This window comes from Phyllobacterium ifriqiyense (assembly GCF_030817885.1).
Classification (GTDB): Bacteria; Pseudomonadota; Alphaproteobacteria; order Rhizobiales; family Rhizobiaceae; genus Phyllobacterium; species Phyllobacterium ifriqiyense.
The window spans coordinates 2,693,550-3,154,922 of record NZ_JAUSZT010000003.1 but is presented as its reverse complement, the minus strand read 5'-3'; the positions used below and the strand labels follow the sequence as shown (position 1 = coordinate 3,154,922).

419 protein-coding genes, 4 tRNA genes, 7 pseudogenes and 1 riboswitch (2 of these 431 running past the window's edge) are annotated in these 461,373 nt (G+C 52.5%); of the genes and pseudogenes, 252 read left to right on the top strand and 178 right to left on the bottom strand.

Going from position 1 to position 461,373, the window contains the following annotated elements; all coding sequences use genetic code 11:
• Positions 1 to 1,902, bottom strand: partial view of a sarcosine oxidase subunit alpha family protein gene (locus tag QFZ34_RS22990; protein ID WP_307286013.1) — the 5' portion only. Its footprint begins 1,086 nt before the window's first position; the window shows 1,902 of its 2,988 coding nt (coding positions 1-1,902); it begins with the start codon at positions 1,900 to 1,902; its stop codon lies beyond the left edge, outside the window.
• Positions 1,902 to 2,177, bottom strand: coding sequence for a sarcosine oxidase subunit delta (locus QFZ34_RS22985; RefSeq protein ID WP_307286011.1), 276 nt, complete (start codon positions 2,175 to 2,177; stop codon positions 1,902 to 1,904). The genes QFZ34_RS22990 and QFZ34_RS22985 overlap by 1 nt, the downstream gene beginning before the upstream one ends.
• A gap of 235 nt (positions 2,178 to 2,412) precedes the next feature.
• On the opposite strand from QFZ34_RS22985, the gene QFZ34_RS22980 reads away from it, so the two are divergent.
• From QFZ34_RS22980 to QFZ34_RS22950, 7 genes are all read left to right on the top strand, one after another.
• A complete protein-coding gene (locus QFZ34_RS22980; RefSeq protein WP_307286008.1) occupies positions 2,413 to 4,902 on the top strand; it encodes a mechanosensitive ion channel family protein in 2,490 nt (829 codons plus the stop codon).
• 127 nt (positions 4,903 to 5,029) lie between these two features.
• Positions 5,030 to 5,293 (top strand): hypothetical protein, encoded by a 264-nt coding sequence (locus QFZ34_RS22975; protein ID WP_115052638.1) that lies wholly within the window; start codon positions 5,030 to 5,032, stop codon positions 5,291 to 5,293.
• A 206-nt stretch (positions 5,294 to 5,499) separates the two neighbouring features.
• Positions 5,500 to 6,936: a UbiA family prenyltransferase gene (locus QFZ34_RS22970; protein WP_370878871.1), complete on the top strand. Its 1,437-nt coding sequence runs from the start codon at positions 5,500 to 5,502 to the stop codon at positions 6,934 to 6,936.
• Positions 6,933 to 8,255, top strand: coding sequence for an FAD-binding oxidoreductase (locus QFZ34_RS22965; protein ID WP_307286002.1), 1,323 nt, complete (start codon positions 6,933 to 6,935; stop codon positions 8,253 to 8,255). The genes QFZ34_RS22970 and QFZ34_RS22965 overlap by 4 nt, the downstream gene beginning before the upstream one ends.
• An 84-nt stretch (positions 8,256 to 8,339) precedes the next feature.
• On the top strand, positions 8,340 to 8,768 hold the full coding sequence (locus tag QFZ34_RS22960; RefSeq protein WP_115052641.1) for an EamA family transporter: 429 nt from the start codon (positions 8,340 to 8,342) through the stop codon (positions 8,766 to 8,768).
• 13 nt (positions 8,769 to 8,781) lie between these two features.
• A complete protein-coding gene (locus QFZ34_RS22955) occupies positions 8,782 to 9,777 on the top strand; it encodes an NAD-dependent epimerase/dehydratase family protein (protein WP_307285998.1) in 996 nt (331 codons plus the stop codon).
• 12 nt (positions 9,778 to 9,789) lie between these two features.
• Entirely contained in the window at positions 9,790 to 11,226 is a 1,437-nt protein-coding gene (locus QFZ34_RS22950) for an aspartate aminotransferase family protein (protein ID WP_307285995.1), read from the top strand.
• A gap of 46 nt (positions 11,227 to 11,272) precedes the next feature.
• Here QFZ34_RS22950 and QFZ34_RS22945 read toward each other — a convergent pair whose 3' ends face one another.
• Positions 11,273 to 12,976, bottom strand: a complete 1,704-nt coding sequence (locus tag QFZ34_RS22945) for a hypothetical protein (protein ID WP_307286622.1) — start codon at positions 12,974 to 12,976, stop codon at positions 11,273 to 11,275.
• Between the two features lie 378 nt (positions 12,977 to 13,354).
• Between QFZ34_RS22945 and QFZ34_RS22940 the strand changes: the two genes are divergently transcribed.
• Positions 13,355 to 15,868 (top strand): GcvT family protein, encoded by a 2,514-nt coding sequence (locus QFZ34_RS22940; protein WP_307285992.1) that lies wholly within the window; start codon positions 13,355 to 13,357, stop codon positions 15,866 to 15,868.
• A 123-nt stretch (positions 15,869 to 15,991) separates the two neighbouring features.
• Positions 15,992 to 16,843, top strand: a complete 852-nt coding sequence (locus QFZ34_RS22935; protein WP_115053258.1) for a DUF1194 domain-containing protein — start codon at positions 15,992 to 15,994, stop codon at positions 16,841 to 16,843.
• A 5-nt stretch (positions 16,844 to 16,848) separates the two neighbouring features.
• Here the strand turns inward: QFZ34_RS22935 and QFZ34_RS22930 are convergent, their stop codons facing one another.
• Entirely contained in the window at positions 16,849 to 17,847 is a 999-nt protein-coding gene (locus QFZ34_RS22930) for a GlxA family transcriptional regulator (RefSeq protein WP_115052644.1), read from the bottom strand.
• Positions 17,848 to 18,065: 218 nt separating this feature from the next.
• The gene (locus tag QFZ34_RS22925) at positions 18,066 to 18,326 is read right to left on the bottom strand and encodes a hypothetical protein (protein WP_115052645.1); all 261 of its coding nucleotides are present in this window, start codon (positions 18,324 to 18,326) and stop codon (positions 18,066 to 18,068) included.
• Between the two features lie 137 nt (positions 18,327 to 18,463).
• Here QFZ34_RS22925 and QFZ34_RS22920 point away from each other — a divergent pair, with 137 nt between their 5' ends.
• On the top strand, positions 18,464 to 19,372 hold the full coding sequence (locus QFZ34_RS22920) for a LysR family transcriptional regulator (RefSeq protein ID WP_115052646.1): 909 nt from the start codon (positions 18,464 to 18,466) through the stop codon (positions 19,370 to 19,372).
• Here the strand turns inward: QFZ34_RS22920 and QFZ34_RS22915 are convergent.
• The 9 genes from QFZ34_RS22915 to QFZ34_RS22875 form a co-directional block, all read right to left on the bottom strand.
• Entirely contained in the window at positions 19,362 to 20,084 is a 723-nt protein-coding gene (locus QFZ34_RS22915; protein ID WP_307285985.1) for a copper homeostasis protein CutC, read from the bottom strand. The two genes, QFZ34_RS22920 and QFZ34_RS22915, sit on opposite strands and share 11 nt — an antisense overlap.
• Complete coding sequence (locus QFZ34_RS22910; protein ID WP_307285982.1) at positions 20,081 to 20,995, bottom strand: ROK family protein; 915 nt, start codon at positions 20,993 to 20,995, stop codon at positions 20,081 to 20,083. Before QFZ34_RS22910 ends, QFZ34_RS22915 begins: the two co-directional genes overlap by 4 nt.
• A 66-nt stretch (positions 20,996 to 21,061) precedes the next feature.
• Complete coding sequence (locus QFZ34_RS22905; protein ID WP_307286618.1) at positions 21,062 to 23,089, bottom strand: ASKHA domain-containing protein; 2,028 nt, start codon at positions 23,087 to 23,089, stop codon at positions 21,062 to 21,064.
• Positions 23,090 to 23,230: 141 nt separating this feature from the next.
• The gene (locus QFZ34_RS22900; protein WP_115052650.1) at positions 23,231 to 24,193 is read right to left on the bottom strand and encodes a methyltetrahydrofolate cobalamin methyltransferase; all 963 of its coding nucleotides are present in this window, start codon (positions 24,191 to 24,193) and stop codon (positions 23,231 to 23,233) included.
• A 10-nt stretch (positions 24,194 to 24,203) separates the two neighbouring features.
• Complete coding sequence (locus QFZ34_RS22895; protein WP_307285977.1) at positions 24,204 to 25,076, bottom strand: methylenetetrahydrofolate reductase; 873 nt, start codon at positions 25,074 to 25,076, stop codon at positions 24,204 to 24,206.
• Positions 25,077 to 25,092: 16 nt separating this feature from the next.
• Positions 25,093 to 25,395: a virulence factor gene (locus QFZ34_RS22890; RefSeq protein WP_115052651.1), complete on the bottom strand. Its 303-nt coding sequence runs from the start codon at positions 25,393 to 25,395 to the stop codon at positions 25,093 to 25,095.
• A 119-nt stretch (positions 25,396 to 25,514) separates the two neighbouring features.
• On the bottom strand, positions 25,515 to 26,186 hold the full coding sequence (locus tag QFZ34_RS22885; RefSeq protein WP_307285973.1) for an exopolysaccharide biosynthesis protein: 672 nt from the start codon (positions 26,184 to 26,186) through the stop codon (positions 25,515 to 25,517).
• 68 nt (positions 26,187 to 26,254) lie between these two features.
• Positions 26,255 to 26,830 carry a DUF4893 domain-containing protein gene (locus QFZ34_RS22880; protein ID WP_307285970.1) on the bottom strand — a complete coding sequence of 192 codons (576 nt, stop codon included), beginning with the start codon at positions 26,828 to 26,830 and terminating at the stop codon, positions 26,255 to 26,257.
• A gap of 69 nt (positions 26,831 to 26,899) precedes the next feature.
• Entirely contained in the window at positions 26,900 to 27,523 is a 624-nt protein-coding gene (locus QFZ34_RS22875) for a DUF1638 domain-containing protein (protein WP_307285967.1), read from the bottom strand.
• A 68-nt stretch (positions 27,524 to 27,591) separates the two neighbouring features.
• On the opposite strand from QFZ34_RS22875, the gene QFZ34_RS22870 reads away from it, so the two are divergent.
• The gene (locus tag QFZ34_RS22870; protein WP_115052654.1) at positions 27,592 to 27,747 is read left to right on the top strand and encodes an entericidin domain-containing protein; all 156 of its coding nucleotides are present in this window, start codon (positions 27,592 to 27,594) and stop codon (positions 27,745 to 27,747) included.
• 75 nt (positions 27,748 to 27,822) lie between these two features.
• Here QFZ34_RS22870 and QFZ34_RS22865 read toward each other — a convergent pair whose 3' ends face one another.
• A complete protein-coding gene (locus QFZ34_RS22865; protein ID WP_115052655.1) occupies positions 27,823 to 28,521 on the bottom strand; it encodes a cobalamin B12-binding domain-containing protein in 699 nt (232 codons plus the stop codon).
• Between the two features lie 245 nt (positions 28,522 to 28,766).
• On the opposite strand from QFZ34_RS22865, the gene QFZ34_RS22860 reads away from it, so the two are divergent.
• The gene (locus tag QFZ34_RS22860) at positions 28,767 to 30,356 is read left to right on the top strand and encodes a trimethylamine methyltransferase family protein (protein WP_307285962.1); all 1,590 of its coding nucleotides are present in this window, start codon (positions 28,767 to 28,769) and stop codon (positions 30,354 to 30,356) included.
• Positions 30,357 to 30,445: 89 nt separating this feature from the next.
• Positions 30,446 to 31,120, top strand: a complete 675-nt coding sequence (locus QFZ34_RS22855; protein ID WP_307285959.1) for a hypothetical protein — start codon at positions 30,446 to 30,448, stop codon at positions 31,118 to 31,120.
• A 3-nt stretch (positions 31,121 to 31,123) separates the two neighbouring features.
• On the opposite strand, the gene bmt is transcribed toward QFZ34_RS22855, so the two are convergent.
• Both bmt and QFZ34_RS22845 read right to left on the bottom strand, forming a co-directional pair.
• On the bottom strand, positions 31,124 to 32,137 hold the full coding sequence (bmt, locus tag QFZ34_RS22850; protein WP_115052658.1) for a betaine--homocysteine S-methyltransferase: 1,014 nt from the start codon (positions 32,135 to 32,137) through the stop codon (positions 31,124 to 31,126).
• Positions 32,138 to 32,227: 90 nt separating this feature from the next.
• Positions 32,228 to 33,064 carry a helix-turn-helix domain-containing protein gene (locus QFZ34_RS22845; protein ID WP_115052659.1) on the bottom strand — a complete coding sequence of 279 codons (837 nt, stop codon included), beginning with the start codon at positions 33,062 to 33,064 and terminating at the stop codon, positions 32,228 to 32,230.
• A 117-nt stretch (positions 33,065 to 33,181) separates the two neighbouring features.
• Here QFZ34_RS22845 and QFZ34_RS22840 point away from each other — a divergent pair, with 117 nt between their 5' ends.
• The gene (locus tag QFZ34_RS22840) at positions 33,182 to 34,207 is read left to right on the top strand and encodes a fatty acid desaturase (protein WP_307285954.1); all 1,026 of its coding nucleotides are present in this window, start codon (positions 33,182 to 33,184) and stop codon (positions 34,205 to 34,207) included.
• Positions 34,208 to 34,216: 9 nt separating this feature from the next.
• Positions 34,217 to 34,984, top strand: coding sequence for a phosphate/phosphite/phosphonate ABC transporter substrate-binding protein (locus QFZ34_RS22835; RefSeq protein WP_307285951.1), 768 nt, complete (start codon positions 34,217 to 34,219; stop codon positions 34,982 to 34,984).
• On the opposite strand, the gene QFZ34_RS22830 is transcribed toward QFZ34_RS22835, so the two are convergent.
• The 5 genes from QFZ34_RS22830 to QFZ34_RS22810 form a co-directional block, all read right to left on the bottom strand.
• On the bottom strand, positions 34,961 to 37,537 hold the full coding sequence (locus QFZ34_RS22830; protein WP_307285948.1) for a GcvT family protein: 2,577 nt from the start codon (positions 37,535 to 37,537) through the stop codon (positions 34,961 to 34,963). The genes QFZ34_RS22835 and QFZ34_RS22830 overlap by 24 nt on opposite strands.
• 59 nt (positions 37,538 to 37,596) lie before the next feature.
• The gene (locus QFZ34_RS22825; protein WP_307285945.1) at positions 37,597 to 39,177 is read right to left on the bottom strand and encodes a trimethylamine methyltransferase family protein; all 1,581 of its coding nucleotides are present in this window, start codon (positions 39,175 to 39,177) and stop codon (positions 37,597 to 37,599) included.
• Between the two features lie 158 nt (positions 39,178 to 39,335).
• Entirely contained in the window at positions 39,336 to 40,391 is a 1,056-nt protein-coding gene (locus QFZ34_RS22820) for a quaternary amine ABC transporter ATP-binding protein (RefSeq protein WP_370878870.1), read from the bottom strand.
• A gap of 7 nt (positions 40,392 to 40,398) precedes the next feature.
• Positions 40,399 to 41,286 carry an ABC transporter permease gene (locus QFZ34_RS22815; protein ID WP_115052665.1) on the bottom strand — a complete coding sequence of 296 codons (888 nt, stop codon included), beginning with the start codon at positions 41,284 to 41,286 and terminating at the stop codon, positions 40,399 to 40,401.
• A 124-nt stretch (positions 41,287 to 41,410) separates the two neighbouring features.
• A complete protein-coding gene (locus QFZ34_RS22810; RefSeq protein WP_115052666.1) occupies positions 41,411 to 42,415 on the bottom strand; it encodes an ABC transporter substrate-binding protein in 1,005 nt (334 codons plus the stop codon).
• 573 nt (positions 42,416 to 42,988) lie between these two features.
• On the opposite strand from QFZ34_RS22810, the gene QFZ34_RS22805 reads away from it, so the two are divergent.
• Positions 42,989 to 43,126, top strand: coding sequence for a hypothetical protein (locus QFZ34_RS22805; RefSeq protein WP_163025467.1), 138 nt, complete (start codon positions 42,989 to 42,991; stop codon positions 43,124 to 43,126).
• A gap of 311 nt (positions 43,127 to 43,437) precedes the next feature.
• On the opposite strand, the gene mmsB is transcribed toward QFZ34_RS22805, so the two are convergent.
• Positions 43,438 to 44,328: a 3-hydroxyisobutyrate dehydrogenase gene (gene mmsB, locus QFZ34_RS22800; RefSeq protein WP_115052669.1), complete on the bottom strand. Its 891-nt coding sequence runs from the start codon at positions 44,326 to 44,328 to the stop codon at positions 43,438 to 43,440.
• 27 nt (positions 44,329 to 44,355) lie between these two features.
• On the bottom strand, positions 44,356 to 45,522 hold the full coding sequence (locus QFZ34_RS22795) for an isobutyryl-CoA dehydrogenase (protein WP_115052670.1): 1,167 nt from the start codon (positions 45,520 to 45,522) through the stop codon (positions 44,356 to 44,358).
• 108 nt (positions 45,523 to 45,630) lie between these two features.
• Between QFZ34_RS22795 and QFZ34_RS22790 the strand changes: the two genes are divergently transcribed.
• The 7 genes from QFZ34_RS22790 to cobO all read left to right on the top strand — a co-directional run bounded on the left by QFZ34_RS22790 (position 45,631) and on the right by cobO (position 54,450).
• Entirely contained in the window at positions 45,631 to 47,088 is a 1,458-nt protein-coding gene (locus QFZ34_RS22790; protein WP_307285931.1) for a cobyric acid synthase, read from the top strand.
• Positions 47,089 to 47,148: 60 nt separating this feature from the next.
• A riboswitch (cobalamin riboswitch) is annotated at positions 47,149 to 47,381 on the top strand.
• Positions 47,382 to 47,430: 49 nt separating this feature from the next.
• Positions 47,431 to 47,610, top strand: a complete 180-nt coding sequence (locus QFZ34_RS22785) for a CbtB domain-containing protein (protein ID WP_115052672.1) — start codon at positions 47,431 to 47,433, stop codon at positions 47,608 to 47,610.
• A 125-nt stretch (positions 47,611 to 47,735) separates the two neighbouring features.
• Entirely contained in the window at positions 47,736 to 48,461 is a 726-nt protein-coding gene (locus QFZ34_RS22780; RefSeq protein WP_307285923.1) for a CbtA family protein, read from the top strand.
• Positions 48,461 to 48,985, top strand: a complete 525-nt coding sequence (cobU, locus tag QFZ34_RS22775) for a bifunctional adenosylcobinamide kinase/adenosylcobinamide-phosphate guanylyltransferase (RefSeq protein ID WP_307285921.1) — start codon at positions 48,461 to 48,463, stop codon at positions 48,983 to 48,985. The genes QFZ34_RS22780 and cobU overlap by 1 nt, the downstream gene beginning before the upstream one ends.
• A 4-nt stretch (positions 48,986 to 48,989) precedes the next feature.
• Complete coding sequence (gene cobW / locus QFZ34_RS22770) at positions 48,990 to 50,042, top strand: cobalamin biosynthesis protein CobW (protein ID WP_115052675.1); 1,053 nt, start codon at positions 48,990 to 48,992, stop codon at positions 50,040 to 50,042.
• 11 nt (positions 50,043 to 50,053) lie between these two features.
• On the top strand, positions 50,054 to 53,785 hold the full coding sequence (gene cobN, locus QFZ34_RS22765; protein WP_307285918.1) for a cobaltochelatase subunit CobN: 3,732 nt from the start codon (positions 50,054 to 50,056) through the stop codon (positions 53,783 to 53,785).
• Between the two features lie 26 nt (positions 53,786 to 53,811).
• Complete coding sequence (gene cobO, locus QFZ34_RS22760) at positions 53,812 to 54,450, top strand: cob(I)yrinic acid a,c-diamide adenosyltransferase (protein ID WP_115052677.1); 639 nt, start codon at positions 53,812 to 53,814, stop codon at positions 54,448 to 54,450.
• A gap of 40 nt (positions 54,451 to 54,490) precedes the next feature.
• On the opposite strand, the gene QFZ34_RS22755 is transcribed toward cobO, so the two are convergent.
• Positions 54,491 to 55,282, bottom strand: coding sequence for a TSUP family transporter (locus QFZ34_RS22755; RefSeq protein ID WP_115052678.1), 792 nt, complete (start codon positions 55,280 to 55,282; stop codon positions 54,491 to 54,493).
• 173 nt (positions 55,283 to 55,455) lie between these two features.
• Here QFZ34_RS22755 and QFZ34_RS22750 point away from each other — a divergent pair, with 173 nt between their 5' ends.
• Genes QFZ34_RS22750 through cobM form a run of 3 tightly spaced genes read left to right on the top strand, consistent with a single transcriptional unit; the run spans position 55,456 to position 57,047 of the window.
• A complete protein-coding gene (locus tag QFZ34_RS22750) occupies positions 55,456 to 55,884 on the top strand; it encodes a tellurite resistance TerB family protein (RefSeq protein WP_115052679.1) in 429 nt (142 codons plus the stop codon).
• On the top strand, positions 55,884 to 56,276 hold the full coding sequence (locus QFZ34_RS22745) for a cobalamin biosynthesis protein (RefSeq protein WP_115052680.1): 393 nt from the start codon (positions 55,884 to 55,886) through the stop codon (positions 56,274 to 56,276). The genes QFZ34_RS22750 and QFZ34_RS22745 overlap by 1 nt, the downstream gene beginning before the upstream one ends.
• A 9-nt stretch (positions 56,277 to 56,285) precedes the next feature.
• Positions 56,286 to 57,047, top strand: coding sequence for a precorrin-4 C(11)-methyltransferase (cobM, locus tag QFZ34_RS22740; RefSeq protein ID WP_115052681.1), 762 nt, complete (start codon positions 56,286 to 56,288; stop codon positions 57,045 to 57,047).
• Here cobM and QFZ34_RS22735 read toward each other — a convergent pair.
• Both QFZ34_RS22735 and QFZ34_RS22730 read right to left on the bottom strand, forming a co-directional pair.
• The gene (locus QFZ34_RS22735; protein WP_307285908.1) at positions 57,033 to 57,788 is read right to left on the bottom strand and encodes a cobalt-precorrin-6A reductase; all 756 of its coding nucleotides are present in this window, start codon (positions 57,786 to 57,788) and stop codon (positions 57,033 to 57,035) included. The genes cobM and QFZ34_RS22735 overlap by 15 nt on opposite strands.
• On the bottom strand, positions 57,781 to 58,896 hold the full coding sequence (locus QFZ34_RS22730) for a cobalt-precorrin-5B (C(1))-methyltransferase (RefSeq protein ID WP_307286615.1): 1,116 nt from the start codon (positions 58,894 to 58,896) through the stop codon (positions 57,781 to 57,783). Before QFZ34_RS22730 ends, QFZ34_RS22735 begins: the two co-directional genes overlap by 8 nt.
• A 105-nt stretch (positions 58,897 to 59,001) precedes the next feature.
• On the opposite strand from QFZ34_RS22730, the gene cobA reads away from it, so the two are divergent.
• From cobA to cbiB, 4 genes are read left to right on the top strand one after another with little or no spacing between them, the layout of a single operon-like run.
• Positions 59,002 to 59,841, top strand: coding sequence for a uroporphyrinogen-III C-methyltransferase (gene cobA / locus QFZ34_RS22725; protein WP_307286612.1), 840 nt, complete (start codon positions 59,002 to 59,004; stop codon positions 59,839 to 59,841).
• Positions 59,838 to 61,136: a cobyrinic acid a,c-diamide synthase CobB gene (locus tag QFZ34_RS22720; RefSeq protein WP_307285906.1), complete on the top strand. Its 1,299-nt coding sequence runs from the start codon at positions 59,838 to 59,840 to the stop codon at positions 61,134 to 61,136. The genes cobA and QFZ34_RS22720 overlap by 4 nt, the downstream gene beginning before the upstream one ends.
• Positions 61,136 to 62,146: a threonine-phosphate decarboxylase CobD gene (gene cobD, locus QFZ34_RS22715; protein ID WP_307286608.1), complete on the top strand. Its 1,011-nt coding sequence runs from the start codon at positions 61,136 to 61,138 to the stop codon at positions 62,144 to 62,146. The genes QFZ34_RS22720 and cobD overlap by 1 nt, the downstream gene beginning before the upstream one ends.
• Before the next feature lie 29 nt (positions 62,147 to 62,175).
• A complete protein-coding gene (gene cbiB, locus QFZ34_RS22710; protein ID WP_307285903.1) occupies positions 62,176 to 63,156 on the top strand; it encodes an adenosylcobinamide-phosphate synthase CbiB in 981 nt (326 codons plus the stop codon).
• A gap of 13 nt (positions 63,157 to 63,169) precedes the next feature.
• Here the strand turns inward: cbiB and QFZ34_RS22705 are convergent, their stop codons facing one another.
• From QFZ34_RS22705 to QFZ34_RS22690, 4 genes are read right to left on the bottom strand one after another with little or no spacing between them, the layout of a single operon-like run.
• Positions 63,170 to 64,006, bottom strand: a complete 837-nt coding sequence (locus QFZ34_RS22705; RefSeq protein ID WP_307285900.1) for an ABC transporter permease — start codon at positions 64,004 to 64,006, stop codon at positions 63,170 to 63,172.
• A complete protein-coding gene (locus QFZ34_RS22700; RefSeq protein ID WP_307285897.1) occupies positions 64,003 to 64,950 on the bottom strand; it encodes an ABC transporter permease in 948 nt (315 codons plus the stop codon). Before QFZ34_RS22700 ends, QFZ34_RS22705 begins: the two co-directional genes overlap by 4 nt.
• 31 nt (positions 64,951 to 64,981) lie before the next feature.
• Positions 64,982 to 66,463 (bottom strand): ABC transporter substrate-binding protein, encoded by a 1,482-nt coding sequence (locus QFZ34_RS22695; protein WP_307285892.1) that lies wholly within the window; start codon positions 66,461 to 66,463, stop codon positions 64,982 to 64,984.
• A 13-nt stretch (positions 66,464 to 66,476) separates the two neighbouring features.
• Complete coding sequence (locus tag QFZ34_RS22690; RefSeq protein WP_307285889.1) at positions 66,477 to 67,748, bottom strand: acetylornithine deacetylase/succinyl-diaminopimelate desuccinylase family protein; 1,272 nt, start codon at positions 67,746 to 67,748, stop codon at positions 66,477 to 66,479.
• A 161-nt stretch (positions 67,749 to 67,909) separates the two neighbouring features.
• On the opposite strand from QFZ34_RS22690, the gene QFZ34_RS22685 reads away from it, so the two are divergent.
• Genes QFZ34_RS22685 through QFZ34_RS22675 form a run of 3 tightly spaced genes read left to right on the top strand, consistent with a single transcriptional unit; the run spans position 67,910 to position 72,425 of the window.
• A complete protein-coding gene (locus tag QFZ34_RS22685; protein WP_307285886.1) occupies positions 67,910 to 70,762 on the top strand; it encodes a molybdopterin oxidoreductase family protein in 2,853 nt (950 codons plus the stop codon).
• A complete protein-coding gene (locus tag QFZ34_RS22680; RefSeq protein WP_115052690.1) occupies positions 70,759 to 71,526 on the top strand; it encodes a 4Fe-4S dicluster domain-containing protein in 768 nt (255 codons plus the stop codon). The genes QFZ34_RS22685 and QFZ34_RS22680 overlap by 4 nt, the downstream gene beginning before the upstream one ends.
• A complete protein-coding gene (locus QFZ34_RS22675; protein WP_307285884.1) occupies positions 71,526 to 72,425 on the top strand; it encodes a dimethyl sulfoxide reductase anchor subunit family protein in 900 nt (299 codons plus the stop codon). The genes QFZ34_RS22680 and QFZ34_RS22675 overlap by 1 nt, the downstream gene beginning before the upstream one ends.
• Positions 72,426 to 72,430: 5 nt before the next feature.
• Here the strand turns inward: QFZ34_RS22675 and QFZ34_RS22670 are convergent, their stop codons facing one another.
• The 6 genes from QFZ34_RS22670 to QFZ34_RS22645 form a co-directional block, all read right to left on the bottom strand.
• On the bottom strand, positions 72,431 to 73,363 hold the full coding sequence (locus tag QFZ34_RS22670) for a lipid A biosynthesis lauroyl acyltransferase (protein WP_307285880.1): 933 nt from the start codon (positions 73,361 to 73,363) through the stop codon (positions 72,431 to 72,433).
• Between the two features lie 6 nt (positions 73,364 to 73,369).
• A complete protein-coding gene (locus tag QFZ34_RS22665; protein ID WP_115053264.1) occupies positions 73,370 to 74,398 on the bottom strand; it encodes a zinc-binding dehydrogenase in 1,029 nt (342 codons plus the stop codon).
• Between the two features lie 117 nt (positions 74,399 to 74,515).
• On the bottom strand, positions 74,516 to 75,793 hold the full coding sequence (locus tag QFZ34_RS22660) for a beta-ketoacyl-ACP synthase (RefSeq protein ID WP_115052693.1): 1,278 nt from the start codon (positions 75,791 to 75,793) through the stop codon (positions 74,516 to 74,518).
• 11 nt (positions 75,794 to 75,804) lie between these two features.
• Positions 75,805 to 76,989 (bottom strand): beta-ketoacyl-ACP synthase, encoded by a 1,185-nt coding sequence (locus tag QFZ34_RS22655; RefSeq protein WP_115052694.1) that lies wholly within the window; start codon positions 76,987 to 76,989, stop codon positions 75,805 to 75,807.
• Positions 76,990 to 77,060: 71 nt separating this feature from the next.
• On the bottom strand, positions 77,061 to 77,342 hold the full coding sequence (locus QFZ34_RS22650) for an acyl carrier protein (RefSeq protein WP_008123430.1): 282 nt from the start codon (positions 77,340 to 77,342) through the stop codon (positions 77,061 to 77,063).
• A 106-nt stretch (positions 77,343 to 77,448) separates the two neighbouring features.
• The gene (locus QFZ34_RS22645; RefSeq protein WP_307285862.1) at positions 77,449 to 78,033 is read right to left on the bottom strand and encodes a histidine phosphatase family protein; all 585 of its coding nucleotides are present in this window, start codon (positions 78,031 to 78,033) and stop codon (positions 77,449 to 77,451) included.
• Positions 78,034 to 78,129: 96 nt separating this feature from the next.
• Here QFZ34_RS22645 and QFZ34_RS22640 point away from each other — a divergent pair, with 96 nt between their 5' ends.
• From QFZ34_RS22640 to QFZ34_RS22630, 3 genes are all read left to right on the top strand, one after another.
• Entirely contained in the window at positions 78,130 to 79,089 is a 960-nt protein-coding gene (locus QFZ34_RS22640) for an AEC family transporter (protein ID WP_307286605.1), read from the top strand.
• 139 nt (positions 79,090 to 79,228) lie between these two features.
• Entirely contained in the window at positions 79,229 to 80,686 is a 1,458-nt protein-coding gene (locus tag QFZ34_RS22635; protein ID WP_307286602.1) for an NAD-dependent succinate-semialdehyde dehydrogenase, read from the top strand.
• A gap of 86 nt (positions 80,687 to 80,772) precedes the next feature.
• Entirely contained in the window at positions 80,773 to 81,792 is a 1,020-nt protein-coding gene (locus QFZ34_RS22630) for an aldose epimerase family protein (protein WP_307285859.1), read from the top strand.
• On the opposite strand, the gene QFZ34_RS22625 is transcribed toward QFZ34_RS22630, so the two are convergent.
• Complete coding sequence (locus QFZ34_RS22625) at positions 81,789 to 82,703, bottom strand: sugar kinase (RefSeq protein WP_115052699.1); 915 nt, start codon at positions 82,701 to 82,703, stop codon at positions 81,789 to 81,791. The genes QFZ34_RS22630 and QFZ34_RS22625 overlap by 4 nt on opposite strands.
• A gap of 131 nt (positions 82,704 to 82,834) precedes the next feature.
• On the opposite strand from QFZ34_RS22625, the gene QFZ34_RS22620 reads away from it, so the two are divergent.
• Positions 82,835 to 83,446 (top strand): pyridoxamine 5'-phosphate oxidase family protein, encoded by a 612-nt coding sequence (locus QFZ34_RS22620; protein ID WP_115053265.1) that lies wholly within the window; start codon positions 82,835 to 82,837, stop codon positions 83,444 to 83,446.
• A 17-nt stretch (positions 83,447 to 83,463) separates the two neighbouring features.
• Here QFZ34_RS22620 and phnF read toward each other — a convergent pair whose 3' ends face one another.
• Positions 83,464 to 84,210 carry a phosphonate metabolism transcriptional regulator PhnF gene (phnF, locus tag QFZ34_RS22615; protein WP_115052700.1) on the bottom strand — a complete coding sequence of 249 codons (747 nt, stop codon included), beginning with the start codon at positions 84,208 to 84,210 and terminating at the stop codon, positions 83,464 to 83,466.
• Positions 84,211 to 84,300: 90 nt separating this feature from the next.
• On the opposite strand from phnF, the gene phnG reads away from it, so the two are divergent.
• From phnG to dusA, 16 genes are all read left to right on the top strand, one after another.
• Positions 84,301 to 84,795, top strand: coding sequence for a phosphonate C-P lyase system protein PhnG (gene phnG / locus QFZ34_RS22610; protein WP_115052701.1), 495 nt, complete (start codon positions 84,301 to 84,303; stop codon positions 84,793 to 84,795).
• On the top strand, positions 84,795 to 85,406 hold the full coding sequence (phnH, locus tag QFZ34_RS22605) for a phosphonate C-P lyase system protein PhnH (RefSeq protein ID WP_115052702.1): 612 nt from the start codon (positions 84,795 to 84,797) through the stop codon (positions 85,404 to 85,406). Before phnG ends, phnH begins: the two co-directional genes overlap by 1 nt.
• A gap of 3 nt (positions 85,407 to 85,409) precedes the next feature.
• The gene (locus QFZ34_RS22600; protein ID WP_307285847.1) at positions 85,410 to 86,507 is read left to right on the top strand and encodes a carbon-phosphorus lyase complex subunit; all 1,098 of its coding nucleotides are present in this window, start codon (positions 85,410 to 85,412) and stop codon (positions 86,505 to 86,507) included.
• Positions 86,504 to 86,785, top strand: coding sequence for a hypothetical protein (locus QFZ34_RS22595; RefSeq protein WP_307285842.1), 282 nt, complete (start codon positions 86,504 to 86,506; stop codon positions 86,783 to 86,785). Before QFZ34_RS22600 ends, QFZ34_RS22595 begins: the two co-directional genes overlap by 4 nt.
• Entirely contained in the window at positions 86,782 to 87,663 is an 882-nt protein-coding gene (locus QFZ34_RS22590; RefSeq protein WP_115052704.1) for an alpha-D-ribose 1-methylphosphonate 5-phosphate C-P-lyase PhnJ, read from the top strand. The genes QFZ34_RS22595 and QFZ34_RS22590 overlap by 4 nt, the downstream gene beginning before the upstream one ends.
• Positions 87,660 to 88,436, top strand: coding sequence for a phosphonate C-P lyase system protein PhnK (gene phnK, locus QFZ34_RS22585; protein ID WP_307285838.1), 777 nt, complete (start codon positions 87,660 to 87,662; stop codon positions 88,434 to 88,436). Before QFZ34_RS22590 ends, phnK begins: the two co-directional genes overlap by 4 nt.
• Before the next feature lie 2 nt (positions 88,437 to 88,438).
• Positions 88,439 to 89,149, top strand: a complete 711-nt coding sequence (gene phnL / locus QFZ34_RS22580; protein ID WP_307285836.1) for a phosphonate C-P lyase system protein PhnL — start codon at positions 88,439 to 88,441, stop codon at positions 89,147 to 89,149.
• The gene (locus QFZ34_RS22575; RefSeq protein WP_115052707.1) at positions 89,146 to 89,760 is read left to right on the top strand and encodes a DapH/DapD/GlmU-related protein; all 615 of its coding nucleotides are present in this window, start codon (positions 89,146 to 89,148) and stop codon (positions 89,758 to 89,760) included. The genes phnL and QFZ34_RS22575 overlap by 4 nt, the downstream gene beginning before the upstream one ends.
• Before the next feature lie 95 nt (positions 89,761 to 89,855).
• Complete coding sequence (phnC, locus tag QFZ34_RS22570; RefSeq protein WP_115052708.1) at positions 89,856 to 90,689, top strand: phosphonate ABC transporter ATP-binding protein; 834 nt, start codon at positions 89,856 to 89,858, stop codon at positions 90,687 to 90,689.
• Positions 90,690 to 90,767: 78 nt separating this feature from the next.
• Positions 90,768 to 91,679 (top strand): phosphonate ABC transporter substrate-binding protein, encoded by a 912-nt coding sequence (phnD, locus tag QFZ34_RS22565; RefSeq protein WP_307286597.1) that lies wholly within the window; start codon positions 90,768 to 90,770, stop codon positions 91,677 to 91,679.
• A 70-nt stretch (positions 91,680 to 91,749) separates the two neighbouring features.
• Positions 91,750 to 92,718 carry a phosphonate ABC transporter, permease protein PhnE gene (phnE, locus tag QFZ34_RS22560; RefSeq protein ID WP_307285829.1) on the top strand — a complete coding sequence of 323 codons (969 nt, stop codon included), beginning with the start codon at positions 91,750 to 91,752 and terminating at the stop codon, positions 92,716 to 92,718.
• A complete protein-coding gene (gene phnE / locus QFZ34_RS22555) occupies positions 92,715 to 94,046 on the top strand; it encodes a phosphonate ABC transporter, permease protein PhnE (protein WP_307285826.1) in 1,332 nt (443 codons plus the stop codon). Before phnE (QFZ34_RS22560) ends, phnE (QFZ34_RS22555) begins: the two co-directional genes overlap by 4 nt.
• A 66-nt stretch (positions 94,047 to 94,112) precedes the next feature.
• Entirely contained in the window at positions 94,113 to 94,820 is a 708-nt protein-coding gene (locus QFZ34_RS22550; protein ID WP_307285823.1) for a DUF1045 domain-containing protein, read from the top strand.
• 1 nt (position 94,821) lies between these two features.
• Positions 94,822 to 95,961 (top strand): alpha-D-ribose 1-methylphosphonate 5-triphosphate diphosphatase, encoded by a 1,140-nt coding sequence (locus QFZ34_RS22545; protein WP_307285815.1) that lies wholly within the window; start codon positions 94,822 to 94,824, stop codon positions 95,959 to 95,961.
• A complete protein-coding gene (phnN, locus tag QFZ34_RS22540) occupies positions 95,961 to 96,590 on the top strand; it encodes a phosphonate metabolism protein/1,5-bisphosphokinase (PRPP-forming) PhnN (RefSeq protein WP_307285814.1) in 630 nt (209 codons plus the stop codon). Before QFZ34_RS22545 ends, phnN begins: the two co-directional genes overlap by 1 nt.
• An 86-nt stretch (positions 96,591 to 96,676) precedes the next feature.
• A complete protein-coding gene (gene dusA, locus QFZ34_RS22535) occupies positions 96,677 to 97,681 on the top strand; it encodes a tRNA dihydrouridine(20/20a) synthase DusA (protein WP_307285810.1) in 1,005 nt (334 codons plus the stop codon).
• Here the strand turns inward: dusA and QFZ34_RS22530 are convergent.
• From QFZ34_RS22530 to QFZ34_RS22520, 3 genes are read right to left on the bottom strand one after another with little or no spacing between them, the layout of a single operon-like run.
• The gene (locus QFZ34_RS22530; protein WP_115052715.1) at positions 97,678 to 98,379 is read right to left on the bottom strand and encodes a TIGR02281 family clan AA aspartic protease; all 702 of its coding nucleotides are present in this window, start codon (positions 98,377 to 98,379) and stop codon (positions 97,678 to 97,680) included. The two genes, dusA and QFZ34_RS22530, sit on opposite strands and share 4 nt — an antisense overlap.
• 1 nt (position 98,380) lies before the next feature.
• The gene (locus QFZ34_RS22525; protein ID WP_307285806.1) at positions 98,381 to 98,608 is read right to left on the bottom strand and encodes a DUF1289 domain-containing protein; all 228 of its coding nucleotides are present in this window, start codon (positions 98,606 to 98,608) and stop codon (positions 98,381 to 98,383) included.
• 18 nt (positions 98,609 to 98,626) lie between these two features.
• Entirely contained in the window at positions 98,627 to 99,400 is a 774-nt protein-coding gene (locus tag QFZ34_RS22520; protein ID WP_307285803.1) for an adenosylcobinamide-GDP ribazoletransferase, read from the bottom strand.
• Positions 99,401 to 99,522: 122 nt separating this feature from the next.
• On the opposite strand from QFZ34_RS22520, the gene cobT reads away from it, so the two are divergent.
• Positions 99,523 to 100,542, top strand: a complete 1,020-nt coding sequence (gene cobT / locus QFZ34_RS22515; protein WP_115053267.1) for a nicotinate-nucleotide--dimethylbenzimidazole phosphoribosyltransferase — start codon at positions 99,523 to 99,525, stop codon at positions 100,540 to 100,542.
• Between the two features lie 35 nt (positions 100,543 to 100,577).
• On the opposite strand, the gene QFZ34_RS22510 is transcribed toward cobT, so the two are convergent.
• Positions 100,578 to 101,018: a DoxX family protein gene (locus QFZ34_RS22510; RefSeq protein WP_115052718.1), complete on the bottom strand. Its 441-nt coding sequence runs from the start codon at positions 101,016 to 101,018 to the stop codon at positions 100,578 to 100,580.
• A gap of 90 nt (positions 101,019 to 101,108) precedes the next feature.
• Positions 101,109 to 102,632, bottom strand: a complete 1,524-nt coding sequence (locus QFZ34_RS22505; RefSeq protein WP_307285800.1) for a sensor histidine kinase — start codon at positions 102,630 to 102,632, stop codon at positions 101,109 to 101,111.
• Between the two features lie 237 nt (positions 102,633 to 102,869).
• Here QFZ34_RS22505 and QFZ34_RS22500 point away from each other — a divergent pair, with 237 nt between their 5' ends.
• From QFZ34_RS22500 to QFZ34_RS22485, 4 genes are all read left to right on the top strand, one after another.
• Positions 102,870 to 103,430, top strand: coding sequence for a thermonuclease family protein (locus QFZ34_RS22500; RefSeq protein ID WP_307285797.1), 561 nt, complete (start codon positions 102,870 to 102,872; stop codon positions 103,428 to 103,430).
• On the top strand, positions 103,427 to 104,038 hold the full coding sequence (locus QFZ34_RS22495) for a glutathione S-transferase family protein (protein ID WP_307285794.1): 612 nt from the start codon (positions 103,427 to 103,429) through the stop codon (positions 104,036 to 104,038). The genes QFZ34_RS22500 and QFZ34_RS22495 overlap by 4 nt, the downstream gene beginning before the upstream one ends.
• A gap of 15 nt (positions 104,039 to 104,053) precedes the next feature.
• Entirely contained in the window at positions 104,054 to 104,674 is a 621-nt protein-coding gene (locus QFZ34_RS22490; protein WP_307285791.1) for a uracil-DNA glycosylase family protein, read from the top strand.
• 109 nt (positions 104,675 to 104,783) lie between these two features.
• Positions 104,784 to 105,278, top strand: a complete 495-nt coding sequence (locus tag QFZ34_RS22485) for an Lrp/AsnC family transcriptional regulator (RefSeq protein ID WP_115052723.1) — start codon at positions 104,784 to 104,786, stop codon at positions 105,276 to 105,278.
• A gap of 54 nt (positions 105,279 to 105,332) precedes the next feature.
• On the opposite strand, the gene QFZ34_RS22480 is transcribed toward QFZ34_RS22485, so the two are convergent.
• Complete coding sequence (locus tag QFZ34_RS22480) at positions 105,333 to 106,202, bottom strand: NAD(P)-dependent oxidoreductase (RefSeq protein ID WP_115052724.1); 870 nt, start codon at positions 106,200 to 106,202, stop codon at positions 105,333 to 105,335.
• A 58-nt stretch (positions 106,203 to 106,260) separates the two neighbouring features.
• Here QFZ34_RS22480 and QFZ34_RS22475 point away from each other — a divergent pair, with 58 nt between their 5' ends.
• Entirely contained in the window at positions 106,261 to 108,714 is a 2,454-nt protein-coding gene (locus QFZ34_RS22475) for a penicillin acylase family protein (protein WP_307285786.1), read from the top strand.
• Between the two features lie 9 nt (positions 108,715 to 108,723).
• Here the strand turns inward: QFZ34_RS22475 and QFZ34_RS22470 are convergent, their stop codons facing one another.
• The 8 genes from QFZ34_RS22470 to moaA form a co-directional block, all read right to left on the bottom strand.
• Positions 108,724 to 109,344 (bottom strand): glutathione S-transferase family protein, encoded by a 621-nt coding sequence (locus tag QFZ34_RS22470; protein ID WP_115052726.1) that lies wholly within the window; start codon positions 109,342 to 109,344, stop codon positions 108,724 to 108,726.
• 23 nt (positions 109,345 to 109,367) lie between these two features.
• Positions 109,368 to 110,204 carry an ABC transporter permease gene (locus tag QFZ34_RS22465; RefSeq protein WP_115052727.1) on the bottom strand — a complete coding sequence of 279 codons (837 nt, stop codon included), beginning with the start codon at positions 110,202 to 110,204 and terminating at the stop codon, positions 109,368 to 109,370.
• Positions 110,201 to 110,914 carry an ABC transporter permease gene (locus tag QFZ34_RS22460; RefSeq protein ID WP_115052728.1) on the bottom strand — a complete coding sequence of 238 codons (714 nt, stop codon included), beginning with the start codon at positions 110,912 to 110,914 and terminating at the stop codon, positions 110,201 to 110,203. The genes QFZ34_RS22465 and QFZ34_RS22460 overlap by 4 nt, the downstream gene beginning before the upstream one ends.
• Positions 110,915 to 111,017: 103 nt before the next feature.
• Positions 111,018 to 111,809: an ABC transporter substrate-binding protein gene (locus tag QFZ34_RS22455; protein WP_307285780.1), complete on the bottom strand. Its 792-nt coding sequence runs from the start codon at positions 111,807 to 111,809 to the stop codon at positions 111,018 to 111,020.
• 236 nt (positions 111,810 to 112,045) lie between these two features.
• On the bottom strand, positions 112,046 to 112,555 hold the full coding sequence (gene mobB, locus QFZ34_RS22450; RefSeq protein ID WP_115053268.1) for a molybdopterin-guanine dinucleotide biosynthesis protein B: 510 nt from the start codon (positions 112,553 to 112,555) through the stop codon (positions 112,046 to 112,048).
• Positions 112,552 to 113,181, bottom strand: a complete 630-nt coding sequence (mobA, locus tag QFZ34_RS22445) for a molybdenum cofactor guanylyltransferase MobA (RefSeq protein ID WP_307285775.1) — start codon at positions 113,179 to 113,181, stop codon at positions 112,552 to 112,554. Before mobA ends, mobB begins: the two co-directional genes overlap by 4 nt.
• 2 nt (positions 113,182 to 113,183) lie before the next feature.
• A complete protein-coding gene (locus tag QFZ34_RS22440; protein WP_115052731.1) occupies positions 113,184 to 114,062 on the bottom strand; it encodes a DMT family transporter in 879 nt (292 codons plus the stop codon).
• Positions 114,063 to 114,196: 134 nt separating this feature from the next.
• The gene (gene moaA, locus QFZ34_RS22435) at positions 114,197 to 115,186 is read right to left on the bottom strand and encodes a GTP 3',8-cyclase MoaA (RefSeq protein WP_307286592.1); all 990 of its coding nucleotides are present in this window, start codon (positions 115,184 to 115,186) and stop codon (positions 114,197 to 114,199) included.
• A gap of 237 nt (positions 115,187 to 115,423) precedes the next feature.
• On the opposite strand from moaA, the gene QFZ34_RS22430 reads away from it, so the two are divergent.
• Entirely contained in the window at positions 115,424 to 115,801 is a 378-nt protein-coding gene (locus QFZ34_RS22430; RefSeq protein WP_307285770.1) for a gamma-butyrobetaine hydroxylase family protein, read from the top strand.
• 1 nt (position 115,802) lies between these two features.
• Here the strand turns inward: QFZ34_RS22430 and QFZ34_RS22425 are convergent, their stop codons facing one another.
• Entirely contained in the window at positions 115,803 to 116,414 is a 612-nt protein-coding gene (locus QFZ34_RS22425) for a L,D-transpeptidase (RefSeq protein ID WP_307285768.1), read from the bottom strand.
• Positions 116,415 to 116,703: 289 nt separating this feature from the next.
• Here QFZ34_RS22425 and QFZ34_RS22420 point away from each other — a divergent pair, with 289 nt between their 5' ends.
• On the top strand, positions 116,704 to 118,620 hold the full coding sequence (locus QFZ34_RS22420) for a L,D-transpeptidase family protein (protein WP_307285764.1): 1,917 nt from the start codon (positions 116,704 to 116,706) through the stop codon (positions 118,618 to 118,620).
• Between the two features lie 6 nt (positions 118,621 to 118,626).
• Here the strand turns inward: QFZ34_RS22420 and QFZ34_RS22415 are convergent, their stop codons facing one another.
• The 6 genes from QFZ34_RS22415 to QFZ34_RS22390 all read right to left on the bottom strand — a co-directional run bounded on the left by QFZ34_RS22415 (position 118,627) and on the right by QFZ34_RS22390 (position 124,175).
• A complete protein-coding gene (locus QFZ34_RS22415) occupies positions 118,627 to 119,367 on the bottom strand; it encodes a proteasome-type protease (RefSeq protein ID WP_115052736.1) in 741 nt (246 codons plus the stop codon).
• 30 nt (positions 119,368 to 119,397) lie between these two features.
• On the bottom strand, positions 119,398 to 120,195 hold the full coding sequence (locus tag QFZ34_RS22410) for a transglutaminase family protein (protein WP_115052737.1): 798 nt from the start codon (positions 120,193 to 120,195) through the stop codon (positions 119,398 to 119,400).
• Between the two features lie 5 nt (positions 120,196 to 120,200).
• Positions 120,201 to 121,142, bottom strand: coding sequence for an alpha-E domain-containing protein (locus QFZ34_RS22405; protein ID WP_307285758.1), 942 nt, complete (start codon positions 121,140 to 121,142; stop codon positions 120,201 to 120,203).
• An 81-nt stretch (positions 121,143 to 121,223) separates the two neighbouring features.
• Complete coding sequence (locus QFZ34_RS22400; RefSeq protein WP_115052739.1) at positions 121,224 to 122,636, bottom strand: circularly permuted type 2 ATP-grasp protein; 1,413 nt, start codon at positions 122,634 to 122,636, stop codon at positions 121,224 to 121,226.
• Between the two features lie 230 nt (positions 122,637 to 122,866).
• Positions 122,867 to 123,376: a BA14K family protein gene (locus tag QFZ34_RS22395; RefSeq protein ID WP_115052740.1), complete on the bottom strand. Its 510-nt coding sequence runs from the start codon at positions 123,374 to 123,376 to the stop codon at positions 122,867 to 122,869.
• Positions 123,377 to 123,491: 115 nt separating this feature from the next.
• Positions 123,492 to 124,175 carry a phosphoglycolate phosphatase gene (locus QFZ34_RS22390; RefSeq protein WP_307285754.1) on the bottom strand — a complete coding sequence of 228 codons (684 nt, stop codon included), beginning with the start codon at positions 124,173 to 124,175 and terminating at the stop codon, positions 123,492 to 123,494.
• Between the two features lie 183 nt (positions 124,176 to 124,358).
• Between QFZ34_RS22390 and rpiA the strand changes: the two genes are divergently transcribed.
• From rpiA to gor, 3 genes are all read left to right on the top strand, one after another.
• Positions 124,359 to 125,078: a ribose-5-phosphate isomerase RpiA gene (gene rpiA / locus QFZ34_RS22385; protein ID WP_307285751.1), complete on the top strand. Its 720-nt coding sequence runs from the start codon at positions 124,359 to 124,361 to the stop codon at positions 125,076 to 125,078.
• Between the two features lie 92 nt (positions 125,079 to 125,170).
• The gene (locus QFZ34_RS22380; protein WP_115052742.1) at positions 125,171 to 125,716 is read left to right on the top strand and encodes a DUF2059 domain-containing protein; all 546 of its coding nucleotides are present in this window, start codon (positions 125,171 to 125,173) and stop codon (positions 125,714 to 125,716) included.
• 114 nt (positions 125,717 to 125,830) lie between these two features.
• Positions 125,831 to 127,222 carry a glutathione-disulfide reductase gene (gor, locus tag QFZ34_RS22375; protein ID WP_307285745.1) on the top strand — a complete coding sequence of 464 codons (1,392 nt, stop codon included), beginning with the start codon at positions 125,831 to 125,833 and terminating at the stop codon, positions 127,220 to 127,222.
• A gap of 12 nt (positions 127,223 to 127,234) precedes the next feature.
• Here the strand turns inward: gor and QFZ34_RS22370 are convergent, their stop codons facing one another.
• The 3 genes from QFZ34_RS22370 to QFZ34_RS22360 form a co-directional block, all read right to left on the bottom strand.
• Positions 127,235 to 127,552, bottom strand: a complete 318-nt coding sequence (locus QFZ34_RS22370) for a BrnA antitoxin family protein (RefSeq protein WP_307285741.1) — start codon at positions 127,550 to 127,552, stop codon at positions 127,235 to 127,237.
• Positions 127,536 to 127,793 carry a BrnT family toxin gene (locus QFZ34_RS22365; RefSeq protein ID WP_307285738.1) on the bottom strand — a complete coding sequence of 86 codons (258 nt, stop codon included), beginning with the start codon at positions 127,791 to 127,793 and terminating at the stop codon, positions 127,536 to 127,538. The genes QFZ34_RS22370 and QFZ34_RS22365 overlap by 17 nt, the downstream gene beginning before the upstream one ends.
• Positions 127,794 to 127,879: 86 nt before the next feature.
• Positions 127,880 to 128,761, bottom strand: a complete 882-nt coding sequence (locus tag QFZ34_RS22360; protein ID WP_307285735.1) for an alpha/beta hydrolase family protein — start codon at positions 128,759 to 128,761, stop codon at positions 127,880 to 127,882.
• Between the two features lie 196 nt (positions 128,762 to 128,957).
• On the opposite strand from QFZ34_RS22360, the gene QFZ34_RS22355 reads away from it, so the two are divergent.
• The 8 genes from QFZ34_RS22355 to gltX (QFZ34_RS22320) all read left to right on the top strand — a co-directional run bounded on the left by QFZ34_RS22355 (position 128,958) and on the right by gltX (QFZ34_RS22320) (position 138,405).
• Positions 128,958 to 130,337 (top strand): class II 3-deoxy-7-phosphoheptulonate synthase, encoded by a 1,380-nt coding sequence (locus QFZ34_RS22355; RefSeq protein WP_115053270.1) that lies wholly within the window; start codon positions 128,958 to 128,960, stop codon positions 130,335 to 130,337.
• A gap of 80 nt (positions 130,338 to 130,417) precedes the next feature.
• The gene (locus QFZ34_RS22350) at positions 130,418 to 130,849 is read left to right on the top strand and encodes a GFA family protein (RefSeq protein WP_307285731.1); all 432 of its coding nucleotides are present in this window, start codon (positions 130,418 to 130,420) and stop codon (positions 130,847 to 130,849) included.
• 96 nt (positions 130,850 to 130,945) lie between these two features.
• Positions 130,946 to 132,121 carry a Na+/H+ antiporter NhaA gene (nhaA, locus tag QFZ34_RS22345; protein WP_307285728.1) on the top strand — a complete coding sequence of 392 codons (1,176 nt, stop codon included), beginning with the start codon at positions 130,946 to 130,948 and terminating at the stop codon, positions 132,119 to 132,121.
• Positions 132,122 to 132,181: 60 nt separating this feature from the next.
• Positions 132,182 to 132,616: a GFA family protein gene (locus QFZ34_RS22340; protein ID WP_307285724.1), complete on the top strand. Its 435-nt coding sequence runs from the start codon at positions 132,182 to 132,184 to the stop codon at positions 132,614 to 132,616.
• 97 nt (positions 132,617 to 132,713) lie between these two features.
• Positions 132,714 to 133,064: a diacylglycerol kinase gene (locus tag QFZ34_RS22335; protein ID WP_307285722.1), complete on the top strand. Its 351-nt coding sequence runs from the start codon at positions 132,714 to 132,716 to the stop codon at positions 133,062 to 133,064.
• A 52-nt stretch (positions 133,065 to 133,116) separates the two neighbouring features.
• A complete protein-coding gene (locus tag QFZ34_RS22330) occupies positions 133,117 to 134,790 on the top strand; it encodes an NAD+ synthase (protein WP_307285719.1) in 1,674 nt (557 codons plus the stop codon).
• Between the two features lie 360 nt (positions 134,791 to 135,150).
• On the top strand, positions 135,151 to 136,965 hold the full coding sequence (locus QFZ34_RS22325; protein ID WP_307285716.1) for an ABC transporter ATP-binding protein: 1,815 nt from the start codon (positions 135,151 to 135,153) through the stop codon (positions 136,963 to 136,965).
• A gap of 66 nt (positions 136,966 to 137,031) precedes the next feature.
• Positions 137,032 to 138,405, top strand: a complete 1,374-nt coding sequence (gltX, locus tag QFZ34_RS22320) for a glutamate--tRNA ligase (RefSeq protein WP_307285713.1) — start codon at positions 137,032 to 137,034, stop codon at positions 138,403 to 138,405.
• On the opposite strand, the pseudogene QFZ34_RS22315 reads toward gltX (QFZ34_RS22320), so the two are convergent.
• Both QFZ34_RS22315 and QFZ34_RS22310 read right to left on the bottom strand, forming a co-directional pair.
• Positions 138,323 to 139,031, bottom strand: a pseudogene (locus QFZ34_RS22315) (DUF2865 domain-containing protein). The gene gltX (QFZ34_RS22320) and the pseudogene QFZ34_RS22315 sit on opposite strands and share 83 nt — an antisense overlap.
• Positions 139,032 to 139,440: 409 nt before the next feature.
• Complete coding sequence (locus QFZ34_RS22310; protein WP_307285710.1) at positions 139,441 to 141,738, bottom strand: NADP-dependent malic enzyme; 2,298 nt, start codon at positions 141,736 to 141,738, stop codon at positions 139,441 to 139,443.
• A 195-nt stretch (positions 141,739 to 141,933) separates the two neighbouring features.
• Between QFZ34_RS22310 and QFZ34_RS22305 the strand changes: the two genes are divergently transcribed.
• A complete protein-coding gene (locus tag QFZ34_RS22305; protein ID WP_115053272.1) occupies positions 141,934 to 142,755 on the top strand; it encodes a UDP-2,3-diacylglucosamine diphosphatase in 822 nt (273 codons plus the stop codon).
• Positions 142,745 to 143,818, top strand: coding sequence for a glycosyltransferase family 4 protein (locus tag QFZ34_RS22300; protein WP_115052754.1), 1,074 nt, complete (start codon positions 142,745 to 142,747; stop codon positions 143,816 to 143,818). Before QFZ34_RS22305 ends, QFZ34_RS22300 begins: the two co-directional genes overlap by 11 nt.
• Here the strand turns inward: QFZ34_RS22300 and QFZ34_RS22295 are convergent.
• On the bottom strand, positions 143,802 to 144,575 hold the full coding sequence (locus QFZ34_RS22295) for an RDD family protein (protein ID WP_307285706.1): 774 nt from the start codon (positions 144,573 to 144,575) through the stop codon (positions 143,802 to 143,804). The two genes, QFZ34_RS22300 and QFZ34_RS22295, sit on opposite strands and share 17 nt — an antisense overlap.
• Before the next feature lie 211 nt (positions 144,576 to 144,786).
• On the opposite strand from QFZ34_RS22295, the gene QFZ34_RS22290 reads away from it, so the two are divergent.
• Positions 144,787 to 145,989 carry an MFS transporter gene (locus tag QFZ34_RS22290; protein ID WP_307285702.1) on the top strand — a complete coding sequence of 401 codons (1,203 nt, stop codon included), beginning with the start codon at positions 144,787 to 144,789 and terminating at the stop codon, positions 145,987 to 145,989.
• An 11-nt stretch (positions 145,990 to 146,000) separates the two neighbouring features.
• On the opposite strand, the gene dgcA is transcribed toward QFZ34_RS22290, so the two are convergent.
• A complete protein-coding gene (gene dgcA / locus QFZ34_RS22285) occupies positions 146,001 to 146,984 on the bottom strand; it encodes an N-acetyl-D-Glu racemase DgcA (protein ID WP_307285698.1) in 984 nt (327 codons plus the stop codon).
• A gap of 59 nt (positions 146,985 to 147,043) precedes the next feature.
• On the opposite strand from dgcA, the gene QFZ34_RS22280 reads away from it, so the two are divergent.
• The 4 genes from QFZ34_RS22280 (at position 147,044) to QFZ34_RS22265 (ending at position 150,829) form a co-directional block, all read left to right on the top strand.
• A complete protein-coding gene (locus QFZ34_RS22280) occupies positions 147,044 to 148,219 on the top strand; it encodes an ABC transporter permease (protein ID WP_115052758.1) in 1,176 nt (391 codons plus the stop codon).
• A 45-nt stretch (positions 148,220 to 148,264) separates the two neighbouring features.
• Complete coding sequence (locus QFZ34_RS22275) at positions 148,265 to 149,143, top strand: ABC transporter ATP-binding protein (protein WP_307285695.1); 879 nt, start codon at positions 148,265 to 148,267, stop codon at positions 149,141 to 149,143.
• A gap of 47 nt (positions 149,144 to 149,190) precedes the next feature.
• Entirely contained in the window at positions 149,191 to 150,183 is a 993-nt protein-coding gene (locus QFZ34_RS22270) for an MlaD family protein (protein WP_115052760.1), read from the top strand.
• 61 nt (positions 150,184 to 150,244) lie between these two features.
• A complete protein-coding gene (locus QFZ34_RS22265; protein ID WP_370878830.1) occupies positions 150,245 to 150,829 on the top strand; it encodes an ABC-type transport auxiliary lipoprotein family protein in 585 nt (194 codons plus the stop codon).
• 203 nt (positions 150,830 to 151,032) lie between these two features.
• On the opposite strand, the gene QFZ34_RS22260 is transcribed toward QFZ34_RS22265, so the two are convergent.
• Complete coding sequence (locus QFZ34_RS22260; protein WP_307285686.1) at positions 151,033 to 151,455, bottom strand: rhodanese-like domain-containing protein; 423 nt, start codon at positions 151,453 to 151,455, stop codon at positions 151,033 to 151,035.
• A gap of 186 nt (positions 151,456 to 151,641) precedes the next feature.
• On the opposite strand from QFZ34_RS22260, the gene ftrA reads away from it, so the two are divergent.
• A complete protein-coding gene (gene ftrA, locus QFZ34_RS22255; RefSeq protein ID WP_307285683.1) occupies positions 151,642 to 152,544 on the top strand; it encodes a transcriptional regulator FtrA in 903 nt (300 codons plus the stop codon).
• A 256-nt stretch (positions 152,545 to 152,800) separates the two neighbouring features.
• On the opposite strand, the gene QFZ34_RS22250 is transcribed toward ftrA, so the two are convergent.
• Positions 152,801 to 157,888, bottom strand: coding sequence for an apolipoprotein A-IV repeat region-like domain-containing protein (locus QFZ34_RS22250; RefSeq protein ID WP_307285678.1), 5,088 nt, complete (start codon positions 157,886 to 157,888; stop codon positions 152,801 to 152,803).
• A gap of 304 nt (positions 157,889 to 158,192) precedes the next feature.
• Between QFZ34_RS22250 and QFZ34_RS22245 the strand changes: the two genes are divergently transcribed.
• From QFZ34_RS22245 to QFZ34_RS22235, 3 genes are all read left to right on the top strand, one after another.
• Positions 158,193 to 158,561 carry an Hpt domain-containing protein gene (locus tag QFZ34_RS22245; RefSeq protein ID WP_115052765.1) on the top strand — a complete coding sequence of 123 codons (369 nt, stop codon included), beginning with the start codon at positions 158,193 to 158,195 and terminating at the stop codon, positions 158,559 to 158,561.
• A gap of 85 nt (positions 158,562 to 158,646) precedes the next feature.
• Positions 158,647 to 158,967 carry a 2Fe-2S iron-sulfur cluster-binding protein gene (locus QFZ34_RS22240; RefSeq protein WP_307285673.1) on the top strand — a complete coding sequence of 107 codons (321 nt, stop codon included), beginning with the start codon at positions 158,647 to 158,649 and terminating at the stop codon, positions 158,965 to 158,967.
• 370 nt (positions 158,968 to 159,337) lie between these two features.
• Positions 159,338 to 160,363 (top strand): NAD(P)/FAD-dependent oxidoreductase, encoded by a 1,026-nt coding sequence (locus QFZ34_RS22235; RefSeq protein WP_307285670.1) that lies wholly within the window; start codon positions 159,338 to 159,340, stop codon positions 160,361 to 160,363.
• Positions 160,364 to 160,523: 160 nt separating this feature from the next.
• Here QFZ34_RS22235 and QFZ34_RS22230 read toward each other — a convergent pair whose 3' ends face one another.
• On the bottom strand, positions 160,524 to 161,147 hold the full coding sequence (locus QFZ34_RS22230) for a DUF922 domain-containing Zn-dependent protease (RefSeq protein WP_307285665.1): 624 nt from the start codon (positions 161,145 to 161,147) through the stop codon (positions 160,524 to 160,526).
• Positions 161,148 to 161,275: 128 nt separating this feature from the next.
• Between QFZ34_RS22230 and folP the strand changes: the two genes are divergently transcribed.
• A complete protein-coding gene (folP, locus tag QFZ34_RS22225; protein WP_307285662.1) occupies positions 161,276 to 162,115 on the top strand; it encodes a dihydropteroate synthase in 840 nt (279 codons plus the stop codon).
• Complete coding sequence (gene folK / locus QFZ34_RS22220; protein WP_307285660.1) at positions 162,112 to 162,627, top strand: 2-amino-4-hydroxy-6-hydroxymethyldihydropteridine diphosphokinase; 516 nt, start codon at positions 162,112 to 162,114, stop codon at positions 162,625 to 162,627. Before folP ends, folK begins: the two co-directional genes overlap by 4 nt.
• A 64-nt stretch (positions 162,628 to 162,691) precedes the next feature.
• Here folK and QFZ34_RS22215 read toward each other — a convergent pair whose 3' ends face one another.
• The 4 genes from QFZ34_RS22215 to QFZ34_RS22200 form a co-directional block, all read right to left on the bottom strand.
• Complete coding sequence (locus QFZ34_RS22215; RefSeq protein ID WP_115052770.1) at positions 162,692 to 163,228, bottom strand: hypothetical protein; 537 nt, start codon at positions 163,226 to 163,228, stop codon at positions 162,692 to 162,694.
• Positions 163,229 to 163,350: 122 nt separating this feature from the next.
• Entirely contained in the window at positions 163,351 to 164,430 is a 1,080-nt protein-coding gene (locus QFZ34_RS22210) for a YcjF family protein (protein ID WP_307285656.1), read from the bottom strand.
• Entirely contained in the window at positions 164,427 to 165,902 is a 1,476-nt protein-coding gene (locus tag QFZ34_RS22205) for a YcjX family GTP-binding protein (RefSeq protein ID WP_307285654.1), read from the bottom strand. The genes QFZ34_RS22210 and QFZ34_RS22205 overlap by 4 nt, the downstream gene beginning before the upstream one ends.
• 122 nt (positions 165,903 to 166,024) lie before the next feature.
• Positions 166,025 to 166,540 (bottom strand): SixA phosphatase family protein, encoded by a 516-nt coding sequence (locus QFZ34_RS22200; RefSeq protein WP_307285650.1) that lies wholly within the window; start codon positions 166,538 to 166,540, stop codon positions 166,025 to 166,027.
• 383 nt (positions 166,541 to 166,923) lie between these two features.
• Here QFZ34_RS22200 and dksA point away from each other — a divergent pair, with 383 nt between their 5' ends.
• Positions 166,924 to 167,340 carry an RNA polymerase-binding protein DksA gene (dksA, locus tag QFZ34_RS22195; RefSeq protein WP_040854267.1) on the top strand — a complete coding sequence of 139 codons (417 nt, stop codon included), beginning with the start codon at positions 166,924 to 166,926 and terminating at the stop codon, positions 167,338 to 167,340.
• A 109-nt stretch (positions 167,341 to 167,449) separates the two neighbouring features.
• Here dksA and QFZ34_RS22190 read toward each other — a convergent pair whose 3' ends face one another.
• A complete protein-coding gene (locus QFZ34_RS22190; RefSeq protein ID WP_307285647.1) occupies positions 167,450 to 168,556 on the bottom strand; it encodes a flagellar biosynthetic protein FliO in 1,107 nt (368 codons plus the stop codon).
• A gap of 310 nt (positions 168,557 to 168,866) precedes the next feature.
• Here QFZ34_RS22190 and cckA point away from each other — a divergent pair, with 310 nt between their 5' ends.
• Positions 168,867 to 171,464, top strand: a complete 2,598-nt coding sequence (gene cckA / locus QFZ34_RS22185) for a cell cycle histidine kinase CckA (RefSeq protein ID WP_307285644.1) — start codon at positions 168,867 to 168,869, stop codon at positions 171,462 to 171,464.
• A gap of 30 nt (positions 171,465 to 171,494) precedes the next feature.
• Here the strand turns inward: cckA and QFZ34_RS22180 are convergent, their stop codons facing one another.
• Both QFZ34_RS22180 and QFZ34_RS22175 read right to left on the bottom strand, forming a co-directional pair.
• Positions 171,495 to 172,985, bottom strand: coding sequence for an AbgT family transporter (locus tag QFZ34_RS22180; RefSeq protein WP_307285641.1), 1,491 nt, complete (start codon positions 172,983 to 172,985; stop codon positions 171,495 to 171,497).
• Between the two features lie 34 nt (positions 172,986 to 173,019).
• Positions 173,020 to 174,177, bottom strand: a complete 1,158-nt coding sequence (locus QFZ34_RS22175; protein ID WP_307285638.1) for a M20 metallopeptidase family protein — start codon at positions 174,175 to 174,177, stop codon at positions 173,020 to 173,022.
• Positions 174,178 to 174,304: 127 nt separating this feature from the next.
• Here QFZ34_RS22175 and QFZ34_RS22170 point away from each other — a divergent pair, with 127 nt between their 5' ends.
• Both QFZ34_RS22170 and QFZ34_RS22165 read left to right on the top strand, forming a co-directional pair.
• A complete protein-coding gene (locus tag QFZ34_RS22170; RefSeq protein ID WP_115052776.1) occupies positions 174,305 to 175,225 on the top strand; it encodes a LysR family transcriptional regulator in 921 nt (306 codons plus the stop codon).
• 111 nt (positions 175,226 to 175,336) lie between these two features.
• Positions 175,337 to 175,774 (top strand): VOC family protein, encoded by a 438-nt coding sequence (locus QFZ34_RS22165; protein ID WP_115052777.1) that lies wholly within the window; start codon positions 175,337 to 175,339, stop codon positions 175,772 to 175,774.
• A gap of 50 nt (positions 175,775 to 175,824) precedes the next feature.
• Here QFZ34_RS22165 and QFZ34_RS22160 read toward each other — a convergent pair whose 3' ends face one another.
• Entirely contained in the window at positions 175,825 to 177,258 is a 1,434-nt protein-coding gene (locus QFZ34_RS22160; RefSeq protein ID WP_307285632.1) for an aminotransferase-like domain-containing protein, read from the bottom strand.
• A 92-nt stretch (positions 177,259 to 177,350) separates the two neighbouring features.
• Here QFZ34_RS22160 and QFZ34_RS22155 point away from each other — a divergent pair, with 92 nt between their 5' ends.
• Positions 177,351 to 177,578: a DUF1127 domain-containing protein gene (locus QFZ34_RS22155; RefSeq protein ID WP_307285629.1), complete on the top strand. Its 228-nt coding sequence runs from the start codon at positions 177,351 to 177,353 to the stop codon at positions 177,576 to 177,578.
• Between the two features lie 238 nt (positions 177,579 to 177,816).
• On the opposite strand, the gene purB is transcribed toward QFZ34_RS22155, so the two are convergent.
• The 5 genes from purB to QFZ34_RS22130 form a co-directional block, all read right to left on the bottom strand.
• Entirely contained in the window at positions 177,817 to 179,133 is a 1,317-nt protein-coding gene (gene purB, locus QFZ34_RS22150) for an adenylosuccinate lyase (RefSeq protein ID WP_307285626.1), read from the bottom strand.
• A gap of 101 nt (positions 179,134 to 179,234) precedes the next feature.
• Complete coding sequence (locus QFZ34_RS22145) at positions 179,235 to 179,930, bottom strand: DUF2259 domain-containing protein (RefSeq protein WP_307286587.1); 696 nt, start codon at positions 179,928 to 179,930, stop codon at positions 179,235 to 179,237.
• Positions 179,931 to 179,971: 41 nt separating this feature from the next.
• Positions 179,972 to 180,646, bottom strand: coding sequence for a ribulose-phosphate 3-epimerase (rpe, locus tag QFZ34_RS22140; RefSeq protein ID WP_307285621.1), 675 nt, complete (start codon positions 180,644 to 180,646; stop codon positions 179,972 to 179,974).
• 63 nt (positions 180,647 to 180,709) lie between these two features.
• On the bottom strand, positions 180,710 to 181,717 hold the full coding sequence (locus tag QFZ34_RS22135; protein WP_307285618.1) for a P1 family peptidase: 1,008 nt from the start codon (positions 181,715 to 181,717) through the stop codon (positions 180,710 to 180,712).
• Positions 181,717 to 182,799, bottom strand: coding sequence for a branched-chain amino acid ABC transporter substrate-binding protein (locus QFZ34_RS22130; RefSeq protein WP_307285613.1), 1,083 nt, complete (start codon positions 182,797 to 182,799; stop codon positions 181,717 to 181,719). Before QFZ34_RS22130 ends, QFZ34_RS22135 begins: the two co-directional genes overlap by 1 nt.
• 186 nt (positions 182,800 to 182,985) lie before the next feature.
• Between QFZ34_RS22130 and QFZ34_RS22125 the strand changes: the two genes are divergently transcribed.
• The 5 genes from QFZ34_RS22125 (at position 182,986) to QFZ34_RS22105 (ending at position 185,893) form a co-directional block, all read left to right on the top strand.
• Entirely contained in the window at positions 182,986 to 183,441 is a 456-nt protein-coding gene (locus QFZ34_RS22125) for a flavin reductase (RefSeq protein WP_307286584.1), read from the top strand.
• 51 nt (positions 183,442 to 183,492) lie between these two features.
• Entirely contained in the window at positions 183,493 to 183,771 is a 279-nt protein-coding gene (locus QFZ34_RS22120; RefSeq protein ID WP_115053277.1) for an XdhC family protein, read from the top strand.
• A 2-nt stretch (positions 183,772 to 183,773) separates the two neighbouring features.
• Positions 183,774 to 184,475, top strand: a complete 702-nt coding sequence (locus QFZ34_RS22115) for an XdhC family protein (protein WP_307285610.1) — start codon at positions 183,774 to 183,776, stop codon at positions 184,473 to 184,475.
• Positions 184,472 to 185,350 carry an alpha/beta hydrolase gene (locus tag QFZ34_RS22110; RefSeq protein WP_370878829.1) on the top strand — a complete coding sequence of 293 codons (879 nt, stop codon included), beginning with the start codon at positions 184,472 to 184,474 and terminating at the stop codon, positions 185,348 to 185,350. Before QFZ34_RS22115 ends, QFZ34_RS22110 begins: the two co-directional genes overlap by 4 nt.
• A 114-nt stretch (positions 185,351 to 185,464) precedes the next feature.
• On the top strand, positions 185,465 to 185,893 hold the full coding sequence (locus tag QFZ34_RS22105; RefSeq protein ID WP_307285607.1) for a hypothetical protein: 429 nt from the start codon (positions 185,465 to 185,467) through the stop codon (positions 185,891 to 185,893).
• Positions 185,894 to 185,905: 12 nt separating this feature from the next.
• Here the strand turns inward: QFZ34_RS22105 and QFZ34_RS22100 are convergent, their stop codons facing one another.
• Both QFZ34_RS22100 and QFZ34_RS22095 read right to left on the bottom strand, forming a co-directional pair.
• Positions 185,906 to 186,850: a diacylglycerol/lipid kinase family protein gene (locus tag QFZ34_RS22100; RefSeq protein ID WP_307285604.1), complete on the bottom strand. Its 945-nt coding sequence runs from the start codon at positions 186,848 to 186,850 to the stop codon at positions 185,906 to 185,908.
• 44 nt (positions 186,851 to 186,894) lie between these two features.
• The gene (locus QFZ34_RS22095) at positions 186,895 to 187,944 is read right to left on the bottom strand and encodes a glucoamylase family protein (RefSeq protein ID WP_307285602.1); all 1,050 of its coding nucleotides are present in this window, start codon (positions 187,942 to 187,944) and stop codon (positions 186,895 to 186,897) included.
• 400 nt (positions 187,945 to 188,344) lie between these two features.
• Between QFZ34_RS22095 and QFZ34_RS22090 the strand changes: the two genes are divergently transcribed.
• The 4 genes from QFZ34_RS22090 to QFZ34_RS22075 all read left to right on the top strand — a co-directional run bounded on the left by QFZ34_RS22090 (position 188,345) and on the right by QFZ34_RS22075 (position 193,932).
• Positions 188,345 to 189,037 carry a fumarylacetoacetate hydrolase family protein gene (locus QFZ34_RS22090; RefSeq protein WP_115052790.1) on the top strand — a complete coding sequence of 231 codons (693 nt, stop codon included), beginning with the start codon at positions 188,345 to 188,347 and terminating at the stop codon, positions 189,035 to 189,037.
• A 250-nt stretch (positions 189,038 to 189,287) separates the two neighbouring features.
• Entirely contained in the window at positions 189,288 to 189,767 is a 480-nt protein-coding gene (locus QFZ34_RS22085; RefSeq protein WP_115052791.1) for a hypothetical protein, read from the top strand.
• A gap of 191 nt (positions 189,768 to 189,958) precedes the next feature.
• Positions 189,959 to 192,553 carry a bifunctional lysylphosphatidylglycerol flippase/synthetase MprF gene (mprF, locus tag QFZ34_RS22080; protein WP_370878869.1) on the top strand — a complete coding sequence of 865 codons (2,595 nt, stop codon included), beginning with the start codon at positions 189,959 to 189,961 and terminating at the stop codon, positions 192,551 to 192,553.
• Positions 192,550 to 193,932, top strand: a complete 1,383-nt coding sequence (locus QFZ34_RS22075) for a virulence factor family protein (RefSeq protein ID WP_307285596.1) — start codon at positions 192,550 to 192,552, stop codon at positions 193,930 to 193,932. Before mprF ends, QFZ34_RS22075 begins: the two co-directional genes overlap by 4 nt.
• Here the strand turns inward: QFZ34_RS22075 and QFZ34_RS22070 are convergent.
• The 3 genes from QFZ34_RS22070 to QFZ34_RS22060 form a co-directional block, all read right to left on the bottom strand.
• The gene (locus tag QFZ34_RS22070) at positions 193,925 to 194,902 is read right to left on the bottom strand and encodes a bile acid:sodium symporter family protein (RefSeq protein WP_307285593.1); all 978 of its coding nucleotides are present in this window, start codon (positions 194,900 to 194,902) and stop codon (positions 193,925 to 193,927) included. The genes QFZ34_RS22075 and QFZ34_RS22070 overlap by 8 nt on opposite strands.
• 134 nt (positions 194,903 to 195,036) lie before the next feature.
• Positions 195,037 to 197,640: a malto-oligosyltrehalose synthase gene (gene treY / locus QFZ34_RS22065; protein ID WP_307285591.1), complete on the bottom strand. Its 2,604-nt coding sequence runs from the start codon at positions 197,638 to 197,640 to the stop codon at positions 195,037 to 195,039.
• Between the two features lie 29 nt (positions 197,641 to 197,669).
• Entirely contained in the window at positions 197,670 to 199,094 is a 1,425-nt protein-coding gene (locus tag QFZ34_RS22060) for an alpha,alpha-trehalose-phosphate synthase (UDP-forming) (RefSeq protein ID WP_307285589.1), read from the bottom strand.
• 149 nt (positions 199,095 to 199,243) lie between these two features.
• On the opposite strand from QFZ34_RS22060, the gene otsB reads away from it, so the two are divergent.
• Entirely contained in the window at positions 199,244 to 200,047 is an 804-nt protein-coding gene (gene otsB / locus QFZ34_RS22055; RefSeq protein WP_307285586.1) for a trehalose-phosphatase, read from the top strand.
• Here the strand turns inward: otsB and QFZ34_RS22050 are convergent.
• On the bottom strand, positions 200,034 to 201,365 hold the full coding sequence (locus tag QFZ34_RS22050; RefSeq protein ID WP_307285583.1) for a PQQ-dependent sugar dehydrogenase: 1,332 nt from the start codon (positions 201,363 to 201,365) through the stop codon (positions 200,034 to 200,036). The two genes, otsB and QFZ34_RS22050, sit on opposite strands and share 14 nt — an antisense overlap.
• Before the next feature lie 137 nt (positions 201,366 to 201,502).
• Between QFZ34_RS22050 and QFZ34_RS22045 the strand changes: the two genes are divergently transcribed.
• The 6 genes from QFZ34_RS22045 (at position 201,503) to modC (ending at position 205,496) form a co-directional block, all read left to right on the top strand.
• Complete coding sequence (locus tag QFZ34_RS22045) at positions 201,503 to 201,817, top strand: hypothetical protein (RefSeq protein ID WP_307285580.1); 315 nt, start codon at positions 201,503 to 201,505, stop codon at positions 201,815 to 201,817.
• A 205-nt stretch (positions 201,818 to 202,022) separates the two neighbouring features.
• Entirely contained in the window at positions 202,023 to 202,232 is a 210-nt protein-coding gene (locus QFZ34_RS22040; protein ID WP_115052800.1) for a cold-shock protein, read from the top strand.
• 134 nt (positions 202,233 to 202,366) lie between these two features.
• Positions 202,367 to 202,729 carry a DUF6481 family protein gene (locus tag QFZ34_RS22035; RefSeq protein ID WP_115052801.1) on the top strand — a complete coding sequence of 121 codons (363 nt, stop codon included), beginning with the start codon at positions 202,367 to 202,369 and terminating at the stop codon, positions 202,727 to 202,729.
• Between the two features lie 143 nt (positions 202,730 to 202,872).
• The gene (gene modA / locus QFZ34_RS22030; RefSeq protein WP_307285575.1) at positions 202,873 to 203,667 is read left to right on the top strand and encodes a molybdate ABC transporter substrate-binding protein; all 795 of its coding nucleotides are present in this window, start codon (positions 202,873 to 202,875) and stop codon (positions 203,665 to 203,667) included.
• Positions 203,668 to 203,715: 48 nt separating this feature from the next.
• The gene (modB, locus tag QFZ34_RS22025) at positions 203,716 to 204,417 is read left to right on the top strand and encodes a molybdate ABC transporter permease subunit (protein WP_307285569.1); all 702 of its coding nucleotides are present in this window, start codon (positions 203,716 to 203,718) and stop codon (positions 204,415 to 204,417) included.
• Positions 204,414 to 205,496, top strand: coding sequence for a molybdenum ABC transporter ATP-binding protein (modC, locus tag QFZ34_RS22020; RefSeq protein WP_307285567.1), 1,083 nt, complete (start codon positions 204,414 to 204,416; stop codon positions 205,494 to 205,496). Before modB ends, modC begins: the two co-directional genes overlap by 4 nt.
• 18 nt (positions 205,497 to 205,514) lie before the next feature.
• Here modC and QFZ34_RS22015 read toward each other — a convergent pair whose 3' ends face one another.
• The 3 genes from QFZ34_RS22015 to QFZ34_RS22000 all read right to left on the bottom strand — a co-directional run bounded on the left by QFZ34_RS22015 (position 205,515) and on the right by QFZ34_RS22000 (position 207,869).
• The gene (locus tag QFZ34_RS22015) at positions 205,515 to 206,411 is read right to left on the bottom strand and encodes a dihydrodipicolinate synthase family protein (RefSeq protein ID WP_307285564.1); all 897 of its coding nucleotides are present in this window, start codon (positions 206,409 to 206,411) and stop codon (positions 205,515 to 205,517) included.
• A gap of 9 nt (positions 206,412 to 206,420) precedes the next feature.
• Entirely contained in the window at positions 206,421 to 206,804 is a 384-nt protein-coding gene (locus QFZ34_RS22010; protein WP_115052806.1) for a YciI family protein, read from the bottom strand.
• Between the two features lie 735 nt (positions 206,805 to 207,539).
• Positions 207,540 to 207,869 carry a hypothetical protein gene (locus QFZ34_RS22000; protein ID WP_115053278.1) on the bottom strand — a complete coding sequence of 110 codons (330 nt, stop codon included), beginning with the start codon at positions 207,867 to 207,869 and terminating at the stop codon, positions 207,540 to 207,542.
• A gap of 203 nt (positions 207,870 to 208,072) precedes the next feature.
• Between QFZ34_RS22000 and QFZ34_RS21995 the strand changes: the two genes are divergently transcribed.
• The 6 genes and pseudogenes from QFZ34_RS21995 to QFZ34_RS21970 all read left to right on the top strand — a co-directional run bounded on the left by QFZ34_RS21995 (position 208,073) and on the right by QFZ34_RS21970 (position 215,064).
• Positions 208,073 to 208,777: a CerR family C-terminal domain-containing protein gene (locus tag QFZ34_RS21995; RefSeq protein WP_307285559.1), complete on the top strand. Its 705-nt coding sequence runs from the start codon at positions 208,073 to 208,075 to the stop codon at positions 208,775 to 208,777.
• Positions 208,774 to 209,787, top strand: coding sequence for a secretion protein HlyD (hlyD, locus tag QFZ34_RS21990; RefSeq protein WP_307285553.1), 1,014 nt, complete (start codon positions 208,774 to 208,776; stop codon positions 209,785 to 209,787). The genes QFZ34_RS21995 and hlyD overlap by 4 nt, the downstream gene beginning before the upstream one ends.
• Complete coding sequence (locus tag QFZ34_RS21985; RefSeq protein ID WP_307285549.1) at positions 209,784 to 211,544, top strand: ATP-binding cassette domain-containing protein; 1,761 nt, start codon at positions 209,784 to 209,786, stop codon at positions 211,542 to 211,544. The genes hlyD and QFZ34_RS21985 overlap by 4 nt, the downstream gene beginning before the upstream one ends.
• Positions 211,541 to 212,702, top strand: a pseudogene (locus QFZ34_RS21980) (ABC transporter permease). Before QFZ34_RS21985 ends, QFZ34_RS21980 begins: the two are co-directional and overlap by 4 nt.
• A 1-nt stretch (position 212,703) precedes the next feature.
• A complete protein-coding gene (locus QFZ34_RS21975) occupies positions 212,704 to 213,816 on the top strand; it encodes an ABC transporter permease (protein WP_307285547.1) in 1,113 nt (370 codons plus the stop codon).
• Between the two features lie 195 nt (positions 213,817 to 214,011).
• Positions 214,012 to 215,064, top strand: coding sequence for a stealth family protein (locus tag QFZ34_RS21970; RefSeq protein ID WP_115052811.1), 1,053 nt, complete (start codon positions 214,012 to 214,014; stop codon positions 215,062 to 215,064).
• A 148-nt stretch (positions 215,065 to 215,212) separates the two neighbouring features.
• Here QFZ34_RS21970 and QFZ34_RS21965 read toward each other — a convergent pair whose 3' ends face one another.
• On the bottom strand, positions 215,213 to 215,488 hold the full coding sequence (locus tag QFZ34_RS21965; RefSeq protein ID WP_307285540.1) for an SRPBCC domain-containing protein: 276 nt from the start codon (positions 215,486 to 215,488) through the stop codon (positions 215,213 to 215,215).
• Positions 215,489 to 216,150: 662 nt separating this feature from the next.
• On the opposite strand from QFZ34_RS21965, the gene QFZ34_RS21960 reads away from it, so the two are divergent.
• Positions 216,151 to 216,417: a hypothetical protein gene (locus QFZ34_RS21960; RefSeq protein WP_307285537.1), complete on the top strand. Its 267-nt coding sequence runs from the start codon at positions 216,151 to 216,153 to the stop codon at positions 216,415 to 216,417.
• An 84-nt stretch (positions 216,418 to 216,501) separates the two neighbouring features.
• On the opposite strand, the gene QFZ34_RS21955 is transcribed toward QFZ34_RS21960, so the two are convergent.
• The 9 genes and pseudogenes from QFZ34_RS21955 to QFZ34_RS21915 all read right to left on the bottom strand — a co-directional run bounded on the left by QFZ34_RS21955 (position 216,502) and on the right by QFZ34_RS21915 (position 227,249).
• Positions 216,502 to 220,293, bottom strand: a complete 3,792-nt coding sequence (locus QFZ34_RS21955; RefSeq protein ID WP_307285534.1) for a vitamin B12-dependent ribonucleotide reductase — start codon at positions 220,291 to 220,293, stop codon at positions 216,502 to 216,504.
• A gap of 589 nt (positions 220,294 to 220,882) precedes the next feature.
• Entirely contained in the window at positions 220,883 to 221,314 is a 432-nt protein-coding gene (locus QFZ34_RS21950; RefSeq protein WP_115053280.1) for an NUDIX hydrolase, read from the bottom strand.
• A gap of 255 nt (positions 221,315 to 221,569) precedes the next feature.
• Positions 221,570 to 222,067 (bottom strand): xanthine phosphoribosyltransferase, encoded by a 498-nt coding sequence (gene gpt / locus QFZ34_RS21945; RefSeq protein WP_115052815.1) that lies wholly within the window; start codon positions 222,065 to 222,067, stop codon positions 221,570 to 221,572.
• Positions 222,068 to 222,207: 140 nt separating this feature from the next.
• Positions 222,208 to 223,050, bottom strand: coding sequence for a universal stress protein (locus QFZ34_RS21940; RefSeq protein WP_162802476.1), 843 nt, complete (start codon positions 223,048 to 223,050; stop codon positions 222,208 to 222,210).
• A gap of 70 nt (positions 223,051 to 223,120) precedes the next feature.
• Positions 223,121 to 223,879, bottom strand: a complete 759-nt coding sequence (locus QFZ34_RS21935; RefSeq protein WP_307285529.1) for a competence/damage-inducible protein A — start codon at positions 223,877 to 223,879, stop codon at positions 223,121 to 223,123.
• Positions 223,880 to 224,021: 142 nt separating this feature from the next.
• Positions 224,022 to 224,107: transfer RNA gene (locus tag QFZ34_RS21930), tRNA-Leu, on the bottom strand.
• A gap of 111 nt (positions 224,108 to 224,218) precedes the next feature.
• Positions 224,219 to 225,722 (bottom strand): annotated as a pseudogene (locus QFZ34_RS21925) (tripartite tricarboxylate transporter permease).
• Between the two features lie 9 nt (positions 225,723 to 225,731).
• On the bottom strand, positions 225,732 to 226,193 hold the full coding sequence (locus tag QFZ34_RS21920; RefSeq protein WP_307285526.1) for a tripartite tricarboxylate transporter TctB family protein: 462 nt from the start codon (positions 226,191 to 226,193) through the stop codon (positions 225,732 to 225,734).
• A gap of 78 nt (positions 226,194 to 226,271) precedes the next feature.
• Positions 226,272 to 227,249 (bottom strand): tripartite tricarboxylate transporter substrate binding protein BugD, encoded by a 978-nt coding sequence (locus tag QFZ34_RS21915; RefSeq protein WP_115052820.1) that lies wholly within the window; start codon positions 227,247 to 227,249, stop codon positions 226,272 to 226,274.
• A gap of 254 nt (positions 227,250 to 227,503) precedes the next feature.
• Here QFZ34_RS21915 and ade point away from each other — a divergent pair, with 254 nt between their 5' ends.
• The 3 genes from ade to QFZ34_RS21900 are packed head-to-tail and all read left to right on the top strand — an operon-like array spanning position 227,504 to position 231,110.
• Entirely contained in the window at positions 227,504 to 229,315 is a 1,812-nt protein-coding gene (gene ade / locus QFZ34_RS21910; protein ID WP_307285522.1) for an adenine deaminase, read from the top strand.
• A complete protein-coding gene (gene ilvA, locus QFZ34_RS21905) occupies positions 229,312 to 230,571 on the top strand; it encodes a threonine ammonia-lyase IlvA (protein WP_307285519.1) in 1,260 nt (419 codons plus the stop codon). Before ade ends, ilvA begins: the two co-directional genes overlap by 4 nt.
• An 8-nt stretch (positions 230,572 to 230,579) precedes the next feature.
• The gene (locus tag QFZ34_RS21900) at positions 230,580 to 231,110 is read left to right on the top strand and encodes a DUF1697 domain-containing protein (RefSeq protein ID WP_115052823.1); all 531 of its coding nucleotides are present in this window, start codon (positions 230,580 to 230,582) and stop codon (positions 231,108 to 231,110) included.
• Here the strand turns inward: QFZ34_RS21900 and QFZ34_RS21895 are convergent.
• A complete protein-coding gene (locus QFZ34_RS21895; protein ID WP_307286579.1) occupies positions 231,086 to 232,456 on the bottom strand; it encodes an aminotransferase-like domain-containing protein in 1,371 nt (456 codons plus the stop codon). The genes QFZ34_RS21900 and QFZ34_RS21895 overlap by 25 nt on opposite strands.
• Positions 232,457 to 232,606: 150 nt before the next feature.
• Here QFZ34_RS21895 and QFZ34_RS21890 point away from each other — a divergent pair, with 150 nt between their 5' ends.
• The 7 genes and pseudogenes from QFZ34_RS21890 (at position 232,607) to QFZ34_RS21860 (ending at position 239,010) form a co-directional block, all read left to right on the top strand.
• Positions 232,607 to 233,470: a DMT family transporter gene (locus tag QFZ34_RS21890; protein WP_115052825.1), complete on the top strand. Its 864-nt coding sequence runs from the start codon at positions 232,607 to 232,609 to the stop codon at positions 233,468 to 233,470.
• 314 nt (positions 233,471 to 233,784) lie between these two features.
• Positions 233,785 to 235,128 carry a DEAD/DEAH box helicase gene (locus tag QFZ34_RS21885; protein WP_115053281.1) on the top strand — a complete coding sequence of 448 codons (1,344 nt, stop codon included), beginning with the start codon at positions 233,785 to 233,787 and terminating at the stop codon, positions 235,126 to 235,128.
• Between the two features lie 175 nt (positions 235,129 to 235,303).
• On the top strand, positions 235,304 to 236,335 hold the full coding sequence (locus QFZ34_RS21880) for a cysteine synthase A (protein ID WP_115052826.1): 1,032 nt from the start codon (positions 235,304 to 235,306) through the stop codon (positions 236,333 to 236,335).
• Positions 236,335 to 237,082, top strand: a pseudogene (locus QFZ34_RS21875) (alanyl-tRNA editing protein). The gene QFZ34_RS21880 and the pseudogene QFZ34_RS21875 overlap by 1 nt, the downstream one beginning before the upstream one ends.
• 1 nt (position 237,083) lies before the next feature.
• Positions 237,084 to 237,935 (top strand): 3-mercaptopyruvate sulfurtransferase, encoded by an 852-nt coding sequence (gene sseA, locus QFZ34_RS21870; protein ID WP_115052828.1) that lies wholly within the window; start codon positions 237,084 to 237,086, stop codon positions 237,933 to 237,935.
• Positions 237,936 to 237,937: 2 nt separating this feature from the next.
• On the top strand, positions 237,938 to 238,456 hold the full coding sequence (locus QFZ34_RS21865; RefSeq protein WP_115052829.1) for a GNAT family N-acetyltransferase: 519 nt from the start codon (positions 237,938 to 237,940) through the stop codon (positions 238,454 to 238,456).
• An 83-nt stretch (positions 238,457 to 238,539) separates the two neighbouring features.
• Positions 238,540 to 239,010, top strand: a complete 471-nt coding sequence (locus QFZ34_RS21860) for a DUF1203 domain-containing protein (RefSeq protein ID WP_307286576.1) — start codon at positions 238,540 to 238,542, stop codon at positions 239,008 to 239,010.
• A 47-nt stretch (positions 239,011 to 239,057) separates the two neighbouring features.
• Here QFZ34_RS21860 and ald read toward each other — a convergent pair whose 3' ends face one another.
• A complete protein-coding gene (ald, locus tag QFZ34_RS21855; RefSeq protein ID WP_307285508.1) occupies positions 239,058 to 240,173 on the bottom strand; it encodes an alanine dehydrogenase in 1,116 nt (371 codons plus the stop codon).
• 149 nt (positions 240,174 to 240,322) lie between these two features.
• Here ald and QFZ34_RS21850 point away from each other — a divergent pair, with 149 nt between their 5' ends.
• The gene (locus QFZ34_RS21850; protein ID WP_115052832.1) at positions 240,323 to 240,814 is read left to right on the top strand and encodes an Lrp/AsnC family transcriptional regulator; all 492 of its coding nucleotides are present in this window, start codon (positions 240,323 to 240,325) and stop codon (positions 240,812 to 240,814) included.
• 160 nt (positions 240,815 to 240,974) lie between these two features.
• Here the strand turns inward: QFZ34_RS21850 and QFZ34_RS21845 are convergent, their stop codons facing one another.
• Both QFZ34_RS21845 and QFZ34_RS21840 read right to left on the bottom strand, forming a co-directional pair.
• On the bottom strand, positions 240,975 to 241,334 hold the full coding sequence (locus QFZ34_RS21845) for an MmcQ/YjbR family DNA-binding protein (RefSeq protein ID WP_115052833.1): 360 nt from the start codon (positions 241,332 to 241,334) through the stop codon (positions 240,975 to 240,977).
• Positions 241,331 to 242,584: an SAM-dependent methyltransferase gene (locus QFZ34_RS21840; protein ID WP_115053282.1), complete on the bottom strand. Its 1,254-nt coding sequence runs from the start codon at positions 242,582 to 242,584 to the stop codon at positions 241,331 to 241,333. The genes QFZ34_RS21845 and QFZ34_RS21840 overlap by 4 nt, the downstream gene beginning before the upstream one ends.
• Positions 242,585 to 243,155: 571 nt before the next feature.
• On the opposite strand from QFZ34_RS21840, the gene QFZ34_RS21835 reads away from it, so the two are divergent.
• Genes QFZ34_RS21835 through QFZ34_RS21820 form a run of 4 tightly spaced genes read left to right on the top strand, consistent with a single transcriptional unit; the run spans position 243,156 to position 247,761 of the window.
• Complete coding sequence (locus tag QFZ34_RS21835; protein ID WP_115052834.1) at positions 243,156 to 243,662, top strand: Csu type fimbrial protein; 507 nt, start codon at positions 243,156 to 243,158, stop codon at positions 243,660 to 243,662.
• Positions 243,663 to 243,684: 22 nt separating this feature from the next.
• Entirely contained in the window at positions 243,685 to 244,404 is a 720-nt protein-coding gene (locus tag QFZ34_RS21830; RefSeq protein ID WP_115052835.1) for a fimbrial biogenesis chaperone, read from the top strand.
• The gene (locus QFZ34_RS21825) at positions 244,376 to 246,805 is read left to right on the top strand and encodes a fimbria/pilus outer membrane usher protein (protein WP_370878828.1); all 2,430 of its coding nucleotides are present in this window, start codon (positions 244,376 to 244,378) and stop codon (positions 246,803 to 246,805) included. The genes QFZ34_RS21830 and QFZ34_RS21825 overlap by 29 nt, the downstream gene beginning before the upstream one ends.
• Positions 246,802 to 247,761: a Csu type fimbrial protein gene (locus QFZ34_RS21820; RefSeq protein ID WP_307285501.1), complete on the top strand. Its 960-nt coding sequence runs from the start codon at positions 246,802 to 246,804 to the stop codon at positions 247,759 to 247,761. Before QFZ34_RS21825 ends, QFZ34_RS21820 begins: the two co-directional genes overlap by 4 nt.
• Before the next feature lie 240 nt (positions 247,762 to 248,001).
• Here QFZ34_RS21820 and QFZ34_RS21815 read toward each other — a convergent pair whose 3' ends face one another.
• Positions 248,002 to 249,507 (bottom strand): NAD(P)H-hydrate dehydratase, encoded by a 1,506-nt coding sequence (locus QFZ34_RS21815; protein WP_307285498.1) that lies wholly within the window; start codon positions 249,505 to 249,507, stop codon positions 248,002 to 248,004.
• A gap of 128 nt (positions 249,508 to 249,635) precedes the next feature.
• Here QFZ34_RS21815 and QFZ34_RS21810 point away from each other — a divergent pair, with 128 nt between their 5' ends.
• Together QFZ34_RS21810 and QFZ34_RS21805 are read left to right on the top strand one after the other, a co-directional pair.
• Positions 249,636 to 249,884, top strand: a complete 249-nt coding sequence (locus tag QFZ34_RS21810) for a DUF2171 domain-containing protein (RefSeq protein ID WP_307285495.1) — start codon at positions 249,636 to 249,638, stop codon at positions 249,882 to 249,884.
• Between the two features lie 38 nt (positions 249,885 to 249,922).
• On the top strand, positions 249,923 to 250,135 hold the full coding sequence (locus tag QFZ34_RS21805) for a hypothetical protein (RefSeq protein WP_115052838.1): 213 nt from the start codon (positions 249,923 to 249,925) through the stop codon (positions 250,133 to 250,135).
• Positions 250,136 to 250,189: 54 nt separating this feature from the next.
• Here the strand turns inward: QFZ34_RS21805 and QFZ34_RS21800 are convergent, their stop codons facing one another.
• The 5 genes from QFZ34_RS21800 to QFZ34_RS21780 all read right to left on the bottom strand — a co-directional run bounded on the left by QFZ34_RS21800 (position 250,190) and on the right by QFZ34_RS21780 (position 255,035).
• Positions 250,190 to 250,687 carry an EF-hand domain-containing protein gene (locus QFZ34_RS21800; protein WP_307285490.1) on the bottom strand — a complete coding sequence of 166 codons (498 nt, stop codon included), beginning with the start codon at positions 250,685 to 250,687 and terminating at the stop codon, positions 250,190 to 250,192.
• 276 nt (positions 250,688 to 250,963) lie between these two features.
• On the bottom strand, positions 250,964 to 252,736 hold the full coding sequence (locus QFZ34_RS21795; RefSeq protein WP_115052840.1) for an SLC13 family permease: 1,773 nt from the start codon (positions 252,734 to 252,736) through the stop codon (positions 250,964 to 250,966).
• Positions 252,737 to 253,355: 619 nt separating this feature from the next.
• On the bottom strand, positions 253,356 to 254,345 hold the full coding sequence (locus QFZ34_RS21790) for a Bug family tripartite tricarboxylate transporter substrate binding protein (protein ID WP_115052841.1): 990 nt from the start codon (positions 254,343 to 254,345) through the stop codon (positions 253,356 to 253,358).
• Positions 254,346 to 254,533: 188 nt separating this feature from the next.
• Positions 254,534 to 254,815, bottom strand: a complete 282-nt coding sequence (locus tag QFZ34_RS21785) for a hypothetical protein (protein WP_307285482.1) — start codon at positions 254,813 to 254,815, stop codon at positions 254,534 to 254,536.
• A gap of 145 nt (positions 254,816 to 254,960) precedes the next feature.
• Positions 254,961 to 255,035 (bottom strand) — tRNA-Asn (locus QFZ34_RS21780).
• 164 nt (positions 255,036 to 255,199) lie between these two features.
• Here QFZ34_RS21780 and QFZ34_RS21775 point away from each other — a divergent pair.
• Both QFZ34_RS21775 and QFZ34_RS21770 read left to right on the top strand, forming a co-directional pair.
• The gene (locus tag QFZ34_RS21775; protein WP_115052900.1) at positions 255,200 to 255,517 is read left to right on the top strand and encodes a hypothetical protein; all 318 of its coding nucleotides are present in this window, start codon (positions 255,200 to 255,202) and stop codon (positions 255,515 to 255,517) included.
• Positions 255,518 to 255,723: 206 nt separating this feature from the next.
• Positions 255,724 to 255,797, top strand: a tRNA-Cys gene (locus QFZ34_RS21770).
• 412 nt (positions 255,798 to 256,209) lie between these two features.
• Here QFZ34_RS21770 and QFZ34_RS21765 read toward each other — a convergent pair.
• The gene (locus QFZ34_RS21765) at positions 256,210 to 257,151 is read right to left on the bottom strand and encodes a LysR substrate-binding domain-containing protein (RefSeq protein WP_307285478.1); all 942 of its coding nucleotides are present in this window, start codon (positions 257,149 to 257,151) and stop codon (positions 256,210 to 256,212) included.
• 66 nt (positions 257,152 to 257,217) lie between these two features.
• Here QFZ34_RS21765 and QFZ34_RS21760 point away from each other — a divergent pair, with 66 nt between their 5' ends.
• Positions 257,218 to 257,994, top strand: a complete 777-nt coding sequence (locus QFZ34_RS21760; protein ID WP_307285475.1) for an SDR family oxidoreductase — start codon at positions 257,218 to 257,220, stop codon at positions 257,992 to 257,994.
• On the top strand, positions 257,987 to 258,385 hold the full coding sequence (locus QFZ34_RS21755) for a GlcG/HbpS family heme-binding protein (RefSeq protein ID WP_307285472.1): 399 nt from the start codon (positions 257,987 to 257,989) through the stop codon (positions 258,383 to 258,385). Before QFZ34_RS21760 ends, QFZ34_RS21755 begins: the two co-directional genes overlap by 8 nt.
• Before the next feature lie 344 nt (positions 258,386 to 258,729).
• Here QFZ34_RS21755 and QFZ34_RS21750 read toward each other — a convergent pair whose 3' ends face one another.
• Positions 258,730 to 259,740 carry a hypothetical protein gene (locus tag QFZ34_RS21750; protein ID WP_115052901.1) on the bottom strand — a complete coding sequence of 337 codons (1,011 nt, stop codon included), beginning with the start codon at positions 259,738 to 259,740 and terminating at the stop codon, positions 258,730 to 258,732.
• A 456-nt stretch (positions 259,741 to 260,196) separates the two neighbouring features.
• On the opposite strand from QFZ34_RS21750, the gene QFZ34_RS21745 reads away from it, so the two are divergent.
• Both QFZ34_RS21745 and QFZ34_RS21740 read left to right on the top strand, forming a co-directional pair.
• Positions 260,197 to 261,474 carry a hemolysin family protein gene (locus QFZ34_RS21745; RefSeq protein WP_115052902.1) on the top strand — a complete coding sequence of 426 codons (1,278 nt, stop codon included), beginning with the start codon at positions 260,197 to 260,199 and terminating at the stop codon, positions 261,472 to 261,474.
• A gap of 33 nt (positions 261,475 to 261,507) precedes the next feature.
• Positions 261,508 to 262,287, top strand: coding sequence for an APH(3') family aminoglycoside O-phosphotransferase (locus tag QFZ34_RS21740; RefSeq protein ID WP_307285466.1), 780 nt, complete (start codon positions 261,508 to 261,510; stop codon positions 262,285 to 262,287).
• On the opposite strand, the gene QFZ34_RS21735 is transcribed toward QFZ34_RS21740, so the two are convergent.
• Positions 262,284 to 262,835: a GGDEF domain-containing protein gene (locus QFZ34_RS21735; protein WP_307285463.1), complete on the bottom strand. Its 552-nt coding sequence runs from the start codon at positions 262,833 to 262,835 to the stop codon at positions 262,284 to 262,286. The genes QFZ34_RS21740 and QFZ34_RS21735 overlap by 4 nt on opposite strands.
• Positions 262,836 to 263,263: 428 nt before the next feature.
• Between QFZ34_RS21735 and QFZ34_RS21730 the strand changes: the two genes are divergently transcribed.
• From QFZ34_RS21730 to QFZ34_RS21705, 6 genes are all read left to right on the top strand, one after another.
• Entirely contained in the window at positions 263,264 to 263,938 is a 675-nt protein-coding gene (locus tag QFZ34_RS21730) for a protein-L-isoaspartate O-methyltransferase family protein (protein ID WP_115052906.1), read from the top strand.
• Positions 263,939 to 264,077: 139 nt separating this feature from the next.
• Complete coding sequence (locus QFZ34_RS21725) at positions 264,078 to 265,505, top strand: TolC family outer membrane protein (protein ID WP_115052907.1); 1,428 nt, start codon at positions 264,078 to 264,080, stop codon at positions 265,503 to 265,505.
• Between the two features lie 197 nt (positions 265,506 to 265,702).
• Positions 265,703 to 266,503, top strand: coding sequence for a PopZ family protein (locus QFZ34_RS21720; protein ID WP_307285455.1), 801 nt, complete (start codon positions 265,703 to 265,705; stop codon positions 266,501 to 266,503).
• Positions 266,504 to 266,645: 142 nt separating this feature from the next.
• Positions 266,646 to 269,432 carry a valine--tRNA ligase gene (locus tag QFZ34_RS21715; RefSeq protein ID WP_307285451.1) on the top strand — a complete coding sequence of 929 codons (2,787 nt, stop codon included), beginning with the start codon at positions 266,646 to 266,648 and terminating at the stop codon, positions 269,430 to 269,432.
• A gap of 383 nt (positions 269,433 to 269,815) precedes the next feature.
• Positions 269,816 to 271,060, top strand: a complete 1,245-nt coding sequence (locus tag QFZ34_RS21710; protein ID WP_115052910.1) for an OmpP1/FadL family transporter — start codon at positions 269,816 to 269,818, stop codon at positions 271,058 to 271,060.
• A gap of 644 nt (positions 271,061 to 271,704) precedes the next feature.
• On the top strand, positions 271,705 to 272,499 hold the full coding sequence (locus QFZ34_RS21705; protein ID WP_115052913.1) for a tetratricopeptide repeat protein: 795 nt from the start codon (positions 271,705 to 271,707) through the stop codon (positions 272,497 to 272,499).
• A 76-nt stretch (positions 272,500 to 272,575) separates the two neighbouring features.
• Here the strand turns inward: QFZ34_RS21705 and xth are convergent, their stop codons facing one another.
• The gene (gene xth / locus QFZ34_RS21700; protein ID WP_115053287.1) at positions 272,576 to 273,355 is read right to left on the bottom strand and encodes an exodeoxyribonuclease III; all 780 of its coding nucleotides are present in this window, start codon (positions 273,353 to 273,355) and stop codon (positions 272,576 to 272,578) included.
• Between the two features lie 118 nt (positions 273,356 to 273,473).
• Between xth and QFZ34_RS21695 the strand changes: the two genes are divergently transcribed.
• Complete coding sequence (locus tag QFZ34_RS21695) at positions 273,474 to 274,964, top strand: nucleobase:cation symporter-2 family protein (RefSeq protein WP_307285446.1); 1,491 nt, start codon at positions 273,474 to 273,476, stop codon at positions 274,962 to 274,964.
• A gap of 63 nt (positions 274,965 to 275,027) precedes the next feature.
• On the opposite strand, the gene erpA is transcribed toward QFZ34_RS21695, so the two are convergent.
• Complete coding sequence (gene erpA, locus QFZ34_RS21690; protein WP_115052915.1) at positions 275,028 to 275,363, bottom strand: iron-sulfur cluster insertion protein ErpA; 336 nt, start codon at positions 275,361 to 275,363, stop codon at positions 275,028 to 275,030.
• A gap of 190 nt (positions 275,364 to 275,553) precedes the next feature.
• Here erpA and QFZ34_RS21685 point away from each other — a divergent pair, with 190 nt between their 5' ends.
• The 13 genes from QFZ34_RS21685 to QFZ34_RS21625 all read left to right on the top strand — a co-directional run bounded on the left by QFZ34_RS21685 (position 275,554) and on the right by QFZ34_RS21625 (position 289,963).
• The gene (locus tag QFZ34_RS21685; RefSeq protein WP_307285441.1) at positions 275,554 to 276,762 is read left to right on the top strand and encodes a deoxyguanosinetriphosphate triphosphohydrolase; all 1,209 of its coding nucleotides are present in this window, start codon (positions 275,554 to 275,556) and stop codon (positions 276,760 to 276,762) included.
• A gap of 64 nt (positions 276,763 to 276,826) precedes the next feature.
• Positions 276,827 to 278,584, top strand: a complete 1,758-nt coding sequence (argS, locus tag QFZ34_RS21680) for an arginine--tRNA ligase (RefSeq protein ID WP_307285438.1) — start codon at positions 276,827 to 276,829, stop codon at positions 278,582 to 278,584.
• Between the two features lie 100 nt (positions 278,585 to 278,684).
• Complete coding sequence (locus tag QFZ34_RS21675) at positions 278,685 to 281,204, top strand: SPOR domain-containing protein (RefSeq protein WP_307285434.1); 2,520 nt, start codon at positions 278,685 to 278,687, stop codon at positions 281,202 to 281,204.
• A 79-nt stretch (positions 281,205 to 281,283) separates the two neighbouring features.
• Entirely contained in the window at positions 281,284 to 282,303 is a 1,020-nt protein-coding gene (gene nagZ, locus QFZ34_RS21670) for a beta-N-acetylhexosaminidase (protein WP_307285430.1), read from the top strand.
• A 28-nt stretch (positions 282,304 to 282,331) separates the two neighbouring features.
• Positions 282,332 to 283,174, top strand: a complete 843-nt coding sequence (locus QFZ34_RS21665) for a segregation and condensation protein A (RefSeq protein WP_370878827.1) — start codon at positions 282,332 to 282,334, stop codon at positions 283,172 to 283,174.
• Positions 283,158 to 283,889, top strand: a complete 732-nt coding sequence (gene scpB, locus QFZ34_RS21660) for an SMC-Scp complex subunit ScpB (protein ID WP_370878826.1) — start codon at positions 283,158 to 283,160, stop codon at positions 283,887 to 283,889. Before QFZ34_RS21665 ends, scpB begins: the two co-directional genes overlap by 17 nt.
• A 179-nt stretch (positions 283,890 to 284,068) precedes the next feature.
• A complete protein-coding gene (locus QFZ34_RS21655; protein WP_115052922.1) occupies positions 284,069 to 284,296 on the top strand; it encodes a twin-arginine translocase TatA/TatE family subunit in 228 nt (75 codons plus the stop codon).
• Between the two features lie 66 nt (positions 284,297 to 284,362).
• Positions 284,363 to 284,983, top strand: a complete 621-nt coding sequence (gene tatB, locus QFZ34_RS21650; RefSeq protein ID WP_307285427.1) for a Sec-independent protein translocase protein TatB — start codon at positions 284,363 to 284,365, stop codon at positions 284,981 to 284,983.
• The gene (gene tatC / locus QFZ34_RS21645; protein ID WP_307285424.1) at positions 284,980 to 285,795 is read left to right on the top strand and encodes a twin-arginine translocase subunit TatC; all 816 of its coding nucleotides are present in this window, start codon (positions 284,980 to 284,982) and stop codon (positions 285,793 to 285,795) included. Before tatB ends, tatC begins: the two co-directional genes overlap by 4 nt.
• A 63-nt stretch (positions 285,796 to 285,858) precedes the next feature.
• Complete coding sequence (gene serS / locus QFZ34_RS21640; protein ID WP_307285421.1) at positions 285,859 to 287,142, top strand: serine--tRNA ligase; 1,284 nt, start codon at positions 285,859 to 285,861, stop codon at positions 287,140 to 287,142.
• A 17-nt stretch (positions 287,143 to 287,159) separates the two neighbouring features.
• Entirely contained in the window at positions 287,160 to 287,918 is a 759-nt protein-coding gene (gene surE / locus QFZ34_RS21635) for a 5'/3'-nucleotidase SurE (protein WP_115052926.1), read from the top strand.
• Positions 287,915 to 288,568: a protein-L-isoaspartate(D-aspartate) O-methyltransferase gene (locus QFZ34_RS21630; RefSeq protein ID WP_115052927.1), complete on the top strand. Its 654-nt coding sequence runs from the start codon at positions 287,915 to 287,917 to the stop codon at positions 288,566 to 288,568. The genes surE and QFZ34_RS21630 overlap by 4 nt, the downstream gene beginning before the upstream one ends.
• A gap of 135 nt (positions 288,569 to 288,703) precedes the next feature.
• Entirely contained in the window at positions 288,704 to 289,963 is a 1,260-nt protein-coding gene (locus QFZ34_RS21625) for a M23 family metallopeptidase (RefSeq protein WP_307285416.1), read from the top strand.
• 56 nt (positions 289,964 to 290,019) lie between these two features.
• Here the strand turns inward: QFZ34_RS21625 and QFZ34_RS21620 are convergent, their stop codons facing one another.
• Positions 290,020 to 290,883 (bottom strand): ATP-binding protein, encoded by an 864-nt coding sequence (locus QFZ34_RS21620; protein WP_370878868.1) that lies wholly within the window; start codon positions 290,881 to 290,883, stop codon positions 290,020 to 290,022.
• A gap of 158 nt (positions 290,884 to 291,041) precedes the next feature.
• Between QFZ34_RS21620 and yajC the strand changes: the two genes are divergently transcribed.
• From yajC to QFZ34_RS21600, 4 genes are read left to right on the top strand one after another with little or no spacing between them, the layout of a single operon-like run.
• Positions 291,042 to 291,383: a preprotein translocase subunit YajC gene (gene yajC / locus QFZ34_RS21615; protein ID WP_106663125.1), complete on the top strand. Its 342-nt coding sequence runs from the start codon at positions 291,042 to 291,044 to the stop codon at positions 291,381 to 291,383.
• A 57-nt stretch (positions 291,384 to 291,440) separates the two neighbouring features.
• Entirely contained in the window at positions 291,441 to 293,711 is a 2,271-nt protein-coding gene (gene secD, locus QFZ34_RS21610; RefSeq protein ID WP_307285405.1) for a protein translocase subunit SecD, read from the top strand.
• Positions 293,712 to 293,713: 2 nt separating this feature from the next.
• The gene (locus QFZ34_RS21605) at positions 293,714 to 294,103 is read left to right on the top strand and encodes an Mth938-like domain-containing protein (protein WP_115052931.1); all 390 of its coding nucleotides are present in this window, start codon (positions 293,714 to 293,716) and stop codon (positions 294,101 to 294,103) included.
• Between the two features lie 27 nt (positions 294,104 to 294,130).
• Positions 294,131 to 294,967, top strand: a complete 837-nt coding sequence (locus QFZ34_RS21600; RefSeq protein WP_115052932.1) for a phytoene/squalene synthase family protein — start codon at positions 294,131 to 294,133, stop codon at positions 294,965 to 294,967.
• 184 nt (positions 294,968 to 295,151) lie between these two features.
• Here QFZ34_RS21600 and parE read toward each other — a convergent pair whose 3' ends face one another.
• Together parE and QFZ34_RS21590 are read right to left on the bottom strand one after the other, a co-directional pair.
• A complete protein-coding gene (gene parE, locus QFZ34_RS21595) occupies positions 295,152 to 297,257 on the bottom strand; it encodes a DNA topoisomerase IV subunit B (protein WP_307285395.1) in 2,106 nt (701 codons plus the stop codon).
• Between the two features lie 124 nt (positions 297,258 to 297,381).
• The gene (locus tag QFZ34_RS21590) at positions 297,382 to 297,756 is read right to left on the bottom strand and encodes a helix-turn-helix domain-containing protein (protein WP_115052934.1); all 375 of its coding nucleotides are present in this window, start codon (positions 297,754 to 297,756) and stop codon (positions 297,382 to 297,384) included.
• Positions 297,757 to 297,937: 181 nt separating this feature from the next.
• On the opposite strand from QFZ34_RS21590, the gene QFZ34_RS21585 reads away from it, so the two are divergent.
• Together QFZ34_RS21585 and QFZ34_RS21580 are read left to right on the top strand one after the other, a co-directional pair.
• Positions 297,938 to 298,864 (top strand): DMT family transporter, encoded by a 927-nt coding sequence (locus tag QFZ34_RS21585; protein WP_115052935.1) that lies wholly within the window; start codon positions 297,938 to 297,940, stop codon positions 298,862 to 298,864.
• 62 nt (positions 298,865 to 298,926) lie between these two features.
• Positions 298,927 to 300,939 (top strand): acetyl-CoA carboxylase biotin carboxylase subunit, encoded by a 2,013-nt coding sequence (locus QFZ34_RS21580; protein WP_307285390.1) that lies wholly within the window; start codon positions 298,927 to 298,929, stop codon positions 300,937 to 300,939.
• Here the strand turns inward: QFZ34_RS21580 and lipB are convergent.
• Positions 300,936 to 301,655 (bottom strand): lipoyl(octanoyl) transferase LipB, encoded by a 720-nt coding sequence (lipB, locus tag QFZ34_RS21575; protein WP_307285386.1) that lies wholly within the window; start codon positions 301,653 to 301,655, stop codon positions 300,936 to 300,938. The genes QFZ34_RS21580 and lipB overlap by 4 nt on opposite strands.
• A 228-nt stretch (positions 301,656 to 301,883) precedes the next feature.
• Between lipB and QFZ34_RS21570 the strand changes: the two genes are divergently transcribed.
• Positions 301,884 to 301,968 (top strand) — tRNA-Leu (locus QFZ34_RS21570).
• Positions 301,969 to 302,192: 224 nt separating this feature from the next.
• On the opposite strand, the gene QFZ34_RS21565 is transcribed toward QFZ34_RS21570, so the two are convergent.
• The 8 genes from QFZ34_RS21565 to QFZ34_RS21530 all read right to left on the bottom strand — a co-directional run bounded on the left by QFZ34_RS21565 (position 302,193) and on the right by QFZ34_RS21530 (position 312,841).
• Positions 302,193 to 302,888, bottom strand: a complete 696-nt coding sequence (locus QFZ34_RS21565; protein WP_307285383.1) for a sulfotransferase family 2 domain-containing protein — start codon at positions 302,886 to 302,888, stop codon at positions 302,193 to 302,195.
• Positions 302,889 to 303,145: 257 nt separating this feature from the next.
• Positions 303,146 to 304,117, bottom strand: coding sequence for a methyltransferase domain-containing protein (locus QFZ34_RS21560; RefSeq protein ID WP_307285380.1), 972 nt, complete (start codon positions 304,115 to 304,117; stop codon positions 303,146 to 303,148).
• Positions 304,118 to 304,176: 59 nt separating this feature from the next.
• Positions 304,177 to 305,700: a rhamnan synthesis F family protein gene (locus tag QFZ34_RS21555; protein WP_307285378.1), complete on the bottom strand. Its 1,524-nt coding sequence runs from the start codon at positions 305,698 to 305,700 to the stop codon at positions 304,177 to 304,179.
• 1 nt (position 305,701) lies between these two features.
• Positions 305,702 to 307,015, bottom strand: coding sequence for a glycosyltransferase WbsX family protein (locus QFZ34_RS21550; RefSeq protein ID WP_307285375.1), 1,314 nt, complete (start codon positions 307,013 to 307,015; stop codon positions 305,702 to 305,704).
• A gap of 105 nt (positions 307,016 to 307,120) precedes the next feature.
• A complete protein-coding gene (locus tag QFZ34_RS21545; protein ID WP_307285372.1) occupies positions 307,121 to 308,320 on the bottom strand; it encodes a class I SAM-dependent methyltransferase in 1,200 nt (399 codons plus the stop codon).
• Positions 308,321 to 308,406: 86 nt separating this feature from the next.
• Complete coding sequence (locus tag QFZ34_RS21540) at positions 308,407 to 310,974, bottom strand: glycosyltransferase (protein WP_307285369.1); 2,568 nt, start codon at positions 310,972 to 310,974, stop codon at positions 308,407 to 308,409.
• Positions 310,975 to 311,030: 56 nt separating this feature from the next.
• Positions 311,031 to 311,777: an ABC transporter ATP-binding protein gene (locus tag QFZ34_RS21535; protein WP_115053288.1), complete on the bottom strand. Its 747-nt coding sequence runs from the start codon at positions 311,775 to 311,777 to the stop codon at positions 311,031 to 311,033.
• 32 nt (positions 311,778 to 311,809) lie between these two features.
• Positions 311,810 to 312,841 carry an ABC transporter permease gene (locus QFZ34_RS21530; protein ID WP_307285366.1) on the bottom strand — a complete coding sequence of 344 codons (1,032 nt, stop codon included), beginning with the start codon at positions 312,839 to 312,841 and terminating at the stop codon, positions 311,810 to 311,812.
• Positions 312,842 to 312,890: 49 nt separating this feature from the next.
• On the opposite strand from QFZ34_RS21530, the gene QFZ34_RS21525 reads away from it, so the two are divergent.
• Positions 312,891 to 314,933, top strand: a complete 2,043-nt coding sequence (locus QFZ34_RS21525; RefSeq protein ID WP_307285363.1) for an NADH:flavin oxidoreductase — start codon at positions 312,891 to 312,893, stop codon at positions 314,931 to 314,933.
• 56 nt (positions 314,934 to 314,989) lie between these two features.
• Here QFZ34_RS21525 and QFZ34_RS21520 read toward each other — a convergent pair whose 3' ends face one another.
• Complete coding sequence (locus QFZ34_RS21520) at positions 314,990 to 315,991, bottom strand: ABC transporter substrate-binding protein (protein ID WP_307285360.1); 1,002 nt, start codon at positions 315,989 to 315,991, stop codon at positions 314,990 to 314,992.
• 278 nt (positions 315,992 to 316,269) lie between these two features.
• On the opposite strand from QFZ34_RS21520, the gene QFZ34_RS21515 reads away from it, so the two are divergent.
• Positions 316,270 to 317,694 (top strand): aldehyde dehydrogenase family protein, encoded by a 1,425-nt coding sequence (locus tag QFZ34_RS21515; protein WP_307285358.1) that lies wholly within the window; start codon positions 316,270 to 316,272, stop codon positions 317,692 to 317,694.
• Positions 317,695 to 317,723: 29 nt separating this feature from the next.
• Here QFZ34_RS21515 and QFZ34_RS21510 read toward each other — a convergent pair whose 3' ends face one another.
• Genes QFZ34_RS21510 through QFZ34_RS21495 form a run of 4 tightly spaced genes read right to left on the bottom strand, consistent with a single transcriptional unit; the run spans position 317,724 to position 322,019 of the window.
• On the bottom strand, positions 317,724 to 319,310 hold the full coding sequence (locus tag QFZ34_RS21510; protein ID WP_307285355.1) for a 5-guanidino-2-oxopentanoate decarboxylase: 1,587 nt from the start codon (positions 319,308 to 319,310) through the stop codon (positions 317,724 to 317,726).
• On the bottom strand, positions 319,307 to 320,494 hold the full coding sequence (locus QFZ34_RS21505) for a pyridoxal phosphate-dependent aminotransferase (RefSeq protein ID WP_307286555.1): 1,188 nt from the start codon (positions 320,492 to 320,494) through the stop codon (positions 319,307 to 319,309). Before QFZ34_RS21505 ends, QFZ34_RS21510 begins: the two co-directional genes overlap by 4 nt.
• Positions 320,494 to 321,150 carry a TetR/AcrR family transcriptional regulator gene (locus tag QFZ34_RS21500; RefSeq protein WP_115052952.1) on the bottom strand — a complete coding sequence of 219 codons (657 nt, stop codon included), beginning with the start codon at positions 321,148 to 321,150 and terminating at the stop codon, positions 320,494 to 320,496. Before QFZ34_RS21500 ends, QFZ34_RS21505 begins: the two co-directional genes overlap by 1 nt.
• Positions 321,147 to 322,019 (bottom strand): dimethylarginine dimethylaminohydrolase family protein, encoded by an 873-nt coding sequence (locus QFZ34_RS21495; protein WP_307285351.1) that lies wholly within the window; start codon positions 322,017 to 322,019, stop codon positions 321,147 to 321,149. The genes QFZ34_RS21500 and QFZ34_RS21495 overlap by 4 nt, the downstream gene beginning before the upstream one ends.
• Positions 322,020 to 322,189: 170 nt before the next feature.
• Here QFZ34_RS21495 and QFZ34_RS21490 point away from each other — a divergent pair, with 170 nt between their 5' ends.
• From QFZ34_RS21490 to QFZ34_RS21450, 9 genes are all read left to right on the top strand, one after another.
• Entirely contained in the window at positions 322,190 to 323,008 is an 819-nt protein-coding gene (locus tag QFZ34_RS21490; protein ID WP_307285348.1) for an ABC transporter ATP-binding protein, read from the top strand.
• Between the two features lie 52 nt (positions 323,009 to 323,060).
• The gene (locus QFZ34_RS21485; RefSeq protein ID WP_370878825.1) at positions 323,061 to 323,843 is read left to right on the top strand and encodes a transporter substrate-binding domain-containing protein; all 783 of its coding nucleotides are present in this window, start codon (positions 323,061 to 323,063) and stop codon (positions 323,841 to 323,843) included.
• Positions 323,844 to 323,960: 117 nt separating this feature from the next.
• On the top strand, positions 323,961 to 324,674 hold the full coding sequence (locus QFZ34_RS21480) for an ABC transporter permease (protein ID WP_307286551.1): 714 nt from the start codon (positions 323,961 to 323,963) through the stop codon (positions 324,672 to 324,674).
• A gap of 92 nt (positions 324,675 to 324,766) precedes the next feature.
• Positions 324,767 to 325,525 carry an ABC transporter permease gene (locus tag QFZ34_RS21475; RefSeq protein ID WP_115053290.1) on the top strand — a complete coding sequence of 253 codons (759 nt, stop codon included), beginning with the start codon at positions 324,767 to 324,769 and terminating at the stop codon, positions 325,523 to 325,525.
• A 194-nt stretch (positions 325,526 to 325,719) separates the two neighbouring features.
• Complete coding sequence (locus QFZ34_RS21470) at positions 325,720 to 327,723, top strand: CocE/NonD family hydrolase (RefSeq protein ID WP_307285345.1); 2,004 nt, start codon at positions 325,720 to 325,722, stop codon at positions 327,721 to 327,723.
• Positions 327,724 to 327,839: 116 nt separating this feature from the next.
• Positions 327,840 to 329,429, top strand: coding sequence for an ABC transporter substrate-binding protein (locus QFZ34_RS21465; RefSeq protein WP_115052958.1), 1,590 nt, complete (start codon positions 327,840 to 327,842; stop codon positions 329,427 to 329,429).
• 13 nt (positions 329,430 to 329,442) lie between these two features.
• Complete coding sequence (locus tag QFZ34_RS21460) at positions 329,443 to 330,402, top strand: ABC transporter permease (protein WP_115052959.1); 960 nt, start codon at positions 329,443 to 329,445, stop codon at positions 330,400 to 330,402.
• 10 nt (positions 330,403 to 330,412) lie between these two features.
• Positions 330,413 to 331,237, top strand: a complete 825-nt coding sequence (locus QFZ34_RS21455; protein WP_115052960.1) for an ABC transporter permease — start codon at positions 330,413 to 330,415, stop codon at positions 331,235 to 331,237.
• The gene (locus QFZ34_RS21450) at positions 331,237 to 332,898 is read left to right on the top strand and encodes an ABC transporter ATP-binding protein (RefSeq protein ID WP_115052961.1); all 1,662 of its coding nucleotides are present in this window, start codon (positions 331,237 to 331,239) and stop codon (positions 332,896 to 332,898) included. The genes QFZ34_RS21455 and QFZ34_RS21450 overlap by 1 nt, the downstream gene beginning before the upstream one ends.
• Before the next feature lies 1 nt (position 332,899).
• On the opposite strand, the gene QFZ34_RS21445 is transcribed toward QFZ34_RS21450, so the two are convergent.
• From QFZ34_RS21445 to QFZ34_RS21420, 6 genes are read right to left on the bottom strand one after another with little or no spacing between them, the layout of a single operon-like run.
• A complete protein-coding gene (locus tag QFZ34_RS21445; RefSeq protein ID WP_307285334.1) occupies positions 332,900 to 333,850 on the bottom strand; it encodes an alpha/beta hydrolase in 951 nt (316 codons plus the stop codon).
• Entirely contained in the window at positions 333,847 to 334,629 is a 783-nt protein-coding gene (locus QFZ34_RS21440) for a carnitinyl-CoA dehydratase (RefSeq protein ID WP_307285331.1), read from the bottom strand. The genes QFZ34_RS21445 and QFZ34_RS21440 overlap by 4 nt, the downstream gene beginning before the upstream one ends.
• The gene (locus QFZ34_RS21435; protein ID WP_307285328.1) at positions 334,626 to 336,698 is read right to left on the bottom strand and encodes an acetate--CoA ligase family protein; all 2,073 of its coding nucleotides are present in this window, start codon (positions 336,696 to 336,698) and stop codon (positions 334,626 to 334,628) included. Before QFZ34_RS21435 ends, QFZ34_RS21440 begins: the two co-directional genes overlap by 4 nt.
• An 11-nt stretch (positions 336,699 to 336,709) precedes the next feature.
• Positions 336,710 to 337,873: an acyl-CoA dehydrogenase family protein gene (locus QFZ34_RS21430; RefSeq protein WP_307285325.1), complete on the bottom strand. Its 1,164-nt coding sequence runs from the start codon at positions 337,871 to 337,873 to the stop codon at positions 336,710 to 336,712.
• Positions 337,874 to 337,877: 4 nt separating this feature from the next.
• Positions 337,878 to 338,942 (bottom strand): carnitine 3-dehydrogenase, encoded by a 1,065-nt coding sequence (locus QFZ34_RS21425; RefSeq protein ID WP_307285322.1) that lies wholly within the window; start codon positions 338,940 to 338,942, stop codon positions 337,878 to 337,880.
• A gap of 4 nt (positions 338,943 to 338,946) precedes the next feature.
• Positions 338,947 to 339,852 (bottom strand): beta-keto acid cleavage family enzyme, encoded by a 906-nt coding sequence (locus QFZ34_RS21420; protein ID WP_307285319.1) that lies wholly within the window; start codon positions 339,850 to 339,852, stop codon positions 338,947 to 338,949.
• A 90-nt stretch (positions 339,853 to 339,942) separates the two neighbouring features.
• On the opposite strand from QFZ34_RS21420, the gene QFZ34_RS21415 reads away from it, so the two are divergent.
• Together QFZ34_RS21415 and QFZ34_RS21410 are read left to right on the top strand one after the other, a co-directional pair.
• The gene (locus QFZ34_RS21415) at positions 339,943 to 340,911 is read left to right on the top strand and encodes a GlxA family transcriptional regulator (protein WP_307285316.1); all 969 of its coding nucleotides are present in this window, start codon (positions 339,943 to 339,945) and stop codon (positions 340,909 to 340,911) included.
• 79 nt (positions 340,912 to 340,990) lie between these two features.
• The gene (locus QFZ34_RS21410; protein ID WP_307285313.1) at positions 340,991 to 341,482 is read left to right on the top strand and encodes a thioesterase family protein; all 492 of its coding nucleotides are present in this window, start codon (positions 340,991 to 340,993) and stop codon (positions 341,480 to 341,482) included.
• Here QFZ34_RS21410 and QFZ34_RS21405 read toward each other — a convergent pair.
• Positions 341,469 to 342,377 (bottom strand): LysR substrate-binding domain-containing protein, encoded by a 909-nt coding sequence (locus QFZ34_RS21405; protein WP_307285310.1) that lies wholly within the window; start codon positions 342,375 to 342,377, stop codon positions 341,469 to 341,471. The two genes, QFZ34_RS21410 and QFZ34_RS21405, sit on opposite strands and share 14 nt — an antisense overlap.
• A 151-nt stretch (positions 342,378 to 342,528) precedes the next feature.
• Between QFZ34_RS21405 and QFZ34_RS21400 the strand changes: the two genes are divergently transcribed.
• The 3 genes from QFZ34_RS21400 to QFZ34_RS21390 are packed head-to-tail and all read left to right on the top strand — an operon-like array spanning position 342,529 to position 348,678.
• A complete protein-coding gene (locus QFZ34_RS21400; RefSeq protein WP_115052971.1) occupies positions 342,529 to 343,761 on the top strand; it encodes an aromatic ring-hydroxylating oxygenase subunit alpha in 1,233 nt (410 codons plus the stop codon).
• 28 nt (positions 343,762 to 343,789) lie between these two features.
• On the top strand, positions 343,790 to 346,237 hold the full coding sequence (locus tag QFZ34_RS21395; RefSeq protein ID WP_307285305.1) for a GcvT family protein: 2,448 nt from the start codon (positions 343,790 to 343,792) through the stop codon (positions 346,235 to 346,237).
• The gene (locus QFZ34_RS21390; RefSeq protein WP_307285302.1) at positions 346,234 to 348,678 is read left to right on the top strand and encodes a GcvT family protein; all 2,445 of its coding nucleotides are present in this window, start codon (positions 346,234 to 346,236) and stop codon (positions 348,676 to 348,678) included. The genes QFZ34_RS21395 and QFZ34_RS21390 overlap by 4 nt, the downstream gene beginning before the upstream one ends.
• A gap of 395 nt (positions 348,679 to 349,073) precedes the next feature.
• On the opposite strand, the gene QFZ34_RS21385 is transcribed toward QFZ34_RS21390, so the two are convergent.
• Together QFZ34_RS21385 and QFZ34_RS21380 are read right to left on the bottom strand one after the other, a co-directional pair.
• Entirely contained in the window at positions 349,074 to 349,421 is a 348-nt protein-coding gene (locus QFZ34_RS21385; RefSeq protein WP_115052974.1) for an antibiotic biosynthesis monooxygenase family protein, read from the bottom strand.
• Positions 349,418 to 349,747 (bottom strand): NIPSNAP family protein, encoded by a 330-nt coding sequence (locus QFZ34_RS21380; protein WP_307285298.1) that lies wholly within the window; start codon positions 349,745 to 349,747, stop codon positions 349,418 to 349,420. Before QFZ34_RS21380 ends, QFZ34_RS21385 begins: the two co-directional genes overlap by 4 nt.
• 192 nt (positions 349,748 to 349,939) lie before the next feature.
• Here QFZ34_RS21380 and QFZ34_RS21375 point away from each other — a divergent pair, with 192 nt between their 5' ends.
• Positions 349,940 to 350,635 (top strand): ArsR/SmtB family transcription factor, encoded by a 696-nt coding sequence (locus tag QFZ34_RS21375; protein WP_115052975.1) that lies wholly within the window; start codon positions 349,940 to 349,942, stop codon positions 350,633 to 350,635.
• Here QFZ34_RS21375 and QFZ34_RS21370 read toward each other — a convergent pair.
• The gene (locus tag QFZ34_RS21370; protein ID WP_307285294.1) at positions 350,632 to 351,345 is read right to left on the bottom strand and encodes an SDR family oxidoreductase; all 714 of its coding nucleotides are present in this window, start codon (positions 351,343 to 351,345) and stop codon (positions 350,632 to 350,634) included. The genes QFZ34_RS21375 and QFZ34_RS21370 overlap by 4 nt on opposite strands.
• Before the next feature lie 187 nt (positions 351,346 to 351,532).
• On the opposite strand from QFZ34_RS21370, the gene QFZ34_RS21365 reads away from it, so the two are divergent.
• Complete coding sequence (locus tag QFZ34_RS21365; RefSeq protein WP_307285291.1) at positions 351,533 to 352,195, top strand: YiaD family glycine zipper/OmpA-like lipoprotein; 663 nt, start codon at positions 351,533 to 351,535, stop codon at positions 352,193 to 352,195.
• On the opposite strand, the gene QFZ34_RS21360 is transcribed toward QFZ34_RS21365, so the two are convergent.
• Together QFZ34_RS21360 and QFZ34_RS21355 are read right to left on the bottom strand one after the other, a co-directional pair.
• Complete coding sequence (locus tag QFZ34_RS21360; protein WP_307285288.1) at positions 352,185 to 353,108, bottom strand: pseudouridine-5'-phosphate glycosidase; 924 nt, start codon at positions 353,106 to 353,108, stop codon at positions 352,185 to 352,187. The two genes, QFZ34_RS21365 and QFZ34_RS21360, sit on opposite strands and share 11 nt — an antisense overlap.
• Positions 353,109 to 353,118: 10 nt before the next feature.
• On the bottom strand, positions 353,119 to 354,069 hold the full coding sequence (locus QFZ34_RS21355) for a carbohydrate kinase family protein (RefSeq protein ID WP_162802487.1): 951 nt from the start codon (positions 354,067 to 354,069) through the stop codon (positions 353,119 to 353,121).
• 319 nt (positions 354,070 to 354,388) lie between these two features.
• On the opposite strand from QFZ34_RS21355, the gene recA reads away from it, so the two are divergent.
• The 3 genes from recA to QFZ34_RS21340 all read left to right on the top strand — a co-directional run bounded on the left by recA (position 354,389) and on the right by QFZ34_RS21340 (position 359,100).
• A complete protein-coding gene (recA, locus tag QFZ34_RS21350) occupies positions 354,389 to 355,483 on the top strand; it encodes a recombinase RecA (protein WP_115052980.1) in 1,095 nt (364 codons plus the stop codon).
• Positions 355,484 to 355,681: 198 nt separating this feature from the next.
• Complete coding sequence (gene alaS / locus QFZ34_RS21345; protein WP_307285276.1) at positions 355,682 to 358,339, top strand: alanine--tRNA ligase; 2,658 nt, start codon at positions 355,682 to 355,684, stop codon at positions 358,337 to 358,339.
• Between the two features lie 308 nt (positions 358,340 to 358,647).
• Positions 358,648 to 359,100 (top strand): hypothetical protein, encoded by a 453-nt coding sequence (locus tag QFZ34_RS21340; RefSeq protein ID WP_307286641.1) that lies wholly within the window; start codon positions 358,648 to 358,650, stop codon positions 359,098 to 359,100.
• A gap of 1 nt (position 359,101) precedes the next feature.
• On the opposite strand, the pseudogene QFZ34_RS21335 reads toward QFZ34_RS21340, so the two are convergent.
• The 3 genes and pseudogenes from QFZ34_RS21335 to QFZ34_RS21325 all read right to left on the bottom strand — a co-directional run.
• Positions 359,102 to 359,230: pseudogene (locus QFZ34_RS21335) on the bottom strand (N-acetyl-gamma-glutamyl-phosphate reductase); the annotation flags it as partial.
• An 88-nt stretch (positions 359,231 to 359,318) separates the two neighbouring features.
• Positions 359,319 to 360,540 (bottom strand): annotated as a pseudogene (locus QFZ34_RS21330) (aminotransferase-like domain-containing protein).
• Positions 360,541 to 360,694: 154 nt separating this feature from the next.
• Entirely contained in the window at positions 360,695 to 361,909 is a 1,215-nt protein-coding gene (locus QFZ34_RS21325; protein WP_307285273.1) for an NADP-dependent isocitrate dehydrogenase, read from the bottom strand.
• On the opposite strand from QFZ34_RS21325, the gene QFZ34_RS21320 reads away from it, so the two are divergent.
• From QFZ34_RS21320 to murI, 3 genes are read left to right on the top strand one after another with little or no spacing between them, the layout of a single operon-like run.
• On the top strand, positions 361,908 to 362,207 hold the full coding sequence (locus QFZ34_RS21320) for a hypothetical protein (RefSeq protein WP_307285270.1): 300 nt from the start codon (positions 361,908 to 361,910) through the stop codon (positions 362,205 to 362,207). The genes QFZ34_RS21325 and QFZ34_RS21320 overlap by 2 nt on opposite strands.
• Positions 362,194 to 363,060, top strand: coding sequence for an RNA methyltransferase (locus QFZ34_RS21315; RefSeq protein WP_307285267.1), 867 nt, complete (start codon positions 362,194 to 362,196; stop codon positions 363,058 to 363,060). Before QFZ34_RS21320 ends, QFZ34_RS21315 begins: the two co-directional genes overlap by 14 nt.
• Positions 363,053 to 363,856 (top strand): glutamate racemase, encoded by an 804-nt coding sequence (gene murI, locus QFZ34_RS21310; RefSeq protein WP_307285264.1) that lies wholly within the window; start codon positions 363,053 to 363,055, stop codon positions 363,854 to 363,856. The genes QFZ34_RS21315 and murI overlap by 8 nt, the downstream gene beginning before the upstream one ends.
• A 1-nt stretch (position 363,857) precedes the next feature.
• Here murI and QFZ34_RS21305 read toward each other — a convergent pair whose 3' ends face one another.
• Positions 363,858 to 364,898 carry an LLM class flavin-dependent oxidoreductase gene (locus tag QFZ34_RS21305; protein WP_307285261.1) on the bottom strand — a complete coding sequence of 347 codons (1,041 nt, stop codon included), beginning with the start codon at positions 364,896 to 364,898 and terminating at the stop codon, positions 363,858 to 363,860.
• Between the two features lie 227 nt (positions 364,899 to 365,125).
• Between QFZ34_RS21305 and QFZ34_RS21300 the strand changes: the two genes are divergently transcribed.
• Complete coding sequence (locus QFZ34_RS21300) at positions 365,126 to 365,764, top strand: LysE family translocator (protein ID WP_307285258.1); 639 nt, start codon at positions 365,126 to 365,128, stop codon at positions 365,762 to 365,764.
• A gap of 45 nt (positions 365,765 to 365,809) precedes the next feature.
• Here the strand turns inward: QFZ34_RS21300 and rocD are convergent, their stop codons facing one another.
• On the bottom strand, positions 365,810 to 367,018 hold the full coding sequence (gene rocD / locus QFZ34_RS21295; protein WP_307286544.1) for an ornithine--oxo-acid transaminase: 1,209 nt from the start codon (positions 367,016 to 367,018) through the stop codon (positions 365,810 to 365,812).
• 24 nt (positions 367,019 to 367,042) lie between these two features.
• On the bottom strand, positions 367,043 to 368,032 hold the full coding sequence (rocF, locus tag QFZ34_RS21290; protein ID WP_307285255.1) for an arginase: 990 nt from the start codon (positions 368,030 to 368,032) through the stop codon (positions 367,043 to 367,045).
• A gap of 133 nt (positions 368,033 to 368,165) precedes the next feature.
• Between rocF and QFZ34_RS21285 the strand changes: the two genes are divergently transcribed.
• From QFZ34_RS21285 to QFZ34_RS21260, 6 genes are all read left to right on the top strand, one after another.
• Positions 368,166 to 368,588, top strand: coding sequence for an Lrp/AsnC family transcriptional regulator (locus QFZ34_RS21285; RefSeq protein ID WP_115052990.1), 423 nt, complete (start codon positions 368,166 to 368,168; stop codon positions 368,586 to 368,588).
• 201 nt (positions 368,589 to 368,789) lie between these two features.
• Positions 368,790 to 370,184 carry an aminodeoxychorismate synthase component I gene (pabB, locus tag QFZ34_RS21280; RefSeq protein WP_307285251.1) on the top strand — a complete coding sequence of 465 codons (1,395 nt, stop codon included), beginning with the start codon at positions 368,790 to 368,792 and terminating at the stop codon, positions 370,182 to 370,184.
• The gene (locus QFZ34_RS21275; RefSeq protein ID WP_307285250.1) at positions 370,181 to 370,777 is read left to right on the top strand and encodes an anthranilate synthase component II; all 597 of its coding nucleotides are present in this window, start codon (positions 370,181 to 370,183) and stop codon (positions 370,775 to 370,777) included. Before pabB ends, QFZ34_RS21275 begins: the two co-directional genes overlap by 4 nt.
• Before the next feature lie 150 nt (positions 370,778 to 370,927).
• On the top strand, positions 370,928 to 372,376 hold the full coding sequence (locus tag QFZ34_RS21270) for an aldehyde dehydrogenase family protein (protein ID WP_370878824.1): 1,449 nt from the start codon (positions 370,928 to 370,930) through the stop codon (positions 372,374 to 372,376).
• 50 nt (positions 372,377 to 372,426) lie between these two features.
• Positions 372,427 to 373,839 (top strand): magnesium transporter, encoded by a 1,413-nt coding sequence (gene mgtE / locus QFZ34_RS21265; protein ID WP_307285243.1) that lies wholly within the window; start codon positions 372,427 to 372,429, stop codon positions 373,837 to 373,839.
• A gap of 111 nt (positions 373,840 to 373,950) precedes the next feature.
• Entirely contained in the window at positions 373,951 to 374,337 is a 387-nt protein-coding gene (locus tag QFZ34_RS21260) for a MerR family transcriptional regulator (RefSeq protein ID WP_115053294.1), read from the top strand.
• 4 nt (positions 374,338 to 374,341) lie between these two features.
• On the opposite strand, the gene QFZ34_RS21255 is transcribed toward QFZ34_RS21260, so the two are convergent.
• A complete protein-coding gene (locus QFZ34_RS21255) occupies positions 374,342 to 375,307 on the bottom strand; it encodes a heparan-alpha-glucosaminide N-acetyltransferase (protein WP_307285241.1) in 966 nt (321 codons plus the stop codon).
• A gap of 196 nt (positions 375,308 to 375,503) precedes the next feature.
• Here QFZ34_RS21255 and QFZ34_RS21250 point away from each other — a divergent pair, with 196 nt between their 5' ends.
• On the top strand, positions 375,504 to 376,703 hold the full coding sequence (locus QFZ34_RS21250) for an MFS transporter (protein ID WP_307285238.1): 1,200 nt from the start codon (positions 375,504 to 375,506) through the stop codon (positions 376,701 to 376,703).
• Here QFZ34_RS21250 and QFZ34_RS21245 read toward each other — a convergent pair.
• Positions 376,698 to 377,411 carry a DUF599 domain-containing protein gene (locus QFZ34_RS21245; protein WP_307285235.1) on the bottom strand — a complete coding sequence of 238 codons (714 nt, stop codon included), beginning with the start codon at positions 377,409 to 377,411 and terminating at the stop codon, positions 376,698 to 376,700. The two genes, QFZ34_RS21250 and QFZ34_RS21245, sit on opposite strands and share 6 nt — an antisense overlap.
• A gap of 241 nt (positions 377,412 to 377,652) precedes the next feature.
• Between QFZ34_RS21245 and QFZ34_RS21240 the strand changes: the two genes are divergently transcribed.
• Positions 377,653 to 379,053 carry an L-serine ammonia-lyase gene (locus QFZ34_RS21240; RefSeq protein WP_307285230.1) on the top strand — a complete coding sequence of 467 codons (1,401 nt, stop codon included), beginning with the start codon at positions 377,653 to 377,655 and terminating at the stop codon, positions 379,051 to 379,053.
• Between the two features lie 69 nt (positions 379,054 to 379,122).
• Entirely contained in the window at positions 379,123 to 379,560 is a 438-nt protein-coding gene (locus QFZ34_RS21235) for a DUF1489 family protein (protein WP_115052997.1), read from the top strand.
• Between the two features lie 187 nt (positions 379,561 to 379,747).
• Here QFZ34_RS21235 and QFZ34_RS21230 read toward each other — a convergent pair whose 3' ends face one another.
• Positions 379,748 to 380,020, bottom strand: coding sequence for a hypothetical protein (locus QFZ34_RS21230; RefSeq protein ID WP_307285224.1), 273 nt, complete (start codon positions 380,018 to 380,020; stop codon positions 379,748 to 379,750).
• Positions 380,021 to 380,069: 49 nt separating this feature from the next.
• Complete coding sequence (locus QFZ34_RS21225; protein ID WP_354343772.1) at positions 380,070 to 381,404, bottom strand: serine hydrolase; 1,335 nt, start codon at positions 381,402 to 381,404, stop codon at positions 380,070 to 380,072.
• 284 nt (positions 381,405 to 381,688) lie between these two features.
• Here QFZ34_RS21225 and QFZ34_RS21220 point away from each other — a divergent pair, with 284 nt between their 5' ends.
• The 5 genes from QFZ34_RS21220 (at position 381,689) to QFZ34_RS21200 (ending at position 386,210) form a co-directional block, all read left to right on the top strand.
• Complete coding sequence (locus QFZ34_RS21220) at positions 381,689 to 382,021, top strand: phasin family protein (protein WP_307285216.1); 333 nt, start codon at positions 381,689 to 381,691, stop codon at positions 382,019 to 382,021.
• 215 nt (positions 382,022 to 382,236) lie between these two features.
• On the top strand, positions 382,237 to 382,569 hold the full coding sequence (gene clpS, locus QFZ34_RS21215; RefSeq protein WP_162802512.1) for an ATP-dependent Clp protease adapter ClpS: 333 nt from the start codon (positions 382,237 to 382,239) through the stop codon (positions 382,567 to 382,569).
• Between the two features lie 6 nt (positions 382,570 to 382,575).
• Complete coding sequence (gene clpA / locus QFZ34_RS21210; protein WP_307285214.1) at positions 382,576 to 385,044, top strand: ATP-dependent Clp protease ATP-binding subunit ClpA; 2,469 nt, start codon at positions 382,576 to 382,578, stop codon at positions 385,042 to 385,044.
• Positions 385,045 to 385,110: 66 nt separating this feature from the next.
• Positions 385,111 to 385,869, top strand: coding sequence for an AzlC family ABC transporter permease (locus tag QFZ34_RS21205; RefSeq protein ID WP_307285209.1), 759 nt, complete (start codon positions 385,111 to 385,113; stop codon positions 385,867 to 385,869).
• Positions 385,866 to 386,210, top strand: a complete 345-nt coding sequence (locus QFZ34_RS21200; RefSeq protein WP_115053002.1) for an AzlD domain-containing protein — start codon at positions 385,866 to 385,868, stop codon at positions 386,208 to 386,210. Before QFZ34_RS21205 ends, QFZ34_RS21200 begins: the two co-directional genes overlap by 4 nt.
• On the opposite strand, the gene QFZ34_RS21195 is transcribed toward QFZ34_RS21200, so the two are convergent.
• The 4 genes from QFZ34_RS21195 to QFZ34_RS21180 all read right to left on the bottom strand — a co-directional run bounded on the left by QFZ34_RS21195 (position 386,205) and on the right by QFZ34_RS21180 (position 389,177).
• Complete coding sequence (locus QFZ34_RS21195; RefSeq protein ID WP_115053003.1) at positions 386,205 to 386,636, bottom strand: HIT family protein; 432 nt, start codon at positions 386,634 to 386,636, stop codon at positions 386,205 to 386,207. The genes QFZ34_RS21200 and QFZ34_RS21195 overlap by 6 nt on opposite strands.
• A 64-nt stretch (positions 386,637 to 386,700) precedes the next feature.
• Positions 386,701 to 387,885 (bottom strand): GNAT family N-acetyltransferase, encoded by a 1,185-nt coding sequence (locus tag QFZ34_RS21190; protein WP_307285201.1) that lies wholly within the window; start codon positions 387,883 to 387,885, stop codon positions 386,701 to 386,703.
• 105 nt (positions 387,886 to 387,990) lie between these two features.
• Positions 387,991 to 388,710, bottom strand: coding sequence for a glycerophosphodiester phosphodiesterase (locus QFZ34_RS21185; RefSeq protein ID WP_307285198.1), 720 nt, complete (start codon positions 388,708 to 388,710; stop codon positions 387,991 to 387,993).
• 2 nt (positions 388,711 to 388,712) lie between these two features.
• Positions 388,713 to 389,177 (bottom strand): RidA family protein, encoded by a 465-nt coding sequence (locus QFZ34_RS21180; protein ID WP_115053006.1) that lies wholly within the window; start codon positions 389,175 to 389,177, stop codon positions 388,713 to 388,715.
• A 155-nt stretch (positions 389,178 to 389,332) separates the two neighbouring features.
• On the opposite strand from QFZ34_RS21180, the gene QFZ34_RS21175 reads away from it, so the two are divergent.
• From QFZ34_RS21175 to lpxB, 14 genes and pseudogenes are all read left to right on the top strand, one after another.
• Complete coding sequence (locus tag QFZ34_RS21175) at positions 389,333 to 390,118, top strand: cell envelope integrity EipB family protein (protein ID WP_307286537.1); 786 nt, start codon at positions 389,333 to 389,335, stop codon at positions 390,116 to 390,118.
• 177 nt (positions 390,119 to 390,295) lie between these two features.
• Positions 390,296 to 391,093 carry a 30S ribosomal protein S2 gene (gene rpsB / locus QFZ34_RS21170; RefSeq protein WP_115053299.1) on the top strand — a complete coding sequence of 266 codons (798 nt, stop codon included), beginning with the start codon at positions 390,296 to 390,298 and terminating at the stop codon, positions 391,091 to 391,093.
• A gap of 217 nt (positions 391,094 to 391,310) precedes the next feature.
• On the top strand, positions 391,311 to 392,234 hold the full coding sequence (tsf, locus tag QFZ34_RS21165) for a translation elongation factor Ts (RefSeq protein WP_115053008.1): 924 nt from the start codon (positions 391,311 to 391,313) through the stop codon (positions 392,232 to 392,234).
• Between the two features lie 99 nt (positions 392,235 to 392,333).
• The gene (pyrH, locus tag QFZ34_RS21160) at positions 392,334 to 393,056 is read left to right on the top strand and encodes a UMP kinase (RefSeq protein ID WP_115053009.1); all 723 of its coding nucleotides are present in this window, start codon (positions 392,334 to 392,336) and stop codon (positions 393,054 to 393,056) included.
• 36 nt (positions 393,057 to 393,092) lie between these two features.
• Complete coding sequence (gene frr / locus QFZ34_RS21155) at positions 393,093 to 393,653, top strand: ribosome recycling factor (protein ID WP_115053010.1); 561 nt, start codon at positions 393,093 to 393,095, stop codon at positions 393,651 to 393,653.
• 32 nt (positions 393,654 to 393,685) lie between these two features.
• A pseudogene (locus QFZ34_RS21150) lies at positions 393,686 to 394,414 on the top strand (isoprenyl transferase); the annotation flags it as partial.
• Positions 394,411 to 395,238, top strand: coding sequence for a phosphatidate cytidylyltransferase (locus tag QFZ34_RS21145; protein ID WP_307285186.1), 828 nt, complete (start codon positions 394,411 to 394,413; stop codon positions 395,236 to 395,238). The pseudogene QFZ34_RS21150 and the gene QFZ34_RS21145, both read left to right, overlap by 4 nt.
• A gap of 55 nt (positions 395,239 to 395,293) precedes the next feature.
• The gene (rseP, locus tag QFZ34_RS21140; protein WP_307285183.1) at positions 395,294 to 396,430 is read left to right on the top strand and encodes an RIP metalloprotease RseP; all 1,137 of its coding nucleotides are present in this window, start codon (positions 395,294 to 395,296) and stop codon (positions 396,428 to 396,430) included.
• A gap of 230 nt (positions 396,431 to 396,660) precedes the next feature.
• Complete coding sequence (gene bamA / locus QFZ34_RS21135) at positions 396,661 to 399,045, top strand: outer membrane protein assembly factor BamA (protein ID WP_307285180.1); 2,385 nt, start codon at positions 396,661 to 396,663, stop codon at positions 399,043 to 399,045.
• 54 nt (positions 399,046 to 399,099) lie between these two features.
• The gene (lpxD, locus tag QFZ34_RS21130) at positions 399,100 to 400,155 is read left to right on the top strand and encodes a UDP-3-O-(3-hydroxymyristoyl)glucosamine N-acyltransferase (protein WP_307285178.1); all 1,056 of its coding nucleotides are present in this window, start codon (positions 399,100 to 399,102) and stop codon (positions 400,153 to 400,155) included.
• Positions 400,148 to 400,630: a 3-hydroxyacyl-ACP dehydratase FabZ gene (gene fabZ / locus QFZ34_RS21125; RefSeq protein ID WP_307285175.1), complete on the top strand. Its 483-nt coding sequence runs from the start codon at positions 400,148 to 400,150 to the stop codon at positions 400,628 to 400,630. The genes lpxD and fabZ overlap by 8 nt, the downstream gene beginning before the upstream one ends.
• Positions 400,630 to 401,454, top strand: coding sequence for an acyl-ACP--UDP-N-acetylglucosamine O-acyltransferase (gene lpxA, locus QFZ34_RS21120; protein ID WP_115053017.1), 825 nt, complete (start codon positions 400,630 to 400,632; stop codon positions 401,452 to 401,454). The genes fabZ and lpxA overlap by 1 nt, the downstream gene beginning before the upstream one ends.
• Entirely contained in the window at positions 401,435 to 402,322 is an 888-nt protein-coding gene (locus QFZ34_RS21115; protein WP_370878823.1) for an LpxI family protein, read from the top strand. The genes lpxA and QFZ34_RS21115 overlap by 20 nt, the downstream gene beginning before the upstream one ends.
• On the top strand, positions 402,319 to 403,494 hold the full coding sequence (gene lpxB, locus QFZ34_RS21110; protein WP_370878867.1) for a lipid-A-disaccharide synthase: 1,176 nt from the start codon (positions 402,319 to 402,321) through the stop codon (positions 403,492 to 403,494). Before QFZ34_RS21115 ends, lpxB begins: the two co-directional genes overlap by 4 nt.
• 53 nt (positions 403,495 to 403,547) lie before the next feature.
• Here lpxB and gltA read toward each other — a convergent pair whose 3' ends face one another.
• Positions 403,548 to 404,840 (bottom strand): citrate synthase, encoded by a 1,293-nt coding sequence (gltA, locus tag QFZ34_RS21105; protein ID WP_115053020.1) that lies wholly within the window; start codon positions 404,838 to 404,840, stop codon positions 403,548 to 403,550.
• 145 nt (positions 404,841 to 404,985) lie between these two features.
• Positions 404,986 to 406,413 carry a glutamate--tRNA ligase gene (gltX, locus tag QFZ34_RS21100; RefSeq protein ID WP_307285164.1) on the bottom strand — a complete coding sequence of 476 codons (1,428 nt, stop codon included), beginning with the start codon at positions 406,411 to 406,413 and terminating at the stop codon, positions 404,986 to 404,988.
• Positions 406,414 to 406,524: 111 nt separating this feature from the next.
• On the opposite strand from gltX (QFZ34_RS21100), the gene QFZ34_RS21095 reads away from it, so the two are divergent.
• Positions 406,525 to 408,966, top strand: coding sequence for a ComEC/Rec2 family competence protein (locus QFZ34_RS21095; protein WP_307285162.1), 2,442 nt, complete (start codon positions 406,525 to 406,527; stop codon positions 408,964 to 408,966).
• A gap of 107 nt (positions 408,967 to 409,073) precedes the next feature.
• Here the strand turns inward: QFZ34_RS21095 and lexA are convergent, their stop codons facing one another.
• Both lexA and QFZ34_RS21085 read right to left on the bottom strand, forming a co-directional pair.
• Positions 409,074 to 409,790 carry a transcriptional repressor LexA gene (gene lexA / locus QFZ34_RS21090; RefSeq protein WP_115053023.1) on the bottom strand — a complete coding sequence of 239 codons (717 nt, stop codon included), beginning with the start codon at positions 409,788 to 409,790 and terminating at the stop codon, positions 409,074 to 409,076.
• A gap of 152 nt (positions 409,791 to 409,942) precedes the next feature.
• Positions 409,943 to 410,965, bottom strand: a complete 1,023-nt coding sequence (locus QFZ34_RS21085; RefSeq protein WP_115053024.1) for a substrate-binding domain-containing protein — start codon at positions 410,963 to 410,965, stop codon at positions 409,943 to 409,945.
• Between the two features lie 284 nt (positions 410,966 to 411,249).
• Here QFZ34_RS21085 and QFZ34_RS21080 point away from each other — a divergent pair, with 284 nt between their 5' ends.
• The 6 genes from QFZ34_RS21080 (at position 411,250) to QFZ34_RS21055 (ending at position 417,399) form a co-directional block, all read left to right on the top strand.
• Positions 411,250 to 412,512, top strand: coding sequence for an ABC transporter substrate-binding protein (locus tag QFZ34_RS21080; protein ID WP_115053025.1), 1,263 nt, complete (start codon positions 411,250 to 411,252; stop codon positions 412,510 to 412,512).
• Positions 412,513 to 412,624: 112 nt separating this feature from the next.
• Positions 412,625 to 413,572, top strand: a complete 948-nt coding sequence (locus QFZ34_RS21075) for a carbohydrate ABC transporter permease (RefSeq protein WP_115053026.1) — start codon at positions 412,625 to 412,627, stop codon at positions 413,570 to 413,572.
• Positions 413,572 to 414,399, top strand: a complete 828-nt coding sequence (locus tag QFZ34_RS21070; RefSeq protein WP_307285152.1) for a carbohydrate ABC transporter permease — start codon at positions 413,572 to 413,574, stop codon at positions 414,397 to 414,399. The genes QFZ34_RS21075 and QFZ34_RS21070 overlap by 1 nt, the downstream gene beginning before the upstream one ends.
• A gap of 27 nt (positions 414,400 to 414,426) precedes the next feature.
• Positions 414,427 to 415,434, top strand: coding sequence for an ABC transporter ATP-binding protein (locus tag QFZ34_RS21065; protein ID WP_115053028.1), 1,008 nt, complete (start codon positions 414,427 to 414,429; stop codon positions 415,432 to 415,434).
• Between the two features lie 38 nt (positions 415,435 to 415,472).
• A complete protein-coding gene (locus QFZ34_RS21060) occupies positions 415,473 to 416,255 on the top strand; it encodes a ThuA domain-containing protein (RefSeq protein WP_115053029.1) in 783 nt (260 codons plus the stop codon).
• Between the two features lie 85 nt (positions 416,256 to 416,340).
• Positions 416,341 to 417,399: a Gfo/Idh/MocA family protein gene (locus QFZ34_RS21055; RefSeq protein WP_115053030.1), complete on the top strand. Its 1,059-nt coding sequence runs from the start codon at positions 416,341 to 416,343 to the stop codon at positions 417,397 to 417,399.
• Here the strand turns inward: QFZ34_RS21055 and QFZ34_RS21050 are convergent.
• The 5 genes from QFZ34_RS21050 to QFZ34_RS21030 are packed head-to-tail and all read right to left on the bottom strand — an operon-like array spanning position 417,391 to position 422,837.
• Entirely contained in the window at positions 417,391 to 418,599 is a 1,209-nt protein-coding gene (locus tag QFZ34_RS21050; RefSeq protein WP_307285143.1) for a molybdopterin molybdotransferase MoeA, read from the bottom strand. The genes QFZ34_RS21055 and QFZ34_RS21050 overlap by 9 nt on opposite strands.
• Positions 418,600 to 419,100, bottom strand: a complete 501-nt coding sequence (gene moaC / locus QFZ34_RS21045) for a cyclic pyranopterin monophosphate synthase MoaC (RefSeq protein WP_307285139.1) — start codon at positions 419,098 to 419,100, stop codon at positions 418,600 to 418,602.
• The gene (trpC, locus tag QFZ34_RS21040; protein ID WP_307285136.1) at positions 419,097 to 419,912 is read right to left on the bottom strand and encodes an indole-3-glycerol phosphate synthase TrpC; all 816 of its coding nucleotides are present in this window, start codon (positions 419,910 to 419,912) and stop codon (positions 419,097 to 419,099) included. Before trpC ends, moaC begins: the two co-directional genes overlap by 4 nt.
• Positions 419,913 to 419,914: 2 nt before the next feature.
• The gene (gene trpD, locus QFZ34_RS21035) at positions 419,915 to 420,934 is read right to left on the bottom strand and encodes an anthranilate phosphoribosyltransferase (protein ID WP_307285134.1); all 1,020 of its coding nucleotides are present in this window, start codon (positions 420,932 to 420,934) and stop codon (positions 419,915 to 419,917) included.
• A gap of 13 nt (positions 420,935 to 420,947) precedes the next feature.
• Positions 420,948 to 422,837, bottom strand: a complete 1,890-nt coding sequence (locus QFZ34_RS21030; protein WP_307285131.1) for a SurA N-terminal domain-containing protein — start codon at positions 422,835 to 422,837, stop codon at positions 420,948 to 420,950.
• Between the two features lie 162 nt (positions 422,838 to 422,999).
• Between QFZ34_RS21030 and tpiA the strand changes: the two genes are divergently transcribed.
• From tpiA to eno, 8 genes are all read left to right on the top strand, one after another.
• Positions 423,000 to 423,764, top strand: coding sequence for a triose-phosphate isomerase (tpiA, locus tag QFZ34_RS21025; protein ID WP_307285129.1), 765 nt, complete (start codon positions 423,000 to 423,002; stop codon positions 423,762 to 423,764).
• 77 nt (positions 423,765 to 423,841) lie between these two features.
• On the top strand, positions 423,842 to 424,282 hold the full coding sequence (secG, locus tag QFZ34_RS21020; protein ID WP_115053037.1) for a preprotein translocase subunit SecG: 441 nt from the start codon (positions 423,842 to 423,844) through the stop codon (positions 424,280 to 424,282).
• A gap of 207 nt (positions 424,283 to 424,489) precedes the next feature.
• Positions 424,490 to 425,137, top strand: a complete 648-nt coding sequence (locus QFZ34_RS21015; RefSeq protein ID WP_115053038.1) for a L,D-transpeptidase — start codon at positions 424,490 to 424,492, stop codon at positions 425,135 to 425,137.
• 146 nt (positions 425,138 to 425,283) lie between these two features.
• Entirely contained in the window at positions 425,284 to 426,912 is a 1,629-nt protein-coding gene (gene pyrG, locus QFZ34_RS21010; RefSeq protein ID WP_307285123.1) for a CTP synthase, read from the top strand.
• 53 nt (positions 426,913 to 426,965) lie between these two features.
• Entirely contained in the window at positions 426,966 to 427,862 is an 897-nt protein-coding gene (locus tag QFZ34_RS21005) for a VOC family protein (RefSeq protein ID WP_307285118.1), read from the top strand.
• 1 nt (position 427,863) lies between these two features.
• The gene (gene kdsA / locus QFZ34_RS21000) at positions 427,864 to 428,694 is read left to right on the top strand and encodes a 3-deoxy-8-phosphooctulonate synthase (protein ID WP_115053041.1); all 831 of its coding nucleotides are present in this window, start codon (positions 427,864 to 427,866) and stop codon (positions 428,692 to 428,694) included.
• 100 nt (positions 428,695 to 428,794) lie between these two features.
• Complete coding sequence (locus QFZ34_RS20995; protein ID WP_115053042.1) at positions 428,795 to 429,157, top strand: PRC-barrel domain-containing protein; 363 nt, start codon at positions 428,795 to 428,797, stop codon at positions 429,155 to 429,157.
• Positions 429,158 to 429,303: 146 nt separating this feature from the next.
• Positions 429,304 to 430,581 carry a phosphopyruvate hydratase gene (gene eno / locus QFZ34_RS20990; protein WP_307285110.1) on the top strand — a complete coding sequence of 426 codons (1,278 nt, stop codon included), beginning with the start codon at positions 429,304 to 429,306 and terminating at the stop codon, positions 430,579 to 430,581.
• Between the two features lie 58 nt (positions 430,582 to 430,639).
• On the opposite strand, the gene QFZ34_RS20985 is transcribed toward eno, so the two are convergent.
• A complete protein-coding gene (locus tag QFZ34_RS20985; protein ID WP_307285107.1) occupies positions 430,640 to 430,984 on the bottom strand; it encodes a hypothetical protein in 345 nt (114 codons plus the stop codon).
• Positions 430,985 to 431,137: 153 nt separating this feature from the next.
• Between QFZ34_RS20985 and QFZ34_RS20980 the strand changes: the two genes are divergently transcribed.
• The 10 genes from QFZ34_RS20980 (at position 431,138) to QFZ34_RS20930 (ending at position 440,021) form a co-directional block, all read left to right on the top strand.
• A complete protein-coding gene (locus QFZ34_RS20980; RefSeq protein WP_115053045.1) occupies positions 431,138 to 431,470 on the top strand; it encodes an FtsB family cell division protein in 333 nt (110 codons plus the stop codon).
• Between the two features lie 128 nt (positions 431,471 to 431,598).
• Positions 431,599 to 432,630, top strand: a complete 1,032-nt coding sequence (pdhA, locus tag QFZ34_RS20975) for a pyruvate dehydrogenase (acetyl-transferring) E1 component subunit alpha (protein WP_115053046.1) — start codon at positions 431,599 to 431,601, stop codon at positions 432,628 to 432,630.
• A gap of 13 nt (positions 432,631 to 432,643) precedes the next feature.
• Entirely contained in the window at positions 432,644 to 434,047 is a 1,404-nt protein-coding gene (locus QFZ34_RS20970; protein WP_115053047.1) for a pyruvate dehydrogenase complex E1 component subunit beta, read from the top strand.
• 15 nt (positions 434,048 to 434,062) lie between these two features.
• Positions 434,063 to 435,430 carry a pyruvate dehydrogenase complex dihydrolipoamide acetyltransferase gene (locus QFZ34_RS20965; RefSeq protein ID WP_307285102.1) on the top strand — a complete coding sequence of 456 codons (1,368 nt, stop codon included), beginning with the start codon at positions 434,063 to 434,065 and terminating at the stop codon, positions 435,428 to 435,430.
• An 8-nt stretch (positions 435,431 to 435,438) separates the two neighbouring features.
• Complete coding sequence (locus tag QFZ34_RS20960; RefSeq protein WP_115053049.1) at positions 435,439 to 436,077, top strand: SGNH/GDSL hydrolase family protein; 639 nt, start codon at positions 435,439 to 435,441, stop codon at positions 436,075 to 436,077.
• Between the two features lie 18 nt (positions 436,078 to 436,095).
• Positions 436,096 to 437,541, top strand: a complete 1,446-nt coding sequence (gene lpdA, locus QFZ34_RS20955; protein WP_115053300.1) for a dihydrolipoyl dehydrogenase — start codon at positions 436,096 to 436,098, stop codon at positions 437,539 to 437,541.
• Positions 437,542 to 437,848: 307 nt separating this feature from the next.
• Positions 437,849 to 438,127 (top strand): GlsB/YeaQ/YmgE family stress response membrane protein, encoded by a 279-nt coding sequence (locus tag QFZ34_RS20945; RefSeq protein ID WP_115053050.1) that lies wholly within the window; start codon positions 437,849 to 437,851, stop codon positions 438,125 to 438,127.
• Positions 438,128 to 438,136: 9 nt separating this feature from the next.
• Positions 438,137 to 439,102, top strand: a complete 966-nt coding sequence (lipA, locus tag QFZ34_RS20940; protein WP_115053051.1) for a lipoyl synthase — start codon at positions 438,137 to 438,139, stop codon at positions 439,100 to 439,102.
• Between the two features lie 3 nt (positions 439,103 to 439,105).
• On the top strand, positions 439,106 to 439,579 hold the full coding sequence (locus tag QFZ34_RS20935) for a type II toxin-antitoxin system RatA family toxin (RefSeq protein ID WP_115053052.1): 474 nt from the start codon (positions 439,106 to 439,108) through the stop codon (positions 439,577 to 439,579).
• Positions 439,580 to 439,592: 13 nt separating this feature from the next.
• A complete protein-coding gene (locus QFZ34_RS20930; protein ID WP_115053302.1) occupies positions 439,593 to 440,021 on the top strand; it encodes a GNAT family N-acetyltransferase in 429 nt (142 codons plus the stop codon).
• On the opposite strand, the gene QFZ34_RS20925 is transcribed toward QFZ34_RS20930, so the two are convergent.
• Both QFZ34_RS20925 and QFZ34_RS20920 read right to left on the bottom strand, forming a co-directional pair.
• The gene (locus QFZ34_RS20925) at positions 440,008 to 440,511 is read right to left on the bottom strand and encodes a CinA family protein (RefSeq protein ID WP_115053053.1); all 504 of its coding nucleotides are present in this window, start codon (positions 440,509 to 440,511) and stop codon (positions 440,008 to 440,010) included. The genes QFZ34_RS20930 and QFZ34_RS20925 overlap by 14 nt on opposite strands.
• On the bottom strand, positions 440,508 to 441,728 hold the full coding sequence (locus QFZ34_RS20920; protein ID WP_307285089.1) for a bifunctional 2-C-methyl-D-erythritol 4-phosphate cytidylyltransferase/2-C-methyl-D-erythritol 2,4-cyclodiphosphate synthase: 1,221 nt from the start codon (positions 441,726 to 441,728) through the stop codon (positions 440,508 to 440,510). The genes QFZ34_RS20925 and QFZ34_RS20920 overlap by 4 nt, the downstream gene beginning before the upstream one ends.
• Before the next feature lie 174 nt (positions 441,729 to 441,902).
• Here QFZ34_RS20920 and dusB point away from each other — a divergent pair, with 174 nt between their 5' ends.
• The 3 genes from dusB to ntrC are packed head-to-tail and all read left to right on the top strand — an operon-like array spanning position 441,903 to position 445,497.
• A complete protein-coding gene (gene dusB / locus QFZ34_RS20915; protein ID WP_307285086.1) occupies positions 441,903 to 442,895 on the top strand; it encodes a tRNA dihydrouridine synthase DusB in 993 nt (330 codons plus the stop codon).
• Positions 442,895 to 444,034, top strand: coding sequence for a two-component system sensor histidine kinase NtrB (locus tag QFZ34_RS20910; RefSeq protein ID WP_115053055.1), 1,140 nt, complete (start codon positions 442,895 to 442,897; stop codon positions 444,032 to 444,034). Before dusB ends, QFZ34_RS20910 begins: the two co-directional genes overlap by 1 nt.
• Positions 444,035 to 444,036: 2 nt before the next feature.
• Complete coding sequence (gene ntrC, locus QFZ34_RS20905) at positions 444,037 to 445,497, top strand: nitrogen regulation protein NR(I) (protein ID WP_115053056.1); 1,461 nt, start codon at positions 444,037 to 444,039, stop codon at positions 445,495 to 445,497.
• Between the two features lie 35 nt (positions 445,498 to 445,532).
• Here the strand turns inward: ntrC and QFZ34_RS20900 are convergent, their stop codons facing one another.
• Both QFZ34_RS20900 and QFZ34_RS20895 read right to left on the bottom strand, forming a co-directional pair.
• Positions 445,533 to 446,042, bottom strand: a complete 510-nt coding sequence (locus QFZ34_RS20900) for a DUF1993 domain-containing protein (protein WP_115053057.1) — start codon at positions 446,040 to 446,042, stop codon at positions 445,533 to 445,535.
• 134 nt (positions 446,043 to 446,176) lie between these two features.
• Complete coding sequence (locus QFZ34_RS20895; protein WP_307285080.1) at positions 446,177 to 446,965, bottom strand: GGDEF domain-containing protein; 789 nt, start codon at positions 446,963 to 446,965, stop codon at positions 446,177 to 446,179.
• 214 nt (positions 446,966 to 447,179) lie between these two features.
• Here QFZ34_RS20895 and QFZ34_RS20890 point away from each other — a divergent pair, with 214 nt between their 5' ends.
• The 7 genes from QFZ34_RS20890 to hflX all read left to right on the top strand — a co-directional run bounded on the left by QFZ34_RS20890 (position 447,180) and on the right by hflX (position 456,042).
• Entirely contained in the window at positions 447,180 to 449,459 is a 2,280-nt protein-coding gene (locus tag QFZ34_RS20890) for a sensor histidine kinase NtrY-like (RefSeq protein ID WP_307285077.1), read from the top strand.
• Positions 449,449 to 450,810 (top strand): nitrogen assimilation response regulator NtrX, encoded by a 1,362-nt coding sequence (ntrX, locus tag QFZ34_RS20885; protein WP_115053060.1) that lies wholly within the window; start codon positions 449,449 to 449,451, stop codon positions 450,808 to 450,810. Before QFZ34_RS20890 ends, ntrX begins: the two co-directional genes overlap by 11 nt.
• A gap of 4 nt (positions 450,811 to 450,814) precedes the next feature.
• Entirely contained in the window at positions 450,815 to 452,191 is a 1,377-nt protein-coding gene (gene trkA / locus QFZ34_RS20880; protein WP_115053061.1) for a Trk system potassium transporter TrkA, read from the top strand.
• 92 nt (positions 452,192 to 452,283) lie between these two features.
• Positions 452,284 to 453,384 (top strand): lactonase family protein, encoded by a 1,101-nt coding sequence (locus QFZ34_RS20875; RefSeq protein ID WP_307285069.1) that lies wholly within the window; start codon positions 452,284 to 452,286, stop codon positions 453,382 to 453,384.
• A gap of 11 nt (positions 453,385 to 453,395) precedes the next feature.
• On the top strand, positions 453,396 to 454,262 hold the full coding sequence (locus QFZ34_RS20870; protein ID WP_307285066.1) for a D-amino-acid transaminase: 867 nt from the start codon (positions 453,396 to 453,398) through the stop codon (positions 454,260 to 454,262).
• 121 nt (positions 454,263 to 454,383) lie between these two features.
• On the top strand, positions 454,384 to 454,623 hold the full coding sequence (gene hfq / locus QFZ34_RS20865) for an RNA chaperone Hfq (protein WP_008129219.1): 240 nt from the start codon (positions 454,384 to 454,386) through the stop codon (positions 454,621 to 454,623).
• Between the two features lie 6 nt (positions 454,624 to 454,629).
• The gene (gene hflX, locus QFZ34_RS20860) at positions 454,630 to 456,042 is read left to right on the top strand and encodes a GTPase HflX (RefSeq protein WP_370878822.1); all 1,413 of its coding nucleotides are present in this window, start codon (positions 454,630 to 454,632) and stop codon (positions 456,040 to 456,042) included.
• Position 456,043: 1 nt separating this feature from the next.
• Here the strand turns inward: hflX and mazG are convergent, their stop codons facing one another.
• The 4 genes from mazG to QFZ34_RS20840 all read right to left on the bottom strand — a co-directional run bounded on the left by mazG (position 456,044) and on the right by QFZ34_RS20840 (position 460,864).
• Entirely contained in the window at positions 456,044 to 456,865 is an 822-nt protein-coding gene (gene mazG / locus QFZ34_RS20855) for a nucleoside triphosphate pyrophosphohydrolase (protein WP_115053065.1), read from the bottom strand.
• 77 nt (positions 456,866 to 456,942) lie between these two features.
• Positions 456,943 to 458,613, bottom strand: coding sequence for an ABC transporter permease (locus tag QFZ34_RS20850; protein ID WP_115053066.1), 1,671 nt, complete (start codon positions 458,611 to 458,613; stop codon positions 456,943 to 456,945).
• 48 nt (positions 458,614 to 458,661) lie between these two features.
• Complete coding sequence (locus QFZ34_RS20845) at positions 458,662 to 459,684, bottom strand: extracellular solute-binding protein (protein WP_307285050.1); 1,023 nt, start codon at positions 459,682 to 459,684, stop codon at positions 458,662 to 458,664.
• 121 nt (positions 459,685 to 459,805) lie between these two features.
• On the bottom strand, positions 459,806 to 460,864 hold the full coding sequence (locus QFZ34_RS20840) for an ABC transporter ATP-binding protein (RefSeq protein ID WP_370878821.1): 1,059 nt from the start codon (positions 460,862 to 460,864) through the stop codon (positions 459,806 to 459,808).
• A gap of 271 nt (positions 460,865 to 461,135) precedes the next feature.
• Between QFZ34_RS20840 and QFZ34_RS20835 the strand changes: the two genes are divergently transcribed.
• Positions 461,136 to 461,373, top strand: partial view of a GFA family protein gene (locus QFZ34_RS20835; RefSeq protein ID WP_307285044.1) — the 5' portion only. The gene runs 164 nt beyond the window's last position; 238 of the gene's 402 nt are visible here — the first part of the coding sequence; its start codon is at positions 461,136 to 461,138; its stop codon lies off the right edge, out of view.

Genomic DNA, 461,373 nt, shown 5'->3' with positions numbered 1-461,373 from the left:
GATCATGGGACGATGCCAAAGGCCGGCTTCGTAGGTCTTGGCGCCATTCGAGATGTGCCAATCATGCATTGGAGTCAGCCGATGAGGGCGCAGATCACCATAACGCTCTCCAGCGATGGCGCCCATGGACACAGGCGTAAATGGCGCACGAAATCTCGTAGTGCCAGCATCAGGAATTGAGATGCCGCGAATGTCGGCCATGATGGCAAGGCCGGGCACATTTGAAGTCTTGCCCTGATCTGTTGCCATGCCAAGAGTGGTATAGCGTTTGAGATGCTCGACCGAATGAAAACCTTCGCGATAGGCGAGGCGAATATCACTTGCGGTTACGTCATGCTGAAAATCGACAAAAGCTTTCTGCGATTTTCCGGCTGGTTCGATCTCAAAGACGGGTGCAGGAGAACTATCCAGCATGGGTGCCTCCACACTCGGCAGAACAAGTCTGCTTCTGGCCGAGCCCTTGGTGGCCGCATCTGAAAGAACGCTGATTGTATCCATGTAGCCAGCAGCTGACCCGGTGACGACCCAGTTCTGGTTGGGTTCTGGCGCGAGGAAAGCTTGTAAATCCTCATCCCACTCGGGTTTTCCACCGGCTTGGCTAGCAAGGTGAATGACCGGCGACCACCCACCGGATACACCCAGACAGTCAGTTTTTATCTCCCGTGGAGCACCAGATATCCGTCCTGTCGTCATATTGAAATGCTGGACAGTTATAGCGCTTAAGGATTTTCCAGCATGGGTGCCGGTGACGGCCGATCCGAGCAGCAATTCAGCACCGAGAATATTGGCAATATCCCTGCAAGCGCCAGATACGTCGGGACGGACGTCGACAATAGTGGTTACTGCAATGCCAGCCAGTGACAATGTTCGCGCTGCATCATAAGCGCTGTCATTATTGGTGAAGAAGGCAACGTTCTTTCCCGCCGCCACGCCATACTCGACAGCAAAGCGGCGTACAGCGTCGGCCAGCATGACTCCGGGACAATCATTGCCGGGGAAAACGATTGGACGTTCGAACGCGCCTGTTGCGAGAATGGTTTTACCCGCGCGAATTACCCAATGACGTTGGCGCGGTTGTCCCTTGGTTCGGTTTGGCTTGTGATCAGAAACGCGCTGGACAGCTGTTAAAACGTTTCCGTCATAATATCCCCAGACAGAGGTGCGGGTCAGAAAGCGAACGTTCGGGAGATTTGCAAGGGCCTCGGCTTTTTCGCGTGCCCAAACTGCCGGATTACGTCCGTCAATGATTTCGCCGGAAGCTAATAGAGAGCCACCAGCGACAGGTCGCTCTTCGGCAATAATAACCCGTGCTCCGGTTGCGGCTGCGGCTTCAGCGGCGATAAGGCCTGCGGGACCGCTCCCTACTACAAGCACATCGCAAAATGCATTCATTCGCTCGTAGCGGTCTGGATCAGCGGCGATGCCTGCTTTTCCAAGCCCCGCCGCGCGCCGGATAAACCGTTCGCAAAACATCCAGAAGCGAGTGCTTTTCAACGGGCCAATCGCCGGGCCCATAAAGGTTTTATAGTAGAAACCTGCTGAGAGAAGCGAGCCTGCCAGCTGGTTGACGGCCATCAGATCATGTTCAAGCGACGGAAAACGGTTCTGGCTTTGAACGGCAAGGCCATCAAAAATTTCCAGCTCGGTGGCTCGCACATTCGGCTCGCGAACATCGCCTGAAATGATTGTGACCAGCGCATTAGGTTCATCACTGCCTGCTGCAAGTAAGCCGCGCGGACGATGATATTTGAAAGAGCGTCCAAAAAGCGTGATGCCATTGGCAAGCAATGCCGAAGCGAGTGTGTCACCTGGATGGCCGCTATAGGCCCTGCCGTCGAATGTAAATCCAACGGATTTAGCGCGCTCAATCTGCCCGCCATTTAGAAGTCGCGAACTTGTCATCACTGGTCTCCCGCGTGTTTACTGTCGCGAGCAAAGCCAACCGATGAAATCGAATGGGTCGACATATCGCGGGTAACGACCAGATGCTGACGGCAACCGCCCGTATGCAGCCAGAATTCGCAATGGGATTTTGCGGGATTGGAACGATCGTAAATATAAGCATTCCATAGGTTCTGGTCTGTCGAACTTGGATCAGGCCTCTTGCGGGTCGCGTCGCCCTGATAGGTAAACTCAATAACGTCGCGCGGACCACAATAGGGGCATTTGATAATCATTGTTTCATTGTCCGATAAGCGAATCGCTGGAGTTATTATTATGATGGTGGCGTGAATCGCGTACAAACAGAAGACAGGATATGTAGGCTTTTGCAAAGACGCGAACCGCGGTTTTAACAATATGCTATTGTCAGCCGGGTACAATCGTCAGTATAGCGGCGATGACTGTCATGGAACCGACCCCGTTTTTCTTGATCACGCCTTGATTGTGCCGAGAAGAGGGGGCAAGTCGACAATGAAACTCCCCCTGCATGGATTTGAACCTGTGATTTCTTCATTTCGGCAAATTATTCTCGCCTTCGCAATGCTTCTAGCCGTCGCCTTACAAACACATTCGACGTGGGCCCAGACTGCTGAGCAGCCAGTCGCCGCTGTTAGTTCTGGCATTGTTGCCGAACAGCGTCCCCTCATCGATGATCTAAAAAAGCAGATCTCCGGTTATCAGCAGAAGTTCAAGGACAAAGCAGATGCAGATGCTGCACTGGCCGATCTACGTCTTGACTTGGAAGCGACGGCAAAAAAGCTTCTCGAGATCGGCGTATCATTTCGTCCTCGATTGACTGAAATCAACTCGCGTTTGGAACAATTGGGTCAGCCTCCCGCACAAGGGCAACCGGCCGAGGCGCAGATTGTCACTGACGAGCGGACAAGACTGACAACTGAAAAAGCGGAAATCAATGCTGTTCTTGGAGAAACCGAGGATCAGTTGATCGCCGTTAACAAAATGGTTGATGCTATCAGCGATGCCAGGCGGGAGCTGTTTGCGAACACACTGTCTCAACGCGTCGATATAAATTATTCGCTGGGGAGCGAAGTGGCGGAAGCTTACGGCCGCGAACTGCAAACGATGAACCAGCGCATATCATCATGGTGGCGCTTTGTTATCGCATTCAAATGGCAATCCATGCTGGCGGCGGCAGCAATGGCTGCCGTAACAGCATTGGTGCTGTTGATTGGCGGGCAGCGAGTCTTGGGTCATCTTTATTTGCGCGATGCAACGGTTGAGGCTCCCTCATATCTTAGCCGGTTGGCAGTGGCATTCTGGTCAACCCTTATGCGCTCGCTAACCGTTGTGGTTTTCCTTGCCACCACCTATTTCTTTCTCGACTATTTCAATGTCCTCAGAGAAGATATTGCTTCTCTTTTCTACACTTTATTCAGCGTTATCGGGATCGTCTATTTTGTTCACGCCTTGGCCCAGGCGGTTATCTGTCCGGGCGCGCCCAATTGGCGGCTTGTGCGGGTTGCTCCTCGGCCCGGTCGCATATTGATGGTTCTCATTACGGCAACCGCCACCATCACGGGCTTGGATTATCTGGCGGACACAATTAACCAGATCGCAACATCGCCTTTGTCACTGACAGTGGCCAAAAGCCTCTTTGCCACAATATTGGTTGGTCTTCTCATCTTTTCGATCGCCTTGCTAAAACCGCTGGAAGATCAGGAAACGGGTAAGGTCAAGCCATGGCCTAAGACCATAAGCTACTCTCTATACATTATCGCATTATTGCCGGTTGTTGCTGCCCTGCTTGGTTATATCGGGCTTGCGCGTTTTGTTTCGCAGCAAGTCGTTATAAATGGTGCAGTCGTTGTTACAATGTATCTCGGCTTTCTGACCGCTCGGGCCGTGTCAGACGAAAATGCTCTATCAAGCACAGTGTTTGGTAGGGCTATTCAAACCCGTTTTGGTATGGATGAAACAACGCTGGACCAGCTTGGGCTTGCAGCCAGTATTGTTATTTATGTGTTTGTCCTTCTGTTGGGCATACCGGTTATATTGCTGTTGTGGGGCTTCCAGTGGAGCGAAATGACGGCCTGGTTCCTCAATGTCGCCACTGGCTTTCAGATCGGATCAGTCAACATCTCGCTTGTGGCGATTGCCATAGGCATTTTGCTGTTTGCAATGTTCTATGCCTTCACGCGTTGGTTTCAGGGATGGCTCGATACAAAAGTCATGGCGCGTGGCAAGCTCGATTCCGGCGTCCGCAATTCCATCCGCACCGCAGTTGGTTATCTGGGCCTGGGTATAGCAGGTGTAATTGGTATTTCAGCCGCTGGTATCAATCTATCAAGTCTCGCTCTGGTTGCTGGTGGTCTATCACTGGGTATCGGTTTTGGTATGCAGGCGATCGTGTCCAACTTCGTTTCCGGTCTTATCCTTCTGGCCGAGCGTCCGTTCAAAGTAGGAGACTGGATCGAAACGGCCGGCGTTGGCGGTATTGTGAAGAAGATCAGCGTGCGCGCAACCGAGGTGGAAACCTTCCAGCGCCAGTCAATAATTATCCCAAACTCTTCGTTTATTAACGGCAATGTCGGCAACTGGACCCATCGCAACAAATTGGGCCGTGTCGAAATTTCGGTTGGCGTTTCCTACAAGTCGGACCCTAAACGCGTTTATGATGTGTTGATGGAAATCGCACGGGCACAACCTCTCGTGCTCAAAAACCCCGAACCGTTCGTAGCCTTCAAGGCATTAACATCTTCTACGATGGATTTTGAACTGCGCGTTCATCTTGCCGATCTGTCAAACTCCGGCACCGTTCAGAACGATATCCGGTTCGCGATGATTGATCGTTTTGCCGAGGAGGGGATAGAAATTCCCTACCCGGCACGGGACGTGAAGCTCAATTTGGAAGAGGCAGATGTTCTGATTGAAGCATTGACCAGCAGGATCAAGGCCGAGATCACGTCTGAGGGCAAGAAGCCGAAACCCAAACCTGTTTAGACCTTGGCAGAATGAAGGCAAAATAACGGAGTGTTCAGTTGCCGTTCAGTTTGTTGCCGCTATAACTGTTTGTGAAAGAGTAAGTTTGACTCTTGGTAACAGGGACGGTGGTAACACTGGAATGGATATGAACAAGGTTGCTATTGCTATTCTTATGAGTGCCATCTCTGCCGGGTCGGCTTTTGCCGCCAGTATCACAAATGGCGATTCATCTGCTCAGACAATTGTTGTCACGGAAGGTTCGAGCAAGACCGAGCTTCAGGTGGGAGCTGGCGAGACTGTCGATTTTTGCAGCAATGGTTGCTTTGTTACATTTTCCAATGGCGACCGTGAGGCATTGACCGGCGGTGAAACCGTCGAGATCAAAGGCGGCAAAGCCACCATCAAGTAGATTCTATAAATCAGATAACTATTTTATAGGCCGGCTGAGTCCTTCAGCCGGTTTTTTTAATTGTTGATTTACTGTCGCTATTACTTTCCCCGAAGAACTCGCCCCTGCTAGATAAGTTCATTGTTCATTTTATCTTTTACGGTAAGCACTGCACCAATGAATAATGTAAATGTCCCGCACGTGCAGGACTCCAGGGATTTGTCGTGATAGATTCTCCTTCGAGTAACAAAGTTTTGGACTTGGTCGTAGACCTTGATGGCACGCTGATAGCGACCGATCTTCTTTGGGAAAGTGTGTTTCAGTTACTGAAGAAAAATATGCTCTACATTTTTCTTTTGCCGGTTTGGTTACTCAAAGGGAAAGCAAATCTAAAACATCAGATATCGCAGTGCGTTACTATTGATCCCTCAACATTGCCTTATCGATCTGAGTTTGTTGAATATCTGAGGCAGGAACGCGATCAAGGGCGCAGACTGGTGCTCGCCACCGGTTCGGCACGCAGCTTCGCAGACAGTATCGCTGGGCATCTTGGGATATTCGATGCAGTTTATGCGACCGATGAAAACCGCAACCTGACGGCACACAAAGCAGCGTTTCTGTTGGAAACCTACGATAATGTGAAGTTCGCTTATGCCGGAAACAGTCGTGCTGACCTGCCGGTGTTCGATGCAGCGAGCGAGGTCATCGTGGTCGCCCCGGATCGGGCAGCACGCAAATGGCAACAAACGCATTCTACCCGGCTCTTCGAAGCACCCAAAACCAACTTCAAAATATTCCTGAAGATGCTTCGGGTCCACCAATGGATGAAGAACACGCTGATATTTGTTCCGGCCATTTTAGACCATATGTTGATGGAATGGCAGGTAATCGTAAATTCCATCTTTGCGTTCTTTGCGTTTTCCGCTGCAGCCTCGGCAATCTACATTATCAATGACTTGTTCGATCTTCCGCTTGACCGACAGCATGCCCGCAAGAAGAACCGTGCTTTCGCCAGCGGTGCTTTTTCTATTCGTTTCGGCCTTGTTGTTGCTGCGTCGCTTCTCCTGATAGCGGGTCTGCTCGCATCGCAACTGCACTGGACTTTTGGTGCCGTGCTAGCAGGTTATCTGATCACGACCACGGCCTATTCAATCTCAATAAAACGAATGTTGCTGGTGGATGTTTTTACCCTCGCAGGGCTATATACTTTGCGTATTCTTGCGGGTGCAGCGGCCAATCAGACTGAAGGCTCGTTCTGGTTGTTGGCATTTTCATCATTCTTCTTTTTGTCGCTGGCACTGGTGAAGCGATATGTGGAACTAAAAAATTCTGTCGTTGAGGAAAATAATCGCATTGCGGGCAGGGGATACCGGCGCGCTGATCGTGAAGTTATTGCTCAATGCGGAATCGCTTCGGCATTCGCTGCGGCCCTCGTTCTGGCGCTGTATGTGGACAGTGACGCCGTCGTAAGTCTTTACGCTTATCCATGGATGATCTGGCCGCTGTGCCCAATCGTACTCTACCTCAACATTCGCATCTGGATATTGGCATATAGAGGTGAAATGCATGACGACCCGGTTGTGTTTATCATATCGGATTGGCGCAGCCAGGTCGTAATAGCTATTGGAGCTGCTCTCCTTCTTTATGGCGGTATGCGCTCGTGACTGGAAATTATAACAGTTTTGGGTTGATCGACAGACGTCAACGTGTGGCTATTCCGCTTGAGCAAGCTCGAGAGCTTTTTGAAAACCAGCGTTATGACCCGGGCGGTTTTCTGGCGTTTGGCAATGGAAAGTCTTACGGCGACTCCTGCCATAATGATCAAGGAACGCTGATCGATATGCGTGGCAGCGATCAACTCATTGAGTTTGACGCCAACACTGGTCGTCTGACGGCGCAAGCCGGAATAACGCTTTCCAGCATCATAACCATCGGAGCAAAGCACGGTTATTTCCTGCCGGTTACGCCGGGCACGCGCTTTGTAACATTGGGCGGTGCGATAGCCAACGACGTCCACGGCAAAAATCATCACCGGCGTGGAACATTTGGCTGTCATGTTGAGCGCTTTGAGCTTCTCAGGTCAGATGGTTCCACGATCACATGCGCGCCCGAAACGAATTCCCGGCTTTTCGACGCCACAATCGGTGGTCTGGGTCTGACCGGCGTCATTCTTGCTGCGACGGTTCAGCTTATGAAGGTCGGGTCTCTGGATGTCCTTGAGCGTATCCGTCCCTTTAGGAGTTTGGGAGAATATTTCAGCCTTGCCGTTCAGGCCGATGCGGACAATGAATATTCTGTAGCCTGGGTTGATCAGCTGGCATCTGGTGCTGATGCTGGGAGAGGCGTCCTCATAAGTGGTAATCATGCTGACAATGGCAATTTCGCGGTGAGTACAAAACCCGGCCGGTTGAATGTACCATTCGACCTCCCGATTTCCGCGTTGAATTACCCCAGCCTAAAGCTGTTCAACGCCGCTTATTATAATCTGAAGGGCCGCCAACAGAAGTCACATTTGAGCGGCTATCAAAACTTCTTTTATCCGCTTGATCAGGTTTTAAATTGGAACAGGCTGTACGGCAAAGCCGGTCTCTTTCAACATCAAAGTGTCATTCCTGAAGCCGCGGCACCATCCGTAATACCAAACATGCTAAAAGCCACGCGCGATGCCGGGCAAAGCTCTTTTCTCACGGTGCTGAAAAGGTTCGGTGATATTCAATCTCCTGGAATCCTTTCCTTTCCTCAAGCGGGCTACACTCTCACCGTGGATTTCCCCAATCGCGGTCGCCGCACGCTTGGCTTGCTGGCTGAACTTGACCGGATGACAATTGCCAGTGGGGGGCGGGTCAATCCTTATAAGGATCAACGGATGAGCGCTGCGGTTTTCAAAGCCGGCTTTCCGCGCTGGAAGGAACTTGATCAGGAGCGGGACCCAGAAATCAATTCGAACTTTTGGCAACGAACTGCCTTGGCTGGAGCAATGTGATGAAAGCATCAAACTTTAACAATGTGCTTGGTGTGTTCTCAAGACAGGATTGTTATCGATCGGGGGACATAAGGGGACATTTCAATGACTAAGTATATCCCGTTCATTCTGTTTACGGTGATGACAAACGCGGCTGCCCAGGTCCTGCTAAAATATGGAATGATAAGCTTGGGACCAATCAGCTTCAGTGCCGACACGATTATCCAACGCGTCTTTCAGATTGTATTCAATCCGTGGGTATTTGCCGGGCTTTTCATGTTTGTCATTTCCATGGCGTCCCATCTCTTTGTGCTTTCAAAGGTTGATCTTTCCTACGCTTATCCATTTCTAAGCCTTGCTTACGTCGTCGTGGCGGTCATCGCCTGGGCGCTGTTCAAGGAAGAGCTTGGAGCATACAAGCTTGCGGGAATTGCATTCATTATGGTGGGCACAATCCTTATCGCACAAGGCGGGCACGAGAGCGGATCGGCACTGGATGCTGAGAAATCGTCAACGCTAAACACACCATCATAAGTGGAACCGAGGCATGAGACATATTATTTTTGGTGGTGACGGGTTTGTCGGGCGGCATCTCGCACCAAAGCTTGCGGCAGAAGGCGAAGAGGTGCTTGTCGCCGATATCGTTAAGAGCAGCCTGCCACATTACGGCGACGTCCAGTTCGTGCAATGCGATGTCACAGACACCAGTGCAATTGCCAACGTCGGAATTAAAGCTGATGACATGGTGTACAACCTGTCAGCGAAAATGCTGTCGCCGTTACAGGTCAGGGCAAAGCGACATGATTTCTTTTTCCCTGTAAACTATTACGGGACCGAAAATATCATCAAGGCTTTGGATAAGGCTGGCGCCAACAAGCTGGTGCACTACACGACGGATATGATTTACGGCCATACATATGTTTGGCCACAAACCGAGGAACATCCGGCTGCTCCACTTGGTGAATACGGATTGTCAAAGTGGAAGACAGAGGAACTGGCGACCGAGTGGCGCAAGCGTGGGATGAACATCTCCTTGTTTCGGCCCCGCTTGATTATCGGTCCCGGGCGGCTTGGTATCCTGGAAAAGCTCTTCAAGCTGGTGGATTACAATCTGCCTATCCCAATGATCGGTTCTGGCAAAAACCCTTATCAGTTCATTTCCGTGTTTGATTGCGCGGATGCGGCCTATGCAGGTTGGAAGGCAGGTGTTCCAAACGAAGCTTATAATCTTGGTTCACTCAACCCGCCACCGGTTCGCAAGCTTCTGGGCGATCTTGTGAGGTTCGCTGATTCTAAATCATTGCTTGTGCCGACACCGGCTTGGGCGGTGAAACGCACGCTGGATTTTTTCGACATGATCAACATGCCCATCATGGATCCCGAGCAATATCTGATCGCTGATGAAATGTGCGTGCTTGATGTTTCGAAGGCGGAAAGACAATTGGGTTGGATTCCAAAGCATCGGGACGAAGACATGCTGATTGCGGCCTATAAAGAGTACCGGCTGGTCAAAGAAGGCAAAGCGCCAATGGCAGCGCATTAACGGGGAATGGCGATGAGTAACGTTCAAGAAATGACAAAAGCCGATACGTCGGTTATCCGGCCGAACCTGTTGTCAGTCGATGATGCCAAGGCAATGACTTTGCCACGCATGACAGAAATCTTCACAAAGCATCTCAATCCGGGACAACTTCACTTCATGAAGTTGCTTGGCTTTCACAAGATCAAGATCGAACGGGCTGAGGGGATGTATTATTACGATCAGAACGGGCGAGCGATCCTCGATTTTTTCGGAGGATTCGGATCGCTTGCATTCGGTCACAACCACCCGAAGATCGTGGAAGCACGCAAAAAATTTCAAGATGAGAAGCGGCAGGAAATTGCTATCGCCTTCATGTCGCAATATGCCAGCGCGCTCGCTCATAATCTGGCAGCATGTTCGCCCGGCGATCTGGATATGGTATTTCTGGGCTCGTCTGGCTCTGAAGCGATGGAAGCGGCCATCAAGGTTGCCGAGCGTGCGGCTGGCCCAAAGAAACCCAAGATTGTTTATGCCGAAAACTCGTTTCACGGCAAGACCAAGGGCGTTCTGTCTATTACGGACGGTTCGCTTTACCGTGGCGAATTCAAGCTGGTTGACAATACGATCCGCGTGCCCTTCGGCGATATCAATGCCGTAGAAAATGCTTTCAAGTCGGATCCGGAGATTGGCGTCATTGTTCTGGAGACGATTCAGGGCGGCGGCGGCATTATTCAGGCTCCGAACGAATATTGGCAAAAACTACGGGCGCTTTGCGATCAATATGGCGTACTTTGGGTTGCCGACGAAGTTCAGTGTGGTTTTGGCCGATCCGGCAAATTCTATGCTTTTGAACATGCCGGCGTGGTTCCGGATGTCACCGCATTGGCCAAGTCGCTGGGTGGAGGCAAGGCGGCGGTCGGGGCGATGATCGCCCGGCGCGATGTCTATATGAAAGCCTATGGCACGCCGAAGACCGCTATGATCCATGCCATGGCCACTTTCGGAGGTATCGGGGAAGCATGCGTAACTTCGATCGAAGCGATAAATATTCTCTACGATGATAATCTGATCTCCAATTCAGCAGCGACGGGCGCTTATCTCCTGAGTAAGCTTGAAGAGTTGAAAGCAAAGCATCCAGCTATGATCAAGGATGTGCGCGGCAAGGGCCTTATGGTTGGCCTGGAGTTCCATGACTTCTCCAAAACCGTTCCCATGGTGTTGCGTCCGGTATTGGCCGTACTCGATGATAAGCTTAAAGGTTCGCTTCCTGGCTTTATCGGAAGTCATTTACTTCGCGACCATGGCGTGCTGGTTGCCTTCACCGAGTACAATCGCAATGTTGTCCGACTGGAACCTCCATTGATCTGTGAGCGCGAACATGTCGATGAATTCATCAACGCACTGGATGAGGTTCTTTCGCGTGGGATTGTGCGGATTGTGAAGGATTTCGTGAAAGCCCAAGTGAAATAGCCGCCGCGATAATTCTTTTAGGGAAGCCGGCTTTGTCCGGCTTTTTCTATTGGGTTGGTAACCTCATTCCTGATCTGAGCAAGAGATCCCAACACTCGTTGAGTTTGATGATTGTCCGATCGTCCAGCGCTTTGGCGTAGATGTCTTGTAGATGACGCCGCGCTGTTGTTGTCGGGCAAGTCGGCCGCAGCACACCGTCTGTGGCGCGCACAGAAGCTTCTGCCAAAGGCGTGAGCGTCCCGACTGTGCGGAATGGATCTGCACCAATTTGAATATGCCGCGTGGCATCTCGATTCAGTATCCAGGGAAATGGATCAGTGAAATCAAGGTTCATCAAGCTATTGAGACGTATATTGTTTGTAGTCTCAAATTGCTTGATGGCTTTCACCACATGGTCGACCGATAAAAGCCAGTACATCTGATAGTCAAGCTCGGCATAGAACCGCCAGCTGGGCAATTGCCCTTCATCAGCCAGCTGCTGATAGGACTTCATGTTTTGCGTATAATGGTCTTCCAGCAGTAGAGCTCGGTCCATTATATCTGCACGCGTCGAAACCAGTCCCATTGTTTTTAATTCGGATACTGGGGCAGGGATATAATTGGGGGCAACGGCGACAAAACGCAAAGTGCCGTGGATGACCTTCGTTATCGTGGGAATGGCAGTGAAAGCGATAAGGCAAAAGATGATTAGCCGTTTTTTTTCGTCAAATGCCGTCGACTTGTAAATTATCGCCAGCAAAACCGGCCAAAGGAAGATAAACTCCTGGCTGCCCGTGTTTTGCGTCTCAAGGAATGTCCCTGCAACCATTAAGACGCTGACCCATAGCCAATCCCGGTCGAGAAAAGACCTGCTTTTCTGCGACATTGTTGTTTGGGAATGGCCGCGCCAATCAAGCCAAAACAAAAAGATGATCAGACCGGCTGCAGCAATTATAACGTCGAGTTTATTCGAAAAGACCGTCAGAAAACGTGAAATCAATAGTCCTTCGTTCAAACTGACCAGCGCAATGATGTTTGCGATATAGGATGAGACCATTCCGTTATTGAGCTCAAGTCCCGCTAAGACAATCATGAAAACCGCGAGTGCCAGAATTACATGGCGTAGCAGGAAACGGCCTGTAAGTACGGCAAAAAGGCCAATCATTCCCCCCGCAAGAAATCCCGTGATCTTCGTGAAAAAAAGCGCAAGCATCGCCAGCGCCGCAATAATTGCTAAGGTGCGACCTCTCGGCAAAAATATAAGCGCGCTTGTTAAGATGTAGAGAAATAAAGACGTGTGGCGATTGTAGATGCCAAACCCACTCACGCCTGGATAGGAATGAAAGGCTTGGGTATTCATAGGACAAAGCGCAAAAATCAGAAAAGGTATTAGGATAGCCATCGCCAATTTGCGATTGTCTTTATCTACCACGGCAATAACTGCCGCCATCAGCGGCATTGCTGATATCAGGACAGACCATTGCGCCAGCAATGTCGGTTGCCCAGAGGGAAAAAGCGTTTGCAACCAATAAAACTGATAATATTCCATAGCGCCGACGGGGGCTTGAAAATCGACGGCGGGAATTTGTCCGAGCTTCAACCGCTGTGCTGCGTCCAGATATATGTAGGTATCCCAGTACATCGGGCCGATGGGAATAATGAGCGGTAAGCTCAGTAGAACGCAAAGAACCAGTGCAGTTAGAAACAGCAAACTCAATGGCGAAAAAAACCACGTAACCGATTGTTTCCTGCCCGTTGTCAAATCCACCATTTGCTTTCGCTTCAGCTCGTTCACTTTTTACAATTGATGATCAGGGTCGCGTCAGTTTCGCCTGGCAGCTTTGTCGCAAAGGCTTGAAATTGGATCACGGTCCCTTCGCCTTTGCTCATCTTGTCCAAACGAAAAAGCGTTGTACCATTTCACCGGGATTAACAGCTTATGACCCTACCCTTCAGTTCTCCATATTGCGTTAAATTGTATGGCTGATCTTCAAGTTTTTTAGTTAAGGCAGGCAGTGTTTACTATGCGTCGCGCCATGTTTTGGGCATGTCGCAAACAGGCCTTAGCAATGGACACGCAGAACGGCATAGTGCAAAAAATCATAGATGCCGTTCGAACCCCTCGATCGATACCAAAGGATGTTTAGAAATGAAAACTGAGGCGCGTGTTGTCGTTATCGGCGGAGGTGTGGTGGGTGTTTCAACACTTTATCACTTGGCCAAAAAAGGCTGGAGCGACGTTGTCCTGATCGAACGGAAAGAACTGACTTCCGGGTCCACTTGGCATGCGGCTGGCCTGCTTCCGCTTTTTAACATGAGCTATTCAGTAGGCCAAATCCACAAGTACTCAGTAAAATTCTATCAGGAGCTGCAGGAAGAAACCGGTATGAATGTCGGTTTTACCAATTGCAGCAATATTCGTCTTGCCCGTACCAAGGATCGCTGGGACGAGTACATGTATTATGCCGGTGTCGCTGAGACGATCGGAGTACCGGTGAAGCTACTGACACCGGATCAGGTAAAGGAAATTTGGCCTCTCGCGGAGATGGACGGAATTTTAGGTGCGATTCAGCATCCCGAAGATGGATATATTCAACCGGCTGATCTGACACAGGCGCTTGCCAAAGGCGCACGCGATCGCGGTGCAACGATCTATCGTTATACAACTGTGCTTGGCATCGAACAGTTGCCGTCCGATAAATGGCTGGTAAAGACCGATAAAGGCGATATCACCGCGGATCACGTTGTGTCCGCCACCGGTAATTTTGCTCGAAAGACCGGCAAAATGGTGGGGCTCGACGTGCCGGTTATTCCGGTCGAGCACCAATACATTGTTACAGAGCCTCATCCTGCTATCGTTGAACGCAAAGCAAAAGGCTTACCGGAGATGGGCGTTCTGCGCGAAAGCGATAGTTCCTGGTATATGCGCGAAGAAAATGGCGGGCTTTTGCTTGGGCCATATGAGCGCGGCGCTCCGGTCTGCTATGTCGATGGACCTTCAGATGGCAGCGAATACGAGCTTTTCCAGGAAGATTTGGACAGGCTCGAGCCTTACATTGAAACAGCCATTGCGCGGGTTCCCGCCTTTGGCGAAGTTGGCATCAAGAAGGTCTATAATGGTGCTATTGCTTATACGCCAGATGGTTCGCCGATCATTGGACCTGCGCCCCGCCTGAAAAATTTCTGGCTCAATGAAGGTCATTCCTTTGGCGTGACTGCGGCTGGCGGCGCTGGCTGGCAGTTGGCAGAATGGATTGTGGAAGGCGAACCCTCGATTGACATGATGGGCGTCGATCCAAGACGCTTTGGACCCTACGCAACTGAGGGTTACCTCAAAGAAAAGAACGAAGAGGCCTATGCGGAAGTCTTCTCGGTTCATTATCCGGATGAAGAACGCGGTGCAGCGCGCCCCTTGAAGCGCTCGCCAACATATGAGCGCCAGAAGGAATTGGGTGCTGTGTTCGGGACTGTCTATGGTTGGGAACGCGCCAACTGGTTTGCACCGATAGAATATGAACTGGACGTCGCAAAGCTGGACAAGCCGGACGTCCTGATGAATCACAATCATCCCAAGCCGGTAAACGGCAAAGTAAAGGAGTTGTGGTCATTTCGCCGTTCGAATTACTTCGAACATGTTGGCCTCGAGATCAAGAACGTTACCAGCAATGTCGGCCTGCTCGATATGTCGGCGTTCGCTAAAATGGAAGTGTCGGGTCCTGGTGCACGCCAATGGCTTGATTCAATTCTGGCGAACCGCATCCCCAAAAAACAGGGACGCATCGCACTTTGCCATCTTCTGACGAAGCAGGGTGGCGTTCGCTCTGAGTTCACGGTCTATGAGTGGGTGCCTGGCAAATTCTATTTGGTCTCTGCCGGGGCATATGAGAACCACGATCATGATTATCTCTATAAGCTATTGCCGACCGATGGCTCAGTATCGCTACGTCCCATCACGTCGACCTATGGGGTTTTGGTTCTTGCTGGACCAAACAGCCGCAAGGTGCTTGAGAAGCTGACACGTGCAGATCTTTCCAATGAAGCATTCCCTTGGCTGTCCGGTAAAGAAATAAGCGTAGGCACTGCGACTGCTCATGCCCTCCGAGTTAATTTCGTCGGCGAGCTCGGATGGGAATTGCATCACCCCATCGAACAGCAGAGCGCCATATACGAAATGTTGCTTGAAGCCGGCGCAGAGTTTGGCATCAAGCCATTTGGCATCCGCGCCATGACTGCAATGGCCGTTGAGAAGTCCTACCGTCTGATCCCACGCGAACTATCCATTGAGTATAATGCCTTTGAAAGTGGACTTGACCGGTTTGTTCATCCGAACAAGGGTGACTTTATTGGTCGCGACGCTGTCGTGAAGGCACGTGAAGACGGCTTGAAATGGAACTTCGTTACCTTGGAGGTGCATGTACCTGGCGTATCCGATGTCGACGCAAGGGGCAGTGAACCAATTTACTCCAAAGGCGAACTCGTTGGACGTGCAACTCACGGTACTTACGGCTGGCGCTTAGGTAAAAGTCTTGCGCTGGCAATGGTAAAGCCGGAATATTCGGCTTTGGGTACAGAACTCGAAATCAAGATTCTCGGTAAGACTCACAAGGCCACGGTCATTCCGGAATCACCTTTCGACACTGAAAATGAACGACTGAAGGCTTAATAACCTTCGTTGGAAAATAAAAGTGGCGCCGTTTGGCGCCATTTTTCTTTTGTGTTCATTCAACTGCGCGTGAACAAGTACAAACCCGCTTTGCGTTATTTCATTTTGCGGTACACTTTCCATATGTCATCACAAAAGAAAGCTCTTTGCGGTTTTCTGATACTGGCGGCGCTCTTGGCCAGTTCCTTGGCGCGCTCACAATCAAACGAAATTGATGTGGATGTAGAGCTTGTTCTTGCGGTTGACGCATCGCGCTCGATGCAAAGTTTTGAGCAAAAAATTCAGAGAGATGGTTACGTTGCGGCTTTTCGGCAAAGAGACGTGGTTCGCGCCATTCAGGAGGGCGTTCATGGCAAGGTTGCGATTACCTATGTCGAATGGGCAGGCTCGACAATGCAACGGGTCATCGTTCCATGGATGGTGGTGGACAGTACAGAATCTGCTGAAAAGTTCGCATCCCTACTTGCGGCGCCTATCCCAACAACACAAAGCAGGACGTCTATCTCAGGCGTCATCGACTTTGGCGCCACCCTTTTCGATGATAACGGTTTTAAAGGGTTGCGCCGTGTCATCGATGTTTCTGGAGATGGTGCAAACAATAATGGACGCCCCGTACTTGAAGCCAGAAATGATGCGACCGCAAAGGGTGTAACGATAAATGGATTGCCCCTTATGACCCGGGGCGATTTTTACTCCGATTGGGCCGTCGAGGATTTGGATGTCTATTACACAAACTGTGTCATTGGCGGGCCCGGTGCATTCATGATTCCCGTCAATTCGTGGGATCAATTTCCTGAGGCGGTAAGACGCAAGCTTGTCCTCGAATTAGCGGGAGGTGCATTCGATGTGCACAAGGTGGATTATCGCTCATCAGATATGCCTCCTATCTCGGTTGTACAGAACAAGCGGGAATACGACTGTTTGTCCGGAGAGCGAATATGGCAAAAGCGGATGCAGGACTGGGAGTCCCGCTAACCTGACTAGGCAGCCATAAGCTGCTTGCGATCAGCGCGCTCCTGTTGTGGCGAGCGCCCATATAGTTCGCGATAGCATTTTGAAAAGTGTGAGGCAGAAACAAATCCGCAAGCTACCGCGACTTCAACAATGGGCATTGACGATTGGATCAACAGATGGCGTGCACGATCAAGCCGGATTTCCAGATAGTAGCGAGCAGGGGAACGCCCCATTTCCTGGCGGAACAAGCGTTCAATCTGGCGGCGAGACAGGCCGACATGATCGGCAATTTCTATCAATGAAAGTGGCTCGGAAAGTCGCGCTTCCATCAGCTCGATAATCGTAAGCACTTTTGAATTTTGTACACCTAGCCGCGCACGGAGAGGCAGACGTTGGCGGTCATGCGGACTGCGGACTCGATCGGTTAGAGCCTGCTCGCAAACGCGGTTGACGATATTATCGCCAAAATCATCACCAATAAGTTTGAGCATCATGTCGAGCGCAGCAGTGCCCCCGGCACAGGTGTAAATATTGCCATCGACCTCAAAAAGATCGGCATAAACATCAGCTTTAGGAAAGGCTTCCGCAAAGCCGGGCAGGTTTTCCCAGTGAATGGCACAGCGCTTGCCTGAGAGCAGGCCAGCCGCAGCCAGTATATGCGCACCTGTACATAGTCCACCGACCGCGACGCCGCGGTTGAATTCCTCGCGAAGCCAGGCAAAAACGGACTTGTTCTGGAACTTTTCAACGTGAACGCCCGAGCAAACAAAGACCATTGATGGACGGTCTTCGCCGGTCAAGTAACGCCGCTCATCTTCAAGCGAGGAATTGGCGGCGCATTCAACGCCATTTGATGCTGTTACCGGCTTTGCATCCACCGATGCGAGGCGCCAACGATATGCCTCATATCCCAACATGCGATTGGCAATACGCAAAGGCTCAATCGCAGTCGCAAATGCGATCATAGAGAAATTCGGAACCAGAAAAAATACGAAAGAGCGCTTGGTGAGACCGACTTGATCCATGTTGACCTATGTTCCCGTATCTGGCTTTAAGGCCATGTCGCACCTGAACCAGCATGTTCCGGCGGCGGGCGTGGTCTTTAGAGCTTTTTTTCAGATACAACCATAGAACTATTCTAAATGGAAGGGCTTGGCCCTGTGTCGCAAAAGCGCAGGTGTAACTAATATTAAAGGGAGCAGATAGTTCGTTATCTGCTCCCTTTTTTGAATTGGCCTCGCATTTAATTTGGCCGGCGTTTCATTTCATTGCATTCCTGCACCTGACGCTCGTACAGATCAGGCCAGCCAATATCTTGCCGAATACCTTCGGGCAGTGAATCAAGTGCACTTTCCGTAGCGTGAAATCTGCGGTTGCGAATAACGGAATCGCGTGCATTCAAAACAGCTCGCGCCAAGCCGTGTACGTGCTCGTTAATGGAAGCTGCAATACGCTCGGAAAATCCAATCTCGCCCTTATTATAGCCTTCGTCACAAATACTCATCTTCGTTCTCCTTTTTGAAAAGAAAGGTGCTTCATGCTTACCTTTCGATACACTTGACTATCGGCGCTAATTGATGTTCAATCAAACGAAATTAGAGAATGGTATAATTAAGAAAAATTGATCTGTGAGGATGTGACATGTCAGCACCAATGCATCACCCGATTCCGATCCTGGATCTGGACGTATTGCGCACATTTGCAATGATTGCCGAAACTGGCAGCTTTTCCAGCGCTGCCAATGCAGTCTTCCGCACCCCTTCCGCAGTTTCGATGCAAATCAAGAAGCTGGAAGAGGTGCTCGGTCATGTTCTGTTGGAACGTGACGCACGATCAGTAAAGTTAACACCAAGTGGCGAGATATTGCTGGGTTATGCCAAGCGCATGCTCTCACTGAACCGCGAAACAGTTGCAAAATTTATTGCTCCGACAGTTTCTGGTGTTGTGCGGCTTGGAGCACCGGATGATGTTGGAGAAAGAGTGCTCCCGTTTGTCTTAAAGAGATTTGCTGAGTCGCACCCGGATGTGACAGTCGACGTGGTTATCGATCAGAGCAACAACCTACGGAAGCGCCTTGATGAGCAGCGTCTCGACGTGACCTTGGTCAATGTCAATGAGACATTGGCGAAGCATGATGAAATTGAAGTTCTCATGACTGAAAAGATTATCTGGGCCGGAGCCAAGTGCGGTAATGCCCACGAACGCAGTCCACTGCCGTTGTCGATGTGGGAGGAGGGCTGCATCTGGCGTGCCAACGCCATTGAGGCATTGGAGAGCATGGGCCGCGATTATCGCGTCGCTTATATGAGCGCACATACGATGGGCCAGCGCGCAGCCATCGTTGCCGATTTAGCGGTCGCACCATTCTCGAAGTTTCTTCTGGATGACAATATGGTTCAACTTGGACCAGAGCACGGATTACCCGAGCTTGGTGAATCAAAGCTTGGTATGCTCGTCACCAAGAATGCCGGTGCCCACATTAAAGCAGTAGCTCAACATCTTCGCGTCTATTTCGAAGGGTATGAACGTACTGGCAAACTTACCTGCTGAGGCAATAGTTTTTCAAAGCTCTAACGAGATCCGGGCAAGTCTGCTTTTGCGAGGCGGTTTCAAAACCAAGCCGCCTTGCCGATTCACTGACAATGGGCCGGGAAACCGCGCAAGATGAATGTATTTCTGCAAAGGGAATGCGATCAAGGAGCATCTCGGCATTGTCGATGTTGACGCCCGATCCGGGCATGATTTTTATCCGTCCGTCAGCAAGCTCAAACGTTTGCTGCAGATCATCAACACCTTCGCGAGAAGTTGGCGCGCGTCCGGAGGTGAGGATTCTTTCAAATCCGAGATCGACTGCCATATTAATGGCATCTTCAAGGTCTGGCACGAGGTCAAATGCACGATGCAACGTAACACCCAGTCCGCTGCATTGCCGGATTAGCCGTCCAAGCGTCTTGTGATCCAACTCGCCGCTGATCAGGTTTGCGCCAAAAACAACACCTGAAAGACCGCTCGCACGAATAACATCGATTTCGCGAAGCATTGCATCGACATCAGTTTCGTTGAAAACGAAGTTTCCTGGACGGGGCCGGATCATCGCGTAGATAGGTATTGATGAGGCAGCAGCTTGACCGATCAGGCCGGGAGTTGGCGTCAAGCCACCGAGCTCGAGTGCGGAACAGAGTTCCACGCGGTCAGCGCCACCCTCTATTGCCGCTGCCAACCCTTCAGGACTATCCACGCAAACTTCAAGTAAAACAGTCATTTAGGCAGTTCCATCAATCCTAGAACTCCAGCGCCGATCAAGCCGGGTTCAATCTTAAGTTCTGCCGGAATTACCAGCGGCCTGTCAGTCCGTCTTAAGATACGGCGGCGAACTGCTTCGTCCAGTTTGCCGATCAGGGAGCGGGAATTAGCGAGTCCTCCGCCAACTGGTACAATAGAGGCTCCGACTATGTTGAGTGTCATTGCCAATGGTGCGCTTACAATATCAACATAAACGTCAATCGTTCGAGCTGCTGCCTCGTCACCAGCATCCCAAGCTGCAATAATCTCTGTGCTGGCAAGCGAAACACCGTGAATATATGCATGGAGCCGTTCCATGCCGCGAGCCGCTCCTACTGCATCAACGCAGCCAATCTGACCGCAACCGCACGCATAACGAGGTATGGCAATGGGCGGGTTGCCTGCAAGTGTCGCCGAAACAGGACCATGGCCCCATTCGCCTGCAAAACCTCCAGTCCCCTCGTGAATTTTGCCGTTTATAACCAGGCCACCGCCAACTCCTGTTCCCAGAATGATGCCGAAGACAACCCGATGATTGCGTCCAGCACCAACGACAGCTTCGGACAATGCAAAACAGTCAGCATCGTTCGCCACAAGCACTGGCCGTTTCAGTTTCTCACTAAGGTCCGCAACCAACCGGCGGCCATTTATACATGGGATATTGGCACAAGTGATCACGCCAGTGTCAGAGTCGACAACTCCCGCGATTGATATAGATATCAGACTTGTCGGAGCCACGCCGCCATCAGCTGCAATTTTTTCTATTGCCATGGCAAATAGATCGAAGTCGTGCAGGGGAGTAGCAACCTTGGACAAAGGGCGAATATCTTCTGGCGAATAGGCTATCGCACCCTTGATGGCTGAGCCACCAATATCAAAACACGCTATCATAGGTGGTAATTTCCGGAATCACTCATATGAGGTTGTTTGATAGCGGAAATTACGAAAGTAACAAAGCTAATCACGTGATCGGCGGGCAGCGCGATCCTCACGTGAACGGCGACGCGGCGTGGCGTCACCTGCAATGCCATCCTCGCTGACATTTTTGCGTGGAGGCAAGGTAACGGCTTTGGACAGTTTTGGGAAAGGATCGACCTTATTAGGCATCGCCATTGCATAAACGAAATGTTCTTGGAACTTCGGTTCAAGAGCCGTTTCAATTTTCTCGATGCGAGTAACAGTGTCCTCGATTTCGCGGCGATAGTTACGGTTTAGCAGAGCCATGCGTGCGCCGGTACCCGCCGCGTTACCCACGGCTTGAACCTTGTCCAAATCGCAATCAGGGATCAGACCGAGAACCATGGCGTATTTCGGATCGATAAACGAGCCAAAGGCACCGGCAAACCGTATTTGATCGACGTGATCAATGCCCAACTTGTCCATCAGCAACTTGACCCCGGCATAAAGTGCCGCTTTTGCCAGCTGAATGGCTCGGACATCTGTCTGGGTAATGGTAATTGTCGGCATACCTTCATGCAAAAGGTAGGAAAACGTGCGGCCAGTTGCCATAACGCGTGGTGATTTGGCAGCAAGGTTACCGTCGATCACGCCATCTTCGGAAATTATTCCAGACAGATACATCTCCGCAACGACTTCAATAATGGCCGAGCCGCAAATGCCGGTAATACCGCTTGCCGCCACAGCGTCATCAAAGCCCGGCTCGTCGGACCATTGTTCTGTGCCGATCACCCGGAAGCGAGGCTCCAGAGTTACAGGATCTATGCGAACCCTCTCAATGGCGCCGGGTGCTGCACGCTGACCACCAGAAATTTCTGCACCTTCAAAGGCCGGACCAGTCGGCGATGAAGCCGCAACTGTGCGGTGACGATTTCCCAGAACGATCTCGGCATTGGTGCCAACATCAACCAGCAGCATCATCTCTTCTTGGCGATGCGGGCCTTCCGCCAGAGTGGCGGCTGCAGCATCAGCGCCAACGTGCCCAGCGATACATGGCAGCATGTAAACACGGGTTCCGGGATTCATCGGAAGGCCAATGTCAGATGACTTGAGATGCACAGCGCCTGAAACCGCCAGCGCAAATGGCGCTCCACCTAGCTCTGTCGGATCAATGCCGAGGAAAAGATGGTGCATGATCGGATTGCCGACGAAAACTGCATCGAGAATATCTTCGCGGGCAACTCCGCCTTCGGCGCAGACCCTGTCGATCAGTTCATTTATCGCCCCACGAACGGCGGTGGTCATGCCTTCGCGTCCGTCCGGATTCATCATGACATATGAGACGCGGCTCATCAGGTCTTCGCCGAAGCGGATTTGCGGATTGGACGTGCCCGCCGACGCGATGGTACGAACTGAAAGAAGCGACGACAGATGCATGGCAATCGTCGTGGAGCCTATATCACAAGCAATGCCATAGGCTTCATTCTTGAGGCCAGGCCACAAGCCGATCATGGTTGGGCGGGATGTCTCTTCATCATGGTGGATAGCGGCAGTGACGCCCCATTCGCCCTTGCGAAGTATCTTCTGAACATCGGCGAGAAGATAGGTGTCGACGTCTATATTGTGAAAGCCCCATTCCTTTTCGAGCGCAGCCTTCAGTCGGTCTAGATCGCCAAGCGGTTTGTGCATGTCGGGCTCTTCAACCTCGACATAGCACATGCGGATAGCGGGATTACGCTCGATCACGCGTGTATCGACCTCTTTGCGTACGACCTGTGCATTGACTTGAACGTCTTGCGGAACGTCGACAACAAGATCGCCAAGGATCGTCGCCGAACAGGACAGGCGCCTGCCTTGTTTGAGGTCCCGCTTTTCCGCGTATCGTTGCTCTTTGGCGCCAAATTCCGAAATATGATCGTTGGAGGAGGTAATGCCATGTTTGGCAAAGCGACCCTCCTGTACTTCGACCTGACAACGGCCGCAAATACCGCGACCGCCGCAAACACTTTCGACATATACGCCGAGAGTACGCGCTGCATCGAGGATAGGAGTGCCAACTGCAAAGCGACCACGCTTTCCTGAAGGCATGAAAAGCACGAGTGCTTCTCTGGCGGAGCTTTCAGGTGTTTTAACGGGTGCGTTCAAGATCGGTACTCCAAAACTCATTAGGTGGAGGGCAGGGTGTAGCCTCCACCTATCTATGCCGGGCCGAGCGTCTGACGCAAACGGCTAGCTTGCGACGCCGCGTCGCGCATCTCGTCCACCACGGCGACGACCACCACCGGATGAATCGGCAGGGACAGAAATTCCCGCAGTTGCACCTGCCGCTGCTGGCTGGTGGTCACGGTATTTTTTGATCCAATAGGTGCAATTGGCATCGGTGCCGTTGAGAACATTGGCAGCGTGCACCGCTTCCATCTCCTGTGGGCGGCATGGATTCATAATGGCCGACGTCATCCCAGCGCCGATGACCATTGGAATGAAACCGGCATTGATGCCATGACGATGCGGTAAACCGAACGAAATGTTTGACAGGCCGCAAGTGGTATTTACCTTGAGTTCTTCCCGCAGGCGGCGAAGCAGGGCAAATACTTGACGTCCCGCATCGCCGAGGGCTCCGATGGGCATGACCAGGGGATCGACAACAATGTCGTGGGCGGGAATGCCGAAATCAGCGGCACGTTGAACGATCTTCTTGGCAACCGCAAAGCGAACGTCCGGATCCATGGAAATGCCGGTCTCGTCGTTCGAGATGGCTACGACCGGGACATTATATTTCTTTATAAGCGGAAGAATGGCTTCTAGTTTTTCCTCTTCACCGGTTACTGAATTCACCAATGGACGACCTTTGGCAACACGCAGCGCAGCTTCGATAGCTGCCGTAACCGAACTGTCTATGGAAAGCGGCACGTCAACCAGATTCTGTACGATCTCAAGTGTCTTGACCAGAAGATCAGGCTCCGTAGCATTCGGATCCACCGCTGTTACCCCGGCATTCACATCCAACATGGTTGCGCCAGCGGCCACCTGTTCCAGTGCATCCCTGATGACAGTATCGAAGTTTCCAGCCACCATCTCTGCGGCAAGCTTCTTGCGCCCGGTAGGGTTGATCCGCTCGCCGATTACGCAAAAAGGCTGATCGAAACCTATGATGATCTCTCTAGTTGCCGAGGCAACGATCGTACGGGTCATGCAGAAATCCTTAATTGGCCGCTGAGTTGACTGCTAGGTAGGGTGTAGCGTTCAAGTTCCATGAACCACGATCAACCAGCCATTCGGATGATTTCTTCAGGCCACCAAACGGAAACACGTGTATCTGCTTGATCGCGGATGCCGGATTGGCAATCGCGTGCTGCTCGATTGGGCCAACTACACCCTCCGGAGAATGGCTTGTCGCGAGCGCAGTTAGCGAAAGCGCATTCTTCTTTAAGAAGCTGATTGAATTACCTACACCACACATTGCAGCATATTTAATCAGCGTTGTGATTTTTGCGGGGCCTGCGACGCCCAGATGGACTGGCAAATCCACGCCATGCTCGCGCAGCGATTCCGAATAACGGATAAAGCGATCAGCATCAAAACCAAACTGGGTGACTACCCGAATACGAGCACCGGTGCGTTCACCGAAATTCTTCTTGAGGCGAAGCGCCTCCAAAGCAACAGCTTCGGAAAACTCAGGGCTTCCTTCCGGATGACCGGCAACACCCATTTCCGTAATGCCATATTTATCAAAAAAGCCGGTTTCAAGAACCTGCATTGTGGAAGAAAATTCACCGGCCTGACGCTCAAGACCGCCGCCAATGACGAGGACATCTGTGACGCCAGCTTCCTGCGCAGCGCGTTGAATGCGGGTTTCCAAGGCAGCTTTTGTCGAAAGGCGACGCGAAGCGAAATGTGGAACAGGCTTATATCCAAGATCATGAACGCGCTTTGCAGCCGCTGTGAGCGTATCAACGCTATCGCTGCCCATGTCAGTGATATAAACACGCGTACCGGCCGGGAAAAGGCCCGGAAGGTCTTGGGATTCGATAGCCTGGCGCGCTGCGACTTCGATTGATGCTGCGATTTTTGTCATTGGCTTCGCTCTCAATTCATGAATTGTCATGTCCACCTGCCTTTACAAGCGCCACAAGGCGTTCCCGGTCATAATCATTGTCAATACGGGCGAGGGCCGTATCAGCCTCAGTTTCAAGATCGTCACTGACAGGCACCGGCGTGCCGCGACGCCATTCGGCCAGATAAGCGTCAGAATCTTTGGCACCTATGCGCATCGCGCACATGTCGATAGCTTCAGTAAAACGAATGGGGAGTTCACGCTTTGCTGCCTGGCGGCCTTTTTTGACGGTCACTTGGGCGGGTATATCCCGCCAATAAACGACAATGAGATCAGCCATGCAAAAGGTCCTCCGACAACGTTCCTTGTGCCGGAAAATATTGGGCTAAGCTAGCTATCTCACGACGCACGGGCACTCAAATGCGACGTACCGTGGTGCTATTTTTGCGACAACTTATTTTAGAAGGGCCAAAAACTCGCTGCATAGGTAATAACGCTGGCAGCGACGAAGGCAAAACCAGCGACAATCGCAATTGAGACAACACCTATTGTAAGCCCTGCAAACAATAGTCGCCCATCGCGTTCACATAAGGCAATTCCGATAATTGCAGTTGCGAGCGCTGGGAGCCAGTTTGAAAGCGGCATCGGCAATACGACTGACATGCCGAGAATAGTAGTAAAAGCACCGAGCAAGCGGTCGCCTTGTTTCCGACCAAACGGCCAGTTGCGTGGTTTTATAAAGCGCTCGAGCCATTGGAGCCTGGGCACAATCTTGTCGGAAACCTGCCTGAAACGTTCAGGCGAAATTGACTTTGTGCGCAGAAAAGAGGGCAGCCAAACGGAATCCCGTCCCATGACCATTTGAACCGACACAAGCACAAGGGGGATACCTGTGACTATTCCAGTGCCAGGGGGCAGTGGCAGCAGGTTCAAGATGGCAAAGAACGTCAACAGCGCAGCAAAACTGCGATCTGTAAATGCGTCCTCCAGTTCGGTGAATGAAACAGGAGCGGTAACGGAAAGAGATAAATCCTTGAAAACCTGAGAGAGAGGCCGCGGATCGTTGTCCGCTTGCATCTCTTCTATGTGGTCCTCAGGACTTGGTTTATGGTTTGCTTGAGTAGCAGTCATGTTCTCGTCTTGCTTGTGCTTTCGACGCATATGGCGTGAGCTTGGTGACATTGCAATGACGAAAGGGCTTAACGTTTTAATTCCAGAACATCCAAAATTGACTCGAGCGCTGGTGAGGGAAACTCAATCCGGAACGAGTTCGTTGACATTCGGTAGGCATAACCTACCTCGTCAGTATCAGCGCCAGAACCATATTTTTTCGGCTTTTCACCAGCAATAAAGCCACTTCCCAAATAGATCAGCCTTGTGTCACTATCAGTGAAGAAGCGACCTTTGGTACGCTGCGATCCGCTTATCTTTTCCAGCATCCAACCGGATCCATCATCGGTGACACGACATTTGAACCAGCTGTAAATTACCAGCGGCGTGGTTTTCCCAAGCTTTATTGTGCGGCATTGCCAGTTGCCGGTCATGTCAAAATTCTCACCAAATCCGAGAGTGGGCGCGGCAAGAATATCGTTGAGTTTGGCTATATCTGCCGGTTCTCCGCCTTTTCTTGCTTCGCTCAACGCCTGCGCTTTGGTTGTTTCATGCGAGGCGAGACGAACTTTGTCTGAAGCCGTGATGATTTTGTTGATGGTCCCATCCGCAAAAGCAGAATGTGCGATGCAGATCAGAAGAACTGTCAAAATGGGAAATCGCATGGAAAATTCCTGTTGGAATCAAAAAACAAAGAGAAATTAAACTCGCTGACATTGGGGGAGGCAAGCCGTTCAGTGACCGGCTGCCGCTTTCAGTGCAGGTACCAGGTCGCCATAGCCGGTAAGCCGACGCTCGTAAGCCAATCCTAAGAACTCTGCGGCTTTTTCAGCTTTTACGCTCAGTTCCGGATTGTCTGTTTGTGCCATATAGACCATCTTCTTGTAGTTGCCGAAATAGATGTCCCGCAATTCCGGATGGCGATCCAATCCCAAGGGTTTGACCATGAAGGCGTCAAAATGGCGGGCAAGAAAATCTGTCATGAAAAATGATGTCATGTCATCATCCCATTGCGCGGCAAAGAGGTCGTTACCCGCATAGAATGAAAAGCAGTGAGGGCCAGCAATCCGTTCCACACCGTGCTTTTCGCATACCCGATCCAGCAAACCGCCCGTTCCGCAGTCAGCATAACCGATGAAGATGTTTGTTATACCGTCGGCCTTGGCTTTTTGAATGGCTTGATCAACAGATGGCGCTATTTTGTCAGGGTAGTGGTGATACTCCGCCGGCAGGCATATCAACTGTAAATGATCGAGGCCAAACTGTTCGCGAATGGCAAGCACTTCGCGTGCAATCATTCCGCAAGCAATGACCCGTACAGGCTCCGGTTGAATTGTGTGGTTTCGGCTAACATTCATGGAACCGATGTTGCTCCATCGCGTTATGCGAACGTTGGATTTAATTTATCAGAACGGGAGACATTTCCATGAAACTATCACACTTTGCTCCGATTGCAGCTATTCTTGCTGTAGTTACACTAGCGGGCTGCGCAAATACCATTCGGGGCGTGGGTGCCGATGCCGCAAATACTGTAAATGCAACTCAGAACGCAGGCCACCGCGTCGCGAATTCTGCTCAATAATTAAAGCGCCAATATGGCGCTTTCTCCCATTTTACTGAGAACGAGCGGCTGCATTATCATGCGGCCGTTTCGTAATTATGCGCCCGACATCTGATTATGTTTGCGCTTCATGTATGATTTCGCAGTTTCAACGGCAACGGCCGCATCACGGCAATAGGCATCCGCGCCGACTGCTTTGCCGAACTCTTCATTAAGCGGTGCACCGCCGACGAGTATCACATAGTCGTCCCGAATGCCTTTTTCCTTCATCGTGTCGATGACGACCTTCATATACGGCATTGTCGTGGTCAAAAGCGCCGACATGCCAAGGATATCGGGTTTGTGCTCTTCAATGGCCGCCAGATAATTTTCAACGGGATTATTGATGCCCAGGTCAATCACATCAAACCCTGCGCCTTCCATCATCATGCCAACGAGATTCTTGCCAATATCATGAATGTCACCCTTAACAGTGCCAATTACCAGCTTGCCCTGCTTGGGCGCGCCGGTTGCAGCAAGGAGAGGGCGGAGGATGAACATGCCTGCTTTCATCGCATTGGCTGACAGCAAAACTTCCGGCACGAAGAGGATACCATCGCGGAAATCTTCGCCGACGATACGCATTCCCTCCACCAGCGCTTCAGTCAGGACCCTATAGGGCACCCAACCGCGTTCAAGCAGAATGTTTGTGCCTTCTTCGATCTCTTCCTTGAGGCCGTCATACAGATCATCGTGCATTTGCTCGACGAGTTCTTCGTCTGAAAGCTCCGAAAGAATGATTTCATCGTCGGCCATTTCTATGCTTCCTTTCGCGCCTCATGCAGATGTGAACAAGGGTTCTGGCGTTTCTCTATCATATCGGGCAAGTTGCTGAAAACACATTGCTTAAATGCGACCTCGTAAATGACGAAAACGACTGTTGGTTGTCTCCGATGCGCCACCGGGTGCCGCACACGGAAACGCTCTTGCAGGCTATGCGGTTAGGATTTGGTCTGTTGAAGGAAAAGCCTGCGCTCACGAAGCGCTGAGGAGATAAGAAAATGAGTGAGGATACGTCAGTTGATGCTTCCGCTGAGGCGGAAACAGGCGGTGGTGTTCGCCGCGGTCGTGGCGCAGGGGCTGGAGCTGCCGCGCGCCGTGCCGCACGGTCTGGTGGCGGGCCTGGAAAATCACTGACTTATATTACCCGCAAGATAAATACCTATGAGGTACTGGACGAGGAAGGCTTGGCGATTATCGAAGCCAATGCTGACACAGTGCTGGAAGAGATCGGTATTGAGTTTCGCGATGACGCAGAGGCCCTCGCACTGTGGAAAGAGGCTGGCGCTGATGTCAAAGGCGAGCGGGTCCATTTTCCAAAAGGTTTGCCACGCTCACTTTTGAAAACAGCGCCTTCAGTTTATACGCAAAATGCGCGCAATCCGGAGCGGTCGGTCCAGATTGGTGGGAAAGCGACAGTTTTTGCCCCTGTATACGGTCCGCCTTTCGTTCGCGACCTCGACGGCAATCGTCGCTATGCGACCATTGCCGACTTTCAGAATTTCGTGAAGCTCGCCTATATGGCCCCCTCGATCCATCACTCGGGCGGTACAGTCTGTGAGCCGGTGGATGTGCCTGTAAACAAGCGCCATCTTGATATGATCTATGCTCATATCAAATATTCCGACAAACCATTTATGGGATCTGTCACTGCACCCGAGCGGGCTGAAGATACAATTTCCATGTGCAAACTTGTGTTTGGTGATGATTATCTTGACCAGAACACAGTGCTGACCAGCCTTATCAACGCAAATTCACCGATGGTTTTCGATGAGACGATGTTGGGCGCATTGAAAGTATATGCACGCAACAATCAGGCCTGCATCGTCACGCCATTCATTCTTGCGGGCGCAATGAGCCCGGTTACCGTGGCTGGGACGTTGACGCAGGTTCTGGCCGAGGTTCTGGCGGGGGCGTCGTTTACTCAGTTGATTCGTCCAGGCGCTCCGGTCATTTTCGGTACTTTTGCTTCATCTATCTCCATGCAATCGGGAGCACCGACATTTGGCACTCCTGAGCCATCGCTTGTGTCATACGGCGCTGCGCAACTTGCACGCCGGCTCGGATTGCCGTTCCGCACGGGTGGTTCGCTTTGCGCATCAAAGGTTTCCGATGCTCAGGCGGCCTATGAAAGTGCAAACACTTTGAATTCGACGCTGCTGGCGGGTACAAACTTTGTGCTGCACGCCGCTGGTTGGCTCGAAGGCGGATTAGTATCCTCTTACGAGAAGTTTATGATGGATATTGACCAGCTCGGCATGGCCCAGAAAATCGCCGAAGGCGTCGATCTTTCCGAAAACGGCCAAGCTATGGATGCCATCAGGCAGGTTGGGCCCGGCAGTCACTATCTCGGCTGCGACCATACACAGGCCAATTTCCAAACAGCCTTTTATCGTTCGAACATTGCTGACAACAATTCCTATGAGCAATGGCTTGCTGAGGGAGAAAAGCGTGCCGACCAGCGCGCCAACGAACTTGCCCGCCGTTGGCTGGAGACTTACGAGGCGCCGTATCTTGATCCGGCAATCGATGAATCGCTCAAAGAGTTTATTGCCAAGAAAAAGGCATCGATGCCCGACGCATTCACCTGAAAGAAGCCCGAAGACGGCCGGGCTAAAGTGGCCGATTTTATCCATAAAGACGTCTGGGCCTCGGCAGTGAAGGGGTAGGTTGTCTGGCAATGACTGCTGACATGAAGTTGGATTGGATTGCTGCGGAACTAAGGCCTTTTGGCCTTGTTCCGCGCGGTAGTTTTATGTTTGATGCCAAGACACCGGCGCCGAGCCTTGGTGAACATACCGATTTCAAAAGTGCGGTAATGATCGGGCATTTCGGCTCGACCATATGGCCGCACTTCGGTCAATGGCGGCAGTTGCAGTCAAATATGGCTGATCCGCTGGATAGTTGGTCAAAGGAAATACTAAACAAAGTCGCCACGCGTGTGGGGGCCTTTGCCGTTTTCCCTTCCGACCAGCCGTATCAGCCATTCCAGGAGTGGGCAAAGCGCGCTGAAGGGCTTTCCGCTTCTCCGCTCGGGTTGCTGATTCATCCCCAATATGGACTGTGGCAGGCGTTTAGAGGTGCGTTACTGTTTGATAGCGCTCTCGAGCCTTCGCAACTGTCTCCAACCATTCATCCATGTGATGTCTGTTTGAATAAACCGTGTCTATCAGCCTGTCCTGTTCAAGCTTTTGACGGGATCGGCTTTGCGGTGGATCGCTGCCGGGACCACCTTTGGACTGAGGGTTTCGAATGCATGGATAGAGGATGCAAAGCGAGGCTGGCATGCCCCGTTGGACGGGAACACGTATATGTATCCGATCAGCAGCGCTTTCACATGGCCGCGTTTGCGTAGGCTCTAACCGCGCCGCCCACGACGCTCGCGTTTGGGGGTGTTGTCGGCATGGGCAGCGAGCTTGTTGCGCATCGGCCCTATGACTTCAACAATTTCTTCCACCGTTGGCCGTGGTCCATGTGTATGGCTATCGAGCGCTTTGCGCATGGCTGCCAGATGTTCGAATGACGTACCGCAGCACCCACCGATGATTTTCGCACCGCCGTTAATTGCCATATGGGCATAGTCGGACATGAGTTCAGGTGTGCCGGAATAATAAATCTCGGCGCCGCGAAATTCCGGAATGCCGCAATTTCCCTTGATTACAATAGTGGCTGACGGATCGGCCTCGCTCATATCGAGCAGGGATGCCAATATATCCGAGGCACCGACGCCGCAATTGGCGCCAACCGCGACTGGACGTTCTGCCAAACCGTCTACTACGCCATGAATTTCCTTGGGTGGCAGGCCCATCATAGTCTTGCCGGCCGTATCAAAGGAGCCCGTATAGACATAAGGAAGACCGACTTTGACTGCTGCCTCCGCTGCTGCGCGAATTTCACCGGGCGCAGACATTGTCTCGATCCAGGCAACATCGACGCCACCAGCCTTCAAGCCTTCCAATTGTTCTGTGAACGCAGCAACCGCATCTTCTTCGGTGAGAGCGCCAAGCGGAACCAGCAACTCACCTGTAGGGCCTACTGAGCCTGCAACAATAACTTTCCGATTTGCCTTGTCGGCAACGCCTCGAGCCAATTCGGCCGCTGCCTTATTCAACTCGAAAACGCGATCTTGAGCATGGTGCAGTTTAAGGCGGTGGCGCGTGCCGCCAAACGAGTTGGTCAAGATAATATCGGCACCCGCATCCACGAAGCCCTGGTGTAATGCGATTATTTTTTCAGGTTGCGCTTCGTTCCAAAGCTCCGGTGCTTCACCTGCTTCAAGACCTGCAGCAAAAAGATTGGTGCCGGTAGCGCCGTCAGCCAATAGCACACCCTTTTCAGCAATCAGTTCGGCAAGCGGGTTCGCACGGTTCATCGAAGTTGTCCTTTAATTGTATGATATGCTGATATAAAGAAATCTTTATATGTGGTCAATTCCCATATGCGACAAGGCCCGACGCTCTGGCTATTTTATTATCAGGGACGAAACATAGTCGGCGACTTCGTGTGCGTTGACCTTCGCTACGCGTATCAGACCGTCAAAGTGACGCTGCATCGTCAATACAGATTCTGTTGTGTTGAGGACGAGGTACATACCGCCAACGAACAGGGCGACTCTGTAAGGTCCAAAAACCGTGTAAGGTACGGAAAATTTCTCGCGCCCATCGAACAGATAGAGACGGAAGGAGGGGTAAAGTTCTTCCAGCAACGACGACATATGTCCAAGTTGCTCAGCGCGAACGTCCTTGGTCAATTCGCTCCAGATTCCGTTGCCGGACGCAAAATCATTCAAAGTTTGGAACGGCATGCAGACTTCCATGTCTGTACCGGGTTGGCGGTTATAATCGAGACGAAAGGCCGTTTCGATCATTTGCGCCGCCGGATCGCGATGAACCATGGATGTTTCATAGGCGATGACGGCAGGGGTACGCAGCAAATCCGGAATACGCGCTGGCACATAGCGAATCTTGCTACCGGTTGCTTCAGCATGCCAGCGGACCAGAAGAGTGCGCTCGAAATTATCCGGCCCTTCCTCAATCTCCATGCTTGGGCGTAGCTCGCCGGTAATCCCTTCATCTTGACTAAGGCCCAGCAGCCAATCCAGGGAAACCGAATGTCGCTCAGCAATATTGAGCAAGGTTTCAACCCTGGGGAGCCGCGTTGACTGGCCAGATAAGAGCTGTGACAGCGCAGAACGGTCTATTCCAACCGATTGAGCGAATGCCGATTGATTCTCGCCGCTACGATTGAGAAGGCTTTTTATCCGCGTTTGAAACAGGCGCGAAAGATCTCGCTTATCCATCTGGCCATCACTATTTGTTTATAATGTACAACAAATGCATTATTTGGTGCGCAAAATCAACACCTAGTCACAATTGTATCATTGCTGACAGTTCCTGACAGTGAGACCATGAAAAACATGGAATCAGAACGACATACCTCTCATTCATCCGCAAATCACAAACGGCACCGTATTGAATGGCCGACTATTGGTTTGATGGTGTTGTGTTACGGGCTTTGGATTTTTGCAGGGCTTTATCTTTATCCCTCAATGCCGATTTTGGCGCTTTTGCTGATGGCCCTAGCAGTCGCGTTTCATTCGTCACTGCAACATGAAGCCTTGCACGGTCATCCAACACGCAATGGGACAATTAACGAGCTGCTCGTCTCCGTACCACTTGGAATGTTCTACCCGTTCAGGCGCTATAAGCACCTGCATCTCAAACACCATGCTGATGAGCGCTTGACCGACCCTTATGATGACCCGGAAAGCTATTTTCGCGCGCTAGGTGATTGGAAAAAACTGCCAAAGCCTTTGAAAATCTTGCTGAACTGGAACAATACGCTTGTCGGCCGGGTTATAATTGGCCCTGCATTAATGGTTGCCGGGTTCCTTATAAGCGAGTTCAAGCTCGTCTCTGGCGGGGAACGTAAGACACGCAATGCATGGGTTTTGCACTTGCTTGGTCTCATTCCCATGCTTGTTGTCGTCTGGGCTTTGTTTGATATTCCCCTCTGGATTTATACGCTCACCGCGGCTTATTGGGGATTATCAATCATCGCCATCCGTACCTATTGCGAACATCAATGGTCAGAGCGCCCTGATGGGCGGACGATAATTGTCGAGAAATCTCCATTGGCGCTGCTTTTTCTCAATAATAATCTGCATTTTGTTCATCATAAGCGCCCCACCGCACCTTGGTATGATCTGCCGCAAATCTATGATGAACAACGAGATGAATGGCAGCGGATGAATGGCGGCTACGTATTTCGTAACTATTTTGAAATTCTGCGCGCCTATGCATTCCGCAAGAAGCAAGAGGTTGTCCATCCCGTGCTAAGACGTGAGCCTGCGACAGCACGGGCTTTTCGTCCCCGGCGTCATGGCATCAGTATGCAGGGCGGTTCAACTTTGCCTATTCCCGCAGAGCCACCGAAAGATTAAGTATAGCCCATGACTCTGGTGGCGGCTTTGCCGATGTATGATTGGCCGGAACGACGCGCAGAAGTGGATGCGCAATGGTCCCTCCTGCGTGGCATTCTTCGCACAGAAGGCTTTGATGCACCGGATCACCTGACAAGACGCAACGCCGACCTGCCTGCGGTCCCGGGGGGCATTAGAGATGCTGCGGGCAATATTATCGCCCCAGACCCGGCGACGTTGCCGCCAGATGAACTCGATCTTCCCACGCTTTGGCGTCATCCCGCTCTTTTATTGGCGCAGACCTGTTGGGGACCGATGGAGCTCGGGCTACAACCACATGTCCGGCTTGTGGGACAGGACGACTACTCCGGCACAGAAGGCGGCAAGGAAGCGTTTTATTCCAGTCCGATTGTAATGAGGCGCGGTGAGGGTGTTGCCATAGCTGCTCCCCCCGACGGAAAGCCCGATCTGCCTTTGGATACAATCAGGCAAAAACGTCTCGCATTTAACAGCCCCGATTCCATGTCTGGATATCTTTCTCTGAAGCGCGACCTTGAGGCTTTGGGCGAGACACTAGGTCTCTTCATTAGTCATTCCGAAACGGGTGGGCACCGGAAATCTATTAAGGCCGTAGCAACCGGTCGTGCGGACGTTGCTGCCATAGATTGCAAATCATGGGAGTTGGCCCAGCGCTATGACGAGGCGGCCAGTGCTCTTGTCGTTGTTGGCTGGACAGGCAGGCGCAAAGGCCTGCCTTTCATTTCATCGCGGGAATTACCCGCGCATCTTTTCACCTGATGGGTCGAATGGTGGTTCGATATTGATCCGGGCGGCTCTCCGGCGTCCAAGGATTTCCACTTCGAACAAGCCCAGGTCCTCATTTGCAGCAAGTTCTGCAGGCACATATCCCTGTGCCATGGAATGCCCTACATAGTGAGCATAGCCGCCGGATGTTACCCAGCCAACCACACGCCATTCGCCTTGCACGGCACCAATGTCTCCAGCATTGGCGACAACTTCACCTTCCTTATTGAAGCGCGGAGCACCGACGCCATGGCTGGCCTGAACGACACCGTAATCCTTGGCGACTTTTGCCCAAATGGGTTCATCGCCCATGACATCTGCTGCATCATCACTTGATGGTACATCAATGATAAGCGAGACACGGCGTAACTTCGTGCTGGTACCAGCATCGAAGTCTGCTTTTTCTCGCATTGCCATTTCCCTGCCAATGAAATCATTCTTGGAGAGCTTGACGAAGCGATCCATTGAACCCTCATAGGGACCGTAGATCGGCCGCAATTCGCGATACCATGTCGGGAAATTCTTTTCGAGCCGCATGGAGAGCAGGGCGCGCATACCGAAATCGACAATATCATATTCAGCGCCAGCATCCTTGATCGCCTTGTAGACCAGCCTTTGATAGGCTGGTTCCATCCATATTTCGTAGCCAAGATCGCCCGTATAGGAAATGCGGTTTACCCTGCATGGCGCTCCCCCAACGGCCATCTCCCGATAATCCATAAAGCGAAACGCAGCATTGGACACATCTTCATCAACAAGTTTGGCGAGAACATCGCGTGCTTTCGGCCCTGCAATCGACAAGCCGACCAATGTTTGATCAAAACGATGAATAGTAACGGAACCGTCTTTTGGCTGCTGCTTTTGGAACCAGCGCATGTGATAACGCTGTGCCGCTGATGATCCCCATATAACAAAGCGCTCGTCATCTGCCTTTGCAATCGTAAAGTCGCCGATAAGCTTGCCTTCGTGATTGAGCATCGGTGTCAGGACAAGGCGTCCCTTTTTCGGCATTGTGTTGGTCATCAACCGGGAAAGAAAGGCTTCCGCTCCGATGCCTGTAACCTCGTACTTAGCGAAGTTGGCAATTTCGGTAACGCCTACACGCTCACGCGTTGCCCGCACCTCTTTGCCAATATGCTCGAAATCGTTGGAGCGGTGGTAGGAAACGATGTCCTTCGCTTCTGTGCCTTTGGGTGCAAACCAGAGCGGTGTTTCCAGACCCCAGGAATCACCCATCACGGCATTTTGCGAGAGCATCGTTTCATAGAGCGGTGTGGTTTGTTGAGGCCGCGCGGCTGGTAGCTCTTCGTTGGGAAATCGTATGGAAAAACGGCGAGAATAATTCTCGCGAACCTTGGCGTTGGTATAACGCAAGGTTGCCCATTCACCGAACCGAGCGACATCCATACCCCAAACATCAAATCCGGGCTCGCCATGCACCATCCAGTTGGAGAGTGCCAGACCAACGCCACCGCCCTGACTGAAACCGGCCATGACAGCACATGCGGTCCAATAATTGGTCAGTCCAGGGACAGGCCCCACCAGGGGATTGCCGTCTGGTGCAAAAGTGAACGGCCCATTGATAATTTGTTTTATTCCAGCCTTTTCAATGCCTGGAAAATGCTTGAACCCGACTTCCAAGGAAGGGGCGATACGATCAATATCCGGCGCAAGCAGCTCGTGACCAAAATCCCAAGGCGTATTGACCGGGGACCATGGCTTCGCGGCCTTTTCATAGGTGCCAAGCAGAATGCCATTGCGTTCCTGCCGCGTATAGATTTCACCTTTGAAATCCATGACGCCAATGAGCTCGCGACCGGTACTCTGGTTGAATTCCATGACCTCCGGAACATCTTCGGTCAGGAGATACATATGTTCCATGGCGAGAACGGGCAGTTCCAGTCCGACCATACGACCCACTTCACGGGCCCAAAGACCGCCGCAATTAACGACATGTTCGGCTTTTACCGTTCCTTGCTCGGTAATCACGTTCCATGTGCCATCAACCTCCTGCGTTAATTCGACGACGCGATTACGCAGCGATATTTCAGCTCCGAGTTTGCGTGCAGCCTTGGCATAGGCGTGTGTTGTTCCAGATGGATCAAGATGACCCTCGACCGGATCCCACATGGCGCCGACAAAGTTGCTTTCGTCCATTAACGGGAACATGGCTTTGGCTTCGGACGGTGTGATCAGTTCGGTATCCATGCCAAGGTAGCGTCCTCGTGCATGCGCTAGCCGCAAAAAGTCCATGCGTTCCGGGCTGTCGGCCATCATGACGCCGCCAGTTAAATGCAAGCCGCATGATTGACCGGAAAGCTCTTCAATTTCCTTGTAAAGGCTGACCGTATAAGCCTGCAGCTTGGCTACATTTGGATCGCCATTAAGTGTGTGAAAGCCGCCGGCAGCATGCCATGAGGAACCCGATGTTAACTCTGAGCGCTCGATCAGCAAGACATCAGTCCAGCCAGCACGAGCAAGATGGTAAAGGACTGAACATCCGACAACGCCGCCGCCGATGACAACTGCTTTAACGTGCGATTTCATGCAATTAAGCCTCTTGGGTATAAATATGATTCAAGATGTTGAGAAACTGAGTCAGCCAATTAGAAGTCGGTTGGAGCGCCGCCTTCAGACTTTCGTTTGGCTACGAAAGCATCAATTTCTTCTTCGATAGCCGGGTTGATCGTAGGTTTGACATAGGTTGCGAGCCGCTCTTTCCAGACCCGGTTTGCGCGCTCGATCGCTGTGGGGGATCCAGCTTCCTGCCAACTCTCGTAATTGCGCCAATCAGAGATGATTGGAGCATAGAAGGCTGTTTTGTAGCGCGATTGCGTGTGCGCCGTGCCAAAGAAATGTCCACCGGGTCCAACATCGCGCATAGCTTCGACGCCAAGCGCATCGTCAGACAGATCAAGCGGGGTCAGAAATTCCGCCACCATTTGCAAGAGGTCGAAATCCAGGATCATTTTTTCGTAGGAGCAGCACAACCCGCCCTCGAGCCAGCCTGCTGAATGCAGCATGAAATTCGCGCCGCCTTGAATGGCTCCCCAAAGCGAAAAAACCGACTCATAGGCTGCCTGTGCATCGACCGTATTGGCCGCGCAAACATTGGAGGTGCGATAAGGAATGCCGTAGCGGCGGGCCAGTTGGCCGCCGACCATCTGCGCTTTCATGTATTCAGGTGTACCGAAGGCAGGAGCTCCGGATTTCATATCGACATTGGAGGTAAATCCTCCATAGCCGACAGGAGCGCCCTTCTTGACCATTTGAGTGAAAGAAATTCCCGCTAATGCTTCTGCATTTTGCTGCACCAATGCGCCGGCAATGGTAACCGGAGCCATTGCTCCGGCAAGTGTGAACGGTGTTACAATAACGATCTGACCGTTACCAGACATCTGGATAATGCCTTCCATCATCGGGATATCCAGTTTAAGCGGGGAGTTGGTATTGATAATCGTGTAGCAGGAGGCTTCCTCCTGTAATTGTTCACGGCTGATGCCACGGGCGATCCGTGCAATCTCTATTCCGTCTTCATTGCGTTCCTTACCGAGCGAATAAATATGGAATGGTTTATCTGTGAGCGTCGCAAGATCGCGGATGCATTCCAGGTGTCGCACAGACGGATGGATATCAATGGGTTCGACCGGATAACCACCCGTCGCATTGATGATATTATGCATCTGCGCCAGTTTGAGGAAATTGCGGAAATCCGCTTGATTGCCCGAGCGCCTGCCACTGTCTGTATCAGAACAATTTGGTGCTGAACCCATTTGTGCAAAAATAAGGTTATTGCCGCCAAAACGGACATTATGCGCCGGATTGCGCGCGTGAAGTGTGAATTCGGATGGCGCATGTCCCACATATTCAAGGATCATATCCCTGTCGAAATGGACGCGTGCAGTGCCGGGGCGCACGTCAGCACCGGCCTGCTTCATGATGTCCCGGGCGCCATCATGCAGAACGTCAACGCCAATCTCTTGCAAGACTCTCAGCGAAGCATTGTGTATCGATTCCAGCTCATCATCGGAGACCACTTTGGTCGGTGTCAGGGGAATTTTAAGCTGACGAGGGGGCGGCTGGTCGAAAGCGCCGCTTTCAATGCTGCGTGGGCGGGATCGGCCTCCGCGTCTACCATGATCTCGCGATGAACCAGTGTTTTCGATTTCAATCGCAGGTTCGCTCATAATGCATGCCCTCTATGACACCCTTGAAGGGCGATAGGATCACTATCGCCAGAGGTGAAAAAAGGATGCGTGGCGTGAGCGACTCCTTGGGCAAAGTAAACGACATTCGATGCTGATAAGGAGCGCTGTGCTTAACAGAGCGATCCTTTGTAAGCCTATTATTCGGCAGCAGCGGCGGTCAGATGACTGATCGGTGTAACCATTGCCTGAATAAGACTATTCATGCTCAGAACGCCCAGCGACTTACCATTTTCGTCAACCACGGTAGCGTATTGTTGGTTTGCGTCGGTCATGGTTTTGGCGGCTTCTTCCAGGGTAGTCCCGCTGGCAACCGAGACATGGCCCGCATCTGCGGGACCGCCGGTAGTTGTCGCAATGGTGTCCACCATGATCACGCGTCCGCGATTAACTTCCTTGACGAAGCTGGAGATATATTCATCGGCAGGCTGAAGAACGATGTCCTGTCCTGTCCCTTGCTGAATAACCTCGCCATCTCTCAAAATGGCAATACGGTCACCCAGGCGAAGCGCTTCATCAAGATCATGCGTGATGAAAACGATGGTCTTCTTGATCTCCTTTTGGAGATCCAGAAGGACAGACTGCATGTCCATGCGGATCAGCGGATCAAGTGCTGAAAATGCTTCGTCCATAAGCAGGATTGGCGCATCGTTTGTCAGCGCACGTGCAAGCCCGACACGTTGCTGCATACCACCGGAAAGTTGGTTCGGGTAGTTGTCCTCAAAGCCTTTGAGGCCGACCCGTTCAATCCAACGGCGCGCCTGTTCTTCCTGTTTATCGCGGGAAATGCCTTGGATTTCCAAGCCGTAGACGGTGTTGTCAAGAACTGTGCGGTGGGGCAACAGTGCGAACTTCTGGAAAACCATCGCAGTCTTGTGCCGGCGAAATTGGCGCAAATCGCTTTCGTTCATCTGGCAGACGTCCGTACCATCGATGATAACTTCACCGGCAGTTGGATCAATCAGGCGGTTGATGTGGCGAATGAGAGTGGATTTGCCAGAGCCGGATAGACCCATAACGACCTGAATTCCACCCGCGGGCATATCGATATTGATATCGCGGAGGCCAAGCACGTGGTGATGCTTCTCGTTGAGCTCTGTTTTGGTCATGCCGTTTTTTACGGCCTCGACATATGCAGATCCGCGCGAGCCAAAAATCTTGTAAAGATTCTTGATCTTGATTCCCGCGCCTTGAATTGTTTGATCAGCCATGGACGACCTCCTGATGTTTTTGAAGACGCTTGCCATAGGCCTGACTAACGCGGTCGAAGATGATGGCAATGCCGACAATGGCAAGGCCGTTGAAAAGACCAAGGGAGAAGAACTGTCCATTGACAGAACGCAGCACCGGTTGCCCAAGTCCCTGCACGCCAATCATTGAAGCAATGACCACCATGGCGAGCGCCATCATGATCGTTTGATTAATGCCAGCCATGATGGTTGGAAGGGCGAGGGGGATCTGTACGTTTTTCAGGCGCTGCCAGCTCGATGAACCGAATGCATCGGCAGCTTCCAACACGTCCTTATCCACAAGCCGGATACCCAGATTAGTCAGGCGGATCATTGGCGGGATGGCGTAAATCACCACAGCGATAAGTCCAGGAACTTTGCCAATACCGAGCAGCATGACCACCGGTATCAGGTATACGAAGCTCGGCATTGTCTGCATCACGTCAAGTATTGGATTAACGATCCTCTGGAAACTGTCGGATCGCGCCATGATAATGCCGATAGGGATGCCAACGACGATGGATACGACTGTTCCAACAAAGATCATTGCGATGGTTTTCATCGCATCGCTCCACATATCGAAATAGCCGATCAGAAGCAGTGTAAGGATTGTTCCGGCCACGATCTTCCAGTTGCGGCTGGCAAGCCAGGCTATGCCTGCAATGAGCAGTACCATGATGGGCCAAGGCGTGCCTGTCATGAAACGTTCTGCTTGAATCAGAAAGTACTGCAGGGGCTCAAAGAATGATTCAATGATGTCGCCATATTCGCGCGTGAAAGCCTTAAAGCCCTCATCCATCGTTTTTTTCAAATTACGCAGCGTCTCATCATTCATGTTCGGGAATGAGTAGAACCAATCCATGCGTTGGTACCCCTTCTAAAGTCAAAAAAAGCATGGCTTTTTCATACGACCTTGCTGGCTGAATGCTGAGGCATCCAACCTGATTAAGATTGCTTGCGGCGGAGCTTGCTCCGCCGCAATTCAACTATTTAACTGCAGCCTTGATTTTCTCGGCAGCTTCAGGGGAAACCCACTTCGTCCAGGTTGCCTCGTTGTTCTGCAGGTAATATTTAGCACCGTCTTCGCCAGTGGCTTGATTGTCGACCATCCACGCGAGAAGCTTGTTTGTTTCTTCGGTCGAAATCTGACGCTTTTTCAGGTACTCAAAGGCTGGTCCAGCACGTTCAGAGAATTTTTTGGTGACGATCGTGTAAATGTCAGCAATCGGCCAACCATTTGGTTTTGGATCCGGGCAATCTGCGATGGAATTGCAGCGGTTCCATTCCTTTTCATCCCATGGAACGCCATTGTCCAACTTTACCATCGGATATTTGCCGAGAATGGCTGTCGGACCCCAGTAGTAGCCAAGCCAAGGCTCTTTGCGTTCGTAAGCTTTCGCTATCGAGCCATCAAGACCGGCTGCTGAGCCTGTGTCGACAAGTGTGAAACCATTCTTGTCGCCCTCATAAGCCTTATAAAAGTTAGCGGTCGTGATCTGGCATGCCCAGCCTGATGGGCAATTATAGACGGCTCCCTTTTTAGGGTCTTCAGGCGAGGGGAACAATTCCGGATGCTTCATCGCGTCGGCGATGGTCTTGATATCCGGATGAGCATCAGCAAAATATTTGGGTACCCACCAGCTTTCAGTGCCGCCTTCAGTGATGGCTGGCGCTGCATAGACCAGCTTGTTCTCTTTGACAGCTTTTTCAAGCGGCTCGCGAACAGCATTCAACCAGCCTTCCGGTGCGATATCAGGCTGCCCTTTTTCGATCATGGAGGTAAAGGTCGGCACAGTGTCGCCTGCAACAAGCTCTGCATCGCAGCCATAGCCTTCGGTCAAGATTATCTTGTCGAGGTTGGCCAAGGCTTCGGCTGACTGCCAGTTCATGTTTGCGATTGTAACCGTACCGCAATCTTCGGCTGCTGAAGCTGATCCGGCATAACCGAATAATCCAGCTGCCAATATAGTTGAAGCAAGTAGCTTCTTCATGTTCTTAGTCTCCCACTCTTTTTTGACAGTTCACCCGAATGCGAATTTACCCGGTACTGCCATTACCAGTCATTCGCTTATGTGCCATTTGGCATCGTTATCCCGACAGAATGCAATGCTTTGATTGAATAAATGCGGTGTATCGCGACAAGGCCTATCGATAAAACGACGCCGGAAAAATGAATGAGGTGCCAAAACAACAATGCTCATAATGGCATCGTAACAAACCAATAGATGAAAGATCAACGCTTTCAGTGATTTTCTTTCAAAAGTTGATGTCGGTACGTGCCGATATCATCCCGTTACGGTTTTTTAGCTGCAACGACATGGCGCGCTAAATGCAGACACTGTGGGCAGTTCTCGACTTTCCTGTTAGCGCCATGCGCCGTCCGGAGGTTTTTCTGTTGAAAACGCCCGCAGGGGAGCGCAGTTAACGCGAACTTTCATGGGTGCCATGCATTTTTGACGTGGCTACTAACGTAAATGCGACAAGGTATGACGAATTACCGTGATCAAACTTTAAGCAATAAGCGCATTTGGAGTGCAACAACAGTTTCTCTTCGAGGTGCAGAAATGCTTTACATTTTCAATCGGAATAACGGCGTCCACATAGCGTGGAATGCAACTGAAAAGCGCGATACACCGCGCACCAATGCCAAGAGCGGCGTTGTGTCAGCTCTGTCATTCATCTGGACACGTTCGGCAGGCTAATTGTCATTGACTTGCATGAAGCCGTTGCCTCGCCGGGTGACGGCTTTTTGTCATTCGAATTAGGCTTTGGTGCGAATAACAAAAAACCGCTCTGCTCATTACAAAGCAGCGCGGTTTTTGCCAAAATAGATGTGGTATCTGTCGATTGATAAATTCGGCAGGAGATCCAACCCCGGTACGCAATACCTGATCCGGAGCGGTGAGCAGGGTCTTGATCTACTCACCCCTAAAGTTTTAACCGGACATCCTTACCGCCAGGTTATCGAGAACTTAATTAAACCTAAATTTTGCGAATTTCCGCATATGTGAGGTCAATCTTTGCGCTGAGTTGTGCGAAGATGATTGATGATGGCTGAAAAGTCCGAGCCTTCATTTCCCGCGGCACCAAATTCCGCATAGATGGCTTCAGCATGCGAGCCAAGTGGTGTCGCAGCGCCTACACTTTTCGCAGCGTCCTGTGCAAGCTTCAAATCCTTTAGCATCAACGCAGCGGCAAATCCCGGTTTGTAATCATTATTGGCGGGGGATGTGGCAACCGGCCCTGGAACGGGACAGTAGGTCGTTAGCGACCAGCATTGACCGGAGGAGGTGGAGGCGACATCGAAAAGTGCCTGATGGGAAAGTCCCAGCTTTTCCGCCAATGTGAAAGCCTCGCTAACGCCGATCATGGAAATGCCGAGGATCATATTGTTACAGATTTTTGCCGCTTGACCGTTCCCGGCATCACCGCAATGGACAATTTTTGCGCCCATGTGTTTCAAGACTGACTCGGCTTTGGAAAATGCTTCGGCACTACCTCCAACCATAAAAGTCAAAGTGCCAGCCGCCGCGCCGCCGATACCGCCGGAAACAGGCGCGTCAACGGAAAGCAGCCCATTCTTGTGGGCGATCTCATGTGCTTTGCGCGCAGAATCGACGTCAATCGTCGATGAATCGATAAACAGCGCATTCTGTTTTGCTGCTTTTGTCACGGATTCGTAGACTGAGAGAACGTGTTTCCCGGCTGGCAGCATGGTGATGACCACATCTGCATCAGCAACAGCGAACTCTGCGCTTGAGGCTACTGTCACGCCGTTGGCCGTGGCAACAGCCAAATTGTCTGGCAAAAGATCAAAACCGAGAACTGTATGTCCAGCTTTGACCAGATTGGCGGCCATGGGGTTGCCCATATGTCCTAGGCCGATAAAGGCGATTATTGTCATCGCAGCACTCTCCCTGAATATCTTGTTTTAGTTTTTGATCATATGCCGCGCGATGATCACCCGCATAATCTCATTGGTGCCTTCCAATATCTGATGGACGCGCAGGTCACGAACGATTTTTTCAACGCCGTAATCATGCAAATAGCCGTAGCCACCATGGATTTGAAGCGCGTCATTGGCGATATCAAAGCCTTTATCGGTTACAAAACGCTTTGCCATGGCTGACCACTTGGACGCGTCATGGGCCTTCGCATCGAGTTTTGAGGCAGCTGTGTAGAGCAGCATTCGCGCGGCTGAAAGATCCGTCTCCATGTCAGCAAGCTTGAACTGCAATGCCTGAAACTGATTGATGGCCTTACCGAATGCTTTGCGCTCGGAAGCATAAGCAACCGCTTTGTCGAGTGCCGATTGAGCTCCACCCAAGGAGCACGCCGCGATATTCAGACGGCCACCATCAAGCCCTCCCATGGCTATTTTAAATCCATCACCCTCAGCACCAAGCCGATTTGCTACAGGAACCCGGCAATTATCGAATAAAACTGTGCGGGTGGACTGGGCATTCCAACCCATCTTGAATTCATTTGCGCCAAATGACAGGCCCGGAGCATCCTTGGGAATGATCAGTGCGGAAATGCCCTTTGGTCCGGATTCGCCGGTGCGCACCATGGTGACATAAATATCGCTATCGCCTGCGCCGGATATGAATTGTTTAGCACCATTTAAAACGTAATGATCGCCATCCAGAACAGCTGTAGTTTTCAACGCCGCCGCATCGGAACCGGAGTTCGGTTCCGTCAGGCAATAGCTGCCCAGCCACTCCATAGACGTCAACTTGGGCACAAATTCTTGTCGTTGAGCTTGTGTTCCGAACAGGTCGATCATCCATGTCGACATATTGTGAATTGATATAAATGCTGAGAAGGCAGGGCAGGCCATTGAAAGAGCTTCAAATATCAGCACGGCATCAAGCCGTTTCAAACCCGATCCGCCAACATCCTCGCGCACATAAATGCCACCCATGCCCAGCGGACCTGTCTCGCGAATGACATCGGCGGGAAAATGCTTGTCGCGGTCCCAAGCGAGTGCCTTCGGTGCTACCCGATCAGCCGCAAAAGCGCGTGCCATATCCTGAATTGCCAGTTGATCATCATTGAGTTCAAATTGACCGGCCGCCGCATCAACGACTGCATCCATTATAGTTCCTCCCGAATATTGCTACCGGTCACTCTATCGGATGCGCGTAAGCGCGCAACGGCTTGCATGGGACTAGGAAGAGAAAGACATATCCGCTACTCAAAGCCCATGACACACGCAATCATGTTGCAAGGAACTGGCTCTGACGTTGGCAAATCCGTTTTGGTGGCGGGATTGTGCCGTCTGGCGCGCAATCGCGGTTTGAGGGTTTTTCCATTCAAGCCGCAAAACATGTCGAACAATGCTGCTGTTAGCGATGATGGTGGTGAGATTGGCCGGGCGCAATGGTTGCAAGCGCTGGCTTGTGGCGTGCCCTCGTCGGTTCACATGAATCCGGTATTGCTGAAGCCTCAGTCAGAAACGGGCAGCCAAATCATTGTCCAGGGTAAAGTTTGGGGACAGGCGAAGGGCAAGGATTATCAGCAATACAAGGCGGGATTGCTGAATGCGGTTATGGAGTCGTGGGATATCGTTCGTGCCGATGCGGACATAGTCATCGTTGAAGGAGCTGGATCGCCCGCAGAAATCAATCTGCGATCAGGGGACATCGCCAATATGGGCTTTGCCGTCAAAGCCAATGTGCCTGTGGTTCTGGTTGGCGATATTGATCGAGGCGGGGTGATAGCGTCGATTGTCGGCACGCACGCAATTCTTTCGCCTGAAGATCGGGATATGATTTCCGGTTATCTGATCAACAAGTTTCGTGGCGACATTTCGCTTTTCGATGACGGTTTGAAATCTATCACACAATTTACGGGCTGGCCGTCCTTCGGGGTTGTCCCTTGGTTGAAAGATGCCTCCCGTCTTCCGGCGGAAGACTCGGTTGTATTGGAACGGCTGGTCAAAGGTGATGGGCGGGCGTTGAAAATTGCCGTTCCAGTGCTTGATCGCATTGCCAATTTTGATGATTTCGATCCGCTAATAGCTGAACCGCAAGTCGAGGTCGTCATGATCAAAAGTGGCGAGCGAATCCCTGCAGATGCAGGTTTGGTCATTATTCCGGGCTCCAAATCCACCATTGGTGACCTTCAACGGTTCCGTGAAAATGGCTGGGACCACGATCTTGATCAGCACAGACGCAGAGGTGGTCATATTATCGGCATTTGTGGCGGCTTCCAGATGCTGGGTAAAACAGTATCTGATCCCCAAGGGATTGAAGGAAATATCAGGGAAATTAGAGGTCTTGGTTATCTCGATATCGATACAGTTATGGAGCCGGAGAAGACCGTGCGCAATGTCCAAGCCCGTTCATTGCAGTTTGACATACCGTTGAAGGGCTATGAGATTCACCTTGGTCGAACGACTGGCCCCGATTGCATCCGGCCAGCCGTGAATATTGATGGCATAGCGGATGGTGCAATATCCGCTGACGGCAAAGTATTCGGTACCTATATGCACGGGCTTTTCAACGCGGACGCATTCCGGGCAGCACTTTTAAAGTCCATGGGAATATCTGCTGGCGTTCTCGATTATCACGCTGGTGTAGATGCGGCGCTCGACTCCATTGCAGCGCAATTGGAGTCAGTTCTGGATATCGAGGCATTGTTTGCGCTTAAACGTGTCTGACGGCGTAGGCAGCGATCAAGGTGTCGCAGATTCGTTTGACTTTTAGAGCGCTTGGTGAATAACGTTCAGCAGATGATTGGTTCCCGCATTGGCCAAAGGCCAGGGATCAAAAGGGAATGCGACGGTCGTACCCATTAGGGCGACCCCACCGCAGCCGACCCCGCGACTGTAGAGCGGTTAGGGTATATGCCATGCTGAACGCGAAAGCGGACGGCAGTCACTGGGAAACCGGGAAGGCGGCATTTATCTTGCGACCCGCGAGCCAGGAGACCTGCCAATCACAGGGTAATAGTGCCCAAAACCGAGGGGGATTTTCCCTTCTGGCCCTGCACGGAGGTTGTTATGGCTACTGTTCGTACTTCTAATACGATTTCTCTCCCACTCGCATCGCGTCTGACGACGGCTGTTGTGTCATTGCTTCTCGGCGTGTTCATTATTTATGGCGTCGGTCTTTCACATTCTGAAACGCTGCATGACACAGCACACGACACCCGCCATTCATATGGATTTCCTTGCCATTGAGTCTTTGAAAGCTGAAATGCTGATTCAGCTATCGACCCTTAAGCATTGAAATAATGATGGTTTGTTTGGTCCGGGGCCTTTGCAGGTGCCCGGCGTCTCGCTTTTGGAATTGGGGAGTGGACTCCATGTTGGTCAAATATTTGCTGGCTACAATCATAGCCGGTCTGTTTGCCGGAATAATTCTAACACCGGCCATGTATGTAAAAAATGTACCGCTCATATTGCATGCGGAAGAGTATGAAAGTGCGGGTGGCGGAGGTCATTCCCATGATACGCCTGCCTCTGCGAGCGAATCTGCACCTGCGGCGGTTACTCCGCACGAACATGCGGAAGAGGCGGGTCCCGAACTGCCATTTGGACGTCTCGGTAATACGTTGTTGATCAATCTGGTGGCTGGAGCAGGCTTTGCGTTGATCACTGGTGCTGCGGCGCTTTTCCTCGGTCGTCGCATTACCCTTCAGAACGGAATCTATTGGGGGCTTGCAGGATTTTTCATCTTCAATTTTGCACCGGCGTTCAGCCTTGCCCCTGAATTGCCTGCTATGCCTGCAGCCGATCTGGCCATGCGGCAGACCTGGTGGCTGATAACTGTCATTCTGACGGCGGGCGGCGTCTATCTGATCGTACTGCGTGAGCAGATTTGGGCTAAGCTTCTTGGTGTTATATTGATTGTCGCTCCCCATATTTATGGCGCACCGGAAGCAGAAGATCTGACATCAGCGGTGCCTCCGACACTTGCCTCAGAGTTTGCCGTCTCAGCACTGGCAACCAATCTCTTCTTCTGGGTTGTACTTGGTACTGCACTGGGCTGGGCAATTCAGAATTATGCTTCATCGGAGCTTGAGCAGTAATGCAACCGCTGGAACGCGAAATTACCTTTATTCTTGGAGGCGCGCGTTCCGGCAAATCGTCCTTTGCCGAAGGTCTGATCGAATCATCCGGGCGGGATGCTATTTATCTTGCCACCGGCAGAGCGTGGGATGATGAAATGTCCGAGCGAATTGGGCATCATAGAGCGCGGCGCGGATCCCGATGGATTACAGTTGAAGAACCAATTGATCTGGCCGGAAAACTGGAAAGTCTTGCTGGTGTCGAAAAGGCAATCCTGGTCGATTGCCTTACACTGTGGCTGACCAATTTAATGATGGCCGAACGTGATATCGATGCCGAAATAACACGTCTGATAAACACACTGAGCCATCTCGCGGGTGCCATTGTTCTGGTTTCCAATGAGGTTGGTCTAGGAATAGTACCGGAAAACCGCATGGCGCGTGAGTTTCGTGATCACGCAGGCCGATTGCATCAAGCCGTGGCTGCCGCTGCGGCAAAAGTCTATTTCGTGGCAGCAGGACTGCCGCTCAAAATGAAGGGATAACAAAATGCAGGGTCACAAGATTCCGGCAACGGTCATCACTGGCTTTCTCGGTTCGGGCAAGACTACCATGATCCGAAATCTGCTCGAAAATGCCAATGGCAAGCGCATCGCGCTGATCATCAACGAATTTGGTGATCTTGGCGTTGACGGGAATTTGCTCAAAGGCTGCGGTATCGAAGCGTGCCGCGACGAAGATATGATCGAACTTAACAATGGCTGCATTTGCTGCACCGTGGCCGATGATTTCATTCCCACCATGACCAAGCTTCTGGATCGACCTGATCGCTTTGATCACATTGTCATTGAAACGTCCGGTCTTGCTCTTCCACAGCCGCTGGTTGCCGCTTTTAACTGGCCGGAAATCAAGACACAGGTAACCGTTGATGGCGTTGTTACCGTTATTGATGCTGCCGCCGTGTCGGAAGGCCGTTTTGCAGATGATCACGATAAGGTTGATGCTCAGCGCGAGCAGGACGAGTCACTTGATCACGACAGCCCGCTGGAAGAGCTGTTCGAGGATCAAATTCGCGCCGCCGATCTTATTGTTCTGAATAAGACCGATCTTATTGACGAAGCTCAACTTGCCGGGGTCAAGAGTGACGTGCAGAGCCGCTCATCGCGTTCACTTAACATGGTTTCGGCTAGCTTTGGCAAGCTTAGCAATCAACTCCTACTTGGACTTGGTATTGGCACCGAAGAGGATATTGCGAACCGTAAGTCCCATCACGAGATGGAACATGAGGCAGGCGAAGAGCATGATCACGATGAATTTGAAAGCTTTGTCGTTGGGCTTGGGCCGGTTGCAGAGCCCAAATCATTTGTTGAGAAGTTGAAGCATGTCATCGTCGATCATGATGTCCTGCGGCTCAAAGGTTTCGTTGATGTACCCGGCAAGCCTATGCGCCTGGTCATTCAAGCCGTCGGATCACGCATCGAGCATTATTTTGATCGTAGCTGGAATCCGGGCGAAGAACGCCAGACAAGGCTCGTTGTTATTGGCCTGCACGATATTGATTCAGCAGCCATTACATCAGCTGTTAATGCTGCCGCAGCCTGATCGGAAATTGAATGCATCTTCTGTTGGCTCAAAAAGGAACGATTGCTGAAGGCACCGAGGCAATTGATCTCGGCCAGACACCGGGAGATGTGCTGTTTCTTTCTGCTGCCGATACAGAACTTGCGAGCCTTGGTATGGCCCAACGGCAAGCTGGCAATGGCTTGTCGTTACGCTTGGCAAATATGATGGCGCTTGCGCATCCCATGTCCGTCGATGCCTATATCGAGCGGACAGCCCAATATTCCAAACTTATCGTTGTCAGGATTATCGGCGGCGAAAGCTATTGGCCTTACGGGTTGGAAGCGCTCCACGCCTGCGCTGTAAATCATAAGGTTCATTTGGCGGTTCTGCCGGGTGATGACAAGCCCGACCCGGGTCTGGACCGGTTTTCGACGGTTACGCGTCAGGATCGCGACGCTCTTTGGCATTACTTGCTGGAAGGTGGAGCGCAGAATGCGCATCGCTTTCTTGATTATTGCGCGGCAATGATCAATGGCGGAGACAAGCCGCAAGAGGCTGCACCATTGTTAAAGGCGGGCCTTTGGTGGCCGGGGAGCTCGGCTCCATCGCTAACCGAATTGCGCAAACACTGGGTGGCGGATGCTCCAATTGTTGCTATCTGCTTTTACAGGGCACTGGTGCAAAGCGGACAAATGCAACCCGTGGAAGCACTGGTTAGTGCGCTGAAGGCAAAGGGCCTTAACGCCTTGCCGGTTTTCGTTTCCAGCCTGAAAGATCCCGTCTCAGTTGCAACACTGACGGGTATTTTTAATGAAGCCGCGCCAGCAGTGGTCCTGAATGCAACCGGATTTGCGGTTTCGGTGCCCGGCGCGTCGCGTAAGCCCACCGTGCTTGAGCATGACGATGCTATGGTGCTGCAAGTCATCTTCTCAGGCTCAAGTGTCGATCAATGGCGCAATTCTGATCAGGGCCTTTCAGCGCGCGATCTGGCGATGAATGTTGCACTGCCCGAGATAGATGGCCGGGTTTTATCGCGCGCGGTGTCGTTCAAATCCGCACGCCATTATGATGAGGCGGTTCAGGCAAATATTGTTACGCATGAGCCTTTGGCCGATCGGGTTGAGTTCGTTGCAGCATTGGCTGCTGGCTGGGCTCGTCTTCGCGTCACAAAACCTGCCAAGCGTTTGACGGCATTGATCATGGCGAACTATCCAAATCGCGATGGTCGCCTTGGCAATGGCGTCGGCTTGGATACGCCAGCTGCAACGCGGCATATACTCGATAAAATGCGCGAGCATGGCTATCCGGTCGCCGATATTCCTGCCGATGGCGATGCTCTGATTAATCATTTGATGGCGGGACCAACCAATTCCGCGAATGATGGGCGCGAGGTGCGCGAAACGATTTCTCTGCGAGAATACAAGGACTTCTTCGATACTCTTCCTCAATTGATTCAGGCCGCAGTAGTCGAGCGTTGGGGCAAACCAGAAGCCGACCCGTATTTCATTGCAGGCGATAGCCTATTTGCGCTGCCTTTGGCGAGATACGGCGAAACTCTTGTCGGCATTCAGCCAGCTCGTGGTTATAATATTGACCCGAAAGAGACTTACCATTCGCCTGATCTTGTGCCGCCGCATGGTTATATCGCATTCTATGCCTATCTGCGGAGCGTGTATGGTGCCCATGCCATTGTACATGTCGGCAAGCATGGCAATCTGGAGTGGCTGCCGGGCAAATCCCTCGCGCTATCCGAAGCATGCTATCCAGAGGCGGTTTTAGGCCCTGTTCCCCATATCTATCCTTTTATCGTCAATGACCCAGGTGAGGGTACGCAGGCTAAACGCCGTTCATCGGCAGTTATTATCGATCATCTGACGCCGCCACTGACCCGTGCTGAAAGCTATGGGCCGTTAAAGGATCTCGAGGCGCTTGTTGACGAATACTACGAAGCCTCGGGCGTTGATCCGCGTCGTCTTGTGCGTCTAAAGGGACAAATTCTCGATCTCGTGCGCGATATTGGTCTCGACACGGATGCCGGCATTCATGACCATGATCCAGATGATCTCGCTCTGCAAAAACTTGATGCCTATCTCTGTGATCTCAAGGAAATGCAGATTCGCGATGGATTGCATATTTTCGGGCAATCCCCCAAAGGCAGCCTGTTAACCGATTTGGTTGTGGCTTTGGCGCGTGTACCCCGCGGTTCGGGGCATGGATCTGATCAAAGTCTGCAACGTGCGATTGCTTTGGATCTCAAACTCGATGGCTTTGACCCGCTTGATTGTGACATGGCCGCGCCATGGGAAGGTTTGCGTCCACAAGGCCTGAGAACTCTTTCCGATGCGTCTTGGCGTATCGCCGGGGACACGGTCGAGCGCATTGAAATCCTCGCGGCCGAGCTGGTGGCGGGTGAAGTTGAATGCCCTGAAGATTGGGTTGCGACTACGGCGGTGCTGGAAGGCATCCGCGACAATCTGCATCCGGCTGTTTCAGCATGTGGCGATGCAGAAATTAATGCACTTTTGACGGCACTTGACGGACGTTTTGTAGCACCGGGACCTTCGGGAGCACCAACACGCGGACGGCCGGACGTTTTGCCAACAGGCCGCAACTTTTTTTCCATTGATACACGCGCTGTGCCGACACCCGCCGCATGGGAACTGGGACAAAAATCTGCCGAGCTTTTGATCCGCCGATATACGCAAGATCATGGCGAATGGCCGACATCATTTGGTCTAACCGCTTGGGGCACGTCGAATATGCGCACTGGCGGAGATGATATTGCGCAGGCACTGGCGCTGATTGGAGTCAAACCCGTATGGGACATGGCATCCCGCCGGGTTACTGGATATGAAATCATTCCGATTGCTTTGCTGGGGCGTCCGCGCGTGGATATAACCTTGCGTATTTCCGGCTTTTTCCGGGATGCTTTTCCTGATCAAATTGCATTATTTGATACTGCCGTTCGTGCGGTGGGAGCATTGGACGAAGACGAGCAGGACAATCCTATTGCTGCGCGCATGCATAGTGAACAGGCGCGGTTGATTGCCGAAGGTGCCGACGAAAAGCTTGCCAAACAACGCGCGGGATTCCGTGTTTTTGGCTCAAAGCCGGGTGCTTATGGCGCGGGGCTGCAAGCGCTTATGGATGAGAATGATTGGGCGAAGCGCGATGATTTGGCCGAAGCGTGGCTGGTCTGGGGCGGCTACGCCTATGGTGCAGGCGAAGAGGGCAAGCCAGAGCGTGGCCTTCTCGAAGAACGATTGCGGACGGTAAATGCCGTTGTTCAAAATCAGGACAATCGGGAACATGATTTGCTTGATTCAGACGAGTATTACCAGTTTGAAGGTGGTATGTCGGCTGCGGTGGAGCTTGTGTCGGGCGAGCGGACCACGATCTACCACAATGATCATTCGCGCCCTGAAAAACCAGTCATCCGTACACTGGAAGAAGAGATTGCACGCACTGTGCGTGGGCGCGTGACAAACCCCAAATGGATTGCGGGTGTCATGCGTCATGGCTACAAGGGCGCTTTTGAAATGGCTGCCACAGTTGATTACCTGTTTGCTTTTGCCGCTACGACAGGGACTGTGGGCGATCACCATTTTGAGGCAGTCTATCAGGCATTTCTGGTGGATGACGATGTGAGGGCTTTTCTTGCTGAGAAAAACCCCCATGCGCTGCGTGATATCGCCGAGAAACTGGAAGCTGCCGTGAATCGTGGTTTCTGGTCGCCACGTTCCAATTCGGCACGATTTGAACTGAGTAAGCTTGCTGCTTGAGATTATGATTCGGAAGGACACGCCAAATGGCTGAAAAATCACAAAAATTACAGAACCTGACCGAAGAGGAAATCAACGAACGGCACGCAGACAAGATGCGTAAGAAAAAGGCCGTTCGCGACAAGATACAGGCCACGAAAACGGACGAGAAGGGCTTGGTCATTGTCAATACGGGCAAAGGCAAAGGCAAGTCCACCGCCGGTTTCGGTGTTGTCTTCCGCGCATTGGGGCACGGAATGAAAGTCGGCGTCATTCAGTTCGTGAAAGGCTCGTGGGATACGGGTGAGCGCTGGGTTCTCGAAAAGTTTCCGGAGCAAGTGACGATTTCTGCCATGGGCGAGGGGTTTACCTGGGAAACGCAGGACCGTGCACGTGACATTGCGATGGCGCGCAATGCGTGGGAGCAGGCAAAGGCGATGATATTGGATGACGAAACTGAGTTGGTGCTTTGTGACGAACTGAATATCGCGCTTCGATATGATTATCTGCCCGTCGATGAAATCATTGACGTCTTGAAACAGAAGCCGCACATGAAACATGTCATTATCACAGGTCGTAATGCCAAGGATGAGCTAATCGAGTTTGCCGACCTTGTGACGGAAATGGAAATGATCAAACATCCTTTCCGTGCGGGCATCAAAGCACAGAAGGGTATCGAGTTCTGATGATGTAAGACTGGCTGGTGTTGCCGCTTGAAGTCGGACTTTAGAACAAGTCCGACAGCCACACACGGACTGGATTGTCGCCGTCAAGCAGAAGCTTGGTTGCCAAGGCCAGACATACGATGATGAGAAGCGGCTTGATGATTTTCGCGCCATTTTTCATAGCCATGCCAGCGCCAATGCGTGCACCAATGAACTGCGCCACTCCCATTAATAAACCGATTTTCCAGTTGATTGCGCCAAGAAATGCAAATGTTATGAATCCGCCAAGATTTGACGAGAAGTTCAGCAGTTTCGTGTGAGCAGTGGCTTTCAACAGGCCAAAACCTGCAAGGGAAACAAAAGAAAGCATGAAGAACGAGCCCGTGCCGGGCCCGAAAAGCCCATCATAGAAGCCGATCAAGGGAACGATGCAAAGGCCAAAAATAAAGGGTGTAAGGCGTTGCGCCCTGTCCACATCGCCCATATTGGGTTTGACAGCAAAGTAAAGCGCGATTGCTATTAGCAACAATGGCAAAAACGCGCGCAGCACGTCTCCGGGCAAGAACCCGGCCAGCAGAGCACCCCCAACCGCTCCAAGCGCTGCCATCAAGGCTGACGGCAGCTGCTTTTTCAAATCGACATGGCCCTTTTGCGCGTATGCCACGGTTGCGGAGGCCGAACCAAAAAGCGATTGCAACTTGTTGGTCCCGAGCGATTCTATTGGTGACATACCGGCCAGCAATAGCGCAGGTACTGTTACCAATCCGCCTCCTCCCGCAATCGAGTCTATGAAGCCTGCCGCAAAGGCGGCAGCGATCAAAATCAAATGAACATTGTCGAAAAAGGCGGACATGGCGGGAGACTCGTTTGAACGAGGCGGACAATAGTTGGATTTTCGCGTTTGGCGAGCGGTTTTGCGGGACAGTTATATGGCTTGATGCGATTAGGCGCCCGCTGTGTTGTTTACGCACTTGAATTTGCTGGGTTGCGCTGCAATCAATTACGTCAAATCATTTCGGGGGTATAATGAGCGAGAGCATTTTTGATCGGATCACAGCGTTTCTGGGCACAAAGAGCGCGGTGCAGAAGGTAGCGGATGATCCGGTGCTCACAGCCGAACTTTTGCTGCTTTTGCATGTGGCGTTGGCGGATGGAAAAACTGAAAAGGCTGAGTATGCTGCGATCATGCGGATAGCATCGACCGATTTTGGTATTTCGCCCGACGAATTCGGAGAAGTTGCTGAATACCTCAAGGACTTTGGTTATGAGACCACCAGCAGCCAAGCGGCGCTGGCCTTTGCGGATGTTCCTTTTGAACGCAAGGTGCAACTGCTGCGCCATCTTCTTACGATCGCAAATGCGGATAATGAGCTTGATCCCAAAGAAGCCAATCTTATCCGCAAGACTGCGGAAATGTTGGGCGTAACTCCGGAAGAGCTGCATAAGTCTCATTAATGGAAACCTATACTCTTGGGCTTGGCTGTGAGCGCGGTTGTGATCCTGCCGAGCTGCTTGCTCTAGCAGAACACGTTATAACCACCGCCGGACGCGATATTTCGCGGCTAGCCGGTCTATTCACTATCGATCAGCGGATGAACGAGCCAGCGATTGTCTATGTCGCCACCCGCCTAGCAGTTCCTTTATACGCATTTGATGCCGCCAGGTTGGAAGTGGAAACGCCGCGCTTGCTCAATCCGTCTGCGCAGGTTTTCGCGCTTGTGGGTTGTCACGGCGTCGCTGAAGCTGCCGCGCTGGCGGGTGCGGGATCCAAAGCGCAGCTAATAGTTGGCAAGACAAAATCAGCTCACGCCACCGCGGCACTTGCAGTTTACAACGCAATCCCATAGCGAATTATCATGATTGTTCATTTTATTGGAGCGGGCCCCGGTGCCCCGGACCTTATCACAGTGCGGGGATTGAAGCTGATTCAATCTTGCCCTGTTTGTCTATATGCAGGCTCACTCGTCCCGCCGGAAATGGTTGCGGAGGTGCCGGAAGGCGCGCGCGTGGTCGACACGTCTTCGCTCAATCTCGATGAAATTATTGCAGAGTTTGAGTTGGCGCATGCGGAGGGCAAGGACGTAGCGCGTGTCCATTCCGGCGACCCATCGATTTACGGAGCGGTTGCCGAGCAAATGCGACGGCTGGATGCGCTGGGTATTGAGTATGACGTAACGCCGGGCGTGCCTGCCTTTGCTGCAGCAGCTGCCGCGCTTAAAAAGGAACTTACCGTTCCTGAGGTGTGTCAAACCATTATCCTCACCCGGACTTCGATGAAATCGTCCGCCATGCCAGCAGGAGAGGAGCTTGCGACTTTAGGCAAATCCGGTGCCACCATGGTGATCCATTTGTCGATCCGTAATTTGAAACGCATTGAGGAAGAGCTTTCCCCGCTTTATGGCGATGATTGTCCCGTCATTATCGCCTATCGTGTGGGTTGGCCGGATGAACAATTTCTTCACGGAACACTTGCAGATATCGCCAAAAAGGTTGCCGATTCTGGTTTGATGCGCTCCGCGATGATCTTTGTCGGGCGGGGATTATCCGCCGACGGCTTCAGGGATTCAGCGCTTTACCATAAGAGCCACAGCCACACATTGCGTTCAGGTTCCAAGTGAATTCAATGTCTCCCTGACAAAACCGATAACGCTCTCCACGTCGGGCAATGTGCGGATTTCTGGGCGACGCGGTCGTTCAAGCATGATGACAGGAATACCCAGATCGCGGGCCGCCGTGATTTTGGCATAGGAGGCCTTGCCGCCCGAATTGCGGCAGACGATGTGGGTGATCCGCTTGGCGATAAGAAGGCTGGCCTCGCTTTCAACGGTCCCCGGTTTAGACAATTCCAGCTCGAAGTCGACAAGATCAAGGGGTGCTTCAGGCGGATCGATCATGCGAACCACGAAGTGCACGCTGTTTCGCTTGGAGAATGTTGCGATATGTTGTTTGCCAAGCGCCAGCAGCACCCGTGCCTTTGATGGAATAGCATCTGCCGCCTGCGCCAATGTATCGACCACAATCCACTTGTCGCCAGGTTTCTTAAGCCATGCAGGACGTTCCAGTCTTACAAATGCGATCGGATTTACAGTTGTGCTGGCAAAAATAGCATTATCCGATATTTGCGTGGCAAAAGGGTGGGTCGCGTCAATTAACAGCTTGACGTTTTCGGCCTTGAGATAGTCTGCCAACCCTTGAGGTCCGCCAAAGCCGCCAACGCGGATTTCGCCCGCAATTTTTGCAGGCGCGAGGGTCCGGCCGGCTAGTGATGAAATCACGCGCAGATGCGGTGCTTGCAAACGGGATGCGAGTTTAACTGCTTCCGCCGTGCCACCCAGAATGAGAATTGTTGTTTCAGACACGTGCGAGTACAGTCCCTTTGCGGTCAGTCACAATAACCTCCACGTCGACAGGGGCACCCTTCAGTGTATCAATTGCGGTCTGTTTCGCCTTGATGGCAATTGCGTGTGCAAGGTCAATCCCAAGCTCTTGAGTTATTTCAAGCACTTCCTGGGCCGTATTCGCATTTAGAATCCGGTTTCTCTCGGCTGGGGCTAGCCCGAGGTTTTCCGCCTCGTCTGCCAGAAAGGTCATATCAACCTGGCTGCGGCCTGAATGAAGATCGAGAGCGCCTTGCGCAAGCTTGGTCAGTTTCGCAAATCCGCCCGCAATTGTGAGCCTGTCAATTGGGTGCACACGCAGATATTTGAGCAATCCTCCGGCAAAATCCCCCATATCGAGAAGTGCAATCTCAGGCAGATTGTATATTGCCTGAGCAGCGTCCTCTGACGTGGATCCTGTTGCGGCAAGAACGTGTTTCAGTCCTGCTGCACGAGAAACATCAATGCCACGATGAATGGAATGTATCCAGGCAGCGCAAGAAAACGGGTGAACAATTCCGGTTGTCCCCAAGATGGAAATGCCGCCAACAATTCCGAGGCGGGGGTTCCATGTCTGCTTGGCCAGTTCTTCGCCGTCCGGAACCGATATTGCGATTAGCAGATCCGCTGGCAAATCATATTCTGCGCATATTTCTTCGCATATCTTTGTCATCATCTCGCGGGGCACCGGATTTATAGCGGCTTGCCCGGGAGGAATGGGAAGGCCGGGCAGTGTAACTGTGCCAACACCTTCGCCAGCGGCAAACTGAATGCCGCTTCCCGGCGGTGCCGGGAACACCGTGGAGATTATGGTTGCACCATGTGTAACATCAGGGTCGTCTCCCGCATCTTTTACAATTCCAGCCATTGCGTAGCCTTCACCAATCGATTCTATGGCAAGCTGGAAGTGTGGAACTTCGCCTTTAGGCAAAATGATTGCCACCGGATCAGGAAATTCACCCGTGATCAGCGCGAGCAATGCTGCTTTGGTTGCTGCAGTTGCGCATGCCCCGGTTGTCCAGCCGCGGCGCAAGGGGGCCCCGCCGGGTTCGTGTGGTTTGCGCAAGGCGGTCTCAGGCTCGTTATTCATTCCAACCTTATAGACCAGCTTGTGCAATCGTTGCATGATTTTTCCGACAGGTGCATTCTTGCAGACAGAAAAATTGTGCTATGCGCAGATGAACGAGGTTAAATGATGCGCGCAAAGCGGAATAAGCTGCCGAAATTTGAGATTGGACATGTCTGGCTTGTTGGAGCCGGACCCGGTGATCCAGGACTTTTGACGTTGCATGCAGTCAATGCTCTGGAGCAGGCCGACGTGATTGTCTATGACGCGCTGGTGAACGAAGAATGTCTCTCATTTGCTGGCCCGTCCGCTGTTTTGGAATATGCTGGCAAGCGCGGTGGTAAACCTTCACCACAGCAACGGGATATCTCTCTTCGGCTCGTTGAGCTCGCCCGTGCGGGCAAGCGGGTGCTCCGCCTGAAGGGTGGCGATCCATTTGTATTCGGCAGAGGCGGCGAGGAGGCACTTACCCTTGTCGAACATGACGTGCCGTTCCGGATTGTTCCCGGCATAACTGCTGGCATTGGCGGACTGGCCTATGCCGGTATTCCCGTTACCCATCGAGAAACCAATCAAAGCGTTACCTTTTTGACAGGGCACGATGCCACTGGCCTTGTTCCCGATTCGATGGACTGGAAGAGCATTGCACAGGGCTCTGCCGTTATCGTCATGTACATGGCGATGAAACATATTGGTCTTATAGCTTCGCGCTTGATGGAGGCGGGCCGCCCCTCTGACGAACCTGTCGCATTCGTCTGCAATGCCACTACCGCTCATCAGCAGGTGCTTGAAACAACGCTGGAGAAAGCAGAGTCTGATGTGGAGGCTGCTGATCTCAAGCCTCCGGCCATAGTGGTCGTTGGGCAGGTCGTTCGACTGCGTGGTGCGTTGGACTGGCTAGGCGCGCTTGAAGGTCGCGTCCTGACAAATGACCCGCTCGGTACGCGGCGCGCGAAGGATGCCGGATGAAAGGTTTCCTGATTGCCGCGCCCTCATCAGGTAGCGGAAAGACAACGGTTACGCTTGGCCTTTTGCGGGCATTGCGCAATTTGGGCGTTAATATTGCTCCCGCAAAAGCAGGTCCGGATTATATTGACCCTGCCTATCATGCGGTTGCCGCTGGCGCGCCTTGTGTCAATCTTGATCCTTGGGCTATGCGGCCCGACCTCATCAGTGCGCTAGCCTCCAGGCACGCAGAAGGCGACAAGACGTTGATCGTTGAGGGCATGATGGGGCTGTTTGACGGCGCTTTGGATGGCAAGGGCTCTGCCGCTGAGCTGGCCAAACATTTATCCCTGCCCATTATTCTGGTTGTCGATTGTGCCCGCCAATCGCATTCAATTGCCGCACTTGTCAGTGGGTTTCGTGATTTCCGGCGAGATGTCATGATTGCAGGACTTATTCTTAACCGCGTTGGCAGTGCGCGTCATGAAATGATGCTGCGTTCTGCATTGCAGCCGGTCGGGATTCCCATATTGGGATCATTACCCAAAAGCGAACAATTGCAGCTGCCGGAAAGACATCTTGGCTTAGTGCAAGCAGGCGAGCACCGCGATCTCGACAATTTCCTTGAAAATGCTGGTTTGATGGTCTCCGAACGGATTGATATCCAAAGCATTCTCGACATTGCGGGACGATATGGCCCATTGGAATCAATGGCTAATGTCAAGCGCGTTCCTCCGCTGGGGCAGAGAATAGCGGTGGCGCAGGACAATGCTTTTGCGTTCTCCTATTTTCATTTGCTGGATGGTTGGCGCAGGCGTGGTGCTGAAATCAGCTTCTTTTCTCCGCTTGCCGATGAGGTCCCTGCCGCGAACAGTGATGCGATTTATTTGCCTGGCGGCTATCCCGAGCTTTATGCGGGTAAGTTAGCTGCAGCCAGCCACTTTGCCGAAGGGATGAAGCAGGCAGCGGCCAAAACAATCCCAATCTATGGTGAGTGCGGTGGCTATATGGTGCTTGGCGAAAGCATCGAAGATGCTGCGGGAGTTTCACATAGAATGCTCGGTTTATTGCCTGTTGAAACAAGCTTTGCAAAGCGCAAACTGCATCTGGGCTATCGACGACTGACGCCCGTCGAAGGGTCGCCTTTCCACACGCCCTTGACCGGACATGAATTTCACTACGCGAGCATTGTGCGAGAAGGAAAGGCACACCGCTTGTTTCATGTTAGCGATGCTTTGGACAATGATCTGGGCGATGCTGGTTTGCGCGTCGGTTCGGTCAGTGGTTCCTATATGCATGTAATTGATTTGGTTGGATGATGCAGATTGAACATGGAGGCGCCCTTGATGGCGCTGTAGCGCGGTTTGGCGGTGCGCCGTCGGATTGGATTGACCTTTCGACTGGCATTAATCCGGAATTGTTTCCATTGCCCGAGATTGGGCCGGAAATCTGGAACAAATTGCCGGATCAGAAGCTGTTAGTCACGGCAATTGCCGCAGCACGGCGCTACTACGGTACCCGCGCTGAGGCTGGTATTGTCGCTGCGCCCGGCACTCAAGCTCTGATACAAATATTGCCGGAATTGATGCAAGTTGGTGAAGCTACGATCATTGGCCCCACATATCAAGAGCACGAATTTTCATTCAAACAGGCTGGATGGCATGTTTCCCATCAGACCCAAATTGGCGAAATTCCTCGATCTGCAAAGATTGTGGTGATGGTCAATCCTAACAATCCCGACGGACGGATTGTGCCTGCGGAAATCTTGATTAATCTTGCCAAGGAAATGCATGGCAGAGGTGGATATCTCATCGTGGATGAAGCCTTTGCTGACCCTCATCCAGAATGCAGCGTCGCTGCATATGCAGGCATGGATGGGCTGATTATTCTCAAATCATTTGGCAAGTTCTTCGGCCTTGGCGGACTACGTCTCGGTTTTGCTTTGACCACCCATGCATATGCTGAGCGATTGGAACTGAGGCTTGGACCATGGGCCGTATCCGGGCCAGCGCTTGCCATAGCAGCCCATGCGTTTTCTCATGCGAAGCTTTTGAGCGAGTACACCTCGAGATTAAAAATTCGCCGCAAATTGCTCGCAGATGTACTTTCGAAAGTTCAACTAATCGAGATTGGTGGAACGATGCTGTTTTCTCTAGTCAAGTTCGATGAGGCGCATCGGCTTCACGACACATTATGCGAGCAGCGTGTCTTGACCCGAAAATTTAATTATGCGCCGCAGCACTTACGGTTCGGACTCCCGCTCGATGAGTTGGCAGCGAGCCGGTTGCATAAGCGACTTGCCTTGGCACTGAGTGCAATCCAGAACTGATATTTTGATTCAACAGGATAGAATCTATAATGGAAATCAACCTCTTGATCCTGTTTCTTGCCCTACTGGCAGATCGTTATTTTGGCGATCCCGAATGGTTGTGGAAAAAAATACCGCATCCGGTTGTTATGTTTGGCAGAGCTATTTCCTATGTGGACAAGCGCTTTAATGTGCCGGGCAATTCCGACCAGCGGCGTCGGCGCGATGGTTTTCTTGCTGTGCTGGGACTTTTATTGCTTTCCGCGGCCATTGGCTTCTTTGTGCATCTGGCATTACGGACAATTCCGCCTTTTGGTGGTTTGATTGAAGCTATTATCGTCGCTGTTTTCTTGGCGCAGAAGAGTCTTGGCGATCATGTTGAGAGGGTCGCAATAGCATTGCGCGAAGAAGGGCTGATTGGCGCACGGCATGCTGTTTCAATGATTGTGGGTCGCGATCCGGACGTTCTGGATGAGCCCGCGATCAGTCGGGCTGCCATTGAAAGTCTCGCGGAAAACACCTCGGACGGCATTATTGCTCCGGCGTTCTGGTTTGTACTGCTCGGGCTGCCTGGTCTATTCGCTTATAAAATGCTGAACACGGCTGACTCCATGATCGGACATTTGAATGATCGTCATCGCGATTTTGGCCGCTTTGCCGCAAAGCTGGACGATGCTGCCAATTGGGTACCGGCGCGTTTAACTGGTTTGTTGATCGCTTGTGCAGCTTGGGTCGTTTACGGTTACCGCGCCGCCAAACAGTCTTTCGATGTCATGATGCGGGACGCTCGCTTGCATAGATCGCCAAATGCTGGCTGGCCTGAAGCGGCAATGGCGGGGGCAATCGACGTAGCGCTGGCGGGCCCGCGCATTTATGGCGGCGTCATCGCAAATGAACCAATGTTGAATAGTGCTGGGCGGCGGGACGCGGGGTTGGAGAATATCGAGGATGCTTTACATGTTTTCAGCAGAACAACAGCGATCTTCGCGATAGCAGTTCTTACCCTTTTTATTGTTGGCCTGTTTTTCTAGAGCAAGCGCACTATCAACGCATATAGCGCAATTTGGGATCGAGAAAGTCTCTAAGCCCGTCGCCAAGCAAATTGAGCCCGAGCACTGTCACCATGATGGCCAGTCCTGGAAAAAGGGCCATGTGCGGCGCGAGGCTGATCATGGTTTGTGCCTCAAACAGCATTCGGCCCCAGCTTGGCATTGGCGGTTGAGCGCCGAGTCCGACATAGGACAGCCCTGCTTCAGCAAGAATGCCGAGGGAAAACTGGATTGTGCCTTGTATAATCAAGATATTGGCCAAGTTCGGCAAGACGTGATCGAGGGTGATACGGCCCTCACCTTTGCCGATGGCCCGAGCGGCAAGAACAAATTCCCGAATCCAAAGCGCTAGCGCCGCTCCTCGCGCGACACGCGCGAACACTGGAATGTTGAAGATGCCGATGGCAATGATAGCGTTAACGGCTCCAGGGCCAAAAATGGCGGTGATCATGACGGCCGACAGAAGGGCAGGGAAAGCAAAAATGAGGTCGTTGAATCGCATAAGCATCTCGTCGACAATGCCGCCGCGGGCAGCAGCCCAAAGTCCCAATGGGACACCGATACCAGCGCCAATCGCAACCGAAACAAACGCGACGAAAATCGAAGCGCGGCTGCCGACCATGATCATAGACAGGATATCTCGACCGAAATGGTCTGTACCCAGCCAGTGCGAAATGGATGGCGGCTTTAACTTCGCGACTATATCAAGCGCTGAGACGCTGTAGGGCGTCCACAAGAACGATAGAACAGCCATAAATGCGACGATAAGCGTGATGATCGCTCCAATCAGAAATGACCTGTTGCCGATCAGACTTTTGAATTTGCGGCTCACTTGCGGCTCCACAAACGCGGGTCGACAATGGCGTAGGACAGATCAACGAGGACATTAACTGCAATCACAGTAGCCACGAGAATCATGACGACACCCTCTACCACTATCAGGTCGCGTTGAGTGATTGCTTGGAATACCAAGCGCCCCAGACCCGGCAGGTAGAATACATTCTCCACGATGATTGTACCGGCGAGGAGAAATGAAAATTGCATGCCAAGTATAGTCAAGACGGGTATTAGCGCGTTACGCAACGCATGATGATAAAGCACTTTGCGCCGTGACAGCCCTTTGGCACGGGCAGTGCGTATATAATCTTCGCCGAGAACATCTAGCAAAGAAGATCGGGTTACCCGAGCAAGAATGGAAGCTTGAGGCAGGGCCAAGGCAACCGATGGCAATATCAGTGACTTTATGCTCGGCCAAAAGCCGTTTTCCCATCCAGCAAACCCGCCAGCTGGCAAAAGACGCAACACAACTGCAAATATATAGACGAGGAGCAGAGCAAACCAGAAATTCGGGATTGCTACGCCAACTTGCGCAATTCCCATCGCAGTCGTGTCTGCTGTGCTGCCGCGCCTTGATGCTGCGAATATTCCAATCGGAATGGCTATTATTGTCGAAAGAGCGAGCGAAATCAGCGCCAAAGGTAAGGAAACCGCAATCCGCTCTTTAATGAGATCAATTACCGGAACCGAATAGGTGTAAGACTTGCCAAAATCTCCGGTCAGCAAATTTCCCAGCCAACTGAAATATCGTAAAATCAGGGGTCGGTTAAATCCCATCTGATCTTGCAAGGCTCGAACGGCGTCTTCGGTAGCATTCATACCGAGCATTAGTCGCGCCGGATCGCCCGGCACAACTTCCAACACGGCAAATACAATGATTGATGCCGCCAGCAACGTAAGGATGCCAATAACCACGCGTTTTGACGCGTAGCTCAGCATGCCATCCCTTTTTGAAAGCCAGGAGTCATCTTTAATCGGCCCATTTTACTGCGGTCAAATCATTTGCCTGAATTGGTCCGTTCTCCCAAAGGCCCTCGATTTTTGCGTCCCATATGCCGGTTTTTGGCAATTGAAACAAAAATGCTGCGGGTTCGTCGGCTGCGAGCAGCTTTTGCGCCTGCTGATAAAGCTCAATGCGCTTTGGTCCATCGGAAGTTGCATCTATCTGCTTGATCAATTCCTTAAACGGAGCGCTGTCATAATTGAAATAGTAATCATCGCGCGCAAAAATGTTGAGATCGTTTGGCTCGGTGTGAGAAACGATTGTCATGTCATAATTTTTATTCTTGAAGACTTGGTCGAGCCATTGCGCCCATTCTACCGGGATAATTTCGGCTTCTATTCCAATCTCATGCAGCTGAGCGGCAATAATCTCGCCGCCACGCCGTGCATACGTCGGGGGTGGCAATTTGAGCGTTGTCTTGAAGCCGTCAGCATAACCAGCTTCAGCCAAAAGCTTCTTGGCAAATTCGGCATCATAGGCCGTTTCTGCCGTCAAATCCAAATAGGCCGGATGATGTGGTGGAAAGAATGAACCAATCGGAGTTCCAAATCCAAACATGGTTCCATCGATAACCGTCTTGCGGTCAATTGCATGTGCAATTGCCTGACGCACTTTGACGTTGTCGAAGGGCGGCTTCTTATTGTTCATGCCCATCACTGTTTCGCCTTCGGTCGTGCCGATCACGACCTTGAAGCGCGGATCTGCCTGAAATTGAGCAATGGTTTCATAGCTGGGGAAAACCGGAAATGCCTGCACATCACCCGCCAAAAGAGCTGCTGTTGCTGCCGCTGGATCGGGGATAATGCGAAACGTTGCTTTTTCGAGCGTTGCTGGCGTTCCCCAATAGTCCGGATTTTTCGTGATGACGATCTGCGATCCCTTTGCCCAGTTTTCCAATTTGAAAGGGCCGGTGCCGATTGGCTTGTCCTTATTGGTATCGGCGCTTTCCGGCGCAACAATAACCGCATCGCCCCAAGCCATATTATAGAGAAAATCACCGCTCGGTTGTTTCAAAGCCACTTTGACAGTCAGCGGATCGACGCTTTCGACCGTATCTATCGCAGCAAAGAGACCCTTCTGGGCATTGGTTGACGTGTCGCCTCGAGCTCTGTCGAGGGAGAACTTCACATCGTCCGCATCAAATGTCGTGCCATCGTGAAATTTAACGCCCTTATGCAGCTTGAACGTATAGACCTTGCCGTCTTCTGATTTGGTCCAGCTTTCGGCCAAAGCGGGCAGGACATCACCTTTCGGGCCAATACGCGTCAAACCCTCAAATATATTGGCATATACGATCTCATCGATCGCCGCTGCGGCGCCGGCTGTCGGATCAAGATGCGGCGGCTCCAATACAATGCCGAGCACGAGATCCGTCTTCGCTGCAAATGAAGCGGTTGCCGGGAGCAGGGCGACTGCCGTGCCGAACAAAAATGCTTTCCAGATATTCATTCAGCGTCTCCCATTAAATCGAACCGGACAGTAGCACTTTCAGGCCAAGTGCCATCACTTTGGCTGACTCGATCATATCTTCAATACCGACATATTCATCCGGCCGGTGGGCAAGATCGAGAATGCCCGGACCATAGGCGATGCAATCGTGCAAAAGCCCGATGCGTGCAATATGTTTCTGATCATATGTTCCGGGCGAAATCACATATTCCGGTTCTTTGCCGAAAACAGAGCGAATCGCCTGTGCTACTGCCGTTACGACAGGAGCGTCGCGCTCGGTCATCAAGGGCTGAACTTCCATGATGTCGCGAATTTTGTAATGGAACTTTGGCCGTTCCCATTGAAGGCGGTCCAGGATTGATGTGACCTCGCGCTTGACCTCGTCAATATCCTCCTCAAGCAGGAAGCGCCGATCGATTGTAAGCCGGCATGAATCTGGAACATTGGGTGAGGGCAGACCCGAAAAATCATCGGTTTGTCCGCCATGAACCGAGTTGATATTCATCGTCGATCGCCGCGCACCCTCGGGTACCACCGGCATCCGGGTCTCTTTCCGGTTGAGGGCGGGAAAAAGTTCTTTCTCAAATGCATCAAGAACTGCACCCATATGCCTGACGGCGCAATCACCAAGAAATGGCATCGAGCCATGCGCGATCTCGCCCTTGGTTTCGATCTCCGCCCACCACACGCCGCGATGACCAAGGCAAATACGATCCTTGTTCAGTGGTTCGGGAATGATCACGTGATCAACCCGAGGTTTGGAAAAGAACCCCTTGCTAGCAAGATAGGCTACGCCGCCAAAGCCGCCGGACTCCTCGTCCACTGTGCCGGAAATCTCTATGGCGCCAGCAAAATCAGGGTAGACTTCGAGAAAAGCTTCTGCAGCTATAATTGAAGCGGCGAGACCGCCTTTCATGTCGCATGCGCCACGACCGTAGATTTTGCCATCCTTGACGACACCTCCAAAAGGGTCGACGGTCCAGCCTTCGCCAGTATCTACGACATCAATATGCGAATTGAAATGAACGGTCTGGCCGGGAGTGCGACCATCGAAGCGCGCAAGGACATTTGTCCGTGGATATCGGTCCGTATCGCCAGGGGTTCCTTCAGCGCGAATCAATTGCGTTTCAAAACCACTCTTCTGCAATCGTTGTGCGATGTACTCTGCGCAGGGAGCGTAGGCTTCGCCCGGTGGATTAATCGTCGGAAAGCGTATCAACTCTTGCGTGAGTGCGATCAGATCGTCACGTCGTTTATCAATCGCGCGGGAAAGCTTTTCGTCCATTCGCCTATCAAATCAGGCGGTATCCCGATTTGGCAAGAGGCAAGTTTCGCAACGATGGCAAATTGCCGCTTTCCTGGTGAGATGTCGTTTGAGTGTTTGGTAGATTGGAATTGTTCTTATAAAACAGCATGTGAAGCTGATGATGATCGGGGCAACACGACATGAATTCCGAACCACGCCTTGCCCTGTCCGAGCCGGTTGGTGACGAGATTGCCAAAACGACTTGTTATATGTGCGCCTGCCGCTGCGGCATTGATGTCCATTTGAAGGATGGAAAAGTTCGCTACATCGAGGGCAATCGCGATCACCCGATTAACAAAGGTGTGCTTTGCGCCAAGGGCTCAGCGGGAATCATGCAGCATTACTCGCCCGCGCGATTGCGTGCGCCGTTGCTCCGCACGGGACCGCGCGGATCGGGTGAATTTAGGGAAATCAGTTGGGACGAAGCGCTTAAGCTGGCGGTCGATTGGCTGCAACCAATCCGCGATACAGCACCGCAGAAACTCGCTTTTTTTACGGGCCGGGATCAAAGCCAGGCATTGACGAGCTTTTGGGCTCAAAATTTCGGGACGCCTAATTATGCGGCCCATGGCGGGTTCTGCTCAGTCAACATGGCAGCCGCTGGCATTTATACAATCGGCGGGGCATTTTGGGAGTTCGGTGCGCCGGATTGGGACAAAACGAAGCTGTTCGTGCTCTTCGGTGTGGCGGAAGATCACGATTCCAATCCCATCAAGATTGGCATTTCAAAACTTAAGAAGCGGGGCGCGCGCTTTGTTTCGGTCAATCCGGTTCGCACCGGATATTCCGCTATCGCCGATAATTGGATTGGCATCCGGCCGGGCACAGACGGCCTGCTTGTCCTGAGCATTATCCATGAGCTGTTCCGGACGGGTAAGATCGATCTGGACTATCTTGCCCGGTATACCAATGCGCCTTGGCTGGTAATCGACAATGAGGGCCATGAGGATCATGGGCTATTTTTACGCGATGATCTTGGAAAAGCGCTGGTAAGAGACCAAAAGACCGGTGCTGTCGTGCGTTTCGATGAGCCGGGCCATATTGCCGATCTTAACGCTGAATTTACGACAGCAGATGGACCCAAGGTGCGCAGCGTTCTGCGGTTAATGGCGGAGAAATATCTCGATCCGAAATATGCTCCCGAAGCTGTTGCAGCTGAAACCGGGGTTTCAGCGACAACAATTAGCGGGCTTGCTTCAGAGATTGCGCGCGTAGCCTTCGAAGAAGAAATTATCGTTGAGCAGCCTTGGGTCGATATGAAGGGCGAGCAACATAATGTGATGATCGGGCGACCTGTCAGCTTCCACGCCATGCGTGGCATTTCTGCTCATTCCAATGGCTTTCAATCGGCCCGCGCCTTGCATGTGTTGCAGACGATCATTGGTTCCATCGATTGTCCTGGCGGCTATCGTTATAAGCCGCCCTATCCAAAACCTGCTACGGCGCACCCCCGGCCTCATGGTCGTTCGGAACATGTGACGCCGGGCAAACCTCTGGCTGGCCCACATCTCGGATATCCATTGGGTCCGGAAGATCTGCTTGTTGATGCTGAGGGCAAGCCGCAGCGGATAGACAAGGCGTTTTCATGGGAAGCACCGCTTTCGGCCCACGGCATGATGCACATGGTAATCGCCAATGCACATGCAGGCGATCCTTACCCGATTGACGTGCTGTTCCTCTATATGGCGAATATGGCATGGAATTCGTCAATGAATACGCGTGGCACGATCAAGATGCTGGAGGAGCGTGACGAGGCAACCGGCGAATATAAGATTCCGAAAATTATCTACTCCGATGCCTATTCATCGGAAATGGTTGCTTATGCCGATCTTGTCTTGCCCGATACGACTTATCTCGAACGGCATGACTGTATCTCACTACTGGACAGACCTATTTCTGAACCGGGGGCCGTATGTGATGCAATTCGCTGGCCTGTCATCAAGCCTGACCGGGATGTACGCGGTTTCCAATCGGTATTGATAGACCTTGGTGCTCGGTTGAAGCTGCCGGGCTTTGTGAACGAGGATGGTGAGGCGCTCTACAAGGATTATGCCGATTATATCGCCAATCACCAGCGCAAGCCGGGTATTGGTCCATTGTCAGGTTGGCGCGGCGCTCAAGCCGATAGCGAGGGCAGGGGCGCTCCCAATCAGGATCAAATTCAAAATTATATTGATAATGGAGCCTTTTGGACAAAACACATTCCGCAGGAGGCATTGTATTTCAAACATCACAATGCCGCGTATCAGCAATTCGCAATCGATATGGGGTTCTTCGATACTCCCCAGCCGGTGACGATTCAGCTCTATGTGGAGACGTTGCAGAAGTTCCGCCTTTCCGCAGAAGGCATTCGAAAACCCTTTGCGCCATCGCAATACAAGCAGCGCCTGCTGGAATGTTTCGACCCACTGCCGGATTGGTACCGCCCGTTTGAAGAACAGGGTGTTGATACGACGGAATTTCCGTACCATGCGATTACCCAGCGCCCGATGGCCATGTACCATTCATGGGGTTCGCAAAATGCCTGGTTGCGCCAGATCCACACGAAAAACCCGCTATATGTGCCAGGTGTCATCTGCGATGAGATCGGGTTGAGTGATGGAGACTGGGCTTGGATTATCTCCCATCATGGCCGGATCAAATGTGAAATTGCCCGTACTGATGCCGTGAATGGCAAAACCATGTGGACATGGAACGCAATTGGCAAGCGTGGCGGAGCCTGGGCGCTTGAGCCAAATTCGCCCGAGGCCACCAAGGGATTCTTGCTGAACCATCTTATTCACGAGTTGCTACCACCGAAATCCGATGGCATGCGCTGGTCTAATTCCGATCCGATTACCGGACAGGCGGCATGGTATGATCTGCGCGTACGAATTGAGAAAGCTGAAATTGGCGAAGGGTTTAGCGAGCCGCATTTCAAGGCGATAAAGCGTCCTGGAAGCCAAAAGGAGCCGCCGGAAGAAGTGCGTTATGGGCAGGAGTGGGCGAAATGACGAGTCTGCCACACAGCCCTGCCTCAAAAAAACTGGGTCTGGTTATCGACCTTGATGTTTGCGTTGGTTGTCATGCCTGTGTCATCAGTTGCAAGGAGTGGAACACGGGTGGTTATGGCAGCGCCTTGTCTGACCAACATGCCTATGGCGCAGATGTATCTGGCACATTTCTCAATCGCATTCACAGCTTTGAAGTTGTTCCGGAAGGTGGCCTGATCATCGGCGAAGCGGGTGAAGCCCGTGTGGTACATTTTCCCAAGTCCTGCCTGCACTGCGAAGATGCACCTTGCGTAACGGTGTGCCCAACGGGAGCCTCATACAAGCGTGCAGAAGACGGTATAGTGCTGGTGGACGAGGATAAGTGTATTGGCTGCGGGCTTTGCGCCTGGTCATGCGCCTATGGTGCCCGGGAAATGGATCTGGCTGCCGGCGTGATGAAGAAATGCACGCTCTGCGTTGACCGTATCTATAATGAGACATTGAAGCAGGAGGATCGTGTTCCTTCCTGCGTCAGAACCTGTCCGGTCAATGCTCGGCACTTTGGTGATCTTGGTGACCCGAATTCCGATGTTTCCATGATGGTTGCTGAGCGGGGTGGTTTTGATCTGATGCCGGAACAGGATACAAGGCCGACGAATAAATATTTGCCGCCACGTCCTCGTAGTTCATTGAGTGATGTTGCACCTATTATTCCGCTTGCGGAAAATACCGAAGGTGCGCGTGGCTTCTTTGCATGGCTCGACAAAACGTTGGATAGAATCTGATGCATCCAGCGTTTTCGATGATCATTTTCACGACCTTATCGGGATTGGGCTATGGCCTAGCCATTGTGCTCGGCCTTGGCTTTTTCGATCCTGCCATGGTTGCAACAAAGCTAGCCTACCTGACCTCGCTAACTCTCATTGCAACAGGCTTGATTGCGTCGCTTTTCCATTTAGGAAATCCACAACGCGCTTGGCGGGCGCTGAGCCAATGGCGTTCCAGTTGGTTGTCGCGTGAAGGTGTCATGGCAATCGCTACCTTTGTTCCCTTTACGTTAAGCGCCGGTTTGGCAATTTTTGCCAATCGGTATGATGCGACTCTGGGTTTGATCAGCGTGCTCGGTTCGCTATTGACGGTCTATTGCACGTCAATGATTTATGGGTCGCTGAAGACTGTAGACTCTTGGCACACAAGGCTTACGCCCCTCTGTTTTATATCGTTTTCACTGGCTGGCGGCTTTCTGCTGGCAAGCACTTTTTCCGGTATGCTTATACTCGAGCTGTTGGCCGTGCTGTTATTATTGACAGCGCTCATCGCCAAGGTGGTATGGCGCAATCGCATCGCGACACTCGTGCCACGTTCAACACCGGAAAGCGCAACCGGGCTCGGTTTTATCGGTAAGGTGCGCCTGTTTGAGAGGCCACATTCACTCGATAATTATCTGACTCGTGAGATGGGTTTTCGCGTTGCCCGCAAACACGCTGCCAAGCTGTGGATCATTTCATGGTTGAGCGGCGTGGTATTGCCTATAGCGGCTTTACTATCTGCCATGGTGTTGGGAACCGGCCTGCCAGCGCAATTAATACTCGCTGTCGCTGCTGTCAGCCACTTATTAGGGATATTTGTGGAACGCTGGTTGTTTTTTGCCGAGGCAAAACACGCGGTGACCAACTACTACTAAAGGCGCTATTTGTTCCAGCGTTTGTGGAACCACATCCATTGGCCGGGATATTCACGGACCCAGCTTTCAACCTTGTCGTTCAGTGCCTGTGCAGTGGCGGCAAGGTCAACGGCGCCTTTTTCATCGCGCGGCAGTTGCATCTTCTCTTCCAGTTCCAGACGGAAGCGTCCCCCTGGGAGACGAATGCAGCGTGCGGGATAGACATCACACTCATATTGACGCGCAAGTTTTGCCAATAGCGGATTGGTTTTACAGGGGCGATCAAAGAAAGTCGTTGGAATGCCGCGATGGAATTTTTGATCGACCAGCATACCCACATTGCCATCGGCATTCAAAACACTGGCAAGTGACCACGCTGCGCCCGCTTTTGACGGAACGAGGTGGCCCATATTCGTGCGGCGCGCGCCCAGAATTTTCCTTGCAACATAGGGATTATTCGGTGGACGGAACAAGGCGGTCACGTTCAGTTCAAACGTTGCGGCACAGATCGGGAGCAATTCAAAATTACCTGTGTGACCGGTGAAAAAAATATGAGGCCGGTCTTTTTCATCGCGGATGCGCTCAAAGATTTCGCGGCCCTGTACCTCGATCAATCCCGGCTTGTCGCTGTGCGGATCGTAATCGAAGATTGCATCAAGGAAGACATATTCTGCCGTCAACCGCGCCATGTTTCCCCACATGTCGCGCGCGATCTGCTGTAGTTCTTCTTCCGGTCTGTCCGGATAGGCTTTGCGCAGATTGGTCATTGCAACACGGTGGCGGCCCATCAACGGGCCGATTTTGCGCGCAGAAGCATCGATGAAATCCATCGCAGCCTTGGCGGGCAACTGACGCAAAAGCCAAAGTATGCCGAATATAATATTTGCGGAAAGCCAGTAGTTGACCGATTTCAACTTCTGGCTCCACCGATACAGAGCTAGCTTTCTATCAAGTTTCATAAGGGATCAGTTGACGCGCAGAATGATCTTGCCAAAAACATCCCGGCCTTCCATTCGCTTCAGGGCCGTATCAATGTCATCAAAGCCGACTTCAGTATCGATGACAGGATGAACCAGACCTCGCGCCATCTTCTGCATGGCATCAGCCATGTTTTCCATGCGGCAACCGAATGAACCGAGCAGCTTCAATTGTTGCTGAAACAACATCATCAAATTCATGCTGGTAGAGACACCGGATGTCGAGCCGCAGGTCACGAGCCGTCCACCGCGTCGTAGCGATAGCATGGATCCCGCCCAGGTATCGGCCCCGACATGCTCGAAAACAACGTCTACGCCCTTCTTCTTGGTCAGTTTGCGGACAACGCCTTCAAAGCGGTCCTCACGGTAATTTATGACATGATCCGCGCCAAGCGCCTTGGCTTTTTCAATCTTGTTGTCAGAACCTACGGTGGTGATGACAGTACAGCCCATCTTTTTGGCAAGCTGGATTGCAGCCGAACCAATGCCGGATCCGCCTGCATGGACCAGAATGGTTTCGCCGGACTCGAGCTTCGCGTTGTCGAAGAGCATATGCTCGACGGTCCCAAATGTGACCGGAGCAACTGCGGCGCCAATCTCGTCAACACCGGGAGGTGCAGGGACCAGTAGCCGGGCCTTCAGATTCACCTTCTCTTGAGCAAAGCCATCAAGATGGAAGCCGTGCACGCCGGAGACATGCTCGCAAAGATTATCGCGACCTTCGCGGCATGGGCGGCATAGACCGCAGGTTTGTGCGCCATAGATCGAAACCAGTTGTCCTGGAAGCAGATTGCTGACGCCCGGGCCGATAGCATCCACGATGCCGGATGCTTCCGCACCAATTGTCAAAGGCATTTTGCGCTTGGCAAAGGCCATGCCGCGCCAACCCCAGACATCAATGTGATTGAGCGCAACCGCTTTGATGTTAACAGTGACTTCGCCGGGGCCAGGGGGAGGCGGAGGAGCGACGTCGACGATTTCAAGTTTGCGATCTTCGATCAGCTGTAGTGCACGCATATCCGTTTCCTTGAGTGGCGCCGCTAAAGGCAGGTAGCCGCTCATTTGTGGGTTGCGCAATTCCGGACGGGAAAACCGGATCCCGCATTTTGAAATTGCTCTAATTCAGGTTCCGGATTAGTTCGGTTCTGCCGTCATGACAAGACACGTATTTTGTCCGCCAAATCCGAAGGAGCTTGAAAGCACCGCTGAAACCTTTGCCTCACGCTTCACGTTGGGAACGACGTCGAGCACGATTGCAGGGTCGGGATTGTCATAGTTGATTGTTGGCGGAATAGTGCCGGTCTGAATTGTCAGAACTGAAAAAACGGCTTCGATAGCGCCCGCAGCAGTCAGCGTATGGCCGATCATCGACTTGTTGGAGGAAACCGGTAACGAGGATATGCGGTCACCAAAAACCGTCGAGAGGGCCAAATACTCCATCTTGTCGTTTTCCGGAGTTGAAGTGCCGTGGGCATTGACATAGTCGATGGCATCTTCCTTGATCCCCGCATCGTCCAAGGCTGCGCGCACGGCACCAATCGCCGGAGAGCCATCGGGCTTTGAGCGTGTGCGATGGAAATCATCTGCCTTTTCGCCGCAACCACGCATGATTCCGAGAATATTGGCGCCGCGGCCGACAGCAGATTCCAGCGATTCCATAACAAGCGCGCCGGAACCTTCGGCCATGACAAAACCGTCACGGTCCTTTGAGAAAGGCTTGGCGGCCTTATGGGCAGGTTCGTTGTGGGTTGAAAGTGCCGATAGCAGCGAGAAGCGGATAAGCGCTTCTGCCGACACGGAGCCATCAGTTCCGATTGACAGGACGCGGTCGCTTTCGCCACGCCGGATAGCCTCGACACCAAGTTGGATTGCAGTTGCGCCTGATGCACATGCGGTCGACAGCGTGATGGGCAGTCCGCGCGTTCCGAACTTGTCGGCGATGCATTCTGCTATAAAGCCAAATTCGGCCGTGTTGAACATCGCGCTTTGCGGTGCCTTTCGGCACGCTGCCAGCAATAGATCGTAACCGGGTTCGCCTTCGGACTTTACCAGTGCATCAAGCGCGAAGCGGTTGCGCCATTCGAGTTCCACGGGTGGCGCTGCGAGAAACAAAGGCCCGCCGAAATCATCGATTGGAAAACCGGCTTGCGCTATGGCCTCTTCAGCGGCAAGGGAAGCCAGTTTCTGCGAAAGTGCTGACGCTCCCTGACTGCTCTCTTCAAGAAAATCCACAGTCCCGGCTATTTGCGTGCGCAAATTGTCGAGTGCAAAACGCGTTATGGTGTGAATGCCGGAAGTTCCCGAGGTCAGAGCTGTCCAGTTTTCTTCCTTGCCTTGTCCAAGCGAGGAGACGACACCAAGACCAGTAATCGCAACCAGGGGGCGACCTAGATGATCAGTATATTTGGACATTGGAATATCCTTTAAACCTTGCTCAGGCGGGCAACGCCTTCACTGCGCGTCGCACCGATGGAAGTCGCGAGTGCACTGGAAATATTAGCCGGACCAGTTGCCTCGTTTTCACTATCAAGCGGGAGAAAGGCTGTCCCATGAAAAACGCTCAATGCGGCGATGGCAACAGCGAGAGGGAATTGTGCCTCGCGCAGATGGCCCGTTTTACTGGAAAGTCCACGAACTGTTGAACTGGAGAAAGCCTCCAGCGCTGCTTTTTCTGCAGACGTGACTTTCTTTGCCCCGGTTGCACCGGAAACAATAAGATCAGCTGCCTTATCCGCACTTGCGGCACCCAGAAGCTTGGAAATCGTTTCGCCAAGGTTTTCGCGGTTGCGGCGAATCTGTGAGCTGTAAATAGCGTCAATGGCAGCGTAAGCGCGAACACCGCGCTTCTTGGCATGGTCTGCACTTTCGAGAACGAGAAAGGCACCGCCGGAGCCTGTGACAATGCCACCGCCCTCGGAATTTTCCCTTTGCCAAACCGGCGACCATCCATCGGTTTTCAACATCTGGTTCAGCTCGAAACCGAGCAGCATGTCGGGATGTTCAGCGTTATAGGAGCCTCCCACGAGGGCGTGGGTGCTTTGGCCGGAACGAATGCGCGAAACCGCTGTGTCTATTGCGGAAATACCCGCACCTTCTTCGCCCATGAATGTGCGTGAAGATCCTGTCACCTTGTGAACAATCGAAATATTGCCCGCAAGGAGGTTGGAAAGCTGTGCCAGGAAAAGCGTCGGACGCAATTCTGTCGACAGTTTTTCGTTCAGCATTGTGCCAAGATCGTTACGTACACGTGCCTCAGCCAGAATTTGCGTGTCGACAGTCACATCGCGTTCGCCGCCGCCCGCCGCTACAACCATATCCATTGTTGCGCAGAGAGCTTCATCGTCCTTGATGCCAGCGTCCTGTAGAGCAAGACCGGCAGTATATGTGCCGATGCGTTGCCAGGTTTCCATCTGTCGCTGATCGCCGCGTTTTGGAATCTGGCTGTTCCAATCGACTTCACCGAGCGGATGCACTGTGTATGGCTTGAATCTTTCACCGTCGATGCGCGGCTTGGCTCCATCGTTGAAAGCTTGCCAATGAGCATCGGCCCCTTCGCCCAAAGAGGAAATGAGTCCGATACCTGTGATAACGACGGTGTTGTTCTGCATTGTCTCGCAACACCGTTGTTACGGTGCATCCGGTTAATGGATATGTCTTAGCGCCCGCGTTGGTCTGCGGATCAGGCTTTCTTGGCGGCGACCAGTTCGTCGATTTTGGCGCAAAGATTCTTCAACACGAAATATTCTTCGGTCGGAACCTTGCCGTCATTGACTTCCTGCGTCCACTGTTCAAGCGGAATCTTGATGCCGAATGCCTTGTCGATGGCGAAAACGATATCGAGAAAATCCAGACTGTCGATGCCAAGATCGTCGATTGTATGGCTTTCCGGCGTGATGCTGTCGCGGTCGATCTCGCTGGTTTCAGCAATAATATCGGCGACTTTGTCGAATGTATCGGACAATTGATTTTCCTTTTGTTTTAGGTGTCTCGTCTAAGACCCTGCGATCTGATGAGCCGGTATCTAGCTTTTTTCGCAGGCGAGGGAAAGACCCAAGAGCATGTGGTAATTAGTCGAATATGATTCTTCCGGCAACGTGAATGGTTTTTCCGTCCTCTGCGGGAGCTGCAACAACAGCCTCGCTGGGCCGGGGTGACACTCCTGTTAGCGCTATTATATTGTTACGATCCGTGAGCAATACCAGATTCCCAGAGCCTTTGAACGAAATGATCGTGGTTCGAATTTGTTCAAGCTGCGTTTCTCTTGCTGTGTCATCGCCAGCCATTGGATCAAGCGGGGCGAATATTTCCATAGGGGATGAACCAAAGGAAAGGCGCGCTGTCTCCCGTGCATTACAAACGGTGCTTGTCAAAACCTTATCGATTCGCACACCGCGGGCAGCAAATCGCGCGCCTAGCTTTTGCGCCAGCTGGTGACCCCGGTCCGAGAGCGTTCGTGCGGCACAATCCGCGGAAGTATCAGATGATGGGCTGAGCGCGCCTGAAGCATCGCCGCCCTGAATGAGGATTGTATAGCCTCCGCGCTGAACTCTTGCCCAAGCGGCATCTGTCGCCTGAGCGGGCACGGATGCGAGGGCGATGCCAAACGTCAGAACCAATCCGGAGTAAAGCCAAAGACTCGATCGATATGCCATTCATTCTCCTTATCAGGCAGATGGGAATTCTGCTCACAAAAATAAAGTGATCGTTTTCCATGCTTGCTCCTCGAAACTTCCGGGCTTATCCCAAGGATCATGAGTCTTATCCAAACAATCATCGTTGTTTTTGGCGTCATCGCTATCGCCTATGCGGCGGCGCATTTCAAATTGCTTGATGAGCGGGTCGGCGATGGTCTTTCCGATTTCGTGTTCATGATTGCAGCGCCGCTATTATTGTTCAGAACCATGGTGACGGCCGACTTTCATGGCGCAGCGCCCTGGTCGCTGTGGATCGCCTATTTCAGCGGTGTCGTTGTGGCCTGGGCCGCGTCGGACCTCGCTATCAAATATATGTTTGGCCGAGATAATCGCGCTGGTGTCGTTGCCGGGGTTTCTGGATCTTTCTCCAATTTGGTTTTCCTTGGAATGCCGCTTGTGCTTGGCGTATTCGGGCAAAACGGCTTTGCGATACTCTCTCTCATTGTCGCCATTCACATGCCGATCATGATGGCAGCATCAATCAGCTTGCATGAAATCGCGATGCGACGGGATGGCGTATTCAGCGGAGAAGCCCATCTGGCGGCGGTCGTGCTTTCGTTCTTCAAGAGCTTGCTGCGAAATCCGTTCGTGCTTGGAATATTAGCCGGATGGATTTGGCGGCTTGTTGGTCTGACGATGCCACAGACAGCGGATGCTCTCATACAAACTCTGGCGAGTGTTGCGGGGCCGGTTGCGCTGTTCGCGATGGGGATGGGGCTGAAGAAATTTGGCGTGTCGGGAAATATTGCCGCAGCGCTCGTCATGTCTGTCATAAAATTATTGCTGATGCCTGCAGTTGTTTTAGGGGCTGTGTGGTTCTTGGGGCTAGCCCCGTTTACCGCAAAAATTGCCGTCGTGGCAGCAGCTTTGCCTGCAGGCGTGAATTCCTATCTCATTGCCACACGCTTTGGAACAGGGCAGGCTTTGGCATCTAACTCAATGGTTATGGCGACTGCTCTGTCTGCGGTGACACTGGCATTCTGGGTTTCAGTTGTTACCTATATATTTGGCTAGCTGCGCCGTTGCAGCTTTTGCCAAAAAGGAGCAGGGTGCTTACGGACCTTGACCCAAGGCTCGATTGCCCAGCGCAATATGGTTATCCTTCACGGAATCCACCTAAAGAGCATAACCCTTCGAACACAGGGAGAATATGATGTTGCAGAAATCCAGCCAGTTCATGAAGCAGGCCAATCTTATCAATGGCGAGTGGATCGCGGCAGATTCGGGCAAGACAATCGATGTCATCAATCCCGCGACAGGGCTCGTCATTGGCACAGTGCCCAATTCGGGTAAGGCCGAAACGAAGCGCGCCATTGACGCGGCAGCGGAAGCCTTCAAAACCTGGCGCAAGACATCGGCGCTGGAGCGCTCAAAGCTGATGCGCAAATTGCACGATGCAATCCTGGACAATCAGGATGCGCTCGCCGAATTGCTGACGCTGGAACAAGGTAAATCACTCGCCGAATCCAAGGGCGAGGTTGGCATGTCTGCCGCTTATATCCTTTGGTATGCTGAAGAGGCTCGTCGTACTTACGGTGATACCGTACCGTCACCTTGGGCTGATCGCCGGATCATGATTACCAAAGAGCCAGTTGGCGTTATCGGCGCTATCACGCCTTGGAATTTCCCCTCTTCCATGCTGGCACGCAAGATTGGCCCGGCCTTGGCTTCTGGTTGTACAGCCGTTGTAAAACCAGCCACGCAGACACCTTATTCAGGTCTTGCATGGGGACTATTATGCGAGCAGGCAGGTATTCCGAAGGGCGTCGTCAATATTCTGACAGGCTCGGCCAGCGAGATTGGCGGCGAAATTACCAGCAATCCCGTCGTGCGTAAGATAACCTTCACGGGTTCTACCGAAATCGGCAAGATTTTGATCAAACAGGCGGCCGATACTGTCAAGAAAGTATCGATGGAACTCGGCGGAAATGCGCCATTCATCGTGTTTGATGATGCGGATGTCGACCGGGCCGTCGACGGCGCCATCATGGCAAAGTTCCGCAACTCCGGACAAACCTGCGTTTGCACAAATCGGTTTCTGGTTCAGGCTGGAATCTACGATAGTTTCGTTGAAAAATTTGCAGCAAAGACTGCAAAGCTCAAGATCGGCAATGGGCTTGAAGCAGGCACCGAACAAGGTCCGCTCATTGATGAAAAGGCCGTCGAAAAGGTTGAGGAATTTATCGCTGACGCAAAACAGAAGGGCGGGAAGATTGTCACTGGTGGCAAGCGCCATTCGCTAGGCGGCAGCTTCTTTGAGCCAACCGTCATTGGCGATGCAAAGCCGGACATGCTTTTCACGACAGAGGAAATCTTTGGCCCCGTTGCTCCTATCTACAAGTTTGAGACGGAGCAGGAAGCAATTGATCTTGCCAACAACACGCAGTTCGGCCTTGCCAGCTATTTCTACACGCAGGATCTTGGGCGTGTGTTCCGTGTTTCGGAAGGTTTGAAATATGGCATGGTCGGCGTCAATGAGGGACTGATCACAACCGTCGAAGCTCCCTTTGGCGGCGTTAAAGAATCAGGTCTCGGCAAGGAAGGCGGGCATCAAGGCATCGAAGATTATCTCGATACCAAATATGTCTGCATTGGTGGGCTTGGTCTTTAGGCTGTTTAGCTCACATCATTCACCTGATGCATTCCGGCGCATCAGGCTGCCTGCGCAATGAATCTTATAAAAGGTTTTAAAGTCAAATGGATACGGAAGTTTTTGGGCATACTGATTCAGGTGAAGCGGTGCATTGCATTACCATTGTTGGCGGTGGCCTGACGGCGAAAGTCCTGACCTGGGGTGCCGTTATTCAGGACCTGCGCCTGAAAGGTCATGAAAGTCCGCTGGTGCTTGGCTATCAGAACTTTGCCGATTACCCCGCCTATTCGCCCTATCTCGGGGCCACGATTGGCCGTTCCATTAATCGCATTCGGGACGGCGAATTGACGATTGATGGCAAAACCTATCAGCTGGAGAAGAATTTCCGCGGCTTGCACAATATTCATGGCGGCACGCTTGGGGCGGGAAAACGTTTGTGGCAGGTTGTGGCCGTTGGGCCGGACTATGTGACGCTGACAATTCATCTGCCCGATGGCGAGGTGGGTTTTCCGGGTAATCTCAACATTACCTGCACCTATATGCTTGAGTCGAAGGGTACTCTGGCCATTCGTATGGATGCAGTCACAGACAAGCCAACCCTATGCAATCTCGCGCATCACAGTTACTTCAATCTGGATGATGGTGGCGCAACTGACGCGCTCGATCATCAGGTACGTATAGATGCGCAGGCCTATCTGCCTACCGATGCTGATCTTCTGCCTGATGGGCGCGTTTTGCCTGTGGCAGGAACCACGCATGATTTTCGTGAATTCAGACCAGTACGGCGTGAAGAAAACGGCAAGCAGGTTATCTATGATAATAATTTTTGTCTGGCGAGCGAGCGGCGCCCGCTATGCCCGGTCGCTTGGGCCAGAGGAGCTAAATCTGGCGTGGAAATGACCGTGTCCACCACCGAGCCGGGTGTGCAGCTTTATGCATCTAATACGCTTGGCGGAAAGCCTGCCATTGGTTTGACCGGAAAAACATACGAAAATTATGCGGCATTGTGTTTCGAAGCGCAGATTTGGCCAGATTCAACACATTTTTCGTACTTCCCGCAGGCGATCCTGCGGCCAGACGAAACATACAGCCAAATGACAAAGTACAGTTTTAAAAAATCTTAGCCAAAGGCCGCGCGCGCTTCGCTCATGGGAGCAAGCGCGCCGTGAAATTCAACCACGCGAGCGGCAACCCTATGGGCACTGGCTGCAGCCTTGACAGGGTCAAAGCCGGCAAGGCGCGAGGCAATGTAGCCGCCATTGAAGCTGTCGCCAGCGCCGGTCGTATCAACTGCCTTGGCAATGGTTGCTGGCACGTTGGTGCGGCGACCATCAGCCACTACAAGCGCTGGCTCCGTGCCATCTTTAACGACGATCTCGCCTACGCCAAAACCGGCTATCCGGTCAGCCGTGTGATCAGGTGTTGCGTCGCCAAAAAGTGCGTTCTCATCCGGAAATGTGGGTAAGGCAATGTCGGTGACGCGAAAGGCATCGCTGAGTACCTGCTGGGCTGTGTCGGCATTTTCCCACAGGCGAGGGCGGTAATTGGCATCGAAGACAATGAGAGATCCCTGTTCGCGTGCGTTTTTGACAGCGTTCAAAACATTTTCACGGTTTTTGGGACTGAGAATACCCATGGTGATCCCGGAGAAATAAACAATCTCACGTCCGGCGAGGCTTTGTGCCAGCGCCTCCGTGTCATCTGCCAGCTGGCGCGCAGCCGCGTCATTGCGCCAATAGGTGAACGAACGCTCGGCCCCGGTCAAACTTATCGCATAAAGTCCCGGGCGGGCACCGGCGATAATCGGACTATTGGCTGTTTGAATACCGTTTTCATTCAGGAATGCGCGCTGCTTCATCGAGAAGGGATCATCGCCGAAAGCCGTGACGTAATCTACGGGATACTCGGTTTTGGTAAGCGCCCGGACATACCAGGTGGTGTTAAGCGTATCGCCTGCGAAACCCATGCGCCATTGGTCGCCATTAGCACCGGACAGCTCAATCATACACTCGCCGATTGCCGCAAAACCACCCATGTCATCTCTCCCGAATATTGGTCGCGCGACTGATATACTAGTGCGATCTGTATGTCATTTCCAAAGTGATGGCTGTCATAATCGTTTCGCCATGGCATGTTAGTCGGCGAATGCGCATGCAGGAGGAAATGATGACGCGGATTACGTCGATAGAACAACTTGAAGCCATTTATAGCGGTGTAAGTGAAGCCTCGACTGCCAAAGTGGCAGATCGAATCACGCCGGATTATCGCTTGCTGATCGAAGGATCGCCATTCGTTGCTTTTGCCACGAGTGGTCCGGAAGGGCTGGATTGTTCTCCGCGTGGTGATCTAGCCGGGTTTATCCGGGTACATGACGAGAGAACGCTAATGATGCCGGATCGGCGGGGCAACAACCGTATTGATTCGCTGCGAAATATCGTCCGTGACCCGCGTGTGGCTCTGTTGTTTCTCATTCCCGGTTTGACGACGACCTTTCGAGTCAATGGCCGTGCCTATATCGAAACGGATCAGGTAGTGCTTGAGAGTTTCAATGTGGACGGCAAGGCGCCACGATCCGTCACCGTCATTGAGGTCGAAGAGGCCTATTTCCAATGTGCCCGCGCGCTTATTCGTTCGGAGCTTTGGAATCCATCAAAACATCGTTCTCCGAAGGAGTTTCCGACGCCGGGCCAAATCCTTGCCGCGTTGAGCGAAGCGCGCTTTGATGGTGATACCTATGACCGCGAATGGCCGGAGCGGGCCGCAAAAACCATGTGGTAGCAGGAGCAAGGTTTGCTCTAAAGAGATGACTGTCTGCCGATGGCAATTTCCATGCGGTCGGCAGAAAAGTGCGTTGTTGCGTATTCAACAGGCCGTCCATCCATATCGACATTGACGGCTGTTGCGACGATAACAATGGCGCCAGGCGAAAGCTTCAAGTGTCGCAGATCCTCAGCATCAGCATGCCGGGCTCCGATAATCGTTGACTGACGCAGATAGTCATCAATTCCTGCCCGTTTAAACGCTGCGGTAACCGAACCGGTCGCACGATAATCCTCGATGATATTTGGCACACGCGCAGCATCGAACCAGGATGTGGCGCAAGAGATGGGATTGTTATCTGCTGTGTGCATCGTATCAATTCTGATGACCATGCCGGAGTGCATTCCAAGCGCAGAGGCAACTTCCGCTGTAGGCTCCTCCAGCGACGACCCAAGCAGCACACCCTTTGTCTCGCGAACCTGTGTTGAGAGAATTTCCGAAAACCTCGTGCGTTCACCAATTCGATAGGTGAGCTTTTTGGCATTGGCGACGAATGTCCCGCGCCCTTGTTCAGCTCGAAGCACGCCTTCCTTCGTTAATGCGGCTATTGCGCTGCGGATTGTATGACGATTGACGGAAAACCGGGTTGCAAGCTCCACCTCAGGCGGCATGCGCACGCCACTGGCCATTTTGCCCGCTGAAATATCGCCCCTGATCTGATCGGCAATCTGCCGCCAGACAGCAACGCCACTATTCCTGGTTATCAAATGGCTTGAACGCATGCTTTGTCATGCTCCTGTCATTGACGGGTATTATAACCACGCTTATTGTCTAGTTGTATATATAAATAGACAAATTGCTGTGAGGTGTCAATGCGCAATGCAAATTTGAAAACGGGTAAGGAACCCGATGTAACAGCTGAGATTGCAGATTCCAGCCGCAAAGCGGCTATGGCGCTTCTGGCGCAAGCAACCGTGCAGGAAATGCGGCAGTTCTGGGAGCGCTGGGAAAACAAGCCAGCAGTGGAAACTCTGCGCGGTCCTGAAACCGGCCTGGTCATGGTGCGTGGACGCATCGGCGGTGGTGGCGCAGCTTTCAATCTGGGCGAGGCGAGCGTGACGCGAGCGACCATAAGGCTCGATAATGGCGCGGTCGGTCATGCCTACGCGCTCGGGCGTTCAAGCGAGAAAGTAAAGCTCGCTGCAGTCTTTGATGCGATCTGGCAGGAGCCAGCCCATCGCCAAGCAGTTGAAGACAACGTGCTTGCTCCAATCGCGCAGCGTTTGAATGAAGGGCTTGAACTGAAGCGGGCTGAGACCGCTGCAACCAAGGTCGATTTTTTCACTATGGTGCGAGGAGATGATTGATGCGCGCAGCAACTCAGGTTTTTGAAGGCGGGTTCGCCGACACGGTTTTAAACTCGCAGGAGATTTTTCGGGCATTGATGGACGCTATGGCCAATCCGGGCCGTGTCATTTCCGTCGGTGATCTGGCTCTTGCTCCATCGCCCTTATCGCCGGCGATAGCTTCGATTGCAGCCACGTTGTTGGATCATGATGCGGTCGTCTGGTGTGACAAGCCAGTGAAAGCATCGCAGGACGCTATCGGCTGGCTGAAGTTCCATACTGGCGTTGAGCTCACGAATGATCCTTCCCAGGCCGATTTTGCTTTGGTCAGCGACATCGAAAACATGCCGTCTTTTGATTCATTTGCCAAAGGCACGTCTGAATATCCGGATCGTTCGACCACAATCATTTTGCAGGTGACCGGTTTTGATGGTTCGCAAGAATTGACCCTCGAAGGTCCTGGAATCAAGGATAATGCGGTCTTTGCGCCGAATGAGCTTCCTAGAATGTTTATTGAACAATGGGCAGCAAATCGTGGCGTCTTTCCGCGTGGTATCGACCTGATCTTTGCTGGCAATGGCGCGCTTGCCGCTTTGCCGCGAACCACCCGCATTTCGAAGAAGGAGGCTTAGGCCATGTATGTTGCTGTTAAAGGCGGCGAAGCCGCCATTCGCAATGCGCACAAGCTTCTGGCAGACCGCCGCCGTGGTGATCGCTCCGTTCCGGCTATCGGCCTCGATCAGATTGTTGAACAGCTGGCGCTCGCAGTTGATCGTGTGATGGCTGAAGGTTCGCTCTACGATACCGAGCTTGCTGCGCTCGCTGTGAAACAGGCTCGCGGCGATATGATTGAGGCGATTTTCCTCGTTCGGGCTTACCGGACGACCTTGCCGCGTTTCGGCTATACAAAGCCGGTCGAGACATCGCAGATGGCTATTGAACGCCGCATTTCCGCAACATTCAAGGATCTGCCAGGCGGTCAATTGCTGGGTCCGACCTTCGATTATACGCACCGCTTGCTCGATCCTGAACTTGCGGAAGATGGGTCAGTTGATCTGCCGGATCAACGCATCGAGGCCCATGAACATATGCCGCGTGTGACCGATATTCTCGGCCATGACGGCATGATCGAAGCTGATGGTGATATGCCTGAGGGAGCTCAAACGGGCGATTTGACCCGCGAGCCTTTGACCTTTCCGCTTGAGCGGGATTTGCGATTGCAGGCTCTGGCGCGCGGCGATGAGGGTTTTCTGCTGGGCTTGGCCTATTCCACCCAGCGCGGCTACGCGCGTAGCCATCCTTTTGCCGGTGAAATTCGCATTGGTGAGGTTGAAGTGGAACTCGAAGTCGCCGAACTTGATTTTCCACTAACGCTTGGCCGCATTCGTCTTACCGAATGCCAGATGGTCAATCAGTTCAAAGGATCATCCAAGCAGCCGCCCCAATTCACGCGTGGCTACGGTCTTGTTTTCGGCCAAAGCGAGCGCAAGTCGATGTCCATGGCTCTTTGCGACCGCGCATTGAGGGCGCGGGAGCTTGGTGAAGATATCACCGCTGCGGCGCAGGATGAAGAATTCGTCATTTCACATAGCGACAATGTCCAGTCGACGGGTTTCGTCGAGCATCTGAAATTACCGCATTATGTGGATTTCCAAGCGGAACTCGATCTCGTGCGCCGTATGCGTAGTGGACATGAAAGCCAAAAGAACGAAATCAGTGAGGCTGCAGAATGAACTCAGTCGCCACCGCCTCCATCACCTCCGCCATCGGAGTCGCCCCAGCTGTCGCTGCTGCCGGAAACACCAGTGTCGCCGCTATCGTTATTCAATTTTTTTCGGTTCTTGTTGCGCTGCTCGATTGCGGCAAGCGCTACGATGAAAACAAAAACACCAGTAAAAAGATAAAACTCAATATCTCCCGTCATGCATCCCTACGTTTTGCAGTTCAAACCAAAGGATCAAAACTCCGTGGTTTTGCGCAAACCAACTCCTTTGAGGCTATGACAAAATGACCGAGCTTGCCACCTACAATTTTGCTTATCTTGATGAGCAGACCAAGCGGATGATCCGCCGGGCTATTCTCAAAGCCATTGCCATACCTGGATATCAGGTGCCGTTTGCCAGCCGCGAAATGCCCATGCCCTATGGGTGGGGTACTGGCGGCGTACAGGTAACGGCTGCGATCATCGGCCCGAAGGACACGCTGAAAGTAATCGATCAAGGCGCTGATGACACAACGAATGCGGTTTCAATTCGTGCCTTTTTTCAAAAGGTTGCCAATGTTCCAGTGACCACGAAGACCACAGAAGCAACAATTATCCAGACGCGCCATCGCATTCCAGAAACGGCGCTCGCCGCTGGTCAGACGCTGGTTTATCAGGTGCCAATTCCAGAACCTCTGCGTTTTCTTGAGCCGCGTGAAACCGAAACGCGCAAAATGCATGCGCTGGAGGAATATGGGCTCATGCATGTGAAGCTCTACGAAGATATCGCTCGCCACGGCCATATTGCGACCACCTATGCCTATCCGGTGAAGGTCGAGGGGCGTTATGTGATGGACCCATCTCCGACACCCAAATTCGACAATCCCAAGATGCATAACTCGCCAGCCTTGCAGCTTTTCGGTGCAGGGCGGGAGAAGCGGATTTATGCAATTCCTCCCTATACACAGGTCGTCAGTCTCGATTTTGAAGATCATCCTTTCGAGATTCAGAAGTTTTCGCAGCCATGTGCTCTTTGTGGTGCCAAGGGCAGCTATCTCGATGAAGTCATTCTCGACGATAAAGGAGGCAGCATGTTCGTCTGTTCCGACACGGATTTTTGTGAAGAACGGCAGGCCGCAGGGCATCGCGGTGAATTATCGGCACCACAGGCGGAGGCAGCAGAATGAGCGATATACCACTCTTGAAGGTTGGGGCATTATCGAAATTTTACGGAAGCCGTATCGGCTGCAAGAATGTTTCGTTTGAGCTTTTTCCTGGCGAAGTGCTGGCCGTCGTTGGCGAATCCGGGTCCGGTAAAACCACGTTGCTCAATTGTCTGGCTACGAGACTTGCGCCTTCTGCTGGAACGGTCGAGTACCGCATGCGCGACGGGCATTTCCGTGACCTCTACCGCATGGGCGAGGCAGAACGGCGCTTCCTGATGCGTACCGACTGGGGTTTTGTTCACCAGAATCCCGCTGATGGCTTGAGAATGACCGTGTCTGCGGGCGCAAATGTTGGCGAGCGGCTGATGGCCGTTGGTGACCGGCATTATGGCAATATACGCGCTACAGCCACCGATTGGCTGGGCCGCGTTGAGATTGCAGGGGACCGCATTGACGATCAGCCGCGCGACTTTTCCGGCGGTATGCGCCAGCGCCTGCAGATTGCACGCAATCTTGTTACCAACCCGCGTCTCGTTTTCATGGATGAACCGACGGGTGGGCTGGACGTTTCGGTGCAGGCAAGGCTTCTTGATCTGCTCCGCGGTCTTGTCAGCGATCTTGGCCTGGCAGCGATTGTCGTGACCCATGATCTGGCCGTAGCTCGTCTTCTCTCACATCGTATGATGGTGATGAAGGACGGTCACGTCGTGGAAACGGGCCTTACCGACCGCGTTCTGGACGATCCGCAGGCGCCATACACGCAGCTTCTTGTCTCCTCCATTCTACAGGTTTGACCATGCCGACACCTCTCGTTGTTTCCGATGTTGCCAAGAGCTTCACCATGCATTTGCGTGACGGCATTTGCTTGCCGGTCGTGGCCAATGTTTCCTTCTCCATTAAAGCAGGGGAATGCGCGGTGCTGGGTGGTCCTTCCGGTGCGGGTAAAAGCTCGATTCTCAAGATGATCTATGGCAATTATGCTGCCGATACCGGCCAAATCATCGTGCCTTACCGGGACAGGTTGGTTGATGTTGCGGCGGCAGACGCGCGCACAATGCTTGGCATTCGACGCGATCTGATTGGCTATGTAAGCCAGTTTCTGCGCACTGTGCCGCGCGTTTCTGCCCTTGATGTTGTAGCTGAGCCATTAGTGGCACGCGGCATTGATCGCGATGAAGCGCGCGAAAAGGCAGCCGCTCTTCTCGCGGGGCTTAATTTGCCGGAACGGTTGTGGTCACTGCCGCCGGCGACATTTTCGGGTGGCGAGCAGCAGCGCGTTAATATCGCTCGGGGCTTTATCACGGATCATCCCATTTTGTTGCTTGATGAGCCTACCGCATCACTCGATGCCAGAAACCGCGATGTTGTGGTTTCAATGATCCGCGACAAGAAAAATGTGGGCGTTGCAATGCTTGGCATCTTCCACGATGACGATGTGCGCGAAGCAGTCGCTGACAGGATTATCGATGTCACGGCGTTTTCGGCTCAAATCGGAGTGGCCGCATGAGTCGTCTGTCTGAAATACCTTTGGTGCATGAAACCGCAACGGTTCAGGATTCCACGCTGGGCCGTTACACGGAAGTTTCCGAGCGTTGCCGCATAAGCGAAGCTACGCTCGGCGACTATTCCTACATTATGCAGGATGGCGCCGTCTGGTGTGCGAAGATTGGCAAATTCGCCAATATTGCAGCCAGCGTTCGTATCAACGCGACCAACCACCCGACATGGCGTCCGACACTGCATCATTTCACCTATCGTTCCGCCGAATATTGGGATGATGCGGGAGTCGACGACGAGTTTTTTGAATGGCGTCGGTCAAATCTTGTCACCATTGGGCACGATGTGTGGATCGGTCACGGATCAACAATCCTGCCCGGAGTGACTGTTGGTGACGGGGCGGTTATCGGTGCTGGAGCCGTCGTCTCGAAGGATGTTGCGCCCTACACAATTGTTGGCGGTGTTGCGGCCAAAAAAATCCGGGACCGATTTGATCCCCATACTGCGGAGCGTCTGCAAAGGTTGGCCTGGTGGGATTGGGATCACGCAAAATTACGTGCTGGGCTGGATGATTTCCGCACATTGGAGATCCAGGAATTCCTGGAAAAACATCACGTTTAGATACAGCCCAAAGTTGTCACGAAACTGAGACAAAACTGCCATTGCAGGTTCACATAAACCCTCTACCACAGGCTGACGCCAACAGAGGTTAATTGATGCTGAAAATCGAAAACGTGACGCGGCGCTTTGGCAATAATATCGCCATAGACAACGTCAATGTAGAAATTCCGCAGGGTCAGATGGTTGGCATTATTGGCCGGTCGGGAGCGGGTAAATCAACGCTGCTGCGCATGATCAACCGACTGATCGATCCGTCGGAAGGTGCCATCATTTTTGAAGGCACGGATGTTGCGAAATTGCGTGGCAGCAATCTGCGGAATTGGCAGCGCGATTGCGCAATGATTTTCCAGCAATTCAATCTTGTGCCTCGTCTTGATGTTCTCACCAATGTCCTGCTTGGCCGTCTCAATCACCGTTCGACAATCAAAAGCCTTCTGGGCATTTTTTCGCGTGAAGAACGCGCCATGGCCATAGCCGCGCTTGAGCGGTTGGATATTGCAAAGACGGCCCTGCAGCGCGCCGGCACGCTTTCCGGCGGCCAGCAGCAGCGTGTCGCTATCGCCCGCGCCTTGATGCAGAATCCCAAAGTCATTCTGGCGGATGAGCCTATCGCCTCGCTGGACCCGCGCAATGCGCAAGTGGTTATGGAATCACTGCGTGATATCAATGAGCGCGAGGGCCTTACGGTCATAACCAATCTGCATACGCTCGATACGGCGCGTCATTTTTGCCAGCGGATCATCGGTATGCAAGGAGGCAAAATCGTATTCGACGGCGGGCCGGACGACCTGACGGAAATGGCTGCTCGCCGGATTTACGGTGCTGACGGCCTCAAGGACGCATTTTCAGAAGCTATTACATCGACCAGTATTTCGCGCGGCGCGCCAAAACCCATTCCCGAGCTTGAGGCTATTCTGGCCGCTCGCTGAGAGATCGTCTAGCCCACGTCACGGGCAACCATGAACAGATCACAAACTCAAACAGACGTTTGACAGGAGAGACCAATGTTGCTCAAAAAAGCCCTTCTTGGTGCGATCGCAATCGGCGCAATGCTTGCCGGTTCGATGGCTCGTGCAGAAAACCTCGAAACATTCCGCGTTGGCATTATCGGCGGTGAGAATGAAGCTGATCGCCTGCGCAATTATCAGTGCATTGTAGACCAGCTGCCAAAGGTACTTGGCGTAAAGAACGTCAAACTATTTCCTGCTACGGACTATGATGGCGTTATCCAGGGCTTGCTCGGCGGTACGTTGGATTATGCAGAGCTTGGCGCATCTGGTTTCGCAAAAATCTATCTCGCAAACCCGAAGGCTGTTGAACCAATCCTGACAACAGTCCAGACAGACGGCGCCACCGGCTATTATTCGATCATGGTTGCCCGCAAAGATAGCGGCATCAAGACGTTAGCCGACATGAAGGGTAAAAAGCTGGGTTTTGCTGATCCAGACTCAACCTCCGGTTATCTTGTTCCAGTTACGGCTCTGCCAAAAGACATCAAGACCTCTGTGAAGGATTACTTCAGCGAAACCGGCTTTGGTGGCGGACACGAAAATCTTGTGCTTGCTGTCAAAGATGGCAAGTTTGATGCTGGTACGACTTTCGGTTCGGGTGTTGGCAAGTTCGATGAAGGCTATACCTCCGGCAATTTGCGCAAGATGGTCGATAAGGGCATTATCGACATGAAGGATTTTGTGGAATTGTGGAAGTCACCATTGATTCCAAATGGCCCGATAGTCGTCCGTACTTCGCTAGACAGCGACATGAAGACAAAGTTTAAAAACTTCATGATGGAACTTCCAAAGTCAGATCCAGCCTGCTTTGCAGCAACGATGGGCGGCGATTTCAAAGGCTACACAGAAGTAAACACTGAATTCTACCAACCCATCATTGACGCTCGTAAGGCGCAGATCGGCGGTTAATTCAATCACCCTTTCACGGCCAGATCACTTGATCTGGCCGTGATTTTTTATGCTCTGGAAGGATAAGCCCATGAGCCGCGCCAATTCGACAGAACTAACGCCTGAAGGAATAGAGATCGAGCGTCATTGGCAAGAACTTGCCAGCCGTCGCCGTGCATATTCCTGGTTGATCGGCATTGGCTTGCTCATTGCTGTTTCGGGTTCGCTTTGGTTTGCAAACGAGTCAAATGCGGGCAAGTTCTTTGACCGGCTGCCACATTTCTTCGATTTCGCTGGGGATTTGATTCCGCGCGATGGGTGGGAAGTCTGGCGCGCCTTGTTCGATCTGCCATCACCCTATTTCGATGGAAGCTTGAAATTCGACTACCCGGAGGGCCGGGTTTACATTTTCAGTGGGCTCTACATTCCCGAATATTTCTACAAAATGCTGGAGACGCTCAATATCGCGATCATCTCGACATTGGTGGGAGCGTTTTTCGGTTTCCTTCTTTGTTTTCTTGCGGCCAAAAACCTTGTGAAGAGCAAGCTGATAAGGTTTGCCGCGCGTCGCTATATGGAAATTCTGCGCGCCTTTCCCGAGATAGTCATCGCTGGGTTCTTCGCCGCGATTCTTTCGCTGGGGCCTATACCCGCTATGTTCGCCGTCGGCATTCACACCATCGGTGCGCTTGGCAAGCTATTCTTCGAAGTTGTCGAGAATGCTGACATGAAGGCAGATGAAGGCCTGCGCGCAGCTGGTGCCAATTGGTTCGAGCGAGTTGGCTTTGGAATTGTCCCACAAGTCATGCCGAATTTCATGTCCTATGCTTTGTTGCGTCTGGAAATCAATGTGCGTGCCTCCACAATCATCGGTGCGGTTGGTGGCGGGGGCATTGGTGAAGAATTGCGCCTTTCCATCGGGCGTGGTCATCAAGCAAAGACACTGGCAATTATATTGCTGCTTTTGGCAACGATTATCGCCGTCGATCAATTTTCTGCCTGGCTCCGGCGACGCCTTGTTGGCAATCAGGCTTTCGCTTTCGGAGGCAAACAGTCATGAGCGCTATAACCTCCCTGAATGTTGCTGACTTCGAAGCCCGCTACCCCGATGTATTCAACCCTTCGATTTTGAAGCGCTTCATGCCCTTGATTATAGGGGCTGGTGTGGTGCTTTATGTTATCTATTGTTGGTGGTTTTTTTCCATCGGCACGGTGCTTGCATCAGGCCAATGGCAGCGGGCTGAAATTTATGCTCGCGACTGGGTGTCTTATGCGATCCGCACAACAGTCCGTATGGGCGCTGAGGGGACAACTATCAGCTATCCGCGGTTTTCAGAGCTTGGTGACAATCCGAAGCCGGATTGGGCGATCAAGCAAGGCAATGATGTCACGATAACATTCGGCACGGGTAAGTCGCTTCAGATCACCCCGACACAGGTTATTGCTACGCGCGGCAGTGAGAAACTCCTCGTGCTCATTGAGCCCGATGGTGCCAAACCTCAGGGAGCTTTGCCTGATTGGGCATCGCTCAAGGAAGATCAGGTCACGGTCAATTTCGGCTTTGCCGGAACCGCCGATATTATTCCAGAGCGGGTCGTTGTCAGCCGACGTTTCTTCGGCTGGGCAAATTTTGTCTTCGATACTGCTTCGCCCTTCTGGAACAAATCCCTTGGCGAAGTCGCATCCATGATTGTCAGCGGCGAGCGTATAAAGCCGGAAATGTCCAATGCTGCACTGGCATTCGACAATATCTGGTACAACTCCTCCTGGCAGCATGGCGATGTCTGGACCAAGCTCCTGCAGACCATTGTCATGGCATTTGTCGGGACCTTGCTTGCAACGCTTGTGTCGTTCCCGTTGGCCTTCATAGCCGCACGCAATATCATGCCGAACTTCTTTGCAAATCAGATCACAAAGCGGTTTTTCGATTTTCTCCGTTCGGTCGATATGCTGATCTGGGCATTGTTCTTTACGCGCGCCTTTGGTCCGGGACCGCTTGCCGGTATTTCCGCTATCTTTTTCACCGATACGGGTACGCTCGGAAAAGTTTATTCCGAAACGCTGGAAAACATTGATGACAAGCAGCGCGAAGGCGTCAAATCTGTTGGGGCGGCGCCCGTAAATGTTCAGCGGTATGGCGTCTTACCGCAGGTACTGCCGGTTTTCGCCAGCCAAGCGCTTTATTTCTGGGAGTCAAACACACGGTCGGCCACCATTATCGGTGCGGTTGGCGCAGGTGGTATCGGACTGAAACTTTGGGAGGCGATGCGCACCAATACCAATTGGCATAATGTTGCCTATATGGTCGTGCTTATCCTCGCGGTGATCTTTATCTTTGATAGCATTTCCAATGCACTGCGCTCCCGCCTGATGGGAAAGCAACAATGAAATTGGCGACGTTCAAAGGCTTGTCATAATCGGAGCGTAACGCGACACTGCTCCGGAGGAATCAAAATGCGCTATGCGATTTATTTTACACCGCCTTCCAGCGATCCATTGTTGAAAGTGGCGGCTAACTGGCTTGGCCGGAATGCCTTTACCGGGCAGCCGGTGCGTCCGCCACAAATTCGCAACCTGGCGCATGAGGAAGTAACGAAGCTTACGGAATCCGCCCGACGTTATGGGTTCCATGCAACGCTCAAGGCACCCTTTCATCTGGCCGAAGGGGTGGAGGAACGGGAGCTCCTGTCCGCATTGATGCATTTTGCGTCCTCCATGCGACCGGTAGAGATTCCCAAGCTGAAGATTGCAAATCTTGACGGTTTCTTTGCTCTGGTTCCTGAAGAACCCGTGGCGAAGCTAAACCAGTTGGCCAATGATATTGTCGTTGCATTTGATCGTTTTCGCGCGCCGCCCAGCGTGGCGGAAATCGCAAGGCGAAATCCTGAGAAAATGAGTGTTTCGGAGCGGCGTAATCTTGAACAGTGGGGGTATCCTTATGTGTTCGATGATTTCCGTTTTCACATGACGCTTACCAATCCCGTTGCGGAGCAAGAGCGGGAAAAGATCGCTCAAATGCTGAGCGAATTTCTGGAGCCTGTTCTCGAAGAGCCTGTTGAGATCAACAATATCGCATTGTTTATCGAGGCGGAGCCCGGTGCCCCATTCGAAGTACATTCCCTGCATCCCTTGGCAGGAACGAACATAAGAAAGACCGCTTGAAATGTCCGCCGAACTTGTATTGAACAACGCCAAAATCGTTCTGGAAAATGAAGTAATTCCCGGTTCCGTCCTTATCCGCGACGGTAAAATCGCCGATATTTCGAACACCTCCGCATCGGGCGGAGAAGATTTCGAAGGCGACTATCTTATTCCTGGGCTGATTGAGCTGCACACGGACCATCTTGAAGGCCATTACATGCCGCGCCCCAAGGTCCGCTGGAATCCTATTGCTTCCGTCCTAGCCCATGATGCGCAGATTGCCACATCGGGTATCACCACCGTGCTCGATGCCTTGCGCGTCGGTATGGATGAAGATGCCGAAATGACGCCGCAGGAAATCCGTAAGCTGGCGGATGCAATAGAAGACAGTGTGCAGCAGGATCGCCTGCGCGCTGATCACTATTTTCATCTGCGCTGCGAGGTGTCGGCGGCTGACTGCCTGGATGGATTTGCATTTTTCGAAAATGACAACCGGGTTCGTCTCGCATCGCTCATGGATCACGCACCGGGTCAGAGGCAGTTTGTCAATCTTGAGACCTACGCAACCTACTACCAGCGTAAGCTGAAATTATCCGATGTTGAGTTTAATGCATTCTGCGAAAAGCGGATGGCGCAATCGGCGACGAATTCCGGTCCCAACCGCAAAGCTATTTCAGATTTTTGCCGTGACCATGGTATCGTTCTTGCCAGTCATGACGATGCGACGGGCGCGCATGTTGATGAGGCGGTCGAGCAGGGTATTCAGGTTGCCGAGTTTCCAACGACTCTTGAAGCCGCAGCTGCATCCAAACAGGCGGGTCTTTCAGTGCTGATGGGCGCGCCGAATGTTGTTCGCGGCGGTTCGCATTCGGGCAATGTTTCGGCGCGAGAGCTTGCCGAGCATGGATATCTGGATATCCTCTCGTCGGATTACATTCCGTTCAGCCTTATCCAATCGACATTCTTCATGAGCGAGACTGTCGATAATATTACGCTTCCCGAGGCTATCCAGCTTGTGACCAGAAATCCGGCCAAGGCCGTAGGGTTCGAAGATCGTGGTGTCATCGAGATTGGCAAGCGCGCGGATCTTGTTCGCGTTCGCGTCGATGAGCACATCCCGGTGGTGCGTACAGTATGGCGCGAAGGCCGAAGAGTGGTGTGATGACAGCTTCTGCTTCAATAGAGCGCTTGCTTGACCCTGCAGCTGACTACGTTCGAAATGGCGTATTTGTTGCGGTCGTCGGTCCAAGTGGTGCCGGTAAGGATACCATTATCGACTATGCTCGAATGGTGTTAAAAGATGAGCCGGGATTTCATTTTGTACGCCGCGTGGTAACTCGCCCATCGTCCGTCGATGCGGAGGATCATGATACGTTGAGTGAGGCGGAGTTCTCGAAGGCGTTGCAATCGGGTGCTTTTTCGCATCAGTGGGAAGCGCATGGCCTATGCTATGGTTTGCCTAAATCCGTCCATGATGAAATCCGGCTGGGAGCTGTCGCAATAGCAAATGTTTCGCGCGGTATCGTTCCGAAGCTTCGTGCGACCTACGCAAATTTTGCCGTAGTCCACATTACGGCTTCGCACGAGGTGTTGGCTAAGCGGCTCGCGGCGCGAGGCAGGGAAAGTGCCGACGAAATTCAACGTCGCTTGATGCGGGCTGGTGCAAATCCTTGCGATCCTTTGGACGCCATCATGATTGACAATTCCGGGGACGTGGCAAAAGCCGGAGGCGAATTCGTTGCGCTGCTGAGAAAGATGGCGGTGAAAGCGGCAATCTCCGAACAGGTTTGAGCCACACAGCTGCTGGAGTGGACATTTGTGCCTCAGGATATTATGTGAATGCATAACAACATATCCGAAACCAGACAGCGAAAAAAATGCCAGTTAGCAGTGCTTATGGCGCCAACCGCTTCGCGGTAGCGCCGATGATCGACTGGACAGACAGGCATTGCCGGACTCTGCATCGCCAGTTCACGCGCTATTCTCTGCTTTATACCGAGATGATCGTTGCCGATGCTGCCATCCACGGAGATCGGGAGCGGATACTGGGTTTTGCGAATGAGGAACAGCCGGTTGCGTTGCAATTGGGTGGCTCTGACGCTGCCAAGCTGGCGGAAGCTGCTCGCATTGGCGAAGCAATGGGATATGTGGAAATCAACCTGAACGTAGGCTGCCCGTCAGACCGGGTTCAATCGGGAACATTTGGCGCTTGCCTTATGAAAACGCCGGAGATCGTTGCGCAGGCCGTTCTTGCCATGAAGCGGGCGGTCGATGTCCCGGTTACCGTTAAGTGCCGCATTGGTGTCGATGATCAGGATACAGAGATAGCGTTGAACAATTTGGCGAAAGCCGTGTTCGACGCTGGTGCCGATGCTCTGTGGGTTCATGCCCGCAAGGCTTGGTTGAAGGGGCTTTCACCAAAGGAAAACCGCGATATTCCGCCATTGGACTATGATCGCGTCTACCGGCTTAAGCAGCAATATGTGAATCAATTCATTGGGATAAACGGCGGTATTCAGACCATCAGCGAAGGCCTTCAGCATTTGAATCATGTTGATGGCGTGATGCTCGGCCGGGCTGTCTATCATAACCCGATGATGCTCGCTGAAGTTGATACTGCCATTTACGGCAATGAGAACGGCCCGGCGTCGATCGATGCCATTATTGATTATATGTGCCATTATGCGGATAGGCATATAGCGGCTGGCGGGCGATTGTCTCACATAGCGCGCCATATGGTCGGGCTGTTTCATGGCGCTGCCGGTGCGCGGCGCTGGCGGCAAATCTTGTCAACAGAAGCCAATCAAACAGGTGCGACCAGCAATGTCATACGCCGCGCCTATGCGGCTGTTCAGAATGCTGCCATCGAAAAAGCGGCCTAATCAGTCAGGACCAGCCGGTCCCCCCGAACTGAAAAACCACTGAGTGTGTTAAGAAAGTTCATGCCAAGCAAGCTGCCGTCCATACGGCCATCTTGCGTTACCATGGCGCGCATATTCCGCCGCTCGATATCGCCAATTTTTATACTGTCGATTGTGATGTTTGCAGCATTTGCAAGGCCGTTAGCCGTCATAACGGGCGTGCTGTAGTTAAGTTTATCCGGATCGATACCCGCTCTGCGTGCATCATCTGCCGAAAGCACGATGGACGACGCGCCGGTGTCAATCATGAAGGGTACGGTTTCGCCATTAACCTGTCCGCGCACTTCGAAGTGCCCGTTTTCTGCCTTGGCCAGCGTTACAGAAACCAGTCCATCTCCATCCCGCATGGAAATCGGGCTGCCGGGTATCAGGCCCGCGGTAATACGATGGCCAACATCCTGCAATTCATAGCGATATTGGTATCCGGTCACGAGGGTGAGAATAATAACGATCCATACGGCGAGGTTGCGCAAGGAATGGCTGAGCGGAATTCCCGAACCCAATAGCGCAGACCCGACAACAACGCCCAATATGCCAAAATAGGCCAGGCGCGCGAATGAATCATTGGCAATGCCGAATGTCGAACCCGCATCATTGTTTGTTACCAGTAGCAACAGGACAATGCCGATAAGAGCGATGGCGATCCAAAACACACGCATTCTATTGCTCCTGCTTTTCCCGCGCCATGCGAGTGCGACGGGTTTCCCGGCGCGGGCGCCGTTCCAGCGTGGCGAGGCGGGCAGGGAGCGTGGCCATGATGGAGTGGCGATTATCCGCAGACATCATGATCCATCCGGCGATTTCATCGCGCGTACGTCCACAGCCGAAACAATAGCCGGTCTTTATGTCGATCGCGCATACGAGAATGCAGGGTGACTCAATACTCATACAGCAAATCTGGTGCGATTAGAGGGCAATGACAAGCCCAAGCTGCAGCGTAATTGCAGTCAATTGCTGTATGGCTCCCAGCGTATCGCCGGTTTGCCCGCCAATTTTATCCCGGCACAGTCTGCTGAACCCGAAAAATACCAGAGTAGTTAAAGCGGCAGCAAGGGTAATCGCCAAAAGCCCGCCAGCAATACCGAATGTGATGACCCCGATAATGGCGGCAGAAATGAGCGCGAAATTGGCTGCTGATGCATCGGGTATTCCGGCTGTGTCAGCAACGCCACCATTTCGCGCCGAGGGCAGGATTTGCCAGAATTTTACCAATAATCCGCGGCTGGCAGCTTCCGTTCCGATCACGATAAGAACGACTTGAAACAGACTGACTTCATCAATGATGGTTGCCAGTAGCGCTATCCGCAGCAAGATCGTCAGAATCAGTGCCAATGTGCCATAGGAACCGTTGCTGGAGTCTTTCATGATCTCCAGGCGGCGTTCCGCCGTCGCGCCGCCAAAAAAGCCATCAGCCACATCTGCCAAGCCGTCTTCATGCAGTGCGCCGGTGGCCACGATCAGCGCCGTAACAGCAAGGATTGCGCTAATACTCTCTGGAAGGTCAAAGGCATTGCAAATCAGAATGATTATTACGGCAGGCAAAGACAGAACGACTCCAGCCAAGGGAAACCCGCGCACACTGTCTGCCAGCTTCCCGCTAAATCTATCGAACCAGCTTGACGCGACGCTTATGCGAGAAAGAAATGCCAGCGAGCGCATCATATCTGTGATCAGGTCCATGTTGCACACCTTGGTTGACAGGTCGCGACACTCTGCGCCGAACGTTGACCTTTGCGTTTTCCCATACAGCGCTTATAGGACGGGTAAATCTGATTTGCCATGAAGAGTTGACCGCAAGGAACATCATGACCACTGGCCTGCCATTTGACGACTTCCGCACCCTTATCGAAACTTTGCCTGGCCCGGATGACGCGGCTGTTGCAGTCGTTCGCAAACGCGACTCCATGTTGACCAAACCGCCGGGCGCGCTGGGGCGTCTAGAAGAAATTGTTGAGTGGCTTGCAGCATGGACAGGAAGGTCGCAGCCGCAGGTGACACGGCCATTGGTTGCTGTTTTTGCCGGAAATCACGGTGTTACCGCAAAAGGCGTTTCACCATATCCATCGTCTGTAACGGCCCAAATGGTTGAAAATTTTGCTGCTGGCGGCGCTGCTATCAACCAGATTTGCATTGCCAATGATCTCGGCTTGAAAATCTTTGATCTAGCGCTGGAATATCCAACCGCCGATATCACTGAAGATGCCGCGATGGACGAAAAGACCTGCGCCGCAACCATGGCATTCGGTATGGAATCGATTGCAGGCGGTACTGATCTGCTTTGCATTGGCGAAATGGGAATTGGCAACACTACAATCGCTGCCGCGATTTTCCATGCGCTTTATGGCGGGGCGGCGGAAGATTGGGTTGGTCCGGGCACCGGGTCCGACAGGGAGGGAATGAAGCGCAAAGCCGATGCCGTACGTGCTGCGGTCGCTTTGCATGGATCGCATCTCAAGGATCCGCTGGAGGTGTTGCGCCGTCTTGGCGGTCGTGAAGTGGCGGCCATGGTGGGCGCGATCCTGGCGACGCGCGTTGAGAAAATACCGGTCATTATTGATGGCTATGTAGCCACCGCTGCGGCTGCAATTCTACATACCGCCAATCCCGAGGCGATTGATCATTGCCTGATCGGCCATGTGTCGGCCGAGCCTGGCCATCACAAGGTGCTTGAGCGGCTTGGGAAGAAGCCGCTTCTCGATCTGGGCATGAGATTGGGTGAGGGCACAGGTGCTGCGCTTGCGGCAGGGATCGTCAAGGCTGCAGCGCTTTGCCATAGTGGCATGGCGACATTTGAGCAGGCAGGCATCAGCAATCGCGATTAATTGATGGAAAAGGCCCGCCGAAACGGGCCTTTCAATCAGAACTCTTTGCCGATCTTGGCGTCGACCGAATGAGCGTTGGCGCCACGGAAGAGGAAAAACAACAGGACGAATGTCCAGAGAATGGATTTTTCCGCGCCAAAGAATCCTTGCCCGGCAGTAACCCAATGGAAATAGACGGTTACGATCAAAACGATGGTCGTTGCAAAAGCTGCCGGACGGGTAAACAAGCCGAGAACCAGCAGAATACCGCCGAAAAATTCCGTTATCGCCAAGAGCGGCGACCAGAAGACACCGGGATAAAAGCCGAGGCTTTCGACCATTTCGACAGAGCCGAATGGAGCGGCGATCTTGCCTGAGCCGTGAACGACGAGCAAAGCGCCAGCCGTTACACGCAACAGCGTTTCGGCGAGCGTGCCGAAATTTGAATAGATTGAGCCTAGAGCTGGTATGAAAAGTGGGCGGTTATTGACGGCCATTAATTTCGGGTCCCCGAATTGTTGCAATGCAGCAAGCAATGCAGGCCCGCTAACCCACTATCAAATAACAATAAGTTGAAGTGGAGTCTTCTAGGCAGCTTTTTGGGACTGTGACGAAGTCTTGTTCTTCCCGGCAGATGTGGCGATGCGGCTTCGTGGAAAAGTTGCGAGCGCTTCGGTTCCCTCGCGAAGCTTGGAGAAGAGATGGAACTCGCCATCGTGGACGTGAACCAACGCTTGAACGATGGGTAGTCCAAGGCCTGTTCCCTGCTCGGCAGTCTTTATGGCAATCGATCCCTGCCCAAAAGCGGACAAGACAATGGGAATTTCATCGGCGGGTATGCCCGGCCCGGTGTCGCGAACTGAAAGATATTGACCGCCGCCGGCGGTCCAGCCGATCTTCACGTAGACCTTTCCTTTTGACGGCGTAAACTTGACTGCGTTAGCCATGAGATTGAGCAGTATTTGCCGCAAGGAGCGTTCGTCGCCCATCATGGGGAGCATGCCGGATTCGAATTGTGCAATGAGCGTAATTTCCTTGTTACGCGCTTTCAAAGACATCATGCGAATGCACTCATCGGCAATTTCTGTCAGCATTACCGCATCTTCACTGAGTGTGTGACGACCTGCTTCAACGCGGCTTAAATCCAAAATCTCATTGATAAGATTGAGAAGGTGTTCACCTGAAGCGTGAATATCGCTGGCATATTCCCGGTATGTGGCGTTTTCGATCGGTCCCAATACTTCCCTGACCATGACTTCCGAGAAGCCAAGTATTGCATTGAGCGGCGTGCGGAGTTCGTGACTCATTGAGGCAAGGAAGCGTGATTTTGCAAGATTTGCCTCCTCTGCGCGCCGTCTTCCTTCGTCAGACATGGCATTGGCAGTTTCAAGTTCGGCGATCAGTGCATCTTTTTCCGCCTGAAGTGCCAAAGTGAGAACAACTGAATAATTGAGGCGCGTGGCAACGAGATAGAAAAACGTCAGGCCCGCCAGCAGCATTACAACCATTGTCGCCTGAGCAGGATCGCCAAGACTATCCGATACGGCGCTTATATAGGCGAGGATAGGGAGGGTAAATGCAATCGGTACAGCTAGGCGCAGAGCGGAAGAAAACACGGCGGTAATCGCCATTGCAAGAATGAGAACCACCGCTTTGATAATCGAAAACTGGCTGATGCCGCAGACTTCGCATTGGAGGAATATGAAATATGTCCAGCCAATGCCCGTCACAAAGTGACCAAGCAGATAGACAAGATGCCATTGGTGAATGTGACCGTCGCTAATGCTGGTTCTATTGATCTGGCGTGCAAGCAAGCCAAGCAGGGCGTAAAGGCAAATGCTGAAGCACGCCCAGATAATCATTTGCTGGCCGAACCCGGCAAAAATGCTGGTTACGGTGACGATGGCGATAAGCAAGGGAATAGTGGCGGCGTTGATGATCAACGCGCGCGTGTGCATGAACAGCAATTCCCGCTCGAAATGCTCGGTTTTTGGCCGCTGCATGAGGCGTTCCCGGGCACTGCGAACAACCACAGACATATCGCGGTTGCGCGGCTGCTTGCGCCGGTCAACTATGTTCTTGTCTGCATGGCTCGCGTCTAGTAGTGCCATAAGCCTCATTCCGGGTGAAACCGACCATTGGCTGCATTGCACCGCAAGCCCGTTCATAAATGATTAAAGCGGCGTAGATTGCGGTAAGAAAGCGAATCTATTCTTGGCGATAAAGGTAAGTATGAAACAACTTTATCAAGCGGGCAGGCCGTGAGAGGGCGGTTTCGCACCTCTCGACGATGGTCTGTAAACCGAACGGCGCCACGCTCGGCCATTCGCAAATTTTTCGATATCTGCTTGACGCTTATTTTCTTCGGATTGGTAGCGTTGCTCATAGCGCGCATTGATCAAAGATCACCGGCCATTGACCTTTCCGGTAACGCCTACGTGATTGACGGAGATACGCTGATAATCTCGAAACAGCATATTCGGCTGAAGGGTATCGACGCTCCGGAGCTTGATCAAACCTGCGGCAGGCAGCCATCGCTACGCAATTGCGGGCAGATCGCCCGGCAAGCTCTGCAAAAGCTCGTTGCCAGGACGGACGTGCGTTGTGAGGGACAGGGGCGCGACAAGTTTGATCGCTTTCTGGCAACCTGTTTTGCTGGCCAAATTAACGTCAACCGTATTATGGTCGAAACGGGCCAGGCTATAGCCTATGGCGATTATCGCGATGCGGAATTGCTCGCCCGTGGACGCAGGGTTGGCATATGGGTCGACGCATTTGAAACACCACAGGATTGGCGCAGAACGCATGATGGTGTTACCGAAACATCGCCACCTGAGCGAAACGTCGTCGCCGAAGCGATTGATACTGTCATCGCATGGGTTGTTGGATTATTGGGAGGTATCTGGTGAAATTATATGATGGAGGTCGCGCGCCCAACCCGAGACGCACGCGCATATTTCTGGCCGAAAAAGGACTGACTATACCGCTTGTGCCAGTCGACATGGGTGCTTTGGGCCATCGATCGAGCGAAATACAATCACTCAACCCTTTGCAAAGGTTGCCAATTCTCGAACTTGATAATGGTACGGTCATTACTGAATCCGTTGCGATCTGCCGATATTTTGAAGAGCTGCATCCGGAACCAGCCCTTTTTGGTCAGGGAGCACTCGGCAAGGCACGTGTCGAAATGTGGAATCGCCGCGTTGAACTGAATTTTTTTGGGCCAGTCTCGGCGGCCTTCCGGCACACGCACCCGGCCATGGCGGAATGGGAAGTCCCGCAAGTTCCGGAATGGGGTGAGGCAAACCGGCCCAAAGCCGTGAAGTTCATGGCTTTGCTGGATGAGCAATTGGCAACCAATACATTTATCGCCGGAGAACATTTTTCAATTGCCGATATAACATTGCTTGTCAGTGTCGACTTTCTGAAACCCGCCAAGATAACCATGCCTGACGAGTTCCAGAACTTGAAACGCTGGCATGAGGCGGTTTCCAGCCGTCCGAGCGCCAAGGCCTGATATTGGATGCTCGCGGTGGGTTCCATTGGTTTGGATGATCTGAGTGCGGCGATAAAGGCTTGCCGGATTTGCCGCGACAATCCGCAATATGGTTTGCCTTTGCCGCATGAACCAAACCCGGTTTGTGTGCCGTCGCCCGTCGCGCGCATTATTATCTGCGGGCAGGCTCCCGGTATTCGTGTTCATAATACCGGTGTTCCATTCAACGACCCATCCGGCGTGCGGTTACGTCAGTGGCTGGGCGTTGACGCTGAAACTTTTTATGACCCGCATAAATTTGCCATTGTTCCGATGGGATTTTGCTTTCCCGGCTACGATGCGCAGGGCGGGGATTTGCCTCCCCGGCGGGAATGCCGCCAAATCTGGCACGACCGGCTTTTTGCAGCCATGCCGCAAGTGAAATTGATCCTCACCATTGGACAATATGCGCAGGCCTATCATCTCGGTTCACGCCGCAAATCCAGCATGACCGATACGGTGCGCAATTGGCGCGAATATTTTAACGACCACACAACTCCTGCAATCCTGCCTCTGCCTCATCCATCATGGCGCAACAGTGGTTGGTTGAAAAAGAATCCCTGGTTCGCACAAGATGTTCTGCCCGTGCTTCAGCAGACGGTTCAGAATCTAATTTGATCCGTTTTCGGATGAAATTTTTTTACAATTGAAAAAGATTGGAATAATTTTCTTGTACGACGGCCGTTAATCAGCTCATAAAGTATCCCATTCCAAGGGGTAAGCAAACATGGACAGACTCGATAGAAAAATACTTCGCCTTCTTCAGGAGGATGCCACGCTGGCAGTGGCGGATGTTGCCAAGAAAGTTGGACTATCGACGACACCTTGCTGGCGGCGTATCCAGAAGCTTGAAGAAGATGGCGTGATCCAGCGCCGGGTCGCTATTCTTGATCCGGTCCGGGTGAACACGCGGGTGACGGTATTCGTTTCCATCCGTACGGGCGCGCACAATAATGAATGGCTCAAGCGCTTTTCAGAAGTGGTGCAGGAGTTTCCCGAGGTGGTCGAATTCTATCGCATGAGCGGCGATGTCGACTATCTGCTGCGTGTAGTGGTGCCGGACATTGCGGCCTATGATGCCGTCTATAAGCGCCTGATCAGCAAGATCGACATTCGGGATGTATCGTCTGCCTTCGCCATGGAGCAGATCAAATACACCACCGAATTGCCGCTGGACTATATGAGGATCGAAGGCCTCAACGAAAACCGGGAAGGAATTTAGAGCGGTTGCCGGCCATACGGGACCCAAAACCGATCCAACCCAAGCGCGGCTGGCTTACTTTTCCAGTCGCGCGAGCAGGGATGACGTGTCCCAGCGATTTCCGCCCATCACCTGAACATCCTTGTAAAATTGATCGACAAGCGCCGTAACCGGTAATTTCGCCTGGTTGCGGTCCGCCTCTGCAAGGCAGATGCCCAAGTCTTTGCGCATCCAATCAACGGCAAAGCCAAAATCATATTTACCGGCATTCATGGTCTTGTGCCGGTTTTCCATCTGCCAGGAGCCTGCGGCACCCTTGGAAATGACTTCGATGACTTTTTCGATATCAAGTCCTGCCTTCTTGCCAAAGTGGATACCCTCGGCCAGTCCCTGAACTAAACCGGCAATGCAAATCTGGTTGATCATCTTGGTCAATTGGCCTGCACCGGCATCGCCCATCAATCCGACCATTTTCGCGTAAGATTCGATGACTGGCTTGGCTTTTTCAAAAGCTGCCGCTTCGCCGCCTACCATGACGGTAAGCGCGCCGTTTTCGGCACCCGCCTGTCCTCCCGAAACGGGCGCATCCAGAAAATGGAACCCGCGCTTTATCGCTTCTGCGCTGAGCTCGCGCGCAACTTCCGCTGATGCCGTGGTGTTATCAATAAAAATCGCGCCCTTTTTCATGGAGTGAAAAGCGCCATTCTCGCCAGTCGTTACCGAGCGCAGATCATCATCGTTTCCGACACAGCAAAAGACAAAATCCTTGCCCTCTGCCGCCTTTTGAGGCGTGTCGGCATGTGATCCGGAAAACTGTTCCGCCCACTTTGCGGCCTTTTCCCCAGAGCGATTGAAGACTGTCACGTCATGACCACCCCGCGTCTTCAAATGCCCCGCCATCGGGTAACCCATGACGCCCAGACCAATAAATGCAACACTTGCCATTCAGTAATTTCCTCTGTCTTATGGCCTTCAATCAGGTCGATTTGCGGAGGTTAGAATATTGCGGCGCATCATCAAAGGCCTGCTTTGGATTGTTTTTTCACTTATACCTCTCGCTCTTCTCGCTTTTATCTTCGCTTATGCCTGGCTCGCAGGTTCGGTAGTACCGGCAACCGGTGAAACAAGCATTGCGGGACTGTCCGATCCCGTCACCATCACCCGCGATAAACATGCTGTGCCCCATATCACCGGCTCCTCGGTTGAGGACGTTTTCAGCGCGCTCGGGTTTGTGCATGCGCAGGAGCGCCTATGGCAAATGGACGTCACCCGCATGGCAGGGCGAGGCCGCCTGTCAGAGCTTTTCGGGGATAAGACCATTGCGACGGACGTCTTCATTCGCACACTTGGTCTTTATGAAGCCGCGCAAAGCTCGGCGGATTCACTGGCACCAGCCGATCGCGCGAAGGTGGACGCCTATGTGCGCGGTATCAATGCATTCATAGATAGTTCAGGGCCTTCTTTCGGGTCGAAATATTCGCCGGAATTCGTCATCCTCCAGCACTTCCCTGAACAATGGACAGCCGCAGATGTCATTGTAACGCTGAAACTGATGTCGGTTACGCTTGCGGCCAATATTGATGACGAGGTGCTGCGACTGAAATTTGCCCGTCTCGGAATGAATGAGCAAGAAATTGTGGATCTCTTGCCTCCTGTCGAAGGGGATACGCCGCCTCCATTGCCAAATTTGCAGCAATTGCTTGGTCTGCCTACAGGAACGATCAAGACGGGCGCGATTGAGGCGGAGAAACAATTTGCTGCGCTGAGCGATATCATGTCCACCGGAGCATCCAACAATTGGGTGGTTGGCGGAGCACGTACTGCCACTGGCAAGCCAATCCTGGCCAATGATCCGCATCTTGGTTTGACCGCACCCGCGATCTGGTATCTCGCGCATCTTCAGGTGAAGCAGCCGGATGGAACAGCGAAAAATCTTGTTGGTGTCACGCTTCCCGGCGCGCCGCTGGTTCTGCTTGGCCGTAACGACAAGGTTGCCTGGGGTTTCACCAATACAGGATCGGACGTTCAGGATATTTTCATCGAAAAGATCAATCCAGCCAATCCGGATCAGTATCAGGCTCCCGAAGGTTTTCGACCATTTGAGAAGAAGAGGGTGGAGATTCGCGTTAAAGGCAGTGAAACCGTCAGTTTCGATCGCCGTAGCACACGCCACGGGCCAGTTCTTCCGCCGGAATATCGCGGCCTTCAACACTATCTGGATGAGGGAACGGTTGCATCGCTTTCGTGGACTGTGCTTGCGGGGGACGATAAAACAATCGCTGCCGGATTGAAGCTTTGGGATTTCGCAAGCGTATCGGATTTCCAAAATGGCATGGCTGATTATGTTACGCCTATGCAGTCGATGGTCATCGCCGATGTTGACGGCAATATCGGTATGATCGCGCCGGGCAGAATTCCTGTCCGCGACCCTGCTAACCAGATTATGGGGCGTGCGCCGTCTCCCGGTTGGGATGCCGTTTACGACTGGAAAGGGTATATTCCCTATGAGGAATTGCCGCGCGCCTATAATCCAGCGGATAATGTTCTGGCCACTGCCAATACCAAGATGGTTGATGCCAACTATCCGCACTTCCTGACCTTTGACTGGGATGAACCATGGCGCTTGGAGCGGATCAAATCATTGATCTATAACGCCAATCAACAAACGCTGGAAACAAACCGGATAGTGCAGGGCGATGTCTATGCAGGCGCCTATGCTGTTCTGACTCCTGCCATGCTCAAACTTGTTGAAGGCCGCGATGATGTTGATCTGACGGCGATAAAACAATTGAAAGAATGGGACTTCATCGAGGATCGTGCGCGCACCGAGCCGCTACTGTTCAATGCGTGGCTGCGGTTTGCGACGAAACGCATCCTTGAGGACGATCTGGGCGACGCTTTCCCGTCCTATTGGCAGGGCCGCGTCGATGCCATGATGCGTTGGCTTGGACAAAATCCGGGACGTGATTGGTGTGACAATGGACGCACGCCCGAGAAAGAGAGTTGCGGCGACGTGCTGGCGCTTTCACTTGGCGACGCGCTGAAGGATATTGAAACGCGGCTTGGCAGTGATCGTGCAAAATGGAACTGGGGTGCATTGCATTATGCCTATAGTGCCCACCGCCCCTTTGCTCAGGTCAGTCCACTCGACAAATTATTCAATGTTACCGTACCTGCTTCAGGTGGCGCTTATACGTTAGATCGGGGCAAATCGACGTTCACCGATGAGAGCAATCCTTACCGCGCGACCCATGGGTCGAGTTATCGCGGATTATTCGACCTTTCGGATCTCAACCAGTCCACCTATATCCAGACTACTGGTCAATCGGGCAATGTTTTCTCGTCCAACTATCGTGATTTTGCGGAGAAGTGGTCGAATATCGAAGCAATTACGATTTCGACGGATGAAGCCGTTTATCAGGATGGTTTGCAGGGGATCTGGCGTTTGAACCCTTAATGACGCTCCTCAAGTGAGGGGAGTCATTACCGATTTCTGATAGGCGGGGCGGGTTTTCAGCCGCTCATACCAACTCTTCAGATGTGGCAGTTCTGGACGATCAATCGGCATTTCAAACCAGGCATAGGCGAAGCAGCCGAGCGGAATATCGCCGATGCCGAACTTTGAGCCCGACAGATAGGGTTGTGATGCCAGAGCATCATCGACCATCGCAAATAATTTGCTACAGTTTTGAAAACCGGTTTCCTTGGCCGCAAGATCCTGCTTGTCTGGCGCCAAGCGTACGACATTCCAGAACAGATCACGGAACGGAAGCGCAAGCGAGGATGTTGTCCAATCCATCCAGCGTTCTGCTTTTGCGCGTTGTCCCGCATCGGCAATAAAAAGCTCCGAAACGCCATATTGAGCGGCCAGATAACGGACAATCGTATTGCTTTCCCAAAGGATCAGGTCGCCATCCTCTAGTGTCGGCACAAGTCCATTCGGATTTTTGGCACGATATTCCGGATCACTGACTATGCCAAATGCGCCGCCAGCAGCGATATTTTCATAGGGAGCGCCTGCTTCTTCGGCAGCCCACAGGACTTTTTTGACGTTGGTCGAATTTGTTCGACCCCAGATTTTGAGCATGAGATTCTCTTTGTGATCGGGTTTTAGCGAGTCAAATGGCGGGTGATGCGGCGTTCCATCCAGTCCCATAAATGGCGCAAAGCTTCAACCAGCAATAGATATATGATTGCAGTCCAGAGATAGGTCTGGAAGTCAAAGGTGCGTGAATAGGCCAGTTTGGTATAGCCCATAAGATCATAGACTGAAATCAGCGCCACAATAGCCGAGCCTTTGATCATCAGGATCAATTCATTGCCGTAGGGCCGCAAAGCTACGATCAATGCCTGAGGCAAGATGACTTTGCGGAATGTCACAAACTTGGAAATACCCAAGGAGGCTGCGCCTTCCCATTGCCCCGGTGCAACGCTGCGAACAGCGCCGCGCAGGATTTCCGCCTGATAGGCGGCGGTGTTTAGTGCAAAGGATAGCAATGCGCAGTACCAGGCTTCGCGAAAGAACCCCCAAAGCCCGATCGCCTGAAGTTCTTTGCTGAACGATCCAAGGCCGTAATAGATCAGGAAAACCTGAGCGATCAGCGGCGTTCCGCGGAAAAAGTAGACATAGAAATAGGCTATGGAGGATATGACCCGATTTTTACTCATCCGGCCAAGCGCAATCGGAACAGAAAGCACTGCACCGATAATCACTGATGCGAGGACAAGGGTTATTGTGGTCCAAAGCCCGGACAGGTAAGTCGGAGCATATTTATCGATAAGTTCTCTGTCCCAGGCGACGAAGAGAAAATATATCAAACCGACGATCAGAGCCGTCCAAAGGCCTACCAGCACATGGCCGATAATGCGTGTTTTCGTCCATGGCTTGGGCGGCGATGGTGGTCGGCGCACTGCTGCTGCAGAGGGGGCGATTGCATTATCGGTCATCTTTTTGCCCCGCTCTTGGCCGCCCAGCGATCAATACCGTTAATGACGAATGATGAAAGGATGCCGAGTATAAGGAAAATGAGACAGGCGGTTCCGTAGAACAGGAAGGCTTGCTTCGTTACACGTGCCGCCACTGCAGTCTGGCGCAAAATATCCGCAAGGCCGATGGCCGACACAAGCGCCGTATCTTTCAGCAATATCAGCCAGAGATTACCTAGACCGGGCAGGGCGATACGGATCAATTGCGGCAGGATAATCTTGCGCATGGTTTGCCCATAGGAAAGACCAATCGCATAGCCACCTTCATATTGCCCTTTGGGAATAACACGAAATGCGGAGAGAAAAACTTCGCTTGCATAGGATGAGAAGACCGTGCCCAAGGCGAACATGCCCGCGATAAAGGAGTTTATCTCTATGGCACCGGTATAACCGAGCAATTGACCGATTTTTTGAACGCCGATCTGTCCGCCATAATAGACCAGAAACAGCGTCAACAGCTCGGGCAAGCCACGAAATATCGTCGTGTACATATTGGCGGCGAGTTTGACCGAAGGTTCTTCTGACTGTTTACCGAGGGCGACGAAAAATCCGATCGCCAATCCCAAAGGCAGGGTGGCAAGCGCCAGCGTCACAGTGACAAGAATTCCGCTGGCTATGCTCAGGCCCCATCCGCCTTCGCCAAAACCCAAGAGTGCTATTGAGCCTTCCATAGGCAACTTTCATATCTCGCGGGCAATTCCCCAACCCGTCATTTTTGTAAGTTCGCAGATGGCAGTTTTATCCGCCATCTGCCTGTCAGATCAACTTTTTATCTTAGTTTTCTGCACCATATACGTCGAACTTGAAGTACTTATCGTTGATTTCCTTGTACTTTCCGTTCTTGCGGATCGCGGCAATCGCTTCGCTGAACTTGTCTGCCAGAGCAGTATTGCCCTTTTTGACAGTCACACCAGCACCTGGGCCGTGAATCGCGATATCAGGGGTAATTGTACCGAGGATCTTGCAGCAAGAACCGGCATCACTGTCCACCCACTGGCTAAGTACAACTACGTCATCCATAACCGCGTCGATACGACCGTTTGAAACGTCGAGCTTATACTCGTCGGCAGTCGGATACATTTTGATGTCAGAGCCGCTATATTTGGCTTCAGCAAAGTTGGAGTGGCTTGTCGAACCTTGAACGCCAAGGGATTTGCCCTTCAGCGATTCCGGTGAGACATCCTTGATATCGGAATCTTTCGGTACAGCGATTGCTGGCGGCGTGTTGTAGTATTTCTTGGAGAAGTCGACCTGCTTCAGACGTTCCGGGGTGATCGACATGGAAGCGATAACAGCATCGAATTTGTCAGCCTGAAGTGCTGGGATCATTCCATCCCAATCCTGCGTGACGAAAGTGCAATCTGCCTTCATCTCTTCGCACAGTGCCTTGCCAATATCGATGTCGAAACCTTCAAGCTTGCCGTCCGAGGTCAGATTGTTGAAAGGAGGGTAAGCTCCCTCGGAAGCGATTTTGATCTTCAGCGCATCCTGTGCATGGGATGCGCCCATGGTTAAGGCGAGGGCTGCAGCAGAAATCGCGATTGCGAGACGCTTGGTTGTACGCATTTATTTGAACCTCTCTTTTATAAGCCCGGCTGTTCCCCTGTTTTTTCTGGACAGCCTTCCGAGCAAAGTCGCAGTTTACGTCACTGCTCCTGACACCGATATTCCCACTAGTTTTCAAGGAAAAGCAACCGGGAATCGTGTGCCGTTTAACGAATCCGACCGTAAAAATTCCCGATATTTGAGGCCTCTATATTTTTATTTCACACATACGGGATGAAAAGACACATTCAAACACATCAAACGCGAAGTCCCGTTTCACGCTCGATCATATCGGCGAGCCCATTAACGTCATCAAGTTCAAAAACCGGCACGGTTTCATCATTTAAGGCGTGGTCACTGGCAACAGCGACGATTGTCGGATCGCCTGCCGTCAGGGGCTCGCCGGAGCGGCCTTCCTGACGCCGTGTCTCGATCTTCTTGTGTCCCTCGCGTTTATATCCCTCAATCAATATGAGGTCGCAGGGTGAGAGTCGCTCCACGATGGTGGCCAGCGACGGCTCAGCCTCATTCGTCAATTCGTGCATCACCGCCCAACGGCGACCGGAGACAATCGCAACTTCGCCAGCCCCGGCTTTGCGGTGGCGATAAGAGTCTGTGCCTTCCTTATCGATGTCGAAATCGTGATGCGCATGCTTGATCGTCGACACTTTCCAGCCCCGCCGCGTCAGTTCTGTAACCAGCTTGACTGTCAGCGTGGTTTTCCCAGAATTTTTCCAGCCAGTTATGCCGAACAGGCGAGTCGTCATGTTGAGGGCGTCCATCGCTTTTGCGCTTCGAGAATATCTTCCTGCGTATTTATGTTGAAGAAGGGGTCGATGGGCTGGTCTGTTTGCGTCGTTGTCAACGGAAACTCAAAGCTCTTGTGTGGGTGCGCAGCGATCCAGCTCATCACTCGGCGGTTTTCGTCATCAGCCAGCCATGCACGGAGTTCACCACGTGATGAAATCGGCCATATGCCAAAAACAGGGTGAATCCGCTCGGCCGACGATGCAATTACTATCCTATCTGGTGCATCGGCGATTTGCTGACTCAGTTTTTCACAAAGATTATCCGGGAAGAAAGGCGTATCGGTCGCAACCGTCAAGATATGCGAAAAACCATCGCTTTGGGTTGAGGCCCATTCCATTCCCGCCAGTATCCCGGCCAAGGGACCGGCGTAACCGGCAATTTCATCCGGGATAATCGGAATGCCAAGATCGCGAAAATGTGCAGGATCATTATTGGTGTTGAGAGCTAGAACCGGTAGCTGGCGTGCCAGACGCTGGTGAATATGGTCGATCAGTCTGCCCGTGCCGAAGGGTAGAAGAGCCTTGTCAGACCCATTCATGCGGCGCGATTGTCCGCCCGCCAGAATGATACCCGCTGTTTTCAAGATCAGACTCCGTCGGGTGAAGACGCTGCCGCAGTGGCTGCTGGCTTTGCGCGGCTCACCATCTGCTCACGATAAAGCGTATATAGACCGCTGCCAATAACTATGATCGAGCCGATTATCATTGGCATATCGGGCAAATCACCGAAAAACAGGAAGCCAAGAAGGATTGCCCATAGAAGGCTCGTATAACGAAACGGCGCAACGAACGAAATTTCACCTTCGCGCATTGCAAGAATGAGAAAATGATACGCTGCCATCACGCAACAGGCAGCAAGAATCAACAGAAACGTATTTGTGGTCGACATGGGTGTCCAGCCACCCAGCGGTACAATCATCGCGGCACCGGCGACGCCAACGCCGACCGATGTCAAAGCGGATATCATCAGCACGGGTATGGTTTTGGGAACTCTGCGGGTTGCAAGGTCTCGTAACGACGCAAAAATCACCGTAACCACAATCAGCAGAACATAGGGGCTCATTCCTTCCTGGCCGGGACGAACAATTATCAGAACGCCAGCAAGGCCTATGATGATGGCAACCCATCGACGCCAACCCACGGGTTCTCCGAAAAACAAGGCCGCACCGAGTGTGACCAGAAGCGGTAATGATTGAAGAATGGCGGATGTTAGCGCCAGCGGAATGTGAACGAGTGCGATAAGGAAGGTGATTGTCCCAACGACTTCTCCAATAACGCGCAATATCGTCATCTTATGAAGCGCCTGCCGGATCGGGATCAGCATCCCCTGATACCAGGCCAGAGCCACGATTAACACTGTCGCTATGGTGCTGCGAACCAGCATGACCTGGCCCATGTTCATTTCTTCGGCGACAAATTTCACTGTCGCGTCATTGAAAGTGAAGCACGCCATGCCGATAGCCATGTGCAGACTTCCGCGCAAATTGGGAGATAGCGCCAAGATTTTTTACTTCCGCTGGGCAGGACGATTCTCCTCCAGAATCGCTGTCATTGATATATCAACGAAAGCAATATTGTGCATGCGGAATCTTTGGAATTTTAGCCGCCGGTCACGCTCATATGGCGGGAAACTGCCGGGCGATTATGGCGGCGGTCAATAATGAAGTCATGGCCCTTCGGTTTGCGGCCGATAGCTTCGTCAATAGCGTTGCTTAGGAGCTCGTTGCCTTCTGATGCCCGCAAGGGAGCACGCAAATCTGCTGCATCCTCCTGGCCGAGGCACATATAAAGTGTCCCGGTACAAGTCAGGCGAACACGATTGCAGCTTTCGCAGAAATTATGCGTCATCGGCGTGATGAAGCCGACGCGACCACCCGTTTCCGGAATTTCGACATAACGGGCAGGGCCACCCGTCTTGTAAGGAATATCGTTCAGCGTGAATTCTTCCCGCAGCCTTGTTCTGAGCAGCGACAAGGGAAGATATTGGTCCGTTCGGTCGAGATCAATTTCGCCCATTGGCATGGTTTCGATAAGTGTCAAGTCCATGCCGCGTCCATGTGCCCAGCGGATCATGTGCGGAATTTCGAGATCGTTGAAATCTTTGAGCGCGACAGCATTCAGCTTGACCTTGATTCCAGCGTCCTGCGCAGCATCAATGCCTTCCATCACTCGGCCAAGATCACCCCAACGTGTGATGGCCTTGAACTTTGCAGCGTCGAGCGTATCCAGCGATACATTGATGCGTTTTACCCCAAGGTCCGCCAGTTCATGCGCAAACCGCGCGAGCTGTGAGCCATTTGTTGTCAGCGTCAGTTCATCCAAAGCGCCTGAACGCAAATGTCGGGAGATCTCGCTGATAAGATGCATGATATTCTTGCGCACCAATGGCTCACCACCCGTGAGCCTTAGCCGTTTCACGCCTTTTTCGATAAAGGCAGTGCACAGACGATCCAGTTCTTCAAGCGTCAGAAGTTCTTTCTTCGGTAGGAATGTCATATGTTCCGACATGCAATAGGTGCAGCGGAAATCACAGCGATCCGTTACCGACACGCGCAGATAATTAATCGTCCGCCCGAAAGGGTCGATCATGCTTGTCTGCGTTGGCGTCTGGTCGAATGTTGCCAAATGGTTCAAGAGCTTCCTCCTCACCCAGAGATAGTGCGGCGTCAAGGACTTGTCCAGTTATTGCGAATGGCGTCTATGCCTTATAGCTGAGACGTTTTCGCACATTTGCTTATAAGGATCGGCGGAATTAAGAGGCGCCGTCTTGGCGCTTGCAGCAATCAACGACAACGCCTACACCAAATAAAAACAGGGATATCAGCAATGACCGATGCTTGGCCAAAGGAACTACGCGTCAGCAAGGATCGAAAGTCGCTGGTCGTTACATTCGATAATGGCGAGCGTTATGATTTAAGCGCTGAATTGCTGCGCGTGGCATCGCCATCTGCGGAGGTGCAGGGGCATTCTCCCGAGCAACGCGTGACCGTCCCCGACAAGATCAATGTCGAGATTGCCAAGATGGAGCCTATTGGCAATTACGCAGTGCGAATCACGTTTGACGACATGCATGACACCGGCCTGTTCAGCTGGGACTATCTGATCGATCTTGGCCGGAATAAGGACACACGCTGGCAGGCATATCTCGACGAGTTAACGCAAAAAGGCCTTAGCCGCGATCCGGTCAGCCGGAAACACTCATAAACTACCGCAGAACGACGACACGCGTGCCGACACCGACATTGGCATAGAGATGTTTCACGTCATCATTCGCCATTCTTATGCAGCCCGATGACATGGCGTGACCAATCGTCCACGGCTGGTTGGTTCCGTGAATGCGATAGATTGTCGAACCAATATACAGGGCTCTTGCGCCGAGAGGATTGTTCGGCCCTCCGGGCATATAAGCGGGAAGGATGCGTCCCTTCTTCGCTTCGCGGGCGCGCATGCGCGCTGGCGGCGTCCAGCCCGGCCATTCGGCCTTGCGCGAAATTTTGTTGCTTCCACTCCAGGTGAAGCCGGTCTTGCCGACACCTATTCCATAAGCCAATGCGCGGCCTTCTGCTGTCACATGATAAAGTCGCCGTTCGCTGGTTCGTATGACTATGGTTCCGGCTGAATATTTGGAAGGAAAAGCAACACTTTTTCGTGCAATTGGCGAAAAATCAGATTTAAATTTTGTCGACTGAATTTGGTATCCGTTGTTTGGGTGTTTTCTTTTCCCAAGGTTACTATCCATTGATTTTGCTGTTGCGCCGAAGCAACTTAGACAAAAAACGCCAAGACATACTAAAAATACGCGATAAACTCCAATCATCGTATCCCCCAATTCGATGTTTCGACCGCTTGTACTGTGACATTATTGCATGTTTGGGAAAAGAATGCCTATGATCAACTCGTCGTGTAGTGAATCAAAATGAAATTCGATGTGAATCGCGTTAATCTTTGAGTCGGGGTGAGTGCCGAAAATGCGTCGCCTGAGAATTATCTGCCGGCGGCGGAGCATTGTTAAAACATTCTAAACAAGATGCGCCGAAACTGGAACGACACCAAATTGATAGCCCGCTTTTGACTGCGGGCGAGACTGTTCCAGCTGGGCGAGCACCATGACTTCTTTCTCAAAAAAACGAGCACTCTTTCTGGCCGCAATGTTGTCGGCAACGGCGAGTGCCGTGCCGCAAGCTTCGGCAGCCAATAATCTGATGGAGCTTCTGTTCCCCGGTCGCCGGGTTCAATCCCAGCCTGTCATGCCGCCAGAACCAAGGGTCAACGTAGACCAGAATTCTGCGCCCGCGTCACGCGCGCCAATCAAGCGTGTAACGGTCACTGCGCCCAAGAATTATGACTACAAAGCGGATGCGCTCGTTCAGATCGATTTGACGAAGATTGACCCGCAACTGACAGCTTCCGCACATGTCGGTACCGGTGTTGCGCCATCCATGGAGATGGACCAGTTCGGTTTGAAGATCGATCATCTTCGCGAAGCGCATGTGAAAGCGGAAAAGGACATTGCTGATGCAATTGTCGCTTATTATGCATCCGGTAAGAACCCGATATGGACTGTATCCTATGATGTTTCGCCGAAAGCCAAAGCCGTTATTGCATTGTTCGCAAAGGCTGCGGAAAGCGGGCTTGATCCTCAGGACTATGCCGTAAAAGTACCCGGAGATGATTATGAGCGGAGCGATATTCCTGCTCGATTGAAGGAGCTTGCCGAGTTCGAACTTTCACTGTCCGCCCGCGCCCTTCGTTATGCGATGGATCAGGGGGATGGTCGCATCAATCCTAATCGCCTGAGCGGATTTCACGATCTGAATACGGACAATGTAAAGCCGCGCACCGTTATCGATCAGCTTGCGTCGGCTGGCGATGCGAGCGCCGTCTTAGCGGGATTTGAACCGCAAAACAAATGGTACACCGAGCTTAAGCAGAATTTGCATGCCATTGCTGACACTGCTGGCCCTTCTATTCATATCGCGCCCGGCACATTGATCCGTCCTGGCGAAAGCAATGCCGAGTTGAAGAATGTGGTTGCTCTCATCAGGGCAAAAGCACCCAAGGATTATCTTCTTCAGCATGATGCGGTTCTGCAGGCGAATGAAACTGCTGAAACCTATGATGTAAGTCTTGTCGAGGCGGTTAAGGACTATCAAAAATCGCAGGGACGACAGGCGGATGGCGTTATTGGAAATGCCACGATAAAAACGCTTCAGGGCGAGAGCAGCGCGTCCAAGCGCGACCGGATTCTCTATTCGATGGAGCGTTTGCGTTGGATGCCTCGTGATTTTGGCAGTCGCTATGTCTTCATTAATCAGCCCGCATATCGCGCACAATATTTCAACGATAATGCTGAGAAATTGGCGATGAATGTTGTTGTCGGGTCTGCGAAGAACCAGACCTATTTCTTCAATGATACGATTGAAACGGTGGTTTTTAACCCGTCTTGGGGCGTGCCACGCTCCATCATTCTCAATGAGATGATGCCAAAAATCCTGAACAATCCATCCTATCTCGAAAATAGCGGCTATGAAGTCTACGACAAGTCCGGCCGGGTGGTTCCATCAAGTTCAGTCAATTGGGGGCAGGTTGCATCAAACGGCGGCGGCGTTGGCATCAGACAGAAGCCAAGCCTGGACAATGCTCTTGGTGAGTTGAAGATATTGTTCCCCAACAGCCATGACATCTACATGCATGACACGCCTGCAAAGTCATATTTTAAGAAGGATATGCGCGCTTTGAGCCATGGTTGCATCCGTTTGGAGCGTCCACGCGATATGGCAGCTGCAGTGCTTGAAATGCCTGTGGAGGAGTTGAACCAGTATTTCGGCAAAAACGAGCGTAATGTGAAGGTGAAATCACAGCTTCCGGTTTACGTCTCCTACTTCACAGCTTGGCCGGATGCGGCGACTGGGCAAATTCATTATTACGATGACGTCTATGAGCGCGACGCCTATCTTCAAAAGGCTATTCTCAGGACACAGGCCGTCCGTCAGGCTGACACCATTCAAACAGCAAATCTCTGAGCGAATTTAATCGCGCGATTTGATTTCAAAGGGCGGCAGGCTCTGGAACGCAAGTTTCAAAGCCTGCGACCAGCCTTCCGAGACGATCTCGTAATAGGGATCATTGCGCTCGATACGCTTCTCAAACCCGAGACGGAAACTGTCTGATTCGTAAAATTGCAGATCGAGCGGCAGTCCAACCGACAGATTCGATTTCAACGTAGAATCAAATGAAACCAGCAATAGCTTTGTCGCTTCCTCGAAAGTCATCGCAGGATCATAGGATCGCACGATGATCGGCTTACCATATTTATGTTCGCCAATTTGGAAGAATGGCGTGTCCTGCGTCGATTCAATAAAGTTTCCCTCAGGATAAATAAGGAAAAGCCGAGGGTCGCCGCCCTTTATCTGACCACCAAGAATAATCGAAGCTCCGAAGGAATCGGCCCTCTGACCGCCACTATCCACTTGGTGGATCACATCGCGAATCGTGTCTCCGACCAGCCTTGCTGTCTGAAACATCGAAGGCATCTCGTAAATTGAAGGCGAGCGTTCAGAGGGCGTTTTCGTCCGCTCGTTGAGAATGCTGATAACGGCCTGCGTGGTTGCTAGATTGCCGGCCGATAAAAGGGTAATTACCCGGTCGCCCGTTTTGGCCCAAGTGTACATTTTCTTGAATGTCGAAATGTTGTCGACGCCCGCATTGGTTCTTGTGTCAGACATAAACACAAGCCCACGGTCCAGTTTGAGCCCGACGCAATAAGTCATAGCGAATCCCAAGTTCGAAATATAAAGCGATTACTGCTCTACATTGACCTCGACGGCAAGTGATTCAATTGATGGTCCAAAGCGTATTCCGGAAACAGGCGCTGCTTCCCGATAATCTAGCCCGCAGGCAATGCGGACATAGGTCTCGTTCGGACAAAGGTCGTTAGCGGCGTCGAAGCCTACCCATCCCAGCCCATCTATATGTGCTTCCGCCCAAGCATGGCTGGCGGTCTGTTCAATCGTATTGTTCATCATAAGATAGCCGGAGACATAGCGGGCAGGTATACCCAAAAGTCTGGCGGCTGACAAAAATACATGGGTATGATCCTGGCAGACACCGGTCCCAAGTCGAAGCGCCTCTTCGGCGGTTGTGTTGATGGTGGTTGAGTTGGGCGTATAAACCAGCTTGCGGTTCAACGCTCCCATCAACTCATGCAATATTTCCAGCCTGTCCGATTTTGCCGGCAATCCCGCTGCCAGATCCTTGATCGCCTCACCAGCCGCCGTCAGTTCGGTTTCGCGCTCATAGAGCCAGGTCGGCATGAAATTATAGACCTTGCCGAGAACGCCGCTCCTGTCTTCTGTTTCAACATGTCCTGCGGCGCGGATCACGAGTTCTTCGGTTCCCCGGTCAACACTGATCAACATGGTCCGGTTGCCATAGCCGTCGCGGTAATTTGCTTCCTGGGTTGCGCCGTCCACGGTTACTGTCCAGTCGATGACTTTCTGACCCGGAGAGCTTTGCGGATGAAGGCGCAACCGCTGAATGGCATAGTGAACGGGCGCATCGTAGCGGTAGTGGGAATTATGCTGGATGTTCAGAAGCATGGGTTTCAATCAAAATTGTAGGCTTTGGCAATTTTACTGCTCAAGCCAGTTGTTTGATAGATGAGATCGCTCAGGAATTCATGCAATCCATTGTCGAAGATCGTGCGGATATCATTGTTCTCAAGGCGCGTCATGATGCCCTCTGCCATATCGTGGCATTCGTGCCGGGCACCATAATCAATCGCCAGATGTTTAAGATTGTCGACGATATTGGAATAGCAGAAATTCAGCGAACGGGGCATTCGTGAATTAAGGATCAGATAATCAGCAATATTCACAGGGCTATATTCGATATCATAGACCCAGCGATAGGAGCGATGGGCGGAAACCGACCGCAAAATGGACTCCCACTGAAAATTGTCCAGCGTTGTACCGACATAGGAAATCGATGGCAGAAGCACATAATATTTTACGTCGAGAATTCGCGCTGTATTGTCGGCCCGCTCAATAAAGGTGCCTATCCGAGCGAAATTGAAAATCTCGTTGCGCAGCATCGTGCCATGAAAAGCGCCGCGAATGATTGCTGTTTCACGTTTGATCTGGTCGAGAACGCGTGGCAAGTCTGTTTCGGGAACTGCTGAGGCCAAGGTGGACTTCAACACCATCCAGGTTTCATTGACGCTTTCCCAGGCTTCGCGGGTCAAAGCGGTACGCACCATGCGCGCATTTGAGCGGGCTGTTTCGACGCAGGACATGACACTTGAGGGATTGCTCGGATCACGCAGGAGAAAATCCGAAACGAGGCTGGCGTTATATTCCTTGTACTTGTTGTCGTAACCGATCTTCACACCGGCGCTCATCAATACGGATGACCATTCTTCGGGTGCATCGGATGTTTTGGTCAGCGCCATGCGCAACCCGGCATCGATCAACCGAGCCATGTTTTCTGCCCGCTCTATATAGCGAAACATCCAGTAAAGACCGTTTGCGGTGCGCCCAAGTAGCATTTTCTAATAAAATCCCTCTTTTATTCATCGGGGGCCTTATGGGTGACCCTTATTTCCGCAATTATCGGCAGTCGATTGAACCTAATCGTCCAACACCCATGTGTCCTTTGTGCCGCCTCCCTGACTTGAGTTGACCACCAGCGAGCCTTCCTTCAACGCCACGCGTGTCAACCCACCGGGTGTGATGCGGATACGGTCCGAAACGAGCACGAAAGGCCGCAAATCCACGTGGCGTGGCGCGAGACCTTTTTCCGTCATGATCGGTGTGGTCGATAGCGCCAATGTTGGCTGGGCGATGTAATTTTTGGGGTTGGCCTTCAATTTGAGTGCAAAATCCTCGCACTCTTTTTTGGAGGCAGCCGGTCCGACCAGCATTCCATAGCCGCCGGAACCATGCACTTCCTTGACCACAAGTTCGCTGAGATTTTCGAGGACATATTTCAGCGTGTCCGGTTCGGAACAACGATGAGTCGGGACGTTTTCCAGTATTGCCTTTCGCCCGGTGTAGAATTCGACGATTTCCGGCATGTAGGAATAAAGCGCCTTGTCGTCAGCAATCCCGGTTCCCGGCGCATTGGCTATGGTGATGTTGCCTGACCGATACACATCCATGATACCGGCAACGCCAAGCGCCGAGTCGCGGCGGAAGGTGAGGGGGTCGAGATAGGAATCATCCACGCGGCGATACAATACGTCGATGGCGCGGTTGCCTTCGGTCGTGCGCATGACGACCTTGCCATTTTCGACCTTCAGGTCGCCGCCCTCGACCAGTTCCACACCCATTTGATCGGCCAGGAACGCGTGTTCGAAATAGGCGGAATTATAGATGCCGGGTGTCAGAACCGCGATTGTCGGTGTGCCGTTGCATCCGGGCGGCGCGACAGCAGCAAGGGATTGCCGCAGCATTTTCGGATAGGTCTCTACCGGACGAACCTTGATCTGCTGAAACAGTTCCGGAAAGAGCTGCATCATTGTTTCGCGATTTTCCAGCATGTATGACACGCCGGAAGGGGTTCGCGCGTTGTCTTCAAGCACATAGAACTGGTTTTCGGCCGTGCGGACGATATCGACGCCAATAATATGGGTATAGACATTGCCCGGCGGGCGGAATCCGACCATTTCCGGCAGATAAGCATCATTATGTGTAAACAATTCGCGGGGTATGCGCCCGGCGCGGATGATTTCCTGACGGTGATAAATGTCATCAAGAAAGGCATTAAGAGCCATCACGCGCTGTTCGATACCTTGGGAAAGGCGTCGCCATTCATTGCCTGTTATAATGCGCGGGATAATGTCGAAAGGAATAAGCCGCTCGGCAGCCTCTTCGTCGCCATAGACGGCGAAAGTAATACCGGTTTTACGAAAAACATTCTCAGCGTCGAGTGCTTTTTGCGCCAGTCGGCCTGGATTTTGCGTATCGAGCCAGCTTTTCAGCTGGTCATATGGCGGACGGACCTCGTCGCCGGTCTTGATCATCTCGTCAAATGGCTTCACTCAAATCCCCTTTTATACAACTGACATTCAAGCGCGTTCGGGGAAAAATGCAAGCACATTCCTCCGTTAACATCCGCCACGGATAAGAGGGGCTAAAAACTAGGCAGCTATGATATCTTATGGGCAAGAGCAAAAAGCCTTCGTCTAATATGAAGGCATTTCATTGATGTCGGCTAACTAGAAATGGGCCCGGCTGTGATAGCCGGGCCAAAGAATCGAGTCACACCACCTTAATAGGGTGAGTTGCACTGGCGGCGCGGACCGTAATTGGGCTGATATGTGTTGTCTGACGCACGATATGAACGATATCGGTCATAGCACCATTGAGTATGCGAACGGACGCCACGATATGCCGGGCGATTAACAGTGCTGCCAACAATCACGCCCGTGCCAAAGGCGGCCAGCGGGAACCATGCGCCGTCATAATAACGATATCCCGGACGATGATGACGCCAACCGCGATGGCCGCGCCAATATCTGTCGCCTCTCCAGCCGCGATCTCCTCGCCAGCCACGATCGCCGCGCCAATGCCTGTCGCCGCGCCAGCGATCGCCACGGCTCATATATTGTTGATGCTTGTTGTAAAAAATGGTTCTGCGATCACGCACGGTTTGCACATTCGCATTGCTGGTTTCGATAGCCACAGGCGCAAGCGGTGCGGAAATTGCCGGAACGGCACCCGCCGATAGCATACCGACAGACATGGCCATTGCTGTCAGAATTGAAGTGAGCTTTTTCATCGTTCCTCCAGAGTTTCCCGAAGTATCAAACACTTCGTTCTAATGACGAACCAATTTTGTCGGCATCATTCTACAACAGAAACGCACATCACGATGCTTTGTTCCTTCCTCTGGCCTATGCGTTCACGGCAGCAATCAAATTCCCGGCCATCTCGACGCTCAACTCGCGATAATGTGAAATGACGCGGCTGGGATCGTAAGTCGCAACCGGCATATCGGAATAGCCGAAATCGACTGCGATCACCGGAATTCCGGCTGCTTTGGCTGTGTTGATGTCCGTATGACTGTCACCCACCATCACGGCTCTGTCGACGTCTCCGCCTGCCAGCCGGATTGTCTCAATGAGATGCCGTGGATCTGGTTTTCTGAAGGCAAATGTATCACCACCGGTAATGGCGGCGAAACGGGATGTCTCTCCAAGGTGGCCCAGCAGCGATACGGCCAAACCTTCAAACTTATTCGTGCAAATAGCAAGGAGGTAACCGGCATTGGCAAGCTCGTCCATTGCCTGTGCAACGCCTTCATAAAGCGCGGAGTGTCCTGGCATATTTGCACTATAATGCTCGATAAAAAGACCGAGAAGCCAGTCGAGTTGTTCCGGGCTCAAGAGTTTTTGCTGTGCCTCAAAAGCACGCTCGATCATGACGCGGCCGCCCTGGCCGACATAGCGGCGCAGCGCCACCGGGTCGACTTTTTGCATTCCTGCTGCATTCAGACAATGATTGAGACTGTCGAGAAGATCAGGAGCTGTATCTACCAGCGTTCCATCAAGGTCGAATACTATAATGGGTTGAGACATCTTATTCCTGCAATCGCTTTGTGGGTGTCAAACCGGCCAAAATCAAAAGGCCAGCGGTCTGATTCAAACATTCGCATCCCTTTTCGATCACCACTGGTCTTGACCCTTTTGACTGACGTGTTAGGGAGCCCAATGTCAATGCAAAAAGATGGCATGTCAAAGCTGCAAGAGGACGCATCACCCATGGATCCGAGAACACTGAAGATCGAAGCTGCCGCTGCGGCATTGACCTACGTCGAGGATGGCATGCGTCTTGGTATTGGCACGGGATCGACGGCAGAAGAGTTTGTTCGCCTTTTGGCAAAGAAAGTCGAGGAGGGAATATCTGTCATTGGCGTGCCCACCTCGGAACGGACAGCAGCGCTTTGCCGCGAGCTTTCTGTGCCCTTGTTAACGCTTGAAGAAACGCCGCAGCTTGACCTTACCATTGATGGTGCCGACGAGATTGATGCACAGCTCAACCTTATCAAAGGTGGCGGAGGGGCGCTGCTGCGTGAAAAGATCGTTGCCGCAGCTTCAAGCCGGATGATCGTAATTGCCGATGCTTCAAAGTTCGTCGATGTGCTCGGCGCTTTTCCGTTGCCCATCGAAATCAATCGCTTCGGACTGGCCGCGACAAAGCTGGCGATCGAGCGGGTGGCTGCGGGGTTGGGTCTGTCGGGCGCCCTTACATTAAGGGTGACGGGAGGCGATGCATTTGTTACAGAGCCATTTGTAACGGACGGTGGACATTTGATCCTGGATGCATCTTTTGGCCGCATTCCGGATACAAGAGCGTTGTCCAATGCTTTGCATGCCATTCCCGGCGTTGTGGAGCATGGATTGTTTCTGAATCTGGCGCATACAGCCATATTGGCCGGTGCTGACGGTATTCAAACATTGCAGCGTGCCCCATCTGTCTAGGCGCGCAGTAATATTAGAATTGGTTGTTTCATCTGCAAGCTTGGAGATGTTTCGGGTGAGACGCGTACAACGAAAAACGGAGCGATAAATTCATGAACCGAGCAACTGGCTTTCGCCGCTTGATTGCACCCTTGTCCATCGCAATCATGCTGGGCGGTGTTTATTCTGCACAAGCGCAGGAGATCACTCCATCACATCTGGCTGCTGCACGCGCCGCTGTTACGGCTATCAAGACCACCGATCAATTCGATACAATTTTGCCAATGGTTGCCCAGCAGCTGAAGTCGGAGCTGATCCAGAAAGACCCGAACCTGGAATCGATCATCAGCACCACTGTCGATGAACAGGCTCTGGTTTTGGCTTCGCGTCGCGGTGATCTCGAAAACGAAGCAGCCCGTGCATATGCTGTTTCTTTCACTGAAGAAGACCTGAATGCCATCACTGGTTTTTACAATTCTCCAGCTGGAAAAAAGCTCCTTTCGGAAGGCCCGATTGTTACGCGTGAAGTTCTGAAGGCCGCCGGCATCTGGCAGCGCGGTATAGCCCGCGATCTGGCTCAGGCTGTTGCCGAAAAGGTTGTTGCAGCAGCGGCGGCAACATCGCCTGCTCCCGCAGCACCGGAAGCCCCCAAGCCGTGAGCTAACTCTACGGTAACTTGATTTCAAAGCCCGGTTCAAGCCGGGCTTTGTGCTTTTAAATCGTTTGGATAAGTCCCATATAGTTGCTCAGGCAAAGATTCGGAGTGCTCCCCCATGACATCATATGACTACGACCTTTTTGTTATCGGGGGAGGGTCCGGGGGTGTTCGCGCTGGCAGGCTTGCGGGCGCAATGGGCAAAAAGGTCGGCCTTGCCGAAGAGTTTCGCATGGGCGGAACTTGTGTCATACGCGGCTGCGTTCCCAAAAAACTGTTTGTTTATGCCTCGCAGTTTCCAGAGCATTTTGAAGCAGCCGCTGGTTATGGCTGGACGGTTGGACCTGTCAGCTTTGACTGGGCCACGCTGGTTGCCAACAAGGATCGTGAGATTGCGCGGCTGGAAGGGCTGTATCGCAAGGGGCTGGATAATTCGCATGTCGAGATATTTGACAGCCGAGCAGTGCTGATCGACGCTCACACAATTGAAATCCTCAAAACCGGTAAGCGCATTACGGCTGATCAGATATTGATCGCTGTTGGTGGGCACCCAAACCCGCATGCCGCATTGCCGGGCTACGAGTTTTGCATAAGCTCCAACGAGGCATTTCATCTGGAACAGCTGCCGAAGGCCATTATAATCGCCGGTGGGGGTTATATAGCTGTCGAGTTTGCAAATATCTTCCACGGCCTGGGTGTCGACGTCACCCTTGTCTATCGTGGCAAGGAGATACTTTCGCGGTTCGACCATGATCTGCGGCATCTTTTGCACGAGGCGATGGAAGCCAAAGGCATAAAAATCCGCTGCGGCGAAATATTGAAAGAGGTCAAGCGTAATACTGACGGTCGCCTCGACGTGCATTTATCGTCAGATGACGAACTTGTTGCAGATCAGGTCATGTTGGCAATTGGGCGTGTGCCGAACACAAAAATGCTCGGTCTGGAGCAGGTCGGCGTCGAAGTTGATGAGATTGGCGCCATTAAGGTTGACGACTATTCACGCACGACTGTTGGAAATATCTGGGCGGTTGGCGATGTAACAAATCGCGTACAGCTAACCCCTGTGGCCATTCACGAAGCCATGTGTTTTCTTGAAACGGCATTCAAGGATAATCCCACCAAGCCTGACCACAATGATATCGCGACGGCGGTGTTTTCGCAGCCCGAGATCGGTACGGTGGGTCTCTCGGAAGAGGAAGCCGCCAAGAAGTTCGACGAGGTTGAAGTCTACAGGGCCTTGTTCCGCCCGATGCGCAATACGCTCTCCGGGTCAACAGAAAGGATGCTGACCAAGCTCATTGTCGATGCGGCGAGCCGCAAAGTGGTGGGTGCCCATATCCTTGGGCCGGATGCTGGCGAAATGGCGCAGCTTTTGGGCATTCCGATCAAAGCGGGCTGCACCAAAGACGATTTTGACCGGACAATGGCGGTTCACCCGACCGCTTCGGAGGAGCTTGTTACAATGTACAAGCCTAGCTATCGCCTTATTAAAGGCGAACGCGTCGACTGAATTTGATGGAAATTAAACTTTTGCTTGCCGGAGCACTTCGTTAATCCTGGACTGCCAGCCCTTCCCGGTCGCTTTGAACTTGGCAATCACGTCAGGATCAAGACGTATCGTTACCGGCTGTTTGGTCGTGGCAGAAAGCGGGCGGCCACGTTTGGCGATTTCCTCATCGATTTTTTTCGCCAATTCAGGGAAAACTTCGCGAAATGGGCGCGCATTCTTCAGTTCTTCCTCCGTCCACTCAGGATTATCTGGATCATTTGCAATGCCAGCCTGAATTTTTGCCTCTTCCTCGTCGCTAAGGGGGCTCACACGCCTATTGGGAATGTTCATATATTCTCCTCTCCAATCGACTTGCCAGACGCATTGATATTATCGATATCGCTTCGGTACCGAGAGCCACAAAAACAACTGCGATGATCTGGCCATAGAATAGGCCCGTCGCTTTTAGCCGGTGATGATTTGCCGATACAACCTGTGCTTCAGCAAGGAATTCTATGTCCAGGTCGGCAAAGTCGAGCTCATGCTTCAACAGGTTTTTTAAACGCTTCGGTTCGTCCCAAATGATTATCATATATTGTACGTACAATAAATAAGAGAAATCAAAATAATGGAACGATAGTAAGGAATATTGTCTCCGTTTAAAGCACCACCTTGGTCTTATGCTGCACGAGCGCCGACGCGTTTTATGGCGTTTGTGGGCAGCGTCCCGTTCAGCAACCAGCCCATCACGTCTGGCCAGAGAGTTTCAGCGCGGGTTTTGCGGAAATAACCAAGATGGCCGATCTGATCGGCGCGGTTTTCCGGTGATAACCAAAGCTCGTGAACATCTGCATTCACCAGCCTTTCGAGGAATAATCGAACAGCCCTTGGCGTTCCCCAAGGGTCGTCATTTATGCCAATGCCCAGAACCGGTATCTCCACTGCTGAAAAATGCCGTGCTTCAGGAACTTTTGGGTCTTCGAATAAGAAGTTCCGATTGCGGCACCAACGCGCCCAGTCACGGAAAATGCTGCCGGGAAGGGCTTCGCCTATTCCGCTCCATTTGGGCAATCGTCCAAGCGGATATGTGAGCGGCACGCCCAGGAGGTTCATTCTGGCAAAGACGGCAATGGGCTCGGCAGTGTTGCGATAGTAACCCGACAGCGAGGCGAGGGTGGTATATCGCTCAAAATCAACTGAACGGTTGCATAGGCCGAGCGCGACCCCGCCAAAGGAATGGCCAATACCGACAATTGGTTTGTTACCGGATGCTTTTTTAAGCTCGTCCAGCGCCGCAGGCATGTCCAGAACTGCCCAATCCTTCATGTGGAGGCGGGGCTTCCAGCCTTTGGGAACTTGTGATTTCGCTACTCCGCGATAATCGTAAGTGAGTACGTGAGAAGCGCCGAGCTCGAGCAATCTGTTGGCAAAATGCCGATAAAAACTGTCAGGAACCGCGGCAGCAGAAGAGATCAGAACCGCTGGCTTTTGCCCCGGCCCGCTGAACACAGTGCCGCGCAAGGGAAACCCATCTTCAGCCTTAAAAGCAATCTCCTGCATCGCAGCCTCCCACACTTACTTTTACGTTAAGGTAATATAGATGGGCACTTCTCACAATGACCAAAAGAGATGAGCGGGGTAATTGTTAACGGGACTGGTATCACAGGCGTAATTGGACTATATGAGCGCCTTCCGGCATGACCGGAAAAATTCAAACAAACGCTACCAAAGTGGAAAGCAAGTAACAGGTGCAATAATGACCAAGAACTGGACACCGACTTCCTGGAGAGGCAAACCGATCAAGCAGGTGCCTTTTTATCCGGACGCTCAGGCTCTGAGCGATGTCGAGGCCCGTCTTCGGACATATCCACCGCTGGTTTTTGCAGGTGAGGCACGCAAGCTGAAGAAGCAGCTCGCCGCTGTCTCGCGTGGTGAAAGCTTCCTGCTGCAGGGTGGTGATTGCGCCGAAAGCTTCGCCGAACACGGCGCCGACAATATTCGCGACTTTTTCCGCGTGTTCCTGCAAATGGCAGTTGTTCTGACCTTCGGTGCCTCACAGCCCATCGTCAAGGTTGGCCGTATTGCGGGCCAGTTCGCCAAGCCGCGTTCCTCGGACACGGAAACCAAGAATGGTATTGAACTGCCAATCTATCGCGGTGATATCATCAATGGCACCGAGTTCACCGAGCAATCGCGTATTCCGGATCCTGCACGCCAGGAAATGGCATACCGTCAGTCTGCGGCAACGCTCAATCTTTTGCGTGCCTTCGCGCAAGGCGGCTATGCCAATCTGGAGAACGTCAACCAGTGGATGCTTGGCTTCGTGGCCGACAGTCCGCAAGGCGAGCGCTATGGCATGCTTGCACGCCGCATCGCCGATACGGTCGATTTCATGCGTGCTGTTGGCATCACTGCTGAAACAAATGCGCAACTGCGTGAAACGGACTTCTACACCAGCCATGAAGCGCTGCTGCTTGGCTATGAAGAGGCTTTGACCCGCGTCGATTCTACTTCGGGCGACTGGTATGGCACGTCCGGTCACATGATCTGGATCGGTGATCGTACCCGTCAGGCTGATCACGCGCATATTGAATACTGCCGTGGCATCAAGAACCCGCTTGGCCTCAAGTGCGGACCAAGCTTGGAGCCCGACGATCTTTTGCGTCTGATTGATCTGCTCAATCCTGCAAACGAGGCTGGTCGCCTGACATTGATTGCCCGCTTCGGTCACGACAAGGTTGGAGATCATTTGCCAAAGCTGATCCGTGCCGTGCAAAAGGAAGGCCGCAATGTTGTCTGGTCCTGTGATCCGATGCATGGCAATACCATCACTGCCAATGGCTACAAGACACGTCCATTCGACCGCATCCTTAAGGAGGTTGAGGGCTTTTTTGCAGTTCATCATGCCGAGGGAACATATCCAGGCGGCATCCACATTGAGATGACAGGCAATAATGTGACGGAGTGCACGGGTGGTGCGCGCGCTATATCTGCGGAAGATTTGCAGGATCGCTACCACACCCATTGTGATCCGCGCCTTAATGCCGATCAGGCTTTGGAGCTTGCTTTTCTGGTTGCCGAGCTTCTCAAGAAGGAACGTGACAGCCAGCCACAGAAAATGGCTGCAAACGGCTGATCAAACTAACTTAAAATTTAATGGCGGCCTACGTGGCCGCCATTATTGTTTTAGGGGTAAGGTACAGCGCAGGAGGTGTCATGGACAAGAATATCAACGAAATCGATGGCGCCTGCCATTGCGGCACTGTTCGGTTCCATGTGCGACTGAAGAATGGCTTGCACAGTGCTCGCAGATGCACCTGCTCCTATTGTCGGATGCGTGGTGCGGTTGCCGTGAGCGCCAATATTAGTGACATCACAATATTGCAAGGCGAAGACGCGCTGACACTTTATCAATTCAATACGAATACAGCCAAGCATTATTTCTGTTCAAAATGCGGGATCTATACGCATCATCAGCGCCGCTCAAATCCACAGGAATACGGCGTTAATGCTGCATGTCTTGAGGGTATCAGCCCCTTTGATTTTGAAGAAATGCCTGTAAATGACGGCACCAGTCATCCTTCCGACAGGGGAAAGGATGCAAGTTCGGAACTAGCCGGAATTTTGAGGTTCTATCCGCGACAGTGACGTCCTTATAAACGCAGAAAACTCTATTCTCACAATCATGTCATTACAAACCACTTTGGGGTGGAGTTTTCTTACTTCGAATACTATCAAAGCGGTATGAACACGAAAACGCCCCGCCGAGTCCGTCTGTCAGCATCCTTCCGTTCATTCATGGCAAGCGAGGCCGCTGGCGGCATCATTCTCATGGTGGTTGCTGCGCTGGCGTTGATCATCGCCAATTCTCCGCTCAGTCAGACATATTTTGATTTGCTTCATTGGTATGTTGGCGGATTAAGCGTCCTGCATTGGGTAAATGACGCGCTGATGGCAGTGTTTTTCCTGCTGGTCGGCCTTGAGATCAAACGTGAGATGATCAGCGGACAATTGTCAAACTGGTCGCGGCGAGCACTTCCCGGCTTTGCTGCCGTTGGCGGGATGGTCGTTCCAGCTCTGATTTTCGTTGCCTTCAATGAAGGCGATACCATCCGGGGCTGGGCTATACCATCGGCCACAGACATTGCTTTCTCGCTCGGCGTGCTTTCGCTGCTCGGGTCACGCGTTCCAATGTCGTTGAAAGTATTTCTGACGGCGCTTGCCATTATCGATGATCTGGGTGCGGTCATCATTATCGCGCTGTTCTATTCGCAAGGCTTGAACATACCGGCCCTCTCCGGTGTCGCCGTCGTTTTTGCACTCCTTATGGCGATAAATTTCATGGGCATGGTCAGGCTCTGGGCCTATGTCGTGCTTGGTGTAATTCTCTGGATACTGGTTTTCAAATCCGGCATTCATGCGACGATTGCAGGTGTGCTTCTTGCTTTGACTATCCCCATGAAAGGGGAAAAGGGCGAGGCGGATTCGCCGCTTCTCAAGCTTGAGCATGCCATCCAGCCATGGGTCGCTTTTGCAATTGTGCCGATATTCGGATTTGCCAACGCAGGTGTTTCGTTCAGCGGCGTCTCGCTCTCCAATCTGGCCGATCCGGTGCCGCTTGGTGTTGCAGCCGGCCTGTTTGTAGGCAAACAGCTTGGCGTGTTTTCCTTTGCATGGCTTGCCATCAAAATGCGGCTGGCTGAGCGTCCCGCCGGCGCAAATTGGATGCAAATGTATGGCGTCTCTACCCTTTGCGGCATTGGCTTTACGATGAGCCTGTTTATCGGGTTGCTCGCTTATGCCAATTCGCCCTTGCTTCAGGATGAAACGAAGCTCGGCGTTCTGCTTGGCTCTTTGCTGTCGGCTCTGCTTGGTGCGCTCCTGCTGGTGCTGTCGTCAAAACGATCAGCCAAGGCGTGAATGTAAAAGCAGGCGGGCTTGCGCACGGCTATTCTCCAGTCCTGCAAGGAGGACCATTTGATGACGGAATTGCATAAAGGCTCGTGCCTTTGCGGAAAAGTGCACTTTGAAACGCGGGGTCCTCTTCGTGGCATAGTCTACTGCCATTGCTCGCAATGCCGTAAACAGTCCGGCCATCATTACGCAGCGACGAACGTGCAGGATGACTGCATTAATATATCCGGAAAAGAAAATATCAGTTGGTATGCCGCCAGTGAGTTTGCCCGGCGCGGCTTCTGCAAATATTGCGGCTCTGTCCTGTTCTGGAAGCACAATGAGCTTGACTACATCTCAGTTATGGCTGGAGCCTTCGATAGTCCCACAAGTCTTGAGGGTGAAGTCCATATTTTCGTTGCTGACAAAGGCGATTACTACGAAATTGCCGATGGCCTGCCGCAGTACGAAAAAAGCAGCAGCGGTGTTGTAGTGGCCCGCCAAAGCATTGATGCGGGTTGACGAATCGCCACATTGCGCTTGTCACGTTATTCGGCGATCTGGAATATTTCCGCGATTCCGTTTAACTGAAATTCTCTAGAATATTCAGGGGCAGGGCATGCACCGGCTTGTTATGGCATTTATCAATTCTATGCGGGCACTCAAGCATCTTGCCGCGCACGAAAAGGCAGTGCAACAGGAACTCGTCCTGTTTTTCCTGTCCATTCCCATTGCCGCTTTTATAGCCCCCTCTGTACTCGTTTTCCTGCTTCTAACCGGCTCGTTGCTCTTTCTGATTATGGTGGAAGTTTTAAACACGGGCATTGAGGCGGCTTGCGATGCAGTTTCGCGCGACTTTCACAAGGAAATCCAGATCGCTAAAGATTGCGGTTCGCTCGCGGTGCTGATCTCGGTTATCCTTGTTGCCATCGTCTGGCTCTATTTGCTCTGGCACGTATCTTTCCTGTGATACGCTTCATGGCAACATTGTTTTTCCATCAACGAAACGATATATGTTCATAATGAGCAAAAATCCTGATATCCTCCGTATCGCCATTGCCCAACTCAATCCGGTTCTGGGTGACATCAGGGGCAATCTTGCCAAAGCGCGCGAAGCCAGAGCCGATGCTGCGCGGCAGGGCGCTGATCTTGTGCTGTTTACGGAACTGTTCATTTCCGGCTACCCGCCAGAGGATCTGGTGCTGAAAAAGGCCTTTATCGCGGCTTGCGAGAAGGCAGTTCAGGATTTTGCCGAGGATACCGGTGATGGAGGTCCAGGTGTCATTATTGGTGTGCCGCTGCGGCGCGAAACAGGTCTGCACAATTCTGTCATGGTTCTGGATGGCGGCAAGGTTATTGCCGAGCGTTTCAAAGTTGATCTGCCAAACTATGGCGAATTCGATGAGAAGCGTGTGTTCCAGCCGGGGCCGATGCCGGGTCCCGTCAATTTCAGGGGCATCCGCATCGGCATACCGATTTGTGAAGATATATGGGGCGAGCTGGGCGTTTGCGAAACGCTGGCCGAAAGCGGCGCGGAAATACTTTGCGTGCCGAATGGCTCTCCCTACTATCGCGGTAAGGTCGATGTGCGCCATCAGGTGGCATTGCGTCAGGTCATTGAAACCGGACTGCCGCTGATTTTTGCGAACCAGCTTGGCGGGCAGGATGATTTGATTTTTGACGGCGCTTCATTTGCCTTCAATGCCGACAAGAATCTCGCGTTCCAAATGTCGCAATTTGAGGAACAGCTGATTGTCACCACATGGCGTCGTGGCAAAGATGGCTGGAGCTGTGGCGAAGGCCCGATGTCACGTATCCCGGAGGGGGAGGAGGCAAACTACCGCGCCTGCATGCTCGGCCTGCGCGATTACGTCAACAAGAATGGCTTCAAGGACGTGGTGCTGGGACTTTCCGGCGGTATCGATTCAGCGATCTGCGCCGCTCTGGCCGTTGATGCGCTGGGTGAAGAGCGGCTTCGCGCTGTTATGATGCCCTACACCTACACATCCAAGGATTCGCTGAAAGACGCCGAGGATTGCGCAAGATTGCTCGGTTGCCGCTATGACATAGTGCCGATCTTCGAGCCGGTGGAAGGTTTTCTCAGGGCGTTGGGGCCGACATTCGAAGGTACCAAGGAAGGAATTACTGAAGAAAATCTGCAAAGCCGCGCCCGCGGTACAATCTTGATGGCTATTTCCAATAAGTTTGGCTCCATGGTTGTGACGACCGGCAACAAGTCAGAAATGTCCGTCGGTTATGCCACGCTTTATGGCGACATGAATGGCGGCTATAATCCCATTAAAGATCTGTACAAAATGCAGGTCTATTCCATGTCCGAATGGCGCAACAAGAATGTGCCTGCCGGTGGTCTTGGCCCCTCAGGAGAAGTGATCCCCGTCAATATCATCAGCAAGGCGCCCTCGGCGGAGCTGCGCGAAAACCAGACGGACCAGGATTCTTTGCCGCCTTACCCGGTTCTCGATGACATCCTCGAATGCCTGGTCGAAAACGAGATGGGGGTGGATGAAATCGTTGCGCGCGGGCACGAGCGGGCCACGGTCGAGCGTATCGAACATCTGCTCTACATTGCCGAATATAAGCGTCGCCAGTCGGCTCCGGGTGTGAAGGTCACGAAGAAAAATTTCGGTCGTGACCGCCGTTATCCGATCACCAACAGGTTCCGTGACAGGCAGTAAGCGAACTGTTGCAATCTGGCCGCACCAGCCAATCAAAGCCATTTGCCCAAAAAATAGGCGCTTGGCGACGCAAAGCGATTCATCTATAAGCCAATCTCCGGCAATTTCGACCGGGAGGTTTAAGAATGGCAGCTTTCATCATGTCCCCACGGGGCGGCGCCAGTTTCTGATATGTGACGGCGAAAAGCCTTCTGGCTTTTCTATTGGCTTCACAAGTCAAGAACTCATCGCCGACATTGGCCTTGTCCGTATTCGGTCAAGTCGCCAGACCACAATGCCGTACTGATTCACTTTCCTACTCGCGGCATCTTTCTTCTACAATTCCTATTGAGGCCGGTGCTTATGTACCGGACAATTGTCATGGCTTTTTTTCGACTCGCCATCCGGGGCGGAGCTTTCCGCAGCGTTCTCGGATTCACCTGGAAACATTGGCAGGCACAACCTTTGCGCCTGTCGCTAACGCTTGTCGCAGTGTTGCTGTCGACATTGGCCGATGTGTTGACCCCGCTTTATTCGGGGCGGCTCGTTGACGCCATCGTCAAAGGCAGTCCGCAGGACGAACTGGCATGGAATGCTGCAATAGCAGCCTTTTCAACGCTGATTGCCCTGTCGTTCGGGGCGATTGTCTTGCGGCACATCATTTTCTTGACGGTGGTCAAGCTGACATTGAAAATGATGTCCGATATTGCTGCAAATGCCTTCTACCGTATCCAGCGTTTCTCGACCGACTGGCATGCCAATAGCTTTGCCGGCTCTACGGTTCGCAAGGTCACGCGGGGCATGTGGGCGCTTGATCTGTTGAACGATACGCTGTTGTTGGCGCTGTTTCCGTCCATCATCATGCTTATCGGCTCGACAGTGCTTATGGCCTGGTATTGGCCTGTCATGGGCATCATTGTCGGTCTTGGTTCACTGCTGTTCGTTGTCGTTACAGTGCTGATGTCACTTGGCTTTGTTGCTCCAATGGCAAGTCTTGCCAATCGTTGGGACACAAAGCTTGGCGGTGCATTGGCCGATGCGGTTAGCTGCAATATGGTTGTCAAAGGCTTTGGTGCTGAGGCGCGCGAAGATGCACGTCTTGCCAAGGTCGTGGCGAAGTGGCGTGACCGTACGGCGCGTACCTGGCGGCGCGGAACGATCAACGGCACAACACAGGGCTCGATGCTTCTTGTATTGAGAGCTTCAATGATTGGCTCCGCCTTGCTTCTATGGTCCAAAGGCCATGCAAGTGCGGGTGACATTACCTTCGTGCTCACCTCGTTCTTCATCTTGCAGGGCTATTTGCGCGAAGTTGGCATGGACATTCGCAATTTGCAGCGTTCTGTCAATGACATGGAAGAGCTGGTTGATATTCAGAGTCAACCACTGGGCATTGATGATCGACCCGGCGCAAAGCCGATACAGATCACCAATGGCAAGATCGAGTTCGACAATGTGACGTTCCATTATGGCGCGCACAGACTGCCGCTCTATGACCGGTTTTCGGTAACGATCCGGGCAGGCGAGCGGGTTGGTCTGGTCGGGCATTCGGGCTCGGGCAAATCCACATTCGTCAAGCTGATCCAGCGTCTGCATGATGTGCAGTCCGGTCAGATCCGCATTGACGGTCAGGACATTGCCGATGTCAGACAGGCGTCGTTACGCCAGCAAATTGCCATCGTGCAGCAGGAGCCGATCCTGTTTCACCGGACGCTGGCGGAAAACATTGCCTATGCAAGGCCGGGAGCAACGCAGGCCGAGGTGGAGGAAGCTGCGCGACAGGCAAGTGCGCATGAGTTCATCACCAATCTGCCGAAAGGCTACAGCACGCTCGTTGGCGAGCGCGGTGTGAAGCTTTCCGGTGGTGAGCGCCAGCGTGTTGCCATTGCCCGTGCATTCCTCGCGGATGCACCGGTTCTTATTCTGGACGAGGCTACTTCCAGTCTCGATTCAGAATCGGAAATGCTGATCCAGCAGGCAATGGAACGGCTGATGCTTGGCCGGACGACTTTAGTGATCGCTCACCGTCTGTCGACCGTGCGCTCTCTCGACCGGCTTCTGGTTTTCGACCATGGCCGCATCGCAGAAGAGGGTAACCATGAAGCGCTGATCGGGCTCAAGGGCGGTATCTATCGCGGTCTGTTCGAATTGCAGGCGATGGAACTGACCAAGGGCCTCATGCTTCAGGACAGCTAACAATATGGGCCGCGTGAAAACGCGGCCCATATTGCCATTCATCGCCGCATCCGATATGCCCCGATCATGACCCCAATCGTACGTTTTGCACCATCGCCTACGGGCTATATCCATATTGGCAATACACGCACTGCCTTGTTCAACTGGCTGTTTGCGCTGAAAAATGGCGGACAAATGGTCCTGCGTTTCGACGATACGGACGTCGAGCGCTCCAAGACCGAATATGTCGAAGCCATTGCCGAAGATGTTGAATGGCTGGGTATCAAACCTTTTCGCGTCGAATATCAGTCGAAGCGGTTTGCTGAATACGCGGCAGCAGCCGAAAGATTGAAGGCCGCTGGTCTTCTGTATCCCTGCTATGAAACTGCCGAAGAACTTGATTTGAAACGCAAGCTGCGGCTCGCGCGACGTCTGCCGCCAGTCTATGGCCGCGACGCGCTGAAGCTGTCGGACGAAGACAAAGCCAAGCTGGAGGCGGAAGGAAAGCGCCCGCATTGGCGTTTCCTTCTGCCGAATTTCAAGGACGACCCTTTCGCCCCGGTACGTACAGAAGTGCATTGGGACGATCTGGTGCGCGGGCCGGAAACTGTCGACCTGGCATCGCTGTCCGATCCGGTGCTGATCCGCGAAGATGGTACCTATCTTTATACATTCACCTCTGTTGTCGACGATATCGACATGAACATCACGCATATTATCCGGGGCGATGATCATGTTACCAATAGCGGTGTGCAGATTTCCATTTTTGAGGCGATGGGTGCAAAGTCCCCGCAGCTCGGTCATCATAATCTGCTGACGACTGCTACGGGCGAGGGCTTGTCCAAGCGTACTGGTGCATTGTCGGTAGGCAGTCTGCGCCGCGCAGGCTATGAGCCCATGGCGGTTGCAAGCCTTGCCGTGCTCACGGGCACTTCGGAAAATGTTGTCGCCATGCCCGATATGAATGCGTTGGCGGCGATATTCGATCCGGCTTCCACGTCGAAATCATCCTCGAAGTTTGACCCTGCTGATCTGGACGCGCTCAACCGAGCGCTGATCCACGCCATGCCCTTTAGCGATGCCAAAGACAGGCTTGCTGCTCTCGGCATTCAAGGTGATGATGCAGAGGCGTTCTGGCTGGCTGTGCGCAGCAATCTTACCTTCGTATCCGATGCCGCGCAGTGGTGGGCAATTGTCAAAAATGGCCCTGCGAGCGATGAGCCTCTGGCCGATGAGGATCGCGACTTCGTGCGCGCTGCTTTCGATGTTCTGCCATCCGAGCCTTGGAACCATGAGACTTGGAAATCATGGACCGATGCTGTGAAGGTACAGAGCGGGCGTAAAGGCAAAGGATTGTTCATGCCTTTGCGTATTGCGCTTACGGGGCGATCTTCCGGTCCTGAGCTTGCGGATCTTTTGCCCCTCCTTGGTCGGGAAGGAACGTTGGCCCGACGACCCTGACCTTGCGGTTCGGATCGATTGGCTTGTCCACGCTCAACGGTTTGGGCAGTGGCGCTTCGTTGGGCGCCGCTGCGGGCTTGCCCAATTCAATGATGGATGATGGCTTTTCAACTGGCTTTGTTGGAAGGGTCGAAGGTTCAATCTTGGTCTGAACCGGCGGTTGTTCATTGGGCTTTGCAGGTTCCGTCAATGCCGGTTTTGCGGGCGGTGTCGCAGCGGGAAGCGGCTCCTGCTTTGTCACTGTTGGCTGTTGCGGATGCGCTGGCGCAATCGGCGGAGTTTGTGGTGCGGGACGCGCGACTGGCGGCGAAACTGGTTTTGGCGGTTGTTTCGCCAGTTCACGCGGATTGCCCATGGTCGAAAAATTGCCGGCTGTTTTCTGGCATGTGCATTGCGGCGTGGCATTAGCACCAGCCTTGCGAAATTTAAAAGCATTCGGCATATCCCGGTAAGCCTGGCCACCCAGAGAAATCATGGCTTGCGGCCGCTCTTCGCCTGTTGGCTTGAAGAACAATTGCGCGCCGGGGGCATTGTGCCTGGCATTGCGCCTGATCGCGCGCAAAATTCTCCGCTCCGGTTTCATAGGTCAGCGGAAAATAATAACCGTCACACGTGCGAACGCACATAGTCTGGTATTGACCGCCTTCGATGGGGACCGGGATTGATCCAGGCCCTACAGGTTGCGGTGCGCGGCCTCCATAAATCTCGTAGGATCCCGGCTCTTCCTCATCCAGCCGCGGCAGATCGCGATACTGATAATTGTTTACAGGGCAATTATTGGCATCCAGCGCCGCCTCGATACGATCCCGGCGCAGATTGAACTCGTAATCATCCAGCGTTGGATCACTGTTCAGCCTGTCGAGACGCTCTTGCATGCGCACGCATGTATCGCTTTGCGCATGGGACAAACCAGTCGCAGCCAGTACAGCGCCAAATGCGGCAACGATGATAAAAGATGTCCGGAGCATGGATGGTCTCTTCTTGGAGTTTAGGCGAAACCATCCATGTTGATGCGGCAGCAATAAGACGAAAGTTTTACTCAATCCGCTGTGAAGCTTCCACAACTGCCAGCGCCGTCATGTTGACAATACCGCGCGATGTCACTGAAGGCGTCAGAATATGCGCGGGCTTGGCAGCACCCAGCAGGATCGGGCCGACATGCAGGGCATCTGTTACCGACTTGACGACATTTAGCGTGATATTGGCTGCATCAAGATTGGGGAAAACCAAGAGATTTGCCTCGTCCGTCAAGCGGGAATGGGGCAGTACGCGCTCCCGCAGAATTTGTGAAAGCGCGCTATCGCCGTGCATTTCGCCGTCCTGCTCAAGTTCCGGAGCCTTTACGCGCAGGATTTCTGAAGCGTTGCGCATTTTTGCTGCGCTTTCAGAATCGCGTGAGCCAAAGTTCGAATGTGAGAGCAAGGCAGCTTTAGGCTCAATGCCAAAGCGTCGGATTTCGTTCGCAGCAAGGACGGTTTTTTCCGCGATCTCTTCCGCAGTCGGATCGATACTAACATAGGTGTCGGTAAGGAAGAGCACGCCGCGCTGTGAGATGAGCAGGCTGAGGGCGGAGAAATTACGGATGCCTTCTGACTTGCCGATAATGAGCTCGACATTGCGCAAGTGCCGCTCAAAGCGACCTTCAAGACCACAGATCATGGCATCGGCTTCGCCACGCACGATGGCAAGCGCTGCAATAACGGTGCCGCTGGCGCGAACCATTGTGCGAGCAACCTCCGGTGTCGTGCCGCGTCGCCCTGTCAGGCTAACGAGCAGATCAACATAGTCGCGATAGCGGGGATCGTCTTCCGGATCGATAATATCGAAATCCTGTCCAATCTTGATTTTCAAGCCGTAGCGTTGAAGGCGCGTTTCGATGACCTGGGGACGACCGATAAGTGTTGGAATGGCGATACCTTCTTCCAGCACCACCTGAGCTGCGCGCAATACGCGCTCATCCTCACCATCCGCATAGATGACGCGCTTCTTCTCGGCGGTTTTTGCCGCAGTGAAGATTGGCTTCATGATAAGGCCGGAGCGGAACACGAAGCGGTTTAGCCGGTCGAGATAAGCGTCGAAATCTTCAATGGGACGTTCAGCAACGCCAGTTTCCATCGCTGCCTTTGCCACCGCTGGCGCAATGCGCAGAATAAGACGCGGATCGAACGGCGAAGGAATCAGGTAGTTGGGGCCGAATGTCGGTGTTTCGCCAGAATAGGCGCGGGCTGCAACATCCGATGGCTCTTCACGGGCAAGGGCGGCGATGGCCTGAACTGCCGCCATTTTCATTTCTTCGTTGATCGCACTTGCGCCGCAGTCGAGCGCGCCACGGAAAATATAGGGGAAGCAAAGAACGTTGTTGACCTGATTTGGGAAGTCCGAACGGCCCGTGCAGATCATGGCATCAGCACGTGCTGCGCGGGCCACTTCGGGCATGATTTCCGGATTTGGATTGGCAAGCGCCATAATCAACGGATTGGGTGCCATCTGCTTGAGAAGTTCAGGTTTCAACACGCCCGCTGCCGACAGACCAAGAAACACATCAGCACCACCGATAACGTCGGCAAGAACGCGCGCATCGGTCTTTTGCACATAGACAGACTTCCAGCGGTCCATCAGCGTGTTACGGCCCTCATAGACCACACCATCCAGATCGCAGACCCAGATATTCTTGCGGTCCGCACCAAGCTTGACGAGAAGATTGAGGCAGGCAAGTGCTGCGGCACCGGCACCGGAAGCCACGATTTTGACCTTGGAAAGATCTTTGCCGGCAAGCTCCATGCCGTTGATGATCGCAGCGGCAACAATGATCGCCGTGCCGTGCTGATCGTCATGAAATACCGGAATATTCATCTTCTCACGAAGCTGCTCTTCAACTTCGAAACATTCCGGTGCTTTGATATCTTCGAGGTTTATGCCGCCGAAAGTGGGTTCCAAGGCAGCAACAACGTCAACAATCTTGTTGATTTCCTGCGCGTCAATCTCAATGTCGAATACGTCGATATTCGCAAATTTCTTGAACAGGACGGCCTTGCCCTCCATCACTGGTTTGGAGGCCAGCGGTCCGATATTGCCAAGGCCAAGCACGGCAGTGCCGTTTGAAATAACGGCAACCAGATTGGCGCGACTTGTGTAATCGGCAGCGGTAGACGGGTTGGCGTGAATGGCAAGGCAGGGCGCGGCAACGCCGGGAGAATAGGCAAGGGCAAGATCACGCTGGTTGCCAAGCGGCTTTGTCGTCTGAATTTCCAGCTTACCCGGCGTGGGAAAGCGGTGATAAAACAGCGCGCTTTCGTCAAGTTCTGAATTGCCGGGCGTATTGTCCTGGGCCATGAATTGCTTCCTTCCGGAGTATCGGTCTGGGTCGTCGTCTGATATCTATCTTGAGGCATAAATGAACATAGATTTGATACAAGTCTTTATCGTTCAAATCTGCATTTTTCCTTGCCGTCATAAGACTGTGACATGAATCGGGTTTGTGTCGCGCAGAAGACGCGTTTGCGTCAGCGCGATACGGAGATCCGCATCATGGTCGAGGCCGAGCCTAAAAAGTTCCGCACGCTGTTTCTGTCCGATATCCATCTTGGCTCAAAAGGCGCTAAGGCTAGCTTTTTGCTGGACTTTTTGAAGCACCATGATGCCGAAACCATCTATCTCGTCGGCGATATTGTCGATGGTTGGCGTCTTCGCCGGTCATGGCACTGGCCTCAGGAACATAATGATATTGTGCAAAAGCTCCTGCGCAAAAGCCGCAAAGGTGCGACAATTCATTATGTCGCCGGCAATCACGATGAATTTCTGCGTGACTTCCAGGGCACGCATTTCGGCGGCATTGAAGTCACCGACCGCCTGATGCACGAAACGGCTGATGGCCGTAAGTTTCTGGTGATTCATGGCGACCAGTTCGATGTGGTTGTGCGCAATGCCCGCCACATCGCCTATCTGGGTGACTGGGCCTATGATGCAGCGCTTGCTATCAATACCGTGATGAACAAGGTGCGCCGCCGTCTTGGTCTGCGCTATTGGTCCTTCTCCGCATGGGCCAAATTCCGCGTCAAGAAAGCGGTCAATTTCATCGGTTCGTTCCAGACAGTTGTTTCCGACGAGGCGCGGCGTATCGGTGCCGATGGTGTTATCTGTGGACACATTCACCATGCGACCATCGAACAGATAGACGGTATCGAATATATCAACACGGGCGACTGGGTGGAAAGCTGTACGGCTATCGTCGAACATTTTGACGGAAGGATGGAACTTCTATCCTGGACACATCTCATCAGCGAGCATGCAGGCTTCGCGCCGGTGATCCAGATTGCCGATAAGCGGCCAAAGGCGGCGAATGCAGCGTGACGAGATTAAACGGCTCGTCATCGTTTCGGATGCCTGGCATCCGCAAGTCAATGGTGTCGTGCGAACCCTGACCAAAGTACGCGAGCAGATGGAGGCGCGGGGCTTTGAGGTGACGATCATCTCCCCGGCCGACTATCATTCTGTGCCTTGCCCGACCTATCCGGAAATCCGGCTTGCGTTGACACTGCCATCGGCGGTCAAGGCACGGATTGAGGCCATACAACCGGCCTATGTCCATATCGCGACGGAAGGTCCGCTGGGCATGATGGCGCGCCGCACGTGCATCAAGAATAACTGGCGTTTTACCACAAGCTTTCATACCCGTTTTCCTGAATATCTGCGCAAGCGCTTGCCGGTCCCGCTGTCATGGTCCTATGGCTGGCTGCGGCGCTTCCACAATGCTGCTGAATCCTGCCTTGTACCAACGCAGTCAATTCATGATGAGCTGATTGTGCGGGGATTTGAAACCCTGAAGGTGTGGACGCGGGGCGTAGACCGGGAATTGTTCCGGCCGCAACCAGACGTTGATCTGCACTTGCAACGACCGGTTTTCATCTGTGTAGGGCGGGTCGCTATCGAGAAGAATCTCGAAGCTTTCCTGTCGCTGGATTTGCCGGGCACGAAGCTGATAGTCGGTAATGGTCCCGACCTCGAAAATCTGAAACGCAAATATCCAAAGGCCGTTTTTGCAGGCAAGCATGAAGGTGAGGCGCTGGCACGCTTCTATGCGGGGGCGGATGTCTTCGTCTTTCCAAGCCGGACCGACACGTTCGGGCTGGTGCTACTTGAGGCTATAGCCTCCGGTCTGCCGGTCGCAGCCTATCCTGTGCCGGGATCTAAGGATGTCATCAACGCAACCGGCGCTGGGGTTCTCTCCGAGGACTTGGGAGAGGCGGCTCTGGCTGCTCTTGCGATGGGCCGCGTCGACCCCGAAGCGACGTTGCAGGGATTCAGCTGGGAAGCCTGCGCCGATATTTTCGAAAGTATCCTGACAAGGATCGGCGTCTCGCGCGAAGTGCCCGGTCATACGGTCAAATCCCGCCAGACTATTTCGGCGCGGTAGTTTCTATGGTTAAAATCTGGTTGGTTATAACCGCTGTTCCAGCCAATTGATCATAGATCGGGTCCCGTCTTTCAACGATCGATATTATGATCCAGAGGTACCAAGCCAGCATCAGAAGTAATGACACGATTATGGGTGTCATCGTAAGTGAGATGAAAAGCATGGATAGCAGAGCTGGTAGCAGCGGCAGCATCATAACGACCAACATCGCAAGTTGGCGGAAAACAGCTTTTTTCAACGGGATGCCTACTCTTTCGGGCACATCAACATCTATCGTTCGAATGCTAACGATGTATTTTCCCAAGGTTTGTCCAAATCGATATTCCAGTATAATCAAGTAAGTCAACGAAAGAACCCAATAAAATCCGTCAATAATGAAAGCGTCGTTGGGGCGCCCATCGGGGCCGAGAGTGTACTTTGTGGAAGAACTGGTATTGACGGTGCCGTCTTGTGAAACACTGTCCAAGACCAAAGTATGAGCTGTATCAAAACCTAAAAATGATGTGCGGCATTCACGCGTAGAGTTAAATCCGGGCGGAGGAACTACACTAACCGCTACACAGCGGGTGGTGGTAAATCCAGCAGAACCTTGCACATGACCATTTGTGACGAGAAAAAGTATAACGACCAAAATTTGTAATGGTAATGCAACAGTAAAGCCATCAATCACAGCTGCGATCAACCGATGCCAAAAACCAGCACGTTGCCACGTCTCTGCAGAACTGATTGGCGCTATGATTTCATTGCCGTCTGCCATGCATTGAGACCCCAATGGTGTGCCTAAAGCACTGTCATCGATTCTCTTAGAAATGCAATGCGACGAAAGATTTGTATTCTGTTGAGTTGCACCAGCAAAACTTGTCCAATTCTATGAACTCTTTGAATTTCATGATAATGGCCAAGCTCAAGGCAACGCATGGTTGTGATTCTGCCTGAACAGCTTCGTATTTTTCCGAAAGTCCCACCGAATGACAGCCGCCGTTGCGGATTTAAGCCAAGGGAAACCGTCTCGCTTTGAGTTGCGGATTGCGTTGACCTATTTCGCTATTTTCATGTCGAACGGGTTGCATCTGCCCTATTTTCCGCTCTGGCTTGAATATCGGTCGCTGACTCCGACAGAAATTTCCATCGTATTGTCGATGCCCCTTTTCGTCCGGGTCATCGCGGCACCTCTGGTTTCGATGCTGGCAGACCGCTCCAACGACCGGGCGCATATTCTGACCTTGTGCACTATATTGGCGGTAGCCGTCGCGGCGTTCTACTTCGTACCCTTCGGCTTTGTCGGTATTCTCGCTGTGTCGTTGCTGCTTTCGCCGCCATGGACTTCACAGGTACCAGTTGCAGATACGATTGCCCTTTCGGGCGTTCGCCGTTACGGCGCCGATTTTGCCAAGATGCGGGTTTGGGGCTCAATTTCTTTCCTGCTCACTTCGTTTGTGGCGGGCATCTTCATCCAGCGTTTGGGCGAGCACATTATCCCTTGGGCTTTGCTCGGCGCGCTGGTGCTGGCATGCGGCATGAGCTTTATCGTACCCAGAATCGGCAAACCACGCAGGCTTTCCCCACTTTCCGATGTCGACATAGCAAATGCGGGCAGGGCGCTGCGCCGTCCGGCTTTTGTTACCTTCCTCATCGCGACAGGCATCACACAGGCGAGCCACGCCTATGGCTACAGTTTCTCGGCGATTTACTGGAAGTCGATCGGCATAGAAGAAACCGTAATCGGGGCATTCTGGTCGATCTCTGTCGTTGCGGAAGTGATCATGTTCACCTGTTTCCGCCGCATATTCGGCAATCTCCATCCCGCCAAGGTGCTGATGATCGGGTCTGCCGTGGCAATGTTCCGCTGGGCCGCCTTTCCATTGATCGAACCCGCCGGACTTGGCGTTGCTGGTTTTCTGGTCGTCCAGTGCCTGCACTGCTTCTCATTTGCCCTGTCATTTCTCGGTATGCAAAAAATGATCGTCCTTACCATTCCCGAAGAGCGCGGCGGCACGGCGCAGGGGCTTTCAACCTTTTTCATCGGCACGTCATTGGCCATTGCCACGATGGCATCCGGGCCGCTCTACTCGGCCACCGGCATTTACGGCTTTTACGCCATGGTTGCCCTCGCAGCTATCGGTCTGTCTCTCGCCGTTGTGTCTCTGAGGCTTGAGCAGCGCGAGACCTAGAAAATTTGGGTCTAGCCCCACAGTTCCGGCTTGGGCGGCGAAACCCGGCTTCCGTTAAATTCTAGTCCCGGCGTCCGGTCCTGCTTGAGGATCAAGGGACCGTCCAGATCGACAAAATCGGCATCTTGAGCCACGATAACAGCCGGAGCCATGGCCAGGGATGTGCCAACCATGCAACCGACCATGATCCCAAAGCCAAGTTCGCGTGCGCGATTATGCATGCGCAGCGCTTCGGTTAGTCCGCCGGTCTTGTCCAGCTTGATATTGATGCTGTCATAGCGCCCCAGCAATTTGTGCAGATCATCCGTGCCGTGGGCGCTTTCGTCAGCACAAATGGGCACAGGGTGCGGAATTTCAGCGAGGATGGCATCATTTCCGGCGGGCAGTGGCTGCTCGATCAGCGCAATACCGGCCCGCGCGCAGGCAAGCATGTTTTCCAGAATATTGGCATTGGTCCAGCCTTCATTCGCGTCAATGATAATGCGGCTTGAGGGCGCGGCCAGTGCTACGGCTCTTATCCGCTCTGCATCATTCTCGCCGCCAACCTTGACCTTGATCAAGGGTCTGTCGGCAAAGCCGCTCGCTGCCTTTGCCATTGTTGCAGCATCACCGAACGAAACAGTCACGGCGGTGGTCAAATCGTGCAATTCTGGCAGGCCCAGTAGAGAGGTCACGCTTGTGCCTTGGCGCTTGGCTTCGAGATCCCACAAGGCGCAATCTACGGCGTTGCGTGCCGCGCCTGCATGAATGAGCCCCGGCAGATCGTTGCGTGTCGCGCCCTTGCTCAAAGCATCGCGCAGACCTTCAATCTCGGCACAAACCGAGTCGATGCTCTCACCATATCGCGCATAGGGCACGCATTCACCGCGCCCGCTGTGCACGCCGTCACTTAACGTGCACACGACAATTGCTGCTTCAGTCTTGGAACCACGGGAGATCGTAAACGTTCCGGCAATGGGCCATCGTTCTACCGCTATATCCAAGCTAATTATCATAATCTGCGCCTTAATTGTTCCAGTGACATCGGTCGGGAGACTCGATATGTGTGTTGTTGATGTTGACCGATAGAGCAAACAATTCAAGTGCTTCTACTGCCGCGCCTCCGCATGTTGAGTTCAACAAGGACGGGGATCGCGCTACAGTTACACTTACAGGGGCATGGACCACACGCAATGTTCGCCGCGTGGACGAAACCATGCGCGATATCGAAGTTGATAACGGGTTTTCTAGCGCCGTTATTGATCTGTCCGGCGTGGAATTGCTGGATACTGCGGGAACCTGGCTGGTAGAGCGCCTGCGCACTGCGCTGGAAAAATCCGGCAAAACAGTTTCCATTGAAGGACAGTCCGAAAGCTGGGGTGCTCTGTTTGAGGCCGTTGGCGATATTGCGGCTGCTCCTCCGGAAGTTATTCATATTGACCGCCCGTCCTTGATAACGCGATTCTTTGAATCGATTGGTCGCATGGTCTATGCCTTTGGCGATGATTTCATCAAGGCGATGCACATTCTCGGCGCAACCGTTCGCGGCGCGCAGATGAAGGGCAGTAGCAGAAGCAGTATTCGCCCGGCGGCAATTATTCATCAAATAGACAGTATGGGTATCGGCGCGGTGCCGGTGGTTGTGCTTATGTCGACCATTATTGGTGCAATTATCGCGCAGCAGGGCGCTTTCCAGTTGCGCTACTTCGGTGCCGAAATATTCGTTGTCGATCTTGTTGGCATTTTGGTGCTGCGTGAAATCGGTGTGCTTTTGACGGCAATCATGATTGCGGGCCGCTCGGGTAGCGCGATCACCGCCGAAATCGGCTCAATGAAAATGCGCGAAGAAACCGATGCACTGACTGTTATTGGTCTCAATCCCGTCGGTGTTCTGGTTTTCCCGCGTCTCGTTGCATTGGTGATCTCGCTGCCATTGCTGACAATTATTGCGGATTTCGCGGCATTGGGCGGCGCCATGGTCATCACATGGGCCTATTCTGGAATTCCGCCGGATGCCTTTATCCAGCGTTTGCGCGATGCAGTCGATCTTTCCAGCTACCTTGCCGGTCTGATCAAGGCGCCTTTCATGGCCATGATCATCGGGGTGATGGCTTCTGTTGAAGGCATGAAGGTCGGTGGCAGCGCTGAATCTTTGGGACAACGGGTTACAGCATCTGTGGTCAAATCGATTTTCGTCGTCATTGTGGTCGATGGCATTTTCGCCATCTTCTACGCGTCCATCAATTTTTAAAACTGAAGCCCCAGGCAGAAGCCTGCTTAAAGTAGATCGAGGCGCATGAATCCGAAAGAAAGTAACCAGAGCACGCACACAAAGGCTGACGACGTCATCCTTTCTGTGAAAGATGTCAGTGTCTCCTTCGGTCGTTCGACTGTGCTCAACAATCTTGATCTTGATGTTTATCGCGGCGAAATCCTTGGTTTCGTCGGAGCGTCAGGAACGGGTAAGTCTGTTCTCATGCGGACGATTCTGGGCCTCAACCAGAAGCAAAAGGGCAAGATCAGCATTTTCGGTCACGATATTGACGAGGCGAGCGAGCAGGACAAACTCGCTGTCGATATGCGTATGGGGGTGCTTTTCCAGCATGGGGCGCTGTTTTCGTCCTTGACCGTGCTTGAAAACATTCAGGTGCCGATGCGTGAATATCTCGATATTCCTCAAAAGCTTATGGATGAGCTAGCCCGGCTCAAGATCGAACTCGTGGGACTCAAGCCCGATACCGCGGATAAGTTTCCATCGGAGCTTTCAGGCGGGATGATCAAGCGTGCGGCCTTGGCCCGCGCCTTGTCGCTTGATCCCGAAATCGTCTTCCTCGATGAGCCGACATCAGGTCTTGATCCTATTGGTGCCGCTGACTTCGACGAATTGATTGCCGATCTGCGCGATACGATGGGGCTTACCGTCTATATGGTCACCCATGACCTCGACAGTCTGTTCGCTGTATGTGACCGAATCGCTGTATTGGGCAATAAGAAGGTTCTGATCGAAGGAACCATTGAGGATATGTTGGCGTTTGACGATCCGTGGGTGAAAGAATATTTCCGTGGAAAGCGTGCTCGTCAAATTGTATCCAATGGCGATAACAGGCGGCGTTCGCCGCGTAGTGAAGCTGCGCCAACGCCAAATGTACCACCGCAGAACAGGCTAGTGGAGTGAATTTTATCAGACCACTAGCGGAACAACAGGGTCGAGCAGAGTAATTCATGGAAACAAAAGCCAATTATGTTCTGGTCGGTATTTTCACGCTTGCTGTCTGCATGCTGGCCTTCGGATTTGTTTACTGGATTGCGCGTTATGGTGACAAAACCGAGACTGCAACTTTGGAAATCCGTATTCTCGGCTCGGTAACAGGTTTGGCTGACGGCAGTCAGGTGCTGTTCAACGGTATCAAGGTTGGTACAATCCGGCGCTTGAAAATTGACGACAATAATCCTGATGCTGTGATTGCGCAGGCGGAAGTCGATGCAACAACACCTATTACGCGTTCCACCCAAGCCACGCTGGGCTTTGCTGGTCTGACCGGCCAGGCCTTTATCGAGTTGAAAGGCGGAAAGCTTTATGAACCGATGCTGCTTGTGGAAGCGGCAAAGGAAGACTCCATTGCCCGCATTGATGCCGATCCGTCTGTCGTGAACAACCTTCTGCAAAAGGCCCAAACCATCCTTGAACGCGTCGATGGCGCGGTGGGATCGATTGAGAGCTTTATCACGGAAGTGAAGGGGCCTTTGGTCGATACGGTCAACAATACCAAGCAGTTTACCGATGCGCTTGCAAAGAATTCCGATGTCATCGAAAAGTTTAGCCGCAGTGCTGAAGATGTTCAGGCTGTCGTGGCTGAAGCACGGCAGATGATGGAAAAACTGAATAATGCGTCAACGCGTGTGGACGGCGTATTGGCCAAACTGGACAAACAGCTTTCCGACGAGGATGGCAGCGTTGTACGCGAAGCCCGTCAGACGCTGCAATCCTATCGTTCCGTAGCAGACAATCTGAATGCGAGACTTGGACCAATCACCGACAATCTCAACCGCTTTTCAGGGCAGGGATTGCGTGACGTGCAGTCTCTTGTCAATGAGAGCCGGCAGTCGGTTCAACGCATCGAGCGCGCTATTACAGATCTTGAGAAAAACCCGCAGCGGGTGATTTTCGGCGGTAGCGGCAATGTTCCTGAATATGACGGACGGACGCGCCGTTGACTTTGATGGATTCGCATCGCATGAAAGTTAATGAACTGTTACGCGTGGGATTGGTTAAGTGGTGAAATCGAAGACAGTAATTGCAGCGTTGGTTATCGCCTTGTCCTTGTCGGCCTGTGCCAGTTCCAAGAAGCTCGATACATTTGATCTTTCCAGCCCATCGCCGGAAGTCACCTCGTCAAGGAAGCAGGGGCGTCAGATATTGATCGCTGCCCCGTCCGCATTGAAAGCGCTCGACGGTGAAAATGTCGTTGTTCGTTCCGGTCCCAATTCAATTTCCTTTTTGAAAGGTGCGCAGTGGGCGGATCGTCTGCCAAATATTGTGCAGTCTCGCCTCGCACAGGCATTTGAAAGCACTGGACGGCTTGGCGGTGTTGGTCGCCCGGGCGATGGCCTTGCCATCGATTATCAGGTGATCAGCAATATTCGCACTTTCAACATTGATGCTTCCGGCAGTGAAACGGCCGTTGTTGAGATTGCCGTAAAGATACTGAATGACAAGAATGGCACCGTGCGTGCGACAAAGGTCTTCCGTTCGACATCGCCCGTAAGGGGCGCAGGCAACGCATCCTATATTGCCGCGCTTGATAGCGCCTTCGACACTGCCACCAGCGATATCGTCACCTGGACGCTTTCGGTTATTTAGAGCGTAAGCTCAATACCGGCTATTTTGCATTCCATTCAATGCGTGGTTCGACGGGGCTCACCATGAGGAAGATTAGTGATCTGCAAAGCTAGCCTTTAATGTCGGTGATCTTGTTCATGCAACCCATGAACCCTCCTCATGGTGAGCTTGTCGAACCACGCAGTAAATTGGTGCCAGTTTCAGCAACTCGATGAGATGAGTGATCAAGCTGCTTGCTTAAAGCTGCCAGCTTCCGGTCCAGTTGCAAACGGCAATTCTTCGTCGGCCCAACCGGTTATTCCACCGATCATGATTTTCACAGGCCGCCCAAGGCGCGCCAGCTTAAGCGCAGCCTGGTCTGCACCATTGCAATGGGGTCCGGCGCAATAGACGACAAAAATCGTATCCAGAGGCCATTCAGCCATGCGTTCGGCTGAAATATCTCGGTGGTTCAGGTGGATTGCAGTGGGAATATGGCGACGCTCATAGGCAGCGCTTGTTCCTACAACATGCAAAAGGGTAAAGTCGGGTCTATCCTTCAGCGCCTGTGCCACGTCGGCGCAGTCGGTTTCCAGCGATAGACGCCTGGAAAAATGATCAATGACCTGATCGGCTGGGGCCGGGGCAATCTCGGTTACGTAGCTCATTCTGTCTCTCCTCGTGTTGGATGAGCAAGAAGTAGAACAGGTGATAAATTGCTGGTAGTTGGCAAGAATGCCATATATCGTCAATATCATGTCAAACGCCTCAAACCCGCCCCGTCTTGATAATCCGCTTGTGGTGCTGTTGCTTATGACGGTCTTTGCACTTTCGAATTCGGTGTCGTGGTCGAGATGTTCGGGCTACCAAGGCCGGAAATGGGCGATGACTGGTATAAATTTGCTGTCGCCAGCATTGAAATGGGCGAGCTACGCGCCACAGGCGGCGTGCGCGTGCTTGCCGATGGCGGCCTTGACCTGTTCGAGCATGCTGGAACGATTATCATGCCGGGCTGGCGCGGCGTTGAACATTCTGTCCCGGAGCCGTTGGTACAGGCTCTGCAAAAGGCCCATGCCAAGGGCGCGCGCATTCTTTCAATCTGCTCGGGCGTCTTTGTGCTTGCCGCCGCCGGCCTTTTATCGGGGCGGCGCGCTACGACCCATTGGCGCTACGCCGATCTGTTGACCGAGCGTTATCCGGACATAGAGTTTGCGCCGAATGTGCTTTATGTGGACGAGGGCAATATTCTGACCTCAGCTGGCAGTGCGGCGGGCATCGACCTTTGCCTGCACCTTATTCGCCGCGATTTTGGTACCGAGGCCGCCAATAAGGTTGCGCGGCGCCTTGTTGTGGCTCCCCACCGCGATGGCGGTCAGGCTCAATTTGTCGAACAAGCAGTCCCCATAGCCCATGAGGGAGTGAGGCTTTCTCCGCTGCTGGAAACGATGCGGAACAATATTCAGAAGGACTTTTCCATCGCCAGCCTCTCTAAAGCTGCGGGTATGAGTACACGTACCTTCCTGCGCCGCTTTGAAGCTGCAACTGGCACGACGCCTGCCAAATGGCTATTATCCGAGCGGTTGGGTAAAGCACGCGATCTTTTGGAAAACTCTACGCTTTCTATTGAGACGATTGCCTTGCACACGGGTTTTGGCACTGCCGCTACGCTGCGGCATCACTTCCGCCAGCAATTGGCCACCACGCCCACAGCCTACAGGGATATGTTCGGGAAGGTGTCAGAGCTGGAAGGGGCTTGAGTGTTGTATCATCCAGATTAGCTGCATTTGACTTGTGCGTGGTTCGACGAGGCTCACCATGAGGAGGATTGCTATTTGCAGGGCGTTACATCCTGCAAGTTTGGCAAATAATCTGCAATCAACCACCTTCTAGTGAGCCTCGTCGAACCACGCAGCTACCGGAATGCGAGACTACTTTGCTCTCAGCAATCAACCACGCATATTAACAAAAAACGCGGTCCGAAGACCGCGTTTTTGTTTTCATACCAATTGGCTCTTAACGCAGGCGATTACTCGCATGGGCAAGCATGGTGTAAACCTTGCCTGTGTCGGAGGTCAGATAGGCTTGGGTCGTTGTGTTGTCGCGATCGTTGCGTGTGACATCCTCAAGCAGGCGCTCGAAGTCATCCATGTAACGATCAACAGCACGTTTGAACTCGCTATCAGACGAGTACTTGCGCTTGATCTCGTCAAAGGTCTGCTGCCCCTTCAGCGTGTAGAGACGGCGGGTGAAGACATTGCGCTCACCAGCCCGGTAACGCTGCCAGAGTTCAACGGAAGCCTCGTGGTCGATGGCGCGGGTGATGTCAATCGATAGCGAATTGAGCGACTCGACAACCTGACCGGGTGAGCGGCCTGCCGGTGCCTTTGGCGCTGCCTCGGCTTCATCGGTCGAAGCACGGCGCAGGAGATCGGACACCCAGCCATTACCGGCAGGACGAGCCGGTTCAGCATTGCCACGTGTGTCGAGTGTGCCGCGCATTGCAGGCGCAGCCGGTGCTGATGCTGTCGGTGCCGCCGCGGGACGCGGTGCCGGAGCGACCGCTTCGGTCCGTTGTGGCTGTGCTGCCACTGCGGCTGTTGCGCGGGCTGGCGCTGCGCGCTGTGCCCGTGCTTCGCCAACGTCAGTAAGACGCCCGGATTTCTGAACGATTTCCGAGAGTTCCTTCAATGCGTTGATCTGTTCGGAAACAGCCTTGCGCATCTGTGCCGTGGATTGCTTGGCTTCTTCAGGCATATCCATCACACCGCGTTGCAATTCGGAACGGGTCTGTTCAAGTTCCGTACGGATCGCTGCGGAAGAACGACGGATTTCATCGGTCGCGTTGGCAAACTTCTGCGATGCCTGCTCCACAACTTCGGAGATGGAATTGCGAATCTGTTCGGTTGTCTGGTTTGCACGGCCTTCGGCGCGGTCGAATGCCGAGGAAACAAGCGATTCGAACGAACGCATTGTCTTCTCGATTGTTTCCGACTTGGCGATGAGACCTGATGCCAATGCCTGCAAAGCTTCCTGGCGCTCGTCAAAAGTCGAGGCGAGGTTGGTTTGCGATGCGTTGATTAGTTCCGATGCCTTGTTGAGCATGTTGCCGTGCTCGTCAAACCGCTGAGCGATGGAAGCAATGTCGGTCAGCGTGCTGTTGGACAATTGTGACAGTTTGCCGAGATTGCCATCAATCAGACGGGTTGAGGTCTCGAAGGATTCAGCAGCCTTCGTGGCGTTCTCCGCAAAGGCCGTCGTCGTGTCGAGCAGGCGTCCGTCAATGTCGCCAAGGTTCTTGGTCGCCATATCGATGAGTTCGCCAAGCTTCGCATTTGAAGAGGAGAGGCGGTCGATAAGGTTGCTCACATCATCGGTCAGACCAGCCTTGGCCGCCTGAACAGCAGTGATTGTCTCTGCGGTGCGGCTGGCGATAGCATTGATCAGAGCCGCATTTTCAACCCGCAGGCGTTCAGTTGCGGATGTGGTTGCTTCCACCAGCTGCGAGGCGAGCGTACGGCCATTATCGGCAAGGCTCTCGACCAGCGGCTGAGCCGTATTGTCGAGAATGCTGATGATTTCCTGCGAACGGGCCGAGAGAACCTCGTTCAATTCGCGGGTGCTTTCCGCAAGCTTCGATGCGGTCGTATTGGTGGCTGCCGAGAAGCGGGCCTCCAAAGCCTCGAGATTGGCGGCGGCCTCCGTTGCGCGCTGACCAAGCCGTTTTTCGGTTTCCGCCAGGCTTTCATTCATGCGCTGGCTGAATGCCTCGCCATGGCCGTCAAGAGCCTCGCCGGCCTTCTGTGCTTCACCGGTAAGGGTAGAAGCAGCTTCCGTGATTTTCTCACGCAGCGTGCGGGCGACAACCGAAGCACTCTGTTCGAGCGATTTGCGAACATTATCGACACCAATGGCCAGTGCATTCTGCATGGTTGTGGTGCGTTCGTCGATTGTACCGCCATGGTTTTCGAAGGCCTTGGCAAGCACGTCTGCGCTGTCTTGCAGGACCGCCTGCAAGGCTACCGTACGGTCGCCAATAGCACCTGCCTTGTCGTCCAGCGTCTGACCCAGAGCAGCATTGCCCTGTTCCATCGCTGCGCGAATGGCTGCAATGCGCTGGTCGAGAATGGTCGCATGATCGTTGAGCGTTTCGCCGACGCGGGTATCGCTTTCGGCCAAGGCTGCGCGAATAGCGGCAGCGCGCTCGTCCAGCGTTCCGATATGGGAAGCCAGCGTGTCGCCGATCTGCATATTGCTGCTGTCGAGCACAGAACGGATGCCTGCTGTGCGCTCTTCAATATCGCTAGCATGCTGTGCCAGTGTCTCGCCGATGCGGGCATGGGTATTTTCAAGCGCTGCCTGAATACCGGCTGTACGCTCATCCAGCGAAGAAGCGTGCGAAGCCAAAGTCTGGCCGATACGCTGATCGCTATTGCTGAGCGCCTGCTCGATTCCCGCTGTCCGCTCGTCGATGGAACTTGCATGCGAGGAAAGGATATTGCTGATGCGCGAGTCGCTTTCGATCAGGGCCTGACCGATACCGGCTGTACGCTCTTCAATGGCGCTGGCATGCGAGGCCAGAACATCGCTGATACGCGCGTCACTGCTGGTCAAAGCCGACTCGATGCGACCTGTACGGTCATCCACACTGTCGATAAAGCCGCTCAATGTGCCGTCGATACGTGTGCCGCTATTAAGCAGCGTGGCCTGAATTTCGGCGTTGCGTGCATCAATAGCCTGCGTATGAGCAGCAAGCGTTTCGCCAAGTTTGGCATCGCTGCCGGAAAGAGCCAGCTGGATTTCCTGGTTGCGCTCGTCAAGGCTTCGATTGTGCTGATCAAGCGTCTGCGCAATCTTGGCATGTGTTTCAACAAATGCCGCACGCATTCCAATGGTGCGCTCATCGATGATCTTGGCATGGGCATCAAGTGTCTGGCCAATGCGTGTGTCGGTGGCGTGTATTGCTGTTTCAATATTGGCGCTACGCAGATCGATGTTGCGAGCATGTTCGTCCAGCGTGTCGCGAATGCGTGTATCAGTGTCCGCAAAGGCGGCGTGCATGCCGGCTGTGCGATCTTCAATTGCTTTAGCGTGCTGTTCGAGTGTTGCACCAATACGGGCTTCATTGTCTTCAAGCAGCGTATGAATGCCGGCAGTACGGTTTTCAATTGCCTTGGCATGTTGTTCGAGCGTGGCACCGATGCGGGCGTCATTATCCACAAGCGATGCACGCAGACCAGCAGTACGCTCTTCGAGGGTCGAGCCATGGCCTTCGATGATCTGACCAATAGCTGCAGTGCTGCTTTCCAGGATGGATTTAAGGTTTGAGGTGTGATCGCCGATCTGTCCTGCCTGATCGCGAATAACGATGGCAGCGCGGTCGGTTTCCTGAATCAATGTCGCGGCGAGGGCATCGCGTTCTTCAGCAAGTTTGGCAGCGAGCGCTTCACGGCTTTCCACAAGGCGGTCGGAAAGAGCCGCCGCATTGGTGGAAAGAAGGCTGCCTACCTGCTCGGAAAGCGTCGACAGATCATTACCGATCTTTGCTTTTGTCTCATCGACAATGCCGTCAATCGAAGCGCGGCCATCGGTAAAGGTCTTGGCGATGTCGCGAGTGCGTTCGATCAACTGTTCGTTGATCTGGCGCGCACGGGCTTCGAGGGCCGAATTGAGACGCTCAGTGCTGGCATCCAGCGAATGGGCGCGTGTTTCGAACTCTGCAAGCAGTGAGCGTCCGCGTTCGTTGATTGTTGTATCGAGCCCGGCGAGACGTGTGTCGAATTCGCCAACCAGCGTCTGCGTGGCATTGCCCAGCAGCGACAACATGCTGTTGGTGCGGCCGTCGAGCGTATCAGCCAGTTTCATTGTTACAGAATCTGTCTGTTCGGACAGAGCTGCAATGCGCATTTCCAGAAGATTTGCAAAGGCTTCGCCGGAAGTGCTGATCTTGTTTGATATGTCGTCCGAACGGGAAACGATCTGCTCGGAAATTACCTGTCCGCTCTGTGTCAGTCGTTCAATGAGCGACTCACCAGACTGGTTTATCGACATGCTAAGATTGGTGGACGCGCTGGAAAGGTGTTCGCGCAAGGAATCGCCTGCCAGTGAAAGCTCGTCTTTCAACTGCTCATGGGCACTGGAAATAGAAGCGCGCACGCGTTCTGCGTGGCCGATTACCGATTCGCGTTCACCGCCGAGACGGTCAACGAGGGTACGGATGCGGTATTCATTGTCGGTGTAGACGCGTTCAAGCTGGTTCACTTCGGTCTGGACCAAGGTTTCCAGTTCAACGGCGCGCGCCAGCGTGCGCTCGACACCTTCGCTCATGGCCGCAACTTCGCGGCGCACAGCCTGACCCAGCGAAGCAACGCGGTCGGATGAGAGCATTTCCGGTTCGGACAGGCGCATTGCTGCTTCCGCCATGGAACGCGCAGCATACTGCATTTCCTGACCACGACGGATCATGATCGCGAATGCCCAGAAAAGCATGATTGGAACGATGATCGCTACCGCTAGGCCAATTGCGTAAGGCGCTGCGGCAAAATCAGAGAAGGACCGGATCGACCAGAGCGATGGACCGTAAAGAGCATTGCCAAGTGCCAAGACACTGCCGGCCCAAAGAACACTGATGATCCCTGTGATCAGACTATAGGATTTTGGCTGCACAACGGAACTGGTGGAGTACGTGGTCTTGGCGGCTTGAAGCAGGTCGTCATTCGCTGGCCGGAAGGAGGGCTGCGATGGAACAGCCGGAGCCTTTGGTGGCGCGGGTGGAGCTGCGGGAATGGGATTGGCAGCCTTGATCTGCGGCTTTGGCGCAGGCAATGGAATGGCGGCAACAGGTGGCGTTGTTACCTCAGGTTCGGGCAATTTCATAGGTTCGGCCGCGGCAGGTGTCTCAAATTTCTCGGCGGCAAGCTCTTGCGCTGCCTGTGAAATCTGGGCTTCGAGATCGTTCAGGGACAAGAGATCATCGTCAAGTGGAGACAGATCCATATCCATCCCGAGCGTTGACTCGTCGAAATCGATTTCTAGAGCCTTTTCAAGGGCTTCACCGAGCTCGTCTTCGGCTTTGAAAGCCTTGCTTTTCGGGGCTGTGGCCATGTTTTCCTCACAATATTGGGCGGTGGCCACATGTGGGGCCAACCGCGCCATACTCTTTACGCCGCTACTTTAATGTACTGGCACATGGTTTGGAAAGAAACAATGGATTCAGGAAATGCTTAAAAGTTTAAACACAAGGTTAATTTTTGGGCCTCTCATAAAATTTCAATTGTAGGCAAAAATTTACCCGGCGTTCACCATAAGGCACCATTTAAGCACGATTTCCGCCCCGTTTTAACCTTGAATCAGCGTCATCAGCTTAGGCTCGTGAGTTCAAATGTAAAAGCGTTCAGGAGAATATCCAATGGCCCAACAGGCATCGATGGCATTTGCTTCGCCAGGTGGCGAGCGATCGAAGCCAGCGCGCAAGCGCCCGATTGATCTTGTTCACCTTACCCGTGAAACATTCGGCAACCGCGCTCTCGAAACCGAAATCCTCAACCTGTTTTCCCGTCAGACCTGCGGCATCGTGGACAGACTTATCCACGCAAATCCTGATGATCGCGTCCGGCTTGCCCGCTCGCTCAAGGGTTCGGCCAATGCAATTGGCGCATTTCGCGTGGCCGAACTGGCAGAGGCGGTCGAGCAGGCTCCAGCCGATTCGAAACTGGTCAGGGACCTTCGCCCTGCCATTGATGATGCGCGCGATTACATAGCGGCAATAACGCGCTGAAGTTTGCGCTGCGTCAGGGAGTACAATTGACTTACGCCTTTAAAGCCCTATGTCAGCGGTAACTTGATCACTGGGGCCTTAATTCATGGCGAAAATCACCTTTGTCACTCATGGTGGCGAACGCATCGAGGCGGACGCCGAAAACGGCTCTACCGTTATGGAAAGTGCCATTCGCTTTGCTGTTCCGGGTATTGATGCGGAATGTGGCGGCGCCTGCGCTTGCGCCACCTGTCATGTCTATGTGGATGAAGAATGGAAGGCTGCGACTGGCGAACCCGAGGCCATGGAAGAAGACATGCTCGATTTCGCCTATGATGTGCGTCCCAATTCAAGGCTTTCCTGCCAGATCCACGTTTCTGATCAACTGGATGGCCTTGTGGTGCACGTTCCGGAACGTCAGTCCTGATATTGCAGTTCTGTCGTGCGCCCTTCGACAAGCTCAGGATGAGGAATGTTGGTGTATTTGCAATAGATGGCGCCGGGCACGGTGACCTGCCTGCAGCCAACTCACCTTCCTCATGGTGAGCCCTGTCGAACCACGCACAATAGAATTGCCACTCATAGGACGATAATTGCAGCTCACAGGCTGATATTTTCTCATTGACCCATTAGAATCAAACCGCAGAACGGCTTTTCATAGCTTGAGCGGCGGCATTGTCTTGACCTTGGGACAAGCAATCGTTACGCGCATGGCAGCCCGTGTGTCTTGAACACGCCAGCCATTACCCTTTTTCTATCTGCACGGCATGCAGACCGTCCGGCATGAGGAATTTGCGATGAGCGAGATTATCAAAACCGATGTTGTCATCATTGGCGCAGGGCCCGTCGGCTTGTTTGCGGTGTTTGAACTTGGCCTTTACGATCTGAAATGCCATCTCATCGATATTCTTGATCGCCCCGGCGGCCAGTGTGCAGAGCTTTATCCGGAAAAGCCGATCTACGATATTCCGGCATGGCCCATCATCAGCGGCAATGAGCTGACTGAAAAGCTGATGGAGCAGATCAAGCCGTTTTCACCCCAATTCCATTTCAATCGCATGGTGACGGGACTTGAACGTCTCGAAGATGGAACATTCCGCGTCGAGACGGATGATGCTGAAGTGTTCGAAGCCAAGGTGGTCGTTATTGCAGCCGGTGGCGGATCTTTCCAGCCCAAGCGCCCGCCGGTTCCCGGTATCGAGGCCTATGAAGGCAAGAGCGTGTTTTATTCCGTGCGCCGCATGGAAGAATTCCGCGATCAGGATGTTCTTATTGTGGGGGGCGGTGACAGTGCGCTGGATTGGGCGCTCAACTTGCAGCCGATTGCCCGTAGCCTGACCGTGGTGCACCGGCGCGCAGAATTCCGCGCAGCGCCAGACAGCGTCAAGAAAATGTTTGAACTGGTGGAAAGCGGCAGCGTTCGTTTTGAGCTGGGACAAGTGTCTGGCCTCAAAGGCGATAATGGCGAACTGACCCACGCTGTCATCAAGGCGGCAGAAGGCGAGGTCGAGATTCCTGTGACGCGCCTCCTGCCATTCTTCGGCCTGACCATGAAACTGGGTCCGATTGCCGATTGGGGCCTGAACCTGCATGAAAATCTTATTTCGGTGAATGTCGAGACTTTTGAAACATCAGAACCCGGCATTTTCGCCATTGGCGACATCAACTGGTATCCGGGCAAACTCAAGCTGATCCTGTCGGGCTTCCACGAAGCTGCATTGATGACCCAGGCGGCAAAGCGCATCGTCAATCCCGGCGAGCGCGTTGTGTTTCAATACACAACCTCATCAACCAGTTTGCAGAAAAAACTTGGGGTGAACTGAGGGGGTAGTTTACTATTGAACACAAAACTCTCCGTCATCCTCGGGCTTGACCCGAGGACCCGGAGTTGCGCTACACAACAAAATTGACTGATAAATCCCCGGTTCAAGCCCGAGGATGACGGAGATGTTTGTACTTTATTGATGGTGGCGCACTACCTTCTCAAGGCTTAGACAGTTCCTTCACCATGCGGTAAGTCAACAGGCGCTCGAAGCGTGTCTCGAAATTGACTGTTTCAATGCGGTCGAAACGCACCTGATCTGCATCATGTTTCTTGAGCAGTTTTGCCGTCAGCGCGTCAATATCGGCTTTCAACTTCATACAATCGCTACGCCAGGGTAGGGCTTTGACCTGACGCTCCATATCGCCAGCTGCGGTGCGCGCAATGACGATATGGCTTTCCTCATGCCGCTTGATATCCGCCGAAAGCGTGTCCCACACAAGCGCGAGATCCCGCTTTGCGCTGCGGCGCTGTTTCCAGCGGGGCAGGTAAACAGTTGCGCGCACGGTGATATCCGCATGGACGACCTGACAGTTCTTGCCATTGGAGCCAAACTTCACCTTGCTGTCAAAGCGCATCCGCGTCATGCCGGGATGCCGTGTACCGGTCTTCGCCAATACTGGTCCCCTGCGGCTCAACTCCTTGTCGAGTTCGGCTGCATTATCCGCATTCAATGTGAAATACTGGTATTTTCGCAGGACGGTTGCCGCGTTGGCGGGAGCAACGAAACTGGAGGCAATAGCGACCGCAATCGAGCTGGCGGCTAATCTGGCCAAAATATGCATTCAGCTTTTCCTTTTCTTTGGCCAGTGTGCATCATTCAAACAGTATCGTCAAAAACCTTGCAGATGAATTGACGTTCCGCGCAATGTGATAAAAAACCAGACAGCGAATAATCAACGGGAGCGTAGGAATGGATCGGGAATGGCAACTGGCACATGGCCGGTCTTTGACCTTGGGGCCACGCGCATTGATTATGGGCGTGCTCAATGTGACGCCCGATTCGTTTTCTGATGCCGGTGTCCATTATTCGCTGGATCAAGCTTTGCAGGGCGCGCGCAAGATGATCGAAGATGGGGCATCGATCATTGATGTGGGCGGCGAATCCACACGGCCAGGCGCGGCGCGGGTTGAACCTTCGGTAGAGCAATCACGAATTTTACCGGTCATCGACGCTTTGGCGAAGCAGGACGATATAATTATCTCGGTTGACACATATCGCGAGGAAACGGCGCGGCTTGCCGTGGAGGCTGGAGCCCATATCGTCAATGATGTATGGGGGGTACAGCGGGAGCCCGCCATTGCTGATCTTGCTGCGCGCACCGGCGCGGGGCTTGTCATCATGCATACAGGCCGCGAGCGTGAACGCGATCCGGACGTGATCGCCGATCAGTTTGCCTTTCTCAATCGGTCGCTGGAAATCGCACGGCTTGCTGGCGTATCGGATAGCCAGATCGTGCTTGATCCCGGATTTGGTTTCGCCAAGGATACCGATGAGAATATTGCGTTGATGGATCGCTTTTCAGAACTTGCCGCCTTCGGCTACCCATTCCTTGCGGGGACGTCGCGCAAGAGATTCCTCGGCGCTGTTTCCGGTGGTGAAGCCAATGAAAGAGACGTGGTGACAGCTGCATCCTCGGCTATTTTACGGCTTGCCGGAGCCGATATTTTCCGTGTGCATAATATCGCTATGAGCCGCAGCACGCTCAACCTCGCCGATGCAATGCTGGATAATCGCGGCAAGCGCCCATGACTATCTTGCGTAAAGCCTGGCTGGGTCTTGGCGGCAATCTTGGCGATCCGATCTTGGCCATGGGACAGGCTCTGCGCGCTCTGGATAGCCGGGCTGATACCTCGGTCAACATCGTGTCGCCCGTCTATAATACGCCGCCATGGGGCAAGCGCGATCAGCCTTCTTTCTACAATGCCTGCGCGGAGCTTGCGACTGAGCTCGAACCGGAATCCCTGCTGGCGGTCTGTCTCAATATTGAACTGGTAATGAAACGCGAGCGGCTGGAGCGCTGGGGCCCGCGCATTATCGATATTGATGTGCTGGCCTATGAGGGGATAGATCGCTTTGAAAGCTCAAGCCTTATCCTGCCGCATCCGCGCATGACGGAACGCGCATTCGTGCTCGTGCCGCTTGGTGATATCGCCCCCGATCTGAAGATTGAGGGAATGAGCGTTTTGCATTGGGCGGCGCTGGCAGATAGTACCGGAATGACAAAAGCCCGCGATGATGCGGGTTGGTGGCCCGTTCAATAGCAGAACAGAAAGGTGCGTGGTTCGACATGGTGAGCTTGTCGAACCAAGCAGGACATATATACAATCAGTTCTTAGCGACGCTGCCCACGGCAGTTGTATCAACGCGCTTCAAGGACATGCCGACGACAGGAATCAACTGGTCTTCCAGATGAACGGAAATCGTTACATTCATGCTGTTATCATTGTTGAATTTCGCCTGCATGGCACCGCTGAGCTGTCTGCGGTTGATTGCAAGAACAACGCGATTGCCTGAGACATTGCCGCCGGTAATGTCGAGACCCTTGCCAGCCGAACCGTCTAGGAAGGTGCCCTTGTAGCTATTGCCGCTGCGGGCGATCGTTGCCTTCATCGGTTGATTGAAAATACCGACACGGCAGTTACCATCCAGCGTCATGCCTGTTGCGGCGGCTGGTGTGGAGCCTTCCAGCGTGCAGGTAAATTTTGTACCCTTATATTTGCCCGCCACGATTTCTCCGGGGCCAACCCACTGGCCTTGGACATTCTCGAAGAATTCCGCGTCTTTATCCTTAGCTTGCGCCGGCAGCGCCAATAGCGCGCAGGCGAACAGGGACAGGGCGGCAACTGCTGCGCTTGTTTTCATCGACACGGACTCAAACTCTAATCATTGGAATGGCTGCTTCGAACCAATCATGGGTTGGAATGGTTAACAGATGGTTGCCAATGCCATAAAACTTGGGGATATGAAATGCTTCTATTGCCCGGTCAGGGCTTTTTAACACCGCCGATCCTTGCCAGATCGCCGATGAAATCACCAATTCCCGGTCGCTTTTCAGCGTTGAATGGGAAGGGCCGCACCAGATCCATCGCTGAAATGCCGATGCGAGCCGTCATCAAGCCATTGATCACACCTTCGCCAAGTCTCGCCGAAAGTCGCGCGGCAAGACCATGTCCGACCAGTTGCTGAATGATGCTGTCGCCCATTGCCACTGTTCCTGTCACGGCCAGGTGGGCGATGACATTGCGCGTGAGCTTAAGGAAGCCAAGCGTTCCCGGCCTGCCTCCATAGAGTTCAGATAGCCGCCGGATAAGCCGCGCTGATTCGAAAATGACATAGCCGATATCGACAAGCGCGCGGGGGCTGACAGCCGTGACAATCGAAACGCGCTTTGAGGCGGCAAGGATCATTTCGCGCGCCTGCCGGTCAAGCGGGCGCAGCAATTCGGTTTCCGTCAGGCGTATCAAATCGCGCCCATCGATCACATCATCACGCAAGTCGTGCAGAAGCGCGCGGCCCTTGGCGGTGGCGGGCAATGTTTCGGCGATGCTGACGAGCTTGGCCACAGCAGCCTTTGCCTGTACCGGATCATTTTCCATCGCCGCCTTGGCTGCCTCGTCACGCAAATGCTGCACTGAGGCGAGGCGGCGCAAGGCCAGTGTTTCGCGCACAATAATAGCGATTAGCGCCAAGGCACCGAGTATCGTGACCCCAAGCGCCACCCAGCCCAGCCATGGCGCATGTTCAAAAAGCGTGCGGATAAGATTGTCGGCCCAAAGGCCCAGCGCCAGCGATGCAAGCACCCCAATTGCGCCGGTAAAGACTGTGGCGAATGAAAACTCCTTTCTATTCGCCAGAGCTGGCGGCGGGGTCAGGGCATCCAGCTCATTGGCAGCCTCAGAATCAAGGTCAAACACATCGACCGCGGCGGGCGTTACAACAGCAATATCCTTGATCGCTGTTGGCCTGCGCTGTGCCGCTGGTGCTGCCTCGACAGCCTTTGCAGAGGCTTTTTCTTCCTCCGGCTGGTCCATGCGAAACGAAGCTGGCTTGCGTTTTTCACTCATGCGAGGCGATCTCCAATGAGGAATTGTATGGCCCGATCCAGCCTTATGTGCGGCAGTGAAAGCGTAAAGCCTTCTGCCGTTTTCTCCAATTTGGGAGGGCGGAAACGGACAAAGCGGATAGAAGGATCTTCAGATACTGATTCCGGTCCTTCAAATATTGAATCCGGTTTTTCCGGTAAGTCACCGGGAAATATGGCTGTTTCGGTTTTTCCGTCGAATTCCTCGCCGTCTATTGTCTCGCCTTTCAGCGGTGTCCCGACGATGACCGGCAATATGTCTTTGCCTTGGGTGACAGTTGCCTCGCGGGTTGTTCGCACAGCGGCCATTGCCAACACCTCGACGCTGGCGCTGGTAAAATCAGCGCGGCTTATCGCGCGATCGACAAGGCGGCGTACGATGGCCTGCAACCGGTCATGGCTCTCATGGTGCAAATGATCTGCCTTTGTTGCTGCAACAAGAATGCGGCTGATGCGCCGCTGTACGAGCCCGGTCAGAAAATTCGTGCTGCCGGGACGAAAACAGGAAAGGATTTCCGTCAATGCCCGTTCAAGATCGGCAACAGCGGAGGGACCGGCATTCATCGCCTGCATGGCATCCACCAGAACGATTTGCCGGTCCAGCCGCGCAATATGCTCGCGGAAGAACGGCTTTACCACGTGCGTCTTATAGGCTTCGTAGCGCCTTTCCATCATGGCGCCAAGCGAGCCGGACTTGTGTTTTTCCTGTCCCAATCCGGGTAAGGGCGCGAATGTCAGGGCGGGTGAGCCTTCCAGATCGCCGGGCATCAGGAAACGGCCCGGAGGCAGCGTGGAGAGTGCCCTTTCATCGGCCTTTCCCGCCTTCAGATAGGCGGTAAAGCTTTTTGCCAGTCTCTGCGCTGTCATTTCATCGGCATCGGCAGATGCATTTGCTGACGCTGCGGATTTGAGCCAATCTTCAGCCAGATCGCGCCTGCTTTCCAGTTGCGCCAATTCGAATGAATCCTGCGAGAACTCATTATAATTCTTGCCGAGTAGTGGCAGATCGAGCAGCCATTCGCCGGGGTAATCGACAATATCGACAGAAAGCTTGCCGCCGGAAAACATGCGTCCCCATGCGGATGCGGATTCATACTCGATTGTCAGGCGCAATTCGGAGATCGCCCGGGTTGAATCCGGCCAGATGCGGTCCTCAATCAATGCTTTCAGGTGGTCTTCATATTGAAATCGTGGAACGGCATCATCCGGTTGCTGCTCCAGATAGGCTTTGGCAATCCGGCCGGATTTCTGCGCTTCAAACAGCGGCAAGCGCCCGCCATGGATCAGATTGTGCACGAGCGCCGTGATGAAGACTGTTTTGCCTGCGCGGGAAAGCCCTGTCACGCCGATGCGGACGGAGGGGGAGGCTAAGGAAGTTGTACGCTCGGTCAGCGTATCCAGCGCAATTCTTGCCTCGTCGGCCCAACTCGTCAGTCCTGTGGTGAATGTTCCCAATCGACAATCCTATTGCGGCGTTCTTCTGCGACCCATTTGGGGGCTGCTTGTGTCAAACTCAAGGTACGTTGTTTTGCAGGATTGTTGTGCGAACCACGCGCAAAGTGTGTGCAATCCGAATCTCACAAATGCTCCGAGGGTGAAAAGAACTCCCGCAGCGTTCCTTTGCCGGGACGAATTTCCGCCAAGGGTTCCTCAAACTCGATCACCGCAAGACCGGCTGTGGGAAATCCGGAGACAAATGTCGGGTGCGTAGGGGGATCGCCACGACCAGACAGTGCCATGGCCACTTCCTCCATCATGGGGTTATGGCCCACCAGCATGACCGATTGGCTGCCCTCATGCTCCAGACCGGCCATACGAATGGCCATCAGATAGGTGTCTGGACCGCCGGAATATAGTTTTTCGAGTTCCTGTAATATAAAGGGTGGCTCCAACCCTACATATTCCAGCGTCTGGCGGGCGCGGATTGCAGTTGAACACAGCACGACATCCGGTTTCAGTTGTGCACGCTTCATCTCCAGCCCGAGGATTTTGGCCGCTTCCGTGCCATCCTTGTCCAGCGTACGGTCAAAATCCTTCTGACTCGGTGTTGGCCAGACCGCCTTGGCATGACGGAGAAGGTAGACGAGACTCATTTACTTATCTCCGTTCTGGAACAGGCTGGAAAGGTGCCATGCTTCACTCTTTGACGCAAATATCCGCTTTGGATCATGCGGCAAATGCACCATTTCTCAAATAAGTGTGCAAAACCTGCCTGCGAATATTCTGTGCGAGGTGCAATTTTGCGAGGCAAAGCGCAACCGCAAGTAGAGCTCTGAGGGTGAGAAATGCCAAGTTTTGGCCTTGTTTCCCTGCTCTGACGTCGCGAAAATTCCATTTATCCGGCTTAAATGCCACTATTTTAAGCGATTTCGCCCTGCTTCTTTATTGATTTGCTATGTCTTTTTGTAGTTGTGCGCTCATCGGACACGACCTATATAGGCCTCCTCGCGTCTAAAAGGTGCAGGGTGATTCAATGATGAATAAACTTATCGATCTTGACTATAAGCCCACGGATGACGAGCCCTTCATGAGTGATCGGCAGAAATCCTACTTTCGTGAAAAACTGATTGACTGGAAGAACGACATTTTGCGGGAAGCCCGCGAAACGCTCGAAATCCTACAGCAGGAAAATGCAAATCTGCCGGACATTGCTGATCGTGCTTCTTCAGAAACAGACCGCTCCATCGAGCTTCGGGCTCGTGATCGTCAGCGCAAGCTGATTTCAAAGATTGATGCAGCCTTGCAGCGCATCGATGATGGAACATATGGCTTCTGCGAAGAAACAGGCGATCCCATCAGCCTCAAGCGGCTTGATGCACGCCCAATCGCAACATTGTCCATCGAAGCTCAGGAACGTCACGAGCGACGCGAGAAAGTCTACCGCGACGATTGAGCTCAAGTTTTAAAAAAAGCCCGGGAAACCGGGCTTTTTTTATTTTTGTAGATTATTTCTGCGTGGTTCGAACCACGCAGATGCTCTTATGCAATCGGACCGTACTCCTCTAACGGTCCGGCCGCGACAGATCGCCGAGCAGGCGTTCCATCTCATCCTCGATATCGTCAGCCTTTTTCGGTTGCTCTTCCCTGTCGATCTCTTCACCGGGGGCGATATTGAGTTCGCTCGCCAATTCCGGATCGAAAGCGTCCGAAAAATCAGCGTCGCTTAGCGTGATCTCCGGCTCGGAAGTCTCCTCAGGCTCGATATTGTCGAGTGAAGGCTCGCGGTAGACCGCTTCATTGCGGGCGGCAAACGGGAATGCCGCGGCTGTGCTGGCTCTTTGTTCGCCGGAAAACTGCCTGACGGGTTCCGGCGCGTCGATTGGCGGCTCCGGTGCATCCACCACGGGCTCAGCCTTGCTTTCGCTGCCAAAAGACGGCGAAGCGGTGCGTTCCCAGCCATTGCTGGCGTCACGCACTGGCACTGTAATGGTGGGAGCCGCTTCTGCTGCAATTGCTGCTGCCGCAGCGACCGTCGGAGGCATATAGGGCAGTGGCCGTGCAGGCTCAGGCGTTGCTGTAATGGGCGGAATGGGTGCCATTGGCGGGATAGGAGGCAAAGGCGCCGTCGCTGGCTGCTGGCGCGGTTCAGGCGGCCTGACATCGCGAGGCGGCGTCGGCGGTGGCGCTGGCGTGCGCAGCGGTACTTGCGGCGCCTGTTGCAAGGGTGGTGCCGGCCGTGTCACTGGCGCGGTTGCCTGTGGTGCCGGAGAAACCGGCTCGGCGCGCGGCGGCTCAACCGGTTTGCGCTCTGTTTTTGGCTCAGGCTCGGGGGAAGCGGTTGCCGCAGGTTCAATACGCGAGGGCTGTTTGGCAAATTGCCGGATGTTCTGCTCGATGACGATATCGCTGGGCCCACCGATGAGGATCAGATGCTCGACATCATCGCGCCGCACGAGCACAAGCCGCCGGCGGTTGTCGACAGCAGCGGCATCGGTCACCGAGAGCCGAACCTGCCGGTTGCGCCCACCCGCCACGAATGTGCCGCCTGTTACCCGCCGCAACACGGCAAACACAAGCAAGAGCAGCGCAATGACCAGGGCAAACAGAAGAATGAATCCCACAATGGGGGCGGCAGTATCGCCGACGATAGTGGCAAGCCATGCATTCATGACAAACTCTCCTCTATAATATTCCACCAAGCCCGAAAACTTGTTCCCCGACACGGGCTTCGCAGCATAATTTCGCGTGACACTACAGAGTGGACTTCACAGTCGCAACCCTGATGATTTTAAAACAGTTTTACCCTATAAGGCGTGGAATAAAGCTTATCCGATAAAGGATAGGGTTTAACGCCGGTGAAAGATATGATCCAACCGATTCGAGAAGTATGACACAAGCAGCAGGCCAAACGGCAGCATGCTGGTTGGGCGATGAAAAAGGGGCCTGAGACATATGTCTCAAGAAGCGAATAGTAGACATATGTCTCGAGAAACGAATAGCGATCTTTATCCGGAACCGATCATCGCCAACACGAAATCGAACAGGGCAGGCTTGCGCCTGATCCTGCTGGGTATCGTGCTGGTCGGGATTTCCGTCCTCTATTTCATCTATCGCGACCAGCTCGGCCAGCAATTCCTGCTTGGCCTGCTTGGTTTGCTTGCCATGACCGGCGTTTTCTACCTGTTTGGCTCGGCCATTAATGTCATTCAGTTTACGCCACGCGGCACGAGTGATGAGCTGACCCGCGCCTTTGTCGATACTTACCCGGAAGGTACGGTCGTCTGCGACCAGAAGGGGCGTATTGTTTATGCCAATCGTGCCTATGCCGAGATGACGGGCGTAACGAGTTCGGATGATGTGCGCCCGATCGAACATATTCTTTCCGGTGAGCCAGCTGCATCCGATCCGATTTACCGCCTTGCCAATGGCTTGCGTGATGGAATTTCCGGACAGGAAGAGATTCGCCTGTCACGCCCGCTTGATCCATCGCGTGAACCGGTGCCGACTTGGTACCGCGTCAAGGCGCGCGCCGTTGCTGGCATTCCCGATCAGACCGCCCCTGTCTATGCCTGGCAGATTTCCGATATTTCCGCCGAGCGCGCCGAGCAGGAGCGCTATTTTCAGGATATTCAGGAGGCCATTGATCACCTCGATCATGCGCCCGCCGGTTTCTTTTCCGCCGATCCCGATGGCCGCATTATCTATATCAATGCGACGTTGGCCGAGTGGTTGGGCATTGATCTGACACGCTTCACACCCGGCTCCATGACCGTGCGCGAGATCGTAGCCGGCAATGGAATGGCGCTGATAAATGCAGTCAAGACGGAAGCGGGAACAAGCCGCAATACCGTTATCGATCTTGATCTGGAAAAGGCCAATGGCCAGAGTCTTGCCGTTCGCTTCTACCACCGGGTTCAGGCACAGCGCGACGGCAAGCGTGGTCCGACGCGCACAATAGTCCTTGATCGGGCCGAGGGCGAAGATACTTCGGCGGCGCTGCGTGCTGCGGAAGTAAGGTTCACGCGCTTTTTCAATTCCGCCTCTATGGCTATTGCCGCTGTCGATTCAACCGGCAAGATATTGCGCACCAATGCGCGTTTCCTTGGCCTTTTTGCTCCCGTGGTCGACCGGGATGATATTGACCGGCGCATCCCGCTGGAAACCGTGGTGCATGAACGTGACCGCGAGGCGTTTGATCGTGCATTGGCCTCAGCCTTTGCCGGAAAAGCAGAAATTTCTCCAGTCGATACGGTTATTCCGGGCAATGAGGACCGGCATTTGCGGTTCTACATCAGCCCCGTTTTCGATGCCGGTGGAGAGGATGGAGCTGAAGAGGCTGCCATTGTCTCCGTGGTTGAAACCACCGAGCAGAAGGCGCTTGAAGCCACCATGGCGCAAAGCCAGAAGATGCAGGCTGTCGGTCAGCTTGCAGGCGGCATCGCGCATGATTTCAACAATGTACTGACGGCAATCATCATGTCGTCCGATCTGCTTTTGACCAATCATCGCGCATCGGACCCATCCTTTGCCGACATTATGAACATCAAGCAGAATGCAAACCGCGCTGCCTCGCTGGTTCGTCAGCTACTGGCGTTCTCGCGCCGCCAGACATTGCGTCCCGAAGTTCTCAACCTCACGGACGTCATTGCCGATGTGCGGATGCTCTTGACGCGTCTTGCCGGCACGCAGGTCAACCTCAAGATCGAGCATGGCCGCGATCTTTGGCAGGTCAAGGCCGATCTTGGCCAGTTTGAGCAGGTCGTGGTTAATCTGACCGTTAATGCGCGTGATGCCATGCCTGAAGGCGGCGATTTGATCATCCGCACTCGCAATATGGGTGAGGTGGAAACGGCCCGCCTTAATTACCGCGATGTCGTGCCCGGCGATTATGTGGTGGTCGAGGTTGTCGATAGCGGCACAGGCATGACGCCTGAAACCATTGCCAAGATCTTCGAGCCTTTCTTCACCACCAAGGAAGTGGGCAAGGGCACAGGCCTTGGCCTTTCCATGGTCTATGGCATCATCAAGCAGACTGGCGGCTCCATCCATGCCGAATCCGAGCTTGGCAAGGGATCAACATTCCGCATCCTGCTGCCACGCTTCGTGGAAGGTGCCGAGCCGCAAATATTGAATGCCGAAGGCGAAGTCATTCAGATCGAAGCGCCGAAGAAAGAAAAGAAGCCCGAAAAGGCAACCGACCTTTCCGGCACTGCAACCGTGCTTCTGGTTGAAGATGAAGACGCCGTGCGGATGGGCGGCCTGCGCGCGCTTCAATCCCGTGGCTACACGGTGCATGAAGCGTCAAGCGGCGTTGAGGCGCTGGAGGTCATGAAAGAGCTGGATGGGAAGGTCGACATTGTTGTGTCTGACGTTGTCATGCCGGAGATGGATGGTCCGACCTTGTTGCGTGAACTGCGCAAGGATTACGGAGATATCAAGTTCATCTTCGTTTCCGGCTATGCGGAAGATGCCTTTGCCAAGAACCTGCCGGAAGATGCGAAATTCGGCTTCCTTCCGAAACCGTTCTCGCTGAAGCAACTGGCAACAGCGGTCAAGGAAATGCTGGAGAGCGAATAGCGTTTATTGCGATCCGCTCTCCGGGTTCGTTTATTTCGTGAACAGACCAACGCCCGGTGCCAGCGGAAGCCCGACTTCAATCCAGAAAACTAGGAAGGCTGTCCAGGCAACCAGGAATCCGATGGATATGGGCAGCGTCATCGCGGCCAATGTCCCGATGCCAGCATCTTTCTGGTAGCGCTGCAGGAAGGCAAGGCAGACCGCAAAATACGGGCTCATGGGCGAAATTACGTTGGTAGCGGAATCCGATATTCTGAAAGCCGCTTGCACCAGCGCTGGTTCCAGCCCCACCAGCATCATCATCGGCACGAATATTGGTGCCATCAGCGACCATTGAGCAGAGCCTGAGGTGATGAAAACGCTCATGACGGTCGCCAGCATGATGAAGGCAAGCACAAGGGGCGTACCGGCAAAACCGCTGGCATCAAGCACGTGCGAGCCGCTGATCGCGATCCATTCGCCAAGATTCGTCCATTTGAACCACGCAAGAAACTGCGAGATTGCGAAGAACAGCACCAATGTCGGCGCAAGGTCCTTCAACGCTTCTGACATCAGGGAAACCGCATCACGGGCATTCTTTATCTTGCCGACGGCTTTGCCGTATATCCAGCCGACAAGCAGGAAGAAGACGGCCAGCAGCGCGACAATGGCTTCAAGCAGCGGCGAGGGTACCAACCCCCCTGTCTCATTGCGCAGAGGCGAGGCGGCAGGCAAGGTAATGGCAACCACGACAATAACGAAAGCCAGTGCTGCCCAGCCTGCCAGCTTCAGGCCGCGCATCTCAGTTGCACCAATAGGTTCCAGATTGAGAACCACATCGCCGTGATATTTGCCAGCCAGCGGCTCGACAATCCGCTCAATGACGAATGTACCCACAAGCGAAAGCAGCAGGGCCGAACAGGCGATGAAGTAGTAATTGTCAAGCGGCGAGACATAGGCCTGCGGATTGATCGTATGAGCGGCGCTTGTCGTTATTCCTGAAAGTATCACGTCAACCGGCGTAATCAGCAAGCTTGCATCGTAGCCAGCACCCACTGCAACATAGCCCGTTACAGCGCCGACGAGCGGGTTGCGCCCCACAGCCTGAAAGATCATCGCTGACAGCGGGATCAATACGATATAGGCAGCATCGGAAGCGACATGGCTGCACATGCCGACGAGGAAAATGACGAATGTCGTCAACTGCCGGGGTGCTTTCATGACACTGATCTGCATCAGGCTGGCGATCAGTCCGGCACGGTCGGCAACGCCGATTGCCAGCATGATGACGAGGATCACGCCGAGCGGCGGGAACATGACATAGTTCTTGGCGATGGTGGTGAGGGCGAAGACGAGGCCTTCACCGGAAATGAGGCTTTGTACGAAAACCTCCTTGCCTGTTTTGGGATTGATGCCGCTCGCACCACCCATAGCCATCAGCCAGGATACTATGGCGACAACAACGCAGAGAATGAGAAAGAGAATGAATGGATGGGGCAAGCGATTGCCGGCCCGTTCAATAATGCTGAGAAATCGCTGCATGCGAATATCCTTCAATCAGAATGGAAGAAATAAATCAGCGCGGCGCAAGGCGTCGGGCTGCTATGGCCGTAAACATTCCCGCCGCCACGGGAAGTATTTCATCGCGGTAGTCGTAAAGCGGGTGGTGCAGATAGGCGCCGTCCTCGCCATTGCCGACGAAGAAGAAACAGCCGCGTATGCGTTCCAGATAGAATGCAAAGTCTTCCGCGCCCATGGTTGGAAGCATATCGATCCTGCCAGCCTTATCAGCGCCTACGGTATCTATGGCGGTTGCAATCACAAATTCAGTCTCCTCCGCATTGTTCACAACAGCGGGGATACGCATTTGCTGGCTAATCTTGGCTGTCGCATTATGCGCTTCGCAGATCTGCGCTACGACCAGCCGCAGTTCCTTGTCGATCACCGCATAGGCGGCGGGCGATCCGTCGCGTGTGTTGATGATCAGCGAGGCGTTGACGGGGATAATGTTGTGGCTGTTTCCACCGTGAAATTGTGTGACGGTGACCACGCCGGATTCGAGCGGCGAGAGGCGACGTGAGATCACGCTTTGCAGGCCCTGTACCACTGCGGTTCCCACGAAGATCGGATCGACAGCAAGATCGGGTCGCGACGCGTGTCCGCCTTTGCCGGAAATTGATATTTCATAGAGCGAACTACCGCCCATGGTTGGGCCGGATTTGGCAAAGACACGGCCAAGTGGATATCCCGGGCGGTTATGATAGCCATAAATGGCTTCCACGCCCGTCAATGCACCCGCTTCAATCATTCGGGCTGCCCCAAGCCCGCCTTCTTCAGCTGGCTGGAAAATGAGCTTTAGCTGGCCTGTAAACCGGTCAGCTGATTCCGCCAGTCCTTCGGCGGCCAGAAGCAGCGAGGCCGTGTGCCCGTCATGGCCGCAGGCATGCATCTTCCCATGGATTTTCGAGGCGTAGGGTAGTCCTGTTTCCTCGATGATGGGTAATGCGTCCATATCCGCGCGGAACGCGATTGTTGGGCCGGGACGACCAGTATCCAGAGTGGCGACAACACCCGTCTCGGCAAGGCCTGTAACAACATCATAACCCAACCTGCGAAGTCGGCTTGCCACCAGATCGGCAGTGCCATGCTCCTCATATTTCAGTTCAGGATTTGTATGAATGTAGTGCCGGGTTTCCGTTGCATATTTGATGGCTTCGATAGAAAACACGTTCATCGAGACTCCCAATTTAATGTTCCACACGGCCTGATTGACCTTTTTGACGTTGATATCAGCGTCACAAACATGCCACAATCGCTTTAATTCGTATAAACCATTGCCAAAATGGCAACGCAGGAACGCCATGCAAAGCACGTCACTTCGTTACTTTCTCGAGGTCGTAAAGTCGGGTTCAATTGCCGATGCATCCTACCGGCTTAATGTTGCAAGCTCTGCAATCAGCAGGCAAATTGCCAAGCTGGAGCGGGAATTGGGTGTCGAATTGTTCGAGAGACGGCCGCGCGGCATGGTTCCGAGCGCGGCGGGCGAGGTTTTGTCTGCTCATGCACGGCGAACCATGCTTGATGCTGAACGCGTCACCGCCGAGATCAAAGCATTGCAGGTGCCGGATCGGGGATTTGTGCGTCTGGCCAGCTATGAAGGCTTTGCCGTCGATATTCTTTCCGAAGCCATTGCCGAATTCCGTAAGCGCTTTCCCGGCGTAACCTTTCATCTGTGGGTTGGAAACTCGGTGGAAGTGGCGCAACTCATTCAAGACGGCGAAGCCGATATAGGTACGACCTTTAATCTGGCGCCGCCTCGCGGCGTAAAAATCGAGCAGGTTGTCCGCCGTCCGATGCACGCGTTGATTCCAAAACATCTCCCGCTTGCGAGCCTCGAATCCGTGACCATGACACAGACGCTGAACTATCCTGTTGCCTTGCCGGACAAGGGGCGAACACAGCGCCATCTGATCGATGCAGCTTTTGCCATGCAAGGGCTTGTCGTGGAGCCTGTCATGTCCACCAACTGCATTTCAGCCTTGCGACGCTTTTCTGACGCTGCCGACTGCATACACTTTACCAGTGCAATCCGTACGCCCGGGCGTACGGACATGGGGGACTTTATCGCTGTTCCAGTTGATGACGAGGTCATGACTGACAGCGTATTGCATATACTGACAATGGAGGATCGCACTTTGCCTGTCGCGGTCCGCGCTTTTCTCGACATGCTGTTGGATAATTTGCATCCCTCTGAGCGCGGAGAGACAGACAAGTTTGCCTGATGAGGGCGATTGAAAATCCTTGAATACTTATAGGCTTGCCCGCGAGCACTGTTGAATGACGTGTTCGTTGTTGGGCTGGACGGCACCTTGCAGATTGGGTAGCTTGGGCCCATGGCGCTCAAACGGATGGACAATGTAGGAATCGTCGTCGAGGACCTCGAAGAGACGATTGAATTCTTTACTGAGCTTGGCCTTGAGTTTGAAGGTCGGGCCACGATCGAAGGAGAATGGGCAGGGCGTGTGACAGGGCTCGGCGATCAGCACGTCGAGATTGCCATGATGCGTACGCCTGACGGGCACAGCCGGCTCGAATTATCCCGCTTCCTCGCACCCGCTGTTGTCGCGGACCACCGCAATGCTCCGGTAAACGCCTTGGGCTACCTTCGCGCCATGTTCACCGTGGATGACATCGATGAGACGCTTGAACGGCTCTATAAACGCGGCGCGCAGCTCGTAGGTGAAGTCGTGCAATATAAAGAGATATACCGGCTCTGCTACATACGCGGTCCTGAAGGACTTCTCATCGGACTAGCGCAAGAACTCAACTGAGCGCGCCTTTAAAGACCTTAATGAAAGCCATGCGAGTATCCCGCACGGCTTCACGAATAGCTGTCATAACTCGCATTATCCGTGTCCATCAGGCGGCGGACGATTGAAAACCCTTGGGTCAGTTCCTCACGGGTTGCAGGCACTGTTATCCCAAGCCGCACGCGATGAAAGGTCTTTTCCGTACGGCCGGGCTTGAATTCATCCTCGTCATCAATCAGCACGCCTTCATTGAGGGCGGCATTCTTGAATGTCGCAGAAAGCCAGGGATCGGGAAGTTTTACCCAGAGGAATGTTGCAAGCGGCTGTGAGTTGAAATCCAATCCCGCAAATATGCTGCGCGCAATTGCTTCACGAGCTTGGATCTCTTCGCAAACCTTGTTGCGGATTATATCCGCTTCACCTGAATTGACCAATTGTGCGCCAAGTTCCGCCATAGTGAACGGCATTCCGCCGGTAAGCATTTTATGGGCGGTGTAAACGCGGGTCGCCAGGTTTGGCGGGCATGCCACCCAGCCGCCGCGCACGCCAGCTGCGACCGATTTAGATAGGCCGCCGATGTAAAATGTGCGCTCGGGCGCCAGACGCGCGATGGCTGTAAGTTCACGCTTCATCACCGAACCATATAAATCATCTTCAATGATCCAGACATTATAGCGGCGTGCGATATCGGCAAATGCGTGGCGATAGTCCTCAGGCATGGTTGTCGCTGTAGGATTATGCAGTGACGGCATGAGGAAGACGAGTTTCGGGTGTTGTTGCGCACAAAGCCGCTCAAAATCGTCTGGTGTCGCATATCCGGCCTGTGTGTGCATGATGATGCTGCGTCGCCCCATGAGATTGACGCTGCGCGCGGCAGAACAATAGGTCAGATCCTCAAAAGCGATTTTGTCACCGGGGGCAGTGACCGCTGCAATGATCGCAAGAATTGCCGAATGGGCACCAAGTGTTGGCACGATTGATGCGGGCTCTGGCGCCCAATCTGCGGTTGAGAGCCATTTGCTTCCAGCCTCAAGCCAGCCTTGGGGCAGGGTGCGGGAATAGCTGGTTACCTCGCGGGGGTATTGTCGCACAATGTTTTGCAGCAACCGTTCTATCGACTCAGATTGGCCGACATCAATGGCAGCGGTCGAGTCGAGGCGGATATTACCCGGCTCAATAATTGCGCCGCGCGTTCCGCCAAAGGGTGTGGACTGATTTGAACGCTCCACCAGTGGAACATCCTTGTGGCTGGTGACATAGGTGCCACGCCCGACTTCTCCCGTGACCAATCCTCGTTCGCGAATGAGATTATAAGCGCGGCCCACCGTGCCGATCGTCACGCCAATATCGAAGGCGAGATTGCGTTGCGGCGGCAGCTTGGTGCCGGGCGGAAGAACCCCTTGCGCTATGTCGGATTCAATCCGGTTTGCCAGCCGCATATAGAGCGGGCCGCGGCGTTGTTGGGGTTCAATGTCAGTTTCGAGGTTCGGAAGCCAATTTGTCATGGTGACAATGAATATATTGCGATTCAAACGGAGTCAATTCATTAGAGTATCGAACAATGTTCGAGTCAATTTCGACTTGAAAGGTGATAAAAATGAGTACAATTGACACAATTGATGCCTGTTGCAAGACAAACGAGTTCGTTGAGCCGCGCCATAGCCTATTCCATCGGGTTTCGGCAGCGCTCAACTGGTTCAGCTTGGCTATGATGAAGCGGAGAACCCGCATTCATCTCAGTGAACTGACTGATGATCAACTTCGGGATATCGGCATTTCAAAACGCGAAGCTCGCCGCGAAGTTGAACGGTCCTTTTGGGATTGAAGGCCATGATGGTTGAGCGCTCGTCTTGTCCAATTCTTGGCTTGAATGAAAAAGAGGAATTGAACGATCGTTCAATTCCTCTTTTTTGTTATTTTCAGTATTTATGCCGTTTTTGCTAGCCAAAAGGCCTTTTTCCACCAGTCAAATTGAAATTCTTCCGGGATATTGCGCGAGATTTCTGAAATCTTGCTGAAGAATGGGCAAATTTTGCTGCATTTTTTCAATCGGAAGCTTCAATTTAGTTGTTGTTGGTTGAGCCAAACACCCGGTTAAAAATCGTATCGACATGTTTCGTATGATAGCCGAGGTCAAACTTCTCGCGAATGACTTCCTCCGGAAGAGAAGCTCGAACATCAGCATCGGCCAGCAGTTCTTCAAGGAAATCTGCGCCGTGTTCCCACACTTTCATCGCATTGCGTTGGACGAGGCGATAGGAGTCTTCACGCGAAACGCCGGCCTGCGTCAGCGCAAGCAATACGCGCTGAGAATGAATCAGGCCACGGAATTTATTCATGTTTTTCAACATGTTATCTGGATAGACCAGCAGCTTTTCGATCACGCCAACCATGCGGGCCAAGGCGAAATCCAGGGTGATTGTCGCATCCGGACCGATCATGCGCTCAACCGATGAGTGTGAAATATCGCGTTCGTGCCAAAGCGCCACATTTTCCATTGCAGGAAGTGCGAAGGCGCGAACCATGCGGGCGAGGCCGGTCATGTTCTCGGTTAGAACCGGGTTCCGCTTGTGCGGCATGGCCGAAGAGCCTTTTTGTCCGGGTGAAAAATACTCTTCCGCTTCCAATACTTCCGTGCGTTGCAAATGGCGTATTTCGACCGACAAACGCTCAACCGAAGAAGCAATTACACCCAAGGTTGCAAAATACATGGCGTGACGGTCGCGCGGAATAACCTGCGTGGAAACTGGTTCTGCCTGCATTCCCAATGCTTTAGCCACGTGTTCTTCGACGCGTGGGTCGATATTGGCGAAAGTTCCGACAGCGCCGGAAATGGCGCAGGTTGCAATCTCCCCACGGGCAGCCACCAGTCTGTTGCGGCATCTTTCGAATTCCGCATAAGCCTGAGCCAGCTTTACGCCGAAGGTTGTCGGTTCGGCGTGAATGCCGTGGCTGCGACCGATCGTGACTGTATCCTTGTGCTCGAAAGCGCGAACTTTCAAGGCTGCCAATAGCCGATCCAGGTCATCCAGAAGGATATCGCTGGCACGCATGAGTTGCACATTGAAGCAGGTGTCGAGAACGTCAGATGAGGTCATTCCTTGGTGCACGAAACGCGCATCCGGTCCGACGATTTCGGACAAATGTGTAAGGAAAGCAATGACATCGTGCTTTGTCTCGCGCTCGATTTCATCGATGCGATCAATGTCGAATGTCGCCGCGCCGCCTTTTTCCCAGATCGTTTTTGCAGCTTCTTTCGGGATCACGCCCAGCTCGGCAAGTGCGTCGCAGGCGTGTGCCTCGATTTCAAACCAGATACGGAATTTTGTCTCGGGAGACCAGATTGCGACCATCTCGGGCCGCGAATAGCGCGGGATCATATGTTTTCCTGTCGGCGGGTGTGTCTTGGATTTCTGTGCGGTCTATCAGACCGGGGCGCATCACTCAATGCCAGTTTGCGGCTGGCATCGGTTGGTGTGGATTATCGCTGTTTCGTCACCGCCAGCCATCTGTAGTCAGGGCCCTCAAAACCAACGTCGCGAACCGAAATCATGACAGCGACAACGGGCTTGCCATTGTCTGGATAAAAGGTCTGGACGGCGCCGATACTATAGCCGAGAGGGCAACCGCGACTGGTGGGAATAGCTTGGTCTTCATGTAATAATTCGGGCTTGGCGTCAGGCTTATCCTCAGCAAGCGTAAGCCGGAACCCTTTGATTTCACCCATTTTATTGCATGTTTCACTGGCGGGGGCAGGGATCTCCTGAAGTGTAATTGTCAGGCTGGTATCGAGTGCCGGAAAGACCGGTCTTGGGTTGACGATCACCTTGAATGGATCGGAAAAAAGCTCTGTTACAGGATTGAATGCAACCGTATGACCAGCGTTTTTGCGTAGCTCGGTATCAGGCAAAGATGTCAGATTTTGACCGTCCTGTTCCGCCTTGCTGCGAGCCTTTTCGACGGACGAATTCTCGTCGTCCAGCCTTATACGTACCGGCGTTTTTGCAAGAAATTTGTCAGTGGCTGTGTCGATATAGAACCGGTTTGTATATGGAAAGCCCGAGCCATCCTGTATGCCATATTCTTCAAAGGCGAAAATGCCGCCATCTTTGGAAAAACCAATAATATCAAGCTTTGCTGCATCGCCAGCCTGAGCCAGGTTTGGCATCGTAACCATTACGGCCAACAGACTCAATCTCGATAATTGGCGGTATTGCATTACGATCCCTTTTTAATCGAGCTCCGTATCAGGTCGATATTAGCTTTATAATGCGCTTCTGTCCCGCCTTTATAAACTGCTGAACCTGCAACAAGCGCATTGGCTCCGGCGGCGACCGCCAATGGCGCTGTTTCTGCCGTAATACCGCCATCGACTTCGATATCGATAGGCCGGCCGCCTATCATCGTTTTGATTTTCCTCAATTTATCCTGCATTTCAGCGATAAATTTCTGCCCGCCAAAGCCCGGATTGACAGTCATCACCAGGATTAGATCAACATTATCGAGAACATATTCGATTGCGGATTCGGGCGTAGCGGGGTTGATCGCAACGCCAGCTTTTTTCCCAAAGGTGCGAATGGCTTGTAAGGAACGATGCAAATGTGGTCCTGCTTCCGCGTGAACCGTAATGATATCTGAACCCGCCTTGGCAAAGGCTTCAATATATGGGTCGCATGGGGCGATCATCAAATGCGTGTCGAACACCGCATCGGTCAGAGGCCGGATCGCTTTCACAACATCCGGGCCGAAGGTGATATTGGGCACGAAATGTCCGTCCATGACATCAATATGTATCCAGTCTGCACCAGCGTTCAGCACGGAGGTTATCTCTGAGCCAAGCTTGGAAAAATCCGATGCCAGAATGGACGGGGCGATAACGAGCGGACGGCTCATGGTAGTCTCCGGATAGGGAAATGGTTGGCGCGGATCTATCATGTGCAGCTTTACCGCACAAGCTTAGCTCAGAGAACGCCAGACAGGGTGGGGATCATTATCGGCCGGGGTGGCGGCATAGACACCGCGTGCCACAGCCCTCGCCATTGTGGAGGCAGCGGTTGCACAAAGTTCAATGAACTCCCCGATTTCCGGCGCTCTGCCCGCTGTTCCTGTAGCAAGAGCGAAGATAAGATCGCCATCGAACGGTGTATGGGATGGCCATATCGCGCGGGAAAAACCATCATGAGCGGCTATAGCCAAACGCTTGGCCTGAGCTTTGGTAAGTATGAGGTCTGTGGCAATGACGCCGATTGTTGTGTTGGCGTTGTGTTCTGCATCACTGAATTTCGTACGGATATCAGCGGCTTCGCCGGGGAGAGGATAGGGCAGGCCAAGGCCTCCGAATTCCTCGGCAATTTCAAATGGAGAAGCCCAGAAATGCCGTGTATTTCCGACGGTAACCATGCCTAGCGCATTGACGGCAACAAGAGCACCGATGGTTGTTCCGTTGTCCAGTGCAGCCGATGCTGAGCCCAAACCACCTTTCAGCCCGGCAACTGTTGCTCCTGTTCCGGCGCCCATCGTGCCAAGAGCAAAGTCCCTCGAAGCAGAATGCACGGCGTCATATCCCATTTCGCGATAAGGTGGATACCGGCCCCAATTCTTGTCGCCGCCATTGAGCATATCGAAAAGGATTGCTCCAGGAACAATGGGTATCCTTTGAGTGCCGACTTCAAAACCCACTTCCATTTCGCGCAACGCCGCTTGAACACCCGATGCGGCATCAAGTCCGAAAGCCGAGCCGCCAGACAAAACAAGTGCGTTAATAGCTTCAACCGTATTATGCGGCTCCAGCAAATCCGTTTCACGCGTGCCAGGCGCTCCGCCAAGTATTTGGACTGCTGCTGTTGCCGGTGTGTCGCAAAGTATGACGGTGCAGCCGGACTTCACATGTTCGCTTGAAGCATTGCCAACCTTAAGGCCGCCAACATCGGTAATGAGATTGAGAGCTCCGGCCCGCAGTGCCATTAATTGGTCTCCGGAACAAATTGTTTTCCATCGTATTTTTGCAAGCGATAAGTGTCGGCAATACGTTCGCCCGCAGCATCGAACTGCACAGGTCCGAGCGCTGTTTCAAAAGTAGTTTTGCGGAGCAGCTCGTTAATTGAACCCGCCTGGGACTTTGCGGCTTGCAGCACGTCCAAAGCAACTTCTCCGGCGGCATAGGCAGCGATCGTATAGCCCTCTGGAACCTTGCCTGCGAGCTCAATGGCGTTCTTGGCGGCGCGAGCGCTCTCCAATGTTTGCGGTGCACGGGGCGCGATCATGAGCGTACCCACTGCAAGGTCATTTTCATGGCCTAAGGCGTTTAGCGCCTCACTTCCGATAATCGTCAAGGGGTAATCCAATATCGCGGCGCTACGACCAATTGCTGCGACATCATCACGTTCCCCACCAACGAACACCTGAGTGGCACCAGCGCGTTTGAGGCGTCCGACGAGGGCATTCTGATTGTCGAGGCCCGGCCTGTACGTATCTGAAAATACCGGCTTTAGGCCTTTCTCTTCAAGCCGCGCACGAATACCGGAGGTTAGCTCACGCCCGAAGATTGTTCCGTCATCAATTATGGCAAAGGGCGTGGAACGCCAACGGTCAGAAAGTATGGCGCTGGTTTCGTTCACTTCATTCCGGTTTGAAGGAGCAAGCCTAAAAACAGGATAACGTTGGTCGGTTCGTAGCTCCGTCAGCGTTTGCGAACGTATAGCTGGCGTGATGATTGCGATACCTTTTTGACCAAGAATGGGCAAAGCGGCCTCAAGCGCTTCTGTACATAGAAATCCCACGACAATCAGCACATCCGATTGAAGCAGTTGTTTCGCAGCCTCAGCGCCGCCCGTTGCCGTACAAGTGTCGTCAGCGGTTACTATTGATGCCCCTTGCCCGCTTTTGTCTGATGCGATTGCTATTGCAGCGCCGTCCACCAACTGATTGCCCAAGCGCGAAAACGTGCCCGAGATTGGCGCGACAACACCAATTTTGTCTTCGGCATACGCGGTAGTGCAGAAAACCAAGCCAAGGGCGAAGGTTGTCGCGCGGATCAGTAAAGTCATCGAAAAATTGCCGTTTCCTCGTATCTGTAACCAATAGCCTGTTTTCGGTAACTGTTTCCTTCACTTAGTGCAATCCGACCCTATATAAATGATACATCTTGCGGTAGTGATGCGAGGACAAATGGAAAAAGTACTGTGTTTATCGCCAAAGACCAGAAGATAGAGCCCCTCGCGTTTCGCAATGCGATGAGCCATTTTGCTGAAGCCGTCCATATCCTGACCACTGATGGCCCAGCCGGGCGTCGCGGCGTAACAATATCGGCTGTCTGTTCGGTATCTGACGACCCTGCGACCATGCTCGTTTGCCTAAACCGCAAGCATGAGTTCAATCATCTCTTTATCGAAAATCAGGTCTTCGCCTTGAATACGCTGTCTTATAGGCAGCAAGCGCTGTCGGAAGCGTTTTCAGGCAAGGGTGATCTCTCACAGGCTGACAGATTCGCACTTGGAAACTGGCATACGGCGCAAACTGGCGCCCCCGTATTGGTAGATGCGCTTGCAAGTTTCGATTGTCGGATTATCGATACCCATGAAGTCGCCACCCACTACGTCATTTATGGCAAAGTGACCGCTATCAATATGGGCGATTATGAAAACTCGCTAGTCTACCTCAACCGTGGCTATCATCGCGTTGGAGAATAGGCCGTGGTTCTACAACAACCGCCAGATCCGCTAATCATTGCCGAACGCTGGATGCTGGAAGGCCGGGATGTTGCAATAGCCACGGTCATAGAGACATGGGGATCGTCACCGCGCCAGGCAGGAAGTCAGTTGGTTATTGATAACTCGGGGAATTTTGAAGGTTCCGTGTCCGGAGGATGCGTTGAAGCTGCCGTGATCGCAGAAGCTGCCGATGTGATCCGCCACGGTAAACCGGCTATGCTTGAATTTGGAGTTGCCGATGAAACCGCTTGGAAAGTGGGACTGTCGTGTGGTGGACGGATCAAAGTTTACGTTGAGCGCCTGGGCTAACTATGGATCCCTTTTGCCTGAAGAAACTCAATAAAGAGCGGCTTGAACGTCGCGCCGCAATTCTCTTGACTGACCTCACAGATGGGCGCGATCGGGTAGTAAAAGAAACGGACCCTGTAGCTGGTAAATTGGGCGAGGCCATCAGGAAAGCATTTTTGACAGGGCAATCTGGCGTTATCGAGATCGACGGCAGCTCTTTTTTTCTGAACGTCTATCTGCCGTCACCGCGCCTCGTTGTCATAGGTGCCGTTCATATCAGCGAAGCACTTGCTCCAATGGCAAAGGCCGCTGGTTACGAGATGGAGATCATCGACCCCCGATCCGCATTCGCGACACCAGAGCGCTTTCCAGATGTGGCGGTCTATGCCGACTGGCCGCATGACGTGCTGCTCGAACGCCCTCTTGATAGCTATTGCGCCATGGCGGTTTTATCACATGATCCAAAGATTGATGATCCGGCATTGGAAATGGCCCTGAAAGCCGGGTGTTTTTATATCGGAGCCCTTGGTAGCCGCACCACTCATGCAAAACGCATTGAACGATTGAAATCGCTGGGATTTAATGACGATCATACAAGCCTGATCAATGCCCCGATCGGTCTGGATATCGGTGCTGTTGGCCCGCAGGAGATTGCAGTTGCGATCATCGGGGGTGTAATCAAGGCGTTTCGCGCTCGCGACAATCTAGGCAAGGATGGAAATTGAACAAGCTCGGTTTTTTGGCGGCATTGATCATTATATTTTTTTGCGGCCCAGCGTCAGCAGCTCAAATCGCTCCATATAAGGATAGTTTATTTGCCTATCCGGAAATTTTGAAAACAGGTGACAACGGCGATTATGTCGTCATCAATTACAATGAAATGCGCGATATTAACGGGCGCGACCAAATCCCGGAGCGGCGTGTCAAGCAGACCTATCTGTCAATGCAGCCCAAACGTACGCAGAAGGATCTGACGGTTACCACAGATGCCGGTGCGATGAAGGTTATGACGGTTGGCAAAGCTACCGGCGGTGCCTCATTTATAGTGATCTATCTCCATGGTCAGGGCGGCAACCGTCAACAAGGGATGAACGACTACACTTTTGGGGGTAATTTCAATCGCCTCAAGAACCTGCTGAACGAGAATGACGGGCTGTATCTTTCTCCGGATTTTAGCGATTTCGGGGAAAAGGGCGCGAACGAAATTTCAAGTCTCATCAGCTATTTTAAAGCTCAATCACCCAGAGCGAAGCTGATCGTCGCCTGCGGTTCGATGGGAGGGCAGTTGTGTTGGCGTTTGACAAACGACACTGCGGCTTCCAAAAACATATCTGGTTTGATCTTGCTCGGTTCGTTATGGGACGACGAGTTTTTTAGTTCTGCGGCTTTTAAACGCCGACTTCCCGTATTTTTCGGCCACGGGAGTCGTGATCCTGTGTTTTCGATCAGCAATCAAGAGGCATTCTATCGGAAAATTCGGGCGCAGGGGTCCGCGTATCCGGTGAAATTTCACAGATTTGAGAGTGGTAATCACGGGACACCTATTCGCATGACCGATTGGCGACTGGTGTTGAATTGGATGCTATCCATTCCCTCCTGAATGAATGTTGCAATAAAGTCCCATTGTGGCAGTTGTGCCACTCGACAATTGTTAAAAAGCGAATAGTTTCCGCCTTATACAACACCCTTCGAGACGACTTTTGCGGAGAGAGCAATGCGCCTGCCCAACAACATCCTATGCCGGATTGCCCCATTGGCGATTCTTATCCCTTTGGCAGCGTGTTCCACGACGAGCGAACCGAATATGCGGCCTACAATCATGCCGACCTTTGCCCCTGTTCGGCCACCTGTTGATGCAGCGCTGGCTGATCCATGCATATCTGCTGCGGCGTCGAAATATTTTCTAACGGAAAATCATATAACTGCTGTGGATGCTGAACCAATTGGCGGCGGCGTAAATCAGGTGCGCCTGAGGGCGGATATTCGCGATGCCATGTGTACCGTTACCGATAAGGGCAAGGTGCGTTCGATAGTCGATACCATGCCGAAAAGTGCAGATCAGGTTGCTGCTGAAGAAGCCGCAGCTGCGAAGAAAACTGCGGCCCAGGCAGCACCTGTGCAAAAGTCAAAGAAGAAGAGCTAACTCAGCATCATTTCAGAGAGGCGGGGCGCCTTCAGTCGCCCTGTCTTGTTCCTGATCTGGTCTTAGCGGGACCAGCACTTTCAGCTGGCGTGCATGTATCTTAATTTCCACGTCTTTGGGCAACGCTATCAGTTCTCCATCGATCGTTGCCTTGGCGCTTCTTCTCTTGTGCGGGAAGTGAAGTTGTACTTCTTTCGCCAATACCTCCTCGACATCTGCATTCCGGCGCCACGAGCCCGTAATAACCGACAAAGTCAGCTTCATAAGTGTCCCAGACGTGAGGCTGCCCGCGATATAGACTCCCAGCTCACCCTTATTTACGTCATCTGGAACGGGCAGCATGGTCTGACCGTATGGATTATTGGATACTGAAATCGCCGATACCGTTCTTTCGGTGGGAAATCCGTCGATGGTCATTCTAACGGAAAAGCGTGGTGGTTTGGCCATCGCTTTGAGAAAAGCGCGAAAACTCGCCAATCGCTTACCCCAACGGGAGTGATATGTGAGCGTATTGCGAAATTTGATCATCTGCGGTTGAAAACCGATGGATATCTGGTGCACGAAGCTTTCATCGTTGGCAGTAGAGATATCCACTGCTTCGATCTGCCCGCTCGCAAGACTTTCGAGAGCGGCATTGAGCTCCAATGGAATTTTTAATGCCCGTGCGAACAGGTTCATCGTGCCGGCAGGCAGCACTGCAAGTGGCACTTTTGCCTTCCAGGCGATGTCGGCCGCCGCGGAAATTGTGCCATCGCCGCCGCCAGCCATGAGTACATGTGCACCAGCCTCAGTTGCCACACGTTTCAAGGCTTTTACAACATCCTTCCCCGCAACGACTTCGCTTTGAAAACTGTGCCCGTGCTTTTCGAAAATGTCCTTTGCGGTCTGTGTAAACAGATCCATGTCCATCGTGCGGAATGTGCCGCCATCGCGGTTGAAAACGGCGTGAACTTTCATTACCGGCCCCTGGATTGAATTGAACTTAATTGAAAACTGGTTGGTTATATGAACTGACGCAATGGCTCAGCGGTGATTTGGTTCCCCGGATTTTCCATGTGCGGGCTTTGAAAACCAAGTTTCAGCAATGCGTGCTTTATCTCCGGAGCGCTCATGAACAGCTTCCAAAGCAGGCCGCTCCGATGATTTTCTATCATGGCGATAATGGGCCCCTGATCGATTGCAAGATAAGTCCGTGCATACCATTCAGTAGCAGGCGAGAATGCGTCAACGAACCCGAACCGACCTGTCATCTTGCCCTTTGGCAAGCTGAGAAAATGGCGAAGTGCCTGCATGGATTCTCTGGGTGTGTAGGGCATGCTGCTTAAAGCAGCCGTCGGTGCGATCACCCCGAAATCGGATGCCGGTGAACTGGCTAGATACCCTTTTGGTCCGTGGCTCGATGTCAGCCCCCAGCAATTGGCGCCATAACCCTTATAATCATGTGGGTTATGGACACTATGCAGATAGTTGATCCGACTGTGATTTTGATTTTGCTCCCAATAATCCGCATATTGATCGGACAGTCCTCGCGGATCCAATCCACAAAATGAATAATGTGCAAAGAATAGAGGGCCGCCATAATCGGCTCCTAGAGGTAATTTTACACCATAGTAGTCACGTCCGTTGAGAAATACTCCGTTGCGTGCAAATCCATCATGATAAGTATCGGATTGAATGCCGTATTCTTCAGAGCAGGCTGCCAGAACATAGGTGACCAGTGCTTCGTTCCATCCCTGAATTGGCACATTCCGGGCGAAGCGATATTTCGGACTATGATGCCAGTATAAAACGTTACGACCTGGTTTTACGTGGCTGTTCCACTGCACATCTCTCCAGATGCGATTAATACGCTCTCGTATCGCCAGATCTTCGGCGCTGGCAGAGTTGAAATATTGCCTTACACAAACCAGCCCTTGAATGAGAAATGAAGTCTCAACAAGGTCGCTTCCATCATCCAGTCTTGAAAAGGGAACGGTAGAGCCATCGTTGCCATTGATGAAATGGGGAAAAACACCTCGATATCTTTGTGTGTGTTCCAATGCAGACAGCATGATATTAACGCGCTCGCGGGCTTGCCGGTGCGAAATCCAGTCGCGCTCCACAGCAACCAGAATCGCCATAAATGCAAAACCCGATCCGCCAATCGCTACGAGGTCATTGGCTGGATCAGCCGTTCGGCCAGATCTGTCCCGCGCCAAGCCGCTCTTCGGGTGTGCGCCGTGCCAAAAATAGGCGAAGCTTGCGTGCTGGACCTGTTCGAGCAGAATGTCGTCGTCAGCTTGGGCAACTTCTGCTGGATACGCCGGATCAAATTTCAGATGCATGAAAGACGCAAGTCCCCGCTGCGACGTGTGGCATTGGCTTGATGAACGTTTTCTGGTCTTGATAGCATGTAGTAGGGATGATCTAGTCCAGAAAGAGTCCAGCGATCAATAAGCGGTGAAAACAATCATGCACGATGAGTATATTTTTGAACCTGTCCCACAACCAGGACTGGAGATTTCCGGCACGGACAAACTTTTCCCTGTACATCGAATATATTGCGTTGGGCGCAATTATGCCGACCATGCAATCGAAATGGGTCATGATCCGAATCGTGAACCACCATTTTTCTTTCAGAAGAATCCAGACTCGCTCGTAAGACAGGGCCAGGATTTTCCTTATCCACCGGCGACGAGCGATGTTCATTTCGAAATGGAACTCGTGATTGCTATCGGGAAGGATGGGATCGACATTGCCAATGATGCAGCCCTTGATCACGTATTCGGCTATGCTGTTGGGCTGGATATGACGCGTCGTGACTTGCAAGGAGAAGCGAAAAAACTCGGTCGTCCGTGGGAGGTCGGTAAAGCGTTCGAATCATCTGCACCATGTTCACCGATTGTACCAGCTTCAGTAATCGGCCACCCCGAAAAAGGCGCGATATGGCTCAACGTAAATGGGGTTGAACGTCAACGTGGTGATCTCAGTCAGATGATTTGGAAAGTGCCCGAAACTGTTGCTTATCTCTCGACATTGTTCAGCCTTAAAGCCGGAGATCTCATCTTCACAGGAACGCCGGCTGGCGTTGGAGCAATACAACGCGGGGATAAAATGGTCGGTGGCGTGGACGGGGTTTCGGAAATTGAAGTGGGCGTTGTTTGATGCAATCTAAATTTTGCCAACAAAGATGATTGTTTTTGCTGCAAACAAGCAGGCTGTTTGGAAATATTTTTTTCGGTCGAAATGCCAGTAAGGGTTGTAGAAAAGCGTTTAAAATCGACCTGGAGTGAAGTATTTGCCGGCTAACTAAATTCGCAGGGGGATTTGATTGAAAATTCGTGTGTTGTCTTTGAAAATAAATGCTTTATCTAATAAGTGACGACACCCGAATTGGCTCGAAAGTTGGCGCTTGATGAACTACCAAATACTGTTTGGCTCATATCCCATCCCACGTTTTGCCGGGATAGCCAGCCATAATTTTGTTGTGATGTGCGATGAAACCGGCAGGCCGATTTTCGAGATAAATGGTGGTGCCTCCAATTCAGATGGCAGTTTTAATTATTGCGCCATTCGAGGGCCTTTGACGGCCGTCGTTACCGATTATGCTCATCGTGATCTGCGATACTTTCCAGAGTTCTATTTGCGGCCAACGTCGATAACGTCACTTCTTTTAGAAGGCAGTTATAGTTCGGTCGCAGCTCGCTGGCGCGCCGCAGTTGACCTAGCAGAGCGCATCCGCCAATCTGGCCTCCGTTATTCCTTTTGGCTCCAAAACAGCAATTCTGTGGCGAGCGCGGTAACCGAGGCGATGAAATTGACGCCGCCTTCAGCCGCCGTTGGTAGGGTAAAGGCTCCTGGAAGTTATCGGCGCCTCATACTTGATGCGGCGTAAAACAGAGCCCCGCCTAGAAGATGTTGAGCGCCATCCGTTTCAGCGCATCGTTTTTTTAAATTTTGGCGCAATCCCGCCATTATTGGATTGCTAGTGACGCTACCCCAATTTCATGGTGAACTTGGCAGTATTTAGAAACCGTTTTTAAGCCGGTACCTGCAATGACGCCAATTGTTGATAGTGAAAAGCAAATCCGCAAAATAGAAGCACGAACGGAATCCAGTAACCCCTGGAGCGTTAAAGCCCGGTCTGCTCTGTTTGCATTTCTCGGTATCGCCGTCGCCGGGATAAGCTTGCTCGTCCTCAGTCATTTATCGAGCGATATCTATCTTCATGACGTTCGCCAATCGCTACGCGAAATACCGAGAAATCTGGTTTTTCTGGCTTTTGCCTTCACTATTTTGAGCTTCGCAGCCGTTGCCATTTATGATGTCGTTGCTGTTGAGACAATTGCTCCGGGACGAATACCTTACCGAATTTCCGCGATGGCTGGAGGTGCTGGTTACGCTATCTCCAATGCACTTGGTTTCTCTCTGCTCACAGGTGGCGCATTACGCTACAGAATCTATGCTGCCGAGGGGATAGATACAGCCGATATCGGCCGGATCATTGGTACATCCTGGATGGCCATATGGTTTGCATTCATCATTCTTATTGCTGTTGCACTTGTTATTGATCCTTCGCGAATTCCATGGGTTGTTTCGTTCGGACCCATTGTGGACCAAATTATCGGGGCTGGGGTACTCGCTTGCGTAGCGTTGCTACTGTATTGGCTTTCTAGACGTGAGCGGACTCTGCGGTTGGGCAAAATGTCAGTCAAGCTCCCTTCGACGCAGGGAGCGCTGCTGCAGATCATTTCCGGTTTGGTTGACGTCGCTGCTGCTGCGGCAACGCTTTACGTCCTGCTTCCTGCCGGATCGGTTAGCAGTATTCCTGCCTTTGCTCTCGTCTATGTCGTCGCCGTAGCACTCGGCATTGTGAGCCATGCGCCGGGTGGAATTGGTGCTTTTGAGGCCACCATCATCGCTGGTCTCGGGCTTGGGCAAAATCCCGATGCAATTGCTGCACTGGTGGCTTACCGCGCCATCTACACCCTCTTTCCCTTTTTGATTGCCGTTGTCGGCTTTGCCTTGTCTGAAATCCTGCGGAAACGGCACGTGCTCACTGCATCAACCCAGACTGCCGTGAGGATGTTTGAGCCGCTCATCCCTCCGTTGTCGGCAGGAATAGCCTTTCTAGGCGGGATTGTGCTTCTAATTTCGACGGTGATTCCCGGCACGCATTATCGGCTAGAAGCGCTGTCGGGTATTGTTCCGATGCCCTTTCTCGAAATGTCGCACTTGGGTGCGAGCTTTGTTGGGCTAGCTCTTCTGATCGTGGCAAGAGGATTGGCGCGTCGCCTTTGGCGCGCTTGGCTTGTTGCGCTCGGACTGTTCAGCGCGGGTGCTGTATTCGCTTTGATCAAAGGTCTTGCATGGGAAGAGGCGCTGCTGCTCACATTGATGGCGGGTATTCTGCTGCTCTTTCGTGAATCCTTCTATCGTAAGCCACTTGGCGAGAGTTTTGCCTTGTCGTGGGGATGGCTGGCCAGCGTTGGAACGACAGCCTTTGCTATCATCTGGTTGGGATTCTTTGCCTATCGCCATGTTGAATATGCCAATGAGCTTTGGTGGGAATTTGCATGGGATGCTCAGGCATCGCGGTTTCTGCGCGCTCTGGTTCTGGTTTTAACTTGTCTTGCTGCCATAACAATTAACACGATCATAAATGGGGTAGGGCGTATCAAGCTACGTGCCCAGCCGATACCAGATGAAGTGCCCGCATTGGTTGCTCAATCGGCACGTGCATCAGATGCATTGGCTTTGCTCGGTGACAAGCGCTTTTTGATGGATGATGCCGGGCATGGTTTTGTCATGTATGCCCGTTCAGGCGGAAGCTTGGTTTCCATGGGTGAACCAGTTGGTACTGATGATAAAACTGTCTCTGATCTTGCTTGGGCTTTTCGCGGGCTGGCTGATCGGACGGGAACCAGAACGGTATTCTACGGCGTCGGACCAGAGCGCTTGCCACTATTTCTTGATATGGGATTAACTGCGTTAAAGCTCGGTGAGGTTGCACGGGTTGATCTCACCGAATTTTCGCTTGAGGGATCGAAGCGCCAACCGCTGCGTTATGCGGCGCGGCGTTTGGAGAAAGAGGGAGTGACTTTTGAAATACTCCCACGAGAGCGAACTAGTGAAGTCATGCAGGAGTTGCGTGCGATTTCGGATGCCTGGCTGGCCATGAAGTCCGGATCGGAGAAAAGATTCTCGCTGGGTTCGTTTGAAAATGCCTATCTTGCCCATTTTGACATCGCAATCTTGCGAAAAGAAGGAGCAATTGTTGCTTTCGCAAACCTTTGGCGCGGTGCAGGGCAAGGGGAAGTCGCTGTGGATCTCATGCGACATTTACCCGATGCTTCAAGTGTCGTTATGGATGGGTTGTTTGCGAACCTGCTGGTTGCCGCCAAAAATGAGGGATACCGTTGGTTTAACCTCGGTGCAGCGCCGCTTTCGGGACTTTCCGATAGCCATCTCGCATCACGTTGGAATCGCATTGGTTCATTCATTTACCGGCGCGGAGCTGAGTTTTACCGATTTGATGGACTTCGCGCTTTCAAGGATAAATTCGGTCCAAAATGGACTCCATACTACCTAATCTGCCCCCCGGGGCTTGCAACACCCCGCTCGCTTATTGATGCGACCAATCTTGTGAGCGGAAGCCCCTTCGAGGTTTTCAAACGATGAAGTTTTTACGCAACCGCTACACATTGATCGTCGCGGCTCTTCTGGCTGTCAGTATTGTTTTGGTTGCCGGATTGCACTTTGCACCACAACTGGGTTTCCGCTCATCGGGCAGACCTGTGCTGGTTTCATCGGAACGTCTTACTGACGTGCCGCTTCTACAACCTTCGGGCAAACCAAAGGCACTGGCGATTCTTGTTTCGCAGAGGGGTGGTCTTGCCGCTGGTGATACGAAGTTGGCGCAGCTACTTCTCGATCGAGGTTTTCTTGTTCTTACGGTTGATCTGGAAAAATGGCGCAAGGTGCTCAACGAGGATACGGGCGATTGCACCTATTTCGTGTCGGACTTTGAGGGAATTGCCAAGGAGGCGCAGAGAATGATCGCTGTTGATGTTTACATGCATCCCGTGATTGTTGGGATAGGTGAGGGTGGTGTATTGGCCTATGCGTCGGTTGCAGATACGCCTGCGGCAACAATTGCCGGCGCAGTAATTGTTGATCCATCGCCTGCCCTCAATACGAAGCTGCCGTCTTGTGAAGGCGCAGATTATGAAGCAGTTGCAGGGCAGGGCTTCAGTTATTCTTACGATGCAGACCTACCAAATCCGGCGACAATAATACGCGAGAAATCTGACACTGAGCCGAAAGGGCCGCCTAGCGCCGGCTTCTTTTTAGCGCAGGAAAAAATAGGCTCGTCGATAGCAGAACGGCTGGAGTTGGCGGCGGATGCTGCCGTGGATATAGCGAAAGAAGATGCTTCCGCGGAAGCACTACCAGTGATCGATATTCCTTCCGCCAATGGCCCGGCAAAATATGTGGCTCTATTCTTTTCCGGTGACGGCGGATGGCGAGATATCGACAAATCGGTTGGCGATATAATTTCAAAAGAGTCCACCCATGTGGTTGGCATCGATTCACTGCGTTACTATTGGTCGCTTCGCAAGCCGGAAGGCATTGCGAAAGACATACAAAGAATGGTTGCCAAGGCTGATCCTAGCGGGAAATTACCTGTATTATTGCTGGGATATTCCTTCGGAGCCAATACGGTGCCTTTTGCGTGGCCCTATCTTCCCAAAGAGCTTCAAGACCGTATCAGCCTTGTCGGGTTAATCGGTACGGAAAAGACGACTCCTTTTCAGGTCTCTGTTGGCGCTTGGCTGGGATTGGGCGGCGACAATGAGGTTGCGCCAGCAATCACTAAAGTACCGACTGCCAAGGTGCTTTGCGTCTATGGATCAGAGGAAGACGACACGGCATGTACCGATCCGTCGCTAAGTGCCGTGGAAAAAATCGAGCTTCCGGGTGATCATCACTATGATGAGAAATACGAACTTCTTGCCGCAAAGCTGATGGAGGCAGTGGCAGCTCGTCAACTCAAATAGCGTTAGACGCTTTGACCAGTTTGTTGGCGTAGCGTTGGGCGATGACGGCGCAGGCCATCAATTGAATCTGGTGGAATAGCATCAATGGCAGCATGATGCTGCCTATGCTCTGCCCTGCAAAAACTATCGTTGCGATGGGAACGCCGCTCGCCAAACTTTTCTTGGAGCCGCAAAAGGTAATCGCGATTTCATCTTCTCGCGAGAAACCGGCCCACCGGCTGCCAAACATCGTGGCGGTGAGCACAATCGCCAGCAAAATGATATCTATGGCGATGAGCATGACGAGATCACTGATCGAGATCGTCCGCCACAGGCCTTCAGTAACAGATTCGCTGAAAGCAAGATAAACGACCATCAGGATTGATCCTCGATCAATCGGCATCAAAATTGTTTTCTTGCTGCGAAGGAAGTTACCAATCCACGGCTGAAGTATCTGCCCCAGAATGAATGGTGCCAGCAGTTGAAGAAGTATCGACCGGAGTGCTTCCAGCGAAAAGTCTGCATGACCTTGGGCTGATAATAGTATGCCCGCGAGAACCGGTGTTAAAAACATGCCGAAGATATTTGATGCTGTTGCCGCGCAAATTGCTGCCGGTACATTGCCGCCGGCAATTGAAGTAAACGCAATCGACGACTGAACCGTAGATGGCAGGACGCAAAGGAAGAGGACACCTGCGTAGAAGGTCGGCGAAAGAACAGCCGGTACCAAGGCGCCAATTCCCAACCCAAGCAGAGGAAACAGCACAAAGGTTGACGCAAGAATGGTCAAATGCAGCTTCCAATGAAGAAAGCCGGCAATGACCACATCGCGAGAAAGACGCGCGCCGTGGAGAAAAAATAAAAGACCAATCGCAATCTTGGTGGCGTATCCGAAATATTCTGCGGTCGTTCCGCTGACCGGAGCAAAAGAAGCAATGATCACTGTGAGGACAAGCAGCACGGTGAAGGTATCAGGTAGAAAACGTGACATGATTTTTCCAAGACGAGACAGCCTAATACGCTGCATGAACCGCACCGCCCAGTGCCAATAACGTCGCAGCAAAACAAGCACCGTTTGCCACTTATCGGCCCGATCTATTGTAGGGAATAAATAGGCGTGTTGGCCTAATCGGCGATAAGCGTTACCGTAGAAAAGTCACGCATCGCATCAGCAGCGAGCAGCGCGTCGCCTGGCAAAATCGTCTCACCTGTCAGGACGTTGTGAAACACCGCCGATGATATCGTTTCCGGCACATGGATGGTGGTGTCTCCCCAAGCGGGAATGGGCATGAACGGCTCCTGAAATTTCGAGACCGCCTCAAATGGCAAGCGGGGAACCGCGACAATACATGAACTGGATTCGTTGCGGCGCAAGAAGGCCAAAAGGTGGTCTGAATAGATACCGCTGATCTGTAGAGGAATGTAATCTCCCCGCAAAAACAATTCCGGATATTGCTGTCTTAGTCGAAGGTGAGTTGTGATAATACGTTGCTTCAAAGCGCCCGAATGCCAATCCGCCAATAAATTGGTGAACGGAGATTGCTCGGCATAGTTTAGTTGCGCACTCAGTTTTTCAAAGCCAGCATCGTCAGGCGCACCTGTCTGAGAAAGCGAAAAATCCCAGGTTTCAGAACCAGTTTGTATGACCGGCATGCCAGGCGTTGTCATTTTAAGGACGGTTTGTGAAAGGCTGTTGACTGCTCCCGCAACCCAATACGGCCTCATTCTATCTGCGAACTCCATCAGAAATGTACGATCGAGGAAGACGCTGCCAATATAGTCGGCAACTGCCATTTCATAGGGGCGGTTGACCTCCGTCCAAAAGGCGTCCTTTCTCATTTCCCGGATAGCTCTGATTACAAAGCCTGTTAATTCATCTTGAACAGCCAAGAGCGACTTTTGATCATCGAGATGGAGTTGGGGAGGCCAAATTGCAGCCATGGTCTGATAAATCAGCCATTCTGTTTCTGGATGTGGAACCAGGGCGCCCTCAATCATCTTGACGTTTTGAGCGAAGCGTATTCGCCAGTCCGACACGCATTGTATCCAGTTCGCCGGAGATTCTGTGAGCGCCAAAAGACGCATGCGGGCATCTTCACCAAATTTAGTAGCGTAGGAAAAGCTGGTGGCATTCATGCCCAAAGGCATCATTGCAGCCTTTTGGGCCATGTGTGTGTGAAACGCCTCAACCGGTCGTTTCGCATCGGCAGAGAAGACCGTAATTTCATCAACCGAAATCGGGCCACGGTCATAACGATAGGATTCTTCGACCGCTTGAGCCATAACTGCAGCCGATAGCTGTTGGTAGCGAGTATCAAATTCGTCATATATTTTTGGCGGCAGGGTCGATCTTGTTATCCCTGCGGTTTGCAAAATCATTGTGTAGTGATCCTGTCGATCACTCGGGTAAGTTCGAAACACTGGTAGTTCCGTGATAGTTTCGGAAATTGCGCGCCTTATTTCAAGTTCATCAATGTCCGCGGGCGAGAACTGCAAAAGAAAACGCGCCAACGCGTTCAATTCCGGCGCGAGTTTCTTGTGAAGAATGGCGTGCTTCGCATCCCGGTAATGGTTCTCCCGAGACCGTTCAACTCCCGCTACTGTCGCATGGGCTTGTTCTAGAGTTGGAAGCTGTGCGTGATTCACCAGGACATTTGATGCGACGGCAATAAACTCATAGCCGGCCGTTCCATCCACATCCCACTCTTCTGACTGCACCTCTCCATTCAGAAAAATTTTGTCGGTGACAATGTAAGCATTGCTGCCGGTGGCGTGACGCAATTGTTTCAAATATCCAGCAGGATCTGCAAGACCATCTATTTGATTCACTCGAAATCCGCTTACTGCACTTAGCTTGATTAGTTCCAATGCTGTTTTATGAAAGTCATTGAAAACATCGGGGTCCTCCACATTTGCCCCCACAGAATAAAGGGAGTCGTATGAGTGTCGGTAAGTTAAGTGTTTGCGGGCGTCAGCGATGGTCATTAAAATCCAATGCTGCTCTGTCAGAACTTTCTTTAAGGATGAGATGTCAACGGTTAGCCTGTTGAGGTGATCAGCCAGAGCAAGACGATTGGAAACGCTGCTCCGTCCGTATATTACCCGCAAGTTTTCATGAAACTGGTCGGGATGGGATGGCTGAGCTTTGGCTGCTGCTTCACGAAATTGGTTGGCCAGTTCGCTATCGAGTCCTTGCAAGACTGTCGCATAAGATGGCGGTGACAAGGGATATAGATTTTGCGCGTGTGATATTCCCAGCATATTCGCCGCAGTATCAAATACCAAGCTGATCGCACTATTATCGAGTTCTTCAACAAGCGGGCGCTCCAGCACCGGCAGGCTTAGTCGACTGCTCCAGTCGACGTCAAAATACTTGGCGTATTTGGCATCTTTACCCCACTCAAGCAGCGATCTCCACCACGGGTTTTCGTAAGAAGCAGGAATTTGATTAGGATTGATATCGATCAAAAGACTGATACCGGCGTTTTCCAATGCGCGGATAAGTCTTGCAAAGCCCTGTTCGCCGCCCGATTTCCGATCCAGCGTAGTTGGGTCAAAAGATCGACGCCCGTTTCCAGCATCGCTTGTATCGAAAACAGATGAAACGCTGACGCAGTCTATCCCCAGTCGTTTCAGATAGGGCACTCTCGACGCCAAATGATTGAAAGTAACACCATTCTTCAAAAGCAAGCGATAGGCTGATGTCGGTACGTCATTCCGTTTTGGCATTCTGATTCACTACTCCTGATCACGCTCAGTTAAGTTGTCAGGTGGATGGGCGAGTGTTTTGTGAACTGATGTATGAGCTGAGGTCGTTCAGTTTTGCCGAGAAGCGCATCAAGGTATTCGCGCTGCCACCATTGAGCATCATGCTCTGTGACGCGTTTTAAAAGCTTGCGGTGCCGCAATTGCCGTTCGGCGAGTGGCATAGTCGCAGCTTTTTGAATAGCTTGTGCCACGTCATTGATATCGTAGGGATTTACGATCAGAGCTTCGCTCAACTCCTCGGCGGCTCCAGCAAACTTGGACAGTATGAGAATCCCAGGATCTGCATCGTCCTGCGCAGCGACATATTCTTTCGCGACAAGGTTCATTCCATCGCGGAGTGGCGTAATCAAGCCTATCAAACTTGATTTGAACAGTGGGGCAAGTTTAGAGCGCGCAATGCTGCGGTTGATATATTGGATCGGCGCCCAGTTGAAATCGGCAAACTTGCCGTTGACTGCGCCAGCGAGTTGTTCAAGTTCTGATTTTATGTCGCCGTAAGCTGTTACGTCTTCACGTGAAGGAGACGCAATTTGTAGGTATTCAGCATGCCCCTGGTACTCAGGATAAAGGTCAAGAAACTTTCGAAATGCTTTTATGCGATGTGGCAAGCCCTTGGAGTAATCGAGACGGTCAGCAGATATGATCTGGAACCGTTTTAACATTTTCCGGCGGATGCGTTCGAGTTCCACCGTGTCATCCGGTTTGCTGGATGTCTGGGCAAATTGCTTCACATCGATCCCGATTGGAAAATGCCCGATATGAATTGTACGACCGTCAACCCGCACTAATTCCGGCGAAATTATATCTGCGTCGGAATGTTCTTTAAGATAACGATGAAAATTCTGAACGTCGTTTACCGTTTGAAACCCTATGAGATCATATTGGAGTAGACATGATCGCAGCCATTCATGTCTTGGAACGGCCGAAAATACGTCAATGGAAGGAAAGGGGATGTGCAGGAAAAAGCCGATCTTATTGCCACAACCTTTCTGGCGCAGTTTCGCTGCCATAGGGATCATGTGATAATCATGAACCCAGATCACATCATCCTGCTTAAGCTGGGGGGCAAGCGTGGCCGCAAAACGCTCATTGACTGAAGCGTAGCAATCAGCAAACTCGGTGCGATAGTCCATTAAATCCAGCCGATAGTGAAAGGCTGGCCAAAGCACCTTGTTTGAAAATCCGAGATAATATTTCTCGTGCTCTTCTGGGGTAAGGGATGTCGTCAGCGTTGTTACGTTGTCGTACTTTTCCTGTTTTGGGGCTGAAATATCTTCCGAAATACGTCCATCCCAACCCATCCACAGGCCGTCTTGGCTTTTCAAAGCATCGACAATTCCGACTGTTAATCCCCCTGCCTGTGATTTTTTAGTGAGGTTCGCCGTTCGGTTTGAAACAACAACCAACCGTCCCATAGATTAAGTCCCTTGCATTCGAGTTGAATAAACCCAATCCGCTCGGGCGCAGATGGTTCCCATTTTTTTCGAATTAGTAATGAACCATTTGTGTCGCGTGGAGTTTAAACAGCACCACCCTAGCTCCACCAACACGGCGAAATTTATAGATGAAATCTGATTCAACGGGAGTACTTCCAAAAGATCTCCATAACTGGGCCTTGTTTCTGGATGTTGACGGAACACTGATCGATCTTGCCTCCACGCCCACGGGCGTAAAGATACCGCAAGAATTGCCGGGACAATTAATATCGCTTTTCACGCAGCTGGATGGAGCCATGGCTCTGGTAACCGGGCGCTCGATTGAATCTGTCGACGCCATGTTTGCCCCTTTTCAATTTCCTGTTGCAGGGATGCACGGCTCGGAAGTTCGGGATGGGTCAGGAAATCTCGGTAGAAAGCTGATTAATCGCTTGGCGCTTGATCAAGCACGCCAGGAGCTGGAAAAGCTGACGGCGCGTTGGCCGCAAACCATTATTGAAGACAAGGGCTTGGCTATCGCCATGCACTATCGCTTGGTTCCCGAGGCTGAAAGGGCGGTGCAGGCCACGATGTCCACGGTTCATTCCAGACTTGGCGAGGGATGGAAACTCCAGAACGGGAAAATGGTTGTGGAACTGCTGCCGTCGGGTACTGATAAAGGATCTGCAGTAGCAGATTTTATGACAATGGCTCCCTTTAAGGGTAGAAAGCCGCTGGCTATTGGTGATGATCTTACGGATGAGGCCATGTTCCGTTTTGTTAACGGATCAAACGGTCTTTCCGTCAGAGTTGGTCAGCCACTTTTTCAAAGTGATGCGCAATATAAGGTCAACTCCCCCAACGAGGTGAGGGGATGGATTGCAGCTCTAACGGGTGCCCCAAAACAAACGGAAAAATCGCCTGAGTTGTTTCCACTTTCTACTCAGGACTGACGCGCCAGATCGTATTTCCCACATCATCAGCGACGAGGAGCGCACCGTTCCTGGCTATCGCTACGCCAACTGGTCGACCTAATGCTTCGTCGTTGCCGTTTATGAATCCCGTAAGAATATCCTTTGGCGGGCCATTGGGTTTGCCATTGGCAAACGGCACATAAATCACTTTGTAGCCGCTTCTGGGTTTGCGGTTCCACGATCCATGTTGGCCGATAAATGCACCATTTTGATATTCCGCCCCTAGGAGCGATCCCGTATTGAACGTCAATCCGAGCGAAGCAGTATGCGGGCCGAGCGCATAATCCGGTTTGATAGCCTTCGCGACCAATTCCGGGTTTTGCAGCTTTACTCTCACGTCAACATTTTGACCGTAATAGCTGTAGGGCCAGCCATAAAATCCACCGTCTTTGACAGATGTCATGTAGTCCGGGACAAGATCGCTACCGATTTCGTCACGTTCATTGACTGCGACCCAAAGCTGGCCGCTGTCAGGATTCCAGGAAATGCCGTTGGGATTGCGCAGTCCAGATGCAAAGACACGCTGTTGGCCGGTTGCTAGATCAATTTCGAGAACGCCCGCCCGGTTCTTCTCTGCATCCATGCCGTTTTCACCAATATTGCTGTTGGATCCGACTGTTACATACAGTTTCTTGCCATCGACACTCGCAATCAGATCTTTAGTCCAATGGCGATTGATTGGGCCCGCGGGCAAATCAACAATCTGTTCCGGTGGGGCTGTAGATTCGGTATCGCCATCCAGATAGGGCACTGCGACGATACTGTCGGTGTTCGCAATATAGAGTTTCCCATCTGCAAGTGTCATACCGAAGGGAGAACGCAAACCTTGCAGAAATGTCTTGCGTATCTCCGCAACACCGTCATTGTCGGCGTCGCGTAACAGCGTGATCCTGTCTGCGCTTTTAACCATTGCACCAGCTTGACCCATCACCATGCCTTCCAGCCAGTTTCGAATATTGAAACCTTGATTTTCCTTCGTGGGCGCATTGCTTTCGGCAACGAGAACATCGCCATTAGGCAGAACATGAATCATGCGTGGATGATCAAGGTCTTTGGCAAAAGCATTGACTTTCAAACCTGGCGCGGCTTTTGGCGTGACGCCTTCCGGCCATTTGCTGGCTTTCGCAACGTTTACAGTTGGTATGGGCTTGGGATTGGGTGCAGGAAGTGTGGGGTTGGGACCATAGCCTTGTTCAATCGCGATGGTTGCTGATTCTTGTGAATAGACATAGACGGCTGCAGCGCCAAGTCCGGCAAGCACAACGAAGACCAGCACGATTTTAGCAAGGGTTTTCATCAATTTATCCTCTCATCGGCGTTAAATCATAATGCCTGTAAAGGGTGAGTGTTCCAATAACTCCGTCCAGCTGAAACAGCATCAGCTACGGAACCTCATTGTTATGTCGACGTTAAGTTTCGGACAGGAGAAAACAAATGACTGAAACCACATTGCTTACAGACCACCAAGCCATTCGCGATTGGGCCGGTACCCGTTCAGGAGTGCCTGCCATACGTGACCCAGCTGCCCTTATCGGCATTACCGAACCGGTTTTGATGATAAAATTCGGACTAGAGGCGTACGCGGACAAGGACGATAGCGGCGCCGACCGTCCGGACGAATTGGGACGCCCCCGCCTTGTGGAATGGGATGAATGGTTTGATCTGTTTGACAAAAACCAATTAGCCCTTGTGGTATCGACAGAGATTGAAGGGCAACCGGACGAATTTCATGAGTTTGTTCGCAAATAAGCCGGTCATAATTTTACACGTAAAAACAAATCCTGCCGTGGGTTGATCCCTGCGGGTTGGGCCTGTAAATAGAAGCATTGGATTTTGGATCGTCTGACTTTGTTTTACGCTTTCTAGCGCTTCGACAAGCTCCTTCTTCAAAACTCGATTATTAGGAGGCACCTTTAGTTGGGTGCCAGTTGTTGTTGCTAGACGGAGGTCCATCATGGCCACAGGCACAGTTAAATGGTTCGATTCAACAAAAGGTTTTGGTTTCATTCAGCCGGATGACGGCGGCACCGACGCTTTTGTTCACATCTCTGCAGTTGAACGCGCCGGCATGCGTAATATCGTTGAAGGTCAAAAGATCAGCTACGAGCTAGTTCGCGACAAGAAGTCTGGCAAGATGTCAGCTGATCAGCTCGCAGCTGTATAATAATAATGGCCACGGTGTTCGCTGCCAGCGACTTCCGTGGTAGGATTAAAGGAAAGGCTGGGCATGTGTCCGGCCTTTTTCCATCTACTGGCAATTGAAAAGCCGATTGCTTGCAACGACAGGACTACTTTCTATTGAAAAATCTTAAAGAATTGAACGAACGCCGCGCCGCGGCGATAGAAGCAAAAAAGCTTCTGCTGAAGAAATTTGAGTCAGCACCAAAGGCCGATGACCCTGAGGTGGTTGCCAAGCGGGCTGAACGTGAAGCTATCGTTGCCGCCCGTGAAGCAAGAAAAGCTGATCGTGATCGTTTGGCCAAGCTTGAAGAAGAGCGCAAGCTCGCGGAGACTCAAGCTCTTGCGGATGCTGCAGCGGCGGAAGCCGAAGCACTTGCTGCCGAAGCAAAGAATCGCATCGCCAGAGTTGTTCTGGATGAAGCCGAACGTAAGGCGGAACGTGACCGCCGTTATGCCGCTCGCAAAGCCAAACAGCGCTAACTGTCAGCCTTTCTGTCCCGTTTATTGTGCCCCACAGCTTTAAACCGTGGGGTACTTTTGGTTATGTTTCTTCGAACATAACGCTAGCTATCTGTTGATCACCGATATATTCATAAGAATATTACGGTGGAGCAGAGAGTTTGATGAGTGTTCAATGGCGTGACTGGTTGAAATATTTTACAGCCATATTGGCAGCTATTTCATTGGCAATATCTTTTCAGATCAATCAAGCCCAAGCGGTTGAGAAGGTTACGATTTTTGCAGCCGCAAGTCTTAAGAATGCACTTGATGAGATCACGTCAGCATGGAAGGCTGAAACTGGCAAGGAAGTGACAACTTCTTATGCTGCGAGTTCAGCATTGGCCAAACAAATCGAATCCGGTGCTCCGGCAGATATTTTCATCTCCGCAGATTTGGATTGGATGGATTATCTTACGGCAAAGAAGCTTATTAATGAAGCCACACGCAAGAGCCTTCTTGGCAATAGTATCGTTCTCGTAACATCAAAAGACAATGTTGAGCGGGTAGACATCAAAAAGGGTTTGGATCTGGCAGGGCTTCTCGGTGACGGCCGTTTGGCGATGGGCGCGATTGATTCGGTACCGGCAGGCAAATATGGCAAGGCTGCCCTGGAAACGTTAGGCATATGGTCGTCAGTGGAAAGTAAGATCGCTGGTGCAGAGAATGTTCGTGCTGCGTTGCTTCTCGTTTCTCGTGGCGAAGCACCATACGGGATCGTCTACAAAACTGATGCTGTAACTGACAAAGAAGTGGCGATTGCCGGTACCTTTCCGGACGATAGCCATAGGCCAATCGTCTACCCGATTGCGATGGTGGCTGACAGTAAGAATACTGATGCTGTGTCACTGCTTGACTATATAAAATCAGATAAAGCTGTGCCGCTGTTCGAAAAACATGGTTTTACCACACTCAAATAGGCGCGTACTTCCGGCAAGGGACCGCCACAAACACAGCGAGCTTTCGATTTGAATTGGTTCTCGTTAAGCGCAGAAGAATGGACGGCTGTTCATCTCAGTGTGCGTATTGCATCTGTTGCTACGATTGCCAGTCTACCTTTCGGCATAGCGGTCGGCGTGTTGTTGGCCAGAGGGCGTTTTTGGGGAAAGTCACTTTTGAATGGCTTGGTACATCTGCCATTGATTTTACCACCTGTTGTCACCGGCTTTCTCCTGCTGATCCTTTTTGGGAGGCGCGGACCAATCGGGGCATTTCTTGCCGAGAATCTCGGGATTGTTCTGTCATTTCGATGGACTGGTGCCGCCTTGGCCTGCGCTGTGATGGGTTTTCCCTTATTGGTTCGTAGCATCCGCCTTTCGGTTGAAGCAGTAGACAGGGGATTGGAGGATGCTGCCTCAACACTGGGCGCTAGCCCGGGCTGGGTTTTTATGACCGTAACTTTGCCTCTGATCTTGCCGGGCATTATTGCTGGCATGATACTTTCATTTGCAAAAGCAATGGGAGAGTTTGGAGCAACGATCACCTTTGTTTCCAATATTCCAGGTGAAACGCAAACTTTGTCAGCGGCGATCTATACCTTCACGCAGGTGCCGGGCGGAGATGCTGGCGCATTCAAACTGACTATTATCTCCGTGATCATTTCTATGGCCGCTTTAATGGCTTCAGAATTCATGACCTATCTCTTCGCTCGCAAAGTCACATCACCATGAAGTTGGTTTTCGAGGCGCGATGGAAGCTCGGTGCATTTCAGTTGGATGCGGCATTTACGTCCGAAGGCGGCGTAACTGCGCTGTTTGGTCCTTCAGGATCGGGTAAAACCTCCATCATTCGCATGTTAACCGGGCTGGCTCACCCTGATGAGGGGCGTGTGATTTTTGATGGCGATGTTATTGTCGATACCACCCGAGGCATATCTATTCCGAAGCACAAACGCCGTTTTGGTGTTGTTTTCCAAGACAACCGGTTGTTCCCCCATTTGTCGGTTCGTCAAAATCTTAACTACGGTCGATGGTTCGTTTCAAAGCCTAAGAACGATGATAGTTTCGCCTCCATCGTTGATTTGCTGGGACTAAATTTCTTGCTCGACCGGCGGCCGATAAATCTTTCAGGCGGCGAAAAACAGCGGGTGGCAATTGGCCGTGCGTTACTTTCTTCGCCTCGTCTGCTCTTGATGGATGAGCCGCTTGCTGCATTGGACGAGACGCGGAAATTGGAAATATTGCCATATCTCGAAGCGCTGCGCGATCAGATGAACATTCCGATCATCTACGTTAGCCATTCAGTGACGGAGGTAGCGCGATTGGCCGATAAAGTTGTCGTACTGGACAATGGCAGCGTTACGATGGCTGGGCCGGTTGCTGATGTGCTAAATCAACCGTCCGTTTCCTCGATGCAAAACCGGAAAGACAGAGGAACGCTGATCGAAGGGAAAGTCATCCAGTACGATATAAAGCACAGACTGATGACAATCGAGTTCAATTCCAATCATTTCTTTGTTCCCGGGCCTGAGATTTCGATCGGCAAGACCGTCCGCATGTATATTCTTGCAAAGGATGTCATGCTTTCCACCGTTTATCCGGAAGGCGTGAGCGCTCTTAACATCCTGCGAGGAGAGGTTGCGATAATCCTTTCCAATTCAGATGGCACAGTGGATGTGCATATTGAATGCGAGGGAACGGCTCTGGTTTCGCGAATTACCTCGCTTTCGCGCGACCGGCTAAAGCTCACAGATGGAATGATGGTTTATGCCATTATTAAAACGGTCGCCTTGGAATCACGAGGACCATAAGAGATTCAGGGTCTGTGCCTAAAAGGATAGTCCTTCCAGAGCTTGCGCGATGCGGTTGTACTCAGACTTTTCGATCTGCAATATGGGGCGTGGCGGATTGGAATGTGTTAGTCCCATTATGTTGGCGATAGCATACATGACACGAATGCTGGAAAGCTCCTTAAATAAATCCCACAATGGTTGCAAAAGTTGGTCTAACCGTTGAACTTCATCATCTTTTCCGGCCTGAGCGGCACGTGTTAGTGCAAGACATGGAACAGGCAACAGACCTCCAGCCACACTGTACCAAGCATGTCCGCCAGCCATCAAGGCATTCGCCGCATTCCAATCGCCACTAAACCCAATGGCAAACCCCGAGGGAAGTGCATTGCTGAGCGGCTGGATTATGGAAGGCATTTCAGAAGCTGGTGCTGCCGGATTTTTAAGCGCAACTATGTTGTCAATTTTTGACAGCCGCTCAATGAGTGGAACGCCAAACGTAAAATGTGTTGTGGTCGGATTGTTGTAAATGCAAAGGGGAAGGCGGGTAGCACCAGCCACTGCAGTATAATGCTGGAAGACTTCTTCATCGTTCAGCGGCGTATATGAAACTGGTGCAAGAAGCAGTCCTGAAGCGCCGGCCTGCTCGGCATGCTTTGCAAATTGCTCTGCTTCGTCGGTACGCATGGCACCAACTCCGACGACAATTGGCACAGTCGAGTTGCCAGCTTTCACAGCGATCTCGACTGCGCGTTGCCGTTCCGCCGGGTCAAGATACATATATGTGCCAGTGCTTCCCAGAAGGCCGATAGAATCCACGCGGGCATCTGCAAGGTTGCTGATGATCTTTGAAAGATCCCCCTCATCTACGCGGCCGTACGGATCACAAGGAGTAATGGGAAAGGCCGATAATCCATGGAAGATCGAAGAGTTCATCCTGCTATCCTAGCTTTCCGCGCTGGCGCTTAACGGTGCTCCGGGAAGATAAAGCAATATCTCCCGGATTTCGTAAACGGCTGTCGGATTGGCGCGGCGCAACTCGCGTGCGGTTTCTACTGCAGCAGTAAGTGACGGGCAATCAACAACATATAGACCAAGCAATTGCTCTTTGGTTTCGGCAAAAGGACCATCGATTACTATTTCGGCGTCCTTACCGCGCAGCGTTACTGCACGGCCTGTGGGACCAAGACGTGCGGCTGGCCCGAGAGTTTTTTCACGAACGAGACGTTCATTAATCTCCAAGAGCTCGGTCATAAGGGCCGTGTCTTCCTCTTTGGTCCAGGAAGAGACGACTTCCTCTTCGTGATAGGCCAGAATTGCATAAAACATGGATTATGATCCTCTTTAACTCATGGCCGGGGATTCTATTCAAATCAGTTGGCTCTGCAACTGATAGGCGTTGGCCTCTTGCGCTTCCACGACAATGCATGCCTTATTATAGGTCAGAGCAAAAGCTCAATTTTCCTTGAGCAAAAGAAGAAAATGTTCTCCATGACAGTTATCCCGGTCGGGAAAACCGCATAATGGCAATAGAATGGCTTCCCCGTGCCAGTGCTTGGTCATGAGCTGCCACCATCAAATTATGGGCTTACCGCCAGTGAGGGCAATCGTTGCTCCAGAAACATAACTCGACAGCGGATCGCTTTTCGGTCAATTTTCCCGAGCCTTTGTACGAATTTTCACCGTGGTCCGGAATAGGATTCATCTCTTTGCTTAACCCGGGCATTGATTGTTTGGGTGTAAAGCATCGACCCACGCCGCGCCAGGACTTATCGCCATGCTTTGCTGTCGACTGATACAATAGAAGGTGTGGCATTGCGTCGGTCTGAAATTGCACCGGCAGAATGTTTTCCCTTCTGCGCCTTGCACCGCCACTCTGACTTCGTCCATTTGTTTAATTCCCACGATTCGAAACCTGCGTGGTGTAGCCATTGTCTTCGCGCCTCGGACGCTAGGCCATGGTCTCCCTTCCAAGACGAAAAACCCGTTAACCCGCCCATTGTTCCAGATGCCATGCCTATGCATTCGCAATTGTGGTTACGCCCAGAGGCAGTTCATGATTGGCTATTCCGACGGGGCGAACGTAATTAGTCCCACGGCAATGATTGCCAGCATTATTCCGGCAAGTTGAGTTGTTGGCAGTTTCTCGCCGAAATAAACTATTGCAATTGCGTTGATGGCCACCAGTTGCAGCAATGCAGAAAGGGTGAAGGCCGAGGCCATTCCAAACTCACGCACCAGCCGAAGCATAATCAGATTGCCGATAGTATATAAAATCAGCGTTATAGCCAGCTTCGGGAATGTGGGCGATATTGCCCAGTGTTTGGCTCCGACAGCCGCAAGTAGAAAAACCAGTGTCGACGCCGCAAGCTGCAGCATGCCTGAGATTGTCATAACATCTCCATTGAAGAAGAGCGGGCGCTCGAAATAACACCGCTTGATCGGGTTCAACAATAGCATTTGTATTTTTGGCCGCACCATCCGCGCGATAGATCGCCGCCATCGTAAAAGTTCCGGCTTAACCTAGTCAGTTATCGCAACTGTCATGCACCATAAAAATTCATTCGTTTGACTTATTATTTCCTGCGATGTAGATTATGGATATGGAAAATATAGCCAAGCAGACGAAACGGCAGTCCGCTCGCGGAGAAATTGCCCGCGAAAAGCTCATCGTCGTCGCGCTCGACCTGTTCGGCCGATATGGCTTCGAGGGCACGAGTACGCGGATGTTGCGGGATGCAGCAGGTGTGAATCTACAGGCCATCCTATATTATTTCGGGAGCAAAGAAGGGCTCTATATAGCCACTGCGGAATATCTTGGCGGAGAGATCAATTCCCACGTTTCAGGCTTGCGAACCAAGGTGAGAGGACGACTGCAAGAATTGGCGGCAGCCGGGCAAAGTCTGTCACGCGAAGAAGCAAGAGCTTTCCTGACAGAGATACTCCAAAAGATGGCAACTCTGTTTGTAAGCAAGGAATCCGAGCCGTGGGCACGGTTTTTGATACGAGAACAGATGGAGCCGACAGAGGCATTCAACAGAGTATATACCGCAGTCATGAAGCCTATGCTTGAGGCAGGCATCCAACTCATTAGCGTCTTGCTTGACGAAGATCCTTTATCCGAACATGTCCGCTTACGAATGATTTCTCTTTTCGGCAGTGTTCTAGTGTACCGCACAGCCCACGCCTCTGCGATGCTGCAGCTCGAGTGGAGCAGTATTGGTGCAAGTGAAGTTAAAACTATACAGGATTTAGCGGGGGAACTTGTTGCTGCCATACAGCCCGTCGAGGTGCGATCATGAAGCGGCTGATCATTATGTTGATCTTTGTTGTTGTGGTTGCCGCAGGCTTGGCGTGGTGGTTTGAGCTTCCACGCAAAATGGGCTGGGTTGAATCGGAAGCGACGCAACTCACGCTTTACGGCAATGTAGATATCCGTCAGGTGCCACTTGGTTTCAGGGTCAATGGCCGCATGGAAAGACTGATGTTTGACGAGGGTGATACCGTTGCAGCTGGCGCAGTTATCGCGAGCCTGGATGCAGCGCCCTATCAACAGTCTGTTGATGCCGCAAAGGCTGAAGTGTCTGCGCTGCGTGCGACACTTGAAAAGGCAATAGCAGGGCCACGCCAAACTGAGATAGTGCAAGCAGAAGCCGCGCTGAATGAGCGGCTTGCCGATCTTGAAAATGTAACTCTCTCCTATGAGCGTGCCCTCCGCCTCCGCCCGAATGGAACCATTTCCCAGTCCGGTTTGGATGAGGCAATTGCAGCAAAATCGATAGCGAATGCACGGACTGCTTCGGCGCGGGCAGCTTTGGCGCTTCTTAAAGAAGGAACACGTAAAGAGGACATTGAAGCAGCGAAAGCCAATCTTGCAGCTGCAGAAGCGAAACTTTCCAGCGCCGTGACTTCGCTGGATGATGCTCAAATGCATGCGCCTAATGATGGGATAATTCTTTCCCGCGTTCGTGAGGCAGGTTCCATCGTCGCGCCAGGTGATCCTGTGGTTGTATTGTCGCTGCTGAAACCCGTCTGGGTTCGCAGTTATATTTCTGAGGTTGATCTAGGCCGCATACATCCTGGCATGGTCGTCGATGTGTACTCGGATACGAAACCCGGTAAACCCGCCAAAGGGAAGATCGGCTTTATATCGCCAGTGGCTGAGTTCACGCCCAAATCAGTGGAGACGCCGGACCTACGCACAGATCTCGTTTATCGGTTACGCATCATTGTTGATGAGGCAACCCAAGATTTGCGACAGGGAATGCCTGTCACCCTTCGAGTGCCGATGGAACCAGGCCGTGAGCTATGACCGACCGGATTCCATCCACCGATGATGATGCCCGATCCGAATTTGTTCGTCTCGCAGATGTCAGCAAGAGCTTTGGTCAAGCTGCGCAAGCATTGAAAGATGTGTCCGGCATCATAAGCGGAGGCAGGATTACAGGACTGGTTGGTCCAGACGGTGCTGGTAAAACTACGCTGATACGTCTGATTACCGGACTTATGCAGCCGGACGGAGGCTCGATCAATGTTCTGGGATTCGACACCAAACTGCATGCACCAAGCATTCAGGCTCTAATCGGTTATATGCCTCAACGTTTCGGACTTTATGAAGACCTCACGGTTCAGGAAAATCTCAATCTCTATGCTGATTTGCGTAGTCTCCCGCTGGGCGAGCGTCCGGCAGCATTTGATGAGCTTTTGACGTTCACTGATCTAAAGCGATTTACCGGGCGGCTCGCTGGTCAGCTTTCGGGCGGAATGAAACAGAAGCTTGGGCTTGCCTGCGCTCTCTTGAAAAAACCCAGACTCTTGCTCTTGGATGAACCAGGTGTTGGCGTCGATCCGATTTCCCGCCGCGACCTGTGGAAGATGGTAAAGGACCTGACCAAGGACGGCATAGGGGTCCTCTGGTCAACTGCTTATCTTGATGAGGCTGAAGCCTGCGATAAGGTGTTGCTTCTCAATAAGGGCGAACTGCTATTTTCCGGACCGCCCGCGGATTTGACAAATCGGGTTAAAGATCGGGTTTTCAAGTTCACTGGCATATCCGGCAGTCGCCGTCAGGCACTCTCGAAAATCCTGGAACAGCAAGGCGTGGTTGATGGTGTCATTCAAGGCGACGCAGTGCGCATTGTTACCAGCGCGGAAGCGAAACGAAGTGAGTTGACGAAAATCGCGGGAAACACAGCCAAGATACGTGCCACAGAGCCGCGTTTCGAAGACGCTTTTGTTGATATGCTTGGAGGTGGCCCCGGGGGGCGTTCCAAGCTTGCTGAAGCGGCCACACGGCTCGATGATCAGAATGGAAAGCCCGTCATAGAGGCCCATGGATTGACGAAGAATTTTGGTGATTTCACCGCAGCGAAGGACATTACATTTGACATTCCACGAGGTCAGATTTTCGGGCTTCTTGGGCCAAATGGTGCGGGAAAATCCACCACGTTCAAGATGCTGTGCGGGCTTCTAAAACCTACGCAGGGTGAGGGCAGGGTAGCCGGGTTTGATTTGCGGCGGGATGGTGCCGAGGCGCGCAATCGTCTAGGGTATATGGCGCAGAAATTTTCGCTTTATGGTGACTTGAGCGTCGGACAGAATCTGGATTTCTTCGCCGGCGTCTATGGTTTGAGCGGGTCACGTAAACGCGAGCGCGTAAGCTTGATGAATGAGATATTTTCATTTGCCGCTCGCGATAACCTGCCGGCAAAGGATTTGCCTCTTGGCCTAAAACAACGCCTTGCACTCGCCTGTGCCGTTATGCACGAACCAGAAGCGCTTTTTCTAGATGAGCCGACATCCGGCGTAGACCCCATAACACGACGTGAGTTTTGGACACACATTAACGGCCTTGTCGAGAAAGGCGTGACGGTGCTTGTCACCACACATTTCATGGATGAAGCCGAGTATTGTGATCGTATTTCTCTTATCTATCGTGGTCGTTCGATTGCTCTGGGTTCGCCCGATGAACTCAAGGCGGGGGTCGCGACTAAGGCGCAGCCGGATCCCACCATGGAGGATGCGTTTATCGCCTTGGTGGAGGCCTCCGAGCGGGAGGCAGCGGCATGACCTCCGTATCGCTAAGTAAAACGACGGAACCAGCACGCGTCCGGCGATTCTTTGCGCTTGTCCGCAAAGAGACCTTCCAGCTTTTGAGGGATCCAAGTAGTATTCTCATCGCCTTTGTTTTACCCGTCGTTCTATTATTTCTGTTTGGATATGGCGTTTCGCTCGACACGGGCCAAACCCGTATCGGCCTTGTTATTGAAGAGCAGACGCCACTGGCAGGCGATCTTGCTGCCAGCTTCCGGGGATCGCGCTATTTCGATGTTGAAACAGGTCGGGATCGAAGGGAGTTTGATGCAAAACTGGTAAGCGGCGAAATTCGAGGAATCGTCATTATTCCTGCCGGCTTTACCTCCGACTTCGCGGCAGGAATGAACCCGCAGATTCAAGTGATTGTTGATGGATCTGATACCAATACCGCCGGTTTCGTTCAGAATTATGCGCAAGGCGTCATTGCAGGGTGGGTGGCTATCCGGTCGGCAGATATGGGAGTTCAAAAAGATGGCAGCGCCTCAGCGATCAGCGTAGAGCAGCGCTTCTGGTTTAATCCGGAACTGACGAGCCGCTTTTTCCTTGTTCCGGGATCAATCGCCATCGTCATGACGCTCGTCGGAACCCTGCTGACGTCATTGGTCATCGCCCGGGAATGGGAACGCGGAACCATGGAAGCAATTATGGCAACGCCGGTGACATCTGCGGAACTGCTGATGGGAAAAATCCTGCCCTATTTCGTGCTTGGAATATTGTCGATGAGCCTTTGCGTTATAATCGCGGTATTCCTGTTCGGCGTGCCCTTCCGAGGATCAATCTTTGCATTGTATCTGCTCTCAGCGGCATTTCTTGTGCCAGCTCTTGGTCAGGGATTGCTTATATCAGCCGCAACAAAAAAACCAATTCCTGGCATCGCAGCTTGCTTTGATCTCGGCCTTTCTTCCGGCATTTCTCCTTTCGGGTTTCCTGTTTGAAATTAATTCTATGCCGGTGGTCATACAATGGATCACTTTCGTCGTACCCGCCCGTTACCTGATACCAAGCTTGCAGACACTTTTTCTGGCCGGGGACATATGGCCGATGTTTTTGAAGGCAATGGCTATCATGCTGTTTATCGGCAGCGTCTTCTTTGTTCTGGCCGCCCGTAGTACACGAAAACGGATCGATTAATATGTGGTGGACGCGGCTGAAAGCATTGATCATCAAGGAACTTCTCGCGGTGCTCCGCGATCCAAAGAGTCGGATGATCTTGATTGTGCCGCCTATCGTCCAGCTCTTGGTGTTCTCCTATGCGGCTACTCTTGAAGTCCGGAATGTAGACGTCCTGATTCTAAACCGTGACAGTGGTCATTGGAGCGAAGAGTTGATAACGCGGATTGAAGGCTCGCCAACCTTCCGCACTGTATCGCATACGCAGGATCAATCGCGTATTCACGATGCAATCAGCAATCAGACAGTTATAGCTGCATTGGAGATCGGTCCAAGCTTCTCCCGCGACATTGAAGCGGGTTTGCCGGCAATAGTTCAGATCATTTTAGACGGGCGTAAGTCCAACGCTTCACAGATAGTAGCGGGCTATCTAAGCCAGATTGCCGGAAGACTTTCCCTGGAAACCCCATCGGGGATGAAAACGCAGAGCGCGATGATAAACGTAATGCCGCGCAATTGGTTTAATCCCAATTTGGATTTCCAATGGTTCATGGTGCCAAACTTGATTGCAAGTATTGCAATGCTGATTGGTCTAATTGTTACTGCCCTATCAATAGCCAGAGAACGGGAGCTCGGCACATTCGATCAACTGATTGTTTCCCCATTGCGGACGCATGAGATTGTCATCGGCAAGTTGATACCTCCAATGTTAATCGGCGTTTTTCACATGACAGTCTATTTGCTGGCCGCGATATTTTTGTTCCAGATTCCGTTTCGGGGATCGCTGATTTATCTCTACGGCAGTGGCATTATTTATCTTGCAGCGATCGTCGGGATCGGATTGTTCATCTCAGCTTTGTCGAAAACACAGCAACAAGCTATTCTCGGAGCATTCCTTTTTATCGTCCCGGCTATTCTTCTTTCAGGCTTTGCAACGCCGATCGAAAATATGCCCCAGTGGCTGCAGCCGATTACCATCATAAATCCACTTCGATATTTTCTGGTGATAATCAAAGGGCTTTTTCTGAAGGATATCGGGTCTCTGGAAGTACTGCACCAGACAATCCCACTCGCATTGATAGCTGGCGTGACTTTGTCAGCGGCGGCGTGGCTATTCAGGCGCCGCCTGGAGTAGTTAAGAGGATGATGTGCTGAACTCTTTGAAGACTTTTAGCACATCACAGCCTCACAATAGCAGACGATCAGCTTGTTTTCCGTTTCGTTGAGAATTCCAAGGGGAAAAGAAGTTCTGACGAAGCGTCTCGAGGTAGATTCCCAAACATAATTATCAATCATTGGAACCCTAATCCTTGCGCTTGATTATTATTGTATGAGATTAAATAATCGTTATCCAGTTAAGTTCATGGGGGAGAGTTTTGAGCGATTGGACTCTGTAATTAATCCACAAATCGATGCTGTGATAGCTTGGGTCGATGGATCTGACCCAAAGCATTTCGCCAAGATGCAAGAACATCTGGACGGCCGTATGCTCGGAAAGGCGACGCGATATGCCAACAATGGCGAAATCTATTATTGCATCGCGTCAATTCTCAAATTTGCCCCCTTTATCCGGCGGATTTGGATAGTCTCGGATAATCAGAAACCACAATTTATCGATGAATTTGCGAAGGCTGGCCTGTGCGAACAGGACTTTATCCAGATTATTGATCACACGGTACTGTTTGCAGGCTTTGAAGAAGTGTTGCCAACGTTCAACGCCAGAACGATAGAAGCAATGTTTTGGCGCATCCCCGAACTCAGTGAGCACTACATCTATCTGAATGACGATTTCTTCATGAACAGAAGTCTGACGCCGGATTTTTTCTTTCGGAATGGGATGCCTGTGATTTTTGGAAAGTGGGCTCCACCACAGCGCTGGCGTCTCAAAACCTTTTTCCGCAATGCCTTGAGAGTTCAGAAGGCTGTTCAACCGAATAAGCGGCCAACATACAGGCTCGCTCATGAACTCGGCGCTCGCATTGCCGGTTTCACGAAAAAGTTTTTGCTGGTCGATCACCTTCCGCATCCCATGCGCAAATCAACCCAGCAAGCGTATTATCAAAGCCAACCAGAGATACTTTACAAACAAATCAAGTTTCGTACGCGGAATATAGAGCAATATTCTCCGGTCGCGCTCATCAACCATTTGGAAATCGCCGCTCGCAACGCCTATATTCACAAGCCCGTTGATATCGCCTACGTGACACCACACGCTCTTCTTTTTATTTACCGCTTTGCCCAGCAAGTCCGCAGTCATCACAGAGTATTTGGCTGTATTCAAAGTCTTGATGGTTTTTCCGGGCCTGCAGTACGTCTCATTCGAAAAGTAATGAGACAAAAACTCGGTCAATTCCTGCCCGAAACAATTACATTTAACGATTGAGAACGCGTCACTTATAGCCCTCATATTCCAGATGGAGACGGCCCAATCTTGCGTTTAGCCTACACCGGCAGCGGAATCTTTCACCGTCGCAGTTGTCTCGATTGCCCACGACATAGCGATCATCGAAGTTGGGCTGGATTTCCCGCTCTCATCGAAGGCGGGCCCTTGCAATCCCTGTGACTACCAGACGGTTCGGCGCACTGCATTCTTCGACAATCATGTTGGCCCATGGTTGACCTTTCTCGTGGGCCATTTGCACGCGAATGATCTTCCCTGGCGTCGCATTGTCTTCCCAGCGACCGAACCAGAGAGCAGTTTGTTTGGGCTTGGTTAAGCTCGACCAAACGTCAGTTTCATCTGCGAGAAACCTGCGCAGGAGGATCAAATTATTGCCACTGACGTGGCCGGTTGGTATAGGGCTCATGAGATCACCTCCTAAAACAAGCCGGTTCTTTCTCGGTCGCCCTCGGCTGTTCAAGCGCGAAAGCGCGCCGTCTGGTAAAGTCTCTGTCTATCGTGACCAAAACCGATGCTCAGGAGCAAGAGTTTAATGCCGGTGAAACTTCAATAGCAATCAGGCTGACCTATTTGAACGACGGTCCACGGGATATTTGGAGGTAAATTTACTGTTTGCACAAACGAAACCCCACTGAATTTCGGCGAAACAAAAAAACTCGTTGTATGGGTATTTTCCTGGCCACTGTATGAAAGTTTATATGTCGTGGAACAGTTGTATGATCGGTTTTCTGGATTGGTTGCGACAATCCAAAAACCCTTATCATTTGAATCCCACCTGAATATTGGCAATGACCAAGCAATCGATGGTGTAGAGATAAACAGCAATGCGCTGACCGCAAGCCACGTTCTTATGGGGAAACCTTGAGAGTGATGGGACATCAATTAAAGCTCCGCGTACATCGACGTTAACATCGAATGCCGCCCAATAGCGGTCACAGATTCTTTCAGTTTGTCGGAGTGAGCAACGCCAGAGCGGCCCAGCGTTGCCATTCCAACAAGGAGTTGCGGGTCGAACCCAGCCCGGAGCAGTAGCTTGAGCCAGATGAAGGTTTATGGCACAGAAGTGCAATGGGTGAACTGTTTCATGTTGGGCAATGTCCGGGTTGCCGCCAAGGCTGGCTGATATTACAGCGTAATCTCAGTAGCGGTGACATTTATGCGCACTGCGAAGAGTGCGAAACGGGCTTCATCACTCCAGACGATCTCTTGTGGCCCTTAAATGGTTTTCTCACTGTTCTCGAAGAATATGACTACGAAACTGAGAACCCCGATAAAGAAGAAATATCGAGAACGGTCTGGGCAAACTTCATTGTAAAGAAAGTTCCCGTTGAGTAACGACGCCGAAACTTCCCGCTATAGAACGCTATTTTTGGGTTCCCCAAGTTGGGAAACCCATTTTCTTCGGAAATATTTCGACAGTTAGCTGCAGCCGCTTGTGCTTCCGCACGTGTCACACTTGAGGCATGTTCCGTTGCGCACCATCGTAAAATTGGAGCATTCGGAGCAGCTATCACCGGTATAACCTTGCATCATCGATTTGATGCGGCGATCGGAAATAACTTTCTTCGCTGCTGCCTTAGCTTCTTCGGCCGCTGCTTCCGCATCGGTGTCCTCAAACAATGCAGTTGACGGGCTTTGCTCCGGTTTAGACTGCTCTTCGTAATCCCGTTTGAAGCCAGTGGATTCCTGCGTTGTGGCAGCAATGACAGGTTTTGTTGCAAGCGCCGTTGCGGAGCGGCTGGCAAGGGTCATGACATTTGATGACGCAGCTGCCTTTGGCGCGCTAACCACGCCTGTCCCTCCTGCGTTGCTAAAACCCTTTGGATCAGCCTTGCCGGGCGAAACAACTGTAAGGGACGCGCCGCGTGTCAAGCCTTTGGAGACTGGTTCGGCTTTACCTTCGGAAATGCCGCGTCCAAGCGAGGTGTTTGAAAAGTCAGACTGATCAACATGCGCAAGGTCATGGCGATCAAGATAGGAGACAGCCAATTCACGGAAGAGATAATCAAGGATCGATGTTGCATTTTTGATTGCATCATTGCCCTGAACCATGCCAGCCGGTTCAAACTTCGTGAAGGTAAATGCCTCAACATATTCTTCAAGCGGCACGCCATACTGCAGGCCAAGCGAGATCGCGATGGCAAAATTGTTCATCATTGCCCGGAAGGCAGCGCCTTCCTTGTGCATGTCGATGAAGATTTCGCCCAAACGCCCATCATCGAATTCGCCGGTGCGCAGATAGACCTTATGGCCACCAACAACTGCCTTTTGAGTATATCCCTTGCGGCGGTTCGGCAATTTCTCACGATCATGAACATATTTCTCGACAATACGCTCTACGATCTTTTCAGTGATCTGTACTGCGCGAGCGGCAGCTGGGGCTTCAACATAGGCTTCGATCGCATCATCCGCATCTTCGTCCTCATCGGCGAGAAGGGAGGCGTTGAGTGGCTGAGAAAGCTTGGAACCATCGCGGTAAAGCGCGTTTGCCTTGAGAGCCAGTTTCCACGAAAGCATGTAAGCGGATTTGCAATCCTCGACAGTGGCTTCATTGGCCATGTTGATGGTCTTGGAGATCGCACCAGAAATAAAAGGCTGCGCAGCGGCCATCATTCGAATGTGGCTATCTACCGAGAGATAGCGTTTCCCGATCTTGCCGCAGGGATTGGCGCAATCAAATACTGGATAATGCTCTTCCTTGAGGAATGGAGCGCCTTCCAAGGTCATGGCACCGCAAATGTGCACATTGGCGGCTTCAATTTCTTTCTTCGAGAAGCCAAGAGCTGGCAAAATCTCGAAGGACACGTCGTTGAGCTGCTCATCGGTGAAGCCGAGAACATTCTTGGCAAAATCTTCACCAATGGTCCATTTGTTCACGGCGAATTTGATATCAAAGGCAGATTTCAATGCGGTATTGAGCGTTGCGATGATCTCGTCCGTGAAGCCTTTGGCCTTCAGCGAGCCGGGATTGATCGCCGGAGCTTGATTGAGATTGCCGTGCCCGACAGCATATGCTTCGATCTCAGCAATCTGACTCTCCGAATAACCGAGAGTGCGCAATGCTTCCGGAACGGCGCGATTGATGATCTTGAAATAACCGCCGCCAGCAAGTTTCTTGAACTTCACGAGTGCAAAATCTGGCTCAATACCAGTTGTATCGCAATCCATGACCAAGCCGATTGTGCCAGTTGGGGCGATGACCGTGGCTTGCGCATTACGGAAACCGTGCTTCTCACCGAGCTCGAGTGCTTTATCCCAAGCTGACTTTGCATGCGTAATGAGGTCTTGATCCGGGCAGTCGTCTGCAATCAATGCGACAGGGTTTACAGCAAGACCTTCATAACCTTGCTTTTCGCCATGGGCTGCACGGCGATGGTTGCGGATGACACGCAACATGTTCGCTGAATTCGGCGCATAACCGGCAAAAGCGCCGAGTTCTTTCGCCATTTCGGCGGAGGTAGCATAAGAGACACCCGTCATGATGGCGGTGAGGGCGCCGCCAATGGCGCGGCCTTCGTCGCTGTCATAAGGAATGCCAGAGGTCATCAGCAAGCCGCCAATATTGGCATAGCCGAGACCGAGCGTGCGATATTCATAAGATAGTTTAGCAATTTCCTTTGAAGGGAACTGCGCCATCATGACGGATATTTCTAGTACGATTGTCCAGAGGCGCGCGGTGTGCTCGTAGCCTGTAATATCGAACTTGCCATCCTTGCCGCGATAGGTCAGCAGGTTGATCGAAGCGAGGTTACAAGCCGTATCGTCAAGGAACATATATTCCGAGCATGGATTGGAGGCGCGGATCGGACCGGCGGCGGGGCAGGTGTGCCAGTCATTCATTGTTGTGTTGAAATGGAGACCCGGATCAGCCGAGGCCCAAGCCGCATAGCCAATCTTTTCCCATAGGTCACGGGCCTTCAGGGTCTTCATGACCTTGCCGTCCTTGCGAGCAGTCAAATTCCAGTCGCCATCATTTTCTACGGCGCGCAGGAATTCGTCCTTCAGAGAAACGGAGTTGTTTGAGTTCTGGCCAGCCACAGTCAGATAGGCTTCAGAATCCCAATCTGTATCATAGGTTTTGAAGTCGATATCCGTGTAACCCTGCTTGGCAAACTGGATAACGCGCTGAATGTAATTTTCTGGAACCTGGTTCTTCTTCGCGGCCTTGATTTCACGCTTTAAAGCGGGGTTTTTCAAAGGCTCATAGCAATCCCCATTGTCAGCTTCGCAGTTGACGCAAGCTTTCATGATTGCAGTAAGATGCTGCTTGACGATTTTGGACCCTGTGACGAGAGCAGCAACTTTTTGCTCTTCCTTCACTTTCCAATCAATATAATCCTCAATATCGGGATGATCGACGTCTACGACGACCATTTTGGCAGCGCGACGCGTTGTGCCGCCTGATTTAATCGCACCAGCAGCACGGTCGCCAATTTTCAGAAACGACATAAGGCCGGAGGAACGACCGCCACCGGAAAGCTTCTCGCCTTCGCCGCGAAGGTAAGAGAAGTTTGAACCTGTGCCTGAACCATATTTAAAGAGACGGGCTTCACGAACCCAAAGATCCATGATGCCGCCTTCGTTGACAAGGTCATCAGCAACAGACTGAATGAAGCAGGCATGAGGCTGCGGATGTTCATAGGATGATTTTGATTTCGTCAGTTTGCCGGTCTCGGGATCAACGTAATAATGTCCCTGACCCGGGCCATCAATACCGTAAGCCCAGTGCAGGCCGGTATTGAACCATTGCGGCGAATTCGGCGCAACGCGTTGTGTTGCCAGCATATAGGCAAGTTCATCGCGGAAGGCGAGGGCGTCCGCTTCGCTATCGAAATACTTACCCTTCCAGCCCCAATAGGTCCAAGTACCCGCCAGGCGATCGAAAACCTGGCGCGCATCCATTTCAGAACCATAACGCTCATCGGCTGGCAGAGCGGCCAATGCCTCTTCATCAGCCACAGAACGCCACAACCAGGATGGTACGGAGTTCTCTTCAACCTTCTTGAGCTTGGCAGGCACCCCGGCTTTGCGGAAATATTTTTGAGCCAGAATATCGGCTGCCACTTGACTGAACTGGGCCGGAACATCGATGTTCTCGAGGCGGAACACAACCGATCCGTTCGGGTTCTTGATTTCGCTTGTCGCCACGCGAAACTCTAGATCCGCGTAAGCAGACTGGTTCTCTTTTGTAAAACGCCGTTCGATCCGCATCTGTTTGGTCCTTGTCTCTCTATATATAGTGTTCAACCGGCGCCATGTGAAGCGTTGAGCCTGCCCTGAGCGCAATCCCATTGTCCCTGGTCAAATGCTTGAAACCAGTTCTGCATCCCGATCCGTCTTCAATGTGCGCTGCCGCTACATTTTCGAACCGGATGGTTCTCTTGAACGTCTGTCGTTCGATTCTTACCTTATTTCCGCATCACACTATCTGGTAGAAATTCTGCCTGCAAACGCTAAATATAGTATTAACAAGAGAATAATTCAAATTTTGAATGCTCTCTCATTTGCCTGCAGTGCACAAATTCACCGAACGTGTTTTCGTAAGAAAACAGCGTCTAAGACTTTGCTCAAACTGGAAAAAAACCGGTTATCGACACTCCGGTCACGCTACTAACGCAACGGTCTCCTATAAAAAGTGACTCGATGGTTTGCGTCAAGAAATAGTTTCTGACAAATTTATGACCGCAACATCTTGTGTGTCACATATGTGGATAACGGGGAGAACTGATTAGCCGCATTGATAAAACGGTACAACTCCACGTCGACAAAAACTGTGGAGTTTAGAGTGGGCGGTCTGTTGTCAGCGAGGAATCCGGTAGGGATCGAAGCTCATCAGAAGAGCTTTAAGTTCGGGCTCTTCAACGCGTGACGCAGATTCTTCAAGGCTGACCCATTCGAGCCGTCGTTCACCACGTTCAGGCCATTTCTTTTCCTGGCGGATAAATTCCAGCGGAAAAACATCTACAATGAAATCACCAATCTCACCATCACACATATCGTCCTTTTCGTAACGATATGTGCCCACTGAGAATGGGCTGATGTCGCCCCTGACTCCTGCTTCTTCATATGCTTCCGCTTCCGCAGAGCATGCAAAAGTTTTACCGACCTGTGGCCAGCCTTTCGGCAAGACCCACCGGCCAGTGCCACGGCTGGTGATCAGAAGAACTTCGGGAACGTCTTTCTTTAATCTATAAACAAGCGCAGCAACCTGCCGAACCCGGCCATCAGGCATCTCGGTCCGTTTCGCAGTCACCAATTCGTCTTTGTAGACTATATTCAAGGTTCCACTCATTCTTTCTTGTTATCAGCAAGATTGAACCGATTCGTGCAAATCGCAACGGATCATCGGCTATACTTCTTTGCTTAGACGCGACTTGTGACATTTTTTTGAACAGCAGTGCAAAAAGATCACAACTATGAGCGGAGCCTCTTGTTCCTTCGTTTTGCTTATTTTTATCGGTAGGATGATCGGTGATCTACCGATCCATCACCCTTTATGGCCTTTGGTTATAGGTTCCTGATATGTCAGGCCCATGTCCCAAGGAAAATAAATCCATGTATCCTGAGAGACTTCGGTCACAAAGGTATCAATGAGTGGTCGACCTTTGGGTTTTGCATAAACAGTAGCAAAATGTGCCTTTGGCATCATGGCGCGAACAATAGCGGCCGTTTTCCCAGTATCGGTCAGGTCGTCGATCACAAGGATTCCCTCACCGCCATTTTCCAGAAGGCGAGCATCCACATCTTTGAGAACTTTGAGTTCTCCTTGCTCATCGTAATCATGATAGGAGGCAATGCAGACAGTCTCGATCATGCGTATGCCGAGTTCGCGGCAAATAATTGCAGCTGGAACGAGGCCGCCTCTGGTGATTGCGACCATAGCTCGCCATTCACGCTGCATACCAGCAACACGCCATGCCAATGCACGGGCATCGCGATGGAATTGATCCCAGGATACCGGAAAGGCTTTGTCGGGCAGGGACATTGGATGCACTCCATAGATCAAGCGAGGAAGCGGGAAACCGCAAGGAATGCAACTCGCAATAGCGGGAAATGCTGGCTCATGGCAAGCAGCTTGCATTGGTTACCCACGTTTAGTGCAATTAACCTGGCACTTATGACAGTTTAGCGCGACATCAGCGTCAAGCACGGCATATCATTCATCATCGACGTGGTTACCCCACCAAACACCCATTCCTTCAGGCGCGACTGGCTGTAAGCGCCCATAACAAATAGATTTGCCCCATTATCTGCAATTCTGCGCCTAAGGATCTTGTCGGTCGGTTCGCCATTGGAATCAATGGTTGACGGATTTACGTTCACACCATGACGACGAAGCGCATCAGAAAGTGGCGTGCCGGGTATATCTACATTCGGGTCGGTAGACTTTCTTGGATCAACCCAAAGAATGTCAACGCTTTCCGCTTTGATCAGCAATGGCAGGGAATCAAATGCGGCGCGAGAAGCTTCGCGCTTGCCGTTGAATGCAACGACCACACGGTCAATCTTTTCGGGCAGTTGTGTCTTGTACGGCACGAAAAGCACAGGACGCCCGCTTTCCATGACTAAGGGGTCAGTGACGTCATTGACGCTATCAGGGTCACTAGGGTCAGGCTGACCCGCAATTATTATATCTGCGCGCAGGGCGCTTTGAGTAACGCCCGCTGATGGACTGCTGCTCTCCGAGCGCACGATACGAAATTCATGCGAAATCGTTGTTTTCGCCATTTCTGCGTTGAACGCTGCGGTTATTGCCGCTGCATTTTCTTTATGCCGCTGCTCATGTGCCTCAAACAATGTCGTGTCAGCAAAGCCTGTGGGATCAGCATAAACGATGGGTGAGGGGATTGTATAAAGGCCAATAATATGGGTCCGCTCGCTCGACGAGGCGATCAATCTGGCAGCGCCGATAACCCGTTTTGCTTCCCGTTCACTGCGAATAAAAGCGATGATGGTGCGAAATGCCATTTTGGCCTCCATTGTCTTTGTGCCATCGAAACATGGCTGACTACAGTATACAGCCAGAACGAGCCGTGCGTTAGCGTGGAAGTTGCGTTGCTTCCAGATTTGCGATCATGGCTTTAACGGCAGATACAGCAGAGGCCAGCTTCGCCGCGTCCCGGGCACGGACAACAAGCTCCGTGGAAAAACGACCGTTCTCATATTTAGGGTATGACCCTATGATTGTGTCTGGGTTTTCAGCTTGTATGTTGCCCAATGCAACCGCGATGGAACCCTCACCAAATGGACAATTCACTGATTGCGAAAGTAGCTGCGTGCCTACTTTCAATGTTGGAATAACATTGTCCAGCATAGCTTGAAAGATGGAAGGTACGCCGGCCATAACGTACACATTTTCCAGGTTGAACCCGGGAGCGGTTGAAACCGGATTGTCTATATGGATTGCACCTCTTGGCATCCTCGCCATGCGCTGACGACTTTCTGTAAACTCGATACCCCTTGAAGCGTAATTGTCCCCCATGATTTTCATCGCCTTGGCGTCATGTTCGCATGGCACACCAAATGCTACGGAGATAGCATCAGCGGTGATGTCGTCATGCGTCGGGCCGATACCACCAGAGGTAAAAACATAATCATAACGCTGGCGCAGGCTGTTCAATGCCTCAACAATTCGGCCTTGTTCGTCCGGAACTATGCGAACTTCCTCGAGATCAATCCCAATGGCGGTCAGAATATCGGCAAGATGGCCGATGTTTTTGTCTTTGGTGCGCCCGGAGAGCAATTCATCACCAATCGCGAGCATGGCTGCTGTCACGATGTTATTGTCATTAGTCATTGAAAAACTCCTGATGGGAACAGGAACGTAGTTCCCGAAACGCACCGCTGCAAGCCCCGCCAGACAAACTGTTCATTGTGTTTGCCTGGTCGTAAATACATTGCAAAACAACAAAAAACCCGGCGGAAAGCCGGGTTCATGTTGGTGCGGACGGCGGGACTTGAACCCGCATGACCAATGGCCGACAGATTTTAAGTCTGTTGTGTATACCAATTCCACCACGTCCGCGTGACTATGCTTTTCAACGGTTCAATCGATTCCGTCAACGGTGTTTTAGCAAGTTATCGCATTGATACCGGTCCGAAATGAATTTCGGACCGGTTACCATAACTGCCTTGATCAATCCTCGACAAACACCTCATCGCGTTTTTTGCGGATGCTGGGCAGGAGCACTACCACAAGTACAGCTGCCGCAAGCAGCAATAGCGTCAAACTGATTGGCCGCGTGACAAATGTCGTGGCATCGCCGCGTGACATGATCATGGCACGCCGCAGATGTTCTTCCAGAAGCGGACCCAATACAAAGCCGAGCAGCAAGGGTGCAGGTTCACAGCGGAGCTTGGCCAGAACATACCCAATCAGCCCGAAGAATGCGACCGCGTAGAGATCAAAGACGTTGGAATTAACGCTGTAAACACCGATGGAGCAGAACGCGATGATCGCCGGGAAGAGCATATAATAGGGAATAGTCAGAAGCTTAACCCAAAGACCAATCAGCGGCAGGTTTAGCAGGATCAGCATAAGATTACCGATCCACATTGATGCGATGATGCCCCAAAAAAGAGCTGGCTGTTCAGTCGCCACATTTGGTCCGGGGACAATGCCCTGAATGATCATAGCGCCGATCATCAGCGCCATGACCGGGTTGGCCGGAATGCCAAGTGTCAGCATTGGTATGAATGATGTTTGAGCGCCGGCATTATTTGCAGATTCTGGACCCGCAACGCCAGCCACAGCGCCTTTGCCGAACTCTTGAGGCGTTTTCGACATGCGCTTTTCGACAGTATAAGAGGCAAAAGATGCGAGAATTGCGCCGCCCCCAGGCAATATGGCCGAGTGCAGAGCCGATAGCAGTGCCACGCAAAATCGGCGCCGTCATCTCCTTCCAATCCTGTTTGGTTGGCCAAAGATTAGTGACCTTTTTAATCATGACATCCCGGTCATGTTCATTTTCGAGATTGCGGAGAATTTCTGCAATACCAAAGACGCCAACCGCAACGGCCACAAAGTTCAACCCGTCTGAAAGCTCCAAGATCCCAAGATTGAACCGAGGCGTTCCCGTATAAATATCGGTGCCGACAAGCCCCAATAGTAGTCCTAGAACGACCATTCCCAGTGCCTTGACCACTGAACCATGGGCGAGGGCAATGGATGAAACAAGACCGACGATCATAAGGGAGAAATATTCGGCAGAACCGAACTTCAACGCAACTGCGGTTAGCGGGGGGGCGAAGACTGCAACCAATATGGTGGAAACTGTTCCAGCAAAGAAAGAGCCAATAGCGGCAATAGCCAATGCGGCACCTGCTCGACCTTTCCTGGCCATTTGATAGCCATCGATTGCTGTGACGGCGGAAGACGATTCACCCGGCATGTTAATCAAAATAGCCGTTGTCGAACCACCATATTGGGCGCCGTAATAGATGCCCGCCAACATGATCAGCGAAGATACTGGCTCCAGCTGAAAAGTAATTGGCAAGAGCATCGCAATCGTTGCTGTTGCGCCGATGCCGGGCAATACACCGATAAGTGTGCCGAGGATAACGCCGATGAAACAAAAGAAGAGGTTCCATGGGGCGCCCGCGGTGGTGAACCCGAGTACAAGATTGTTAAAGAGTTCCACGATGTGTCCTCACTGTCCGAGCCAAGGGCCAAAGCGGCGAAATGGCAGTCCCAATGCGTAACTGAAGACGACGACGGAGAAGATCGTCAGAGCGCAGACAAGAAGCAGCGCCATCCCAGGGCGCATTTTGTTGCTTGCAAATGCTGCAATCAAAGCAGTTAAAAACAGCGACGGAACAAATCCCAGGCCGCGAATAGTAAGGCCGAAAAAAATAGGAGCTGGCAGGATGAGCAGCATCCCGCGCCATGCGATTGGGCCCATCGGCTCATGTTCGATCTGCGTTCCCTGAATGATAACGATTACGCCCAGGACGATTAGGATTCCAGCCAGCACGAAAGGGAAATAGCCAGGGCCCATTCGAAATGCTGTTCCGAGATCAAGTCCATAAGCCTGTATCGCAAAGAACAAACCCGCAAGAATGAAAAATAGACCGCATACAATGTCGCGAGTACTGAAACTCAAGGATTTCATTTATCCCCCCAGTCGCCGTTTTCCGGCTTTGCTTAAACAAAAGGACCGGGGCATCGTAATGCCCCGGTAAATGCTGAATTAATCTGCGTATTGACCGGCAGCTTCAATGATGGGCTTCCAGCGTGTTACTTCGCTTTCGAGCTTTGACTTCAAGCCTGCCGGGGTAGCTTCTGCATCTGTCACGGGCACTGTGCCAAGTTCGGCAAATCGGGCAACAATGTTCGGATCCTTCAGGGCCTTTTGCAGCGACGCTGATAGTTTCTCAGTCACTTCGCTCGGCGTGCCTTTGGGAGCGTAGATACCGTGCCAAATGCCTACTTGCATACCTGGAAGGCCAGCTTCCTCAACAGTTGGGACATCTGGAAGGGCATCGAGACGCTTCGCTGACGTCACTGCATAGGCCTTGATGGTGCCGCCTTTGATCTGCTTGGTCGTATTGGTTGTCTGATCACACATCAAATCAACCTGACCGCCGAGCAAATCGGTCATCGCAGGTCCTGTACCCTTGTATGGAACAGTCACAAGCGGAACTTTGATTTCATTCATGAACAACATGCCACAAAGATGCGAGGCAGCGCCGATACCGGCATTGGCAAGACTGATCTTGTCCGCATTGGCCTTCACATATTCTACGAGACCTTTCAGATCGGTTGCTTCGAAATCTTTCTTCGCAACGATGGTCATTGGCACGTCGGTCACAAGGCCAACATATTCAAACGCATTCAACGTATCATAAGGAAGCTTACGATACAGCGTTGCGCTGGTTGCCATGCCAATGTGATGCAAAAGCAACGTGTAACCATCGGGGTCGGCCTTGGCTACCTGAGAAGCACCCAAAGTGCCGCCGGCGCCACCGACATTCTCCACCAGAATTTGTTGTCCGAGATCTTTTGACATTGTTTCTGCTACCAACCGGGTAACAGTGTCAGTTGGGCCGCCCGCAGCAAATGGCACAACCATTGTAATGTTGCGCTCGGGGTAACCTTGAGAAAAAGCAGTGCTGGATGCCAAGGCAAATGTTGCGGTGGCTGCCAGAGAAATTAGTATCTTGCGCATTAAACACTCCTCCCAGAATACGGCTTGTAAATAGAGCTAGCCTTTTTTACGAAACAGATATTGCCGGGCTCCTCCGAGGTTTGGCAGAATCTGTATGATTTCCATTAGCGCTCTATCGGAGGCAAGCGCGGCCAGTATGTCAAGCATTTCATGGGCTTCGCATAATTTTTTGAGAAAATCTCTTGAGGTAGAGTGCTCAAAGCCGTTTTCGTATATGCATGAGTGAGATGTAAAAGACGATACGAGGTAATTGGATGTCAAAGCAGGATAGGGCCAACAAGCCAGAGAGCTGGACGCAATCAGCCCCATTGCTGGTGGATGTAGCCATGGGACGCCACGCTGCGGACCTCGTCGTGCGAAATGGCCGTCTGGTAAGCGTATATTCCGGTGAAATAATAGCGGGTATTGATATTGCCATTATTGCCGGGCGTTTTGCATTTGTCGGTCATGGCGCGGAACACTGCATCGGGCCAAAAACCAAAGTCGTTGACGCAGCCGGGCGCTATTTGGTGCCGGGTCTTTGTGATGCCCATATGCACGTTGAAAGCGGCATGGTCACCGTTACTGAATTCACCCGTGCCGTTATTCCGCATGGCACGACATCAATGTTTATAGACCCGCATGAAATCGCCAATGTTTTGGGATTGGAAGGCGTACGCCTGATGCATGATGAAGCACTTGGCATGCCGATTAACGTGCATGTGCAAATGCCTAGTTGTGTGCCGTCAGCTCCGGGTTTGGAGAATGCAGGCGCAGCCATAAGTCCATCGGATGTGGCCGAGGCGATGACTTGGCCCAATATTGTTGGGCTGGGCGAGGTTATGAACTTTCCAGGTGTTGCCAATAATGATGCCACGATGCGCGGCGGCATTGATGCCACAGTCAAAGCTGGCAAAACCGTTGGCGGTCATTTTGCTTCACCGGAGTTGGGGCGCGCTTTCCATGGTTATGTGGCTGGTGGTCCCGAAGACGATCATGAAGGCACGCGAATGGAAGATGCGATGGCACGCGTGCGCCAGGGTATGCGCGCGATGCTGCGCCTCGGCTCTGCCTGGTACGATGTTGCAAGCCAGATCAAGGCGGTAATCGAGCAGGGGCTCGACTCCCGCAATTTCATCCTTTGTACCGATGACAGTCATTCCGGAACGTTGGTCAATGACGGGCATATGGATCGCGTTGTAAGACATGCGATCGCACAGGGACTTAAGCCAGTTACCGCAATTCAGATGGCGACGCTTAATACTGCACAGCATTTCCGGCTTGAGCGCGAGATCGGATCAATCACACCGGGGCGGCTGGCGGATTTTCTGATCGTATCAGATCTTCCGAACCTCGTTATTGATCGCGTTTATGCGCGCGGGACGCTTCTGGCGGAAAAAGGCAAGTTGATTGCCGACATTCCAGCCTATGATTATCCCTCATTCGCCAAAAATACGATTAAGCTGGGTAAAAAGCTGAAAGCCAAAGATTTTGATATTGCCGCACCCAAGCCCGGAAAACATGTGACGGCGCGGGTGATCGGTGTGATCGAAAATCAGGCTCCGACAAAAGCGCTTGAAGCGGATTTGCCCGTTTCTGACGGCATCGTGCAAATGGATCGCCGCAACGATGTTTGCCAGATAGCTCTCGTGGAACGCCATCGCGGAACCGGCGCTGTCGTAAACGGATTTGTGTCAGGCTTCGGTTATACGCTCGATTGCGCCATGGCTTCGACAGTCGCCCATGACAGTCATCACATGATCGTCGTTGGTACGAATAAGGAAGACATGGCAAGAGCCGCCAATCGTCTCGGTGAGGTGGGCGGTGGCGTGGTCCTGTTTTCAAAGGGACGTGAGTTGGCATTGGTCGAAATGCCCATCGCGGGTTTGATGTCTGATCAGCGCGCTGAAGTGGTTGCGGCCAAAGCTGACAAGCTGGTGAATGCCATGCGGGCAATGGGATGCAGCCTCAACAACGCCTATATGCAGCACTCCTTGCTAGCACTCGTCGTCATTCCGGAATTGCGCATCTCCGATGTCGGGATTATCGATGTCCGAACATTTGAAAAGGTTGATTTGTTTCTATGACTGCTTTTGCCAAGGCTGTCGCTTTAGCGACCACCAAGATGCGCGTGCTTTTTCCGGAAACGCCGCTTCAACTCAATCACTATCTTTCGCAGAAATATGGCGCGCAGATTTGGTTGAAACGCGAGGATTTATCGCCAGTCCGTTCCTATAAGATCAGAGGCGCGTTCAATTTCATCTCGCACTATCTGAACACAAACAAATCCGCAGATGCGGTGTTCGTTTGCGCCTCTGCGGGTAACCATGCTCAAGGGTTTGCTTTTATTTGCCGGCATTTTGGCAAAAAGGGCGTTGTCTTCATGCCCGTCACGACGCCGCAGCAGAAAATTGACAAGACGCGCAGTTTCGGCGGCGAATTCATCGAAATCCGGCTTGTCGGCGATATTTTCGATCAATGCTATGCAGCAGCGCGGACATTCGAATCGGAAATGGGTGCCGTTATGGTGCCCCCATTCGATCATATGGATATTATAACGGGACAGGCGACTGTTGCGTATGAAATTGCAGCCCAACTGCCCGATGAGCGCAAGCCCGACTTGATGATTCTTCCCGTCGGCGGCGGAGGTCTTTCCGGGGGCGTGACGCGTTATCTTTCTGATCTTGGCTGGGAAACACAATTTTGTTTTGTGGAACCGGCAGGTGCTCCGAGCCTAAAGCGTAGTTTGGAAGCCGGGAAGCGGGTGAAACTTGAAGCCGTGGATAATTTTGTTGATGGCGCTGCTGTTGGCGAGATCGGGCGTGAAAATTTCAAACTTCTCAAAGGCTTCAGTCCAAACTCTGTCACTTTGATTCCGGAAAACAGGCTCAGCTCAACCATATTGGAGATGCTGAACGTCGAGGGCATCGTAGTTGAGCCAGCTGGTGCCTTGGCCATTGACGCACTTAAGGATTTCAAAAAAGCCGATCTGAAAGGTAAGCGGGTCGTGCTTGTCATATCTGGCAGCAATTTCGATTTTGAAAGACTGCCAGAGCTTAAAGAACGATCACAGCGCTATGAAGGCTTGAAAAAATACTTCATTTTCCGGTTCCCGCAAAGACCGGGAGCTTTGCGCTCATTTCTGGATTTGCTCGGTCCTGAAGACGATGTTGCTCGCTTTGAGTATTTGAAGAAGTCAGCGCGCAACTTTGGTTCTGTGCTTATCGGCATCGAAACCAAAAACAGGAAGAATTTTGACGTATTGTTCAAACGGTTCGACGAGGCAGGCTGGGCTTATCAAGACATCACAGATAATGAAACGATTGCCGGGATGATCATCTAGGAGGGCGTATGACGACGTGGATCATTCTCTTTCGTGGCGTGGGTGGCGCGACATTGTTGCCGGTGAAACCACTCGCGATAGCCTTGACTGAGGAAGGGTTTGAAGGTGTCAGGACATACATTAATACTGGAAATGTGGTCCTGAAATCGTCTGATACATCGGAAAGAGTCCTAAAGCGCATCACTCCAATTGTCTTGAAGGAATTTGATTTTTCAAAAGCCATTTTGATAGCCAGCACAGCTGAATGGGCGAAACTCATTGCTGACAATCCGTTTCCCAACGCAGTCTGTGAGCCAACCAAGCTTCACGCATATCTTATGGAGCGCGAACCGGATGAGGTCGCAATAAAAGCATTGCAATCAAAGGCGGAGGGTCCTGACGAATTTCAGATACGAGGCCGGGTGCTTTACTACTACACGCCGCAGGGAATATCGAATGCTCGTCTGTTTCCCAAGATTGAAAGAACTTTGGGCGTGGTCGCCACAGCCCGTAATTGGAACACAGTGTTGAAGCTTCAAGCGTTAGCTGAAGTTGCCTGAACGGCTATCGCCTCGGAAAGAACATCGAATATTCTGGAATTCCCGCATTGGGCGACGTTGAAGCGCATGTAGGAATTGGCTGTCTGCGACTGGCTAAATACATTGCCCGGGGCAAATACCACGCCTTTTTCAAGGCCATATTTTGCAATTTCGGCTGCGTCGATACCGTCCGGCAATCTGCACCATAGCAACATGCCGCCGCGCGGCTCATTCCAGGGCACTATATCAAGCGCTTTCAACCGGGTGATCGTGTCTCCCATGCTACGGGCGAGTTGGGTACGCAAACCATCCATATGCTTGCGATATCCGCCTTCCTTCAGCATAAAAAGCACGAGCTCTGCTCCCATGCGGTTGCCACCGAATGATGTGGCGATCCGCAAATCTATCAATCCGTTGATCCAGTCTTGTCTGGCGGCGATAAAGCCGCAACGGAGCGATGCTGAGATTGATTTGGAGAAGCTGCCGATGTGCACAACCTGATTCAGTCCATCAAATGCGGCGAGTCGCGGAGCAGGCTCATGCTCGAAATCGGCAAAAATATCGTCTTCGACAATTGAAAGATTATGCAATTCCGCAAGCTTTAGTATCCGGTGGGCCGTTAGCGGAGATAACGCTGCTCCTGTTGGATTTTGAAGCGCGGAATTACTGATGTAAAGCCTGGGGCAATGGCTTTTCAATGCCTGTGCAAACAATTCGATGTCAGGCCCATTTGGCGTATATGGCACGCTCACGACATTGGCTCGATGTGCTTTGAGCAGGGCGTGAAAGTTAAAATAGCATGGATCGTCGACGATCACTGTATCTCCAGGCTCAATCAGAAATCGGCATAGCAGATCAATTGCTTGGGTTCCCGAATCCGTCAGCATGATCTGATTGGTCGAAACTTCGATACCGTGCTCGCCCAGCCGTCTCGACAGGAGTTGCCGAAGCGGTTGCAGACCAAGGGGAGATGCGTAATCGGTCAGCGTTGAGCTATTCGATCTGGCTAGCGCCCGCAATGCACGCCGAATGCCATCTTCGGGCATCCACGAAGCGGGCAACCAACCGCAGCCTGGTTTTAGCATGCCATCATTGGCATCCAATGAGGTTCTTGAGACCCAAAGCGGATCGATTGCATGGTCGAGTTTTGGGCCGATTTCGGCAAGAGTTAAAGGAGCAAGATGACCTGCAACGAAGAACCCGGATCCACGCCGTGATTGAATGAGCCCCTCGGCTGCCAGCCTGTCATATGCATCAACGACAGTCGATTTTGACGTCGCCATGATTTCCGCGAAACTGCGAATCGATGGAAGTTTGGCGCCGGAAGGCAGCAATCGCGCTGCGATACGTTGCCGGATTGCCTGCATAACTTGCTCAACCCGCGTCACGCCACATATCCTTGTTTGACCATCTGTACTGCTCACTTATCCATTACAGTTTGCATAAATTGTACTGTACCGTATCTGGAAAATCCATCCTTAAGCGCGCTAGAGCAAGGCACGGATGAGGTGAATTGAATGGATAAGACAACGAGCGGTTGGATCAATGGTTTTGTAGGCGTTCTCATTTTTAGCGCGTCACTGCCCGCCACACGTGTTGCAGTGGCAGATTTTGATCCAATTTTTTTGACGGTAGCGCGGGCAACCATTGCTGCCTTGCTTGGTCTGGTGCTTTTGCTCGCGTTTAAAGAAAAATGGCCTTCAAGGTCCGATCTTGGGCATTTATTCGTAACTGCCATGGGTGTCGTGGTCGGCTTTCCGCTATTGACCGCACTGGCGCTTCAGCATGTTACGTCGGCACACTCGATTGTTTTTATTGGCCTTCTGCCTCTATCGACCGCTATTTTCGGTGTTCTGCGGGGCGGGGAATCCATGCGTCCAATGTTTTGGATATTCTCGTGCTTGGGTAGTGCATTGGTTGCAGGTTTTGCTCTCACACAAAATCTGGATGCCTCATTGACCGGCGACCTTTTGATGTTTGCCGCTATCGTGGCTTGCGGCTTGGGCTACGCCGAAGGAGCGCACCTGTCGCGCAAACTGGGTGGGTGGCAGGTGATTTGTTGGGCACTGGTCTTATCTTTGCCTGTGATGCTGCCTCTTACCTTGTTGCAATTACCCCAAGATTGGATGGCGATCGGTCAACCGGCTTGGTTCGGATTGATCTATGTCTCGCTGTTCTCAATGCTTATCGGTTTCGTTTTCTGGTATCGTGGTTTGGCGCAAGGGGGCATAGCGGCAGTCGGACAGCTTCAGCTATTACAGCCATTCTTCGGTTTGATGATCGCGGCCACATTACTGCATGAGACAGTTGGCTGGCAGATGATTGTCGTTACAATTGCCGTTATTGCATGCGTTTTCGGGGCAAAACGCTTCGCCAAGTAAGGCGGTGTTTTGCGTCGCACAATAAAATCATTTGCTTTTTGTGCGGGAAGAGCCCATATGCCGGTCAGACGCTTGGGCCGGGCAATCCGGTCTTCCGAAACAGGACTTGTGGCGTCTGAGCCCCATCCGCATGATGCGGTGGGCACGGCTGCGCAAGTCGCTTGATCCCTTTGGGGCTTTCGCGTCTCGTCGTTTATCCGAAAATGTTGCATGCAGGTTGCGCCCTGCGATGCGTTATATGGCCCGCGATGTATCGCGCTTGGCCAAGATGAGAGTTTAAATTGGAAACTACTGAAACAAACGGCTTTGCCACCATGGGCCTCAATGCGATTCTGCTTAAGGCAGTGGACGCAGCTGGAATGATTGCTCCCAAGCCAATCCAGCAACAGGCTATTCCGGCACAGCTTGCAGGTCAGGATATTCTTGGTATTGCCCAGACCGGTTCGGGCAAGACGGCAGCTTTTGCTTTGCCTATCCTGCAAAAAATCATAACTATCGGTGATAAGCGCAAGGGCAAGACCGCCCGCGCTTTGGTGCTTGCTCCTACTCGTGAGCTTGCCGTGCAGATCGAAGAAACCTTCCGTACATTGGCGAAGGGCGCTCATATTTCAACGGCTCTTGTCCTTGGCGGCGTTTCCCGCATTGCCCAGATCAACAAAATGCAGGCCGGTGTCGATGTTCTGATCGCCACACCAGGTCGCTTGACAGACCTCGTGCGCGACAACCGCATTGATTTGTCCGAAACCCGCTGGCTTGTTCTCGATGAAGCTGACCGCATGCTAGACATGGGCTTCATCAATGATGTCAAGAAAATCGCCAAAGGTACTCACCGCGATCGCCAGACAGCTCTGTTTTCTGCGACCATGCCGCAGGAAGTTGCTACCTTGGCAGCCAGCCTTTTGCGCAATCCTGTGCGTGTTGAAGTGGCGCCTCAAGGCACCACGGCAGCAGAGATCAAGCAGGTTGTTCATATGATCCCGACCCGCCAGAAGAAGCAGGTCTTGTCGGCTATGCTCAAAGACGAAACGCTGTCTTCCGTTATCGTATTTACACGTACGAAACACGGTGCTGACGCGGTTACCCGTATTCTGGAAAAGGACGGCTACAACGTTGCAGCTATCCACGGTAACAAGTCTCAGAATGCCCGTCAGCGCGCTTTGAATGGCTTTAAGGATGGGTCCGTCCGCATCCTCGTTGCAACTGACATTGCAGCACGCGGTATCGATGTTGTCGGTATCAGCCACGTGATCAATTTCGACCTGCCAGATGAGCCGGAGAGCTATGTTCACCGCATTGGGCGCACTGGTCGTAATGGCGCATCCGGCAATGCCATCACGCTTTACGATCCGGCTGAAGAAGGTTCAAAGTTCAAAGCTGTGGAGCGTGTAACCCGCATGCGTTTGCCAATGGCAGATTCGCCGGTTGATCTTTCCAGCTTGCCGGCCCGGGCGGCAAACAGCGATCAACGCCCGCCACGCCGCGAAGGTGGCAATAGTGGTGCGCCTGCAAAGAGCAAGAAGCCGCATCGTGGTCAACCAGCTGGCGGCAAGCCTCGGGAACCACGCGGCGAGAAGATTTGGAGCAATGATGGCGGTGCGCCCGCGCAGAAGCGTCCTTTCCGCCGGAATAAAAAAGGCTTTGGTTCCAAAGCTGCATAATTTGAGCTTACATTGAGCAACCTCAATTTTTTGAGAGGCCCTCGGCGTTAAATGCCGGGGGCCTTTTTGTTTATGCCCAAAGATTTATCCCCGTGGCAGCAGATTGTGAGATTATGCGCTTGAACCGTGTGATCCGGACAAATAGGTTTAGGACAGTATATTGAAGGGCTAGGCAATGTATAAATCCGTGATCGAAGCAATTGGAAACACACCGTTAATCCGCCTCAAAAAGGCGTCAGATCTCACCGGTTGCGAGATCTACGGAAAAGCCGAATTTCTAAATCCCGGTCAATCGGTCAAGGATCGCGCTGCACTCTACATCATTCGTGATGCGGAAAAACATGGCCAGTTGCGTCCGGGCGGCGTGATTGTCGAGGGCACCGCGGGCAATACCGGGATCGGCTTGACCATGGTTGCCAAGGCACTCGGTTACCGCACCGTTATTGTCATCCCAGAGACGCAGAGCCAGGAAAAGAAGGATGCGCTGCGGCTCCTCGGGGCAGAACTGGTGGAAGTGCCCGCAGTCCCGTACAAGAATCCCAACAATTACGTGAAGGTTTCTGGCCGTCTTGCGGAACAACTCGCAAAAACCGAACCAAATGGTGCAATATGGGCCAACCAGTTCGATAATGTTGCAAATCGTCAGGCACATGTGGAAACCACCGCACAGGAAATATGGCGTGATACGGACGGGAAAGTAGATGGTTTTGTTTCCGCTGTTGGGTCGGGGGGCACCTTGGTCGGCGTCGCCATGGGGCTGAAAGCCAAGAACGAAGCGGTGAAAGTCGCTATTGCCGACCCCCTCGGAGCAGCCCTGTTTTCTTATTATACGACCGGAGAATTTAAATCGGAAGGAAGCTCGATTACTGAAGGCATCGGGCAAGGCCGTGTAACCGCCAATCTTGAAGGCTTTACTCCAGACTTTTCATATCAAATTCCGGATGCTGAAGCGTTGGAAATTGTGTTTGATCTGGTGACGGAAGAGGGGCTTTGCCTCGGCGGATCATCCGGCATCAATATCGCCGGTGCTATTCATTTGGCACGTGATCTCGGTCCCGGACATACAATCGTGACTATCTTGTGCGACTACGGCAATCGTTATCAATCAAAACTTTTCAACCCTGAGTTTCTGCGCTCGAAAGACCTGCCGGTACCGCTGTGGATGGAGAGAAACATCGATATTTCTGTACCCTTTGCGAGTGAATAATGGCTTATGACACGACGATCCTTTTTCGCGATGATTCCTATCTGAAAGAGGCCAACGCCACGGTAATAGCGGTTAACGACCGGGGTGGCATCCTCACAGATCAAACCAATTTTTATGCCACATCCGGTGGGCAACCTGGCGATACAGGTGTTTTCGTTCGGTCGGATGGTTCTACAATTGTTATCGCCGCAACTGTGACAGGTGAGACAAAAGAAGAAGTCATCCATGTTCCTGCCTCTGATCAGCCTGTGCCGGATATTGGCGAAAAACTGTTGCTTCGCATTGATTGGGAGCGACGTTACAAATTGATGCGCATGCATGCAGCATGTCATCTGCTGAGCGTTGTTTGCCCGTATCCGATCACCGGCGCGGCCGTCAGCGAAGAAGACAGCCGGGTTGATTTTGACCTGCCTGACGCAGGTGTTACCAAGGAAAGTGCGACTGCAAAATTGATGGAATTGGTCAATGCCAATCATCCCATTTTTACTCGCTGGATCACCGACGAGGAACTCGCTGGAAATCCCGGGCTGATCAAGTCGAAAAATGTCCGTCCACCCACGGGAACGGGACGTATCAGGCTCGTTTGTATCGGTGAATAATGCTGCCATAGATTCCCAACCTTGTGGTGGAACTCACGTCGCAACGACCGGCGAAATCGGGCAAATCCACATTGGAAAAATAGAAAAGAAGGGTAAGGAAAACCGGCGGTTTCGTATCCGTTTTGGCGCTTTGCCCGAAGGAGAATGAGATGAGCGACAAAAGCGCTTTTGTAGTGTCACCGGATTGGCTTCAGGAAAGGTTGGGACAACCTGGCCTGAGTATCATCGACGGTTCTTGGTATCTTCCGTTCCAGAATCGTGATCCCAAGGCAGAGTATGATGCGGGACATATTCCGGGCGCTGTCTTTTTCGATCATGATAAAATGGCTGATCCTGACTCCAACTTGCCGCATACATTTCCAAAGCCTGAAACCTTCGCTGCTGCTATTGGCAGCATGGGCATTACCAATAATGACACCATCGTGGTCTATGATGGGCCTGGAGTGTTTACGTCACCCAGGGTCTGGTGGATGTTGCGCATCATGGGCGCAAAAAAAGTATTCGTTCTTGATGGTGGTTTTGACAATTGGAAAAAGGCGGGCAGGCCAGTTACCGATGAGGTGACAAAGATAGCGCCGTCGGCATTTGTGGCAGATTTCGATGCCGCGAAGATCGCAAGTTTCGACGATATGCACGAGATCGTCCAGGAGGGCACGAGGCAGATAGCCGATGCCCGGGCCGCTGCGCGCTTTACCGGAGTTCAGGCGGAGCCACGGGCGGGATTGCGATCCGGCCATATGCCAAATGCACGCAATGTTCCCTCGTCAGTTCTGGTCGATAATGGATACTTAAAAGATATCAATGGGTTAAAGCAAGTGCTCGATGATGCGGGTGTTGATCTGTCGCGCCCCATCGTGACCACCTGCGGCTCAGGTATTACCGCTGCTGTCATTACGCTTGCGCTCGAATCTTTAGGGCACGAGAATAACGTGCTTTATGACGGGTCATGGACGGAATGGGGCGGTGCCAAGGATACTCCCGTAGCCACCGGCGAAGCTTAACAATGCCTACGCTCAAGACACGCGTTACCCATCTCGAAATGACGGATCGCCCAACCGCTGCGATCCCGACGCCAGCCAGCTACAAGCTGGCAATTATGCGGGCAACGAAGATCTCGCTGCCCTTCTATCGATTTTTGTATGAACAAGTGGGCAAGCCACACCATTGGTCAGTCCACCGCAAGCTTGATGACGAAGCGCTTTCTGCAATCATCCATCGAGACAATGTCGAGATCCATGTTCTGTATGTTGAAGGTTCCCCTGCGGGGTTTTTCGAGCTGGTACTAGATCAGGAGCGGGGTGTCGCTGAAATTCTCTATTTTGGCCTTGTAGCAGAGTTTCAAGGGCTTGGACTTGCGAAGTTCTTCCTGAATGAAGCCATCTCCACAGCTTGGATGAGCAGCCCGCAGAAGGTGATTATCGAAACAAATACGCTTGATAGTCCACGAGCGTTGCAAATGTATCAAAAAATGGGGTTCAGGCCAGTGAGCTTTGCTGAGGCTGAAATCGAAACCTGGGATTGATTGCATATTCTGCCGCGAGCATGAATCGGGTGGTTTGACGCTAATCTAATGTGTTTTCTTTGGCATCAAAGGAGACAGTCATGATCACAATTCGATTTATTGCAATGACGACAACAATGGCGCGGCACTATCAAGCCGGTGGTGCCGACGCCAATGGCCAAAAGCCTGAAACCCACCTATCGGATGGGGACGGAGTGCCTTGCAGGCATTGTTTGCATAATGTGAGGGCCGGCGACAAATATCTCATCCTTACGCATCGGCCGTTTCCTTCCCCGCAACCCTATGCGGAAACTGGGCCGATATTTCTGCATGCAGATGAATGCGAGCGATATGCGCAGACAGATCAGCTGCCTGAAATGTTCAATAAAAGCAGTGACTTCATCCTTCGCGGCTATTCTTGTCAGGACCGGATTGTTTACGGCACCGGCGGGGTAGTCAAAACTGGCGGGATCGCTGACCGGGCTGCGGAATTATTGAAAAGGGACGATGTCGCCTATGTTCATATGCGCTCGGCGAAAAATAACTGCTTCCAGTGCCGGATAGAAATGGCATGAAAAAATCCCGGGTCACTGACCCGGGATTTTCATTATAATCAATAAAATCAAGCTGCTAGAACGGCTTTTGCTTCGAACATTTCAAGACCGAGCGCCTCGGCAACAGCACTGTTTGTAATGCGGCCCTTATGCACGTTCAAACCATTGCGCAGGTGCGGGTTGTCGATCAAAGCCTTGACGCCACGATCAGCCAATTGCAGTCCATATTGCAGGGTCGCATTGTTGAGCGCGTGGGCAGAAGTCACGGGAACTGCACCCGGCATGTTGGCGACGCAATAATGGATGACGCCATCCACTTCGTAAGTTGGCTCGGAATGTGTAGTGGCATGGGAGGTTTCAAAGCAGCCGCCCTGATCAATGGCAACGTCAACGATAACAGCACCTTTTTTCATGCCGGAAAGCATTTCGCGGGTTACCAGTTTGGGCGCAGCAGCGCCCGGAATGAGAACGGCGCCAACGACGATATCAGCAGAAAACACTTCTTCATCAAGGGCTTCGATGGTGGAGTAGCGTGTATGGATACGCCCGCGGAACAGATCGTCGAGCTGACGCAGGCGGGGAATCGAGCGATCCAGAATTGTAACGTCTGCACCAAGTCCAGCAGCCATTTGCGCCGCATTGATGCCGACAACACCTCCGCCAATGATGGTAACTTTGCCGGGCAGAACGCCGGGAACACCGCCGAGAAGTATACCGCGACCGCCATTTGCTTTCTGCAAAGCAGTAGCGCCAGCCTGAATGGCAAGGCGGCCAGCAACTTCTGACATAGGTGCAAGCAGCGGCAAACCACCACGCTCGTCTGTCACAGTTTCATAAGCAATAGCCGTCACACCGGAACTAAGAAGACCTTTGGTTTGCTCGGGGTCGGGAGCAAGGTGAAGATAAGTATAAAGAAGATGACCTTCACGAAGCTGACTCCATTCGGATGGCTGTGGCTCTTTAACCTTTACGATCATGTCAGACTGCTGAAATACTTCTTCTGCAGTCTTTACTACTTTGGCACCGGCGGCCTGATAGGCTCCATCATCTGCGCCAATTCCTGTACCAGCTCCGGACTGGATTATGACCTGATGGCCATGGGCAACATATTCGCGTACGGCACCCGGAGTCAGGCCGACGCGATATTCATGGTTTTTAATTTCCTTAGGGCAACCAACGCGCATAATGCCTCCTCATTGTTCTGCTTTGCTTATTGGGGAGCAATATAACACCACATCTCCCATCGCATGTCCTTGCCAAATGGCCTCGACGGTTGGTGGTTATTCGCGTATTCTTGCGTAGTAATTGCTATAAGTAATGGATTATTCGAACAATGTCGCTGGACAGGATTGATATCGCTATACTTGATAATTTGCAGAAAGACGGACGCATGTCGAATGCGACGTTGGCGGAAAAAATTGGCCTGTCGCAATCTGCCTGTTCGCGGCGCTTGGACATACTGGAAAAGTCCGGCGTTATTCGTGGATATCATGCACGTTTATCCAACAAATTGCTCGGTCATCCCGTCACGGTAATCGTCAATATTTCGCTTTCTGGACAGGCGGATAATCAACTTCGCGAATTCGAGACTGCAGTGCGGCGATGTCCGAATGTTCTGGTTTGCTATCTCATGTCAGGTGAATACGATTATCTGCTTCGTATTGCTGCGAAAGACCTTGAAGATTATGAGCGTATTCATAAATTTTGGCTCTCAGCCATGCCGCATGTCACCAAAATAAACTCATCTTTTGCTCTTCGTGAAGTCGCGGACCGAACCGGATTGGGAGTGGAGACGGGCTTGATAGAAATCTCATCGAACCCGTAACTCGCGTCAATACAACCATTTTTCTCTCCATGGTTGAAAATCTTCGGCAAAAATCGGAGGTTTTTCGGCAAAAGTCGCGGAAATTTCTGTGTTGGAGATGATTATTCGTCAAAACTCCCTCAAGATTCCATTGGTCCTGACCGTGGTGGTCCAAGAGGGCTTAAATTGACGTAATCGACTTTTTGAGTTTGGCAGGAGCCTTTGTGTGCCAAGCCAGTTTTATCCGATGGCTGAGTTCTTCGTCGGAAATGGCATCAAGGTGAATTAGTATATATGGCCATCCCTTATAATGGTCGGTCTCGAAATAGATGCTGGGTGCACTTTCCATAAGGAGAGGCTTTTCCTCCAGCGGACAATAAATTGCAAAGCTCGATTCATCCTTCAAGCGCCCCATGAATGAGGTTTTGACCTTCAACGAGGGCGTGCCGTGAGTTGTGCTTTTTATGAGCTCCGGTAAATGCAGGGCATCAGCCAGTTTCCAGATACGCTCAAACGCACGCTCGAGATTTTCGTCGGTCACGATTTATAGAAGACCTGGCGTACATCGATATATTCGGAGCGGAAGCCTGCCTCGCAATAGAACAGGTAAAATTCCCAAAGCTTTTTGAAACGACCGTCAAAGCCGAGATGGCGCAGCCGATCCCATGATCCCCAGAAACGCTCCCGCCACTCAGCTAAAGTTCGGGCGTAATCCTGCGGGAAGATATTTTCGCGGTACATGTCGAGGCCAAAGTCCTTGCCGAGACTTTTCAGCTTTGTGGGCGTTGGCAGCATACCGCCCGGAAAAACATAACGCTGGATGAAATCCGGACGCTTACGGTAGCGCTCAAAGGATTTGTCATTGATGGTAATGATCTGAAGTCCAGCGCTGCCACCGGGATTCAAGCAATCCTTGACCTTTGAAAAGAATACGGGCCAGTATTTTTCGCCGACCGCCTCAAACATTTCTATAGAGGCAATGTGATCATACTTGCCGGTCTCATCGCGATAATCCTGAAATCGGATATCAACCTTTTCGGAAAGACCGGCTCGTTGAATGCGTTGGCTTGCATAATCGAATTGCTCGCGGCTGATTGTCAGACCGGTGATCTTGGCTCCAATTTCGCGGGCGGCAAATTCGGCAAAACCACCCCAGCCGCAACCGATCTCCAAAACGCGCGAATCAGCAGTGATTCCAATATTGCGGGCGAGGGCGCTGTACTTTGCCGTTTGGGCGCTCTCCAGATCGTTTGCGCCTTCAGCAAACAAGGCGGATGAATAGGTCATGGTGGGATCCAGCCACTCACGGTAAAAGGCGTTGCCGAGATCGTAATGGGCAGAGATATTCTTGCGCGAACGGCTTCGGGTATTTTCGTTTAGCCAGTGACGTAAGCGCTGCACCGTATTGACGAACCAGCTTGAACCGCCGGCAATGTCTTCGCCAACCTGTTCATTGACAACAAAAAGTTCAAGAAAAGTGGTGACATCAGGACTGTCCCAATCGCCGTCCATATAGGATTCGGCAACCCCAATTGTTCCGCTGGATAGAGCGCGGCGGGGCAGGTTCCAATTGTGCAGAACCAACGAAGCATCAGGACCTGTCTGTTTGCCGCCTACCTTGAATATCTGCTTGTCGGGCGTTGTTATGGTCAATGTACCACGGGGCAAATGGACCGCAGCCCGCAGTGCAGCCTGTACTTTTAACGGGAATCCCTTCAAAGCCGCGCCGACATTTTCCGGTGTCAGCAACTTCAATTGGGCTAGACTATCGGTGGAAAGGGTCTTTTTAATATTGGTCATCGGTCCAGACTTTCCGTTCGCTGACTTAATATTTCCCCCAAAGGACAATAGTTCAAGAGATTTTTCTCATCGTAGCTTGCGTGGGATGATTGCATTTCTCTGATCGGCAACTCTCAGCCTAGGACAAGAACTATGGGTGTCGGGCAAGCTGCACCAGGCAAAAGGATTGGCTTCCAGCGTAGACCATCTGGCCTTTGAAAATAGACAAAAAACGACAAAATACATGAAGTTTAGACAGGAAGCGTCAATTGTATACATATGCGTGTGATAAGTAACATCTGTACATGCCATGATTCTGTTAAGCATTTACGGCAATTTGGTTTTTATATGTGCAGTAAGTATTTAAAAATTTACGGAAGTTTTTTGCTCCAGTCTGTAAATTATGAAAATATCATTTGCAAATAAATGCCTGATAAACAACATCAATAACCAATATTATCAATTCTGGCTTTCCGCTAAGTAAAATTAAAGGTATAAGAATTATTGTAATGGAATATGGTCCGGGGGATCAGTTCGTGAAAACTGCAGGTTGTATTTTTTAATACGATCATGAGGAGGATGAATGAGTTCTGGGAATCGAGTAAACCAAGTCGTTGCGGCATCGATTTTTGCTGCGCTTGGGTTCAGCGCTCCAGCGGTTGCCGCTGTGGCGAACGGCAATCTTGGAGTGCAGATTCAGATAACGGCGGAATGCCGTGTCGTCTCAGCCAGCACGCTGGACTTCGGCTCTCACGGTCTTCTCGTAGCAAATGTTGATTCGAGCAGCGTCCTCACGGTTCAATGCACCAATGGCACACCTTATACAGTCGGGCTCGGCCTTGGCGCGGGTTCAGGTGCTACATTGGCATCACGCAAAATGACGGGCCCAGCCGGAGCAACCGTTAATTACTCGCTTTATAAGGATGCGGCCTATACCACGCTCTGGGGCAATGCGGTGCCGGCAGATCTGGTTTCAGGTACGGGAAATGGTGCGAGCCAAGCCATAACGGTCTATGGCCGTGTGACGGCTCAAACGACACCGGCCATCGGAACATACACCGATACAGTCGCGATCGAAGTTACCTACTGACCTTTTCACAAAGGAGAACAAAGTGCGATCCATGCTTTACAGCATTGGCGTCATGAGCCTCTGTGTGCTTTTTTCTGGCCCACTCCATGCCGCTTCACTGCGTGTTTCCCCGACAAACATTGATTTGGTTGCGCCGGGCAGCGCGGGTGTATTGACGCTCACCAATGAGGCCAAACGGCCTATCAATGTGCAGATACGTATTTTCCGCTGGACACAGGCCAATGGCGTGGAGCGGCTTGAGCCGACGAATGATGTTGTGGTCAGTCCGCCTTCAACAAAACTCACCGGCGGCAAGGACTATGCTGTTCGTGTTGTCCGCGTTTCGAAACAGCCTGTTGCCGCAGAGGAAAGCTACAGGGTTGTTGTTGATGAACTGCCCGACCCATCGCGCAAGCAAGGGGGCACGGTGACTTTGGTGGTGCGATATTCGATCCCGGTATTCTTCAGAGGCCAGGACGCGTCTCCGCCGAAGGTCGCATGGGGTGTTGCAAAAACAAAAGGATCGCTGATGCTGACCGCCCGAAATACGGGTGATACGCGACTTCGATTGGCCGAAGTGCAATTGTCACAAGGCGGACGTGTCCTTGGCACGCGCGGGGGGCTCGTTGGATATGTCCTTGGCGGCGCCAGCATGCAATGGCCCATTGGCGCAAGCAAATCAATCTCATCCGGTCGGGTAGCGCTTAAGGCTCTCAGCGACGCCGGACCTGTCAATGCAGATGTTGCGATCAGCGGCCGCTAAACTCGGCGGCATCCTTTGCATAAGTCTGTGCATGGTATCAATTGGACAGTCTCAACAACCAGAAGTTGATCCTGTTGACTTGTCTGTGTCCCCGAGCGGGGAAGCGCAGGATCTACATCTTGAAGTCTACATCAATGATGAACCGACGGGGTTGATCGGTAGCTTCAGACAATTGCCCGATGGTGATTTGTCAGCACAACCCGAGGAATTACGGGAGGTTGGTCTGAAGCCGATGGACAATGCGCGGGATCAGGATGGATCAATTCGAATCAATCGTCTCGCCAATGTCGAATTTCGTGTCGAGGTCGAAACACAGCGCCTCTATATCTATACTGACAATGGAGCGCGATCCGCCAAAATTATCGATGCCAATCCACGGCCTGAAAAGGACACCCCCAAACCTCAATCGGGCTATGGCGCTGTTCTGAATTATTCTCTGTTTGCCAGCACAGATGATTTGATGTCGAGCAATGTAAAACCGTTTCAAGGCGTGTCAGGCGGGTTTGATGCTCGGTTCTTCAGTCCCTATGGGACGCTCAGCCAGTCATTCACCGCAAACTTATCGCAAGGAGAACTGGAAGGAGTTCGGCGTTTAAACACCACGTGGAGCTTTTCTGATCCTGAACGGCTCATTACTTACCGTGCGGGTGACTTTATTTCCGGCGGATTGCCATGGACACGCCCCGTTTTCCTTGGCGGCATGCAGATTCAGCGTAATTTTACCCTGCGCTCAGATTTGGTAACGCTGCCGGTGCCGGTACTTTCAGGAACCGCCGCGGTGCCTTCCACATTGGAAGTCTATACGCAGAACGTTCGAACCTATAGTGGCGACGTGGCTTCCGGTCCTTTTGAGGTCACCAATTTCCCGGTCTTTTCCGGACAGGGCGAGGCGCAGATTGTGTTGCGGGACACCTTGGGGCGAGAGACACGTACAACCGTACCATTCTATTCGTCGAGCTCGCTGCTCCGCAAAGGACTATGGGATTTTTCAGCCGATGTGGGCGTGGCACGGCGTAACTTTGGCACGGAATCGAACGATTACGATGATGATGTCATGGGCGCTCTTACCACGCGTTACGGCTTGACCAACTGGCTGACGTTGGAAGGCCATCTTGAAGGGGGCGCCGATCTGGTGAATGGCGGACTAGGCGTTGCGTTTCCGCTGGGTGCATATGGTGTCACCTCATTGGCAGCTGCCGGCAGCCACCATGACGGCGATACGGGATTGTTGCTCAACGGCTCAATCGAGATGACCTATAAGAACAGGTACACGATCTATGGCCGCGTCCAGCACACATTCGGAAACTACGACGATATTGCTTCGGTGACGGCGAGCGACCAGCTCAATTATATTTACGGGGTTTCCGGACTGCCTGCTATCAGCACACGGGTGCCGAAATCACTGGTGCAAGCCACGCTTTCAATGCCTGGACCGTTTGAAGGCAGCAGTATGAACTTTTCCTATACACAGCAAACGCTGGAATCCCGAGATAAGAGTACCATTGTCAGTGCCTCCTACAACCAGCAGCTCTTCAAGAGCAGCTCGTTTTTTGCCACTGCTTTCACCGATGTGGAGGATAGCGGCAGTTTCGGTATTTTCGCCGGGCTGACCATTCCGTTTGACAATAATATCTCCGTTTCGACCGGCTACGAACAAACTAATGATGGCCCATCAGGATTTGCCGAGATTGCCAAGTCGGAGCAGCGCGTGGAAGGCGGTTATGGCTGGCGTTTGCGCACGAGAGAGGGCGAAACACCAGATCGCTATGCCTCTGCCAGCTATCGTGGCAGGCATGCTCGCGTTGAAGGCAGCGTACAGCAATATGATGACAATGTGCGCGCCACGGCTCAGATCGAAGGCGCGATTGCAGTTGCCGGTGGCGGCGTATTTGCCACCAACCGCATTGATGATGCTTTTGCGGTGGTCGATGCGGGCGCGCCCGGCGTCGATGTCAGCTATGAGAATCGCCCGGTCGGCCGTACCAATGGACGGGGCAGAATATTGGTGCCTGACCTTCGGGCTTATGAGCCCAACACGCTTGCTATTGATCCTGCGAATTTGCCCGTCGATGCCAGTATAGGCTCTACGCGCGATATTGTGGTTCCCGCCGATCGCAGCGGCGTTGTGGTGAACTTCAACGTGGCGCAGACCACGGCCTCAGCGCTTGTCAGCCTGATGGACGCAGCTGGCAAGCCGCTGGATGCCGGATTGAGCGGGCGGGTCGGCGATGCGGGAGAGGAATTCGTCGTCGGCTATGATGGCGAGGCCTATATTTCAGGTCTGGAAGCGAAAAACAGCGTTTCCGTCGAACTTGCCGACGGCAGCACCTGCACTGCCAGATTTGCCTATCAAGCTGCGCGCGGGACACAGGTCAAAATAAAGAATGTGGTGTGCCAATGAAGATTTTCGTTTTGAGAATGCTATTTGTCTTCGGCTTGGGACTGGCTCCGGCTTCCGCACTAGCGCAGTCCTGTACATTCACCACCACGGCCATGACATTTTCCGGATCGCCTTTGCAAGGCGGTGCGATCGATGCCACTGCAACCCTCACATCAACCTGTACGGCCGTGCTGGGTTTGTTTCGGGAAGTTTTGGTCTGCCCAAATATTAATGCCGGAACGGGTGGCACGGTTGCTTCCGGTGCCCGCACAATGACAGGGCCAACTGCATTGCAGTTCCAGCTCTATCAGGACTCCGCGCGACAAGTTGTTTGGGGTTCGTATAATTGGGCATTCGCCACCAGACCGCCTGCCATCCTGGTCGGTATTTTTCCGATCTTGGGCACTGGCACCACTACGACGACGATCTATGGACGAATATTGCCCAATCAGACGACAACACCACCCGGCGCTTACAGCTCTGTGTTTTCCGGGGCGCAAACGCCATTCCGATATCGGTTTGATGATGGCAACGGATGCGGAAGTGGTGCAGGAACAACTGCAGCGACAAGCTTTACCGCCAGCCTGAATGTTGCCAAGGATTGCCTGGTCTCTGCCACTAATGTCAATTTTGGCTCACGGGGCATTTTGAGCTCGAACGTTGATGCAACCGGCGCAGTAAACGTAACCTGTTCAGCAACAACGCCTTACTCAGTCTCTCTAGGAAATGGTTTGAATGGCACTGCTCCGACCGCGCGGCGCATGAGGAAGGGCGTGGGGACAGAATATGTAACTTACGGGCTTTATCGCGATGTAAACCGACTTTTGCCATGGGGTGAGACTATTCCTACCAATACGGTCGCCGGTACGGGAAATGGCTTGGCACAAAACATCCCCGTTTATGCAACGGTTCCACCACAGAACACGCCATCACCGGGGACTTATACAGATACGGTGGTTATTACTGTAACCTATTGAGCAGTGGGAGCCTTGAAAAAGCAAAAGGCCGGGAGCTACCCGACCTTCCTAAACTTATCTCAACATCAGTGCCAGTACATCCGTGGTCAAAAATGGAAATAAGCTATTCGCTATACATAACCATTACCCTCTCATTGCGACAGAATAATGACATTCTCCAAGAAACTTGAGCGCGTACGCAGTACAAATCGCGCTTGAGACCAAGGTGGACGATCAAGGTAAAGACAGGGTTAATGGAAATCAGAAAGTGGTCGGGTTTGCGAGCAACTTGCCGATAATTTTCCCCGCGGCAGCCGGGAGATCCTCGGCGATAAGGCCAAAGCCGAGATGATGGGCGGCCGCACCATGAATGAAGACTGCGGCACAGGCTGCCTCAAAGGCTGGCATGCCTTGCGCCATCAAGCCCGCAGTCAGGCCAGCAAGCACATCGCCTGAGCCTGCCGTCGCCAAAAGCGGCGTGCCATTTGCGTTGATTGCAGCGCGACCGTCAGGCGATGCAATAATTGTGTCGGCTCCCTTATAGATGACGATTGCACAAGCGAGCTTTGCCGCAGCACGGGCACGCTCGACCTTGGACGGCATGCTGGTTTCCGTTAGCTCTGGAAAGAGGCGCTTGAACTCGCCTTCGTGCGGTGTCAGCACCAGTCTGATGGCACCGGGTCCAGCTGCAGCATTAAACAGTGTTTCGCGCTCATCCTTGAACGATGTGATCACGTCTGCATCGAAGACGACACCGGCCTTGGTTTCGCTGAGAAGAGCCAGTGCAAATTCCCGGGCTTTCCGCCCTACACCGAAAGCTGGCCCGAGTACAAACGCCGCAACTTTGCGGGTTTCCGTGAAAGTTGCGAGATCGCGCCGGTTCTCGCATTTATGCAGCATAATCGATGTGAGGTGCGCGGCATTGGCCGCAAGCGCTTCTTCTGGTGTGAGCAATGTGACGGCACCAGCTCCACTGCGTGCCGCTGCCAAGGCCGACAACCGCGCGGCGCCTGTCGACGTGGCACCGCCGGAAAACACGGCGACATGACCACGGGCATATTTATGGGTGTTTTCTTCCAGAACCGGCAGCCGCGCTTTCCATAAGGCGGGCGTGTTTTCAAAACATTGAGGCCTGATGGCGGTCAAAACATTATCGGCGATACCGATATCAGCGACAATAACTTCTCCACACAGAGTGCGTCCGGGATAAAGCAGATGGGCGGGTTTCTTGCGGAAGAACGTGATCGTCGTGTCTGCCTGAAAAGCCGTACCAAGAACCTGACCGGTCAACCCGTCCAACCCTGAGGGTATGTCGATGGCAACGCGATGGCAGGTGGAGCCGTTTGCAGTGCTGATGGCAGTGGCGGCCGAGCCGCTCACCGCGCGATTGAGGCCCGCGCCGAAGAGGGCATCGACAATCACGCCAGAAGGTGCGGATTTGAAATCGGCAATGTCCTGCACTTTGATCGGACAATGCTTCGCAGCTTGCGCGGCATCGGTTCCGTTCTTTGGCTCGCCATGCGTCCAAAGGTTTACCGAGGCACCGCTCGCGCCGAGAATGCTGGCCACGACATAGCCGTCACCGCCATTGTTGCCCGGCCCGCAAAGAATATGAAACGCGCTGGCATCGCCATGATGGCGCAGGAGATGGCGTGCAATAGCGTTGCCGGTATTGAGCATCAGGTGATAGCCGTCATGAATACCGGCCTTGATCGTCGATTGATCGGCGTGGGCCATTTCGGCGGGAGTTAAAATCTCATTTGCCATGTCGCGCGCGTTTCCTGCCGTTGTCATTCGAGCTTAATCGCTAAATTTTTATGGTGAAAGACTTTGCCGTGACAATGCATCCAAACTGCGCGTCGCGCGTTAGTGATCTATCACGCCAGGAGTAAATCATGACAACAAGTATCAAAGAACACATGGAAGTCATCGGTGCCGATGGGATTCACGTTGGAACGGTGGACCACGTAGAGGGTGGCCGCATTAAACTGACAAAGAAAGACAGCGGTGAGGGCTCCCATAAAGGCCATCATCACTATATTTCAACAGCACTCGTAGCGGAGGTCGAAGGCGACAAGGTACGTCTTTCCGCAAATTCCGATGTTGCGGTCATGTTCGAAGAAGAGGCTTCGGACGATAGGTAAGCCAGAAACCGACTGTATTTTTCGCAAGGAGAATCGCTTTGGGTGATCCACCGCAAATTCCCGATCCGGGTCCGGATACGAACCGGCCCGTTGATCCGGTGCCTGGTCCGCGTCCGGACGAAACACCGCCGCTACCGAATCCGCTGCCCGGCGAAATTCCGATAGAAGAACCGCCACCGCCGGAGCAATTGCCGGATGAGTTGCCTTTGCCCAATCCGGACGAAGTACGCGAGCCGCCTCAGCACGTATGAAAAAAAAGCAAAACGGTCGCTCAATGAGCGACCGTTGCGTTTGTGCTGAGCTTATCAACCTTTCGAAGGCATGTTCTTGTCATGATGTCTTTGGCCATGGTGCTTCTTGTGGCCATGGCGCATTTCGCTTTTGTCAATTTTCCCGTCTTCGTTGCGATCCATGAGGGCGAAGCGTTTGGCCTTCTGCTTTTCGACTTCGGCAATCGTAACCACGCCGTCGCCATTTACATCAAGGCGCTTGGTCATGCGCTGAGCTTGCCGCTCAACCAGACGTTTCATCGCCATGGCTTCAATTTCCTGTTTGGAAAGGGTGCCGTCCTTATCGGTGTCTGCTTCCTTCAGGCGATCAATATTGGTAAATTCTGCCTGATCCAAGGCGCCGTCGTCGTTTGCATCGAGCCGGGCGTTTCTCTTATGTTCATAGCCCGGAGTTTTAGTCGCTTCTTTGGCCACGGGAGGCTGTTCGGGTGTTTGCGTCTGGGCAAACGCGCCGCCAAGAGCAAAGACCGTCAAAAAGGTTCCGGACAAAGCGAGAGCGATAATTCGTTTCATTTTTTTCTCTCCTGTAGCGCGAGCGGATTGTCCGCTCCGTGTACAGACCGTAGCGTTGCCAAAATGAACGGGAGATGATCGACGAATTAATATTTTGTAATGCAAAGGCTGTGGCACAGCGGAAATAATAAAGACGGCCACGTTACTTCGCGGCGGCAGGAGAGACGTCAATCAGCCCGCCCGACCCTATCCTCAATTTGATAGCAGTCGCGCCTTGCCCTTGCGGGCAGATGGCTTGTGACAGATTTCAAAGGGAATTGATATCGTAATCTCAGGCTATTTAAGCGGCCAAAACAGCATCAGAGCAGGAACGGCGGTCAGCACGATGATCAGCGACAGGGGCAAGCCAAGCTTGGGGTAATCGTTGAACTTATAACCGCCTGGGCCCATGACCAGCGTATTGCACTGATGCCCGATAGGGGTGAGAAAATCGCACCCGGCGCCAATTGCCACCGCCATTAAAAAAGCCTCTGGCCGGAAGCCAAGGCCGGTTGCAAAGCTTGTCGCAATGGGAGCCATGACCAGCACTGTCGCCGCATTATTGAGAAATGGCGTCACGGCCATTGCGGCAATAAGGATCAGCGCCAATGCCGCGAAGGGCGGTAATTGATGAGCGATCTGCGTGAGGAAATGTCCGATCAAATCTGTTCCGCCGGTCGTTCTCAAAGCGTCGCTGACGGGAATAAGCGCTGCGAGCATAACGAGGATCGGACCGTCAATTGCCGTATATAAATCGCGCAGCGGTATGGCCTTGAACAAGACCATGGCAACCGCAGCCGCAAAGAAGGCTATAGATACGGGCAGGAGGCTAAAAGCCGTAACGCCAATAGCTGCCAGCAGAATGAGCAGCGGCACTAGCCCGCGGCGGACGCTTCCCAGCAATATGGTTCGCTTTGCCAGGGGAAGGCAGCCAAATTCACGCAGCAGATTGGGAAGCACGCTATCGCGGCCTTGAAGCACAATGACATCGCCTAGTTGAAATCTGACTTCGCCCAAGCGATCCTTGATCCTTTCACCCTGCCTGCTGATGGCAAGAAGATTGACATCATAGCGATCAAACAAGGCCAGTTCCCGCGCCGAAACACCAATCAATGGCGACGTGTCTCCCACGACGGCTTCGATGGAATCGATTTCGGCCAAACCGCCCGACTCCGAATGGGATCGGTCGCGCGATAGCTGGAGCTTTCCACTCGTGACGATAGCGTGGAGGGCTTTCGGATCTCCCTGCAAGATGAGTACGTCTTCCTGGGCAAGCTTTGTATCGGGCAGGGGGGTAACGCGCCGCTCGCCGCGAATAATGGAGGTGACGATCGCCCCACCTTCGGCTGGCTTTACAACATCCGTCATGCTCTTGCCTATGACGGTCGATTCCTTGGAAACGGTTGCTTCCGACACATAATTCAATATTTCAATTGCCTCTTCGGCTGAAACATCTTCGCGGGTTCGCGTTGGTACTAACCAATAAAACAAAACCAGATAGACTATACCGACCGCAGCAAGCGTTGCTCCGACGGGCGTAAAATCAAACATGGTAAAGCTTTCGCCAACCATTTCGGCGCGGATGCGCGAGACCACAATATTTGGCGATGTGCCGATCTGGGTCATCAAGCCGCCAAGCAGTGCACCAAATGACATAGGCATCAGAAATACCGAAGGCGATACGTTGGAGCGGCGGGCAAACTGGAAGGCGATAGGAATCATGATTGCCAGAGCGCCGATATTTTTAACAAAAGCCGCCAGAATGGTGACGACAATCACGAGAATGGCAAGCTGCGCCCGGACCGATGATAGGCTTGGCACAAAGCGCTGAACCGCTGCTTCCATGAGTCCGGACCGTGCTACCCCCGCGCTGACCACCAATGCGCTGCCAACAATAATCACAATCTCGTCGCTGAAGCCGCGAAACGCATCTTTATAAGGCACGACACCGACAAGCACAGCCACAAGCAGCGAACACATTGCCACGACGTCATAGCGGAAGCGTCCCGATATGAAGGCAGCCATCATGAGAGCGATGACCGTAAAGGACAGGATTTGTTGAGTGGTCATAAGAGTCTCGTTTTGTACCGAATTCGCGATAAGGCAAATTTGTTCCGCCCCAGCTCGGAAAACAGGAAAAATCGTTCTGCATTCGTAGGAGAACTAAGAGCGTGATTCCCTGGCGGAGTAAAACAGTGTCTGACAAGTTTGAACAATGCGCCGTGTATCGCACCCATGCAGAACCACAAACTGCATCTGAGCGACAGCCACGCAAAGTTGGGCACGCGCACCAGCTAAGCGTTATTTCGACGGAGGTATCGGGGCAGAAAGACTGTCGGTTTGAGATTGAACCGGGGAAACATCGTCTTTGGAAAGGAGGGCCACAGCGCCTAAAAGGCAAAATAAACCGATAAGAACGGCAGTTACAATACACTGATGTCTCATTAAACAGTCCCGTATGCGAAGGAAATATAAGCTAACCAATTTTTTTGACCATAATCGGGCCGTTTAAAAAAAGCGACATTCGAATGTCTTATTAAACAGATTTGATCGCTATACATATAGTTTAAAAGTAATTCTAAAATATTCCATGCGATGAACGATTCTAATCTTGCGAAACCTTGCTGATGCGTTCTTGACTATAGCGGTGAGGGGATAACAGGCGCTTGCGCCCGTTATCCCCTTTTCATTAATCCATCTGGACGTTGGCGTCTTTAACGACCGGCGTCCATTTGGTGATCTCAGCCTTGACGTGGGCGGCCAGTTCTTCTGGAGTGGAGCCAACGATATCGGCGCTGAATTCCTTCATTTTACCGACCACGACAGGGTCCTTCATGGCCTCTACAGCTGCCTTGTTTAAGGTTGCGACCACTTCCGGTGGTGTTCCGGCCGGAGCAAACAGAGCATTCCAGCTATAGGTTTCATAGCCGGGGATTGTCTCGGCAATGGTTGGTACATCGGGGAAGGAAGCTGCTCGCTTAGTCGTTGTCACGCCGAGCGCCCGTAATGTGCCGCCCTTCATATGGGAAGAAGAAGAAGGAAGGTTGTCAAACATGATCGGCACCTGATTGCCAACCACGTCGTTCAGAGCGGGGCCAGCACCTTTATACGGAATGTGCTGCAGGGAGACACCGGCCATTTTCTTGAACAACTCTCCGGAAAGATGCAGCGGCGTTCCGTTGCCCGAAGAGGCATAGCTGTACTTATCCGGATTGGCCTTCAAGAGGTCGACCAGTTCTTTGACATTCTTTACAGGCAGCTCCGGATTGACGACCAGGACATTCGGCACGATGACCAGCAGCGAAATCGGCGTGAAGTCCTTTTCAGCATCATATGGCTTGGTTTTCAGGATGAGCGGATTGAGCGCGTGCGTTGCAACCGTTCCCATAAGGATCGTATAGCCATCCGGATCAGCGCGAACCACATTGCCTGTACCGAGGCTGCCGCCAGCGCCGCCGACATTCTGAACCACGATCTGCTGCCCAAGTATGTCGGACATTTTATTGGCGATCACGCGTCCGACCACGTCGGTCGACCCGCCGGCTGCGAAAGGAATCACCAATGTTACGGGGCGATCGGGGAAGGCCTGTGCCTGGGCGGAGCCTCCAAGAGCTGTTGCTGCCAGCAGTGAAAGGCCGAGGGCGAGACTAGCACGCCGGGTGATCGCAGATAGTGACATTCATTTTCCTCCCTGATGTCGCTTAGGTGATGAGGTTAGTAAAGCACGCGAAGCTGCCTGACGGAAGCACGTTAGGTCGAATGTTCGATTGGAGGCGCAGCATTGTTGAATCAAGTAAACGCAGTCAGCATTTTTTGGCGTCGTCATTTGCCGCACGGGCCGCTGACGCCACGACACAATCAGGTGTCTTACTCAAAATCCGAATCGTCGATAGGAGCCTTGCGTCCCGGGACCATAGCCCCGGTCGTCAACTCATTGCCATGTTCACGATCAGCGGCGAGGGAAGCAATTTCCTCCGGATCGCGTAATCCTTGCGCAAAAAGCGTCATGACGATTCTGGCGAGCCTGCTTGCATCGGGATGAAGCCGGCGATCCCGGCCAAGAATAGTGGAGGCTGTTTCATGAGCGCGGTCCATAATGTCCCACTCATGCGGCGTGAATTGCGTTTCTTTGCGTGATCCGAATTGCATCGACCTCTCTCAGAGCGGAGCTTAAGATGACACAAGCTTATATTGGTTTTTCTCTATGTCCGCGTGATTATGAGGTGGTTTTCCTGCGGCAGAGCGCCAGAAAAGCAAAAGGCTTAGCGATTTCTCGCTAAGCCTTTGAAGTGACTGGCTCCCCGGGCCGGATTCGAACCAGCGACCAACCGGTTAACAGCCGGTTGCTCTACCACTGAGCTACCGGGGAATAGCTTTTCAGTCATCAGCGAGGTGGCCTATAGCAAAAGGGTTTCGCTTTTGCAAAGGACCATTTCACTTTTTTTCACTTAATGTGCACAACAAAACGCTGGCATCAGCAAAAACACTTCCTACATCAGAGCTATCCCGTCCAATGAAGCAGAAGGATTTTGAGTGTCCGACGGACCTAAACAGACCGATAACCTTGGCGATCACGCCGAAAAGCCTCACAGGCGACGGCATATCCGCATTCTCGGACGGCACATACCCGTGCCGCAATCGGTGGCAATGCGTCGCACGCTTGGCGGAGGGTTGGTTGCGGGGGGCATATTGGGCTTTTTGCCCGTGCTTGGATTTTGGATGGTTCCTTTAGGCCTCGTTGTGCTCTCGCAGGATTCGGCCATCGTCAGGCGCAAACGCCGCCAGCTCGAAGTCAAAATTCTGCGCCGCTGGAAAGCCAGCCGGTTTGGCACAGACAAAGACAAAAATTGATGCTGCTTACGGGCACTCTGTGCCGAAGTTGTGCTGTGTGACAATTTCCATTTGTTAAGCAGAATGCGGCCTGTCTGTGAATGAGTGATTTTAGCTGTTGCAGCACAAAACAAAAACGACTATTCAGAACGCCGCGAGTGACCGAGTTCAGAATGAAAATGCGTCACTTTCATAAGTAGTTAATTTCATTAGCTATTTGCAGTTGAGGCCTCGTGGCGGAGTGGTTACGCAGAGGACTGCAAATCCTTGCACCCCGGTTCGATTCCGGGCGAGGCCTCCAGAAAATTATCACGTAAAATCAAGTAGATAGCGCTTTCGCTGACTTGGTGGTCGTGTAATCGCATGTTGCATCGAAGCATGTGGTGCATGATGCCCCGCAGAATTTGGCCGTAGATACTCCGGTCATAAATTCTTTGCCGCATAGCACGCAATTTTTCTTCAGCAGCTTGGATTTTTGAACAATCTGGAAGCATTGAAACGAACAATATTTCGCGTGGGCATCTCGTGACTGGAATTCAGCACTGCAATGCTCGCAGTTGCGCTTTGGTGACTTATCCACAACGGCGAGATAGAAGGCCCTTCGGCGTGCATGATGCTGCGCTCTTTCAAACAATGCCCCATTGTAGGTTTTACAAGACGCAGCGCACGATGCGGAGCAAACGACCCGTCAGTACCCGAGCTCGCGGTGTTGTCTAAGATCGTCGCCCCAGAGATTGTCTATCTTTGATCGTAGTGATTAACAAGCGTAGAGCGAGGGGTATGTGGCGATGGCCAGGGTAGTAAAGACACAGCCCCGGAAATGGGGGACACCAATCTTCCAAGACACGCTCGAGGCGACCATCGCGCAGGGCATCCGTGGCAAGGTGGTCGGGGACAAAGGCAATGCCAATTCCATCGATCGCCGCATCCACCATCAATGGCTGGTCAGACAAGGTTAACGGCCCGGTGACATTTATCGTTTCGATATTACCGTGCCGTTCAAATTCCCAGTTGTAGATCGCGCCACTTTCAAAGCGAAAACGGATGCAGTCATGGTTATGGAGGTCCTGAGGTGTTGTCGGCCGACCACGAACAGTGAGGTATTCAGGAGACGCGACTGCCGCAAAGTGGATGTTGCCAGTCAAAGGGATGGCTATCATGTCCTGCGGCACGGCCTCGGCAAGTCGGATGCCAGCATCGAACCCGTCCGCGACAATATTGCTGAGCCGACCATCACTCACGATGTCGAGGTGAATTTGGGGATAGGTTCGCAGAAACCGTGCAAGGATCGGTCGGAGGATCAAACGTATCGCACCTTCGCTGGCATTGATTCTCAGCGTCCCACTTGGAGTTTCGCGCAGATCGTCCACTTCTTGTATAGCTTCTTCAATTGCAGACACTGCCGGACGGAGTTTGGCTGCGAGCCGTTCTCCCGCCTCAGTTAGAGAGACGCTACGTGTCGTACGATTGAAGAGACGGACACCCAAGCGCTGCTCAAATGTCTTGAGCGAATGACTGACTGCTGATGCGGTAATATTGAGCTCAGTTGCAGCTCCACGAAAACTGCGGTGCGTCGCAATTGCCAGGAAAACGGTATAGGCGAATAAATCGCCGCCCTTTAATTGATGAGAATTCTTCATATAAGCATCAAGCATTCATGAGATTGTTTTGATTCAGTATGTTCCATACACTCCCCGGAATAACAATCGCAAGGAAAACACATGTTCAAAAAAATACTGATTACAGGCGCCAGTTCTGGTTTTGGCTGCGGCGCAGCGATAGAACTTGCGCGTCTCGGGCACGCGGTAGTGGCTACCGCCGAAACTTGGCCGCAGGTTCGCAGCCTGCGCGCCGACGCTGCCGAGGCGGGCGTCAAACTTGATGTAATCAAGTTGAACCTGCTCGACGAAATCGACATCGCCCACGCGGGCTCGTTCGACCCTGACGTATTGGTTCTCAACGCCGGTGTCATGGAGGGTGGTTCTATAGTCGATATTCCAATGCAACGCGTACGAGAGTCATTCGACATCAACGTGTTTGGACATCTGCAATTAGTCCAAGCCATCGTCCCGAAGATGGTAGCCCGAAAATCCGGAAAAATTGTATGGACCTCATCAATGGGCGGTATTCTTGTGGTGCCATTCCTCGGTGTCTACTGCGCTACGAAACATGCAATCGAGGCCATCGCTGGCTCGATGAAGGCGGAACTTGCGCCCTACGGCGTCAAAGTGGCCACTGTCAATCCTGGTGTCTTTGGCACGGGTTTCAATGACACCGGCGCTGAGAGTTATGTGCAATGGTACAATGCGGATTCCGCAGTGGTACCGATGCCGGATTTTGGTGACAGCTTGGTTGGTCAAGCTGACCCGAAGGAGATGATTGATGCCATGGTTGAGATCATCCCTGCTGAGGAACACCTATATCGCACCATGCGCCCGCACGCGACCATTGAAGCTGCGAAGGGGTGGCAAGAAACAGAGTGGACGCAAAATGCCTGATCTGACACTTGATCATGCGCACCAAATTGTAGTTCAGGGCCACGGCGCTGCAAAAGAAGCCGGTCTTAATGCCGTCTTCGCGATCCTTGACACTGGCGCACACCTTGTCACTTTCTCCCGGATGGATGGTGCATGGCTGGCTTCAAACGAGTTGGCCATCGCCAAGGCTCGCGCCTCCGTGATGTTCCAGGCACCAAGCGAGGCACTGAACGCTCCGCCACAAGTTGGTGAGCCGGTCCCGCATTTTGATCACATCCACGCGGGCGGCTTGCTGCTAATGGGCGGCGGCCTCCCGCTGTTTAATGGCGACGGTGTATTAATCGGTGCTATCGGAGTTTCTGGTGGGACGCCAGAGCAGGATGCGGCTCTCGCACGCGCGGCCGCAAGTTGATCAAGCAGTAAATCATTTGCCCAATTAAATATGGCGAGTGAAGTGGGACAGTCGATGCAAATTCTATAATGATTTCAAAGGGCAGGGAATTGTCCCACCCTGCTGTAACCTATTGAGCTGAAATGCTTTCCGGTGTCCCTCCGGTCCCACCATTCTATACGCAAGCGGCGATTAATCGGCTGAGTTTGTGTGGGCAATTTCATCAAGGGTGTTGCAGCGCGCCAGTTGTTTTTATTGGCTTCCGCAGATTCGTCTCCGGATCTACACCAGTCCATGATTTGTGGTGTGACGTAAATGTGCTGGAGAACAGGCCGCGGTGTGCGGCCTGTTCTCCTTGACGCGAATCAGCTTTTTAGCCGTGAATTGCAGAGGCTGTAATATCCTCCGCCTTTCTGTATCCATTTCAGGCTGCCAAGAGAATTTCTCTGCTTGTTGGCGTAATATTGGTCCAGACAGGTATGCATACGTGCCTTGCCTGGGCTTTCCGTAGAATATTTCGTGGAAACGGCGCTCGGAAAAGCCACGCCGCGCGGAGCCCTTGTCGTTGGGGCGGGCGGATCATCTGTATAGGTGGCATTGTCCACGGATGGCGCAGAATCATCGTCATCATCATTGGCTGCGGTTGCTCCGGCGGCGCATTGTGCCTTGCGGAAGTCGTTCCACTTCAGGCCGCCCAGCGTTCCAGCGTCTTTGGCAGCCTGATATTTCACGCTGCATTCCTTCATCGTCAGGCCGCTACCTGAATCATCATTGTCGTTGGCTTGTGACTTTGCCGTCTTGGTTTTTGTGACCGGCGCTGCAGCAGCACCTGCGCTACATTGCGATTTGCGGAAATCATTCCATTTGACATCGCCAAGTGTGCCGGCGCTCTTTGCCGCCTGGTACTTGGCGCTGCATTCTTTCATCGTCAGTCCGCCACCGGAATCATCGTCGTCATTGGCTTGCGACTTCGCTGTCTTCGTCTTTGTAACCGGCGCAGCAGCAGCGTCCGCGCTGCATTGCGTTTTGCGGAAATCGTTCCATTTGACATCGCCAAGTGTACCCGCGCTCTTTGCTGCCTGGTACTTGGCGCTGCATTCCTTCATGGTCAATCCGCTGTCGTCGTCATTACTGGCTGCAGCGGTCGTTTTTGCTTTTTTCGCGGTTGTTGTCTTTGTACTAGCGGCAGGCGAATCGTCCGAAGCGCACTCCGCCTTGCGGAAGTCGTTCCACTTCAGGCCGCCCAGCGTTCCTGCGTCTTTGGCAGCCTGATATTTCACGCTGCATTCCTTCGCCGTCAGGGCATAGGCAGGCGCAACGGCAAACGATGCCGAAGCCAGTACACCCGCATATAAAAGATTTCGCATCATTGACATGCTTCGCTCCCTCAAGTGGTTGAATATTTGCAACCATACAACCTTGAGTACATTCCATTCATCATGCCGGGTCAATTGAAATCTGCCGGTACAAATATTGCTGGGGGTTGGCAAAAGCCCCCGGGATCAGTGAAATGACTGATCGGTGAGGCATGAAGGCGTAGGGGTGCCGATGACCGTGATTGATGACGGTAAGCGGATTTGGCCATACTGGAACCAAGCTATAGTATTGATTTAATTTGGCTCTTTGGATCAATATGCCGGGTTCTATCGTGAAAATAATACTCTTGGTAGCCGGCATATTGCAGGTAATTTACGAATTCATGTTGCATGCCGGTGCAATATGATATCGTTGGTACAATTTGGAAAACAGCTTTCCAATCGGCTGATTTCTTCACATAAAACACTTCATGGCCAATCTATAAGAGATTGGTTTATTTGGGATTTTCTTGCTTCATGTTTGAATTGGCTGTCGTCGGGTTTCTTATTATCCTCAATGGCGTATTTGCGCTTTCGGAACTGGCGGTCGTTTCGGCCAGGAAGGCCCGTCTTGAGATGTTGGCAGACCGTGGTATTGCCGGAGCCCGTGCGGCGATTGCCCTTTCAGAAAACCCCGGAAAGTTCCTGTCTACCGTGCAGATCGGCATTACGCTTGTTGGCATTGTTGCTGGTGCGTTTTCGGGCGCCACGCTAGGCGCGCGCATGAGCGGTTTTCTGGTTGGCATCGGCGTTCGCCCGGATATTGCCGATATAGGCGGCTATGCCTTGGTTATTGGCATCATTACCTATCTGTCAGTCATCATCGGGGAACTTGTGCCAAAACATTTGGCGCTGAAAAACCCCGAACGCATCGCCTGTTTCATCGCGCGGCCCATGAATATCCTGTCACGGGTGGCGGCACCTGCCGTCTGGGCGCTGGACGCATCGACAAGGGGTGTGTTCCGGCTGCTCGGTATTTCCACCGCATCGGAAAGCTCGATTACCGATGAGGAGATCCTGACAATTGTAGCAGAGGCGGGAAATACCGGCGTGATCGAAGAGGCCGAGAGGTCCATGATTTCCGGCGTTATCCGGCTGGGTGATCGAAGCGTGCGGGCCGTCATGACCCCGCGCACGGAAGTTGAAATGGTTGATATCGATGAAGATGCCATAGCGCTGAAGCGCAAATTGATATCCGCAAATCATTCCTGTCTTCCAGCTTTTGAAGGCGACCGCGACAATGTCATTGGCGTCATCATGCTCAGAGACATGATCGAACCCATGCTTGCCTCGTCAATGGTCGTGATCCGCGAGCATGTCAGGCACGCACCCATCATCCCGGATACGCTTGATGCGCTGGCTGCGCTCAAAGTCTTGCGTGACTCTGACGTTCCCATGGCACTCGTCCATGATGAGTACGGCCATTTTGAAGGCCTGCTGACGCCCGCCGATATTCTTGATGCCATCGCAGGCGCGTTCGCCTCGGATGAAGATCAATCAGAGCCGGAAGCGGTGAGGCGGGAGGATGGTTCCTGGCTTCTTGCAGGCTGGATGCCGGTTGATGAGATGGCGGATCTCTTGGGAATAGACCTGCCCGCGACAAGGCCATATGAAACGGTGGCCGGTTTTGTCATTGACCGTTTGCAGCGAATTCCAATGACGGGCGAATCCATGGAGTTTGATGATTGGCGTTTCGAGGTTGTCGATCTTGATCATCGCCGCGTCGACAAGGTTTTGGCGTCGCGCCTCTCCTAGCCAGAAATTGCTCCCAATTCGAGGCCTCACCAGATGACTGATCAAGATTACGCTATGCCATCCGTATGGGAGGAGCGGCTAGCGAAGTACAATTGGATAACGCAAACCATCGGAGAATCCGGAGCGCTGGTATTTCGTCTCGAAGCGGCAGAGCTTCCGACCTTATTCGTAAAAAGCGAGCGGATTGGAGAGTTCACCGAACTATTCGATGAGATAAAGCGGCTGCAATGGTTGGCAGGGCAAGCTATTGCAGCACCGCGCGTTCTGGATCAGGCAGAACAGGGCGATCGCCTCTGGTTGCTGATGAGCGCGGTGCCGGGGCGCGATCTTGCATCAAATCCGGAGATTCCCGCCGAAGCTGTCATCAGAATTGTTGTCCGGTCGCTTAAAGCTTTACACCAGCTTGATATAACGGGCTGTCCGTTTAACCATAGTCTTGAAGATCGAATTCCAATTGCCCTTTCCCGAGTGATTGGCAATCAGGTGGACGAAACTGATTTCGATGAGGTTGGACCCACTGCTGCTGAACTTTTCGAGAGACTTGTAGCAACACGTCCAAGCAATGAGGATTTGGTGGTAACGCACGGCGACGCGTGCCTGCCGAATATATTGAGCGACGGCTCGCAATTTACCGGTTTTGTTGATTGCGCACGCCTTGGGATCGCAGATCGGTATCAGGATATTGCTCTGGCCAGCAGGAGCATTGAGGATAATCTGGGCGCTGAATGGGTCGAACCATTTTTCAAGCTATATGGTGTTGAGGCGGATTCTACCCGCGTAACTTATTACCGGCTGCTTGATGAGTTCTTTTAGCTGGAACGACGCTCGGAATAACGACGATAGATGCCTTTGCCTGCCTTCTTGGCAATATAAAGGGCTGCATCTCCGCACCAAAGCAAGCTTTCCGGCGTATCGCCATCACGTGGCGCAAGAGCTGCTCCAATGGTAACCGTGATAGCTGCCGAATCCGCATTGGCAAGATCATAGGGCTGAGAAACGCTGCCGATGATACGGTCTGCCACGCTTGCAACTTCATTGGCAGTGACCTGAAGCAACACGACGGCAAATTCGTCACCATCAATGCGGTAGACGACATCATTCTTGCGCATGCATGTTTGAAGTCGGTCAGCGACAAGCTTTAAGACAAGATCACCTTCGGCGCGCCCGTATTTTTCGTTGAATTGCTTGAAGCCGTCCAGATCAATGCAGAGAATCGCAAATTGCAGCCGGTCGTCAAAGTCGCTATCAGCGTAGGAGCCGAACAGACTATCGAGATGTTCTTCCAGTGCAGCGCGGTCGGCGAGTCCCGTGAGCTCGTCCTGGCTGACAGGAAAATCACCAAATCCCTTGGTTTCAATCATTCGCCTAAAGTTCCCATCGTTCACTTGAACGACTCCATTTTTGCTGTGTGTAGAATGACAGGTGCCGACATTGGATACAATACAGGAAGATTCATAGGGTTAAGAAGGTTTTATCACAAACCGAAAGTAACCGGTACTGGAAAGTCAGTAGAAATATTTTGCACCGCCGCGCTCAATTGACGTGCCCTTCATTTTTTGACACACCCCTTGTGGGTTGGCGTTCTGGTTCCAATATGCTTTCGAGTTCACCGGATCCGTGCCCAACTGGCATAAACATGTTTTGCATGGTCGAAGTGTTCTGCATAACCTCATACTGGAATCGCCTTCCGGAAAAGGTTATACGGAGTCTCATAATGCTTTTGCGCATTGCGCCTTTGTTGGATGCATAACGCGATCGCACTGCTCGTGCTGTTAGGAAAGCTTGGAATATGGTGCTGAATTTCGAAGATCTGCGGACCAAGATGGTCGATAACCAGTTGCGTACAACTGATGTGACGGACAAGCCTCTGTTGCAGGCGTTTCTGGATGTCCCGCGCGAGAAATTCGTACCAAGTGTTCGTGCACCGCTCGCTTATATTGATGACGATGTCATGGTCTCAACGCCGACGGCCGAGGCAGGAGCGCGCTACATCATGCAAGCTTCGCCTTTTGCCAAGCTCGTTCAGCTTGCCAATATCCAGCCTGAAGATGTTGTTCTCGATATCGGTTGCGCGACAGGATATTCGGCAGCCATTCTCTCGCGAATCTCCAGCTCGGTTATCGCCGTGGAGGCTGATGCAAATCTCGCCGGTCAGGCTACTTCAATCCTGTCGTCCCTGGGCTATGATAATGTCGTGGTCTTAACCGGGCCGCTGGAAAAGGGCTACGCGTCTGAAGCACCTTTTGATGTAATCATAATTGAGGGTAGCGTTGACCACGTTCCTGTTACATTATTCGATCAGTTGAAGGATGGGGGGCGACTCGTTGCCGTTGAAGGCAGCGGAAACTCCGGAAAATCAATGATTTACGTGAAGAACGAGGGAATCGTATCAGGACGTCGCGCTTTCAATTCGGCGGTAAAGCCTCTCCCAGGCTTCGGCAAAGTTCCTGAATTCGAATTCTGAGCGTGTCGCACGTGAGACATAAGTGCAACGGTTGACCACTTTGTTTGCGAATTGGGGTTTGCAACTGTGGTCAATTCGGAAATTGGCTTGTATTGAAGTTACAACGTCGAACCGATTGGTTCGGTCTGAATATTGAGACATGAAGGGGTTTATAGTGTTCATAGCGGGTAAGCGATTACTGACCGCAGCGCTGATGTCAGCCACGGTACTAGCCTCTACGCCTTCAATGGCTGAGACGATCTTTGGCGCAATGGCCAAAGCCTACAACAACAACTCCACTCTTAACGCCACAAGGGCAGGCGTTCGCGTTACTGATGAAGGCGTGGCGATTGCCAAGTCGGGCTACCGGCCGACTATCTCTGCTTCCGCAAACCTCACATCGACCTATACCAGACTGGATGGACGGGGCCGATCGACAGGCACGGGGTTTGTGAATGACGGCACCTCAAATACCGCCGTGTTCGGCGTTACTGTCAATCAGATGCTCTTTGACGGGTTCACCACCAAGAACACAGTCTCAGCCTCGAAAACCCAGGTTCTGGCCGCCCGTGAAAACCTGCGCAACACGGAGCAGAATCAGCTTTTCGCTGCGGTGCAAGCCTATATGGATGTCTATCTGACCCGTCAGATCGTCGTTCTTCGCCAGCGGAATATCGAAGCGCTTGACGAACAGCTTCGTGCTGCGCGCGCTCGTTTTGATGTGGGTGAGGGTACGCGTACCGACGTTGCACAGGCAGATGCCCAGAAAGCAACGGCCATTGCGCAGCTGAACCTTGCCAAATCAAACGAAAAAACCGCCGAGGCAACCTATATTCAGGTGGTCGGCGAAGCGCCGGGACGACTTGAGCGCGCACCAGCTGCCAAAAAGTCACTGCCGCGCAATATGGACGAAGCCTATGCCATAGCCGAGAATACGCATCCTGCTATTCTGTCGACACGCTATGCCGTGGATGCCGCTGGCTATACGGTCAAGGCAACAGAAGGCGAATTGCTTCCTCAGGTGAATTTGAGAGGCGAGATCAGCCGCGACGAAATATGGGGCGAGCCAAGCGATCTTTCTACCAGCAGCAATAATTCGACAAGCGCGTCGGCTGGAATTCAGGTTACCGTTCCGATTTACAGCGGTGGCCGCACATCGGCTCGTGTTCGCCAGGGCAAGGAAACCGTGGCGCAGCGCCGGATCGAAGTTGACGTAGCGCGTGACGATGTTCGTCAGGCTATCGCAAGCGCTTTTGCCGAAATGGAAGCCGCCAAGGCATCCATTGTTGCTCAAAGGACTGCTGTCGCCGCTGCTCAGCTCGCATTGAACGGCGTTATTGAAGAACGTAAAGTTGGTCAGCGCACGACACTCGACGTATTGAACGAGCAGACCAATGTTCTGACAGCGCAAATCAATCTTGTGCAGGCTGAGCGCGATGCGGTTGTTACCAGCTATGCTGCTCTGTCGGGAACTGGCCGTTTGACGGCAGCCCAACTTGGATTGCAGGTGGCTGAGCACCGGCCGGAAGAGCATTACGAAGCGGTCAAGGACAAGTGGATCGGCCTTCGCACGCCTGATAGCCGCTGATCGATCCTGCTACGATAAAATAGAAATTTGGCCGCTGGATAAATCCGGCGGCCAATTCATTTCAGCGGGGCGAATCAAAAGTCTGTGGGTTAGCCCGAAACATTGCTCTGAGGGATTCTCAAATAGACAACCAGCCTCTACACTGCATGCAGATTCGTTGCACCGCACCGAAACAAGATGTAGTAGGCAAGTTGATCATGGCACAATCACCAATCGGGGCATCCGCAGGCTTATCAAGCGCGACGCGCGAACCTTCCATGGAAGAGATTTTGGCCTCGATACGCCGCATCATTGAAGAGAGCGACACGGCACGGCCTGATGATGTCCCGCCAGCGGCTGTAAATTCCGATATGCCAGCTCAAACTACTTCCAATTTACAGGTCGAAGATAATCTGGAAAGCGACGAGGCCGAACTTGCTCCGCGGCAAGGTATTGCTGTTACGCCTGTCCAGAAAATGCCTGAGGCGATGTTTTCGCCTCGTTTGCCCGACGTGGAATCAGAGCCGCATGAGACGAACAAGCCTGAGGCGAAATCGCCCGCCGAAGCTGTTGCCCCAGCTCCACAAATTCTTGCCGAGGAAGAATTGCTCGTTGCAGAGCAGGTTGCCGAAAAGCCGGCAGCACCCTCGCAACCCGATACAAGCGCTAATATGCGCTTTGCTGAGCCAGCGAGCGTCCCGGAATCTGGTCCGGCAGTAAAGTCATCGATGCCTATAGCTATCGATGAATTCGAGACGAATATGGAGGAAGAAGTGTCGCTTGATCTGGCGCAGGCGCTGGAGCCGATTCTTTCTGAGAGCACTGAGCGCCAGGTTAGTGCTGCGTTTGAGGATCTGTCATTTGCCGTTCGCAGCGAGCAGCGGCGTTCCTTTGATGAAATCGCACAGGAAATCATGCGGCCTTTGCTGCAGGATTGGCTGGACAATAATTTACCGACCTTGGTGGAGCGCCTTGTTCGCGAAGAAATTGAACGCGTTGCGCGCGGCGGCAAGCGTTAGAACCCAGAAATACCTCGTCGAGCTTGTAGGGGCCGCCAGATGGCGGTCTTTTCGTTTCAGGCGTACGATATCATTGACTTGAGCCTCGCCATTGGGTTTACACCCTAACAATCCTTTTTTCCGCAAAATGACGGACAGTTTTATGCTTGAGAAGACTTATGACGCCGCGGCCGTAGAGCCAGAGATTGCAAAACGCTGGGAAGAGGCGGGTGCCTTTAAGGCCGGTGCCGGTTCCAAGCCGGGCGCAGATCCCTTTGCGATTGTCATACCGCCGCCAAATGTGACCGGCTCTCTGCATATGGGACATGCGCTGAATAATACCATTCAGGACATTATGGTCCGCTTTGAGCGGATGCGTGGCAAGAATGTCTTGTGGCAGCCGGGCATGGATCATGCCGGTATTGCAACGCAAATGGTTGTCGAGCGGCAATTGATGGAGCGTCAACAGCCGGGTCGCCGTGAGATGGGCCGTGAGAAGTTTGTCGAGCGTGTGTGGGAGTGGAAGGCGGAGTCTGGCGGGATTATTGCCGGACAGCTGAAACGCCTGGGTGCGTCCTGCGATTGGTCGCGCGAACGCTTTACCATGGATGAAGGCTTGTCGAAGGCCGTTCTTGAGGTTTTCGTTACACTTTACAAGCAGGGGCTCATTTACAAAGACAAACGTCTGGTCAATTGGGACCCCAAGCTGCTGACTGCGATTTCGGATATTGAGGTTGAGTCGCGCGAGATGAAGGGGCATTTGTGGCATTTCCGCTATCCGCTGGAGAATGTCGCCTTTGACCCGGAAAATCCGCATACATATATTGTTGTCGCAACAACCCGGCCAGAGACAATGCTTGGCGATACGGGCGTTGCCGTCAATCCTGACGATGCCCGCTATCATGCGCTTATTGGCAATAATGTTGTTCTGCCGCTCATCGGTCGTCATATTCCTATCGTTGCCGATGATTATGCTGATCCTGAAGCCGGATCCGGCGCTGTGAAGATTACGCCTGCGCACGATTTCAACGATTTTGAAGTGGGCAAGCGCAACGATCTCCGGCAGATCAATATTCTCAATACGAATGCTTCGATTTTCCTCAAGGAAAACAATGATTTCCTGGAGGGTTTGGAGAAATCGAGTCATCTGGATCAGTTTATCCACGCACTGGACGGGAAGGATCGTTTTGCAGCACGCAAGCTGATTGTCGCTATGATGGAAGATGGCGGTTACCTTGAGAAGATCGAGGACCACACCCATTCCGTACCCCATGGCGATCGCGGCGATGTGCCGATTGAGCCTTATCTGACAGATCAGTGGTATGTGAATGCGGGCGAGCTCGCCAAGCCAGCCATTGCCAGTGTTCGTGAGGGCCGGACCAATTTTGTGCCGAAAAACTGGGAAAAAACCTATTATGACTGGATGGAAAACATCCAGCCCTGGGCGATTTCACGGCAATTGTGGTGGGGGCATCAAATTCCCGCCTGGTATGGACCGGATGGTCAGGTTTTCGTCGAGCGCACAGAAGAAGAAGCGCTCAGCGCAGCCGTTCAGCATTATCTCGCCCATGAAGGACCTATGAAGGCGCATGTGCAGAACCTTCTGGAGAACCTGAAGCCCGGAGAAATCCTGACGCGCGATGAAGATGTGCTCGATACATGGTTCTCTTCGGCGCTCTGGCCGTTTTCAACGCTTGGCTGGCCCGACAAGACACCGGAGCTTTCGACCTATTATCCAACCAGCGTTCTGGTGAGCGGCTTTGATATCATATTCTTCTGGGTTGCTCGGATGATGATGATGGGCCTGCACTTTATGGATAAGGAGCCGTTTCACACCGTCTATATGCACGCGCTTGTTCGCGACAAGAACGGTGCGAAGATGTCGAAGTCCAAAGGCAACGTTATTGATCCGCTGGAACTGATGGATGAATACGGCGCTGATGCGTTGCGGTTTACACTTGCCATCATGGCCGCTCAGGGCCGCGACGTGAAACTGGATACCAGCCGTATTGCCGGATATCGCAATTTTGGTACCAAGCTTTGGAACTCAACGCGCTTTGCTGAAATGAATGGTGTTGCGCGCAACCCGTCTTTCAAGCCGGACGATGCCAAGCTGACGGTTAACCGCTGGATTCTGACAGAGCTCACCAATGCTGTGCGTGAAGTTACCGACGGTATCGCCACTTATCGCTTCAATGAAGCTGCAAGCGCGGCCTATCGTTTTGTATGGAACCAGTTCTGCGACTGGTACATCGAGCTTTTGAAGCCTGTATTCAATGGTGACGATGCCGAGGCAAAGGCGGAAGCACAAGCCTGTGCAGCCTATGTGCTTGATGAGATCTACAAGCTTCTGCATCCGTTCATGCCATTCATGACGGAGGAGCTCTGGGCGCATACGGCGGGCGAGGGCGCGAAGCGTGAAACCCTGCTGTGCCATGCTGAATGGCCAGTGTCATCATTTGTTGATACCGATGCCGCCTCAGAGATCAATTGGTTGATCGATCTGGTAACCGGTATCCGTTCCGTTCGGGCCGAGATGAATGTCCCTGCTTCCGCTGTGGCTCCGCTCGTCGTCATCGGTGCCAATGAAGCCACCGAGGCGCGCTTGCAGCGTCACGAAGCTGCGATCAAGTGGCGGGCGCGCGTAGACACGATTACGCTGGGAAGCGAGGCCCCTAAGGGTTCGGCACAATTTGTCATCGGCGAAGCTACAGCCTGCCTGCCACTGGGCAGCCTTATTGACGTCAATGCTGAAATTGCGCGACTGACCAAGGAGGCCGGTAAGATCGCCGATGAAAGCGACAAGATCGGTAAAAAGCTCGGCAATGAGAAATTCGTTGCCAATGCCAAACCGGAGATCGTGCAGGCAGAACGCGAACGACTGGCCGAGCTTCAGGAGGCCGCTGGTAAAATCGAAGTGGCGATACGGCGCGTTCGCGAGGCGAGCTGATTCCGGAGTTTTATTGCCGATAATGAAATTTGGAGTGGCTCGTCCCTTGAAATATGCGGCGAGCCACCCCATTTTCGTCGATCAAAAGCCCCAATTTTGTCATTTTTGAAGTGCGTTGCATTTGCGCAACAATGACGTTTTTTGGCTAAAAAACCGCTATTTCCCCCATAATGCTTTGTGACTAGTGGGAAACCCGCGATAATTTTGAACTGATTTTCGAAAAAAGTCAGTTTTTGAAGAATCTCCCGTTTTTCTCCCATAACGGGGCGCAATCAAAGATATTGCACTCAATAAGATTGCTTTGTTACCTATTACGTATTGGTAATATTTCCCGAATTAGGCTGACATTCGGGGCACATTATAAAGCTTTCGGGGAGGAATTAATGTCTAAAGCTATTTCGACAATGTTGGGCGGGGCACTATTGTTGACTGGTGTGGCCTCTGCTGCGCAAGCCGGGGGGCTTGAGCGCGGAGGCTACAATTACGATCTGCTGTTCAGCGAAGATCGTTTCGCCTCTGAAGCTGGCGTGATCTATGTCATGCCTGATCGCAAGATCAAGAATGCACAGGGTCTTAATGCAGGTGGCAAATCTTCTGTCAGCGAGACCGAAAATTACACCATTCCTCGCGTCGGCGTTAAAGTTGGCATCACTGAGGATTTCGATTGCTTGGCTCAGTATAGCCAGCCATGGGGAGTTCATACCAACCCAGGTGACGATTGGAAGGGCTCCAACCAGAACATCGAAACCAAGATCGAAAGCCATGATTATGGTTTGACTTGCTCTTACAAGTTCGATGTTGGCAAAGGCTTCCTCCGCGCACTCGGCGGTGTTTCTTACCAAAAGGTCGAAGGTTTCAAAGAGCGGATGGTTACACCCGCGTTCCGGCGGCTTGGTTTTGACGGTAACGGCCTGCTTGAACTCGAAGGTGATGGTGTAGGCTGGCGTATCGGTGCTGCTTACGAAATTCCAGAAATCGCATTGCGCGCAAGCTTGATCTACAATGCCGAAGTTGATCTCGGTGACGTTGAAGGCACTCTCGATCTTACTGATCTGCCAGCAGGAATTCCTGGCACCCCGGCACTCTTTGGCCGTGTGACCGATGTTTACGGCACGGCAACCATGCCGCAATCTTTGGAATTCAAAATCCAAACAGGTATTGCGCCCGATTGGCTGGCTTTCGGTTCGGTTAAGTGGGTTGACTGGAGCGTTCTCGAAGTCGTGTCATTCTGCCCAATATCCACAAGGGGTGCAGTTTCCTGCGGACCTAACTCACCTGCCAAGGCGACATCGATCGATCTTATGTTCCGGGATGGCTGGACGGTTGCTGCAGGTGTTGGTCACAAGTTCAACGACCAATGGAGCGGTCAGGTTCAGGTTTCCTGGGACCGTGGAACTTCGACAGGCTTGACCACTCAGACAGACACATGGTTGCTGTCGAGCGGCGTTTCCTGGTCGCCTAACAAGAATGTTGAACTGCGCGTAGGCGGTGCAGTTGGTATGCTCACTTCCGGGTCGTACGGTCCGACAAAGTGCACCGTCAACACTGGCTGCGGCAATGATGCCAAGTATGATTTCGGCGATGACTTCGTGTCAGCGCTGTCGATCTCAGGCAAGCTGAAGTTCTGATCACTGCTTAACGAAATAGCGAAAGAGCCCGGCAGAGATGCCGGGCTTTTTATTGGTAGCGTGGCTTCCTTGGTCAATGCCTGCATTTGATCGATGGCCACCTGTGCCCGGGGGAAACCGTAGCGGCAGGCAGCGTCCGGCATCCATGCCGGTTTGTGTTTAGGCATCACTTTTTGTGACGATTCGGCAACAGTGTGGCCAGGATGATTCACACAGCGCTTTCGGCAGCCAAATTTGCCCATTTTGCGCCACAAACCCGGAGCACCTCGATAAGGCGGTAACCTTTTAGAGGTATAACGTCAGGCAATATTGCTGGCGTACCGTTTTGGGGTAATGATGGACGCGACACTACTTTCGCATGAAGCTTCGAAAAGCCACCACGCAGTGGCATATCGCAATTCTATTTTAGAGTTGCGATCATCGGCCATTAATCCAGACCTTGAATACTGGAACAATTCTGCAAAGCGCAGCCGCACTATTGCCGGAAATCTGCCCAACCATGGCTCAAATGATCTGAAATATTCTACAATTCCGTTGCGAGCCGCCATAAGGGTGTTGACTGGCGGTGTTGAAATCCGGTCTGCCGTTACGGCGCGCCTAGCGGCTGCGACAATGGCGAGCTCGAGCGAAGGAATTAAGCTGCCATGCTGATTGCTGATCGTTTTCTCGCTCCCATTGTGGGAATTGGTCTTTTCCTGAGCGCCATGACTCTGCCCTGCATGGCTTTTGATACCAAGAATGAGATGAACGAGGATTCCAGCCCTTTTGCTCTCTTCAAGTTTGGTTTTTCTGCCTACAAAAACGGTCACAAGGATGAGGCAGTCAAAGCCTTGCGTTTTGCCGCTGAAAAAGGCCATCAGGGCGCAAACTGGAAACTCGGACGAATGTATGCCGAAGGCGACGGCGTAAAAGAAGACGATTACGAAGCCTATAAGATGTTTGAGCAAGTCATCCAGGAAGGCGCTGATCAAGGCACCGAGAATGAGAGTTATGTTGCAGATGCGCTTGTAGCTCTTGCCGGATATGTAAAACGCGGCATCCCAAATTCACCCATCAATTCCAACCCAAGTGCCGCCCGCGATCTTTATCTGCAGGCAGCGTCGAATTTTGGCGATCCGGACGCACAGTTCGAACTCGGCAAAATGCTGATGCGCGGCGAGGGTGGCAGTGCAAGCCCCAATCAGGCAGCACGCTGGTTCCGGCTCTCAGCACAAAAGGGCCATGCCGGTGCTCAAGCGATGCTTGGCAATCTGTTGTTTCAGGCTGGCAAGACCGTTCGCGGGCTGGCAATGATGACGGCAGCGCTTGAACACGCAACCGGCAAGGATCGCATCTGGATCGGTGATATTCAGGAACAGGCATTTTCGATTGCGGATGAAGCGGATCGCCGCACGGCCATGGTTCTGGCTGGCGATATCGTAAAGACTGGCGATTTCTAATAGCGGTCAGCGCAAACCAAGTTCGAAGAACTTGGCTTGAACCCATCATCGTATCCGCATAGCGTTAAAATCCGCTCTAGACGATAATTATCGCGACCGGGACGTGATCCGAAGGCTTTTCCCAGGCACGGACATGTTTTTCTATGCTGGCAGATTCCAGACGATTGGCCGCTTCCGGTGACAGCATGAGATGGTCAATCCGAATGCCATTGTTCTTTTGCCAGGCGCCCGCCTGATAATCCCAGAATGTATAAGTTCCAGCCGCATCGGTCACGCTGCGCACCGCATCGGTGAAACCCAGATTTTCCAAACGGCGGAAAGCCTGTCGCGTTTCAGGTTGAAACAGCGCATCATTTACCCAGGCTTCGGGATTGCGCGCATCGATAGGCTCAGCGATGACATTATAATCGCCGGCCAGGATCAGCGGCTCTTCGAGGCTCAAACGCTCCTCAGCCCATTTTTCCAAACGGGCCATCCAGCGCAGCTTGTAGGGGAATTTTTCCGTATCGATCGGATTGCCATTGGGCAGATAGAGCGAGACGACGCGCAACATGCCCTTTTCCGTTGAGAAAACCGCCTCGATAAAACGCGCATGGTCGTCCTCGTCTTCGCCGGGAAGTCCTCGCGTTACTTCTTCGGGCGAGGTTTTCGACAAGATAGCGACGCCATTGAAGCCCTTTTGTCCATTCGTCTCCACATGGTAGCCAAGCGCTTCAATTTCTTCGCGGGGAAAACCCTCGTCGACAGATTTGATTTCCTGCAAACAAACAATATCCGGATCGGACTCCCGCAACCAAGCCTTGAGAACCTCGATGCGAGCTTTGACGCCGTTGATGTTCCAGGTGACAATTTTCATGGGAAACACTTGGCTTTGCTGAGTTTTCGGTTGCGCAACGACCAATATAGGTCATTCTCATTAGTGGGGAAAATGATACTCGTCCGGTCATCAACCGGTCAAGCCATTGGGGGTATTTATGAGCAGTCCTTCACATATTCATGATGTTGATGCGGGCTTGCCCGTGCCCCGTCTTGCAGCCCTGGGCATTCAGCACGTCCTCGTCATGTATGCGGGGGCGATTGCGGTGCCTTTGATCGTAGGCCGCGCCTTGCAGTTAGCGCCTGCAGACGTTGCTTTTCTGATCTCCGCCGATCTCTTTGTCTGCGGGATCGTGACGATCATCCAGTCGCTTGGCGCAACCCAGTGGTTTGGGATAAAGCTGCCGGTGATGATGGGCGTAACATTCGCTGCCGTAGGTCCCATGGTCGCCATGGCCAATGCCAATACGGGGCCGGACGGAGCGCGGCTGATTTTCGGCGCCATTATCGGTGCGGGGTTTGTAGCAATGCTGCTGGCACCGCTTATGAGCCGTCTGCTGCGTTTCTTTCCGCCGGTGGTGACAGGCACGATTATCCTGGTCATCGGGGTTTCGCTGATGCGGGTCGGCATCAATTGGGTTTTCGGTAATCCCTTTGGCCCCACGGCTCCTAAAATCGTTTCTCCCGAACATGCGGCATGGCTTAAAACGATTACCGAGCTTGCCGTCGCGCCGGGTTCTGCTTTACCGGCATTGCCGCAAAAGCTGGCGCTTGCACCTTCGCTGCAAAATCCTGCTTATGCGCCGCTTTCGAATATTGCGATCTCCGCTGTTGTGCTTGTCTCGATCCTGCTCATTGCGCGCTTCGGCAAGGGGTTCATCTCAAACATTGCCGTGCTCCTCGGTATCGTCATTGGAGCGCTCGTGGCAACAAGTCTGGGCATGATGGGTTTCGAGAAAGTTGCTTCCGCCGGCTGGTTTGCAATCATCACGCCGTTTCATTTCGGCATGCCGATTTTCGATCCTGTGCTGATCATCACCATGAGTCTTGTCATGATCGTTGTGATGATCGAATCTACGGGCATGTTTCTGGCGCTTGGCGATCTGACGGGAAAGAAAATAACGCGGCCAATGCTATCAGCCGGACTTCGCACAGATGGTCTGGGAACAGTCATTGGGGGTATCTTTAACACGTTTCCCTATACGAGCTTCTCGCAAAATGTCGGGCTCGTAGGCGTGACCGGCGTCAAAAGCCGCTTCGTATGCGTGGCGGCCGGTCTGATACTGCTCATACTCGGGCTGATGCCCAAAATGGGCGCTCTTGTTGAATCATTGCCGCAATTTGTTCTTGGCGGGGCAGGGCTGGTGATGTTCGGCATGGTGGCAGCGACGGGCATACGCATATTGTCGAAGGTGGAATTCCAATCAAGCCGCAACAACCTTTTCATTGTGGCAGTGTCGTTGGCTTTGGGAATGATCCCGCTGGTGGCCCCCGACTTCAAAATGTGGATGCCGCACGCCGTTCATCCCTTGATCGAATCCGGCATTCTTCTGGCATCGGTCTCGTCAGTTTTGCTGAATTGGTATTTCAATGGGGCTTTGGGGAGTGCCGACGATTTGCGCGAGGCGGCAAAAGGCGCTGAAGCTTGAGGGGAAATAAAAAAGGCTGTCGCGAGACAGCCTTTTGAAACAGCTTGAGAAGAGGCGAGCAGCCTAGACAGAGAAACTCGTGCCGCAACCGCATGAGGATGTGGCATTCGGGTTGCGGATTTGAAAAGACTGGCCCATCAGGTCATCGACAAAATCAATCTCCGACCCGCCAATATAGGGCAGTGAAATCGAATCAATCAAAACCTTTGCTCCCAATTTTTCGATTACGATGTCATCTGCATCCTGTGCATCGACCAGATCGTACTTATAGGAAAAGCCCGAGCAGCCGCCACCTTCGACAGAGATGCGCAGGGCGGTTTTGTCAGGGTCGGATTTTAAAATTGCCGAGATGCGCTTGGCCGCAGCGTCGGAGACAGAAACATTTACAACTTCGGTCATTCTTCACATTCCTTCGCGGGAAACATCCGCCCGGCTCCAAAGACAGAACATCATCATGTCACGCCTTGCCATTCATTATACACCATAGCTAAGAATTGGCGACGGTGAAGTCAACGGCATGCGTGTTAATGGGTGGTACTGCCGTGCTCGCATGTTCCGAAGCATGCACAAGAAGGCGGGAAGTGAAATAATGTCGATGCAGGATGTGGGTTTTGGTTACAGGGATCGGGCATCTTATGCCAGCGATCCACAGCATAGCCGTGGGCGGCTCGTAGCTGAGAGCGAAAGTCCAACGCGCACCGTATTTCAGCGCGATCGCGACAGAATTATTCACTCGACGGCGTTTCGCCGTCTGAAACATAAAACTCAGGTTTTTATTGCCCATGAGGGCGACCATTACCGCACGAGGCTCACGCACACGATTGAGGTGGCGCAGATTGCCCGAGCCCTGGCTCGCTCAATGCGTCTTGATGAGGATTTGGCTGAAGCGATTGCCCTGGTACATGATTTTGGTCACACGCCCTTTGGCCATACCGGCGAAGAGGCGTTGGATGAAAAGATGCGCGATTTTGGCGGCTTTGATCATAATGCGCAATCGCTGCGGATCGTAACCAGTCTTGAAAGGCGATATGCCGAGTTTGATGGTCTAAACCTGACCTGGGAGACGCTGGAGGGGCTTGTCAAACATAATGGCCCGCTAATGGATACCCAAGGGCGAGGCATTGGTCATCCTGTTCCGGCGGCGATCCTTGAGTATAATGCCCAGTTTAATCTGGAACTTGGGCATCATGCCTCTCTTGAAGCGCAATGCGCCGCAATAGCAGACGATATCGCTTATAATGCTCACGACATTGACGATGGGCTTCGTTCGGGCCTCCTATCCTTGGACGCTCTGGAAGATGTGGCAATAATCGGCGATATTTTGCGGGCTGTAAGGACAAAATATCCCAAACTTGATGAAGTTCGCACGACACATGAGATTGTCAGACGCCAGATAACCCTGATGGTTGAGAACGTTATAAGTCAGTCACAAGCCAATCTTGATCGCATCCAACCTCAAAAGATCGAAGACATACACAATGCTGGGCAAAACATTGTTGCCTTCACCGAGGCTATAAGATTGCAAGAGAAGGCACTGAAGACATTTCTCTACGACAATCTGTATTTTCACGAAAGTGTTCTAAGAGTGCGCAAATCGGCTGACAAGATTGTGAGAGATCTTTTTGAAGCCTATATGAATGACGTTCAAGCAATGCCGGAAGGCTGGAGGAACGAGCAAGTTCAGGCAGATATGCCCGCCCGCGCTCGCCTGGTTGCCGATTTCCTGAGTGGTATGACCGACACTTATGCTGTGCGCGAGCATCGCAGGCTGTTTGACCATACGCCCGAATTGTCCTAGAGCAGGCTCAACTTTGGCCATGAGGCCCCAGACTTTTCTATAAACCTCGAATGAGAATTACGTCATGAACATCTTCGCGGACTTCGATGCGCGGATTAAGAACGCCCTGCAAGCACTTGATTTGAAAACAACTGATGGTGCAGCAGTCGATCTGTCGCGCGTTGGCGTAGAGCCACCTCGCGATGCAAGTCATGGCGATATTGCAACCAATGCAGCGATGGTGTTGTCGAAAGCCGTCGGTCAGAATCCACGCGAACTTGCCATTAAAATCGGTGATGCGCTGAAGAATGATCCTGATGTCGGCTCAGTCGATGTTGCAGGTCCAGGCTTTATCAATTTGAGGCTGAAAGACAGTTACTGGCAACAGCAACTCTCCACCATGCTTGATGCCGGACTCGATTATGGCCGGTCAAAGCTCGGCTATGGCCATAGGGTCAATGTTGAGTATGTTTCAGCCAATCCGACAGGTCCAATGCATGTCGGGCACTGCCGCGGCGCAGTGGTGGGTGATGCGCTGGCCAATCTTCTATCTTTTGCCGGTTACGAAGTTGGCAAGGAATATTACATCAACGATGCCGGCGCGCAGATCGACGTGTTGGCAAATTCTGTCATGCTCCGGTACCGCGAGGCTTTGGGAGAACAGATCGGTGAGATTCCTGCCGGTTTATATCCGGGCGACTATCTCGTTCCTGTCGGCAAGGCGCTGGCCGACGATTACGGTACGAAATTGCTCGAAATGCCGGAAGAAAAAAGCCTTGCGATCGTCAAGGACCGGACTATCGACGCAATGATGGCAATGATCCGTGACGATCTGGCTTCGCTCAACGTTCATCACGACATCTTTTTCTCCGAGCGGACGCTGCACGCCAATAATGCGAAGCTCATCCGCTCGGCCATCAATGATCTGACGCTGAAGGGGCATGTCTACAAGGGTAAGCTTCCTCCACCCAAAGGCCAAGTGCCGGAAGATTGGGAAGACAGGGAACAAACCCTGTTCCGGTCCACAGATGTGGGTGATGATATCGATCGGCCATTGGTGAAGTCGGATGGTCAGTTCACTTATTTTGCGGCGGACGTTGCCTATTTCAAAGACAAGTATGACCGGCATTTCGATGAGATGATCTATGTGCTTGGTGCAGACCATGGCGGCTACGTCAAGCGGCTGGAATCACTGGCGCGCGCAGTTTCGGGCGGCACGGCAAAGCTGACGGTACTGATTTGCCAGCTCGTCAAGCTTTACCGCAATGGCGAGCCGGTGCGAATGTCGAAGCGGTCCGGCGAATTTGTGACCCTGCGGGATGTGGTTGAGGAAGTTGGCCGCGATCCCGTCCGGTTCATGATGCTGTACCGGAAGAATGATGCACCCCTTGATTTCGATTTTGCCAAAGTAACGGAACATTCGAAAGATAATCCTGTGTTCTACGTTCAATATGCGTCCGCACGGTGCCATTCGGTGTTCCGGCAGGCGATTGAGCAGCTTGGCATTGGCGAAGTGGATCTGGCGGCGAGCGCGAAGCATTTCAATTTGCTGACCGACGAGAGTGAAATTGCGCTTATCCGCAAGCTTGCCGAATATCCGCGCATGATCGAAACAGCTGCGCTTCATCAGGAGCCGCACCGGGTCGCATTTTACCTTTATGACCTTGCAAGTTCGCTGCATGGACAGTGGAATAAAGGCACTGAAAATCCGGACTTACGTTTTATTAAGGTTAACGATCCAAACTTGTCCCAAGCCAGGCTAGGGCTGGTTCAGGTTGTTTCGAAGGTTTTGGCGTCCGGTTTGTCAATTATTGGTGCGGACGCTCCGACTGAAATGCGCTAATAAGCGTAGAAATCCTGTCAACTTTTGCCCACATTGCGCTGGTATGGCCAATGCGTGACGTTTTCGGACGTCCCACAGTTGAGAGTACAGGATTAACGCCATGGCGGAAAACTATCTTCAGCGTTCTAACCGGCAGGATGATTCGCGATTCGGTATTGATGATCCTCTGATGGAGCTATCCCGCATAATGGGAACTCCGGAGCAGGATGAGTCACCTTCCGGGTCCAATGATGATTTTGCTCTGGATCTTGAACGCGAACTGATGGGAGGCTTCGATGACGAAGTCACCTCACAGTCCGCTTCGGCTGAATCAGATCGCAATCAGCAGAATGACGAGCCTGACGCTAGCGAATTTCAGGAGTCAATCGAGCGCGAGCTTTCGGCCATGCAGCCTGAGCAGCCTTACGACATTCCTGCGCAACCCGTCGCCGCTTACGAAGAGCCTGACTATGCGGATTATGAGCCGGAGACGGCTTATGCCGACAATGAAGCAGGCGAGGGTGTAATTTCAAATACAGGCGCTGAAGCTCCCGCTGCGCCAGTTGCGGCCGCGCCGGCGATCAGCCTTGAAGATGAATTGGAAACACTGCTTGCCGGATCGGCAAGGCCAGTTGTGCAGAGGTCTGCGAATGCATCCTGGGGATACGGTTCACGTTCCAATGTAGCCGGTCGCACGGAAGCAGCGCCGATTATCAGCCGCGCAACTGCCTACCAGCAGCCAGAAGCAGCGCCAGCGCCTGCTCCGGTCGCTTATGCACCAGCATCGCCCGCTGCTGCGTATGAGCCGCCTGTGGAGGAGATTGCTGCGCCGGTTGCTTATGCTGCACCAGAGCCTTCTTATGAGCCGCAGGTTTCCTATGCCGAGCAGGAAAATTCCGACACGGAAATCGAAGATGCTTTCAATGATCAGGAGCTGATGGCAGCGCTTGATGATTTTGAAGTGCCGATGGATGCCGAGGAAGAGCTTGCGCCAGTGCGGGAACAGATCGCCGTTCCAGTTGCTGCTCCTATTGCCGGGGTGCCTAAGGTTCCAGAAGTTCATGCCTTGAGCGATTATGCGGATGAACTCGATCGCGCCGCCAAGCCGGTTCAAGCACCTGATGTGGATACTATCGCCGTTACCGAAAGTCGGGTTGACTACACCGAGTCACTCGATCTTCCGATGGTGAACTACGAAGACGATGCTCCCCAGAACAATGGTCTCAACGAGCTGGAGAGCGAGTTTGCTGAAGTATTCGGCTCGATCGAATCCGACACACAGCACAATGATTTTGCTGCAGCGTCCAAGGAACAGGCACAGCCGGAACCTGCAAAGGACGAGTTTGCTGAAATCTATGCCGATGTCTTTGGCAATGAAGCCGAACAAAGCCGTTACAATGAAGCTGGCTATGCGGCTGCCGGTGTCGCTGCGGCAGGCGTAGCCGGAGCAGCATTGCAGGCTCCTGCTGCCTCGGCCCGTTATCAGCACGGTCCTGAGGACGATGCTAATTTCGGTTATGATCCGCGTCAGGATGATGTCGACATTGCAGCTGGAGCCTATGCGCAGAACGAAAACAGGCCACGCCGTAATCCTCTGTTCGTTCCGGGTGTGGCTGCTGCTGTGGTTCTGGTCGCTGTTGCGGGTGCGCTCGCATATAAGTGGACTGGCTCGACGGGTGGTGAACCCGTGGTCATCATGGCCGATAAGGCGCCGATGAAGGTTCAGCCAGAAGCAACGGCGAGCGCTGTCGTTCCCAATCAGGACAAGGCTGTTTTCGATGAGGACGCAACCGCTGCTCCGGTAACGCCCAAACAGGAGCAATTGGTAACAACGCGCCAGGATCCTGTTGATCTTGCAGCCGATGAAGACGATGAAGTACCAATCGCCGACAAGGTTGATGCGCGTATCGACCCTGCCGATCAAGATCTGGCGGCAAATGAGCCAGCTCCGGAACGCAATGGTGCACTTGCACCGCGTAAGGTTCAGACAATGGTCGTCAAGCCGGACGGAACGATGGTTGCCTCCATTACTCCTGACGCGCCGCCGGCAGGCACGGGTGCCGCCGCTGCTCCCGTGGAACGTCCCGGCAACACAGCAACGGGGCCTGTCTCAGCGGATGATCCTGTTGCTGCACTTGCAGGAGGAGATCCGGTTGAGCCGGAACCAGCGCTTGCGCCAGAAGCGCCAGCCGCTGCGGCACCTGCTGCTCCAAAAGCTCAAGTTGCGGCCAAGCCGGTAGAAACGAAGAAGATCACACAGGAAACAGTCGCCTCGGTTGCGCCGAAAAACGTTCCCGTGGTGGAATCGCGTCCTGCGGAACAGCCGCTCGATATTGTTGATCGCGTGCCAGCCAAAAATGCTCCTGCACAACAGGTGGCTTCGGCTGCACCTGCTGCTGGAAGCTATTTCATCCAGGTTGCTTCGCAGCCAAGCGTTGAGGGTGCGCAGAAGACCTATGCATCGCTGTCGCAGAAACATGCGGGCGTTATTGGCGGACGCGGTGTCGATATCAAGCAGGCCGAGATTGCAGGAAAGGGTACATTCTATCGTGTACGTATCCCTGCCGGCTCGAAGAGCGACGCGGTGAATTTGTGCTCTAAGTACAAATCCGCAGGCGGAAGCTGCTTTGTGACGCAATAGACCGAACAGACAAAAATAAGAGAAAAGGCGGCCACTGGCCGCCTTTTCTTTTTGTGCATTGAAGCAGTAGACTCCCAATATGAACGAATCAAAAGCATGGATTGCCGGTACCACCGGCCTGAAACTGACTCCGGATGAGATTGCGTTTTTTCGCGATGAACGTCCTTGGGGTTTTATTCTTTTTGCACGCAATGTGAGCGAAGCTGCACAGATCGAAGATTTGTGCGCGCATTTGCGTGATCTGGTCGGGCGCAATGATGCGCCTGTGCTAATCGACCAGGAGGGTGGACGTGTGCAGCGTTTGCGCCCGCCATTGGCCCCTGATTATCCATCGGGTTCGGCGCTGGGCGCTCTCTACCGCGAAAATGAGGAGAAGGGGCTGCGGGCGGCTTGGCTTTTGTCCCGCCTGCATGCGTTTGATCTATTGAAGCTTGGCATTGACGTGGATTGCCTGCCAGTGCTGGACGTGCCGGTGGAAGGTGCCAATGATGTGATCGGTACGCGCGCCTATGGCAAGCATCCGGACATTGTAACAGCCATGGGCAGTGCGGCAGCAGAAGGATTGCTGGCGGGCGGTATGCTGCCGGTCATGAAACATATTCCCGGTCACGGCAGGGCCTTTGCTGATACGCATCACGAGCTACCGACCGTTGCGACCGGGCTGGATGAACTGGCTGAGCATGATTTTGCGCCCTTCAAAGCGCTATCGCATCTGCCAATGGCCATGAGCGCTCATGTGATCTTTTCAGCGGTCGACCCTAAATATCCGGCTACGACGTCTGGTAAGGTGGTCGAAGAGATTATCCGTGACTATATAGGCTTTGACGGGCTTTTGATGAGCGATGACGTCTCCATGAATGCACTTTCTGGGGATTACTTCGACCGAACCAAAGCAATCTTTGCGGCAGGATTGGATATGGTGCTTCATTGTCACGGGATTATGGAGCAAATGACGGCGGTTGCCTCATGCACTCCGGAGCTGCAAGGCAAGGCACTTGAACGGGCGGTAAAGGCCATAAAATACAAACGGAAACCCGACGCTTCCAGTGAAGAAGAGCTCAGGGACGAATTCCGCAGCATGTTCGAGGCGGTTGCATAAAGTGCGATAACAGGGAAGCGAGACAGGTTTGGCAGTTAGCGAAAAAAACATGAATGGCAACAAAGCAGCTCCAATGGAGGCGCTTTGGGAGAGCCAGGTTGATCGCGCTGCCAGCGAGCCTTCCCTTGTCATCGACATTCAAGGGTTTGAGGGGCCGCTTGATCTTTTGCTGCATCTTGCGCGAAATCAGCGTGTCGATCTGGCGCGAATCTCTGTTGTTGCCCTTGTTGAACAATATCTCGTGTTTATCCGGCAGGCACAGGCCCTTCGCCTTGAACTGGCGGCTGATTATCTGGTCATGGCCGCCTGGCTAACATATTTGAAATCGAAGCTGCTCATCCCGAAAGCTCCAGGCGAAGAAGGTGAAAGCGGCGAAGAACTGGCCGCCACTTTGCAATTCAGGCTGAAACGGCTTGAGGCAATGCGCGACGCGGCGATGAAGCTTATCAACTGCAATCGTCTTGGCCGCGATGTCTTTCCCCGTGGCATGCCGGAAGCTGTTATTGTTGATCAGACAAATGCTTACTCAGCGACGCTATATGAGCTTCTGACTGCCTATGCCTCACAAAGGCAAAAGCGCGCGACCTCGCATGTGCAGATTGCGCGGCGTTCCGTCTGGTCGCTCAAGGATGCTCGGGAAATATTGATGCGTCTCGTTGGCGAGATGAAAGACTGGACCGCGCTGGACCAATATTTGCTGGAATTTATTACGACTCCGGCAGAACGTGCTTCGGCAATAGCAAGTTCTTTTGCTGCAAGTCTTGAAATGGTCCGCGAGGGACATCTGGAAATCCGCCAGACGGGCGCTTTCAAACCGATCTACCTCCGCAACCGGCCGGAAGAACCAATGAAGGATGTGGTCAATGGCTGATCCTGCAAATGACGATGTCAAAATTGACAGGCAAGAGGCTGAGGACAACTGGAATACGGCAGTCAAAACATCAGACGCGTTGCGAATGGTTGAGGCGATCCTGTTTGCATCGGCGCAGCCTGTAACAGAAAAAGCCCTCAAAGAGCGCCTGCCATCGGATGTTGACGTTGCGATGTTGCTGGGAGAGTTGCAGGAAATATACTCCAATCGCGGTATAAATCTGCGGCAGGTTGGTGGTGCGTGGGCATTCCGCACTGCCGCGGATCTTGCATTCCTGATGAATCGCGAGGCTGTACAGCTCAAGAAATTGTCGCGGGCAGCTCTCGAAGTGCTTGCTATCATTGCCTATCACCAGCCGGTAACGCGTGCGGAACTCGAAGATATTCGCGGTGTTGAAACCTCCAAGGGCACGCTTGATGTGCTGATGGAAACGGGCTGGATCAAATTCCGGGGGCGTCGCCGCACGCCCGGTCGCCCCATAACTTATGGAACAACAGCCTCGTTCCTCGATCACTTCGGGTTACAGGAAGTACGCGATCTGCCCGGCATAGATGAGCTGCGCGGGGCAGGGCTGCTTTCCGCCCGCATGCCAACCAATTTTGCAATTCCTGTGCCTTTCAACGATCCGGACGAACTGACCGAGGATGAAGATCCTTTGACAGATATCGATCTGGAAGAACTGGGCCTTTTGACACCTAAGGTTGAGCAGGAGTGACATTATTTCTCGCCACATTTGCGGCGGATAGTCCCTTAAGGCAAAATTCGTACCTCGCAAATCAATTCGGGCTTGCGCTGGGTTTACGCGAATGTGAAAGAACAAAAGCGACTTGTGTTTGAAAAGCACGGGGAAAAAGCTTAGATCAGCTCAAACCACTGGGCGAATGTGAGGGTAAAATGGGTAGTTTTTCAATCTGGCACTGGCTTATCGTGCTTGCGGTCGTGTTGCTTCTCTTCGGACGCGGCAAAATTCCTGAGCTGATGGGCGATGTTGCCAAGGGTATCAAGAACTTCAAAAGCGGCATGAGCGACGAAGATGCTGCGGACGCCAATAATTCCAAGACCATTGACAACACGACAAGTGAGCCAGTGAATTCAGTCAAGGAAAAGACCAAGAAGTCTTGAACGGTAAGGGCGGGAGCCTTGCCCTGCGCGTGGCTGAATGGCCGCGTTGTGGCTGGAGCATGATAAATGTTTGATGTTGGTTGGTCGGAAATACTGGTCATCGCGGTCGTTCTGATTGTGGTTGTAGGTCCGAAAGACTTGCCCAAAATGCTGCGTGCGTTCGGCAAAGCGACGACTAAGTTTCGGGCAACTGCAGGTGAGTTTCGCAAGCAGTTTGATGAAGCTCTGAAAGAAGCCGAACTTGATGATGTTCGTGGCATTATAAATGATGCAAAGAGCCTCGACCCGCGCAATGACATACGCAAAGTATTCGATCCCGTCAGAACAATAGGCGAGGAAATACGCTCTACATTGAAAGATGCGACGGATACGGCGAAGGATAATGTGGCCATTCCCGACCCATCAGCGCCTGGTGCCACGCAGGCGCAACCTGTGGTGATGGAGCCATTGCCGCCTGTTGACGAGCCAAAGAAAAAGCCGAGGGCTGCGGCCAAGCCAAAGGCAGCCCCCAAACCCACGACGACCGCTAAACCCGCCAGCGCGGGGCCTGCAAAGGCAGTCGCTGTTAAGCCGGGCACAACAAAACAGACTGTCACAAAACAGACTGCTGCCAAAGCAGCCGCAGCGCCGGTCAAAAAGACGGCTAAGCCACGTGCCAAGAGCAGTGATACGGGGACGAAATCTTGAGCAATACCGACGATGAAATCGACAAGAGTTCAGCGCCGCTGATAGAGCATCTGATTGAGCTGCGCCGTCGTCTTATCTGGGCTCTGCTGGCTTTTTTCGTCGCGTTTCTGGGTTGCTTCCATTTTGGCAAGCAGCTTTTCAACCTGCTGGTTATTCCCTATCAATGGGCAGTGGGCTGGGCAGGATTTGATCCGGCAAAGGCGCAGTTGATTTACACCGCGCCACAGGAGTTTTTCTTCACGCAGGTCAAGATTGCCATGTTTGGCGGTATCGTCATTGCGTTCCCTGTTATTGCTTCTCAGATTTATAAATTTGTCGCGCCCGGCCTCTACAAGAATGAGCGCATGGCCTTCTTGCCGTTTTTGATCGCCTCACCAATTCTGTTTCTCATGGGCGGCGCTCTGGTCTACTTTTTCTTCACGCCGATGGTTATGTGGTTCTTCCTTGCCATGCAGCAGACCGGCGGGGCCGGTGAAGTGCAAATTTCCTTGCTGCCCAAGGTTTCCGAATATCTCAGCCTTATCATGACGCTGATATTTGCATTCGGACTAGTTTTTCAGTTGCCGGTCGTGACAACCCTTTTGGCCCGGGTTGGGTTGGTCGGCTATGAAGGTCTCAGATCAAAGCGCAAATATGCGATTGTGATTGCCTTCATTGTTGCCGCGGTGATTACCCCGCCCGATCCTGTCAGCCAGATCGGTCTTGCGCTTCCCACCATCCTTCTCTACGAGATTTCCATCTGGATGGCGCGTCTGATCGAGAAAAAGCGTGCGGCTGAGACAGAAGCACAGTCGAGCGAAATCTCGTCCTGACACTCTCCAGTTCGCCGGGGTTCGCCCCATAAGATATAATTGTTCCAGTACGGCTTTACTCTCATGCATGACATTAAATGGATCGTCCAGAATCCGCAGGCTTTCGACGCCGCAATGGCCAAGCGCGGAATGGAGCCGATTTCGTCACGCTTGATAGAGCTTGACGAAAAGCGGCGGCAATCCATTGCAAAATCTCAAGGGCTTCAGGAGCGTCGCAATGCCGCTTCCAAGGAAATTGGCAAGGCGATGGCCGCCAAAGATCAGGTAGCGGCCGATCAGTTGAAGGCGGAAGTCGCCGACATCAAGCAAGCGCTGATTTCTGCAGAAGAGGAAGAGCGCCAGCTAGAGCGCGCGCTCAATGAGGCGCTTGAAGTGCTGCCCAATATTCCGCTGGATAGTGTGCCTTTGGGCAAGGATGAAAGTGGCAATGTGGAAACGCGCCGCGTCGGCCATCTGAAGAACTTTTCGTTTGAACCGAAAGAACATTTCGAAATAGGCGAGAAGCTTGGATATATGGATTTTGAGCGGGCTGCGCGACTGTCCGGCAGCCGTTTTACCGTATTGAAGAGCCAGCTTGCGCGGCTGGAACGGGCTCTTGGTCAGTTCATGTTGGACATGCACACGACGGAGCATGGCTATATGGAGGTCAATCCGCCGCTATTGGTCAATGACGATACGCTTTATGGCACCGGGCAATTGCCGAAATTTGCCGAAGATCTCTTCAAGACCACTGACGGCCGCTATCTCATCCCCACTGCCGAGGTGCCGCTGACCAATCTGGTGCGCGACGAGATTCTCGATATTCGCGATCTGCCGATCCGTATGACCGCGCTGACCGCTTGTTTCCGTTCCGAGGCAGGTTCCGCTGGACGCGATACGCGCGGCATGCTGCGCCAGCACCAATTCATGAAGGTGGAACTGGTTTCGATCACCGATGCGGAACGCGCTGTCGAAGAGCATGAACGCATGACTGCCTGCGCGGAAGAGGTGCTTAAGCGCCTTGATCTGTCATTCCGTACCATGACGCTTTGCACCGGCGATATGGGGTTCGGCGCGCAAAAGACCTATGATCTGGAAGTTTGGCTTCCGGGACAGAAATCCTACCGCGAAATTTCAAGCTGTTCTGTTTGCGGTGATTTTCAAGGCCGGCGGATGAATGCCCGTTACCGGCCAGAGGGCGAGAAATCCACCCGTTTTGTCCACACATTGAATGGTTCGGGCACTGCTGTTGGCCGCGCTTTGATTGCAGTTGTCGAAAATTATCAGAATGAAGACGGCAGCGTTACAGTTCCTCAAGCACTTGTGCCTTATATGGGTGGGCTGACACGGATCGAAAAAGCGGCTTAAACAAACGGGGTAGGGCGATGCGGATTCTCTTGACCAACGATGACGGAATTCATGCGGAAGGTCTGAGTGTTCTTGAACGTGTCGCCCGCCAGCTTTCTGACGATGTTTGGGTCATTGCGCCTGAGACGGACCAGAGTGGACTTGCTCACTCGCTGACGCTTTCCAACCCATTACGGCTGCGTAAGATTGATGACCGCCATTTTGCAGTGAGCGGCACGCCGACCGATTGCGTCATCATGGGCGTCAAGCATGTGATGCCCGAGCCACCAGATCTTGTGCTTTCCGGCGTCAACTCCGGATCAAATACTGCAGATGACGTAACTTATTCGGGTACGATCGCCGCAGCCATTGAAGGCACGTTGCTGGGGATCAAATCCATCGCTTTATCACAAGAGTATAATCTCAACGGTGGCGCTCGCGTCCTGCCATGGGAGATTGTGGAAGAGCGCGCTCCGGATGTGCTTCGAAAAGTGCTTGGTGTTGAATTGAGCAAGGGCGTTCTCGTCAACATCAATTTCCCCAGTTGCCAGGCTTCCGAGATCGCAGGCACCCGCGTGACGGTACAGGGAAAGCTTTCGCACGGGTTGACGATTGAAGAGCGTCACGATGGACGCGGTTTGCCCTATTACTGGCTTCGATATGGACGGGGTAAGGATGTGCCTGCCGAAAACAGCGATGTCGCTGCGATCCGCAACAACTACATTTCCATAACGCCATTGCAGCTTGATCTGACCGCGCATGAGATGCGAGCCGTTCTTGAGGAAACATTTATATGAAACCGGCCATGTCCGAGCGTGAAGGTTTTGCGGCTTTTGTGCTGCGTATGCGCAGGTTGGGCCTAAGCGACCAGAGATTGATGAGCGCTCTTGAAGCCACGCCTCGCATGAGTTTCGTGAGCGGTAACCTTGGCAATGTCGCTTATAGTAAGGGTGTATTGCCTATTGAGTGCGGAGAATTCATTGAAGGCCTGGACCTCCAGGCTCAGTTGATCAAGGCGCTCGAGCTGGAACCATCGCACCGGGTTTTGGAAATTGGAACGGGTTCCGGTTTTACCGCCGCAGTCATGGCCCGGCTTTCAGGACGTGTCCTATCACTTGAACGCTATCGCACACTGGTTGAGCTTGCGCAGCAGCGTCTTCAGGCTTTGAAAATTGAAAACTGTATTATCAAACATGCAGATGGGCGGTTGGGGCTCGCAAGCGATGGCCCCTTTGACCGGATCATCGTCTGGTCTGCGTTCGACGCTATGCCAAGGCATTTTGTCGATCTCCTTTCCTCCAACGGTATTCTGGTGGCGCCTATCGGCCCTGTTGACGGGGAGCAGACAGTTGCACGTCTAACAAAGATTGGCAGCCGTTTTGACCAGCAGGAGTTGATGCGCGTAAGGTTCCTGCCCTTGGCCGAAGGGGTTTCCTCGGCGCTTTAACCTGACTGCGGCCGAGCCAAGCGTTTACGAGCTTGGTGAATTTTTTGCAAATTTTCGAAAGTTTTAACGGTCGGGTAACATTAACGCGATCTAATGCGTCTAATATTCTTGTATGAGTACGGACGGGATTAAGCGATGCGTTTGAGTACACTAGACAAAGCGTCACGGCGGTTGGCTCTCAATGCCGCCATTCTCACAGTTGCCGGCATTGCTGCCGGTTGCAGCTCCGGGGTGTCACGTTTCTCCAGTGCAGATTTCAGCTCTGGTTACAGTGATAACCAGAGATCGATCATGCAGACCCAGAACAGTGGTTCGGTGGCGCCGGTCGATTCAACCTATACTGCTTCGGTCAATAATGCGCCGATCCGCTCATCGGGCGGTGTTCAGCGCGGTAGTCTGCCGCCCGTTGGCAGCCAAAGCGCTTCTTCATTGCCTCCGGTTTCCTCGCAGCCTTCGCGCCCGGCTCTCGCTCCCGTTGCGAACAATGCGCCAGCACGTCAGCAGCAGGTCGCCATGGCGGCACCCATGCAGACAGCGCCCGCAGGGTCTGCAACTTTGAAGACACCAGATGGACGCGAAGCCAGAATGCCTGCCGCTACTGCGCCCGCGCAGGCCGCAGCAAAACCCATCACGACTTCAACGGCAAGCGGCACCTATAAGGTTCAATCCGGCGATACGCTTCATGCCATTTCGCGCAAGACAGGCGCGAATGTCGATGCGATCAAGCAAGCCAATAATATGCAGGACGGAACAGTCCGTCTCGGGCAATCGCTGATCATTCCGCCATCCAATTCATCGCTGGCACAAAATGTTGCCAATACGATGAAGCCCAAGGGCGGCACTGACCAGGTGAAAACTGCTGCTACTCCGCCTGTCGAACAGCCTAAGGTTGTTGCAAGCGCACCTGCTGCTCCTGCGCCTGCTACAGCCGCCGCCGGATCGGAAGCCAAGCCCTATACCCCGCCGCAAGCGAGTGAAAAGGCTGCGGGTGAAGCGGAGAAGGAAGTCGCATCAATTCCATCGGCTTCGGGTGCATCGCAATTGCGCTGGCCTGTACGGGGCCGCGTTGTCGCCAATTACGGCAAAGGTAGCGACGGCATAGACATTTCGGTTCCGGAAGGCACCCCAATCAAGGCCGCCGAAAGCGGTGTCGTGATCTATTCGGGCGATGGACTGAAGGAATTCGGCAATACGGTTCTGGTCCGCCATGATAATGGCTTGGTCACCGTTTACGGCAATGCGAGCAAGCTGAACGTTCAGCGCGGCCAGAAGGTCAAGCGTGGCGAAGAACTGGGCGCATCCGGTATGACTGGCAATGCCACAACGCCGAAGCTTCACTTCGAAGTTCGCAAGAATTCGACGCCTGTCGATCCTACAAAATATCTCGAACTCTAGTTAGTTCATTGATTTCCAAAAAAGCCCGTATTGTTTCGATATGGGCTTTTTTTATTTTAAAGCTTCTTACCAAGACGCCCGGCAAGATCCTGTATGAACTGCCACGCAACGCGACCGGAGCGCGCGCCACGCGTGGTTGACCATTCAAGTGCCTGCGCATGAAGCTGATCTTTTTTCATAGCCAGATCAAAATGTGCGGCGTAGCCGTCGATCATTGCAAGATAATCATCTTGGCTACACTTGTGAAATCCAAGCCAAAGGCCAAAGCGGTCCGATAGAGACACCTTTTCTTCTACGGCTTCCGATGGATTGATGGCTGTTGAACGCTCGTTCTCGATCATATCCCGCGGGAGCAGATGGCGGCGGTTCGATGTCGCATAAAAAATCACATTGTCCGGGCGGCCTTCGACACCGCCCTCGAGCGCGGCTTTCAATGATTTGTACGACGTATCATCATGGTCGAAAGAAAGATCATCGCAGAACAGGATAAACAGGTAGGGCGTATTCTTGATGATGCCCATCAAGGCTGGCAGGCTATCAATGTCTTCGCGGTGAATTTCAATGAGTTTGAGCGGGTGAGCGGCGGCCGGAGCTTCAACATTTACCGAAGCGTGCACGGCTTTCACAAGCGAAGACTTGCCCATGCCGCGCGCACCCCAAAGCAGAACATTATTTGCCTGCATGCCATCGGCAAACCGTTTGGTATTATCAAAGAGAATGTCGCGGACTGTATCGACACCTCTGATCAAGGAAATGTCGACGCGATTGACCTTATTGACGGGATCGAAACCGAGACGGGAAGGGTTCCATACAAAACAATCGGCAATTTCCAGATTGACAGGCTGCGGGGTTGGCGGCGCCATGCGCTCTAGCACAGCAATCAAACGGTCAAGTTTTTCGCTCAGCAATTCCTCAATCATACCAGACATGCCCTTACATTCTTCAGTTTGAACGTCACTATCATGTTGACTGATAATGGAAAAGCAGTCGTGGTGGTTTTGTACTGTTGCTTTTGCCAGCTTAAACATTGTATTGCGCTGGTTCTGACTGTTTCAAATTTGATCTATCTGGAGGTTCTATGTTCGTAACTCCCGCATATGCACAGGCAACGGGTGCCGGTGGCGCTCCGGAAATGCTGATGAGCATTCTTCCCTTCATTTTGATCTTCGTGATCATGTATTTCCTGATCATCCGCCCGCAGCGTACAGCCGCGAAGAAGCGTGAAGAGCAGCTGAAGAATATTCGCCGCGGCGACACCATTATTACCGGTGGTGGTTTTATCGCCAAGGTTACGAAAGTTTATGAAGACACTGGTGAGCTCGACGTTGAAATCGGTGATGGCGTAAAGGCTCGTGTTCTTCGTGGCATGGTTGCAGATGTTCGCGTTAAAGGCGAACCGGTTGCCGACAACAAGAAATAAAGCTTAAGTGATGGGCGGCCCTGGAGCCGCCCTTCTGATTCTTGAGGTTGCGACCGTATGCTTTACTTTAGCCGCTGGAAGACTGTTCTCATCTGGACTGTGGTCCTTGCCGGACTGATACTTTCGCTTCCCAATGCCTTTACGCAGAGCCAGCTGGACAGTTTGCCGGACTGGCTACCCAAGAAACAGCTTGCTCTCGGGCTTGATCTTGAAGGCGGCTCACGCATGCGCCTGCAGGTGGATAAAGAACATCTGCCTGATACCGATGCCACCGTTGCAGTTCTTACGCGCCGTCTCAGCGAGCTTGGCTACGCCAACCCGCATGTTGTGACTGAACGCAATGGCCGGGTGTTGATTGAAGTGCCTGGTCTTTACGATTCCCAGCTACTCAAGGACATTCTAAGTCTCACAGGCGAATTAAGTTTCCGCATGGTCGATTCTTCCGTGCCGGTGCAGCAGGCGATAGACGGCACGCCGCCCGAAGGCGATGAGGTAGTCTACTCTTTTGACGATCCGCCTGTTGCCTATCTCGTCAAAAAAGAGCCGCTCGTTACCAACGAGAATTTTGTCGATGCACAAGCGGGAATTGACACGGCCACGCAGCAGCCGGTGATTACATTCCACCTCGACAGTGTCGGTGCGGATCGCTTCTCCAAGGCGACAAAAGCCGGTATCGGACAGTCATTCGCCATTGTTCTCGATAATCAGGTTCTCTCGGCTCCTGTTATTCAGGAAGCGATACCCGGAAATACGGGGCAAATTGCCGGAAATTTCGATCTTTCAGGTGCCAGCAATCTCGCACTCGTCATGCGCGCCGGTTCGCTGCCTGCCAGTGTAACTGTCATTGAAGAGCGCACCGTGGGTACTGACCTTGGTGCTGCCTCCGTCTCCTACGGGAAAATCGCTGCCCTTGTTGGCGCAGCATTGGTTATCCTGTTCATGCTTTTGACTTATGGGTTGCTGGGTGTGATCGCCAGCATTGCTCTGGTTGTGAACGTCATTCTCATCTTGGCCGTCCTGACATTGTTCGGTGCGCCGCTCACGCTTGCCGGCGTTGCCGGTATCGTTCTCACCATCGGAATGGCTGTCGATTCCAATGTACTTATTTATGAGCGTATTCGCGAGGACAGGCGGGCTGGTTTCTCGGTTATCCAGGCTATAGATTCGGGCTTCGCCCGTGCTCTTGCGACTATTGTCGATGCCAATGTCACGACATTGATCGCAGCTCTGGTCCTCTTCACACTTGGCAGCGGCCCCGTGCATGGATTTGCGCTGACGGTTACTATCGGCATTGTCACGACATTGTTCACCACGTTCACTTTGACCCGATTGCTTGTTTCGGTTTGGGTGCAACGCTCCAAGCCAAAAGAAGTACCTGGCGCGCTGCTCAAGCTTGTTCCTTACAATACCAAGATCGCCTTCATGAAGCTGCGGAGTTTGACGCTGGGCTTTTCCGCCCTTTCAAGCATTGCAGCGATTGCGCTTTTCCTGATCATCGGGATGAATTTCGGCATTGATTTCAAGGGTGGAACGATGGTCGAAATGCAATCGTCGGAAGGTGCAATCGATCTTGATGACGTCTACAGCCGCCTCGATGAACTCAATATCGGTGACGTGAAGATCGAACGCTTCAAATCCGACGACCGGGCGTTGATTACTGTGGGAAGTCAGGGCGAGGGCGAAGATGCGGAACAGACCGTGGGCGTCAAAATCCGCGGCGAGTTTCAGGACGAGTATAATCTTCCACGGGTAGACGTCATTGGGCCGTCCGTATCATCGGAATTGTCTCAAGCAGGCATTTTGGCTGTGGGCCTTTGCCTCGTCTTGATCTTTGCCTATGTCTGGTTCCGATTTGAGTGGCACTTTGCTCTCGGTGCTATTCTCGCAACGATCCACGATGTGCTGCTTCTGCTTTTGATGTTCATTGTCTTCAAGATGGAATTCAATCTCTGGAGCATTGCCGCCTTGCTGGCGATTGTTGGCTATTCGCTGAACGATACAGTGGTCATTTATGATCGGGTACGCGAGAATTTGCGCAAATATGGCAGCAATGTTTCGCTGTCCAGCATATTGGATGCGTCTATTAATCAAACGCTATCACGTACCATTCTCACGTCTCTGGCGACCTTTCTGGCCCTCATTGTGCTTTACCTCTATGGCGGCGATGACGTGCGTTCCTTCGCGTTGACCATCGGTGTGGGCATTATTGTTGCGACATACTCCTCGATCTTCGTTGCTGGCCCGCTATTGATGCTCTTCGGGCTGAAGGGCCGCGACGTCATGGATGAGCAGCATCCTGCGCCAATTACCGACGAAAGCAGGATTTAAAAGTGGCAAAAGGCATAGAGATTAGGGATGCGCATTTTCCAGGGCGCGCACCCATTGACGCTTATGGCAATGGCGGTTTTCGGTTTGCCGATATGTCACATCGCGGCTCGATCCTGTGCCTTCCTTCCGGGATACATGGCTGGGAGCCAAAAACACCGCCCGTACCGACTGCGACTGATTTGGCCCTAGTTCTCGAACAATCTGCGGAAATTGAAATCCTGCTGGTCGGCACTGGTACAGAACTGCGCCGTTTGCCGGAAGAGTTGCGGGAAATATTGCGCAAGCACCGTATTTCATCCGATCCGATGAGCACCGGCGCGGCGGTGCGTACCTATAATGTGCTCTTGGCTGAAAACCGCGCCGTGGCTGCGGCGTTGTTTGCGGTGGATTAATTCTCCGGTCCGGCTATATCTCACCCCATGAATGTCAATGAAACTCACTGCATCCAGTTGCTGCGGGACGCCGATCCTGATCGCTATCTGTCTGTCTTATATGCACCGGAAGTCAAGCGGGGCGCTTTAGCGGCTCTTTACGCGTTTAATGTCGAAATCGCGCGGATTCGCGATTTGATTCACGATCCTTTGCCGGGCGAAGTGCGGCTGCAATGGTGGCGCGATCTGATCAATGGCACAGAGCATGGTGCAGCAGCAGGTAACCCGGTTGCCGCCGCCCTTGTGGATACTATTCAAACATACAATCTGCCCCATGCGGCTTTCGACAATTATTGCGAAGCGCGGATTTTTGACTTTTACGATGATCCCATGCCGAGCCGAAATGATCTGGAAGGTTATTGCGGAGAAACGGCTTCAGCCATGATCCAGCTTGCATCGCTGATCCTTGACACGGAGCAGGCGGCAAAGCATGCCGATCTTGCAGGACATGCCGGTGTTGCCCAAGCCATCACAGGACTTTTGCGGAGTTTGCCGTTACACCGCCGTCGCGGCCAAGTTTATATACCTGCTGATGTACTTAGCGCTGTGGGGTGTACCTCGCAGGTCCTGCTGGATGGCACTGACCGGCAAGCGACCGAGCGTGCTGTCGCGGCCATGATCGCGCTGGCTGAGGATCATTTTTCCAAATTTCAGGCAGGTTCTAAAGGATTGCCGAAATCTTTGCGCCCCGCTTATCTGCCCGTTTGGCTGACGCCGGTCTACTTGAAGCGGTTGAAAGCAAAGGGTTTCGATGCGTCGACCGAGATCGCAGAAATCTCACCTCTGCGCCGCCAATGGACGGCGTTTAGAGCATCGATAGGTTAGATTATTCGACTTGGCTAAGACTGTTCTGTGTGCTTCGACAAGCTCACCGTGAGGAAGGTTGAGGTTTGCAGGGAGTAGTTCTGCTAACTCATAGCTATCTATGCAGCCCAGCCACCTTCCTCATGGTAAGCAATCCTGAGCTTGTCGAAGGGCGAACTACGCATGAAGCTCATGCCACCTTGTTCTAAATATCCAGCTCTTCAACAAAGGCAGCGCGATCCTGAATGAACCGGAAGCGCGCGTCAGGACGCGTTCCCATCAGATCGTCGACTGCAAGGCGCGTTTCATTGGCCCACTCTTCATCAATCTGAACGCGAAGCAGCGTGCGCTTCTTGCGATCCATCGTGGTTTCTTTGAGCTGATCGGCGCGCATCTCGCCCAGTCCCTTGAACCGGCCGATTTCGATCTTTCCACGACCCGTGAAAAGCGTCTTCATCAACTCGTCCTTATGCGCGTCGTTGCGCGCATAGGCCACTGTTCCGCCTTGAGCGATGCGGTAAAGTGGCGGGACGCCAAGGAACAAATGGCCATTGCGGATAAGGTCGGGCATTTCCTGATAAAAGAATGTGATCAAGAGCGATGCGATATGAGCGCCGTCAACGTCAGCATCGGTCATGATGATGATGCGATCATAGCGCAGATCTTCATCGCGATATTTTGACCGGGTACCGCAGCCAAGCGCTTGTATAAGATCGCTAATCTGCTGGTTGGCCGTCATTTTTTCCCGGCCGGCGCTGACAACATTCAAAATCTTGCCGCGCAACGGCAGAACAGCCTGCGTCGCACGATCCCGCGCCTGCTTTGCGGAACCGCCAGCGGAATCACCCTCAACGATAAAGAGTTCTGCACCGAGCGCTCCGGTTTGACTGCAATCAGCCAGTTTGCCCGGCAGACGCAGTTTTTTCACCGCTGATTTACGGTTGACCTCTTTTTCCTGACGGCGTTTTACCCGCTCTTCCGCGCGGTCCACCACCCAATCGAGCAGTTTCGATGCTTCTTGCGGCGATGCAGCAAGCCAATGGTCGAACGGGTCGCGAATGGCGTTTTCAACAAGGCGCTGTGCTTCCACCGTTGCAAGCTTATCCTTGGTTTGGCCGACAAATTCAGGTTCGCGAATAAAGACGGAAAGCATGGCAGCAGATGAAATCATCACGTCGTCCGTAGTGATGATCGATGCCCGCTTGTTGTTCGTCAGTTCCGCATAGGCTTTCAACCCACGGGTGAGGGCGATGCGGAGTCCCGCTTCATGAGTTCCACCTTCGCCTGTGGGAATGGTGTTGCAATAGGAGTTGACGAACCCATCGCCGCCATACCAGGCAACCGCCCATTCCATTGATCCATGCCCGCCGGATTTTTCCGTCTTACCGGCAAACATTTCGCGGGTAACTTGAAAATCCTTGCCCAGCGAAGCAGCCAGATATTCTTTCAGACCTCCGGGAAAATGGAAAACTGCTTTGTCCGGTGTCGGATCCTTGGGATCGAGCAGCGAGGGAGCGCAACTCCAACGAATCTCAACGCCGCCAAACAAATAAGCCTTGGAACGGGCCATCTTGTACAGGCGCGCGGGATCGAACTTTGCTTCCTGCCCGAAGATTTCTGCATCCGGATGGAAAGTTATGCGCGTGCCACGACGGTTTTGCACCTCACCCACTTCTTCAAGCGGGCCAAGCGCTATGCCGCGTGAGAAACGTTGGCGATAAAGGCGTCGATTTCGCGCAACTTCTACCTCAAGATGGTCGGAAAGCGCGTTGACCACTGATACACCGACACCATGCAGACCGCCGGATGTTTCATAGACTTTGGAATCAAACTTACCGCCCGCATGCAATGTCGTCATGATGACTTCGAGGGCGGACTTATCCTTGAACTTCGGGTGAGCATCGACCGGGATACCACGACCATTATCCGTTACTGACAGATAGCCGTTTTCATCCAGATCAATGTCAATAAAATTGGCATGACCGGCAACGGCCTCATCCATGGAATTGTCGATGACTTCAGCAAAAAGGTGATGCAGCGCCCGCTCATCCGTGCCACCGATATACATGCCGGGGCGACGCCGAACCGGCTCCAGACCTTCGAGAACCTCAATGTCCGACGCGTTATAATTACCGCTCGTTTCCGGAACGGCACGCGCAGGAGCGCGAGCCGGAACTGGCTTGGTCGGCGTAACAGGCAAAGCCGCAGCAACCTGTGAAGGTGCTTCGGTTTTTTGGGCCGGTGCTATTGCTTCCTGCCGCTCGCGTGCAGTCTTCACGATTGCTGAAAATAGGTCGTTAGTATCATCCATGGCAGGCCAGTATTTTATGGTTTCGAATCACTTTTAATCTTTGCATGGTTCCGGTTTAAACGCGATGGGCGTTCGCCATATGTTCCAAGGTTCGCCGCTGAACATAACGGTGAATCCCCATATTTTACGCTGCTTTGAGCGCTGCTATACGATCTTCCAGATTGGAAATCCGATTGCCGAGTTTTTCATGATGGTTCTTGAGTATGCTTATTTCGGCATTGATGGTCGCCGCATCTTCAGCGGTATCCACAGGGGCCTGACCAATACCGTGCATCAACCATGTTGGCGTAACACCGAGAAACCCGGCAAGCATGACAAGCCTATTGGCCCGCGGCTCTGACCGGTCCGACTCCCATGCAAGGATTGTCTGGGTCTTGACGCCAATGCGCTCGGCAACTTGCGAAACACTCATGGATTTGGCATCGCGAGCCCGTAGCAGCCGTCCACCCATGGTGTCCATGTCAGGCGTTTCGGTCATGATATTCGAGCGAAAATTCATGGAATTCTCCAGTTTTTCTTATTTTTTCAGTCTTGGGAGGGCTCGTTGCACCATTTACGGCCCCAAAAGTCAAATTTTGCAGCTATTGCGCGAGATTGTTTAGGCGCCGAGATTGCTTTTTCTGGTGGAGCAGATATGCCAAAATTCCTACCAGCGGACTTTCTTCAGAAAGGTATTGGCGATGGAAAATACGACCTCACAACAGGTGCGGGGCGTTTCTGCGATGGCTGCCGCCATGTTCTTCCTGCCTATGATGGACGCTATAGCCAAATGGCTTTCGGTCTTTGACAGCCTGCCGCCTGCAACAGCTACGCTTTTCAGGTTTGTTGTCCAAACCATTTTGACCATGATGATCATTGTGCCCATGACGGGCTTCAAATCCCTGATACCTGTGAAACTGTGGGGAAATCTGTTTCGCGGCTTCCTTATGGGTATTGGCAGCCTGTGCTTTTATGCAGCCGTCAAATATATGCCGCTCGCAGACGCAATGGCGGTGTTTTTCGTTGAGCCACTGATGTTGACCGTCTTGTCGGCGCTTATTCTAAAGGAGCAAGTTGGTTGGCGACGCCGGGTTGCAGTGGCAATAGGCTTCATTGGAACATTGATCGTCATACAGCCAAGCTGGGAGCTGTTTGGGTGGGTATCGTTGCTGCCGCTTGGAACAGCAGCGGTCTTTGCAATCTACCTTATCCTCAATCGCCGCTATGGCACTGTCGATACGCCGCTTGTGATGCAGCTTTATGCCGGGATTGGCGGAACGATTACCGTTTTGATTGCCCTCATACCTGCTGCATTTCTGGGTATTCAAGACATGACATTCGCCATGCCAGGAAATGCCATGTCGTGGTTTTTGCTGTTCATGATGGGATTGATAGCCACAATCGGACATCTCCTGATCACACATGCCTCACGACTTGCACCGGCTTCCCTGCTGGCATCATTCCAATATCTCGAAATTGTCATGGCAGTTCTCATCGGCTTATTGGTTTTCGGTGATTTTCCAACGCCGTCTAAATGGGTCGGGATCATCATCATCGTTGCATCAGGCGCCTATCTGATCTGGCGCGAGGGCAAGAAGCGAGAGACCACGGAACCGGCGTACAATTAATTGACAGCTGTTGAGCAAAGTTGTGTTTCACAATAGAAACAAAGATCTGTTGGGAGGTCTAAGTGTTTAAAAAAATTCTGATTGCCAATCGTGGTGAGATTGCGTGCCGCGTTATCAAGTCTGCACGGAAAATGGGAATTGCAACAGTAGCGGTCTATTCTGACGCTGATCGTGATGCTGTGCATGTTGAGATGGCGGATGAGGCCGTGCATATCGGACCAGCTGCGGCATCCGAAAGCTATCTCGTCCCTGAAAAGATTATCGCTGCTTGCAAGGAAACCGGGGCAGAGGCTGTCCATCCCGGTTATGGCTTTCTTTCCGAACGCGCCTCTTTTTGCGAAGAGCTGGAAAAGCAGGGCATTATATTCATTGGTCCGAAGCCCCGCGCGATCATCGCGATGGGCGACAAAATCGAATCGAAAAAATTTGCCAATGAGGCAAAGGTCAGCACTGTGCCCGGTTCACCCGATGTGATTATTGACGTTGCACATGCTGAACGGATCGCCGGAGAAATCGGCTATCCCGTCATGATCAAGGCTTCCGCTGGCGGCGGCGGTAAGGGCATGCGCATAGCCTGGAACAAGGCTGAAGTGCGCGACGGATTTGAACGCGCGACCTCGGAAGCGCGTAATTCCTTCGGAGATGATCGCATCTTCATCGAAAAGTTCATTGTCGATCCGCGCCACATCGAAATTCAGGTTCTTGCAGATAGCTTTGGCAATTGCATTTATCTTGGCGAACGGGAATGTTCCGTACAACGGCGCAACCAGAAGGTCGTCGAAGAGGCACCATCACCATTTTTGGATGAGGCAACTCGCAAAGCAATGGGCGAACAGGCTGTGGCGCTGTCCAAAGCCGTTGATTATCAGAGCGCCGGCACCGTCGAATTTATCGTAGACAAGGACCGCAACTTTTATTTCCTTGAGATGAATACACGCTTGCAGGTGGAGCATCCTGTAACTGAGCTGATTACCGGCATCGATCTGGTTGAACAGATGATCCGCATTGCCGCTGGGGAAAAGCTTGCAATCAAGCAAAACGAGGTGAAGCTCAATGGATGGGCCGTTGAAAGCCGTCTTTATGCAGAAGATCCATATCGTAATTTTCTGCCATCAATCGGGCGGCTGACGCGGTATCGTCCGCCGCTGGAGGGTCCTGTGGGCAAAGCTGTCATCCGGAATGATACGGGCGTGACGGAAGGGTCCGAAATTTCGATGTTCTATGATCCTATGGTGGCAAAGCTTTGCACCTGGGCACCGACACGGCTGGAAGCTGTCGATGCGATGGCCGATGCGCTCGACAATTTTGTCGTCGACGGAATTGAGCATAATATTCCATTTCTCGCGGCGCTGATGCAGCACCCCCGCTGGAGGGAAGGCAGGCTTTCAACGGCTTTTATCGCCGAGGAATTTCCGGACGGGTTCCAGCCGATATCCCCAACCGTAGATGACCTTGATGTTCTGGCGGCAATTGGACTTTCTGCCGAGCTTGTACGCAAAGAGCGCCTGGACCGTCTGGGTGACCGCCTGCGCCCGCATTCCGGCAGGATTCACGCGGAATGGGAGGTGCGGATTGGTGACGATTATGTGCCGGTGATTATTCGCAGCAGCGCAGCCAAACCTCCCGTCAAGCTTGAACTCTCCTTGCGGGGTGGGGACTTTGTCACCGTTCGTAGCGATTGGCGTCCGGGGGAGGCCGTTTGGGATGGCTATGTCAACGAGCGCCCTGTCAAAGCCCAGTTGCGCCCCGTTTCCAACGGTATGCGAATTGACTGGAAGGGCATGTCGGTCATCGCCCATCCCATGCAAAAGCATGTTGCGGCGCTGGAAAAGCTGATGCCGGTCAAGATTCCGCCGGACACGTCAAAATTGTTGCTTTGTCCTATGCCGGGATTGCTCGTCTCGGTAAATGTGAGTGCTGGGCAGGAGGTCAAGGCGGGCGAAACACTTGCTATCGTTGAAGCCATGAAGATGGAGAATGTGTTGCGCGCCGAGCGCGATCTGACCGTCTCCGTGATCAATGCAAAGCAGGGCGACAGCCTTGCCGTGGACGCTGTCATTATGGAGTTTGACTAAGCCGGCTCGATAGGGCCAAAGACGCTTTCAAAAGATTCTAGCAGCGCGCGGTCGAGATCATACATTTCGACCGGCAACCCCAGATCAACAAGGCTGGTGACGCCATGGCCGCGCACGCCACACGGAACAATTCCGTCAAAATGTGACAGCTCCGGCTCGACGTTGATGGAGATGCCGTGAAAACTGACCCATTTACGCAAACGAATGCCAATGGCGGCGATTTTGTCTTCCGCAGGCGAGCCATCTGCCAGCGCTGGGCGTTCCGGTCTGCTCACCCAAACGCCGACGCGATCTTCACGCCGTTCGCCCTTCACATTGAATGAAGCGAGCGTGAAAATGATCCATTGTTCGAGCGCTGTCACGAATGCACGGATATCTTCGCGCCGCTTTTTCAGGTCCAGCATGACATAAACCACGCGCTGGCCAGGTCCGTGATAAGTATATTCGCCGCCACGACCGGTTGCATAGACCGGGAAGCGGTCGGTTGCCAGCAGGTCTACCTCCTTGGCGCTTGTGCCGGCCGTGTAAAGCGGTGGATGCTCGACGAACCAGACCAGTTCGGACGCTGTTCCATCTCTGATGGCTGCGACGCGTTCTTCCATGAAGGCGAGGGCGAAATCATAATCAGTGAGGCCGTCGGCAACTGCCCATGCCACCGGCGATGATCCCTCGAGGGGTAAAAAGGCGGGAGCGAGTTCATCGCGGCTGGACTTCATAGAGCGGATAATTCCAATTAAGACTGCCTGTCATGCTCCGCGCGCGGAGATCAAGGATGGGTCCCGCGCATATGGACTTTTTCGCGGGTTATTTCCAGTGGGATGCGACAAGAGCGGCTTTTTGACAAGTTTATGAAAAACTATCTGAGATAAAGCGTGATAGGGCTTGTTTCCCGGAAACCTATTTGCTACTAGCGCCAAGCCGACATGTTCGGCTTCTACCACAGTGCGGTCGTGGCGGAATTGGTAGACGCGCAGCGTTGAGGTCGCTGTGTCGCAAGACGTGGAAGTTCGAGTCTTCTCGACCGCACCATATACTTTTCCAAGTATTTGATTATAAAGCAGAATACGGCGCCCATCGGGCGCCGTATTGCTTTTTGTGCATGTGGTCTGTCGCACAGACTTGGCGAGGCTTGCAACGCCTGCAGCAATATAGGCCTCAATCCATACGGTGAATCGATCGGCTATAATCACCGTCGCTACAATCGAGATAAGGAAAACGGCGGCTGGGATAGATATCGAGGTCAGCGGCATTTTTTAACAAGGCAGACGGTCGTACCCAAATAATTCAAAGTCACGGAAAAACAGGGAGTTGATCTTTTCAATAGATTTCTTGTCCATTCGGTTAATGTATCGATAGCTGAATGGATTTTCAGAAGCTGCCCCCTCCAAATCTACAACGTTTGCGTTGCGCGCCTCTGTTACTATGCCCACCTTCGAACAAAAATCAGAAAAGTCTTTTTCAAAGTGTTCGACGCGGCCGATAAAGTTCGCAAATTGTGTTTGGTTTATATGGGTCCAATAGTGGCCGGGATGCAGTGGGAAATTGGTGTTATATCCAATCTCGTAAATTTGATCCTCAGTCACGCTGGCTAGCCACTTGTCGAAGTCAAAGTCTGCCGCCTGAAGCTGTCGGTGATTCTCGTCCAATTGTTTCATGACCAGCGTTCTGATCCACTCTGCTGCATAACTATATGAAGGCTGCGTTCGAATGTCTTCCTGCAGCTGACGAAATCCCGAATAGACACGATCATAAGGGTTTCGAACGAAAGACCCAATGAAATAGTTTAACTTGCTTTCCGGTAAACAGGCAAAATCTGCACATGTCATGTGCTGGTGGACAATTCTATTCAAAGTGGGGTTGAAACTGAAAAAAGCGCTGTATGGACTCTCGTTGTAACCAGAAAGTCTGGCAACCATGGTTTGGCTTGCTGTTTTCCATGGCAGAAGCATGCAAAACTTCTTTGAATGAGAGATTATCATCTTTGATCTTTCACATAAATCCTGCGAAAGCTATGATGTGAGGTTGCAATAAATACAACTATAAAGTTCATCCCGGTGTGTAGATAAACTTAGAATTGAGAGCGGCTTGCGTTTTTGCAACATCATACAGCGCATTATAAATGACTGCTGATTCCTGCCTATCTCGGGCTAATGGGAGAAATCCAAAGGAAGCGCAATTGGCGACAACTCAATCAAGTCGACAATATCTAGGTCCGCACAAGTTGAGCAAACATATCAATCTCACCCGGAGGCGTTTTCGTGACTACACCTAGGTTGTAAGGAATAAGGTTTTCGTCAATGAGAGTCTGGATTTCGTCATAAAAAGTCTCTGTTGTGAAGACCCAGCAATGAGCATCGACATAATCGCTAATAGATTTTCTTGCCATTTCAATCGAATATTCAAGCGTGTGAACAAGGGAGCCGTTTCTCTCGTGCCAGCGATAGTAATCGAACACCTGAATCGGTGATGGCTTCGTTTGACGTAGTATATTGGCTGCGAAAAAGTCCTTTTGTTCAGAAATGGAACGTCTGCTGTCGAAAGTATGCTCCTTATTAGGAACAATCAGTGACAAGATGCCGCCTGGTTTCAAAACATGTCCAATATCCTGAAGCCAGGAAATAATGTCAGGGACATGTTCGATTACGTGGGATGCAATCACATAGTCAAACTTCAAACTGTCCGGCACAACATCTCGCAAATAGCCACCATTTGTCACGAAATCAACATCAACAATACTATTGATGTCCACCGTTGGCGTGTTTACGTGATTTCGTCGCAAATCCGCCGTAGAGCAGTAGTCAGCATAAAAAACTTGGCCAGCAGCTGGCCTGGCAATTGGATTGTCCAACGCGCCGATTTCGAGGCCGACCATGCTCCGTTGGTCAATGTTTTGAAAGACTTGCTCTACTCTGGATAGTGTGCGGTCTATGATCAATTTGGTTTCTCCCCCTAAATGACCGCTAACACAGGTTGGTGTTTGGAAAAAGTGCTTTCTAACCTCTGCTGTTGCAATACAATCGACTTGAATGCGAGGCTTGACCAGAACGTAGAGGTAAAGCGGCAAGACGCTATCTCGACTGCCGACGGCAAGATTAACCGCCTTGTATTGTGCTGGTTTGTTTTTCATTGGTGCGCTGCCCTGCGGCGCCAAGGGCAAGTCGGCAATGGTAATTTGCAATGTATTGATGCTGTGGATGTCGCCGCCTACTTTCCATCTACTTCCAAAGCCAAGAAATATCAGAAGTACTCAAGCTTCCTTTCCCTGGCTAATTCCGGCGATAGCTCTTTTTCACAGCCTGCTTCCAGCAATGTCCAGCCTTGGGAGTGCAGTGCCATCGGTATGGCGCGCTCCAAAACATGGCCGTAAGTGCCATCCCGCTCACCACCCTCGCTTTCGAATTGCGCAAAGTCCACAGACTCCAAAATTTCGTTCGCACATTGGGAGCGAATCCAAAACATTGTTCCCGCGTAAAAGCCTAGATCGTCTGAGGTAGGGGTGGCATAACCTCCGCGCTCCATAAACTCGCATACTCGTCTTTCGTTTGCTCCCCAATATCCGAGGTCGCTGACGTAAGATCCTTGAGCGCCAATCATTGCCAATTTAGGGGAGGTTTCAAATTGCCGAATAATATCGTTAATACCGCCGAAATCTGGAAGTAATTGATCCAAGAGATCCTTACGCCACTTCTCGCCGAGTGGTGAATAAAGGCTACGTTTGCCATGTATCTTGAGGATAGGAATGTTGTCAGCTAATCCCAGAAGCCGAAGAGCAACGAAGAATGGTAATACATCTCGACCTTTGTTCTCTGTTGCTAATACGTTCAAATAAACTTTCTTTCGCTTCCATCTCGTCTTAAATGCGGAGAGTACGGACGGATTTGACGATGTGACATGGATTTCACAGCCATCGGGCAAGCGTTCGAGTTTTAATATTAGTTCGTCCACTACCTCTTCGTAGTGGCAATGACAAATGACAACTGCCGGCGGCTCTAGCTGTGACACCTGCATGGGCGCTCTGGCTGCTGTTGTAGCAGCTGCTAATGCGATTGCGGCCATGCGCGGCGTTTCGGCTAGCCGCAACGGATTCTTGACCAGGCGTTCATATTTTACAATTCCGCAACGATCCTCAATCTCTTCAGCGTAATCATGGGTAGGGTTGATACCTCTTTTGCGCTGTTCACTCGAGATACGACCGGAGAGGCCGCTTGTATCGACAAGCGACGAAAATGACACATTCAGATCATTCAGACAGTGCGTTAGACCAATTTCGTAAGCAAAAATAACGCTTAGGCGTGTGGGTTGCGGTCGCACGCCACTTAGAAATTCATGGAATAATCGCTGTGAAAAAACCTTTCGGTCGATAGCGAATAAATAGCTTTGTCCGTGCCTAATGATTTGTGACGAACAGGTCAAAAATGCCGCACCATCTTTTGCAGATAACAGCTTCGACAAACTGTCGGTGAACTTCTCCTCATCGGAAATAAAGTAGCTATCGTTTGTAAATAGAATTTTGTCGGCTCTAGCGTCTCCTTGAAGAACATCGAAGCCGACCGCATAGCTCATGAAATCGTAACCCACATTGTCACGGGCTATGACGGAAAAACCTAGCTGCTTGGCGGTCTCTGAATCTTGTTGTGATATCCCTGTTGAAACGACCACAGCTTTTTGGACGTGGGGCCTGATCGCAGTCAACAATTTGTGCCAATTTTTCGATCGCTCGCTATAAGGATCGAAATGGGCAATGATTGCATTCACAGCCATATCACCGCCCTCTGATTTTACGTATCATGCGATATAGGATCCGAGCTGCTCTATAAAATAGAGGACGATTTTTCAGTTTGTTTGCAATCACCCAGGCGAGCGGAACATCGGTTTCGATACGACGGGCTCTAAGAGATTGTATCTCGCTCAAGGCAGCCTTGTATTCGCTTTCTACACCCGTCAGGTATCTAAAGTTAGCGATGTCATAGGATTTTATAGCAGCTAATGCCCCCATAGTTGTATCGTGAGCAGGTATGTTTGTGGTATATCTCTCTACGTCGGCACCACGTCGAACCGCTTCCAAATGTTGGTGGCCATACTTCAAACATGGCTCCAAATGGGCGCCTTCCGCCCACTCGTTCCATGCATTGATAAAGACAAACTTTTCTTTATTTTGAGTATCCTCAAGTGTCTTCACACTTTGATTGCGTAGCCAAAACTCAAATAATTCGGGCGAAGAGTTTTTGAATATAAATGGGTCGTTTTGCCTCCTCGCTGTGTTGTCCCAAGAAGGCATAGTTCCATGAAAAAATAAAAAGTCATTGTGAACACGATCGATGGATGTGGACATCACCGCTCTATAGTCCATTATGTTGCCGCGAAACTCAGGATTAGTGAATTTCGGCATATCAGAAGCAAACGAATTTTGTAGATACTGGTGCGGCGGAAATTCTACAAGCGCATCACATCCCCAGTCGGAAGGATGAAAAATATCATAAAAGGCTACAGACGCTATGAATAAGCCCGGAAGTCCGGCAGCTTTCGCCTGTTTCCGCCAATGTGCAAAAGTTTTCTTAGAATCCGCGAGTATGTCCGGACGATAAACGATTATGAGGGGCAATCCGTCATAACGAATATACCGATCATCCTGCATGGTGGGGATGATGTCATCAATGATGCGATTGTCATTCTCTACACTGTGTTCGTTAGACAGCAAAACCTCATTGTTGCCGCCATCCCACCGCTTTGTCCAATTTTCGTTTGCCCAGCAAAAACAAAAGGGCATATCGATTTTGTTTTTTATAAAAGTATCAATCGGTTTTTCAAGGATACGACGGCCAGAAAACCAGTAATAGTAGAAACAGAACCCGTATATGCCGTATTCTTTGGCGAGCGCCGCTTGAGCGGCCAAAGTTTCCGGCATACGGAGGTCATAAAAACCCAGATCCTTCGGTATTTGCGGTTGGTAATGCCCCTCATAATTCGGTTTTGCCTTGGCAACGTTGGTCCATTCCGTAAAACCCGCGCCCCACCACTCTGAGTTTTCTTTTACAGGGTGGAACTGCGGAAGGTAAAAGGCGATAGGCTTGATCATGAATCTCAGCTTCTGATTACAACAACTTGAGCTGTATTGAAGGGCACTTTAACGCCTGTCAAACTTTAATTCATATCCACCAGTTCAGCACGTGAATTGCTGATATCATTGACGAGGAACGATTAACCTTGCGAGGAACTTTGCAGCTCCCTTCAAAAATGGGATTCTGTTGATGAGGCTATTGAACCGAATTGCAAGCCGCCATGTCGTGCTGGAATGAACGTTGTGAAGTTGCTCTCTCAAGCTATCGAGCGCATCTGACAATCTATTTATACGAGCCAATCTGGTTTCATTTTCTAATCGAGTGGTCTCAAGAGCATTGGCAAGCTTTTCGTGCTCTTCTTGCGCTAATTGCAGCGAGGACCGCAGTGAGTTGACTTCCACCTTATGACTGTGAAGATCTTGGGTGGTTGTTTCAAGCCGTGTATCGCGCTCTTTTAGATCGTTAGCACATGTGTCTAAATCATTTTGAGTTTTGCGGAGAAGGAACTCCTCATCAATTACCTGCCAGTCGCTTGCATCAAAAAATCCGTAATTCTCAACGTTAGAATCGATGGTTGTATTCGAGCAAACTGCTAGAAAGTACATTGGAGTAGCGGTGACGCCGTCAAATCTTTCCGTCCATTTCGGGACGTCTGCATAAGTCATCTTAAAGTCGTTGTTTGGCATTTTCCATTCTCCATGGCTGTCGATTTCAACGACGTGCGAGGATGCTCCCGAAAATTGGCCAAACAATTTGGTGTGCTTAAACGTATTGTTTAGCGCGTTCTGGAATTCGGAAAATGCTAATTCTTTCAGATGATATGGATTATCATAGTTGAAGCGATCGCTATAATTCTCCTTATTTGGAGTGGATATTATCAACAAGCCGTTGCTCTTCAGCACTCGCTGCAATTCATTGATTGCGGCAAGCGGGTCATCGACATGTTCTACTGTTTCAAAGCAGACGATTACGTCAAATGTGTCTGTATCGAAAGGCAAATGCGCAAGATCGCCAACTTCAAATTGAACATTGCGAATTTTCGCGTATTTGCGTTTCGCATAGGCAATCGCGTTGGCGGCAACGTCCATGCCAATGATGTTTTTTGCCTTCTCGGCCATAATGGCGGTGCCATATCCTTCGCCAGATGCAATGTCCAACACTGCTTTCCCGCGTATAAATTGGGTCGCAAATGCGTAGCGGGCTAAGTGCTCCGCCGCGATTCGTCCGCCCATGCCGGGTATATATCGCTCGCCATCGAACGGAAGCTCGATAATTTCTTCGACAGTTTGTTCAGCGTCACTTAAGTTATTGCTCTTAGGCATGGCGAAGTCCCCTATTTTTAGTTTTTGGTTGCCTGCCGGCACCTCTCAACGCATCAAGCGTAGAGAGAAACTGTAGATTTGCTGGCTCAAGCAACTTTCATCTTGTGGCGCGCTATAACGTTTTCGAGATACCCAAACAACTCAGCAGCCTGGTTGTCGAAACTTTGAATATTATCCTTATAGGGATTGGAATAGGTTTTGAGAAATTCTCGCTTCTGAATGACGTTTTCCATGGCGTTTTTCAAATGGATACTGTTATTTGAAATGGGGATAATGTCGCCATTTTCTCCAGGAACTATGTCTTCAGTTGCTCCCCCGGCTTCAGTTACAATCACCCAGACATCGCGTATCAGTGCTTCTCGAACGGTTAGTCCGAAGCTTTCTTTCCATTGTGACGGAAATAGAAGAACGTCTATTTGGGAAAAGAACTCATCGATTGTTTCTTGGGTGTAGGCCGGAACTACACGCACCGGATTCGAAGCGTTTAGTCCTTCTAAATCCACCGTGCTACGGCCTTGATTAAGGGTATTGTCTACAAGCACCAGCTCAACGTTGCATGGTGGTAAGTCCGAAAAAGCCTTTCGAACCAATTCATAACCTTTAATCGGAGTAGCTCCCCCGACGTAGCCAAATCTAATGCGGTCAGATGGGTGGCGCTTATAAGTTTGAAGTGGTTTTTTTATTCCGTTTTTATTTACCGAAATTCGCTCGGGCTCAAATCCATTTTGGATGTGAAGTTCTTTGAAATAAGCGCTTGGCGAGATTATCCCATCCGCTCGGTGGAGACACTCCAAGACAATTGCGCTGCGATCTCTGTTAAATTGGCTGTCCTGAACGCAGCTGGAGCAGATTTGGGGATCAATCCATTGTTGATTACAGAACTTGTTGTCACCGGTCACCATGAACTGCCGCTCACAAAGCCACCATGCATCGTGAAGGGTAACCGTATATGGGATATCAAAATCGTTACAAACGGTTGCCAACTCAACGCCCAGAGTTTGGATTGAATGCAGTTGTACGATGTCAGGTTTGATAGATTTCAGGACCTCTTTGAAAACCTGGCCCATTGTATAGTCCTTGATATCCATAAGACGGCTTCGGACTATTGGCACCTTTGCGGCAAAAACTGTGGCTCCCTTGGCGCTATATCGCACTAGGTCGTAGTCGCCTGCACTGGTATTTGACCAAGATGTGAATATGTAAACTTCAACATTTTTGTTAGCTGCGAAACGTTGCGCAATCTCCTCAACAACTATGGTCGCTCCTCCATACGATTGAGGGGAGAAGTAAATATTCGCAAGAAGTATTCTTGTAACATTTGGATTGGGACTGGCAAAGGTCGATACAAGTGAGGCCAATTGCTGGTTTGCGATGTTTTCCGGCGCGTATATCTGGCGGACCATGCGATAGGCATTTTCACCAATCTGAGAAGCTCTTACAGGATCATCCACGAGCGAGAGCAGGGCTTGTTCCCATTCAGTTGGACTTGAGGCTAGAAGGCCAGTTTCACCGTCGACGATAACAGAAGAGAAGGCTTCGGCGGGTGAGCATACAGTCGGAAGCCCCACAATCGACGCCTCAAGAAACTTAATGTTGCTTTTCGCGTCGTTGAAAACGCTTTTTTCTAACGGGGCAATTGAAATATCTGCACTGGCGATACTCTCTAAATAGCCTTCGAAGGTAGTGAACGGGATTCGCTCGATCCTATGGGCAAACCTGCCAAATCTGGATTCGATGTTCAACTCGCCGATGATGCGGAGCTTGGCGTTGGCACGCTTCGCAAGAACGTTATAAATAGCTTCACTGGCAGACAAAAAGTCGACATCATGAGTTTTTGTGCCGGAACCATAGACGATGGTTACCCCGTCTTCGAAGGGCACCCGTTTTGTAACCTTGTCGCGGATATTTTCTGCTATTCTTATGGTGTCAGCATCCAACGCGTTTTCGATAACGTATGCCGGTCTGCCCGTAGTTTCGGTCATCACTTGGGCAATGACTTTCGTCGATCCTATTCCTTCATCGCAGAGAAGTAGCGCCTCGCGATATAGCTTCATCCCGTCCAACAGGCTGTTTCGGATGTGAGAATCTAAACGCTGTAAATTCGTATTGGACGAATAGCCTTCCGGATCGAAGATTAGGTCATCAACTTCCCAAAATGTTCGTATCCCGAGGCGCTTACACTCGTTCGCCAGTAAGATGACATCCGGCACCGCAGGCACTCTATAAAATATTACTATCGGGTAGCTCTGAAGAAGGTTTCGGACTTTGTCGAAGTCCGTCCAATTGACAATCTTGGTTTCAATATCAAGTTCGGCAAACAATTCGGCTTTTTGGTCCACCCGATATTTTTTGCATTGGGGAATGGACATTTCCGCAACTATTAAAACGCGCCGAGTCATGAATTCAGATGCGCTGGGGCCTTCCGACACAGGATAAAACGTTGACAGGGCGGCTTTGCTTTCATCGGTAGCCGAGGACAAAAGCGACGCCCGTCTTTTTGCAATTAGGGACCATAATGTGCCATTTATTGCGAACCCGAAAATCCTCAACAAGGTTTTTCGTATGCCAAAGATGCGAACAGATTCTAACAGTTTTCTGCCGGCGAAATGCAGCACATTTGTTGCGCGTCGAATGTGCCCGGAAATTCCTTGCAAAGAATTCATCCTATTACCGGTAATGCGCGAACATATGGACTATTGGTGTGCTCCAATCACTGATGGCCAAAGTAAGCGTCTGCAACAGTTTGTGAATCCCCATCCATCTTTATCTTTCCGTGTTCCAACCAAACAATCCGGGTGCAATTTTTAAGGAGAAGTTCCCGAGAGTGACTAGCAATGATAAGAATTTTCGTCTCGTTGACGAGTCCCCGCAACCGCTCGTTTGCCTTGTTTTGAAAACTCTCGTCTCCTGCAGCGAGCCACTCGTCCATGATCAATATTTCGGGCTTGATGACTGTAGAAATCGAGAACGCTAGTCGCAATTGCATACCTGTCGAGTATGTCCTGACGGGCATATCCAGAAAGCTTCCTAATTCGGAAAACTCTTCGATCTCATTTTGCTTCTCGGCCATTTGTTTTTTTGAGAAGCCAAGAAGCGCCCCGCGTATGCCGATATTTTCCCTGCCAGTTGCCTCAGGATCGATACCCAGCGAAATATTAATTAAAGACGTGCATTTGCCGTTGATAGATATGCGGCCACCCGAAGGGTAATATACACCGCTCATCACCCGCAAAAGTGTGGTTTTTCCTGAGCCGTTGTGGCCGATAAGTCCAAGCCGATCGCCTTCTTTGAGGCTTATATTTATCGAATCCAAGCCTCGAATGACAACATGTCCTTCCGAGTTCGAGCCGATTGTCCCCCCGGTTGCCAGGCTCATAACCTGGTTCTTAAGTGATCTGCTTCTCGCGTTATAAATAGGGAAATCTACAGTAACATCTTCAAGAGACATGGAAGTCATGTTTACCTTCACAATTTCATTCATAGTTCTGATTAGAGCCAGTACGTCACGCGTGAGCGAAACCGGTTCAGGAATAACATCGCAACTGCCCAACCTATGACAGCCATGGCGGACACAACGCCCCAGTTTAATGCGCTACCGGTACTTCCGAGCAACGGCTCACGTATGACGCTGATGAGGTGATAGAAGGGATTGAAGTCCAAAATGAGTAGCGATTTATCGGCAGGCAGTTGATGCGGTTGCCACATGATGGGGGTAACATACATTCCCACTTGCATGATGTTTTGTATGATTTGCGTCAGGTCGCGATAACGGGTGCAGACTATTGACAGGATTACCATCATCCAGAGCAGATTTATCGAAACGAGTGCGAATCCTGGAATCACTAGAAGCGCTTCCCATCCAAAGAATTTTCCGAATATTAAAAGGATGACCGGAAGAATTATGATATTGTGGAAGAGGATTATGGAGTTTCGCCACCAGGTTCTGAGAATATATGTGAAGAATGGCAGGGGCAACTGCAACATCGTGTCGGAGTTTGATATGAAACTGACACAGCCTTCGTTGATGAGCTGAGAATAGTATCCCCACATAATCAGGCCCACGCAGATGAAGGGCAGAAACTCCGACATCGGGGACCGGAAGATTGTGCCGAAAACCAGGCCAAGAGCTGCGATTAACACGCCCATATTGATGGTTAGCCAAAAGGCGCCCACACTTGATCGTCGATAACGTTGAGCGACATCCTGCCAACCTAATAGTGCTGCAAGCCGAAAATTGCCGACGGCGCTGGTTATGTCTTCCCAGGCCGTTATCTTTTGCGAATTCGCTATAGTCATATGGAAGCGCGTCTTTCTGTCATTTAAAGCGAGGGTAGTGGCGCTGGCTATATACCGAAAATCACGGCAATTCCATGAGGAGATTAAATTTCTAAATGCTCGTGGCAACTGTTCCCACTTGGAGTGTGGCCCTGAAGCCTCCACATTTTGTGCTGCTTCGCGGGTGTCAAAGTGTTGGTGCTGCGGCGGATGCGTGTCAAAAGAGGTCGCGGGCAAGAAACTCATAGGCCGATTGCTGGATTAGGATGAACCCAAATAAAAGGGGACTGGTCCATTGCCGTCACATGATGATCCGCTTTTGCAACCCTATCAGCTGAAACATTTGCGGCTTAAAAACCGCATCATGTCGACCAGTCATGAGCCTGCCTATTCAGAAGATGGCATGCCGAAGCAGCGGTACAGGCTTTATCATACGGAAAAGGCAAAGGGCGGCATTGCGCTGACGATGACCGCTGGTTCGGCTGTCGTGTCGCGGGAATCGCCGCCTGCTTTCGGTAATCTGCACGCCTATAACGATGAAATCGTGCCGTGGTTGCGCGAATTGACAGATGATTGTCATGAGCACGGTGCTGCCGTGATGATACAGCTTACACATCTTGGCCGCCGCACCAGCTGGAACAAGGCCGATTGGCTGCCCGTCATATCAGCATCACCCATACGCGAGCCAGCCCACCGCGCTTTTCCCAAAGAGGCCGAGGACTGGGATATTGAACGGATCATCATGGATTATGCTTCTGCGGCGCAGCGCATGCAGGCAGCCGGATTGGATGGCATTGAGTTCGAGGCATATGGACATCTTATGGATGGTTTTTGGTCGCCCGCCACGAATAAACGAGAAGACGAATATGGCGGTTCGCTGGATAATCGTCTGCGTTTTACATGGTCGGTGATCGATGCTGTACGCAAAGCTGTCGGACCGGATTTCATCGTCGGCATTCGCATGGTTGCGGATGAAGATTGGGAGCAGGGGCTTTCAAAACAGGAAGGTATGGAGATTGCCCGGCGTATCGCAGCATCGGGAAAGTTTGATTTTCTGAATATTATTCGTGGTCATATCGATACGGATGCGGCGCTGAATGAAGTGATTCCCATTCAGGGCATGCGCTCTTCCCCGCATCTCGATTTTGCCGGAGATGTTCGCGAGGCGACAAAGTTTCCTGTGTTTCATGCGGCCAGAATTGCCGATGTTGCCACTGCCAGACATGCGGTTGCCGAAGGTAAGCTGGATATGGTGGGGATGACACGTGCTCATATCGCTGACCCGCATATCGTACGTAAAATAATGGCAGGCGAAGAACATCGTATAAGGCCGTGTGTTGGAGCGACCTATTGCCTTGATCGCATTTACGAGGGCGGAGAGGCGTTGTGTATTCACAATGCTGCAACAGGCCGCGAGATTTCAATGCCGCATATGATTTCCAAAGCCAGCCAAAGCAAGTCGGTGGTTGTCGTAGGAGCAGGTCCCGCAGGACTTGAAGTGGCACGCGTTGCAGCTGAGGCTGGCCACAGGGTCGAAATACTCGAGGCTGCTGATAAAGCGGGCGGCCAAGTGATGTTGGCTTCAAAAAACCCCCGCCGTAAGGAAATGATCGGCATTGTTGATTGGCGTCTTGCCGAGCTTGAGCGCCTCGGTGTTCCGCTGCAATACAATATATGGGCTGAGGCTAATGATATTATATCTCTTGATCCGGATATTGTCGTTATCGCAACGGGTGGACTGCCACAGAACCCGCCACTTGCTGCCGGGGACGATCTGGTTACGTCGAGCTGGGATATTTTGGCTGGATCCGTGAAACCCGGTGAAAATGTCCTGCTCTACGACGATAATGGCGGGCACCAAGGTATGAGTGCGGCTGAAGTCATCGCGCAAGGTGGTTCAAAGCTGGAGCTGGTTAGTCCTGAGCGCTTTTTCGCGCCAGAGATGGGAGGCATGAATCACGTGCCCTATATGCGCGTGTTTCAACAGCAAGGCGTGCGCGTGACGATCAATACTCGGCTGTTGTCGGTTAAGCGCCTTGGCAATCAACTCATCGCCATATTGGGCTCTGATTACGCACCAGACTATCGGGAAGAAAGAACGGTCGACCAGGTGGTTGTCGAGCATGGCACATTGCCCATCGACGATCTCTACCGCGAATTGAAGCCGCTTTCGCGCAATGGTGGTGCGGTCGATTATGACAGGCTGGTCAATGGCGGAGCGATTTTCCCGGTTCGTTCGGAAGGGCAATTCGATCTTTTGCGCATTGGCGATGCCGTTCATGCCCGCAACATTCATGCGGCGATCTATGACGGCCTGCGTTACGCAACACGCTTTTAGGGTCCGGACCCTAGAATGGAGGGCAGCGACCAAGCCGCTGCCCCTTATTTTCTGGGTTAGTTGATTTCAGCTTTTACCTTTTCGGCAACTTCAGCGCTGACCCATTTGGTCCAGATCGCTTCATTGTTCTTCAGGAAGTGCTTTGCACCATCTTCGCCTGTCGCCTGATTGTCTGTCATCCAGGCGAGCAGTTCGTTGACCGTTTTGTTGTCCCAGGAGCGGGCTTTCAAATAATCCATGATGGGGCCGGCATTTTCGCTGAACTTCTTGGTAACGACTGTGTCGACCTCGGCGATTTCCCAATCATTTTTCTTCGGGTCAGGACAATCGGCAACCGTGTTGCAGCGCTTCCATTCGGCAGCATCAAATTTCACGCCATGATCCAGTTTGACCATCGCATATTTGCCAAGAAGGGCCGTTGGCTCCCAGTAATATCCGACCCAACCTTCCTTGCGTTCATATGCTTTAGCCAGTGAGCCATCAAGACCGGCGGCCGATCCCGTGTCCACGAGCGTGAAGCCTTTCTTTTCGGCATCATAGGCCTTGAAGAACTGGGCGGTTGCCACAGTACCGCCCCAGCCGGGAGGTCCGTTGAATACCGCGCCTTTTGTCTTGTCTTCGGGAGCGGGGAAAAGTTCCGGATGCTTAAGCGCATCATCGATTGTTTTAATATCGGGATGAGCGTCAGCCAAATATTTTGGAATCCACCAACCCTGCACGCCACCATCCGATAGCGACTTGGAAGCATAGACAAGTTTGCCGTCAGCTACGGCCTTGTCCATGATATCGCGCATGAAATCGATCCAACCTTCGGGCGCAATGTCCGGCTGTCCCTTTTCCGTCATGGAAGTGAGGGTTGGAATAGTGTCGCCTTGCACAACGTCTGCGTTGCACCCATAGCCAGCATTGAGGATGATCTTGTCGAGATTAGCGAGAACCTCCGCCGACTGCCAGTTCATGCTGGCAATGGTGACATCGCCGCATTCCGCAGCGGATACGTTGCTGACCGCGCCGAGTAGCGCCAATCCCATAACGCTGCTCAATAAGAGTGATTTCATCAAAGTACCCCTTCATTTTTTATTTGAATTCTGGCTTGGAAATTATGGGCATTCGCCATTGACCGGATGCTGTGAGCAGCGCCCGGTTGTGATTGCACGTGCTCGATGCAGGAATGAACCATAGGGCGAGGATAGTACCGCAACACACAGCCAAGAAGCTTGGATGCGGCAAGTCGTATATTGTCTGCGACATCAAATATATTCAGCCACAGCGGGCCTTGCCATCGTCTGATTGATGGTCAGAATGGAGAAAAGTTCGGTTAGCAGGAGGATGATCTATGCTCGACAAACGCAAATTCTATATCAATGGTGAATGGGTCGATCCGCTGCAACCAAATGATCTGGAAGTGCTTAATCCGGCAACGGAAAAGCCGATTGCCGTTATTTCAATGGGGACTGCGGCGGATGTTGATCGTGCAGTCGCAGCGGCAAAGAATGCCTTTGAAAGTTACAGCCGGACGTCGGTAGAGGAACGGCTGGCGTTACTCGAAAAACTGCTGGCAGTTTACCGACGTCGTTATGATGAGATGGCACGGACGATCACGCTGGAACTGGGCGCTCCGATTACAATGAGCACGCAGCAGCAGGCCGATGTTGGTGTGGGACATCTTCAGGGCTTTATAGATGCCCTCAAGAGCATTCATATGCGAGAGGATTTGCCCAATGGCGACCTGCTGGTACGTGAGCCAATCGGCGTTTGCGGGCTGATTACGCCATGGAACTGGCCGGTGAATCAAATTGCATTGAAGGTCATTCCAGCTCTGGCGACAGGCAGCACTTGCGTATTGAAACCAAGTGAGTTCACGCCGCTTAATGCGATGCTCTATGCGGAAATGGTGCATGAGGCAGGATTTCCGGCCGGAACTTTCAATCTCATCAATGGTGATGGGCCTTCAGTCGGTGCTGCGCTTTCAAAGCACAAGGACGTCGACATGATGTCATTCACCGGTTCCACGCGCGCTGGCATCGCCGTCAGCAAGGATGCGGCAGATACCGTAAAGCGTGTCACGCTGGAACTGGGGGGCAAATCTCCCAATATTGTATTTGAGGATGCAGACCTTGAAGACCGGGTTTCCAGTAGCGTGTTTGAGTGCTTCAACAATAGCGGTCAATCATGTGATGCGCCGACGCGTATGCTCGTGCAGCGCTCGGTCTATGACAAGGTTGTGAAAATTGCGGAAGAAACCGGAAAGCAAGCGCGCGTTGGCAATCCGGAAGAGGAGGGCGACCATATCGGCCCGCTTGTCAGCAATGTTCAGTATGGCCGCGTCCAAAGTCTGATCGAGGCCGGTATTGCAGAAGGCGCTCGTGTATTGGTTGGCGGCGCTGGCAAGCCGAAAGGATATGAGACCGGCTATTTCGTGCAACCAACCATTTTTGCCGATGTGAATAATGACATGCGCATCGCCAAGGAAGAAGTGTTCGGTCCGGTTCTGGCGCTAATCCCGTTCGACACGGAAGAAGAAGCTATCGCGATTGCCAATGACACGCCCTATGGCCTTGCGGCCTATGTGCAGACGGGAGATGCAAAGCGGGCGGAACGGGTTGCGTCACGCCTCAAGGCGGGAATGGTGCATATCAATGGTGGTCCCCATCGCTATGGCAGCCCGTTTGGTGGCTACAAGCAATCCGGTAACGGGCGCGAGGGTGGAAAATTCGGGCTTGAGGATTTTCTGGAAGTCAAAACAATCCATAGGCCATAGGCAAATCGGGTTGGCTGGTAGGACATCCTTCAGCCAACCAGTTTTTCATCTATTTCAATTAGATAGGGCTTTTCGCTCTCTTTTGCCGCTAAAAGAGCGGAAGGCAGCTCATTGATGTTGCTGAGCCGCTTTGAAGGCAGACCATAGGCTTCAGCGATCTTGATATAATCTGGAGCCGAGGGGCGGACACCAACCGGATTGATATTGACCTCAACCATTGCGCGTTCGATTTCTTGATAGCCCTGATTGTTCCAGACGATGAAGATAACGGGGACCTGTTCGTCAATTGCAGCGCCAAGTTCGCCGAGAACAAACTGAAACCCGCCATCGCCGACAATACAAATCGTCGTGGTGTCCGGCTTGCCTAATGCCGCACCAATTGCTGCGGGAGGACCGAAGCCAAGCGCGCCAAAGCCTGTAGCTGCATTGAACCAGCCGCCTACGCGGTCGTGGTCGTAATACATATTGCCGGAATAGATGGTCTGGGTGGAATCACCCACGATCAATGAATTGGGCAACGTATCGCGCAGTGTATTCAAAAACCGCACTTGGCCTTGTGTGCGGGTATCAATGTCAGCCCATGCACTCTCGCGGGCCTTGCGTGCGCGATCTTCACCGGATTGAGCATTGCGACGTTCCGGCAATGCGCCAGCCAATTTCTCGACCGTTTCCTTGGCTGAGGCTTCTATTGGCAGAAATGCCGGCCAGCGATCGAGCTGGCTCGCATCAATATCGATACGGACAAAGCGCGTCAGTTCGGGAAAGCCACCGTCGCCATACATGTCATAATCGGTCGGACCCATTTCTGTGCCGATGGCAATCACAAGGTCACTGTCGGCGATAAGCTCCCGCACTGCCTTAAGGCTGGGGCTGGCAGGGATAAGCAAAGGGTGATCATGCATGATGCCGCGTGCATTGGTCGTGGCGACGACCGGTGCATCGAGCTTTTCGGAAAGTTCTACCAGACCGTCCGCAGCTGCTTTCGCGCCGCCGCCTATGAGGAGTACCGGACGCTGTGCATTGAGACACAGGCGGGTTAATTCCACCATTGTCTCAGTAGATGCCTGTGGAATTGGAGCATCGGAGAGCAGGCGTGACGCATTTTCCAGCGGAAGGGCCATGATATCGAGCGGAATTTCGATGTGAACAGGGCCGGGCCGTCGGGATGCGAACAAGGCAAAAGCCCTTGCCAGAACAATCGGAAGCTCGTCCGGCTGTTCAATGCGATGCGAGAACATGGCGACGGTTTGCAACATGGCGCGTTGATTGGGCAGTTCATGCAGAAAACCCATGCCCTTGCCGAGCGAATCGCGCTGATTTACCCCGGAAATGACCAGCATCGGAATGGAGTCCGCCCGTGCCTGTCCCATCGCCGTGATCGTGTTGGTGATACCAGGGCCGGTGATTACAAATGCAACGCCCGGTTTGCCCGTAGCCCGCGCGTAACCATCGGCCATAAAGCCAGCACCTTGCTCGTGGCGCGGTGTGATATGGCGTATTTTGGATCCGGCAAGCCCACGGTAGAGTTCTATCGTATGGACGCCAGGAATGCCGAAAACCGTGTCGACATCATAAGATTCGAGCAGTTGAACCAGAGCTTCACCGACAGTGGTCATGCGGATTTCCGTTGTTGCAAGCGGGAAGCGAGGCGGACAATACCGGCGCAAGCAGCGTCAATCTTGTCTTCAGCAACGCTGAGGCTGAGGCGAAGATAGCCGGAAAGGTTTTCGCCAAAGGATTCACCCGGCATGACAGCAACAAGCTCTTCTTCCAGCAAGCGCATGGCAAAATCTTGCCCTGAAAGGCCTGTTGCCCGGATGTCGACCAGAATGAACATGCCAGCTTGTGGTGGTTTGGCGGAGATTCCTGCTACCCCATCGAGACGCTCGGAAATCATTTGCGCGCGGTGCAAAAAGTTTGCCTTCATGATTGCAGCAGCAGCAGCCGGTTGGCTGAGCGCATAGGCTGTCATGTCCGCGATGAATGGCTGAACGCCAAAAAGGATCGATTCCGACAAGGGCAATAGCTTTTGCGTAAACTCTTTTGGTCCAACACACCATCCACTGCGGAAGCCGGGGGCCGCATGCGATTTGGAGATCGATGCGACGGCAACTGTCCGGTCCGCCAGCTCTGGTCTATCCAAGGGAGAGGCGAATTTGCCGTCGAAAATCAGCAGCTCGTACACCTCGTCGGAGACGATCCAGAGATTGTGCTTGCGGCAGACTTCACCAATTTCTGCAACTTCCTTCTCGCTTAATACAGCTCCAGTTGGATTATGCGGCGTATTGAGCAAGAGGACTTTGGCGTTTGGCGTAATCACCTTTTCAAGATCAGACGCCTGCATGCGAAAACCTTTTTCCGGACGAAGCGGCACTGAAACACGAGTGGCGCCGGTGGCGCGCACCACGCCGTCATAAGTCGCATAAAGGGGATCACCGGTGATAATCTCGTCGCCTTCTTCAGCCAGTCCCAGCATGACCAGCGAGAGCGCTGTCTGTGTGCCGGGAAAGCACATGATATTATCCGGATTAATCTGCCGACCAGTGCGGGCGGTATATTTTTTTGACAGTTCAGCAAGAACCGCAGGCTCGCCGCGGCCATTCGAATAGCCGGTGCGGCCCGAACGCATCGCGCTTTCGGCCACGTCCATCATGTCGGTTGGAGTAGGAATATCAGGTTCACCAATGGTCAATTCGATGATCTTGGCACCGGCGTGTTTCATCTCACGCGCACGCATATGCACGGCCCATTTATCTGAGCCTAATCCGGCCAGACGATCAGTAACAGACGCAAAGCGCATCATATCGCGCCTCCTTTGGTGCTAAGTGAAATTCCAAGAACCGCCTCGATAGCGGCAATGCCGGTTTCCGCCAACTCCCCGTCGGCAAAAATATCGCCGGCCAAACATCCTTCAAGCCATAACCCGTCGATGATGGCGTTGATAGCTATAGCATATCGCCTTGTTATCGAGCCGTCGGCAGGCTTGGAGGTGGCAAGCAAGGCGTCACGAATAAGCGCTTCCAGCTCATCGCGAAACCCCAAATAGCCGTCACGGTGTGCAGCTGCCATTGCGGGATCTGCGTGAACGAGACCGATAAAGCCGGCCCAGAGCGACAGATTATGGGGGTCCATGATAGGCGTGCCCAGATTGGCGGTCACGAATGCACTAAGACGGGCGCGGGGGTCCGAGTCCGCGTTCTTGAGCGCATCGCTAGCCTGCACAGTCATGCGACTCATCACCGCCCTGTACGCCGCGCCGATCAAATCATCTTTGACCGGAAAATAATAACGGATCAGCCCCGGAGTAACATCAGCACGCAATGCAATTTCACGCACCGTCGCACCGGCAAGTCCACGTTCCGCCACACATTCGAGCGTTGCCGCGATAAGGTCCTCGCGGCGTTTGTCTTCACCCTCGCGGCGAAAGCTCTTGCGTGTGGCGCTCTGTGTTTTCATTGACGCCAGACAGGGCGGGTGAGGCAAGTAGGGCCGCCTTCACAGGCGATGCACAGTGCATCCGCGTCGAATGTCGTAACGGTGCAACCGGCAGCTTCCATTGCGGCCTTGGTCTTCTCAAATCCGGCCACTGCTATTACTTCGTAAGGAGCGGTGGGGAGGACATTGAGATTAAGACCATTGCTTGCCGCAAACTCTTCTTCCGGTGCCACAACGAGACGAATGCCGCGCTCTTTCAGGAGCTGGTAGAATGCGGCTGGCAAAAGAGGCAAATGGACCAACGCCAAATCTTCCGCGAGCGGTGAAATGATCGACATGAGATGCAAGCAGGCTTCCTCGCCCTGCCAAAGTGGCAAGTCAAAGCCCAGAACAGCAATGCCTAGCGGCTCAAGAATCGCACGAAGCTGATCAATACCCGACTGATTGGTGCGAACGCCACGGCCGACTGCAAGCGTTTTGCTATCCACCCACACGCAATCACCACCTTCGACGGTGCCCGGCGCTTCAATACGGCCAAGGACCGGCACATTCATCTCGCGATAGGTTTCCTCGTGAAGATCGGTTTCATCTAGCCGCAGACTTTTACCCATGCGCAAGAGAACAGCACCCTTGTCGGTTACGAGCGATGGATCGTGGGTGAAGATGGAGTCTGAAAGCCCGTCATTGCCGTCACGAATCCAGGTAATATCGGCACCTGATTTTGCGACCAGATCTGCAAACACACTGTGCTGCTCAGACGCCTTGCGTGGATCAAACTGAGGTCCATAGTGCCAGACATCGCGCTCGGCACCGGCCATAACGCGATCGGGCAGACGCATGATGACGCGTTTCAAGGGAAGGGCCATGGATTGGGAACCGAATGCGCTCATGCCGGATGCTCTCAAAATATTGCAACTTCCCGTATTTATACGCTTGCATAATTAGAGCGCAAGTGGTGTGATGCGGTTAATTCAGGCAAATTAGACCTGTGCTGACAAAAGAGGCGGATTGAGATTGTCATGAGTGATTCTGCACGACCAAGACAGACTGGAGCTCCCGCATGACGGTGAGCGATGCGGTTTTAACGGACCCGCTCCAACAGCAGTCAGCTGAGCAGGCTGAAGCCATTCATGTGTGGAATTTACATAAGCGCTTTGGTTCGCTTGAGGTACTCAAGGGCGTTTCCATGACTGCCAGAGATGGCGATGTCGTTGCATTGATCGGTGGTAGCGGTTCCGGCAAATCCACCTTTCTGCGCTGCATCAATTTTCTCGAAAACCCCACAAGCGGCGTTATACGCATCAATGGCGAAGACATTGAAATGGTCAGCGACGGGGTGGGTGGGCAATATCCTGCCAATCGCCGCCAGATCGAGCGTATTCGTAGCCGTCTGGGAATGGTCTTTCAAAACTTCAACCTCTGGCAGCATATGACACTGTTGCAGAACGTCATCGAAGTGCCAGTGCATGTGCTTGGCGTGAAACGCGATGAAGCGATTGCCGTGGGCGAACAACTTCTTGAGCGTGTTGGGCTGTCTGCCAAACGTGATGTTTATCCTGCTTATCTGTCCGGCGGCCAACAGCAACGCGGCGCTATTGCCCGTGCGTTGGCTATTCAGCCGCGTGTCATGTTGTTTGACGAACCAACCTCAGCGCTTGATCCCGAACTTGTCGGCGAAGTCCTGAAAGTGATTGCGGATCTGGCCAAGGAAGGCCGGACAATGCTTCTCGTTACGCACGAGATGAAGTTTGCGCGCGAAGTGGCAAGCCATGTCATGTACCTGCACAACGGCATTGTCGAGGAAGAGGGACCACCGGAAGATTTGTTCGGATCACCAAAATCAGAACGTTTAAAACAGTTTATCCGAACTGTCTCATAAACTGAATCAATAATACGGGGAATAATCCCGGGGAACAGCAAGAGTGGAGATAATGATGAAGACACTATTGAAATCAACAGTTGCGGCCTTTGTTATTCTGGCCGGATTGGGCGTGGCAAATGCTGAAACAATCAAGGTTGGCATTGCGGCAGAGCCATATCCGCCATTCGCCTCGCCAGACGCATCGGGCAAATGGCAGGGCTGGGAGGTCGACATTGCCATGGCGCTTTGTGAAGAAGCGAAACTGGATTGTGTTATTACTCCGGTCTCGTGGGATGGCATCATTCCAGCGCTGACAACGAAGAAGATCGACATTATCACCGCTTCAATGTCGATCACGGCTGAACGCGAAAAGACAATCGATTTCTCGGATAAATATTACAACACGCCGACTGTTATCCTGGGCTCAAAAGACATCAAGATGGAGCCTACGCCGGAAGGGTTGAAAGACAGGATTATCGGTGTGCAGGTTTCGACAGTACACCAGGTCTATGTGAAAAAGCATTTCGCTGGCACGGCAGCTGAGATCAAGGAATATCAGACACAGGACGAGGCCAATCAGGATCTTGCGGCCGGACGCATTGATGCGACACAGGCAGATGCGCTGGCACTGGAAACCTTTGCGGCAACGGATGCCGGAAAGGCGTGCTGTGAAATCAAAGGCAAGGTTGCCGACGATCTCGAAGTGTTGGGACCTGGCGTCGGTGTTGGTTTGCGTAAAGGCGATACGGCACTCAAGGAAAAAATGAATGCCGCGATCAAAGGCATTCGCGCTAATGGCAAATATGACGAAATCTCAAAGAAGTATTTCAACTTCGATATGTATGGTGGCTGATATGCCTTTGGCCGGGCGGGTATGACCCGCCCGGATTTTCTTGCAGAACTGCGCTGACAGCGCTGAATCGAGGACGGCTTGGCCGACGTGTCGATTATTCCTGAAACACTATCGCAGATGCTGACATTGCTTTCTCCCAGCCCACCCGGCTGGGGTGGTAATCTGCTCCGCGGGCTTATGCACTCACTGCAGATCGCATTGGGAGCATTTGGTATGGGGCTGATAATCGGCACTCTGGGTGCATATGGGAAGCTTTATGGATCGCCCTTGGTTCGGGATCTGGCCGGGATTTACACAACCATCGTCCGGGCAGTGCCGGAACTCGTATTGATCCTGCTGCTCTATTATGCGGGTACCGACCTTATCAATCGCATTCTTGAGATGGCCGGATATCAACGTATTGATATTAGCGGCTTGGTGGCCGGCATAGTCGTGCTTGGTTTCGTGCAGGGTGCCTATGCTACCGAAGTGTTGCGCGGTGCCATAAAGGCGATTCCTTATGGGGAGATAGAAGCAGCTCGCGCCTATGGCATGTCTCCAATATTGATGATGCGCCGCATAACGCTTCCCTCAATGCTGCCTTATGCTTTGCCAGGTCTGGCCAATCTCTGGCTGATAGCCACCAAGGATACGGCGTTACTTGCTGTTGTCGGTTTTAGTGAATTGACGCTGGAAACCCGGCAAGCCGCAGGAACGACCAAAGCATATTTCCTGTTCTTTATGGCTGCGGGGGTGCTCTATCTGCTCACCACGCTTTTCTCCAATCTCATAGTTGGGCGAATTGAGAAATGGGCGCGGCGTGGTATGCCGTCGGTCGGGGAGGCAGGGTAATGTCCAACCTGACTGTTGATACGAAAATTGAAATCCCCCTTGAGACCTTTCCCATTCATAAGGATGCGGACCCCGATCGACCGCGTGAGTGGATGCAGCCGCACCGGATTGTTCTGATATTGATCGGTCTGGCGCTCGTGGCATCCGCGATATTCTTTCTGCGCTGGGATTGGTTGCCCAATTATGGCGGACTTATTCTCCAAGGATTATGGCGCACCATCTGGATATTATGCGTCACAGTGTTTCTCGGCTTTCTGCTGGCGGTTCCGCTGGGTCTCGCGCAAGCTGCAGGGCCTGCCATTCTCGCTGTTCCAGCACGCTGGTTTTGCACGATCATTCGCGGAACGCCGCTTCTCCTGCAGCTTTGGCTCCTTTACTACGGATTGGGGTCACTTTTCCCTCAATATCCCTGGATACGCGGGTCAGAGCTTTGGCCGTATTTGAGGCAGGCATGGCCTTATGCGGTGCTTGCCCTTACGCTGTCTTATGCGGGCTATGAAGGTGAGGTCATGCGCGGTGCTTTTGCCGGTGTGCCCAAGGGACAATTGGAAGCTGCACGGGCATTTGGAATGCGCCGATTCACGATACTAAGGCGCATATGGCTTCCACAAGCTATTCATCGTGCTCTGCCAACACTTGCGGGCGAGGCGGTGTTGCAGCTGAAATCCACGCCTCTTGTAGCAACGATTACCGTCGTGGACCTTTATTCGGTGGCGTCGCGGATTCGCCAGGATACGTTCATCACCTATGAACCGCTGCTTTTGCTTGCGGCGGGCTACCTGATCATAACCGGAATAATTGTCTTCCTGTTCAGGCGTTTGGAACGGCTTGTTCCCTCTCGCCTTGGCTGACGAATATACTGATGTTTGACGCAAATGGCGGGACTTATGTCGCAAGTGTTTGGTGTGTTGTCGTGGGCAAATGCGCATAGTGTGAGCATAAGGGAACGCCTCGCAAAGACGAGAAAATGGGATTGTATCATTCGCGGGCGCTCCGCCCGGTATGCATCGCCATTTTCGTATCCATGTGAGGGCGAAAGGTGGTAATGCGAACAGTCGAAACTTTTCCGCATAAGATCACAGAGCAAGCCGATATGGGCATCGTCATGCCCGACGGCTGCCGCCTTTCAGCGCGGGTCTGGATGCCCGAGGAAGCTGACGAAAATCCTGTTCCGGCCATTCTTGAATTTCTGCCATATCGCAAACGTGACGGAACGACCGCGCGCGATAATCTGACCCATCCTTATTTTGCCGGGCATGGCTATGCCTGCTTGCGTGTTGATATGCGCGGGAATGGCGATTCCGAAGGATTGATGGAAGACGAATATTCCGAACAGGAATTGCAGGATGCCTGCGATGTCATCAAATGGATTGCGGCTCAATCCTGGTCGACCGGCAAGGTTGGCATGATGGGCATTTCCTGGGGCGGTTTTAACTCGCTTCAAGTGGCGGCAATGCAACCGGATGCACTCAAAGCCATCATTACGCTTTGTTCGACCGATGATCGTTATGCCGACGATATTCACTATAAGGGCGGTCTTCTGCTGAATGAAAATCTGGGTTGGGGCGCAACGATGCTGTCCTATTCATCCAGAGCGCCTGATCCGGCCTTGGTTGGGGAAAAATGGCGGGATATGTGGCTCGAGCGCTTGGACAACGAGCCATTTTTGCCTGCTGTCTGGTTGAATCACCAGACACGCGATGGCTATTGGCAGCGCGGCTCCGTTTGCGAAGATTTTTCGAAGATAAAGGCCGCGACACTTGCGATCGGCGGCTGGGGCGACGCTTACAAGAATGCGGTATCCAGATTGATGACGGGAATTACTGCACCGGTAAAAGGTATTATTGGGCCTTGGGTGCACAAATATCCGCATTTTGCGGTGCCGGGGCCGCGTATCGGCTTTCTCCAAGAGGCTCTGCGCTGGTGGGATCGATGGCTTAAGGACATTGAGACCGGCGTTGAGAATGATCCGGCCTATCGCGGCTATCTGATGGATTCTGTACGGCCTAAAAGCTGGTATACGGAGCGGCCTGGTCGCTGGATTGCAGAAGAACAATGGCCATCGCAAACTATTGGAACTGCGCTGTTTCATCTTCACGACGACAAGAGCCTGTCAGGGCAGCCTTCAGATGCCTTTTCGCATCTGGTGTCATCGCCGCAGGATTGCGGGATGATGGGAGGCGAATACTGCGCGATCTGGCTGGGTCCGGAAATGCCGGGCGATCAGCGCCGCGATGACGCTCTTTCCGTTTGCTATGATATGCAACTCGACCGGTCGATGGATATTGTCGGTGCACCCGAAATTACGTTGACGCTGACGAGCGACAAGCCTGTTGCCATGGTTGCCGTGCGGCTTTGCGATGTGCATCCGGACGGCGCCTCAACACGCATCACCTATGGTGTTTTCAATCTTTGCCATCGCAATAGTCACGCTGTACCCGAAGCATTGGAGCCGGGCAAAAGCTATGAAATCAGCTTCAACCTTGATGATATCGCTTATCGCCTCCCTGCGGGGCATAAGTTGCGGGTTGCCGTATCCTCGTCATACTGGCCAATGGTCTGGCCTTCACCGGAACCCGTCAGTCTGACAATTCAATCCGGAACAGTTGCTGTTCCGTCGCGGGCAATGGCTGAGGGTGACGAGTGGACCTTCGCCGAGCCGGAAGCAGCATCGCCATGGCAATTGGAGACGTTGCGCGACAGTGCCAATAGTCGCTCAATTGTCCATGATCAGGTCAGTGGAAAGATTGTACTGTTGATCGAAGATGATTTCGGCGAAGCGCGAGACAAGGACCACGGCCTGATCCATGGCGGTGTGGCGCGTGAACGCTGGGAAATTCAGGCCGATGATCCGCTATCGGCGCGGGGTGAAACCCATTGGACCGAGATTTCGGGGCGTGACAATTGGCGTATCAGAACTGAGACTTTTACGAGCATGCATTCTGACAAGCACAAATTTTATCTCACGGGCCGGATCGAGGCCTATGAGAATGACAATGTCGTATTCGAGCGTAATTTTGCGGAAACAATTGATCGAAATTTCATATGAGAATGTCCGGCATTCGCACATGAGAAGTATCTAAAGGTTGAAATACATAGCTATCAGGTCGCATAATTAGAGAAAACCAGAAGGCGCAAAGCGTCTTAGACAAGAAGGGGAATTCAATGTCTAATGAACTCGACTATCTCAGCCGCAGGGTTGCACTTGGAAAGCTTTCGCGCCGGGATTTCCTCGGTCGCGCCGCTGCGCTCGGCGTAACCACAGTTTTTGCCAATTCACTCCTGACCAGCGCAGCCTTGGCTGAGGGGCCGGTCAAAGGCGGTACGCTTAAAGCCGGTATGCAGGGTGGCGCATCGACTGACAGTCTTGATCCAGCCACCTGGCAAAGTCAGGTTCCCTACAAGTTTGGGCGCCAGTGGGGTGAGCAACTCGTTGAAATCCAACCGGATGGAACGCTGCAACCCAAGCTTGCCGAAGAGTGGGGCTCATCGGACGACGCCAAAGTCTGGACATTCAAGATCCGCAAAGGCGTTCAGTTTCACGACGGCAAGGACATGACGCCGGACGATGTTGTGGCAACGATGGAACGCCACTCCGACGCGAATTCCAAGTCCGGTGCGCTAGGCGTCATGGGTGGTATCTCCAATGTGAAGAAAGACGGCGATACCGTTGTATTTACACTGAAAGAAGCCAATGCTGATCTGCCATTCCTGATGGACGACTACCATCTCATGATTCAACCGAATGGCGGCAAGGACAAGCCCACAGCCGGTATTGGCACGGGTCCCTATAAGGTCGTGACTGACGAGCCCGGCGTTCGCCATATCGGCGCAAAGTTTGAAAACTATTGGAATGGCGACAAGCGCGGTCATGCCGAGCAAATTGAAATCATCGTGATCAATGATGCGACTGCGCGCACATCAGCGCTGCAGTCGGGTCAGGTGCACATGATCAACCGGGTCGAGCCGAAGATTGTCGATCTGGTCAAGCGCGTGCCGGGCGTCACCATTCAGAACGTGGCCGGTAAGGGACACTACGTTTTCATCGCTCATTGCAACACGGCGCCATTCAATAATAACGACCTGCGGTTGGCGCTTAAATATGCGATGAACCGTGAGGACATGGTGCAGAAAATTCTGCGTGGTTACGGTTCGGTCGGCAATGATTTCCCGATCAACAAGGCCTATCCATTATTCTCTGACGATATTGAGCAGCGCGCATACGACCCTGATAAAGCCGCCTTCCACTTTAAAAAGTCGGGCCATGACGGGCCAATATTGCTTCGCACATCCGACGTTGCCTTTCCGGGCGCTGTTGATGCGGCTCAGCTTTATCAGCAGAGCGCTGCAAAGGCCGGCATTACCATTGAGGTCAAGCGCGAGCCCGGCGATGGCTATTGGTCAGAAGTGTGGAACAAACAGCCATTTTCCGAATCCTATTGGGGCGGGCGTCCAACGCAAGATCAGATGTATTCGACGGCCTACCTTTCTACCGCCGATTGGAATGACACGCGCTTCTTCAATGAAAAGTTTGACAAGATGCTGATTACGGCACGCGGCGAACTGGACGAAGCCAAGCGCAAGTCGATGTACCGCGACATGTCAGTCATCGTGCGCGATGAGGGTGGGGTGATCGTGCCAATGTTCAACGACTTCATTGATGCGACAAGCGCAAAGGTGGGCGGTTGGGTACCAGATGGCAATCAGGAGATGAGCGGCGGTTACGCATTGTCGCGTTGCTGGCTGAACGCCTGATCGGCCGCGTGAGATGAGTACACCTGTCCTGAAACTGGTTGCCCAACGCATCGCGATGGGCATCCTTCTTCTCCTTGCAGTTTCCGTGCTGATTTTTGCAGGCACCCAGATTCTGCCTGGAGACGTTGCGCAATCCATACTCGGGCAATCAGCCACGCCGCAAGCGCTTGAAAACCTGCGACGTGATATGGGCCTGAATGATCCAGCCTATATCCGCTATCTGCATTGGCTTGGCGGCATATTGACCGGTGATTTGGGAACGGCCCTCTCAAGCGGGCAGGACATTGCAAGCTCACTGAAAGGAAGGCTGTGGAACACCTTGTTCCTTGCATTCTGGGCGGCAATTGTTTCCATTCCATTGGCTATTGGTCTGGGACTGTTGGCAGTGCGCTATCGCAATGGTTTCGTGGACAAGCTCATTTCCGGCCTCGGTCTGGCCTCAACTTCGTTGCCCGAGTTTTTTACCGGATACCTGCTGATCTACTTTGTCGCCGTTCGTCTGCAATGGTTTCCAAGTGTTTCAACGGTTTATGAAGGCATGCCGCTGGGTGAAAGGCTCAGCGCCATCGCCTTGCCGGTGACCGTTCTGACACTGGTTGTGCTGGCGCATATGATGCGCATGACACGCGCCGCCATTTTAAACGTCATGCAGTCTGCCTATGTGGAGACAGCGGAACTAAAGGGGCTTTCGCCCTTGCAGATCATCACGCGGCACGCATTTCCAAATGCCATCGCGCCGATCGTCAATGTGGTCATGCTCAATCTGGCATTCTTGGTCGTCGGCGTTGTCGTAGTCGAGGTTATCTTTGTCTATCCCGGCATGGGACAGTACCTTGTGGACCACGTGGCCAAACGCGATGTGCCGGTTGTTCAGGCATGTGGGCTTATTTTCGCGGCTGTATATGTCAGCCTGAATATTATTGCTGACATCGTGGCGATTGTTTCCAATCCCCGCCTCAGACACCCGAAGTGAGGCCCACGCAATGTTGAATGTAAAAAATATTCCTATCAGTGCGTGGATCGGACTACTCGTCACTGCTGTATTCGTCTTCGCAGCGGTTTTTGCGCCGTGGGTTGCTCCTTATCCTGTGGGGGAGACGGTTGGTGACGTATGGGAACCGATGTCGGCCAAATATTTGCTCGGCACAGACAATCTGGGTCGCGATTTGCTTTCACGCATGATTTTTGGCGCACGCATCACCATTTTCATTGCGGCCACGGCGACGGCACTCTCGTTTATTTTGGGTTCGGTGCTTGGTTTTGCCGCTGCGGTTATCGGAGGCTGGTTTGATCAGCTCATGTCGCGGTTTGTCGATCTGATCATGGCTATTCCGACCCTGATTTTTGCGCTTGTCGTGCTTTCGGTTTTGCCGGCAAATATAATGACATTGATCCTCGTCATGGGGCTATTGGATGCGACGCGCGTTTACCGGCTGGCCCGGGCAGTAGCCGTTGATATTAACGTTATGGACTTTGTCGAGGCTGCGAAACTTCGTGGCGAGGGCCGTATCTGGATTATTTTCCGGGAAATATTACCCAATGCCCTGACACCTTTGATCGCAGAGCTTGGCCTGAGATTCATATTTGCAGTTCTTTTCCTTTCGGCACTTTCCTTCCTTGGCCTCGGTGTCCAGCCACCTGACGCTGATTGGGGTGGAATGGTGAAGGAAAACAAGGAGGGTATCGTCTTTGGCATTCCTGCAGCTTTGATACCTGCTGCGGCCATTGCTGTACTTGCGATCTCGGTCAACCTTGTCGCGGACTGGATATTGAACCGAACCACCAGCCTGAAGGGAGGTCGCGGATAATGGTCAAAGCTCCATTGAAAGACAAAACAGGCCTTCTTCTCGACATCCGCAATCTGCGTATCGAAGCAACCAGTTATCCGCCTGGAGAACCGCCCAGGAATATTATTATTGTCGACGATGTGTCGGTAAAGCTTGAGCGGGGCAAGGTGCTCGGACTTATAGGCGAATCCGGTGCGGGCAAATCGACAATCGGGCTCTCCAGCATGGGCTATGGCAGGGGTGGTGTACGCATTACCGGTGGTGAAGTGCTGTTGAACGGCCGAGATATTCTGAAAGGCGGCGCGAAGATATTGCGACAGATACGGGGCCGCGAAGTTTGCTACGTGGCGCAATCGGCTGCTGCGGCCTTCAATCCTGCGCGCAAATTGATGGATCAGGTGATTGAAGCCGCGCTGCTTCACAAAATATGTACCAAGGCCGAGGCTGAAAAGCGCGCGGTCGGACTTTTCAAAAAGCTGGGTCTTCCAAATCCTGAAACTTTTGGCCAGCGCTTTCCGCATCAGGTATCGGGCGGACAGCTACAACGTGCCATGACAGCCATGGCTCTATGTTCGGAGCCGGATCTGATTGTCTTTGATGAGCCAACGACGGCTCTTGATGTGACCACGCAGATTGATGTGCTGGCTTCCATCAAGGATGCAATCCGCGATACGAATGTCGCCGCACTCTATATCACGCACGATCTTGCTGTGGTTGCACAGGTCGCTGACGACATTCTCGTCTTGCGCCATGGCAAACAGGTCGAATACGGAGATACACAACAGATAATCAAAGCGCCGCGCCAAGCCTATACAAAACAGCTTGTGTCCGTGCATCACATTCCGCACGAACAAAAAAGTCCCGCCGACAAGCCAATTCTATCGGTGAGGAACATCACCGCTGCCTATGGCGGCGGATTGGTCAAAGTGCTCAAGAACGTTTCTGTCGATATACATCTTGGTCAGACCTTGGCTGTGGTCGGTGAATCCGGTTCTGGTAAATCAACACTTGCTCGCGTCATCACTGGGCTTTTGCCGCCGATGGAAGGGGCGATCACCTTTGAAGGCAGAACATTATCGGCGCGACTTGCCAATCGCACGCGCGACGATCTGCGTGAATTGCAGATGATCTATCAAATGGCTGATACCGCGATGAATCCACGCCAAACGGTCGGTACCATTATCGGCCGTCCGTTGGAATTCTATTTCGGTATGGGTGGCAAGGAACGCGACAAGCGCGTTGCCGAATTGCTGGAAAAAATGGAAATGGGCAAAAATTTTGCTGGCTGCTATCCGGCAGAACTGTCCGGCGGGCAGAAGCAGCGTGTTTGCATCGCGCGCGCACTGGCTGCAAAACCCAAGCTCATCATCTGCGACGAGGTAACCAGCGCGCTTGATCCCTTGGTTGCTGACGGTATTTTGAAACTGCTTTTGAATTTGCAAAAGGATGAAAACGTCGCTTATCTTTTTATCACGCATGACCTTGCGACAGTGAAATCCATATCCGACTCCATCGCAGTCATGTATCGGGGCGAGGTGGTTCGCTACGGTCCGAAGTCGGACGTGTTGAAACCGCCATTTGACGATTACACGGATTTGCTCTTGTCGTCGGTTCCTGAAATGGAACTCGGCTGGCTGGAGACGGCTATGAAGACAAGGCGAATGGCAAGCGCTGGAAACTAAATTAAAGCTGGCCGGGCCAACGGCCTTGGCCGAGCAAATGTACGGCGGTTGTGATCCGGCGAAAGCTCGCTCGCGCACGATCAACGCTGTGGCGCGCACGAAGGTAACCATGAACAAGACCGGGTTCATTGTTCCAGAGCGCCTTTCCCCCGGCAGCGCTGATTTTGTTGCAATAGTCGCGGCCATCGTCGGATAGTGGGTCACATTCCGCCGAGATGGCGATCGTATCGGGCAATCCGTTGAAATCCTTATCATTCAAAGGTGCAAAGCGCGGATCGTTTGACCAATTAAAACCACCGCCTCGAATTTCAGCATAGTAGAGCGTATCGCGCGTCGTCAGCATTGGTGCTTGAGCATGGGTGAGATACGAGCCTTGATCTGTTTCACCACCCAGCCCGGGATAGATAAGAACCTGACCAACGGGAGCACGTTCGTGACGGCGCACATGATGTGTGACCGCGGCGGCGAGATTTCCGCCAGCACTGTCGCCGCATAAAATGATCGGCAATTCGCAGGTGGATGCGACGTGTTCAAACGCCGCGAGGCAGTCAAGGAATGCTGCTGGATGCAAATGTTCAGGCGCTAAACGATAATCAACCGAGACGATACGAAAGCCGGTAGCATCGCAAAGCTCAGCACAGACATCATCATGGCTCTCAAGCCCACCCACGACAAATCCGCCACCATGGAAATAGAGGCATATAGCCTCTGGATCGCTATCAGACTTTTCGTAGACCCGGATCGGTATCCGCTGTTCTGCGGTATGAACGAATTTGTTAGTCGAGGAAACCGATCCTGGATATTGCGAAAAGAATGCCCGACACATGGTGTTGTAGACTTCGCGTTGCCGGGCAACGGAATCATCCGTAGAATCTGGCGGATAAAAACTATTGGTCCGCTCAATGAAAGCCCAGGTCTGCTCGTCGATCAGGGCGGAGTAGTCAGTGGTCATTTTCCCTTCCAAACGGGATCGCGTTTTTCGGCGAATGCCTTGAACCCTTCTTGCCCATCTTCCGAAGCATAAAGTGTGTCGACTGTACGGAATTTCCGCTTTGTGATCCAGTTCATGGCTTCCTGAAAGCCCATGCTTTCCGCTTCGCGCGCGACTTCCTTGATGGCAGCGAAAACCAATGGAGGTCCGCTTTCAAGCATGCGGGCAATTTCCCAAACGCGTGCCATGAGATTGTCTTTCGGCAGCACCTCGTTGACCAGCCCCCAACGATGGGCTTCAGCAACATCCATCCAGCGGCCAGTCAGGAGCAGGTCCATTGCAACATGGTAGGGAATGCGCTTTGGCAATTTTACAGTCGCGGCATCTGCCAGCGTACCAGCGCGTATTTCCGGCAGTGCAAAACTCGAATGATCGGAGGCATAAATCAGATCGCAGGAAAGGGCGAGTTCAAAACCACCGCCGACCGCCATGCCATTGACGGCAGCAATAACCGGCTTGTTAAGATCCAGTAATTCTTGCAGGCCGCCGAAGCCGCCAACACCGTAATCACCATCCACAGCATCGCCGCTGGCAGCTGCCTTCAAATCCCAGCCGGCGCAAAAGAACTTGTCACCCTCGGTTTGTACGATTGCCACACGTAGTTCCGGATCATCGCGGAACTTTTTGAATGTTTCGCCCAGCAGTCTGCTGGTTGTAAGATCAATGGCATTGGCCTTTGGCCGATCAAGCGTAACTTCGAGAATGCCTCCCTCGCGCCGCGTTCTGACAACATCATTCATGAAAGTTCTCCCTTTGTAACCAGTAGCGCATCGGCGATCCAGGCGCCTTGTGCCACGCCACAGATCAGCAGCGGATTAATATCGAGTTCAACAATTTTTCCTGCATTTTTGACCGCAAATGTAGCGATCCCCATAATAGCGTCCAAAGCCGCATCCAGATCAGCCTTGGGCTTGCCGCGATAGCCATCAAGCAAGGGGAACATACGCAGTGAACGCAAAGCGGTTTCAATATCGCTGCGGCTTGATGGCAGAAGCAGCGTTACCGTGTCTTGCAGCAATTCTACCATGACCCCGCCAGTACCCAGCGTCATAACAGGGCCGAACTGCGGATCGTCGATAATGCCGACAATGAGTTCTGCCACTGTACCTGTTACCATGCGCTCGACATAAATGCCGGAACCAAGATCAATCAGGTCGTCCGCCGCTGCTTTGACTGCATCTGCATTCTTTAGATTCAGCCTGACGGCATTTTGCTCTGACTTGTGGGAAATGCCGAGCGCCTTGAGGGCGACCGGATAGGCCAGTTTATTGGCGACGTCTACGGTTTCAGCAGACGTCGTACAGCGGTGACCTTCAGGAACCGGCAAGCCTGCGGCTTTCAAAATGGTTTTGGCTTGAGCTTCATCAGGTGCTGCCGTGTTGCCAGAGTTTTTACCGGGAGTAGCCACCGGCAGAGCAATTTCTGTGACCCAAGCCTTGCCGATGAACGCTGCCGCCTCAGCAGCGTCAAAAGCTTCGACAATTCCGCAAAGTGGGGCGATGCCTTTGGCGATGAGCTGCGCCATATATTCTTCCGGAATGTTTTCAGGCAATGAGGCCACGATAGCGCCTTTAGCATTGTTCGTGCGCAATGCATTCTCAAAGCCGCGAACAGTGGACCACCAATCAACGTCCGAGCACCGGTCCTTGCGCGGAAAATCGAGGACAAGACAGCTCAAAGAAAACCCGCCCGCGACCATCGTCGTAAATGTTTCAGTCAGTGCTGGTTCATTATTCCAGATAAAAGTGTGGTAATCGAGCGGATTGGCCACCGCAACGAGAGGTCCGAGCGTCGACTTCACTTTGGCGCGATGTTCCGGCGTCAGAGGAGGGAAGTGAACCAGGCGGCCTTCAGCACTGTCAGCCATAACAGAGGCTTCGCCACCGGAACAGCTCATAGAACAGAGCGTGTTTCCATCAAGTGGTCCATGCACATGCAACAATTTGAGCGTCTCGAGGAACGATGCGATTGAATTGACACGAGCAATGCCCAGCCTTTTCAGAAATGCATCGGAAGCAGCATCCGAACCAGCCAGCGAAGCCGTATGGGAAACTGTCGCAGCTCGTGCTTGTTCTGAGCGTCCAACTTTCATCGCAACGATCGGCTTGCCGAGTTCACGGGCGCGCTTTGCCAGTTGTTCAAATTTAGATGCCGATTGAAAAGCCTCAATATGCAGACCGAGCGCTGTGACGCGTTCATCCTCAAGCAGGGCAATCGCCATGTCAGGCAAGCCGGTTTGGGCCTGATTTCCCGCCGTCATGACATGGGCAATCGGCAACCCACGGGTCTGCATCGTCATATTGATGGCGATGTTGGACGACTGCGTGATGATGGCTACGCCCCGTTCGTCCGGCTCCAGCCGTCTGCCGCCATGTTGATCGGGCCAAAGCAGAGCGCCATCACAATAATTAATAAGCCCATAGCAATTAGGCCCGATGATCGGCATTTCACCCGCCGCCTCGATCAGTTCTTCCTGAAGTCTTGCGCCGTCGGCGTCATCCGCGCCTGCTTCGAGGAAACCCGATGCATAGCAGACTGCCACGCCCGTTTCGATCGCGCGCAGTTCACGCACAATATCGAGAGTTAGAAAGCGATTAACTCCGATAAATGCGGCGTCAGGACCTGCCGGTAAGTCGGCAACCGAGCGGTAGACTTTCAACCCGCATATTTCATCATGTTTGGGATGCACCGGCCATATCTCACCGGAAAAACCCATTTTTTGCGATTGCTTTATGACTTCGGCAGCTTGAAGGCCGCCGAAGACAGCAATGGTCTTGGGCCGAAGCAGGCGATCCAGTTTATGCGCCATCAAATACTCCGTTACGCGCCATGCGGACGGAGCAGGGCGCGCGATATGATATGCCGCTGAATCTCGGACGTGCCTTCCCAGATGCGCTCGACCCGGGCGTCGCGCCAAATTCGCTCCAGCGGCAGATCATCCATCAATCCCATTCCGCCATGAATCTGGATCGCTTCATCGGCAACGAAAGCCAGCATTTCAGTGGCTTTGAGCTTGGCCATTGCCATATCCTGATCCGTAACGGTGCCTTGATCGAATTTCCAGCCGGCTTCAAACGTGAGCAGATCCGCCGCTTTTAATTCAGTTGCCATATCAGCCAATTTGAACGACACACCCTGAAACTTGCCGATCTGCTGGCCGAACTGCTGACGTTGGGCAGCATATTCAATGGCATGATCCAGCGCGCGCTCAGCACGGCCCAAGCAGGTGGCTGCAACCTGCAAACGGGTAGCCCCGAGCCAGGTATTGGCCACTTCAAAGCCTTTATGCACTTCACCCAGAATAGCATCTTGCGGCAAGCGGCAATCATCGAACTCGATAATCGCATTGCTATATCCACGGTGCGAAACATTGCGGTAGCCTTCGCGGATGGTCATGCCCGGATGACCTTTATCGACAAAGAATGCCGTGATTTTCTTTTTCTTGCCGCGCGGTGTGTCTTCCTCGCCTGACGCCACAAAAAGAATAACGAAATCGGCCTCAAGCGCGTGGCTTATGAAGTGTTTCGTGCCATTCACCACCCAATCGCCATTATTCTCGACGGCAGATGCTTTCATGCCGCGCAAATCGGAACCAGCGCCGGGCTCTGTCATGGCCAGACAATCGGATTTCTCGCCCCGAATACATGGATAGAGATATTTCTCTTTTTGTGCGTCAGTTCCCGCGAGCAATATATTCGACGGACGTCCGACACAGGTCCAGTGCAGGGCATAGTTTGCGCGGCCGAGTTCTTTTTCATAGAGCAGCCAGGTAACAGTATCGAGACCAGCACCGCCAACTGATTCCGGCATGTTGGCCGCATAAAGGCCTGCTTCAATGGCCTTTTGCTTCAACTCGTCCGCGAGTTCTTTTCGCAGGATGCCAGTGCGTTCGACTTCTGCCTCATGCGGATAAAGCTCATTCTCGACAAAAGCCCGCGTCGTATCAACGATCAGGCGTTGTTCTTCCGAAAGACCAAAATCCATTGTTTCAGCCTTTCTTCTTTTTGGGCTTACTCGTCACGGCCTTTGCTGCTGCCTTGGACAGAGCGGGTTTTTGTGCCAGTTTTGAAAGGCGCTTCGTATAGTCCTTATAGAGCGCACCAGCACCCCACCCTTTGCCCTTATTCTGCTTGGAAAGAGCATCCATGATGGCCACGAGATTGTCGTCACGTATGCGTTCGAGTTCACGAATGGAAAGTCCGTGAGCCTGTTCGTCAGATTGGTTGGCAATCTTGTCGACCAGTTCTTCGGTCAGTTCCGGCACATCCATGAGCTTGGTCCATGGCCATGACAGGCACGGACCGAACTGGGCAATGAAATGACGCATCCCGGCTTCGCCTCCAGCAACGCGGTAGACCTGGAACATACCCATTTGCGCCCAGCGAATGCCGAAGGAGTAGCGCATGATGTCGTCAAGTTCTTCAACGGTCGTGATGTCATCTTTGATGAGCCAGAGAGCTTCGCGCCAAACAGCTTCAAGCAGGCGATCACCGACGAAAGCTTCAATTTCCTTGCGAATGACCACAGGTTTCATGCCGATAGACGCGTAAAGTTCCCGCGCTTTTTCGACCGCTTCCGGAGATGTCAGTTTGCCTCCGACAATCTCCACCAATGGCAAAAGGTAGACCGGATTGTAGGGGTGGCCAACAACCAGACGTTCCGGGTGTTTCATTGATGTCTGCATGTCAGAGGGGAGAATGCCGGAAGTCGAAGACCCAATGATCGCGGTCACATCGGCATATTTGTCTATCTCTGCCAGCACTTTGTGTTTCAGGTCGAGACGTTCGGGAACGCTTTCCTGGATGAAATTTGCACCAGCAACGGCTTCCTCAATCGACTTGGCAAAAGTCAACTTGCCTTCTTTAGGCAGCCCATCCGGCAACATCGTCTTGTAGGCGCGACGCGAATTCTTCATCACCTCGCTGACTTTGCGTTCTGCTTCCGGATCGGGATCGAATATTGAAACATCAATTCCGTTGAGAAGCAGGCGGGCTACCCAGCCAGCACCAATAACTCCGCCACCGACAGCGGCTGCCTTGCGAATGCTTGCCATGATTTTACCAGCCCTTTGTCAATTTCATGCGTTCACGAACTTCTTGAGGACCGAGAATACGGGCTCCCATGCCTTCGGCAACTTTTACGGCTCGTTCTACCAATGGGCCGTTTGTCGCCAGCACGCCTTTATCGAGCCAGATATTATCTTCCAGACCGACACGGATATTTCCGCCCGCAAGCATCGCCATTGCCGCATAGGGCATTTGGTTGCGACCAATAGAAAATGCGGAAAAGGTCCAGTTGGAGGGCAGGTTGTTGGTCAGGGCAAGCAATGTACCAATATCGTCTGGCGCACCCCAAGGAATACCCATGCAGAGTTGAACCATAACAGGATCATCGAGCAGACCCTGATCATAGAGCCATTTGGCGAGAAGGAGGTGACCCGTGTCGAAGATTTCGACTTCAGGGCGAACGCCCAGCGCCTGAATCTGTGCTGCCATTGCTTTCAGCATGGCTGGCGTATTGGTCATGACATAGTCGCCTTCACCAAAATTCATGGTGCCACAGTCGAGCGTGCAGATTTCGGGGCGAAGTTTAGCCACATGTTCCAAACGCTCCGTCGCGCCGGCCATGTCCGTTCCATCTGCGGAAGGCGGCATAGGCTGCTCGACACTGCCGAGCGTCAGATCCCCGCCCATGCCTGCGGTCAAATTGAGCACCATGTCCACGCCAGAGGCCTTTATGTGCTCAACGACTTCCGTGTAGAGAGTTATATCGCGTGAACCCTTACCAGTTTTCGGGTCGCGTACGTGAATATGAGCAATCGCAGCACCCGTATTGGCAGCGGCAATACACTCATCAGCAATCTGGCGGGGAGTTACCGGCACCTTGTCCGAACGGCCTGTCGTGTCGCCAGCGCCAGTAACGGCGCAAGTGATAAATACTTCGCGATTGGGGGTAAGTCCCATTTGTCTGCTCCCATTATTTATTGACCTGATCATGCCCCCATTGCCAAGGAATGCTTTGCGATATACGAATTGAAATTGATGAATAACGAAATGTCTCCACTGCTTTTGCCCAATACCGAGCCGGTAAATGTAACGGTTCTCGTATTCAGTGGCGCTTCCCTGATGTGTGTTGCCTCGACAATTGACCCCATGCGAGCAGCGAACCGGGTTTCAGGCGCATCATTGTTCAAATGGCAAGTCGTTTCCCTTGACGGTAAACCCACCATGACGACCTGTGGCTTGCCTATCGCTGTTTCCGGTCAGTTTAATGCATCGGAAAAGGGCGATATGCTGCTAGTCGTCGGGGGCTTTGGCACTGCCGATATCGCTCGCACAACATTCACTGCAAATTTGCGGCGGGCAGTACACAATTATCAAATGATCGGCGGCATCGAGGCAGGTTCATGGTTGCTCGGACGTGCCGGACTATTGACCGGGCGTCGCGCAACCACCCATTGGGAAGATATGGAGGAGTTTACCGCAGAGTTTCCTGATGCGGACATCAGACCGGATCGCTATGTCATTGATGGCCCGGTTTTCACGAGCGGCGGCGCATCGCCGACTTTCGATCTCATGCTGCATTTGATCCGCTCGCGCTACGGCATGTCGGTCGCGCTCGATGTTGCAAGCGTGTTCATCTATGACGAGGCCCATGCGTCCAATGATGCACAGCCTTTGGTCTCACTCGGAAGACTGGACAATGTGCATCCAAAGCTAGCGGTCGCTATCCGATTGATGGAAGGTCATATCGAGCAGCCGCTGACGGTTGGAGCAATCGCCAAACGATGCGGACTTAGTGCCCGAAGCCTTGAGAAGATATTTGCAAAAGCTGTCGGGGAAGGGCCGGGGCGGTACTATCTGCGCTTGCGCTTGAAAGTCGCGCGCAGACTCATTACCGATACCAAGTCGCCGCTTGCCGATATTGCTGCACGAACGGGATTTTCCTCTGCAGCAGCGTTCACCCGCACATTTCGGAGTTTTGAAGGCAAGCCGCCAAGTGCGTTTCGACCTATTCAATGAGAGTCGCTTTTGACAAAGCGATGAATTGCCCATCCATGCTTCAAGCTAAAACATCAATTTCCAGAGTCAGGAGCACTCGATGCTAATCAATCATCAGTCCGGAGAATTATACAGGTCAGCACCGATCTCCATGGAAAAGGAGTGGATTGACTATAATGGCCATCTGAACATGGCTTATTACAATGTAGTGTTTGATCGTGGTGGCGATGAGTTTCTGGCCGAGCTGGGCTTTGGGCCCCAATATGCCGCCGCACGCAGGCTTACGATATACACGGCGGAAGTGCATATTTGCTACGTTCAGGAAATTCATCTCGACCATCTCGTCACGGTTACAAGCCAACTCATTGATTTCGATGGCAAGCGCCTTCATACCTATAATGAGATTGTTCATGTTGACGGATGGCTGGCGGCGACCGCGGAAGTCCTGTCATTGCATGTTGATATGAATGGTCCAAAAGTGGTGCCGTTTCCAGACGATGTTTTGCCAAAGCTTGAATTTTACAAAGAGGCACACGAGAAATTGCCAAGGCCTGAGCGCGTAGGCCGGGCAATAGGCATCAAGAAGAAGTGACACGGCTGAATTGATCGGCCAGCCAGTTCTCGAACCTTTTTATGCGTGCTTCGCCAACGCGCTCTTTGCGGCAGATCATATACCAGGCACCGGGCTGTGGCACCTTCAACGAGAACGGGGCGACCAGCCTGCCAGCCTTGATATCTTCCTGGACCAGAAAGTCAGGGGCAACGACAACTCCCTGACCATCGAGCGCCGATTGTAACGCCGCAAGATAGGTGTCGAACTTCAAAGTATCAGTTCTTGCCGTGTCGGTGATACCAGCAGCATCGAGCCAGGTGCCCCAGTCCTCCGGCGCAGTGTAAAGTGCCAGGCGGGGTACTTTTCCAAGAGCTTTGGCATCAGTATCCCCGGTAATGCGCTCAGCAACTGCCGGACTGCATACCGGACACATTTGGGCTTTTACCAATTGGCGATAATGCAGATTCATGCGCTCCGGACGTGTGGTATGGATAATGCCAATATCAGAACTATCGATGTTCAATTCCCAATCCAGTTGGCTTGTACCGATGCGGATGGCAAGATTTGGATTGATCTTCCGAAAGTCAGTCAAGCGCGGAATAAGCCAGCGAATGGCGAAGGTCGCATAGGTCTCGATGGCAAGATCGTCTGCAGTGCCGATGCGGTTTATAAGTGCCGTGCCGCGCGCAATCTTTTCGAATGCGTCGCGCATATAGGGATAATACAGCGTTCCGGAATCTGTGAGCGAAACGCCGCGTGGCAGCCGCTCAAACAGCTTGACGCCAAGGATCGTTTCAAGCTCTGCAATGCGGTGGCTTATCGCAGACTGCGTCACCCCAAGTTCATCACCTGCAAGCCGAAAGCTCAAAAGCCGCGCTGATGCCTCAAAGGCTCGGAGCGAACCCAGCGGCGGTATTCTTGGCTTGGACATCATTGGTGAAAACTTTCACATTGAGACGGGTGAGAATAATTCATGTCTTTATGAGTAACCATCGCTTGAATGCTGCGCAATGCGGAATCATTCTAAACTGAGACGCGCACTTTGAGAAAACAAGCGTCCGGGAACAATGCTTTCGGAGAATAAAATGGGTGCAGAACAGGCATTTGCAGAAATTGCGCCGCCTCTGGAGAAGATTGATCGGCTAATCGCGGAACATAGAGCGGGTCATGGTCTCGTTCGGGCCTTCTACATGGACCCGGATATCTATGCGCGGGATATGGAACGTGTGTTCCGCCGCCATTGGCATTGTATCGGGCATGCCAGCATTATCCCGAATGCCGGTGATTTTGAGCTGTTCAAGATTGATACGGAAGCTGTCATTGTTTCGCGCACGGAAGACGGTTCCATCCACGCATTTCTGAATGTCTGCCGCCATAGAGGCGCAGAGGTTTGCACAAAATCCAAGGGCAATGCGCGCTTTTTCGTCTGCCCCTATCATGCCTGGACCTATACCAATGATGGCAGCCTACGAGCTGCACGGCTTATGCCGAGAGATTTTGACCGCAACGCTCATGGATTGAAAAAATTGCATGTGCGTGTTGCTGAAGGTTTGATTTTCATCTGCTTTGCCGACGAACCTCTAGATTTTTCAGTTGTAGAGCAGTCACTGCGCACGACTTGTGGGCAATATGGCTGGGCGGATGCCAAAGTAGCACATCGGGAGACCTATCCAGTTGATGCCAACTGGAAGCTGGCCGTTGAAAATTACGTCGAATGCTATCATTGCGGTCCGGCTCATCCGGAATATTCGCAAACCCATGCGCTGGAGCAGCCCGCAGAGAAAATCGTAGAGCTTAATGCGCGTATGGAGCAGCGCACCTGCGCACTCGGTATAGATATTGCTACGGGAGATCATTGGCAAAGTTCAGCGCAGGGATATGAGGCAATCCACACTTTCCGCTATGCGCTTTATGACGGCGTTTCGAGCGGCAGCGAGGATGGATCGCCAGTTGGTCCGCTAATGGGCCGCTTCACCCAATTTGATGGCGGGGTAACATCCATCCACCTTGGAGGCACGAGCTTTCTGGTCTGCTATCCAGACCATGGCATGATCTATCGCTTCATTCCGAAAACAGTCGATACGTGTGAAATGGAGTTGATCTGGCTGGTGCGAGGCGATGCCGAAGAAGGCAAGGATTACGATCTCGAAAAGCTTACCTGGTTGTGGAAAGTAACCACCGCCGAAGACAAGACGATTATCGAGCATACCTCGCGGGGTGTTCGTTCGCATTACTTTGTGCCGGGGCCAATCGCACCAATGGAATATAACGAGTTGCGGTACATCCAGTGGTACCTCGATGAAATCGCACGGGCCTGAAACAGCATGATAATGCGGGAGACTATGTATGTCTGATTTTCCAACATCGGCGCGCGTCGTCATCATAGGCGGCGGGGCAGTCGGTGTTTCTTCGCTTTACCATCTGGCAAAAGCGGGCTGGACGGATTGTGTGCTGCTTGAGAAAAACGAGCTGACATCAGGTTCCACTTGGCATGCGGCGGGCAACGTACCCACATTTTCGGCTTCGTGGTCCGTAATGAATATGCAGCGTTATTCAGCCGAGCTTTATCGGGGGCTCGCTGCCGAAGTTGACTACCCAATGAATTATCATGTCACCGGTTCGTTGCGCCTTGCTCATACCAAGGAACGCATGCGCGAGTTTCAGCGCGTCAAGAGCATGGGCCGATATCAAGGAATGGATATTGATGTGCTGGGCGTTGACGAAATCAATGGCCGCTATCCATTCATTGCGACGCATGAGCTGGCCGGTGCGCTTTATGATCCCAATGATGGAGATATTGACCCGGCACAGCTCACGCAGGCTTTGGCAAAAGGCGCGCGTGATTTGGGCGCCAAGATTATTCGGTTCTGTCCCGCTACAGGAGCGCGGCGCGAAAATGAAGAGTGGATCATTACAACCCCGCAAGGCGAAATTCGCTGCGAATATGTAGTCAATGCAGCTGGCTATCGCGCGCAAGAAATTGGAAAATTGTTCGGGCGCGATGTCCCGATGATGGTGATGAGCCATCAATATTTGCTCTTTGATGAAATTCCGGAAATTGCAGCATGGTCTAGGGAGCACGGCCAAAAGCTACCGCTTCTCCGCGATGTCGATTCCTCTTATTACCTTCGACAAGAAAAGAACGGCATGAATCTTGGGCCTTATGAGCGCAATTGCCGTGCGCATTGGGCAACAGCAGACGATCCAATGCCGGATGATTTCTCTTTCCAGCTCTTCCCGGATGATCTTGAGCGATTGGAATGGTATCTCAACGATGCAATCGCGCGTGTTCCCATCCTCGGGACTGCCGGATTGTCGAAAATCATTAATGGTCCCATTCCTTATGCTCCAGACGGCAATCCGCTGATCGGGCCTATGCCCGGTGTTCCCAATGCGTTTGAGGCATGTGTATTTACATTCGGCATTGCACAGGCCGGAGGAGCAGGAAAAGTTCTCGCAGAATGGGTGATGGAGGGCGCGACCGAGTGGGATATGTGGTCCTGCGATCCACGCCGCTTTACCGGCTTTACGGATAAGGACTACTGCGTTGCCAAGGGCATGGAAGTCTACGGGCACGAATATGCCATTCATTTCCCCCGTCATACTTGGCCAGCAGGGCGCAATAAAAAGCTTTCGCCAATCCATGATCGTATTGCAGGATTGGGCGCGCAGTTCGGCGCATATAATGGTTGGGAACGGGCAAACTGGTATGCGCAACCCAGCGACGATATTTCCGAAGAGGCGACACAGACTTTTACGCGGGAAGGGCCATGGCAAAAGCGCATCCGCGAAGAATGCCACGCGGTTCGCGATGCGGTCGGCATTCTCGATCTGCCGGGATTCTCGCGTTTTAAAGTGAGCGGTGAGGGTGCGCGCGCCTGGTTGACGACACTCGTCACAGGGATTGTGCCAAAGCCGGGCCGTATTGGACTCGGATATTTCTCGGATGACAAGGGCCGCGTTGTCACCGAAATGTCCATCATGGCCATTGATGAGGATGTATTCTTTCTCATTACTGCGGGTGTTGCTGAGTGGCATGACCGCGATTGGTTGATGAATCATCTTCCAAAAGATAGCGCCATTACGATCAGCAATGTTACAGATGATTTTTCATGCCAAATCGTCACGGGACCAAAAGCACGCGCATTGTTCAGTGATATTTGCGATGCGGACCTTGAGAAATCCTGGCTTTCACATCAGACGACACAGATCGCCGGGCGCTATTGCCAATTGGTGCGCGTGTCTTTTGCCGGTGAACTTGGCTGGGAAATCCATACGAAAATTGATGATACTGCGGCGATTTTCGACGCGGTTTGGGAAGCCGGCCAGAAATACGGGATCAAGCCATTCGGCATGTTTGCACTTGATTCATTGCGCCTGGAAAAAGGTTATCGCGCTTGGAAGGGTGATCTTTCGACCGACTATACGCCCCTGCAAAGTGGTCTTGAGCGCTTTATCAAATGGGAGAAGCCAGAATTTCTCGGCAAGAGCGCGCTTGAAAGTGAAAAGCAGCAGGGAGTGAAGAAACGCTTTGTTACACTCACGGTGGAAGCCGGAGATTGTGACGCGCCCTATATGTCCACGCTCTGGCATAATGGATCAATCGTGGGTGAAACCACGTCCGGTGGCTGGGGCCATCGCATTGATAAATCCATTGCCCTCGGCATGTTGAAAACTGAATTGACTGAACCTGGAACCGAAGTCGAAGTGGAAATCTTTGGCGAACGATACAAAGCAATGGTCCATCCGGACGAACCTCTCTGGGACCCAAAGAACGAAAGAATCCGCGCATGAGTTCTCTACCGGCCAAGGCCCGGGCCGTTATCATCGGCGGCGGTATTTCCGGCTGCTCTGTTGCATATCATCTGGCAAAGCTGGGGTGGACGGATATCGTCCTTCTCGAACGCAAACAACTGACTTCCGGCACGACATGGCATGCTGCCGGGTTGATCGGGCAGCTTCGTGCTTCGCAAAACATGACGCGTCTGGCGAAATATTCCGCCGATCTTTACGTCAAGCTCGAGGCCGAAACGGAAGTCGCCACCGGTATGCGACAGGTCGGATCAATTACAGTCGCATTGACCGAAGAGCGAAAGCACGAAATATATCGGCAGGCGTCACTGGCGCGGGCATTTGATGTGGACGTTAGGGAAATATCTCCTAATGAAGTCAAAGAGATGTATCCGCATCTTAATATCGCGGATGTAGTTGGCGCTGTGCATCTGCCGCTGGATGGACAATGTGATCCGGGCAATATCGCGATGGCCTTGGCGAAAGGTGCGCGGCAACGTGGCGCGAAGATCGTTGAGAACGTGAAGGTCACCGAGGTTCTCAAAAAGAATGGCCGGGTTGCGGGTGTGTCTTGGGCCAAGGGCGAGGAACAGGGAACAATCGAGACGGATGTTGTGATCAATTGCGCGGGAATGTGGGCGCGTGATCTGGCTGCGAGTTCCGGCGTCACTGTGCCACTGCATGCTTGCGAGCATTTCTATCTGGTTTCCGAGCCGATTGAGGGATTGGGGCGGTTGCCTGTACTTCGTGTCCCGGACGAATGCGCCTATTACAAAGAAGACGCCGGCAAGATGATGCTTGGCGCGTTCGAGCCCGTTGCCAAGCCATGGGGCATGAACGGCATTTCTGAAGATTTCTGCTTTGACCAGTTGCCGGAAGACTTTGAGCATTTTGAACCCATCCTCGAAATGGGTGTCAACCGAATGCCGATGCTCGGCACTGCTGGCATTCATACGTTTTTCAACGGCCCAGAAAGCTTCACGCCGGATGATAGGTATTATCTTGGTGAAGCGCCGGAATTGGGTGGGTACTGGGTTGCCGCGGGCTATAACTCTATCGGGATCGTGTCATCAGGCGGCGCAGGCATGGCGCTTGCGCAATGGATACATGATGGCGAGGCGCCATTCGATCTTTGGGAGGTTGATATTCGCCGCGCGCAACCATTCCAGAAAAACCGACGCTATCTGAAAGAGCGCGTTTCTGAAACGCTTGGGCTGCTCTACGCCGATCATTTTCCATATCGCCAGATGGCAACATCGCGCAATATTCGTCGCTCTCCAATCCATGAGCATCTCAAGGCGCGAGGCGCGGTTTTCGGCGAGGTAGCGGGTTGGGAACGGGCGAACTGGTTTGCCAAAGAAGGGCAGGAGCGCGAGTATCGCTATTCGTGGAAGCGGCAAAACTGGTTTGATAATCAACGCGATGAACATTTGGCCGTACGCAACGGCGTCGGTCTGTTCGATATGACGTCATTCGGTAAAATCCGCATCGAGGGCCGCGATGCGCTTGCATTTCTGCAAAAGCTTTGTGCCAACCAGCTTGATGTGGAAGCCGGTCGCATCGTCTACACGCAAATGCTCAATAATCGCGGAGGGATTGAAAGCGACCTGACAGTCACGCGGCTTTCCGAGACGTCATTTCTGGCCGTCGTGCCAGGGGCTACTTTGCAACGCGATCTGGCATGGATGCGCAAACATCTCAAGGACGAGTTTGTTGTCATCACAGACGCAACCGCCGCAGAATCGGTGCTTTGCCTCATGGGGCCAAAATCACGCGAGCTGATCCAGAAAGTCAGCCCCAATGATTTCTCCAATGAAGCCAATCCATTCGGTACGGCGCGGGAAATCGAGATTGGCATGGGGCTGGCCCGCGCGCACCGCGTAACTTATGTCGGTGAACTTGGCTGGGAGCTATATGTCTCGACCGATCAGACAGCGCATGTTTTCGAGCAGATCGAAGAGGCAGGGCGAGAACTCGGTTTAAAGCTCTGTGGGCTGCATACGCTTGATTCTTGCCGTATCGAGAAAGCCTTCAGGCATTTCGGCCACGACATCACCGATGAAGATCACATTTTGGAAGCAGGATTGGGTTTTGCGGTGAAGGTCGATAAGGGAGGCTTCATCGGTCGTGATGCTGTGTTGAACAAGAAAGAGGTCGGCCTTGACCGGCGGCTTGTGCAGTTTCGCCTCAGCGATCCGGAACCATTGCTGTTTCACAATGAGGCAATCATACGCGACGGCGCGATAGTCGGGACGATTACATCGGGCAATTATGGGCATCATCTTGGTGGAGCAGTCGGCCTCGGCTACGTCCCCGCAAAGGGTGAGACTGCCGATCAAATATTGGCTTCCTCCTATGAAATCGAAATTGCCGGAACGCGCGTCAAGGCGGAGGCTTCGTTGAAGCCGATCTATGATCCGAAGGCAGAACGGGTGCGAATGTAAATTAACGAATAGGGGCAGTTTCGCGTTTGGAAAAGCTTAACCGAAGACGTTTGTTACTTGCCTGAAAATCCAGCAAAACGGGCATAATTCAGCCCGTTGCGCTGCAGTTTGCCTTACTGGTTAAAGCTAATTTTTCATGAATTCAGATGATTTTAACCAAATGCGTTCAGGAGCCGTTCATCTTTTTAAGTTAAGTTTTAGCTAATTGATCGCTATCCGGCTTTGTCCGGTGAGCATGAGCATGAACCAAGGCACACGACAATGACCATGATTTTCCAGCTGCGCGATACGCTTCGTATTGTCCGTGAATTTGTTGTTCCAAGCTATCGGCCAGAGCGCCATTATATGCGTGGTCCTGGACCCGCTTGCGCACAACGCAATCACGGATCCAGCGTTCAGGCGTGATGATATACTCTCGCATCAAGCGGAGCCTCATCACGGGCACGCAATCCATAGTCGCGCATAACGGACGCGATCCTCAGCCGATAATCAGCAAAGATTCCGGCTCTGCCATCACTTTGGGCCATTCGATGTTCTTCGGTGTTGCGCCAAGCCGCAACTGACTCCTCGTCGCGCCAGAATGACAGTGACAGATAGCGGTTTTCATCCGATAGGCTGCGAAACCGTTCCACGGAAATAAATCCATCCATTGTTTCGAGTATTGGCCGCAGATTTGCGGCCCGCTCAAAATAGTCTTTGCCGCGTCCCTCTGCTGGCTCGACTTCGAAAATCACCGCTATCATTTGACTAATCCTCCATTCGTACCGGTCACAAGACGCAGAAAGGTTCGATCCTCGCGGCGAATAAAGCGTTTTTCCCTTGCGAATTCATAATTTGCTCGCCCAACCGGATCGGCCATAAGCCGGGAACGATATTCTTCATATGCGGCGAGATTTTCAATATTATATACCCCATAGGCCAGCGTAGATGACCCTTCATGTGGTGCGTAATAGCCGATCAGGTCGGCTCCGCAGCGAGGAATCGCTTCATTCCAATTGCGGGCATATTCCTCAAATGCATCTTTCTGAAACGGGTCTATCTCATATTGGATGAAACAGGTGATAGGCATTTTCGTTGCTCCTTTGTGACTGTCTTCACTATGAGTGAGCAGAACTATTGATGCTTCGAGGATGATCGAAGTGTTGCAGCCTTTTGAACCTGTCAGGAGACTTTGCGATGCGTCTTGATAGTTCGACCATTTCCGAAGCAACATGGCCTTGCTTCGCTCAATGTCTCACAAGTGACAACACGGAACCGCACCATGCCCAACAATGCACGATTTGCAGAAATAGCAGCCCTTGCCGGAGATCCGGGGCGCGCCAGCATGCTTACCGGCCTTATGGACGGGCGTGCGTTGACCGCATCTGAATTAGCGCAGTTGGCCGGGATTACAGCGCAGACTGCAAGCAGTCATTTGATGCGCATGACGGAAGCGGGCCTGTTACAGGTCGAAAAACAGGGCCGTCACCGCTATCATCGCCTTGCTTCCCCGGCAGTGGCGCAGATGATTGAAAGCATCATGCGACTGGCCGCACCTGCCGCACGCGGCAAGTCGGTCAGAACCGGGCCTCGTGATGCAGCATTGCGGGCAGGGCGCACATGCTACGACCACCTGGCGGGACATCTTGGCGTGTCCATTGCAGATACGTTGATCGATGCCGGTCATATTGATCTTGGAATCGATGCAGGCGAGGTGACATTGAGCGGAATCAAGCTGTTTGAAAGCGCGGGAATAAATGTTGAAACGATTACGGCAAAGAGCAGCCGTATTCTTTGCCGGCCATGCCTGGATTGGAGCGAGCGCAGGCCCCATCTCGCAGGCGCTATTGGTGCCGCTTTATGCAGCCACTGTTTCGATCAAGGTTGGATCAGGCGCATAGAAGGCACGCGTGCTGTGTCGATAACCCCCAATGGGCAGCGACAGCTACGCGCGACCTTTGGCGTTAACCTCGCCTAGACATGCCTTGTGATACCGCCATCGACGCGAATGTTCTGGCCGGTGATATAACCTGCATCGTCTGAAAGCAGGAAAGCTGCGGTCTTTGCGATTTCATTCATTGTGCCGACCCGTTTCATCGGCACATTGTCTCCGGTGCCTGGCTTGTGATCCAAACTATCGATAAAACCGGGTAAAAGCGCATTCATACGGATGTTATTTGCGCCATAACGATCAGCATAAAGCTTGGTATATGCGCCGACAGCAGCCCGATACGCGCAGGAAACAGGGAATACCAAGCTTGGCTCAAATGCTGCAAAGGTGGTAATATTCACCCAGGCACCTTTGCCTTGCTTGAGCATATAAGGCGTTACAAGCCGCGCCATGCGAACAACGCTCAGAACCATCAGATCATTGCCAGCAACCCACTTTTCATCGGTTATGTCGATCAAATCGCCCTTCGGCGGATGGCCGGTGTGGTTGACGACCGCATCCACACGTCCATAGGCCTCGACGGTTTTATTCACGAGTTGCTCCAGATCGCTCGCCTCGCCAGCCGAACCCTTGATGCCGATGGCCCCAAGCTCGGCAGCCAGTTCAACAGCGCTGCCCGATGGCGACATCAAGCCAAGCCTGTAGCCGCGATCGTGCAATTCCCGAGCTATGGCGGCGCCCATGCCGCGCCCTCCGCCAGTTATGATTGCGACGGGAGCTTGTGTTTTATCGGTCATCGTATCTGCCTTGATTTATTGAACTGGCAGAGCATGTTCGATCAACGCCATTGAAGCAAATGAATTTCAGGCCATACTTCGCTCAAATATATTGAACGATTGACAGGACAGGCCAAGGGAATTCGTTGGCGTTTTTTCGCCTAAATCAATTGTATATTCGCTGCCATATTCAACGGGGACTGATTCCATGATTAAGAAATTTGCCATCGCCTGTCTTGCGGCGACGTTTCTGGCAGGCTGTACAACGACTGACCCCTATACGGGCGAGCAGAAAATGTCGAACACCGCGGGCGGTGCTTTGATTGGTACGGCGGCTGGTGCTCTTGCCGGTCTGGCAGTTGGTGGCAGTGGACGGGCGCAGCGCAATGCCGTGCTGATCGGTGCTGGTCTTGGTGCTCTCGGTGGAGGTGCTATCGGCAATTACATGGATCGACAGGAATCGGAGTTGCGCGCGCAGCTGCAAGGTACCGGCGTATCCGTTACCCGGAATGGCGATCGCATCATTCTCAATATGCCGTCCGCCATCACCTTCAATATTGATCGCGACCAGGTAAAACCCGAGTTTTTCTCAACATTGGCGTCGGTTGCCGTTGTCTTGCGCAAGTTTGACCGGACCATTGTCGACGTTGCGGGTCACACGGACTCAACTGGCAGTATGGAACACAATCAGTTGCTTTCGGAGCGCCGCGCGCTTTCTGTTGCCAATTATCTGACGCAGCAGGGCATCGACAATCGCCGTTTCGACGTTCGTGGCTATGGCCCGACAGAGCCGGTCGCCAGCAATGCCAGCGAGTCCGGCCGCGCGCAAAACCGCCGCGTCGAGATTCAGATTTCGCCGCTTACCGAGTAGAGAGGGCCACCGCGATTTTTGCGGCGAGACGAGCATTATTCTCTACAAGGGCGATGTTTGCCACAAGGCTCTCACCCTTGGTTATCGTCAGTATTTCCGACAACAGGAATGGCGTTACGGCTTTACCGGTAATGCCATTTCTTGTTGCGCGGGAAAGTGCTTCGCTTATGTAGCCGGCCATGATTTCTGCAGGAATTTCGCTTGCCTGCGGAATGGGATTGGCAATCAACATGCCGCCAATAACGCCAATGGCTTCACGTGCTTTTTGAAAATCAGCAATGTTTTCGGCAGTATCAAGGCGCAGAGGCGCTTTGAGCGGAGATTGCCGCGACCAGAATGCCGGCATTGTATCTGAACCATAGACGACTACCGGCACGCCTTTTGTTTCAAGCACTTCGAGCGTTTTCTCAATGTCCAGAATTGCCTTCGCGCCTGCCGACACGACGATAACGGGCGTGCGGCCAAGCTCTTCCAGATCCGCAGATATGTCAAAGCTGGTTTCTGCACCCTTGTGGACACCCCCGATACCTCCGGTGGCAAAAACCTTGATACCAGCAAGATGAGCGGCGAGCATTGTAGCTGCAACGGTTGTTCCCCCGGTGCGGCCTTCGGACAGCGCAAATGCCAAATCGGCTCGGGAGAGTTTCATCGCTCCCTTCACTTGCGCAAGTGCTTCGCGCTCTTCAATGGAAAGACCAATTTTCAATCTCCCATCGACGATAGCGATTGTAGCGGGAACAGCACCTTCCTGCGTGATGATGGCCTCCACATCGGCTGCCATGCGGCTATTGTCTGGATAGGGCATGCCATGCGTAATGATTGTGCTTTCAAGGGCAACTACAGGCTTTCCTGCCGCGAGAGCGTTTTCCACATCACTGGAGATGTCCGTGTATTGGTTCAGGTTCATTGTCATTATCGCTTCCTTATGCGAGCGGATTTGCGGCGGGGATGCACGCAAGCGCTTGGTCGAATTCGTGTTGTGAAAATTTGGGGCTGGCTGAGTGAACCTGTAGCGTCAACAAGGATGCGGCCATTCCTTCGCGGCACGCCTGCTCAAATGGCTCGCCGCGCATGAGTGCAGCAATGGTGCCTCCTGCTACTGCATCACCGGCGCCCGTTACATCTGCAATACCGGGAACCTCCGGCGGCTGGATCGTAAAGACGTTATCGCTGTTAAAGGCGAGCGCGGCGTTACCTCCATTGGTTATAATTGCGCTACGAAGCCCCTGATCGCGTAAAGCGGCATGAATTTGAGTAAGTGAGGCATCTTGCTCCAGGTCCGAAAGGGCCAAAGCCTCGCGCCGGTTCATGAAAAGGCAAGCAAGCTCGGGAAAGACAGGGCGCAAGCGGATAGACTTTGCAGGGGAAATCGCCAAGGCGAAGATTGGCAGACTGCCGGCCAGCTCGGCAAGGCGCTTTAACCCTTCCGGCGGCAGGTTGGCATCGCAGAATATCGCATTGGCGGATGAGATGGCATCGCGCACCTTGCGCCGGCGCAATTGCTTTGGCAGCGCAAGTTCGTAAAGCGCCATATCGGCGATCGCAGCAACCACGTCGCCGTTTTCATCGAGGATAGCCGTATAGCTTGGCGTGGGCCGATCCATAAACACGACAGAACTGTCCTTTATGCTTGCCAATTCCATTGCCAATGCCACCGCATCTCCGGCAGGATCCGCACCCCGCACCGAAAGAATATCAGCTGAAATGCCGCGCTGCACCGCTAGCCTGAGGGCGTTGAAAACACCGCCGCCGGCTTCTTCGCGCATAATTCCGGGATTGGAGGCTCCAGGAACAAAAGGTACTGTGCTTTGGCCCCGCCGGTCGAGATGAGCACCGCCGACAGCAAAGAGCAGCGGTTTAATATATGTGGCCATGGTTGAAAACTTGCCTGGATAAAACTGAAGGTTGCGACGTTGATCGCGTTCCTCTTTCTCTAGACCGCAGAATCGCCCGACGCAACAATGAGAGCGATTCGACGACATCGAGCGATCTTAACCCCGGTGCTTGGTAAAACAGGTCAAAACAAAATGTGGACGGCAGTGGCAGTCATGACAAGAACATTATCAGAACAAAATTGATTTCTATATTAATTTCAGCCACATAGCGCTATTGCAAAATAAGAACAAAACAGATACAAATAAGTTCACAAACAGGAACATCCGGACTTCATGCATATCACAGGGGTAGTGTAACATGGCTCAGAATTCTTTGCGGTTGGTTGAGGGTAATTCGGTGGATAAAACTAAAGCGCTTGATGCGGCATTGTCGCAGATTGAAAGATCCTTTGGTAAGGGGTCGATTATGCGGCTGGGGCGCAACGAGCAGGTCGTTGAGATTGAAACTGTGCCTACCGGTTCATTGTCGCTCGACATTGCGCTCGGTGTTGGCGGTCTTCCCAAGGGACGTATCGTAGAAATTTATGGACCGGAAAGTTCTGGTAAGACGACGCTCGCACTGCATACAATTGCAGAAGCGCAGAAGAAGGGCGGGATTTGCGCTTTTGTCGATGCGGAACACGCGCTTGATCCGGTCTATGCACGCAAGCTCGGCGTTGATCTGGAGAATTTGCTGATCTCCCAGCCCGATACGGGGGAGCAGGCGCTTGAAATCACCGATACACTGGTTCGTTCTGGCGCAATCGATGTTTTGGTTATCGACTCTGTTGCTGCACTGACACCACGTGCCGAAATTGAAGGCGAAATGGGCGATAGCCTGCCAGGCTTGCAGGCTCGGTTGATGAGTCAGGCACTGCGCAAGCTGACAGCTTCGATTTCGCGTTCCAACTGCATGGTCATTTTCATCAACCAGATCCGCATGAAGATCGGCGTGATGTTTGGCTCGCCCGAAACAACGACTGGCGGCAATGCGCTTAAATTCTACGCTTCGGTTCGCCTTGATATTCGGCGCATCGGTTCGCTAAAAGAGCGTGATGAAGTCGTGGGCAATCAGACTCGTGTAAAAGTGGTCAAGAACAAGCTTGCTCCGCCCTTCAAGCAGGTTGAATTCGATATCATGTATGGTGAAGGTGTTTCGAAGACGGGTGAACTTGTCGATCTTGGTGTCAAGGCTGGTCTGGTCGAAAAGTCTGGATCCTGGTTCTCCTATAATTCGCAGCGCCTTGGTCAGGGCCGAGACAATGCCAAATTGTTCTTGAAGGAAAATCCCGATCTGGCCAATGAGATCGAACTTGCAATCCGCCAGAATGCAGGATTGATCTCCGAGCAGATGCTGGACAAGGGTCCGAATGATATTGAGGATGATGACAATTTGGATGCTGCTGAAGGCTAAGCCGATAAACAGCGTTATTTGATAGTTGTAAAAACCCGCACACCTTCACGGTTGCGGGTTTTTTGTAATCCATTGCCGCGGGAAGAGGGATTTTCTGGACAGCGGCAGAACGCATCGCTACAAGCGTTTCGTTCTATCCCTTCATTTTGGGGAAGTAGTGAATCCGCATTGGATATACAGGATCAGAGGCTGAGAATTATGAGTGGCGTCAACGAGATACGGTCGACATTTCTGAACTATTTTAAGAAGAACGGCCATGAGATTGTCGCGTCGAGCCCGCTTGTGCCCCGCAATGATCCGACGCTGATGTTTACCAATGCCGGAATGGTCCAGTTCAAGAATGTTTTCACAGGTGTTGAGCAGCGCCTCTATAACCGCGCGACGACTTCGCAAAAATGCGTGCGAGCAGGCGGCAAGCATAATGATCTGGACAATGTCGGCTATACTGCCCGTCATCATACCTTCTTCGAAATGCTGGGCAATTTTTCCTTTGGCGATTACTTCAAGGAAGAAGCGATTTCTCTCGCCTGGAATTTGATCACCAAGGAGTTTGGCCTGGACAAGGACAAATTGCTTGTGACCGTCTATCATACGGACGACGCTGCTGCGGAATACTGGAAAAAAATCGCAGGCCTTTCGGATGACCGGATCATTCGCATTGCAACCAGTGATAATTTCTGGGCCATGGGCGATACCGGACCTTGTGGGCCTTGCTCTGAAATATTCTACGATCATGGCGAGGATATTTGGGGCGGTCCTCCCGGTAGCGCAAATGAGGACGGAGATCGCTTTATCGAGATCTGGAATCTGGTCTTCATGCAGTTCGAACAATTGACCAAGGAAGAGCGGATAGAGCTGCCACGTCCCTCTATTGATACCGGAATGGGGCTTGAACGCCTTGCTGCCGTGCTTCAGAACGAGCATGACAATTATGATATTGATCTGTTTCGTGCGCTGATCCGGGCATCGGAAGATGCAACCGGCGTAAAAGCCGAAGGTAAGTTTCGCGCCAGTCATCGCGTGATCGCTGATCATCTGCGCTCGGCAAGCTTCCTTATTGCCGATGGCGTGCTGCCATCTAACGAAGGCCGTGGTTATGTACTTCGTCGCATAATGCGTCGCGCCATGCGCCATGCGCAATTGCTCGGTGCCCGCGATCCGCTGATGTGGCGTTTGCTTCCGGCTTTGGTGCGGGAAATGGGACAGGCCTATCCAGAGCTTGTTCGCGCAGAGTCGTTGATCTCGGAAACGCTCAAATTAGAGGAAACACGCTTCCGCAAGACATTGGAGCGTGGTCTTGGACTTTTGGGCGATGCAACGGAATCTTTGGGTGAGGGCGACAGCCTGGATGGCGAAACCGCATTCAAGCTATATGACACTTTTGGCTTTCCGCTTGACTTGACGCAGGATGCTTTGCGTCAGCGCGGCATCAATGTCGATACCGATGGGTTCTCCGCTGCCATGGAGCGGCAGAAGGCTGAAGCGCGCGCGCATTGGTCAGGTTCCGGTGACGCTGCGACCGAAACTGTGTGGTTCTCGGTTCGAGACAAGGTGGGCTCGACGGAATTTCTCGGCTATGAGACGGAGAAAGCCGAAGGCGTTGTCACCGCATTGGTTCAAAACGGCAAAACGGTCGACAGTGCCAGCGAAGGGCAATCCGTATCTGTTGTGGTCAATCAAACACCATTTTATGGCGAGTCCGGCGGTCAGCAGGGCGATACGGGCGTAATTACCGGTGAAGGCTTCAGCATCGCCATCAGCGATACGCAGAAGAAAAATGATGGCGTGTTCGTTCATATTGGCACAGTCACCAAGGGCACAGTAAAAGTGGATGCGGCGGTTGAGCTTGTCGTGGATAGCGCTCGTCGCAGCCGCATTCGCTCCAACCACTCGGCAACGCATTTATTGCATGAGGCTTTGCGCGAAACATTAGGAACCCATGTGGCGCAGAAGGGATCACTTGTTGCGCCTGATCGCCTGCGTTTCGACTTCTCACATCCCAAGCCGATTTCCGACAAGGAACTTGCGGCCATTGAAGATCTTGCCAATGAAATTGTTTTGCAGAACGCGCCCGTTTCGACGCGGCTGATGGCGGTTGATGATGCAATTGCCGAAGGCGCAATGGCATTGTTCGGAGAAAAATACGGAGACGAGGTGCGTGTCGTTTCGATGGGCACTGCGCTTCACGGAGAAAAGGCCGGAAAAAGTTACTCCACAGAGCTTTGCGGCGGCACGCATGTGCGCGCAACGGGCGATATTGGTCTTATTCGCGTTGTTTCTGAAAGCGCGGTGGCAGCTGGTGTTCGTCGCATGGAAGCGTTGACGGGCGAAGCTGCCCGCCGTTATCTCGAAGAGCAGGATGACCGGGTAAAGGCAATTGCGGGCGCACTCAAATCATCGCCCGCAGACGCATTGTCTCGTGTAACGGCACTCATCGACGAACGGCGCAAGCTTGAACGCGAACTTACTGAAGCGCGCAAACAGCTCGCTTTGGGAGGCGCAGCATCTGGCGGTGCCAAGTCTGAAACCATCAATGGCGTGGGCTTCCTTGGTAAAGTGGTTTCCGGGGTCAATCCACGCGACCTCAAGCCATTGGCAGATGATGCCAAGAAAACAGTTGGCTCTGGCATTGTCGCTTTCGTTGGCGTCTCGGACGATGGAAAGGCAAGTGCTGTGGTTGGCGTTACCGACGATCTGCTCGGGAAGTACAGCGCTGTCGAACTCGTCCGCATTGCATCTGCGGCGCTGGGCGGTGCTGGCGGGGGCGGTCGCCCGGACATGGCGCAGGCCGGGGGTCCCGATGGGGCAAAGGCGGAAGAGGCAGTCTCTGCGGTTCGTCAAGCTTTGCTGAATTAATTTTCGTACTCCTACCCGAGTGTAAGTCGGGTAGGAGTACACTTTTTAATTGTTATTGGGCATATATTGGTCATTAGACTTATTGTTTATTGCGTGTTTTGAGTTTTTATTTAAACTCTGTAAGTGCATTGAAATACTTTATATTTCTTATTGATCTTATTGAATTGTATATTTTACAGTCACACGCAAAATTTGTATTTTCTTTTAAATATTTAGGGAATTCCGTGAAGAGAATACTTGGTTTATTGTTTATTTCGATTTCTCTGAGTTCTTGTTTAACTCCACCAAGTGTTGTGAACGATGTTCATATGAACGACAAGACGGCATATGGTTCAATTGCCACGGCTTACTATGCAATATTCTCTTTCTTGCAAGTTCAACCATTCTATTCGACGACGGCCGGTTACGGTTTCAAAACTGTCTATGCGGCTTTTGACAGGGTTAATTTCGAGGAAGCCTGGAGTTTTGGAAAACGGCTTGAATTCACCAAAGGCACTTTCGAGAGGCAGCCATGTTTTCAGGCGCCGTGCATGGTCTTTTCGAATGGCATTGTGATCTTGACCGAAGCAGAGTTCCTGGAGGCGTCGTCCAATGGGTTTGCCTTTGAGCTCGTTGGCAAGTCGGGTAAGGTGGTTGGCAAGGTGAACCCACAGGCCTTTCGCGATGCTCTGAAACTCAAGAGTAAACTCGGTCCAGCTGCCGCGCCATCTGTAAGCTCTTCAGCAGAACAGGTTGTGGCCGGGCAGGAGGGCAATCAATAGCATTACCATTAAGATCGCTCATATAGACTGGCATTTGCACAATCATGCCTTGGGCAAGGTCAACGCTGGGGCTGAAAATCGGTTTGGGGTCAAGGCGACCATGCAGCTGCAATTCGGGAACGCGCTTGTGCACTGATTTGTGAATCATCTTTGAACCAATGCCGCCGGGAACTGTCTATGTCCGGCAACATTGTGTGAGCTCATTAAAATGGCGCTTATCAAACAGCCAATTGGTTTTTGATAAGCGTTCCCAAGCGGGCCATACCCGTATCAATGGCTTCGGCATTTGGCAGGGAGTAGTTCAGTCTGATTGTGTTCTTGCCGCTGCCATCGGCAAAGAATGCGGATCCGGGCACGAAAGCCACCTGGATTTCTTTTATCGATTTTGCCAGCAGATCCGCACCGTCCATATGTTCGGGTAGCGTCATCCACACAAACATTCCGCCTTCCGGTTTTGTCCAGGTAACACCCTCTGGCATGTAATTTTGTAAGGCTTGCAACATGTGATCGCGGCGCAGCCTGTAGCTATCGCAGGCCTTGCTGACCTGTTGGTCGAAATGCCGCTTAGCCACATGGTGAATAACCATCTGGTTGATTGTTGGGCTGTGCAAATCGGCAGCCTGTTTTATCAGGACCAGCTTGGAGATGATGGGCTTTGCCGCACAAACCCAGCCCACTCGAAGGCCGGGCGTCAGGGTTTTTGAAAAACTGCCGGAGTAAATAACCCGCGTCTTGTCAATCTCTCCCTCGCGCTCAATATCGAGAGCAAGCATGGAGGGGGCGTTTTCGCCGTTGAACCGCAGTGACCGGTAAGCGGCATCTTCTATGAGGGGAATATCGAGCTCATGGGCAAGCTCGATCAGCTTGGCACGCTCGCTGCGTCCAATAGTTTCGCCAGTCGGATTGGAAAAATCAGCGGTAAGATAGGCGAGTTTTACCTGCCCGCCGGCTTTCTCTGCGCTCTGCATATAAGCTGCTGGGGTCGTATTGCCGCCTTCCGGTGTCAGACGATCATAACGTGGCTCATAGGCATTGAATGCCTGAAGCGCTCCGAGATAGGTGGGCCAGGTGGTAAGTATCGTATCGCCTGGCGAAATAAACAGCTTGCCCAGATAGTCGAGCGCCTGCTGAGAACCCGTGGTAATGATGATATTGTCTATCGTGCATTCAACACCGAGCGATGCCATATGGCCAACGAGCCACTGACGCAGTGGCTTATAACCCTCGCTGACCGAATATTGCAGTGCTGCGCCAGCATTTTCACTCAGGATCGCGTTGTAAGCTTCCTGAATCGCATCTTTCGGAAACAGCGCCGGATCAGGTATGCGCGCCGGCAAAAGAGATAATGCCGGGCTGATCCAGGAGCTTGAGCAGTTCGCGAACTTCGGAAGCACGCATATTATCGATGCGCGTTGAATATCGGTCGTTGCGATTGCTCATTTCTTCCTCCGCAATTTTGCAGGCACTCGACTGCAAAACAGATAATATGTCAACAATGCTGTCGTATATTTATTGCTTTGGAGCAAAAAAGACCGCATTTATTAAAAAAGCCCCGTCACAGTGTGAACGGGGCTTTTGAATTCAAGTGGTTTTATCAGGCAGCCATAGCTTTTGTAAGATTTTCGCTGATCTTGTCGAGGAAGCCTGTTGTTGAGAGCCAAGGCTGATCAGGGCCGATCAAAAGCGCCAGATCCTTGGTCATGAAGCCCGATTCAACGGTGTCGACACAGACTTTTTCAAGCGTGCTTGCGAAGCGATCCAGTTCGGCATTGCCGTCAAGCTTGGCACGATGTGCCAGACCGCGGGTCCATGCAAAAATCGACGCGATGGAGTTTGTCGATGTTTCCTGTCCCTTCTGGTGCTGGCGATAGTGACGGGTAACCGTGCCATGAGCAGCTTCTGCTTCCACTGTCTGGCCATCTGGGGTCATCAGAACGGAAGTCATCAGACCAAGTGAGCCAAAGCCTTGCGCAACGATGTCAGACTGCACGTCGCCATCATAGTTCTTGCAAGCCCATACGTAGCCGCCAGACCATTTCAGTGCCGAAGCAACCATGTCATCGATCAGGCGATGCTCATAGCCGATCTTCTTTTCTGCAAACTTTTCCTTGAACTCCGTATCGAAGACTTCCTGGAAAATGTCCTTGAAGCGGCCGTCATAGGCTTTGAGAATTGTATTCTTGGTCGACAGATAGCAAGGAACGCCGCGATTATATGCGTAGTTCAATGATGCACGCGCAAAATCGCGAATTGAGTCGTCAAGATTGTACATGGCCATGGCTACACCAGCGCTTGGTGCGTCATAGACATCGTGCTCAATGGTCTGGCCATCTTCGCCGACGAACTTGATCGACAACTTGCCCTTGCCGGGGAACTTGAAATCTGTCGCGCGGTACTGATCACCAAAGGCATGACGGCCAACGATGATTGGCTGTGTCCAGCCTGGAACCAGACGGGGAACGTTTTTGGCGATGATAGGCTCGCGGAAAATAACGCCGCCAAGAATATTGCGGATGGTGCCGTTAGGCGACTTCCACATCTTCTTCAGGCCAAATTCTTCAACGCGCTGTTCGTCAGGAGTAATGGTGGCGCACTTTACGCCCACACCATATTGCTTGATAGCGTTTGCAGCGTCGATCGTTACCTGATCATCCGTTGCATCGCGGTGTTCCATGCCCAGATCATAATATTTCAAATCAATATCGAGGTAAGGATGAATCAGCTTTTCCTTGATATATTGCCAGATGATGCGAGTCATCTCATCGCCGTCGAGCTCGACAACCGGATTTGCAACCTTGATCTTTGCCATGAATATTGGGCCTCTTTTTTGCCGGGTTTGGGATGCCGGCTTTGGTTTGATTGAGGGTTCGCGCCCCTATAGCATTGGAAAACAGTTACGCAAAGACGCTCGCACATGGTTTCGCGCAAACAGTTGGATTGCATCACAACGCCATGCTTGTTTTTTGATGCCCAAAGGTCGCCGCAACGCTTTTAATGGCGCAAAATCCTTCTCCAGCAGTCAAAATAAGATTTTTGGGGTTTTGTGTAAAAAAAACGCGAGCTATTACGGCGCAATCAAAGCAAGGATTGAAAATGGCCGGAACTGACAGACAGCGCACCCTTATTGCGGAAGGCCCGGCAATTATTCTGGTAGAGCCGCAATTGCCGGAAAATATCGGCATGGTGGCGCGGGCAATGGCAAATTTTGGACTGGCCGAGTTGAGATTGGTCAAGCCGCGCGAAACCTTCCCAAATGAGAAGGCGCGTTCGGCTGCCAGTCGTGCCGATCATATTATCGATAATGCAAAGGTTTTTGATGATCTGGCTTCGGCGATCAAGGATTTGCATTTTGTCTATGCGACCACGGCTCGCGAACGTGACGCTTTTAAGCAGGTGCGTGGTCCTGTTGAAGCTGGACAGATATTGCGGCAACGTTTCAACAATAAAGAAAAAACCGGAATTCTGTTTGGTCGCGAACGTTTCGGCCTCAACAATGACGAAATCAGCCTCGCTGATGAACTTGTGACCTTTCCCGTCAATCCGGCTTTTTCTTCGTTGAATATCGCGCAGGCAGTGCTCCTCATGTCTTACGAGTGGATGAAATCAGGACTTGCAAACGAAACCGATACGGCCTTTCGCGGCCCGGAACTTGAGCCTGCTCCGAAAGAGCAATTGCAAGGATTTTTCAACCATCTTGAAGATGCGCTTCAAGCTCGCGGTTACTTCCGTCCCATGGCGCGTAAGGAGATTATGGTCAATAATCTGCGCGGAGTACTGACGCGAGCTGGTTTTTCCGAGTCAGAATTAAGACTGCTACGCGGCGTTGTTGTTTCGCTGGATTACTTCAGTCCAAAGACCCCGCGCGGTTCCGGCGCGCCCGAGGGGCGCAAGCGCGAAAAGTCCATGCCGCCAGAAAATGACATGCAAACTTTGGACAGGGATTCATCAAGCGATGAATAATACGGCCAGCGACAGACCAATTATTGCTTTTGACAGCGGTATTGGAGGTCTTACAGTCCTGCGCGAGGCGAGGGTGCTCATTCCAGATCGCCGCTTTGTCTATATCGCCGATGATGCCGGTTTTCCTTATGGCGATCGGGAAGAAGAGGCTTTGAAGCAGCGTATCATCGGCCTTTTCGATGGTTTCATTAAAACTTATGATCCTGAAATAGTGATCATTCCTTGCAATACGGCATCGACACTCGTGCTGGATGATTTGCGTAAAGCATTTCCAGCAGTGCCGTTTGTGGGCACAGTTCCCGCGATCAAACCAGCAGCCGAAAGAACGTCTTCAGGTCTGATCAGCGTTCTGGCAACGCCGGGCACTGTGAAACGCGCCTATACGCGTGATCTCATCCAGTCTTTTGCCACAAAATGCCACGTGAGGCTTGTCGGCAGTCAAACACTCGCTCGAATGGCTGAAATGCACATGCGTGGCGATAAGCTGGATGATGCGGCACTGCTGGACGAAATTATGCCGTGCTTCTACGAGAAGGACGGCAAGCGTACGGATATCGTGGTGCTGGCCTGCACCCACTATCCGCTACTGGTCAATGTATTTCGCCGCCTTGCTCCCTGGCCCGTGGATTGGCTTGATCCAGCTGAAGCCATAGCAAGGCGGGCATTATCCTTGCTCAAGCCCAATGTCGACGGTGTGGAGCCGGAACATGGTGACGATATCGCCGTGTTCACCTCGGGCTTGCCGGATTTTCCAACGCGGCGTCTGTTGCAGGGTTTTGGACTAAATCCGGTCTAGCTCAGCCAAGCTGACCAAGCTCTTTGCGGATGACCGGTGCTACCTTCGTACCGTAAAGCTCAATCGCTTTGAGCGTGTTCTTATGCGGCAAGCTGCCAAGATCAATCTGCAACATAAAGCGATCATGTTTGAAGTAAGTATATTGCAGCATGATCTTGTCGATGATCTCTTGCGGGGAACCAACCAAGAGAGCGCCCCGAGGCGTGCGTCCAGCTTCATATTGCGCACGATTGCTCGGCGGCCAGCCACGTTCGCGGCCGATTTTATTCATGACAACTTCGTAAGATGGCCAGTATCCGTCAGCGGCTTCTTGCGACGTATCAGCCACATAGCCATGCGAGTTGATACTAACCTTGAGCGTCTCCGGGGAATGTCCAGCTTTGCTTCCCGATTCACGATAGAGTTCAACCAAAGGCGCGAAGCGATGCGGCTCGCCGCCGATGATCGCAACGGCAAGCGGCAGTCCCAGCGTGCCGGCTCTGACAACCGATTCCGGCGTTCCACCGACAGCAATCCATACGGGCAAGGGATTTTGCACCGGGCGGGGATATACAGCGATGTTATCCAGTGGTGCCCGCAATTTGCCGTGCCATGTCACACGCGTGCTTTCGCGTAGCTTCAGCAATAGATCGAGTTTTTCTGTGAAAAGCTCATCATAATCGCGAAGATCATATCCGAATAAAGGGAAAGACTCGATGAAGGAGCCGCGTCCGGCCATGATCTCAGCGCGGCCAGACGAAATCAGATCGAGTGTGGCATATTCCTGGAACACCCGTACCGGGTCTTCTGAACTCAGAACCGTAACGGCGCTGGTAAGGCGAATATTCTTGGTGCGGGCAGCGCCAGCGGCGAGCGCTACTGCAGGCGTAGAGATAACAAAATCAGGGCGGTGATGCTCTCCAATACCAAATACATCCAGCCCAACCTGATCCGCCAGTTCCATCTCTTCAATGAGATTCTGCATCCTTTGATGAGCATCAATCGCAACACCGGTTGTTGGGTCCGGGCTCATACCCGCAAATGTATAAATGCCAAGTTCCATGATTGTGCTCTTCGTTTTCAAACTAGACCGTAGGTAAGCTTGTCGACTCGTATTGTGAAGAACGCACATTTCAGTGTCCGAGGCACCAAAAAGTGACCGTTCAATTTGCAGCCGAAACGTGATTTGCGTGGAATGCCCGGCTGAACATGCCACCGTGACAAGATTCGCAGTGACTAATTCGTGTTCATTTGTCAGATATATGCAAAAGCAAAAGGATGGTGACGCATATGAGCTGGTCAGTAATATTTGCCTTCGTGATCACTGCCACGCTTTTGGTCACGTCACCCGGACCCAACGGCATGTTGATTGCCAAGACGGTTCCGACCTCTGGCCGCGCAGCCGGATTTGCCAATATTGCGGGATTCTTTACCGCATTTTACATACATGGCGCTTTGTCAATTCTGGGTATTTCCATCATTGTCATGAAATCCGCAACGGCATTTATGATCGTCAAATATATTGGCGTGGCTTATTTGTGCTGGATCGGAATTAAGGCGCTGATGGCTGCCTTCAAGGGTGTTGAAACTGCACCCAGGATCGCCCCCGCAAAGCGTCAGCGTACTCTTTTGAAGGCGTTCTTCGAGGGGTTGCTGACGAATGGCCTGAATCCCAAAGTATCAATGTTTTATCTTGCGGTTTTCCCGCAATTCATTCCTTTGAATGCTCATCCCGTAGCATCGGCTTTTCTGCTCGTTTTCCTGCATTCCATGATCAATATTGTCTGGTTCGGCTCGATTGTGTTTCTTTTTTCAAAGCTGACGGCCTTCACACGGCAAGGAAAATTCCAGCGCTGGCTCAAGGGGGTGACAGGCGTTGTTTTCATCGCGTTTGGGCTGAAACTGGCTACTTACCGGCCAGCTATCTAAAACTGCTCCGCACAACTCAGAGTACAGAGCAGTTTTGGTTTTGTGTTAGTTGAGCCTTGTCAGTACTTCATCGAATTGTTCGAGCGCCCAATCCACCTGATCGCGCTTGATAACTAAAGGCGGGGCAATGCGGATTGTGTCGCCATGGGTATCCTTGGCAAGAATGCCACGCTCTTTCAGCTCATAGCAGAAGCGGTTTGCGCCACCGGCTTCAGGATGCAATTCGACGGCCAGCATCAACCCACGGCCACGGACTTCCCGCACGATGTTGCTACGAATGCCCTTTAGCTGTTCAAGGAAGTACTGACCTTCGACCCGGGAATTCTCGATCATGCCTTCTTCTGTAAGGACGCGGAGCGCTGCTCTGGCAATTGCGCAGGCAAGCGGGTTTCCGCCAAACGTGCTGCCATGCTGACCAGGCTTTAGGACGCCAAGCACGTCGGTATTGGAAAGAACGGCAGAAACCGGATAAAAACCGCCGGAAAGCGCTTTTCCTATTAACGTTACGTCGGCTTCGATGCCTTCATGTTCTTCAGCAAGTAGCGCGCCTGTCCGGCCAAGCCCTGTCTGGATTTCATCAAGAATAAGCGTCACATTATTGCTGGTGCAAAGCTCGCGCACTTTAGTGAAATAGCCTTGGGGTGGAATGATAACGCCAGCTTCGCCCTGAATGGGTTCAACAAGGAAGGCAACAGTATTAGGGGTCAAGGCGGCGCTGAACGCGTCGATGTCGCCAAAGGGAACCACCTTGAAGCCGGGAGCAAATGGTCCGAAGTTTTCTCGCGCTGAAGGATCTGTGCTGAAGCCAACAATTCCCATGGTCCGGCCATGAAAATTATCGGAACAGACGATGATTTCCGCACTGTTTTCCGGAACGCCTTTTACTTCATAACCCCATTTGCGAACGGCCTTGATCGCTGTTTCGACAGCTTCCGCGCCGCTGTTCATGGGTAGAATTTTATGGGAGCCGGTCAGTGCCGCCAGTTCTTCATAAAACAAGGCAAGCTGATCATTGCGAAAGGCGCGGGAGGTCAGCGTCAACTTGCTGGCCTGCTCAGTCATGGCCTTTAGAATTTTGGGATGGCAATGCCCCTGATTGACCGCTGAATAGGCAGACAGGCAATCTAGATAGCGATTGCCTTCAATATCCCACACATGGACACCTTCACCGCGCTCCAGCACCACGTCGAGGGGTTTGTAGTTATGTGCCCCAAGACGGGATTCGGTAGAAATGAGATCGGCGGCTGTGTGCAGCAAAATATCCTCCTATTGCCATATTCAAGCGTTGATAGCGGTTGTGCCCTGATCAACGCGATTTGGTTTTCCGAAAACTGAGCGGCCAAAAAGGCTGGCCACGAGATCGACGAGCAACAAAGCGCTCTTGCCCCGCTCGTCCAGAAAAGGGTTCAGCTCGACAACATCGAGCGAGCAGACGACCCCTGAATCATGCAGCATTTCCATGACGAGATGTGCTTCACGATAGGTCGCGCCGCCGGGCACTGTGGTGCCAACACCGGGTGCAATGGACGGGTCAATAAAATCGACGTCAAAGCTGACATGGAGAACGCCATTTGCCTTTTGCACGCGTTCGAGAATTCGGCGCAGGAGCGGTGCAACGCCGAACTCATCGATCTGGCGCATATCAACGACATCAATACCCCGTTCGCGCAGAAGCACGCGCTCGGTGCTGTCAATTGAGCGGATGCCAAAAAGGTGGAGGTTTTCCGGTTTGACGAAACCATGCGGTTCATCGCCGAAAACGCCTTCGAGGCCGGGTTCCCGGCACAAAAGAGCCAAAGGCATGCCATGCATGTTGCCGGATGGCGAAGTGGCAGGCGTATTGAAATCAGAATGCGCATCAAGCCAAAGCACGAAGAGTTCACGATTCTGCTCTTCACAATAGCGCGCAATGCCGCCGACCGATCCGATGGAAAGACTATGATCGCCACCAAGAATAATCGGAAAAGAGCCTGATTTCATTGCGTTATAGGTTTCGATCGCCAGCATGCGCGACCATGCGGCGATTTCTTCAATATGATGGGCAAGACCGTTAACCGGCGGGACATTGGGCAATATTTCAGGAAGGTGCAGGTCGCCGCGATCTTCCGCAGCATGGCCGAGTTCTTCAAGTGTACGCACAAGCCCTGCCGTGCGCAAAGCGGCCGGTCCCATCAATGCGCCAAGCCGACCTGCGCCCTCTTCAATAGGGGCGCCGATAATGGTCAGGTTTTGCTTTTGAGTATCATCAAAATTGCCGTGCATATTCATGAATCGTCGCCATTTCGCAGATTGTCGTTTCCTGATGTTCGCATTTTTTAATGGTGACAAAAAGCCAGCATCTTGATAGAAATGCGCAACATAATGAGCAGTTTGCTTAATAATATTGATCGGTTTGATAGGTATGGATGACATTGATCGTCGGCTTTTGTCATTGATGAGAGATGATTGCCGCCTGCCGGTTTCATCGATGGCTACAATCCTGGGCATATCGCGCGCCACCGTGCGCACTCGTATCGACAAAATGACCAATGATGGCACTATTCAGGGCTTCACAATCACCTTGAAAGCTGGCGCTGGTGTCTATGGAGTACGGGCCATCGCCATGATCGAAGTTGCCGGGCAGGGTGGCGAGAAGGTTATTCGCCGCCTTCAGGGTTTCCCGGAAATCCGGGCCATGCATACCACCAATGGGCGCTGGGATATTGTTGCTGAGATTGAGGTCGAGACCCTTGAGGCTTTTGACAAAACGTTGCGTGATATTCGCCACATTGACGGAATCACCTCAACAGAGACAAGTATCCTTTTGTCTACGCGTAAAAGCTAAGCGATTATAATGTTTGCACCAGCATTATGCGTGGTTCGACGGGGCTCACCATGAGGAAGGTGAGTTGATTTTAAGACAGTTTCTATGAGCTGTTTTATAAAGCAGCCAAACCACTTTTCTCATGGTGAGCCCCGTCGAACCACGCATAATGTTACTGTAAAAATATCTAATGTTCGGTGCTGATACTCTCGGGAGAGCCATTTGCATATTCGTGAAATTCCATGGCTGGAGCCTGTCGATGCTGCCGAACGTTTGCGGGCGCTCGGAGGATTGAGCTTTCTCGACAGTGCGATGCGTCACGAATCCCTCGGACGGTACTCCTACGTGGCCGCTGATCCGTTCGGTCAGCTGATCGCCGATCAGGGCAGTGTAAGATGGAATAATGAGCCGGTGAGTATGCCCGCACGGGACGCTATTTCACATTGTCTCGAATTATACCGCACGGAGGGACAACCCGGATTGCCGCCATTCCAGGGAGGCGCGATAGGCTATTTCTCTTATGAATTCGGGCGCTTGCTTGAGCGATTGCCAAAGCCAGAAGTGCCAGAACAAGGGACAATGCCGGATGCCATATGGAATTTTTATGATGTCGTTCTGGCCTTCGATCACACAGAACAAAAAGTTTGGCTGATTTCAACCGGGTTTCCGGAACTGGAAAAAAGTGTTCGTGCAGAGCGCGCTGCGGAGAGGGCAGGACTGTTTTTAGACCAACTCACCAGATCGGAAAGTGGCGTTGCCGGACGAAAGCCAGCCATTCCCCGTACGGAGTGGAACTCCAATTTTGACCGTGAAAGCTATATGCAGGCGGTGAGCCGGGTCGTGGAATATATTCTCGATGGAGATATTTTTCAGGCGAACATTGCCCAGTGTTTCAGCGCAAACATTCCCGAAAATTATGCGCCATGGCTATTCTACAAGCAATTGCGCCAGAAAAATGCTGCAACTTTCGCTGCTTTTCTCGATCATGGTGACATCATTATTGCGTCAAGTTCACCCGAGCGGTTTCTCGCTGTCACTGGAAGCCACGTCGAGACACGGCCGATCAAAGGCACAATGCCGCGATCTTCCGATCCTGTGAAGGATAAGCAACTTGCCGACATGCTTCTTGGATCTGAAAAGGATCGCGCTGAGAATCTGATGATTGTCGATCTGATGCGCAATGATCTGTCGCGCGTTTGTCGTCCACACTCGGTTCTGACGCCAGTGCTTTGCGGTCTGGAAACCTATGCCAGCGTTCATCATCTGGTTTCGGTGGTGACTGGCGAGTTGGCCAAAAACACATCATTGATGGATCTGATCGCTGCATCATTCCCCGGAGGATCAATAACCGGCGCTCCAAAGTTGCGGGCAATGGAGATCATTACCGAGATCGAGCGGCAGGCGCGGGGCATTTATTGCGGTTCGATAGGCTATATGGGTTTCAATGGTAATTGCGACAGCAATATCGGGATCCGAACCGTGTTGTTTCAGGGCGGCAAGGCTATTTTTCAAGCTGGCGGCGGGATAACAGCGCTGTCGGATCCGGCAGCCGAGTATCAGGAAACCCTTGATAAAGCCGCTCGCATCTTCAGCGTTTTTGAAGAGGATGCGCCGTGATCCTGATCATCGATAATTACGATTCTTTTGTTTTTACCGTTGCACGCTATTTCGCAGAGCTTGGCACGATCCCGAAAGTGGTTCGAAACGACGCCATATCAGCTGAAGCAGTAAAGCACCTCGCTCCAGAGGCCATTATCCTTTCACCGGGACCATGCGGACCGCGCCAAGCCGGGCAGTCGCTGGCAATTATCGAACAGCTGAGCGGGGAAATTCCTATACTCGGCATATGTCTTGGCCATCAATGTATTGGAGAAGTGTTTGGCGGCAGCGTTGTGCGGGCACGCGAACCAATGCATGGTCGCTCGTCGGCAATCCAGCATGACGGCACGGGTGTTTTCAAGGGCCTGCCGAGCCCCCTTAGAGCGGGACGCTATCATTCATTGATCGTGGAGTACGAGCCGCAAGCGGGTCCATTATTGATTAATGCACGTTCCGGCTCGGGTGAAATCATGGGGCTGACCCATGCAAGCCACCCAACCCATGGCGTTCAGTTCCATCCGGAATCCGTATTGACCGAGTATGGTCATGCCATGCTCGGGAATTTTTTGCGGCTTGCACGGCAGTTCAATCGCGAACAAATAAAGGTGTAAATTAGCGCGCGCCGCAATTTTCGCCTCTTTGTTCGATATTCCTGTTGGACGTTTCGCCTATCCTCGCTACACACACAATATGACGTCCGCCGATCGTGGGCGGTCTTGTTACAATCGCCTTTTATAAAGCAAATGAGCAGGAGACAGATCATGCTGCGCAAGACCGATTTCTATATTGATGGAAAATGGATAGCTCCTATTGTCGCCAAAGAGCTTGAAGTGATCAACCCGGCTGACGAGCAAGCATTTGCCACGATCTCTCTTGGTTCTGCCGCTGATGTGGACAAAGCAGTTATCGCTGCCCGCAATGCCTTCACCACGTGGAGTATCAGCACCCGCGAGGATCGCCTCGCTTGGCTGGAACGCCTGATCGCCATTTACGAATCGCGCCTCTCCGATATGGCCAGGGCAATATCGTCTGAGATGGGTGCGCCCATGACCATGGCGCTCGAAGAACAGGCGGCTTCAGGAATGGGGCACCTCAAGGCCTTTCAGCGCGCGCTGAAGAATTTCGAATTCGAACGCCCGCTTGATGCACACAACAAGAATGTACGTATCGCCTATGAGGCAATTGGCGTTTGCGGCCTCATTACACCTTGGAACTGGCCGATGAATCAGGTGGTGCTGAAAGTCGTTCCTGCGATTGCTGCGGGCTGCACAGTCATTCTGAAGCCATCTGAAGTTGCACCAATGTCCTCCATTCTCTTTGCGGAAATTATTGACGCTTCTGACTTGCCCGCAGGTGTTTTCAACCTCGTCAATGGCGATGGGCCGACTGTGGGCGAAGCTATGTCACGCCATCCGGGCATTGATATGATGTCCTTTACCGGTTCTACGCGCGCTGGCATTGCTGTCACCAAAGCTGCTGCCGATACGGTCAAGCGGGTTTCGCTGGAACTTGGTGGTAAATCACCAAACATTGTTTTCGCTGACACGGATGTTGAAGCAGCAGTAAAGCGCGGCGTCGCCCATGTGTTCAATAATACCGGACAGTCCTGCAACGCGCCGACACGCATGCTCGTCGAACGTTCTGTCTATGACAAGGCAACAGAAGTTGCCGCACAAACGGCCAAAGCGACCAAGGTTGGCGATCCTTCGCAGGAAGGTGACCATATGGGCCCCTTGGTTTCCGAACTTCAGTTCAACAAGGTGCAGGGTCTGATAGAACAGGGCATCAAGGAAGGCGCGCGGCTCATTGCCGGCGGAACCGGACGTCCCGAGGGTTTCAATCGTGGCTACTATGTCCGCCCGACCGTTTTTGCTGACGTGAACAACGGCATGACCATTGCTCGCGAAGAAATATTCGGTCCGGTTCTGACGATGATTCCCTTTGATACAGAAGAGGAGGCTGTCGAAATCGCCAATGACACGCCCTATGGCCTTGCCGCCTATGTTCAGTCCGGTAATGTTGAGCGCATCAAACGCGTATCGAAGCAGCTTCGTGCAGGCATGGTGCGTATCAATGGCGCGAGCCATGCGGCAGATGCACCTTTCGGTGGCTATAAGCAGTCAGGTATCGGCCGCGAAGGCGGTCATTGGGGCCTTGAAGACTTCCTGGAAGTGAAGGCCATAAGCGGTTGGGAAGACAGCACCGCTTGAGCCTGTATTGCCTGAACGACGATTGATGCCAGCAGACGGGTGCGGACAGAATGGATGAAACAGAACGCCTGAGCAATGCCGCGCCTGATGTTGAGGACGTGGACATCTATGGCGAAGATGGCGCTGTGCGCTCGTCTTATCTTGCTCGCGTCGGCGCGGCTATTGCCGATCGCGATGTGCTGTTTCTGCGTTCGCATGTTGGCAAGCTGCATCAATCCGAGTTGGGTCATGTTCTTGAAGCCTTGCAGTCAGAACAGCGGCGCGCATTGGTTGAATTGCTTGGCGATGAGTTCGACTTTGCATCGCTCACCGAGGTGGATGAGGCTGTCCGCCTCGAAATCGTCGATGCAATGCCAAACAGGCAGATTGCCGAGGCCGTTCAGGACCTCGATTCCGACGATGCCGTCTACATTCTTGAAGATCTCGATCAGGAAGACCGCGACGAGATTCTGGCGCAATTGCCATTTACCGAGCGGGTGCGCCTCCGGCGTTCACTGGGTTATCCGGAAGAGACGGCTGGCCGCCGCATGCAGACCGAGTTTGTGGCTGTGCCGCCGTTCTGGACGGTGGGGCAGACCATCGACTATATGCGCGAGAATGATGATCTGCCGGAATCCTTTTCGCAGATATTTGTCATTGACCCGATGTTTCGGCTGCTGGGCGCCATTGATCTTGATCGCATCTTGCGCACGCGCCGCGATACGAAGATCGAAGATATCATGCACGAAACACGGCATGCGATCCCGGCAACGATGGACCAGGAAGAAGCTGCGCAAATTTTCGAGCAATATGATCTGCTATCTGCCGCTGTTGTCGACGAAAATGAGCGTCTGGTCGGTGTTCTGACAATTGAAAACATCGTTGACGTTATTCAAGAAGAGGCCGAGGAAGATATTATGCGCCTCGGCGGCGTCGGCGACGAAGAGCTTTCCGACTCGATCCTTTCCACCTCGCGCTCGCGTACGCCGTGGCTTGTGGTCAATCTGTTCACGGCATTTCTATCGGCATCTGTCATTGGGCTTTTCGACGGCACGATCCAGCAGATGGTCGCGCTCGCCGTGCTCATGCCGATTGTTGCCTCCATGGGCGGCAATGCAGGCACGCAGACGATGACTGTTACAGTGCGCGCGCTGGCCACCCGTGACATCGATATCTATAATGCTGGCCGTATCATAAGACGTGAAGCATCCGTGGGACTGATCAACGGCGTCATCTTTGCAATACTGATAGGTCTGGTCGCGGCTTTCTGGTTCAGCAGCGTCAATCTTGGCGGCATCATCGCTTGCGCGATGATAATCAACATGCTGGCGGCCGCGCTTGGCGGAATCCTCATTCCGCTCCTCCTCCACCGATTCGGCGCAGATCCGGCGATTGCCTCAGCGGTATTCGTGACAACAATCACCGATGTGGTTGGCTTTTCGTCATTTCTCGGCCTTGCAACATGGTGGTTTGGCTTCAAATAAAAGTTGTTATGCACCAAAGTTTTCAACCGAGTACAATCGTTCAATTGACTTTTACGTAAATTCGTGACCACTACATTCAATCGGTTAAAGAGAGAATGATCTGTGTCTGCTATCCGCGAATATTATTCAATTACAGAATTGACACGGGAGTTCGGTGTTTCGACCCGGACATTGCGCTTTTATGAAGATGAAGGCCTGATCCATCCTGTGCGGCGCGGGCGCACACGCTTATTCCGTCCCTCTGATCGGCATCTGCTAAAGCAGATTCTTCGTGGCAAGCGCCTGGGTTTCTCGATCTCCGAGATTCAGGAAATCATCCAGATGTACAAGGCGCCCCCCGGTGAGCTTGGACAGATTCATCTTATGATGAAGCGCGTGGAAGAAAAACGCAGTGAGCTGCGCCAGAAGCGCCGGGATATCGAAGAAACCTTGGCAGAACTAGATCAGGTGGAAGAGGGCTGCATTGAGCGGCTCGCTGAGCTGGGCGTTAATACCTGAAGTCTCACTGACCGGTTTCGTTAAGACAAATCTGCTGGATTTCCTGCATTTGCGGATCGGTTTGCGGATTTCGCTTTCCCGATAGTGCGTCAGCGAATATTCCGTCTGCCTGAAATCTACCCACGACACATCCGCAGAAGTTTTCGCAAAGGGCCTTGTCATAGGTCACTTCGCAGCTTTGCACACATTCACCCGCATAGCGGCTGGCAGGCAGGGATGGGGGAAAAATCTGGGAAATAACGTAGACAGAACCGATAAGCACAGGTTGATGAATCAGATAGAAGGCAAGGCTATGGCGACCGATAAAGCGCAGCCCTTTGTCCAGCCAAGCCGGTTTGATATTGCCCGCAAACAAGGTCAGCAAATTGAGATGCTGGAATGTTTTGGCGAGGGCCATCCCCACCAATACCGCTCCGAACCAAGGAAATATCGGTACAAAATCATTGGAGCGGATCGTAATTTCGGAAAGACCCAGCGGCCATAGCCACGGGGCATCAAACGCCGATGATGCCAGAAAATGGGACGCGGCAACAACTCCAGCAGCGGCGAAAGCGATGATAAATGCTGGCAAGCGCAAGAAAAGCAGGCCAAGAAGGCTCGCAGCCGCAATTTGATGGAGTATACCAAAGAATACAAAGCTGTCCGGGGTGAATTGATAGGTGGCAATTGTAATTGCCAGCGCTGCGGCAACAATTTGCGCTAGTCGGATGCCGAAGGGTCGCCAGCGAATGCCGCGACTATGAGCCAGAACGAGACTGAAGCCGACAAGCACCAGAAATGTCGATGCAATACAGCGGGCATAGAGCTTCCACATACCATGTCCGGTTGTGCCGGGCTCCAAATAGCCGAAGAACTCAAAATCCCAACCGGTATGATATGTCGCCATTGCAATAAGAGCGATGCCGCGCAACACATCGAGTTTGCCAAGGCGTGCTTTTACCGGAGGATTTGAGACAGCGTTTTGGCTCATTTTATGGAATCTCGTAGCTAAAGTTTGCCGCAAGCTATTGGAGCTGGCGCTTAAAATCCATGGCGTTTCAGCAATCCCATCACGGATTGTGAAAAATCCATCGAAAGTTGCATGTTATGTCGCCTAATTGACTGCTATCGATGGATTCTCGTTCGATGCTTCCTGCAGCGTTCGAATCAATATTCAAAGTCCCATCGTGATAAATCAAGTTCGTCATCCCATCTGGATCAACACGGCCAAGCGTCCAACAGCGCGGGTATTTGCCATCCTTTTCGGCATCGAATCGATGGCCCGTGCGATCATTACTAGTGTGGTGCCGATCCAGACCTATGATCTTTTGCAAAGCGAACGCAGCGTCAGTATTCTTTACACCTGCATGTCTTTGCTCGGGCTTATTTCCACCTTATCGATCCCGCTGCTGATCGTGCGCATTCCACGGCGATGGGTGTACACAGCTGGTTCGTTTTCCCTGATGCTGGGATGCATCGCATTTGCGCTTGATACAATATCAGGACAGGCAATTGGACTGTTCCTTCGAACCTTCGGGGCAGGAACGCTTTCGATAACGCTCAGCCTTTACATTATGGACCATATCAAGAAAGGCGAACTTGTCCGGGCCGAGTCCGTACGTATGGCAACGGCGACGCTCGCCTGGACGGCCGGGCCTTTTTTGGGTGTTTTTCTTTACACCCGCATCGGGATGATCGCTCCATTTTTGTTATCGATCGGTTTTTCCATTCTTTTGCTGACGCTGTTCTGGTATTTCCGGCTTAGCGATAACCCGGCCTTGCAAAAGGGGCCCAGCCGTCCGGCAAACCCCATTGCAAATGTGCGCCGGTTTGTCGTTCAGCCGAGGTTGCGACTGGCTTGGCTCATTGCCTTTTCCCGCTCTTGTTATTGGAGCACTTTCTTCGTCTACGGCCCGATCCTCATGGTAGCGACGGGGCAGGGATCGCTCGCCGGCGGGCTGCTCGTATCTTTAGGCAATCTATTTCTTCTTGGTTCCATTCTGTGGGGCAAAATCGGAATGGCGCAGGGTTTAACGCGAACAATATCCGGCATATTCATCCTATTGGCTATTGCCCTGATCGGTGCGGGAATTGCAGGCGAAAGTTTTCCGATGATTGCAGCACTCATGCTGCTTTCCGGTTCATTTTTCTGTGTCGCGCTCGATACATTGGCATCCACGACATTCATTCGGGCTGTACACCCGCATGAACGAGCCCAAATGACCGCTGTATATCGGACTTATCTCGATTTTTCCGAAATACTGCCCGCCTTCTTTTACTCGATCATCCTGACATTCTTCAGCTTCGGCTCGATCTTTATCGCATTGGCAGCGTTGATGCTGTTCACAGCCATATTCGTCTGGCGATATCTGCCACGCCGTCTATAGGCCCGTCTGGGCATTGCGGATGAGAACGTCGCGCGCTTTTGAGAAGAACTGCCGGCGTAAAAGCACGAAGGCAACCAGTGTTGTCGTGACCATGAACAGCGCCGGGTGAAGAAACCAGCCTAAATATCCTATCGAGAAGAATATGCCGCGAAGGCCGCTGTTAAAATGCTGCCCGGCCTGAATGTTTATCCCGGCGGCGCGATTGATTCCGGCAACCACCTGCGGATCATCGGGACCTCTATCGCGGGCCATAGGCACACTGCCGATCAATATGGAGCAATAATTAAACAGCCGGTACGACCAGGCAAATTTAAAGAACGCATAGGCGAACAGGATGAGCAGACCAAGTATCTTTGTCTCAAACAGCTGTTGCGTTGTTTCGCTGATGAATGGCAGTTCGTGAAACAGGGTCAGAACGCGACCCGAAGAGTTGAGAAGGCCGAAACAGCCGCCGATTGCCAGGATCGAAGTTGAGGCAAAGAATCCTGTGCCTTGCTGCAACCCGATCATGATGCTGGTATCGATCATGCGCAGCTCGCGCGTGGCCATTGTCGTCATCCACTGGCTTCGTGCGTGATTCATCTCGGATGTCAGGGATTTTCTGCCACCAAAGCCATTGGCCGTGGTGTGCGAATAAAGCGCCCAGACGGCGAAAAAATACACTAGCGCCACAACATCGAGCCAATAGGACATATTCGGATTCGTCATTGTTCCATCACCCTTGGGGTCGGACCCCAGGATGTGCAGGCTCCGAGAATGGGGTACTATTCAACCTTTATTCGGGCAGTTCTGTTTCGTGTCAATAATTGCTGACACAAATAGCTATTGGACTTTCGTCTCACACACCCTATGTCGTATAAATGCAAGGCTAGGTCGGTGGCTGGCTGCGCCTTTCCTCGCCGACCAGCCATTATCGAATATTCCGGATTCCACCTTTTGAGGTTGCTTGATGTTCCTGTCGGTTTTCGATCTGTACAAAATCGGCATTGGTCCTTCGAGTTCCCACACGATGGGACCGATGACTGCCGGTGGACAATTTCTTGATGAATTGAAGAATGGCCAGTGGCCGCGCCCTACGGGTGTGAAAGTCCACAGGCTGCGTGTGCATCTGCATGGATCCTTGGCCTTTACTGGTATCGGGCATGCTACGGACCGGGCGGTGATTCTGGGTTTATGCGGGCTTTTGCCGGCAACTGTTGATCCAAACGAGATGGATGCCCTGCTTGAGAAAGTTAAGCAGACAAAGACGCTCGCACCAGAAGGTCATCCCGTCTATCGCTTTGATCCGGCTATGGACCTCATCATGGATCGTCGCACCGCGCTTCCCGGCCATGCCAATGGCATGGCTTTCGAGGCTTATGATGTTGATGACAGATTGTTGCTCCGCCGGATTTTCTACTCAATCGGCGGCGGTTTCGTTGTAACCGAAGAAGAATTGGAATCAGCGAAGACACGCACGGTACCCAAAGCAGATCATTCGGTGCCGTTTCCTTTTAAAAATGCCGCGCAGATGATGAGCATGGCAAAGGAAAGCGGCCTTTCCATCGCTGAAATGAAGCGGCGCAACGAAGAAATGTTCATGAGCCGCGCTGATTTGGATGCTGGTCTTGATCGCATCTGGTCGGCCATGCGCTCATGCATTGACCGGGGCCTTGAACAGGAAGGCATTATGCCAGGTGGCCTTAAAGTCAAGCGCCGTGCCCGTTATCTGCATGATCGGCTTCAGGAAGAGTGGCGGCAAAATCGCATCAATCCCCTGCTGGCCAATGATTGGCTGTCAGTTTATGCGATGGCTGTGAATGAGGAGAATGCTGCCGGTGGCCGTGTTGTAACTGCCCCGACAAATGGCGCCGCTGGCGTTGTTCCGGCAGTTCTGCGCTATTATCTGCATTTCCACGAGGACGCGGATCAGGATGGCATTCGGGATTTTTTGCTGACATCGGCAGCCATTGGAGGGATCGTCAAAACCAATGCCTCCATTTCGGGCGCTGAGGTCGGTTGTCAGGGTGAGGTCGGCTCTGCATCAGCTATGGCCGCTGCCGGTTTGGCGGCTGTCCTTGGCGGAACGCCGGAGCAGATTGAAAATGCTGCCGAAATTGCCCTTGAGCATCATCTTGGCATGACTTGCGATCCTGTCGCTGGCCTTGTGCAGGTGCCCTGTATCGAGCGCAATGCGCTTGGCGCGGTGAAGGCGGTTACGGCGGCTTCATTGGCGGTTAAAGGCGACGGAACCCATTTTGTCCCGCTGGATGCCTGTATCGAAACCATGCGCCAGACAGGTATGGACATGAATGAGCGGTACAAGGAAACCAGCTTGGGTGGTCTGGCTGTCAATGTGGTGGAATGCTGATTCATTGCCGCTGTGGACGAAACGTTGCTTAAGGTTGACCGAACAACCCGGAAGCGTAAAAGCTAGCCTATGGCTCTTAACCTCGTAAAACTCTGTGTCGGCTGTACGGCAATCGAAGATCTGGCCGCCTGGATTGATTTCCGTCTGGATGAACGCCGCCGCGCGGGTCTGCCTGCGGAACAGTTTCATACAACGCGCATGGTGCCAAAGCGTGCTGAAGAGCTTCTGGATGGCGGATCGCTCTATTGGGTCATCAAGGGCAATATTCAGTGCCGCCAGCGCCTGACCGATCTGCGAACATTTACGGATGATGAAGGAATTTCGCGCTGCAATCTCGTATTGGAGCCGCGCATTATCGTAACCGAATGGCAGCCGAGGCGGGCATTTCAGGGGTGGCGCTATCTTACGAGCGAAGACGCACCGTTGGATGAGGGGCAGGGCAAATCCGGCCGTGCCAAACTGCCACCGGAGCTGCGGAATGAGCTGGCCTCGCTGGGGCTACTTTAGTTACCCTGATTGCATTGATTTATTGCGTGGTTCGACAAGCTCACCATAAGGAAAGTTTTATGGGTTGCAGCGACAACTTGCTAGAGTTGGCGCCCTGCAATCAACCCACCTCCCTCATCCTGAGTTTGTCGAAGGGCGCACAATATCGTTGTCACCATTACAAACTCAGCGCATGGCCGGTATTTTATCAGTAAAGACGCAGGCGCACCGCGGTTAAACCATTGCGGCGTTGCGACTGCAAACGCACGCGAACAGCCGGCAGAGCCGCGCGGCGGGTCCGTGCCGCCTGACACAACAACACATTGACGAGATCCATGGTTTTGAAGGCGTTAGTACCGCCCCGGCGCAGATCGGCAAGACGCAATGCTGCCTGCTGCAATGCTCCAATGCCGCTCAGCCGTGGCTTGGCAGACTTGGGGGCAAAACCAAAGGAACTATCTTGTTCTATGATACTCGACATGACCTAAACCCTTAACGCTAAACAATCGGGGCCTTCTTCATCAATCGCCTTACGATTGTGGTGCAATCGCAAAGCAGTTGAAACTTTGACGCTTCAGAGCGGCGCAAGCGCTGTTGGCAGCCTTGGCGGAGGAGATGCCGGCAAAGCGCGCGCGGTGATAGGTGATGGAACCCTTCTGGAATTTTTCCGTATAGGGCGAAAGGCTTGCAACAGGGGCGCCAACCTGTGAGACGGCCTTGGACAGCAGAGCCTTTGCTTCTTGAGGGCTGCCTGTGGAGCCAATCTGCACCATCCAGCCGCCGGGAGATGCCGAAGCAGTCGTTACAGGATCAACCTCAGACTGATCGCCTTCGCCGACTTCCTCTTTAGGTGTTGGGGCTGGTATGCGCAAAATCTGTGCTGCCGGTGAGGCGGCTGGGGCAGGTGCCGCATAGGCTGTTACAACTTCTTCAGCCTCTACTGGAGCAGCGGCGACTTCGCGCTGGACCGGGACAGGAACATTATCGTTTTCAGGCAATTCGAGTGCGGCAACGCTGATTTGACTGTTTTTGCGCGATGCGAGCAGATTTCCACCATCGCGGCGCGATGCAGAAGGAAGATATTGCGCAATCAACTTGGCCATTTGAGCGTCACGTGAGCCCCCGCTTGATCCGCCCATTACGACGGCGACGAGCTTTTTGCCGCCTGTATTGACCGACGAAACAAGGTTGAAGCCGGACATGCGGGTGTAGCCGGTCTTGATTCCATCAACGCCTTCGACTTTACCGAGAAGCCTGTTGTGACCAACGATGCGGCGGCCACGATAGCTGAAGCTGCGGGTTGAGAAATAGCTGTAATATTGTGGGAAATGCTCGCGGAGCGCGATGCCGAGGACCGCCAGATCACGTGCTGTCGAATATTGCTGACCATCAGGCAAGCCGCTCGCATTGCGGAATTGAGTATTGCGCATGCCAAGCTGGCGTGCCTTGTTGGTCATCATCACTGCGAAACGCTGCTCTGAGCCGCCAAGATGTTCACCTATGGCAGTTGCAGCATCGTTGGCGGATTTGGTGATCAGAGAAAGAATTGCAGCTTCGGCGCTGATTGTCTGGCCGGGTTTGAAACCGATCTTTGTGGGCGGCTGGGAGGCAGCATAAGCCGACACAGCGATTGGCGTCGATTTTGAAACCTTGCCTGCCGCCATCGCTTCAAAGAGCATATAGAGGGTCATCATCTTGGTCAGTGAAGCGGGATAACGCTTTGCATCTGCATTGGATGAATAGAGTGTCTTGCCCGTATTGGCATCCACGACGATCGAGGCAGCCTTGCTTTGAGCTTCGGCCTGTGTGGCGATGCCCAAACTCAACCCGGATATGATTGCCACTGCGAGCAGGGCATAAGCCATTTTTGTAATTAGTTTTGAAGTCTGGCGGGCCGGGTAAAGCACAATCAACACCTGCTCGGTATATGCGTCGAAATTTACTGATGATCAAAGGCATCAGAACGGATGTGTAGACTTTAGCCGTATCAGCGTTACCAAACCCTTTATGGTAACCGGAAGGTTCACGGTTTTCCGTCGATTTTGATTAATTTTTAAGGTTAAAATCGCAGCTACCTTGAATTTGACTTTTTGTGCAGTGCACACTAACTCCACGCCAATAACAAAAGTTCATTTGAAAGGTCTGAATTATGGTCACCTCACTCAGCGCGCTGAACGAGAAAAGCAGAGAATTTCTGGGCAATAGTATGGCCAGCGTTTCTGCAATGAACGAAGGCTTGCAGACGATTGTAGGCGAAGCTACCGATTATTCGACAAAATCGCTCCAGGATGGCTCAGCATTGGTTCAAAAGCTGGCATCCACTCGGTCCGTCGAGCAGGCCTTCCATGCTCAGAGCATTTTCACCAAAAATGCTTACGAAGCATTCGTGGCGCAAGCTGCCAAATTTAGTGAGCTTTACGCGGATATCGCGAAAGAAGCGTTCAAGCCTTATGAAGCAGTGCTGGTAAAAGTGCGGAGCTGACACGCTCTCACAAGGTTGATTTTGAGCCTGCTTGCCCTGCAAGCGGGCTTTTTTTATCCTTGAAGCAGCAAATCGCCTTTGCCAAGTGTAACTTGATATTGCAAGCTTCAGGATAGGGCTTAAAATTAGCTCATCGCGACCTACATAGAATGTACAGAGCGACACATGGCGATCAGAATGCAGGCAGCAACAACATGAATACGTTTTCACCCAAAATGCAGGATGAGGACCAAGGCAATGGCAACGGTCCCGGTCGGGGCACGGCTGTTATTACCCGTACAAAACCAAAGCTGAAAAAGCCAAGTCTCTACCGTGTGTTGATTCTTAATGACGATTACACTCCCATGGAATTCGTCATTCATGTTCTGGAACGTTTTTTCCAGAAGAACAAAGAAGATGCCACCAGAATCATGCTTCATGTGCATAATCATGGAGTCGGTGAATGCGGTGTCTTTACCTATGAGGTCGCGGAGTCCAAGATGACCCAAGTCATGGACTATGCGCGGCAAAACCAACATCCGCTGCAATGCGTGATGGAGAAAAAGTGAGGTTTCATGCCATCTTTCTCACCTAGTCTTGAGCGGGCTCTGCATCAGGCGCTGACCATCGCCAATGAGCATCATCACGAATATGCCACGCTGGAGCATCTGCTTCTTGCCCTGATCGATGATCAGGACGCAAGCAGTGTCATGCGCGCGTGCAATGTCGATCTGGTGCAACTTACCCGTACGGTGAACGATTATGTTGATCATGAGCTCGATAATCTTGTTACGGGCTATGATGAAGATTCAAAACCGACTGCCGCTTTTCAGCGCGTAATCCAGCGTGCTGTTATCCATGTGCAATCTTCCAACCGCGAGGAAGTGACCGGCGCAAACGTGCTTGTCGCGATTTTTGCCGAACGTGAAAGTCATGCGGCCTTCTTCCTGCAGGAACAGCAGATGACTCGCTATGATGCGGTCAACTACATTTCCCACGGGATTTCCAAGCGTCCAGGCATGTCGGAGCCGCGCACACCGCTCGGCACTGAAAGCAATAATGAAGAATCACATGCTTCAGAGTCTGATGAAACGACGAAGAAAAAGCAGGATGCCCTGACGGCTTATTGCATCAATCTGAATGACCGCGCCAAGATTGGCAAGATTGATCCATTGATCGGCCGTGATCAGGAGATCAACAGGACCATCCAGATTCTTTGCCGCCGTTCGAAAAACAATCCGCTTTATGTCGGTGATCCCGGCGTCGGCAAGACGGCAATAGCCGAAGGTCTAGCAAAGCGTATTGTGGAAAAGAAGGTTCCAAGTGTACTTCAGGACGCAACAGTGTTCTCCCTGGATATGGGTACATTGCTGGCCGGAACGCGCTACCGTGGCGATTTCGAAGAGCGTTTGAAGCAGGTCATCAAGGAACTCGAAGAGTTTCCGGGTGCAATCCTGTTCATCGACGAAATTCACACCATCATTGGTGCCGGTGCTACATCTGGAGGCGCTATGGATGCGTCGAACCTGTTGAAGCCGGCTCTGTCATCAGGGGCGATTCGTTGCATTGGTTCAACGACTTACAAGGAATTCCGCCAGTTCTTTGAGAAGGACAGGGCGCTTGTACGCCGTTTCCAGAAGATCGATGTGAACGAGCCTTCAATTCCTGATGCAATTGAGATCATGAAGGGCTTGCGGCCATATTTTGAAGACTTCCACAAGGTCAAATACACTGTGGAGGCGATCAAATCGGCTGTAGAACTTTCAGCACGCTATATCAATGATCGCAAATTGCCGGACAAGGCAATCGACGTGATCGATGAGACTGGTGCAAGCCAGATGCTGCTGCCGGAGGCCAAGCGCAAGAAATCGATTGGCGTCAAGGAAATAGAAGCAACCATTGCAACAATGGCGCGCATTCCACCGAAAACTGTCTCGAAAGATGATGAAGCAGTCCTTTCAAATCTTGAGGCGGAATTGAAGCGGGTTGTCTATGGTCAGGATCTGGCCATCGAAGCGCTGTCTTCATCAATCAAGCTGGCCCGTGCAGGTTTGCGCGAACCGGAAAAGCCGATCGGCTCTTATCTGTTCTCCGGTCCTACCGGCGTCGGCAAGACCGAGGTTGCCAAACAATTGGCTGCATCACTTGGCGTGGAACTCCTGCGTTTCGATATGTCGGAATATATGGAGCGCCATACGGTGTCGCGTCTGCTCGGCGCGCCTCCCGGCTATGTCGGGTTTGACCAGGGCGGCCTTTTGACCGATGGCGTCGATCAGCATCCGCATTGCGTGCTGCTGCTGGACGAAATCGAGAAGGCGCATCCGGATCTGTTCAACATCCTCTTGCAGGTCATGGATCACGGCAAGTTGACAGATCATAATGGCAAGCAGATCGATTTCCGCAATGTCATTTTGATCATGACGACGAATGCCGGCGCTTCGGATGCGGCAAAGGCGGCTATAGGTTTTGGCTCTTCACGGCGTGAAGGCGATGATCTGGAAGCCATCAACCGCCTGTTCACGCCAGAATTCCGCAACCGTCTCGATGCGATCGTGCCATTTGGTCCTCTACCTGCTCCGGTCATTCATCAGGTGGTGCAGAAGTTTGTTATCCAGCTTGAGGCACAGCTTGCCGATCGCGGCGTAACATTCGATCTGCAACAGGAAGCAATCGCCTGGTTGGCCGACAAAGGTTATGATGATCGCATGGGCGCGCGTCCGCTGGGTCGCGTTATCCAGGAGTACATCAAGAAGCCATTGGCTGATGAAGTGCTGTTCGGAAAACTCAAGAAGGGCGGCACCGTCAAGGTTTCCGTTGCCGAGAAGCCGGATGGTTCACGCGGTCTGGTACTCGACTACATAGCCGACGAGGTTGTGGTAAAGCCGAAGAAGGAAATGCCGGTAGAGAAAAAGCCGCTGGCACGTAAGAAGCCAGCGCCTAAAAAACCGGTGCTCGAGAAAGCTTCGGCAGATGCGGTCAGCGGGGAACGCTCCACCCCTGTGACCCCCAAGGCATCAGTGCCAAAGGTTCCGCGCAAGAAATAACAGAAAGGCCACCTTCGGGTGGCCTTTTTCTTGCCCCCTATGAAAGTTGCGTTTAACGCTTGAAGCATGTCTGATTCCGATCTTGCCCCCGAAGACACACAGATGACCGAGCGGACACCATTTCAGTGGTTTCTGGCAGGTGCTTCGTTGATCGCAAGTATCCCGGCACTTATCCTCATGACCGCTCATGTTGGCTTCGCCGGCTTTGCCAGTGAAAATGGCGTCTCGATGCTGCAAGCGACCTTCATGGTAGCTTCAATCTGGGCGCTTCCGGCTAATATCGTGCTGATAGGTGCCATTTCGGGTGGCTATTCCATTGTCGCAACAGCCATTGCAGTAGGACTTTCATCCATCAGGCTAATGCCAATGGTTGCGGCGTTCATCCCTGAGGTGCGCGGCCCAAAAACCAGGAAAAGAGCGCTTCTGCCCATTGCGCATTTCATTGCGATTACTGCGTGGGTGGTGGGCATGGAAAAGCTCAAGCATGTGCCGCGCGATATGCGCCTGATATTTTTCGCAGGTCTGGGCATTACTCTAACCACTGTGAACACATTGGTCGTGGCGATGGTGTATTGGCTTTCGGCCAGTTTTCCGCCACTTGTCTTTGCTGCGCTGTTTTTTTTGACGCCGATGTACTTCCTGGCTTCCCTTTGGGGATCGGCGCATGATCGTTCTGTGCATGTTGCCATGGTTTCGGGGCTGTTGCTGTTCCCGCTGATCCATACCATCGCCCCGGCTTATGATCTGCTGTTAACGGGCTTTACCGGTGGTTTGGTGACAATGGCATATGTGCGATTTGCAGCTATGCGGGGCAGGTCGTCATGACTTGGCAAAGCTATTCCGATTGGTGGTGGCCTTACGTTTTCATTCTGCTGGCAGGAGCATTTCCCACCTATATCTGGCGCTTCATCGGCGTATTCATTGGTGGGCGCGTTAGCGAAGATTCAGAAGCACTGACGGTTGTGCGCGCTGTTGCAACATCGCTTGTGGCAGGCGTTATCGCCCAATTGATACTTTATCCAAGCGGCGCTTTAGCAGAGTCGTCCGTCTATTTGAGAGTAGGCGCCGCCTTGGCAGGATTTCTCGCCTATCTCTACCTGGGCCGACGGGTCATTATTGGCGTTGTCGTCGGGGAAGCTATTTTGATTGCCGGCTTGCTTTTATAGCTCTGCCAAAGCTGCCCTGATCTTTTCCGCGTTCGCCGCCAGTACGGCGTTGTCTTCCATCGTGCCGCTGTGTGGTTTCAGCGCAATTCCTTCAAAGCGCGGAATGACGTGAAAATGCAGATGGAAAACCGTTTGTCCTGCGGCAGATTCGTTGAACTGTGCAATGCCGACCCCATCGGCATTGAAAGCCTTCACCACGGCTTGCGCAATTTTCTGCGTTGTAGCGATGGCGGCGGAAAGCGCCTCTGTATCGGCGTCGAGCAGGTTGCGGCTTGGAGATTTGGTTAATACGAGGCAATGACCCTTTCCCTGCGGCATTACATCCATCAACGCGTAGGTTCTGTCATCTTCGTATATCTTATGAGACGGAATCTCTCCGCGGAGGATTCGCGCGAATATGTTGGTGCTTTCATATTGCTGGTTCATTCTGTGCGTGTCCTTACAAAATCATGGCTGATGTTTTTGATCATGCCCGTTTCGCGGGTCAAGCTCATTGTTCGGATTTTTTGAATGGCGCATGTTCATTGAGCGCATCGCTCATCAAAGCAACATCAGCGCGTTCATGCCTGAGGAAATTATTGACTGCGCGCCGCAACCCCTCATGGGCAATGTAGTGCACTGAATTTGTAATGACGGGCAGATAGCCACGTGCCAACTTGTGTTCGCCTTGCGCACCCGCTTCGACGACACGCAATTTGCGCTCAATAGCGAAATCAATGGCTTGATGATAGCAAACCTCGAAATGCAGGAATCGGTGGTCTTCGATACAGCCCCAGTTCCGGCCATATAATCTGTCTGAGCCGATGAAATTGATGGCTCCCGCGATATAGCGACCTTCACGGCGAGCCATGACAAGCATGATATCGTCGGGCATGCGCTCACCAATCAGTTGGTAGAACTTGCGGTTCAGATAGGGGCGACCCCATTTGCGGCTGCCAGTATCCATATAGAACGTATAAAAATCGTCCCAAACCTCTTGAGTGAGTTGGGTGCCGGTCAGTCGCTCAATGGTGATACCATTCGCCACGGCTTCGCGGCGTTCTTTCTTCAAAGCCTTGCGCTTGCGGGATGCAAGCGTATCAAGGAATTCGTCATAATTGGCATAATCATCATTGATGAAATGGAATTGCTGGTCGACGCGATGCAGGAACCCGGCTTCAGTGAAAGACACAAGATCGGTCTCATTCACGAAGGTTGAATGTGCGGACGAAACGTTCAGCTGCGTGGCGAGTTGCTGCAACCCATTAGCCAGCGCGGCGCGGACTGCATCGCCATCCCAATCATAATTGACCAGCAGACGTGGGCCGGTGGCTGGCGTAAACGGTATGCTTGCCTGCAATTTCGGGTAATAGCGCCCGCCCGCCCGTTCAAATGCATCAGCCCAACCATGGTCGAATACATATTCCCCTTGGCTATGGCTTTTTAAGTAGCAAGGAACGGCGCCGACGAGCACGCCGCATTCATCTTCAAGGCGCAAGAACTGCGGTAGCCAGCCTGCCTTGGTGGCAACGCAGCCGGAATCTTCCAGCGACGACAAAAAGGCATGCGAAATGAATGGATTGTAACCCGGTCGATCACGGGAGGTGTCAGTCAGCCGCGACCACTCGGCTGGCGTGAATGCGCCAATGCCTTCGCAGGCACGCAAGGTGAAATTGCCGTGTTCAAGATTTTGCATCAGCAAATTGGGCTTTCCATAAGCGAAGACGAGCCGGAAGCAACGATTCCGGTTCAATCAATAAGCTAGGTGATTGATTTGCCGATACAAGAGGCAAAGCCAGCCTTATGGCAAGCGAGGATCAAAGCCTTCAAATGTGATCTGGTCTACAAGAGCATCGCTTTTCACCTTGTCTGCCGCGCTACGCACAGTCCAGGAGATCACAGGCAGGTTGAGATGCGAGTTTACAAACTCCAGAAAGCGATTTTCCAGATGGTGGACATTATAGGAAATGAAGTCGATTTCGTAGGCCAGCATTGAGAAGTGCGCTTCCATATCCTCATCGCGCAGGCCCTCGGCTGTCAGCCCGGCTGGAATGCCCGGTGCGTCCTTGCCGAAAAGGCGAATGAGATGGTGATCGAACGACATGATCGCGGCTTGACCTTGATAAGCCGCCAAATCACTTGCGACGGCCTTGACCAGACCGTCGTCGCGTCCGGCAATGCCCTTCAGTTCGATGATAATCGGTACGCGACCATCAATCAGCTTCAGGGCTTCGGCAAGGGTAGGGATATGGTCCTTGGTTCCGCCGACGCGGATTTCGCAGGCCTGTTGCGCAGTCAGTTCATCAATATTGCCCTTTTGGCCCGTGACGCGGTCCAAGGTGCCATCGTGAAAAACAACCGCTTTGCCATCGGCGGATAGATGAACGTCGCATTCTATGGCGAAGCCCGCGCTTGCTGCGGCGTCAAAAGCAGATAGCGTGTTTTCCCAGCGCTTATTGTTCAAATCATGCAAGCCACGATGGGCTATTGGAGTTTTCTTCAACCAGTCAATTGAGGGCATAATCAGCGAACCTCAATGATAGCTTCGATTTCGACAGGAGCATTAAGGGGCAGTGCCGCTGTGCCAACTGCAGAGCGTGCATGGCGTCCAATATCGCCCAATGCCGCGACAAGAAGATCAGAAGCGCCATTGGCGACAAGGTGCTGTTCGGTAAAACCTGGCGTTGAGGCGACAAAAACAGTGATCTTTATGACGCGAACAATCTTTTCAAGATCGCCAAGTGCAGCTTTTGCCTGAGCCAGAATATTGACGGCGCACGCCTGAGCACAGGCTTGACCCTGTGCCACATCCAGATCCGCACCGAGCAATCCCGTATGAACGAGCTTGCCGCCGACCAAAGGCAACTGGCCCGATGTGAGCAAAAGATTTCCTGTTTGCGAATAGGGCACATAATTTGCTGCCGGCGCTGCGGCGACGGGGAGGCTGATGCCGAGCTCGGCAAGGCGGGATTCGACAGGATTGCTCATGGTTATTGTCCTTGTGTTTCGGAATCGCAATTGATTGTGATGGAAGTTGCGATTTTTGCCTCGCTTCCGCCAAGAGTTTTTTTAATATGCACGTTCAAATAGTGGAGAATCTTTTGATGCGCGTATTTTCAATCCTTGGTTACAGTCTCGGCGTCATGGCTTTGAGTGGTTCTACCATGACATTTGCTGCCGGAACTGCAACGCTTGTTCCTCATCGCGCTATTTATGACCTGAAATTGGACAATGCACAGGATTCTAGCGGCATTACCGGATTGACGGGGCGTATGGTCTACGAGTTCAATGGATCGGATTGCGAAGGCTACACGACGAACTTCCGCTTTGTGACGCGCGTCGATATGGAAGAGCAGCCGCAAAGGGTGACAGATCAACAAACGACGACGTTCGAAACCGCAAATGGTGAGAAATTTCGCTTCGTCAACAAAACATTTGTCGATCAAAGCCTGACCAAGGAAGTTCGTGGCGATGCATCGCTGTTGAAAGACAAGACGGAAATTTCACTGACAAAGCCGATTGCTTCGAAAGAAGATCTTGATCTTTCCCAATTTCCCACACGTCACATGCAGCAATTGATTGAGAAAGCGCTTGCTGGCGAGGTTTTTTATCAAACCAAGCTTTTCGATGGCTCGGAAGATGCCAACAAGATCATGGCGACGACCGTCGTTATCGGTAAATCAGCCGTTACCGAGCCTGATGACGAGATCAAGCACATGGGCCCATTGGCGAAAGATGCGACCTGGCCTGTATCAATCGCCTACTTCGACGAAAAGGAAAAGGCAGAAGGACTGCCAAGCTACCGCATCAATTTCAAGATGTATCGCAACGGTGTAACCCGCGACCTGAAAATGGATTATGGTGATTTTTCCATGACCGGCAAGCTGGTCAATCTCGAGCTGTTTGATACGCCGAAATGCAAGAAGTAGACCAAGGCTGAGGTCTTTTGTGCCGGACGCCCTTGCGTTTGCCGCAAATATCCATTAACAGCCGCTTCATTCCACACACGGGATTTGGGTTGATATCGGGAGAAATCCGATATGGCCTCCGGTGGCGGGTTTCCCGCCTCTTCCCGTGGAGGTTCAACCGGAAAAGGAAAACACAAGATGGCATTGCCTGATTTCAGCATGCGTCAGCTCTTGGAAGCTGGCGTTCACTTCGGACACCAGACACATCGCTGGAACCCGAAAATGGCACCATATATTTATGGTTCCCGTAACAATATCCACATTCTTGACCTTGCCCAGACCTATCCGCTGCTGAATACAGCGCTGAAGAAGGTTTCGGACACCGTTGCCCGTGGCGGCCGCGTTCTGTTCGTCGGCACCAAGCGTCAGGCTTCGGACATCATTGCCGATGCCGCAACACGGTCTGCCCAGTATTATGTCAACGCGCGCTGGCTCGGCGGCATGATGACCAACTGGAAGACCATTTCGAATTCCATCCAGCGTCTGCGCAAGCTTGACGAACTTCTTTCCGGCGAAGCACAGGGCTTCACCAAGAAGGAGCGTCTGAACCTTGACCGTGAACGCGAGAAGCTCAACCGCGCTCTTGGCGGTATCAAGAACATGGGTTCGGTTCCGGATCTTATTTTCATCATTGATACCAACAAGGAAGCGATTGCAATTCAGGAAGCCAAGCGTCTTGGTATTCCAGTTGTTGCAGTGATCGATTCCAACTGCGATCCGGACCAGATCGATTTCCCGATCCCCGGCAATGATGATGCTTCCCGCGCTATTTCGCTTTATTGCGATCTGATTGCCAAGGCAGCTCTCGATGGCATTCTGCGTCAGCAGGGCTCGCTCGGCATCGATGTTGGCGCACAGGAAGAAGCTCCTGTTGAACCAGCACTCGAAGCAGCGGCTGAAGAAACACCTGCACAGGAAGGTGAAGCCTCCGCTTGAGGCTTCATACACCCGTCTTATCGGGTGTTTAAAAACGATTCGACTGGCGCATGATGCGCCGCATAGTTGGCATGCTGGTTCACCAGTATGCCTTCGTTTTTAAAGTGGTTTTGGTTTCGGTAGATTCTGAAGACACTTTATCTATTTGTTTTCACGCAGTTTCAAACGGAAGGCCGTATCGGTTTTCGTGAGATTGCTTTGAGAAGAGGCGATTAGAATGAGCATTACCGCAGCACAAGTAAAAGAACTCCGCGAAATCAGCGGCGCTGGCATGATGGATTGCAAGACAGCCCTGACAGAAACCAATGGTGATATGGAAGCCGCTGTCGACTGGCTGCGTGCGAAGGGTATTTCCAAGGCCGACAAGAAGGCTGGCCGTACCGCTGCCGAAGGTCTGGTTGGCGTGGCAACAAACGGCACCAAGTCGGTTGTTGTAGAAGTGAATTCTGAAACAGACTTCGTTGCCCGCAACGATGCGTTTCAGGATATCGTTCGCAATGTTGCCAGTGTTGCACTGACAACAGACGGTTCGACTGCTGCTGTTTCGGCTGCAACCTATCCTTCAACCGGCAAGTCGATTGTAGACACAATCAAGGACGCTGTCGGCACAATCGGCGAAAACCTTTCATTCCGCCGCTCCACCGCTTTGAGCGTCAGTGAAGGCGTCGTTGCAACATACATTCATAACGCCGTTTCCGACGGCCTCGGCAAGCTCGGCGTTCTTGTTGCTATCGAGACAGCAGGCAATGCAGATGCTGCAAACGCATTTGGCCGCCAGGTTGCGATGCATGTTGCTGCTACTAACCCGCTTGCTTTGACCGCCGCTGAGGTTGATCCGGCAGCAGTTGAACGCGAAAAGGCAGTATTTACCGAGTCCGCTCGTCAGTCCGGCAAGCCAGACAACATCATCGAGAAGATGGTTGAAGGCCGCCTTCGTAAGTTCTACGAAGAAGTCGTACTTCTTTCGCAGGCATTCGTGATCAACCCTGACCTGACTGTCGAAGCTGCATTGAAGGATGCGGAAAAGGCAATCGGCGCGCCAGCAAAGATCACCGCATTTGCCCGCTTTGCTCTTGGTGAGGGCATTGAAAAGGAAGAAACAGATTTCGCAGCAGAAGTTGCAGCGGCTGTTAAGAAGTAATATTCAATAGTTGAAATGAAAGGGCATCGCGTGACAACGCGATGCCCTTCGTGTATCCGGAATTCACATTCAATTAGAAAAGACCCTGAGGGAGACTCCATGGCTGGTACGGCTGTTTACAAACGCGTTCTGCTGAAAGCCTCCGGTGAAGCTCTGATGGGTGACCAGGGGTTTGGTATTGACGTTGCGGTTGCAGACCGCATTGCCAGCGACATTGCCGAGGCGCGGGCGCTTGGCGTCGAGGTTGGTGTCGTTATCGGCGGCGGGAATATTTTTCGCGGTGTGGCAGTGGCATCCAAAGGCGGCGACCGCGTAACCGGCGATCATATGGGGATGCTTGCAACAGTGATCAATTCGCTGGCGCTGCGCACGTCCCTTGTCAAGCTCGGCATTGATACCGTTGTGCTATCTGCTGTTGCCATGCCGGAGTTCTGCGAGACTTTTTCACAGCGTCTGGCGACTGCCTATATGGATATGGGCAAGGTGGTGATATTCGCCGGTGGCACCGGCAATCCATTCTTCACAACAGATTCCGCCGCCGCGCTTCGCGCTGCTGAAATCAGCGCCGACGCCTTGTTCAAGGGAACGCAGGTCGATGGAATTTATTCGGCCGATCCCAAAAAAGACCCGAATGCTGTGCGATTTGATCGATTGACTCACAAGGATGTCCTGGATCGCGGCCTTGCAGTCATGGACACAACAGCGGTCGCTCTTGCACGCGAGAACAACATTCCAATTATCGTCTATTCAATCCACGAAAAAGGTGGTTTTGCAGAAGTGTTGCAGGGTAAAGGACGCGCAACAGTCGTATCCGATAGCTAACCAGCCTTACCGCCCAAGAATATAGGAGCATTGAGTATGAGTGATGCACTCGATTTGAACGATCTGAAGCGCCGTATGGATGGTGCCGTGCAAGCGTTGAAACATGATCTGGGCGGACTTCGCACGGGACGTGCTTCTGCTAGCCTGCTCGAACCGATTACTGTTGAGGCTTATGGCTCGCAAATGCCCCTCAATCAGGTTGCCAATATTACTGTGCCAGAATCGCGCATGTTGTCCGTATCCGTTTGGGACAAGTCGATGGTTGGCAAAGTAGAGCGCGCGATCCGCGAATCCGGGCTTGGCCTCAATCCGATTACTGACGGAAACAATTTGCGCATTCCTTTGCCTGAGTTGAACGAGCAGCGCCGCAAGGAACTCGTCAAGATTGCTCACCAATATGTCGAGCAGGCCAAAGTGGCGGCACGCCATGTTCGCCGCGATGGAATGGACGAGCTGAAGAAACTCGAAAAAGACGGCGACATCAGTCAGGACGATAACCGTATCTTGTCTGAAAAAGTTCAAAAGCTGACAGATGACACCATCGCTGAGATGGATAAGGTTGTGGCTGTTAAAGAAGCGGAAATTATGCAGGTTTAGAACTATAGCCCGGTTCTAATACTCATAGGAGGTCTACACCCATGTCCAACCCGCGCCACATTGCCATCATCATGGATGGAAATGGCCGTTGGGCGAAGGCGAGAGGCCTTCCGCGCGCTGCAGGACATAAGGCCGGGGTGGAAACGCTGCGCGAGACAATCCGGGCCGCCGGGAAGATGGGTATTCCTTTCCTCACGCTTTTTGCTTTCTCCTCTGAAAACTGGTCGAGACCACGATCGGAAGTTTCCGATCTCATGGGCCTGTTAAAACTATTCATTCGCCGCGATCTGGCGGATTTGCACAGGGAAAATGTTCGCGTTCGAATTATCGGAGAACGCGACGGACTGGCAAAAGACATTTTGGGGCTTTTAAACGAAGCCGAAACATTGACGGAAAAGAACCAGGGCCTGACCTTGGTAATTGCCTTTAACTATGGCTCGCGCAACGAAATTACCCGCGCGGTCAAGAAGCTGGTCGATGACGTTTCAGCGGGCATTATCGCAAGTACAGCAATCACGATGGAGGCGATATCGGCCCGTCTCGATACGGCTGAAATGCCAGATCCGGATCTGATTATCCGGACGAGCGGCGAGATGCGGCTCTCCAATTTCCTGCTCTGGCAGGCAGCTTACTCGGAGTTCATGTTCCTGCCATGCTACTGGCCGGATTTTCGTCCTACGCATTTGTCAGAAGCGATTGAAGTGTTTCAATCGCGTGAACGCCGTTTTGGCGGGGTTACGGCACAGGAAATCGCTCTGTGAAACTTTCCGGCAATGGGCTTTCCAATCTGCAAAAGCGCATCCTTAGTGCGATAGTTCTGGTAGTCGTTGCAGTCATTCTTACTTGGGCGGGCGGCTTCGGTTTTGGTCTGCTTGCCAGCGCAATAGCGCTTGGCGTGATGTTTGAGTGGCAGTTAATGTCAAAAGGGCGGATGAGCGGCCTGACCGGCGGATTATCCTGGGTGGTTCTGATCGCCACATTGCTGGCTCTGTTATTCACTCAGCATGTGTTGTCAATGTTTCTCATTCTATTCGTTGGTGCGGCAGTTGTGGCCATGCTGGGCGGGCGCCAATCCGGCTATTGGCCAGCGGCAGGTCTGGTCTATGCGGGATTTCCCGCCATTTCCCTGACATTGTTGCGCGGCGATACCGGTGATGGTTTTGCGGCGATTCTGTTTTTGTTTGCCGTGGTGTGGGCAACGGATATTTTTGCCTACTTCAATGGAAAAGCACTTGGCGGGCCCAAGCTTGCTCCGCGTTTTTCACCCAACAAGACATGGTCGGGAGCGATCGGCGGGACAGCGGCGGGCGTTGCCGCCGGTGTGGCATGCGCCTCGTTCATCACTCCCGGTGGCGGGATGTCTCTGCCCTTCATCGCATTGTTGATCTCGATTATCGCCCAGTTGGGTGATCTTGGTGAATCCTGGATGAAGCGAAAGTTTGGAGCCAAGGACTCAGGTACGTTGATTCCCGGTCACGGTGGCGTGATGGACCGTGTGGATGGGCTTGTAGCTGCCGCTGCATTACTATACGTCATCGGTGCAATTCTGGTAACGCCAGAAACCCCATACGACATACTTTTCTAGACGGCTGAGCTTTCGAAGCCTTTTGGCTTATTCTGTTGCGGGCCCGGAGGATAATTTGACAGATCTGTTGCACACCATATTTGGTACTCAAAGCGTGCTCGTTGGAACAATCGTACCGTTTCTTATCGTTTTAACGGTTGTTGTCTTCGTTCATGAGATGGGACACTATCTGGTGGGCCGGTGGTGCGGTATCGGCGTAAAAGCTTTCTCGATCGGTTTTGGGCCTGAGTTGATAGGCTTTAATGATTCCAGAGGGACGCGCTGGAAGCTATCGGCTATTCCGCTCGGCGGGTATGTAAAATTTGCCGGTGACGAAGACGTAACCAGTTCTACCGCAGCCGATGCGTCGACCATGACGGATGCTGAGCGTGCTGTAGCCTTTCACACTCAACCGGTATGGAAACGTGCCGCAACGGTATTTGCAGGCCCGGCGTTCAATATTTTGCTCACGGTCGCGATTTTCTCGGTGTTTTTTGCGCTCTATGGGAGGATGATTTCCGATCCTATGGTCGCCGAAGTGCGTCCTGGTGGCCCGGCAGCCATTGCCGGTTTCCAGCCGGGAGATCGCTTCGTCAGCGTTGATGGCGAGAAGATCGTGACTTTTGCGGATGTGCAGCGCCATGTCTCGGCAAGGGGCGGGGATGCACTTGATTTTGTGGTCGAACGTGCAGGCAAAGAGGTACATCTGACTGCGACGCCTGAGCTTTCCGAGCAGGAAGACGCGTTGGGCAACAAGGTAAAGGTTGCAGTAATCGGCGTTGTTACCAATTTGCAGGCGGGGAATATTCGTCGCATCGAGTATGGCCCAATCGAATCGGTTGGTCAGGCCGTGCGCGAAAGTGGCTTTATCATTGCCCGTACAGGACAATTCTTCAGCCGTTTTTTCGCAGGTCGCGAAGATAAATGCCAGTTGGGTGGTCCGGTCAAGATTGCGACAATGGCGGGGCAGGCGGCCAGTCAGGGCATTGATTGGCTGATTCAGCTTACTGCCATGCTTTCCATTGGTATCGGGCTGCTTAATCTCTTCCCATTGCCTCCGCTTGATGGAGGGCATCTGGTTTTTTATGCTGCCGAGGCAATTATAGGCAGGCCCGTAAAACCGGCTGTACAGGAGTTGTTTTTCCGTACAGGGTTCTTCCTTGTGCTCGGATTTATGGGATTCGTCATCTTCAATGATCTGTTCGCTTGCTGATGCGAAAATTAAACATTAGTGAAAATTTGAGGCGTGTTATGGCAAAACGACATGATCTGTTTACTATACGTGCTGAATGGCGTGGCATGGATGCCACTGTTATGTGGGAAGTAAACAGTTTTTAACCGTAAGCCTTGCGTGTATATAAAAACCGGCTATGACGGTGTACGAGTAATGCTTAGTCCGGGATCTCGCCCGGGTATAACGAGAAACGAAGGTTCATAAGGCCTATGGCGGCAAGTTCAAAATTTGTAGGTGCGGCGTCAGCGCTCGCCATTTCAGCGGCACTCGTCAGTTCGGGTGCGATCGTAACAACGGTCGCAGGCGTTGCTACAGCTCAGGCAGCTACTGTCAGCCGTATCGAGGTGCGGGGCAATACACGTGTTGATGCGCAGACTGTGCGCGACAATATCGGTATCACGCCTGGCAAGCCATTCTCCAATGGAGATATCGATGCTGCCACCAAGCGTCTTTTCGCTACTGGCCTGTTCAGCGATGTGCGCATCAGCCAGTCGGGCGGTGCTCTTGTTGTTACCGTCAATGAAAATCAGGTTGTGAACCAGGTTATTTTCCAGGGCAACAAGAAGATCAAAGACCCAGCGTTGCAAAACGCTGTTCAGTTGAAGCCTCGTGCCGCTTTCGATCAAGCAACGCTTGATGCAGATACAGAAGCAGTCCGCGCAGCCTATCGCAATGTTGGCCGCAGCGATGCAACTGTAAATTCGCGTTTGATGGATCTGGGCGAAGGCCGCGTTAACGTTGTCTTCGAAATTAATGAAGGCGACCGTACAAAGATTGCCAAGATCAACTTTGTCGGTAACCAGGCATTCGGCAATCGCCGTCTAAGTGACGTGATTTCGACAAAGAAATCCAACCCATTGTCATGGTTGACCCGTAACGACGTTTACAGCGAAGATCGTCTGCGTGCAGATGAGGAAGCGCTGCGCCGTTTCTATTATAACCGCGGCTATGCTGATTTCCGCGTTGTTTCCTCAACTGCCGATCTCGATCCGGCAACCAATGATTATACAATCAATATCACCGTCGAAGAGGGTGAGAAGTATACATTTGGCGGCGTGCAGATCGAAAGCTCTGTCGAGGGCGTTGATACTGCGCAATTGAATGGCTTGGTAAAGTCTCGCGAAGGCGACACCTACAGCGCCAAGGATGTTGAAGATTCAATCATCAAGGTTTCCGAAAAGGTTGCCGGTCAGGGTTATGCTTTTGCGAAAGTAGAGCCACGCGGTGATCGTAATTTCGAAAATCACACGATTTCCGTTACTTATGCGATCGATCAGGGCCCTCGCGCCTATGTTGAGCGTATTGAAATCCGCGGCAACGAAAAGACCCGCGATTTCGTTATTCGCCGTGAATTCGATGTGAGCGAAGGCGATGCATTCAATCAGGTTCTCATTCAGCGCGCAAAGCGTCGTCTTGAGCGCCTTGAGTTCTTCCAGACCGTCAATATTTCGACTGCGCCTGGTTCGCAGCCGGATCAGGTAATTCTGGTCGTTGACGTTATTGAGAAGCCGACAGGTGAATTCTCCATCGGTGGTGGTTACACGACCGGCGGTGAAAGCCCAGGGCCTACAGTGGAAGGTTCCATCACGGAGCGTAACTTCCTTGGTCGCGGTCAGTATATTCGTCTTGGCGCCGGTGGCGGTCTCGACAATAATAGAACCTATTCGTTCTCGTTCACAGAGCCCTATTTCTTGGGACAACGCGTTTCTGCCGGCTTTGATATCTTCAAGCGCCAGTCAGGCGTCAAGGACAAGTACGACACAGATTTGACCGGCGGTACAATCCGCTTTGGTCTGCCGATCACGGAAGAGCTGACTGCAGGCGTTGCCTATAATCTTACCCGAGAAGAGTATGAGATTGACGGCGATGCCAAGCTTCCAAATGGTGAATATGACCCATCCGAAATATCCAAGGCGTTTGCTGATGCTGCGGAGAAAAGCCCTTGGATCAAGTCATCGGTCAGCTGGTCGCTTACCTACAATACAATTGATGACGTGAAGAACCCGCGCGATGGTATCTATGCGAAGTTCAATCAGGAATATGCCGGTATCGGCGGTGATGCCAACTTCCTGAAGACAACGGTTAAAGCCAGCTATTACAAGACATTGCTTGATGAGTTGGATGTTGTCGGCTTGGTTGGTGTAGGTGCAGGCCACATTGAAGGCTTCGGCGGCGATGATCTGCGCGTGTTCGATACGTTCAAGAACACGCAAGACATGATCCGCGGCTTTAAATATGCCGGTATCGGTCCTCGTGACGCCAATACAGACGACAAGAAGGGTAGCTTCCTTGGTGGTAATACCTACCTGAATGCAAGCGTTGAAACCCAGTTCCCGATACCTGTTATTCCAGAAAGTCTTGGTATTCGTGGTGCATTCTTCGCCGATGCTGCGACCCTGTTCGGTAGTGATTTGAAGGGTAGCGACGGTATCGACGTTGAAGGCGAAAAGATGGAATGGCGTGCATCTGTCGGCGCCAGCATCATGTGGGCATCACCATTCGGTCCGTTGCGCTTCGATTATGCCGTGCCGGTCAAGAAAGTTGATGGCGATCAGGTGCAGAATTTCAACTTCGGCATGTCGAGCAAGTTCTGATAGATTGCTGACCTCCCGGGGGGAGCAAGTTTCCCCGGGGGAGAAAGTTAGTCGATGGCCGATCCGATCTTTTATGAGTCACTGTCAAACGTAACCATTGGTCAGATCGCCGATCTGTCCAATGGCGTTCTTGTGGACAGTTCTCTGGCCAACCGGCCAATTTCCCGTTTAGCCTCGCTAAATGATGCCGGTCCTGATGCACTCGTTTTCGTTGAAAGCAGAAAAAGTGCATTGGATTTGAGCGGTCTGAATGCCGCTTGTGTGCTCTGCACCGAAGAAGTCAGACCCAGCATACCAAAAAATGTCGCGATCATTGTCACGCGCCACCCACAGCAGGCATTTGCCGCTATCGGACGTGCGCTTTATCCGAATGCTGTCAATGCGCATTTGTGGAGCGGGCAAACCGGCATTTCATCGCATGCTATTGTTCATGAAACTGCTGAAATTGAAGACGGCGTAACAATTGAACCGGGTGCAATTATCGGCAGTCATGTGTCCATAGGCTCCGGCACTGTGATTGGCGCCAATGTGGTCATTGGTAATGGCTGCAAGATTGGACGCGATTGCTATGTTGCCCCAGGTAGTTCCGTTCAATATGCATTTCTCGGCAATCGGGTGCTGCTGCATCCAGGCGTGCGCATCGGACAGGATGGATTCGGCTATGTGCCGGGCAAAGCCGGTCTTGATAAAATGCCCCAACTTGGCCGCGTGATCATTCAGGACAATGTGGAAATTGGCGCAAATACGACCGTAGATCGGGGTGCTTTGGCTGATACTGTCATTGGCGAAGGCACGAAAATCGATAATTTGGTGCAGATTGCCCACAATGTGCAGATCGGCCGCCATTGCGTTATCGCGGCGCAGTGCGGTATTTCCGGCAGCGTCATTCTCGGCGATATGACGCGGCTTGGCGGCAGTGTCGGAATTAAAGATCACGTCACGATTGGGGCGAGTGTTGAGATTGCCGCGGCAAGCGGCGTTATGAATGATATTCCGGACGGTGAGAGATGGGCTGGAGCGCCTGCCCAACCGTTCAAGCAGTGGTTCCGTGAGATTGCCAGCGTTCGCGCCATGACCCGGACCAAGAAGGAGAGCAGTTCAGATGACTGATGCCATAAAAACAGAGAGCCTTGGCGTTGCGGATATCCAGAAACTTCTGGCCAATTTGCCACATCGCTATCCGTTCCTGTTGATCGACCGGATCGTTGATATTGACGCAGACAGATCAGCGACTGGGATCAAGAATGTCAGCATCAATGAGCCGCATTTTGCCGGACATTTTCCGGAACTGCCCATTATGCCTGGTGTGCTGATCATCGAAGCTATGGCCCAGACTGCGGGTGCTATTGTGTTGTTCAACAATGGTAGCGGCAAGCCTGGTCAGGTTTTCTTCATGACCATCGATAATGCCAAGTTCAGAAGGCCGGTTGTACCGGGTGACCAATTGAAATTGCGCGTCACAAAGCTCAAGCAACGCGGCAATATCCATAAATACGCCTGCGTTGCCGAGGTGGACGGATTCAAGGTCGCCGAGGCCGAAGTTGCGGCCATGGTTAGCTTCCCTGTTGAAGAGACCGGGGTTTAATGTCGAGCATTCATCCCACGTCCATCATTGAGCAGGGCGCAGAAATCGGCGAAGGCGTAACCATCGGCCCGTTTTGCCATATTGGTTCCCAAGCCGTTATTGGCGACAATGTTAGTCTTCTCAGCCATATCGTCATCATGGGGCCAACTACGCTCGGAGATGGCTCTAAAGTCTATCCCAATGCGGTGCTTGGCGGCGAGCCCCAGAATACCAAACATAAGGGTGGGCATACCACCCTTGTTATCGGCAAGAACTGCGTTATTCGCGAAGGCGTCACTATGCATCGCGGGACTGATGGGAGCCGCGGCATCACGACAGTCGGCGACAATTGCATGTTTCTGGCTTATTCCCATGTCGCGCATGACTGCATCATCGGCGATAATGTTACGTTTTCAAACAATGTCATGATCGGCGGTCACGTCACTATTGGAAACAATGTGATTATTGGCGGCGGTGCGGGTATTCATCAGTTTGTACGTGTGGGCCATCACGCCTTTATTGGCGGCCTCGCGGCGTTGGCCAGCGATCTCGTGCCTTATGGCATGGCTATCGGTAATCATGCTTATCTTGGTGGTCTTAACATTATCGGGATGAAGCGCTCGGGCATGGCGCGGCCTGAAATCCATAATTTACGCCATGCCGTGCGCATGCTGTTCGATCGGTCAAAATCGATCAAAAATCGTGCCGATGATGTTCGTACCGCATTTCCGGAATCGCCTGCCGTGGCTGATCTCATCGATTTCATCAGCACCGACACAAAGCGCGCCTTCTGTACACCGCCGCTCGATTCTGCAATCGAGATCAGTGACAGTGACGTCAGCTAGAGCGAAGAAATCTCCAGCGCCGATTATTGGCCGCACTGCCATCGTAGCGGGTAATGGCTCTCTGCCGGTCGCAGTTGCAGCCAGTTTGCGAAAGCAAGGCGCGAACCCTTTGATTGTAACAATCAAAGGGGAGGCTGATCCTGAACTTTATGCCGGCGAGCATGCCGAGATATCCATTGTGGAACTTGGCGGGTTGATGAGAATCTTGAAAGCGGAGAACATCACAAATGTTGTTCTTGCTGGTGGTATTCGGCACCGGCCGGAGTTCAGTGCCGCACTTAAGCCCGGAAACGGTAATCTTGTGGCGCTCTATCGGTTTATGCGCGCTTTCAGGCTTGGAGATGATGGGTTGCTCCGGGCTGTCATCTCGACAATTGAATCCTATGGTTTTCGCGTGCTTGGAGCGCACGAAGTCGTGCCTGATATTCTCGCGCCAGCGCCGGGATGCATCACACGTAAGAAACCTACTCAGGAAGGACGTGAGAACATCGAAGCCGCGCGTAAAGCAGCGACATTGATTGGTTCTCTGGACATTGGTCAGGCGGCTATTGCCGTAGGGCGGCGCGTCGTGGCGCTGGAGGGCGTCGAAGGGACGGATGCGATGCTACAGCGTGTCGCCGACCTGCGTGAGGCAAAGCGGATAAACCGCAAAGGTGGTGTCTTGGTCAAATGTGCCAAGCCGCAACAGGAAGTTAGGGCGGATCTCCCTGCTATTGGTGTGAGCACTGTTGAAAACGCGGTGAAGGCCGGTCTCAGCGGAATTGCGGTGGAAGCTGGCCGCACCCTTATACTTTCCTACGAAGATACCCTTGCCGCTGCCAATGCGGCCGGCCTGTTTATCCAGACTTTTGAGCAGGAGAAAAGCTGATGACAGCTCGAAAAACACTGCGTCTGGCTATCATAACCGGTGAGGAGTCCGGTGATCAGTTGGGAGCCGATCTGGTCAGGGCGCTGCGCAAAGATTATGATGGAGAGATTACGCTGACCGGCGTTGGTGGCGACCATCTTTCTGAGCTTGGGCTTGATAGCCTGTTTGACCAGCACGAGATAGCGCTTGTCGGGCTTAGTGCGATCATACGCAAATTGCCTCAGTTGGTTCGCCGGATATCTCAACTTGCTGCCTCAATTGTCGCTGCAAAGCCGGATTGTCTTATCATTATCGACAGTCCCGATTTCACGCACCGCGTGGCACGCAAGGTGAGGGCCGCTGATCCATCCATCCCCATCGTTAATTACATCAGCCCATCCGTATGGGCTTGGCGTCCTGAGCGGGCGAAGGCAATGCGCTCGTACATAGATCACGTCCTGGTTATTTTGCCTTTTGAAGTACAGGCATTAAAGGATCTGGAAGGACCCCCATCCACCTATGTCGGGCATAGGCTGGTTTCCTATGCGCCGCTGCTGGAAGCAGCCGAAAAAAACCGGGCACGAGATGCGGGACTTGGGGATAGAGATATCAAGAATCTCCTGATTCTGCCGGGTTCGCGAAGGTCGGAAATCGCCAGTTTGATTGATGTATTCGGTGAAACGGCAGGATTGCTGGTGAGCCGGGGCAATCGCATAAATGTCACTATACCGACATTGCCCCGAGTTGAGGCAATGGTTCGTGAATTAACGGCAAACTGGACGGTCCGCCCGAATATTGTTGTTGGTGAAGCCGAGAGGCTGCGCGCTTTTTCGCAAGCAGATGCAGCGCTTGCCGCGTCGGGCACGGTATCGCTTGAATTGGCGCTGGCTCGCATACCAACCGTACTTTCCTATAAGGCGGATTGGCTAGCGCGCACTTTTCTTGCGCCACGTATCAAAATATGGAGCGCCGCGCTTCCCAATATCATAGCCGATGAACCTGCTGTGCCTGAATATTTCAATATATTCGTGCGCGCAGGATCACTTGCCCGCCAAGTTGAGCAATTGCTGATGCCAGGTCTGCGGCGTGACGCTCAGCTTGAGAGTTTCGACAAGATCAGCCGATTGATGCAAACGGATCGGCCTGCCGGCGAAATTGCCGCTGAAAAAGTTCTTGAGCTTGCAAAGCGATAATTGCCGTTCATAACAAAAAAGGCGCCATCTGGCGCCTTTTTCTTTGTCTTTATTTATTTGCGATTTTCAACGCTCACATAATCACGCTGCGTTGCGCCAGTATAAAGCTGGCGCGGACGGCCAATCTTCTGAAGTGGATCTTCGATCATCTCTTTCCACTGGGCAATCCAGCCAACAGTACGTGCAACAGCAAACAGCACTGTAAACATGGTGGTGGGGAAGCCGAGCGCCTTCAATGTGATCCCGGAATAGAAATCGACGTTTGGATAGAGCTTCTTTTCGATGAAATATTCATCAGTTAGCGCAATCCGTTCAAGCTCCATTGCAACGTCGAGCAAAGGATCATCCTTGATGCCCAGTTCTGCCAGAACCTCACGGGTGGTCTGCTGCATGATCTTGGCGCGCGGGTCATAGTTCTTATAGACGCGGTGGCCAAAGCCCATCAAGCGGAACGGGTCGTTCTTATCCTTGGCGCGGGCAATATATTCAGGAATACGATCAACAGTGCCAATTTCACCAAGCATGGTCAGCGCAGCCTCGTTGGCTCCGCCATGGGCTGGACCCCAAAGGCAGGCGATGCCCGCTGCAATACAAGCAAACGGATTTGCGCCCGACGAGCCTGCAAGGCGGACTGTCGATGTCGAGGCATTCTGCTCGTGGTCAGCATGCAAAATGAAGATGCGATCCATTGCACGGGCAAGCACGGGGTTTGGAACGTAATCTTCGCAAGGCACTGCAAAACACATGTGTAGGAAGTTGGTTGCGAAATCGAGATTGTTCTTGGGGTAAACGAAGGGCTGACCGATATGATATTTATAGGCCATGGCGGCCAGCGTCGGAATTTTTGCAATCATGCGGATCGATGCGACCATGCGCTGATGCGGATCGGAAATATCTGTTGAGTCGTGGTAGAAAGCCGATAGGGCGCCTACGCAGCCGACCATGACTGCCATTGGATGCGCATCGCGGCGGAAGCCGCTGAAAAAGCGCGACATTTGCTCGTGCACCATGGTGTGGCGCGTCACGCGAAAATCAAAATCAGCCTTCTGGCTCTTTGTCGGCAGTTCGCCGTAAAGCAGCAAATAGCAAGCTTCCAGAAAATCGCCATGTTCGGCGAGTTGTTCAATTGGATAGCCGCGATGAAGCAATACACCCTCGTCGCCATCAATATAGGTAATTTGCGACTCGCAAGACGCTGTCGAGGTGAAGCCCGGATCATACGTGAATGCGCCAGTGTTCTTGTATAGAGTCCCAATGTCTACGACATCCGGTCCGATGGTCCCCTTTTTTATGGGTAAAGCGAATGCGTGACCATTGAGATCGATGTTTACGCTGTTCTCAGACATTGCCGTTCCTTTCTTGCTTTGACTTGCGCTGAACCAGCGCAAAAGCACCTTCCTCAAATGAGGTTATTTCCGTGATTTTTGCAGGCAGTGCACCGTACCCGAAAGGCATAATGTTGCAATGCAAAATTCGATGAAAAGCGCCTCACTATTGCGCTTTTAACTGATCCTCTATCCGACCGAGTGATTCATCCCGGCCCAGCACAGCCAATACGTCAAAAACTCCCGGAGACGTTGCCTTTCCCGTCAGTGCGGCACGTAGTGGTTGAGCGATCTTTCCGAGTTTCAGGCCGGTTTTTTCAGCATGAACACGAACAGCCGCATCAAGAGCTTCGGCGGTCCAATCACCAACTGCAGCCAAATCGGGCAATACGCCTCGAAGGACGGTCAAACCTTCCTCATTGAGCAGGGTGGAGGCTTTTTCGTCAAGCGGGAGCGGTCGTTCAGCAAACAGATATTTGGCACTGTCGGCAAGTTCCACAAGTGTCTTGGCGCGCTCTTTCAAGCCGGGCATGGCGGCGAGAAGCTGTGCCCTGGTTGTATCATTCAAGCGGGAAATTATGTCAGCCCCACCTTCGATCTCCGGCAAAACGTCGATCATGGCCTTTACCAGATCGGCATCGCTGGAAATTCGCATATAGTGACCGTTAATCGCCTCGAGTTTCTGGAAATCAAAGCGTGATGCGCCGCGATTAATGTCGGATATTTCGAACCATTCGATCATTTGCGCATCGGACATGATCTCGTCATCGCCGTGGCTCCAGCCTAACCGTACGAGATAGTTCCGCAGAGCTGCTGGCAAATATCCCATGGCGCGATAGGCTTCAACGCCGAGCGCACCGTGGCGCTTGGAGAGTTTTGCACCGTCTGCGCCATGGATGAGCGGGATATGGCCCATGACAGGCACGGCCCAGTCCATTGCGTTATAAATAACAGTTTGCCGTGCCGCATTGGTCAAATGATCATCGCCACGGATAATGTGCGTGACGCCCATATCGTGATCGTCGACGACGACCGCATGCATATAGGTCGGGTTGCCATCCGAGCGAAGGATAATGAAATCATCAAGGTCTTTATTGGGAAAGCGCACATCGCCTTGCACCTGATCGCGCACCAAGGTTTCACCCTCTTGGGGTGCTTTGATACGAATGACGGGCTTCACGCCAGCAGGGGCTTCCTTCGGATCGCGGTCGCGCCAACGGCCATCATAGCGGGGCGGGCGGCCTTCGGCACGGGCCTTTTCACGCATTTCCTCCAGCTCGGCCTGTGATGCATAGCAATAATAGGCTTTGCCTTTGGTAACCAGTTCTTCAGCTACGTCGCGATGGCGCGGAGCACGATCAAATTGGGAGACAACCTCGCCATCCCAATCAAGACCAAGCCATTTCAATCCATCAAGTATGGCGGTTACAGCTGCTTCGGACGAACGCTCGCGATCAGTGTCCTCAATGCGCAATAACATTTTACCGCCCGTATGCTTGGCGTAAAGCCAGTTGAACAGGGCTGTACGAGCGCCGCCAATGTGCAGAAAGCCGGTGGGCGAGGGAGCGAAACGGGTAACGACAGAAGATGACATAGGGTCTCCAGGGCAGTTCGGTCTATTAGTCGAACGTCCAATCGAATTGATTTGGCGTTGATGTACCATAGCGGTGCTGTCGTGCAAGGGCATTGGCAGAAATGGGGATCAATGGCCGAACCGTCAACCGACGAGAAAACGAGCGAAAGACTTTTCTGGTTTCAACCGGAAAGTCTTGGGCAGCCGCTTGTCAAAACATCTGGCACCGGAACGATCGATCATTATGGCGTTGGCTCGAATGGCCGTGTCGCCGTATTCAAACGGTCAGTCGAAGGCAAGCTGCAAGCCATTGCCCATGGAATTCCGGCGGCAATCAACGACGAGATTGCGCGAGGCGCGAAATTCTTGTTTCTGCCGGTGTTCGCTGGAACTGGAGCTATCCTTTATTTCGGCGCAAGCGGAGAGCCAAGACTAAGCCCGATGATCCTGGGAATCACGCTGCTTGTCGGATTTTATCTGCTGGCACACAACAGACCGTCGATAAGGATGGTCTGTCTCGGCTTCATGGCAATCACGGCGGGCATGGTTTGCGCAAAGCTGGAAACCAACAGAGCAGCGACGCCTATGCTTGGGTCTGAAGTGACGACCCGGGTGACGGGGCGTATTTCAGCATTGGCAAAGGATGCAAACGGAGGATGGCGGGTGATCCTTGACGTCATAGGCACCGAACGTCCTTCATTGCGTTATGGACCGGAGCGTATTGCGGTTTCTGCACGTCATTTGCCGCGAGATTTGAGCATTGGCGATGGACTCAAAGCACTGGTCCATCTGCGTCCGCAATCGGGCCCGGTTCGGCCAGCCAATTACGATTTTGCCTTTAACAATTATTATCGCGGCATTGGAGCCAACGGCTTTTTGCTGGGCCTGCCTCAAAAAGCCAATGTCGCGCCAAAGGCCGGAATAGCAGCAGCGGCATTCCTGACAATTAGCAATATTCGCCAGCAACTCACCCATCGCATATTGAAAAGCATTAAAGGGGAGCCGGGCGATATTGCGACATCGCTGGTGACAGGGCAGCGCGACGGCATAAGCGAGGAGACCAACAATGCCATGCGCCGCAGCGGCTTGTCACATATTTTGTCCATATCCGGCTTCCATATGGCATTGGTGGCTGCAATCAGCATAGGTTCGCTGCGCGCTGTATTCGCATTCTTTCCAAGTGCATCGGCCCGCTATCCCGTCAAGAAACTCGCGGCTGTCATCGCCCTGTTTGACTCGGCATTCTATCTTCTGCTTTCAGGCGCCGATGTTGCCGCACAACGCAGCTTTGTGATGCTGGCAGTTATGTTGCTTGCAATGACCGTGGATCGCGCGGCGATATCGATGCGTAATCTCGCAATTGCCGCCTCAATTACAATCGCGGTTTCACCACATGAAATTCTCGGACCAAGTTTCCAGATGTCCTATTCAGCAACTGCTGCCCTTATAGCTTTCTATAGCTGGTGGTCACGCTACCATTTGAGGCGAGGCCTACGAAAACAGACAAGTGCCAAGGCCGGCATATGGCTGTTTCCATCGAAAGCAACGGCCTATATTGGCGGCATTGCCATGACCTCGCTGGTCGCTGGCGGAGCCAGCTCGATCTTTGCTGCCTATCATTTCAATAATACCGCTCCTTTTGGCCTTGTCGGGAATGCCTTGGCGCTGCCAATTGTCTCAATTCTCGTGATGCCCTTCGCAGTGCTTGGCCTGCTCGCCATGCCTTTTGACCTCGATTGGCTTCCGTTTAAAATCATGGGATGGGGCATCGAGATTGTTATCGCCATAGCAAAAGCCGTGGCGTCGCATTCACCAAGTGGAAATCTTGGGCTGATGTCCGAAACTTCGCTTATTCTTATGGCGATAGGGCTTTTGCTTCTTCTATTTCTTTCAACGTGGTTGCGCCTGCTTGCCTTGCCATTGGTAGCATTGGCAATTGGTTTGACGGGACGGGCATCCTATCCTGCGATTGTGGTCTCAGAAGACGGAAAACTGGTCGCGTTAAGAACGGACGACGACCATCTGGCGATCAATAAACAAGCGGGCAGCGCCTTCAGCCTCGATAATTGGCAGTTGGGGTATAGGGCCGGGCAGATCATTAAGCCGGCAATGAAAGGCGATGTTGCAAGCGGCGCTCAATTCGAATGTGCCGATAAGCTTTGCACTGCCCGGGAGCCAGGAGGATTAATCGTTGCCTATACCGATGATGCAACAAGAACGGCAGATGCATGCCTAGAAGGGGATATCATCATTTTGGCTTTTGCCGCGAAGGCTCCAAATTGTCCAAATGCTGGAAAATTGTTACTTTCATCGCAAATGCTGGCGCTCAAAGGCGCTGCGGAGATCAGGTTTGATGCTCCACAATCTGACTCTGTCAAAGCCGATTCCACACCAGTTGGCACCGATTTGGCAAAACAAGAGCTTTCTCAACGCCTGAATTCGGTTGATATAAAGTATGCGATTGGCACGCCCAATCGCCCTTGGAATAATTACCGCATCTATTCCCGCGCCGCGCGCAATCTTGAAGAGCGGCAACTATCCAAGAAACCACCGGATACAAGCAATAAAATGTAGTTCGGCGTTTATGGTAGTCCCAAACATTTTTCGCTAGCTGCTATTCTGTGGCTGTTCGAATGGAGCCTACGAACAAAAGCACACCGTCCAGCGAAGTATAAACGCCATCAATATCTGCGTATCAGACCGACCAGCTTGCCCTGTACCTGAACGCGGTCCGGTCCAAAGATGCGGGTTTCATAGGCGGGGTTTGCTGCTTCGAGAGCAATGGATGCACCTTTTCGGCGAAAACGCTTCAAGGTTGCTTCTTCATCATCCACGAGTGCCACAACGATTTCACCGGGGCTCGCGGTATCTCCGCGCTTGATAACAACAGTGTCGCCATCAAAAATACCCGCTTCGATCATGGAGTCACCTTTGACCTCAAGCGCATAATGCTCACCGCTGCCGATCATATCGGGCGGGAGATTGAGCATGTGAGTCTGGTTTTGAATTGCAGCGATCGGCACACCGGCAGCGATACGTCCCATAACAGGAATGCTGATCATGTTGGCAGCAACAATATCGGCAGTGCTTGCTTGCGGGCGAGGCGGCGCAACATTTCGTCCCAAACTGCCTTCAATAACGCTCGGAGAAAATTTGCGTTGCGCGTTCAGACCCGGCGCAATCGAGTCGGGCAGGCGAAGCACTTCCAGCGCCCGTGCCCTATTTGCTAGCCGACGAATAAATCCTCGCTCCTCCAGTGCGGTAATCAGGCGATGAATGCCGGATTTGGATGCGAGATCAAGTGCATCCTTCATTTCATCAAAAGAAGGGGGAATGCCCGTTTCCTTCAACCGTTCATGTATGAAGAGCAGAAGTTCATGTTGTTTGCGCGTCAGCATAGGGGCGATCCTTAAGTGTGGAATCGGAAAAACAAAACCAGAACAAACACTATATGTTCCAGTTGTGTTCCACAAGGATTAATATCTGGTATAAACCAGCCCTATATGCCCAATTACTCTGAAAATCAGATGGAATGACGCAAAATATGGGCCTATCCGCTTATCGGAGGACCGCTCGACTGGCGCACTGTGAGTTCTACGGGCCATAATTCATGAATATTGTCCACGGGTTCGCCATCAAGGACGCGCACGAGCATTTCAGCGATTCTCGTGGCGGCGGAGCGCATTGATGATCGCGTGGTGGTCATGGATGGAACCATGTTGCTGGCATTGAGATATGGAAAGACATCGTCATGGGTGATGAGCGATACTTGTTTGCCCAACTGATAACCCTTGTTGCGAACTGCACGTGACACACCCAAAGCGGTCATCATTGATCCTGCAATGATTGCTGTCGGTTGCGGAGTGCATGAAAGCAGCCGTTGCGTTTCACGAAAGCCGATTTCATCAGAGAAGTAGTCGTGTACGATGAAGCGCGGGTCGATTTCGACGCCGCGTTCGCTTAGCGCTTGGCGATATCCAAGCTCGCGATGCTCAGAGAACGTAAACCCTCTTAACCCGTCAATCATGGCTATATGCCGATGTCCAAGGTCGAGGAGGTGGCTTGCGGCCTGATAGAATGCGCCCTGATTGTCGATATCCAGCCAGGCATGGGGCCTGTCTATGTTCGTACGGCCATGCAGAACAAAGGGAAAGTTTGCATCGATCAGCATGGATACGCGCTCATCGACCAAAACAGGCCCGGAGACGATGATCGCATCAACCCGTTTGCTCGAAATCAGGCGCTTATAAACCGAAATCTCGTCATTATCGACAATGGGACTGAGCAGAAAATCAATCTCGTCCCGGGAAAGGCGCTCCGCCAAACCGGCAAGAAATTCCGCGGTATGAGGCCCAAATCGCTGGCTGGAATCTGCGGGGATAACCAGACCGATAGCACCGACACGGCCCATGGCTAGACGTCGGGCATTTGCATTTGCGCTATAGCCAAATTTCAATGCCGCTTTATTGACGCGCTCGCGCGTAGCCTCATTCACTTCCGGATAACCGTTCAGCGCGCGGCTAACGGTCGTCTGGGAGAGGTTGAGCTTTTCAGCGAGTTCTTTCAGCTTCATGCCGGACGGTCCAAAACTGTATTCCTATCTGCGTCGTTAGATGTCTTTGCCTTCGTAATATAATCATACTTCAAAGCGCTTTAAATGATCTGCACAATTTTATTTGCCTGATTAATGGCGTTCATAAACTATTTATTGACATTCGTTTTGCGTTTTGACACCTTTTATCCAAAGCGCTTTGGATAGGTTAATTTCACTATCTGATGTGCTTGAGGAGGATCGTCAATTGGGGATTGAGTGCCGTCCGGCATGGGTTGATCCATTAAATATTTCTGGGAGGATTTATGAAAAAGAGTTCAGTTTTGGCGGGCATCCTGCTTACAGCGCTGTTGTCTTCAGGTGCCTATGCAGCCAATCTTTCTATTGTTTACAGCTCGACCGGCAATGAAAATGCCGAGTTGCGCAAGCAGCTTGACCGCTTTGAAAAAGAAACGGGCAACAAGGTTTCCATTGTGGCGATGCCATCAAGCAGTTCTGACAATTTCGGTCAGTATCGCCTTTGGCTTGCAGCCGGAAACTCGGATATCGATGTCTATAAGACCGATGTGGTTTGGGCGCCTCAGCTATCAGAGCAATTTCTCGATTTGACCGAAGCGGCAAAAGGCGTGGTCGACCAGCATTTCCCGTCGATCATTGAAAGCCAGACAGTGGACGGCAAATTGGTTGCCCTGCCATTATACACAGATGCGCCAGCACTTTATTATCGCAAGGATCTGCTCGAAAAGTACAAGAAGCCGGTCCCCAAGACATGGGATGAAATGGCTGCGACCGCCAAGGAAGTGCAGGATGGCGAGCGCCAAGCCGGAAACAAGGGAATGTTCGGATTTGTGTTTCAGGGAAATGCCTATGAGGGTTTAACCTGTAATGCATTGGAATGGATAAAATCATCCGGCGGCGGCCAGATTGTTGAGGCTGACGGTACGATCTCGGTCAATAATCCGGAGGCGGTTGCTGCGATTGATCGTGCCAAAGGTTGGATAGACACCATATCGCCAAAGGGTGCGCTGGCCTATAAGGAAGAAGAGTCCCGCGGGGTCTGGCAGACAGGCAATTCCGTCTTCATGAGGAATTGGCCTTACGCTTATTCATTGAGCCAAGGCGCTGACAGCGCCGTCAAAGGTAAGTTCGATGTTGCGCCGCTGCCCGTGGGAAAAGAGGGCGAGAAATCTGCCGCAACGCTGGGCGGTTGGAATGTGGCTGTTTCAAAATATTCCAAATCACCGGATGAGGCCATAAAGCTTGCTTTGTTCCTGGCAGATGAAAAGCAGCAAAAGGAAATGGCAATCAATATTTCTCATTTGCCGACCATTAAATCGCTCTACGATGACAAGGACATCGCTGCAGCGCAGCCTTTGATCCCATTGTGGAAGCCGGTTTTTGAAACGGCGGTTCCACGACCGTCTGCTCCGACAAAGGTCAAGTATAACGAAGTCTCCTCAATGTTCTGGAGTGCTGTTCACGACACATTGTCCGGAAATGGCACGGCCGCTGAAAACATTGAAGTACTTGAAGCCAAGATCGCCGAGCTTCAGGGAGGTAGCTGGTAGTTTTCTGCCAGCATAAGGGCACGGTGCGAGCGGTTGGAAGCCTCCTGACAATCCGCTCGCACCGACTGCCTGAGTTCACATCCCGATGTTTTTCCTGGGCAGGAATTCAAACATGACCTCAACAGCATTGCGATCAGATCTGTTACGCCAGCGATCCCGCTCGGCTCAGCTTTTCCTCATACCGATGATCATTGCTTTGGCAATCGTGGCTGGCTGGCCATTGATCCGAACCATCTATTTTTCCTTCACCGATGCTTCGCTCACAAATATGGGGGAAGCTAAATGGGTGGGATTCAAGAACTATCTTTCATGGGTCCAGCTGAAAAGCGGGCGCACGCTTTATTCCGGCCTGCTCGTCGATCCAGCATGGTGGAATGCAGTCTGGAACACAGTACGCTTTGCTGTCATTTCAGTGGCGCTTGAAGCCTTTTTCGGAATGATTATCGCCCTCGTGCTGAACGCCGAATTCAAGGGCAGGGGCATTGTCCGCGCAGCAATTCTTATCCCTTGGGCGATACCGACTATCGTCTCTGCCCGCATGTGGGGCTGGATGCTGAACGATCAGTTCGGCATTCTCAATGACCTTTTCATGCGCCTTGGCTTTATCGACAATCCAATCGCATGGACTGCAAGTTCCGATACGGCAATGATCGCCGTGTTGATCGTGGATGTATGGAAGACCACACCTTTTATGGCGCTTCTGATCCTTGCAGGTCTGCAAATGGTTCCGAACGATGTTTACGAGGCTGCCAAGATTGACGGCGTCCATCCCGTAAAGCAGTTCTTCCGTATAACGCTTCCTCTCGTCAAACCGGCGCTGATGGTCGCAATCATCTTCCGGCTGCTTGATGCCATGCGTATTTTTGACCTGATTTATGTCCTGACACCAAACAGTGCTCAGACGAAAACCATGTCGGTGCTGGCCCGCGAAAATCTCATTGAATTCGACAAGTTTGCCTATGGCTCGGCGCAATCGACGCTGCTTTTCGTCGTTATTGCTCTCATGACCATTGTCGCAATCTGGGTCGGCCGAGTTCGGCTGGATGGGGGAGATCGCTGATGCCCGTAGCTATCAAGAATACAGCATTTTATGCGCTTGTGGTGCTCATTGTCCTGTTTGCGGTGTTCCCGTTCTACTACGCAATCATCACGAGCTTCAAAACGGGCAGTGCGCTTTTCACGATTGAATATTGGCCTACGTCATTTTCCCTGGCCAATTATGTCAGTGTTATCGAAGCGGGCAGCTTTCCCCGCAATCTTCTGAATTCGCTTATTGTCTCCGGCCTCGTTGTAGCCTTGTCGCTGCTTATGGCGGTTACGGCAGCCTTCGCTTTGGCGCGTGTGCGGTTTCGTGGCCGCTCGCTTCTATTGCTGACAATTCTTTCGGTTTCCATGTTTCCGCAGATTGCAGTGCTGGCGGGGCTGTTTGAGGTTATCCGTTTCCTCGGGCTTTATAATACATTGTGGGGTCTAATCTTCTCGTACACGATCTTCACATTGCCCTTCACCGTGTGGGTGCTCACCACATTCATGCGCGATCTGCCGATTGAAATCGAGGAGGCGGCTATTGTTGATGGTGCCACGCCTTGGGTGATCATCACCAAAGTATTCCTGCCGCTCATGTGGCCAGCGCTGGTAACAACAGGCCTTCTGGCATTTATCGCTGCATGGAATGAGTTTCTGTTTGCCTTGACGTTTACATCGTCCACGGAAACGCGAACGGTTCCCGTCATCATTGCACTTCTATCCGGCGCCAGCGCTCACGAGGTACCGTGGGGTCTGATCATGGCTGCGTCCGTCATCGTGACGGTACCGCTGGTGGTTCTAGTGCTTATTTTCCAACGCAAGATCATTTCCGGTCTCACCGCCGGCGGCGTCAAAGGCTAGAGCCTTACGCTCAGGGGAGTTTCAAAAATGACAGTTATTCGTTTGAACAATGTACGCAAATCCTTTGGTACCTTTGATGTGATCAAGGGCGTGGATCTCGAAATCAATCCTTGCGAGTTCATGGTTTTCGTGGGGCCGTCCGGCTGCGGAAAATCGACGCTCCTTCGTTTGATCGCAGGGCTTGAAGACATCACCTCCGGCACGCTGGCTTTCGACGAGAAGGTTGTAAACAGCCTCACTCCATCGCAGCGTGGCATCGCCATGGTGTTCCAATCCTATGCGCTTTATCCGCATATGACTGTTTACGACAACATGGCTTTCGGGCTGAAGCTGGCAAAGGGTGGCGCGGACGAAATCAAGCGCCGGGTGAACGAGGCGGCGGAAATGCTGCAAATCACCGATTACCTCGACAGATTGCCCAAACAACTCTCAGGAGGGCAAAGGCAACGCGTCGCCATTGGCCGGGCGATCGTGCGAGATCCGAAAGTATTTCTCTTCGATGAGCCGCTTTCGAACCTCGATGCCGCATTGCGGGTGCAAACGCGTCTTGAAATCGCCAAGCTCCACGCGAAAATGCATGAGACGACGATGATCTACGTCACGCATGATCAGGTGGAAGCCATGACGTTGGCTGATCGCATCTGTGTATTGCGTGATGGCAATGTGGAGCAGGTCGGTACGCCGATGGAGCTATATGAGAAACCGCAATCGACTTTTGTTGCCGGATTTATAGGATCTCCAAAGATGAACTTCCTGACTGAAAAATTCGCCGATGCCTATAAGGCGCACACGCTTGGGGTGCGTCCGGAGCATCTTGAAGTTCGGGAAAAGGCTGGCACTTGGGCTGGAAAGCTCATCCATTCTGAAAATCTCGGTTCTGAAAGCTATCTCTATATCGATATTGGCGCAAAGGAACCGCTTGTCGTTCGTCAGGACGGGAAGCCAAGCCGGCAGCCGGGGGATCTTCTCCATGTTTCGCCCATCAACGACAATGTTCACCGCTTCGACCAATCGGGCTACCCGGCCCGGGCATGAAGCAAAAGCAGCACACAGCATAAAGTAAGGAAATAATCATGCCGATTCGTACGCTCGTCTGGGGTGAAAACGTTCATGAGCATATCAACAAGACCGTTGCCGACATCTATCCGGAAGGTATGCACAACCAGATAGCCAAATTGATTGGCAAGGATGCCAATATCAGTGTGAAGACCACGACGTTGCAGGAACCCGAACATGGCTTGACCGACAAGGTACTTGAAGAGACGGACGTTTTGGTCTGGTGGGGCCATCGCGCTCACGGCGATGTTGCCGATGAAATCGTAGAGCGTGTTGCAAAGCGTGTTTGGGAGGGAATGGGCCTTATTGTTCTTCACTCCGGGCACTTTTCCAAGATTTTCAAGCGTCTGATGGGATCACCTTGCGCCCTGAACTGGCGTGAGGCAGGGGAACGCGAGCGTCTTTGGGTGGTCAATCCAGGACATCCGATCGCCAAGGGATTGCCAGCCTATTTCGAGCTCGAGAATGAGGAAATGTATGGCGAACCGTTTTCGGTTCCAGAACCTCTGGAAACAGTTTTCGTGTCATGGTTTCAGGGTGGCGAAGTTTTCCGCTCGGGACTGACCTATCGCAAGGGCGCGGGTAACGTTTTCTACTTCCGTCCTGGTCATGAAACCTATCCTACCTATCATGATGAGACAGTGGGCTTGGTGTTAAGAAATGCCGTCAATTGGGCATATAATTCCAATCGGTTCCCGCACATTACGGATGCTCCGAATGTGCCTGTAGAGAAGGCTCTGGAGCCTATCAAGGCTCGGGGTGGAAGTTTGCACGAGGCTGGCGAAGAAGGCTTCCGCTAGACCTCCAAGTACGATTAGAGATGATGAATATCGATCGCGGCGCTTGCACTCGGGGAGTGCAGCGCGCGTTTAAAGGACCGCAAGCATGCGTTTATTGATCCTAGGAACCGGCAGCATGGCCAATGCCCATGCAAAGAATTTCTCTGAAATTGAGGGGGTGACACTTGCGGGTGCTGTCGATGTGAACATCAATAGTGTCGAAGCGTTCCGCGAAAAATACAATATTGAGCGGGCCTTCACATCGCTCGATGACGCGCTTGCATGGGGTGATTTTGATTCGGTTGCCAATATCACGCCCGACAACATTCACTATGCAACCACTATGCAATGCCTAAGGGCTGGCAAGCATGTTTTCTGCGAAAAGCCTCTGGCCGTGAACCATCAGGACGCGATGGAGATGGCTCAGACGGCGGAAGCGGCGCATCTGGTCGGTATGGTCAATTTGACCTATCGCAATGTCGCGCAGTTGCAGGCTGCTCGCAAACTCGTGACCAGCGGTCAGATCGGGCAGGTTAAGCATGTCGAAGCTTCATATCTGCAAAGCTGGCTTGTTGCGAAAATGTGGGGCGAATGGCGCACTGAAAGTCGTTGGCTTTGGCGGCTGTCGAAAAAGCACGGCTCAAACGGAACTCTGGGTGATGTTGGCGTCCATATTTTGGACTTTGTGGTTTATGCCACTGACACAGAAATTGACGAAATATTTTGCCGGTTGAAAGCCTTCGACAAGGCTGACGGCAACAGGATCGGCGAATATGATCTTGATGCGAATGACAGCTTTACCATGACAGTCAGCTTCACAAACGGCGCGCTGGGCGTTGTGCATTCAAGCCGTTGGGCAACGGGCCATGTCAATGAATTGAGGTTGCGGGTCTATGGCGACAAGGGATCGCTGGAAATCCAGCATCGGCATGATGGCTCAAAATTGATGGTTTGTCTCGGCGACGATGTTGAAGCTGCAACGTGGAAAGAACTTGATGTCGAGCCGGTCTCAACAAATTATCAGCGTTTCGTTGAAGCGGTTGGACAGGGCAGAACACTAGAGCCGTCATTCCGCCACGCCGCAAAATTGCAAAAAGCAATAGACCTTGCCACGATCACGGAGATCGATCGCAAGGAACATCAGCTTGAAGAAAACTCAGCGTAGCAACATCACCTTGCACATGGTTCCGGCCCTGAGGGCGGGGGCATGTGGTTCGCGGATGATAAGGCATTCGGCATCGCTCAAAAACTTCAGCATTGACGAATCCTGCAAGGGAAAAGGCGTGGCTGTGAGCGTGCCGTCGGCATTTCGTGCAAGCGTGGCGCGCACATAGTCCTGACGTTGATCATTCGTGTCCATGTCACGACCCAAAACTGCTGCACGCAGGTTGGGGTGGTGCTCCAGCCCAAGCATCGCGCGGATCAGCGGTACCAGGAAGATGTGACCGCATATCAAGCTGGATACGGGATTACCCGGCAGGCCCAGAATATTCATGTCGTTCAATCGCCCGAACATGAGTGGCTTGCCGGGGCGCAAAGCAATCTTCCAGAAATCGAGTTTCATGCCCTTGGCAGCTAAAGCAGGCTGAACCAGATCATGATCACCAACGGATGCGCCGCCGAGCGTTACTAGAATATCCGCTTGAGCTACCACGGCGCGGTCTACAGCCTCGCTCAAAGCTTCCAGTCGGTCTTCTGCTATGCCAAGATCAATAGGCAAACCACCTGCCTGGCGTATGATTTCGGCCAGACCAAAAGTGTTTGAGGCAATAATCTGGTCGGGCCGGAACACTTCGCCAGGATTCACCAATTCATCGCCGGTTGCAAGAATTGCAACTTTTGGTTGCCGATATACCCGCACTGCGGGATAATTTGCTGCGGCAGCCAGTGCAAGGGCCGAAGGATCGAGCGTCCGGCCATTTTTCAACAGCAGATCACCTTCCTGAAAATCCAGTCCCGCCTTGCGAATATTTTTGCCGAGGGTAATCGTCTCTTTGATTTCGACTTGGGAGCCGTGGGCAATGGTATTTTCCTGAATTACCACGCTATCAGCACCAGCAGGAACGGGCGCGCCGGTGAAAATTCGAACAGCCTCTCCAACGCCCAACGAACCTTGAAAGGCATGACCCGCTGCAGATTGGCCAATCAGTTTCAAGTTGACGGGGACGTTTGCAATATCAGCAGCGCGAACAGCATAGCCATCCATCGCCGATGCGGCGAAGGGCGGTTGTTGTCGTTTCGCGTAAAGGTCTTCAGCCAGAACACGCGCCCCGGCTTCGCTTAGCGGAACTGTTTCCGCATCTGTTCTGACAGCGGCACCGACGATGCGCGACAGGGCTTCATCAACGGGGAGGAGTCCAGCCATTTAACGCTCGCTGGCAGCAATATTGGCAGACCAATCGCCGGATTTTCCGCCAGTTTTCTGCAAGAGCCGAATGTTTTGAATATTCATGCCTTTGTCCACGGCTTTTGCCATGTCATAAATCGTCAGACAGGCCACGGAAACAGCGGTTAGAGCCTCCATCTCAACACCCGTCTTGCCCGTCAATTTAACGGTCGCAGTGACGTGCAGGCCGGGCAATGTCTCATCGGTTTCAATATCGATCGATATTTTGCTCAACAGCAGTGGATGGCATAGCGGGATGAGTTCGTGCGTCTTCTTGGCGGCCATGATGCCAGCGATGCGTGCGGTGCCGATAACATCGCCTTTAGCGGCATTGCCGGTCTGGATAAGCTTTAGCGTCTCTGGGAGCATGGAAACAAACCCCTCAGCTGTTGCCAGACGCACTGTTTCAGTCTTGTCGCCAACATCCACCATATTGGCTGCGCCTGTCGCATCGAGATGGGACAGTTTGGAGGGCGTCATGCGGCATCCGTTTGCGATGTATTGCCGAATAGAAGTGATTTGGTTGCAGCTGTTACGTCGACTTGACGCATCAGGCTTTCGCCAACGAGGAATGAGCCGATATTGGATTGTGCCAACCGCCGACAATCGTCATGAGTGAACACGCCACTTTCGCTGACAAGGAATTTAGAGTCCGGCACCATGGCAGCCAGTCTTTCTGATACAGCCAGATCAACTTCAAAGGTGCGCAGATTGCGATTATTGATACCCAGAAGCGGCGAGGATAGTTTCAGCGCGCGCTCCATCTCTGCTTCGTCATGAACCTCGACAAGTACGTCCATACCGAGCGAGAACGCAGTTTCTTCAAGCGCAATCGCCAGATCGTCAGTCACGCTGGCCATAATGATCAAAATGCAATCAGCACCCCAGCTCCGCGCTTCATAGACCTGGTAGGTATCGAAGAGAAAATCTTTACGCAGGGTAGGGAGCTTCACCGCAGCACGTGCTGTCTTCAAGAATTCCGGCGCACCTTGAAATGATGGGCCATCGGTCAAAACCGAAAGACATGCTGCACCGCCGAGTTCATAGGCTTTTGCCAGAGCAGGCGGATCAAAGTCTGCCCGGATCAATCCCTTGGATGGGCTAGCCTTTTTAATTTCGGCAATCAGGGCAAATTCGCCCTTGGCGCGTTTCGACTTCAGAGCATCGAGAAAGCCACGGCAGCTATCTTGATCGGCGATATAGGCTTTGAGATCTTCCAGCGACGCGGTGGCCTTTGCGGCTGCGATTTCCTCGCGCTTATAGGCTTCAATCTTGCGAAGAATATCTACCATGGTCAGGCTACCCTGCTGTTTGACACTTGCACGAGGTTCTTTAGCACATTTCGCGCCGCGCCGCTGTTAATGGAATGAGCGGCCATCTCAATACCAGCCTTCAGATCGTTTACAGCTCCGGCTATTACAAGTCCTGCACCGGCGTTGAACAGTGTGATATCGCGATAGGCGCCATGTGCCCCATCCAGCACTGAAAGCAAGGAAACAGCATTCTCATCGGCTGTTCCGCCTTTCAGGTCCTGAGGGTCGACTCGCCTTAAACCAAACGTTTCCGGTTCAATTTCAAAGGTACGGATTGTACCGTTTTCGAGAGCGGCAACCTTGGTCACCCCTGCGGTGGTGATTTCATCCAGACCGTCGCCATGCACCACCCAAACCGACTGGGAGCCGAGATTTTTTAGCACATGCGCAATCGGCTCGACCCATTCGGGTGCGTAGACGCCAACCAATTGACGTTTTACGCCTGCCGGATTTGTCAACGGGCCCAAAAGGTTGAAAATAGTACGTGTTCCAAGCTCAACGCGCGCAGGGCCAACATGCTTCATCGCCGGATGATGCATGGGCGCAAACATGAAGCCAATCCCCGCCTGCTCAATGCAGGTTGCTATGAGTTCTGGACCAATTTCGATGTTGATACCAAGCGCCGCTAGAGTATCGGCGGCCCCTGATCGGGATGATAACGCCCGGTTGCCATGTTTTGCGACCGGCACCCCGGCTCCTGCAGCGACGAAGGCAGCACATGTCGAAACGTTGTAGGACCCTGACTGATCACCGCCGGTGCCAACAATATCAATCGCGTCGACGGAAGTGGCAACCTTGAGCATCTTCGAGCGCATGGCAGCAACGGCGCCTGTGATCTCATCAATGTTTTCACCGCGAACACGCAAAGCCATCAGCAGCGCGCCAATCTGGGCCGGGGTAGCCTGTCCCGACATCATGATGTCGAAAGCTTCAACCGCCTCGTCCTGGGAAAGTGCGTTGCCGGAAGCGGCAATACCAATGAAACGCTTTAGCTCAGCCATTATTCACACATTCTTACCGGGCGAGCGCCTGATCGATGACTGTCTTGTTGACTGTCACCGGATAGACGGTCTGCAATTGCGCTATCAACTGGTCGAGGAGATCATCTGCAAGACGCGAACCAAATGCATCTTTCTCCGCGGCTGTAAGAGATTCAGGACCGACATTGGCGGGTTCGATTGCCTCGGTAACCTTAAAGATCAACTTCGATCCATCGCTTGCCGATTCACTCATTCCAACCAAGCCCTGAGGGCCATCGAAAACAGAATCTACGCCACCTTCACCGAGGTCAGCATCCTTGCTTTCGCGCGTAATCCCCCGCTTGGTTTCCTTGGTGAATTTGAACTCAGTGGCAATGTCGTCGAGTGACGTTCCATCCGCAACGCGCTTGCGAACTTCCTCAGCTTTCGCATTCAGCTGTTTTTCAAGTTCGGCTGTCTTCCAATGCTCGATGACCTTGGCTTTAACTTCGTCCAATGGCCGTTCACGGGCTGGCGTTACGCTGTCGACATCGTACCAAAGATAGGCATTCGTGCCGAGGCTGAACGGCTCATTGTCAAAACCGACATCAGCCTGGAAAATTGCGGCCATCTGGTTTTCATCAAACGGCAAGTTTGGAACGTCTTTTTCGTCGGGCGAGCGGCCATTTTGGTCCACCGCATCGATCGTTACCACCTTCAGGTTTTGAGCTGCGGCAGCTTCCGCCATGGTCTGGCCATCAGCGCGCGCATTTTCATAGGCGTCATGGACATCCGCTACGGCATTTGTCGCCTGTGCAAGGGCAATATTCTCACGAATTTCTTTTTCAACTTCAGGAAGCTGCTTGACTACTTCAGGTGTAACCGCAGTGACGCGAACAATCACAGGACCAAACGTTCCCTTCAATACGTCGCTTACGCCATTGGCTTGAAGCGCGGAGATTGGCTCGGCGATGGATTGGTCGGGCAGGGCACTCTTCGGGAATGTGCCAAGATGCACATCATTCATGCTCTTGCCTTCGGCCTTGACCAAATCCTCGAAGCTCATGCCTGTTTTAAGCTTTTCCAATCCAGCTTTCGCAGCAGCTTCGTCGGCAAATGACAGCTGTTCGATAGTGCGCGTTTCCGGTGTGGAGTAGCGGGCAATGTTCTTTTCGTACTCTGCCTTGATCTCTTCAGGCGTTACCGTTGCCGGGTTTGCAATATCCGAGGCCTCAAGTTTGACGTAGCTGACCTTGCGGTATTGCGGCGCGCCATAGACTTCTTTGTTGGCTTCGAAATATGTCTTCAGGTCCGCATCACTTGGGTCGGCAACGCTTGAGACGAAGTTTTTCGGCATAGCTACATATTCAATGGTGCGCGATTCGCCTTTGTAAATAGCGATGGCTTTAACCAACGTTTCTGGAGCCTTGATCCCGTCTGCGACAGCCTCGACGATCTGTTGGCGGCGTGCAACCTGGGCGCTATTGTCCAGATAGTTTTGCGGCGTCATGCCGGCATTGCGCAGAACGGCGTCAAACTGTGCGCTGCTGAACTGTCCGTTTGCGCCCCGAAATGCGGGATCTTCGGCTGCAAGCTGGGCCAGACGGTCTTTTGACAGACCCAAAGACATCTTGCGGGCCTGCTCATCAAGCAAGGCGCCGGCAACAAGCCGCCCCTGGACCTGATTGCTAATGCCGATGGCATCAGCCTGTTCGCGTGTCAGCCGTTGACCAAAGCGTTGCGACAATGACGCAAGCTCGCGGTCATAAGCCAAGCGGTAATCGAGAGGCGATACTTCGGAATCTCCCGCCTTGATGGCAGCATTGCCGTTAATGGCGCCAAGCAGGGTGCTCGACGCGCCCCAGCCTATAAAGCTGAGTCCGAGAAGAGCGAGAAGCAACTTGGCTACCCAGGTCTGGGCAACATTGCGGAGGGAGTCGAGCATATTAAAGTCACCGTATTAAACGAAACGCAGTTGAATCCCAGCGGGAATAGCGTGATGCAAAGCTTGTGTCGATTGCTTTATCAAGTGGAATTTGCTAGTCAGGCAATCAAAGACTTCAGAAAATCGCCCAAACCATGACTTTCGTGACTTAAGGAAGAGAAGATGACCCCCAATATTCGCCCTCTCGTCGCCGGTAACTGGAAAATGAATGGCATGGGAGATCAGCTTGATGAACTTCGCGTGATCATTAATCGTCCCAACTCGGCAATCGGCGAAAAAATAGATGCTCTCATTTGCGTGCCTGCAACGCTTGTCTGGCGAGCTGCGCAATCCGTAGAGGGTGAGAAGTTGAGCATTGGTGGTCAGGACTGCCACGCAAAGCAGTCTGGCGCTCATACAGGTGATATAGCTGCCAGCATGCTGAAAGACGCGGGAGCATCGCACGTCATCGTCGGTCACTCGGAGCGCCGCACCGACCATGGCGAGACCGATGCCATCGTCAATGCCAAGGCGCGCGCTGGCTGGGAAGCTGGTCTTACTGCCATTATCTGCATTGGAGAAACCGAGTTGCAGCGCAAAGCAGGTTCGACGCTGGAAATCATCGCGATGCAACTTGCTGGGTCAGTTCCCGATAATGCCACCGCCGGAAATACGATTGTCGCCTACGAGCCCGTCTGGGCAATCGGAACCGGACTGACACCGACCGCCGAAGACGTGCGTGAAGTCCATGCATCTATTCGGGTGGCATTAAGCGATCGCTTTGGTGATGAGGGCAAGGTAATGCGCATCCTCTATGGCGGGTCGGTGAAACCATCCAATGCTGTTGAACTTCTTGGTATAGAGAATGTCGATGGCGCACTTGTGGGTGGTGCGAGCTTGAAAGCACCGGACTTTCTAGCCATCTGTGAAGCATATCATTCGCTCTAAGCGTAAAACCGGGCTTGGTTTATCGACCGATACGGTGTAAAGAGCCGCGTCCGACACTTGAGAAGCAGAAAATACCCATGCAAACCGTCCTTATTGTGATTCATCTTCTGATAGTACTTGCCCTCGTTGGGGTTGTGCTCGTGCAGCGTTCCGAAGGCGGTGGTCTGGGTATTGGCGGCGGGTCCGGTTTGATGACGGCACGGGGTGCTGCAAACGTGCTGACCCGCGCAACAGCCATCCTGGCAACAGGGTTCTTTATCACTTCCTTGGCGCTCGGCATTCTTTCGCGCTATAGCGAAACGCCCACTGACATTCTCAATCGTATTCCGACGACGACAGGCAGTCAGCCTGCCGGCCAGCAGCCTCCTTCAAGCGGCGGTGTTCTTAATCAGTTGGGCGGCGCATCGTCGACTGCCCCGGCAACGCCAGCGGCACCAGCCCCCGAATCGACCGCGCCCGCGCCTACAGCACCGGTTACTCCTGCGCAGCCTGCAAATCCTGTTCCGAACTCGCAGTAAAACGCATACGGTTATATAGTTACGCGGAACCACAACAATGTGTTGCGGTTCCGCAACTTCTTTGATGCATCCATCATTCGTCAGGAATGATCACAGCGATTTGCATTGAGAAGGGCCCTGTCTTCAGTTATCGCAATATCAAGTTGGCCTAGGGGGCCCGGCAAGCGTCGCTTGGGACGCTTTGCAATCCATTCGGGAATACACATCATGTTGTCACGTCGCTCATTGCTTATTGGAATGTCGGTACTGGCCTTGGCCGGCCCTGCATCTGCCGAGCCGATCCTCAAGAAACTTACAAAGCCTTTCACTGGCGAACGCGATGCAGCAAAGCCGGTAGAAGTGGCGGAGGTGCGCACGCCAGCCCGCCCGAAGAAAACAAAATATGGCATTGATCCAAAATACATGCCGCAGGAAGTTGAATTCTCCGGATACAAGCCGGGCACGATCGTGATCGATCCGCAAGCGAGATTTCTCTATCTGGTCCAAAGCGCCTATTCTGCCCGCCGTTATGGTATTGCCGTTGGCAAGGAAGGGCTCGAGTTCAAGGGTACGGCTGTTGTCCAGACAAAGCGCGAATGGCCTCGTTGGATTCCAACCAAGGAAATGATCAAGCGCGAGCCAGCTCATTATGCCAAGTATGAGAACGGCATGGATGGCGGTCCTGGTAATCCTTTGGGCGCCCGTGCAATCTATCTGTCACAGGGCAATCGTGACACCTATGTGCGTATCCACGGCACCGTGCAGCCTTGGACTATTGGTAGCTCAGCTTCCAATGGCTGCTTCCGCATGGTCAATGATCACGTTATCGATCTCTATGATCGCGTGAAAATCGGCACGGAAGTTGTTGTTCTATAACATCTAATGCCGAACTTAATTGAACGGCCAGACTTTGCGTCTGGCCGTTTTGTTTGAAATGAAGAAAAGATTTGTGCGGGAAAACGGCGCCTCAGCCGAATTTTTTTGTGGCCAAATCACTTGCAAAGGACTAACGAGATAAGCCCATGGCCCGATATGTTTTCATCACTGGTGGCGTGGTTTCTTCCCTCGGAAAAGGCATCGCTGCAGCCGCTTTGGCGGCACTCCTCCAAGCTCGTGGATACCGTGTACGGATTCGCAAGCTTGATCCTTATCTCAACGTCGACCCCGGAACGATGTCGCCCTATCAACATGGCGAAGTGTTTGTAACCGACGATGGCGCCGAAACTGACCTTGATCTTGGTCATTATGAGCGTTTCACGGGGCGTCCCGCCAATAAGCAGGACAACATCACGACAGGGCGGATTTATCGCAACATTATCGAAAAGGAACGCCGGGGCGATTATCTCGGTGCGACGGTTCAGGTAATTCCGCACGTCACTGATGAGATCAAGAACTTCATTGTCGAAGGCAATGAGGATTATGATTTCGTTCTTTGTGAAATCGGCGGTACGGTCGGTGACATTGAAGCAATGCCCTTCCTTGAGGCGATCCGCCAACTTGGCAATGATTTGCCGCGCGGCAGCGCTGTTTATATCCACCTGACCCTCATGCCCTACATACCGGCTGCGGGTGAACTCAAGACCAAGCCAACCCAGCATTCGGTAAAAGAGCTGCGTTCCATTGGTATTGCTCCCGATATTCTTCTCATTCGCGCTGATCGCGAGATTCCGGAATCCGAGCGCCGCAAGCTATCGCTGTTCTGCAACGTCCGGGCTTCTGCCGTTATTCAGGCGCTTGATGTGGATACAATTTATGATGTGCCTATGGCCTATCATAAAGAAGGTCTGGATTCAGAAGTCTTGGCCGCATTTGGGATCGATCCGGCACCGAAGCCTCGCATGGAGCGTTGGGACGAAGTCAGCCAGCGCATCCACAATCCGGAAGGCGAGGTTACGATTGCCATTGTTGGTAAATATACCGGCCTGAAAGATGCGTATAAATCGCTGATTGAAGCGCTCCATCATGGCGGCATGGCCAATAAGGTAAAGGTCAATCTGGACTGGATCGAATCCGAAATATTCGAACAGGAAGATCCTGCGCCTTACCTGCAAAAGGTTCACGGTATTCTCGTGCCTGGCGGGTTTGGCGAGCGCGGTTCGGAAGGCAAGATACTTGCCGCCAAGTTCGCCCGCGAAAAAAAGGTTCCGTATTTCGGTATTTGTTTTGGCATGCAGATGGCTGTGATCGAAGCCGCTCGTTCCTTGGCTGGCGTCGAAAAGGCATCTTCTACCGAGTTTGGCCCAGCGAGCGAGCCCGTTGTTGGCCTGATGACCGAGTGGCTTAAAGGCAATATGCTTGAAAAGCGCGCGCAGACCGGGGATTTGGGCGGAACGATGCGTCTTGGCGCCTATGATGCGTTGCTCAAGTCGGGCACACGGATTGCTGATATTTACGGTTCTACCGACATTTCCGAACGGCACAGACATCGGTATGAAGTGAATATCGAATATAAGGACCGTCTTGAAGAATGTGGTTTGGTATTCTCGGGCATGTCGCCGGATGGCGTTCTGCCTGAAACGGTGGAATATCCTGACCATCCCTGGTTCATCGGTGTACAGTATCATCCGGAATTGAAGTCGCGTCCGTTTGAGCCACATCCATTGTTTGCATCGTTCATCAATGCGGCGATGGCGCAAAGCAGGCTCGTTTGATCGGCAAGGGTGTGACTTGAATTGCAGTCAGCATTGAGGCACACCCTTTCATCATGAGTAATTTGTCACCCCGCACGCCCCGTCCTGTCGACCATCTGGTTTTGCCCACGGCAGATCTGGAAATCGCACGCGTGCGATTGGAACAACTTGGGTTCACGGTCGCGCCTGTAGGGGTACATCCGTTCGGAACCGAAAATGTTTGCGTATTCTTCGGCGATAATAGTTTCCTTGAGTTTTTGGCCATAGGTCAGCGCGAGACATGCGAGGCTGAGGCGATTAAAGGCAATGTGTTTGTCGCGCGGGATCAGGCCTATCGGTTCCGTAACGGGCAGGAAGGTTTTTCTGCACTCGTCATGGGCAGCGAGAACGCAAAAGCCGACCATCAATCTTTCGCAGAGGCAGGGATTTCTGCCGGCAATATTCTGGATTTTTCCCGGCCGTTCATTTTGCCGGATGGCAAAGAGGACCGAGCGGGATTTCGCTTGGCTTTTGCCGCGGATCTGCGCGCACCCGATATATTCTTCTTCACTTGCGAGCGCATAAACACCCCAAAGGTAGATCGGAGCGCGTTGCAATTACATGCAAATGGTGCTGCCGTTTTGCGGGAAGTGGTTCTTTCTGAGGTCAATCCCACGGATTTCCAGTATCCTTTGCAGGAAGTGATCAATCAGCGGGACCTCAACGCGCATTCATTCGGCATGGATATGGCTGCGGCCAATGCAAATATTACCGTGCTTACGCCATCCGGATTGAAGGCTTTCACCGGCATAGAATCATCAACAATGGAGCGTGGTCTGCGCCTGCAAGCTTTCGTGCTTGGCGTTCGTGATCTGGCGGCAGTTGAATCTTTGCTCATCAGCAACAATATTCCAATCGAAAAGCGTGGCTCCCGCCTGATCGTGCACAAGGCACCAGGGCAGGGCGCTGCCATCGCATTTGAGGCCCTCTGATATGTCCCAGAATTCCATCGTTTCCGCTGGCAATGTCGCATTTTCCAATAGCGGCAGACTTTCGCTCATTGCGGGCCCTTGCCAGATGGAAAGCCGCCAGCACGCTTTCGACATGGCAGGCGCATTGAAAGAAATGGCCGAAAAGCTTGGCATTGGCCTCGTCTATAAATCCAGCTTTGACAAGGCGAATCGCACGTCGCTCTCCGGCAAGCGCGGCTTTGGCCTTGAAAATTCCTTGCCGGTATTTGCTGATATTAAAAAGGAGCTTGGTCTTCCAACGCTCACCGATGTTCACACGGAAGAGCAATGCGCAATTCTCGGCGAGGTTGTCGATGTTTTGCAGATTCCAGCCTTTCTTTGCCGCCAAACCGATCTTCTGATTGCTGCCGCCAAGACCGGTAAAATCGTGAATATCAAAAAAGGTCAGTTTCTTGCGCCTTGGGATATGAAGAATGTCGTGGCCAAAGTGACAGAGAGCGGCAACCCGAATGTGATGGTGACCGAGCGCGGTGCTTCCTTCGGTTACAACACGTTGGTGTCCGACATGCGATCCCTGCCAATTATGGCAAGCTTTGGCGCGCCGGTTATTTTTGACGCGACTCACTCCGTGCAGCAGCCGGGTGGCCAGGGTGGTTCGACTGGCGGTCAGCGCGAGTTCGTTGAAACTCTATCGCGCGCGGCAGTGGCCGTTGGTGTGGCGGGTGTCTTTATCGAGACGCATCAGGATCCCGACAACGCCCCGTCAGATGGTCCCAATATGGTGCCGTTGGATCAGATGCCTCGTTTGCTTGAAAAACTGCTGGAATTCGACCGCATAGCCAAAGCTGTTTGACCACGCGCGACATTGTTCCGCAATTAAAGTTTGAGTTTTTTGCAACCATGGGCGGATTTACCCATTAACCCTTCATGCAAAAGCAAGAAGGAGAAGCAAAATGCCAACCAGTTCAGGTCATACAACAGCTATCCGCGCTTCACGTGTTATTGGCACCAATGTCTATAACACTGCCGGCGAAAAGATGGGCGAGATTGAGGATGTCATGCTTGATAAGACATCCGATAAGATAATGTTTGCAGTCGTCGGCTTTGGAGGTTTCTTGGGCATTGGTGAAAAGTACCACGCCATACCTTGGTCACTGCTCGACTATGACAAAAACAATGGCGGTTACACTGTTGGGTTCACTCGCCAGCAGCTGGAACAGGCTCCTGTGAACACAATCGCCGAGCTTACGGAAAATGATGGTCGCAAAGTAAGGGATATGTCGTTCTCTTATTATAAGGTCGATAAGGCGGCTTAAGGTCGCTGATCTTCAAAAGAGGCTGCTTTCGAGCGGCCTTTTTTTCGTTTTAATGCACAAATCGACTTGTCAGGGTTTTCCTTGTCATCTTCATTCGCTATTCAGGGGCCAGCTTATGCTGTCCCACGTTTTCAAAAGGAAATCCCATGACTGCGATTGTCGATATTATTGGCCGTGAAATTCTGGATAGTCGCGGTAACCCGACTGTGGAAGTCGATGTCATCCTCGAAGATGGTTCCATGGGCCGCGCTGCTGTACCTTCGGGCGCATCGACTGGCGCACATGAAGCTGTTGAGTTGCGCGACGGCGGAACCCGTTATCTCGGCAAGGGCGTTCAAAAAGCTGTTGACGCAGTGAATGGCGAACTGTTTGACGCGATTGGCGGTCTAGAAGCAGAAAACCAGATCCATATCGATCAGACCATGATTGAACTTGATGGCACGCCGAACAAGAGCCGTCTTGGTGCCAATGCCATTCTCGGCGTTTCGCTCGCTGTTGCCAAGGCCGCCGCTGAGGCATCGGGCCTGCCGCTTTATCGCTACCTCGGCGGTCCAAACGCTCATGTCCTGCCAGTGCCCATGATGAACATCATCAATGGCGGCGCCCATGCCGACAACCCAATCGACTTTCAGGAATTTATGATCCTGCCAGTCGGCGCGTCATCTTTGGCAGAAGCCGTGCGTTATGGTTCGGAAGTGTTTCACACGCTGAAGAAGCGCCTCAAGGATGCGGGCCATAGCACAAATGTCGGCGATGAAGGCGGCTTTGCTCCAGATTTGAAGTCTGCTGAAGAAGCGCTCGATTTCATCATGGAGTCGATTGAAAAAGCTGGATACAAGCCAGGTGAAGAAATCGCGATCGGTCTTGATTGTGCCGCCACTGAGTTCTTCAAAGGCGGAAACTACGTATACGAAGGCGATAACCAGAGCCGTAACCCGAAGGCGCAAGCTGAATATCTCGCTCAGCTCGTTGGCAATTATCCCATCATAACGGTCGAAGACGGCATGTCGGAAGATGATTGGGAAGGCTGGAAGCACCTCACTGATCTTGTTGGAAAGAAATGCCAGCTCGTCGGCGACGATCTTTTCGTGACCAACTCGGCCCGTCTTCGTGATGGCATCAAGATGGGTGTTGCCAACTCGATCCTCGTCAAGGTCAACCAGATTGGCACATTGTCTGAAACTTTTGACGCTGTGGAAACGGCCCATCGCGCTGGCTATACATCTGTGATGTCGCATCGTTCTGGCGAAACCGAAGATTCAACCATTGCGGATCTTGCAGTTGCTACCAATTGCGGACAGATCAAGACCGGATCGCTGTCACGTTCCGACCGGATCGCGAAGTACAACCAGTTGATCCGTATTGAAGAAGAGCTTGGTCCGCAGGCCAGCTATGCGGGCCGCGGCATTTTCCGCTTCATCTAATATTTGAACCTATCGAATTTAAATGGCGGGCTCAGGTCCGCCATTTTTTTTGGGCGGATTAGAGTCCGCTGCCGCATGTTTCCTGATGCGCATCAGTTTGAAGCTCATGAATGCTCAAGGCGATCTGAATGCCAAGCGCACCGCAAATAATCAGGCTGGATGCGGCTATCAGGATTCTCAATGCTGGCGACTTCGGAAATGCGGATATCGCGAAAATGCCAATACCCAGTGCATAGACAACAAGAGCCGCCAGCGCGAAAACGAGAACCCCAAATGGCCCGTCACAATCCACACCGGATTGCCCCATCGCCGTGTACTCATTTGGTGTTGTTATTAGTGCTATTATGGCGAGCGGAGCTGCCAGTACCAGCAAAGCAATTGCGCTGATGTTTCGAATGCTCATACCGGCGCTATTAGATGTTTGTCAAAAGATGCCCGGACTTCGTAACATGGTTTTGAGGTGGCTGGTAATCGCCTGTTAAGCAAAACACTGTTTTATGAGTGTGTGACAAATCAGGCCATCGTGACCTGATTCCGTAGCGATCCGGATAAGACAATGTGGACAAAACAGAGACGTAAAACCAGGCGGGGGCGCTTAATTGTTCCGCTGCTCGCCACCCTGTTTTTCGCCTATTTCGGCTTCCATGCCTATCACGGCGAATATGGTCTTTATTCCACCATTAAACTGCAGGAGCGAACCCAGCTGCTTCAGGCTCAGCTTGCTGCTGTCGTCGAGAATCGCAAGGAGCTTGAACGACAGGTTAAACTTATGCATGATGGGACAATTGAGAAGGATATGCTGGACGAGCAAGCTCGCAAAGCACTGAACGTTTCCCGTCCGGATGAGGTCACGATAATGCGTGGTTCCGGAGATTTAGCTATTAACTGATATCCGGTTAATAGCTATTTTGTTGTGTATTTTGAACGTCTTATTTGCATAGCACTTATTCGATTCTGCGTATTGTAAGTTCTGTCTCTGCTGCTATTCTCTTGCGACCAAGTCACAGGGAGTGAGATATGGCCACGAGGGCGAAAAAAAGCCCTGCGCGTTCCGCGCAGACTTCTGCTGCTAAAGCACCAAAACCAATCGAATTCACCAAAGAGCAAGAGCTGGAAGCCTACCGGCAGATGTTGTTGATCCGCCGCTTCGAAGAGAAGGCTGGTCAACTCTATGGCATGGGCTTTATCGGCGGCTTCTGTCACCTTTATATCGGACAGGAAGCGGTCGTCACAGGCATGCAAATGTCGCTCAAGGAAGGTGACCAGAATATCACCGGTTATCGTGACCATGGTCACATGCTCGCTTGCGGCATGAGTCCGCGGGGCGTGATGGCTGAACTGACTGGACGACGAGGCGGTCTTTCGAAGGGCAAGGGCGGCTCGATGCATATGTTCTCCAAGGAGAAGCATTTCTACGGCGGTCACGGTATCGTTGGTGCACAGGTTTCGCTCGGTACAGGTCTGGCATTCGCCAATCGCTACCGCGACAATGGCAATGTCTCGCTTGCCTATTTCGGCGACGGCGCCGCCAATCAGGGCCAGGTTTATGAAAGCTTCAACATGGCATCGCTATGGAAGCTTCCTGTCGTCTACATCATTGAAAACAATCGCTATGCGATGGGCACCTCGGTTTCTCGTGCATCTGCCGAAACTGACTTCTCCAAGCGTGGTCTCTCGTTCAATATTCCCGGTATTCAGGTTGATGGTATGGATGTTCGTGCCGTTAACGCTGCGGGCGAGGAAGCAACAGCCTGGGCCCGTTCCGGCAAAGGCCCGATGATCCTTGAGATGCAGACATACCGGTATCGTGGTCACTCCATGTCGGATCCGGCCAAATACCGTTCGAAGGACGAAGTGCAGAAGATGCGCTCCGATCATGACCCAATTGAGCAGGTGAAGAACCGATTGATCGAAAAAGGATGGTCCACAGAGGACGATCTGAAGAAGATCGATAAGGACGTTCGCGATATCGTTGCAGATGCAGCTGATTTTGCGCAGTCCGATCCGGAGCCGGATGCATCCGAGCTCTACACCGACATTTTGCTCTAAGGGAGGCGCGATCATGCCTGTAGATATTTTGATGCCAGCACTCTCGCCAACTATGGAAGAGGGCAAGCTGTCCAAATGGCTGAAGAAAGAAGGCGATAAGGTCACGTCCGGTGACATTCTCGCCGAAATCGAAACCGACAAGGCGACGATGGAGGTCGAAGCTGTTGACGAAGGTACAATCGGCAAGATTCTTGTCGCCGAAGGTACTGACGGTGTAAAGGTGAACACCGTGATCGCCGTGCTGCTTGGTGATGGCGAAAGCGCTGATGATGCCGCAGCGCCCAAGGCAGATGCTTCCGCCAAGGCAGAAGCTGCGCCAGCACAGGCTGAGCCGGAAGCTCCCAAGCAAGAGACTGCTCCTGAAAAGACCAGCGTTCCTGCTGCGCCGAAAACTGAAGTTGCCGCTGATCCCGATATTCCGGCAGGCACCGAAATGGTTTCGACGACCGTTCGTGAAGCTTTGCGCGATGCGATGGCTGAAGAAATGCGCCGCGACGACTCGGTGTTTGTCATGGGCGAGGAAGTCGCTGAATATCAGGGTGCCTATAAGATCACTCAAGGCCTGCTTGATGAATTTGGTCCGCGCCGCGTTGTCGATACGCCAATCACGGAGCATGGCTTTGCCGGTGTTGGCGTCGGCGCTGCGATGACCGGCCTGCGTCCTATCGTTGAATTCATGACATTCAACTTTGCCATGCAGGCAATCGACCAGATACTCAACTCTGCTGCCAAGACGCTCTATATGTCTGGTGGTCAGATGGGTGCGCCGATGGTTTTCCGTGGCCCAAGCGGTGCAGCCTCACGCGTGGCGGCCCAGCATTCGCAATGTTACGCTGCATGGTATAGCCACATTCCCGGTCTGAAGGTCGTTATGCCTTATTCGGCTGCCGATGCAAAAGGCCTGCTCAAGGCTGCAATCCGCGATCCTAATCCGGTGATCTTCCTTGAGAACGAAATCCTCTACGGTCATTCCTTCGACGTGCCGAAGCTTGATGATTTCGTACTGCCAATCGGCAAGGCCCGTATCCACAAGAAGGGTAAGGACGTTACGCTCGTCTCGTTTGGCATCGGCATGAACTATACGGTGAAGGCTGAAGTCGAGCTTGCCAAGATGGGTATTGATGCGGAAATCATTGATCTGCGCACAATCCGCCCAATGGATATTCCAACAGTGGTTGAATCTGTGAAGAAGACAGGTCGCCTTGTGACCATTGAGGAGGGCTATCCGCAGTCTTCAGTTGGTACGGAAATTGCCACCCGCGTTATGCAGCAGGCCTTTGATTATCTAGATGCTCCAATCCTGACGATTGCGGGCAAGGATGTTCCAATGCCTTATGCTGCCAATCTGGAAAAGCTGGCGCTGCCAAACATTCAGGAAATTATCGACGCCGTCAAAGCTGTGACCTACACAGCATAAGGGGAGGAAACCGATATGCCGATCAATATCACCATGCCGGCGCTTTCTCCTACGATGGAAGAGGGCAACCTTGCCAAATGGCTCGTCAAAGAAGGCGATAAGGTTGGTCCCGGCGATGTTATTGCCGAGATCGAAACCGATAAGGCAACAATGGAAGTTGAAGCCGTTGACGAAGGTACCGTTGCCAAAATCGTCGTTCCGGCAGGCACTGAAGGCGTCAAGGTCAATGCCTTGATTGCTATTCTTGCGGCTGATGGCGAGGATGTTGGCGCTGCTGCCCAAGGCGGTGGCGATGCTGCTCCTGCCAAAGCAGAAGCAAAAGAAGAGAAGAAGGCTGAGCCAGCCGCAGAAGCCCCCAAAGCCGATGCACCCAAATCAGAACCGGCCAAGGCAGAAGCGCCAAAGCAGGAAGCACCTGCTGTTGATGCCAAGGCGGGCGATCGTCCATTTTCATCGCCGCTTGCGCGCCGCATAGCCAAGGATGCAGGGATTGATCTTGTCGCGGTTACGGGCACTGGACCGCATGGCCGCGTTATAAAGAAAGACGTTGAAGCCGCTATTGCCGGAGGCGGTGCCAAGTCGGCTGCGCCTGCCGCTGCAGCGCCAGCTACTGCTGCATCCGCGCCCAAGCCGATGTCTGATGACGCTGTGCTTAAGCTGTTTGCCGAAGGCTCTTACGAGCTTGTACCGCATGACGGCATGCGTAAAACAATCGCCAAGCGTCTTCTCGAGGCAAAATCGACGGTTCCTCACTTCTACCTAACTGTCGATTGCGAGTTGGATGCCCTTCTGGCCCTACGCCAGCAGATCAATCTTGCTGCACCAATGCGCAAGACCGACAAGGGCGATGTTCCGGTCTACAAGCTCTCGGTCAATGATTTCATCATCAAGGCGATGGCTTTGGCCTTGCGCGATGTACCGGAAGCCAATGTTTCCTGGACCGAAAGCAATATGGTCAAGCACAAGCATTCCGATGTGGGTGTGGCTGTCTCCATCCCCGGTGGATTGATCACACCAATCATCCGCAAGGCAGAAGAGAAAGCCCTATCGACCATTTCCAATGAAATGAAAGACTTGGCCAAGCGCGCGCGTGATCGCAAGCTAAAGCCCGAGGAATATCAGGGCGGCACGACAGCAGTCTCCAACCTCGGCATGTTCGGCGTGAAGGATTTTGCGGCGATCATCAACCCTCCACATGCGACCATCCTTGCCATTGGGGCAGGCGAAGAACGTGCTGTGGTGAAAAAAGGTGAGATCAAGGTTGCTACGGTAATGTCCGTTACGCTTTCAACCGATCATCGTGCGGTTGACGGGGCCCTTGGGGCAGAACTCGCTCAGGCTTTCAAGCGGCACATTGAAAACCCGATGGGCATGCTGGTCTGAGAAAAGATATGAAAACAGTCCTCTGCTATGGCGACTCACTGACCTGGGGATATATCCCGGGAGGATCGGGTCGCCATGCACTGGCTGATCGTTGGCCAAATGCGCTTCAGGCAGAGCTTGGAGCGGGCGTCAATGTCGTCGCGGACGGTTTGAACGGTCGCACGACTGCCTATGATGATCATCTGTCAGGATTTCAAAGGAATGGTGCCAAGACATTGACCACCGTTCTTGGCACCCATTTCCCTCTCGATCTGATCATTATCATGCTTGGCACAAATGATATGAAAGCATTTATCTGCGGCAATGCGCAGGGTGCAAAACGAGGCATGCAGCGGCTGATTGAGATCGTCCGCACAGCGCCATACCAGTTCAATGCCCATCCACCGCAGATACTTGTCATGTCGCCGCCCGCATTGGGCGAAACGGAAGGGCCGGAATTCCGGCTGACCTTCGAGCAGGGCATTGAGCAGTCGCGCTTGCTTGCTGCGTTTTATCGTGATGCCGCAGATATTGCCGGTTGCGCTTTCTTTGATGCCGGATCCGTTGTGAAAACGTCACCGCTTGATGGCGTACATCTTGATGCAGAAAATACCCGGGCAATCGGCAAGGCCGTTGCACCCATCGTTCGAGACATACTCGATCTTTAATTCAGGAGGATAATGGTCTTGGCCAATAATTACGACGTGATCATCATTGGTTCTGGCCCTGGCGGCTATGTGACCGCAATTCGTTCCGCGCAGCTTGGCCTTAAGACCGCTATTGTCGAGCGGGAGCATCTGGGCGGCATATGTCTCAACTGGGGCTGCATACCGACCAAAGCATTGCTGCGTTCAGCGGAGATTTTCCATTACGGCCAGCATGCCAAGGACTACGGTCTTACTATTGAAGGCAAGATTTCCGCCGATATCAAGGCTGTTGTGCAGCGTTCGCGCGGCGTCTCCGCCCGCCTGAATGCCGGCATCGGCTTCCTGATGAAGAAGAACAAGGTTGATGTGATCTGGGGCGAAGCAAAGCTTTCGAAGCCTGGTGAGATCGTCGTCACAAAGACTTCAAAGAAGCCCATGGAGCCCCAAAATCCGGTTCCGAAGAACGCGCAGGGCGAGGGCACTTATACTGCCAAGCATATTATTCTCGCCACCGGCGCGCGCCCTCGTGCACTGCCAGGTATCGAACCGGATGGCAAGTTGATCTGGACATATTTCGAAGCCATGATCCCGCCGGAAATGCCTAAGTCCCTTGTAGTCATGGGCTCGGGTGCGATTGGTATCGAATTCGCATCATTCTATCGCACCATGGGGGCGGAAGTCACAGTCGTCGAGCTTCTGCCAAATGTCATGCCTGTGGAAGACGCGGAAATATCCGCCATTGCCCGCAAGCAATTCGAAAAGCAGGGTATGAAGATCATCACGGAGGCCAAGGTAACCAAGGTTGAGAAAGCGGCCAATTCCATCACAGCCCATGTCGAAACCAAGGATGGCAAAGTTGAGAAAATTACTGCCGACCGTTTGATTTCAGCTGTGGGCGTTCAAGGCAATATCGAAAATCTTGGGCTTGAAGCGCTCGGCGTGAAGACAGATCGCGGCTGTGTGGTCATTGATGGTTATGGCAGGACCAATGTTCCGGGCATTTATGCCATTGGGGATGTGGCTGGCCCCCCCATGCTGGCGCACAAGGCCGAGCATGAGGGCGTTATCTGCGTTGAGAAGATAGCAAATGTCCCCGGGGTGCATCCAATGGAAAAAGACAAGATTCCTGGCTGCACTTACTGCCACCCGCAGGTCGCGTCTGTCGGTCTGACCGAAGCCAAGGCCAAGGAAGGCGGCCGTGAAATCCGCGTGGGCCGGTTCCAGTTTGCTGCAAATGGCAAGGCCATTGCTCTTGGTGAGGATCAGGGTTTGGTAAAGACCATCTTTGATAAGAAGACTGGCCAGCTGATCGGCGCTCATATGGTTGGTGCAGAGGTGACTGAACTGATACAGGGCTTTGTCGTTGCCATGAATCTGGAGACGACGGAAGAAGAACTCATGCATACGGTATTCCCGCATCCGACCTTGTCGGAAATGATGAAGGAAAGTGTGCTGGATGCTTATGGGCGCGTGCTTAACGCCTGATAGTTGATGCGACAGGAAAGGAACCGAAGCTGGTAGTCATCAAAGACAGCAGGCCGTGGATCAGCTTTTCATGGTTGATCCTAAAATGGTCGACCCTGATCGGCATCGTGCTGGGGTTTGTGCCTGCTGCCTTGAGTCTGGTTTCAGGCAACACCATATCAGTCAACGGTTTGGCAATTACTGGCTGGACCGGAGTTTGGATGGTAACTTTTGCCTTTGGCTTGGGCGGGTTTCTTTTCGGTGCTATATGGGCCTTGGTATTTCGCGCCATTGCCATGGCGTCTGGACGCTAAAAGGGAACGAAGAGATGGATCAGCCAGTCGGAATAATGGGTATGCCCGAAGTCGGTTTCTTCGGCATGCTGCTTATCGGCTTCCTTGCTGGCTATATTGCCGAGAAGGCGATGAGCCGCAATCATGGGCTTTTCACCAATATTCTGGTTGGCATCGCCGGTTCCTTTGTTGGCGGGACGCTGGCAGGTCTGGTGAATTTCAATTTCTATGGATTCTTTGGAAATCTGATCGTTGCGACAGTTGGCGCAATTCTCATCCTGTGGGTCTTTGGTAAAGCCAAAGCCGCAAATTAGGATATTCTAATGGTAACGGTACTCGACACCATCGATCAAAAAAGGCGCTTGCGCCATCCGGAAAAGGCTAACCGCCCGGACACGGAGCTTCTCAAGAAGCCTGATTGGATACGTGTAAAAGCGCCCGTATCGAAGGGATACTCCGAAACCCGCGATATTGTGCGTTCCCATAACCTTGTCACGGTTTGTGAAGAGGCCGGCTGTCCGAATATTGGTGAATGCTGGGATAAGAAGCACGCGACCTTCATGATCATGGGCGAGATCTGCACGCGTGCTTGTGCATTCTGTAATGTCGCAACTGGCCTGCCGAAGGCGCTGGACCCTGAAGAGCCGGAGAATGTTGGCAAAGCAGTCCTGAAAATGGGTCTGCAACACGTCGTGATTACATCTGTTGATCGTGATGATCTGGCCGATGGCGGGGCGCAGCATTTTGCCGATGTCATCCTGGCCATTCGCCGCATTTCTCCCGGCACGACCATTGAAATTCTGACCCCCGACTTCCTGCGCAAGCCCGGCGCACTGGAAATCGTTGTTGCTGCCCGTCCAGACGTCTTCAACCATAATCTTGAAACTGTGCCTTCGAATTATCTGAAGGTTCGTCCGGGTGCGCGATATTTCCATTCCATAAGGTTGTTGCAGCGCGTCAAGGAAATCGATCCCACCATCTTCACTAAATCCGGTATCATGGTTGGGTTGGGCGAAGAGCGGAACGAAGTTTTGCAACTTATGGATGATCTTCGCTCTGCGGATGTGGATTTCATGACGATTGGCCAATATCTCCAACCAACGCGCAAACATCACGCTGTGCTCAACTATGTCACGCCTGACGAGTTCAAGTCTTACGCCACTATCGCCAAGACCAAGGGCTTTCTTGTTGTTGCCTCGAGCCCGCTCACACGTTCCTCGCACCATGCGGGCGAAGATTTTGCCAGATTGAAAGCTGCGCGCGAGGCGCTGCACGCAAGCCGCGCCTGACAAATGCCGAAGTTTGACACGACCCGACCTGTCGCCCACCGCGCAGAGCAGATGTTCGACCTTGTTGCCGATGTGGAAAGCTACCCGCAGTTTTTGCCCATGTGCGAAAGCTTGAAAGTACGCTCGCGCAAAGAACGAGACGGCAAGGTGCTGCTGATTGCGGATATGACAGTCGGCTACAAGCTTATCCGTGAAACCTTCACCAGTCAGGTTTTGCTGAAGCGCGAAGAAAACATCATCGAAACCAAATATATTGATGGTCCATTCCGCTATCTCGATAATCGCTGGCAGTTCGTTCCGGATGCAAATCCTGAGCGATCGACAGTGAAATTCTATATCGATTATGAGTTCAAAAGCCGTACGCTCGGATTTCTGATGGGCTCGATGTTCGATATTGCGTTCCGGAAGTTTACCGAGGCGTTTGAAAAGCGTGCGGATGCCATTTACGGTGTCGACGGCAAATCGCCAATTGCTTGAGAAGAGTTTGCCCGTGCAGGACGAAAACACCGAATATCAGCTTTGTGTCGAAACGCCATCCGTGGATGACTATCTTCGTCTTCGAATAATCTCGGGGTTAAGTCCGAAGGGCAGGGAAGCTGCCGAAATCGGACTACCGAACACCATTCACGCCGCGATCATTCGATATCAAGGCCAAGCAGTTGGAATGGGCCGGATTGTCGGCGACAAAGGCTGTTTCTATCAGGTCGTTGATATTGCAGTCGATCCGGAGCACCAGGGCAAGGGGCTAGGCAAGATCATCGTGGAAAATCTGGTGGACTATGTGCAAAACAATGCACCGGATGGTGCCTATTGCAGTTTGATTGCCGATGGTCCCGCTAAATATCTCTACGAAAAATTTGGTTTCGAGCCGGTTACTCCCAAATCGATTGGTATGGCGCTGAGGGTCAAGCGGACTTAGTTTCAAGTGCCGAAAGTGCCATATCTAGCGCAGTATTGACCGCGGCCATGCGAATTGAGGCCCGTCCCTTATCTTCAAACAGGTGGTGTGCGGCAACGGGCTCCTGACCCTTCAGTGCCAGTCCAAACCACACAAGTCCGACCGGCTTTTCCTTCGACCCGCCGCCGGGGCCCGCAATGCCGGTGACAGAAAGCGCAATTGCTGCGCGGGAGTGGGCAAGCGCACCCGTGGCCATTGCCAACGCCACTTCCTTTGAGACAGCGCCGTATTTCTCGATCATTTCCATAGGAACGCCCAGCATGTCATGTTTGGCTTCGTTAGAGTAGGTAACGAAGCCTCTGTCGACAACATCGGAAGAGCCGCCAATATCTGTCAGCGAAGCGGCGATCAGACCGCCAGTGCAGGATTCGGCGGTAACCAGCAGGATACCCTCGCGCCGGCACGCTTCAAGCAATGCTATTGCCTTGGTTTCTGCAATAAGTGTGCTCATTCAGGTAGTCCGCCAGGATATATGACCGAGGCAGTTGCTATTGCGGCTATCCCTTCCTCGCGTCCGATAAAACCGAGTTTTTCATTTGTCGTCGCTTTTATAGAGATACGATCCGGCGTAATGCCCAGCATTTTTGCCAAAGCTGCGGTCATAGCTTCGCGGTGGGGCCCAACCTTGGGTGCCTCGCAGATTAAGGTAATATCCGCATTGGCGATCCTTCCGCCAGCCTCTTTCACAATCTTCACTGCATGTTCAACGAAGATGTGGGAAGCGGCGCCCTTCCACTGGGGATCAGAGGGCGGGAAGTGCGTCCCGATATCTCCGGCGCCACGCGTCGCCAGCAGGGCATCAGTTAGAGCATGCAGGGCGACATCGGCGTCTGAATGCCCCGAAAGCTTCCTGTCGTGCGGGATGAACACGCCAGCCAACCAGACACCGTCGCCCGGTTCGAATGCATGAACGTCATATCCATTGCCGGTGCGCACGTCCGGGAAGGAGAATTGCTTTTGCGACAGACGATCATCGGCCATTTCAATATCCTTTGCCCAGGTGAGCTTTGTATTATCAGCGGACCCTTCGACTATGCGCACGGGCAGACTGTGCCATTCGGCGATAGCGGAATCATCTGTAAAGTCAGAGCGTCCGGCGGCATAAGCTGCATTATGGGCATCAAGAATGGGCTGGTAGGGGAAAGCTTGAGGGGTTTGTGCTGCATATAGGCCTGCACGAGGAACCGTTGCACTCACCATTGCATCGGGGCCGGCAGCCTTCAATGTATCGGACACCGCCAGTACCGGCAGGACACCGATATGAGGAGTAAGATTAAAGATAACGCGCTCGAGCAAATCTGCAGCTATGAAAGGCCGCACGCCATCGTGAATGAGTACGTGATCGATTCCCGCATTGTCCAAAGCCAATAAACCAAGACGGGTTGATTCCTGTCGCGTTGGGCCGCCGGTAACAGCCTTCACTTTATCGGCGATATCGCCCAACGCCTGGGCAAACAGTGCGCCATCCTCTTTGTGAATGACCACGACAATTTGATCGATCATGGGACAGCCAAGAAAAGCTCGAACCGTATGCATCAGCACGGCTTCGCCGCCGATCCTGCGATATTGCTTGGGACCTTCGACGCTTTGGCCAGCGCGTTCGCCGCGTCCTGCTGCCACGATGACAGCAGCTACCCGCAGTTTATTGTCGTCAGTCTTGGCAGGCACAATTCTCTCCGATCAATCAATCTGCGTTACCCTTTGCCAAACCGAAAGGCTAGAGGCCTTAGTTATTAAAGGTCGAAAACTGATCAGAGAAAGGCGTGGATTGCCTTGCGAAGCAGCATGATCCTGTCTAAAGGTTAGGCTATTATAAAATTGCATACGAAACAGGCAGACGTGGTGACCGATTTAAAGCAACCATTGACCGTAGGCGGCGTCAAATTGCGCAATCGCGTATTTCTGGCGCCGATGTCCGGCGTATCGGATTTGCCGTTCCGCCAGCTTGCGTGGCAGGCTGGCGCGGGAATGGTCGTGTCCGAAATGGTCGCGAGTGCGGAGCTTTGCACGCGGGAGCGTGGAAATCTGCTGCGGCTGAAGGGCGATGGATTAGGCACCCATGTCGTGCAGATTGCTGGTCGTGAAACCAGATGGATGTCGGAGGCCGCTCGTATTGCCGAGGGTGAAGGCGCCCATATCGTGGACATCAATATGGGCTGTCCTGCAAAAAAAGTAACTGGAGGTCTGTCCGGATCTGCGCTTATGCGTGACCTTGATCACGCTTTGACGCTGATTGAGGCAACCATCAATGCCGTCAAAGTGCCCGTAACGTTGAAAATGCGTCTAGGCTGGGACGATAATAGCATCAATGCGCCGGAACTTGCATCCAGAGCGCAGCAGGCGGGTGTACAGATGATAACGGTGCATGGGCGCACACGCTGCCAGTTTTATGAAGGCAAGGCGGATTGGCGGGCGATTCATGCGGTGCGTGATGTTATCTCCATACCGCTTGTTGCCAATGGCGACGTTCTGACCCGTGATGATGCTATTGCGATCCTGAGAGATTCTGGAGCCGACGCTGTCATGGTGGGGCGGGGATCATATGGGCAACCGTGGTTGCCGGGCTGGATTGCTGGCGATAGCAGCACGACGGGCCCCGAGACGGTGGCTGACTATGCGATTGCCCATTACGAAGCAATGCTGGCTCATTATGGATCAACGACAGGTATCCGCCATGCGCGCAAACATCTTGGCTGGTATCTCGATTTGCACGGGGTTGATATCGGCCCTGCCACGCGCGGTTCCATCATGACGGAAACCAATCCACTCCTTGTGGCAAAACGTTTGCACGATGCTTTGAGCCGCCCGCAGACAGATTTGAAGAAAGTGGCTTGATGACGGTACCTGAAAATACGCTTGCAAGCATGGTTCTCAATTCACTGCGCCATCCCGTGATAATGCTGGATGAAGCGGGTTATATCTCCTACGCCAATGCGGATGCGGAAGCTTTTTTTCGTTCAAGCGCCACAATCTTGAGCCGCAATACACTTGATATGCTGCTGCCCTTTGGCAGCCCTCTATTGGCTCTTGTTAAACAGGTGCGCGAGAGCCCATCGCCGGTAAATGAATATCGCGTGGATGTCTCATCACCGCGCCTTGGCCAAGACCGGATCGTCGATCTTTACGTGACGCCGGTGAGCGAGTCTCCGGGGTCCATCGTTATCCTGTTCAAGGAACGTTCCATGGCGGAAAAGCTTGACCGCCAGATGACGCATAGGGGCGCTGCGCGTTCGGTTACGGGCCTTGCCTCGATGCTCGCACATGAGATCAAGAATCCTCTTTCAGGCATACGCGGTGCAGCCCAGCTGCTGGAAACCGGTCTTAATGACGATGACAGAGCTTTGACGCGGCTGATAACCGACGAAACTGATCGTATCGTATCGCTTGTAGATCGCATGGAAGTGTTTTCGGATGAGCGACCGATTGAACGGGAAGCAGTCAATATCCACGTGGTTCTGGATCACGTCAAAGCTATCGCCAGAAACGGTTTCGCCAGCCACATAAAGTTTCATGAGGATTATGATCCCTCGCTGCCCTATGTTTTCGCCAATCGCGATCAACTTGTGCAGATATTTCTCAATCTCGTAAAAAATGCAGCCGAATCCATAGGCGCAAACGAGCCCGGTGAAATCACACTCTCCACGGCATTTCGCCCCGGAATCAGGCTGTCGGTACCGGGGATGCGCAACCGCGTTTCGCTCCCGCTTGAATTTTGCGTTTCCGACACCGGCGCTGGCGTTTCACCCGATATCATGCCGCATTTGTTTGATCCGTTTGTTACGACAAAACCCAACGGTTCTGGCCTTGGGCTTGCACTTGTAGCGAAGATCGTTGGTGACCATGGCGGTGTCATTGAATGCGATTCATTTCCCCGCAAGACAACATTCCGGATTTTGATGCCTGCTTGGCAAAACGGTCCGCTTGACGATGACCACGCAGATGACAATCCATACCCCACTAAGACAGGATTCTGATAATGAGTTTGGGTAGCATTCTCGTAGCCGATGACGATGCGGCAATCAGAACGGTTCTCAATCAGGCGCTTTCGCGTGCCGGTTATGATGTTCGCATAACGTCGAATGCCGCAACGTTGTGGCGCTGGATCTCGGCAGGTGACGGCGATCTCGTGATTACCGATGTGATCATGCCGGACGAAAATGCCTTCGATCTTTTGCCGCGCATAAAGAAATCCCGTCCGGATCTGCCGGTTATCGTTATGAGTGCGCAAAACACGTTCATGACAGCTATTCGCGCCTCGGAAGCCGGTGCTTATGAGTATTTGCCAAAACCGTTTGATCTGACCGAATTTGTCAGCATTGTTGGCCGCGCTTTGGCTGAGCCGAAAAAGAAGCTCGACAAACGACCTGTAGATGAGCAACCCGATACAATGCCGCTGGTGGGTCGTTCTCCCGCCATGCAGGACATTTACCGCGTGCTTGCCCGTATGATGCAGACTGACCTGACGGTCATGATTTCCGGTGAATCCGGTACGGGCAAGGAATTGGTGGCTCGTGCGTTGCATGAATATGGTCGGCGACGTAAAGGGCCCTTCGTTGCAATTAATATGGCGGCAATTCCTCGTGATCTGATTGAATCAGAATTGTTCGGGCATGAGCGCGGAGCCTTTACCGGAGCGCAGAACCGCTCAAGCGGGCGTTTCGAACAAGCCGATGGTGGAACACTTTTTCTCGACGAGATTGGCGATATGCCAATGGAGGCCCAGACGCGCCTGCTACGTGTCCTGCAGCAGGGCGAGTACATGACCGTCGGTGGACGAACACCGATCAAGACGGATGTCCGTATAGTTGCGGCAAGCAATAAGGATCTTCGCACCCTCATCAATCAGGGGTTGTTTCGCGAAGATTTGTACTACCGCCTTAACGTGGTGCCGCTGCGTTTGCCGCCGCTGCGTGAACGCGGGGAGGACATTCCTGATCTGGTCCGGCATTTCTTCAAAATGGCGGTCAAGGATGGTCTTCCGGAAAAACGCATTACCGGCGCCGGTTTGGATCTCATGCGCCGCTATCCCTGGGCGGGAAATGTGCGTGAACTCGAAAACCTCGTTCGGCGCTTGGCAGCGCTCTATCCGCAAGAAGAAATCAATGCGGATGTCATTGAAGTTGAACTGAAGGCGGATTTGCGCCCCGCAGAGCCATCATCGAATGGCTTGGCGAATGAAGACATTACCATTGCTCAAGCAGTGGAATTGAATATGCAGCGGTACTTTCTGTCCTACGGAGACGACCTGCCGCCAGCGGGACTTTACCAGCGCGTACTGGAAGAGGTTGAGTACCCGCTTATCTTGTCGTGTCTGACTGCCACTCACGGCAATCAGATCAAGGCCGCCGAGCTTTTGGGGTTGAATCGCAATACGTTGCGCAAGAAAATTCGCGAATTGGGTGTCAATATCTACAAGAACAATAAAAGCGACCGCTAAGGGCGGCCGCGTAAACGGCCACCCGAATATTTCTCTCAGGCAATCGGTCCGAGATAGTCGAGCTTGCCAACTGAAACGCCATTATGGCGCAGAATGTTCTGCGCGGTTGTGACGTGAAAATAGAAGTTGGGCAAAACGAACTTGGTGATGTAATCATCGCCGCTCAGCGTTGTCTTCAATTTGCCGAAGCTCAACGTGACTTCTTTTGAAGAAGCGTCACGAAACGCGCTTTCATCCACGCTTTTCAGAAAATCCACTGTTTTTGCAACGCGCTCCTGCAACTCTGCAAACGTCTTCTCTTCGTCGGGCATTTTAGGTGGTTCGATAGAGGTAAGGCGGCCAATAACACCTTTTGAGGTATCGCTTACCCGCTGTACCTGACCGGAAAATGGCAGCATGTCCGGTGCAAGCCGCGCATTGATAAGTACGTCTGGGCTTATTTTCTTCTCAGTCGAAAACGCTTCTGCCTTATCAATCAGCGATGAAACAATGGAAAGCCCGCGTAACAGAGCGGGTATTGAAATAGCGTAGGTTGAATTGGACATGGGTGTCTTTCTTGGAAGGTCGTTGCAACTGCATGGATGCCAACTTCACGCGCAGCTGGCTGAGTGGCAGATACGCCTCAGCTTTGTTTTTTCAAGGCCAGCGCCAAAGATTGCCGCCATTCAGACGTATCTGCCTACACTGTTTGGCGCTTTGGCTGATATATTTCTATGTATTCGCTGTTTGCGTGAACGATCCGGTTTCGCCCTTGATTTTTGGCGGCGTAGAGGCACTTGTCAGCTGCCACAAGCGCTTCTTCCAAAGGCTGGCCCGGCTCGTGAATGGCAATACCGACACTCACGGTGACGTTCAGTTCAGAAATGCGCAAGTAAGTGGGGATTTCCCGCATACCCATAAGAATTTTGTGTGACAGCCAATCAGCTTTGCCAATGTCGGCATTGGTGAGAAAAAGAGCAAATTCTTCGCCGCCGAACCGTGCGGCAAAATCCCATTCGCCAATAACTGAGCGCAGCAAGATACCGATTTCCTGTAAAACGCTATCACCGACTGCATGTCCATAACGATCATTGATTGATTTGAAATGGTCGGCATCAATGTAGAGGATTGCGCCTGCACTTTTCGCTGGGTCGCACAACGTAATTTGCCTTTGCGCTTGGAGATAAAATTCATTCCTGTTTGACAGTCCCGTCAAATCATCTCTGCGCGATGCAAGATCAAGCAGCGATGCGGTCTGTTTCAGGCGATAGTTCAAGCCAACCAGAAATGAACCAAGTGGAGCACTAACAATTATGACGATGGCCGTTGTCACGATCAGAACATTGTTAATTTGGCCCAGATCAACCAAGGCAAAGAACGCCACAGCCAGGACATTTGCCGCGATAGTCGCCATTAAGACCATTATGACGACCTGTCGATAAGGCGACATATTGCCAAATTTGGTCATCCAGAAGTCGTAGGTCGTCATTGCACCCACCGCGAAGTTGATACACTTAATTACAACCGTGATTTGTGAAGAAGCTATGCGTAAAACGCCGTAAATTTTAATAGTTGGCTGAATTGTTGATGTTTCATGTCGACTATTGCAAATGGTTGTGCATTTCACACAACCCAAACGATAAAGCGTTGCATTTCCGCCACAATGTGTTGCATGAGTGCCACTTGGTTGGGGTCACATAGCAATGCTCTTGTCAAACTCGGTCAACACATTGAATGGTTCTGTATCCGGCGCTAGGGGCGGCGTTACGCAGAGGTTCTTTTCACGTCTGGGTATTGCAACAGTAATACTGGCGTTGCTGACCACAGGCGTAACATTCCTTATTCTGACCGGGGTTACACCGATCCATCCGGATAGCGATGTAACTTTGCTGCTGACCAGCATCAATGCGGTTTTAATCGTCGCGCTCATTTTGTTGATTGGCCGCGAAATTTACCGTGTTGTTCAGGCGAGGCATCGGGGAAAGGCGGCATCCCGTCTTCACGTGCGTCTCGTTGTGCTTTTTTCGCTCGTGGCTGCCGTGCCGGCAATGATCGTGGCAATTGTCGCCTCCATCACCCTGGATATGGGGCTTGATCGGTGGTTCGAAATGCGAACCTCGACGATTGTAAAATCGTCGATCAGCCTGGCGGAAGCTTATATTCAGGAAAGCGCACGGAATCTGCAGTCCACGAGCCTCGAAATGGTCGATGACCTGGACACGCAACGCACATTGTTCGATCTGGACCGCAGCGGTTTCGTCCGGCTGATGACACAGCAGGCACTCGGGCGGAACATGATTGCGGCGTCGATAATCCGTACTGACGGAAGCACGGTGGTGCGCGCTGATATTCAAACGACAACACCGATACCGACAGTTGCAAAGTCAGTTCTTGAAACTGCCTCTGACGGAAAACCTGTGCTTATTCCGCCAGATCAGACCAATCTGTTGAGTGCCGTCATCAAACTGCGTGAGATCCCCGGCGTATTTCTCTATGCGATACGGCCGGTCGATCCGGATATTCTCAATACCAGTCGGGCGATGGAGAAAAAGACCGCTGACGCTGCAATCGCCGCCGACGGCAATGGCATCACAACACAGATTCTCTTTGCGATGCTGTACTTCGGATTGACGCTTACTCTGCTTCTCTCTGCAATTTGGACCGGCATTGCGGTAGCGGATCGTCTCGTTCGCCCAATACGCTTGCTCATCGGTGCAGCCGATAATGTTGCGACTGGCAATCTGAATGTTTCTGTTCCTGTTCACCGCTCTGACGGTGATGTCGGGTCATTGTCCCAGACGTTCAATACAATGGTCCGTCAATTGGGCAGCCAGCGCAAAGACCTTGTTTCGGCGAAAGATCAGATCGACGAGCGGCGCCGCTTTTCAGAGGCTGTGCTATCAGGCGTTACCGCTGGCGTTATCAGCGTCAATGCTGATGGCGCGATCGGCATTTTAAATCGCTCTGCTGAAACCATGCTGGCACTCGATCCGATTGCCTCGCGTGGTAAAAACCTGTCCGCTCTTGTTCCGGAAATCGGTCTGGTATTTGAAGTGGCGCATGCCACCGGACGATCCGTCTATCGTGAACAGGTAACCATGTCGCGTCGTGGCAGCGCCCGGACATTTAACGTTCAGATTACCGTGGAAGATGCTGAATCCATAGAACACTCCTATGTTGTGACCGTCGATGACATAACGGATCTGGTTGAAGCGCAACGCTCATCTGCCTGGGCCGATGTGGCGCGGCGCATTGCGCATGAAATCAAGAATCCGCTTACGCCCATTCAGCTATCGGCAGAACGCTTGCGCCGCCGTTTTGGCAAGGTGATCACTGAAGACCGGGAAGTTTTCGACCAATGCACCGAAACCATTATCCGGCAGGTCGGCGATATTGGTCGCATGGTTGACGAGTTTTCGTCGTTTGCGCGCATGCCCAAGCCGGAGATTAAGGCGATGGATTTGCGTGAAGCGCTTCGTGAAGCTTCGTTCCTCGTGGAAGTAAGCCGCAGCGATATCCGTTTTGAACGAGATTTCGGTACCGTGCCGTTAATTGGTCAGTTTGACAGCCGTCTTTTGGGGCAAGCCTTTGGCAATGTTATCAAGAACGCCGCTGAAGCGGTGGAGGCGGTTGTCAAGGAAGGGCATGTTGACGGCCATATCCTCATCAGATCACGCGCGCAGGAGGGTTCGATCGTTGTTGAAGTTCTCGACAGCGGCAAAGGATTGCCGCGCGAGCATCGTCAACGTCTGCTCGAACCCTATATGACGACACGCGAAAAAGGGACTGGCCTTGGCCTTGCTATCGTCAAGAAGATCGTTGAGGACCACGCCGGACACATAGAACTACACGATGCGCCGGACGATTTTTACGGGGGGCGAGGCGCAATGATCCGCATGATTTTTCCAATGAACCAATCTGCTTCCGCAGATTCAGAAAATCCCGATAAAACGGCAAAACAGGTGAATTCAAATGGCATCTGACATTCTTGTAGTCGACGACGAAGTCGATATCCGCGAGCTTGTTGCAGGCATACTGAGCGACGAAGGTTATGATACGCGCGTGGCATCGGACGCCGACAGCGCTCTGGCTGCCATAGATGAACGAATTCCGCGTCTCATATTCCTTGATATCTGGATGCAGGGTAGCCGTCTTGACGGTCTGGCCCTGCTTGATGAGATCAAGCTGCGTCATCCGGAAATTCCCGTTGTCATGATTTCGGGTCACGGAAACATCGAAACAGCTGTCTCGGCAATCCGCCGGGGTGCCTATGATTTCATTGAAAAACCATTCAAGGCTGACAGGCTTATCCTGATTGCCGAGCGCGCGCTTGAAACCTCCAAGCTTCGCCGCGAAGTCTCCGACCTGCGCAAGCGTTCGTCGGAGAGCTTCGAGCTTTTAGGCTCTTCGCTATCGATGAATCATTTGCGGCAAACAATTGAGCGCGTGGCGCCAACCAACAGCCGAATCATGATTACCGGTCCATCAGGCGCCGGTAAGGAACTGACGGCCAGGGCAATTCATGCCTTGTCCAGCCGGTCGAAGGGTCCATTCGTCAATCTGAATGCTGCGACCATCACGCCTGAACGTATGGAGGTTGAACTTTTCGGTACGGAATCCGATGGCGGAGAACGCAAGGTTGGTGCGTTGGAGGAGGCACATGGTGGCATTCTTTATCTCAATGAGATCGCTGATATGCCGCGTGAAACGCAAAACAAGATTCTGCGCGTTCTCGTCGATCAGCAATTTGAGCGTGTGGGCGGTACCAAGCGGATCAAGGTTGATGTGCGGATCATCTCGTCGACGGCGCAAAATCTTGAGGCGATGATCGCAGAGGGCCGTTTCCGCGAGGATCTGTTTCACCGGCTTGCAGTTGTTCCGGTTATTGTTCCGCCGCTTGCGGACCGCCGCGATGATATTCCCGCTCTGGTAGACTTTTTCATGGCACAGATCGCTGATCAGGCTGGTATCAAGCCACGCAAGATCGGCCCCGATGCGATGGCGGTTTTGCAATCGCATTCCTGGCCGGGCAATATTCGGCAGTTGCGCAACAATGTTGAGCGATTGATCATCCTTGCTCGCGGCGATGATCCTGACGCTGTTATCACCGCAGATCTGCTTCCAGCAGAAATTGGCGATACTTTGCCCAAGGCCCCTACAGAGTCTGACCAGCATATTATGGCTTTGCCCCTGCGTGAGGCGCGTGAGCGTTTTGAGAAGGAATATCTGATCGCGCAAATCAACCGATTTGGCGGAAACATCTCGCGTACGGCGGAATTCGTTGGTATGGAACGTTCGGCACTGCACCGGAAGTTGAAGTCCCTCGGGGTATAGCAAAATGCGAGTAATTATCTGCGGGGCGGGCCAGGTAGGTTATGGCATAGCTGAACGGCTTGCCGCCGAAGATAATGATATTTCCGTCATCGATACGTCTGCTGAACTCATTGAGGTTATTCGCGATACGCTGGACGTACGCGGCTTCGTTGGACATGGCGCTCATCCGGATGTTTTGGCGGCGGCAGGCGCTGATCAGGCGGATATGATTATTGCCGCGACGCTTTATGACGAAGTAAATATAGTTGCGTGTGAGGTCGCGCACGCGTTGTTCAATGTGCCTACCAAGATTGCGCGTATCCGCGCGCAGGCCTATCTTCAATCGCACTATCAGGATCTATTCTCACGCGATCACATGCCCATCGACGTGATCATTTCGCCGGAATTGGAAGTGGGCGAGATGGTGTTGCGGCGCATCGCGCTTCCCGGTGTTAGCGATGTCGTTCGGTTTGCCGATGAGAATGTAGCGGTATTGGCCATCGAATGCCTTGAGGACTGCCCGGTCATCAACACGCCCTTGTTTCAGCTTACCGATCTTTTCCCCGATCTGGTTGCGACAGTCATGGCAATTGTGCGTAATGACAAGCTGTTCATACCTCACTCGACAGACCAGATGTTTAGCGGCGATATCGCTTATGTCGCTTCCATTAAATCGCAGATCCATCGAACATTAGCTTTATTTGGCCATGAAGAACCTGAGGCGACCCGCATTGTCATTGCTGGCGGCGGCAATATCGGCCTTCATGTTGCGCAGACTATCGAAGCGAAGCAGCCAAAGACCAAGGTCAAGCTGATAGAGCCAAATCTCAAACGCGCCAACACGATTGCGGACGAGCTTCGCCGGTCCCTGGTTCTGCACGGCAGTGCGCTGGATCAGAAACTTCTCTACGAAGCCGAGATACAGGATGCCGACCTGATGGTCAGCCTGACGAATGACGATCAGGTCAACATGCTTGCAGGTGTTATGGCAAAGCGCATGGGCTGCAAGTCCAATCTCGTGCTGATCAACAATCCTGACTATCTCGACCTCAGCAAATCACTTGGCATCGATGCGCATATCAGCCCGCGCAGCGTCACGATTTCCCGCGTGTTGCAGCATGTCCGTCGAGGCCGAATTCGCGCTGTTCATAGCGTGCAGAAAGGGCAGGCGGAAATCATTGAAGCGGAAGCGTTGGAAACCTCGCCGATGGTTGGTGCTCCTTTGCGCGAGCTTGATTTGCCGGCTGGCTTGCGGATAGGCGCAATCTATCGCAATGGTGAAGTTATCAAGCCCGATGGTAACGTTCGCATAAAACCAAAAGACAGAGTGGTGCTTTTTGCCACGGCGGAGACAGTCAAGCAGGTTGAGCAGATGTTCCGGGTCAGTCTCGAGTTCTTCTAGCGTAGTTGAGCTGAATAAAAACAAAGAGTTGCATTGTAGACCTGCATTCAAGAAATCCTCCATCTCACAGCTTCCAATCCATGAGTATGACAATGCCCAAAACATTTGCTTTCGTCGGAAACCTGAATCGCAATGCTTTGCCCGGTCAGGGCAAGGGCATCAGTGTGTATCAGTTCGATACCGAAACCGGCGATCTCGCGCTTGCGAGTGAGTATCTGGCAATCGATAATCCTGGTTATCTGGCAATAGATGAGCAGCGCAAGCGTCTCTATGCAGCAGTTGAAATTCCAGAGTGGAATGAAAATCTCGTAGCCGCGTTCGACGTTGATCCGGAAAACGGAGCGCTGTCCTACATCAACATGCAGTCCACACTCGGGAATACCACGTGCCATCTGGGCTTTGATCAGACGGGTGAGAAGATTTTCGCATCCAATTACACCGTGGCTCCGTTGGGAGAGCGTCCGGGCAATGCAATTGTTGCCTTCTCCATTCGCAATGATGGCGCTATTGACCCTGCCTTTGCAGCCGCTTGCCATGAAGGTCCAAATGCCATTCTGCCGACCAAGAAAAGACAGCATGGTCATTGTGCGGTGGCCAGTCCGGATAATAGGACATTATTTGTCTGTGATCTTGGGCTGGATCAGATCCTTGCTTATGAAATACCCAAGCACGGCGAAAAGCTGAAACTCGCCGCAACGCCTTTTACCCAGTTTCCTGAAGGTGCCGGGCCGCGCCATTTAGCATTTCATCCCAATGGCAAAATTGCCTACGTTATCAATGAATTAAACTGCACTATTTCTGTTTTAGATTATGACGCTGAAAAAGCCAGCCTGACAATATTGCAGACTTTGCCAACAATTCCTGACGATTTCACCGAAACAAATACATGCGCGGAGATTGCTGTCAGTGCCGATGGTCGTTTCCTTTACGGATCAAACCGTGGCCACCACAGCATTGTGACTTATTCAATCGAGGATTCCGGAAAGATTTCACTGATCGGATGGACGCCATCGCAAGGTATTGGCCCGCGCAATTTCATTATCGATCCTTCCGGAAAATTCATGCTGGTGTCGAACCAGAAGGGCGGCGGTATTGCAGTGTTCAGACGCGATATCGAGACGGGAGCGTTGGAAGACACAGGCAAGCGTGTTGATTTGCCGACACCCATGCGTATCGTCTTCGGCACGTTTTAAGGAGCCTCAGAATGTCCCGAATTGCCTATGTAAACGGACAATATGTGCAGCATTCAGATGCCGGGGTGCATATTGAGGATCGCGGCTACCAATTCGCTGATGGCGTCTACGAGGTATGCGAGATTGCCCGCGATAACATTATGGATATGACGCGGCACCTAGACCGGCTTGGTCGTTCATTGTCAGAACTGAAGATCGCCTGGCCGATGGAGCGCAAGGCATTGCAGCTCATCATCAGGGAAGTGGTGCGACGGAACAAGGTTCACAATGGTCTTGTTTATTTGCAGGTCACACGGGGCGTTGCCCGCCGCGACCATGTGTTCCCGTCAGCGGATACGCCGCCCTCGCTCGTCATTACTGCCAAGCGCACCAGCCCGGCGGCATCCGCAGCACGTGCTGCAAAGGGCATCAAGGTAATCACAGTTCCCGAAAACAGATGGGAGCGGGTGGATATCAAATCGGTGGGACTGCTGCCAAACGTGCTTGCCCGCCAGCAAGCCAAAGAGCAGGGGGCTCAGGAAGCCTGGTTTGTGGATCCGGATGGGACCGTTAAGGAAGGCGCTGCTACCAATGCATGGATTGTCACAAAGGACGGCGTTCTTATTACGCGGTCAGCGGAAACCGGTATTTTGCGCGGCATTACCCGAACGACAATCTTTGATGTGGCTAAAAAGCTTGGTTTGAAAATTGAAGAACGGGGATTTTCAGTAGACGAAGCAAAAAATGCAAAAGAGGCTTTCATCAGCGCCGCAACCACTGTAATTATGCCCGTTGTTGACATCGATGGCGTTGTGGTCGCAAACGGGCACCCCGGTACTATAACACTTTCGTTACGCGAAGCGTTTTTTGAGATTGCGGAAAAAACGCCATCCTGTTAACCCGTGAGTGAGGGGACTTTACAAACGCTGTTTTCCACCTCCTGTTGGAGCAGGGTTACCTGTTTCCACTGCAGAATTTTGCACGAGACACATTTGCTGATCGCATAAAAGGATAAAAACAATGGCTGAACGATCGCAGAATCTTCAAGACCTTTTTCTGAACTCCGTCAGAAAACAGAAGATTTCTCTGACAATCTTCCTGATAAATGGTGTAAAACTGACCGGTATTGTTACTTCGTTTGACAATTTCTGCGTGCTTTTGCGCCGTGACGGCCATTCGCAGCTTGTTTACAAGCATGCCATTTCGACCATCATGCCAAGTCAGCCTGTGCAGATGTTCGAAGTTGAAGAAAGTGACTAACCGCATTTGACCAAAGAAAATACGCGTAACGCAGACAAAAAGGGCGGAATTGCCGAGGATGGCGATACCGCCCGCGAAGCTACTCGCGCGCTCGTCATAGTTCCAGTGTTGCCGCATCGCTTTGCAGATGGTGGCAAGCAGGAAGATCACAAAACACCTGCCTATTATCGCGAGTTTCAACGCAGCGATGAGGCGCGTCTGGAGGAGGCCAAAGGTCTCGCCCGCGCCATTGATCTGGATATTGTCCATTCCGATATCGTACAGGTTTCCGCGCCCCGACCAGCAACGCTGCTCGGTTCAGGCAAAGTCGACATGATCGCTGAGATCATTGAAGAAACGCATGCCGAACTGGTCATTGTCGATCACGCACTGACACCCGTACAGCAGCGCAATCTTGAAAAAGCGTGGAATGCCAAGGTTCTTGATAGAACTGGACTTATTCTGGAGATTTTCGGTCGTCGTGCCCAAACAAAAGAAGGCACGTTGCAGGTCGAACTGGCGCATCTGACCTACCAGAAGGGCCGGTTGGTTCGAAGCTGGACTCACCTTGAGCGGCAAAGGGGCGGCGGCGGATTTCTGGGCGGTCCGGGTGAAACACAGATTGAGTCTGACAGACGCGCACTGCAGGAAAAAATTCTGCGTATCAAGCGCGAGCTGGAAACAGTTGTCCGCACACGCGCCTTGCACCGTAGCAAGCGCCGCAAGGTTCCGCATCCCATCGTTGCGCTCGTAGGCTATACCAATGCCGGTAAATCCACGCTTTTCAATCGCATGACCGGCGCCGGCGTGGTCGCGGAAGACATGCTTTTCGCCACGCTTGATCCAACCTTGCGGCGAATCCGCTTGGAACATGGCGAAATGGTTATCCTGTCTGATACGGTGGGATTCATATCAAACCTGCCGACGCATCTTGTTGCGGCATTCCGGGCGACACTTGAAGAAGTTATCGAGGCAGATCTGATCTTGCACATACGCGATATTTCCGATCCGGATACCGCTGCGCAGGCCGAAGATGTCCATGCCATCATGGCCGATCTTGGTATTGAGCGAGGCGATACGAAGCGCATTATCGAAGTCTGGAACAAGATTGACCTACTGGATGAGCCGGGCAGGGAATCTGCGCAAAGGCTTAGTGCCGCTGCCACAGGCAACGAACACCCAATTCCTGTTTCGGCGATCACGGGAGAGGGCGTAGACACCCTTCTGGCTGAAATTGAAAATCGCATCGCCGGAAAGCTCGCTCATGTGAAGCTTACATTAAAGCCCGAGCAAATGGGCCTCATTGACTGGATTTACCAGCATTCCAGCAATCTGAAGCGCAAAGATCAGGATGATGGCTCGGTTCTACTGACTATGGATATGACGGTGGCTTCAAATGCCGTTTTACAAGAGAAACTGCTGACCAAAAACAAAGCCTAATTCACTTCTTGGTCTTTGCTTCGCTCCAGAGTGCCTCCATTTCGTCCAGTGTAGCATCTTCAAGGGATTGTTGGCGTTCTGTCAGCTTGCGCTCAATATAATGAAAGCGTGTGCGGAATTTCTCGTTGGTCCCGCGCAATGCGCTTTCCGGTTCCAGTTTCAAATGTCGACCAAGATTGACCATGGCGAACAGCAAGTCGCCATATTCCTCTTCGGTCTTTTGCTGGTCGCCAATGCTTATTTCATGTCTCAACTCGGCGATTTCTTCTTCAATCTTGTCAAGAATGGGAAGGGCTTCCGACCAGTCGAAGCCCACTTTGGCGGCTTTTTGCTGTAATTTCAGGGCCCGCATCAGCGATGGAAAGCCCTGAGGAATATCGTCAAGAAATCCACTCGGCTCGGCAGTTTCAAGCTGCAATGCCGCCCGTCGCTCGCGCCGTTCTGCCTTCTCTTCAGCCTTGATCTTGTCCCACATGCCCTTGGCCATGCCTGCGCCACGGGCATTTTCGTCGCCAAAAACATGCGGATGGCGCCGTATCATCTTGTGCGTGATGGCTTGCACCACATCGCCAAAATCAAAAGCCTTCATTTCCTCCGCCATTCGAGCGTGAAATACGACCTGAAGCAACAGGTCGCCCAGCTCCTCGCGCAAATCATCAATGTCATTGCGTTCGATGGCATCAATGACTTCAAACGCTTCTTCAAGCGTATACGGGGCGATTGACTTGAAATCCTGCTCGATATCCCATGGACAGCCGGTAACAGGCGTGCGCAAAGCGGCCATGATGTCGAGGAGACGTGTAATTTCGCGCGATGGTTTCATTGCACGACCATAAGCGAGGTCACTCCTTACAGCCATCTCACATGCAAAGACCGGGTCAATTGTCCACAACAAGCGGATCAGGCTCTACGCCCGATTTTCGACAATAGAATGACTGGCAATATGCCTATGACAACAATAGCAAGCGCCGCGATGGATGCTTCTTCATAAGTGCCACGTGCAGCTTCACCGTAAAGGTGCGTTGCAAAGGTTTCAAAGTTAAGCGGTCGTAGCAGCAATGTGGCTGGTAGTTCTTTTACGCAATCCACAAAAACGAGAAGGGCGGCCGCAGTCAACGCCGCTTTTGACAAAGGTAAATGGACATGCCGGAACGTACCGCTGGCACTTTGACCGAGCGTGCGCGAAGCGTGGTCGAATGAAAGCGGTATCCGCGTCAGCCCGGCGTCCATGCCGCCCGCCGATATGGCGAGGAAACGGGTAGCGTAGGCATAAATCAGCGCTGCACCTGATCCCATAAAAAGCAGACCGGTCGAAACGCCGAACCAGGCTATGGCATTTCTGTTTATGAACTGGTCCAGCCCCGCCAGCAGAATAAGGACACCAATGGCAATAACAGTGCCGGGTGCGGCATAACCGATAGTCGCCAGCCTGAAAAACCAGGCGGAAGCTGGTCCTGGCCGCAGACGGGCAACATAGGCAAGCAAGACGCCAAGCCCCACGGTGACTATTGTCGCTGTAAAAGCAAAAACGACAGTGTTGGCCGCCTCAATAAGAAATCGGGGCGAAAGCCCGGCAAATTGGAAACGGCGCCAAGCTTCGGTTGCAAGATATATGGCCGGGAAAACAAATCCTATGAGAACTGGAATGGACCCGATGCAGAAAAATATCAGCCCTTGCCGCGAGGTTACTTTTAGCGGCTCGGAAATGCGGCTTCTCTGCGCGCTGATGGAGTAGCGTTGTTCGCGTCTTGCCCAACGCTCCATTGCCACCAGTGCAACGACGATGAAAAGCAGCGAAAGCGCGATCTGCGAAGCGCCCGGCAAATCGGCGCGCGTTATCCATGTTGTATAGATCGAGACCGTAAGTGTGCGGATGCCCAGGAATTCAGAGGCACCGATATCATTTAACGCTTCCATGAGTGCCAGACTGACACCAACTGCTATGGCGGGACGGGCGAGGGGCAGGGCCACCCGCCAGAATATGTGACGTCGCGAAACACCAAGCGTACGGGCGGCCTCGATCAAACTGGACGACTGCATCAGGAAAAGTGCCCGTGTTGGAATATATACGTAAGGGTACAGGACGAAACCGAGCAGGATGATGCAGCCCGTCATGTTGCGTATATCCGGAAGGCGGAACTCACGCGGGCTGGAATAGCCGAAGAGCCAGCGTATCGCACCTTGCACAACGCCTATCGGGTGAAGAATATCCAGATAGGCGTAGGCGATAATATATGTTGGTACTGCCAGCGGCAGGATGAGCGCCCATTCGAGGATGCGCCTGCCCGGAAAATCATAGGCAGTGACGAGCCAGGCGGCTCCTGTGCCCAAGATTGCGACGAGCAGTCCCACGCCGCAAAGCAAAATAAGCGTATCGGCGAGTGCTGTGGGTAGGGTGGTCACAAGCAGATGAGACCATAATCCGGCTGAGCCTTGAATAGCCTGTAGCGCCAGTGCAAAAACAGGCAGGAGAACCAGAACAGCTATAATTGCTGCCGAGACGATCCATCCCGATCCGCTACGGCTGTGCCGCCGGTTTGTTGTTAACGGGGTGGTCAAACGCGCATCCATTCAAGGTAAGGACGAGCGCCCGTGAAGCCGGGCGCTCGTCCTTTTTGATTAGTTGTCGAAACCGACTTTGTCTACGAGTTCGCTTGCTTCTTTGCGATGGCTAACAACTTCGGTCAACGGGGTTGAGTCGATCTTGAGCTCGCCAAAAGAGGCAATGATCGGATCTGCTTTGGCACCGGCCTTTACAGGATATTCGAAATTGGCTTCGGCATAGATTTTCTGTGCTTCATCAGAAACCAGATATTCGAGCAGCTTGACAGCCTCGGCCTTGTTTGGAGCATGTTTTGCAACTGCTGCGCCGCTGATATTGACCTGCGTTCCTCCATTTTTGAAGGTTGGAAGTACGACCTTGATTGCTTCGCCCCATTTGACCTGGTCTTCGCCGCCCTTTCCAGAGCGCATCAAACCAACATAGTAAGAGTTTGCAATTGCGATATCGCAGATCCCGCCAAGAATGTCCTTGGCGCCGTCGCGATCACCGCCGCCAGCTTTGCGGGCGAGGTTGCCTTTTACGGCTGCAAGCCACTTTTCGGTCTCGGCTGCATCATAATGGGCCAGATAGCTGGCAAAAAGCGCTGTGTTGTAAGGATGCTGGCCGGAACGAATGCAAATCTTGCCCTTCCATTTCGGGTCTGCAAGGTCTTCATAATTGAAGCTGGCTAGATCGAGGTCCTTGGCCGCATAAAGAACGCGGGCACGCATGGACAGGGCAAACCAGTTACCCTTTGGATCGCGCAAAGTTTCCGGAATGGATTCTGTCAAAACTGCGGATTCGACCGGCTGTGTGACACCTTTATCAACCAGATCGACGAGGTTGCCTGCGTCAACTGCCATCAAAATGTCTGCAGGAGAGCTTTCGCCTTCGCTGGCAACGCGTTCAGCAAGTCCGTCTTTCATAAATACGGTATTGACCGTGATTCCTGTCGAAGCCTTGAACGAGTCCAGCAAGGGTTGAATCAGGCCTGGTTCCCGGGTGGTATAAATATTGAGTTCGGCAGCGGATGCTGCGCCCGCACCAATGGCAAGAACGCCGGCCAGTACAATTGATTTTGCCGTATTGGATGGATGCATTGTAACCCCCTTGGAAAATGAAAAAACACAGTCATGGCAAAACCATACTTGATTGATCTTATCAAGTTTTTAGGATGTAGCTGGTTCCATATCACGAAATGTTGATTGGGTTTGTCTTTGGCTAGAGGGCTGGGAAAACCAACAAACCTTCTGCTTTTACCGTAAGGCCTATATGGTCTGCCGTGCCGGGAAGCCGGTCGAATGTCTTCACATGCAATGGCTCAGTCAGCCCTTCAACATTGACCATGATCTGTTCGGTATCGCCCAGGAATATCCGTTTGGCTATTTTCCCTCTCAGTTGGCTCTGGTCAGTGCTGACCGAAATCGCCTGAGGGCGCAAATAGGCGGTGACTGCTGTCCCGTCATTTACCGGGGCTGTACAAGCATAGGTGCCTATCGCTGTTTCAATATGCCCGTTGCGATAGATGCCCGGGACTTTGTTAAAATCTCCAAAGAAGTCTGCTGCATAGGGTGAATTTGGCGCGTCGTGCAGTTCATACCCTGTCCCTGATTGAACGATACGTCCTTGCCGCATAAGGATAATGCGATCTCCGGTTGAGAGCGCCTCTTCGGGATCATGCGTTACCATGATGACCGTTGTGCCCAACTCCCGCAGCAACCCGAATGTATCGTTTCGAACTTTCTGCCGTAATCCCGAATCCAGACTGGAGAATGGCTCGTCCATGAGCAGGATATCAGGGCTGGGGGCGAGGGCACGCGCCAAGGCCACGCGTTGCTGCTCGCCGCCGGAAAGCATGTGCGGGTAGCGCGTGGTAAGCGATGCGATTCCTACATGCTCGATGACTTCTTGGGCGCGCTTAAGCGCTTGCTGCTTGGGCAAAGCCTTCAAACCAAACAAAATATTCTGTTCGGCCGTCAAATGCGGGAAGAGGGCGTAATCCTGAAATACAAACCCGATCTTGCGCATTTCAGGCTCAACGAAACGCTGCGGCCCGGCGATTTCCTCACCCTGCATTAACAGGACGCCACTGTCGGGGCTGTCGACGCCTGCAATAATTCTTAGAAGCGAGGACTTGCCGCAACCAGAATGACCTGCAAGGCAGATGATTTCACTCGCCTGGATCGACAGCGATATGTCTTTAAGCGCATCAACTGCCCCAAAGCGTCTGCTGACCGTGTCTAGCTGAAGAATCGCCGCTTGGTGCTCAGGTTTTTGCATGTTCATTTCGTTTGTCTCGGTCTGCTGCCATTGCATGTTGCCTTGATCCGTTAAATTGCGATGAAATGCAAATGATGTGCGGCTTTTCAAGGTAGGGCGCGGACAGGTTTTAGATGCGGCGGTTGACAATTCCGTGAAGCTATACAATCGTTGATACTGCGCATCCCTGTCCTACGGGCCGATAAATCATGCTGTCCGCCTGTGACAGCGATCAAACTGCGCCTCACCAAAATCCCAAAATTTCATTACCGAAAAGACGGAGGGTTTTCCCATGACCGATGCTCAATGCGTATGCGGTGGACTTAGACTGACAATGCGAAAGCCAACAAAGTTGGTTGCCGTGTGTCATTGTTTCGCTTGCCAGAGGCGAACAGGCACATCATTCAGCGTTAATGCGTTCTATGCGGCTGATAGTGTCGAGATTTCGGGAGCTGCAACGGAGTACAGCCGTGTTGCCGAAAGCGGGCGCAAGGTTCGCATGTATTTTTGCCCGAGCTGTGGTTCAACGG

Bases quoted from the DNA above. Each gene is read 5' to 3' on its own strand.
- QFZ34_RS22985 (WP_307286011.1), bottom strand. From the start codon at position 2,177: ATGATTATCAAATGCCCCTATTGTGGTCCGCGCGACGTTATTGAGTTT.
- QFZ34_RS22980 (WP_307286008.1), top strand. From the start codon at position 2,413: ATGAAACTCCCCCTGCATGGATTTGAACCTGTGATTTCTTCATTTCGG.
- QFZ34_RS22975 (WP_115052638.1), top strand. From the start codon at position 5,030: ATGAACAAGGTTGCTATTGCTATTCTTATGAGTGCCATCTCTGCCGGG.
- QFZ34_RS22960 (WP_115052641.1), top strand. From the start codon at position 8,340: ATGACTAAGTATATCCCGTTCATTCTGTTTACGGTGATGACAAACGCG.
- QFZ34_RS22955 (WP_307285998.1), top strand. From the start codon at position 8,782: ATGAGACATATTATTTTTGGTGGTGACGGGTTTGTCGGGCGGCATCTC.
- QFZ34_RS22950 (WP_307285995.1), top strand. From the start codon at position 9,790: ATGAGTAACGTTCAAGAAATGACAAAAGCCGATACGTCGGTTATCCGG.
- QFZ34_RS22945 (WP_307286622.1), bottom strand. From the start codon at position 12,976: ATGGTGGATTTGACAACGGGCAGGAAACAATCGGTTACGTGGTTTTTT.
- QFZ34_RS22940 (WP_307285992.1), top strand. From the start codon at position 13,355: ATGAAAACTGAGGCGCGTGTTGTCGTTATCGGCGGAGGTGTGGTGGGT.
- QFZ34_RS22935 (WP_115053258.1), top strand. From the start codon at position 15,992: ATGTCATCACAAAAGAAAGCTCTTTGCGGTTTTCTGATACTGGCGGCG.
- QFZ34_RS22930 (WP_115052644.1), bottom strand. From the start codon at position 17,847: ATGGATCAAGTCGGTCTCACCAAGCGCTCTTTCGTATTTTTTCTGGTT.
- QFZ34_RS22925 (WP_115052645.1), bottom strand. From the start codon at position 18,326: ATGAGTATTTGTGACGAAGGCTATAATAAGGGCGAGATTGGATTTTCC.
- QFZ34_RS22920 (WP_115052646.1), top strand. From the start codon at position 18,464: ATGTCAGCACCAATGCATCACCCGATTCCGATCCTGGATCTGGACGTA.
- QFZ34_RS22915 (WP_307285985.1), bottom strand. From the start codon at position 20,084: ATGACTGTTTTACTTGAAGTTTGCGTGGATAGTCCTGAAGGGTTGGCA.
- QFZ34_RS22910 (WP_307285982.1), bottom strand. From the start codon at position 20,995: ATGATAGCGTGTTTTGATATTGGTGGCTCAGCCATCAAGGGTGCGATA.
- QFZ34_RS22905 (WP_307286618.1), bottom strand. From the start codon at position 23,089: ATGCCTTCAGGAAAGCGTGGTCGCTTTGCAGTTGGCACTCCTATCCTC.
- QFZ34_RS22900 (WP_115052650.1), bottom strand. From the start codon at position 24,193: ATGACCCGTACGATCGTTGCCTCGGCAACTAGAGAGATCATCATAGGT.
- QFZ34_RS22895 (WP_307285977.1), bottom strand. From the start codon at position 25,076: ATGACAAAAATCGCAGCATCAATCGAAGTCGCAGCGCGCCAGGCTATC.
- QFZ34_RS22890 (WP_115052651.1), bottom strand. From the start codon at position 25,395: ATGGCTGATCTCATTGTCGTTTATTGGCGGGATATACCCGCCCAAGTG.
- QFZ34_RS22885 (WP_307285973.1), bottom strand. From the start codon at position 26,186: ATGACTGCTACTCAAGCAAACCATAAACCAAGTCCTGAGGACCACATA.
- QFZ34_RS22880 (WP_307285970.1), bottom strand. From the start codon at position 26,830: ATGCGATTTCCCATTTTGACAGTTCTTCTGATCTGCATCGCACATTCT.
- QFZ34_RS22875 (WP_307285967.1), bottom strand. From the start codon at position 27,523: ATGAATGTTAGCCGAAACCACACAATTCAACCGGAGCCTGTACGGGTC.
- QFZ34_RS22870 (WP_115052654.1), top strand. From the start codon at position 27,592: ATGAAACTATCACACTTTGCTCCGATTGCAGCTATTCTTGCTGTAGTT.
- QFZ34_RS22865 (WP_115052655.1), bottom strand. From the start codon at position 28,521: ATGGCCGACGATGAAATCATTCTTTCGGAGCTTTCAGACGAAGAACTC.
- QFZ34_RS22860 (WP_307285962.1), top strand. From the start codon at position 28,767: ATGAGTGAGGATACGTCAGTTGATGCTTCCGCTGAGGCGGAAACAGGC.
- QFZ34_RS22855 (WP_307285959.1), top strand. From the start codon at position 30,446: ATGACTGCTGACATGAAGTTGGATTGGATTGCTGCGGAACTAAGGCCT.
- bmt (WP_115052658.1), bottom strand. From the start codon at position 32,137: ATGAACCGTGCGAACCCGCTTGCCGAACTGATTGCTGAAAAGGGTGTG.
- QFZ34_RS22845 (WP_115052659.1), bottom strand. From the start codon at position 33,064: ATGGATAAGCGAGATCTTTCGCGCCTGTTTCAAACGCGGATAAAAAGC.
- QFZ34_RS22840 (WP_307285954.1), top strand. From the start codon at position 33,182: ATGGAATCAGAACGACATACCTCTCATTCATCCGCAAATCACAAACGG.
- QFZ34_RS22835 (WP_307285951.1), top strand. From the start codon at position 34,217: ATGACTCTGGTGGCGGCTTTGCCGATGTATGATTGGCCGGAACGACGC.
- QFZ34_RS22830 (WP_307285948.1), bottom strand. From the start codon at position 37,537: ATGAAATCGCACGTTAAAGCAGTTGTCATCGGCGGCGGCGTTGTCGGA.
- QFZ34_RS22825 (WP_307285945.1), bottom strand. From the start codon at position 39,177: ATGAGCGAACCTGCGATTGAAATCGAAAACACTGGTTCATCGCGAGAT.
- QFZ34_RS22815 (WP_115052665.1), bottom strand. From the start codon at position 41,286: ATGGATTGGTTCTACTCATTCCCGAACATGAATGATGAGACGCTGCGT.
- QFZ34_RS22810 (WP_115052666.1), bottom strand. From the start codon at position 42,415: ATGAAGAAGCTACTTGCTTCAACTATATTGGCAGCTGGATTATTCGGT.
- QFZ34_RS22805 (WP_163025467.1), top strand. From the start codon at position 42,989: ATGCTTTACATTTTCAATCGGAATAACGGCGTCCACATAGCGTGGAAT.
- mmsB (WP_115052669.1), bottom strand. From the start codon at position 44,328: ATGACAATAATCGCCTTTATCGGCCTAGGACATATGGGCAACCCCATG.
- QFZ34_RS22795 (WP_115052670.1), bottom strand. From the start codon at position 45,522: ATGGATGCAGTCGTTGATGCGGCGGCCGGTCAATTTGAACTCAATGAT.
- QFZ34_RS22790 (WP_307285931.1), top strand. From the start codon at position 45,631: ATGACACACGCAATCATGTTGCAAGGAACTGGCTCTGACGTTGGCAAA.
- QFZ34_RS22785 (WP_115052672.1), top strand. From the start codon at position 47,431: ATGGCTACTGTTCGTACTTCTAATACGATTTCTCTCCCACTCGCATCG.
- QFZ34_RS22780 (WP_307285923.1), top strand. From the start codon at position 47,736: ATGTTGGTCAAATATTTGCTGGCTACAATCATAGCCGGTCTGTTTGCC.
- cobU (WP_307285921.1), top strand. From the start codon at position 48,461: ATGCAACCGCTGGAACGCGAAATTACCTTTATTCTTGGAGGCGCGCGT.
- cobW (WP_115052675.1), top strand. From the start codon at position 48,990: ATGCAGGGTCACAAGATTCCGGCAACGGTCATCACTGGCTTTCTCGGT.
- cobN (WP_307285918.1), top strand. From the start codon at position 50,054: ATGCATCTTCTGTTGGCTCAAAAAGGAACGATTGCTGAAGGCACCGAG.
- cobO (WP_115052677.1), top strand. From the start codon at position 53,812: ATGGCTGAAAAATCACAAAAATTACAGAACCTGACCGAAGAGGAAATC.
- QFZ34_RS22755 (WP_115052678.1), bottom strand. From the start codon at position 55,282: ATGTCCGCCTTTTTCGACAATGTTCATTTGATTTTGATCGCTGCCGCC.
- QFZ34_RS22750 (WP_115052679.1), top strand. From the start codon at position 55,456: ATGAGCGAGAGCATTTTTGATCGGATCACAGCGTTTCTGGGCACAAAG.
- QFZ34_RS22745 (WP_115052680.1), top strand. From the start codon at position 55,884: ATGGAAACCTATACTCTTGGGCTTGGCTGTGAGCGCGGTTGTGATCCT.
- cobM (WP_115052681.1), top strand. From the start codon at position 56,286: ATGATTGTTCATTTTATTGGAGCGGGCCCCGGTGCCCCGGACCTTATC.
- QFZ34_RS22730 (WP_307286615.1), bottom strand. From the start codon at position 58,896: ATGAATAACGAGCCTGAGACCGCCTTGCGCAAACCACACGAACCCGGC.
- cobA (WP_307286612.1), top strand. From the start codon at position 59,002: ATGCGCGCAAAGCGGAATAAGCTGCCGAAATTTGAGATTGGACATGTC.
- QFZ34_RS22720 (WP_307285906.1), top strand. From the start codon at position 59,838: ATGAAAGGTTTCCTGATTGCCGCGCCCTCATCAGGTAGCGGAAAGACA.
- cobD (WP_307286608.1), top strand. From the start codon at position 61,136: ATGCAGATTGAACATGGAGGCGCCCTTGATGGCGCTGTAGCGCGGTTT.
- cbiB (WP_307285903.1), top strand. From the start codon at position 62,176: ATGGAAATCAACCTCTTGATCCTGTTTCTTGCCCTACTGGCAGATCGT.
- QFZ34_RS22700 (WP_307285897.1), bottom strand. From the start codon at position 64,950: ATGCTGAGCTACGCGTCAAAACGCGTGGTTATTGGCATCCTTACGTTG.
- QFZ34_RS22695 (WP_307285892.1), bottom strand. From the start codon at position 66,463: ATGAATATCTGGAAAGCATTTTTGTTCGGCACGGCAGTCGCCCTGCTC.
- QFZ34_RS22690 (WP_307285889.1), bottom strand. From the start codon at position 67,748: ATGGACGAAAAGCTTTCCCGCGCGATTGATAAACGACGTGACGATCTG.
- QFZ34_RS22685 (WP_307285886.1), top strand. From the start codon at position 67,910: ATGAATTCCGAACCACGCCTTGCCCTGTCCGAGCCGGTTGGTGACGAG.
- QFZ34_RS22680 (WP_115052690.1), top strand. From the start codon at position 70,759: ATGACGAGTCTGCCACACAGCCCTGCCTCAAAAAAACTGGGTCTGGTT.
- QFZ34_RS22675 (WP_307285884.1), top strand. From the start codon at position 71,526: ATGCATCCAGCGTTTTCGATGATCATTTTCACGACCTTATCGGGATTG.
- QFZ34_RS22670 (WP_307285880.1), bottom strand. From the start codon at position 73,363: ATGAAACTTGATAGAAAGCTAGCTCTGTATCGGTGGAGCCAGAAGTTG.
- QFZ34_RS22665 (WP_115053264.1), bottom strand. From the start codon at position 74,398: ATGCGTGCACTACAGCTGATCGAAGATCGCAAACTTGAAATCGTCGAC.
- QFZ34_RS22660 (WP_115052693.1), bottom strand. From the start codon at position 75,793: ATGTCCAAATATACTGATCATCTAGGTCGCCCCCTGGTTGCGATTACT.
- QFZ34_RS22655 (WP_115052694.1), bottom strand. From the start codon at position 76,989: ATGCAGAACAACACCGTCGTTATCACAGGTATCGGACTCATTTCCTCT.
- QFZ34_RS22645 (WP_307285862.1), bottom strand. From the start codon at position 78,033: ATGGCATATCGATCGAGTCTTTGGCTTTACTCCGGATTGGTTCTGACG.
- QFZ34_RS22635 (WP_307286602.1), top strand. From the start codon at position 79,229: ATGTTGCAGAAATCCAGCCAGTTCATGAAGCAGGCCAATCTTATCAAT.
- QFZ34_RS22630 (WP_307285859.1), top strand. From the start codon at position 80,773: ATGGATACGGAAGTTTTTGGGCATACTGATTCAGGTGAAGCGGTGCAT.
- QFZ34_RS22625 (WP_115052699.1), bottom strand. From the start codon at position 82,703: ATGGGTGGTTTTGCGGCAATCGGCGAGTGTATGATTGAGCTGTCCGGT.
- QFZ34_RS22620 (WP_115053265.1), top strand. From the start codon at position 82,835: ATGACGCGGATTACGTCGATAGAACAACTTGAAGCCATTTATAGCGGT.
- phnF (WP_115052700.1), bottom strand. From the start codon at position 84,210: ATGCGTTCAAGCCATTTGATAACCAGGAATAGTGGCGTTGCTGTCTGG.
- phnG (WP_115052701.1), top strand. From the start codon at position 84,301: ATGCGCAATGCAAATTTGAAAACGGGTAAGGAACCCGATGTAACAGCT.
- phnH (WP_115052702.1), top strand. From the start codon at position 84,795: ATGCGCGCAGCAACTCAGGTTTTTGAAGGCGGGTTCGCCGACACGGTT.
- QFZ34_RS22600 (WP_307285847.1), top strand. From the start codon at position 85,410: ATGTATGTTGCTGTTAAAGGCGGCGAAGCCGCCATTCGCAATGCGCAC.
- QFZ34_RS22595 (WP_307285842.1), top strand. From the start codon at position 86,504: ATGAACTCAGTCGCCACCGCCTCCATCACCTCCGCCATCGGAGTCGCC.
- QFZ34_RS22590 (WP_115052704.1), top strand. From the start codon at position 86,782: ATGACCGAGCTTGCCACCTACAATTTTGCTTATCTTGATGAGCAGACC.
- phnK (WP_307285838.1), top strand. From the start codon at position 87,660: ATGAGCGATATACCACTCTTGAAGGTTGGGGCATTATCGAAATTTTAC.
- phnL (WP_307285836.1), top strand. From the start codon at position 88,439: ATGCCGACACCTCTCGTTGTTTCCGATGTTGCCAAGAGCTTCACCATG.
- QFZ34_RS22575 (WP_115052707.1), top strand. From the start codon at position 89,146: ATGAGTCGTCTGTCTGAAATACCTTTGGTGCATGAAACCGCAACGGTT.
- phnC (WP_115052708.1), top strand. From the start codon at position 89,856: ATGCTGAAAATCGAAAACGTGACGCGGCGCTTTGGCAATAATATCGCC.
- phnE (WP_307285829.1), top strand. From the start codon at position 91,750: ATGAGCCGCGCCAATTCGACAGAACTAACGCCTGAAGGAATAGAGATC.
- phnE (WP_307285826.1), top strand. From the start codon at position 92,715: ATGAGCGCTATAACCTCCCTGAATGTTGCTGACTTCGAAGCCCGCTAC.
- QFZ34_RS22550 (WP_307285823.1), top strand. From the start codon at position 94,113: ATGCGCTATGCGATTTATTTTACACCGCCTTCCAGCGATCCATTGTTG.
- QFZ34_RS22545 (WP_307285815.1), top strand. From the start codon at position 94,822: ATGTCCGCCGAACTTGTATTGAACAACGCCAAAATCGTTCTGGAAAAT.
- phnN (WP_307285814.1), top strand. From the start codon at position 95,961: ATGACAGCTTCTGCTTCAATAGAGCGCTTGCTTGACCCTGCAGCTGAC.
- dusA (WP_307285810.1), top strand. From the start codon at position 96,677: ATGCCAGTTAGCAGTGCTTATGGCGCCAACCGCTTCGCGGTAGCGCCG.
- QFZ34_RS22530 (WP_115052715.1), bottom strand. From the start codon at position 98,379: ATGCGTGTGTTTTGGATCGCCATCGCTCTTATCGGCATTGTCCTGTTG.
- QFZ34_RS22525 (WP_307285806.1), bottom strand. From the start codon at position 98,608: ATGAGTATTGAGTCACCCTGCATTCTCGTATGCGCGATCGACATAAAG.
- QFZ34_RS22520 (WP_307285803.1), bottom strand. From the start codon at position 99,400: ATGGACCTGATCACAGATATGATGCGCTCGCTGGCATTTCTTTCTCGC.
- QFZ34_RS22510 (WP_115052718.1), bottom strand. From the start codon at position 101,018: ATGGCCGTCAATAACCGCCCACTTTTCATACCAGCTCTAGGCTCAATC.
- QFZ34_RS22505 (WP_307285800.1), bottom strand. From the start codon at position 102,632: ATGGCACTACTAGACGCGAGCCATGCAGACAAGAACATAGTTGACCGG.
- QFZ34_RS22485 (WP_115052723.1), top strand. From the start codon at position 104,784: ATGGACAGACTCGATAGAAAAATACTTCGCCTTCTTCAGGAGGATGCC.
- QFZ34_RS22480 (WP_115052724.1), bottom strand. From the start codon at position 106,202: ATGGCAAGTGTTGCATTTATTGGTCTGGGCGTCATGGGTTACCCGATG.
- QFZ34_RS22470 (WP_115052726.1), bottom strand. From the start codon at position 109,344: ATGCTCAAAATCTGGGGTCGAACAAATTCGACCAACGTCAAAAAAGTC.
- QFZ34_RS22465 (WP_115052727.1), bottom strand. From the start codon at position 110,204: ATGACCGATAATGCAATCGCCCCCTCTGCAGCAGCAGTGCGCCGACCA.
- QFZ34_RS22460 (WP_115052728.1), bottom strand. From the start codon at position 110,914: ATGGAAGGCTCAATAGCACTCTTGGGTTTTGGCGAAGGCGGATGGGGC.
- QFZ34_RS22455 (WP_307285780.1), bottom strand. From the start codon at position 111,809: ATGCGTACAACCAAGCGTCTCGCAATCGCGATTTCTGCTGCAGCCCTC.
- mobB (WP_115053268.1), bottom strand. From the start codon at position 112,555: ATGACGACTCGCCTGTTCGGCATAACTGGCTGGAAAAATTCTGGGAAA.
- QFZ34_RS22440 (WP_115052731.1), bottom strand. From the start codon at position 114,062: ATGGCTATCGGCATGGCGTGCTTCACTTTCAATGACGCGACAGTGAAA.
- moaA (WP_307286592.1), bottom strand. From the start codon at position 115,186: ATGATCGACCCTTTCGGGCGGACGATTAATTATCTGCGCGTGTCGGTA.
- QFZ34_RS22430 (WP_307285770.1), top strand. From the start codon at position 115,424: ATGACCGATGCTTGGCCAAAGGAACTACGCGTCAGCAAGGATCGAAAG.
- QFZ34_RS22425 (WP_307285768.1), bottom strand. From the start codon at position 116,414: ATGATTGGAGTTTATCGCGTATTTTTAGTATGTCTTGGCGTTTTTTGT.
- QFZ34_RS22420 (WP_307285764.1), top strand. From the start codon at position 116,704: ATGACTTCTTTCTCAAAAAAACGAGCACTCTTTCTGGCCGCAATGTTG.
- QFZ34_RS22415 (WP_115052736.1), bottom strand. From the start codon at position 119,367: ATGACTTATTGCGTCGGGCTCAAACTGGACCGTGGGCTTGTGTTTATG.
- QFZ34_RS22410 (WP_115052737.1), bottom strand. From the start codon at position 120,195: ATGCTTCTGAACATCCAGCATAATTCCCACTACCGCTACGATGCGCCC.
- QFZ34_RS22405 (WP_307285758.1), bottom strand. From the start codon at position 121,142: ATGCTACTTGGGCGCACCGCAAACGGTCTTTACTGGATGTTTCGCTAT.
- QFZ34_RS22395 (WP_115052740.1), bottom strand. From the start codon at position 123,376: ATGAAAAAGCTCACTTCAATTCTGACAGCAATGGCCATGTCTGTCGGT.
- QFZ34_RS22390 (WP_307285754.1), bottom strand. From the start codon at position 124,175: ATGTCTCAACCCATTATAGTATTCGACCTTGATGGAACGCTGGTAGAT.
- rpiA (WP_307285751.1), top strand. From the start codon at position 124,359: ATGGATCCGAGAACACTGAAGATCGAAGCTGCCGCTGCGGCATTGACC.
- QFZ34_RS22380 (WP_115052742.1), top strand. From the start codon at position 125,171: ATGAACCGAGCAACTGGCTTTCGCCGCTTGATTGCACCCTTGTCCATC.
- gor (WP_307285745.1), top strand. From the start codon at position 125,831: ATGACATCATATGACTACGACCTTTTTGTTATCGGGGGAGGGTCCGGG.
- QFZ34_RS22370 (WP_307285741.1), bottom strand. From the start codon at position 127,552: ATGAACATTCCCAATAGGCGTGTGAGCCCCCTTAGCGACGAGGAAGAG.
- QFZ34_RS22365 (WP_307285738.1), bottom strand. From the start codon at position 127,793: ATGATAATCATTTGGGACGAACCGAAGCGTTTAAAAAACCTGTTGAAG.
- QFZ34_RS22360 (WP_307285735.1), bottom strand. From the start codon at position 128,761: ATGCAGGAGATTGCTTTTAAGGCTGAAGATGGGTTTCCCTTGCGCGGC.
- QFZ34_RS22355 (WP_115053270.1), top strand. From the start codon at position 128,958: ATGACCAAGAACTGGACACCGACTTCCTGGAGAGGCAAACCGATCAAG.
- QFZ34_RS22350 (WP_307285731.1), top strand. From the start codon at position 130,418: ATGGACAAGAATATCAACGAAATCGATGGCGCCTGCCATTGCGGCACT.
- nhaA (WP_307285728.1), top strand. From the start codon at position 130,946: ATGAACACGAAAACGCCCCGCCGAGTCCGTCTGTCAGCATCCTTCCGT.
- QFZ34_RS22340 (WP_307285724.1), top strand. From the start codon at position 132,182: ATGACGGAATTGCATAAAGGCTCGTGCCTTTGCGGAAAAGTGCACTTT.
- QFZ34_RS22335 (WP_307285722.1), top strand. From the start codon at position 132,714: ATGCACCGGCTTGTTATGGCATTTATCAATTCTATGCGGGCACTCAAG.
- QFZ34_RS22330 (WP_307285719.1), top strand. From the start codon at position 133,117: ATGAGCAAAAATCCTGATATCCTCCGTATCGCCATTGCCCAACTCAAT.
- QFZ34_RS22325 (WP_307285716.1), top strand. From the start codon at position 135,151: ATGGCTTTTTTTCGACTCGCCATCCGGGGCGGAGCTTTCCGCAGCGTT.
- gltX (WP_307285713.1), top strand. From the start codon at position 137,032: ATGACCCCAATCGTACGTTTTGCACCATCGCCTACGGGCTATATCCAT.
- QFZ34_RS22310 (WP_307285710.1), bottom strand. From the start codon at position 141,738: ATGGCCCAGGACAATACGCCCGGCAATTCAGAACTTGACGAAAGCGCG.
- QFZ34_RS22305 (WP_115053272.1), top strand. From the start codon at position 141,934: ATGGTCGAGGCCGAGCCTAAAAAGTTCCGCACGCTGTTTCTGTCCGAT.
- QFZ34_RS22300 (WP_115052754.1), top strand. From the start codon at position 142,745: ATGCAGCGTGACGAGATTAAACGGCTCGTCATCGTTTCGGATGCCTGG.
- QFZ34_RS22295 (WP_307285706.1), bottom strand. From the start codon at position 144,575: ATGGCAGACGGCAATGAAATCATAGCGCCAATCAGTTCTGCAGAGACG.
- QFZ34_RS22290 (WP_307285702.1), top strand. From the start codon at position 144,787: ATGACAGCCGCCGTTGCGGATTTAAGCCAAGGGAAACCGTCTCGCTTT.
- dgcA (WP_307285698.1), bottom strand. From the start codon at position 146,984: ATGATAATTAGCTTGGATATAGCGGTAGAACGATGGCCCATTGCCGGA.
- QFZ34_RS22280 (WP_115052758.1), top strand. From the start codon at position 147,044: ATGTTGACCGATAGAGCAAACAATTCAAGTGCTTCTACTGCCGCGCCT.
- QFZ34_RS22275 (WP_307285695.1), top strand. From the start codon at position 148,265: ATGAATCCGAAAGAAAGTAACCAGAGCACGCACACAAAGGCTGACGAC.
- QFZ34_RS22270 (WP_115052760.1), top strand. From the start codon at position 149,191: ATGGAAACAAAAGCCAATTATGTTCTGGTCGGTATTTTCACGCTTGCT.
- QFZ34_RS22260 (WP_307285686.1), bottom strand. From the start codon at position 151,455: ATGAGCTACGTAACCGAGATTGCCCCGGCCCCAGCCGATCAGGTCATT.
- ftrA (WP_307285683.1), top strand. From the start codon at position 151,642: ATGTTCGGGCTACCAAGGCCGGAAATGGGCGATGACTGGTATAAATTT.
- QFZ34_RS22250 (WP_307285678.1), bottom strand. From the start codon at position 157,888: ATGGCCACAGCCCCGAAAAGCAAGGCTTTCAAAGCCGAAGACGAGCTC.
- QFZ34_RS22245 (WP_115052765.1), top strand. From the start codon at position 158,193: ATGGCCCAACAGGCATCGATGGCATTTGCTTCGCCAGGTGGCGAGCGA.
- QFZ34_RS22240 (WP_307285673.1), top strand. From the start codon at position 158,647: ATGGCGAAAATCACCTTTGTCACTCATGGTGGCGAACGCATCGAGGCG.
- QFZ34_RS22235 (WP_307285670.1), top strand. From the start codon at position 159,338: ATGAGCGAGATTATCAAAACCGATGTTGTCATCATTGGCGCAGGGCCC.
- QFZ34_RS22230 (WP_307285665.1), bottom strand. From the start codon at position 161,147: ATGCATATTTTGGCCAGATTAGCCGCCAGCTCGATTGCGGTCGCTATT.
- folP (WP_307285662.1), top strand. From the start codon at position 161,276: ATGGATCGGGAATGGCAACTGGCACATGGCCGGTCTTTGACCTTGGGG.
- folK (WP_307285660.1), top strand. From the start codon at position 162,112: ATGACTATCTTGCGTAAAGCCTGGCTGGGTCTTGGCGGCAATCTTGGC.
- QFZ34_RS22215 (WP_115052770.1), bottom strand. From the start codon at position 163,228: ATGAAAACAAGCGCAGCAGTTGCCGCCCTGTCCCTGTTCGCCTGCGCG.
- QFZ34_RS22210 (WP_307285656.1), bottom strand. From the start codon at position 164,430: ATGAGTGAAAAACGCAAGCCAGCTTCGTTTCGCATGGACCAGCCGGAG.
- QFZ34_RS22200 (WP_307285650.1), bottom strand. From the start codon at position 166,540: ATGAGTCTCGTCTACCTTCTCCGTCATGCCAAGGCGGTCTGGCCAACA.
- dksA (WP_040854267.1), top strand. From the start codon at position 166,924: ATGAATAAACTTATCGATCTTGACTATAAGCCCACGGATGACGAGCCC.
- QFZ34_RS22190 (WP_307285647.1), bottom strand. From the start codon at position 168,556: ATGAATGCATGGCTTGCCACTATCGTCGGCGATACTGCCGCCCCCATT.
- cckA (WP_307285644.1), top strand. From the start codon at position 168,867: ATGTCTCGAGAAACGAATAGCGATCTTTATCCGGAACCGATCATCGCC.
- QFZ34_RS22180 (WP_307285641.1), bottom strand. From the start codon at position 172,985: ATGCAGCGATTTCTCAGCATTATTGAACGGGCCGGCAATCGCTTGCCC.
- QFZ34_RS22175 (WP_307285638.1), bottom strand. From the start codon at position 174,177: ATGAACGTGTTTTCTATCGAAGCCATCAAATATGCAACGGAAACCCGG.
- QFZ34_RS22170 (WP_115052776.1), top strand. From the start codon at position 174,305: ATGCAAAGCACGTCACTTCGTTACTTTCTCGAGGTCGTAAAGTCGGGT.
- QFZ34_RS22165 (WP_115052777.1), top strand. From the start codon at position 175,337: ATGGCGCTCAAACGGATGGACAATGTAGGAATCGTCGTCGAGGACCTC.
- QFZ34_RS22160 (WP_307285632.1), bottom strand. From the start codon at position 177,258: ATGACAAATTGGCTTCCGAACCTCGAAACTGACATTGAACCCCAACAA.
- QFZ34_RS22155 (WP_307285629.1), top strand. From the start codon at position 177,351: ATGAGTACAATTGACACAATTGATGCCTGTTGCAAGACAAACGAGTTC.
- purB (WP_307285626.1), bottom strand. From the start codon at position 179,133: ATGATCCCGCGCTATTCGCGGCCCGAGATGGTCGCAATCTGGTCTCCC.
- QFZ34_RS22145 (WP_307286587.1), bottom strand. From the start codon at position 179,930: ATGGTTACGATGCCAAACCTGGCTCAGGCTGGCGATGCAGCAAAGCTT.
- rpe (WP_307285621.1), bottom strand. From the start codon at position 180,646: ATGAGCCGTCCGCTCGTTATCGCCCCGTCCATTCTGGCATCGGATTTT.
- QFZ34_RS22135 (WP_307285618.1), bottom strand. From the start codon at position 181,717: ATGGCACTGCGGGCCGGAGCTCTCAATCTCATTACCGATGTTGGCGGC.
- QFZ34_RS22130 (WP_307285613.1), bottom strand. From the start codon at position 182,799: ATGACTTTACTGATCCGCGCGACAACCTTCGCCCTTGGCTTGGTTTTC.
- QFZ34_RS22125 (WP_307286584.1), top strand. From the start codon at position 182,986: ATGAGCCATTTTGCTGAAGCCGTCCATATCCTGACCACTGATGGCCCA.
- QFZ34_RS22120 (WP_115053277.1), top strand. From the start codon at position 183,493: ATGCTGGAAGGCCGGGATGTTGCAATAGCCACGGTCATAGAGACATGG.
- QFZ34_RS22115 (WP_307285610.1), top strand. From the start codon at position 183,774: ATGGATCCCTTTTGCCTGAAGAAACTCAATAAAGAGCGGCTTGAACGT.
- QFZ34_RS22105 (WP_307285607.1), top strand. From the start codon at position 185,465: ATGCGCCTGCCCAACAACATCCTATGCCGGATTGCCCCATTGGCGATT.
- QFZ34_RS22100 (WP_307285604.1), bottom strand. From the start codon at position 186,850: ATGAAAGTTCACGCCGTTTTCAACCGCGATGGCGGCACATTCCGCACG.
- QFZ34_RS22095 (WP_307285602.1), bottom strand. From the start codon at position 187,944: ATGCTGTCTGCATTGGAACACACACAAAGATATCGAGGTGTTTTTCCC.
- QFZ34_RS22090 (WP_115052790.1), top strand. From the start codon at position 188,345: ATGCACGATGAGTATATTTTTGAACCTGTCCCACAACCAGGACTGGAG.
- QFZ34_RS22085 (WP_115052791.1), top strand. From the start codon at position 189,288: ATGAACTACCAAATACTGTTTGGCTCATATCCCATCCCACGTTTTGCC.
- QFZ34_RS22075 (WP_307285596.1), top strand. From the start codon at position 192,550: ATGAAGTTTTTACGCAACCGCTACACATTGATCGTCGCGGCTCTTCTG.
- QFZ34_RS22070 (WP_307285593.1), bottom strand. From the start codon at position 194,902: ATGTCACGTTTTCTACCTGATACCTTCACCGTGCTGCTTGTCCTCACA.
- treY (WP_307285591.1), bottom strand. From the start codon at position 197,640: ATGCCAAAACGGAATGACGTACCGACATCAGCCTATCGCTTGCTTTTG.
- QFZ34_RS22060 (WP_307285589.1), bottom strand. From the start codon at position 199,094: ATGGGACGGTTGGTTGTTGTTTCAAACCGAACGGCGAACCTCACTAAA.
- otsB (WP_307285586.1), top strand. From the start codon at position 199,244: ATGAAATCTGATTCAACGGGAGTACTTCCAAAAGATCTCCATAACTGG.
- QFZ34_RS22050 (WP_307285583.1), bottom strand. From the start codon at position 201,365: ATGAAAACCCTTGCTAAAATCGTGCTGGTCTTCGTTGTGCTTGCCGGA.
- QFZ34_RS22045 (WP_307285580.1), top strand. From the start codon at position 201,503: ATGACTGAAACCACATTGCTTACAGACCACCAAGCCATTCGCGATTGG.
- QFZ34_RS22040 (WP_115052800.1), top strand. From the start codon at position 202,023: ATGGCCACAGGCACAGTTAAATGGTTCGATTCAACAAAAGGTTTTGGT.
- modA (WP_307285575.1), top strand. From the start codon at position 202,873: ATGAGTGTTCAATGGCGTGACTGGTTGAAATATTTTACAGCCATATTG.
- modC (WP_307285567.1), top strand. From the start codon at position 204,414: ATGAAGTTGGTTTTCGAGGCGCGATGGAAGCTCGGTGCATTTCAGTTG.
- QFZ34_RS22015 (WP_307285564.1), bottom strand. From the start codon at position 206,411: ATGAACTCTTCGATCTTCCATGGATTATCGGCCTTTCCCATTACTCCT.
- QFZ34_RS22010 (WP_115052806.1), bottom strand. From the start codon at position 206,804: ATGTTTTATGCAATTCTGGCCTATCACGAAGAGGAAGTCGTCTCTTCC.
- QFZ34_RS22000 (WP_115053278.1), bottom strand. From the start codon at position 207,869: ATGACAATCTCAGGCATGCTGCAGCTTGCGGCGTCGACACTGGTTTTT.
- QFZ34_RS21995 (WP_307285559.1), top strand. From the start codon at position 208,073: ATGGATATGGAAAATATAGCCAAGCAGACGAAACGGCAGTCCGCTCGC.
- hlyD (WP_307285553.1), top strand. From the start codon at position 208,774: ATGAAGCGGCTGATCATTATGTTGATCTTTGTTGTTGTGGTTGCCGCA.
- QFZ34_RS21985 (WP_307285549.1), top strand. From the start codon at position 209,784: ATGACCGACCGGATTCCATCCACCGATGATGATGCCCGATCCGAATTT.
- QFZ34_RS21975 (WP_307285547.1), top strand. From the start codon at position 212,704: ATGTGGTGGACGCGGCTGAAAGCATTGATCATCAAGGAACTTCTCGCG.
- QFZ34_RS21970 (WP_115052811.1), top strand. From the start codon at position 214,012: ATGAGATTAAATAATCGTTATCCAGTTAAGTTCATGGGGGAGAGTTTT.
- QFZ34_RS21965 (WP_307285540.1), bottom strand. From the start codon at position 215,488: ATGAGCCCTATACCAACCGGCCACGTCAGTGGCAATAATTTGATCCTC.
- QFZ34_RS21960 (WP_307285537.1), top strand. From the start codon at position 216,151: ATGGGTGAACTGTTTCATGTTGGGCAATGTCCGGGTTGCCGCCAAGGC.
- QFZ34_RS21955 (WP_307285534.1), bottom strand. From the start codon at position 220,293: ATGCGGATCGAACGGCGTTTTACAAAAGAGAACCAGTCTGCTTACGCG.
- QFZ34_RS21950 (WP_115053280.1), bottom strand. From the start codon at position 221,314: ATGCCTGATGGCCGGGTTCGGCAGGTTGCTGCGCTTGTTTATAGATTA.
- gpt (WP_115052815.1), bottom strand. From the start codon at position 222,067: ATGTCCCTGCCCGACAAAGCCTTTCCGGTATCCTGGGATCAATTCCAT.
- QFZ34_RS21940 (WP_162802476.1), bottom strand. From the start codon at position 223,050: ATGGCATTTCGCACCATCATCGCTTTTATTCGCAGTGAACGGGAAGCA.
- QFZ34_RS21935 (WP_307285529.1), bottom strand. From the start codon at position 223,879: ATGACTAATGACAATAACATCGTGACAGCAGCCATGCTCGCGATTGGT.
- QFZ34_RS21920 (WP_307285526.1), bottom strand. From the start codon at position 226,193: ATGAAATCCTTGAGTTTCAGTACTCGCGACATTGTATGCGGTCTATTT.
- QFZ34_RS21915 (WP_115052820.1), bottom strand. From the start codon at position 227,249: ATGCGCAAGATACTAATTTCTCTGGCAGCCACCGCAACATTTGCCTTG.
- ade (WP_307285522.1), top strand. From the start codon at position 227,504: ATGTCAAAGCAGGATAGGGCCAACAAGCCAGAGAGCTGGACGCAATCA.
- ilvA (WP_307285519.1), top strand. From the start codon at position 229,312: ATGACTGCTTTTGCCAAGGCTGTCGCTTTAGCGACCACCAAGATGCGC.
- QFZ34_RS21900 (WP_115052823.1), top strand. From the start codon at position 230,580: ATGACGACGTGGATCATTCTCTTTCGTGGCGTGGGTGGCGCGACATTG.
- QFZ34_RS21895 (WP_307286579.1), bottom strand. From the start codon at position 232,456: ATGCAGGCAATCCGGCAACGTATCGCAGCGCGATTGCTGCCTTCCGGC.
- QFZ34_RS21890 (WP_115052825.1), top strand. From the start codon at position 232,607: ATGGATAAGACAACGAGCGGTTGGATCAATGGTTTTGTAGGCGTTCTC.
- QFZ34_RS21885 (WP_115053281.1), top strand. From the start codon at position 233,785: ATGGGCCTCAATGCGATTCTGCTTAAGGCAGTGGACGCAGCTGGAATG.
- QFZ34_RS21880 (WP_115052826.1), top strand. From the start codon at position 235,304: ATGTATAAATCCGTGATCGAAGCAATTGGAAACACACCGTTAATCCGC.
- sseA (WP_115052828.1), top strand. From the start codon at position 237,084: ATGAGCGACAAAAGCGCTTTTGTAGTGTCACCGGATTGGCTTCAGGAA.
- QFZ34_RS21865 (WP_115052829.1), top strand. From the start codon at position 237,938: ATGCCTACGCTCAAGACACGCGTTACCCATCTCGAAATGACGGATCGC.
- ald (WP_307285508.1), bottom strand. From the start codon at position 240,173: ATGCGCGTTGGTTGCCCTAAGGAAATTAAAAACCATGAATATCGCGTC.
- QFZ34_RS21850 (WP_115052832.1), top strand. From the start codon at position 240,323: ATGTCGCTGGACAGGATTGATATCGCTATACTTGATAATTTGCAGAAA.
- QFZ34_RS21835 (WP_115052834.1), top strand. From the start codon at position 243,156: ATGAGTTCTGGGAATCGAGTAAACCAAGTCGTTGCGGCATCGATTTTT.
- QFZ34_RS21825 (WP_370878828.1), top strand. From the start codon at position 244,376: ATGCAGATGTTGCGATCAGCGGCCGCTAAACTCGGCGGCATCCTTTGC.
- QFZ34_RS21820 (WP_307285501.1), top strand. From the start codon at position 246,802: ATGAAGATTTTCGTTTTGAGAATGCTATTTGTCTTCGGCTTGGGACTG.
- QFZ34_RS21815 (WP_307285498.1), bottom strand. From the start codon at position 249,507: ATGGCAAATGAGATTTTAACTCCCGCCGAAATGGCCCACGCCGATCAA.
- QFZ34_RS21810 (WP_307285495.1), top strand. From the start codon at position 249,636: ATGACAACAAGTATCAAAGAACACATGGAAGTCATCGGTGCCGATGGG.
- QFZ34_RS21800 (WP_307285490.1), bottom strand. From the start codon at position 250,687: ATGAAACGAATTATCGCTCTCGCTTTGTCCGGAACCTTTTTGACGGTC.
- QFZ34_RS21795 (WP_115052840.1), bottom strand. From the start codon at position 252,736: ATGACCACTCAACAAATCCTGTCCTTTACGGTCATCGCTCTCATGATG.
- QFZ34_RS21790 (WP_115052841.1), bottom strand. From the start codon at position 254,345: ATGTCACTATCTGCGATCACCCGGCGTGCTAGTCTCGCCCTCGGCCTT.
- QFZ34_RS21785 (WP_307285482.1), bottom strand. From the start codon at position 254,815: ATGCAATTCGGATCACGCAAAGAAACGCAATTCACGCCGCATGAGTGG.
- QFZ34_RS21765 (WP_307285478.1), bottom strand. From the start codon at position 257,151: ATGCTTGATGCTTATATGAAGAATTCTCATCAATTAAAGGGCGGCGAT.
- QFZ34_RS21760 (WP_307285475.1), top strand. From the start codon at position 257,218: ATGTTCAAAAAAATACTGATTACAGGCGCCAGTTCTGGTTTTGGCTGC.
- QFZ34_RS21755 (WP_307285472.1), top strand. From the start codon at position 257,987: ATGCCTGATCTGACACTTGATCATGCGCACCAAATTGTAGTTCAGGGC.
- QFZ34_RS21750 (WP_115052901.1), bottom strand. From the start codon at position 259,740: ATGTCAATGATGCGAAATCTTTTATATGCGGGTGTACTGGCTTCGGCA.
- QFZ34_RS21745 (WP_115052902.1), top strand. From the start codon at position 260,197: ATGTTTGAATTGGCTGTCGTCGGGTTTCTTATTATCCTCAATGGCGTA.
- QFZ34_RS21740 (WP_307285466.1), top strand. From the start codon at position 261,508: ATGACTGATCAAGATTACGCTATGCCATCCGTATGGGAGGAGCGGCTA.
- QFZ34_RS21735 (WP_307285463.1), bottom strand. From the start codon at position 262,835: ATGATTGAAACCAAGGGATTTGGTGATTTTCCTGTCAGCCAGGACGAG.
- QFZ34_RS21730 (WP_115052906.1), top strand. From the start codon at position 263,264: ATGGTGCTGAATTTCGAAGATCTGCGGACCAAGATGGTCGATAACCAG.
- QFZ34_RS21725 (WP_115052907.1), top strand. From the start codon at position 264,078: ATGAAGGGGTTTATAGTGTTCATAGCGGGTAAGCGATTACTGACCGCA.
- QFZ34_RS21720 (WP_307285455.1), top strand. From the start codon at position 265,703: ATGGCACAATCACCAATCGGGGCATCCGCAGGCTTATCAAGCGCGACG.
- QFZ34_RS21715 (WP_307285451.1), top strand. From the start codon at position 266,646: ATGCTTGAGAAGACTTATGACGCCGCGGCCGTAGAGCCAGAGATTGCA.
- QFZ34_RS21710 (WP_115052910.1), top strand. From the start codon at position 269,816: ATGTCTAAAGCTATTTCGACAATGTTGGGCGGGGCACTATTGTTGACT.
- QFZ34_RS21705 (WP_115052913.1), top strand. From the start codon at position 271,705: ATGCTGATTGCTGATCGTTTTCTCGCTCCCATTGTGGGAATTGGTCTT.
- xth (WP_115053287.1), bottom strand. From the start codon at position 273,355: ATGAAAATTGTCACCTGGAACATCAACGGCGTCAAAGCTCGCATCGAG.
- QFZ34_RS21695 (WP_307285446.1), top strand. From the start codon at position 273,474: ATGAGCAGTCCTTCACATATTCATGATGTTGATGCGGGCTTGCCCGTG.
- erpA (WP_115052915.1), bottom strand. From the start codon at position 275,363: ATGACCGAAGTTGTAAATGTTTCTGTCTCCGACGCTGCGGCCAAGCGC.
- QFZ34_RS21685 (WP_307285441.1), top strand. From the start codon at position 275,554: ATGTCGATGCAGGATGTGGGTTTTGGTTACAGGGATCGGGCATCTTAT.
- argS (WP_307285438.1), top strand. From the start codon at position 276,827: ATGAACATCTTCGCGGACTTCGATGCGCGGATTAAGAACGCCCTGCAA.
- QFZ34_RS21675 (WP_307285434.1), top strand. From the start codon at position 278,685: ATGGCGGAAAACTATCTTCAGCGTTCTAACCGGCAGGATGATTCGCGA.
- nagZ (WP_307285430.1), top strand. From the start codon at position 281,284: ATGAACGAATCAAAAGCATGGATTGCCGGTACCACCGGCCTGAAACTG.
- scpB (WP_370878826.1), top strand. From the start codon at position 283,158: ATGTGGTCAATGGCTGATCCTGCAAATGACGATGTCAAAATTGACAGG.
- QFZ34_RS21655 (WP_115052922.1), top strand. From the start codon at position 284,069: ATGGGTAGTTTTTCAATCTGGCACTGGCTTATCGTGCTTGCGGTCGTG.
- tatB (WP_307285427.1), top strand. From the start codon at position 284,363: ATGTTTGATGTTGGTTGGTCGGAAATACTGGTCATCGCGGTCGTTCTG.
- serS (WP_307285421.1), top strand. From the start codon at position 285,859: ATGCATGACATTAAATGGATCGTCCAGAATCCGCAGGCTTTCGACGCC.
- surE (WP_115052926.1), top strand. From the start codon at position 287,160: ATGCGGATTCTCTTGACCAACGATGACGGAATTCATGCGGAAGGTCTG.
- QFZ34_RS21630 (WP_115052927.1), top strand. From the start codon at position 287,915: ATGAAACCGGCCATGTCCGAGCGTGAAGGTTTTGCGGCTTTTGTGCTG.
- QFZ34_RS21625 (WP_307285416.1), top strand. From the start codon at position 288,704: ATGCGTTTGAGTACACTAGACAAAGCGTCACGGCGGTTGGCTCTCAAT.
- QFZ34_RS21620 (WP_370878868.1), bottom strand. From the start codon at position 290,883: ATGATTGAGGAATTGCTGAGCGAAAAACTTGACCGTTTGATTGCTGTG.
- yajC (WP_106663125.1), top strand. From the start codon at position 291,042: ATGTTCGTAACTCCCGCATATGCACAGGCAACGGGTGCCGGTGGCGCT.
- secD (WP_307285405.1), top strand. From the start codon at position 291,441: ATGCTTTACTTTAGCCGCTGGAAGACTGTTCTCATCTGGACTGTGGTC.
- QFZ34_RS21600 (WP_115052932.1), top strand. From the start codon at position 294,131: ATGAATGTCAATGAAACTCACTGCATCCAGTTGCTGCGGGACGCCGAT.
- parE (WP_307285395.1), bottom strand. From the start codon at position 297,257: ATGGATGATACTAACGACCTATTTTCAGCAATCGTGAAGACTGCACGC.
- QFZ34_RS21590 (WP_115052934.1), bottom strand. From the start codon at position 297,756: ATGAATTTTCGCTCGAATATCATGACCGAAACGCCTGACATGGACACC.
- QFZ34_RS21585 (WP_115052935.1), top strand. From the start codon at position 297,938: ATGGAAAATACGACCTCACAACAGGTGCGGGGCGTTTCTGCGATGGCT.
- lipB (WP_307285386.1), bottom strand. From the start codon at position 301,655: ATGAAGTCCAGCCGCGATGAACTCGCTCCCGCCTTTTTACCCCTCGAG.
- QFZ34_RS21565 (WP_307285383.1), bottom strand. From the start codon at position 302,888: ATGCTTCTGCCATGGAAAACAGCAAGCCAAACCATGGTTGCCAGACTT.
- QFZ34_RS21555 (WP_307285378.1), bottom strand. From the start codon at position 305,700: ATGGCTGTGAATGCAATCATTGCCCATTTCGATCCTTATAGCGAGCGA.
- QFZ34_RS21550 (WP_307285375.1), bottom strand. From the start codon at position 307,015: ATGATCAAGCCTATCGCCTTTTACCTTCCGCAGTTCCACCCTGTAAAA.
- QFZ34_RS21545 (WP_307285372.1), bottom strand. From the start codon at position 308,320: ATGCCTAAGAGCAATAACTTAAGTGACGCTGAACAAACTGTCGAAGAA.
- QFZ34_RS21535 (WP_115053288.1), bottom strand. From the start codon at position 311,777: ATGACTTCCATGTCTCTTGAAGATGTTACTGTAGATTTCCCTATTTAT.
- QFZ34_RS21530 (WP_307285366.1), bottom strand. From the start codon at position 312,841: ATGAGTTTCTTGCCCGCGACCTCTTTTGACACGCATCCGCCGCAGCAC.
- QFZ34_RS21520 (WP_307285360.1), bottom strand. From the start codon at position 315,991: ATGAAATCACTCTTATTGAGCAGCGTTATGGGATTGGCGCTACTCGGC.
- QFZ34_RS21515 (WP_307285358.1), top strand. From the start codon at position 316,270: ATGCTCGACAAACGCAAATTCTATATCAATGGTGAATGGGTCGATCCG.
- QFZ34_RS21510 (WP_307285355.1), bottom strand. From the start codon at position 319,310: ATGACCACTGTCGGTGAAGCTCTGGTTCAACTGCTCGAATCTTATGAT.
- QFZ34_RS21505 (WP_307286555.1), bottom strand. From the start codon at position 320,494: ATGCGCTTTGCGTCTGTTACTGATCGTCTGGCCGGATTAGGCTCAGAT.
- QFZ34_RS21500 (WP_115052952.1), bottom strand. From the start codon at position 321,150: ATGAAAACACAGAGCGCCACACGCAAGAGCTTTCGCCGCGAGGGTGAA.
- QFZ34_RS21495 (WP_307285351.1), bottom strand. From the start codon at position 322,019: ATGAGCGCATTCGGTTCCCAATCCATGGCCCTTCCCTTGAAACGCGTC.
- QFZ34_RS21490 (WP_307285348.1), top strand. From the start codon at position 322,190: ATGACGGTGAGCGATGCGGTTTTAACGGACCCGCTCCAACAGCAGTCA.
- QFZ34_RS21485 (WP_370878825.1), top strand. From the start codon at position 323,061: ATGATGAAGACACTATTGAAATCAACAGTTGCGGCCTTTGTTATTCTG.
- QFZ34_RS21480 (WP_307286551.1), top strand. From the start codon at position 323,961: ATGCTGACATTGCTTTCTCCCAGCCCACCCGGCTGGGGTGGTAATCTG.
- QFZ34_RS21475 (WP_115053290.1), top strand. From the start codon at position 324,767: ATGCAGCCGCACCGGATTGTTCTGATATTGATCGGTCTGGCGCTCGTG.
- QFZ34_RS21470 (WP_307285345.1), top strand. From the start codon at position 325,720: ATGCGAACAGTCGAAACTTTTCCGCATAAGATCACAGAGCAAGCCGAT.
- QFZ34_RS21465 (WP_115052958.1), top strand. From the start codon at position 327,840: ATGTCTAATGAACTCGACTATCTCAGCCGCAGGGTTGCACTTGGAAAG.
- QFZ34_RS21460 (WP_115052959.1), top strand. From the start codon at position 329,443: ATGAGTACACCTGTCCTGAAACTGGTTGCCCAACGCATCGCGATGGGC.
- QFZ34_RS21455 (WP_115052960.1), top strand. From the start codon at position 330,413: ATGTTGAATGTAAAAAATATTCCTATCAGTGCGTGGATCGGACTACTC.
- QFZ34_RS21450 (WP_115052961.1), top strand. From the start codon at position 331,237: ATGGTCAAAGCTCCATTGAAAGACAAAACAGGCCTTCTTCTCGACATC.
- QFZ34_RS21445 (WP_307285334.1), bottom strand. From the start codon at position 333,850: ATGACCACTGACTACTCCGCCCTGATCGACGAGCAGACCTGGGCTTTC.
- QFZ34_RS21440 (WP_307285331.1), bottom strand. From the start codon at position 334,629: ATGAATGATGTTGTCAGAACGCGGCGCGAGGGAGGCATTCTCGAAGTT.
- QFZ34_RS21435 (WP_307285328.1), bottom strand. From the start codon at position 336,698: ATGGCGCATAAACTGGATCGCCTGCTTCGGCCCAAGACCATTGCTGTC.
- QFZ34_RS21430 (WP_307285325.1), bottom strand. From the start codon at position 337,873: ATGGATTTTGGTCTTTCGGAAGAACAACGCCTGATCGTTGATACGACG.
- QFZ34_RS21425 (WP_307285322.1), bottom strand. From the start codon at position 338,942: ATGGCAAGCATTCGCAAGGCAGCCGCTGTCGGTGGCGGAGTTATTGGT.
- QFZ34_RS21420 (WP_307285319.1), bottom strand. From the start codon at position 339,852: ATGGGACTTACCCCCAATCGCGAAGTATTTATCACTTGCGCCGTTACT.
- QFZ34_RS21415 (WP_307285316.1), top strand. From the start codon at position 339,943: ATGTCTCCACTGCTTTTGCCCAATACCGAGCCGGTAAATGTAACGGTT.
- QFZ34_RS21410 (WP_307285313.1), top strand. From the start codon at position 340,991: ATGCTAATCAATCATCAGTCCGGAGAATTATACAGGTCAGCACCGATC.
- QFZ34_RS21405 (WP_307285310.1), bottom strand. From the start codon at position 342,377: ATGATGTCCAAGCCAAGAATACCGCCGCTGGGTTCGCTCCGAGCCTTT.
- QFZ34_RS21400 (WP_115052971.1), top strand. From the start codon at position 342,529: ATGGGTGCAGAACAGGCATTTGCAGAAATTGCGCCGCCTCTGGAGAAG.
- QFZ34_RS21395 (WP_307285305.1), top strand. From the start codon at position 343,790: ATGTCTGATTTTCCAACATCGGCGCGCGTCGTCATCATAGGCGGCGGG.
- QFZ34_RS21390 (WP_307285302.1), top strand. From the start codon at position 346,234: ATGAGTTCTCTACCGGCCAAGGCCCGGGCCGTTATCATCGGCGGCGGT.
- QFZ34_RS21385 (WP_115052974.1), bottom strand. From the start codon at position 349,421: ATGATAGCGGTGATTTTCGAAGTCGAGCCAGCAGAGGGACGCGGCAAA.
- QFZ34_RS21380 (WP_307285298.1), bottom strand. From the start codon at position 349,747: ATGCCTATCACCTGTTTCATCCAATATGAGATAGACCCGTTTCAGAAA.
- QFZ34_RS21375 (WP_115052975.1), top strand. From the start codon at position 349,940: ATGCCCAACAATGCACGATTTGCAGAAATAGCAGCCCTTGCCGGAGAT.
- QFZ34_RS21370 (WP_307285294.1), bottom strand. From the start codon at position 351,345: ATGACCGATAAAACACAAGCTCCCGTCGCAATCATAACTGGCGGAGGG.
- QFZ34_RS21365 (WP_307285291.1), top strand. From the start codon at position 351,533: ATGATTAAGAAATTTGCCATCGCCTGTCTTGCGGCGACGTTTCTGGCA.
- QFZ34_RS21360 (WP_307285288.1), bottom strand. From the start codon at position 353,108: ATGACAATGAACCTGAACCAATACACGGACATCTCCAGTGATGTGGAA.
- QFZ34_RS21355 (WP_162802487.1), bottom strand. From the start codon at position 354,069: ATGGCCACATATATTAAACCGCTGCTCTTTGCTGTCGGCGGTGCTCAT.
- recA (WP_115052980.1), top strand. From the start codon at position 354,389: ATGGCTCAGAATTCTTTGCGGTTGGTTGAGGGTAATTCGGTGGATAAA.
- alaS (WP_307285276.1), top strand. From the start codon at position 355,682: ATGAGTGGCGTCAACGAGATACGGTCGACATTTCTGAACTATTTTAAG.
- QFZ34_RS21340 (WP_307286641.1), top strand. From the start codon at position 358,648: ATGAACGACAAGACGGCATATGGTTCAATTGCCACGGCTTACTATGCA.
- QFZ34_RS21320 (WP_307285270.1), top strand. From the start codon at position 361,908: ATGAATATTGGGCCTCTTTTTTGCCGGGTTTGGGATGCCGGCTTTGGT.
- QFZ34_RS21325 (WP_307285273.1), bottom strand. From the start codon at position 361,909: ATGGCAAAGATCAAGGTTGCAAATCCGGTTGTCGAGCTCGACGGCGAT.
- QFZ34_RS21315 (WP_307285267.1), top strand. From the start codon at position 362,194: ATGGCCGGAACTGACAGACAGCGCACCCTTATTGCGGAAGGCCCGGCA.
- murI (WP_307285264.1), top strand. From the start codon at position 363,053: ATGAATAATACGGCCAGCGACAGACCAATTATTGCTTTTGACAGCGGT.
- QFZ34_RS21305 (WP_307285261.1), bottom strand. From the start codon at position 364,898: ATGGAACTTGGCATTTATACATTTGCGGGTATGAGCCCGGACCCAACA.
- QFZ34_RS21300 (WP_307285258.1), top strand. From the start codon at position 365,126: ATGAGCTGGTCAGTAATATTTGCCTTCGTGATCACTGCCACGCTTTTG.
- rocF (WP_307285255.1), bottom strand. From the start codon at position 368,032: ATGAATATGCACGGCAATTTTGATGATACTCAAAAGCAAAACCTGACC.
- QFZ34_RS21285 (WP_115052990.1), top strand. From the start codon at position 368,166: ATGGATGACATTGATCGTCGGCTTTTGTCATTGATGAGAGATGATTGC.
- QFZ34_RS21270 (WP_370878824.1), top strand. From the start codon at position 370,928: ATGCTGCGCAAGACCGATTTCTATATTGATGGAAAATGGATAGCTCCT.
- mgtE (WP_307285243.1), top strand. From the start codon at position 372,427: ATGGATGAAACAGAACGCCTGAGCAATGCCGCGCCTGATGTTGAGGAC.
- QFZ34_RS21255 (WP_307285241.1), bottom strand. From the start codon at position 375,307: ATGAGCCAAAACGCTGTCTCAAATCCTCCGGTAAAAGCACGCCTTGGC.
- QFZ34_RS21245 (WP_307285235.1), bottom strand. From the start codon at position 377,411: ATGACGAATCCGAATATGTCCTATTGGCTCGATGTTGTGGCGCTAGTG.
- QFZ34_RS21240 (WP_307285230.1), top strand. From the start codon at position 377,653: ATGTTCCTGTCGGTTTTCGATCTGTACAAAATCGGCATTGGTCCTTCG.
- QFZ34_RS21235 (WP_115052997.1), top strand. From the start codon at position 379,123: ATGGCTCTTAACCTCGTAAAACTCTGTGTCGGCTGTACGGCAATCGAA.
- QFZ34_RS21230 (WP_307285224.1), bottom strand. From the start codon at position 380,020: ATGTCGAGTATCATAGAACAAGATAGTTCCTTTGGTTTTGCCCCCAAG.
- QFZ34_RS21225 (WP_354343772.1), bottom strand. From the start codon at position 381,404: ATGGCTTATGCCCTGCTCGCAGTGGCAATCATATCCGGGTTGAGTTTG.
- QFZ34_RS21220 (WP_307285216.1), top strand. From the start codon at position 381,689: ATGGTCACCTCACTCAGCGCGCTGAACGAGAAAAGCAGAGAATTTCTG.
- clpS (WP_162802512.1), top strand. From the start codon at position 382,237: ATGCAGGATGAGGACCAAGGCAATGGCAACGGTCCCGGTCGGGGCACG.
- clpA (WP_307285214.1), top strand. From the start codon at position 382,576: ATGCCATCTTTCTCACCTAGTCTTGAGCGGGCTCTGCATCAGGCGCTG.
- QFZ34_RS21205 (WP_307285209.1), top strand. From the start codon at position 385,111: ATGTCTGATTCCGATCTTGCCCCCGAAGACACACAGATGACCGAGCGG.
- QFZ34_RS21200 (WP_115053002.1), top strand. From the start codon at position 385,866: ATGACTTGGCAAAGCTATTCCGATTGGTGGTGGCCTTACGTTTTCATT.
- QFZ34_RS21195 (WP_115053003.1), bottom strand. From the start codon at position 386,636: ATGAACCAGCAATATGAAAGCACCAACATATTCGCGCGAATCCTCCGC.
- QFZ34_RS21190 (WP_307285201.1), bottom strand. From the start codon at position 387,885: ATGCAAAATCTTGAACACGGCAATTTCACCTTGCGTGCCTGCGAAGGC.
- QFZ34_RS21185 (WP_307285198.1), bottom strand. From the start codon at position 388,710: ATGCCCTCAATTGACTGGTTGAAGAAAACTCCAATAGCCCATCGTGGC.
- QFZ34_RS21180 (WP_115053006.1), bottom strand. From the start codon at position 389,177: ATGAGCAATCCTGTCGAATCCCGCCTTGCCGAGCTCGGCATCAGCCTC.
- QFZ34_RS21175 (WP_307286537.1), top strand. From the start codon at position 389,333: ATGGCTTTGAGTGGTTCTACCATGACATTTGCTGCCGGAACTGCAACG.
- rpsB (WP_115053299.1), top strand. From the start codon at position 390,296: ATGGCATTGCCTGATTTCAGCATGCGTCAGCTCTTGGAAGCTGGCGTT.
- tsf (WP_115053008.1), top strand. From the start codon at position 391,311: ATGAGCATTACCGCAGCACAAGTAAAAGAACTCCGCGAAATCAGCGGC.
- pyrH (WP_115053009.1), top strand. From the start codon at position 392,334: ATGGCTGGTACGGCTGTTTACAAACGCGTTCTGCTGAAAGCCTCCGGT.
- frr (WP_115053010.1), top strand. From the start codon at position 393,093: ATGAGTGATGCACTCGATTTGAACGATCTGAAGCGCCGTATGGATGGT.
- bamA (WP_307285180.1), top strand. From the start codon at position 396,661: ATGGCGGCAAGTTCAAAATTTGTAGGTGCGGCGTCAGCGCTCGCCATT.
- lpxD (WP_307285178.1), top strand. From the start codon at position 399,100: ATGGCCGATCCGATCTTTTATGAGTCACTGTCAAACGTAACCATTGGT.
- fabZ (WP_307285175.1), top strand. From the start codon at position 400,148: ATGACTGATGCCATAAAAACAGAGAGCCTTGGCGTTGCGGATATCCAG.
- lpxA (WP_115053017.1), top strand. From the start codon at position 400,630: ATGTCGAGCATTCATCCCACGTCCATCATTGAGCAGGGCGCAGAAATC.
- gltA (WP_115053020.1), bottom strand. From the start codon at position 404,840: ATGTCTGAGAACAGCGTAAACATCGATCTCAATGGTCACGCATTCGCT.
- gltX (WP_307285164.1), bottom strand. From the start codon at position 406,413: ATGTCATCTTCTGTCGTTACCCGTTTCGCTCCCTCGCCCACCGGCTTT.
- QFZ34_RS21095 (WP_307285162.1), top strand. From the start codon at position 406,525: ATGGCCGAACCGTCAACCGACGAGAAAACGAGCGAAAGACTTTTCTGG.
- lexA (WP_115053023.1), bottom strand. From the start codon at position 409,790: ATGCTGACGCGCAAACAACATGAACTTCTGCTCTTCATACATGAACGG.
- QFZ34_RS21085 (WP_115053024.1), bottom strand. From the start codon at position 410,965: ATGAAGCTGAAAGAACTCGCTGAAAAGCTCAACCTCTCCCAGACGACC.
- QFZ34_RS21080 (WP_115053025.1), top strand. From the start codon at position 411,250: ATGAAAAAGAGTTCAGTTTTGGCGGGCATCCTGCTTACAGCGCTGTTG.
- QFZ34_RS21075 (WP_115053026.1), top strand. From the start codon at position 412,625: ATGACCTCAACAGCATTGCGATCAGATCTGTTACGCCAGCGATCCCGC.
- QFZ34_RS21070 (WP_307285152.1), top strand. From the start codon at position 413,572: ATGCCCGTAGCTATCAAGAATACAGCATTTTATGCGCTTGTGGTGCTC.
- QFZ34_RS21065 (WP_115053028.1), top strand. From the start codon at position 414,427: ATGACAGTTATTCGTTTGAACAATGTACGCAAATCCTTTGGTACCTTT.
- QFZ34_RS21060 (WP_115053029.1), top strand. From the start codon at position 415,473: ATGCCGATTCGTACGCTCGTCTGGGGTGAAAACGTTCATGAGCATATC.
- QFZ34_RS21055 (WP_115053030.1), top strand. From the start codon at position 416,341: ATGCGTTTATTGATCCTAGGAACCGGCAGCATGGCCAATGCCCATGCA.
- QFZ34_RS21050 (WP_307285143.1), bottom strand. From the start codon at position 418,599: ATGGCTGGACTCCTCCCCGTTGATGAAGCCCTGTCGCGCATCGTCGGT.
- moaC (WP_307285139.1), bottom strand. From the start codon at position 419,100: ATGACGCCCTCCAAACTGTCCCATCTCGATGCGACAGGCGCAGCCAAT.
- trpC (WP_307285136.1), bottom strand. From the start codon at position 419,912: ATGGTAGATATTCTTCGCAAGATTGAAGCCTATAAGCGCGAGGAAATC.
- trpD (WP_307285134.1), bottom strand. From the start codon at position 420,934: ATGGCTGAGCTAAAGCGTTTCATTGGTATTGCCGCTTCCGGCAACGCA.
- QFZ34_RS21030 (WP_307285131.1), bottom strand. From the start codon at position 422,837: ATGCTCGACTCCCTCCGCAATGTTGCCCAGACCTGGGTAGCCAAGTTG.
- tpiA (WP_307285129.1), top strand. From the start codon at position 423,000: ATGACCCCCAATATTCGCCCTCTCGTCGCCGGTAACTGGAAAATGAAT.
- secG (WP_115053037.1), top strand. From the start codon at position 423,842: ATGCAAACCGTCCTTATTGTGATTCATCTTCTGATAGTACTTGCCCTC.
- QFZ34_RS21015 (WP_115053038.1), top strand. From the start codon at position 424,490: ATGTTGTCACGTCGCTCATTGCTTATTGGAATGTCGGTACTGGCCTTG.
- pyrG (WP_307285123.1), top strand. From the start codon at position 425,284: ATGGCCCGATATGTTTTCATCACTGGTGGCGTGGTTTCTTCCCTCGGA.
- QFZ34_RS21005 (WP_307285118.1), top strand. From the start codon at position 426,966: ATGAGTAATTTGTCACCCCGCACGCCCCGTCCTGTCGACCATCTGGTT.
- kdsA (WP_115053041.1), top strand. From the start codon at position 427,864: ATGTCCCAGAATTCCATCGTTTCCGCTGGCAATGTCGCATTTTCCAAT.
- QFZ34_RS20995 (WP_115053042.1), top strand. From the start codon at position 428,795: ATGCCAACCAGTTCAGGTCATACAACAGCTATCCGCGCTTCACGTGTT.
- eno (WP_307285110.1), top strand. From the start codon at position 429,304: ATGACTGCGATTGTCGATATTATTGGCCGTGAAATTCTGGATAGTCGC.
- QFZ34_RS20985 (WP_307285107.1), bottom strand. From the start codon at position 430,984: ATGAGCATTCGAAACATCAGCGCAATTGCTTTGCTGGTACTGGCAGCT.
- QFZ34_RS20980 (WP_115053045.1), top strand. From the start codon at position 431,138: ATGTGGACAAAACAGAGACGTAAAACCAGGCGGGGGCGCTTAATTGTT.
- pdhA (WP_115053046.1), top strand. From the start codon at position 431,599: ATGGCCACGAGGGCGAAAAAAAGCCCTGCGCGTTCCGCGCAGACTTCT.
- QFZ34_RS20970 (WP_115053047.1), top strand. From the start codon at position 432,644: ATGCCTGTAGATATTTTGATGCCAGCACTCTCGCCAACTATGGAAGAG.
- QFZ34_RS20965 (WP_307285102.1), top strand. From the start codon at position 434,063: ATGCCGATCAATATCACCATGCCGGCGCTTTCTCCTACGATGGAAGAG.
- QFZ34_RS20960 (WP_115053049.1), top strand. From the start codon at position 435,439: ATGAAAACAGTCCTCTGCTATGGCGACTCACTGACCTGGGGATATATC.
- QFZ34_RS20945 (WP_115053050.1), top strand. From the start codon at position 437,849: ATGGATCAGCCAGTCGGAATAATGGGTATGCCCGAAGTCGGTTTCTTC.
- lipA (WP_115053051.1), top strand. From the start codon at position 438,137: ATGGTAACGGTACTCGACACCATCGATCAAAAAAGGCGCTTGCGCCAT.
- QFZ34_RS20935 (WP_115053052.1), top strand. From the start codon at position 439,106: ATGCCGAAGTTTGACACGACCCGACCTGTCGCCCACCGCGCAGAGCAG.
- QFZ34_RS20925 (WP_115053053.1), bottom strand. From the start codon at position 440,511: ATGAGCACACTTATTGCAGAAACCAAGGCAATAGCATTGCTTGAAGCG.
- QFZ34_RS20910 (WP_115053055.1), top strand. From the start codon at position 442,895: ATGACGGTACCTGAAAATACGCTTGCAAGCATGGTTCTCAATTCACTG.
- ntrC (WP_115053056.1), top strand. From the start codon at position 444,037: ATGAGTTTGGGTAGCATTCTCGTAGCCGATGACGATGCGGCAATCAGA.
- QFZ34_RS20900 (WP_115053057.1), bottom strand. From the start codon at position 446,042: ATGTCCAATTCAACCTACGCTATTTCAATACCCGCTCTGTTACGCGGG.
- QFZ34_RS20895 (WP_307285080.1), bottom strand. From the start codon at position 446,965: ATGACGACCTACGACTTCTGGATGACCAAATTTGGCAATATGTCGCCT.
- QFZ34_RS20890 (WP_307285077.1), top strand. From the start codon at position 447,180: ATGCTCTTGTCAAACTCGGTCAACACATTGAATGGTTCTGTATCCGGC.
- ntrX (WP_115053060.1), top strand. From the start codon at position 449,449: ATGGCATCTGACATTCTTGTAGTCGACGACGAAGTCGATATCCGCGAG.
- trkA (WP_115053061.1), top strand. From the start codon at position 450,815: ATGCGAGTAATTATCTGCGGGGCGGGCCAGGTAGGTTATGGCATAGCT.
- QFZ34_RS20875 (WP_307285069.1), top strand. From the start codon at position 452,284: ATGCCCAAAACATTTGCTTTCGTCGGAAACCTGAATCGCAATGCTTTG.
- QFZ34_RS20870 (WP_307285066.1), top strand. From the start codon at position 453,396: ATGTCCCGAATTGCCTATGTAAACGGACAATATGTGCAGCATTCAGAT.
- hfq (WP_008129219.1), top strand. From the start codon at position 454,384: ATGGCTGAACGATCGCAGAATCTTCAAGACCTTTTTCTGAACTCCGTC.
- mazG (WP_115053065.1), bottom strand. From the start codon at position 456,865: ATGAAACCATCGCGCGAAATTACACGTCTCCTCGACATCATGGCCGCT.
- QFZ34_RS20850 (WP_115053066.1), bottom strand. From the start codon at position 458,613: ATGGATGCGCGTTTGACCACCCCGTTAACAACAAACCGGCGGCACAGC.
- QFZ34_RS20845 (WP_307285050.1), bottom strand. From the start codon at position 459,684: ATGCATCCATCCAATACGGCAAAATCAATTGTACTGGCCGGCGTTCTT.
- QFZ34_RS20840 (WP_370878821.1), bottom strand. From the start codon at position 460,864: ATGCAAAAACCTGAGCACCAAGCGGCGATTCTTCAGCTAGACACGGTC.